General features: G+C 70.9%; 408 protein-coding genes, 3 tRNA genes and 3 pseudogenes (1 of these 414 only partly in view). 262 read left to right on the plus strand and 152 right to left on the minus strand.

Annotated features, from left to right (window positions below; all coding sequences use genetic code 11):
- Window positions 1-1838 carry the 3' portion of a peptidoglycan DD-metalloendopeptidase family protein gene (locus ACYVC6_RS13625; RefSeq protein WP_460714918.1) on the plus strand. 58 nt of this gene lie to the left of the window's left edge, so the window shows 1838 of its 1896 coding nt (coding positions 59-1896); its start codon lies off the left edge, out of view; the stop codon is at window positions 1836-1838.
- A 134-nt stretch (window positions 1839-1972) separates the two neighbouring features.
- Here ACYVC6_RS13625 and ACYVC6_RS13630 read toward each other — a convergent pair whose 3' ends face one another.
- Together ACYVC6_RS13630 and ACYVC6_RS13635 are read right to left on the minus strand one after the other, a co-directional pair.
- Window positions 1973-2344 (minus strand): DUF2304 domain-containing protein, encoded by a 372-nt coding sequence (locus tag ACYVC6_RS13630; protein ID WP_460714919.1) that lies wholly within the window; start codon window positions 2342-2344, stop codon window positions 1973-1975.
- On the minus strand, window positions 2341-3111 hold the full coding sequence (locus ACYVC6_RS13635; protein ID WP_460714920.1) for a glycosyltransferase family 2 protein: 771 nt from the start codon (window positions 3109-3111) through the stop codon (window positions 2341-2343). The genes ACYVC6_RS13630 and ACYVC6_RS13635 overlap by 4 nt, the downstream gene beginning before the upstream one ends.
- 144 nt (window positions 3112-3255) lie before the next feature.
- Here ACYVC6_RS13635 and ACYVC6_RS13640 point away from each other — a divergent pair, with 144 nt between their 5' ends.
- The 3 genes from ACYVC6_RS13640 to ACYVC6_RS13650 all read left to right on the plus strand — a co-directional run bounded on the left by ACYVC6_RS13640 (window position 3256) and on the right by ACYVC6_RS13650 (window position 8073).
- Window positions 3256-4449, plus strand: coding sequence for an acyl-CoA dehydrogenase family protein (locus ACYVC6_RS13640; RefSeq protein WP_460714921.1), 1194 nt, complete (start codon window positions 3256-3258; stop codon window positions 4447-4449).
- 124 nt (window positions 4450-4573) lie between these two features.
- Window positions 4574-5929, plus strand: a complete 1356-nt coding sequence (locus ACYVC6_RS13645) for a phospholipase D-like domain-containing protein (RefSeq protein WP_460714922.1) — start codon at window positions 4574-4576, stop codon at window positions 5927-5929.
- 89 nt (window positions 5930-6018) lie between these two features.
- Window positions 6019-8073, plus strand: coding sequence for an acyltransferase family protein (locus ACYVC6_RS13650; RefSeq protein ID WP_460715341.1), 2055 nt, complete (start codon window positions 6019-6021; stop codon window positions 8071-8073).
- 6 nt (window positions 8074-8079) lie between these two features.
- On the opposite strand, the gene ACYVC6_RS13655 is transcribed toward ACYVC6_RS13650, so the two are convergent.
- The gene (locus ACYVC6_RS13655) at window positions 8080-8571 is read right to left on the minus strand and encodes a DUF6174 domain-containing protein (RefSeq protein WP_460714923.1); all 492 of its coding nucleotides are present in this window, start codon (window positions 8569-8571) and stop codon (window positions 8080-8082) included.
- 80 nt (window positions 8572-8651) lie between these two features.
- Here ACYVC6_RS13655 and ACYVC6_RS13660 point away from each other — a divergent pair, with 80 nt between their 5' ends.
- The 6 genes and pseudogenes from ACYVC6_RS13660 to ACYVC6_RS13685 all read left to right on the plus strand — a co-directional run bounded on the left by ACYVC6_RS13660 (window position 8652) and on the right by ACYVC6_RS13685 (window position 14512).
- Window positions 8652-8825, plus strand: coding sequence for a DUF5302 domain-containing protein (locus ACYVC6_RS13660; RefSeq protein ID WP_460714924.1), 174 nt, complete (start codon window positions 8652-8654; stop codon window positions 8823-8825).
- A gap of 169 nt (window positions 8826-8994) precedes the next feature.
- Window positions 8995-9528 (plus strand): annotated as a pseudogene (locus tag ACYVC6_RS13665) (MaoC family dehydratase); the annotation flags it as partial.
- 32 nt (window positions 9529-9560) lie between these two features.
- Complete coding sequence (locus ACYVC6_RS13670) at window positions 9561-10256, plus strand: Crp/Fnr family transcriptional regulator (protein ID WP_460714925.1); 696 nt, start codon at window positions 9561-9563, stop codon at window positions 10254-10256.
- 44 nt (window positions 10257-10300) lie between these two features.
- Window positions 10301-11725, plus strand: a complete 1425-nt coding sequence (locus ACYVC6_RS13675) for an FAD-binding oxidoreductase (protein WP_460714926.1) — start codon at window positions 10301-10303, stop codon at window positions 11723-11725.
- 139 nt (window positions 11726-11864) lie between these two features.
- A complete protein-coding gene (locus ACYVC6_RS13680; RefSeq protein WP_460714927.1) occupies window positions 11865-13826 on the plus strand; it encodes a CASTOR/POLLUX-related putative ion channel in 1962 nt (653 codons plus the stop codon).
- Window positions 13827-13870: 44 nt separating this feature from the next.
- Window positions 13871-14512 carry a DUF6758 family protein gene (locus ACYVC6_RS13685; RefSeq protein ID WP_460714928.1) on the plus strand — a complete coding sequence of 214 codons (642 nt, stop codon included), beginning with the start codon at window positions 13871-13873 and terminating at the stop codon, window positions 14510-14512.
- Window positions 14513-14525: 13 nt separating this feature from the next.
- On the opposite strand, the gene ACYVC6_RS13690 is transcribed toward ACYVC6_RS13685, so the two are convergent.
- The gene (locus ACYVC6_RS13690) at window positions 14526-15284 is read right to left on the minus strand and encodes an SDR family NAD(P)-dependent oxidoreductase (RefSeq protein ID WP_460714929.1); all 759 of its coding nucleotides are present in this window, start codon (window positions 15282-15284) and stop codon (window positions 14526-14528) included.
- A gap of 43 nt (window positions 15285-15327) precedes the next feature.
- Here ACYVC6_RS13690 and ACYVC6_RS13695 point away from each other — a divergent pair, with 43 nt between their 5' ends.
- Both ACYVC6_RS13695 and ACYVC6_RS13700 read left to right on the plus strand, forming a co-directional pair.
- Window positions 15328-16116 (plus strand): ParA family protein, encoded by a 789-nt coding sequence (locus ACYVC6_RS13695; RefSeq protein ID WP_460714930.1) that lies wholly within the window; start codon window positions 15328-15330, stop codon window positions 16114-16116.
- Complete coding sequence (locus ACYVC6_RS13700; protein WP_460714931.1) at window positions 16113-16952, plus strand: L,D-transpeptidase; 840 nt, start codon at window positions 16113-16115, stop codon at window positions 16950-16952. Before ACYVC6_RS13695 ends, ACYVC6_RS13700 begins: the two co-directional genes overlap by 4 nt.
- 44 nt (window positions 16953-16996) lie before the next feature.
- On the opposite strand, the gene ACYVC6_RS13705 is transcribed toward ACYVC6_RS13700, so the two are convergent.
- Window positions 16997-18406, minus strand: coding sequence for a DEAD/DEAH box helicase (locus ACYVC6_RS13705; protein ID WP_460714932.1), 1410 nt, complete (start codon window positions 18404-18406; stop codon window positions 16997-16999).
- Window positions 18407-18645: 239 nt separating this feature from the next.
- Here ACYVC6_RS13705 and ACYVC6_RS13710 point away from each other — a divergent pair, with 239 nt between their 5' ends.
- Window positions 18646-19359, plus strand: a complete 714-nt coding sequence (locus ACYVC6_RS13710; protein ID WP_460714933.1) for a ferritin-like fold-containing protein — start codon at window positions 18646-18648, stop codon at window positions 19357-19359.
- Window positions 19360-19373: 14 nt separating this feature from the next.
- On the opposite strand, the gene ACYVC6_RS13715 is transcribed toward ACYVC6_RS13710, so the two are convergent.
- Window positions 19374-19991, minus strand: a complete 618-nt coding sequence (locus ACYVC6_RS13715; protein WP_460714934.1) for a winged helix-turn-helix transcriptional regulator — start codon at window positions 19989-19991, stop codon at window positions 19374-19376.
- 133 nt (window positions 19992-20124) lie between these two features.
- Between ACYVC6_RS13715 and ACYVC6_RS13720 the strand changes: the two genes are divergently transcribed.
- Window positions 20125-20928 carry a class I SAM-dependent methyltransferase gene (locus tag ACYVC6_RS13720; RefSeq protein WP_460714935.1) on the plus strand — a complete coding sequence of 268 codons (804 nt, stop codon included), beginning with the start codon at window positions 20125-20127 and terminating at the stop codon, window positions 20926-20928.
- 5 nt (window positions 20929-20933) lie between these two features.
- Here the strand turns inward: ACYVC6_RS13720 and ACYVC6_RS13725 are convergent, their stop codons facing one another.
- From ACYVC6_RS13725 to ACYVC6_RS13735, 3 genes are read right to left on the minus strand one after another with little or no spacing between them, the layout of a single operon-like run.
- Complete coding sequence (locus ACYVC6_RS13725; protein WP_460714936.1) at window positions 20934-21212, minus strand: GlsB/YeaQ/YmgE family stress response membrane protein; 279 nt, start codon at window positions 21210-21212, stop codon at window positions 20934-20936.
- Between the two features lie 11 nt (window positions 21213-21223).
- A complete protein-coding gene (locus ACYVC6_RS13730; protein WP_460714937.1) occupies window positions 21224-21445 on the minus strand; it encodes a DUF3107 domain-containing protein in 222 nt (73 codons plus the stop codon).
- Window positions 21446-21473: 28 nt separating this feature from the next.
- On the minus strand, window positions 21474-22136 hold the full coding sequence (locus ACYVC6_RS13735; RefSeq protein ID WP_460714938.1) for a TetR/AcrR family transcriptional regulator: 663 nt from the start codon (window positions 22134-22136) through the stop codon (window positions 21474-21476).
- Window positions 22137-22238: 102 nt separating this feature from the next.
- Between ACYVC6_RS13735 and moeZ the strand changes: the two genes are divergently transcribed.
- Window positions 22239-23465: an adenylyltransferase/sulfurtransferase MoeZ gene (gene moeZ / locus ACYVC6_RS13740; RefSeq protein WP_460714939.1), complete on the plus strand. Its 1227-nt coding sequence runs from the start codon at window positions 22239-22241 to the stop codon at window positions 23463-23465.
- Window positions 23466-23632: 167 nt separating this feature from the next.
- On the opposite strand, the gene ACYVC6_RS13745 is transcribed toward moeZ, so the two are convergent.
- The 3 genes from ACYVC6_RS13745 to ACYVC6_RS13755 are packed head-to-tail and all read right to left on the minus strand — an operon-like array spanning window position 23633 to window position 27101.
- A complete protein-coding gene (locus ACYVC6_RS13745) occupies window positions 23633-25030 on the minus strand; it encodes a YlbE family protein (protein ID WP_460714940.1) in 1398 nt (465 codons plus the stop codon).
- On the minus strand, window positions 25027-26430 hold the full coding sequence (locus ACYVC6_RS13750; RefSeq protein ID WP_460714941.1) for an FdrA family protein: 1404 nt from the start codon (window positions 26428-26430) through the stop codon (window positions 25027-25029). Before ACYVC6_RS13750 ends, ACYVC6_RS13745 begins: the two co-directional genes overlap by 4 nt.
- Window positions 26427-27101: an oxamate carbamoyltransferase subunit AllH family protein gene (locus ACYVC6_RS13755; protein ID WP_460714942.1), complete on the minus strand. Its 675-nt coding sequence runs from the start codon at window positions 27099-27101 to the stop codon at window positions 26427-26429. Before ACYVC6_RS13755 ends, ACYVC6_RS13750 begins: the two co-directional genes overlap by 4 nt.
- 152 nt (window positions 27102-27253) lie before the next feature.
- Here ACYVC6_RS13755 and ACYVC6_RS13760 point away from each other — a divergent pair, with 152 nt between their 5' ends.
- The 12 genes from ACYVC6_RS13760 to ACYVC6_RS13815 all read left to right on the plus strand — a co-directional run bounded on the left by ACYVC6_RS13760 (window position 27254) and on the right by ACYVC6_RS13815 (window position 41733).
- Window positions 27254-28687: a uracil-xanthine permease family protein gene (locus ACYVC6_RS13760; RefSeq protein WP_460714943.1), complete on the plus strand. Its 1434-nt coding sequence runs from the start codon at window positions 27254-27256 to the stop codon at window positions 28685-28687.
- A 35-nt stretch (window positions 28688-28722) separates the two neighbouring features.
- Window positions 28723-29541, plus strand: a complete 819-nt coding sequence (locus tag ACYVC6_RS13765) for an FAD binding domain-containing protein (RefSeq protein WP_460714944.1) — start codon at window positions 28723-28725, stop codon at window positions 29539-29541.
- On the plus strand, window positions 29534-30025 hold the full coding sequence (locus ACYVC6_RS13770) for a (2Fe-2S)-binding protein (RefSeq protein ID WP_460714945.1): 492 nt from the start codon (window positions 29534-29536) through the stop codon (window positions 30023-30025). Before ACYVC6_RS13765 ends, ACYVC6_RS13770 begins: the two co-directional genes overlap by 8 nt.
- Window positions 30022-32415, plus strand: coding sequence for an aerobic carbon-monoxide dehydrogenase large subunit (gene cutA / locus ACYVC6_RS13775; RefSeq protein ID WP_460714946.1), 2394 nt, complete (start codon window positions 30022-30024; stop codon window positions 32413-32415). Before ACYVC6_RS13770 ends, cutA begins: the two co-directional genes overlap by 4 nt.
- Before the next feature lie 51 nt (window positions 32416-32466).
- Complete coding sequence (locus ACYVC6_RS13780; RefSeq protein WP_460714947.1) at window positions 32467-33081, plus strand: SRPBCC family protein; 615 nt, start codon at window positions 32467-32469, stop codon at window positions 33079-33081.
- Window positions 33078-34463, plus strand: a complete 1386-nt coding sequence (locus tag ACYVC6_RS13785) for an amidase (protein WP_460714948.1) — start codon at window positions 33078-33080, stop codon at window positions 34461-34463. The genes ACYVC6_RS13780 and ACYVC6_RS13785 overlap by 4 nt, the downstream gene beginning before the upstream one ends.
- Before the next feature lie 30 nt (window positions 34464-34493).
- A complete protein-coding gene (locus ACYVC6_RS13790) occupies window positions 34494-35258 on the plus strand; it encodes a hypothetical protein (RefSeq protein ID WP_460714949.1) in 765 nt (254 codons plus the stop codon).
- Between the two features lie 32 nt (window positions 35259-35290).
- On the plus strand, window positions 35291-36184 hold the full coding sequence (locus ACYVC6_RS13795; protein ID WP_460714950.1) for a carbon-nitrogen hydrolase family protein: 894 nt from the start codon (window positions 35291-35293) through the stop codon (window positions 36182-36184).
- Between the two features lie 84 nt (window positions 36185-36268).
- The gene (locus tag ACYVC6_RS13800) at window positions 36269-36889 is read left to right on the plus strand and encodes a hypothetical protein (RefSeq protein ID WP_460714951.1); all 621 of its coding nucleotides are present in this window, start codon (window positions 36269-36271) and stop codon (window positions 36887-36889) included.
- 43 nt (window positions 36890-36932) lie between these two features.
- Window positions 36933-39044 carry a hydantoinase/oxoprolinase family protein gene (locus tag ACYVC6_RS13805; RefSeq protein ID WP_460714952.1) on the plus strand — a complete coding sequence of 704 codons (2112 nt, stop codon included), beginning with the start codon at window positions 36933-36935 and terminating at the stop codon, window positions 39042-39044.
- Window positions 39041-40957 (plus strand): hydantoinase B/oxoprolinase family protein, encoded by a 1917-nt coding sequence (locus tag ACYVC6_RS13810; protein WP_460714953.1) that lies wholly within the window; start codon window positions 39041-39043, stop codon window positions 40955-40957. Before ACYVC6_RS13805 ends, ACYVC6_RS13810 begins: the two co-directional genes overlap by 4 nt.
- Complete coding sequence (locus tag ACYVC6_RS13815) at window positions 40954-41733, plus strand: isocitrate lyase/PEP mutase family protein (protein ID WP_460714954.1); 780 nt, start codon at window positions 40954-40956, stop codon at window positions 41731-41733. Before ACYVC6_RS13810 ends, ACYVC6_RS13815 begins: the two co-directional genes overlap by 4 nt.
- A 4-nt stretch (window positions 41734-41737) precedes the next feature.
- Here the strand turns inward: ACYVC6_RS13815 and ACYVC6_RS13820 are convergent, their stop codons facing one another.
- The gene (locus tag ACYVC6_RS13820; protein ID WP_460714955.1) at window positions 41738-42274 is read right to left on the minus strand and encodes a hypothetical protein; all 537 of its coding nucleotides are present in this window, start codon (window positions 42272-42274) and stop codon (window positions 41738-41740) included.
- 47 nt (window positions 42275-42321) lie between these two features.
- Between ACYVC6_RS13820 and ACYVC6_RS13825 the strand changes: the two genes are divergently transcribed.
- The 6 genes from ACYVC6_RS13825 to ACYVC6_RS13850 all read left to right on the plus strand — a co-directional run bounded on the left by ACYVC6_RS13825 (window position 42322) and on the right by ACYVC6_RS13850 (window position 47267).
- Complete coding sequence (locus tag ACYVC6_RS13825) at window positions 42322-42813, plus strand: nucleoside deaminase (RefSeq protein ID WP_460714956.1); 492 nt, start codon at window positions 42322-42324, stop codon at window positions 42811-42813.
- A 10-nt stretch (window positions 42814-42823) separates the two neighbouring features.
- A complete protein-coding gene (locus tag ACYVC6_RS13830) occupies window positions 42824-43768 on the plus strand; it encodes a carbamate kinase (RefSeq protein ID WP_460714957.1) in 945 nt (314 codons plus the stop codon).
- Between the two features lie 14 nt (window positions 43769-43782).
- On the plus strand, window positions 43783-44898 hold the full coding sequence (gene bar, locus ACYVC6_RS13835) for a barbiturase (protein ID WP_460714958.1): 1116 nt from the start codon (window positions 43783-43785) through the stop codon (window positions 44896-44898).
- Between the two features lie 138 nt (window positions 44899-45036).
- Window positions 45037-45921 (plus strand): hypothetical protein, encoded by an 885-nt coding sequence (locus ACYVC6_RS13840; RefSeq protein WP_460714959.1) that lies wholly within the window; start codon window positions 45037-45039, stop codon window positions 45919-45921.
- A gap of 97 nt (window positions 45922-46018) precedes the next feature.
- The gene (locus ACYVC6_RS13845) at window positions 46019-46342 is read left to right on the plus strand and encodes an MGMT family protein (RefSeq protein WP_460714960.1); all 324 of its coding nucleotides are present in this window, start codon (window positions 46019-46021) and stop codon (window positions 46340-46342) included.
- Window positions 46343-46598: 256 nt separating this feature from the next.
- Window positions 46599-47267, plus strand: a complete 669-nt coding sequence (locus ACYVC6_RS13850; RefSeq protein WP_460714961.1) for a lysophospholipid acyltransferase family protein — start codon at window positions 46599-46601, stop codon at window positions 47265-47267.
- Window positions 47268-47288: 21 nt separating this feature from the next.
- Here ACYVC6_RS13850 and ACYVC6_RS13855 read toward each other — a convergent pair whose 3' ends face one another.
- Entirely contained in the window at window positions 47289-47828 is a 540-nt protein-coding gene (locus ACYVC6_RS13855) for a hypothetical protein (protein WP_460714962.1), read from the minus strand.
- Between the two features lie 72 nt (window positions 47829-47900).
- On the opposite strand from ACYVC6_RS13855, the gene ACYVC6_RS13860 reads away from it, so the two are divergent.
- From ACYVC6_RS13860 to ACYVC6_RS13875, 4 genes are read left to right on the plus strand one after another with little or no spacing between them, the layout of a single operon-like run.
- Window positions 47901-48431, plus strand: a complete 531-nt coding sequence (locus tag ACYVC6_RS13860; RefSeq protein ID WP_460714963.1) for a DUF3558 family protein — start codon at window positions 47901-47903, stop codon at window positions 48429-48431.
- A gap of 50 nt (window positions 48432-48481) precedes the next feature.
- Complete coding sequence (locus ACYVC6_RS13865) at window positions 48482-51709, plus strand: ATP-dependent helicase (RefSeq protein ID WP_460714964.1); 3228 nt, start codon at window positions 48482-48484, stop codon at window positions 51707-51709.
- A complete protein-coding gene (locus ACYVC6_RS13870) occupies window positions 51706-54915 on the plus strand; it encodes an ATP-dependent helicase (RefSeq protein WP_460714965.1) in 3210 nt (1069 codons plus the stop codon). The genes ACYVC6_RS13865 and ACYVC6_RS13870 overlap by 4 nt, the downstream gene beginning before the upstream one ends.
- The gene (locus tag ACYVC6_RS13875; RefSeq protein ID WP_460714966.1) at window positions 54912-55427 is read left to right on the plus strand and encodes a hypothetical protein; all 516 of its coding nucleotides are present in this window, start codon (window positions 54912-54914) and stop codon (window positions 55425-55427) included. The genes ACYVC6_RS13870 and ACYVC6_RS13875 overlap by 4 nt, the downstream gene beginning before the upstream one ends.
- On the opposite strand, the gene deoD is transcribed toward ACYVC6_RS13875, so the two are convergent.
- A complete protein-coding gene (deoD, locus tag ACYVC6_RS13880) occupies window positions 55420-56136 on the minus strand; it encodes a purine-nucleoside phosphorylase (RefSeq protein WP_460714967.1) in 717 nt (238 codons plus the stop codon). The two genes, ACYVC6_RS13875 and deoD, sit on opposite strands and share 8 nt — an antisense overlap.
- A gap of 24 nt (window positions 56137-56160) precedes the next feature.
- Between deoD and nudC the strand changes: the two genes are divergently transcribed.
- Window positions 56161-57081: an NAD(+) diphosphatase gene (gene nudC / locus ACYVC6_RS13885; RefSeq protein WP_460714968.1), complete on the plus strand. Its 921-nt coding sequence runs from the start codon at window positions 56161-56163 to the stop codon at window positions 57079-57081.
- 103 nt (window positions 57082-57184) lie between these two features.
- Here the strand turns inward: nudC and ACYVC6_RS13890 are convergent, their stop codons facing one another.
- Window positions 57185-57451 carry a mycoredoxin gene (locus ACYVC6_RS13890; RefSeq protein WP_460714969.1) on the minus strand — a complete coding sequence of 89 codons (267 nt, stop codon included), beginning with the start codon at window positions 57449-57451 and terminating at the stop codon, window positions 57185-57187.
- Between the two features lie 100 nt (window positions 57452-57551).
- Here ACYVC6_RS13890 and ACYVC6_RS13895 point away from each other — a divergent pair, with 100 nt between their 5' ends.
- The 5 genes from ACYVC6_RS13895 to ACYVC6_RS13915 all read left to right on the plus strand — a co-directional run bounded on the left by ACYVC6_RS13895 (window position 57552) and on the right by ACYVC6_RS13915 (window position 61008).
- Window positions 57552-59600 carry an ATP-dependent helicase gene (locus ACYVC6_RS13895; RefSeq protein ID WP_460714970.1) on the plus strand — a complete coding sequence of 683 codons (2049 nt, stop codon included), beginning with the start codon at window positions 57552-57554 and terminating at the stop codon, window positions 59598-59600.
- A gap of 156 nt (window positions 59601-59756) precedes the next feature.
- On the plus strand, window positions 59757-59978 hold the full coding sequence (locus ACYVC6_RS13900) for a hypothetical protein (RefSeq protein ID WP_460714971.1): 222 nt from the start codon (window positions 59757-59759) through the stop codon (window positions 59976-59978).
- A 146-nt stretch (window positions 59979-60124) separates the two neighbouring features.
- The gene (locus ACYVC6_RS13905; protein WP_460714972.1) at window positions 60125-60457 is read left to right on the plus strand and encodes a WhiB family transcriptional regulator; all 333 of its coding nucleotides are present in this window, start codon (window positions 60125-60127) and stop codon (window positions 60455-60457) included.
- A 52-nt stretch (window positions 60458-60509) separates the two neighbouring features.
- Entirely contained in the window at window positions 60510-60704 is a 195-nt protein-coding gene (locus tag ACYVC6_RS13910) for a hypothetical protein (RefSeq protein WP_460714973.1), read from the plus strand.
- A 142-nt stretch (window positions 60705-60846) separates the two neighbouring features.
- The gene (locus ACYVC6_RS13915; protein ID WP_460714974.1) at window positions 60847-61008 is read left to right on the plus strand and encodes a hypothetical protein; all 162 of its coding nucleotides are present in this window, start codon (window positions 60847-60849) and stop codon (window positions 61006-61008) included.
- Window positions 61009-61017: 9 nt separating this feature from the next.
- On the opposite strand, the gene ACYVC6_RS13920 is transcribed toward ACYVC6_RS13915, so the two are convergent.
- Window positions 61018-61809, minus strand: a complete 792-nt coding sequence (locus tag ACYVC6_RS13920; RefSeq protein WP_460714975.1) for a TOMM precursor leader peptide-binding protein — start codon at window positions 61807-61809, stop codon at window positions 61018-61020.
- Between the two features lie 132 nt (window positions 61810-61941).
- On the minus strand, window positions 61942-62100 hold the full coding sequence (locus ACYVC6_RS13925) for a DUF5679 domain-containing protein (protein WP_292678241.1): 159 nt from the start codon (window positions 62098-62100) through the stop codon (window positions 61942-61944).
- 181 nt (window positions 62101-62281) lie between these two features.
- On the opposite strand from ACYVC6_RS13925, the gene ACYVC6_RS13930 reads away from it, so the two are divergent.
- The 4 genes from ACYVC6_RS13930 to ACYVC6_RS13945 all read left to right on the plus strand — a co-directional run bounded on the left by ACYVC6_RS13930 (window position 62282) and on the right by ACYVC6_RS13945 (window position 67013).
- On the plus strand, window positions 62282-63076 hold the full coding sequence (locus tag ACYVC6_RS13930) for an enoyl-CoA hydratase/isomerase family protein (RefSeq protein ID WP_460714976.1): 795 nt from the start codon (window positions 62282-62284) through the stop codon (window positions 63074-63076).
- Between the two features lie 349 nt (window positions 63077-63425).
- Complete coding sequence (locus ACYVC6_RS13935) at window positions 63426-64472, plus strand: PHP domain-containing protein (protein WP_460714977.1); 1047 nt, start codon at window positions 63426-63428, stop codon at window positions 64470-64472.
- 20 nt (window positions 64473-64492) lie between these two features.
- Window positions 64493-65032, plus strand: coding sequence for a M48 metallopeptidase family protein (locus ACYVC6_RS13940; RefSeq protein WP_460714978.1), 540 nt, complete (start codon window positions 64493-64495; stop codon window positions 65030-65032).
- Window positions 65033-65165: 133 nt separating this feature from the next.
- On the plus strand, window positions 65166-67013 hold the full coding sequence (locus ACYVC6_RS13945; RefSeq protein WP_460714979.1) for an AMP-dependent synthetase/ligase: 1848 nt from the start codon (window positions 65166-65168) through the stop codon (window positions 67011-67013).
- Here ACYVC6_RS13945 and ACYVC6_RS13950 read toward each other — a convergent pair.
- Window positions 67010-68338, minus strand: coding sequence for a zinc-dependent metalloprotease (locus ACYVC6_RS13950; RefSeq protein WP_460714980.1), 1329 nt, complete (start codon window positions 68336-68338; stop codon window positions 67010-67012). The two genes, ACYVC6_RS13945 and ACYVC6_RS13950, sit on opposite strands and share 4 nt — an antisense overlap.
- Before the next feature lie 123 nt (window positions 68339-68461).
- A complete protein-coding gene (locus tag ACYVC6_RS13955; protein WP_460714981.1) occupies window positions 68462-68917 on the minus strand; it encodes a molybdenum cofactor biosynthesis protein MoaE in 456 nt (151 codons plus the stop codon).
- Between the two features lie 31 nt (window positions 68918-68948).
- On the opposite strand from ACYVC6_RS13955, the gene ACYVC6_RS13960 reads away from it, so the two are divergent.
- The 10 genes from ACYVC6_RS13960 (at window position 68949) to ACYVC6_RS14005 (ending at window position 84791) form a co-directional block, all read left to right on the plus strand.
- Window positions 68949-69185 (plus strand): hypothetical protein, encoded by a 237-nt coding sequence (locus ACYVC6_RS13960; protein WP_460714982.1) that lies wholly within the window; start codon window positions 68949-68951, stop codon window positions 69183-69185.
- Between the two features lie 13 nt (window positions 69186-69198).
- Complete coding sequence (locus ACYVC6_RS13965; protein ID WP_460714983.1) at window positions 69199-70275, plus strand: YlbL family protein; 1077 nt, start codon at window positions 69199-69201, stop codon at window positions 70273-70275.
- The gene (locus tag ACYVC6_RS13970; RefSeq protein ID WP_460714984.1) at window positions 70272-70907 is read left to right on the plus strand and encodes a PPA1309 family protein; all 636 of its coding nucleotides are present in this window, start codon (window positions 70272-70274) and stop codon (window positions 70905-70907) included. Before ACYVC6_RS13965 ends, ACYVC6_RS13970 begins: the two co-directional genes overlap by 4 nt.
- Window positions 70904-73957, plus strand: coding sequence for a UPF0182 family membrane protein (locus tag ACYVC6_RS13975; RefSeq protein WP_460714985.1), 3054 nt, complete (start codon window positions 70904-70906; stop codon window positions 73955-73957). The genes ACYVC6_RS13970 and ACYVC6_RS13975 overlap by 4 nt, the downstream gene beginning before the upstream one ends.
- Window positions 73958-74016: 59 nt before the next feature.
- A tRNA-Met gene (locus ACYVC6_RS13980) sits at window positions 74017-74090 on the plus strand.
- A gap of 450 nt (window positions 74091-74540) precedes the next feature.
- Window positions 74541-78431 (plus strand): DNRLRE domain-containing protein, encoded by a 3891-nt coding sequence (locus ACYVC6_RS13985; RefSeq protein WP_460714986.1) that lies wholly within the window; start codon window positions 74541-74543, stop codon window positions 78429-78431.
- Window positions 78346-82995, plus strand: coding sequence for a hypothetical protein (locus ACYVC6_RS13990; RefSeq protein WP_460714987.1), 4650 nt, complete (start codon window positions 78346-78348; stop codon window positions 82993-82995). The genes ACYVC6_RS13985 and ACYVC6_RS13990 overlap by 86 nt, the downstream gene beginning before the upstream one ends.
- Before the next feature lie 595 nt (window positions 82996-83590).
- On the plus strand, window positions 83591-83872 hold the full coding sequence (locus tag ACYVC6_RS13995; protein ID WP_460714988.1) for a transposase: 282 nt from the start codon (window positions 83591-83593) through the stop codon (window positions 83870-83872).
- 20 nt (window positions 83873-83892) lie between these two features.
- A complete protein-coding gene (locus tag ACYVC6_RS14000) occupies window positions 83893-84066 on the plus strand; it encodes a hypothetical protein (protein WP_460714989.1) in 174 nt (57 codons plus the stop codon).
- A complete protein-coding gene (locus ACYVC6_RS14005) occupies window positions 84051-84791 on the plus strand; it encodes an integrase core domain-containing protein (RefSeq protein ID WP_460714990.1) in 741 nt (246 codons plus the stop codon). Before ACYVC6_RS14000 ends, ACYVC6_RS14005 begins: the two co-directional genes overlap by 16 nt.
- A gap of 82 nt (window positions 84792-84873) precedes the next feature.
- On the opposite strand, the gene ACYVC6_RS14010 is transcribed toward ACYVC6_RS14005, so the two are convergent.
- Complete coding sequence (locus tag ACYVC6_RS14010; protein ID WP_460714991.1) at window positions 84874-86049, minus strand: tyrosine-type recombinase/integrase; 1176 nt, start codon at window positions 86047-86049, stop codon at window positions 84874-84876.
- A gap of 404 nt (window positions 86050-86453) precedes the next feature.
- On the opposite strand from ACYVC6_RS14010, the gene ACYVC6_RS14015 reads away from it, so the two are divergent.
- Complete coding sequence (locus ACYVC6_RS14015) at window positions 86454-87380, plus strand: tyrosine-type recombinase/integrase (RefSeq protein WP_460714992.1); 927 nt, start codon at window positions 86454-86456, stop codon at window positions 87378-87380.
- Between the two features lie 100 nt (window positions 87381-87480).
- On the opposite strand, the gene ACYVC6_RS14020 is transcribed toward ACYVC6_RS14015, so the two are convergent.
- The 6 genes from ACYVC6_RS14020 to ACYVC6_RS14045 all read right to left on the minus strand — a co-directional run bounded on the left by ACYVC6_RS14020 (window position 87481) and on the right by ACYVC6_RS14045 (window position 92826).
- A complete protein-coding gene (locus tag ACYVC6_RS14020) occupies window positions 87481-88140 on the minus strand; it encodes a Crp/Fnr family transcriptional regulator (RefSeq protein ID WP_460714993.1) in 660 nt (219 codons plus the stop codon).
- 237 nt (window positions 88141-88377) lie between these two features.
- Window positions 88378-88974: a hypothetical protein gene (locus ACYVC6_RS14025; RefSeq protein WP_460714994.1), complete on the minus strand. Its 597-nt coding sequence runs from the start codon at window positions 88972-88974 to the stop codon at window positions 88378-88380.
- A gap of 205 nt (window positions 88975-89179) precedes the next feature.
- Window positions 89180-89869 (minus strand): CDP-alcohol phosphatidyltransferase family protein, encoded by a 690-nt coding sequence (locus tag ACYVC6_RS14030; RefSeq protein ID WP_460714995.1) that lies wholly within the window; start codon window positions 89867-89869, stop codon window positions 89180-89182.
- Between the two features lie 10 nt (window positions 89870-89879).
- Entirely contained in the window at window positions 89880-90455 is a 576-nt protein-coding gene (locus ACYVC6_RS14035; RefSeq protein WP_460714996.1) for an SRPBCC family protein, read from the minus strand.
- Window positions 90452-91255 (minus strand): methyltransferase domain-containing protein, encoded by an 804-nt coding sequence (locus ACYVC6_RS14040; protein WP_460714997.1) that lies wholly within the window; start codon window positions 91253-91255, stop codon window positions 90452-90454. The genes ACYVC6_RS14035 and ACYVC6_RS14040 overlap by 4 nt, the downstream gene beginning before the upstream one ends.
- On the minus strand, window positions 91252-92826 hold the full coding sequence (locus tag ACYVC6_RS14045; protein ID WP_460714998.1) for a radical SAM protein: 1575 nt from the start codon (window positions 92824-92826) through the stop codon (window positions 91252-91254). The genes ACYVC6_RS14040 and ACYVC6_RS14045 overlap by 4 nt, the downstream gene beginning before the upstream one ends.
- 84 nt (window positions 92827-92910) lie before the next feature.
- Here ACYVC6_RS14045 and ACYVC6_RS14050 point away from each other — a divergent pair, with 84 nt between their 5' ends.
- The 6 genes from ACYVC6_RS14050 to ACYVC6_RS14075 all read left to right on the plus strand — a co-directional run bounded on the left by ACYVC6_RS14050 (window position 92911) and on the right by ACYVC6_RS14075 (window position 96931).
- On the plus strand, window positions 92911-93990 hold the full coding sequence (locus tag ACYVC6_RS14050; protein WP_460714999.1) for an NAD(P)H-hydrate epimerase: 1080 nt from the start codon (window positions 92911-92913) through the stop codon (window positions 93988-93990).
- Window positions 93987-94340, plus strand: coding sequence for a DUF427 domain-containing protein (locus ACYVC6_RS14055; RefSeq protein ID WP_460715000.1), 354 nt, complete (start codon window positions 93987-93989; stop codon window positions 94338-94340). Before ACYVC6_RS14050 ends, ACYVC6_RS14055 begins: the two co-directional genes overlap by 4 nt.
- A 4-nt stretch (window positions 94341-94344) precedes the next feature.
- Window positions 94345-94659 (plus strand): hypothetical protein, encoded by a 315-nt coding sequence (locus ACYVC6_RS14060; RefSeq protein ID WP_460715001.1) that lies wholly within the window; start codon window positions 94345-94347, stop codon window positions 94657-94659.
- Window positions 94656-95888: a bifunctional alpha/beta hydrolase/OsmC family protein gene (locus tag ACYVC6_RS14065; protein ID WP_460715002.1), complete on the plus strand. Its 1233-nt coding sequence runs from the start codon at window positions 94656-94658 to the stop codon at window positions 95886-95888. The genes ACYVC6_RS14060 and ACYVC6_RS14065 overlap by 4 nt, the downstream gene beginning before the upstream one ends.
- A gap of 77 nt (window positions 95889-95965) precedes the next feature.
- The gene (locus tag ACYVC6_RS14070) at window positions 95966-96370 is read left to right on the plus strand and encodes a hypothetical protein (protein WP_460715003.1); all 405 of its coding nucleotides are present in this window, start codon (window positions 95966-95968) and stop codon (window positions 96368-96370) included.
- Window positions 96371-96388: 18 nt separating this feature from the next.
- A complete protein-coding gene (locus tag ACYVC6_RS14075; RefSeq protein WP_460715004.1) occupies window positions 96389-96931 on the plus strand; it encodes a redoxin domain-containing protein in 543 nt (180 codons plus the stop codon).
- Between the two features lie 6 nt (window positions 96932-96937).
- Here the strand turns inward: ACYVC6_RS14075 and ACYVC6_RS14080 are convergent, their stop codons facing one another.
- The 4 genes from ACYVC6_RS14080 to ACYVC6_RS14095 all read right to left on the minus strand — a co-directional run bounded on the left by ACYVC6_RS14080 (window position 96938) and on the right by ACYVC6_RS14095 (window position 99442).
- Window positions 96938-97267 carry a DUF427 domain-containing protein gene (locus ACYVC6_RS14080; RefSeq protein WP_460715005.1) on the minus strand — a complete coding sequence of 110 codons (330 nt, stop codon included), beginning with the start codon at window positions 97265-97267 and terminating at the stop codon, window positions 96938-96940.
- The gene (locus ACYVC6_RS14085) at window positions 97264-98169 is read right to left on the minus strand and encodes a cytochrome c biogenesis CcdA family protein (protein ID WP_460715006.1); all 906 of its coding nucleotides are present in this window, start codon (window positions 98167-98169) and stop codon (window positions 97264-97266) included. Before ACYVC6_RS14085 ends, ACYVC6_RS14080 begins: the two co-directional genes overlap by 4 nt.
- A 5-nt stretch (window positions 98170-98174) precedes the next feature.
- Window positions 98175-98681, minus strand: a complete 507-nt coding sequence (locus ACYVC6_RS14090; protein ID WP_460715007.1) for a redoxin family protein — start codon at window positions 98679-98681, stop codon at window positions 98175-98177.
- Between the two features lie 68 nt (window positions 98682-98749).
- Entirely contained in the window at window positions 98750-99442 is a 693-nt protein-coding gene (locus ACYVC6_RS14095; RefSeq protein WP_460715008.1) for a DUF2461 family protein, read from the minus strand.
- Between the two features lie 109 nt (window positions 99443-99551).
- Here ACYVC6_RS14095 and ACYVC6_RS14100 point away from each other — a divergent pair, with 109 nt between their 5' ends.
- Window positions 99552-100283 (plus strand): haloacid dehalogenase type II, encoded by a 732-nt coding sequence (locus ACYVC6_RS14100; RefSeq protein ID WP_460715009.1) that lies wholly within the window; start codon window positions 99552-99554, stop codon window positions 100281-100283.
- Here the strand turns inward: ACYVC6_RS14100 and ACYVC6_RS14105 are convergent.
- Window positions 100225-101235, minus strand: coding sequence for an SRPBCC family protein (locus tag ACYVC6_RS14105; RefSeq protein ID WP_460715342.1), 1011 nt, complete (start codon window positions 101233-101235; stop codon window positions 100225-100227). The genes ACYVC6_RS14100 and ACYVC6_RS14105 overlap by 59 nt on opposite strands.
- A gap of 30 nt (window positions 101236-101265) precedes the next feature.
- Between ACYVC6_RS14105 and ACYVC6_RS14110 the strand changes: the two genes are divergently transcribed.
- Window positions 101266-102036, plus strand: a complete 771-nt coding sequence (locus ACYVC6_RS14110) for a helix-turn-helix domain-containing protein (RefSeq protein WP_460715010.1) — start codon at window positions 101266-101268, stop codon at window positions 102034-102036.
- Here ACYVC6_RS14110 and ACYVC6_RS14115 read toward each other — a convergent pair.
- Entirely contained in the window at window positions 101988-103259 is a 1272-nt protein-coding gene (locus tag ACYVC6_RS14115; protein WP_460715011.1) for an RNA polymerase sigma factor, read from the minus strand. The two genes, ACYVC6_RS14110 and ACYVC6_RS14115, sit on opposite strands and share 49 nt — an antisense overlap.
- A gap of 15 nt (window positions 103260-103274) precedes the next feature.
- Window positions 103275-103661, minus strand: coding sequence for a YciI family protein (locus tag ACYVC6_RS14120; RefSeq protein ID WP_460715012.1), 387 nt, complete (start codon window positions 103659-103661; stop codon window positions 103275-103277).
- 125 nt (window positions 103662-103786) lie between these two features.
- Between ACYVC6_RS14120 and ACYVC6_RS14125 the strand changes: the two genes are divergently transcribed.
- From ACYVC6_RS14125 to ACYVC6_RS14135, 3 genes are read left to right on the plus strand one after another with little or no spacing between them, the layout of a single operon-like run.
- A complete protein-coding gene (locus ACYVC6_RS14125; RefSeq protein WP_460715013.1) occupies window positions 103787-104575 on the plus strand; it encodes a helix-turn-helix transcriptional regulator in 789 nt (262 codons plus the stop codon).
- Between the two features lie 22 nt (window positions 104576-104597).
- Window positions 104598-104987: a VOC family protein gene (locus ACYVC6_RS14130; RefSeq protein WP_460715014.1), complete on the plus strand. Its 390-nt coding sequence runs from the start codon at window positions 104598-104600 to the stop codon at window positions 104985-104987.
- 11 nt (window positions 104988-104998) lie between these two features.
- Window positions 104999-105358: a hypothetical protein gene (locus tag ACYVC6_RS14135; protein ID WP_460715015.1), complete on the plus strand. Its 360-nt coding sequence runs from the start codon at window positions 104999-105001 to the stop codon at window positions 105356-105358.
- On the opposite strand, the gene ACYVC6_RS14140 is transcribed toward ACYVC6_RS14135, so the two are convergent.
- Window positions 105355-105798, minus strand: coding sequence for a MerR family transcriptional regulator (locus ACYVC6_RS14140; protein ID WP_460715016.1), 444 nt, complete (start codon window positions 105796-105798; stop codon window positions 105355-105357). The two genes, ACYVC6_RS14135 and ACYVC6_RS14140, sit on opposite strands and share 4 nt — an antisense overlap.
- A 194-nt stretch (window positions 105799-105992) precedes the next feature.
- Here ACYVC6_RS14140 and ACYVC6_RS14145 point away from each other — a divergent pair, with 194 nt between their 5' ends.
- The gene (locus tag ACYVC6_RS14145; RefSeq protein ID WP_460715017.1) at window positions 105993-107495 is read left to right on the plus strand and encodes a SulP family inorganic anion transporter; all 1503 of its coding nucleotides are present in this window, start codon (window positions 105993-105995) and stop codon (window positions 107493-107495) included.
- 53 nt (window positions 107496-107548) lie between these two features.
- Here the strand turns inward: ACYVC6_RS14145 and ACYVC6_RS14150 are convergent, their stop codons facing one another.
- Together ACYVC6_RS14150 and ACYVC6_RS14155 are read right to left on the minus strand one after the other, a co-directional pair.
- The gene (locus ACYVC6_RS14150; RefSeq protein ID WP_460715018.1) at window positions 107549-107995 is read right to left on the minus strand and encodes an SRPBCC family protein; all 447 of its coding nucleotides are present in this window, start codon (window positions 107993-107995) and stop codon (window positions 107549-107551) included.
- On the minus strand, window positions 107992-108303 hold the full coding sequence (locus tag ACYVC6_RS14155; RefSeq protein ID WP_460715019.1) for an ArsR/SmtB family transcription factor: 312 nt from the start codon (window positions 108301-108303) through the stop codon (window positions 107992-107994). The genes ACYVC6_RS14150 and ACYVC6_RS14155 overlap by 4 nt, the downstream gene beginning before the upstream one ends.
- A 108-nt stretch (window positions 108304-108411) precedes the next feature.
- On the opposite strand from ACYVC6_RS14155, the gene ACYVC6_RS14160 reads away from it, so the two are divergent.
- Entirely contained in the window at window positions 108412-108837 is a 426-nt protein-coding gene (locus ACYVC6_RS14160) for a hypothetical protein (RefSeq protein ID WP_460715020.1), read from the plus strand.
- Window positions 108838-108863: 26 nt separating this feature from the next.
- Window positions 108864-109304 carry an SRPBCC family protein gene (locus tag ACYVC6_RS14165; protein ID WP_460715021.1) on the plus strand — a complete coding sequence of 147 codons (441 nt, stop codon included), beginning with the start codon at window positions 108864-108866 and terminating at the stop codon, window positions 109302-109304.
- 36 nt (window positions 109305-109340) lie between these two features.
- Here ACYVC6_RS14165 and ACYVC6_RS14170 read toward each other — a convergent pair whose 3' ends face one another.
- Together ACYVC6_RS14170 and ACYVC6_RS14175 are read right to left on the minus strand one after the other, a co-directional pair.
- Complete coding sequence (locus tag ACYVC6_RS14170) at window positions 109341-110873, minus strand: HD domain-containing phosphohydrolase (protein ID WP_460715022.1); 1533 nt, start codon at window positions 110871-110873, stop codon at window positions 109341-109343.
- A gap of 91 nt (window positions 110874-110964) precedes the next feature.
- Window positions 110965-111381: an ester cyclase gene (locus ACYVC6_RS14175; protein WP_460715023.1), complete on the minus strand. Its 417-nt coding sequence runs from the start codon at window positions 111379-111381 to the stop codon at window positions 110965-110967.
- 568 nt (window positions 111382-111949) lie between these two features.
- Here ACYVC6_RS14175 and ACYVC6_RS14180 point away from each other — a divergent pair.
- Together ACYVC6_RS14180 and ACYVC6_RS14185 are read left to right on the plus strand one after the other, a co-directional pair.
- Window positions 111950-112807, plus strand: coding sequence for an alpha/beta fold hydrolase (locus ACYVC6_RS14180; protein ID WP_460715024.1), 858 nt, complete (start codon window positions 111950-111952; stop codon window positions 112805-112807).
- A 233-nt stretch (window positions 112808-113040) separates the two neighbouring features.
- Window positions 113041-113904, plus strand: coding sequence for a VOC family protein (locus tag ACYVC6_RS14185; protein WP_460715025.1), 864 nt, complete (start codon window positions 113041-113043; stop codon window positions 113902-113904).
- A gap of 108 nt (window positions 113905-114012) precedes the next feature.
- Here ACYVC6_RS14185 and ACYVC6_RS14190 read toward each other — a convergent pair whose 3' ends face one another.
- From ACYVC6_RS14190 to ACYVC6_RS14205, 4 genes are all read right to left on the minus strand, one after another.
- Window positions 114013-114873: an alpha/beta fold hydrolase gene (locus ACYVC6_RS14190; protein ID WP_460715026.1), complete on the minus strand. Its 861-nt coding sequence runs from the start codon at window positions 114871-114873 to the stop codon at window positions 114013-114015.
- 118 nt (window positions 114874-114991) lie between these two features.
- The gene (locus tag ACYVC6_RS14195; protein ID WP_460715027.1) at window positions 114992-115984 is read right to left on the minus strand and encodes an NADP-dependent oxidoreductase; all 993 of its coding nucleotides are present in this window, start codon (window positions 115982-115984) and stop codon (window positions 114992-114994) included.
- Window positions 115981-116631, minus strand: a complete 651-nt coding sequence (locus tag ACYVC6_RS14200) for a TetR/AcrR family transcriptional regulator (RefSeq protein ID WP_460715028.1) — start codon at window positions 116629-116631, stop codon at window positions 115981-115983. The genes ACYVC6_RS14195 and ACYVC6_RS14200 overlap by 4 nt, the downstream gene beginning before the upstream one ends.
- Before the next feature lie 74 nt (window positions 116632-116705).
- Complete coding sequence (locus ACYVC6_RS14205; protein ID WP_460715029.1) at window positions 116706-117332, minus strand: class I SAM-dependent methyltransferase; 627 nt, start codon at window positions 117330-117332, stop codon at window positions 116706-116708.
- A 307-nt stretch (window positions 117333-117639) separates the two neighbouring features.
- Here ACYVC6_RS14205 and ACYVC6_RS14210 point away from each other — a divergent pair, with 307 nt between their 5' ends.
- Window positions 117640-118140, plus strand: a complete 501-nt coding sequence (locus ACYVC6_RS14210) for a DUF305 domain-containing protein (protein WP_460715030.1) — start codon at window positions 117640-117642, stop codon at window positions 118138-118140.
- A gap of 40 nt (window positions 118141-118180) precedes the next feature.
- Here ACYVC6_RS14210 and ACYVC6_RS14215 read toward each other — a convergent pair whose 3' ends face one another.
- The gene (locus ACYVC6_RS14215; RefSeq protein WP_460715031.1) at window positions 118181-119683 is read right to left on the minus strand and encodes a hypothetical protein; all 1503 of its coding nucleotides are present in this window, start codon (window positions 119681-119683) and stop codon (window positions 118181-118183) included.
- Window positions 119684-119824: 141 nt separating this feature from the next.
- Between ACYVC6_RS14215 and ACYVC6_RS14220 the strand changes: the two genes are divergently transcribed.
- From ACYVC6_RS14220 to ACYVC6_RS14260, 9 genes are all read left to right on the plus strand, one after another.
- Window positions 119825-119998 (plus strand): hypothetical protein, encoded by a 174-nt coding sequence (locus ACYVC6_RS14220; RefSeq protein ID WP_460715032.1) that lies wholly within the window; start codon window positions 119825-119827, stop codon window positions 119996-119998.
- Window positions 119999-120003: 5 nt separating this feature from the next.
- Window positions 120004-120534 carry a hypothetical protein gene (locus tag ACYVC6_RS14225; protein ID WP_460715033.1) on the plus strand — a complete coding sequence of 177 codons (531 nt, stop codon included), beginning with the start codon at window positions 120004-120006 and terminating at the stop codon, window positions 120532-120534.
- A complete protein-coding gene (locus tag ACYVC6_RS14230; protein ID WP_460715034.1) occupies window positions 120525-120893 on the plus strand; it encodes a hypothetical protein in 369 nt (122 codons plus the stop codon). The genes ACYVC6_RS14225 and ACYVC6_RS14230 overlap by 10 nt, the downstream gene beginning before the upstream one ends.
- Before the next feature lie 17 nt (window positions 120894-120910).
- Window positions 120911-122002 carry a hypothetical protein gene (locus tag ACYVC6_RS14235; protein ID WP_460715035.1) on the plus strand — a complete coding sequence of 364 codons (1092 nt, stop codon included), beginning with the start codon at window positions 120911-120913 and terminating at the stop codon, window positions 122000-122002.
- Between the two features lie 143 nt (window positions 122003-122145).
- Window positions 122146-131892 (plus strand): RHS repeat-associated core domain-containing protein, encoded by a 9747-nt coding sequence (locus ACYVC6_RS14240; RefSeq protein ID WP_460715036.1) that lies wholly within the window; start codon window positions 122146-122148, stop codon window positions 131890-131892.
- A gap of 16 nt (window positions 131893-131908) precedes the next feature.
- A complete protein-coding gene (locus tag ACYVC6_RS14245) occupies window positions 131909-132511 on the plus strand; it encodes a hypothetical protein (protein ID WP_460715037.1) in 603 nt (200 codons plus the stop codon).
- On the plus strand, window positions 132508-133176 hold the full coding sequence (locus ACYVC6_RS14250) for a hypothetical protein (RefSeq protein WP_460715038.1): 669 nt from the start codon (window positions 132508-132510) through the stop codon (window positions 133174-133176). Before ACYVC6_RS14245 ends, ACYVC6_RS14250 begins: the two co-directional genes overlap by 4 nt.
- Window positions 133176-133904: an SMI1/KNR4 family protein gene (locus tag ACYVC6_RS14255; protein ID WP_460715039.1), complete on the plus strand. Its 729-nt coding sequence runs from the start codon at window positions 133176-133178 to the stop codon at window positions 133902-133904. Before ACYVC6_RS14250 ends, ACYVC6_RS14255 begins: the two co-directional genes overlap by 1 nt.
- Before the next feature lie 3 nt (window positions 133905-133907).
- On the plus strand, window positions 133908-134471 hold the full coding sequence (locus ACYVC6_RS14260) for a hypothetical protein (RefSeq protein ID WP_460715040.1): 564 nt from the start codon (window positions 133908-133910) through the stop codon (window positions 134469-134471).
- A gap of 372 nt (window positions 134472-134843) precedes the next feature.
- On the opposite strand, the gene ACYVC6_RS14265 is transcribed toward ACYVC6_RS14260, so the two are convergent.
- Window positions 134844-135470, minus strand: a complete 627-nt coding sequence (locus ACYVC6_RS14265) for a TetR/AcrR family transcriptional regulator (protein WP_460715041.1) — start codon at window positions 135468-135470, stop codon at window positions 134844-134846.
- Window positions 135471-135541: 71 nt separating this feature from the next.
- On the opposite strand from ACYVC6_RS14265, the gene ACYVC6_RS14270 reads away from it, so the two are divergent.
- Window positions 135542-136909 (plus strand): FAD-dependent oxidoreductase, encoded by a 1368-nt coding sequence (locus ACYVC6_RS14270; RefSeq protein WP_460715042.1) that lies wholly within the window; start codon window positions 135542-135544, stop codon window positions 136907-136909.
- On the opposite strand, the gene ACYVC6_RS14275 is transcribed toward ACYVC6_RS14270, so the two are convergent.
- Entirely contained in the window at window positions 136865-137533 is a 669-nt protein-coding gene (locus ACYVC6_RS14275) for a DUF6629 family protein (RefSeq protein WP_460715043.1), read from the minus strand. The genes ACYVC6_RS14270 and ACYVC6_RS14275 overlap by 45 nt on opposite strands.
- Before the next feature lie 416 nt (window positions 137534-137949).
- Between ACYVC6_RS14275 and ACYVC6_RS14280 the strand changes: the two genes are divergently transcribed.
- Window positions 137950-140268 carry a heavy metal translocating P-type ATPase gene (locus tag ACYVC6_RS14280; protein ID WP_460715044.1) on the plus strand — a complete coding sequence of 773 codons (2319 nt, stop codon included), beginning with the start codon at window positions 137950-137952 and terminating at the stop codon, window positions 140266-140268.
- A gap of 19 nt (window positions 140269-140287) precedes the next feature.
- Here the strand turns inward: ACYVC6_RS14280 and ACYVC6_RS14285 are convergent, their stop codons facing one another.
- Both ACYVC6_RS14285 and ACYVC6_RS14290 read right to left on the minus strand, forming a co-directional pair.
- Complete coding sequence (locus ACYVC6_RS14285; protein ID WP_460715045.1) at window positions 140288-142006, minus strand: phytoene desaturase family protein; 1719 nt, start codon at window positions 142004-142006, stop codon at window positions 140288-140290.
- Between the two features lie 84 nt (window positions 142007-142090).
- A complete protein-coding gene (locus tag ACYVC6_RS14290) occupies window positions 142091-144229 on the minus strand; it encodes an MMPL family transporter (RefSeq protein WP_460715046.1) in 2139 nt (712 codons plus the stop codon).
- Between the two features lie 184 nt (window positions 144230-144413).
- Between ACYVC6_RS14290 and ACYVC6_RS14295 the strand changes: the two genes are divergently transcribed.
- Window positions 144414-145172, plus strand: a complete 759-nt coding sequence (locus ACYVC6_RS14295; protein WP_460715047.1) for a hemerythrin domain-containing protein — start codon at window positions 144414-144416, stop codon at window positions 145170-145172.
- A 128-nt stretch (window positions 145173-145300) separates the two neighbouring features.
- Here the strand turns inward: ACYVC6_RS14295 and ACYVC6_RS14300 are convergent, their stop codons facing one another.
- On the minus strand, window positions 145301-148555 hold the full coding sequence (locus ACYVC6_RS14300; RefSeq protein ID WP_460715048.1) for a BTAD domain-containing putative transcriptional regulator: 3255 nt from the start codon (window positions 148553-148555) through the stop codon (window positions 145301-145303).
- Between the two features lie 99 nt (window positions 148556-148654).
- Between ACYVC6_RS14300 and ACYVC6_RS14305 the strand changes: the two genes are divergently transcribed.
- Complete coding sequence (locus ACYVC6_RS14305; RefSeq protein ID WP_460715049.1) at window positions 148655-149116, plus strand: DUF4395 domain-containing protein; 462 nt, start codon at window positions 148655-148657, stop codon at window positions 149114-149116.
- A 26-nt stretch (window positions 149117-149142) separates the two neighbouring features.
- Here the strand turns inward: ACYVC6_RS14305 and ACYVC6_RS14310 are convergent, their stop codons facing one another.
- A complete protein-coding gene (locus ACYVC6_RS14310) occupies window positions 149143-149625 on the minus strand; it encodes a hypothetical protein (RefSeq protein ID WP_460715050.1) in 483 nt (160 codons plus the stop codon).
- A 139-nt stretch (window positions 149626-149764) separates the two neighbouring features.
- Here ACYVC6_RS14310 and ACYVC6_RS14315 point away from each other — a divergent pair, with 139 nt between their 5' ends.
- The 3 genes from ACYVC6_RS14315 (at window position 149765) to ACYVC6_RS14325 (ending at window position 156086) form a co-directional block, all read left to right on the plus strand.
- Window positions 149765-153211: a BTAD domain-containing putative transcriptional regulator gene (locus ACYVC6_RS14315; protein ID WP_460715051.1), complete on the plus strand. Its 3447-nt coding sequence runs from the start codon at window positions 149765-149767 to the stop codon at window positions 153209-153211.
- A complete protein-coding gene (locus tag ACYVC6_RS14320) occupies window positions 153208-154602 on the plus strand; it encodes an FAD-binding oxidoreductase (protein WP_460715052.1) in 1395 nt (464 codons plus the stop codon). Before ACYVC6_RS14315 ends, ACYVC6_RS14320 begins: the two co-directional genes overlap by 4 nt.
- Window positions 154603-154703: 101 nt before the next feature.
- Window positions 154704-156086: an FAD-binding oxidoreductase gene (locus tag ACYVC6_RS14325; RefSeq protein ID WP_460715053.1), complete on the plus strand. Its 1383-nt coding sequence runs from the start codon at window positions 154704-154706 to the stop codon at window positions 156084-156086.
- 242 nt (window positions 156087-156328) lie between these two features.
- Here ACYVC6_RS14325 and ACYVC6_RS14330 read toward each other — a convergent pair whose 3' ends face one another.
- Complete coding sequence (locus tag ACYVC6_RS14330) at window positions 156329-156475, minus strand: hypothetical protein (RefSeq protein ID WP_460715054.1); 147 nt, start codon at window positions 156473-156475, stop codon at window positions 156329-156331.
- Window positions 156476-156513: 38 nt separating this feature from the next.
- A complete protein-coding gene (locus ACYVC6_RS14335; protein WP_460715055.1) occupies window positions 156514-157551 on the minus strand; it encodes a DUF6081 family protein in 1038 nt (345 codons plus the stop codon).
- Between the two features lie 506 nt (window positions 157552-158057).
- Between ACYVC6_RS14335 and ACYVC6_RS14340 the strand changes: the two genes are divergently transcribed.
- Window positions 158058-158957 (plus strand): expansin EXLX1 family cellulose-binding protein, encoded by a 900-nt coding sequence (locus ACYVC6_RS14340; protein ID WP_460715056.1) that lies wholly within the window; start codon window positions 158058-158060, stop codon window positions 158955-158957.
- Window positions 158958-159023: 66 nt separating this feature from the next.
- Window positions 159024-160775: a peptidoglycan recognition protein family protein gene (locus tag ACYVC6_RS14345; protein WP_460715057.1), complete on the plus strand. Its 1752-nt coding sequence runs from the start codon at window positions 159024-159026 to the stop codon at window positions 160773-160775.
- A gap of 35 nt (window positions 160776-160810) precedes the next feature.
- Here ACYVC6_RS14345 and ACYVC6_RS14350 read toward each other — a convergent pair whose 3' ends face one another.
- On the minus strand, window positions 160811-161596 hold the full coding sequence (locus ACYVC6_RS14350) for a PASTA domain-containing protein (RefSeq protein ID WP_460715058.1): 786 nt from the start codon (window positions 161594-161596) through the stop codon (window positions 160811-160813).
- A 151-nt stretch (window positions 161597-161747) separates the two neighbouring features.
- Between ACYVC6_RS14350 and ACYVC6_RS14355 the strand changes: the two genes are divergently transcribed.
- Window positions 161748-163124 carry a 13E12 repeat family protein gene (locus ACYVC6_RS14355; RefSeq protein ID WP_460715059.1) on the plus strand — a complete coding sequence of 459 codons (1377 nt, stop codon included), beginning with the start codon at window positions 161748-161750 and terminating at the stop codon, window positions 163122-163124.
- A 9-nt stretch (window positions 163125-163133) separates the two neighbouring features.
- Here the strand turns inward: ACYVC6_RS14355 and ACYVC6_RS14360 are convergent, their stop codons facing one another.
- From ACYVC6_RS14360 to ACYVC6_RS14370, 3 genes are all read right to left on the minus strand, one after another.
- Window positions 163134-163283: a hypothetical protein gene (locus ACYVC6_RS14360; RefSeq protein ID WP_460715060.1), complete on the minus strand. Its 150-nt coding sequence runs from the start codon at window positions 163281-163283 to the stop codon at window positions 163134-163136.
- Window positions 163223-163576 carry a ferritin-like domain-containing protein gene (locus tag ACYVC6_RS14365; protein ID WP_460715061.1) on the minus strand — a complete coding sequence of 118 codons (354 nt, stop codon included), beginning with the start codon at window positions 163574-163576 and terminating at the stop codon, window positions 163223-163225. Before ACYVC6_RS14365 ends, ACYVC6_RS14360 begins: the two co-directional genes overlap by 61 nt.
- 68 nt (window positions 163577-163644) lie before the next feature.
- Complete coding sequence (locus ACYVC6_RS14370; RefSeq protein WP_460715062.1) at window positions 163645-164535, minus strand: MerR family transcriptional regulator; 891 nt, start codon at window positions 164533-164535, stop codon at window positions 163645-163647.
- Window positions 164536-164636: 101 nt separating this feature from the next.
- Between ACYVC6_RS14370 and ACYVC6_RS14375 the strand changes: the two genes are divergently transcribed.
- From ACYVC6_RS14375 to ACYVC6_RS14385, 3 genes and pseudogenes are all read left to right on the plus strand, one after another.
- Window positions 164637-165083 (plus strand): RNA polymerase sigma factor, encoded by a 447-nt coding sequence (locus tag ACYVC6_RS14375; RefSeq protein WP_460715063.1) that lies wholly within the window; start codon window positions 164637-164639, stop codon window positions 165081-165083.
- Window positions 165084-165090: 7 nt separating this feature from the next.
- Window positions 165091-165855, plus strand: a complete 765-nt coding sequence (heR, locus tag ACYVC6_RS14380) for a heliorhodopsin HeR (RefSeq protein WP_460715064.1) — start codon at window positions 165091-165093, stop codon at window positions 165853-165855.
- Window positions 165856-165919: 64 nt separating this feature from the next.
- Window positions 165920-167113: pseudogene (locus tag ACYVC6_RS14385) on the plus strand (MFS transporter); the annotation flags it as partial.
- A gap of 33 nt (window positions 167114-167146) precedes the next feature.
- Here the strand turns inward: ACYVC6_RS14385 and ACYVC6_RS14390 are convergent.
- The 4 genes from ACYVC6_RS14390 to ACYVC6_RS14405 form a co-directional block, all read right to left on the minus strand.
- Complete coding sequence (locus ACYVC6_RS14390; RefSeq protein WP_460715065.1) at window positions 167147-167848, minus strand: 3'-5' exonuclease; 702 nt, start codon at window positions 167846-167848, stop codon at window positions 167147-167149.
- Window positions 167845-169698, minus strand: coding sequence for a DUF294 nucleotidyltransferase-like domain-containing protein (locus ACYVC6_RS14395; protein WP_460715066.1), 1854 nt, complete (start codon window positions 169696-169698; stop codon window positions 167845-167847). The genes ACYVC6_RS14390 and ACYVC6_RS14395 overlap by 4 nt, the downstream gene beginning before the upstream one ends.
- A 39-nt stretch (window positions 169699-169737) precedes the next feature.
- Entirely contained in the window at window positions 169738-172083 is a 2346-nt protein-coding gene (locus tag ACYVC6_RS14400) for a LuxR C-terminal-related transcriptional regulator (RefSeq protein ID WP_460715067.1), read from the minus strand.
- 84 nt (window positions 172084-172167) lie between these two features.
- Window positions 172168-173286: an endonuclease/exonuclease/phosphatase family protein gene (locus ACYVC6_RS14405; protein ID WP_460715068.1), complete on the minus strand. Its 1119-nt coding sequence runs from the start codon at window positions 173284-173286 to the stop codon at window positions 172168-172170.
- Window positions 173287-173836: 550 nt separating this feature from the next.
- On the opposite strand from ACYVC6_RS14405, the gene ACYVC6_RS14410 reads away from it, so the two are divergent.
- Both ACYVC6_RS14410 and ACYVC6_RS14415 read left to right on the plus strand, forming a co-directional pair.
- Window positions 173837-174517, plus strand: coding sequence for a LuxR C-terminal-related transcriptional regulator (locus ACYVC6_RS14410; RefSeq protein WP_460715069.1), 681 nt, complete (start codon window positions 173837-173839; stop codon window positions 174515-174517).
- 99 nt (window positions 174518-174616) lie between these two features.
- Window positions 174617-175000 carry a response regulator gene (locus tag ACYVC6_RS14415; RefSeq protein WP_460715070.1) on the plus strand — a complete coding sequence of 128 codons (384 nt, stop codon included), beginning with the start codon at window positions 174617-174619 and terminating at the stop codon, window positions 174998-175000.
- Here the strand turns inward: ACYVC6_RS14415 and ACYVC6_RS14420 are convergent.
- The gene (locus ACYVC6_RS14420) at window positions 174916-177054 is read right to left on the minus strand and encodes a sensor histidine kinase (RefSeq protein WP_460715071.1); all 2139 of its coding nucleotides are present in this window, start codon (window positions 177052-177054) and stop codon (window positions 174916-174918) included. The genes ACYVC6_RS14415 and ACYVC6_RS14420 overlap by 85 nt on opposite strands.
- Before the next feature lies 1 nt (window position 177055).
- Window positions 177056-178372: a sensor histidine kinase gene (locus ACYVC6_RS14425; protein WP_460715072.1), complete on the minus strand. Its 1317-nt coding sequence runs from the start codon at window positions 178370-178372 to the stop codon at window positions 177056-177058.
- Window positions 178373-178577: 205 nt separating this feature from the next.
- Between ACYVC6_RS14425 and ACYVC6_RS14430 the strand changes: the two genes are divergently transcribed.
- The 5 genes from ACYVC6_RS14430 to ACYVC6_RS14450 all read left to right on the plus strand — a co-directional run bounded on the left by ACYVC6_RS14430 (window position 178578) and on the right by ACYVC6_RS14450 (window position 186797).
- Window positions 178578-179378, plus strand: coding sequence for an ABC transporter ATP-binding protein (locus tag ACYVC6_RS14430; RefSeq protein ID WP_460715073.1), 801 nt, complete (start codon window positions 178578-178580; stop codon window positions 179376-179378).
- Window positions 179379-179403: 25 nt separating this feature from the next.
- Window positions 179404-181926, plus strand: coding sequence for an ABC transporter permease (locus ACYVC6_RS14435; protein WP_460715074.1), 2523 nt, complete (start codon window positions 179404-179406; stop codon window positions 181924-181926).
- Between the two features lie 158 nt (window positions 181927-182084).
- Entirely contained in the window at window positions 182085-183884 is a 1800-nt protein-coding gene (locus ACYVC6_RS14440; protein WP_460715075.1) for an ATP-binding protein, read from the plus strand.
- A gap of 256 nt (window positions 183885-184140) precedes the next feature.
- Window positions 184141-185478: a phosphoribosyltransferase family protein gene (locus tag ACYVC6_RS14445; RefSeq protein ID WP_460715343.1), complete on the plus strand. Its 1338-nt coding sequence runs from the start codon at window positions 184141-184143 to the stop codon at window positions 185476-185478.
- Entirely contained in the window at window positions 185475-186797 is a 1323-nt protein-coding gene (locus ACYVC6_RS14450; RefSeq protein WP_460715076.1) for an erythromycin esterase family protein, read from the plus strand. The genes ACYVC6_RS14445 and ACYVC6_RS14450 overlap by 4 nt, the downstream gene beginning before the upstream one ends.
- Before the next feature lie 11 nt (window positions 186798-186808).
- Here the strand turns inward: ACYVC6_RS14450 and ACYVC6_RS14455 are convergent, their stop codons facing one another.
- Both ACYVC6_RS14455 and ACYVC6_RS14460 read right to left on the minus strand, forming a co-directional pair.
- Window positions 186809-188941 (minus strand): EAL domain-containing protein, encoded by a 2133-nt coding sequence (locus ACYVC6_RS14455; protein ID WP_460715077.1) that lies wholly within the window; start codon window positions 188939-188941, stop codon window positions 186809-186811.
- Between the two features lie 52 nt (window positions 188942-188993).
- Window positions 188994-189563 carry a COG4315 family predicted lipoprotein gene (locus ACYVC6_RS14460; protein ID WP_460715078.1) on the minus strand — a complete coding sequence of 190 codons (570 nt, stop codon included), beginning with the start codon at window positions 189561-189563 and terminating at the stop codon, window positions 188994-188996.
- Between the two features lie 37 nt (window positions 189564-189600).
- On the opposite strand from ACYVC6_RS14460, the gene ACYVC6_RS14465 reads away from it, so the two are divergent.
- From ACYVC6_RS14465 to ACYVC6_RS14580, 24 genes are all read left to right on the plus strand, one after another.
- The gene (locus ACYVC6_RS14465; RefSeq protein ID WP_460715079.1) at window positions 189601-189960 is read left to right on the plus strand and encodes a DUF1801 domain-containing protein; all 360 of its coding nucleotides are present in this window, start codon (window positions 189601-189603) and stop codon (window positions 189958-189960) included.
- 64 nt (window positions 189961-190024) lie between these two features.
- A complete protein-coding gene (locus ACYVC6_RS14470) occupies window positions 190025-190837 on the plus strand; it encodes a helix-turn-helix transcriptional regulator (protein WP_460715080.1) in 813 nt (270 codons plus the stop codon).
- 23 nt (window positions 190838-190860) lie between these two features.
- Window positions 190861-191250 (plus strand): VOC family protein, encoded by a 390-nt coding sequence (locus ACYVC6_RS14475; protein ID WP_460715081.1) that lies wholly within the window; start codon window positions 190861-190863, stop codon window positions 191248-191250.
- Window positions 191250-191633, plus strand: a complete 384-nt coding sequence (locus tag ACYVC6_RS14480) for a hypothetical protein (RefSeq protein ID WP_460715082.1) — start codon at window positions 191250-191252, stop codon at window positions 191631-191633. Before ACYVC6_RS14475 ends, ACYVC6_RS14480 begins: the two co-directional genes overlap by 1 nt.
- Before the next feature lie 110 nt (window positions 191634-191743).
- The gene (gene acsA, locus ACYVC6_RS14485; RefSeq protein WP_460715083.1) at window positions 191744-193504 is read left to right on the plus strand and encodes an acetate--CoA ligase; all 1761 of its coding nucleotides are present in this window, start codon (window positions 191744-191746) and stop codon (window positions 193502-193504) included.
- Complete coding sequence (gene pdhA, locus ACYVC6_RS14490; RefSeq protein WP_460715084.1) at window positions 193501-194514, plus strand: pyruvate dehydrogenase (acetyl-transferring) E1 component subunit alpha; 1014 nt, start codon at window positions 193501-193503, stop codon at window positions 194512-194514. The genes acsA and pdhA overlap by 4 nt, the downstream gene beginning before the upstream one ends.
- Window positions 194511-195515 carry an alpha-ketoacid dehydrogenase subunit beta gene (locus ACYVC6_RS14495; RefSeq protein WP_460715085.1) on the plus strand — a complete coding sequence of 335 codons (1005 nt, stop codon included), beginning with the start codon at window positions 194511-194513 and terminating at the stop codon, window positions 195513-195515. The genes pdhA and ACYVC6_RS14495 overlap by 4 nt, the downstream gene beginning before the upstream one ends.
- Before the next feature lie 3 nt (window positions 195516-195518).
- The gene (locus tag ACYVC6_RS14500) at window positions 195519-196859 is read left to right on the plus strand and encodes a dihydrolipoamide acetyltransferase family protein (protein ID WP_460715086.1); all 1341 of its coding nucleotides are present in this window, start codon (window positions 195519-195521) and stop codon (window positions 196857-196859) included.
- Between the two features lie 5 nt (window positions 196860-196864).
- A complete protein-coding gene (locus tag ACYVC6_RS14505; RefSeq protein ID WP_460715087.1) occupies window positions 196865-197122 on the plus strand; it encodes a phosphopantetheine-binding protein in 258 nt (85 codons plus the stop codon).
- A gap of 24 nt (window positions 197123-197146) precedes the next feature.
- Window positions 197147-197599: a hypothetical protein gene (locus tag ACYVC6_RS14510; protein WP_460715088.1), complete on the plus strand. Its 453-nt coding sequence runs from the start codon at window positions 197147-197149 to the stop codon at window positions 197597-197599.
- Window positions 197596-198525 (plus strand): hypothetical protein, encoded by a 930-nt coding sequence (locus tag ACYVC6_RS14515; protein ID WP_460715089.1) that lies wholly within the window; start codon window positions 197596-197598, stop codon window positions 198523-198525. The genes ACYVC6_RS14510 and ACYVC6_RS14515 overlap by 4 nt, the downstream gene beginning before the upstream one ends.
- Complete coding sequence (locus ACYVC6_RS14520; RefSeq protein WP_460715090.1) at window positions 198512-199945, plus strand: V-type ATPase 116kDa subunit family protein; 1434 nt, start codon at window positions 198512-198514, stop codon at window positions 199943-199945. Before ACYVC6_RS14515 ends, ACYVC6_RS14520 begins: the two co-directional genes overlap by 14 nt.
- Window positions 199942-200391: an ATP synthase subunit C gene (locus ACYVC6_RS14525; RefSeq protein ID WP_460715091.1), complete on the plus strand. Its 450-nt coding sequence runs from the start codon at window positions 199942-199944 to the stop codon at window positions 200389-200391. The genes ACYVC6_RS14520 and ACYVC6_RS14525 overlap by 4 nt, the downstream gene beginning before the upstream one ends.
- A 5-nt stretch (window positions 200392-200396) precedes the next feature.
- Window positions 200397-200612, plus strand: a complete 216-nt coding sequence (locus ACYVC6_RS14530) for a V-type ATP synthase subunit F (RefSeq protein ID WP_460715092.1) — start codon at window positions 200397-200399, stop codon at window positions 200610-200612.
- Window positions 200609-201145: a V-type ATP synthase subunit E family protein gene (locus tag ACYVC6_RS14535; protein WP_460715093.1), complete on the plus strand. Its 537-nt coding sequence runs from the start codon at window positions 200609-200611 to the stop codon at window positions 201143-201145. The genes ACYVC6_RS14530 and ACYVC6_RS14535 overlap by 4 nt, the downstream gene beginning before the upstream one ends.
- Window positions 201142-202857: a V-type ATP synthase subunit A gene (locus ACYVC6_RS14540; RefSeq protein ID WP_460715094.1), complete on the plus strand. Its 1716-nt coding sequence runs from the start codon at window positions 201142-201144 to the stop codon at window positions 202855-202857. Before ACYVC6_RS14535 ends, ACYVC6_RS14540 begins: the two co-directional genes overlap by 4 nt.
- Window positions 202854-204275 carry a V-type ATP synthase subunit B gene (locus ACYVC6_RS14545; RefSeq protein WP_460715095.1) on the plus strand — a complete coding sequence of 474 codons (1422 nt, stop codon included), beginning with the start codon at window positions 202854-202856 and terminating at the stop codon, window positions 204273-204275. Before ACYVC6_RS14540 ends, ACYVC6_RS14545 begins: the two co-directional genes overlap by 4 nt.
- Window positions 204272-204895 carry a V-type ATP synthase subunit D gene (locus tag ACYVC6_RS14550; protein WP_460715096.1) on the plus strand — a complete coding sequence of 208 codons (624 nt, stop codon included), beginning with the start codon at window positions 204272-204274 and terminating at the stop codon, window positions 204893-204895. Before ACYVC6_RS14545 ends, ACYVC6_RS14550 begins: the two co-directional genes overlap by 4 nt.
- Window positions 204892-205335 (plus strand): universal stress protein, encoded by a 444-nt coding sequence (locus tag ACYVC6_RS14555; protein ID WP_460715097.1) that lies wholly within the window; start codon window positions 204892-204894, stop codon window positions 205333-205335. Before ACYVC6_RS14550 ends, ACYVC6_RS14555 begins: the two co-directional genes overlap by 4 nt.
- Window positions 205336-205581: 246 nt before the next feature.
- Complete coding sequence (locus ACYVC6_RS14560) at window positions 205582-206358, plus strand: AMIN-like domain-containing (lipo)protein (protein ID WP_460715098.1); 777 nt, start codon at window positions 205582-205584, stop codon at window positions 206356-206358.
- Between the two features lie 22 nt (window positions 206359-206380).
- Window positions 206381-207280 carry a universal stress protein gene (locus tag ACYVC6_RS14565; RefSeq protein ID WP_460715099.1) on the plus strand — a complete coding sequence of 300 codons (900 nt, stop codon included), beginning with the start codon at window positions 206381-206383 and terminating at the stop codon, window positions 207278-207280.
- Window positions 207281-207309: 29 nt separating this feature from the next.
- On the plus strand, window positions 207310-207528 hold the full coding sequence (locus ACYVC6_RS14570; protein ID WP_460715100.1) for a DUF1918 domain-containing protein: 219 nt from the start codon (window positions 207310-207312) through the stop codon (window positions 207526-207528).
- 139 nt (window positions 207529-207667) lie between these two features.
- The gene (locus ACYVC6_RS14575) at window positions 207668-208087 is read left to right on the plus strand and encodes an Hsp20/alpha crystallin family protein (RefSeq protein WP_460715101.1); all 420 of its coding nucleotides are present in this window, start codon (window positions 207668-207670) and stop codon (window positions 208085-208087) included.
- On the plus strand, window positions 208084-208578 hold the full coding sequence (locus ACYVC6_RS14580; protein ID WP_460715102.1) for a universal stress protein: 495 nt from the start codon (window positions 208084-208086) through the stop codon (window positions 208576-208578). Before ACYVC6_RS14575 ends, ACYVC6_RS14580 begins: the two co-directional genes overlap by 4 nt.
- An 8-nt stretch (window positions 208579-208586) precedes the next feature.
- On the opposite strand, the gene ACYVC6_RS14585 is transcribed toward ACYVC6_RS14580, so the two are convergent.
- Together ACYVC6_RS14585 and ACYVC6_RS14590 are read right to left on the minus strand one after the other, a co-directional pair.
- Window positions 208587-209726 carry an RNA polymerase sigma factor gene (locus ACYVC6_RS14585; RefSeq protein WP_460715103.1) on the minus strand — a complete coding sequence of 380 codons (1140 nt, stop codon included), beginning with the start codon at window positions 209724-209726 and terminating at the stop codon, window positions 208587-208589.
- Entirely contained in the window at window positions 209719-210129 is a 411-nt protein-coding gene (locus ACYVC6_RS14590) for a YciI family protein (RefSeq protein WP_460715104.1), read from the minus strand. Before ACYVC6_RS14590 ends, ACYVC6_RS14585 begins: the two co-directional genes overlap by 8 nt.
- A 117-nt stretch (window positions 210130-210246) precedes the next feature.
- Here ACYVC6_RS14590 and ACYVC6_RS14595 point away from each other — a divergent pair, with 117 nt between their 5' ends.
- Window positions 210247-210603, plus strand: a complete 357-nt coding sequence (locus ACYVC6_RS14595) for a DUF5655 domain-containing protein (RefSeq protein ID WP_460715105.1) — start codon at window positions 210247-210249, stop codon at window positions 210601-210603.
- Between the two features lie 15 nt (window positions 210604-210618).
- A complete protein-coding gene (locus ACYVC6_RS14600; protein ID WP_460715106.1) occupies window positions 210619-211401 on the plus strand; it encodes an SDR family oxidoreductase in 783 nt (260 codons plus the stop codon).
- On the opposite strand, the gene ACYVC6_RS14605 is transcribed toward ACYVC6_RS14600, so the two are convergent.
- Entirely contained in the window at window positions 211398-211790 is a 393-nt protein-coding gene (locus tag ACYVC6_RS14605) for a DUF2237 family protein (protein ID WP_460715107.1), read from the minus strand. The genes ACYVC6_RS14600 and ACYVC6_RS14605 overlap by 4 nt on opposite strands.
- A 66-nt stretch (window positions 211791-211856) precedes the next feature.
- Here ACYVC6_RS14605 and ACYVC6_RS14610 point away from each other — a divergent pair, with 66 nt between their 5' ends.
- Window positions 211857-212447 (plus strand): carboxymuconolactone decarboxylase family protein, encoded by a 591-nt coding sequence (locus tag ACYVC6_RS14610; RefSeq protein WP_460715108.1) that lies wholly within the window; start codon window positions 211857-211859, stop codon window positions 212445-212447.
- On the plus strand, window positions 212444-213358 hold the full coding sequence (locus ACYVC6_RS14615) for an RNA polymerase sigma-70 factor (protein ID WP_460715109.1): 915 nt from the start codon (window positions 212444-212446) through the stop codon (window positions 213356-213358). The genes ACYVC6_RS14610 and ACYVC6_RS14615 overlap by 4 nt, the downstream gene beginning before the upstream one ends.
- 11 nt (window positions 213359-213369) lie before the next feature.
- Here ACYVC6_RS14615 and ACYVC6_RS14620 read toward each other — a convergent pair whose 3' ends face one another.
- Window positions 213370-214344 carry an ArsR/SmtB family transcription factor gene (locus ACYVC6_RS14620; RefSeq protein WP_460715110.1) on the minus strand — a complete coding sequence of 325 codons (975 nt, stop codon included), beginning with the start codon at window positions 214342-214344 and terminating at the stop codon, window positions 213370-213372.
- A gap of 162 nt (window positions 214345-214506) precedes the next feature.
- Window positions 214507-216303, minus strand: a complete 1797-nt coding sequence (locus ACYVC6_RS14625) for an ABC transporter substrate-binding protein (RefSeq protein ID WP_460715111.1) — start codon at window positions 216301-216303, stop codon at window positions 214507-214509.
- Between the two features lie 168 nt (window positions 216304-216471).
- Between ACYVC6_RS14625 and ACYVC6_RS14630 the strand changes: the two genes are divergently transcribed.
- Window positions 216472-216906, plus strand: a complete 435-nt coding sequence (locus tag ACYVC6_RS14630; protein WP_460715112.1) for a hypothetical protein — start codon at window positions 216472-216474, stop codon at window positions 216904-216906.
- A gap of 72 nt (window positions 216907-216978) precedes the next feature.
- Window positions 216979-217998 carry an LLM class flavin-dependent oxidoreductase gene (locus tag ACYVC6_RS14635; protein WP_460715113.1) on the plus strand — a complete coding sequence of 340 codons (1020 nt, stop codon included), beginning with the start codon at window positions 216979-216981 and terminating at the stop codon, window positions 217996-217998.
- 14 nt (window positions 217999-218012) lie between these two features.
- Here ACYVC6_RS14635 and ACYVC6_RS14640 read toward each other — a convergent pair whose 3' ends face one another.
- Genes ACYVC6_RS14640 through ACYVC6_RS14650 form a run of 3 tightly spaced genes read right to left on the minus strand, consistent with a single transcriptional unit; the run spans window position 218013 to window position 221381 of the window.
- Window positions 218013-218465, minus strand: coding sequence for a hypothetical protein (locus ACYVC6_RS14640; RefSeq protein ID WP_460715114.1), 453 nt, complete (start codon window positions 218463-218465; stop codon window positions 218013-218015).
- Window positions 218466-218523: 58 nt separating this feature from the next.
- A complete protein-coding gene (locus ACYVC6_RS14645) occupies window positions 218524-219648 on the minus strand; it encodes a PPK2 family polyphosphate kinase (protein ID WP_460715115.1) in 1125 nt (374 codons plus the stop codon).
- 2 nt (window positions 219649-219650) lie between these two features.
- Complete coding sequence (locus ACYVC6_RS14650) at window positions 219651-221381, minus strand: phospholipase D family protein (protein WP_460715116.1); 1731 nt, start codon at window positions 221379-221381, stop codon at window positions 219651-219653.
- Window positions 221382-221458: 77 nt separating this feature from the next.
- Between ACYVC6_RS14650 and ACYVC6_RS14655 the strand changes: the two genes are divergently transcribed.
- Together ACYVC6_RS14655 and ACYVC6_RS14660 are read left to right on the plus strand one after the other, a co-directional pair.
- Entirely contained in the window at window positions 221459-222151 is a 693-nt protein-coding gene (locus ACYVC6_RS14655; protein WP_460715117.1) for a phosphatase PAP2 family protein, read from the plus strand.
- On the plus strand, window positions 222148-222867 hold the full coding sequence (locus tag ACYVC6_RS14660; protein WP_460715118.1) for a phosphatase PAP2 family protein: 720 nt from the start codon (window positions 222148-222150) through the stop codon (window positions 222865-222867). The genes ACYVC6_RS14655 and ACYVC6_RS14660 overlap by 4 nt, the downstream gene beginning before the upstream one ends.
- Here ACYVC6_RS14660 and ACYVC6_RS14665 read toward each other — a convergent pair.
- The gene (locus ACYVC6_RS14665; protein WP_460715119.1) at window positions 222852-223661 is read right to left on the minus strand and encodes a DUF1206 domain-containing protein; all 810 of its coding nucleotides are present in this window, start codon (window positions 223659-223661) and stop codon (window positions 222852-222854) included. The two genes, ACYVC6_RS14660 and ACYVC6_RS14665, sit on opposite strands and share 16 nt — an antisense overlap.
- A gap of 80 nt (window positions 223662-223741) precedes the next feature.
- On the opposite strand from ACYVC6_RS14665, the gene ACYVC6_RS14670 reads away from it, so the two are divergent.
- Window positions 223742-224680: a diacylglycerol/lipid kinase family protein gene (locus ACYVC6_RS14670; protein WP_460715120.1), complete on the plus strand. Its 939-nt coding sequence runs from the start codon at window positions 223742-223744 to the stop codon at window positions 224678-224680.
- On the opposite strand, the gene ACYVC6_RS14675 is transcribed toward ACYVC6_RS14670, so the two are convergent.
- The 6 genes from ACYVC6_RS14675 to ACYVC6_RS14700 all read right to left on the minus strand — a co-directional run bounded on the left by ACYVC6_RS14675 (window position 224670) and on the right by ACYVC6_RS14700 (window position 231639).
- Window positions 224670-225113: a Fur family transcriptional regulator gene (locus tag ACYVC6_RS14675; protein ID WP_460715121.1), complete on the minus strand. Its 444-nt coding sequence runs from the start codon at window positions 225111-225113 to the stop codon at window positions 224670-224672. The two genes, ACYVC6_RS14670 and ACYVC6_RS14675, sit on opposite strands and share 11 nt — an antisense overlap.
- A gap of 10 nt (window positions 225114-225123) precedes the next feature.
- On the minus strand, window positions 225124-226611 hold the full coding sequence (locus ACYVC6_RS14680; protein WP_460715122.1) for an ABC transporter ATP-binding protein: 1488 nt from the start codon (window positions 226609-226611) through the stop codon (window positions 225124-225126).
- On the minus strand, window positions 226608-227459 hold the full coding sequence (locus ACYVC6_RS14685) for an ABC transporter permease (protein WP_460715123.1): 852 nt from the start codon (window positions 227457-227459) through the stop codon (window positions 226608-226610). The genes ACYVC6_RS14680 and ACYVC6_RS14685 overlap by 4 nt, the downstream gene beginning before the upstream one ends.
- Window positions 227456-228424: an ABC transporter permease gene (locus ACYVC6_RS14690; protein ID WP_460715124.1), complete on the minus strand. Its 969-nt coding sequence runs from the start codon at window positions 228422-228424 to the stop codon at window positions 227456-227458. Before ACYVC6_RS14690 ends, ACYVC6_RS14685 begins: the two co-directional genes overlap by 4 nt.
- Window positions 228421-229968, minus strand: coding sequence for an ABC transporter substrate-binding protein (locus ACYVC6_RS14695; RefSeq protein WP_460715125.1), 1548 nt, complete (start codon window positions 229966-229968; stop codon window positions 228421-228423). The genes ACYVC6_RS14690 and ACYVC6_RS14695 overlap by 4 nt, the downstream gene beginning before the upstream one ends.
- A 102-nt stretch (window positions 229969-230070) precedes the next feature.
- The gene (locus ACYVC6_RS14700; RefSeq protein ID WP_460715127.1) at window positions 230071-231639 is read right to left on the minus strand and encodes an AMP-binding protein; all 1569 of its coding nucleotides are present in this window, start codon (window positions 231637-231639) and stop codon (window positions 230071-230073) included.
- A 144-nt stretch (window positions 231640-231783) separates the two neighbouring features.
- On the opposite strand from ACYVC6_RS14700, the gene ACYVC6_RS14705 reads away from it, so the two are divergent.
- Window positions 231784-232803, plus strand: coding sequence for an iron-siderophore ABC transporter substrate-binding protein (locus tag ACYVC6_RS14705; protein WP_460715128.1), 1020 nt, complete (start codon window positions 231784-231786; stop codon window positions 232801-232803).
- A 16-nt stretch (window positions 232804-232819) separates the two neighbouring features.
- On the opposite strand, the gene ACYVC6_RS14710 is transcribed toward ACYVC6_RS14705, so the two are convergent.
- Window positions 232820-234139: a serine/threonine-protein kinase gene (locus ACYVC6_RS14710; protein WP_460715129.1), complete on the minus strand. Its 1320-nt coding sequence runs from the start codon at window positions 234137-234139 to the stop codon at window positions 232820-232822.
- Between the two features lie 161 nt (window positions 234140-234300).
- On the opposite strand from ACYVC6_RS14710, the gene ACYVC6_RS14715 reads away from it, so the two are divergent.
- On the plus strand, window positions 234301-234906 hold the full coding sequence (locus ACYVC6_RS14715; protein ID WP_460715131.1) for a hypothetical protein: 606 nt from the start codon (window positions 234301-234303) through the stop codon (window positions 234904-234906).
- Entirely contained in the window at window positions 234906-235406 is a 501-nt protein-coding gene (locus ACYVC6_RS14720; RefSeq protein WP_460715132.1) for a VOC family protein, read from the plus strand. Before ACYVC6_RS14715 ends, ACYVC6_RS14720 begins: the two co-directional genes overlap by 1 nt.
- A 10-nt stretch (window positions 235407-235416) precedes the next feature.
- On the opposite strand, the gene ACYVC6_RS14725 is transcribed toward ACYVC6_RS14720, so the two are convergent.
- Together ACYVC6_RS14725 and ACYVC6_RS14730 are read right to left on the minus strand one after the other, a co-directional pair.
- Window positions 235417-236547, minus strand: a complete 1131-nt coding sequence (locus ACYVC6_RS14725; RefSeq protein ID WP_460715133.1) for a zinc-binding dehydrogenase — start codon at window positions 236545-236547, stop codon at window positions 235417-235419.
- Window positions 236544-238229: an aminotransferase class V-fold PLP-dependent enzyme gene (locus tag ACYVC6_RS14730; protein WP_460715134.1), complete on the minus strand. Its 1686-nt coding sequence runs from the start codon at window positions 238227-238229 to the stop codon at window positions 236544-236546. Before ACYVC6_RS14730 ends, ACYVC6_RS14725 begins: the two co-directional genes overlap by 4 nt.
- A 244-nt stretch (window positions 238230-238473) precedes the next feature.
- Between ACYVC6_RS14730 and ACYVC6_RS14735 the strand changes: the two genes are divergently transcribed.
- Genes ACYVC6_RS14735 through ACYVC6_RS14750 form a run of 4 tightly spaced genes read left to right on the plus strand, consistent with a single transcriptional unit; the run spans window position 238474 to window position 242891 of the window.
- The gene (locus ACYVC6_RS14735; protein ID WP_460715135.1) at window positions 238474-241503 is read left to right on the plus strand and encodes a sensor histidine kinase; all 3030 of its coding nucleotides are present in this window, start codon (window positions 238474-238476) and stop codon (window positions 241501-241503) included.
- Complete coding sequence (locus tag ACYVC6_RS14740) at window positions 241500-241931, plus strand: roadblock/LC7 domain-containing protein (RefSeq protein WP_460715136.1); 432 nt, start codon at window positions 241500-241502, stop codon at window positions 241929-241931. Before ACYVC6_RS14735 ends, ACYVC6_RS14740 begins: the two co-directional genes overlap by 4 nt.
- Window positions 241932-241933: 2 nt before the next feature.
- Window positions 241934-242320, plus strand: coding sequence for a DUF742 domain-containing protein (locus ACYVC6_RS14745; RefSeq protein ID WP_460715137.1), 387 nt, complete (start codon window positions 241934-241936; stop codon window positions 242318-242320).
- Window positions 242301-242891, plus strand: a complete 591-nt coding sequence (locus ACYVC6_RS14750; RefSeq protein WP_460715138.1) for a GTP-binding protein — start codon at window positions 242301-242303, stop codon at window positions 242889-242891. Before ACYVC6_RS14745 ends, ACYVC6_RS14750 begins: the two co-directional genes overlap by 20 nt.
- Before the next feature lie 18 nt (window positions 242892-242909).
- Here ACYVC6_RS14750 and ACYVC6_RS14755 read toward each other — a convergent pair whose 3' ends face one another.
- The 3 genes from ACYVC6_RS14755 to ACYVC6_RS14765 all read right to left on the minus strand — a co-directional run bounded on the left by ACYVC6_RS14755 (window position 242910) and on the right by ACYVC6_RS14765 (window position 244538).
- A complete protein-coding gene (locus ACYVC6_RS14755) occupies window positions 242910-243410 on the minus strand; it encodes a hemerythrin domain-containing protein (RefSeq protein ID WP_460715139.1) in 501 nt (166 codons plus the stop codon).
- 86 nt (window positions 243411-243496) lie between these two features.
- Window positions 243497-244132, minus strand: a complete 636-nt coding sequence (locus ACYVC6_RS14760) for a sulfotransferase family 2 domain-containing protein (RefSeq protein WP_460715140.1) — start codon at window positions 244130-244132, stop codon at window positions 243497-243499.
- A gap of 4 nt (window positions 244133-244136) precedes the next feature.
- Complete coding sequence (locus ACYVC6_RS14765; RefSeq protein WP_460715141.1) at window positions 244137-244538, minus strand: adenylyltransferase/cytidyltransferase family protein; 402 nt, start codon at window positions 244536-244538, stop codon at window positions 244137-244139.
- 59 nt (window positions 244539-244597) lie between these two features.
- Between ACYVC6_RS14765 and ACYVC6_RS14770 the strand changes: the two genes are divergently transcribed.
- Both ACYVC6_RS14770 and ACYVC6_RS14775 read left to right on the plus strand, forming a co-directional pair.
- Window positions 244598-245905, plus strand: coding sequence for a DUF445 domain-containing protein (locus tag ACYVC6_RS14770; RefSeq protein WP_460715142.1), 1308 nt, complete (start codon window positions 244598-244600; stop codon window positions 245903-245905).
- Window positions 245906-245970: 65 nt separating this feature from the next.
- Window positions 245971-246201, plus strand: a complete 231-nt coding sequence (locus tag ACYVC6_RS14775; RefSeq protein WP_460715143.1) for an RNA-binding S4 domain-containing protein — start codon at window positions 245971-245973, stop codon at window positions 246199-246201.
- A 120-nt stretch (window positions 246202-246321) separates the two neighbouring features.
- Here the strand turns inward: ACYVC6_RS14775 and ACYVC6_RS14780 are convergent, their stop codons facing one another.
- From ACYVC6_RS14780 to ACYVC6_RS14800, 5 genes are all read right to left on the minus strand, one after another.
- Entirely contained in the window at window positions 246322-246690 is a 369-nt protein-coding gene (locus ACYVC6_RS14780; RefSeq protein ID WP_460715144.1) for an FKBP-type peptidyl-prolyl cis-trans isomerase, read from the minus strand.
- Window positions 246691-246713: 23 nt separating this feature from the next.
- Window positions 246714-247451, minus strand: coding sequence for an SDR family oxidoreductase (locus tag ACYVC6_RS14785; RefSeq protein ID WP_460715145.1), 738 nt, complete (start codon window positions 247449-247451; stop codon window positions 246714-246716).
- Window positions 247448-248428 carry a threonine ammonia-lyase gene (locus ACYVC6_RS14790; protein WP_460715146.1) on the minus strand — a complete coding sequence of 327 codons (981 nt, stop codon included), beginning with the start codon at window positions 248426-248428 and terminating at the stop codon, window positions 247448-247450. Before ACYVC6_RS14790 ends, ACYVC6_RS14785 begins: the two co-directional genes overlap by 4 nt.
- A gap of 34 nt (window positions 248429-248462) precedes the next feature.
- Complete coding sequence (locus tag ACYVC6_RS14795) at window positions 248463-248894, minus strand: CBS domain-containing protein (RefSeq protein ID WP_460715147.1); 432 nt, start codon at window positions 248892-248894, stop codon at window positions 248463-248465.
- Window positions 248895-248984: 90 nt separating this feature from the next.
- Window positions 248985-249866, minus strand: a complete 882-nt coding sequence (locus ACYVC6_RS14800) for an inositol monophosphatase family protein (protein WP_460715148.1) — start codon at window positions 249864-249866, stop codon at window positions 248985-248987.
- A gap of 56 nt (window positions 249867-249922) precedes the next feature.
- Here ACYVC6_RS14800 and ACYVC6_RS14805 point away from each other — a divergent pair, with 56 nt between their 5' ends.
- Entirely contained in the window at window positions 249923-250372 is a 450-nt protein-coding gene (locus tag ACYVC6_RS14805; protein WP_460715149.1) for a DUF2231 domain-containing protein, read from the plus strand.
- 4 nt (window positions 250373-250376) lie between these two features.
- Here ACYVC6_RS14805 and rsgA read toward each other — a convergent pair whose 3' ends face one another.
- The 4 genes from rsgA to ACYVC6_RS14825 form a co-directional block, all read right to left on the minus strand.
- Complete coding sequence (gene rsgA / locus ACYVC6_RS14810; RefSeq protein WP_460715150.1) at window positions 250377-251387, minus strand: ribosome small subunit-dependent GTPase A; 1011 nt, start codon at window positions 251385-251387, stop codon at window positions 250377-250379.
- Window positions 251388-251400: 13 nt separating this feature from the next.
- Window positions 251401-252687, minus strand: a complete 1287-nt coding sequence (gene aroA / locus ACYVC6_RS14815; protein WP_460715344.1) for a 3-phosphoshikimate 1-carboxyvinyltransferase — start codon at window positions 252685-252687, stop codon at window positions 251401-251403.
- A gap of 14 nt (window positions 252688-252701) precedes the next feature.
- Window positions 252702-253232 (minus strand): DoxX family protein, encoded by a 531-nt coding sequence (locus tag ACYVC6_RS14820; RefSeq protein WP_460715151.1) that lies wholly within the window; start codon window positions 253230-253232, stop codon window positions 252702-252704.
- 87 nt (window positions 253233-253319) lie between these two features.
- On the minus strand, window positions 253320-254891 hold the full coding sequence (locus tag ACYVC6_RS14825) for a sigma-70 family RNA polymerase sigma factor (protein WP_460715152.1): 1572 nt from the start codon (window positions 254889-254891) through the stop codon (window positions 253320-253322).
- Between the two features lie 198 nt (window positions 254892-255089).
- On the opposite strand from ACYVC6_RS14825, the gene ACYVC6_RS14830 reads away from it, so the two are divergent.
- From ACYVC6_RS14830 to ACYVC6_RS14855, 6 genes are read left to right on the plus strand one after another with little or no spacing between them, the layout of a single operon-like run.
- Complete coding sequence (locus tag ACYVC6_RS14830; protein WP_460715153.1) at window positions 255090-255743, plus strand: hypothetical protein; 654 nt, start codon at window positions 255090-255092, stop codon at window positions 255741-255743.
- A 31-nt stretch (window positions 255744-255774) separates the two neighbouring features.
- Window positions 255775-256524, plus strand: coding sequence for an SOS response-associated peptidase (locus ACYVC6_RS14835; protein WP_460715154.1), 750 nt, complete (start codon window positions 255775-255777; stop codon window positions 256522-256524).
- Complete coding sequence (locus tag ACYVC6_RS14840; protein WP_460715155.1) at window positions 256521-257162, plus strand: alpha/beta hydrolase family protein; 642 nt, start codon at window positions 256521-256523, stop codon at window positions 257160-257162. The genes ACYVC6_RS14835 and ACYVC6_RS14840 overlap by 4 nt, the downstream gene beginning before the upstream one ends.
- A gap of 48 nt (window positions 257163-257210) precedes the next feature.
- Window positions 257211-257987, plus strand: a complete 777-nt coding sequence (locus tag ACYVC6_RS14845) for a sigma-70 family RNA polymerase sigma factor (protein WP_460715156.1) — start codon at window positions 257211-257213, stop codon at window positions 257985-257987.
- Entirely contained in the window at window positions 257984-258274 is a 291-nt protein-coding gene (gene rsrA / locus ACYVC6_RS14850) for a mycothiol system anti-sigma-R factor (protein ID WP_460715157.1), read from the plus strand. Before ACYVC6_RS14845 ends, rsrA begins: the two co-directional genes overlap by 4 nt.
- A gap of 28 nt (window positions 258275-258302) precedes the next feature.
- Window positions 258303-259802, plus strand: a complete 1500-nt coding sequence (locus ACYVC6_RS14855) for a YncE family protein (RefSeq protein WP_460715158.1) — start codon at window positions 258303-258305, stop codon at window positions 259800-259802.
- 128 nt (window positions 259803-259930) lie between these two features.
- On the opposite strand, the gene ACYVC6_RS14860 is transcribed toward ACYVC6_RS14855, so the two are convergent.
- The 5 genes from ACYVC6_RS14860 to ACYVC6_RS14880 form a co-directional block, all read right to left on the minus strand.
- Window positions 259931-260005, minus strand: a complete 75-nt coding sequence (locus ACYVC6_RS14860) for a 50S ribosomal protein bL37 (RefSeq protein ID WP_414690017.1) — start codon at window positions 260003-260005, stop codon at window positions 259931-259933.
- A 73-nt stretch (window positions 260006-260078) separates the two neighbouring features.
- The gene (locus ACYVC6_RS14865) at window positions 260079-260468 is read right to left on the minus strand and encodes a thioesterase family protein (RefSeq protein WP_460715159.1); all 390 of its coding nucleotides are present in this window, start codon (window positions 260466-260468) and stop codon (window positions 260079-260081) included.
- Window positions 260465-260959, minus strand: coding sequence for a GNAT family N-acetyltransferase (locus ACYVC6_RS14870; protein ID WP_460715160.1), 495 nt, complete (start codon window positions 260957-260959; stop codon window positions 260465-260467). Before ACYVC6_RS14870 ends, ACYVC6_RS14865 begins: the two co-directional genes overlap by 4 nt.
- A gap of 11 nt (window positions 260960-260970) precedes the next feature.
- On the minus strand, window positions 260971-262635 hold the full coding sequence (locus tag ACYVC6_RS14875) for an acetolactate synthase (protein ID WP_460715161.1): 1665 nt from the start codon (window positions 262633-262635) through the stop codon (window positions 260971-260973).
- A 4-nt stretch (window positions 262636-262639) separates the two neighbouring features.
- On the minus strand, window positions 262640-263491 hold the full coding sequence (locus tag ACYVC6_RS14880; RefSeq protein WP_460715163.1) for a DUF2785 domain-containing protein: 852 nt from the start codon (window positions 263489-263491) through the stop codon (window positions 262640-262642).
- A 79-nt stretch (window positions 263492-263570) separates the two neighbouring features.
- Here ACYVC6_RS14880 and ACYVC6_RS14885 point away from each other — a divergent pair, with 79 nt between their 5' ends.
- Window positions 263571-265037 (plus strand): sensor histidine kinase, encoded by a 1467-nt coding sequence (locus ACYVC6_RS14885; protein WP_460715165.1) that lies wholly within the window; start codon window positions 263571-263573, stop codon window positions 265035-265037.
- A gap of 112 nt (window positions 265038-265149) precedes the next feature.
- On the opposite strand, the gene ACYVC6_RS14890 is transcribed toward ACYVC6_RS14885, so the two are convergent.
- A complete protein-coding gene (locus ACYVC6_RS14890) occupies window positions 265150-265401 on the minus strand; it encodes a WhiB family transcriptional regulator (RefSeq protein WP_027863177.1) in 252 nt (83 codons plus the stop codon).
- 209 nt (window positions 265402-265610) lie between these two features.
- On the opposite strand from ACYVC6_RS14890, the gene ACYVC6_RS14895 reads away from it, so the two are divergent.
- Complete coding sequence (locus ACYVC6_RS14895) at window positions 265611-266006, plus strand: hypothetical protein (RefSeq protein WP_460715166.1); 396 nt, start codon at window positions 265611-265613, stop codon at window positions 266004-266006.
- Window positions 266007-266008: 2 nt separating this feature from the next.
- On the opposite strand, the gene ACYVC6_RS14900 is transcribed toward ACYVC6_RS14895, so the two are convergent.
- The 5 genes from ACYVC6_RS14900 to sodN all read right to left on the minus strand — a co-directional run bounded on the left by ACYVC6_RS14900 (window position 266009) and on the right by sodN (window position 268956).
- Complete coding sequence (locus ACYVC6_RS14900; protein ID WP_460715167.1) at window positions 266009-266827, minus strand: RNA polymerase sigma factor SigF; 819 nt, start codon at window positions 266825-266827, stop codon at window positions 266009-266011.
- Between the two features lies 1 nt (window position 266828).
- Window positions 266829-267239: an ATP-binding protein gene (locus tag ACYVC6_RS14905; protein ID WP_460715168.1), complete on the minus strand. Its 411-nt coding sequence runs from the start codon at window positions 267237-267239 to the stop codon at window positions 266829-266831.
- 45 nt (window positions 267240-267284) lie between these two features.
- A complete protein-coding gene (locus ACYVC6_RS14910; RefSeq protein WP_460715169.1) occupies window positions 267285-267521 on the minus strand; it encodes a hypothetical protein in 237 nt (78 codons plus the stop codon).
- 112 nt (window positions 267522-267633) lie between these two features.
- The gene (locus tag ACYVC6_RS14915) at window positions 267634-268422 is read right to left on the minus strand and encodes a sigma-70 family RNA polymerase sigma factor (protein WP_460715170.1); all 789 of its coding nucleotides are present in this window, start codon (window positions 268420-268422) and stop codon (window positions 267634-267636) included.
- Window positions 268423-268554: 132 nt separating this feature from the next.
- A complete protein-coding gene (gene sodN, locus ACYVC6_RS14920) occupies window positions 268555-268956 on the minus strand; it encodes a superoxide dismutase, Ni (RefSeq protein WP_460715171.1) in 402 nt (133 codons plus the stop codon).
- Window positions 268957-269095: 139 nt separating this feature from the next.
- Between sodN and ACYVC6_RS14925 the strand changes: the two genes are divergently transcribed.
- The 4 genes from ACYVC6_RS14925 to ACYVC6_RS14940 are packed head-to-tail and all read left to right on the plus strand — an operon-like array spanning window position 269096 to window position 272304.
- Window positions 269096-269413 carry a S24/S26 family peptidase gene (locus ACYVC6_RS14925; protein WP_460715172.1) on the plus strand — a complete coding sequence of 106 codons (318 nt, stop codon included), beginning with the start codon at window positions 269096-269098 and terminating at the stop codon, window positions 269411-269413.
- Between the two features lie 55 nt (window positions 269414-269468).
- A complete protein-coding gene (locus ACYVC6_RS14930; RefSeq protein ID WP_460715345.1) occupies window positions 269469-270584 on the plus strand; it encodes an NAD(P)-dependent malic enzyme in 1116 nt (371 codons plus the stop codon).
- A gap of 32 nt (window positions 270585-270616) precedes the next feature.
- Window positions 270617-271585 carry a zinc-binding dehydrogenase gene (locus ACYVC6_RS14935; protein ID WP_460715173.1) on the plus strand — a complete coding sequence of 323 codons (969 nt, stop codon included), beginning with the start codon at window positions 270617-270619 and terminating at the stop codon, window positions 271583-271585.
- The gene (locus ACYVC6_RS14940) at window positions 271585-272304 is read left to right on the plus strand and encodes an SDR family oxidoreductase (RefSeq protein ID WP_460715174.1); all 720 of its coding nucleotides are present in this window, start codon (window positions 271585-271587) and stop codon (window positions 272302-272304) included. The genes ACYVC6_RS14935 and ACYVC6_RS14940 overlap by 1 nt, the downstream gene beginning before the upstream one ends.
- Here ACYVC6_RS14940 and ACYVC6_RS14945 read toward each other — a convergent pair.
- On the minus strand, window positions 272261-272818 hold the full coding sequence (locus tag ACYVC6_RS14945; protein ID WP_460715175.1) for a nitroreductase family deazaflavin-dependent oxidoreductase: 558 nt from the start codon (window positions 272816-272818) through the stop codon (window positions 272261-272263). The genes ACYVC6_RS14940 and ACYVC6_RS14945 overlap by 44 nt on opposite strands.
- Window positions 272815-273465: a TetR family transcriptional regulator gene (locus ACYVC6_RS14950; RefSeq protein WP_460715177.1), complete on the minus strand. Its 651-nt coding sequence runs from the start codon at window positions 273463-273465 to the stop codon at window positions 272815-272817. The genes ACYVC6_RS14945 and ACYVC6_RS14950 overlap by 4 nt, the downstream gene beginning before the upstream one ends.
- A gap of 127 nt (window positions 273466-273592) precedes the next feature.
- Here ACYVC6_RS14950 and ACYVC6_RS14955 point away from each other — a divergent pair, with 127 nt between their 5' ends.
- From ACYVC6_RS14955 to ACYVC6_RS14965, 3 genes are read left to right on the plus strand one after another with little or no spacing between them, the layout of a single operon-like run.
- Entirely contained in the window at window positions 273593-274669 is a 1077-nt protein-coding gene (locus ACYVC6_RS14955) for a ferredoxin reductase (protein WP_460715178.1), read from the plus strand.
- 17 nt (window positions 274670-274686) lie between these two features.
- On the plus strand, window positions 274687-275808 hold the full coding sequence (locus tag ACYVC6_RS14960) for a fatty acid desaturase family protein (RefSeq protein WP_460715179.1): 1122 nt from the start codon (window positions 274687-274689) through the stop codon (window positions 275806-275808).
- 24 nt (window positions 275809-275832) lie between these two features.
- On the plus strand, window positions 275833-276075 hold the full coding sequence (locus tag ACYVC6_RS14965) for a hypothetical protein (protein WP_460715180.1): 243 nt from the start codon (window positions 275833-275835) through the stop codon (window positions 276073-276075).
- Here the strand turns inward: ACYVC6_RS14965 and ACYVC6_RS14970 are convergent.
- Complete coding sequence (locus ACYVC6_RS14970; protein WP_460715182.1) at window positions 276072-276500, minus strand: MmcQ/YjbR family DNA-binding protein; 429 nt, start codon at window positions 276498-276500, stop codon at window positions 276072-276074. The two genes, ACYVC6_RS14965 and ACYVC6_RS14970, sit on opposite strands and share 4 nt — an antisense overlap.
- 221 nt (window positions 276501-276721) lie before the next feature.
- On the opposite strand from ACYVC6_RS14970, the gene ACYVC6_RS14975 reads away from it, so the two are divergent.
- A complete protein-coding gene (locus ACYVC6_RS14975; RefSeq protein WP_460715184.1) occupies window positions 276722-277315 on the plus strand; it encodes a PQQ-binding-like beta-propeller repeat protein in 594 nt (197 codons plus the stop codon).
- A gap of 13 nt (window positions 277316-277328) precedes the next feature.
- On the opposite strand, the gene ACYVC6_RS14980 is transcribed toward ACYVC6_RS14975, so the two are convergent.
- Entirely contained in the window at window positions 277329-277970 is a 642-nt protein-coding gene (locus ACYVC6_RS14980; RefSeq protein WP_460715346.1) for an acetoacetate decarboxylase family protein, read from the minus strand.
- 46 nt (window positions 277971-278016) lie between these two features.
- Here ACYVC6_RS14980 and ACYVC6_RS14985 point away from each other — a divergent pair, with 46 nt between their 5' ends.
- Both ACYVC6_RS14985 and ACYVC6_RS14990 read left to right on the plus strand, forming a co-directional pair.
- Window positions 278017-278262 carry an AbrB/MazE/SpoVT family DNA-binding domain-containing protein gene (locus ACYVC6_RS14985; protein ID WP_460715185.1) on the plus strand — a complete coding sequence of 82 codons (246 nt, stop codon included), beginning with the start codon at window positions 278017-278019 and terminating at the stop codon, window positions 278260-278262.
- On the plus strand, window positions 278259-278675 hold the full coding sequence (locus ACYVC6_RS14990) for a PIN domain-containing protein (protein ID WP_460715187.1): 417 nt from the start codon (window positions 278259-278261) through the stop codon (window positions 278673-278675). The genes ACYVC6_RS14985 and ACYVC6_RS14990 overlap by 4 nt, the downstream gene beginning before the upstream one ends.
- A gap of 8 nt (window positions 278676-278683) precedes the next feature.
- Here the strand turns inward: ACYVC6_RS14990 and ACYVC6_RS14995 are convergent, their stop codons facing one another.
- On the minus strand, window positions 278684-278860 hold the full coding sequence (locus ACYVC6_RS14995) for a DUF6104 family protein (RefSeq protein ID WP_460715188.1): 177 nt from the start codon (window positions 278858-278860) through the stop codon (window positions 278684-278686).
- Between the two features lie 7 nt (window positions 278861-278867).
- Window positions 278868-282560, minus strand: coding sequence for a multifunctional oxoglutarate decarboxylase/oxoglutarate dehydrogenase thiamine pyrophosphate-binding subunit/dihydrolipoyllysine-residue succinyltransferase subunit (locus tag ACYVC6_RS15000; protein ID WP_460715347.1), 3693 nt, complete (start codon window positions 282558-282560; stop codon window positions 278868-278870).
- 282 nt (window positions 282561-282842) lie between these two features.
- Here ACYVC6_RS15000 and ACYVC6_RS15005 point away from each other — a divergent pair, with 282 nt between their 5' ends.
- From ACYVC6_RS15005 to ACYVC6_RS15015, 3 genes are read left to right on the plus strand one after another with little or no spacing between them, the layout of a single operon-like run.
- Complete coding sequence (locus tag ACYVC6_RS15005) at window positions 282843-283487, plus strand: hypothetical protein (protein WP_460715189.1); 645 nt, start codon at window positions 282843-282845, stop codon at window positions 283485-283487.
- Window positions 283484-284428 (plus strand): LCP family protein, encoded by a 945-nt coding sequence (locus tag ACYVC6_RS15010; RefSeq protein ID WP_460715190.1) that lies wholly within the window; start codon window positions 283484-283486, stop codon window positions 284426-284428. Before ACYVC6_RS15005 ends, ACYVC6_RS15010 begins: the two co-directional genes overlap by 4 nt.
- A gap of 7 nt (window positions 284429-284435) precedes the next feature.
- Complete coding sequence (locus ACYVC6_RS15015) at window positions 284436-285038, plus strand: sulfotransferase family 2 domain-containing protein (protein WP_460715191.1); 603 nt, start codon at window positions 284436-284438, stop codon at window positions 285036-285038.
- A gap of 120 nt (window positions 285039-285158) precedes the next feature.
- Here the strand turns inward: ACYVC6_RS15015 and ACYVC6_RS15020 are convergent, their stop codons facing one another.
- Window positions 285159-286568 carry a choice-of-anchor P family protein gene (locus ACYVC6_RS15020; RefSeq protein WP_460715193.1) on the minus strand — a complete coding sequence of 470 codons (1410 nt, stop codon included), beginning with the start codon at window positions 286566-286568 and terminating at the stop codon, window positions 285159-285161.
- 191 nt (window positions 286569-286759) lie between these two features.
- On the opposite strand from ACYVC6_RS15020, the gene ACYVC6_RS15025 reads away from it, so the two are divergent.
- Complete coding sequence (locus ACYVC6_RS15025) at window positions 286760-288880, plus strand: acyltransferase family protein (protein WP_460715194.1); 2121 nt, start codon at window positions 286760-286762, stop codon at window positions 288878-288880.
- Window positions 288881-288920: 40 nt separating this feature from the next.
- On the opposite strand, the gene ACYVC6_RS15030 is transcribed toward ACYVC6_RS15025, so the two are convergent.
- Window positions 288921-288992, minus strand: a tRNA-Arg gene (locus tag ACYVC6_RS15030).
- An 85-nt stretch (window positions 288993-289077) separates the two neighbouring features.
- Here ACYVC6_RS15030 and argS point away from each other — a divergent pair.
- From argS to ACYVC6_RS15160, 26 genes are all read left to right on the plus strand, one after another.
- Window positions 289078-290739, plus strand: coding sequence for an arginine--tRNA ligase (argS, locus tag ACYVC6_RS15035; RefSeq protein ID WP_460715195.1), 1662 nt, complete (start codon window positions 289078-289080; stop codon window positions 290737-290739).
- 2 nt (window positions 290740-290741) lie between these two features.
- Entirely contained in the window at window positions 290742-292151 is a 1410-nt protein-coding gene (gene lysA / locus ACYVC6_RS15040; RefSeq protein ID WP_460715196.1) for a diaminopimelate decarboxylase, read from the plus strand.
- Window positions 292148-293455, plus strand: coding sequence for a homoserine dehydrogenase (locus ACYVC6_RS15045; RefSeq protein ID WP_460715197.1), 1308 nt, complete (start codon window positions 292148-292150; stop codon window positions 293453-293455). Before lysA ends, ACYVC6_RS15045 begins: the two co-directional genes overlap by 4 nt.
- Complete coding sequence (thrC, locus tag ACYVC6_RS15050; RefSeq protein ID WP_460715198.1) at window positions 293452-294537, plus strand: threonine synthase; 1086 nt, start codon at window positions 293452-293454, stop codon at window positions 294535-294537. The genes ACYVC6_RS15045 and thrC overlap by 4 nt, the downstream gene beginning before the upstream one ends.
- Window positions 294538-294549: 12 nt before the next feature.
- The gene (thrB, locus tag ACYVC6_RS15055; protein WP_460715199.1) at window positions 294550-295461 is read left to right on the plus strand and encodes a homoserine kinase; all 912 of its coding nucleotides are present in this window, start codon (window positions 294550-294552) and stop codon (window positions 295459-295461) included.
- 162 nt (window positions 295462-295623) lie between these two features.
- Window positions 295624-297411, plus strand: coding sequence for a transcription termination factor Rho (gene rho / locus ACYVC6_RS15060; RefSeq protein WP_460715200.1), 1788 nt, complete (start codon window positions 295624-295626; stop codon window positions 297409-297411).
- Window positions 297412-297516: 105 nt separating this feature from the next.
- Window positions 297517-297888, plus strand: a complete 372-nt coding sequence (locus ACYVC6_RS15065) for a response regulator transcription factor (protein WP_292676491.1) — start codon at window positions 297517-297519, stop codon at window positions 297886-297888.
- 182 nt (window positions 297889-298070) lie between these two features.
- A complete protein-coding gene (gene rpmE, locus ACYVC6_RS15070) occupies window positions 298071-298310 on the plus strand; it encodes a 50S ribosomal protein L31 (protein ID WP_460715201.1) in 240 nt (79 codons plus the stop codon).
- Window positions 298311-298373: 63 nt separating this feature from the next.
- Window positions 298374-299447 carry a peptide chain release factor 1 gene (gene prfA, locus ACYVC6_RS15075; RefSeq protein ID WP_460715202.1) on the plus strand — a complete coding sequence of 358 codons (1074 nt, stop codon included), beginning with the start codon at window positions 298374-298376 and terminating at the stop codon, window positions 299445-299447.
- Window positions 299444-300280, plus strand: a complete 837-nt coding sequence (gene prmC / locus ACYVC6_RS15080; protein ID WP_460715203.1) for a peptide chain release factor N(5)-glutamine methyltransferase — start codon at window positions 299444-299446, stop codon at window positions 300278-300280. Before prfA ends, prmC begins: the two co-directional genes overlap by 4 nt.
- Before the next feature lie 28 nt (window positions 300281-300308).
- Window positions 300309-300968 (plus strand): L-threonylcarbamoyladenylate synthase, encoded by a 660-nt coding sequence (locus ACYVC6_RS15085; protein ID WP_460715204.1) that lies wholly within the window; start codon window positions 300309-300311, stop codon window positions 300966-300968.
- A 2-nt stretch (window positions 300969-300970) separates the two neighbouring features.
- A complete protein-coding gene (locus tag ACYVC6_RS15090; protein WP_460715205.1) occupies window positions 300971-302107 on the plus strand; it encodes a glycosyltransferase family 4 protein in 1137 nt (378 codons plus the stop codon).
- Between the two features lie 251 nt (window positions 302108-302358).
- Window positions 302359-302601, plus strand: coding sequence for an AtpZ/AtpI family protein (locus ACYVC6_RS15095; protein ID WP_460715206.1), 243 nt, complete (start codon window positions 302359-302361; stop codon window positions 302599-302601).
- 9 nt (window positions 302602-302610) lie between these two features.
- Window positions 302611-303057 carry a hypothetical protein gene (locus ACYVC6_RS15100; protein WP_460715208.1) on the plus strand — a complete coding sequence of 149 codons (447 nt, stop codon included), beginning with the start codon at window positions 302611-302613 and terminating at the stop codon, window positions 303055-303057.
- On the plus strand, window positions 303054-303941 hold the full coding sequence (atpB, locus tag ACYVC6_RS15105) for a F0F1 ATP synthase subunit A (RefSeq protein ID WP_460715209.1): 888 nt from the start codon (window positions 303054-303056) through the stop codon (window positions 303939-303941). The genes ACYVC6_RS15100 and atpB overlap by 4 nt, the downstream gene beginning before the upstream one ends.
- A 92-nt stretch (window positions 303942-304033) precedes the next feature.
- Window positions 304034-304285, plus strand: a complete 252-nt coding sequence (locus ACYVC6_RS15110; protein ID WP_292676474.1) for a F0F1 ATP synthase subunit C — start codon at window positions 304034-304036, stop codon at window positions 304283-304285.
- A gap of 2 nt (window positions 304286-304287) precedes the next feature.
- Complete coding sequence (locus ACYVC6_RS15115; RefSeq protein ID WP_460715210.1) at window positions 304288-304878, plus strand: F0F1 ATP synthase subunit B; 591 nt, start codon at window positions 304288-304290, stop codon at window positions 304876-304878.
- Window positions 304878-305681 carry a F0F1 ATP synthase subunit delta gene (locus tag ACYVC6_RS15120; RefSeq protein WP_460715211.1) on the plus strand — a complete coding sequence of 268 codons (804 nt, stop codon included), beginning with the start codon at window positions 304878-304880 and terminating at the stop codon, window positions 305679-305681. Before ACYVC6_RS15115 ends, ACYVC6_RS15120 begins: the two co-directional genes overlap by 1 nt.
- An 86-nt stretch (window positions 305682-305767) precedes the next feature.
- A complete protein-coding gene (gene atpA / locus ACYVC6_RS15125) occupies window positions 305768-307402 on the plus strand; it encodes a F0F1 ATP synthase subunit alpha (RefSeq protein ID WP_460715212.1) in 1635 nt (544 codons plus the stop codon).
- A gap of 8 nt (window positions 307403-307410) precedes the next feature.
- Window positions 307411-308325, plus strand: a complete 915-nt coding sequence (locus tag ACYVC6_RS15130; protein WP_460715213.1) for a F0F1 ATP synthase subunit gamma — start codon at window positions 307411-307413, stop codon at window positions 308323-308325.
- 9 nt (window positions 308326-308334) lie between these two features.
- Window positions 308335-309777 (plus strand): F0F1 ATP synthase subunit beta, encoded by a 1443-nt coding sequence (gene atpD / locus ACYVC6_RS15135; protein WP_460715214.1) that lies wholly within the window; start codon window positions 308335-308337, stop codon window positions 309775-309777.
- A 26-nt stretch (window positions 309778-309803) separates the two neighbouring features.
- On the plus strand, window positions 309804-310187 hold the full coding sequence (locus tag ACYVC6_RS15140; protein WP_460715215.1) for a F0F1 ATP synthase subunit epsilon: 384 nt from the start codon (window positions 309804-309806) through the stop codon (window positions 310185-310187).
- 27 nt (window positions 310188-310214) lie between these two features.
- Window positions 310215-310655 (plus strand): DUF2550 domain-containing protein, encoded by a 441-nt coding sequence (locus tag ACYVC6_RS15145; protein WP_460715216.1) that lies wholly within the window; start codon window positions 310215-310217, stop codon window positions 310653-310655.
- A gap of 26 nt (window positions 310656-310681) precedes the next feature.
- Complete coding sequence (locus ACYVC6_RS15150; RefSeq protein WP_460715217.1) at window positions 310682-311830, plus strand: MFS transporter; 1149 nt, start codon at window positions 310682-310684, stop codon at window positions 311828-311830.
- 59 nt (window positions 311831-311889) lie between these two features.
- Complete coding sequence (locus ACYVC6_RS15155; RefSeq protein WP_460715218.1) at window positions 311890-312198, plus strand: hypothetical protein; 309 nt, start codon at window positions 311890-311892, stop codon at window positions 312196-312198.
- Window positions 312199-312239: 41 nt separating this feature from the next.
- Window positions 312240-312758, plus strand: a complete 519-nt coding sequence (locus ACYVC6_RS15160; protein WP_460715219.1) for a hypothetical protein — start codon at window positions 312240-312242, stop codon at window positions 312756-312758.
- A gap of 12 nt (window positions 312759-312770) precedes the next feature.
- On the opposite strand, the gene ACYVC6_RS15165 is transcribed toward ACYVC6_RS15160, so the two are convergent.
- Window positions 312771-313343: a cob(I)yrinic acid a,c-diamide adenosyltransferase gene (locus ACYVC6_RS15165; protein WP_460715220.1), complete on the minus strand. Its 573-nt coding sequence runs from the start codon at window positions 313341-313343 to the stop codon at window positions 312771-312773.
- A gap of 123 nt (window positions 313344-313466) precedes the next feature.
- Between ACYVC6_RS15165 and ACYVC6_RS15170 the strand changes: the two genes are divergently transcribed.
- Window positions 313467-313769: an STAS domain-containing protein gene (locus ACYVC6_RS15170; RefSeq protein ID WP_460715221.1), complete on the plus strand. Its 303-nt coding sequence runs from the start codon at window positions 313467-313469 to the stop codon at window positions 313767-313769.
- A gap of 160 nt (window positions 313770-313929) precedes the next feature.
- Complete coding sequence (locus tag ACYVC6_RS15175) at window positions 313930-315981, plus strand: protein meaA (RefSeq protein ID WP_460715222.1); 2052 nt, start codon at window positions 313930-313932, stop codon at window positions 315979-315981.
- A gap of 44 nt (window positions 315982-316025) precedes the next feature.
- Here ACYVC6_RS15175 and ACYVC6_RS15180 read toward each other — a convergent pair whose 3' ends face one another.
- The gene (locus ACYVC6_RS15180) at window positions 316026-316811 is read right to left on the minus strand and encodes a hypothetical protein (protein ID WP_460715223.1); all 786 of its coding nucleotides are present in this window, start codon (window positions 316809-316811) and stop codon (window positions 316026-316028) included.
- A gap of 109 nt (window positions 316812-316920) precedes the next feature.
- Here ACYVC6_RS15180 and ACYVC6_RS15185 point away from each other — a divergent pair, with 109 nt between their 5' ends.
- Genes ACYVC6_RS15185 through ACYVC6_RS15195 form a run of 3 tightly spaced genes read left to right on the plus strand, consistent with a single transcriptional unit; the run spans window position 316921 to window position 318579 of the window.
- Entirely contained in the window at window positions 316921-317109 is a 189-nt protein-coding gene (locus ACYVC6_RS15185) for a hypothetical protein (protein ID WP_460715348.1), read from the plus strand.
- 21 nt (window positions 317110-317130) lie between these two features.
- Entirely contained in the window at window positions 317131-317655 is a 525-nt protein-coding gene (locus ACYVC6_RS15190) for a ferritin (RefSeq protein WP_460715224.1), read from the plus strand.
- Between the two features lie 18 nt (window positions 317656-317673).
- Window positions 317674-318579 (plus strand): NAD(P)/FAD-dependent oxidoreductase, encoded by a 906-nt coding sequence (locus tag ACYVC6_RS15195; RefSeq protein WP_460715225.1) that lies wholly within the window; start codon window positions 317674-317676, stop codon window positions 318577-318579.
- A gap of 44 nt (window positions 318580-318623) precedes the next feature.
- Here ACYVC6_RS15195 and ACYVC6_RS15200 read toward each other — a convergent pair whose 3' ends face one another.
- The 4 genes from ACYVC6_RS15200 to nucS all read right to left on the minus strand — a co-directional run bounded on the left by ACYVC6_RS15200 (window position 318624) and on the right by nucS (window position 322226).
- Window positions 318624-319178 carry a hypothetical protein gene (locus tag ACYVC6_RS15200; RefSeq protein WP_460715226.1) on the minus strand — a complete coding sequence of 185 codons (555 nt, stop codon included), beginning with the start codon at window positions 319176-319178 and terminating at the stop codon, window positions 318624-318626.
- Window positions 319168-321036, minus strand: coding sequence for a right-handed parallel beta-helix repeat-containing protein (locus tag ACYVC6_RS15205; protein ID WP_460715227.1), 1869 nt, complete (start codon window positions 321034-321036; stop codon window positions 319168-319170). Before ACYVC6_RS15205 ends, ACYVC6_RS15200 begins: the two co-directional genes overlap by 11 nt.
- A gap of 45 nt (window positions 321037-321081) precedes the next feature.
- Window positions 321082-321405: a DUF952 domain-containing protein gene (locus ACYVC6_RS15210; protein WP_460715228.1), complete on the minus strand. Its 324-nt coding sequence runs from the start codon at window positions 321403-321405 to the stop codon at window positions 321082-321084.
- Window positions 321406-321542: 137 nt separating this feature from the next.
- Window positions 321543-322226, minus strand: a complete 684-nt coding sequence (gene nucS / locus ACYVC6_RS15215; protein ID WP_460715229.1) for an endonuclease NucS — start codon at window positions 322224-322226, stop codon at window positions 321543-321545.
- Between the two features lie 25 nt (window positions 322227-322251).
- On the opposite strand from nucS, the gene ACYVC6_RS15220 reads away from it, so the two are divergent.
- Window positions 322252-322776: a GNAT family N-acetyltransferase gene (locus ACYVC6_RS15220; protein ID WP_460715230.1), complete on the plus strand. Its 525-nt coding sequence runs from the start codon at window positions 322252-322254 to the stop codon at window positions 322774-322776.
- A gap of 29 nt (window positions 322777-322805) precedes the next feature.
- Window positions 322806-324614, plus strand: a complete 1809-nt coding sequence (locus ACYVC6_RS15225; RefSeq protein ID WP_460715231.1) for a 3-hydroxyacyl-CoA dehydrogenase family protein — start codon at window positions 322806-322808, stop codon at window positions 324612-324614.
- A 4-nt stretch (window positions 324615-324618) separates the two neighbouring features.
- Here ACYVC6_RS15225 and ACYVC6_RS15230 read toward each other — a convergent pair whose 3' ends face one another.
- On the minus strand, window positions 324619-325515 hold the full coding sequence (locus ACYVC6_RS15230) for a DUF6910 family protein (protein ID WP_460715232.1): 897 nt from the start codon (window positions 325513-325515) through the stop codon (window positions 324619-324621).
- A gap of 63 nt (window positions 325516-325578) precedes the next feature.
- Here ACYVC6_RS15230 and ACYVC6_RS15235 point away from each other — a divergent pair, with 63 nt between their 5' ends.
- The gene (locus tag ACYVC6_RS15235) at window positions 325579-326412 is read left to right on the plus strand and encodes a hypothetical protein (RefSeq protein WP_460715233.1); all 834 of its coding nucleotides are present in this window, start codon (window positions 325579-325581) and stop codon (window positions 326410-326412) included.
- 36 nt (window positions 326413-326448) lie between these two features.
- Here ACYVC6_RS15235 and ACYVC6_RS15240 read toward each other — a convergent pair whose 3' ends face one another.
- Window positions 326449-328338, minus strand: coding sequence for a S8 family serine peptidase (locus tag ACYVC6_RS15240; protein WP_460715234.1), 1890 nt, complete (start codon window positions 328336-328338; stop codon window positions 326449-326451).
- Between the two features lie 43 nt (window positions 328339-328381).
- Here ACYVC6_RS15240 and ACYVC6_RS15245 point away from each other — a divergent pair, with 43 nt between their 5' ends.
- Both ACYVC6_RS15245 and ACYVC6_RS15250 read left to right on the plus strand, forming a co-directional pair.
- A complete protein-coding gene (locus tag ACYVC6_RS15245; protein WP_460715235.1) occupies window positions 328382-329128 on the plus strand; it encodes an endo alpha-1,4 polygalactosaminidase in 747 nt (248 codons plus the stop codon).
- On the plus strand, window positions 329119-329913 hold the full coding sequence (locus ACYVC6_RS15250; RefSeq protein ID WP_460715236.1) for an alpha/beta fold hydrolase: 795 nt from the start codon (window positions 329119-329121) through the stop codon (window positions 329911-329913). The genes ACYVC6_RS15245 and ACYVC6_RS15250 overlap by 10 nt, the downstream gene beginning before the upstream one ends.
- Here the strand turns inward: ACYVC6_RS15250 and ACYVC6_RS15255 are convergent.
- Entirely contained in the window at window positions 329910-330443 is a 534-nt protein-coding gene (locus tag ACYVC6_RS15255; protein ID WP_460715238.1) for a CGNR zinc finger domain-containing protein, read from the minus strand. The two genes, ACYVC6_RS15250 and ACYVC6_RS15255, sit on opposite strands and share 4 nt — an antisense overlap.
- Before the next feature lie 38 nt (window positions 330444-330481).
- Between ACYVC6_RS15255 and ACYVC6_RS15260 the strand changes: the two genes are divergently transcribed.
- The 3 genes from ACYVC6_RS15260 to ACYVC6_RS15270 are packed head-to-tail and all read left to right on the plus strand — an operon-like array spanning window position 330482 to window position 333104.
- Window positions 330482-331453, plus strand: coding sequence for an EamA family transporter (locus ACYVC6_RS15260; protein WP_460715239.1), 972 nt, complete (start codon window positions 330482-330484; stop codon window positions 331451-331453).
- A gap of 59 nt (window positions 331454-331512) precedes the next feature.
- Entirely contained in the window at window positions 331513-332013 is a 501-nt protein-coding gene (locus ACYVC6_RS15265; RefSeq protein ID WP_460715240.1) for a SigE family RNA polymerase sigma factor, read from the plus strand.
- The gene (locus ACYVC6_RS15270) at window positions 332010-333104 is read left to right on the plus strand and encodes a hypothetical protein (RefSeq protein WP_460715241.1); all 1095 of its coding nucleotides are present in this window, start codon (window positions 332010-332012) and stop codon (window positions 333102-333104) included. Before ACYVC6_RS15265 ends, ACYVC6_RS15270 begins: the two co-directional genes overlap by 4 nt.
- A 1-nt stretch (window position 333105) precedes the next feature.
- Here the strand turns inward: ACYVC6_RS15270 and ACYVC6_RS15275 are convergent, their stop codons facing one another.
- From ACYVC6_RS15275 to mce, 4 genes are all read right to left on the minus strand, one after another.
- Complete coding sequence (locus ACYVC6_RS15275) at window positions 333106-334251, minus strand: AI-2E family transporter (RefSeq protein ID WP_460715242.1); 1146 nt, start codon at window positions 334249-334251, stop codon at window positions 333106-333108.
- The gene (locus ACYVC6_RS15280) at window positions 334248-335546 is read right to left on the minus strand and encodes a hypothetical protein (RefSeq protein WP_460715243.1); all 1299 of its coding nucleotides are present in this window, start codon (window positions 335544-335546) and stop codon (window positions 334248-334250) included. The genes ACYVC6_RS15275 and ACYVC6_RS15280 overlap by 4 nt, the downstream gene beginning before the upstream one ends.
- 102 nt (window positions 335547-335648) lie before the next feature.
- The gene (ccrA, locus tag ACYVC6_RS15285) at window positions 335649-336986 is read right to left on the minus strand and encodes a crotonyl-CoA carboxylase/reductase (RefSeq protein WP_460715349.1); all 1338 of its coding nucleotides are present in this window, start codon (window positions 336984-336986) and stop codon (window positions 335649-335651) included.
- Window positions 336987-337167: 181 nt separating this feature from the next.
- The gene (gene mce / locus ACYVC6_RS15290) at window positions 337168-337620 is read right to left on the minus strand and encodes a methylmalonyl-CoA epimerase (RefSeq protein WP_460715244.1); all 453 of its coding nucleotides are present in this window, start codon (window positions 337618-337620) and stop codon (window positions 337168-337170) included.
- Window positions 337621-337726: 106 nt separating this feature from the next.
- Between mce and ACYVC6_RS15295 the strand changes: the two genes are divergently transcribed.
- Window positions 337727-338935: an acetyl-CoA C-acetyltransferase gene (locus ACYVC6_RS15295; RefSeq protein WP_460715245.1), complete on the plus strand. Its 1209-nt coding sequence runs from the start codon at window positions 337727-337729 to the stop codon at window positions 338933-338935.
- Window positions 338928-339920 carry a methylmalonyl Co-A mutase-associated GTPase MeaB gene (meaB, locus tag ACYVC6_RS15300; protein WP_460715350.1) on the plus strand — a complete coding sequence of 331 codons (993 nt, stop codon included), beginning with the start codon at window positions 338928-338930 and terminating at the stop codon, window positions 339918-339920. The genes ACYVC6_RS15295 and meaB overlap by 8 nt, the downstream gene beginning before the upstream one ends.
- Here the strand turns inward: meaB and ACYVC6_RS15305 are convergent.
- On the minus strand, window positions 339917-340444 hold the full coding sequence (locus ACYVC6_RS15305) for a mycothiol transferase (RefSeq protein WP_460715246.1): 528 nt from the start codon (window positions 340442-340444) through the stop codon (window positions 339917-339919). The genes meaB and ACYVC6_RS15305 overlap by 4 nt on opposite strands.
- Before the next feature lie 56 nt (window positions 340445-340500).
- On the opposite strand from ACYVC6_RS15305, the gene ACYVC6_RS15310 reads away from it, so the two are divergent.
- From ACYVC6_RS15310 to ACYVC6_RS15335, 6 genes are read left to right on the plus strand one after another with little or no spacing between them, the layout of a single operon-like run.
- Complete coding sequence (locus tag ACYVC6_RS15310; protein WP_460715247.1) at window positions 340501-341010, plus strand: VOC family protein; 510 nt, start codon at window positions 340501-340503, stop codon at window positions 341008-341010.
- Complete coding sequence (locus tag ACYVC6_RS15315) at window positions 341007-341846, plus strand: SDR family NAD(P)-dependent oxidoreductase (RefSeq protein WP_460715248.1); 840 nt, start codon at window positions 341007-341009, stop codon at window positions 341844-341846. The genes ACYVC6_RS15310 and ACYVC6_RS15315 overlap by 4 nt, the downstream gene beginning before the upstream one ends.
- Window positions 341847-341889: 43 nt before the next feature.
- Entirely contained in the window at window positions 341890-342099 is a 210-nt protein-coding gene (locus tag ACYVC6_RS15320) for a hypothetical protein (protein ID WP_460715249.1), read from the plus strand.
- A 22-nt stretch (window positions 342100-342121) separates the two neighbouring features.
- Entirely contained in the window at window positions 342122-342652 is a 531-nt protein-coding gene (locus ACYVC6_RS15325) for a PH domain-containing protein (RefSeq protein WP_460715250.1), read from the plus strand.
- A gap of 26 nt (window positions 342653-342678) precedes the next feature.
- The gene (locus ACYVC6_RS15330) at window positions 342679-343227 is read left to right on the plus strand and encodes an MmcQ/YjbR family DNA-binding protein (RefSeq protein ID WP_460715251.1); all 549 of its coding nucleotides are present in this window, start codon (window positions 342679-342681) and stop codon (window positions 343225-343227) included.
- A 36-nt stretch (window positions 343228-343263) separates the two neighbouring features.
- Entirely contained in the window at window positions 343264-344193 is a 930-nt protein-coding gene (locus tag ACYVC6_RS15335) for a co-chaperone YbbN (RefSeq protein ID WP_460715252.1), read from the plus strand.
- Here ACYVC6_RS15335 and ACYVC6_RS15340 read toward each other — a convergent pair.
- From ACYVC6_RS15340 to ACYVC6_RS15365, 6 genes are all read right to left on the minus strand, one after another.
- On the minus strand, window positions 344190-344969 hold the full coding sequence (locus ACYVC6_RS15340) for an NUDIX domain-containing protein (RefSeq protein ID WP_460715253.1): 780 nt from the start codon (window positions 344967-344969) through the stop codon (window positions 344190-344192). The genes ACYVC6_RS15335 and ACYVC6_RS15340 overlap by 4 nt on opposite strands.
- A 53-nt stretch (window positions 344970-345022) precedes the next feature.
- Window positions 345023-347248, minus strand: coding sequence for a 1,4-alpha-glucan branching protein GlgB (glgB, locus tag ACYVC6_RS15345; protein ID WP_460715254.1), 2226 nt, complete (start codon window positions 347246-347248; stop codon window positions 345023-345025).
- Window positions 347245-348699 carry a maltokinase N-terminal cap-like domain-containing protein gene (locus tag ACYVC6_RS15350; protein ID WP_460715255.1) on the minus strand — a complete coding sequence of 485 codons (1455 nt, stop codon included), beginning with the start codon at window positions 348697-348699 and terminating at the stop codon, window positions 347245-347247. Before ACYVC6_RS15350 ends, glgB begins: the two co-directional genes overlap by 4 nt.
- Complete coding sequence (treS, locus tag ACYVC6_RS15355) at window positions 348696-350429, minus strand: maltose alpha-D-glucosyltransferase (RefSeq protein WP_460715256.1); 1734 nt, start codon at window positions 350427-350429, stop codon at window positions 348696-348698. The genes ACYVC6_RS15350 and treS overlap by 4 nt, the downstream gene beginning before the upstream one ends.
- Window positions 350430-350434: 5 nt before the next feature.
- Window positions 350435-352399 (minus strand): alpha-1,4-glucan--maltose-1-phosphate maltosyltransferase, encoded by a 1965-nt coding sequence (locus tag ACYVC6_RS15360; protein ID WP_460715257.1) that lies wholly within the window; start codon window positions 352397-352399, stop codon window positions 350435-350437.
- A 243-nt stretch (window positions 352400-352642) separates the two neighbouring features.
- A complete protein-coding gene (locus ACYVC6_RS15365; RefSeq protein ID WP_460715258.1) occupies window positions 352643-356134 on the minus strand; it encodes a M36 family metallopeptidase in 3492 nt (1163 codons plus the stop codon).
- Window positions 356135-356249: 115 nt separating this feature from the next.
- Between ACYVC6_RS15365 and glgP the strand changes: the two genes are divergently transcribed.
- Complete coding sequence (gene glgP, locus ACYVC6_RS15370) at window positions 356250-358826, plus strand: alpha-glucan family phosphorylase (RefSeq protein ID WP_460715259.1); 2577 nt, start codon at window positions 356250-356252, stop codon at window positions 358824-358826.
- 7 nt (window positions 358827-358833) lie between these two features.
- Here glgP and glgX read toward each other — a convergent pair whose 3' ends face one another.
- Window positions 358834-360984: a glycogen debranching protein GlgX gene (gene glgX / locus ACYVC6_RS15375; protein ID WP_460715260.1), complete on the minus strand. Its 2151-nt coding sequence runs from the start codon at window positions 360982-360984 to the stop codon at window positions 358834-358836.
- Between the two features lie 39 nt (window positions 360985-361023).
- On the opposite strand from glgX, the gene ACYVC6_RS15380 reads away from it, so the two are divergent.
- The 4 genes from ACYVC6_RS15380 (at window position 361024) to ACYVC6_RS15395 (ending at window position 364136) form a co-directional block, all read left to right on the plus strand.
- On the plus strand, window positions 361024-361848 hold the full coding sequence (locus ACYVC6_RS15380) for an enoyl-CoA hydratase/isomerase family protein (protein WP_460715261.1): 825 nt from the start codon (window positions 361024-361026) through the stop codon (window positions 361846-361848).
- Window positions 361849-361857: 9 nt separating this feature from the next.
- Window positions 361858-362253 carry a hypothetical protein gene (locus ACYVC6_RS15385; protein ID WP_460715262.1) on the plus strand — a complete coding sequence of 132 codons (396 nt, stop codon included), beginning with the start codon at window positions 361858-361860 and terminating at the stop codon, window positions 362251-362253.
- 99 nt (window positions 362254-362352) lie between these two features.
- Complete coding sequence (locus tag ACYVC6_RS15390) at window positions 362353-363153, plus strand: electron transfer flavoprotein subunit beta/FixA family protein (RefSeq protein ID WP_460715263.1); 801 nt, start codon at window positions 362353-362355, stop codon at window positions 363151-363153.
- A 29-nt stretch (window positions 363154-363182) separates the two neighbouring features.
- Window positions 363183-364136 (plus strand): electron transfer flavoprotein subunit alpha/FixB family protein, encoded by a 954-nt coding sequence (locus tag ACYVC6_RS15395; RefSeq protein WP_460715264.1) that lies wholly within the window; start codon window positions 363183-363185, stop codon window positions 364134-364136.
- Window positions 364137-364227: 91 nt separating this feature from the next.
- Here the strand turns inward: ACYVC6_RS15395 and ACYVC6_RS15400 are convergent, their stop codons facing one another.
- A complete protein-coding gene (locus ACYVC6_RS15400; RefSeq protein ID WP_460715265.1) occupies window positions 364228-364785 on the minus strand; it encodes a DNA polymerase ligase N-terminal domain-containing protein in 558 nt (185 codons plus the stop codon).
- Between the two features lie 17 nt (window positions 364786-364802).
- On the opposite strand from ACYVC6_RS15400, the gene ACYVC6_RS15405 reads away from it, so the two are divergent.
- From ACYVC6_RS15405 to ACYVC6_RS15430, 6 genes are all read left to right on the plus strand, one after another.
- Entirely contained in the window at window positions 364803-366053 is a 1251-nt protein-coding gene (locus tag ACYVC6_RS15405) for a glutamate-5-semialdehyde dehydrogenase (protein ID WP_460715266.1), read from the plus strand.
- A gap of 30 nt (window positions 366054-366083) precedes the next feature.
- Window positions 366084-366251 carry a hypothetical protein gene (locus ACYVC6_RS15410; protein ID WP_460715267.1) on the plus strand — a complete coding sequence of 56 codons (168 nt, stop codon included), beginning with the start codon at window positions 366084-366086 and terminating at the stop codon, window positions 366249-366251.
- A 4-nt stretch (window positions 366252-366255) separates the two neighbouring features.
- Window positions 366256-366870: a nicotinate-nucleotide adenylyltransferase gene (gene nadD / locus ACYVC6_RS15415; protein ID WP_460715268.1), complete on the plus strand. Its 615-nt coding sequence runs from the start codon at window positions 366256-366258 to the stop codon at window positions 366868-366870.
- On the plus strand, window positions 366867-367244 hold the full coding sequence (gene rsfS, locus ACYVC6_RS15420; RefSeq protein ID WP_460715269.1) for a ribosome silencing factor: 378 nt from the start codon (window positions 366867-366869) through the stop codon (window positions 367242-367244). Before nadD ends, rsfS begins: the two co-directional genes overlap by 4 nt.
- On the plus strand, window positions 367237-367896 hold the full coding sequence (locus tag ACYVC6_RS15425; RefSeq protein ID WP_460715270.1) for a histidine phosphatase family protein: 660 nt from the start codon (window positions 367237-367239) through the stop codon (window positions 367894-367896). The genes rsfS and ACYVC6_RS15425 overlap by 8 nt, the downstream gene beginning before the upstream one ends.
- Before the next feature lie 45 nt (window positions 367897-367941).
- Window positions 367942-368014, plus strand: a tRNA-Ala gene (locus ACYVC6_RS15430).
- Window positions 368015-368062: 48 nt separating this feature from the next.
- Here the strand turns inward: ACYVC6_RS15430 and ACYVC6_RS15435 are convergent.
- Window positions 368063-368293 carry a hypothetical protein gene (locus ACYVC6_RS15435; RefSeq protein WP_460715271.1) on the minus strand — a complete coding sequence of 77 codons (231 nt, stop codon included), beginning with the start codon at window positions 368291-368293 and terminating at the stop codon, window positions 368063-368065.
- 166 nt (window positions 368294-368459) lie between these two features.
- Between ACYVC6_RS15435 and ACYVC6_RS15440 the strand changes: the two genes are divergently transcribed.
- Together ACYVC6_RS15440 and ACYVC6_RS15445 are read left to right on the plus strand one after the other, a co-directional pair.
- Window positions 368460-369176 (plus strand): nucleotidyltransferase domain-containing protein, encoded by a 717-nt coding sequence (locus tag ACYVC6_RS15440; protein ID WP_460715272.1) that lies wholly within the window; start codon window positions 368460-368462, stop codon window positions 369174-369176.
- Complete coding sequence (locus ACYVC6_RS15445) at window positions 369169-369435, plus strand: hypothetical protein (RefSeq protein WP_460715273.1); 267 nt, start codon at window positions 369169-369171, stop codon at window positions 369433-369435. The genes ACYVC6_RS15440 and ACYVC6_RS15445 overlap by 8 nt, the downstream gene beginning before the upstream one ends.
- A gap of 27 nt (window positions 369436-369462) precedes the next feature.
- Here ACYVC6_RS15445 and ACYVC6_RS15450 read toward each other — a convergent pair whose 3' ends face one another.
- Window positions 369463-370866: an MFS transporter gene (locus ACYVC6_RS15450; protein ID WP_460715274.1), complete on the minus strand. Its 1404-nt coding sequence runs from the start codon at window positions 370864-370866 to the stop codon at window positions 369463-369465.
- A 155-nt stretch (window positions 370867-371021) separates the two neighbouring features.
- On the opposite strand from ACYVC6_RS15450, the gene ACYVC6_RS15455 reads away from it, so the two are divergent.
- The 3 genes from ACYVC6_RS15455 (at window position 371022) to ACYVC6_RS15465 (ending at window position 376975) form a co-directional block, all read left to right on the plus strand.
- The gene (locus tag ACYVC6_RS15455) at window positions 371022-371402 is read left to right on the plus strand and encodes a MarR family winged helix-turn-helix transcriptional regulator (RefSeq protein ID WP_460715275.1); all 381 of its coding nucleotides are present in this window, start codon (window positions 371022-371024) and stop codon (window positions 371400-371402) included.
- Window positions 371403-371527: 125 nt separating this feature from the next.
- Window positions 371528-376195: a family 43 glycosylhydrolase gene (locus tag ACYVC6_RS15460; protein ID WP_460715277.1), complete on the plus strand. Its 4668-nt coding sequence runs from the start codon at window positions 371528-371530 to the stop codon at window positions 376193-376195.
- A 105-nt stretch (window positions 376196-376300) separates the two neighbouring features.
- Complete coding sequence (locus ACYVC6_RS15465; protein WP_460715278.1) at window positions 376301-376975, plus strand: response regulator transcription factor; 675 nt, start codon at window positions 376301-376303, stop codon at window positions 376973-376975.
- On the opposite strand, the gene ACYVC6_RS15470 is transcribed toward ACYVC6_RS15465, so the two are convergent.
- From ACYVC6_RS15470 to ACYVC6_RS15480, 3 genes are read right to left on the minus strand one after another with little or no spacing between them, the layout of a single operon-like run.
- Window positions 376964-377548, minus strand: a complete 585-nt coding sequence (locus ACYVC6_RS15470; protein WP_460715279.1) for a dienelactone hydrolase family protein — start codon at window positions 377546-377548, stop codon at window positions 376964-376966. The two genes, ACYVC6_RS15465 and ACYVC6_RS15470, sit on opposite strands and share 12 nt — an antisense overlap.
- Before the next feature lie 42 nt (window positions 377549-377590).
- Window positions 377591-379051: a flavin-containing monooxygenase gene (locus ACYVC6_RS15475; RefSeq protein ID WP_460715280.1), complete on the minus strand. Its 1461-nt coding sequence runs from the start codon at window positions 379049-379051 to the stop codon at window positions 377591-377593.
- A complete protein-coding gene (locus ACYVC6_RS15480; RefSeq protein WP_460715281.1) occupies window positions 379048-379818 on the minus strand; it encodes an SDR family NAD(P)-dependent oxidoreductase in 771 nt (256 codons plus the stop codon). Before ACYVC6_RS15480 ends, ACYVC6_RS15475 begins: the two co-directional genes overlap by 4 nt.
- 24 nt (window positions 379819-379842) lie before the next feature.
- Between ACYVC6_RS15480 and ACYVC6_RS15485 the strand changes: the two genes are divergently transcribed.
- From ACYVC6_RS15485 to holA, 7 genes are all read left to right on the plus strand, one after another.
- Entirely contained in the window at window positions 379843-380169 is a 327-nt protein-coding gene (locus ACYVC6_RS15485; protein ID WP_460715282.1) for an antibiotic biosynthesis monooxygenase family protein, read from the plus strand.
- Between the two features lie 157 nt (window positions 380170-380326).
- The gene (gene leuS, locus ACYVC6_RS15490) at window positions 380327-382810 is read left to right on the plus strand and encodes a leucine--tRNA ligase (protein ID WP_460715283.1); all 2484 of its coding nucleotides are present in this window, start codon (window positions 380327-380329) and stop codon (window positions 382808-382810) included.
- A 37-nt stretch (window positions 382811-382847) separates the two neighbouring features.
- A complete protein-coding gene (locus ACYVC6_RS15495) occupies window positions 382848-383705 on the plus strand; it encodes an alpha/beta hydrolase (RefSeq protein ID WP_460715284.1) in 858 nt (285 codons plus the stop codon).
- A 10-nt stretch (window positions 383706-383715) separates the two neighbouring features.
- Window positions 383716-384570, plus strand: coding sequence for a DegV family protein (locus ACYVC6_RS15500; RefSeq protein WP_460715285.1), 855 nt, complete (start codon window positions 383716-383718; stop codon window positions 384568-384570).
- 98 nt (window positions 384571-384668) lie between these two features.
- Entirely contained in the window at window positions 384669-385568 is a 900-nt protein-coding gene (locus ACYVC6_RS15505) for a helix-hairpin-helix domain-containing protein (RefSeq protein WP_460715286.1), read from the plus strand.
- Window positions 385569-385603: 35 nt separating this feature from the next.
- The gene (locus ACYVC6_RS15510; protein WP_460715287.1) at window positions 385604-387880 is read left to right on the plus strand and encodes a DNA internalization-related competence protein ComEC/Rec2; all 2277 of its coding nucleotides are present in this window, start codon (window positions 385604-385606) and stop codon (window positions 387878-387880) included.
- A gap of 42 nt (window positions 387881-387922) precedes the next feature.
- Window positions 387923-388885, plus strand: coding sequence for a DNA polymerase III subunit delta (gene holA / locus ACYVC6_RS15515; RefSeq protein WP_460715288.1), 963 nt, complete (start codon window positions 387923-387925; stop codon window positions 388883-388885).
- A 70-nt stretch (window positions 388886-388955) separates the two neighbouring features.
- On the opposite strand, the gene rpsT is transcribed toward holA, so the two are convergent.
- From rpsT to ACYVC6_RS15530, 3 genes are all read right to left on the minus strand, one after another.
- Complete coding sequence (gene rpsT / locus ACYVC6_RS15520; RefSeq protein ID WP_292676754.1) at window positions 388956-389216, minus strand: 30S ribosomal protein S20; 261 nt, start codon at window positions 389214-389216, stop codon at window positions 388956-388958.
- A 131-nt stretch (window positions 389217-389347) separates the two neighbouring features.
- Entirely contained in the window at window positions 389348-390265 is a 918-nt protein-coding gene (locus tag ACYVC6_RS15525; RefSeq protein ID WP_460715289.1) for a phosphotransferase family protein, read from the minus strand.
- A gap of 106 nt (window positions 390266-390371) precedes the next feature.
- Window positions 390372-390884 carry a hypothetical protein gene (locus tag ACYVC6_RS15530; RefSeq protein WP_460715290.1) on the minus strand — a complete coding sequence of 171 codons (513 nt, stop codon included), beginning with the start codon at window positions 390882-390884 and terminating at the stop codon, window positions 390372-390374.
- A gap of 142 nt (window positions 390885-391026) precedes the next feature.
- On the opposite strand from ACYVC6_RS15530, the gene ACYVC6_RS15535 reads away from it, so the two are divergent.
- The 11 genes from ACYVC6_RS15535 to ACYVC6_RS15585 all read left to right on the plus strand — a co-directional run bounded on the left by ACYVC6_RS15535 (window position 391027) and on the right by ACYVC6_RS15585 (window position 404226).
- Window positions 391027-392271, plus strand: coding sequence for a sensor histidine kinase (locus ACYVC6_RS15535; RefSeq protein WP_460715291.1), 1245 nt, complete (start codon window positions 391027-391029; stop codon window positions 392269-392271).
- Window positions 392268-392942 carry a response regulator gene (locus ACYVC6_RS15540; RefSeq protein ID WP_460715292.1) on the plus strand — a complete coding sequence of 225 codons (675 nt, stop codon included), beginning with the start codon at window positions 392268-392270 and terminating at the stop codon, window positions 392940-392942. Before ACYVC6_RS15535 ends, ACYVC6_RS15540 begins: the two co-directional genes overlap by 4 nt.
- A 75-nt stretch (window positions 392943-393017) precedes the next feature.
- Window positions 393018-394895: a translation elongation factor 4 gene (gene lepA / locus ACYVC6_RS15545; RefSeq protein ID WP_460715293.1), complete on the plus strand. Its 1878-nt coding sequence runs from the start codon at window positions 393018-393020 to the stop codon at window positions 394893-394895.
- Window positions 394892-395758: an aminoglycoside phosphotransferase family protein gene (locus tag ACYVC6_RS15550; RefSeq protein WP_460715294.1), complete on the plus strand. Its 867-nt coding sequence runs from the start codon at window positions 394892-394894 to the stop codon at window positions 395756-395758. The genes lepA and ACYVC6_RS15550 overlap by 4 nt, the downstream gene beginning before the upstream one ends.
- A 101-nt stretch (window positions 395759-395859) precedes the next feature.
- On the plus strand, window positions 395860-396975 hold the full coding sequence (locus ACYVC6_RS15555; RefSeq protein WP_460715295.1) for a hypothetical protein: 1116 nt from the start codon (window positions 395860-395862) through the stop codon (window positions 396973-396975).
- A gap of 211 nt (window positions 396976-397186) precedes the next feature.
- On the plus strand, window positions 397187-398455 hold the full coding sequence (locus ACYVC6_RS15560) for a hypothetical protein (protein ID WP_460715296.1): 1269 nt from the start codon (window positions 397187-397189) through the stop codon (window positions 398453-398455).
- On the plus strand, window positions 398456-399610 hold the full coding sequence (locus ACYVC6_RS15565) for a glycosyltransferase family 4 protein (protein WP_460715297.1): 1155 nt from the start codon (window positions 398456-398458) through the stop codon (window positions 399608-399610).
- A 144-nt stretch (window positions 399611-399754) separates the two neighbouring features.
- On the plus strand, window positions 399755-401575 hold the full coding sequence (locus ACYVC6_RS15570) for an AMP-dependent synthetase/ligase (protein ID WP_460715298.1): 1821 nt from the start codon (window positions 399755-399757) through the stop codon (window positions 401573-401575).
- A gap of 82 nt (window positions 401576-401657) precedes the next feature.
- Complete coding sequence (locus ACYVC6_RS15575; RefSeq protein WP_460715299.1) at window positions 401658-402584, plus strand: dioxygenase family protein; 927 nt, start codon at window positions 401658-401660, stop codon at window positions 402582-402584.
- A gap of 11 nt (window positions 402585-402595) precedes the next feature.
- Window positions 402596-403816, plus strand: coding sequence for a radical SAM family heme chaperone HemW (hemW, locus tag ACYVC6_RS15580; RefSeq protein ID WP_460715351.1), 1221 nt, complete (start codon window positions 402596-402598; stop codon window positions 403814-403816).
- A gap of 32 nt (window positions 403817-403848) precedes the next feature.
- Window positions 403849-404226, plus strand: coding sequence for a TM2 domain-containing protein (locus tag ACYVC6_RS15585; RefSeq protein ID WP_460715300.1), 378 nt, complete (start codon window positions 403849-403851; stop codon window positions 404224-404226).
- Here the strand turns inward: ACYVC6_RS15585 and ACYVC6_RS15590 are convergent.
- The 3 genes from ACYVC6_RS15590 to ACYVC6_RS15600 are packed head-to-tail and all read right to left on the minus strand — an operon-like array spanning window position 404216 to window position 406236.
- The gene (locus tag ACYVC6_RS15590; RefSeq protein ID WP_460715301.1) at window positions 404216-405091 is read right to left on the minus strand and encodes a DUF3097 domain-containing protein; all 876 of its coding nucleotides are present in this window, start codon (window positions 405089-405091) and stop codon (window positions 404216-404218) included. The two genes, ACYVC6_RS15585 and ACYVC6_RS15590, sit on opposite strands and share 11 nt — an antisense overlap.
- Window positions 405092-405151: 60 nt before the next feature.
- A complete protein-coding gene (locus tag ACYVC6_RS15595; RefSeq protein ID WP_460715302.1) occupies window positions 405152-405340 on the minus strand; it encodes a hypothetical protein in 189 nt (62 codons plus the stop codon).
- A gap of 29 nt (window positions 405341-405369) precedes the next feature.
- Entirely contained in the window at window positions 405370-406236 is an 867-nt protein-coding gene (locus tag ACYVC6_RS15600; protein ID WP_460715303.1) for an MBL fold metallo-hydrolase, read from the minus strand.
- Between the two features lie 59 nt (window positions 406237-406295).
- Between ACYVC6_RS15600 and hrcA the strand changes: the two genes are divergently transcribed.
- The 3 genes from hrcA to ACYVC6_RS15615 all read left to right on the plus strand — a co-directional run bounded on the left by hrcA (window position 406296) and on the right by ACYVC6_RS15615 (window position 409314).
- Window positions 406296-407303 carry a heat-inducible transcriptional repressor HrcA gene (gene hrcA, locus ACYVC6_RS15605; RefSeq protein ID WP_460715304.1) on the plus strand — a complete coding sequence of 336 codons (1008 nt, stop codon included), beginning with the start codon at window positions 406296-406298 and terminating at the stop codon, window positions 407301-407303.
- Between the two features lie 89 nt (window positions 407304-407392).
- A complete protein-coding gene (gene dnaJ / locus ACYVC6_RS15610; RefSeq protein ID WP_460715305.1) occupies window positions 407393-408562 on the plus strand; it encodes a molecular chaperone DnaJ in 1170 nt (389 codons plus the stop codon).
- An 11-nt stretch (window positions 408563-408573) separates the two neighbouring features.
- Window positions 408574-409314: a 16S rRNA (uracil(1498)-N(3))-methyltransferase gene (locus ACYVC6_RS15615; protein WP_460715307.1), complete on the plus strand. Its 741-nt coding sequence runs from the start codon at window positions 408574-408576 to the stop codon at window positions 409312-409314.
- 64 nt (window positions 409315-409378) lie between these two features.
- On the opposite strand, the gene ACYVC6_RS15620 is transcribed toward ACYVC6_RS15615, so the two are convergent.
- From ACYVC6_RS15620 to ACYVC6_RS15635, 4 genes are read right to left on the minus strand one after another with little or no spacing between them, the layout of a single operon-like run.
- On the minus strand, window positions 409379-410425 hold the full coding sequence (locus ACYVC6_RS15620; RefSeq protein WP_460715308.1) for a winged helix DNA-binding domain-containing protein: 1047 nt from the start codon (window positions 410423-410425) through the stop codon (window positions 409379-409381).
- 9 nt (window positions 410426-410434) lie between these two features.
- Window positions 410435-411373, minus strand: a complete 939-nt coding sequence (locus ACYVC6_RS15625) for a Gmad2 immunoglobulin-like domain-containing protein (RefSeq protein WP_460715309.1) — start codon at window positions 411371-411373, stop codon at window positions 410435-410437.
- A 40-nt stretch (window positions 411374-411413) separates the two neighbouring features.
- Window positions 411414-412361 (minus strand): Gmad2 immunoglobulin-like domain-containing protein, encoded by a 948-nt coding sequence (locus tag ACYVC6_RS15630; protein WP_460715310.1) that lies wholly within the window; start codon window positions 412359-412361, stop codon window positions 411414-411416.
- Window positions 412361-412918 carry a SigE family RNA polymerase sigma factor gene (locus tag ACYVC6_RS15635; RefSeq protein WP_460715311.1) on the minus strand — a complete coding sequence of 186 codons (558 nt, stop codon included), beginning with the start codon at window positions 412916-412918 and terminating at the stop codon, window positions 412361-412363. The genes ACYVC6_RS15630 and ACYVC6_RS15635 overlap by 1 nt, the downstream gene beginning before the upstream one ends.
- Window positions 412919-413006: 88 nt before the next feature.
- Here ACYVC6_RS15635 and ACYVC6_RS15640 point away from each other — a divergent pair, with 88 nt between their 5' ends.
- Genes ACYVC6_RS15640 through ACYVC6_RS15650 form a run of 3 tightly spaced genes read left to right on the plus strand, consistent with a single transcriptional unit; the run spans window position 413007 to window position 415106 of the window.
- Window positions 413007-413342: an HIT domain-containing protein gene (locus ACYVC6_RS15640; protein WP_460715312.1), complete on the plus strand. Its 336-nt coding sequence runs from the start codon at window positions 413007-413009 to the stop codon at window positions 413340-413342.
- Window positions 413339-414568, plus strand: coding sequence for a hypothetical protein (locus ACYVC6_RS15645; protein WP_460715313.1), 1230 nt, complete (start codon window positions 413339-413341; stop codon window positions 414566-414568). Before ACYVC6_RS15640 ends, ACYVC6_RS15645 begins: the two co-directional genes overlap by 4 nt.
- Window positions 414569-414623: 55 nt before the next feature.
- Window positions 414624-415106 carry a nuclear transport factor 2 family protein gene (locus tag ACYVC6_RS15650; RefSeq protein WP_460715314.1) on the plus strand — a complete coding sequence of 161 codons (483 nt, stop codon included), beginning with the start codon at window positions 414624-414626 and terminating at the stop codon, window positions 415104-415106.
- Between the two features lie 7 nt (window positions 415107-415113).
- Here ACYVC6_RS15650 and ACYVC6_RS15655 read toward each other — a convergent pair whose 3' ends face one another.
- The gene (locus ACYVC6_RS15655; protein WP_460715315.1) at window positions 415114-415383 is read right to left on the minus strand and encodes a hypothetical protein; all 270 of its coding nucleotides are present in this window, start codon (window positions 415381-415383) and stop codon (window positions 415114-415116) included.
- A gap of 123 nt (window positions 415384-415506) precedes the next feature.
- Here ACYVC6_RS15655 and ACYVC6_RS15660 point away from each other — a divergent pair, with 123 nt between their 5' ends.
- The 6 genes from ACYVC6_RS15660 (at window position 415507) to ACYVC6_RS15685 (ending at window position 421438) form a co-directional block, all read left to right on the plus strand.
- Window positions 415507-416547 carry a PhoH family protein gene (locus ACYVC6_RS15660; RefSeq protein ID WP_460715316.1) on the plus strand — a complete coding sequence of 347 codons (1041 nt, stop codon included), beginning with the start codon at window positions 415507-415509 and terminating at the stop codon, window positions 416545-416547.
- 73 nt (window positions 416548-416620) lie between these two features.
- The gene (gene ybeY, locus ACYVC6_RS15665) at window positions 416621-417085 is read left to right on the plus strand and encodes an rRNA maturation RNase YbeY (RefSeq protein ID WP_460715317.1); all 465 of its coding nucleotides are present in this window, start codon (window positions 416621-416623) and stop codon (window positions 417083-417085) included.
- The gene (locus tag ACYVC6_RS15670) at window positions 417082-418401 is read left to right on the plus strand and encodes a hemolysin family protein (RefSeq protein ID WP_460715318.1); all 1320 of its coding nucleotides are present in this window, start codon (window positions 417082-417084) and stop codon (window positions 418399-418401) included. Before ybeY ends, ACYVC6_RS15670 begins: the two co-directional genes overlap by 4 nt.
- A complete protein-coding gene (locus ACYVC6_RS15675) occupies window positions 418394-418747 on the plus strand; it encodes a cytidine deaminase (RefSeq protein ID WP_460715319.1) in 354 nt (117 codons plus the stop codon). Before ACYVC6_RS15670 ends, ACYVC6_RS15675 begins: the two co-directional genes overlap by 8 nt.
- Window positions 418748-418775: 28 nt before the next feature.
- Window positions 418776-420152: an FAD-binding oxidoreductase gene (locus tag ACYVC6_RS15680; RefSeq protein WP_460715320.1), complete on the plus strand. Its 1377-nt coding sequence runs from the start codon at window positions 418776-418778 to the stop codon at window positions 420150-420152.
- On the plus strand, window positions 420149-421438 hold the full coding sequence (locus ACYVC6_RS15685) for a class I SAM-dependent methyltransferase (RefSeq protein ID WP_460715321.1): 1290 nt from the start codon (window positions 420149-420151) through the stop codon (window positions 421436-421438). Before ACYVC6_RS15680 ends, ACYVC6_RS15685 begins: the two co-directional genes overlap by 4 nt.
- A gap of 111 nt (window positions 421439-421549) precedes the next feature.
- Here ACYVC6_RS15685 and ACYVC6_RS15690 read toward each other — a convergent pair.
- Window positions 421550-421681 (minus strand): annotated as a pseudogene (locus ACYVC6_RS15690) (IS30 family transposase); the annotation flags it as partial.

Below are 421681 nucleotides of genomic sequence, written 5' to 3' on the forward strand. Positions count from 1 at the left end.
CCGCGGCACTGGTCTCCTCTGCGCTGGCCATGGCCCCGTTCGCCTCCGCCGAGCCGGTCCAGGGTCAGACGGCTACCCAGGGTCAGTCCGCCAAGGAGAAGCGTCAGGACGAGAGACGGAGCAAGCAGATCCGCTCCTGCGCCAGGCCCGCGCTGTCCCCCAGCGTGCGGCTGGTCCCGGAGGCGAAGGGCGAGAAGCTGCCGAAGCAGCAGCGGGTCGCCCGCGACGTCGCCGGTGCCGGCCGGGTGCTGCGGGCACCGGCCCGCGCGCAGGCCCTGGCGGTCGCGGCGGTCCTCGCCGGCGACCTCGACCGCGGCAAGCCCACCAAGCGGTTCTACCAGCGCCTGAACAAGGTCAAGGGCTGGGAGACGCTGCCGCCGAGCATCGCGGTGCATCGTGTCCTCGGCACCGCAGACCCGTTCCGCTACGAGGCCTACTGGACCGATGCCGTCCGTTTGCTGGCCTCGTTCTCACCGACGGAGACCAAGGCGGTGGAGAGCCTCGTCTCGGCAGGGGGACGCGCGCCCTCCCGCTGCTACGCCGCGGCCTCCGACGTCAGCGCGCTGCCGTTGCCGCCCGGAACGTCGTTCGAGGTGAAGACGCCCCGGACGACGCCGGCGACGCAGACGGCCGATGCGGCCGAGGCCGCCCCGCCACTGGAGCACGAGACACTTTTCAAGGCGGCCTGCGGGACTCCCGTGGTCGCCGCCACGGCGGGCAAGGTCACCGTCACGCAGGACAACGCGACCGCGGGTCCCTGGCTGGTCAGCGTGCGCAGCGCCGAGGACGTCATCACCTGGTACTCCCACGTCCAGAACCCGCGGGTCGGCGACGGTGACACGGTCCTGGTCGGCCAGCCGCTCGCCGAGGTCGGCGACCTGGGGCAGGTCGAGACCTGCGCCCTCGGGATCTCCATCCAGTCGGTCACCGCCAAGGGCAAGACCACCGCGCTCGACCCGGTCGAATATCTCACCGACCTCGGCGCCGCGGTCCCGGACGGGCCGACCGTGATCCCCGAGACCAGCTTCCGGATCGCGACCTACAACGTCCTCGGCTACCACCTGACCGCCCCCGGCGGCGGTCGACCGGGCTGGGGCAACGGCGCCAGCCGGGTCGCGGCCGGCAAGGCCAAGCTCGAGGCCTCCGGGGTCGACATCGTGGTGCTCAACGAGTTCGAGTCACCCCAGGCGGCGGTCTTCGAGGGCGACCCGGAGTGGACGCTCTATCGGGCGACCGCCAACAACACGTTCCGCAACGGCAACTACAACGGCAACGCGATCGCCTGGAAGACCGAGGACTGGAAGCTCGTCGAGGAGCACGAGTTCCTGGTGCCCTACAAGACGACACTGCACATGCCGGTGCTCACCTTGGAGAACCTCGACACCGGGGCGGTCATCCGGGTGATCGGAGTCCACAACCCGGCGTCCACGGCCAAGGCCGGCAACCAGCAGGGAGCCCGCAACAACGCCAGGGCCATCGAGATCGCGGGCATGGAGGAGCTCCGGTCCGAGGATCCCGACATCCCGGTCATCATCGCCGGCGACATGAACGAGCGGGAGACCGTGTTCTGCTCCTTCACCGGCACCGGGTTCCTGCAGTCCTCGGCCGGGGGCTCCGTGGGTGCGCCCTGCCGGTTCCCCAGGCACGGGCCGGTCGACTGGATCTTCGCCACGCTCGACGTTGACTTCCTGGGCCAGCACATCGACCAGTCGTTCCTCGGCCGGATCAGCGACCACCCGCTGGTGCTGGCCGACGTGGTCTACCCGCAGCACCAGGCCCCCGTGACCGGCGAGGAGCTTGGCGACCCGAACCTGAAGGTGGCGGCCAAGTCGGGCTGAATACCCCCGCGAGCTTCGACCCCGGGTCCACGACGACGCTCGCTTCGCTCGCGAGCTTCGCCGTCGTCGTGGCCGCCGGGGGCCGATCGCGGGGCGCGCTCGCTCCGCTCGCAACGCTCGCTTCGCTCGCCGCGTCAGTCCGTCGACTCGTCCTCGGCTCGCTCGCGTCGCACCAGGTCGAGCTCGAGCCGCAGGAGACCGACCTCCTCGGCCAGCACCCGGGTCTTCTCCTCCAGCCGGCCCAGCTCATAGCTGTGCTGCAGCGTGAGCACGAGCAGGAACAGGCTGGCCAGGAAGAACAGCAGGTTGACCGGCAGCTCGACGCCGACGAGGTCGGCCATCCCGGTCAGGAGACCCGGGAAGACCGCGATCGCCAGCACGCCGAGGGCGACGAAGAACCACAGGACGGCGTACTTCTCGCGGAGACGCTGCCGGCGCAGCAGCTCGAAGAGGGCGACGAGCACCACGACGGAGCCGATGATGCCCAGGGTGACGGTGGAGCTCATGGCCGCTCCTCGGGTGCGGAGGGTACGTCGGGCCAGCGACGCACGAGGGCGAGGGCCAGGGCCACGACGGCCCGGGACAGGTAGAGGGCGGCGCGGAAGGGCGTCTGGCTGGCCTGGCCGCCCTGCCGCACCCGCATCTGAACGGGCACTTGGGTGACGGTGCAACCCGCCCGGATCGCGATGACCATGGACTCGACGGTGTCGCCGAGGTATTCCGCCGGGTAGTGCGTCGCGAACACCCCGATCGCCCGGCGGTTGGCGACCCGGAAGCCGCTCGTCACGTCGGTCAGGCGCGTCTTGGCCATCCGGCTGAGCGTGCCGGCGAGCAGCCTCATGGCCAGGCGCCGCAGGAACGACACCCGGTAGGGGTCGCCCTCGCCCGCGAACCGGGCACCGATGACCAGGTCGGCGGTGCCGCCGCCATCGACCCGGAGCTGCTCCAGCAGGGTGGGCAGGTAGGCCGGGTCGTGCTGGCCGTCGGCGTCGATCTGGACGGCCACGTCGTAGCCGCCCCTGATGGCGTAGCGGTAGCCCGCCCGCATGGCGCCGCCGACCCCCAGGTTGTAGGGGAGCCGGCAGACCAGGGCCCCGGCCTCGGACGCGGCCGCAGCCGTCCGGTCCGTCGAGCCGTCGTCGACCACCAGCAGGTCGACTCCGGGGTTGGTGCGACGGACCTCGGCGATGGTCGCGGCCACGGAGTCCTGCTCGTCCCAGGCCGGGATGATGACGAGCACCCTGTGTTGCGGAGTGGGGGGCCCGGGCGACATTCGCGCAGCATAACGACGCCCGTAGGCTCACCGACGGGCCGAGGACGACGTGTCCTGGGTCATGGTGACGTGTGCTGACTCGTCGGTAACCTCGCCGGGTCCACCGCACGTCCTCCGACCACACACGACTGGAGCAACAACAGCATGGGTCGCCTCTGCGAGACCGACGGGCTCACCGAAGACCAGACCGAGATCCTCAAGGCGGTCCGGACCTTCGTCAACGACAAGATCATCCCGGTCGCCACCGAGCTCGAGCACGCTGACGAATACCCGACCGAGATCGTCGAGGGCCTCAAGGAGCTCGGCCTGTTCGGGCTGATGATCCCCGAGGAGTACGGCGGGCTGGGGGAGTCGTTGCTGACCTACGCGCTCGCGGTCGAGGAGATCGCCCGCGGTTGGATGAGCGTCTCCGGGATCATCAACACCCACTTCATCGTGGCGTGGATGCTGCTGCAGCACGGCACCGAGGAGCAGAAGCAGCACTACCTGCCCAAGATGGCCGAGGGCGAGATCCGCGGGGCGTTCTCGATGTCGGAGCCTGGCTGCGGGTCCGACGTCGCCGCCATCAAGACCAAGGCCGTGCGCGACGGGGATGAGTACGTCATCGACGGCCAGAAGATGTGGCTGACCAACGGCGGCTCGGCCAACCTGGTCGCGGTGCTGGTCAAGACCGACGAGGGCTCCGACTCGGTCTACAAGAACATGACGACGTTCCTGGTGGACAAGGAGGCCGGGTTCGGCGAGACCGCCCAGGGGATCACCATCCCCGGCAAGATCGACAAGATGGGCTACAAGGGCGTCGACACCACCGAGATGGTCTTCGAGGGCCACCGGATCGCCGCCTCCCAGATCCTTGGCGGCGAGCCCGGCAAGGGCTTCTACCAGATGATGGACGGCGTCGAGGTCGGCCGGGTCAACGTCGCGGCCCGTGGCTGCGGGGTCGCCAACCGGGCCTTCGAGCTCGGCGTGGCCTACGCCCAGCAGCGGGAGACCTTCGGCAAGAAGATCGCCGAGCACCAGGCAGTGCTGTTCCGACTGGCGGAGATGGCCACCAAGATCGAGGCGGCCCACCAGATGATGGTCAAGGCCGCGCGCACCAAGGACAAGGGCGAACGCAACGACCTCGAGGCCGGCATGGCCAAGTACCTCGCCTCGGAATACTGCTCCCAGGTGGTCGAGGACTCCTTCCGCATCCACGGCGGCTACGGCTTCTCCAAGGAGTACGAGATCGAGCGGCTCTACCGCGAGGCGCCGATGCTGCTCATCGGCGAGGGCACCGCAGACATCCAGCGGATGATCATCGGGCGCCGAATCCTCGAGGACTACAAGCTCAAGTAACGCGAACGCTCTCGGGAACGCTGTACAAAACGTTGCCCTCGGGGGTCGCGTCGATTTCATGGACGCGGGATCCCGTGTCGTACATTTGCCGACGGTCTTCCCTCACTTCCTGGAGTGTCACTAGATGCGTGCTGTTCGCGTGGTCCCGGCCACGATCGCGCTGACCCTGCTCGCCCCGCTGCTCGCGGTGGCCTACGGGGGTCCGGCACTGTCCGCTTCCGCCGCGGGCTCGACGATCGCCACGTCGGTGGCCGCGGCATCTGCCGCTCCCAGTGCGCCGCAGGCCAAGAAGAAGCCGAAGTACAAGCCTCCGGTCGGAGCGGTCTTCAACGACCCGCTGATCCCCGGTGCCCGCGGCAACGTCCTCGACCAGGTCGTGCTCGCGGTCCGCAACACCCCCAAGAACGAATACATCCGGCTCGTGGTGTGGAACTACGACGCCCCCTGGCTCACCAAGGACCTGATCGCCGCCAAGAAGCGGGGAGCCGTCGTCCAGGTGGTGACCGCGGGCAGTGTCGACAGCCGCAGCTTCAAGACGCTGGCCAAGTTCCTGCTCCAGAACCCCAAGGACAAGAGCTTCGCCAAGAAGTGCAAGGGCGCGTGCCGGAGCAACTCGAAGATCATGCACGCGAAGATCTTCATGTTCAGCAAGGTCGGCAGGACCAAGAACGTCTCGATGTTCGGGTCCACCAACCTCACGACCGCCGCCCGCAACCGGCAGTGGAACGACCAGATCACCAGCACCAACAAGGGCCTCTACGACTTCTTCGTCGCGACCTTCGACCAGTACCGCCAGGACCGGCCGCAGGTGAAGCCGGGCGACGGCTACAAGTCGAAGCGCTACGAGGTGGTGCTCTTCCCGAAGTTCGACGAGAACCCGGTCGCCGACGCGTTCAAGAAGGTGCGCTGCCACGGCGCGGCCAACGGTCGTCGCACCAAGATCCGGATCGCGGTCGCCGGCTGGTTCAACGGCTACGGCGAGGAGATCGCGCGCCGGGTCCGCAGCCTGTGGGACCGCGGGTGCGACATCCGCATCGTCACCACGTTGCTGGGCCGGGGCGTCAACCGCACCCTGCGCAACCCCGCGGGCCGGGGCCCGATCCCGATCCACGGCCTCTACCAGGACCGTGACGGCGACAAGGTCCCGGAGCGCTACCTGCACATGAAGTCGGTCTCGATCCAGGGCGTTTACGGCGGCAACACGTCGGCCAACCTGGTGTGGACGGGCTCGCCCAACTGGAGCGCCCGCGCGGCGCGCTCTGACGAGGTGTGGGTCAAGGTGTTCGATGCGCCGTCGCTCGCGCGTCGCTACGCCGCCCACATCGACCGGCTCCGCACCATCGTGCTGGACCAGGGCGAGGACGCGGACGCGGTCGCGCTCCGCGCCGGCCTGCTCGAATACCAGCAGGCACGCAAGCTCCTCGCGAGGGCCGGCCTGCTGGACGGCCCGGTCCTTCCCGACTGGCTGGAGCTGGACTGAGCTCGACCCCCGTCGCAGACGGAGCAGCCCTCCCGGTCCCCGGGTCCCACGAGGAGCGGGCGAGCGGCTTCAGGCCTGACATCCAGGGCCTGCGGGCCGTGGCGGTGCTCCTGGTGGTGCTGGACCACGCCCGGATCGGCCCGTTCCACGGTGGCTTCGTCGGGGTCGACGTCTTCTTCGTCATCTCCGGGTTCCTGATCACCGGGCTGCTCATCGGCGAGGCCCAGCGCACCCACCGGATCTCCCTGCTCGGCTTCTACGCCCGGCGGGCCAAGCGGATCATCCCCGCGGCCACCCTCGTGCTCGCCGTCACGGCCGTGGCGTCCTACTTCCTGCTCAACGGCATCGCTGCGGTACGGCTGCTCAAGGACTCGGTCTGGGCGACGTTCTTCGCCGCCAACATCAAGTTCGCCCAGGACGAGACCGACTACTGGGCGCAGGATGCGGCGACCTCGCCGATCCAGCACTACTGGTCGTTGGCGGTGGAGGAGCAGTTCTACGTCGTCTGGCCGGTGGTAGTCCTGCTGTTGGTCCGGCTGTTCCGGCGCCACGGTCGTGACCGCCGGGCGATCGTGGTCACGATCGCAGCGATCAGCCTCATCTCGTTCGGCTACGGCGTGTGGCTGACCGGCGTGGAGCCGCTGGGCGCCTACTTCTCCACTCCGGCGCGGGCCTGGGAGCTCGGCCTGGGGGCCGGCGTCGCCGCGGCTCTGCTGCGGATCGGCCGGCTGCCCGGCGTGCTGCTGGCCGGAGCATCCTGGCTCGGACTGGCCATGGTGGCGGCGTCCGCCCTGCTCTTCACCGACGGCACCCGGGTGCCGGGGGTCGCCGCGCTGCTGCCTGTGGTGGGCACGGCCCTGCTCCTGGGGGGTGGGGTGGCGGCCGCGTCCTGGGGTCCGCAGCGGCTGCTCGGCGTCGCCCCGATGAGGTGGGTGGGTGACCGTTCCTACTCCTACTATCTGTGGCACTGGCCGGCACTGATCCTGGTGGCAGCCGTCTGGCGCACCCTGTCCGGCTGGTCGGGCCTGCTGGTCGCGGGCGGTGCACTGGCGCTGGCGGACCTGTCCTACCGGTTCGTCGAGAACCCGTTCCGCTCGGCGACGTTCTTCAAGCCACAGCTGCGCGGGATCGCGCTCTACCCGGCGTCCGTGGCGCTGCTCGGCGTGGTCCTGTGGTCGGCGCACCACCAGATCGTCAGCGAGCAGAACGACCCGAACCCGGCGATCACCACGTCCAACTTCGGCCAGGAGGGCGGCGCGGAGGTGGACTTCTCCGACGACCCGGCGGTCGCGATCGTGGAGGCCTCGGTGCTGGCGGCGCAGAACGGCCAGCCGATCCCTTATCCCCTCAAGCCGGACGCATTGAGCCTCGTGGAGACCGACGACCCGGTCGCCGCGGACCTCGGCGGGTGCGAGTACTTCGGGATCCCCGACCCGATGCCGCTGTGTCCGCTGGGCGACCCCGACGGCGACAAGACGATGGTGCTGGTCGGCGACTCGCACATGCGCCACTGGATCCCGGCGCTCGGCAAGATCGCCCAGCAGCAGGGCTACCGCGCCTACTACTTCGTCCTGCAGGGCTGCACGCCCGCCCTGGTCCAGCCGGTGACCCCGCGCAAGGACGCGCCCGACGAGGACTGCGTCTTCTTCCACGAGTGGACCCACGACCAGATCCAGGAGCTGCGCCCGGACCTGGTCGTGATGTCGACCGACACGCAGTTCGAGTACGTCGACGACGACGGGCGGCGCACCAAGGACAACAAGGAGATCGCCGGCCTCATCGAGCGCGGCATGGTCGAGCGGATCGAGGCGACCCGGCCGTTCGCCGGGCGGATCGTGGTGATCGGCGACGTACCGCGGCTCAAGTTCGACCCCGAGGTCATCACCGAGCGCGGCGCCACCCTCGCCGACGGGCTGTCGGACCCGCAGGCGCGCTCGATGCAGATGCGCCGGGCGGTGAAGGCGGCCGTCGACGCGACCGGGGTGGACTACGTCGACCCGAAGCGGTGGTTCTGCGCCTACGACAAGTGCCCCGTGGTGGTCGGCGACTACATCACCCACCGCGACCGCGGACACATGACCCTGGAGTACGGCAGGTCGCTGGCCGGCCCGCTGGCCCGGGCGATGGGTCTGACCTCGCCCTAGCAGCTCCTAGCCCACCACGACGTCGCTGACCTGGTAGCCGCGCTCCTCGTCGACGGTGTCGCGGTCCTCGTCGACGTAGACGCTGGTCGGGTAGTCCTGGCCGGCCGGCCACTCGACCCGGACCGAGTCGGCCTCGGTGTTGTTGGCCTCGTCGATGACGTCGTTGATCGTGAGCCACAGGAACTCGTCGGCCGGCGTCCCGGCGTCCGCGCCCCGGCCGTCGCCGTCGTAGACGGCGTCGACGACCTCGCCGTCGCGGACGGTGACGTCGACGGGTGTGCCCCCGCCGACGCAGAAGCACGCGAGGACCAGCGTGTAGGTGTAGTCCTCGGGCTCGAAGGGCGGATAGGTGCCTACCGTGGGGGCCGCGGTCGGATCGCCGGTCGCCGGGCCGGAGCCTGGGTCGGAGGCGACGTCGTTGCCGTCACCACCGCACGCGGCCAGGGCGAGGGAGAGGGAGAGGGCGGCGGCCGTGGCGGCCAGGGTGAGACGGCTCATGTCGCTCTGACGCTACGCGGACGACGCCGGCTCCGCGTTTTCCGGTCGACTGGCGGTGCCTCGGGTGCGATGGTGGGGTGGTGAGCGACAACGAGGACCTCAAGGCCAAGATGCGCGAGGCGCTGGACCGCAAGGACACCAAGGAGAAGGGCGTCCACCAGGACGGGCCCACCCCCGAGAAGGCCCACGGCTCCGAGGTGATCGGCGGGGCGCCGAAGATGCACCGCCGCAAGGCCGGGGGAGGCGGCAGCTGACCGAGGAACGAGGTCAGCTCCGACTCACCGGCCTTGATGGTGGTCGAGCAAGCCGCGCGACCGAGCTCGCGAGGTCGCGACCGGCGTGTCGAGACACGGCCGGTGGCGGAGGCTCGTGAGATAGCCCACGCGACCGCCGGCTGACCCGGGCCTCCCGGACAGGGAGGATGGGCGCATGCAGTTCGGACGCAGCTATGAGGAGTTCGAGGTCGGCGCGACCTACAAGCACTGGCCCGGCAAGACGGTGACGGAGTACGACGACCACCTGTTCTGCCTGCTCACCATGAACCACCATCCGCTCCACCTCGACGCCAACTACGCCGAGGAGACGACCCAGTTCGGCCAGAACGTCGTGGTCGGCAACTACGTCTACTCGATCCTGCTCGGCATGTCGGTGCCCGACATCTCCGGCAAGGCGATCGCCAACCTGGAGATCGAGTCGCTGCGGCACGTGGCGCCGACCTTCCACGGCGACACGCTCTACGGCGAGACGACCGTCCTCGACAAGTGGGAGTCGACGTCCAAGGACGACCGCGGCGTCGTCCACGTCGAGACGATCGGCTACAACCAGGACGGCAAGGTCGTCTGCATCTTCCGCCGCAAGGTGATGGTGCCCAAGAACAGCTATCTCGAGGAGCGTGGCGGCGAGCAGCCCGGCCGCCCGGTGCCCCAGCCCGACAAGAACTGGCCCGCGCAGCCGTAGGACCCTCAGTCCCGCGCTTCTATCCTCACTTCGTGGACCACGTCGGTGTCCTGCACCAAACGCCGATCTTCCGCGACCTGGCGGTGGCCGACCTCGAGGAGCTGGCGCCGGTCGTCCTCGAACGCCACTACGCGCGCGGTGCGGCGGTCTGGCTCGAAGGAGACCGAGCCGACGTGCTGTGCGTGGTCGCCGCGGGGCAGCTCAAGGCTCACCGTGTCAGCCCGGACGGACGAGAGGTGATCCTCGCCGTCTACGGCGTGGGTGCGGTGACCGGTGAGGTCGGCCTGTTCCACCCCGCCGGACTGCGCTGGCTGGCTTTGAGCGCGATGACGCCGTCGCGCTGCTTGATGATCCGGCGGGCGCCGCTCCTGGCCTTCCTGTCGCGCCACCCAGCCGCGATGCAGCGGATGCTCGAGAGCCTGAGCATCGCGGCTGTGCGGGCGGCCTATTCCTACAGCGGCATGGCCTTCGAGGACATCGGCCGGAGAGTGGCGAGCCTGCTGCTCTTCCTCGCTCAGGAGTACGGCGACCCGGATGGCGCTGGTGCGCGGATTCGGCTGCGGCTGTCACAGGGGGACCTGGCAGCCCACGTGGGGGCGTCGCGCGAGAACGTCAACCGAGCTTTGGCGAGACTGACCGCCGCCCGGGTGGTCAGCCAGCACGACGGGCACCTCCACGTGCTGGATCTCGCCGCACTGGAGGCCGTGGCGACCGGCGCCGATGTGTGACGCACGGCACTGCCGTCGCGCTGCGAGCGGCGCAATCTCCTGCCATGACCGATACCACCATCTCCCGGAGCGCCGCCCTCGACCTGAGCGCTCTCCGCGCCGGCTTCGCCGGCGAGATCCTGACTCGCGACGACGGTGCGCGCTATGACGAGGCACGCGCGGTCTTCAACGGTGCGTTCGACCGACGTCCGGCGGTCATCGCCCGGGCCACCTGCGACGGCGACGTCGTGGCAGCCGTGCTGTTCGCAGTCTCCGTCGGGCTGCCGATGGCCGTTCGCGGCGGCGGCCACTCGGTCGCCGGCTACTCCGCGATCGACGACGGGCTGCTACTCGACCTCGGCCCGATGAAGCAGATCGAGGTTGACCCGGACGCGCGACTCGTCCGGGTCGGTCCAGGCGTCGTCTGGGGTGAGCTCGACGCCGCCACGCAGCAGCACGGACTCGCCACCACCGGCGGCCGGATGACCACCACGGGCGTGGCCGGCTTCGTGCTGGGCAGCGGCAGCGGCTGGCTCGAGCGCGCACACGGGCTCGCCTGCGACAACCTCGTGTCGGCACGGGTCGTCACTGCGGACGGCCGGATCCTCACTGCCAGCGAGACCGAGCAGCCGGAGCTGTTCTGGGGACTGCGCGGCGCCGGCGGCAACTTCGGCATCGTCACCGAGTTCGAGCTGCGGCTGCACCCGGTCGGCCCGACCATCTACGGAGGCATGCTCATCCACCCGCGCGAGCGGGCGGGGGAGGTCCTGCGGCTCTTCCGTGACTTCATGCACGACGCACCGCGAGAGCTCGGCGGCGGGGCGCTCCTCATGACTGCGCCACCGGCGCCGTTCGTGCCGCCAGAGCTGCAGGAACGCCCGGCCGTGGGCCTGGCGCTCGCCTACTTCGGGTCGCCGGGGGAGGGAGAACGGTTGCTTGCGCCGCTGCGTGAGTCCCCCGACCCGGTCGTCGACCTCCTCGGCCCCATGCCCTACTCAGGACTCCAGGCGATGACCGATGCGGCCAATCCGCCGGGCCGCCGCAACTACTGGCACTCCGAGCTCTTCGGTGAGGTCCCTGACGAGGTGATCTACACGATGGTCGCGCGTGCCGCCGTCGCGACCTCCCCGGCGAGTGTGATGATCATGGGCGCGTGGGGCGGTGCGGTCGCCGAGGTGCCGGAGGACGCCACGCCGATCCAAGGACGCTCGGCGCCGTGGTTCTACCACTGCTACGGGGTCTGGACCGAGCCCCTCGACGACGACGTGCACATCGCCTGGGTCCGCGACACAGCTCACGCTCTGCGTCCTTGGACCGTTGCCGGGATCGGGCTGAACTTCGTCAGCGATGTCGACGACGACCGGGTCCGCGAGACGTTCGGGGCGGAGAAGCATCGCCGGCTGGTCGCGCTCAAGGACGAGTTCGACCCCGACAACGTGTTCTGCAGGAATCAGAACGTCCCGCCCTCGAGGTCCGGGGCCTCCGGCTGACGGCTCACGGTCGCCGATGTGTCTGGGCCTGGGGGCATGGCCCGAACGTGCCAGTGACGACCACGGCCTCGCCGGGAGATCATTCACCGGGCCCTGTCCTGCGACAGGTCGGGCGAGGCGAGCGAGGGAGCAGTCGGGCATGGCACGCACGGGACAGCAGCTGAGGGTCCGGACGGCGAAGGCGATGGCGCAGAGCAGCCGACCCTCCCTCAAGACGGCGACCGAGAAGAAGTCGGGCCTCGGTGACCGGCTGCGCTACATGTTCGACAACTCGATGTCCGCAGGAACACCGGCGCTGGTGGCGTGGCTGACCGCGTCGACGCTGCTCCTCATCATCTTGTTCGCCTTCATCCTCACGGTGACCGGGATGGGCAACGACGGCACGGAACGCAACTTCTTCGAGGAGCTGTTCTACAACCTGCTGCACGCGCTCGACCCCGGCACCATCGGCGGTGACGCCGGCAGCTGGCCGTTCCTGCTGACGATGCTGGGACTGACGCTGGGCGGGCTCTTCATCGTCAGCGCGCTGATCGGTGTGCTGGCCAACGGCATCGACTCCAAGCTCGCCGACCTCCGCCGCGGTCGCTCGATCGTCCTGGAGAAGGACCACACGGTGATCCTGGGCTGGTCGGAGTCGATCTTCACGATCATCTCCGAGCTCACCCAGGCCAACGAGAGCCGCAAGGACCCGGTCATCGTGATCCTCGCCGACCGGGACAAGGTCGACATGGAGGAGGAGCTCAAGGTCAAGGTGCCCGACCTGCGGGGGACCCGGGTGGTCTGCCGCTCGGGCTCACCCATGGACCTCGACGACCTGCGGCTCAGCAGCCACGACACCGCCCGCTCGGTGATCCTCCTCGCACCGGACTCCGACGACCCCGACGCAGAGGTCATCAAGACGCTCCTGGCGCTCAACCACCAGGGGAGCGACCGCGGGGACGACTCGGTGCGGATCGTGGCCGAGATCCAGGACCCGTCCAACCTCGAGGCCGCCCGCCTCGTCGGCGCGGACCGGACCACCCTGCTGGACATCCGCGAGACGGTCGCCAAGCTCGTCGTCCAGACGTCGCGGCAGTCCGGCGCCGCGGCCGTCTACACCGAGCTGTTCGACTACGAGGGCGACGAGTTCTACTTCTTCGAGGACCACGGGTTGGACGGCTCGACGTACGCCGAGGCGCTGCTCGCCTTCGAGTCGGCCTCCGTCGTCGGCGTGATCGACAACGGGGTCTCCAAGCTCAACGTCCCCTCGGACACGGTCCTGACGTCCGAGCAGACGCTCATCGTCGTGGTCGAGGACGACTCGGTGCTCGGCGAGCAGTCGCGGTCGCTGACCGAGCCCGCGCTGAACCGGCTCGGTGAGCAGCTCGGCAACGACGAGCACCCCACCCAGGCGCTGCTGATCGGCTGGAACCAGCGCGCCCCGATCGTGCTCCGTGAGCTGGACCGCTACGCGCCCCCCGGCTCGACCCTGACCGTCCTGACGGCCTTCGGCGACCCGGAGGTGCCGGCCATGGCCAACCTCGCGGTCACGGTGGTCAAGGGCTCCACGACCAACCGGGCCGTCCTGGACCAGCACGTGTCCGCGACCCTCGACCAGATCATCGTGCTCTGCTACGACGACTACCTCGAGACGCAGGCCGCCGACTCCCGCACCCTGGTGACGCTCCTGCACGTGCGCGACGCGCTGCGCAAGTCCGGTTCCGAGACCCCGGTGGTCAGCGAGATGCTCGACGACCGCAACCGGGTGCTGGCCTCGGTCGCCGATGTCGACGACGTGGTGGTCAGCGGCGAGATCGTCAGCCTGTTGGTCACCCAGCTCTCCGAGGACGGCCGGCTCGAGGCGGTCTTCAAGGAGCTGCTCGGATCAGAGGGCAGTGAGATCTACCTGCGGCCCGCCGAGTGGTACGTCCAGCCGGGCGAGGAAGTCAGCTGGGCGACCGTGGTGGCGGGAGCGGCGCGTCGCAACGAGACGGCCATCGGCCTCAAGTCGGCCCTGCTCGCCGAGCCGGGCATGAAGTTCGGAGTCGTGGTCAACCCGCCGAAGTCCGAGACCTACACGATCTCGGCCGGGGACGCGGTCGTGGTGCTCGCTGAGAACTGACCCCTCGGTGGTCCGCGGCCGGATCTACTGAGACTCTTGGCCCCATGCCGCTGAATCCCGGGTGCCCGCGCTGCCCGACCCCGGTCGCGCGGGCGGGCGTCGACGGACGCTGGTCCTGCCCCGAGCACGGCGAGATCCAGCCTCTGTGGCGGCCGGACGAGGCGTCCTACGACGACTTCGTGGAGCACCTCGGCGCCACCGCCACCTTCCCGACCTACCTGCCGTGGCCGTTGAGCCCCGGGTGGCGGGTCACCGACTTCGCGTCCGTGGGCGACCACGGCGACGGCGGCCGGGCGGTCATGACCTGCGTGTCGGGCACCAGCGAGCTCGACGGTCCGGTCGACGTACTGGTCGTCAGCGAGGAGGCCGGGACCGGCCTCGGCGCCAGGATCGCCGGCACCCTGCACGACGACCCGGGGCACGAGATCGGCAAGGGGCCGCCTACCGTCCGGGTGCGCGTCGACGGCCAGTCCGTTCCTCTGTGGCCCGTCTCCACCAGCGAGTCGCGGGGCGAGTGGGACCGCTCCGTGCTCGCCGGCGAGGCCGCTGGGCGCTGGCTCTGGATGGTCCTGCGCCCGGCCTCGGCGGTTCTCCTGCTCCGTGACGACTGGCTGCTGCGCGACGTCTCCGGCCTCGGCCCGCCGCTGGTCGAGCTGCCGTTCGGGGGCCCGGCGCCGAGCTGGTGAGCGCGGGCTCGGGCTACTTCCTTCCGAGACCCTGGAACCGCTGCAGCAGACCGCTCGGGACCACTCGGGCCACCGTCGTGATCGCTTTGTACTGCGCCGACGGGATCGAGAACGTCTTGCCCTTCTCGAAGTCCCTGAGCGCGGTGGCGACCAGCTCGTCGGCGTCCAGCCACATGAAGTCAGGGGCAGAGCCGCGGCTCACGCCCATCCGCTCGTGGAACTCGGTCTTGGTGAAGCCCGGGCAGAGAGCGGTGACGGTGACCCCGCGGTCGCGGTACTCGTTGGCCGCCCACTCGCTGAAGCTGTTGGCCCAGGCCTTTGCGGCGCTGTAGGTGCCGCGCGGCAGGAACGCGGCCACGCTCGAGACGTTGATGACGCCCCCACTGCCGCGCTCGGCCATCGCGCCCAGCGCGGCGTGGCTCAGGCGCAGCACGGCGGTGACCAGAACGTCGAGCATCGCTTGCTCGACCTCGATGTCGTTGTCGAGGAAGCGGCCCTTGAGCCCGAACCCGGCGTTGTTGACCAGCAGGTCGACGGGCCGGTCGCGATCGGCGAGGCGCTGCTCGACCCGAGCCAGGGAGGCCCGTTCGCTGAGGTCGGCCGGCAGCACCTCGACCTCGACCCCGTGGGCGGAGCGGAGCTCGTCGGCGAGCTCGGCGAGCCGCGCCTCGTTGCGAGCCACGAGCACCAGGGCGTGACCGCCCTCGGCGAGCTGGCGGGCGAAGCTGCGGCCGATCCCCGCGGTCGGGCCTGTGACGAGAGCGGTGGGCATGGCGGTCAGTCAACCACTCGCGGGTCCGGCACAATGGGGCCCGATGAGCACACAACCCACGGTCCTCGCGGTCGCCAACCAGAAGGGTGGCGTCGCCAAGACGACCACGGTGGCCTCGATCGGCGCGGCGCTGGCCGAGCTCGGCCACAAGGTGCTGCTCGTCGACCTGGACCCGCAGGCGTGCCTGACGTTCTCCTTGGGCGTCGATCCGGAGGACCTCGAGCTGTCGGTCCACCACGTCCTGACCAAGGGCCTCGCACCGGGCGAGGCGATCCTGGCGACCGAGGACGGCGTCGACCTGCTGCCGGCGACCATCGAGCTGGCCCGGGCCGAGGCGGACCTCCTCACCCGCACCGGCCGGGAGCACGTCCTAGCCGGTGTGGTCTCCGACCTGACCGATGCCGGTGCGGCGTACGACTGGATCCTGCTCGACTGCCCGCCGTCGCTGGGGGTGCTCACCGTCGCGGCACTGACCGCGGCCGAGGGCGTCCTGATCCCGCTCCAGTGCGAGACGTTGTCCCACCGTGGTGTCGGGCAGCTCCTCGACACCGTGCACGACGTACGCCGCTTCACCAACCGTGGCCTCGAGGTCTGGGGGGTCCTCCCGACGCTCTACGACGGCCGCACCAACCACTCGCGGACGGTCCTGGAGACCATCTCGGACACCTATGACCTCGAGGTCATCGAGCCGCCGATCCCTAAGACCATCAAGTTCGCCGAGGCGCCGGCGCGGGGCCGGTCGATCCTGGCCACCAGCCGCAGCAGCAAGGGCGCCCGGGCCTACCGTGAGGTAGCCGACAACCTGGTCGAGCGAGCGCGCGCGCGAGGATGAGCCGCCACCGGGCCGAGCCCGCACGACGCCGTACGCCGGCGTCGCCGCACCGGCACGTCGCGAGCCAGCCGCGCTACGGCCGGATCGGCGTGGTCGCGGTGTCCGCTGCCGTCTGCCTGGTCGCGATGCTGGGCGGGATCGGGGTGCTGCCGTCGGTGGCCGGCTCCGCCCGCGACCAGGCCCGGGACAGCACGGTCGCCCGCGACCTGACCGGACGCTCGGCGCTCGCGTCCATCGGTGAGAGTGCCGTGCTGGTCCTCGACTCCGCCCAGAACGAGGGCGACGGCAGCCAAGGTCAGGCCGGGGCGCAGACGCCGGACGAGCCGGCCCGGCCCGACGGGACACAGCAGCCCGACGCCGACGGCGGGCCGACCGGGGCCGATCCCGCCGACCGGGCCGACGCGGCCGAGGTGGATGCCGTGGTCGACGAGACGCTGCCCGCCGACTCGGGCGAGGGCTACCGGGTCGTCTTCAGCGAGAGTCGGCAGCGGGTCTGGTTGGTCGACGCCGAGGACCGTGTCCAGCGGACCTACCCGGTGTCGGGCAGCGTCTACGACAACCTCGAGCCGGGCACCTACGAGGTCTACTCACGCTCCGAGCAGGCCTACGCCTTCGACGGTTCCGGGAGCATGAAGTACTTCGTGCGCTTCGCCGAGGGCGACACCGGTGCGGCCATCGGCTTCCACGACATCCCCGTGGGCAACGACGGTGAGCTCGTGCAGACCGTCGACCAGCTCGGCACGCCGCTCTCGCACGGCTGCATCCGTCAGGAGCGCGACGACGCGATCGCCCTGTGGGAGTTCACCGAGATCGGCACCGAGGTCGTCGTCGTCTAGCCGCTGACCGGGTCAGCGGTGAGTGGGGACGTCTCTTCGCTGCCCTACGCGGTCGCGGTGGCCTGGTCGCCCTGGCCGCCACCTGAGCTCCGGCGGCGACGACGGCTGCGGCTCCGGTTGCCCGACGAGGTGCCGCCTTCGGCGCTCACCTCGGCCTTGGGCTGCTCGGCCCCGGCCTTGACCTGCTCGCCGCTGCGGGTGCGGGTCCGGCTGCGGTTGCGGTTGCGCTGGCCACCATCGCGCCCGCCGTCGCGCCCACCGTCGCGGGAGCCACCGTCGCGGGAGCCACTGCGCGGGCCACGGTCCTCGCGCGGCTTGCGCTCCACGGGCGGTGCGTCGACCAGGCGGCCCTTGGTGCCCGGCGCGATGCCCTGGTCGTGGAAGAGGTGCTCGGAGGTCGAGTAGGTCTCCTGCGGGTCCTCGAACGGCAGGTCCAGCGCCTTGTTGATCATCTTCCACCGGTGCAGGTCCGCCCAGTCGACGAAGGTGATCGCGATGCCCGACGCGCCGGCCCGGCCGGTGCGGCCGATCCGGTGGACGTAGGCCTTGTCGTCCTCGGGGCAGGAGTAGTTGATGACGTGGGAGACGCCCTGGACGTCGATGCCTCGGGCCGCGACGTCGGTCGCGACCAGCACCCGGAGCTTGCCGTCGCGGAACTTGGTCAGCGCCTTCTCGCGCGCGACCTGCGCCATGTCACCGTGCAGCGCACTGGCCGCGAACCCGCGCTCGGCCAGGTCGTCGGCCACCCGCTGGGCCTGACGCTTGGTGCGGGTGAAGACGATGATCTTGTCGGCGTCCTCGGCCTGCAGGACCAGGCCGATGATCTCGGGCTTGTCGAGGTCGTGCGCCTGGTAGATGAACTGGGCCGTCGCGGGCACCATCGTGGTGTCGTAGGACGACTCCGCACGGATGTTCATCGGGTGGCGCATGTGGTGGCGGGCCAGTCCGACGATCGCCGCCGGCATGGTCGCCGAGAACAGCATGGTCTGGCGGGTCTCCGGGGTCATCGAGATGAGCTTCTCGACGTCGGGGAGGAAGCCCAGGTCGAGCATCTCGTCGGCCTCGTCCAGCACCAGCGCGTGCACGTGCGAGAGGTCGAGGGCGCGGCGGTTGGCCAGGTCGATGAGCCGGCCGGGGGTGCCGACGACGATGTCGACGCCCTCCTCCAGCGCGTCGAGCTGCCCGTCGTAGCCCACGCCGCCGTAGACGGTGAGGACGCGCAGCCCGAGGTCCTTGCTGGCCAGCGCCAGGTCGCCGGAGACTTGGAGGGCCAGCTCGCGGGTCGGGGCGACGATGAGCGCCTGCGGCTTGCCCTGCGGCATGTCGGCGTACGCCGGGTCCTTGGGCGTGACGCTGCGCTGGAGGACGGGGATGCCGAAGGCCAGGGTCTTGCCGGTGCCCGTGCGGGCCTGGCCGATCAGGTCGGTGCCCATCAGGGCGACCGAGAGGGTCATCTCCTGGATGGCGAATGGGGTGACGATACCGGCGCGCTCGAGCGCGTCGCAGATGTCGGGGAGTACCCCGAGCTCACGGAAGGTGGTCAGGATCTTGTTCCTTTTCGTATGTCACCGGCCGAGTGGTCGACCGGTGTGGGAGACGGAGTTCGCAAGCGGCGGACTCGACGTCTGCCGCGCACATACTGGGTCGTGCGACCGCGCGACCTCGCCGATCAGTCTATCGGTAGGGTCGCCGCGTGACCGCATCTGACGCTCAGGACGACGTCGAGGGCCTGCCGGTCGTGTTCGAGGACGCGCTCTATCGGGACGCGGTCGTGGACCTCCTCGGCGCCATCGCCTACGGCGAGATCTCGGCGTTCGAGCGGCTCGCCGAGGACGGCAAGCTCGCGCCGACCCTGGAGGACAAGGTCGAGATCGCCGGGATGGCCAGCCTGCAGTTCAGCCGCGTCGGCCCGCTGCACGACCGGATCCGGGCGTTGGGCGCGGACCCCTTCGCGGCGATGGCGCCGTTCCGGCAGGCGCTGGACCTGTTCCACGAGCACACCGCGCCGTCGGACTGGTACGAGAGCCTCATCAAGGCCTTCGTCGGTGACGGTCTGGCCGACGACTTCTACCGCGAGATCGCGGCCTACCTCGACCCGGACACCCGGGACCTGATCATCGCCTCCGTCGACGACTCCGCGTCCTCGGCCTTCGTCGTGGAGCGGGTGCGGGCCGCGATTGCCGCGGACGCCCGGCTTGGTGGCCGGCTGGCCCTGTGGGGACGGCGGCTGATGGGAGAGGCGCTCACCCAGGCTCAGCGGGTGGCGGCCGAGCGGGACGCACTGACGGCCCTGCTCGCCGGCGGGGTCGACCGGCCCGGTCTCGACCTGGCCGCCGTCGGCCGGATGTTCTCCCGCCTCACCGAACGGCACGCCGCGCGGATGACGGAGCTCGGGCTCAGCGCCTGAGCCTGGATCCAGGCTCAAGAGCTCGGCGTGGCCGGGAGGCGGTTCCAGAAGGGCAGCGTTCGGACCACGTCCGGCCGGCCCGACACGCTGATCCGGCCGCTGCGCAGCGCCGAGGACCACGACAGAGCACCGCGGTACCAGTCGACGAAGGCACCCGACTCGGCAACTACCAGGGCGGCAGTCTCACCACCGGGGTCGGAGTAGCACAGCGCAGCGCGACCGGCCTCGGCGAGGAGCCAGAAGTACCGGTTGCCGGCCGGCTGGTCCGGGAACCTGAACGCGACGACCGTGCGTTCCTCGGGAAGGCTGCCGGGGTCGACCTGCACCAACGACCACGCCCACAGGGCGAACCCGGGGTCGGTCATCTCGGGACCCACCTCGACCCACCGTTCGCCCCAGCGTGACAGGGCGTCGATCGCGTCGTTCAGGTCGCGGCCTGCCTCGGTCAGGTGGTACGTCGAGCCGCCACCGCGCTTGGGCTTCCGCTCGACCAGACCGGCGTGCTCCAGCTCCTGTAGCCGGCGGACCAGCATCGACCGGGACATGTGTGGGACGCCGCGCGAGATGGCGGTGAACGTCTCGGCCCCCAGCATCAGGTTGCGCACCACGAGCAACGTCCAGCGCTCCGTCACCAGCTCGCAGGCTCTGGCGAGCGGACAGTACTGGCCATAGCTGCGCACGCGTCCAGCGTCGGCCCGCGGCGCGGCATTGTCGAGTGCGAAAACAGGACTGGTGAGGACCCGACGCCGGATCCAGCCTGGCCTCATGCACGAGGCAAGGACGGGACAGGTCACCGACGCGGCCGCCGAGGTCTACGAGGAGTTCTTCGTGCCGGCGTTGTTCGCCCAGTGGACCGGGGAGGTGCTCGACCGTTCGCAGACTCGGCTCGGACATCGGGTCCTCGACGTCGGCTGCGGGACCGGAGTCCTGACCAGGGCGGTGGCCGCGCGGGTGGGCGAGTCGGGCCAGGCCTGGGGAATCGACCCCAACCCGGGGATGCTGGCGGTCGCCACGAACGTCGGGGGCGGGGTGAGAGTCCGGGCGGGCCGAGCCGAGGCGCTGCCCTTCCCGGACGCGTCCTTCGACCGAGTCGTCTCGCAGTTCGCTCTGATGTTCTTCGAGGACGCCGGGGCCGCGGCCCGGGAGATGGCCCGGGTGCTGCGGCCTGACGGGGTGCTCGCGGTCGCGACCTGGGCGGCCATCGACGAGAGCCCCGGATACGCGCGGATGGCGGGTCTGCTCGAGGAGGTCGTCGGCTCGGAGGCCGCCGACGCCCTGAAGGCACCGTTCTCGCTCGGGACCGAGGGTCAGCTCCGCTCAGCGCTGGGGAGCGGCTTCCCGGAGCTGAGCATCCGCAGGCTGCCCGGGACCGCCTCGTTCCCCTCTGTCGAGGCGTGGGTGCGCACCGACATCCTGGGCTGGACGCTGCGCGAGCTGGTGGACGCGGATGCCTACGACCGGCTGCAGCGCGCGGCGGCGTCCGCCCTGGAGCCGTTCACGCGCGATGACGGCACCGTGTCGTTCGCGGCGCCTGCCCTGCTGGCCGTGGCCGGCGCCGAGGCGTCATAGCCGGTTCAGGCCTTCTTGCCGCGCCGGGCTGCGCCCGAGGTCACCACGACCACCAGCACCGCGGCGACCGCCACCTGCCAGATGTGGCGCCACCAGTCGAGCCGGGCGGTGTTCTCCTGGAAGTCGAACACGTCGACGTAGAGCCAGTTGCCGAGGAAGACGCCACCGATCCCGCACAGGATCGTCAGCCACAGCGCGACGTCGCGCTTGCCGGGAGCGAAGGCCTTGCCGAGCAGGCCGATGATCGTGCCGCCGATCAGCGCCCACAGGATCGTGCCGACCATGGCAGGAGGCCTTAGCTCCGGAAGCCGACCTGGCCGGCGAGGGCGCCGCCGATCTCGACGTAGGCGATGCGAGAGGCAGGCACGATGACCTTGCGGCCCTTGTTGTCGGTGAGCGCCAGCACGCCTTCGGAGCCGACCGCGTCGGCCACCATCTTCTCGACGGCCTCGGCCGTCTCGCCGGTGTCCACCACCAGCTCGCGCGGGGCGTGCTGGATGCCGATCTTGACCTCCACGGAGGTGCTCCTTCTGTGTTGTTGAACGTCAGGGCTGCTGGACGGGCTCGTCGGACAGCGGGTAGCCGGCGATGCCTCGCCACGCCAAGCCTGCCACCAGGGCGGCTGCGTCACCTCGGCTGATGCCGCCGGCCTCGGTGAGCCAGAACCGCGCGCTGACCTGGGCCATTCCCACGAGTGAGACCGCCAGCAGCCTGGCGGCCTCGTCGGGGAGGCCCGTGTCCTCGTGGATGACCCCCGCGACCAGCGCGGCCGTCTCGGACGTGACCCGCTCGACGTGCTCGCGGACCGCGGGCTCGTTGGTCAGGTCGGACTCGAAGACGAGCTTGAAGGCGCCGGTGTCGCTGGCGACGTAGTCGTAGAACACCGCGATGGTGGCCTCGACCCGCAGCTTGTTGTCCTGGGTGGCCTCGAGGGCGGCCCGGGTGTTGGCGATGATGGTGTCGCACGAGGCGTCGAGCAGCGCGAGGTAGAGGTCGAGCTTGCCGGGGAAGTGCTGGTAGAGCACCGGCTTGGAGACCCCGGCGCGGTCGGCGATGTCGTCCATCGCGGCGGCGTGGTAGCCCTGCGCGACGAAGACCTCGAGGGCCGAGTCGAGCAACTGGGCACGCCGTTCGCGCCGCGGCAGGCGGCCGCCACGAGGCCGCGCCTCGTCCACCTGTGAGTCGATGTCGTACTGCCCTGCGGTCACGTGCCGAACCCTACCCATAGGTAGTGGGAACATCGTGGGCACGAGGGGCGTTGCCCCGAAGTCGAGCAGCATGCACGCCGAGACCAGGAGTTGACCGACCAGATGTCCTTCGCCCCGCTCGTGGAGCCCGCCGAGGCGCTCACCATCGACGAGGTACGGCGCTACAGCCGGCACCTGATCATCCCCGACGTCGGCATGTCCGGTCAGAAGCGGCTCAAGAACGCCAAGGTGCTCGTGATCGGTGCGGGCGGCCTCGGCAGCCCGGCGCTGTTCTACCTCGCCGCCGCGGGCGTGGGCACGATCGGCATCGCGGAGTTCGACGAGGTCGACGAGTCCAACCTGCAGCGCCAGATCATCCACGGCCAGTCCGACATCGGCCGGCCCAAGGCGGAGTCGGCGCGCGACGCCGTCCTGGAGGCCAACCCCTACGTCAATGTCGTCGTGCACGCCGAGCGCCTGGACAACGACAACGTGCTCCAGGTCTTCGAGGGTTACGACCTGATCGTCGACGGCACCGACAACTTCGCGACCCGCTACATGGTCAACGACGCCGCCTACTTCCTGAAGATCCCCTACGTCTGGGGCTCGATCTACCGCTTCGACGGCCAGGCCTCGGTGTTCTGGCCGCACGCGGTCGACGAGAACGGCGAGAGCCTCGGCGCGCCCTGCTACCGCTGCCTCTACCCCGAGCCCCCGCCGCCGGGGATGGTCCCGAGCTGCGCCGAGGGCGGCGTGCTCGGCGTGCTGTGCGCGAGCATCGGCTCGATCCAGGTCAACGAGGCGATCAAGGTGCTCACCGGCATCGGCGACCCCGCGGTCGGCAAGCTGGTCATCTACGACGCCCTCGAGCTGGAGTGGCGCAAGCTCAAGGTCCGCAAGGACCCCAACTGCGCGCTGTGCGGCGACAACCCCACGGTCACCGGTCTGATCGACTACGAGACCTTCTGCGGCGCGATCTCCGACGAGGCGGCCGACGCGGCCGCCGGTGCGACCATCTCGGTGACCCAGGTCGAGCACCTGCTCAAGGAGCGCGAGGAGGGCGCCCGCGACTTCGTCCTGGTGGACGTGCGCGAGCCCAACGAGTACGAGATCAACCGGATCCCGGGCTCGGTGCTGATCCCCAAGGGCGACTTCCTCAACGGCAGTGCCTTGGAGAAGCTCCCGGGCGTCGACTCCGGCAAGCAGGTGGTCATGTACTGCAAGACCGGGGTGCGCTCGGCCGAGACCCTCGCCATCGTCAAGGGCGCCGGCTACTCCGACGCCGTGCACGTCGGCGGCGGCGTCTCCGCCTGGGTCAACCAGGTCGACCCGAGCCAACCTTCCTACTGAATACCCCCGCGAGCTTCGGCCTCGACCCACGACGGACGCGTCGCTCCGCTCCGCGGAGCTCCGCCGTCCATCGTGGGCACGAGGCCGATCGCGGGGCGCCTCGCTTCGCTCGATGCAAGCGTCGGTGACTGGTGGCTGGCCTGCTGAGTGAGGCTGGCCGGGTGGGGTTACGTGGTGTTGCTGGGCGTGCGCTGGGCCAGGCGCGCCAGCGCCTTGGGGAAGATCTCGGCGGGCGGGGTGACCAGGCCGGCGCCGACCTGACCGACGCCGGCGACCTTGCCGGCCATGCCGGTGTTGATCTGGGGCAGGATCCCGGTCCGGCCGACGAGGCTGACATCGATCCCGGTCGGCGTGCCCTGGAACTCCAGGACCGGTACGGACCAGCGGGGGTTCTCGCCGAGGGTGATCTCGTGCATCCGGCGGGTTGTCGCCAGGGCGTCGGGGACCGAGCCGCCGACGAACCGGACGATCGCCGGGGCGGTCGCCATCGCGAAGCCACCGATGCCGGCGGTCTCGGTGATCGCGGAGTCGCCGATGTCGGGGTTGGCGTCGTCCGGGCCGTAGTCGCCGAGGAAGAGCCCGTCGGCGAGCTGGGCCGGGCCGGTGAACCACTCGTCGCCGGTGCCGGCGACCTGGATGCCGAAGTCGGTCCCGTTGCGGGCCATCGCCACGACCATCGTCGACCCGGCGATGCCGCGCGCCGCGTCGAGGGCGAGCTTGCAGGCGGGCATGGCGAGGTTGAGGAAGAAGTGGTCGTTGCCACCGACGAACCGCAGCGCCTCGGCGACGTCCGCGGCGTCGTACCCACTGGTGACCAGGGCGGGGGAGAGGTCGCGCAGCAGCATCAGCGTGCCGGCCCGGTTGCGGTTGTGGGCCTCGTCGCCCATCTGGAGCATCTGGGTGAGGATGCCGGTGATGTCGACCGGACCCTGCTGGTCGCGGGTCGCCCGCACCGCTGCCTGCAGCAGCGGGCCGAGCACGTCGCCCATCCACCGCAGCCGGGTGAGGACCTCGGGTGAGTAGGCGCCGTAGCGGAGGACCTTGCCGAGTCCCTCGTTGAGCGAGCAGTAGGTACGCCGACCGCTGGCGGCGTCCTCGAGCACCCACAGCCACATGCTGGGGGTGACCACCCCGGCCATCGGACCGACCGCGGACCGGTGGTGGCAGGGCTCGAGCGAGACCGAGGTGCCCGACTCGAAGAGCGCGACGGCGTCCTCGGGGTCCTCGACCAGGCCCTCGAGGGCGGCGCCGCCCATCAGGGCGCCGCGCAGTGGTCCGGGCGCCCGCCCCCACTCGATAGGCGGGCCGGCGTGCAGGAACTCGCCGGGCTGCAGGCCGAGGGCCTCGGAGGCCGGCACGACGTCGACCAGGGTGGCCGTGACCCCGAGCACGGCGGCCAGGGCCCGGGCGTTGGCCGCGGGACGGCGCGGGTCGGCGGCCACGGTGGCCAGGTCGCTCTCGGTGCCCGCCATCGGCGGGCGCCAGTCGACCCGGGTGACCGGGACGGCCTGGGCGTCGACGGCGTCGGCGAGCAGATCGGCTCCCACGTTGACCACAGAGTTCATGGCAGCAGCTCCACAGCTCGGCGGGTGGCGTGGGCGTTGGACAGGTGCACCTCGGCGCCCGCGTCGGCGAGCGCCCTGACCTGGCGCTCCAGCCCCTGAGGGTCGGCCGCCGTGCCGACCACGGCGACCACGACCGGCTTGTCGATGGCGGCCACTGCCGGGGCCAGCAGCGCGGCCGGGTCGGGCTCGGCGCCGTGACCGAGGACGACGTCGAGCAGCACCACCGCGGTCTCGGGGTCGGCCCCCGCCCGGGCCAGGTGCTCCAGGCGCAGGGTCGGGTCGATCATCGGGTGGGCCCGGCCGGCGGTGTAGGCGTCGTCGCCGAAGTCGACGAACGTGTGGCCGCGGTCGGCACCCAGGAGCGTCTGCGCCACGATCCGGGCCTCACCGGCCAGCGTGCCACCCACGAACAGGCCGCGCAGATATCGGCCTCCTGACGGTGTGGCCGCCCGCCCGGACACCGGCCAGTCGGGCACCGGGACGCCGCGCGCCAGCAGCAGCGCCTCGGTGGCCTCGGTGAGGTCGGGGTGTCCGGCACCCAGGAGTGCCATCTCGACGGGGGTCGACAACCCGGCGGCGTAGGCGCGGATCTCGTCGGCGACGTCGTCGGCCGGCGGCTTGGACACCAGCAGCATCAGCTCGACCCGCGGGTCCGCGTCCAGCCGCCGCATCGCCTCGCGGGTCGCGAGTCCGCGGACCTCGGCGCTCAGGTCGCGTCCGCCCACGCCCAGCGCGGACGCCACCCCCACACCGGCGTGGTCGAGCAGGGCGAGCACCTGCTGGCAGCCAGTGCCGGAGGCGGCGACGATGCCGACCGGCCCGGGGGAGACCACGTTGGCGAAGCCGAGCCCCAGCCCACCCACGACGGCGGTGCCGCAGTCGGGACCCATCACGAGCAGCGACCGCTCGGCGGCGTACCGCTTGAGCGCGAGCTCCTGCTTCACCGGCACGTGGTCGCTGAACACCATGACGTCGCTGCCGGCCTCCAGCGCATCCATCGCCTCGACGAACGCCGACGGGCCGGGCACCGACACGAGGGCGATCGCGCCGGGGGTGCGGCGCAGAGCGCTGCCCGTCGTACGTGGTGGCGCCTCCTGGGTGGGTCCGTCGTCGCGGCGCCCGGTCTCGCGCAGAGCGGCGTCGACGCCGGCCAGGGCGGCGTCGAGGTCGCCGCCGTCGGCGAGGCGGATCGCGACCACCATGTCGTTGGGGCCGGCCTCCTCGGGGACGGCGAACCCCATCTCCGTGAGCACCTCGACGTTGAGGGGCGTGGCCATCGCCACCTGTGCGGTCGCGACACCCGGGACGCCCTGCACGGTGCGGCTGACCTGCAGCAGGGTCACCGAGTCGGCGTAGGCGCCACGCCGGAGCTCGACGTGAGTGGCACCCGTGTCGCTCACGCAGCTGCCCCGTAGAGCGAGTCGAGGGCAGAGCGGGCACCCTCGAGCAGGCCGCGACCGGAGGTGTGGCCCACCGCGGCCAGCTGGTCGGCCAGGTAGGCCTCGTCGGCGGTGCCGAGGGCGGAGAGGTAGGCCGCGAACTCGGGGATGACCTCACCGTGCATCGCGCAGTCGAGCAGCGTGGCGGAGAGCAGCGTGGTGCGGGGGAGGATTGCTCGGACCGTCTCGTCGACGGCAGGCGTCTCGATGCCGGCCGCGCGGTGCACGGCCAGCCAGCCGCAGAGCACGTCGTCGCCGTAGGGCGTGAGCCCGTCACCCCTGCCGACCAGCGCCTCCACGGTGGCGGGCGCCAGCTCCGCACCGAGGGTGCGCTGCGGCAGTCTCGGCACGGAGACGTCCGCGAGCCGGCCGATGGTGAGCGGTGCCTGGTCGAGGTGGAGGACGCCGCCGCGCATCCTGGCGCCCGACACCTCCGGGAGCGTGGCGAGCGAGGTGCGCAGCGCACAGGGCACGGCGGTGGCCCGGAAGCCGAGCACGCCCACGCACCACCCGCCGACGTCGAGGTAGACCGCGTCGGGCCCGCGGTGCAGCACCGGGACGGGGCCGTCCGGGGCGTTCCGCAGCCGCGTCCGGACACGTGGGGGAGCGCTGACCGGGATCACTGCGGTCACGTTAGTACGCCGCGCGACACCGCTCCCGGGACCCCGCGACACTTACCTGCCGGTAACCGTCAGGTGCTGCGATCGGGCCTCACCAGGGTGTCTCATGACAGGCATCGGTTCGCGCCGCGACTCGTCGCGGCGCGGGGACAAGGAGGTACGTCATGTCGATGTTCAAGTGGGACGTGGTCGATCCCGCGCCCGGCCAGCCGGTCGCCCCCGACCAGCGGCTCGCGTGGGGCAAGACGGTCGGCATCGGGGCACAGCACGTCGTGGCCATGTTCGGCGCCACGTTCGTGTTCCCGATCATCATGGGTCTGGACCCGAACCTCGCGATCCTGATGAGCGGCATCGCGACGATCTGCTTCCTGCTGATCGTCAAGGGCGCGGTGCCCAGCTATCTGGGCACCTCCGCGTCCTTCGTCGGTGGTGCCGCGGCGATCTACGCCCAGCAGGGTGGCCCCGAGGACGTCACCGGCGCCATCCTGGTGTCCGGCGTGGTGCTCGCCCTATGCGGTGTGGTCATCCACTTCCTCGGCGCCGACATCGTCAACAAGGCACTTCCTCCGGTCGTGACCGGCGCCGTGGTCATGGTGATCGGCTTCAACCTGGCCGGCGTCGCGACCAACATCTACATGCCGGCCGACCGCTGGATGGCGATCATCACGATGACGGCCGTGATCCTGATGACGGTCGGCCTGCGCGGCTTCCTCGGCCGGATCGCGATCTTCCTCGGCCTGATCTTCGGATACCTGCTCTCCTGGGTGTTCGACGCCATCGGTGTCGGCGGCGTCGAGGGTGACCGGGTCAACTGGGACAACGTCAAGAGCGCCGACTGGATCGGCTTCCCGCGGCACACGGTCGAGGGGCTGGTCGGCAACCAGAACGAGGCGGGCAACCTCGCCGCGGTGGGCTGGCACCTGCCCGACTTCTCGATCACGTTCGCGCTGCTGGCGATGCCTGCGGTGATCGCGCTGATCGCGGAGAACATGGGGCACGTCAAGGCGGTGGCCGGGATGACCGGGCGTGATCTCGACCCGGTGATGGGCAGGGCGATCGCCGCCGACGGTGTCGGCACGGTGCTCACCTCCGCGGTGGGCGGGTCGCCGACGACGACGTACGCCGAGAACATCGGCGTCATGGCCGCTACCCGGGTGTACTCGACGGCGGCCTACTTCGTGGCGGCCGCGGTTGCGATCCTGCTCGGCTTCATCCCGAAGTTCGGGGCGATCGTGGCGGCCACTCCGGGCGGCGTCCTGGCCGGCATCACACTCGTGCTCTACGGCATGATCGGTCTGCTCGGTGCCAAGATCTGGGTCGAGAACCGCGTCAACTTCGCCGACCCGGTCAACCTCGTGCCGGTCGCGGCCGGGCTGATCCTGGCCATCGGCTACGGCACCTCGGGGTTCTTCGAGATCACCGAGGACTTCTCCCTCGGCGGCATCGCCCTGGGCACCATCGTGATCATCGCCGGCTACCACATCGCGCGGGCCATCGAGCCCCAGGAGCTCGCCGAGGCGCGGATGGAGGTCGACCACAGCGCCCCCGAGGTGGGCGGGCGTCCCGACGGTGAAGGACCGCAGGCGCCCCGTGCCTGACCCGAGTCCGTGGGCGGTCGCGTGACAATGGGCCCGTGAAGCCCGCGCCGTTCGCCTATCACCGGCCGGGGACCGTCGCCGAAGCGGTGGCGGCCCTGGCCGGTGACACGGGGGCCAAGGTGCTCGCCGGCGGTCAGAGCCTGGTCCCGCTGCTGTCCATGAGGCTCGCGGCGCCGTCCGCGCTCGTGGACATCAACGGCATCGCCGACCTCGCCACGATCCACGTCGACGACCAGGGTGTGCGGATCGGCGCCCTGGCCCGGCACGCCGACGTGCTCGCCAACCCCGCCGTACGCCGCTCCCAGCCGCTCGTGCCCATGGCCCTGGCCCACGTCGCGCACCCGACGATCCGCAACCGCGGCACCACCGTCGGCTCGCTGGTGCACGCGGACGCGGCCGCCGAGATGCCGGTGGTGCTCTCCCTGCTCGGCGGCTCTGTGACCGTCGAGGGGCCGAGCGGGCGTCGCACCATCCCCGCCGACGAGCTCTACGTCGGGCCGCTCGAGTCGAGCCTGGCGCACGACGAGCTCGCGGTGCACGCCGACTTCCCGGCCCTCGCGCCGGGCGCCGGCGTCGCCTTCGAGGAGGTCGCCAGGCGGCACGGCGACTACGCGCTGGTCGGCGTCGCCGCGCTCGTCGACGGCGACTCGGTCAAGGCCGGCTACCTCTCCGTGTCCGACGTGCCGACCGTCGTCGACCTGTCCGGCGTGGCCGACGACGACCTCGGCGAGGCCGCGCTCGCGCAGCTCGAGCCCGGGGACGACATCCACGCCACGGCGGCGTACCGTGCCCAACTCGTCCGCGTGCTGACCAAGCGCGTGGTGCGAGCCGCGAGGGAGGGCACGCGTGGCTGAGGAGCAGCACGAGATCCGGCTGACCGTCAACGGCACGCCGCGGCCCGTGCGCGTGCCGGCCCGCCGGCTGCTCTCCGACGCGCTCCGCCACGACCTCGGGCTGACCGGCACCCACGTCGGGTGCGAGCACGGCGTGTGCGGCGCCTGCACCGTGCTGCTCGACGGGCGCCCGGTGCGCTCCTGCCTGGTGTTCGCGGTGTCGGTCGACGGCCAGGAGGTCACCACCGTCGAGGGCCTCACCAACGAGGACGGTTCCCTCGGACCGGTCCAGCAGGCCTTCCTCGAGTGCCACGGGCTGCAGTGCGGCTTCTGCACGCCCGGGTTCCTCACCACGATCACCGCCGGGCTGCGCGACAACCCGGCGCCGACCCACGACGAGGCCCGCGACATGGTCGCCGGCAACCTCTGCCGGTGCACCGGCTACCAGAACATCGTCAAAGCTGTCGAGCGAGCGGCTGAGATCGCCGCCCGGGACCCGGCATGACCACCAAGCTGATGGGCCAGCCGGTCCAGCGGGTCGAGGACCAGCGGTTCCTGCGCGGGCAGGGCCGCTACGTCGACGACGTCGCGGTCGGCCCCGACACGCTGCACGCCGCCGTGCTCCGCAGCCCGCACGCGCACGCCCGGATCGTCGACATCGACGTCTCCGAGGTCCTCGACGTCGAGGGCGTGCACGCGGTGTGGACCTACGACGACCTCGCCGGGCTGTCGGCACCGATGGCCGAGCCGCTCCCGCTGCTGATCCCGCACCCGACCCTCACGCACGGCCGCACGCAGTATGCGCTGGCCAAGGACGAGGTCAACTACATGGGCGAGGCGATCGCCTTCGTCGTCGCCGACGACCGCTACGTCGCCGAGGACGCGCTGTCGCGGATCCGGGTCGACTACGAGTTCCTGCCGCCGGTCGTGGGCCTCCCGGCGGCGCGGGCCGCCGACCACCTCGTGCACGACGACGTGCCGGGCAACGTCGGCGCGCGGATGGAGCAGCAGGTCGGTGACGCCCGCGCCGCCATCGCCGCCGCACCCCACCGGCTGGCCCTCGACCTCACCGTCGAGCGGAGCTCATGCCAGCCGATGGAGGGCCGCGGGGTAGTGGCCCGCTGGGACCCCGACGTCAACCGGCTCACGGCGTGGAGCTCGACCCAGACCTCGACGGGCGTCCGGGCCGCGGTCGCGGTCAAACTCGGCCTCGACCTGGGCCAGGTCGACGTGATCACGCCCGACGTCGGCGGCGGGTTCGGCGTCAAGATCAACCACCCGTGGCCGGAGGAGCTCCTCGTCCCGCTGGCGGCCCGCGCGCTCGGGCGCCCGGTGAAGTACACCGAGGACCGCCGCGAGCACTTCATCTCCACCGCCCACGAGCGCGCCCAGGAGCACCACATCGAGGTCGGGTTCGACGACGACGGGCGGCTGCTCGGGCTCGACGTCGAGTTCTGGCACGACCACGGCGCCTACACGCCCTACGGCCTGATCGTCCCGATCATCACCTCGACCCAGCTGCTCGGTCCCTACAAGCCGCAGAACTACCGGGTCGTCTTCGAGTCGATCTACACCAACACGGTGATGGTCACGCCCTACCGCGGCGCCGGCCGGCCGCAGGGCTGCTTCGTGATGGAGCGGACCATGGACGCCATCGCGCAGTATCTCGGCAAGGACCGGGCCGAGGTCCGGGCCGTCAACTTCATCCAGCCCGACGAGTTCCCCTATGACCACGGGCTGGTCTTCCAGGACGGCCGCGAGCTGGAGTACGACTCCGGCGACTACCCGGCCTCGCTCGTGAAGATCAAGGACCTGATCGGCTGGGACGAGTTCCCGGTGTTCAAGGCAGAGATGGCCGCCCAGGGGCGGCAGGTCGGCATCGGCCTCGCCTGCTACGTCGAGGGCACCGGCGTCGGGCCCTACGAGGGCGCCCACGTGCACATCGAGACCTCCGGCAAGGTCAAGGTCGCCACCGGCCTCACCACCCAGGGGCAAGGGCACGCGACCGTCTTCGCCCAGCTGGTCGCCGACGAGCTCGGGGTGCGGTTCGAGGACGTCGAGGTCGTCACCGGCGACACCCGGCGGATGCCCTACGCCGTGGGCACGTTCGCCTCGCGGGCCGCGGTGATGAGCGGCTCGGCGGTCCACCTCGCCGCCAGGCGCGCCAAGGAGAAGGTGCTGCGGATCGCGGCCGAGGCGCTCGAGGTCGACGAGAAGGACCTCCAGATCGTCGACGGGGTCGTGTCCGTCAAGGGGATGCCCGAGGCGGCGATCGACCTCGGCACCGTCTCGGTGCTGTCCAACCCGCTGCGCTACGCGTTCGACGAGGCATCCAAGGCGGCGACCCAGTTCTCGGTCGGCGACCCCGGGAAGCCCCCCGTGGCCGAGGACGACGAGCCCGGCCTGGAGGGCAAGGACTTCTACTCGCCCGAGCGGGCGACGTTCGCCTCCGGCATGCACGCCGTGATCGTCGAGACCGACCCGGAGACCGCGGAGATCAAGATCCTCAAGTACGCCGTGGTCCACGACTGCGGCCACCTGATCAACCCGATGATCGTCGAGGGCCAGATCCACGGCGGTGTCGCCCAGGGGATCGGCGGCGCGCTCTACGAGCGGATGGCCTACGACGAGTCGGGGCAGCTGCTCAACGCGTCGTTCATGGACTTCCTGATCCCCTACGTCACCGAGATCCCCGACACGATCGACATCGACCACCTCGAGACCCCCTCGCCGCTCAACCCGCTCGGCATCAAGGGCGCGGGCGAGGCCGGCGTCATCCCGTCGGCGGCGGTCTTCGCCGCAGCCATCGAGGACGCCGAGGGCTTTCCCATCACGGCGATGCCGATCTCGCCGTCGGAGCTGTTCCATCTGCGACAGGGCCGGAACGGTGGTTGAGGTGCGAGCGCAGCGAGCCTCGAAACCACCCTCAGCGAAAGGGGTACCCCGATGAAGATCTCCGGGTTCGACGTCATCGACCAGCCCGTCGACAAGGTCTGGGAGGCGCTGCTCGACCCGCGCGTCCTGGTCGCCACCATCCCCGGCTGCGAGCGGCTCGAGAGCACGGGTGAGCACGAGTACGCGATGACGGTCACCGCCGGGGTCGCCGCCATCAGGGGCACCTACAACGGGTCCTGCATGCTTTCGGACCTCCAGCAGCACGAGTCGCTGGTCATGCGGCTCTCCGGGGCGGGCGCGCCGGGGACCGTCGACGCCACGGTCAATGTCGCGTTCTCGGAGCCCGCGCCGGGCCAGACCCGGATCGCCTACGACGCCGACGCGGTGGTCGGCGGCATGGTCGGTGGTGTCGGCCAGCGGATGCTGAGCTCGGTGTCCAAGCGGATGGCGGGGGAGTTCTTCGGCAACGTCGGGGAGGCGATCGCGCAACCACCGTCGGTCGAGCGGGTCGAGACCACCGCAGCCGGGGCACCCGCCTTCACCGCTCCGCCGAAGCAGCGCGGTCTCGCCTCCCAGGACGACTTCCTCAAGGGCGTCGCCCTCGGCGCCGGGCTCGTGGTGCTGGGCGTCGTCGTCGGCGGCCTGTTCGGCCGCCGTCGCCGATGACCATCACGGTCGACTCGACCGCACGCGACCAGGCGGCCGCCGTACGCCGCAAGGACGTCTCCGCCCGCGAGCTGCTCGACCTGCACCTGGCCCGGATCGCGGCGCGCAACCCCGAGCTCAACGCGATCGTCTCGCTGGACGAGGAGCGGGCCCGGGAGGGTGCGGCCGCTGCCGACCAGGCGCTCGCGTCGGGTCAGGAGATCGGGCCGCTGCACGGGCTGCCGTTCGCGTTCAAGGACACCCACGCGGTCGCCGGCTGGCGCACGACCTTCGGCTCGCCCCTCTTCGCGGACCACGTGCCCGACCAGGACGAGCTGATCGTCGAGCGGGTCCGGGGCGCCGGGGTCACGGTGATCGGCCGGACCAACGTGCCGGAGTTCGCGGCCGGCTCCCACACCTTCAACACGATCTTCGGCACCACCCTCAACCCGGTCGACCCGACCCGGTCGGCCGGCGGCTCGTCGGGCGGCGCGGCGTGTGCGCTGGCGTCGGGCATGGTGCCACTCGCGGACGGCTCGGACATGGGGGGCTCGCTGCGCAACCCCGCGTCGTTCTGCGGCGTGGTCGGCCTCCGCCCGAGCCTGGGCCGGGTGCCGCAGTGGCCGCTCTACAACCAGTGGGAGACCACGTCGGTCGGCGGCCCGCTGGCCCGCAATGTCCGCGACCTCGCCCTGCTGCTCTCGGTCATGGCCGGCCCGGACCCGCGGGCGCCGATGGCGCTCGGCGACCCGGGCAGCACGTTCGCGCCGCCCCTCGAGGGTTCGCTGCGCGGCCTGCGGGTCGCGCTCTCGGTCGACCTCGGGGGTGCCTTCGAGGTCGACCACCACGTGGCCGCGGTGGTCGAGTCGGCGGGGCCGCTCCTGGCCCGCGCGGGGGCGACCGTCACCGATGCCCACCCGGTGCTGCCCGAGGCAGAGGACACCTTCCGCACCCTGCGCGCCTGGCACTTCCAGGCGATGCTCGGCGACCTCCTCGCCGCCCACCCGGACGCCTTCAAGGCCTCGTTGGCCGACAACATCCGCGCTGGGGAGCACCTCACCGGCGCCGACGTCGCCCGCGCCTACGCCGGCCGCACTGCACTGTCTGAGCGGATGCGCGACTTCTTCGGGTCCTACGACGTGCTCGTGCTGCCCGCCGCGCAGGTGCCGCCGTTCCCGGCGGACCAGGAGTTCCCCACCACGATCAACGGAAAAGCCATGGGCACGTATCTCGACTGGATGCGCGCGTGCTACTACATAACAGTGACCGGTTGTCCGGCGATCTCCGTGCCGTTGGGCAGCACGCCGGACGGCCTGCCGGTCGGCGTCCAGATCGTGGCGGCTCACGGTGCCGACCGTTTCCTGCTCGAGGTGGCAGCCGAGGTGGAATCGACGACAACCTGACACTGAGCGTTGCCTGAGCGGGGGGACCGCATGACCGAGTGGCGAGATCCGGAAAGACATGTCCGGACGGGGGTGCCGCCGTTCGTCGACGCCTACAACCGGGTGCTCGAGCTCATCGAGCGCGACGGGCTGGCACCAGGTGAGCAGCTGCGCAACGAGGTGGTGATCGGTGGCGAGCTGAAGATCTCGCGTGAGCTCGCCCACGAGGCGCTGCTGCTCCTCGAGGAGGACGGCCACCTGGTGCGCGACAAGGACCGTCGCTGGCGCGTGGCGGCCCAGCCCTCGGGGCCGGTCGGCTTCGCTGAGGGCTTCCACCGGCAGCTCCGCCACGGTGCCGAGCCGGTCCGGCGGCTGCACGCCGCCGTCGAGACCGGTGGCACCTGGTCGCAGGGGATGCTGCGGACCGACGAGCCCAAGCTGGTCTGGGAGACCGTCTTCGCGCGGGACGGCGTACTGCTCGCCTCCACGCTCGAGGTCATGCGGCTCTCGTCCGTGCCCGCCGAGGTCGCGGACGCCGACGACGACGCCCAGCGCGACGTCGGCAGATGGCCGACCCTCCTCGACGCGCTGGAGCCGGCGCGCCGGGCCGCGATGGCGCCGATGGTGTGGCGCCTCGCGCCGGTCTCGCGCGACACCGAGCGACTGTCGTGGATGGACCTGCCGCTCTACGGCATGCCGGCCGTAGTCACCACGGTGCTGGCCGAGGACGGCGAGCCGACCTACCTGGCCAAGAACATCTTCGACCTCACCTCGTTCCAGGTGAGCGTGGACCTGCTCGGCGGCGGCTCGGCGTAGCCAGGTCGCGCCGGCCGTCCTACGCTCCGGCGATGGAGTCACTTCCCGTGGTCCGAGTCGCAGCGGTCCAGGCGATGCCGGTGGTGCTCGACCTCGAGGCGAGCCTGGACAAGGCGGTCGTGCTGCTCGCCGACGCCGCCGCGCAGGGTGCCGAGCTCGTGGTGTTCCCTGAGACGTTCCTGTCGCTGTACCCGTCGTACGCCTGGGCGCACCTGCCCGGCGGTGACGGTGACGCCTTCTGGGAGCGGTTCTGGGGGAGCTCCGTCGAGGTGCCCGGGCCGGCCGTCGACCGTCTGGTGGCGGCCTGCCGCGAGCACGACGTGCTGTGCGCGATCGGCGTCAACGAGCGCGAGCTGGACCGACCGGGGACGCTCTACAACACCCTGCTGCTTGTGGGACCCGACGGGCTGCTGAGCCGTCACCGCAAGCTGATGCCGACCTTCCACGAGCGGCTGTTCCACGGCTTCGGCGCCGGCGACGACCTGGAGGTCACCGACACGCGGGTGGGCCGGATCGGTGGGCTGATCTGCTGGGAGAACCGGATGCCGCTGGCCCGGTGGGCGGTCTACCAGGGCGGACCCCAGATCTGGGTCGCCCCGACCGCCGACGACTCCGAGGGCTGGCAGGCGACGATCCGGCACATCGCTATCGAGGCTGGCGCGTTCGTCGTGTCGGTCCCGCAGTTCATCCAGCGCTCGGCCTTCCCCGACGACTTCCCGTGGCCGCTGCCTGACCGCGACGTGTTCGGGCGAGGCGGGGCGGCCGTGGTGGCACCGGGATCGGGCGACGTGATCGCTGGTCCGCTGTACGACGAGGAGGGCATCGTCGTCGCGGACTGCGACCTGCGCGCGACGCTCCACGCGAAGCGGTGGTTCGACGCCGCCGGGCACTACAGCCGCGCGGACGTCCTCTGGCCCGGCGGCTGATCGAGGCCCTTCTCCTCTACCCGCCGAGCGCCCAGGCGACGACCTTGGTTCTGACACCACCTCCAGCCGGCTCGAGGAGGGGCCATGGCGACGACTACATACCCGACCACGACGACGACCCCCGACGCGACCCCACGCCGGACCCCCCGGCTGTTCCACCCCTCGGTGGCCTACCCACTCCTGGCCCTGGCCGCCGTCGGCTACTCGGTCGTGGCGCTGCTGCTGGCGTTGGCCGACGCGCGCGCCATGCCCGAGCCGTTCCTGCGGATCGACGCGGACAGCTACTTCTGGTGGGGCACTCTCTTCTACGCGCCGACGATCGTCGTCGCCTGGCTGCTCGCCAGCAACGTCGTGTTCGCGCTGACCTACTGGGCGGGTGCGCGGCCGTCGTTCGAGCGGGTGCTGACGTGCATGGCGGGCGCGGTGGGGCTCGGCACCCTCGGCACGCTGGTGCCGGACCTGGTGACCTCGCCCCTGCGCGCCGTCGGCGTCATCGACGAGCAGGCCTGGGAGGCCTCGATCTCCGGGCACACCGGATGGTTCGTCTTCATCTGGTGCACCCTCGTCGTCTACCTCGTGCTGTTCCTGGTGGCGTTCCCGCGGGCCGTGCGCGCGGCCACCGGAGTCGGCGGCTGGCGGGCCGGGGCCATCGGCGTCACGGCGTTCGTGGTGTTCCAGGGCTTCGAGTACGTCTTCATCCGCTGACCGGCCTTCTCCTACGTCGGGGCGGCCGGGTTGACTGGGCGCCATGACGCCACTCAGCGCCGGGCCCGCCCGCCGGATCCGGGTCGGCATCGACACCGGCGGCACGTTCACCGACGTGGTGGCCTTCGACGAGGACACCGGCGAGCTGGTCACGACCAAGACGCCGTCCACGCCGAGCAACCCCGCCGACGGGTTCCTCGCCGGGATCGACAAGGTGCTCGGGCTGCTGGGCGCGAGCGGCGCCGACATCGGCGCGGTCAGCCACGGCACCACGGTCGCGACCAACCAGCTGCTCGAGGGCAAGGTCGACCGGCTCGGCTTCATCACCAACACCGGCTACGAGGCGATGCTCGAGATCGCCCGGCAGTCCGTGCCCGACGGCTACGGCAACTCCTATTTCTGGGTCAAGCCAGCCCGGATCGTCCCGCGCGACCTGGTCAAGGGCGTCGAGGGGCGGCTGGACGTCGACGGCGAGGAGGTCCGGCCGTTCGACGAGGACGGAGCCCGGGCGGTCGCCCGCTGGTTCCGGGACCGCGGCGTGGGCACCCTCGGCGTCTGCTTCCTGCACGCCTACGCCAACCCTGCGCACGAGGAGCGGATGCGCGCCGTCCTCCTCGAGGAGCACCCGGATGCGGTCGTCTCGCTGTCGAGCGAGGTGCTGCGCGAGTACCGCGAGTACGAGCGGGCGATGACCACGCTGGTCGACGCGGCCGTGAAGCCGCGGCTCTCGGCGTACGTCACCAACATCAAGGGCAGGTTGTCGGCGTATGACGACCGGGCCATTCCCTTCTACGTGATGAAGTCCAACGGCGGCGTGCTCTCGGCCGACGAGGTCGTGCACCAGCCGATCACCACCGTGCTGTCCGGGCCGGCGGCCGGCGCGCTGGGCGCGGCGCTGATCGCGAAGGTCGCCGGGTTCGACCGGGTGCTGACCAGCGACGGGGGCGGCACCTCGACCGACGTGTCCGTCGTCATCGACGGCGAGCCGACGCTGACCACTGAGGGGTCGGTCGGTGCCTTCCCGTCCAAGATCCCGATGATCGACGTGGTCACGGTCGGCGCCGGCGGTGGCTCGATCGCGTGGCTCTCCCCGGAGGGGACGCTCAAGGTCGGCCCGCAGTCGGCGGGCGCCGACCCGGGCCCGCTCTGCTACGGCAAGGGGGGCACCGAGGTCACGATCACCGACGCCCACGTGGTGCTCGGCCGGATCCCGCCGCACCTGCTGGGCGGCGAGATCCCGCTCGACGTCGACGCCGCCCGGGCCGGCGTCGAGGCACTCGCCTCCAAGCTCGGCCTCTCGCCCGAGGCGTGCGCGACCGGCGTCCTGGAGATCTCCGCGTGGAACCAGGCCAACGCGCTGCGCCAGGTCACCGTCAAGCGAGGCCTGGACGTCCGCGACTTCACGCTCACGACGTTCGGCGGCTCGGGCTCGCTGCTGCTCTGCCGGCTCATGGACGTGCTCGGCATCCCGACCGTCCTGGTCCCGCCCAACCCGGGCAACGTCTCGGCGTTCGGCCTGCTCACCGTCGACGTCAAGAACGACTACGTGCAGACCCACGTCGCCCTGGCCGACGCCCTGGAGCCGGCCACGGTCGCGGCGGCGTACGACGAGCTCACCGAGCGCGCCGCAGCGGCGCTGTCGAAGGAGGGGTTCGCGCCCGGGCAGCACCAGTTCGTCCGGACCGCCGACCTGCGCTACTTCGGGCAGGCCTTCGAGGTGCGGGTCCCGGTGCCGGACGGGGCCGTCGACGCGTCGGTGCTCGACGAGGTCGCGAACCGGTTCCATGCCGAGCACAAGGCGCTCTACGGCTACGACTTCTCCGGCGACGACTCCCAGCAGGTCGAGTGGGTCAACCTGCGGGTCTCGGGCATCGGGCCGATCCAGCGTCCCGAGATCCGGCGCCACCCGGTGGTTGAGGTGCGAGGAACGAGCCTCGAAACCACCGTGAGGCCGGTGTGCTTCGACGCAACCAACGGCTACGTGGACACTCCGCTGTACGACAGGACCGACATGCTGCCGGGCACTCTGGTCGCCGGCCCGGCGATCATCGAGGAGTTCGGCTCGACGGTCCCGGTGCACCCGGGCTTCCAGGTGCGGGTGGACGAGTTCCTCAACCTCATCGTGACCCGTGTTGATGAAGGGGCAGAGTCATGAGCGACAGCAGGAGGGCGCCCACCCAGTTCCCCTACGGCCACCTCACCGAAGACGCCGGGGCCAGCGCCGACCCCGTTCTGGTCGAGATCGTGCAGGGGTCCCTGGCCAGCGTCGAGATGGAGGTCGAGACCGCCATCGGCCGGACCAGCCGGAGCCCGATGATCCGCGACGCCCACGACTTCCGGGCCGGCATCCACGACCGGCTGCTGCGCAAGCTCACCGGCCGCTCCTACAGCGCTCTGGTGCACCCCGTCGCCCGGGACTTCCCGCTGGACGACATGCGCGAGGGTGACGTCTTCTTCCACAACGACGTCTACCGGTCCGAGGGTGGCATCGGGCACCTCCCGGACCTCTGCGTGACGGTCCCGGTCTTCTCCGGGGGCAGGGTCGTCGCGTTCGTCCAGGCCTTCGGCCACCACGACGACATCGGCGGCGCCGTCCCCGGCTCGATGCCCAGCCACGCGACCAGCGTCTTCGAGGAGGGCCTGATGGTCCCGCCGATCCGGCTCTGGGACGCGGGCGTGCCCAACCGGGCAGCGCTGACGATCATGACCCGCAACTCCCGGATGCCCGAGTCGCTCGCCGCCGACCTCGACGCGGAGTGCTCGGCCTGTCTGATGGGCGCCCGGCGGCTGGGTGAGCTGTTCGACAGGTACGGCGTCGAGACCGTCGAGTCCTGCTTCGACGCGATCCTGGCAAGGACGACCGAGACCTACCGCCGCGAGATCCTCGGCAAGATCCCGGTCGGCTCCTGGGTCTGGGAGGACTACGCCGAGCACGACGGCGTCGACGAGCCGATGCTGCACACCCAGCGGATCACGCTGACCCGCACGGAGGCCGACGACCCGGACGGGGAGCGGATCGTCCTCGACTTCGCCGGCACCAGCCCTCAGGCCAAGGGCCCGATCAACCACGTCGGCGACGCCAGCGACGGGGTATTCCTCAAGAAGTGGCTCGCCCCGATCCTGCGCAACCTCGCCGACACCCCGGACCGGATGGCAGAGCTCGACGTCAACGAGGGCGTCGTACCGCTGATCGAGATGCGCTTCCCGCCGCCCGGCACCCTGCTGACGCCGGTCTTCCCGGCGCCGACCAACGCCCGGACCTTCGTCATCCTGCGGTTGCTCGGCGTGCTCGCCGGGGTCATCGCCAAGGCCGTCGACGGCCGGATGCCCGCCGACCAGGAGACGATCCGCTACACCGGCGTCTACGGCGACGACCTCGAGGGCCGGCCCTACCTCATGCGCGAGGTGCTCGGCGGCGGCTCCGGCGGGCGCTACTACGCCGACGGCGAGGACACCATCCACGTCGTCCCCGACTCCCGCAACCTGCCGACCGAGTTCACCGAGGCGCGCTTCCCGTTCCGCGTCGAGGCGCTGTCGCTGGCGATGGACAGCGGGGGAGCGGGCCAGTTCCGCGGCGGCCTCGGCTACGAGAAGCACATCCGGATGCTCAAGGACGGCCACTTCATGTCGATCGCCGACCGCTCGATCCTGGCCTGCTGGGGGGTGCGCGGCGGCAAGGCCGGCGCGCCGTTCCAGGTGGTCATCGACCCCGGCGGCCCCCACGAGCGCGAGGTCGACGCCCTCGCCGACGCCGAGCCCGTGGCCGCCGGGGAGGTCATCCGGATCCGGACCACCGGAGGGGGCGGCTGGGGCGACCCGCTCCACCGCGACCCGGCCCTGGTCGTCCGTGACGTGGTGTGGCGCAAGGTCTCGCCGGAGGCGGCGCTCGCGGCGTACGGCGTCGTGCTGACCGGCTCGCTGGAGGACGACTCGCTGGCCTACGACGAGGAAGCGACGGCGGCGGAACGCGCCGGCCGGCCGGCGCCGACCGAGGTGTTCTTCGACCGCGGCCCGGGCTACGCGCGGCTGTCCGGCGGCGCCGCGCACGCGGAGGTCGACGTCCTGTGACCGCCGCCGCCCTCCTCGCCCTCCACGGCCCCGGCTTCGTGCTGCCCAACGCCTGGGACGCCGGGTCCGCGCGCATCCTCGAGCAGGTGGGCTTCCCGGCCGTCGCCACGACCAGTGCCGGGATCGCCTGGTCCACCGGCGTCCCGGACGGCGGACACCTGGACCGCGACACGATGCTCACGCACGTCGCCGCGATCGTGGCCGCGGTGTCCGTGCCCGTCACCGCTGACCTGGAGTCCGGCTACGACGACGTGGGCGCGACCGTCCGGCTGGCCCTCGAGGCGGGCGCGGTGGGCGGCAACCTCGAGGACCAGGTCGGCGGCGTCCTCTTCGGCATCGACGAGGCGACCGACCGGGTGGCAGCGGCTCGCGCCGCGGCGCCGGCCGGTGCCTTCGTGCTCAACGCGCGGACCGACACCTGGCTCGGCGGCAGGACCGGTGACGTCTTCGAGGAGACGGTCGCGCGGGCGACCGCCTATGTCGCCGCCGGCGCCGACTGCGTCTTCGTGCCCGGCGTGGTCGAGGAGGACGACGTCCGCCGGCTCGCGGAGGCGATCCCGGCCCCGCTCAACATCGTGGCGGGCCTGGCGAGCCTCACCGATGCGCCCACGCTCTTCTCGCTCGGCGTGAAGCGGGTGAGCCTCGGCGGCAGCCTGACCCGCGCGGCCTACAGCTTCCTGGAGCGAGCGGGGCGCGAGCTGCTCGACGCAGGCACGCTCGGCTTCCTCGACGGCGCGGTGTCGTACGCCGAGCTGCAGCGCCGCTTCGGCGCCTGACGACCTAGAGCCAGGCCTCGGCCGTCCAGGCACCGACGAGCACCCCGGCGGGGGCCAGCGCCAGGTAGACGAGCCACCAGGCGCCGCGGCTGAGCGGCATGCCCTCGACCTCCCGGCGGCGGTAGAGCCTCTGCCACCGGCTCATCACGTAGAACCCCGGCAGGGCCATGACCAGGAACACCAGCCCGGTGAGCACGCCGTTCCACGACACCCCGTCGTCGACGCGGACGCCCCACACCACGAACAGCCCGCCCAGCCCGGCGAGCAGGATCGTCCAGTGCAGCACCACCAGGTTGGGCGCGGTCACGCTGATCGCCGCGATCGTCCCGCCCAGCGCGGTGACCACCGACAAGGACAGCCCGACCAGGATCAGCGAGGTCGAGTGCTCGGGACAGGGCGCAACGATCTCGTAGGGCCCGCCCGTCGCACAGCTCGGGCCGACCTCCAGCTGCGCCCGTGCGCCCGCCACCAGCCAGGTGACCGACACGTAGAGCACGAAGACGGAGACGACGACCAACAGCGAGCGGGTGCGCACCGACATGGCGGCACTTTGGCAGACGACGGGCGGAGTCGCGTTACGTTGCCCCGGTGAGCCTCGACGAGACCGACCTCCGACACCTGCGCCGCTGCGTGGAGCTCGCGCGCGAGGGCCTCGACGACGGCGACGAGCCGTTCGGCTCGCTGCTGGTCGATGCCGCCGGGGTGGTCCGCTTCGAGGACCGCAACCGCGTCAAGGACGGCGACGAGACGCGTCATCCCGAGTTCGAGATCGCCCGCTGGTCGGCCTCGCACCTGTCCGCCGAGGAGCGGGCTGCCGCCACCGTCTACACCTCCGGCGAGCACTGCCCGATGTGCTCCGCGGCCCACGGCTGGATGGGTCTCGGACGGGTGGTCTACGCCGTGTCGTCCGCGCAGCTGACCGCGTGGCGCACCGAGTGGGGCCTGCCCCCGGGACCGGTGCGGCCCTTGCCGATCCAGGAGGTCGCACCCGGCGTACCCGCCGACGGACCGGCGCCCGAGCTCGAGGACGAGATGCGCGAGCTGCACCGGCGGCTCGCCGAGAGCCGGAGGCTCACGTAGGTTCGACCCGGTGAGGGTGCTGCTGGCGCTGGGTGGCAACGCGATGACCAACGCCGACGGCCGCGCCCGGCCCGAGGACCAGATCGCCGCCGCCGACGTGGCGATGTCGGCGGTCGCCGGGCTCCTCGACACGCCCGACGACCCGGTGGACGTAGTGATCACCCACGGCAACGGGCCACAGGTCGGCAACCTGCTGGTCAAGAACGAGCTGGCGGCCGCGGTCGTGCCACCGGTGCCGCTGGACTGGTGCGGCGCCCAGACCCAGGCGACCCTCGGGTTCGTGCTGATGAACGCCCTGGAGTCGGCGCTGGCCGGGCGCGGGGTCTCACGTCGTACGGCGGCGGTGGTCACCCGCACCCTGGTCGACGCCGACGACCCGGGGTTCACGCGGCCCACCAAGCCGATCGGGCGTTTCCTCCCGGCCGACCAGGCGCACGTCCTCATGGAGCACGGCGAGACCTGGGAGGACCGCGGCGACAAGGGCTGGCGCCGCGTGGTCGCCTCGCCGGAGCCGGTGGAGATCATCGACGCCCCGGTCGTGCAGGCGCTGGTCGACGGCGGCTTCGTGGTGGTCGCGAACGGCGGTGGCGGCATCCCGGTCGTCCGCCACCCCGACGGCTCGCTGCACGGGGTCGAGGCGGTCATCGACAAGGACCTCGGCGCGGCACTGCTGGCCCGGACCGTGGACGCCGACGTGCTCGTCATCGCCACCGACGTCCCGCACGCGGTGCTCCACTACGGCACCCCCGACGCCACCGACGTCGGCACCGTGCCCGTCGCCACGATGCGGGAGTACGCCGCGGCGGGCCACTTCGCGTCGGGGTCGATGGGCCCCAAGGTCGACGCCGCCTGCCGGTTCGTCGAGCAAGGCGGCGCCCGCGCCGTGATCACCGACCTCGCCCACCTCGCCGACGCGGTCACTGGCGCCGTGGGAACCGTCGTCACCCAGGAATGAGAGAGGATGCTCGGATGCCCGACGCCATCGAAGTACGCAAGGTCCCGATCCACTCCGTCGCCGACGCCAGCGAGCTCGCCAAGCTCATCGACGACGGTGTCCTCCACGCCGACCGCGTCATCGCGATCATCGGCAAGACCGAGGGCAACGGTGGCGTCAACGACTACACCCGGATCATCGCCGACCGCGCGTTTCGCGAGGTGCTGGTCGAGAAGGGCGCTCCGGCCGACCAGGTCAAGCAGGTCCCGATCGTGTGGTCCGGCGGCACCGACGGCGTGATCAGCCCGCACGCGACGATCTTCGCGACCGTCCCGCCCGACGAGCTGGCCGAGGAGCATGGCCCGTCCGAGGAGCCCCGGCTGACCGTCGGGTTCGCGATGAGCGAGCAGCTGCTGCCCGAGGACATCGGCCGCACGCCGATGATCACCAAGGTCGCGGACGCGGTGAAGGTCGCGATGGAGCGGGCCGGCATCACCGACCCGGCGGACGTCCACTACGTGCAGACCAAGACCCCGCTGCTCACCATCCACACGATCCGCGACGCGAAGTCCCGCGGCAAGACCGTGTGGACCGAGGAGACGCACCAGTCGATGGACCTCTCCAACGGCTGCACCGCGCTCGGCATCGCGGTCGCCCTCGGCGAGATCGACATGCCGGCGGACGAGGACGTCATGCACAACCGCGAGCTCTACTCGGCGGTCGCGTCGTGCTCCTCCGGCGTCGAGCTCGACCAGGCCCAGGTGGTCGTCGTCGGCAACGCTCCCGGTGTCGGCGGCCGCTACCGGATCGGTCACTCGGTGATGACCGACGCGCTCGACCAGGACGGCATCTGGGACGCGATCCGCGACGCGGGCCTCGACCTGCCCGACCGCCCCCGCACCAGCGACCTCGACGGCCGGCTCGTCAACGTCTTCCTCAAGTGCGAGGCCTCCCAGGACGGTCAGGTCCGGGGGCGCCGCAACGCGATGCTCGACGACTCCGACGTGCACTGGCACCGCCAGATCAAGGCCTGCGTCGGCGGAGTGACAGCGGCCGTCACCGGCGACCCGGCGGTGTTCGTGTCGGTCTCGGCGGCCCACCAGGGCCCCGACGGCGGCGGGCCCGTCGCCGCGATCGTCGACCTTGGCTGACGCCCGGCCAGCGACCCCAGTCCTCTGACTAGACACCCCAGGTCCGACCTGACTACTCGCGCGTAACCCATCGGGGTATGAGTCGTTGGACGGCCGATCTGTCTGCGCTCGGAGCAGACAGCGACTGGGAGGAACCTGATGACGTTCGTTCGATCCACGACGGCACGGTTGGCAGGAGCACTGGCGCTCATCGCCTCGTCCGTCCTCGGTGCCGCGGTGGCCACCGCCCCCGCCGCCAACGCCGCCCCCACGTGGGCCCCCGCCGCCACCGCGGCGATCACCCCCGGCGTGCAGATGTACACCGACGGTGCCCAGTGCACCGGCAACTTCGTCTTCACCGACAGCGCGGACAACGTCTACGTCGGCTACGCCGCCCACTGCGCGGGCCTCGGCGCGGCCACCGACACCAACGGCTGCCTCAACGAGTCAGTCCCGCTCGGCACCACCGTGACCTTCAACGAGGGCGGCAGCCTCATCAGCAGCGGCACCCAGGTCGGCACCGGCACCCTGGCCTACTCGTCGTGGCGCACGATGCGCGCCCTCGGCACGCCGACCAGCTCGCCCACCTGCGCCTACAACGACTTCGCGCTCGTCAAGGTCTCCGACGCCGACAAGGGCAAGGTCAACCCGTCCATCCCGTTCTGGGGCGGCCCGACCGGCATCGACACGGACGGCACCGCCGCCGGCGACCGCGTCTACAGCTACGGCAACTCCAGCCTCCGGTTCGGACTCACCCAGCTGTCGCCCAAGACCGGGATCAGCCTCGGTGACGACGCTGCCGACGAGGGCTGGTCGCACCCGCTCTACACCGCGACCCCCGGCGTCCCGGGTGACTCGGGCTCCGCGTTCGTGAGCGGCGACGGCAAGGCCATCGGCACCCTGTCGACGCTCGGCCTGGCCCCGCTGCCGCTGTCCAACAACATCGGCGACCTCGCCAAGGAGCTGGCCTTCGCCCAGGCCCACTCCGGCATCCCTGGGCTCACGCTGGTCAACGGCACCGAGCCCTTCGACCCGGTCCTCTAGGACCCGGCCTCGGGCCTCGTACCCACGAGGGGCTGCCCGTCCCCGGCTAAGGCCGGGGGCGGGCAGCGCTACGTTCGGGCAGCGCTAAGTTCGGGGGGTGGACGGTGACCCCCACGAGGACTCCCAGGAGGACTGGGTGGAGTCGGTGCTGGCGATCGTCGAAGCCATCCCGCCGGGCCGGGTGACCACCTACGGCACCATCGCGCAGACCCTCGGTCGCTACGGCGCTCGCCGGGTCGGCAACGTGATGGCCACGCACGGAGGCGGGGTGCCGTGGTGGCGGGTCGTGCGCGCCGACGGGTCGCTGCCGCCCAGCCACGAGCGGGAGGCCGGGGAGCACTACCGGACCGAGGGCACCCCCCTCAAGAGGTCCGGCTCGATCGACATGCGGGCGGCGTTCTGGGAGCCCGGGGAGGCGTGAAAGCGGTGGGGCCTGTGGACAATTCTGTGTAACCAGAAGAATGTTCTCGAGACCCCTTGCGCACGGGTCCGGGGAGGCGTAGAACTTCCTTACCCAGTTCCTTCGGGAGCTGGATAGGAAGGCCTCCTGCAACTCATACTTGCGAGAGGCCTTCCGCCTTGTCCGGACCATTTCACCGGACTCCACCGGACCATCTCGTGGACACCTCGACCCGGGGGTTTCGCGCTACGCGTCGGTAGTCACCAGACTTGTCCGCATGCTCTACGAGGTGATGCACGGCGTCGTGCCGCCTTTGATGCGAGCGATCTGGCGGCCGAGGGTCATCGGCCTCGAGCACGTGCCGGACACGGGCGGGGTCATCCTGGCCAGCAACCACCTCAGCTTCGTGGACTCGATCGCGATCCCGTCGGTGGTCAAGCGCAAGGTCGTGTTCCTCACCAAGTCCGACTACTTCACCGGCAGCGGCCCCAAGGGGTTCGTCTCCCGGGCGTTCTTCGAGAGCCTCGGCATGCTCCCGGTCGACCGCGACGACAGCAAGGCGGCGATCGCCAGCCTGGCGACCGCGCTCGAGGTCCTCGGTCGCGGCGAGGCGTTCGGCATCTACCCCGAGGGCACCCGCTCGCGTGACGGCCGGCTCTACCGCGGCCGCACGGGCGTGGCCCATCTCGCGCTGACCGCCGGGGTGCCCGTCGTCCCCGTCGGGCTGACCGGCACCGAGCACGTGCTGGCCGTCGACTCCAACCGGATGCGGGTCGTGCCGGTGACCATCGAGTTCGGGAAGCCGATCGACTTCACCGGCAGGTTCGAGGGCGTCCCCCTCGGCCGGGCGCGACGTGAGGCGACCGACGAGATCATGAGCGCGATCCAGGCCATCACCGGCCAGGTGCCCGCGGGTGTCTACAACGAGCGGGTGGCCGCGGAGTAGCCCGCGTTCAGCTCAACCGGCTCAGTTGGCGATGGCGACGAAGCTCCACCAGCCCAGGAGCAGCCCGATCGCCCCCAGCACCCCGTAGGCCGGCAGCCACATCACCGCCGGGCCGCGTCGGGTGCTGCGCAGCTGGGACAGCATGAAGACGAACGCCGGCAGCGCCATCGCCCAGAACGTCACGCCACACACCAGCCAGCCCCAGACGATGTCCGGGCCCTTGAAGGAGTATTCGAGGAAGTTCCAGCCCAGCGAGCCGAACAGCCCGCCCCACATCGGGACCAGCAGGTTGGGGGCGCCGACGGTGCTCCCCGTGACCGTGCCGATCATCGAGAAGATGATCAGTGCCGGGACCGCCACGGCGATCAGGATCGAGCCGTCCGGGCAGGGCTGGGCGCTGACGTAGGGCCCGCCGTCGGCGCACGAGCCGCCCACGTTCATCACCGCGCGCATCGACAAGTAGGTCCAGGTGAGGCTCACGGCGACGATCAGGACGCAGGCCACCGTGATCACCGCCGATCCCGGCGTGACCCGGGCCGGCGCGGCGGTTTTGGTGCTCATGGCCCAACTCTGGCAGAACCTGACCCGCGGATGTCGTACGTCGGGGACGGGGACGCACCTACGATTCCGGACGTGACCCTGCGCCGCATCGCCGTCCTGCTGCTCGTCGTCCCCGTCTTCGCCGGCTGTGGCGGCGGTGACGACGGTGATGACGGCGGCGACGACAAGCCGGAGGCGAGCGACACCTCGACAAGCCCCTCGGCGGATGGCGGAGACGCTGCCGACGCGTGCTCGCTGGTCAGCCGCGACGACGTCGCCCAGGCCGTCGGCGCCGAGGTCGGGGAGGGCGTGTCGACCGGTGCGGACAACGTCATCACCGGGGGCTCGCAGTCGACCTGCACCTGGACCGGCACCAAGGACGCCACCGCCGTCGCCACCGTCACCGTCTACACCGAAGCGAGTGCCGCCGACTCGGTGCGCACCGACGACTCGGAGCCGCTCCCCGAGGTGGGGGACGACGCGTTCGTCGGCCCGTTCGCCAGCGTCTGGGCCTACGCCGGCGGGGGCTCGTTCATGGCGCAGTGGTATGCGCTCGGCGGCTCGGACGAGGACAACCTCCCCAAGAGCACCGCCCTGGCGCTGCTGGTGCGCGACGCGCTCTGAATCTCCAGGCTGAGACCGGTCCTGTCGGGGCCGGATGGTCGAATGGGGCAGTGACCTCCTCGCCCGCCTACCGCCTCGTGCGGCCGGCGACGACGTCGGTGGTTCCCGAGCTCGACGACGAGCAGCGACGCGTCGTCGAGCACGCCGGCGGGCCCCTGCTGGTGCTCGCCGGCCCCGGCACCGGCAAGACGACCACTCTGGTCGAGGCGATCGTGCGGCGGATCGAGGACGGCGCCCATCCCGACTCGGTGCTCGCGCTCACCTTCTCCCGCAAGGCGGCCGAGCAGCTGCGCGACCGGGTCGCCGCCCGGGTCGGCCGCACCATGTCGGCCTCGATCGGGTCGACGTTCCACTCCTTCGCCTACGGCCTGATCCGCCGCTACGCCCCCAGCGAGCTCTACCTCGGCCCCCTGCGGCTGCTGTCGGCCCCCGAGCAGGACGTCGTCCTGCGCGAGCTGCTCCAGGACCACCCGGAGTCGGTGCGCTGGCCCGACCGGCTCAAGGCCGCGCTCGGCACCCGTGGCTTCGCCCGCGAGGTCCACGCCGTCCTGTCCCGGGCCCGCGAGAAGGGGCTGGACGGCGACGAGCTGCGCCGGCTCGGCGAGGAGCACGACGTGCCCGAGTTCGTGGCCGCCGGGCTGTTCCTCGAGCAGTACCTCACCATCCTCGACGAGCGCGCCGCCGTCGACTACTCCGACCTGATCCGCCGCGCGACCATCGAGGCGACCGTGCACCGCGACGAGCTGCGCGCGCAGTTCACCCACGTCTTCGTCGACGAATACCAGGACACCGACTCCGGGCAGGTCGCACTGCTCCAGGCGCTGGCCGGCGGCGGGCGCGACCTCGTCGCGGTCGGCGACCCCCACCAGTCCATCTACGCGTTCCGGGGGGCCGTCGTGCGCGGCATCCTCGACTTCCCCACCGAGTTCCCGCGCGCGGACGGGGCGGCTGCCGATGTCGTCGCGCTCGGGACGACGCGGCGGTTCGGCCCGCGCATCCTCACCGCGGCCCAGCGGGTCGCCGGGCGGATCGGCCTGCCGGGCAGCATCCCCGAGGCGGCCCGCGCGGCCTTCCTCGCACCGAGGGCCGTCGAGGGCGAGCACGGCGAGGGCCGGGTCGTCGTGACGACGTTCGACACCGACCGCGGCGAGGCGGAGCACCTCGCCGACCTGCTGCGCCGCGCGCACCTCGAGGACGGCATCCCCTGGGACCAGATGGCGGTGCTGGTGCGCTCCGGGAGGCAGTCCATCCCGCCCCTGCGGCGCTCGCTCGGCGCGGCGGGGGTCCCCGTCGAGGTCGCCAGCGATGAGGTCCCGCTGGTGCGCGACCCCGCCGCACTGCCCCTCATCGACGGGCTCCGGGTGGTGCTCAACCTCGATAACGAGGACCCCGACCACGTCGACCACATCGATGCCGCCCGGGCGGAGTCACTGCTGACCGGGCCGCTCGGGGGGCTGGACGCGGGCGACGTACGCCGACTCGCGCGGCGGCTCAGGCAGCGCGAGAAGGAGGCCGCCCACGCCGAGGAGCGTCTCCCCACCCACTCCCGCGAACTGGTCCGGCGCGCCGTCCTCGACGTCTCCACGCTCGACGGCCTGGAGGGTCCCGAGGCGGACCGGGCCCGAGCCGTCGGGGCACTGGTCCGGTCGACCCGCGACCAGGTCGAGGCCGGCGCCACGGCCGAGGAGCTGCTCTGGTCGCTGTGGTCCGGCACCCCGTGGCCGCGCCGCCTGCGGGCGCAGGTCGAGAACGGCGGCGGCGGGGCCCGGCGCGCGCACCGCGACCTCGACTCGATCTGCGCACTGTTCGACGCGGCGGCGCGCGCCGAGGAGACCCGCGACCACGTGGGGGCCAAGGAGTTCCTGGCCACCCTGGTGGCCCAGCAGATCCCGGCCGACACGCTCGCCGAGCGCGGCGCCCGCGGCACCGCCGTACGCCTCCTCACCGCCCACCGCGCCAAGGGCCTCGAGTGGCGGCTCGTGGTCGTCGCGCACGTGCAGCAGGACGGCTGGCCCGACCTGCGCCGCCGGGCCAGCATCCTCGGCGCCGACCGGATCGGGGCGGCCGGCCTCGTCCCGCCGACCTCCGCCCGCGAGCTGCTGGTCGAGGAGCGGCGGCTCTTCTACGTCGCCTGCACGCGGGCCCGGGAGCGTCTCGTGGTGACGGCGGTCGCCTCGCGGGACGACGACGGCGAGCAGCCGTCGCGGTTCCTCGACGAGCTGGGCGTCACCGTCACCACGGTCGAGGGGAGACCACCCCGCACGCTGTCGCTGGCCGGCGTCGTCGCCGAGCTGCGGCGCACCGTCACCGACCCCGACACCGCTCCGGCGCTGCGCGACGCCGCGGCCCGGCGCCTGGCCCGGCTCGCGGGGGAGTCCGCCCACGGGCGCCCGCTCGTGCCGATGGCCGACCCGTCGACGTGGTGGGGCACCCGGGCCGCGACCCGATCCGTGCGGCCGGTGCGCGACCCGGAGCAGCCGGTGCCCGTCTCCTCGAGCGTCGTCGAGCACATCGAGGTGTGCCCCACGCAGTGGTTCCTGGCCCGGGAGGCAGGCGGAGTCGCCCGCCAGCACCAGTCGGCCAACCTCGGCGAGATGGTCCACGCCCTGGCCCAGCGGGTCGCCACCGGCGAGCTCGCTCCTGGGCCCGACGGGGTCGACGAGCTGATGGCCCACGTCGAGAAGGTCTGGGACCGGCTGGAGTTCCGCACACCCTGGGCCAAGGCCCGCGAGCTCGACCGCATCCGGGCGGCGCTGGGCCGGTTCCTGCGGTGGCACCACGACAACCCCCGCACGCTGCTCGGGATCGAGGCCGGCTTCCGCGCCGTCGTCGAGCTGCCGGACGGCGAGCGGGTCGCCCTCGGCGGCTACGCGGACCGGCTCGAGCTCGACGGCGACGGCCGGGTCGTGGTCGTCGACCTCAAGACCGCCCGCGCCAAGCCCTCGGACAAGTCCGTGCTGACCAACGTGCAGCTCGGCCTTTACCAGCTCGCCGTCGACCACGGCGGCGCCGACGAGGCGCTGGGCAGGGGGGTCGCCGCGGGCGGCGCCGAGCTACTGCACCTCGGGCTCACCGGCGACGACGCGGACGCCGCCGTGCAGCGCCAGCCCGCGCAGGACGACGACGGGCCCGAGCGGGGCGCGCTGCGCGAGCGGCTCGGCCGGGCGGCCGCACTGCTGAGGACCGAGAACTTCCCGGCCATGGCGGGCCAGCACTGCCGCGACTGCGACTTCGTCCCGATCTGCCCGATCAAGAGCCGCGGGCCGGTCGTGCAGTGAGCGGCGCGCCGGTCCGTCTGGACACCCCGGCCGACCTGGCCGCGGCCATGTGCGTGCCCTGGGAGGCCAGCGCGCAGCAGTGGGCCGCGATCACCGCGCCGTTGGCGCCCGCGGTCGTGATCGCCGGAGCGGGGTCGGGCAAGACCACCCTGATGGCCGCGCGGGTGGTCTACCTCGTCCTCACCGGCCAGGTGCGCCCCGACGAGGTCCTCGGCCTGACGTTCACCACCAAGGCGGCCACCGAGCTGCGGGCCCGCATCCGCACGGCGCTCACCGACGCCGGCGCGCTCGACGACTCCGACCTCGAGGCCAGCGACGTCCTCGAGCCGACGGTCTCGACCTACAACGCCTACGCCGCCGGCCTGCTCACCGACCACGGCCTGCTCATCGGGCACGAGCCGGACACCCGGGTCATCACCGACGCCGCCCGCTACCAGCTCGGCGCCCGCGTCGTCGACCGGCACACGGGCATCGTCGAGCTGCTCAGCGACCACCCCCGCACCGTCATCCAGAACCTCCTCGACCTCGACGGCCAGATGAGCGAGCACCTGGTGTCCGCCGAGGACGTCCGTCGCGTCGACGCGGAGGCGGTGGCGGCCTTCCGCGCGGCCGCGGAGGAGGAGCGGGCCGGCAAGAACCGGGTGACCTACGTCCGCGAGATCGACAAGGCGGCCAACGCGCTGGAGCGGCGCGGCGAGCTGCTCGACCTGGTGGCGGGCTACCGCCGGATGAAGGCCGACCTCGGCCTCATGGACTTCTCCGACCAGATCGAGCTCGGCGCCCGGCTCGCCGAGGAACGGCCCGAGGTCGGTGTGGCGGAGCGCGACAAGTTCCGGGTCGTGATGCTCGACGAATACCAGGACACCTCGGTCGCGCAGGCGACCATGCTGGCGCGGCTCTTCGGCGGGGGACACCCCGTCACCGCGGTCGGCGACCCCAACCAGGCGATCTACGGCTGGCGCGGTGCCTCGGTGTCCAACATCCTCGGGTTCGCCGAGACGTTCCCGGCCGCGTCCGGCCCCGGTGAGCAGAGCGTGCGGTCCTACCCGCTCACGGTCAACCGGCGGTCCGACCGGCGCATCCTCGACGTCGCCAACCGGCTCGCCGCGCCGCTCTACGCCGCCAGCGACGCCGTCCGTCCCCTCGAGGCCAAGCCGGAGGCCGACGAGGGGGAGGTGGCGGCCCGGGTCTTCGAGACCCAGCGTGAGGAGCTCGCGTGGCTGGTGGAGGCGGTCGGCGACGTCCACGGCACGCCGGGGGTGGAGCGGTGGTCCGACATCGGGGTCCTCACCCGCGACAACGCCCACGCTGCGGAGGTCTTCGACCACCTCAGCGACGCCGGCATCCCCGTCGAGATCGTCGGGCTCTCCGGCCTCTTGCGGCTGCCGGAGGTGGCCGAGGTCGTCGCCGTGCTCCACCTGCTCAAGGACGTCACCTCCAACGCCTCGCTGCTCACCCTCCTCACGGGGGCGCGCTGGGCGATCGGGCCGCGTGACCTCAAGCTGCTGGGCGACCGCGCCCGCGAGCTCGCCGGCGCCCGGGGACGCGGGCCGGTGCCGACGTCGGTCGACGACCACCTGGTGGCGATCGCCGACGGCATCGACCCGGCCGAGATCCCGTGCCTGGACGACGCGCTCAACGATCCCGGCGACGCCGACCGCTACCCCTACTCGACCGAGGCACGGGAGCGGTTCGGGCTGCTGGCGGCCGAGCTGCGTAGCCTGCGCGGCCACGTCGGCGAGCCGCTGCTCGACATCGTCCGGCGGATCATCGAGACGACGGGGGCCGACGTCGAGCTGGCCTCGACCGCAAGTCAGGCGGCGGCCGCCCGGCGCGACAACCTCGACCTGTTCGTCCGCGCCGTCGCCGACTTCCAGGCCGTCGACGGCGACGTCACCCTGACCGCGCTGCTCGCCTACCTGACCGCCGAGGACGAGGAGAGCAAGGGCCTCGAGGTCGTGGCGCCGTCGGCGGCCGACTCGGTCAAGCTGCTCACGGTCCACCGGGCCAAGGGCCTCGAGTGGGGCGCGGTCTTCCTGGTCGGCGTCTGCGTCGGCCGGTTCCCCAGCAGCCAGTCCCGCACCCTGTGGACGTCGTCGCCGGCCGTGCTGCCGGCTCCGCTGCGCGGCGACGCCGACGACCTCCCGCAGCTGCGCGGCTACGACAAGGCTGCGCTCGACGCCTATCGCGCCGACACCAAGGAGCACGAGCAACAGGAGGAGCTGCGGCTGGCCTACGTCGCGGTCACCCGGGCCGCCCACCGGCTCTGGGTCACGTCGTTCTGCTGGAGCCCGCGGCTGACGCCGTTCGGCCCCTCGGTCTACCAGGAGGTGGTCCGCGACCAGCTCGAGGAGTGGGGCGAGACCGTCGCGTGGCTGGATCCTCCGGCCAAGGGCGACCCCAACCCCTACGCCGTGGAGGACCCGTCCCGGCCGTGGCCGCCGACCGGGATCGGCGCGGAGGCCCGGCGACGCCTCGACGCGGCCGCGCTGGTGCGCTCGGTCGACCCGGCCGCCGACGACGAGGGACTCGACATGGTCGAGGCCGCCCGAGTGGCCGACTGGGACGCCGAGGTCGAGCGGCTGCTCGCCGAGGCCAGGAGCGAGCGCACGACCCGGATCGACGTCCCGCTGCCGGGCAGCCTGTCGGCGACAGCGCTCGTCCGGCTGCGCGAGGACGCCGACGCCTTCGCCCGCGAGCTGGCCCGGCCGATGCCGAGGCCACCGTCACGGGCCGCGCGCTTCGGCACCTTGTTCCACGCCTGGGTCGAGGGCAGGTTCGCCCAGCAGCCGCTCCTCGACCCCGACGATCTGCCGGGCCGTGGCGACCTCGACATCGCCGACGAGTCCGACCTCGACGAGGTGATCGCCGCGTTCGAGAAGGGCCCGTTCGCCGACCGGGTGCCGCACGCCGTCGAGGCGTCGTTCGCGCTGGTCCTCGGCGGCCAGGTGGTGCGTGGGCGGATAGACGCGGTCTACGAGGAGGACGACGGGTCGTTCCTTTTGGTGGACTGGAAGACCAACCGGGCCGCCGATGCCGATCCGGTGCAGCTGGCGATCTACCGAGTCGCGTGGGCCGAGCTGCGCGAGGTCCCGCTCGACCGGGTGCGGGCGGCGTTCCACTACGTGCGGACCGGGGAGACGGTCCACCCCGACGACCTGCCGGACCGGGCCGGCCTCGAGCGACTGCTCCGGGTCCCGACGTGAGCAAGGGGCTCTACGCCGAGTGGCGCGAGCTCGCCGATCGGGGTGAGCCGATCGAGATCGGGTTCTCGCGGACCCGCGGCCGGCTCGAGGTCGGCGCGGCCGCAGTGATCGTCTGCGTGTCGCTCTGGGCGGCCATCGTGCTCGCGCCCGGAGCGGGTCTGTTCGGTCTCGCAGCGGTGGTGCTGGGGGTGACCGGCTGGCGACGGCTGCACGCCACCGCGCCCGCAGTGGTCATCTCGACGGCCGGGGTCTGGACCTCGGCGCTGGAGGTGCTCGTGCCCTGGGAGGTCATCGGTGAGGCCCGCACCGCGGGCAACCCGTCGGTCGTGCTCATGGTCGACAAGGCGTGGACCAGGGCCAACCTCGGCCACCTCTCGGCCCTGCGCCGCTACGCGATCGAGACAGGCCGGCACGAGCTGGCCGCGCTGCCGCTGCCGCGCCACCTGGCCGTGCCGGACTTCGAGCTCGGCGTGTGGATCACGGCGCGAGCGCAGGAGGGCGGGCTCAGCTGAGGCCAGTGCCCGCGGCCAAGGCGATCTCGACCATGTCGCCGAACGTCTCCTGGCGCTGCTGCGCGGTCGTCTCCTCGCCGGTGAGGACGTGGTCGGAGACCGTGACGATGCACAGGGCCTTGCGGCCGAAGCCGGCCGCGATCGTGTAGAGCGCGCTGGCCTCCATCTCGATCACCAGGACGCCGTGCTCGACCATCCGCTTCAGCAGCTCTGGCCGGGCCGGGTAGAACGAGTCGCCGCTGAAGACCGGCCCGACGTGGACCTCGGCGTTGTGCTCGGCTGCGTCGGCGGCGTCCGCGGCGGCGCGGAGCAGGCCGAAGTCGGCGACCGGCGCGTAGTCGAGGCCCTCGAAGCGGAGGTGGTTCATCGAGGAGTCGGTCGACGCGCCGGAGGCGATGACGACGTCGCGGATGGCGACCTTCTCGGACAGGCCGCCGCACGAGCCGACCCGGATGATCGACTGCACGTCGTAGTCGCGGAACAGCTCGGTCGCGTAGATCGCTATGGACGGCTGCCCCATCCCGGAGCCCTGCACCGAGACGGGGTGGCCCTGCCAGGTCCCGGTGAAGCCGAGCATCCCGCGCACCTGATTGTAGCACTTGGCGTCGTCGAGAAACGTCTCGGCGATCCACTTCGCCCGCAGCGGGTCGCCGGGCATCAGGACGAGGGGGGCGATCTCGCCGGGCTGGGCTCCGATGTGGGTGCTCACCGGCAGGACCTTAGTCTCAGACTCGTGGACTACGCGCACCAGCGGATGGCAGCCGGTGCCCACGACCGGGCGGCCGTACGCCGCGCCGACGACGCCTGGCTGCAGGAGCGGTGGGCCGACCCGGAGACCCGGGTGCTCGTCGTCGCGGGGACCCGGGTTCGGCCGGTCGACGGAGCCATCGAGTGGGTCTCGCCGATGGACGCCCCCGAGGGTCTCCGGGTGCTGCTGGGTGAGCAGGACGGCCGGGCCTGGTTCGCGGTCGTTGCGTCGGCAGAGGGTGCGTCGGTCGACGCCGGCTGGTATCCCCTGCGAGGGCTGTTGCCGCAGCTCGCAGACTCGACCCTCGAAGGGGCGATGTCCGGGGCGCCGCTGGTCTTCCACGCGCTCGGCCTCGCCGAGTGGCTCTTCGTCACCCGCTTCTGCCCCCGCTGCGGCGGCCGGCTCGAGGTCCGCAAAGCCGGCCACGAGCTGGTCTGCAGCGAGTGCGGACGATCCCAGTTCCCGCGCACCGACCCGGCGGTGATCATGATCGTCGCCGCCGGCGAGCCCGGCTCGGCCGACGAGCGCTGCCTGCTCGGGCGTCAGGCGGTCTGGCCCGAGGGCCGCTACTCGACACTGGCCGGTTTCTGCGAGCCGGGGGAGACCCTCGAGGACGCCGTACGCCGTGAGGTGTTCGAGGAGACCGGCGTCGTCGTGGGCGAGGTGGAGTACTTCGGCAACCAGCCCTGGCCGCTCCCGGCCAGCCTGATGCTCGGCTTCGTGGGCCGGGCCGAGTCGCTCGACATCACCGTCGACGAGGACGAGATCGAGGACGCCCGCTGGTTCACCCGCGAGGAGATGAGGGCCGAGGCCGAGGCCGGCACGCTCGTGCTGCCCGGCGGGGTCTCGATCAGCCGGTCACTGGTCGAGCACTGGTACGGCGGCCCGCTGCCGGGCCAGTGGTGAGAGTTTCATCGGCCGGCCGACGAAACTCATGCCGGGACGACAAACCTTCATCGTCCGGGCGGGAGATTCATCGGTCGGCCGACGAATCTCCCCGCGGCCGACGTCAGCCCGCCAGCTTGTCCAGCTGCTCGAGCTTGTCCTTGATCTGCAGGAGCGACGGGTTGGTCTGGGCGGTGCCGTCGGCGTAGACGAGGGTCGGCACGGTGTGGTTGCCGTTGTTGGCGGACGCGACGATCTCGACCGCCTCGGGGTCCTGCTCGATGTCGACGATGTCGAAGGAGATGCCCTCCCGGTCGAGCTGGCTCTTGAGGCGGTGGCAGTAGCCGCACCAGGGCGTGGTGTACATCGTGAAGCTGCTCGAGCGGCTCATGGGGAGAGGGTGTCCGTCCTGCCATCTAGGGTTGGTCGACGGAGAGTGAACCACCCTCTCCGTTCGCTTGTTCCGCTCCCGGCACCCGGAAGACTGTGACGTGACCCATCTGCTCGACGCGCTCGACCCCGAGCAGCGGGAGGTCGCCGAGGCCCTGCGCGGGCCGGTGCGGGTCCTCGCCGGGGCGGGCACCGGCAAGACCCGGGCGATCACCCACCGGATCGCCCACGGCGTCGCCAGCAACGTCTACGCACCCCACGAGGTGCTCGCGGTGACCTTCACGACCCGGGCGGCCGGCGAGATGCGCGCCCGGCTCCGCGCGCTCGGCGCCGGTGGCGTCCAGGCCCGCACCTTCCACTCCGCCGCGCTGCGCCAGCTGCGCTACTTCTGGCCCCACGTGCACGGCACCGAGCTGCCGCAGATCATCGAGTCCAAGATCGGCCTGCTCGCGGCCGCGGCCCGCCAGCAGCGGCTCGGCGCCGACCAGGCGCTGCTGCGCGACCTCGCCTCCGAGATCGAGTGGGCCAAGGTCAGCAACGTCGGCCCGGCGCAGTACGCCGCCGCGGCGGCCGCCCGCAACCGCTCCGTGACCGGGCAGACCCCGGAGGCGGTGGCGCGGCTGTTCGACGCCTACGAGGAGGTCAAGCGCAGCCAGGGCCGGATGGACATGGAGGACGTCCTGCTGCTGACCGCCGGCCTCCTGGCCGAGGACGAGCGGGTCGCCGCGCAGGTCCGCCGGCAATACAAGTGGTTCGTCGTCGACGAGTTCCAGGACGTCTCGCCCCTGCAGTCCGCGCTGCTCGATCTCTGGCTCGGCGGCCGTGACGAGATCTGCGTGGTCGGTGACCCCGCGCAGACGATCTACTCCTTCGCCGGGGCCGACGCCGACTACCTGCGCGACTTCCCCGCCAAGCACCCCGGCACCACCTCGATCGAGCTCGTCCGCAACTACCGCTCCACTCCCCAGGTCGTCGACGCCGCCAACACGCTGCTCGCCGGCACCCCCAGCCAGGGCGTCGCGCTGCGCGCCCAGCAGCCCGCGGGTGCGGCCGTGGAGTTCCACGAGTGGTCCGACGAGGTGGCCGAGGCGAGTGCGGTGGCCGCCCGGATCGCGGCCCTGCGTCAGTCCGGCCGGGCGCTGTCGGAGATGGCGGTGCTGTTCCGGATCAACGCCCAGTCCGAGAGCTTCGAGGAGGCTCTCGCCGAGCGCGCCATCCCCTACGTCATCCGCGGCGGGGCCCGGTTCTTCGATCGGCCGGAGGTCCGCGAGGCGGTCACCCGGATCCGCGGCGCCGCCCGGTCCGGCGAGACCGGCGAGGGTGCGGGCGTCGTCGACACCGTGCGCGGCACCCTGGCCGGCATGGGCTGGACCGACGAACCGCCCAACGCGCGCGGCCAGACCCGCGACCGGTGGGAGTCCTGGCAGGCCCTGATGGACCAGGCGGCCGCCTTCGAGGAGGGCACGGCCGAGCGTGCGGGCGGTGACCTCGCGGCGTTCGTCGACGAGCTCGACCGGCGCGCCGCCGAGCAGCACGCGCCCGTCGCCGAGGGCGTCACCCTGGCGACGTTCCATGCCGCCAAGGGGCTGGAGTGGGACGCGGTCTTCCTGTGCGGGCTGCAGGACGGCACCCTGCCCATCACCTACGCCGAGACGCCGGCCGCGGTCGAGGAGGAGCGCCGGCTGCTCTACGTCGGCATGACCAGGGCCCGCCACGAGCTCTCGCTCTCGTGGTCGCTGGCCCGCCAGCCCGGCGGCCGGGGGTCGCGCAAGCCGTCCCGGTTCCTCGGCCCGCTGCTCCCCGAGACGCTGCTCGAGGCCGCCCAGCCGAGGTCGGCCCGCTCCAAGCGCGGCGCGCGCACCTGTCGCGAGTGCGGCAAGCCGCTCAGCACCGGCGCGGAGAAGCGCACCGGCCGCTGCGCCGACTGCCCGGCGTCCTACGACGAGGAGCTGTTCGAGCGCCTGCGCGAGTGGCGCAAGGGCCGCGCGGACGCCGAGGAGGTGCCGGCGTTCGTGGTGTTCAGCGACGCGACACTGCAGCTGATCGCCGAGCTCAAGCCCACCTCCACCAAGGCCCTGCTGAGCATCTCGGGCATCGGCCCGCAGAAGCTGGAGAAGTACGGCGACGACGTCCTCGCACTGGTCAGCTGACGGCGTCCAGTGGGCCTCTGGCAGAAAAACTTCGGAAATAGTCATTAAATCGTTTGCCCATGACATCGCCGACGCGTTAGCGTCCTCAGGACCTAAACCCGCGTCAACGGAACTGACAACTCCGGACGCCCGATCGCACCGAAGGAGGTGGACCGCATGAGCAGCATCCGCAACTCGTACCCGGCGATGCAGATTCCCGTCTTCTCTGCCCCGTCCACCTTTGGCATGCCCGCGTGCGGTCACGCCTTCGGCTCCGCCGATGTCACCACCGGTGTCATCGCCGTTCAGGCCGAGGTGCGCGTCAAGGGAGACATGGGTCTCAACGTCCGCACGTACGCCACCCCGGGGACCAGCGCCTGGAGTCCACCGCCGAGTTGAGCGATCAACGCATCGGCAGCCTCCAGGCCGCGGAACCCGACAAGGGATCCGCGGCCTTTCTGTTTCTCAGAAGCAGGACACCCGCGGATCCACCCGAAGACCAACGCAACACCCGCGATCAAGGTGAACAGAAGGAGGTGAAACACATGACCATCAGCGTCCTCGACGGCCGGAAGCTCCAGGACAACCCTCAGGAGCCTTCGCTCGGCACCCTGCACGACCAGGCAGGCGCGGTGGACGACGCGACGCTGCCGTGCCGGGTGAACAACCCGGAGCTGTGGTTCGCGGAGTCGCCCACTGACGTGGAGTACGCCAAGGCCCTGTGCTCGGACTGCCCGGTCCGCGCTCTCTGCCTCGACGGCGCTCTCGAGCGTCGTGAGCCGTGGGGTGTCTGGGGCGGTCAGCTCTTCCTCCAGGGAGTGGTGATCCCCCGCAAGCGCCCCCGTGGCCGTCCCCGCAAGAACGAGGTGGCTGCCTGACTCGAGTAGTCAGCGGCTGCACTCCCGTCCATCCAAGGAACCATCACCACCCATGAACGACCTCACACTCAGGAGCACCGAGATGAACCTCATGAACGAGAACTTGGCGCGCGCGCAGATGGCCGCGCGCCTGGGAGAGGCGCAACAGTTGCGGCAGGGCCAGCGGTTGGCCCGTGCCCGCCGGCTCAGCCGCAAGGCCGAGCAGGCAGCGCAGCAGGCGCGTCTCGCCCTCGCCCGCGCTCTGTAAGACCTCGATGGGAGCCTCGCGCGTCACGCGAGAACCTCAGCGGGACACCCTGATCGCGGGTGTGAAGCGAAGGACCGGATCCAGCCCTGGATCCGGTCCTTCGTCATTTCCGAGCCCGGTCCGCGGGGCTAGCCTCGGGTCCATGAGGACGTGCGACTTCTGCGGTCGGCAGGAGGAGGACGAGGCCAAGACCCTCACCTGGACCACCGCGGTCGAGAACGGCCGCCGCCGCACCTTCTGCGACACCTGCTCGCGTGACCACCTGCGTGCGATGGAGGGCAAGCTCGACTCCGAGTGGTGGTAGTCCCTCTGACTAACCGGCCGTCGCCAGCTCGCCCCAGGCGCAGCCGCACGCCGGGTGCCGGAGCCAGCGCGTGGGCGTGAGCTCCAGCGGCCGGCCGACGGTGAGGGTCGCCGACCAGGTGGCGGGCTGGTCGCCCTCGACGAAGGTCACCAGGTCGCGGACGGCGAGGGACAGCGCGAGCGCGCGCAGGGTGGCGTCGACCGGAGGCGCCACCAGTGGCGGCTGGGTGGCCGCCTGCTCGACCGCCAGGCCGCGCCGCGGGTCCAGCTCGCCGAGGTGGCAGTCCACGCAGCGCAGGCAGGCGGTCAGCCCAGCCGCGACGAACGGACCGACCACGACCTCGTGACCGTGGTCGCGGACCAGGAGGTGGGGCACCTCGTCGCGGACCAGCGGGTCGAGCCGGCCGCGCGGCACCTCGCCGTCGCGGACGAGGAGGACCGCGTCCGGCGTCCCCGACCGGGCGGGCCTGCGGACGCCGGCCGCCGCCAGCAGCGCGGTCAGGCCGGCCGCCACCTCCGGGGCAGCGTCTACGCGCAGCCGCGCCCGGGCCACCCGGTCGTACCGCTGGGCGGAGTCGTCGGGCACCAGCAGGCCCGCGTCGATGATGGCCGCGAGCGCGCGGCCGGTCTCCGGGTCCGGGCGGGCGGGCCGGTTGCCGACGGCGAGGTCGCTGACGAGGCGGCGTACCTCCGGGAGGTCGCGCAGCACCGCGCACCGGGGCGGGTCGACGCCGAGCTGGAGGTGATCGGCGTCGCGGCGGACCAGGCGGAGGCCGGGCAGGAGGCGGAGGGGCTCGGTCACCGCCCCACGGTCACACGAAGCGGCGCCCGGCTGCCGAGGCTCTCCACAGGGCACGAACGAGGAGACAAATGACGAACGGCGGCGCCCCCGAGGGGACGCCGCCGCCGTTTCAGCCTGGTGTTACAGCCTGGATCAGGCCTTGCCGAGGATCCGGTTGAGGTTGGTGCTGCACACAGGGCACACGGCCTTGGCCATGCGAGTGCCCTTGTCGTTGACGCGAACCTCACCCGAGGCCTCACGCTTGGCCTTGCACTTCACGCAGTAGAACTCGCCGCTCCAGGTCTCCGCCATGACGGCCTCCTTGCCTATGTGTTCTTCTCGGTCGTCGCGACGGGGATTGATGAGGAAGCCCGCCGGGGGACCCACGACACCGGTTGCTTGTCAGTGGGGCCGATTTCGACCCTACGTCACGCTCAGACTCAGGCGTAGGAGGCGCTCGGCGTGCCGCTCGGCGCGCTTAGTACCTTGCGGCATGGCCGATTTGACCCATCTGCGTCTCGAGCGCCCCTCCGCGGGCGTCGCCGTGCTCACCTTGGACAACCCCGACATGCGCAACGCGATGTCGGAGGAGATGACCGAATCGTGGGTCCGGGCGGTCGACGACCTGGCCGCCGACCGCTCGGTGCGGGTGGTCGTGGTGACCGGCGCGGGCTCGGCGTTCTGCTCCGGCGGCAACACCTCGTGGATCGCCAGCGAGCCGGATGCGACCGTCGACCACCTGCGCACCCGGATGATCGCGTTCTACCGCGCCTGGCTCTCGATCCGGCGCCTGGAGGTGCCGACGATCGCGGCGGTCAACGGCGCAGCCATCGGCGCGGGGCTGTGCCTGGCGCTGGCCTGCGACCTGCGCTACGCCGTGCGCGGGGCCAAGCTGGGCGTGCCGTTCGTCAAGCTCGGCATGCACGCCGGGATGGGCGGCACCCACCTGCTGCCCGAGGTGGTGGGCGAGGCGCACGCCAGGGACCTGCTGCTCACCGGCCGGGTCGTGGACGCCGACGAGGCGCTGCGGATCGGGCTGGTCTCGAGGGTGCTGGAGGCGGAGACCTTCCGCGAGGAGGTGCTGGAGATCGCGGCCGGCGTCGCGGCGAGCGCCCCGATCGCGACCCGGCTCACCACGCTGGCGCTGCGCGACGGCGGGCACACCGACCTGGAGACCGCGCTGCAGTGGGAGGCGCTGGCCCAGCCGGTCACCCTGGCCACCGCGGACCTGCAGGAGGGCATCGCGGCCAGCAAGGAGAAGCGTCCCCCGGTCTTCACCGGCGAGTAGCCGCCCACAGGACGCGCATAGACGAGGCCCCCGGAGCCGGCTCGAGAGACCCACCTTCCCCTTGCGGATCTCGCTCGCCGGGCCCGGGGGCCACGTCTCGGGCTGACGCTAGGGGCCGCCGGGGGCAGGGTCAACGCCACGACGCCCGCGGTTGTGGACAAGCCTGTGGACAACTGTGTGCACAAGTCGTCTGCCCCGTGGAAACAGGGGCGATCGGGGTGAACAACCCTGTGGATAACGTTGGGCGGCGTACCCCGAAAACCGTGCTGACCTGCACAAACGTGGTTCCACCTGCTGTGGAGGAAAAACAGTTCGGCCTGTGGCCTGGGCCACGACCTAGGGTGACGTCGTGTCGTACGACGGCGGCCCGGTCGCGGCCCTGCGCCGGATCGCGTTCCTGCTCGAGCGCGGGCGCGAGGAGACCTACAAGGTCAAGGCCTACCGCAACGCCGCCGCCGCGATCCTGCCGCTGGGCGACGACGCCGTCCGCGCCGCGGTCGAGGCCGGCACCCTCACCGACATCCCCGGTGTGGGGACGAGCACGGCCAGGGCGATCACCGCGGCGGTCCGCGGCGAGATGCCGGCCCGGCTCGCCGAGCTCGAGGCCGAGCACGGCGGGCCCCTGGTCAAGGACGGCCAGGAGCTGCACGCCCGGCTCCGCGGCGACCTCCACTCCCACTCCGACTGGTCCGACGGCGGCTCGCCGATCGAGGAGATGGCGTTCACCGCGATCGAGCTCGGCCACGAATACCAGGTGCTCACCGACCACTCGCCCCGGCTGCGGGTCGCCAACGGGCTGTCCGCCGAGCGGCTGCAGCGCCAGCTCGGGGTCGTCGACGCCGTCAACCAGCACCTCGACAACAGCGGGGCGGGCAGCGGGTTCACCCTCCTCAAGGGCATCGAGGTCGACATCCTCGACGACGGCAGCCTCGACCAGTCCGAGGAGATGCTGGCCCAGCTCGACGTCCGGGTCGCCAGCGTGCACAGCAAGCTGCGGATGGACTCCGGCCCGATGACGCACCGGATGGTCGAGGCGGTCAAGAACCCGTTCACCAACGTGCTCGGCCACTGCACCGGCCGGATGGTGATGGGCAACCGCGGGACCCGCCCACCGTCCACGTTCGACGCCAAAGCCGTCTTCGAGGCGTGCGTCGAGCACGACGTCGCCGTCGAGATCAACTCCCGGCCCGAGCGCCGCGACCCGCCGACCAAGCTGCTCGAGCTGGCCCGCGACCTCGGCTGCCTGTTCTCCATCGACTCCGACGCGCACGCCCCGGGGCAGCTCGACTTCCTCTGGTACGGCGCCGAGCGGGCGCAGGCCTCGGGCATCGACCCCGACCGGATCGTCACGACGTGGCCTCTGGAGCGGCTCCTGGAGTGGGCGAATCCCAGCTAGATTCCGGCTAGCCTCGGTGCATGGGTGGCGCGGCCGATCACAGGTCCGACGTCGAGGTGCGCCGCTCCAAGCGCCGCCGCCGCACGGTCTCGGCCTACCGCGACGGCGAGCGGATCGTCGTACTGATCCCGGCGTCCATGTCCCACACGGAGGAGGCCGAGTGGGTCGAGACGATGGTGGCCCGGGTCGAGAGGTCCGAGCGGCGCCAGATCCCGTCCGACGAGGACCTGTGGGAGCGGGCGCTCTGGCTCAACGACCGCTACCTCGGCGGGCTGGCGATGCCGGGCACCGTGCGCTGGGTCTCCAACCAGACGCAGCGGTGGGGCTCCTGCACCCCGGCCGACCGGACCATCCGGCTATCCGAGCGGCTGCAGGGCATGCCGCCCTGGGTGGTCGACTACGTGATCGTGCACGAGCTCGCGCACCTGCTCGAGCCCGGCCACGACAAGGCGTTCTGGGGGTGGGTCGACCGCTACCCGCACGCCGAGCGGGCCAAGGGCTTCCTGCTGGGCTGGTCGGCGGCGGTGCGGATGGAGCCACCGCCCAGCGACGAGGACTAAGTCAGGACGAAGTCCCCTAGGAGCCCGTTCGGCGGGGCGGGACCCTGGCCTCAACGGCGTAGCGGTTACGCCGGGTGGGAGCGCGCCGACGGGCGATGAGCTCGAGCCAGCGGCGCCAGGAATCGAGGTTGCCGTGACCAGGACCAGCGCAGGTTCGACGGAGACCAGCGGATACCCGACCCCGGCGGTGTCCGTGGCCCGTCTCTTCTACGACCGGGTGACCGCGACGCCGGACGCCGAGGCGTTCCGCTTCCCGACCGCCGCCGGCTGGGACTCCGTGACCTGGGCGCAGGTGGAGGACACGGTCAGGACCATCGCGGCGGGCCTCCTGGCGCTCGGCGTCCGGCCGGAGGAACGCGTGGCGATCGCGAGCAGCACGCGGATCGAGTGGGTCTATGCCGACCTGGGTGTCATGTGCGCGGGCGGCGCGACCACCACCGTGTATCCCACCACGCGGGCCGAGGGCGTCGCGTTCATCGTGTCCGACAGCGGCTCGCGCATCGTCTTCGCCGAGGACGATGCGCAGGTCGACAAGCTGAGGGAGCAGCGCGACCACCTCCCGGACGTGGTCCGGGTCGTGACCTTCGACGGCACGGCGGACGGCGAGTGGGTCCTCGACCTGGAGGAGCTGCAGGCCCTAGGTGCCAAGCACCTCGTGGAGCATCCGACGGCGGTGGACGAGGCGGTGGCCGCCGTACGCCCGGAGCACCTGGCCACGATCATCTACACCTCGGGGACCACGGGGCAGCCCAAGGGAGTCGAGCTGCTGCACCGGTGCTGGACCTACATCGGCGCCGGCGCGACGACGCTCGACCTCCTCGAGCCGAGCGACCTCCAGTACCTGTGGCTGCCGTTGGCACACGCCTTCGGCAAGATGCTCGCGACGGTGCAGCTGCAGGTCGGCTTCGCGACGGCCATCGACGGCCGCGTGGACAAGATCGTGGAGAACCTCGCCGTCGTCCAGCCGACGTTCATGGCCGGCCCGCCACGGATCTTCGAGAAGGTGCACTCGAAGGTCGTGCAGACGGTCGAGGAGGAGGGTGGCCTCCGGCACCAGCTGTTCAAGTGGGCCTTCTCGGTAGGTGACCAGGTGGGACAGGCCCGGCTCGAGCATCGCCGCCCGAACCCGTTCGTGCAGGCTCAGTTCCTGCTTGCCGACCGGCTGGTGCTCTCCCAGATCCGCGCCCGGCTGGGCGGCCGGATCCGCTTCCTCGTCTCGGGCAGCGCGGCGCTGTCGACCGACGTGGCGCGGTGGTTCCACGCCGCGGGGCTGCCGATCCTCGAGGGCTACGCGCTCACCGAGACCAGCTCCGGGGCGTGCATCACCCGCCTCGACGACCTGCAGTTCGGAGTCGTCGGACCGCCCCTTGCCGGCACCGAGATCAAGGTCGCCGGCGACGGGGAGATCTTCATCAAGGGTCCCGGTGTGATGCGTGGTTACCACAACCTCACCGAGGTGACGGCAGAGGTGCTGAGCGACGACGGGTGGTTCGCGACCGGTGACGTCGGCGAGATCGACGACCAGGGCCGCCTGCGCATCACCGACCGGAAGAAGGACCTCGCCAAGACCTCGGGTGGCAAGTACATCGCCCCCCAGGCCATCGAGGTGATGTTCAAGGCGATCTGCCCGCTGGCCAGCGAGATGCTCGTGCACGCCGACGGCCGCAACTACGCGACCGCACTGGTCGTGCTCGATCCAGAGGCACTCGCCCAGTGGGGACGGGCGCAGCGCCTTCCAGGCGGTGACTACGCCACGCTCGCGGCGGACCCCGCCGTTCGTGCCTACGTGGGCTCCTGCGTGGACGTGCTCAACGCTCGGCTGAACCGCTGGGAGACGATCAAGGACTTCCGGATCCTCGACCACGACCTGAGCATCGAGGACGGCGAGCTGACACCCAGCATGAAGGTCAGGCGCAAGGTCATCGAGGCGCGGTTCGGTCCGCTGCTCGACTCCATGTATGACGACCAGCCCCATGGCTAGTCGTCGGTGGGGGTCGGCTCCTCGCCGTCCAGCAGGGCCCGCAGGCCCTCGTCGAACTCCTCGTCGCTGAGCGTCTCGGGCGCAGTGGCGTCCTCGCGGAAGCCGAGCGGGTCGTCGAGGTCGGCGTCGGTCGGCAGCAGGTCGGGGTGCATCCACACGCCGTCGCGGGCCTCGACGCCCTGGCGGGTGCGCAGCGAGCCCCACAGCGTCGACGCGTCGCGGAGCCGGCGGGGCCGGAGCTCGAGGCCGACCAGGGTGGCGAAGGTCTGCTCGGCCGGTCCGCCCGCGGCCCGGCGGCGGCGGAAGGCTTCCTGGAGCTTGGCGGCGTTGGGCATCCGTTCGGCAGTGGCCTGGCCGACGACCTCGTCGACCCAGCCCTCGACGAGCGCGAGCACGACCTCGAGCCGCGCCAGCGCGGCTTTCTGGGCGGGGGACTCGGGGAGCTCGAACATGCCACTGTCGAGCAGCTGCTGCATGGACTCGGGGTTGGTCGGGTCGATGCCGCGCATCTGCTCCTCGACGCGCTGCTGGATGCCCTCGACGTTGACCTCGATGCCCTGGGCGTAGTCGGTCACCGCGCCGAGGACGTGGTCGCGCAGCCACGGCACGCCGGCGAACAGCCGCTGGTGGGCGGCCTCGCGCAGGGCGAGGTAGAGCAGGACGTCGTCCTCGCTCACGTCGAGGCCTTCGGCGAACGCCGCCACGTTGGCCGGGATGAGCGCCGCCCGGCCGGGGGTGGTGAGTGGGATGCCGATGTCGGACACGCTGAGCACCTCGCTGGCCAGGGTGCCGAGACCGGAGCCGACCTGGTTGGCCAGGAGCGCCCCGATGGCCTTGCCGAGGATGCCGAGGATCGGCGCGGCCTGGGCCTGGGCGGCCTCGGGCAGCGCCGAGCCCATCGCGCCGACGGACTGCTGGGCGACCGGCTCGACGAGCACCTTCCACACGTCGGCGGTGTTGACGACCCACTCGGCGCGGCTCCAGGCGGTCGCCGTGGTCACCCCGGAGGGGAAGTCGGTGGTGTCGTCGAGCCAGTGGTCGGCGAGCCGGACGGCGTCGGCGACCCGCGCCTGCTCCGCGGTGCTGGGCGTCGGGTCGGGCGTCTGAGCCACGGTCTTGCGGGCCAGGTCGAGGGCGACGTCCCAGTTGAGCGGGCCGTCGTAGGGCTGCAGGAGCGACTGCAGCTGGCCGAAGAGCTGGCCGATGTCGGGCAGCTGGCCACCCGCGCCCAGGGCGCCGCCCATCGCGCCGAAGAGCTGCTCGAAGGGCGTGCCGCGGAACGGGTTGCTGTCGTCCGGGCGGCCCTCGTCGGGGTCGTTAGCCATGCCTCAAAGGTACGGACCCCCGGCAACGGAGCCAATGGCCCGAGTGGCATCTCCGGGACGCCTCAGGGTGACCCCGATGGGCTGGCCCGTCCGTGCCCCAGGAAGGCGGGGCCCGCACAGGGGTCAGGGTGACCCGACCCACTCCTCGGTGCCGTCGGCGAACCGCTGGTGCTTCCAGATCGGCACCTCGTCCTTCAGGGTGTCGATCAGCGCCCGGGAGGCGTCGAACGAGGTGCCCCGGTGGGCGGATGCGGTGGCGACGACGACCGCGGCGTCGCCGATCTCGAGGGTGCCGGTGCGGTGCACCGCGGCGAGCGCGTGCACGTCGTACGCGGCGGCGACCCGCTCGCAGACCTCGCGCAGCTTGTCGAGGGCGGTCGGGTGGGCGGTGTAGTCGAGCCCGACGACCTCCTTGCTCCCCTCAGCTGTGCGGTCGTGGTCGCGCACCCGGCCCACGAACACGGTCAGGCCGCCCGAGGCGTCGTCGGCCAGCGCGGCGAGCACCTCGTCGACGCTGAGTGGTGTCTCGCGCAGGTCGCACAGACGTACGCGGTCACCGACCGGCGTGGGGTCCGTCATGCCGGCGACCCTAGTTCCTACCGTGGGGGACGTGGAGATCCTGCTCTGGCTGGTGCCCCCGGCCGTGGTGACCGTGCTGGCGATGGCCTGGGTCGCCTGGGCGGGCCGCGAGGGCCGCGGCGAGGTCGACCGCGACGAGGCCGTACGCCGCCTCGAGGTGGCGTTGGAGAAGGACCCGCCCGCCCTCCGGCGTACGCCGCAGGCGCCGCCGCGGCCGCCGCGCGAGCGGTCCACCGGCGTCGCCGTCAGGCGCGTTGGGGGCCAATGAGAGGCTTCACCGCATGACCCAGCGCATGATCGCGGCATGCGTCTCGGTCCCGCTGCTGCTCGCGCTGGTCGCGGTGGCGTTCTTCGTGCCGGTGCCGTTCGCGTCCTACCACCCGGGGCCCACCTTCGACGTGCTCGGTGAGACCGATGGCAAGGAGATCATCCAGGTCAGCGGGGCGAAGACCTACCGCGACGACGGCGAGCTGCGGATGACGACGGTCTCGGTCTCGCAGGAGGGCGTGGAGAAGAACCTCTTCGAGGTGATGACCGACTGGGTCGACCCGGACTCCGCGGTCTACCCCTACGACATCGTCCACCCGCCCGGCACGACCGCCGAGCAGGAGGAGGTCGAGGGGCAGGTGCAGATGGTGTCGTCGCAGGGCAACGCGATCGCCGCGGCGCTGCGCGAGCTCGACTTCGAGGTCACGCCCGCGCTGGAGGTCCTGTCCATTGCGCCCACGGCGCCGGCCGACGGGGCGCTGGCGGTGCGCGACAAGTTCGTCTCGGTCGACGGGGTGGCGGTGACCGCCGACGAGAAGGGCCAACAGGCGCTGCTCGACGCGATCCAGGGCGCCAAGGACGGCCAGAAGCTGAGCTTCGTGGTGCTGCGCGACGGCGAGGAGGTCACCGTGCCGGTCGGCACCGAGGTGGTCACCGACGACGACGGGACGAAGCGGCGCCAGATCGGCATCCAGCTCGGCCTGGGCTTCATCTTCCCTTTCACCGTGACGGTCAACATCGACGAGAACATCGGCGGGCCGAGCGCCGGGCTGATGTTCGCACTGGCGATCTACGACACCCTGACGCCCGGCTCGCTGACCGGCGGCCAGGACGTCGCGGGCACTGGGGAGCTCGACTCCCAGGGCGTGGTCGGCGCGATCGGCGGCATCCAGCAGAAGGTCGCCGGGGCCCGCGAGGCCGGCGCCGACCTGTTCCTGGTGCCCTCCGACAACTGCGCGGACGCGCTCGGCGCCGACCACGGCGACATGCGGCTGGTCCGGGCGACGACGTTCGTCGAGACCCTCGAGGCGGTCGAGACCTGGGTGGAGGACCCGGACGCCGAGCTCCCCAGCTGCGAGGACGCCGCATGAGCGACCGCGAGCCGGAGCTGGACCCGATGTCGGACCCCCTGACCGATCCACTGGTCGACCCACTGGGCTCCCTGGACGCCGACCCCGCGCTCGCCGCGGCGGTGCTGGAGATCGAGTCGCACATCGCCGAGGGCGGGTGGGACCAGCCGGCCCGCCTCTACGCGCTGGTGCCGACCGCCGACCTCGTGCGCCGCGAGCCCGACCTGGCCGCAGCGATGGGCCTGGACCAGGCGTCGGCAGAGGGGTCGCTGACACCGGTCGAGCAGGACCAGCTGCCCCAGGGCCGGCTGCTCGAGGACGCCTTGACCGCGATCACCTGGCCGCCGCAGGTCGCCGGCTGCGCCGCGGTCGTCGAGCGGCTGGTGCTGCCCCCGGACGTCGACGGCGATGTGCCCGACGACGTGGAGAGCGCGGCGCGGTTCGCCCGGGAGCACCCCGACCGGCAGGAGGTCCGGATCGTCGCGGGCGTGACCCGCGCCGGCTCGGCGTACGCCGCGCTGCGGCTGCGCGCCCACGACAACGCCTCCTCGGTGGTCGGCGGGACCGACCTGGTGCCGGGCCTGACGACACTGTTGGGGTCGACCCTGGACAATGACGACGTGCCCCACGACCCAGCTGAGGACGGCCAGTGAGCGAGCTCTTCGACGAGGACCCGCGCGACACGGCGCCGCCGCGACCCCCGGGCAGGTCCCGGGCGCTGGTGGTCACCGCGGTGGTGCTTGTCGTCGCGTTCTTCGGGCTGACGACGTTCTCGAGCTTCTACACCGAGCGCCTGTGGTTCCGCGACGTGGAGTACGGCTCGGTGTTCAGCACCCTGCTGTGGACCCGGGTCGGGCTGTTCCTGGTCTTCGGCGCGGTGATGGCCTCGGTGGTCGCGGCAAACATCGTGATCGCCTTCCGGCTGCGGCCGCTGTTCCACCCGCCCTCGCCTGAGCAGACGGGGCTCGACCGCTACCGCCAGGCGGTCACCCCGATCCGCACCTGGCTGGTGGTCGGCACCGCCGTGCTGCTCGGCATCTTCGCCGGCACCTCGGGCGCGGGGGAGTGGCGCGAGTACCTGTTGTGGCGCAACAGCGTGCCGTTCGGCCAGAAGGACGCCTACTTCGAGCGCGACATCAGCTTCTACGTCTTCGAGCTGCCGTGGATGCACTACCTCGTCGACGTGGTCATGGCGGTCGCGATCGTGTCGCTGCTGGCCGCGGCGGTCGTGCACTACCTCTACGGCGGCATCCGGCTGCAGACCCCCGGTGACCGGCTGACCGGTGCCGCGCAGGCGCAGCTCTCGGTGCTGCTCGGCGTCTTCGTGCTCGCCAAGGCCGCCGACTACTGGCTCGACCGTTACGACCTGGTGCACCAGAGCGGTTCGCTGCTCACCGGCCTCACCTACACCGACGACAAGGCGGTGCTGCCGGCCAAGGTGATCCTGATGGGCATCGCGGTCATCTGCGCCCTGCTGTTCTTCCTCAACGTGTGGCGCCGCACCTGGATGCTGCCCTCGCTCGGTCTCGCGCTGCTTGTGCTGTCGGCGATCCTGCTCGGCCTGATCTGGCCCGGCATCGTGCAGCAGTTCCAGGTCAAGCCGACCGAGGCGGACAAGGAACGCCCCTACATCGAGAAGAACATCGCGGCCACCCGGCAGGCCTACGACATCAACGACGTCCAGGAGCAGGACCTCTCGCCCGACGAGGAGGCCGCGACGCTGGCCAGCCTGGCCGGCCAGGTGAGCTCGATCCCGCTCGTCGACCCCCAGCTGGTCCGGGAGACCTTCGAGCAGAACCAGCAGGCCCGCGCCTACTACACGGTCGCCGACGTGCTCGACGTCGACCGCTACGAGATCGACGGCACCGACCGCGCGCTCGTCATCGGCGTCCGCGAGCTCGACCAGAACCGCATCAGCGAGGGCGACCAGAACTGGCTCAACCTGCACACCGTCTACACCCACGGCAACGGCATCATCGCGGCGTACGCCAACCAGCGCGACCGCGCGAACCGGACGCCCGACGAGGCCAACGCCGATGACGACCGCACCCAGTGGGCCGAGGGCAACGCGGCCAACCAGACCGACCTCGCCGACTCCGTCGGCGGGTTCGAGGACCGGGTCTACTTCGGCGAGCGCAGCCCGGCCTACTCGGTCGTGGGACGCGGCGAGGGGGAGACCGCGGTCGAGCTCGACCTGCAGCGCTCCACCACTGCCGCCGAGCCCGACGCGGACGAGGCCGACGGGGAGGCCGTCGAGGGCAACGAGGGCACCACGACGTACGACGGCGCCGGCGGCGTGCCGGTCGGATCGACGTTCCGCCAGCTGCTCTACGCGATCCGCTTCGGCTCGACCAACTTCCTGCTGTCGGGCCGGGTCAACGAGAACAGCGAGGTGCTCTACCACCGTGACCCCTCCGAGCGGGTCCAGAAGGTCGCGCCCTGGCTGACCATCGACGACGACGCCTACCCGGCGATCATCCCGGGCGAAGGCGAGGAGGACGGCCGGATCGTCTGGGTGGTCGACGGCTACACCGTCACCGACCGCTTCCCGGGCTCCGAGCGCGAGTCGTTCGACGAGATGACCGACGACGCGTTCCAGGAGGACACCGGCCTGCGGACCCTCCCGACCGACGAGATCAACTACGTCCGCAACGCGGTGAAGGCCACGGTCGACGCCTACGACGGCACCGTGACGCTCTACGAGTGGGACGAGTCCGACCCGATCCTCAAGGCCTGGCGGGGCGCGTTCCCCGGCACGGTCAAGGACCGTTCGGAGATCCCCGAGGGGCTGATGGAGCACCTGCGCTACCCCGAGGACCTGTTCAAGGTGCAGCGCTACCAGTACGCGCGCTACCACGTCACCGACCCGAGCCAGTGGTTCCAGGGCAACGACCGCTGGGAGGTGCCCGAGGACCCCAACAACTCCAACAACCTCCAGCCGCCCTACCGGATGTTCACCAACAAGCCGGTGCCCGAGGGCGAGGCGGCGCCGGCCACGCCCGAGCAGACCTGGTCGCTCACCTCCACCTTCGTGCCGTTCGACCGCAAGAACCTGGCCGCCTTCGCCTCCGTCGACTCCGACGCCACGTCGGACACCTACGGCCAGATGCGCGTGGTCAACGTGCTCGACGAGCAGACCCAAGGTCCGGGCCAGGTCGCCAACGCGATGCGCTCCGACGCCGACGCCGCCGCGGAGCTGGCGCCGTTCCGCCAGGCCGGCAACACGGTCAGGTACGGCAACGTGCTCACCATCCCGGTCGGTGAACGCCTGCTCAACGTCGAGCCGGTCTATGCCGAGCTCGGCGCCACCGGCTCCTACCCGATCCTGCGCTACGTGCTGGTCTCCTACAACGAGAACGTCGGTATCGGCGAGACCCTCATCGAGGCTCTCGGCGCCGCCCTCGGCGTCGACGCCACGGTCGACCCGACCGAGCCGCCGGACACCGGTGAGCCCGACCCCGGCGAGCCCGACCCCGGCACCGGCACGCCCGAGGAGCAGATCGCCCGGCTCCTCGCCCAAGCCCAGAAGGCCTTCGACGAAGCCGACGCGGCCTATGAGGATGGCGACCTCGGGGGCTACCAGGACAAGGTCAACGAGGCCCGCGACCTCATCAACCAGGCCCTCGAGATCGCCGACCAGAACGGCCTCACCCCCGCCACCGAGGAGACCCCCGCAGCCGAGGAGACGCCAGCCGCCGAGTAGGCCGACACCGGCCCGATTTGAACGCCTCACCCCTCGTCCCGTAACGTTGCATTCACCGACGCGGGGTGGAGCAGCTCGGTAGCTCGCTGGGCTCATAACCCAGAGGTCGCAGGTTCAAATCCTGCCCCCGCTACAAATCGAAACAGCAGGTCAGAGCCGGGTTCGTGGGGCACCACGAGCCCGGTTCCTGCGTTCGGTGTCAGCAGAATGTCTGCGGACATTGCCTTCGAGATCGGCACGGCAGCGGCCTGAGCGCGAACTATCGCGACGCCTGACGAAGGGTCTCGGGAGGGTCGAACGGGTCGACCTCTTGGCCGCTGACCCAGAGGTCATCGACCCAGGTGGCCGATGCCTCGTGGAGCTGGTGGGTGACTCGCTCGAGCCGGGTAGCAGGCAGGGCACTTGTCTGCTAGGCGGTGCACCGGGCGGGTGATACTCGGCGAGCGCACTTCGCCGCCAGACGAATTGGGACTAGGCCCGTGTAGTCCCTTCGGGGGATTTGCCGCGCATGATCTTCCGAGTGCCCAAGCCCTCTCATAGCGTGCGCGCCGGGTGGGGGCACTCGCACGTCAGGAAATCCTTCTTGTCCAACGGCAATCACAACAACAGACTCGCTTTGACCTCCGCGGCGGCTACCGCCTTGCTAGCGGGTCTGCTGGCGATTCCCGCGACGGCCTCGGCGGCGGCGGTACCCGTGGCAGTTCAGGACGCGTCCGCGCAGAGCAGAGGTCTGGCCGCGATGAGCGGGCTCGCGGATTCCTTGCCATTAACGCCGATGGCCCTCGCGGCGGCGCTCGATGAACCGGTGCCGGCCCCCGAGCTCAGCGATGCGCGGTCGACCTCGGTCGCCAACCCGGACGGGACGTACACGACCGAGGTCTCGCAGGTCCCGGTCAATTTTCAGAACAGCCAGGACGACTGGGTGCCGATCGATGCCGACCTCGCGCCAACTCTGCGTCCCGGGTACGTCGCCGAGAACGTCGCGAACGACTTCAACGTGCTGATCCCCCGCGACGTCGGGTCCTCACCGGTGCGGTTGGAGGACGAGGACGGCGCCTGGCTGTCCTTTCAGCTTCGGGGAGCCGACGGATCCCCAGTGATCACCGGCGACTCAGCCAAGGTCGCGGACGGCCCTGGCGCGACGAAAGTGCGCTTCGACTCCGAGACCTGGGGAGTCAAGGAGACGATCATCTTGTCGGCCCCGCCGGTGACGGCGCCCAGCTACGTTTCCGACCTCGTGCTGTCGGCCGGCCTGACACCCGAACTGACCGACACCAACGAGATCGTGGTCCGTGACGCGGACGGCGGCATCCGCTTCCGCGTCCGCGCTCCCTTCATGGAGGACTCGTCCGGAACGCCAGAGGGCTTCTCGACTGCAGTGAAATACACGCTGTCCGAGACGGGTTCGGGGTGGCGGCTGAGCATGAAACCGGACTACGAATGGCTCATTGACCCGGCACGGGTCTACCCGGTGCTGGTCGACCCGACCACGACGCTTGTGGGCCCGAACAAGGACACGACTCTCAATCAGGCGAGCCCCAACACCAGCTACCAGACGGGTCCCATCCTGAGTGTGGGTAGCAATGCAGCGGGCAAGCGCTTGCGCGCACTGCTCAAGTTCACCCTCCCCAACACGGTGCCGATCGGCCCTACGGTCAACGTCTCGAGCGCGAGTCTCAACGTCTTCATCAACAGTGTCCGCACCGGCACAGCCACCACCTATGCGATCCGACGCCTGACCTCCGACTGGGGATCGGGAGCCACCTGGAACAACAACAACGCGGGCAACACCTCGTGGAACGGAGCGGGCGGCTCGTATAACACCAGTCAGGGGCCGACCCCGACCCTGGGAAGCAACGCAGCCGGCGGCAAGTCGTTCACGGTCACCGACATCGTGAACTCGTGGGTGAGCGGCGCGTCCCCGAACTACGGGTTCATCATGAAGGCGCAGACCGAACCCGCGCCCAACGAGCTCGGCATCCGCTCGGCCGAGAACGTCACTGGTCTCCAGCCGATCCTGACCTTCACCTGGTCGTCGCAGGCTCCGTCGATCGTGGCGAACTCCCTCGCCATCCCCTCCTCTTACCTCGACGGAGGCGCCAGGTACACCGCATCTCTGACGCCTGAGATCACGGCCACGGCGAAAGACGCCGACAGCAGCTCCATCAACTCCAAGTTCGAGGTTGTCCGGCTCAGCGACAGCGCGGTCGTGGCCTCCACCGCGTCCGCGAAGACCAACCCGTCTCCGGGCAGCAATGTCGGGTTCAGCTACACGGTTCCGGCCGGCGTCATGAGCTACGGCGTCGGCTACAAGGCGCGCTTCTGGGTCGGTGATGAGACCACAACCGGTGTCCCTTGGGTCGAGCTGCCGTTCACCACTGTGGCTCCGGTGGATTACGAGCCGGCTGCCTTCGTGGACAACTTCCCGTCGACAAGCTCACAGCCTGTGGGCGGTCCGGATGGTGTTGACGACTCCGACCCGGCAAAGGGGGTCGCGGATCTGGGTCCGGGGCAGGATCTCCCGGTGGCTGGCACGACCGAGGTCGCAGTTGGCTCCTCGTGGCCACACACGGTCGATCCGACCGCGGACCTGCGCGGGGCGACGTACGTCAAGCCCGGATCGAACACGACTGCTGGCGCCAACTCCGTCGGCGACCTCATGTCGGTGACCATCGACCCGGTGGAGGCCGCTCCTGAGATCGAGGGCGTGGAGGACGAGTCGAGGTTCGGCACGCCGGGGGTTCTACTTGAGATCCGGACTGCGGCGGAGGCAGGGTCGGGCGGGACCGGTCCCAATGACGATGTCGACATCCGTGTTCCCTATGCCGACTACGCGCATGCCTACGGCGGCAGCTGGTCGGACCGCCTCGAGGTCATGGCCTACCCGGCCTGCTTTGCGACCACGCCCGAGGTGGTGGAGTGTGCCGAGGGCATGGTTGTCCCGTCTGTGAACGACCCCGAGTCGCAGACCATCGCGTTCACCGCGGCGCCGGCGCTCGGCGAACAGGACCCTGTCCCGGCCTCGCCCCCGTCCGGACTGGTGGCTGACTGCTTCCCGGCCGTGGCCGAGGACGACGAGGAATGGGACTCGGGTCTCGTGGACCCCACACTGACACCGGAACCCTCGGGGCCGACCAGCACCGATGGTGTGGACGACGGCGTGCCCGAGACCGCCGTCGACGAGACAGACGCCGCCAACACCGACGTCGATACCCAGGAGCCAGCCGAGGAGCAAGCCGAGAACCCCCCGGTGCCCGCACCGAGGGAGCTGGACACCGAGGTGTCGGATGATGCCGCATGCTCTGGCTTCGTCTACTCGATTCGAGCCTCCGCCGGTGGCTACAGCTCCGCAGCGGGCGAACCTGGTGGCGGAAGCCCAACCGCCACGGCGCTCAACCCCGCCTCGAGGTGGCAGGTCGGGGAAGGATCTGGGGACTTCTCGTGGTCCTACCCGTTCACCATGCCCGCAGGAATGGCCAGCGAGGCACCGAGCCTGTCGTTGAACTACTCGTCGGCGTCCGTCGACGGCATGACCAATCCCGAGTCCGGCCAGGTCTCGGCCGTGGGCATCGGATGGACCATGGAGCCCGGCCACATCAGCCGGACCTACGCCAGCTGTCACAAGGACGGTAAGCAGGGCAGCGGGGACCTGTGCTGGCGCACCGACAACAAGGGTCTCGTCAACGAACTGACGCTGGTGCTCAACGGCCGGTCCACCCGACTCATCCGCCACGGGGCAAACGGTGAGTGGAGACTGCAGGACGATCCGGGCTGGAAGGTTGAGGAGTTCAGCGGACCTACCTTCGTAGAAGACCCTGACCAGGCGCCGCCGGCTAACGCCGACAACGACAGCGAGTCGTTCAAGATCAGTGCGCCGGATGGCACGGTCTACGTGTTCGGCAGCACCGCTAGTGCGGAGTCGGTATGGACCGTCCCGGTCTACGGCAACGACTCCGGTGAGCCGTGTCACGACAACCCTGGTGGCTGGTGCCAGCAGGGCTGGCAGTGGAACCTGGACAAGGTCATCGACCCGAATGGCAACCGGGTCCGCTACACCTATGCGACCGAGACCAACTACTACAAGCGCGACGGACGGCACCTGACGCCCTACATCGCCGCCGGGCGGCTCACCGGCGTGTTCTACGGCTACTCGCGCTCCAACCTCGTGCGCGCCGGTGGCAGCCAGGTATGGCTGGACGTCGACTCAAAGCTCAGGTGCACCGCCAAGCTGACGAACGTCGACGATCCGTGCTCGAAGGTCAAGAAGGGCGCAGACAAGTGGCCCGACGTCCCGAATGACCTGATCTGCGGCGCCAACGCCACCACCTGCACCACCAGGTCACCGAGCTTCTTTTCGCGCTACCGCTATTACCAGATCAAGGCCATGCGTGACACCCCCGGTGAAAAGCGGCGTCCGGACCATCGACACCTACACCCTGACGCACACCATGCCCGACCCGGACGGGACCGGTAAGGACGAGCCGGATCTCTGGCTGGACTCGATCGATCACACAGGCACCGAAGGCGCTGAGTACGCGGGGACCGACCCGATGCCGTCAGTGAACTTCGGAGGAGTCGTCAAGCAGAATCGTGTCGACCCCGGAAGGGACGCGGCTCTCAACAAGTTCCGGCTCGACATGATTCGCAACGAGATGGGGGGCCGACTGAGAGTTGTCTACGGGCACGCTCCAGGCAGGGTGTGCCAGCCCAGCGAGGTCGCGGCATGGCAGCACTGGGAGTCGAACCAGGAGTGCTTCGCCAAGAAGTACGCCCCCTCAGACGGCGGAACTCCGGACTGGGAGTGGTTCCACAAGTACGTCGTGAAGTCGGTGACGCTCACCGACGACACCCTTGGCATCGGCGGTCAGTACGTGGCGGGAACACCGAGCCTAGGGTCGATCCGTGTCATCGAGTACCAGTACCAGGGTGCTCCAGCATGGCGATACGACAACGACTCCCTCAACAGCAAGTCCGGTGACCGAGGGTGGACCGACTGGCGGGGCTACGAGACGACGCTCGTACGGACCATGAGTGTCGACGAGAGCGTCAACCCCAACCACGCATCGGCGAACCAGGCCGTCAGTGCCCGGAAGGTCACGCGCTACCGCGGCATGCATCAGTCGCTCGCCAACCCCACGACGGGCACATATCACTCGGTCAACGTGGCCACCATCGAAGGTCCACAGGCTGACTTGAACCTGCTTCAGGGTCGGGTCGCCGAGGAGACGTTGCTGGGCCCAGACAGCGTCTGGATCGACCGCGTCTACCACGGCTACCAGTTCATCCGAACCGCCACGGACGTCCGCAACTTCGGCGCCCACTTCGTCGCAGAGAACCTGACCGCGACCCACACTCGGGTCAAGGACGGTCCCAACCGCGTCCATGACGTCGTCCGCTACTTCGACGGCGGCGGAGCCAATCCACGCAGCATCCGCCTCGGCGAGCTGAACAAGGTGCTAGACCGCGGCGCGACGAGCTCGGCGAGCAGTGACCCCAACGTCTGCACGACGACCACTTGGGACCGCAACCAGGACCGTTGGCTGCGGGTGCCGATCACGACGAAGGTCGAGGACCAGGGTTGCTCGCGCCTGGTCTCCTTCGACGAGAGCTTCTACGACGGCGACACCCCAGCGACCGGGCATCGGACTCCGACCAAGGGTCGGGAGACCGAGCGGCGCACGAGGGCGGACTCGTCCTACATGCCTAGTCAGGTGTGGATCACCACGAAGAGGGGCTACGACGTCTACGGTCGCGTGACCTCGGAGACCGACGGCAACGGCACCGTCACCACGACCAGCTACGGGCTGCCGCAAGACCCGCTCAGCGAGCACGCCTTGGCGACTTCGCTCACCACTGTCTTGGCGGCAGGAACGGATGTGCAGCGCACGTTCAGGACCGAGCTGGACCAGGCTCGAGGCCTTCCCCTCAGGGAGATCGACCTGGACAACAACACCACGACGTCCATGACCTACGACGGTTACGGGAGACTCCTGACGGTCCGGAACCCCGGACTGGGCGCGGGTGGACCCCCATCGGTGGAACACAGGTACGACACCAGCCCGGTGGATCCCTCCATCATCCGGACCTTCACCCGCCGAACCAGCAGCCAGGTTGACCAGAGTGTGGCCTACTTCGACGGTTGGGGCCGGCAGGTGCAAACGCAGGTGGCGCAGGTCGATGGCAGCGGTCGTGTCGTCTCAGCGACGGCGTACAACGACCTCGGACTGCCGTACCTGGAGATGCCACTGATCACCAACGACGGTTCTGTCGGCTCCGGGCTCCTCAATCCGCGGCCGACCGAGACCGCCCGTCGGATCGAGACGACGTACGACGCAGCCGGCCGGGCCGTCGATGTGGCACTGAAGAACGGGGCAGCGGTTCACAGCCACACCACCACCGAGTATCTGGGGGACCGTTCGATCACGAGCCCGCCCGTGGGCGGCCGCATCCGCAGCTGGATCGACGGCTGGGGGCAGGTCATCAAGACCGAGCAGTACGACCACCCCACGGCGGGGACTGTCGCTCGACAAGCCAGCTACGTCTTCGACGGCCTGGGGCGGATCAGGAGCGTCACGAGTCCCGTGGGCGGGCAAGACCGTACGTGGAGCTACGGGTTCGACCTGGCCGGTCGGCGCGACGTGGCTTCCGACCCGGATGCCGGCATCAGCACGGCGACATTCGACGCCAACGGCAATCAGCTGACCAGCGCCAACTCTGTCGACGGCAGCGTGGGTACCGTCTACGACAAGCTGAATCGGCCGACCCTTCGAGAGAGGGTCAGCAACGGCCAAGATCTCGTCAAGTGGGAGTACGCCGGAGAGGCTCCGGCGATCGGTCTGCTCAGCAAGACGACCTCGTACACAGACTTGGGCACCTTCACCACTGACTATGAGCAGTACGACGCCGACGGGAACGTCGAGGTCGCCTCCTACGGGTTCCCGACGCAATTCGCTGGTCCTGGAGTTCCCAGCGGCAACGGCACGTACACCGAGCGCATGGCCTACAACGACGCAGGCATGGTGACGTCTGCGACCTACGGCGCCGTCGGCAACCTCCCTGAGACGGTCGTGACCGCGTCGTATACGGCGACCAACGGGTACACGTCGTCGCTGGCGGCTTCGTGGAATGGTGGGTCCGCCAACCTGGGAACCATGTCCTACGACAGTGCTGGGCAGCCGCGGCGAATCCTGTCTACGCAACCAGGAGCGACACGCAAGCTCGACCGCGTCTACGACTGGGAGAAAGCCACCGGTCGGCTCGACGAACTGCGTGCCTCTGCTTTCGGTGAGCTCGACTACAGCTATGACGCCGGGGGCAATCCGACCCGAATCACCGCGCACATACCTGAGCTGCAGGGCCAGCCCGACCAGAGCGCCTCGTGGTGCTACACCTTCGACCCACTGGATCGCCTGAGCACGGCAAAGACCGTGTCGGGTGGCGCGTGCTCGCCGAGTACGCCGGCAGCCGCTACGGGTCTCCTCGGAGAGATGCAGGACGCCGCGTACACATACAGCTCGGATCGACTGTCGACCGCGGTGAACAACGGCAAGACGGCGAACTACACATACGCAAGCTCGACAGGTTCGCCGCATCAGGTCAGCGAAGTCAACCTCCCCAACGGGACAGACGCCGGGCTGCCCGGTGCTGGGGGTATGTCGTACGACTCGGCCGGTCGTATCACCTTGTCCGCTCCTGAAGCAGGTCCCGCCACAACCTACTCATACGACACGACAGGAAGCTTGTCTCGTACGCAGGAAGGGAGTGGCCGGGTCCTCGACTATGCCTACGACCTTACGGGCGCTCGGATCGCCAGGCGCGAAACTCTTGGTAGCGCTACGACGACGACGCTCTACGTCGGGGCGATCGAGGTGGTGTTCTCCCAAGAGGGAGCCAGCTCCACGACTGAGGCGCGTCATCACTTCTCCACTGCCGGGGGAACCCCGCTGGCGGTTCAGGAAGGTGCCGGAACCTTGAGTTCGCCCGCCGAGCCGGTGTGGACCTTCTTGCTGGCAGATGCCCAACAGTCCGTTCGGCTCACGCGCGATCTCTCTGGCGCGCAGCCGGACGTGCGCTCCAACTACCGACCGTTCGGGCAGCTCGTCACAGATGCCGGTATTGGACGTCCAACCGTCGGCGACCGGGCGTTCCTCAACAAGCCCATCGACCCCAACGGCGACGTCCGCCTCGATCACCGCAACTACACATCGCAGCTCAACGTACTGACGACGCCTGACCTGTTAGTCGATCCGAGCAACCCTCGATCCCTCAACCCGTACGCGTACGCGTGGAACAACCCCATCGCGTTCACCGACGGGTCTGGCCTGGAACCGATGACGGAGGATGGCCACTTCGACTGGCCCAGTCAGTACGACGACTCCCCGACCACGAACAGCGTGTACCCCACCGACGCCACAACCAGCTACGCGGATGAGAACCGCTCCGGCCTGGCAACGGCGGCCGGTCCATCAGGTGGCGACCCGGTAGCCCCGAGGCTCACACCGTGGGAGGCCCTGGCTTACAGTCCGGGCACGTATGTGGCAATCGGCGAGTCCACCTCCAAGGAACTCCTCAAGCAGTCAAGCGCCTACACCAATCAGTTGCGGGAAGATCTTAGGACCATCAAGTTGAGAAAGGATTCCTCCGCGGCCGCGAGGGCCCGATTGGCTGAGGCCCAGGCGCGCTTCAAGGCGGAAGGCTGGGTTGGTCAACCTAAGAACCAGCTGGCGAGGCAAGAACTTGCCCGGGCGAATAGCCTGGCGGGCTCGGTGCGATGGACTGGCCGCCTTCTGGGCGCCGCCGGTCTCGGCTTGACCGCATACAGCGAGTATGAAGAAACCGATGGTGACAAGTCTGATACCGCACGCAACACGGCCATAATTGGAACCGCCGGTTTTGGTGGGGCAGCAGTTGGTGGCTGGGCCGCCGGCGCAGCCGGGCTCTGCGCGACTGGGGTTGGCTGTGCCGTGGTCGGTGCTGCAACCGTGGGGATCGGCGCCAGCATTGCGGCGACCTGGGTCGTCCATAAGATATGGCCTTGAGGGACACGAGGTGATCAGGATGCCGCAGTCGTCAGCCCGTCGGGGTCCGGGAATCGCTCTGTCGATCGTGATCTCCATTGTGTGCGCTGGCCTCGCAGTCACAGTGATTCTGCTCTTCATGCACGACGAGAACGTCGATGCCCGGATCGGTTACGCCGTCGTGCTCGCAGGTGCCGCCGCGGGTGTGATGCTGGGGAGGTTGGGGCTGTATCGGCGGTCGAAACAGACAGTCTCAGCGGGGAGCGGCACTGCTGAACCCCCTAGTTCTACTCCGTACGTAGCCGTTGTGGGGTCCGTGTCATTGTTGGCTGCGCTTGTGCTTCCTGACGAAGCGATAGTCGTGTTCTGTGCTGCCGCCGAGGCGCTGTTCGTTGCCGTGATCGTCGTGAAGTTGGCTGAAGGCCTACGCCTTCGACGTGCTACATCGTCGGCCTAGGCGGATGCCAGGATCCTCGGTCAATCAGTAGTCGTCCCTTTCGCTGGCGAGCCAGTCGAACTCGCGCATGTGCATCGCGGGTGGTTCCGCGGCCCCCGATTTTCGGTCCAGATCTTGTGAGAATTCATCCACAAGTGAGAGGACCGGTTTGAGGATCTGATGGCTGCATCGAAGAGGTTGACGCCCGAGCAGATCGTGGCGAAGTTGCGGGACGCGGAGCGGCTCCAGGGCCAGGGTGCGACGGTCCCGCAGGTGTGCAAGAAGCTCGGTGTCTCCGAGCAGACGTTCTACCGCTGGCGGCAGAAGTACGGCGCGCTGAAGGAGGACGAGGCGATCCGGCTGAAGACGCTGGAGCAGGAGAACGCCCGGCTCAAACGGATCGTCGCCGAGCAGGCGCTGGACATCTCGATGCTGAAGGACCTGGCGAAGGGTAACTTCTGAGCCCGGCCCGGCGGCGGGACGTGGTCGCGTTCTTGATGCGCAAGCACCAGGTCAGCGAGCGACGGGCCTGCCGCCTGGTCGGGCAGCACAGGTCGAGCAACCGGTACAAGCCGGTGCCCAGTGACGTCGAGGAGGAGCTGGTCGGGCGGATGATCCAGCTGGCCGAGGAGAACCCGAAGTGGGCTACCGGATGATCCACGGGCTACTGGTGGCGGATGGCTGGCCGGTCAACAAGAAGCGGATCGAACGGTTGTGGCGCCGCGAGGGGTTGCAGCTGCCCCCCACCGAAGGCGAAGAACAGCGGCCACAAGCAGGCGGCGACGACTCCAACAGCAGCTGGCGGCTACCGCCGCGGTATCGCAACCACATCTGGACCTACGATTTCATCAAGCGCCGGACCAGTGACGGCCGTCCGTTCCGGGTGCTCAACGTGGTCGACGAATTCACCCGGATCGGCCTGGGCTCGCACGTCGCGCGCAGCATTGGCGCCAAGTCCGTGCAGGCGCTGGCGCAGTTGTTCGCCGTGCACGGCAAGCCGACCCTGATCCGGGCCGACAACGGCCGGGAGTTCATCGCCAAGGCCAGCCCCTGGCAGAACGGCTACGGCGAGCGGTTCAACGGCACCATGGAGCACGAGCTGTTCGGGCACGAGGTCTACCACTCGATCCTCGAGGTCCAGCACGTCGTCGACGAGTGGACCTGGAAGTACAACCACCGCCGGCCGCATCGAAGCCTGGGTGGCAAGACCCGGCCGCCTACACCAAGATGCTCCGCACGGACCAGATGCCCGACACGGATGGTGGTAGCGAATGAGAGGCACTACCACCACACGAAGTGGACCAGTCGCCGGTGGCCGTCGAAGCCGGTGCACACGGACGATCCAAACCCCGACTCTCACACTGGGTGGAACCAGACGTAGGGGGCTTCTCACAGGGGATTCTGATCGTCCCGCGACCGAGTGTGTCCGTTCGTCGCCCCCGGCGCGCTTGAAGAGGGTGAGGCTAACTGGTGGGCTCCTGGCCCGACCCTACGGCGGGCTCGCCGGCGTCGGGCTTCGTTTGGCTGTGTTGTTGTGGGTTGCGGATGCGGTTGAGGGCGGTGAGGTTCTTGGTGTCGGCGTCGGGCATGGGGTGCAGGTATTTCTGGGTGGTGGTGATCTGGGCGTGTCCCATGCGGTCCATGACCGAGGTGATGTCAGAGCCACCGGACAGGAGCCAGCTGGCGTGGGCGTGGCGCAGGTCGTGGACGCGGACGTCGAATTCGACCCCGGATGCTTTGACGGCGGGCAGCCAGACGCGGGTGCGGAAGGTGTTCCGCGAGATCGGGGTTCGGTCGCGGGTCGCGAACAACAGGTCGTCGGGCCCGAGCTGTCGCTGGTTGATCCAGTCGGTGAGTTGTTCGATGAGGTCGGGCGGGAGCCCGAGCGTGCGGGGTTCGTTGTCCTTGGGGTAGGGCTTGGTGAGCATCCGCGCTCCGGTGGGGGAGTTCTTCCGGGAGACCTCGACGATGGTCTCCTCCACCGTCAGGCGTCCGGTCTCGAGGTCGAGGTGGCGGGGTTTGAGGGCGATCAGCTCGCCCCAGCGCACGCCGGTGTTGACCGCGGTCTCGACCATCAACCGGTGCTGGGCGGGCAGCGCGGCGAGGATCGCGTCGTACTCGACCGGGGTCAGGGTGCGGGCCTTCCTCTTGACCCGCTTGGGGAGCTCGGTGTGCGCACAGGGGTTGAAGGTGATGACGCGGTCGGTCAGGGCCCGTTCGAAGACCGAGGCGAGCATGGTGTGGTACTTGCCGACCGATGCTGGGGACAGGCCGTTTGCGACCGCGGTGGTGACCCAGCGCTGGATCTCGGTGGGCAGGATCTTGCCCATCGGTCTCTTCCCGAACAGGGGGATGAAGTGCTTGTCGAGGTAGGACCGGTAGGCCGCGAGGGTGGAGGTCTCGACGTGCTTGGAGGGCAGCCACACGGTCTGGACGTAGTCGGCGAAGGTGATCTCTCCGCGGGAGTGGTCGTGCCAGGCGCCCTCCCTGACTTTGGCCTCCTCTCGGTTGGCGGCCCGCTCGGCGGCCCGACGGGAGGAGTAGGTGCCGGCGGAGCGTTGTCGGCCTTCGGGGTCGCGGTAGCAGGCCACGAACCTTTTGTCGCCGTCGTCGGTGACGCGGACCTTGACCCAGGCCATGGGTGCCTCCCGAGAGACTCGAAGCAGTCAAAATCGTCGATGTCCGCACAGTGTCCGCAAACGTTGCCCCGAACGTCAGCGAACGAATGCGAACGTCAACGGAAACTGAATGTGGGTCTGACCTGGGACTTTACCCTCACAGTGCGGCGGAGTCGAGGTGAGTGTGAGCCATTGTGTGAGGCTGTTACGGCACTCATAACCCAGAGGTCGCAGGTTCAAATCCTGCCCCCGCTACCAAATTCAGGCTCGGAATCTTCGGATTCCGAGCCTGAAAGCATTTAGAGATTTGATCCAGTGTCCACTTACGGCTGAGTTATCCGGACCAGGCTCGGAGCCGGGCGGGGCCGCAGCCGGTTCTCGCGGCTGAGCGCGTGCCGCTGGCCGCGCGCTGGTCGGTTGTCTCCATGACCAACCTCACCGCACCCGCCGCCCGCGCCCTGATCGGGGAGTGGCGCCTCGCCCTGACCTCCGAACGCAAGAGCCCAGCCACCGTCGCCCTCTACCTCGACGCCGTCGGCCGCTACCTGGCCTGGGCCGAGACCCGTGACCTGCCGCCGCTGCGGCGCACCAGCCTGCAGACCTGGATCACCGACATGCTCCACACTGGCCGGTCGCCCAGCACCGCGCGGATCCGGCAGCAAGCCGTCCGCCGCTACGCCGCCTGGCTCCTCACTGTCGGGCACCTTGACTCCGCGCCGTTCCGGGGCATGACATCGCCCAAACTGGACCAGCCCGTCGTCGACCCACTCACCGTCGCCGAGGTCCGCGCGCTGCTGCAGACCTGCCGACTGGATGTGGATGCCGACCACGGAGAACCGCTACCGCTGCGGCACGTCCGGGACGAGGCCATCATCCGGCTGATGGCCGAGACCGGGATCCGGCTCAGCGAAGTCATCGCGCTCAACGCCGGCGACCTCGACCTAGAGGCCGGGCTGGTCACCATCCGGCGCGGCAAGGGCGGACGCGGCCGCGTCATCCCCGTCGGCTCCGCCACCACCGTCGCGATCCGCACTTACCTTGCCGCCCGGCAGGAACAGCCCCATGCCGACCGGGAGGAGCTCTGGCTCGGCGAACGCCGCTGCGGCCTCGCCGCCGACGCCCTCTACCGCTCCCTGCGCCGACGCGCCGAACGCGCCGGAATCACCGGGTTCCGACCGCACCGGCTCCGGCACACCGCCGCCCACCGCTGGCTCGCCGCCGGCGGGTCCGAGTCCGGCCTGATGGCGATGGCCGGCTGGACCCGCACCGACATGCTCATCCGTTACACCCGCGCCGGGGCCTCCGCACGCGCCGCCGAAGAAGCCCGTCGGCTCAACCTGGGAGCCTTCTGACCCCGGGTCGTGACCTGCGGTCGTCGACAGATGGCACGCTCGCAATGAGCCACAGGGGTGGCGCCCGGAACCCCTCTCTGTACCTCACCAGTGCTCTGCTTCAGCCGGCGAGCTGCCGCAGGCGCTCCTGGTCGAGCACGGTGATCCGGCCGCGGCCCAGGGTGATGAGCCCTCGGTCGGCGAGCTCGCCGAGGATCTTGGTGGTGGTTTCGCGCGAGGTGGCGGCCAGGGCGGCGAGCTGTTCGTGGGTGAGCTTGACCTGGACACCGCGACCGATGGGCCTCCCGGACGACGCGGCTGCGAGGGTGACGAGGGCTCCCGCGATCCGCTCGGGTACGGACTTGAAGACGGCGTCGGAGAACTTCTGCTCGAGCTCGCCGATGCGCCGGCCCAGGGTCTCGGAGATCCTTGCCGAGATCCGCGGGTCCCCGAGGAGGAGCCGGCGTACGTCGCCCTTGGTCATCACGCATACGACGACGTCGTCGAGGGCCTCGGCGAAGCTGTCGTGCATCTGTTGGCCGAGGATGACCATCTCGCCGAAGATCGTGCCGGGCTCGATGATCGCGGTGGTCAGTGCGCGCCCGTCCGGGGAGACCCGGAAGATCCGGATCCGGCCCTTCTTGAGGATGAAGAGGGTCTCCAGCGGCTGGTGTGGCGTGTAGACGAGGTCCCCGGAGGCGTAGGCCTTCATCGGCGCTGCCTGCGCCATCGCGTCCATCTCGGCGTCGTCGAGGTCGCAGAAGATGTCGACCTCGGACATGCACCACAGCTTGTCCGGGGCAGATCGGGCGCGCTCGATATCCACGTCTTCCTCTCTGCGTCCCGGGGACCAGGGGCGGGCGCCTCCGGCGAGATCCTCGGGGTCGGTGATGGTCAGGCAGCTGTGTGGTTCGGTTCCCATCGTCTCAGCCTTCTCGATAGACGGGCTCATATCGGCGGGTCGGGTGGCTGGGGACTGGCCACCCGACCTCGCTCGGCGGTGGGCCCGGTAGTGGGCTCAGTGCTGAGCTGCGACCGCCCGAGCAGGCAGGCGGGCCGTGGACCGGGCGAGTCCGACGGCGGCGAGTGCGCCCAGGGCGACGCCGTACATCAGGTGTTCGATGATGAAGGTGCCCCAGCCGGCCATCTCGGCCATGTTCTTGATGGGGTCGCCGCTGTTGAAGATCGACGCTGCCAGCGGCAGCCCGATGTAGGCGCTCATCGCGAAGACGAGGAAGCCATAGACCATCCCGACGCCGGCGAGGGCGGCCAGCGCGAGGCGCAGCCGGGAGGCGATCACGCCGAACACGGCGCCGTACATCGCGCCGGTCATCATGTGGATCATCGCGCCGAGGATGGCGGGACCGAACAGGAAGGTGAAGGCATCGCCGTTCATCTGGTCGGCCTTCATCGACTTCATCATGTTCGAGTCGTTCGTGACCAGGGAGGCGATGTGATACAGCGGGGTGAAGAAGCCCGTGTCCTTGGTGTAGGCGGCGATCATCGCGTACATCGCCATCACCAGCGAGGCGATCACCCCAGCGACGGCTCCGATGAGGACAGCCCGACCAAGACTGCGGTGCCCGACACTGCTGGGCGTGGTCGTGCGGGTCATGAGGATCTCCTTGTTCGTACTGGACGAGGTCGGATCCGTTGATCGATCTCGTGGCTGACACGCTGATGCTTCCGTGATGCCGTGTCCCGGTCGGTGAGCGCGCTTACACAGCGAGGGGTATCTCCGACGACGCGTGAGCCGCGTTCGGTGGAAACGTGCTCAGCGCCGCCATGCGTGCCGACACGCGATGGTTGAGGCGGCGCCGTCAGGTGCGTCGACGCTGGGCTCGCCATAGCGCGCGGCCGGCGAGGAGCACCTGAAGGGTGGCAGCGGGTCGGACCCAGCGAGGACGAGGAGCGTCGACCATCCGGCCCCTCCCGACGCTGGGCGCTGTCACCGCGCCGACCGGCAGCAGCCAGGTCAGGACACCTGCGACCCTTATGCCGCGGTCGTCCGCACGGTCGGTGGTGAACCAGATCCAGAAGGACGCGTCGGCGAACGCGTCCGCGTAGGCGCCGAACGGCGTGATCGTGTCGGTGCTTCTGGCGAGCCTCCCGTCCACGAAGTCCGTGGCCATGGCGAGGCTTGCCAGCCACGGGTGCCGGGCACTGACGACGGCGGGGAGGTTGCCGCGGACCAGAGTCAGGAGGTCGGCGGGGCCGAGGTGGGAGCGAGCTTCGAGCAGGCCAAGGTGCGTGCTCGCCAGTAGCCAGCTGGTCGAGACCCAGCGCCGACCCGACGGCGGCGCCACCGCCAGGAGCAGGCCGTGTAGCGCGCTCACCTCGACCAAGGCGCGTGGATGCAGGCGGGCCTGCTCGACCGAGCGTCCAGCCGCCGCGACGAGGAACTGTGCCCACGCGGCGGGGCGCCAACGTCCGGCTGCGAGGTCGTGCAGCAGGTCGTTGGTGGCCGCGCGGCTTGAACCGGCACCGTCGCGGCGCCCGCGCCTCAGCACGAGGGGCAGCTCATCGGCGCGGCGACGGCTTGCCCGCGGATCGGCGTTCGCTCTCGGCACGGATGGTCTCCAGGGACTGGCGCACCGTGGCGACCCAGCTGCGTGCGACGACATCGCCCCAACGCTGGCCGAGCGCGCCGAGGTCGGTGCCGAGCTCACCGGTGTAGGTCAGCCGGGTCCCGCCCGGGGTCTCCTCGAGCTCGAAAGTCTCCGCGACGTACGGCACCGGGCCGCGCACCAGGCGGAAGCCGATGCGTTCGGGCGGGGTAAACATGACCGTCTCGACGGTCACCGCGACCAGCCCGCCGCCGACGGGGGTGCGGTGGGCTGCGAGCACCATCCCGTCGCCGCGCTCGAGGATCTGCACCTTCTCGGCCATGGCGCGTGGCCGTCGCTCGGCGTACGGCGCGGTGGCGGCGGCGTAGACGACCTCGCGGGGTGCGGCGATGTCGACCACCAGCGGGCCGAGGGGGCGGGTTCGGCGCCCCACCCCGAGGTCGAGGCTGAGGCGACCGGTCACCAGGCCGACGTAGCCGGCGGTGCCCGCCGCGACGAGGAGGCCTGTTCCGGGGAAGAGGCGGCTCACTCGCATGGCTTCTCCGCGACGAGCAGCACGTAGTCGAGCGCACCGTCGCGTACGGCGGCGCGAGCGGCACCGAGCACCGGGCCGGCCTTTGCGAAGTCCACGCCGAGCGCCTCCAGGCGTGGCTTGGCGGTCATCCGGAGCAGCTTGAGCCTGGCCTCGATCTGGTCGATCATCCGGCTCAGTGCGTCGGTGTGAGGTTCCGTCGTCAGCACCCGCAGGCCCGCGGCGGCGGCCAGGTCCGCGTACTCGGTCAACGGGCGGGCGTCGGCGACGCAGGCGATCCAGGCGGTGAGGCCGGTCAGCTCTACGGGTAGCCGCTCGCGGTCTGCAGCGACATCGGTGATGCCGATCCTGCCTCCGGGGATCAGGAGGCGGGCCATCTCCTCGATCGCGGTCGGCTTGTCCGGGAAGGTGCACAACGCGCACTCACAGAGCACCACGTCCGCGCACCCGTCGGTGAGCGGGACGTTCTCGGCGTCGCCGACGCGGAAGTCGGCACGGTCGGTGAGGCCGGCGGATGCCGCGGATCCGGTGGCGAGGGCGACGTTGGCCGCGGAGAGGTCGATGCCGTCGACCCGGGCGCCGTACTCACGGGCCGCGAGCAGCGCGCTGGTGCCTCTTCCCGAAGCCACGTCGACCAGGCGCTGCCCGGCGCTCAGCCCGACGTGGTCGAACAGCTGCCGGGTCAGGGTGAGGCCGCCCGGGTGGTAGCTGTCGCCGAGCAGCAGGGAGACCAGGTCGGAGGAGTAGCCGGCGGCGCAGCACGCCTTGAGAGTCTGGTCGTCCAGGCCGGCACTCATCGGGGAGCCTGCTTGCCGCCGTGGGGGGTCGTCGTCAGCTGGGGCTGGAGCGGGAGTGCGTTGGGCACCATGTCGGCGACCGGTACCCCTGACTGCTCGGCGCGGACCTGCTCGCGGTAGCCGACGGAGTTGTAGGCGCAGAACGGGATCAGCCGGCCGTCGGGGGTGATCTCCTCCACGCAGCACTTCATCAGCTGGCGCACGTTGAGGGTGTAGGGGTCGAGGAAGTCCTGGACCACGATCATGAACGCATTGTCGGTGATCCCGGCCAGCGCCTCAGGAAGGTTGACGCCACACGCGTCGGCGCAGTCGAGCGCCTCGGCGACCTGAGTCGAGAGCATGGTGAGACGACTGTCGTTGGTCTCGGTGCCGACGAACGCCGAGGCGCTCCACAGCTTCTCCAGCGCCTCGCGGATCTCGTAGTCGGGGATCACCCGGTTGCTGACGTAGTCGAGGTAGTCCTCGACCTGGAGCAATCGCGGGATCGGCACCAGCCCGAAGTCCGGGTCGTCGGGATGGCCCTGGGTCAGCAGGTAGCTGATGGACCGGCAGGTCGGGGCACAGCACGGCACTGGGAAGAAGTCCTTGGTCGTGAACCACTGGGGGAGCTGGTCGGCGATGGCGTGCAGCACGTCGGAGTTGGTCAACCGAGTCAGCGGGTCGAACGCGACGTGGCGTCCCGAGTGGGTGACCGGCTGGAACGCGATCGAGCGCACCGCGGGATGGGCCAAGCCGTATCGGACGATCGGGCCGATCTCGTGCTCGTTGAGATCCTTCTCGATAGCCGCCACCAGGGTGACCGTCAGGCCGGCCTCCGCACAGTTGTCCAGCGCCCTCTGCTTGGTCTCGCGCAGGTCGCGGCCGCGGACGGCCACATGCGTCTCGGCCTCCAGGCCGTCGAACTGCAGGTAGACGTTGACCCGCCGGCCAGGCCGGTTGCGGCGGCCCAGCTCGGCCACGAACCGCTTGTCGGAGGCCAGCCGGATGCCGTTGGTGTTCAGGTTGACGGCGTTGATCGGTCGCTGCTGGGCCAGGTCGATCATCGCCAGGATGTCGGGGTGGATGGTGGGCTCGCCACCCGAGAGCATCACGACCTCCGGCTCGCCCTCGGCCGCGACGAACACATCCAGCATGCTGGCGCACTGCTCGAGGGTGATCGAGTAGCCGTCGGGGCCGTTGGCGCGCGGGCTACCGGAGTCGGCGAAGCAGATCGGGCAGTCCAGGTTGCACCCGGTGTTGACCTCGATGATGCCTAGGCAGGCGTGCTGCTTGTGCTCGGGGCAGAGCCCGCAGTCCGAGGGGCAGCCGTCCTTGACCACGGTCTGGGTCTGCAGCGGTCGGGTACCGGGCTTGTTGAACCGTTGGATGTCGACGTACATCTCGGCGTCGCCGTAGACCCGAGCCTCGAACTCGCCATGCTCGGGGCACCGTTTGCGCAGGAACACCTGGTTCTCCCTGGCGTTGACCTCGGCGTCGGCGGTGCGTTTGCAGACCGGGCAGATGGACCTGGTGAGCTCGAGGAATACCTCGTCGCGTTCGCGTGGCTGCTGCCCGGTCTCGGAGATCGTCATGGCGCCCACGCTAGGTCGGCACCGGTCTGGCGTTCGGTGTGCGCGCTTACAGTTCGCCAGCCGACTCACCTGCAGTCTTCGACCATGACCACTGGGATCGGCGTGAGCGAGGCCTGCTCGTGGCTGCCGGCCGACAGGGTGCCCGCGATCGGTGTTGCGCAGATGCGCCGCGTCGATGAGCTGATGATCGGCCGGTTCGGTGTCGGCTTGGCGCAGATGATGGAGAACGCCGGCCGGAGTCTGGCCGAGCTCGCCCAGTCACGCTTCGCGCCCGGCTCGGTGACGGTCCTGGTCGGGGCCGGCAACAACGGCGGCGGGGGCCTTGTCGCGGCCCGCCATCTGGCCAACCACGGCCTGCGGGTCGAGGTCGTCGTGACAGGGACCGTCGCGCCGGGCTCGCTACTGGAGGCCCAGCTGCTCGCGGCACTGGCCTGCGGCGTCACCCGCACCGAGGACCCCGGACCCCGTGACCTGGTCGTCGACGCCCTGGTCGGCTACGGGCTCACCGGCCCGCTCCGGGGCCGGGTCGCGGAGCTGGCCGCCTGGGCGAACAGCCTCGCCGTACCCGTGCTGGCCCTCGACGGATCCTCGGGTCTCGACCTGGACACCGGCCTCGCCCACCCCGGTGCGGTTCACGCGACGGCGACCATGACGCTCGCGCTGCCCAAACACGGGCTCCTCACGGCACCCGAGACCGGCGAGCTCTACCTGGCTGACATCTCGGTTCCGAGTCGCCTGTACAGCGAGCTCGGCCTGGCGGTGCCCGTCCTGTTCACCCACGGGCCGGTGGTGAGGCTTCGGCGAGCCGATGAGCCGGCAGCCACCATAGCCCCAGAGGCGTCCGACCTCGCATGGCGCACCTGGTGGCAGGCAGGTCGACTGATCGCGACCGGCGCCACCTTCGCCACCGCCGCCCGGATCGCCCTGGTCGTGGGCACGTTGCTGACCGCGGTCAACCTCGGCGGGCGCATTCTCGGTGGCCAGCTCGACGCCACCACGGGGGCCCGGGTGGCCGCGAACTACCTGATCCCCTACGTCGTCTCCAGCCTCGGTCTGCTCGCGGGGACCCGCGTACGCCAGCGGTTCCGCGAAGGCCACCACGAGCAACCACACCGCGACCGCACCGACATGACCGCAACGACACTAAGGAGAACCCAACCATGACCTACGCCATCTGGAACGGCACGGTGATCGCCCAGAGCGACGACACCGTGGTCGTCGAGGGCAACCACTACTTCCCGCCCGATTCGATCGACTGGGACCTGCTGTCTCCCAACAGCCTGCAGACCATCTGCCCCTGGAAGGGCGTGGCCGGCTACTACGACATCACCGTCGACGGCAAGACCAACCACGCCGCGGCCTGGCACTACCAGAGTCCCAAGCCGGCCGCCCGAGACATCAAGGAACATCTCGCCTTCTGGGGCGGCGTCCGCGTCACCAACACCGACCCCGCCGCCACCGGCGAAGAGGTCTCCGGCGGCACCCTGCGCCGGCTGTTCTCCCGAGGACGGTGACGCGATGTCGATCAGCCGCGACATCACGATCATGGTGCTGGACGACTGTCCCCACCGTGACCTCGCCCTCGACCGGGTCACCCATGCAGCCCGGAACCTCGGCGCCAGCGTCGTGATCGAGGACCCCCAGGTCCGGGTCCTGTCCAGCAACGACGCCATGATCGAGGGCTTTCACGGGTCGCCGACGATCCTCGTCGACGGGACGGACCCGTTCCCCGTGGCTGACGGCACGACCGTGGCTTGTCGGCTCTACACCACGGAACGAGGCCTCGAGGGCGCTCCGTCGGTCCGCCAGCTCGAAAGGGTCCTGGGGCGGTGAGCAGGACCGAGCGGTTCACCTTCGCCGGTTCCTGCGGCGACCAGCTGGCCGGCCGACTGGACCTCCCCGAGGACCAGCCCCGTGCCTACGCGCTCTTCGCGCACTGCTTCACCTGCTCCAAAGATGTCGTGGCAGCCTCACGGATCAGCCGACGTCTCGTCGAAAAGGGCTTCGGGGTCCTCCGCTTCGACTTCACCGGCCTGGGCTCCAGCGACGGCGACTTCGCCAACACCAGCTTCACCTCGCACGTCGGGGACCTGGTCGCGGCCGCCGACGCGCTGGGCTCGACTCATGAACCTCCGCGGTTGCTGATCGGCCACAGCCTCGGTGGCGCGGCGGTGCTCGCAGCGGCCGCCCAGATACCGAGCGTGACCGCGGTCGCCACCATCGGCGCTCCCTTCGACCCCGGCCACATCCGGCACCTGTTCCCCGAGGAGGCACTGCGTCGTCTCCGCGAGAACGGCCGCACCGAGGTCGCTCTCGCCGGACGCACCTTCACCGTGGGGGCCCAGCTGCTCGAGGACGCCGACGCCCACCATCTGGACGTGATCCTGAAGAACCTGGACCGGGCGCTGCTGGTGCTGCACGCGCCCACCGATGAACAGGTCGGCATCGACAACGCCCGCCGCATCTTCGATGCCGCCCGCCACCCCAAGAGCTTCGTCACCCTCGATGGCGCGGACCACCTCCTGACCCGCCGCGCCGACGCCGAGTACGCCGCCGACGTACTCGCCGCCTGGTCAGCGCGTTACCTCCCCGACCTCCCGACGCCGACCGCTCCTCCGACGCCAGGCGGCACCGTCCTGGTCGAGGAGTCCGGCGGGGGCCGGCTCGCCCAGAGCATCCAGGCCGGCAGGCACGTCTGGGCCGCCGACGAACCCGTCGGAGTGGGTGACGACACCGGGCCGACCCCCTACGACCTGCTGCTCTCGGCGCTCGGAGCCTGCACCGCCATGACCATCCGGATGTACGCCGACCGCAAGGGATATCCGCTGGAACACGTATCCGTGCGGCTGAGCCACCGGCGCAGCCACTCGGAGGACTGCTCGGACCCGAACGGGCGCCCCTGCGCCATGGAGCACATCGACCGGGAGGTTCGGCTCGTCGGCACACTCGACGAGGAGCAGCGCGCCCGGTTGACCCAGATCGCCGACCGTTGCCCGGTGCACCGCACCCTGACCGGACAGCTCCGTGTCGCGACCACCGTGCTGGACGTGGACGTGGCATGAGACCAGCACCACGACCTCGTGCCTTCTCCGTGTCCGCGCTTACAGAACTGCGCCGCGATCCCGCAGAGACTGTCACCATGCGCACCTCCACCAGCTCCTCGCCGGCCGGCGAACGCGACGGCCTCGACCCCTCATCGGAGTCGGCGTCGCAGCTCCCGTCGGTGCGGATCGGCATGCTGGCCGGACTGACCGGCATCCTGTGCTGCGTCGGACCCACCGTGCTAGCCATGGTCGGTGTAGTCGGTGCCGGTACGGCGTACGCGTGGGCCAACACCCTCTACGACGGGTATGCCTGGCTCTTCCGGCTGGCCGGTCTGCTCGTCCTGGGCGGTCTGGTTGCCTTCTCGCTCAAGCGGCGCAACCAGTGCACCGTTGCTGGGGCACGCCGGGTGTGGCCGAAGCTGACGATGAGTCTCGGGGTCGCCGTCCTCACCTACGCCGCCCTCTATGCCCTGACCACCTGGCTCGGCACGTTCGCCTGAGCCGCCCCAAGGAAGCCGATGACCGCCACTTCACTCGTGCCCACCGACCTGACCCTGACTGATCCGGAGGGCCGGCCGGTGCGGCTCGCTGACCTGCTGTCCGGGAACCGCTTCACCGTGGTCCAGCTGGTGCGGTACTTCGGGTGCCTGCCCTGCCAGGAGTGGTGCGTCGAGCTCGACGTGCAGGCGGCACGCCTTGTCGGCTCCGGCGTCGGCGCCGCCGCGGTCGGTGGGTCAGCCGACTACCAGGCACAGTGGCTGCGGGACGAGAAGGGCGTCTCGATGCCGCTGCTTCTCGACCCCGAGCACCAGTTCCGCGAGGCCGTGGGTGCCGCCGCACCGCTCGGCGTGCGGATGCTCAACCCCCGTGGCGCCGCGTCGTACGTCGGCTCAGTGCGCCGCGGCTATCGTCCGCAGGCCATCACCCGCGACACCGTCCGCAGTCCGGGCGTCGTGATCCTCGACGAGACCGGATCGGTCCGCTGGCAGCACATCGGCAAGCGGATCGGCGACTACCCGCCGGTCGGGCAGGTGCTCGGCGCCGCAGCGTCGCTGCACTGAAACTCGCTACAGCCGCGGGTCAGGTGAAGGACGTGAAGGATCGTCCTGCACAGCGCGGACCTCGACACCGTTCCAGAAGGCGATGCGTCCCTTGATCCGGCGGGCCAGGAACGACGGACGGGGGTAGTACCAGGCTGCATTCCGGCTGGCCACGCCGTCGACCTCGACGTCGTAGTAGGAGGCCAGCCCCTTCCACGGGCAGAGTGTCCGGGTGCGGCTGGGCATCACGTTCTCCGGCCGCAGGCAATCGGGCGGGAAGTAGTGGTTCCCCTCGACGACCACGGTGTCGGCGCTGTCCGCGATGACGGTGTCGTTGAAGACGGCCTGCATTCTCATGACCTCTGCTCCAGTCGTTGGGGAGCTTGCGGTACGCGCTCGGCCTCCGGGGATGAGAACGCGCGACGGCGTGGACGCCGAAGGGCGATGAGCGCCAGCGCACCCAGGACGATGGCGAAGCCCACGGCTCCGATTGCTTGAACGCGGGCGGCAAGCCACCGCTGGAGTGATTCGGCGGCGATGACCAGTGGATCCGTGCCTACGCCCGCGTGCAGCACCCGGAGCTCCCAGACGCCGTACCAGGCGACATACGCACCGGCCAGCAACAGGACCAGGCCGCCGATCCGTGGCAGGGATCCTCCCAGGGAACGCATCCGGGTGATCAGCCCGCCGCGGGCCAGCGCGGTGGCGACGGCGGCGACCCCGACGACGAGGCCCATTCCGCCGGCGTAGACGAGGAACAGGACCAAGCCCTGTGCCGTCGAGCCAGACCTGAACGAGGTCACCACGACGGCGAGGAACGGGGCGATCGTGCATCCCAGGGATGCGATGGCGTAGCTGGCTCCGAAGCCGGTCATCGAGGCCCAGCTCGCGGTGGGCGGCCTCAACTGGGCGCTCCGGCGACGTCGGGCCGGGATCGTGGGCAGTCGACGACCCAGTGCCACCCAGAGCCCGGCCACGGCCAGCACGACCCCGAACATCACCGTGAACGCGGGCAGGTAGCCCTGCACCGACGCGGCGACCGGCGCCACCGCCAGACCGAAGGCCAAGAACACTGCCGCGAAACCGGTCGTCAGGGCGAGGGTGGCGCGGGCCGCTCGCGCCACGGCCACCGGGCGGGGAAGCTCCTGGTGGTCCAGCACGAACAGCGACAGGTACGCCGGGAGCAGGGCGAAGCCGCACGGGTTCACGGCCGCCAGCATGCCCGCGCCGAGAGCGAGCCCGATCGATCCGGCATCCATGGCGGTCAGCCGGCCAGCTGCTCGACCAGCGCGTTGAGCTGAGCGTCTTCCAGGTAGCCCTCGGAGATGATCTCGCCGTCGGCCGAGATCACCGTGAAGGTGCTCTGCGCAGTCACCCCGAAGTGCCGCCAGATCTCACCCTCCGGATCCACCAGGTGGGTGACGGAAGGGATCCTCCCCGCCAGGTCTTCGATCGCAGATCCCGAGTCCAGGCCACCCACGCCGACCACAGCCACCTTCCCCTGGTACTCCTGTGCGAGCGCGGACACGTTCACGCTCTGGGCTCGGCAGGTCGGGCACCAGGGAGCCCAGAACCACAGCACCGCCGGCTCGCCCTCGAGCGAGCTGCCCGTGAACGCCTTGCCCGACAGGGTCGTCCCGGAGAAGTCGTAGTCGGCGACCTTCCCGGTGCCGATGGGGTCACCGGCGGCCCCAGCGTCGCCGGCGGTCGTGGTGCCGCAGCCGGCCAGCGTGAGCAGTGCCACGACGAGGGCAGCGGTGATCCAGCGCATACCCCTGATCCTTCACCCGATCCGCCCGTTGAACTGTGAGCGCGCTTACGTACCGCGTTCAAGCCTCGCTAGGGAGCCACGATGGAGACAAGTTCAGCGTGGACGGGTGTGGCCTTGGAGAGCTCGCGCATCACCAGGTCGACAAGTGCGGCACTGTGGATCTCCGGGCCGAGCGGCGTTGTCCAGCGAAGTTGTAGGGCTCGAGAGTGACGGAGGAGCTCTCGCCCGGGGTGGTCGTCGGGGAACGGCCGGGGTATCCGCTTCAGTTCGCGGCCGGCCATCTCGACCGATGGCGCTCGTCGCTTCACTTCGTCGATCGCTGCCACCAGGCGTAGGGAGATTTCCGGTTGCCCCACCGCAGCTCTCCAATCTGCGGTTGACGCAAAGGTGACCCCGGTTGCGAAGCCAACCGATGTGGCGTCCAGTCGCACCATGAGAGTCGGCGCCACCTTCTTCGCAGCTCCCTCCCACCAGCGCAGGAGGAGATGGTCCTTGTAGCGCGGTCCGGTCTGGTCGAAGCGCATGTCCCGGTTGATGGGGGAGACGGCGGTATGGAGCTGCGACTGCGAGATGAAGCCGGCTGAGACCTCCTCAACGAGCCTGGCGCCCACGGCCTGGGCCAACTGGTGCGCAGGCAGGCGCAGCTCGTTCTCCCACGCGTCACGGTGTTGCTCGAACTCGGCCTTGTCGAACGTCGGCAGTCGTTCGAGAAGTGCCAGACCCGCCGAGGGAAAGCCGGTGAACATCAGGCCGTCGTTCATGTTCTCTCCTGCCACGGGGACTGTTGCTGACCAGGTGGGTGTGCGTCCAGTGTTGTCGACGTTCGCGACAGCCCTGTGTCGGAGTTTCCGTCGTGGCTACGGTGAAACGATGACTGCCCAGCCTGCCAATCAGTCGGTCTCGAGCACGGATCATCCGGTGAGTCCCGACGGTCCCCGCCGGCCGACTGTCTTGGTCTTCGACGTCAACGAGACGCTCTCCGACATGGCGCCCATTGGTCAGCGATTCGAGGACATCGGTGCCCCTGCGCACCTGGCCAAGACCTGGTTCGCGGGACTGCTCCGCGATGGCTTCGCCCTGACCGCCGTGAACGCCAGCGCGTCGTTCGAACGCCTCGCGGCCGAGGCTCTCCGGATCAACCTGCGCGGGCTCTCGCTGAATCGCGGCACTGAGGAGGCGGTGGAGCACATCATGGCCGGTTTCACCGGCCTCGGGGTGCATGCCGATGTCCCTGACGGGATCCGCGCCCTGAGCGCCTTGGGAATCCGGCTGGTCACGCTGAGCAACGGTGCTGCGTCGGTTGCCGAGGGGCTGTTCGACCGTGCCGGCATCCGAGACAACTTCGAGGCGCTCCTCTCGGTCGAGCAAGCCGGCACGTGGAAACCCGCCGCGGGCGCGTACGCCTACGCGCTCGAGCAGTGCGGAGTGGATCCCATGGATGCCATGCTGGTCGCCGTTCACCCCTGGGACATCGACGGCGCCGCACGCGCGGGCCTTGCGACGGCCTGGATCGACCGGGCCGGTGGTCCCTACCCGGGCTACTTCAAGCCCCCGGACCTCGCGCCACGGTCTCTGGTCGAGCTGGCTGACCAGCTGCGCTGAAGGCGTCGTGGCCATGGAAGTCACCGGCCTGACCGTGGCTTGACCGGCTGCTGGCCCGCCACTGCGACCAACCCAGCGTTGTGACGACGGCCGCGGTGCCGGCCACGGCGGTCAACCCGGCGCCGCTGAAGTCCTTGCCAACGACAGCAAGCACCGCGGCACTGCCGAGGACCCACGACGCATCGAGCAGCGCCAGGGTCTGTCCCGTCCGCCGGCCAGGCCCCCGCCCCGTGATCCACGCCAGGACGACGGCGTACGCCATGAGCGCGGTCCCGAGGCCGGCGACGATGGGTGCGTCTGCACCGCCGAACTGGTTGGCCCACCACCGGGATCCGACGACGAGCGCGGCCCCGGAGACCGTGGTGAAGACGGCATTGCCGGCGACCAGCACGGTGAGCCGATTCAGCCCCGTGTCTTGTCGCCGCTTCCGCTCGCTGGGCCGTCCGGTCTCGACGTAGGTCTTGAAGTCGTCAGCATTGCGTCGACCCAGCGCCGACAGGTAGGGCCGAAGCACGAACCCCAGGACGCGCCCGGCCGGTGCCAGGTCGACCTCCGCCTCGATCCGGAGCTGCGACCTTGACTCCCCAAGCGGGACAACGCTCCAGGTGTTGTGCGCCGAGACCGCGACCTGCTGCATTCCCTCCGCTAGCCGATACGTGAGGGTCATCGCCGTGTCGTCGTATGCCACCAGCTCTTCGACCAGCCGATCTGCGCCGGGTACGGAAACACGACACTCGCGCTCGTCGCATGGTGCGCCGGCGATGGTGGGTTCGCCGACCGCTCGGGAGGCTGAGATGCTGCTTGCCCAGGTTGAAGCCTCCCCGAATCGCCGGCCGAGAAGGTCCCAGACGTCGGCGGCTGGCCGCTCGATAGTGGTGCTGGTGCTGATCCGCATACCTGTCAGCGTCTGCCGTGCGGGGAGTCGAGTCGATTCCCCAACGGGGAATGGCATGACCTCACCAGGGCCGCGAGAATGGTGCACATGAGCTCGCCGGCTGTCGCGGTCACGCCATTCGGAGCGGCTCTGCGGCGCTGGCGTCTCGCGCGCGGAGCCACCCAGCTCGCACTCGCGAACCTCGCGGCCACGACCACCCGTCACGTTTCCTTCCTCGAGACCGGAAGGTCCCGACCGAGCGGCGAGATGGTGGCTCGGCTGGCAGAGGCGTTGGAGCTCCCGCTGAGAGAGGCCAACGAGCTCTTCCGCGCCGCAGGCCTGGCCGCCGTGTTTCCAGAGACGCCGCTCGCTGCCCACGACCTGGCGCCGTTCAACACGGTCGTCGAACAGATGCTGTCTCGGCACGACCCGTATCCGGCGTACGCCATCGACCGACATTGGAACATCGTCCGGACGAACCACGCTGCATCGATGTTCTTGCCCGACGACGCCGAGCGCAACGTGGTGCGGCTGACCTACGCCGGGCCGTGGCGAGCGCTGATCGCGAACTGGTCGGACATCGCGTGGGCAGGAGTGCGCCGACTGCAGTCGGACGCGGCGCGGCGGCCCGACGACGAGGAGCTGGCCGCGTTGGTGTCACTGGCCGCCGAAGCGTGCCGCAGTGTGCCGGAGCGGCCGACGATGGACGGCTCACGCGTACTCTGCCCGCACTTCCGCGTGGGCGAGCAGCTCGTCCGGACGATCACGGTGGTTGCCCAGTTCGGCGCGGCCCGTGATGTGACGTTGGACGAGCTGAGGATCGAGCTGGTCTACCCCGCCGACGACGATGCCGAGGCATTCTTCCGCTCGAATCTCTGATCGCCAGACGCCCCGCTGCCCTTCGAAACCACATGGTGCCGCTGGGTGAGGAACGAGTAGTCGGCTTCGGTGCGGGCCAGGGTCGCGGCGCGGCCGTAGGCGTCCGCGGCCTCGACGGGACGGCCGAGCCGCTCGAGCATGGCTGCGCGGGAGGCATGGAGCAGGTGGTAGTCGTCCAGGTCCTGTTGGAGTTGGTCGAGCAGCGCCAGACTCGCTTCTGGTCCGTCGGTCTCCGCGACCGCGATCGCGCGGTTCATCAGGACCACCGGGGTGGGCATCACTGCGATCAGGCGGTCGTAGAACCGGACGATGGCCTCCCAGTTCGTCTCCTCGTAGCGGGGGGCGGCGCAGTGCAGCGCTTGGATCGCGGCTTGAAGCTGGAACGGACCCAGACTGCGACGTCGCAGGCATGCCAGGACCAGCTCCTGGCCTTCGGCGATCATGGAGCTGTCCCACAGGGACCGGTCCTGGTCCTGCAACAGCACGACCTGGGCTGCGTCGCTGCGGGCTGGCATCCGGGAGTCGCTGAGCAGCATGAGGGCCAACAGGCCCGCGGCCTCCGGCTCGTCAGGCATCAGCGCCACGAGCACGCGGGCCAGCCAGATCGCCTCGGCTCGCAGATCCCGACGGCTCGTGTCGTCGGCGCCGGCGTTGTAGATCAGGTAGAGCACGGTGAGCACGGCACGCAGTCGGCGCGGGAGGTCGCTGGCGTCGGGCACCCGGTAGGCGATGTGTGCGGCCTTGATCTTGTACTTGGCCCGCACCAGCCGCTTGGCCATGGCTTCCGCACTGACCAGGAACGCCGAGGCCACCTCGGCGGGGGTGAGCCCCGCGACAAGCCGCAGAGTGAGCGCCACCTGATGTTCGATTCGAAGGGCGGGATGGCAGCAGGTGAAGATGAGTCGCAGCTGATCGTCGGGGAGCTGAATCGCCTCCTCATGAACAGCGCGGCCTCCGGCGCCGAACCGATCGGTCGCCACCTGTTCGGTGAGCTGGCGGCCGCGTCGGCCACGCCGGACGACGTCGAGAGCCCGGTTCCGCGCGGTCGTCACGATCCACCCAGCCGGGTTGTCCGGGACACCCTCGTCGGGCCACCTGGCCAGTGCGGTCACGAAGGCGTCCTGGACCGCGTCCTCGGCGAGTGTCAGGTCACCGAAGATCCGGGTCAGGGTCGCCACAGCCTGACCGTGCGCCTCCCGGAAGGTGCGCTCGACGTCGTCCATGCGACCGGGGCTCCCTCAGTGGCCGGGGGCAGCCTCGAGCCGCCCGGTCGCCCGGAACGGCCGGACCTCGATGTCGTGGTTGGTCGCCTCGACGACCTTGGCCGCCCACGTCAACGCCTCGTCGAGGTCCTCGGCGTTGATGATGTAGAACCCACCAATCTGCTCCTTGGCCTCGACAAAGGGCCCGTCGGTGGTCACCTTGTCCAGCCCGGTCCCACCGCGGATCACGGTGGCCGCGTCGGGACCGTGCAGCGCGCCGCCGAACGCGAACGCCCCGGCGCGGTCCATCTCCTCCTCCAACGCGATCACCCGACCCATGAAGGCGCGCATCTCCTCGGGCGTGGGAGGCGCGTCCCCACCCCGTCCTCCCGCGTCGTACATCGACAACAGGTACTGATTCATCCGTCGCTCCTTCGTTCCGCGGGCGATTCCCGCTCCGACCTACTGACGAACGGCACCGGCCCGATCAGGACACCCGTGGCGAGAAAGCTGCCGGGCCTGTCCCCACCTGGCTCTAGTCTCCGAGTATGAACCGGATCGACCGCCTGTACGCGCTGGTCGAGGAGCTGCGCGCGGCCGGCCCTCGGGGCCGCACGGCGCGCCGGCTGGCCGAACACTTCGAGGTGAGCGTCCGGACCATCGAGCGTGACCTGAGCGCGCTGGGGCAGGCCGGGGTGCCGTTGGCGACGAGGACCGGGCGCGCCGGCGGCTACACCCTCGACCGATCGATGAGCCTGCCGCCGCTCAACTTCACGCCACGCGAAGCGGCCGCAGTCGCTATCGCGCTGAGCCGCAGTGAGCACGTGCTGTTCGCCCGCGACTCACGCAGCGCGCTGCAGAAGATCGTGGCCGCCATGCCCGAGCGTGCCCTCGTGGAGGCCCGTGCGACCGCGGACAAGGTCAGGCTCCTCGTTCAACCGGCACCCGACCCGGACGTGGAGATCGCCGAGATCATCTGGCGCGCCGTCCGCGACAACCAGACCCTGCGCATCCTCTACACCGATGTCGGGGGGCTGGAGACCGAGCGCCAGATCGAACCGCAGTACGTCGTGGTCGGACCCAACGGCTCCTACCTGACGGCCTGGTGCCACCTGCGAGGAGACGACCGGGTCTTCCGCATGGACCGCATCACCCACGCCCAGGTGACGCCCGCGCCGCCACACCCCGAACGCGTCGTCCAGGAACCTGTCGTCGACGGCCACCAGACCAGACTTCCGGGCTCCGCGCTGCGCCCAGAAGATCCTGTCGCAAACACCGACACAGGGTTGTCGCGTCCCGCCGGGACAGTCGGAGCAGCCCGCCGTCCCGGCGGGTGACCCGACAGCAGAGGAGACCGACATGACCAACCCCGCTCCCGGCGCCCTGGCCTGGTTCGAGGTCGCCACCAGCGATCCCGACGCAGCCGAGAAGTTCTACGGCAGCCTGTTCGACTGGTCCTTCAACGCCGACGGCCCGGCCGCCTCCGGCGGCATGGACTACCGCAACATCACCGCGTCCGGTGCCGAGCAGCCGATGGGCGGCATCTTCGGGACCGGTGGCCAGGTGCCCAACCACGCTGTGTTCTACATCCTGGTCGCTGACGTCGAGGCCACCTGCGCCGACGCTGAGCAACTCGGCGGCACGGTGATGAGCAAGCACCTCGAGCCCGGCCCCGGTGCCCCGACGTTCGCCTACCTACGCGACCCGGCCGGCAACCAGTTCGGCGTCTTCACCCCACCGGCGGCCTGATGTCGCGAGATGTGTCGAGCCCGTCCTCGCCGGAGCCATCCGGCGGGGACGACGCTCGGGATCTCTACGACGAGCTCACCGACGACCTGCTCTACGACCCCGCCGTGGGCCGAGCGACGATGATGGGCTACCCCTGCGTACGACTGGCCGGGAAGTTCCTGGCCTCTTTCGACGACAAGTCCCGCCGCCTGGTCGTGAAGTTGCCGCGCGAGCGGGTCACCGAGCTCATCGACCACGGCCACGGTGTCCCGTTCGCCCCGGCAGGGAAGGTCTTCCGCGAGTGGGTCGCGATCCCGACCGTGGACCGCCACCTGTGGGCGACCCTGCTCGACGAGGCGACTGAATTCGCACGCCGGGGGCTGAAGACCTAGCGCCTCGCCCCAATCCTTCCAGCCAGTTCGCGCCCGAGCTCATTGATGAACTCATCGGCCATGGTGAGTTGGCGGTCGAGCTTGGCTCGGCGTTCGGCTGCATCTTCGAGAAGTCCTGCGAGGCGCTGACGTGCTTCGGTGGGACCCTCCGTCACCTCCTGGTCGCGTAGGGCCTCGATGTCACGCATGGCCGCACGCATCTGCTCGAGGGTGAACCCAAGGGGCTTCATCCGGCGGATCACCAGGATCTTCTCGACGTCCGCCGCGGTGTACAGCCTGAAGCCGCCTTCGGTGCGCCCCGAGGGCCTGAGGAGTCCCACCTCCTCCCAGTGCCGCAGGCTCCGGAGCGACAGCTCGGTACGGGCCGCGACCTCACCGATCTGCATGACCGCCGGTGCCGCCGCCTCAGGGACTGTGTCGGGACTGGACTTCCTGGTCACGGGTGGGCTCTCTCACGTCGCTCGGATTTCCACCCTCACGTTACGTGAGGTTAGGGTGATGCGCAGACTTCCGCTGGCGAGGACGCCGGCTCGCGCGCTCCATGGTGCGCACCCTCCCCACCCAATTCCAAGTCGTTCGGCCCTGGCCCGAGCCAGTCACGAACGTTGACGTGCTGCCACGAACGGAGCCCTTCTTGAGCACCGCACTGACCCACGCGCCCGAACCCACCGTGCGCGCCGCCCTGCGCTCGCCCAAGCTGCTCCGCACCGAGGTGCTGGCCGGTCTCGTGGTCGCGCTCGCCCTGATCCCCGAGGCCATCTCGTTCTCGATCATCGCCGGCGTCGACCCACGCGTCGGACTCTTCGCCTCATTCACGATGGCGGTCTCGATTGCTTTCCTCGGTGGTCGACCCGCAATGATCTCCGCTGCCACCGGGGCCATCGCACTGGTCATCGCGCCAGTCGCCCGCAACTACGGGATGGACTACTTCATCGCCACGGTGCTTCTCGCGGGTGTCTTCCAGATCGTGCTCGGCCTCGCCGGGGTCGCCCGCCTGATGCGGTTCATCCCACGCTCGGTGATGGTCGGCTTCGTCAACGCCCTTGCGATCTTGATCTTCCTCGCCCAGGTCCCGCACATGGTCGACGTGCCGTGGCTGGTCTACCCGATGATCGCCGTCGGCATCGCCGTCATGGTCGGGCTCCCGAAGGTCACCAAGGTCGTCCCGGCACCTCTGGTCGCCATCGTGGCCCTGACCGGCTTCACCCTCCTGGCTGCGCTCAACGTGCCCAACGTCGGCGACGAGGGTGAGCTCCCGGACAGCCTCCCGTCACTGTTCATCCCCGACGTTCCGCTGAACCTGCACACCCTGGAGGTCATCGCCCCTTACGCACTCGCGATGGCTCTCGTCGGGCTGCTGGAGTCGCTGCTGACCGCCAAGCTGGTCGACGACATCACCGACACCAACTCCGAGAAGACCCGCGAGGCGTGGGGCCAGGGCGCCTCCAACGTCATCACCGGCTTCTTCGGCGGCATGGGTGGCTGCGCGATGATCGGCCAGACCATGATCAACGTGAAGGCCTCCGGCGCCCGTACCCGGATCTCGACCTTCCTCGCCGGCGTTTTCCTGCTGATCCTGGTGGTCGGGTTCGGCGACGTGGTCGCCCTGATCCCGATGGCCGCCCTGGTCGCGGTGATGATCATGGTCAGCGTGGGCACGTTCGACTGGCACAGCGTCCAGCCCGCGACCCTGCGCAGGATGCCGAAGTCCGAGACCCTGGTGATGGTCTCCACCGTCGCCGTGAGCGTGGGCACTCACAACCTAGCCATCGGCGTCGTGGTCGGCGTCCTGGTCGCCATGACCCTGTTCGCCCGCCGGGTCGCCCACCTCACCGACACCCACCGCGAGCTCGTCGAGAGCGCCGACGGGACAGTGACAGCGGTCTACACCGTTACCGGCGAGCTCTTCTTCGCCTCCAGCAACGACCTGTACACCCAGTTCGAGTACGCCGATGACCCCGACCGCGTCGTCGTCGACCTGTCTCAGTCGCACATCTGGGACGCCTCGACCGTCGCCTCGCTGGACGCCATCACCACAAAGTACGAGCGCAAGGGCAAGACCGTTGCGATCGTCGGACTCAACGAGTCCAGCGCAGAGCGGCACGGCCGGCTCACCGGCGAGCTGCCTTCGCACTAGGTGGGTCCTCTGAGGGGACTCGGGTCCATTGCGGGGCGGACCGCTGACATCGACTAGAGCGTCATGTCCGCGTTCGGGTCAGGGCCGGGTGCACCTCCGGTCGCGGCGATCGCGAGCCTGGGGAGATAGTTCTCCCAGCCCTGGCGGTGGTGAGCCACGGACTCGGGGTCCGGGAGCCCGCGGTGGGTGAGGCGCACGAGGGTGCCCTCGTCGGTGGCCTCGAGGGTGACTTCGACAGTGGTCGAGCCGGGCGGGACGACGGGATGGTCCTGCCACCCCCAGGTGAAGACCAGGCGATGGGGCGGGTCGAGCTCGACGAACTCGCCCCGTGCCTCGATGCCCTCGCGCATGTGCACCTTGTAGAGGCCGCCCGGGGTGGGGGAGAGGGTGACTTCGGTGCCCATCCACACTGCGTAGCGGGCGGGGTCGGTGAGGTAGAGCCACACCACCTCCGGGGGCGCTGCGATGTGCGTGGTCACCTCGAGCGGGACTGTGTTCACTGGTCCTCCTGATTGCCCGGCTCTGCCTCGACCACGGCCTTCAGGTCATCGAGCCGGCTCTGCCACATGGATTCGATCACGGCACGCAGGTGACCCATCGCCTCCGGGTTCGCACGGTACAGACGCGATCGTCCCTCGCGCCGCTCGGTCACGAACCCCGCCGCCTTGAGTACCCCGAGGTGTTGAGAGATCGCCGGCCACGACACGTCGAAGCGGGCCGCGATCTCGCCCGCGGACAGCTCGTCGCGCCAGATCATCTCGAGGATTTGTCGGCGCCGTTCCACGGCGATGACCTTGAGCGGGTCCATTGCTGCCTTCGTCGATGGGTTGCGTCGTCGTCGGTCCTCAGTCTATATTTAAGTCTCTACTTAAACAATGATCCGCGGCGGCGGGTCGCACACGAAGAGGAGACACCCGTGGACACCACGATCCTGGCGTTGGACGTCGAGGCCGAGGCTGACAAGCTCGTCGAGATCCTGAGCACGACCGAGGGCATGCGCTCGGTCTGGACGTCGGACTGCGAGGTTGCCGATGGCCGGGCACGGTTCGGGTTCGCGATGGCCCCGGTTGACCTGGACTGCGCCGTGGAGGTTGTCGACGGCACGAGCATCCGCTACACCGTCGAGTCCGGCTTCCCGTTCTGGAACGGCTCGGTCTTCGAGTGGGAGCTCGGCCCGGCGCTCCGTGCCGAGAGCGGCACCAACCTGCTCTTCCGGCACCGTGGCTTCGAGGACGGCTACCCCGAGACCGACCTGGCCTTCACCAGCCAGACCTGGGCGCTGATCCAGCAGACAGTCAAGGCTCACGCAGAGGGCGGAACCCCGGGCCCGGCCCTCGGCTGACGGTCACCCGTCGAAGGAGCAGCATCGTGAAGGTCGACGTGACCACCGAGATTGTCATCGACCGGCCCGTCAGCGAGGTGTCGGCCTACGCTGCCGACCCCGATAACGCGCCCAGATGGTACGCCAACATCAGGTCTGTCGAGTGGAAGACCGCGCCGCCGCTCCAGCAGGGGAGCCTCGTGGCGTTTGTCGCCCAGTTCCTCGGAAGGCGGCTCGCCTACACCTACGAGATCGCCCTACACACGCCCGGCCAGCGGCTGGTGATGCGCACCCAGGAGGGCCCGTTTCCGATGGAGACGACGTATACCTGGGCCGAGGAGTCTCCGAACAGCACCCGGATGAAGCTGCGCAACGCCGGCGAACCTGCCGGGTTCTCCACCGTTGCCGCGCCCGTCATGTCGATGGCGATGCGGCGTGCGAACCGCAAGGACCTGGCCAATCTCAAGGCGATCCTCGAGGTGGAGTGACGTGCTTCGATGTCGGTCTCGCTCGATCGCCGCCATTCACATGAGTCCGTTCTCCAGCGCGTAGACGGCCGCGCCGGCCCGCGACGAGACACCGATCTTCTGGTAGATGTGCGTGACGTGCCGCTCGACGGTCTTGCTGGAAATCCCGAGCGCTCCGGCGATGGCGGGATTGGTCTGCTCCCGGGCCACCAGGCGCAAGACTTGGACCTCGCGCTCGGTCAACGCGATGCTCGAGGAGCGCCTGGTCCAGCGCCCGCGTTGCCCGACCGACGCGGTGACCGCCTCGACGGCGTTGAGGTCGAGCAGCCCCTCGTTCACCTGCGCACGCAGGGCGTCGCAGGCTTCTGGCTGGGTGAGCGCCTGGCGGTGGGGTCGGGTTTCGGTCAGCGAGCACCACGAGTTCGCGGCCGCGAGTAGCCGGGCGGGTGCTGCCAGCCCGGACGCCTGGAGCCCGCGGTGGTAGCCGGACCCGTCGAGGTGCTCGTGGTGTGCGGCGCCGAGCGCGCCGACAGGCGCCAGCACCGGGTTGCCCGCGAAGATCCGCTCGGTGAAGTAGCTGTGCAGCCTGATCCGCTCGTGTTCGGACCGGGACAGCGGGCCCGCTTTCGCCAGCAGGCTGGACTGGAGGCCGACCCGACCGACGTCGTGGACCAACGCGGCGCGGGTCACCAGGTCGACGTCGTCGGGTGACATGCTCGCGGCGCGGGCCGCCCGCTGCGCCACGTCGGCCACGCGTCGGGAGTGGCCGACCATGTGGGGGGACTTGAGGTCGCCGAAGTCAGCGATGCACGTCAACGCGTGGTCTACGTGTGCGCCGGACAGCAAGATCGGATGTCCGGGCTCGGCGTCCAGCAGCATCGGCCCGAGGTCACCCTGGTCGAGGTCCGAGAGCAGGTGACCGAGGTCGTCAGCGGCGAGGGCCGTCAGGGCGGGATCGAGGGACCGGCCCGCCCGCAGCCGAAGTCGCCGTGCGATCTCGCCCGCCTCCCGGGTGATGCTTTCCTGACCGATGACCCAGGCCACGTGCACCACCCGCATCGGCAGGCTGATGGCCTCGCCGGCGGCGAGCCGCTGAGTGCTCATGCCGTCCCAGCGCTCGTAGACGTGAGTCAGCCCGTCCACCACGCGAGGTCCGAGCTGAAGGCGCTTCGCCATCAGCTCAGCCGCCTCGCAGTGGTTCCGGTGGTGCGGTCCCATCGCGGGGCCCGCGAACCACTCCGCCATCGACCGTGCGGCGGCGCGTGCCTCGGGTGCAGGCAAGGTCGCAGCCAGGGCGCGCTCCAACTCGGGCAAGAACTCCTCGTCGGTGGTGACCAGAAGGGCCCCCAGCCCGAGCTCGTCCACGGCCTTGGAGGTCTCGTGCGAGGTCGTGGTGCAGCCGACGTAGCACAGGATCGCGAGGTAGTACGCCGCGACCACGTCCTGCTCGTCGAGACCCGCCCCGCGGCCAAGCCGCGCCGAGACAATCGCTGTCCGGTGGATCGTCTGAGCCGGCACTCCGAGACCCAGCTCGATTGCCAGTGCCAGCGAGTCCAACACGTGCGCCAAGCGCACCGGCGAAGCGTCCATCGGGAATCCGTTCAGCTCGGATCGCCAGTCCAACGAAGAACGCCGACCGCGTCAAGCATGGCTGCACCACCCGGCGTCGGACGGCAGATGGTCAGGCGGGGACCGGCACGGCGCCGATCTGCACCATCAGTCCCATCAGGTCGAACTGGGCGTGATGCTCGACGAGCCGGCCGTCCTCGATGCGGTCGAAGGCATCACCGCAGATTCGGACCGGCCGGTTGCTGGCCGCTACACCGTTGAAGTCGCCGGTGTGCAGCGCGGTCCAGGTGAGACGGGTGGCGACAGTGTCGCCCTCGGCCACTTGGGACTCGATGATGTGTCGGCCGTTGGAGAAGCCTCCGAGGATGCCGTGCACCATGCCCTCGAACTCGTCACGGTTCATGGGGTCGCCCCCGTTGGCGCTCGCGACAAGATCGGGAGATGCGATCGCGCGCCACGCCTCGAAATCGCCATCGTCGGCACTCTGCAGGAAGGAGCGGACAATCTGCTTGTTTGTCTCCGCGTTCATTGGGGTCTCCGTTCATGGGTGATCGGTGAGGACCTCCGCAGCATGTCGGCGTCCAGAGCGCACCACATCCGGCGAACCCCCCACGAAGCAGATCTGCTCGGGGCCGTCCGGCACGGGTCGTGCTTTGGTCTGTGATGATGATTGGCTCGCCGATGAGGTCCCTCGCGGCGGGTGTGGCAGGTCAAGGTCGCACGCCAGCCAGCCACCGATTCGACTTGGGTCCAAGCTGTGTCCTGGCGCCCCGATCGCCACTGAACGTACGAGCCGTGTGGCCAGTGCGCCTCCCGGACGGGATTTGAATAGGGTCCATCTACGGTCCAGATTTGGGTCCTCCCACTCGGTACGCGACGGGTATCCTGAGACTGGAAGCGAGGGCGAATCCCTCACCACACCGCGTGAATCGGTAGCTTCCGGCCCGACTCCGTAGTAGTTGCGATGTCCCCGATGGCGACCAGAGGTCGCAGGTTCAAATCCTGCCCCCGCTACAAATCGAAACAGCAGGTCAGAGCCGGGTTCGTGGGTCACCACAACCCGGCTCTTCTGTCTTGACAACACCATGAGGCGACATATGGCGCACGCGACACTCGAGCTCCTGCCCTGGCACGGTCGGCATCTCGCCGTACGACGCGCAGGCACCGGACCGTCGGTCGTCCTGATCCACGGCATGGCCGGCTCGCTCGAGACCTGGGATCCGGTGTTCGACGACCTGGCCGGGACCTGCGACGTCATCGCCGTGGACCTGCCCGGTCACGGGTCGTCATCTCGGATGCGCGGCGACTACTCGCTCGGATCGATGGCCTCGTCGGTCCGCGACATCCTCGGCGAACTCGGTGTCAAGACGGCCACCATCGTCGGGCACTCTCTCGGTGGCGGGATCGCCATGCAGTTCATGTACCAGTTCCCCGAACGCTGTGAGCGACTGGTCCTGGTGAGCAGCGGCGGGCTGGGGCGGGAGGTCACACCCATGCTGCGAGCGCTGTCGGTGCCCGGCGCCGGTCTGGCGCTCGCGGGTGCTGCCAAGCTCCAGCACCAGCGACACGTGGCCGCCGCCGGCAGGTTCGTCCGACCGCTGGCCGCTCTGGCCTGGAACGACCTGCCCTACATGGTCCGGCAGATGGCGACCCTCGACGACCCCGAGACCCGCCGGTCCTTCCTGGCCACCATCAACGCGGTCATCGAACCCGGTGGGCAGGGCATCAACGCCACCGAGCGGCTCCACCTCGCCGACGGCCTGCCCACGCTGATCGTGTGGGGCGAGAAGGACCGGATGATCCCGAGCAGCCACGGTCGCGCCGCTGCCGATCTCGTCCCCGGCTGCCGGTTCGAGCTCGTCTCCGGCGCCGGTCACTATCCCCACGAGGACAGCCCCGAGCTGTTCGCCAGTCTCGTCGCCGACTTCATCACCACGACGCAGCCGAGGACGTGACTGGGTCCTGATCTACTCCGGGTTCCGGCACGACCAGACCCTGGCAGGTCAGCATGCGGCTGATCGCGAAGATCTCCGAGCCTGAAACCATTTGAGGTCTGATCCGACAGCCGGACCGGCCCGAAGCCCTGTCGCGAGGCCCCTCCGAGCCGCATCGACGAGAGTTCGCATGGGACGTGAGGCAAGCAGGTCTTCCCACGTGGTGGGCGCCGGCTACGGGCAGGGTCCCGTGGATGCGCGCAGCACCAGCTCGGTGGGGAGCAGCACCCGGGGCTGGTCGTCGGGACGAGCAGCACGCACGGGACCGGTCTCCGACGCTGGCCGCCGTCGGGTTCGAGGTGGAGGACCCGGCCGACTCGGCGGCCCGGGCTCGCGCGCTCCAGGCGTCGGCGGTCTACCGCCGTACCCTCGCCCAGGAGCAGGAGCTGCCCGCCTTCCGCGCCCCGGACGGCACCGAGGTGTTCCTGGGGCCGGTGGCCGAGACCGGCGGCGACGCCACCTGGGTCCCCGAGTTCGAGGGCGGTCATGCGCCGGAGGAGGAGTCCCTGCTGACGGGGATCGACCACGTCAATCTGACCGAGCCCTGGCAGAGCTTCGACGAGGCCGTGCTGTTCTATAGCAGCGTCCTGGGCCTGACGCCCTCCGCCGGCCAGGAGGTGCCCTCGCTGCGCGGCCTGGTCCGCAGCCAGGTCGTCCGCTCCGCCTCGGGCGGCTGTCGGCTCGCGCTCAACGTTGCCCCACTGTCCTGGGACCGCACCTCGGGCTTCCCCCAGCACGTCGCCTTCGCCACCGAGGACGTCGTCACCGTCGCCCGCCGCGCCGTCGAACGAGGCTTGGTCCCGCTCGCCATCCCCGACAACTACTACGAGGACCTGGTCGCCCGCTTCGACCTCTCGTCAGCCGAGGTCGACGTGATGGCCGAGCTCGGCCTGCTCCACGACCGGGACGCCACCGGCGACTTCACCCACTTCTACACCGCCACCGTCGGCAACGTCTTCTTCGAGGTCGTGCAACGCCGAGGCGGCTACGACGGGTACGGCGCACCCAACGCCGGCGTACGCCTCGCAGCCCAGCACCGTCACGCCACAGAAGCCTGAGCGGCGCTCGCCTATGACGGCATGCGGGCGAGAGCCCCGCTGACACGTTTTGGCTTCGACTCGATGCACCGCGGCGTGCGGTGGGTCCGGGGTCGGTGAGTCCGGGCCTCAGCTGGCGAGGAACTCGGTGGCTACCGGAGCGAACTCCTCGTGGAACTGGAAGATGCCACCGTGCCCGGAGTTGGGGTAGATGATCAGCTGGCTGCCCTTGATGCGGCGGTGCAGGTCCTCGGACAGGACGGTGGGGACCATGCGGTCGTGGTCGCCGTTGGCGATCAGGGTGGGCTGGGTGAACGTCGAGAGGTCGGCGGGGGCGGATCGGCCGAACCCCTGGATCGCCTTCAGCTGGGTGCGGAGTGCCTTGAGGGTGATGTCCTTGTCGCGGTCGACGGTGCGCTCCTGGAGCCGGTTGACGAACGCCTTCCCGGCGGCCTTGCCCGTGGCGTCGCGGTTGAAGAAGAGGAACTCCTTGGGGTCCGATCGCGTCAGGGTCGCGCGGAGGATGTCCAAGTAGGTCACGCCGACGACCTTGTCCATGTCCTTGCCGCCACGTGGCCCGGTGCCGGTCAGGACGAGCCGGCGGACCAGGTCGGGATGCTTGACGATGAGGTCCTGGGCGATCATGCCGCCCATCGAGAACGAGAAGACGTCGATCTTGTCGAAGCCGAGTGCGGTGATGAACTCGTAGGCGTGGTCGGCGGCCTCCTCGAGCGTGGCGGGCACCTGGCCCGTCGAGGCGCCGACGCCGCGCTGGTCGAAGGTGATGACGTGTCGGTTCTGTGCGATGGGGTCGATGATGCGGGGGTCCCAGTTGTCGAGGGTTGCGGCGAGGTGCACGAAGAAGACGACCGGGATGCCGCCCTTCGGTCCCAGCTCCCGGTAGGCGTAGGTGACGCCTCCAGCGCTGACTGTGCGGGCCGGGGCCTGGGCGTACGACGTGACGACCGGCCCGTTGCTGGTGGTGCTCATGACAGTTCTCGTTTCGTTGGTGGATGAGGTCTTGCTGATGCGCTGCTGCCGGGGTGCCGTCGACTTCCAGAGACGCCCGGGCGTCGTGGCTAGTCCGCCGTGGACCGGATCGACGTCGTCATCGCGTCACCACGACCTTGCCGGCGGCCCTGCCCTGCTCGACGTAGGCCATGGCGTCGAGCGTCCGGTCGAAGGGGAAGGCTCGGTCGAGAACCGGCTGGAGCCTGCCGTCCTGGTAGAGCGCGGCGAGGGTCTTGAGCTGGGTGCCATTCGCTTCCATGAGGAGAAACGAGTAGCGCACGCCGAGCTTCTTGGCGCGGGATCGGATCCTGCGGCTCATCAGCGCCAGGACAGGCTTGAGGAGCGGTTGACCCAGTTGGGCCGCGAAGTCGGGGTCGGGCGGCCCGACCACGCTGATGGCCAGACCGCCCGGCTTCAGGACGGTCAATGACTTCTCGAGGCTGACGGGTCCGAGCGAGTCGAGCACGACGTCGTAGCCGGACAGGACGTCGGCGAAGTCGGTGCTGGTGTAGTCGACGACCTCGTCGGCACCGAGCGCGCGAACCTTCTCGATGTCCTTGGTGCCGGCGGTGGTGGCGACGTGAGCCCCGAGGTGCTTGGCGACCTGGATGGCGGTGGAGCCGAGGCCGCCTGCGCCGGCATGCACCAGGACCTTCTGGCCGGGCCTGACGTCGGCCCGGTCGACCATGGCCTGCCATGCGGTGAGCGCGACCAGGGGTACGGCGGCGGCTTCCTCGAACGACAACGACGTCGGCTTGAGGGCGATGTCGTCGGAGTCGATGGCGATCTGCTCGGCGAAGGTTCCGATGCGCAGGTCGCGCGGCCGGGCGTAGATCTCGTCGCCGACCTGGAAGTCACGGACCTCCGATCCGACCTGGGTGATCACGCCGGAGACGTCGTGGCCGAGGGTGAAGGGCGGCTTGTACTTCAGCAGCTGTTTGAACTCCCCGTCGCGGACCTTGTTGTCGAGCGGGTTGATGCTCGCGGCGCGGACGTCGACCAGGACGTCGCGCGGTCCGGCCGTCGGCGCCGGGACATCGGCTGCCTCGAGTCCGTCCGGATGGTAGTGGGCGACGACGAAGGCTTTCATGGTGACCCCTGGGTGGGTGTTGTCGCGGGACCCGGACGGGTTCCCGCGATGTTCATGGCTTGGGTGTAGGCGGCGGCGAGGATGCGGTCGGATAGGTCGGTGTCGATGACGGCGCGAGCCAGCTGCAGGGAGCCGACCAGGAGCGTGAAGATGCCGATCGCGCGCTCGTCGGTCTGCTGGGCGTCGCCGTCCTCAAGGCGGCGTGAGATCGCCTCGATCATCGAGCGGGCACCGTCGGTATAGGCGTGTCGAGTGTTTTCGCCGCAGCGGCCGATCTCGTCCAGAAGGGCGGCCGAGGGGCAGCCGGCGGCGGGATTGTCGCGGTGTGCGGCGGAGAGGTACTCGCGGAGGTAGGCCTCGAGCGACGCGGGGCCGGCAGGCAGGGAGTTGACGACGGCGACCTGCTCGGCCAGCTGCTGCGCCACCACTGTGGCGACCAGGTCGTCCTTCGATGCGAAGTGGCCGTAGAAGGCCCCGTTGGTCAGGCCGGCGTCCGCGACCAGCGTGGCGATGCCGGAGCCGTCGATGCCGTCGCTCTTGAACCGGCGCCCGGCGGTCTCAATCATCCGACGCCGGGTCGCTTCCTTGTGCTCCGGGCTGTATCGCGCCATCAGGGTCGTCTCCTTCCAGACGGCTTGCTGAGTCATAGCATTACGACCATACTATTATGAACGTACTGCAATGGCAAGTCGCAGCGAGCGACCCCGTGGGACGGACCCGACTAGGACGAGAGCCTCGTCGAGCCCTCTGCTCCGCGCGTCAGCTCGGCTCTCCACCAGGTCCCGTTCTCGATCCGTTCGAGCCGGTGCAGGACGAGGTCGCCGGTCGCAAACGCTTCGACCTCGGAACGGGTCAGTGGCCAGGGCGGTCCCGTCACCTCGGAGTCCTCCTCGCGGGTGGTGGCCAGTACCAGCAGCGTGCCTTGCGGAGCGACCAGCCCGGCAATGTTCCGGGCCGCGACGGTGTGCTGCTCGGGCGGCATCGATTGCACGGTGAGACTCTCGACGACCAGGTCGAACCGGCCCTGCCACTCACGAGGCAGGTCCAGGACGTCGGCAACGAGGTAGGTCACCTGGGTGGCTGGATGCTTCCGCCTCGCTGCGGCAACTGCAGTCGGCGCGAAGTCGAACCCGGTGGTGCGGAATCCCAGCGATACAAGGAACTCGGCGTCGGCTCCGTAGCCGCACCCGACCACCAGCGCGCCGCGTCCATCTCCCACAAGGTCCTGCGCCTCGGCCCACTCCACGAGCTGCGGCCGGGCAGCACCGTAGTCCCACGGCGGCCTCGCGGCACCGGCCTCGGCCCCGGAGTAGATCGCCTCGAACATGCCAAGTGACTCGCCCGTCACGACTCGAGACTACCGACGACAGATCGACACTACTCGGGGAATGAGCCCATATGACGTCGTCGTGAGTGACGGATCGATGGGAGGCGCTACGACCTTGGCTACACAATCTCCTCCGCGATCCCTCCGAGAGCTCGCTTGAGAGCTGCTAGCGGGTCACGTCGGCGAGACCCTTCGTCAAACCTTCATGCAACCCTCACGCCTGCCTCAGGACGGAACGAGCACTGTCGAGTCCGCCGCCGCAGTCCTCACCCTCTCCGCCTGTGGTGACGACGAGCCGACAGGTGACATCCCAGGAATGGGTCCGAACTTGTCCTCGTCGTCGGCGACGGACTCGAGCAGCGACGCATCGGAGTTCAACGACGCCGACGTGAGGTTCGCGACCGACATGATCACCCATCACCGTCAGGCCGTGGAGATGGCCGAGCTCGCTGAAGCACGCGCCGAGAGCGCGCAGGTCAAGGACCTGGGCGCGCAGATCAAGGACGCCCAGGACCCGGAGATCCAGCAGATGTCGGCCTGGCTCACGGCTTGGGGGGAGCCGATTCCGGGCGACCACGGCGGAATGGACATGTCCGGCTCGATGCCGGGGATGATGAGCACCCAGCAGATGGACGACCTCATGAACGCCTCCGGCGCCGAGTTCGACCAGATGTTCCTGACCATGATGATCGCCCACCACCAGGGCGCCATCGAGATGGCACAGACCGAGCAGGCGGACGGCCTGAACGCCGGTGCGATCGCCCTCGCCGTGCAGGTCGAACTGGCCCAGACCGAAGAGATCACGACCATGCAGGCTCTGCTCCCGTAGCAGCCCGTCAGGTGACCGGTCGCGCCGCACAGGGCTTGCCCTACCTTGCGACGCGGCCGCCTTGGCTGATCCACCAGCGGGCGCCTCCCCGGACCTCGGGGCCGAGCGAGCGACTGGCGGCGAGCGAGCGCAGACAGGAGTGCTCCGCCATTCCTGCGGCGTAGAGCGCGGGGCCGATGGAGCCGTTCGCGAGGGCGTAGCGGATCAGTGGTTCGGGGAGGTGGTCCCCGGCTGCTCCGGCGAGCACGAACCCACGGTCCCGCGCTTGTGGGGACCCCTCGGTGATCCAGCGCCGGGCGATCGCGGAGTGGTCCCCGTGGAGGGTGCCGGCCAGGCGTCTTGCTGCTCTCCCGCGGACCACAGGGTCGGGGTGGGTCTCGGCGATGTCGGCGACGTGCTCGCCGATGGGCTGGCGGAGATGTGGGAGGGCGCCGAGCAGCATGTAGGAGGTGACGGCCCGGCTCTCGTGAGGGCCGATCGCGATGTCGAAGAGGAGGCGAGCCAGGACCGGTTGGTCTGGGAGACCGAGGGCGTCGGTGACCGCATGAGCCCTGGCCTGGCAGTCCGACCAGTGCTTGTTGAGGCGGGTGCGAGACCAGTCGGGCATGTCCGCGGCGGGTGCGAGCGGCCGCCTTGGTCGTCGTCCGGATCGCTTCATGAGGTGACGTGGCACCAGCCGTAGCAGGTGGGAGAGCCAGTGGTGCTGGACCGAGCCCTCCCGATGCCGGTCCGCGGCGTCGACGAGCCTGTCGATCAGCTCGACCCAGAAGTCGGGCCGCCCTGAGACCTCGGCCATGTTCTCCAGCGCCAGCGCGCCGCCGACCACCAGGGGCTCGCGTTCCTGGTCGAGAAGCTGGAGGCACCAGCTGATCGCGTCGTCGGTGGGTGCCTCACCGACGGCGCTCATCAGGTCGTAGAGGACCTGCACGTGTGGGTCGCTCACGACTTCCTTGGCGACGTCCAGGACGAGGTCACCGTAGGCACTGCACCGCAACAGGGACAGGGCCTCGTAACGAGTGGGGTAGGCGTGCGCGACCGATCGCGCCAGCTCACTCGTCAACGACCGGATCAGCTCGCCGGCCAGTGAAACCGGCAGCCCGATGGCGCCCGGCTGGGCGAGGGCGCGAGCCCAGGCGAGCCACTGCCCGCCGGTCGCACCTGAGCGAGACACCAGGTCGGTCAGCCCCGACATCTCACGCACCGATGTGACCGACGGCCCCGGATCCCTCTCCGGGGGAGAGTAGGGGAAGCCGCGACAGGTCACGTCGATCGGTGCCCGCAGTGCACCGGCCGGCAGCTCGAGCGCACGCTCGTAGGCGTCGATGAGCCGACCCTCGCGGAGCCGGCCGGTCTCGAGGCGGTGCAGGCGGGTGGTGTTCGATCCCGTCCGCGACGCCATGTCATCCAGCTTCAGGGGACCGGCGTCCGAAGCCGCGAGCCGCGCCATCCGAAGCACCCAGCCCATCCGGACGGCGACGTCGACGCGCGGCCCGTTGAGCGGTGTCTCGTCATCGAGCGTCCCCTGCTTCGCTGCCGGAGCCATCGCCACCTTCCCCTCGGGTCCCCGAGCTTACGCACCCGTTTTCAGATCGGGACGAATCTGGAAACGGTAGGGATCGGCTCCCACCACTGTCGAATATTGGCCCACTTGTCGCGATGGGCGACCCAGACGGGGGATGAGGGTATGGAGCAGTATCAGATCGTCATGGCAGTCGGGGCCGCGGTTGCCGTCTTCGGAGGCATGCCGGCGCTGATCGGGACCACGAGCACCGGGCTGTTCTTGTTCTCGGGAGCCATGCTCATCGCCGGTGTCGCCATCCTCGGGTACGGCAAGAAGCTCCGGGACAGGCGGCAGTAGTAGTCATGGAAGCCGTGCTCGGCCTCCTGGTCTTCGCGGCCATCGTCGCCGTCGTGTACGCCGTGACGCAGCTGAAGGACAGGGTCGTCGGGTCCGCCGTGGGGGCGGTCAACCGGAAGGTCCACGCGGGCACCCACGCCGAGGGCGTCGCCTATGCCAACACCCAGTTCTTCTACGGCATCGACGCTCCGGACGCGCGCGTCATCGACGCGCTGGTCGCCGGGGTGAAGGCGGCCGACTCGCCGCGCCTGGTCGGTGTGGGCTCGACCTACCGCGAGCGCGTCACCTCGTCAGAGGTCGTGTGGGCACACGGGACGAAGGCCATGACGGCCTTCCGCGCCCACGCCGCCATCGTGACGACTCAGGACCCCAACGGGGAGGAGCAGCGAGGAGTGCTCCTGGGGTTCGCTGACGTGACCACCATTGACGGCGTCGTGGCTGAGGTGAGTGCCATGCGCGCCCTTAAGCACGACGTGCTCGCGGCCCTGAGCAGTCTGGACTCGTCGGTGGAGGAGACGGTGCTCGAATGGCAGTGAACCGCCCCGCCCACCGGACTGGGGGACTCCTCACGATCATCCTGCTGGCCGCGATCACCACTGCGGGCTGCAGCGACTCCGCGCCGGACATCGCAGGTGTCTGGGCGCCCGACGACGGCAGCGGACTCAAGACCATCGACGAGGACGGCACCTGCTCGGGCATGTACTACAACAACGGTGAACCGCTGGACATCGGCGGCGCCGCTTCCTGCACCCTCGGCGAAACCAGCACTGATGGCGCTTACACACTCGTGGTCCGGCAACCGCCCAACCAGGCCTCCTACACCGTCACCTTCGACGGCGACGACTCCATGCTGATGGACGTCGGGCCACAGACGATCCGGCTGGCGAGGCAGTAGGTGCGCAGGATCCGCGGGTGTCGCCGGCCATGACCCGTCGGCGTTCACTGCGCCTCGTCCTGGTAGCCACGGCGTTCGGCTGGATGGCTGCCTGCGGCTCACCCGATGCCGGCTCCAGCGACTCGGAGTCCGACGACACAGGGTCGGGCGAGACAGCCGAGTCTTCCTACGTGCCGCCTCAGCTCGCCTTCGCCGAGGCGACGTTCGCACAGGGGTTTGACGAGTGGTCCCTGCTCCAGGTCGACGAGGACCGGGATGCAGGCGTCGCCACGGGCGTCTACGAAGACCGGGGGGACGGGTCGCGCAGCATCTACGTGATCCTCAGCACCGACTTCACGTTGGAGACCATGGAGGACGACGCGCCTGGGCTCCTCCTGGACGGAGCTCACGACATCGACGGCTTCACCTGCGGGCAGAGCGGGTCCTACGGCTCGACGTGCTACGGACCGCTGGTCGACGGCTACGCCACCGTCGCCGGCTCCTACGAGTCGCAAGAGGCCGGCGTGACCTTCACCGAGGACGAGATCGCCGGAATCGCGCGCGGCGTCTACGCCATGTTCGCCGGCTCCGCGGCCCCAGCCGCAGCAGAGGAGCTCTGTGACCAGGTGCCCGTCGACGAGCTGAACGCCACCTTCGCCAGCTTTCTCAACGGCGGCACCCTGACCATCGACGAGGAGTACAGCACCAACAACGAGCTCGACGGCAACCAATGCACCTTGCTGCTCCCCGACGGGGCGTTCGGCGCGGAAGCCGATGAGACCGGCTACGTCGGATCCCTCTACGTGGACACCTTCGCCTACGCCGATGACCGGTCGACAACGCGCGGTGTCTTCGACGAGGAGTGCACGGTCGGGGGATCGAGCGCTGACGAGGTGTTCGACTCGGCTGCGCACTGCACTGAGCTGATGAACGAGACGGGTGGCAGCAACACCGAGGCCACCGTGATACCCGACGGGGACGGGGGCGTGGTCACCGATGGGCAGACCGCGTTCGTGCTCGCCCCAGCTGGCGGCGACCTGTGGTTCTCCGGCGGGTTGGGCGGGGTCTGGGGCGACGCGTCGTTCGATGCCGCGCTGCTCGCGATCGCAGACAGCCTGACCACTGGGTGAAACCCTGGCTCGCGTGGCCGAGCGGACTAGGGGCCCTGGTCATTTCGGGTGATCTTCGCGGTCGGCCGTAGACCGTCCCCCGCTTCGAACCTAGGTTCGGGCATTCCATCCGGCTCACCTCGGGAGAAGCCATGCGGTCCCGCATGTGGCGCGTCGTCACGTCCGTCCTCATCGCAGCACTGGTCGCCACGTCGCTGCAAGCCAGCTGGCTGGCACCCGCCGGTGCCACCGAGCCGGTGGACCTGTCGATCCCCTATGGCTCGCCGGGCTGGAGCTACAAGGTGGTCGGCCACGGGGCCGAGCCGGGCTTCGAGCAGGCCGGCACCGATGACAGTGCTTGGTCGGTCGGCAGCACGCCGTTCGGCAACACGGGCTGCGCGGGCACGCCGGCGCCGAATACCCCGTGGCCGACGAACTCCGACCTGCTGGTGCGGCGGACCCTCGACCTCAACCCGGCGACGGTGACGGCCGACCTCGCGCTCAAGGTCGCGATCGACAACGACGTGGACGTGTTCTTCAACGGCGTCCTCATCGCGTCCAACGACTTCGAGGGCTGCGGGCAGGAGAAGGCGACCTTCACGATCCCGCGCTCGCTGGTGGTCGACGGCGACAACGTGCTGGCGGTCCGCGCCATCGACCGCGGCAGCCTCAACTACCTCGACCTCGACCTGCAGGTCCAGGGCGGCGCCGACCCGGAGGAGCCGCCGGTCACCGCCCACGACCCGGTCGCGGACGCCGGTCCGGACCAGGCCGTCGACGAGGGCTCGGTCGTCACGCTCGACGGCTCCGGTTCGCAGGCGAGCCTGAAGCCCGTCCTGTCGTCGTCGTCGAAGAACGGCTCGCTGCCCGGGGGCACCTCGATCGGCGTCGACGTCGCCGGTCTCGACCCCGAGGCGCCGGAGGGCCAGCTCCGCGTGACGGGCAGCGCCGACCTGGGCCAGGGTCCTGCGGTCACCAACACCAGCGTCGCCTACGTCGTCGACATCTCGGGCAGCACCAACGACATCGTCAACTGCGGCGGCAACATCAACGGCGACGGCCGGACCAACACGGTGCTGGATTGTGAGATCGCTGCGGTGCTCGCACTGCACGAGGACGTCGTCGCCTCGGGGACGGTCGAGAAGGTCGGGCTGATCGCGCTCAACTCGGGGGCGGCCGCCCGCGACCTCGACCCGACCAGTGGCGTGGCGACGCTCATCGCGCCGGACGCCGACAAGGACGGCAACGGGGTGCTCGACCTGGTCCAGGCCGCGAAGGCGCTAAGGGTGGGCGGCGGTACGGCGTTCGCCCCGGCCGTGCGCACCGCCTGCCAGCTGCTGGCCACCACCGGGTCGAGCAACCTGGTCTCGGCGTTCATGTCGGACGGCGAGGCCAACGACGTGCTCCCGCCGCTGCCGTGCAACCCGCCGGTGACGTTCCAGACCTTCGCCGTGGGCGCGGGCAGCAGCTGCACCTACGGGTCGGCGGGCCGCGGACTGGACGACATCGCCCTGAAGACGGGCGGCGTCTGCCTCAACGTGCCCAACGTGGAGAACCTGCCGGACATCCTCCCGCAGGTGATCGCCTCCCGGCTCACCACGGTGACCTACCAGCTCGACGACAACCCCGTGGTGGACATCTCCGCCGAGCTGGGGCTGCCGCAGCAGGGGCCGGTGGCCGTGCCCCTGGCCATCGACCTGCCCAGCAACCTGACCCCGGGAGCCCACCGCTTCTGCGTGACCGTGACCGGCACCGACTCGGGTGGCGAGTCGTCGGTCGAGACGTGCTCGGACCTGGTGATGACCACGGGCGAGCTGAGCTATCGGTGGCGGCAGGTCTCGGCCGACGGGCCTCCTGTGGTCCTGACCGCGCGCACCGGCAAGCGGCCGTCGTTCGTCGCCACCGACGACGGCACCTACGTCTTCGAGCTCGAGGTGACCGACGGACTGGGTGGCACCGCCACCGACGAGGTCACCGTGACGGTCGCCAACGTGGCCCCCGCGATGACGGCCGAGCCCGGCGACGCCTACGCCGGCGGGGTCACCCAGGTCACCGGGACCTTCACCGACCCCGGCTGGGTCGACACCCACAGCGTCACCCTCGACTGGGGTGACGGCACCACGCAGGAGGTGCCGGTGTCGGTGCAGGGCTCGGGCTGGGGCACCTGGTTCGGGTCGCACGTCTACGCCACGGCCGGCACCTACCACCTCACCGCCGTCCTGACCGACGACGACGGCGGCGAGGCGACCACCGAGGTCGGCCAGCTCCAGGTCGACGAGCCGGTCGCCGTCTGGGCCAACTCGGGCAGCCTGAGCAAGTCGCTCAACTGGGGCGGCTCCGAGGGCAACATCGACGGCCGGGTCCACACCAACGGCCTGCTGCGGTTCGTGGGCGCCCGCAAGACGGTGCGCGGCGGGACGACGTACGCCGGCGAGATCGCCGCGGACACCACCCGCAACAGCTTCCTGCCGGAGCCGGTGAGGACGGGCGTCCAGGACTACCCGATCACCTTCGAGGTCGCCGACTACCGGCCCGGTGGGCCGGTCGCCCAGGAGATCGGCGCGGCCTACCACGACATGACCGCGGCCTGTGGCTCCGGCACGTGGCACGAGGTGCAGACCGTGCTCGCCGACGGCGTCTACTACGCACCGTGCCCCATCCAGCTCAACGGGTCGGACATCGGTGGCCGCGTGACGCTGGTGTCGGAGGGGACGGTCAAGATCAGCGGGTCCCGGCCGCTCTTCGAGCCCTACTTCGACGGGCTGCTCCTGCTGGCCGGCTCCTCGGCGACGAAGGCGATCGACATCGCGGCCTCCTCCTCGAAGTTCGCCGGTGTGCTGTTCGCCGGCTCCGGGGAGATCAGCATCTCCGGCGCGAAGAACCGGTTCTTCTGCGGGATCCTCGCCGACCGCGTCGACATCACCGGTGGTGACACCGACATCCGCGGCGCGGCCTGCGGCCGGCCCGACGCGACCGTCTCCGGTCCGGTCCTGGTGCCCCAGCTGACCGCCGGCCTGGCGGTCGACAAGGAGGTCGTGCTCCCGTCGCAGACCCTCGGCTACGACCTGACGGTGACCAACCAAGGCGCCACCCTCGTGGCTCCTGCGCTCATCGGTCTGGAGAACGTCGACACGATCCAGGAGACCGTCACCGGCTACCGGTTCTCCCTCGAGCGGCTCGACGCCGCGACGGGCGCATGGACGGAGCTGGCCGGGCCGGGCGACGACGACTTCAGCGTCGACCTGCGTCCCAACGCCTACCCGGGCGTGACCTACGCCGGCTCCGGAGTGGCGGGCACGACGGTCGCGCCCGGTGCCTGGGCGACGTGGGGCCTGCAGAGCGTGCTCGACCTGTCACCGGGCGAGGTCGGCGACCTGCTCGACCCGGCCACCACCGCCGGCATCCGCACCCGGGTGGACTTCGACCTCAGCCCGACCGGCGCGCAGGCCCGTCGCCTCTTCACCTACGGCGACAACTTCATCGCCGCCGTGCGGGCGCTGTCGGCCGACGTCACCGACGCGGACGCGACGCTGCTGCTGCCTTCCGGTGACGCCGAGCGGATCGGGCCCGACGCCGAGGCCGGCCTCGGCGGCCTGGCTCCCGGTGAGTCGGTGACCGTGCACCGCACCTGGGACGTGCCCGTCCCGCTGCCGCGCGGCGCCGGCGAGACCGACGCCGGCTACCTGACGAGGCTCAAGCTCCTCGACGGGTCCGCGCTCACCGGCGGGTCGTTCGTGCTCGCCAACGGTGGCGTCGGCCAGCTGGTCGCCCCGCTCACCACCGTGACCTCACGTCGCACGCTGCCGGTCGTGGACCTCAAGGCCACCGGGCCGTCGGTGGTCACCGCCGGGACCTCCGCGGACTACGCCCTCGACCTGGCCAACGTCGGGTCCGCGGACGCCTCGGCTCTGGACGTCCAGGCCGCCGCGGCGAGCGCGCCGCTCCCGGTCACCGGTGCGCCCACCGACCTGAGCGCCGGCGAGCGCGCGACCGCGCACACGACCTACCAGGCCAACGCCGTCCCCGCGGACGGCACCGTGCCGCTGCGCGGGACCGCCACCTGGGCCGACGCCGCGGGCAACAGCTATGGCGCCACCGGCTCGACCGTCGACGTCACCGAGCAGGCCCCGGCCAAGCTGCAGGCGTCGCTGGCCGACATGCTCGTCAACGACGTCGGCCACGACGGCGCGACGTCGCCCGGTGACACCGTGCGCTACACCGCGATCGTCCGCAACACCGGCGACGCGACGATGAGCGGGGTCTCGGCCGACTTCCGGCTCGACGCCAACACCGCGTTCGTGGCGGGTTCGGGCGTGGTGCAGAACGGCACGGTCACGCACTCCGACGGCGTCGTGCAGGTGACGCTGCCCGACGTGCTCGGCAACACCGCACGCACGGTCACCTTCGACGTCGTGGTCGCGGACCCGTTCCCGGTCGGCGCGGTCGAGATCTCCGCGCAGGGCACCGTCAAGGCGACGGGACACGACGACGTGCTGACCGACGACCTGACCCTTCCCGGACCGGCCGACCCGACCAGCACGCCGGTGATCCGGTCGTTCGCGGCGCTGGCCGGCCTGCTGTCCGGCCGCCTCGTGGTCGACGCGGACGGCAACGGCTTCGTCTCGGCCGGCGACACCCTCGCCTACCAGCTCGAGGTCAACTCGGTCGGCACCCAGATCGTCACCGGCATCCGGGTGACCGCCCCGACCCCGGCCGGCACCACCCTGGTCGACGGCTCGGTCACCACCACCCAGGGCACCGTCACGCCCGGCCCGCACGCCGAGGTCGATCTCGGCACCATGGGTCCGCTCTCGCAGAGCGTGGTCGAGTTCCGGCTCAAGGTCGACCAGCCGCTGGCCGCCGGCATCAGCGCGGTCAGCGTCCAGGCCGAGATCCGCGGTGACCAGATCTCGCCGCAGCTGAGCGACGACCCGGCGACCGCCGAGCTCGAGGACCCGACCGTCCTCCCCGTCGGTACGACGGGTGGCGGCGGCACGTATGGCGGACAGGACGGCACCGGCCCGGCCATCGGCAGCTTCGCCCCGGCCGAGGGCACGATCGTCACCGAGCCGGTGCACATCACCGCCACCCTGACCCCGCCCGACGGCCAGGCCCTCGACGCCTGGGTCGTGGACTACCGGCGCGCCGACACCGCCGACGTACGGGTCCTCGAGACCGGCACCGGAGGCTCCGTCGACGCGGTCCTCGACCCCACGATCCTGCCCAACGGCACCTACGTGGTGACGGTGCGCGGCACGCTCACCAACGGCGGGCTGACCACGCGCGAGATCACGGTCGTGGTCGACGGCCAGATGAAGCTCGGCCGCTACACGACGACCCTCACCGACATGACGGTCGGCGTGGCCGGCCTGCCCATCAGCGTGCAGCGGACCTACGACAGCCTCGACAAGACCACGGGCGACTTCGGGGTCGGCTGGAACCTCGGCCTGGCCGACTTCCGGGTCTCGTCCAACGGCCCGCTCGGCGAGGGCGGCTGGACGATGGAGGGCTGCGGCGGTGGCCTGATCTTCGCGACGCTGTGCTTCACCGCCGACCGGCCGCACTTCGTGACCGTCACCTGGCCCGACGGCAAGAACGAGTACTTCGACCTCACCCCGGCCAAGGGCTCGACGTTCTTCACGGGCCTCACCTCGGCGGAGTTCACCGCCCGGTCGGGCAGCACGTCCAAGCTCGCCGCGCCCGACAACAGCCTGTTCTGGGTGAACGGCAACCTCAACGGCGGTGCCTTCGGCTCCGACGGCCCCTACGACCCCACCCGCTTCGTGCTCACCGACAAGTACGGCACGAAGTACACCCTCGAGGTGGGTGAGGGCCTGAAGAAGATCGAGGACCGGACCGGCAACGTCACGACGTTCAGCCGCACCGGGATCACCTCGAGCAACGGCCCGTCGGTGACCTTCACACGCAACGCCGACGACGTGATCACCAAGATCACCGGCCCCGACGGCAAGACCGTGGACTACGGCTACGACGGCAACGGCGACCTGGTGTCCGTCACCAACCAGCTGGGGGCGACGACGGAGTACGGCTACCTGGCGGACCACTACCTCGACACGGTGACCGGTCCGGACGCGGCCGTGATGGCGCGGTTCGAGTATCAGGACGGCCGGATCGTCGCGGTGATCGACGGGGAGGGCAACCGCACCGAGGTGTCGACGGACGTCGGCGCCCGCCAGGAGACGGTGACCGACCCGGGTGGCAAGCGGACGACGATCACGACGTACGACGCCGAAGGGCTGGTGATCCGACGCAACGAGATCTACGGGGGCAGCGACCACGTCACCGAGCTCGCCTACGACGACCAACGCAACCTCGTCTACCGCAAGGACCCCAACGGTCACGAGTGGCGATCCACCTGGCAGAACGGTGACCTCACCAGCATCACCGTGCCGACCGGTGCCACTGCGCGGGCGACCTACAACGCCTCGGGGCAGCCTCTGACGTGGACCGATCCCGCGGGCGAGGTCACTACATGGGCCTACAACGCCAACGGCACCCTGAGGTCGGAGACCGACGCCGAGGGCCACACCGAGTCCTACACCTACGACGCGAAGGGCAACCGCACCTCCCGCACCGACGCCAACGGTGACCGCTGGGCGTGGACGTTCAACAGCGCCGGGCGGCTCGCGACCGAGACCGACCCCGAGGGCGACGTCATCCGCTTCGAGTACGACGCGATGGGCAACCTCACCGCGGAGGTCGACCCCCTGGGGCACCGCATCGAGAGCACCTACGACGCCGCCGGGCGACGCCTGACGAGTACCGATCAGGACGGGCGGACCACCCGCTGGGTCTACGACGAGCGCGGGCTGCTCGAGCGCCTCGTGCGAGCCGACGGTGTCGTCGAGGACTACACCTACGACGGGGCAGACCGTCGAACGAGCGTGGACAACGGCGTCGATGCACCCACGGTGTTCGCGCACGACGCGATGGGACGCGTCGTCTCGGAGCGGGTGGGCGCCTCGCCTGCCAGCACGTTCGGCTATGACGGAGCGGGCAACCTCGCGAGCGCCACCGACGAGCTGGGTCGGACCACGACGTACGTTCACTCCGGCATCGGTCAGCTGCTCAGCGAGACCAATGCCGCCGGGGGCACGACCAGCTACGAGTACACGCCGGACGGCGACCTCGCGACGGTCGAGGACGCCGAGGGCGGCATCACCCGCTTCACCTACAACCCGACGGGTCAGATCGCGACGATGACCAACCCGTCGGGCCTGGTCGAGCAGCTGACCTACGACGGCGTGGGCAACCGGCTGACGACGACCTACGCGGACGGGACGTCCACGCGCAACGTCTACGACGCGGCGGGCCAGCTCGTCGAGATGGTCGACCAGCGCGGCGGCAGCACGCGGTTCGAGTACGACGGCGCCGGCCGTCAGACGGCCATCGTCGACGCCGAGGGCCGTCGCACAGTGACCGACTACGACGAGGCAGGGCGCGCAGTCACCGTGACCGAGCCCGGCGGAGGCGTCAGCACGACGACCTACTCCCCGGGCGGCCAGGTGCTGACCACCACCAGCCCGGAGGGCGTCACCTCGACGTTCGAGTACAACGACCGAGGGCTCCGCACGGCCATCGTCGACGAGCTGGGCCACCGTTGGACCACGACGTACGACGGGTCTGGTCGGGTCCTCACCGAACGCGACCCGCGCCAGCAGGGCGCCGGCGCCGCGACGAAGACCAACGCCTACGACGCCTACGGCCGCCTGGCCTCCACGACCGACGCCCTGGGCGCGACCGTGCAGTTCGGATATGACGACAGCGGCCAGCTGACCCGGGTCACGGATCCGCGCGGCAAGGTGTGGCGGATGGCCTACGGACCGCTCGGCGGTGTCGTCGAGCGGCAGGATCCGCTCGGTCGCAGCACCAGCGCGACCTTCGACGAGCAGGGCCGCCAGATCAGCACGACCGACGCCCGTGGGGTCAGCGTCGACTACGACTACCGCCCCGACGGCCAGCTCACCTCGATGGTGGAGCGCGGTGGCGACGAGTCCGTGACGTTCACGTACGACTCCCTGGGGCGCCGGTCGACGATGACCGACGCGTCCGGAGTCACGGCCTGGACCTACACCCCGGACCACCACGTCGCCTCCGTTACCTCGCCGTCGGGTGCGGTCTCCTACGGCTACGACCGTTCGGGTCTGCGCACCTCGATGACCCAGCCGACGGGCACCGTGTCCTACACCCACGACGCGAGCGGTCACCTCGACCGGGTCACGGACTGGCAGGGCCGGGTGACCGACGCGGACGTCGACCGGGACGGCCGGCTCCGCAGCCTCACCCGGGCCAACGGTGTCGCCACTACCTGGACCTACGACGCGGCGAGCCGAATGACAGGGCTGGAGAGCGTCCGCGGCGGCGCGGTCGTGCAACGCACGGCGTACGACCTGGACGCGGACGGCAACCGCACCGCGCTACGCACGCAGGCTGGCGTGGAGTCCTACCTGCTCGACGCCGCCGACCAGCTCACGTCAGTCACCTACCCGGGCGGTGAGACCACCACGTTCAGCTACGACGCGGCCGGCAACCGGTTGTCGAGCAAGGTCGGTTCCGCGTCGCCGGTGGGCTACGTCTACGACGACGCCTCCCAGCTCGTCTCGGTCGGTGGCCAGGCGGTCAGCCATGACGCCAACGGCAACGTCGTCGACGACGGCTCGGTCCGCTACGACTGGGACTGGCTCAACCGGATGACCGAGGTCCAGTCGTCGTCGGGCACCGTGGGCTACACCTACGACGGGGCCGGCAACCGGGTCGCCACCACCACCGGTGGAGCCACGTCCAGCCAGCTCTACGACCTGGCGACCGACGACGGGAGCCCCGAGCTCCTGGCTGACGGGGACACCTCGTTCGTGCAGGGCCCCGCGGGCGTGGTGTCGGAGGACACCGCGACCGGCACTCGGTACCCCCTGGTGGATGCCGTGGGATCGGTCCGGTCGGTGACCGACGCGAGTGGGGCGGTCACCGGGACCACCACCTACGACCCGTTCGGGTTCCTGCGGTCGCAGTCTGGCGTCACCAGCAGGTTCGGGTTCGGCGGCGGCCTGGCCGACGGTGGACTCGTCCACCTGGGCGCGCGCGATCTGGACACCCGGTCCGGGCGGTTCCTGTCTGTCGATCCGGTCCGTCCCGGCGGTCCTGGGGTGGTGGGGTGGAACCCGTACGCCTACGCGGTGAACAACCCGGTGACGCACACCGACCCGACCGGCCGCTCGGTCGCGATCGAGAGCGGCAACTTGTACAAGATCGCGGTGGCAACTGCCCTGGCGATCGCGATCCTCGGTTTCCAGACCGCCCAGCAGTTCACCGACGTCAACGTGCGCATCCCGACCACGGTGCCGGACTTCGACTGGCGACCGGACCGCCGCACCGACGAGGACCGGGATCCGCGACCGCTGCCCGTCCCGTGGCCCTACACCGGCGACGACGACGAGCCCGACGAGCGTTGCCTGCCAAGGGGCCTCGGCTCGTCGTGGTACTTCTACGCGGTGCCGCAGCCGGTGTGGACCGGGTCGGAGTGGAAGCAGCGGGCCTGGAGTGCCACCGCGTGCATCCGCGAGCCGATCACCAAGGACGGCTCCCGCCGGCACACGCCTGACGGACTGATCGATGGCGTGCACGACCGCGGACACCTGATCGCCGCCTCCCTCGGCGGCAGCAACTCCGACCCGGGCAACATCGTGCCGCTGTTCCACCGGGCGAACTACCCGACGATGTACTGGGGGTTCGAGGCCGGGGCGCTGGCCGCGGTACGACGAGGTGAGACGCTGTTCTACCGGGCCGCGGCCCACTACTCCTCGTCCTCGGCCCTCGTGCCTTACGAGGTCCGCCTCGCGTACAACGGTGACAAGGGAGCGGGCGACTCTGCGACCATCCCCAACGTCCCCTGACTGGAGGTGAGGTGACATGACCACCCCACCCGAGACGCTGCTCGCGTTCGATCGCGCGGCGACCTGGCCAGAGAGCCGCGGCGTCCTCCGACGGGTGGCCGGGCCGGCCTTCACGGTTCCCGAGGGAGAGACGCTGTCGTGGTTCGACCCGATCGACGGTCGTCCAGACGCCAGCTCCGAGATCGCCGCGGGACCGGTGACCACCTTCGCCACAGCGGTCGAGTGGCCCGAGGGCTATCCGGCCGGCATGTCCGGCGCAGCCGTGGGCGTGGGCGACCCCGCGATGGTGGTGGCGTGGGCGTCGATGGCCGGTGACGACGGCGAGCCAGCGTGGTTCTCGACCGACCGAGGGGTGGGCTGCGTCGTGATCTCGCGACACCTGGACGAGGTCGTCCAGCGCTTGGAGGACTTCTCCTTCGTGCGCACGCTGGTGGCGTCGGTCTATGCCTCAGTGATCCACCCGCTCGAAGTCGAGGGCGAGGTGGTGGGAGTCGCATTCAACTGCGGCATGGGCGCGAGCACCAACTGGCTCCACGTCGGTCGTGACGCCGAAGGCCGGGTCGTGGCGGTGCTCGCCGACCTCGATGTCCTCACCCGGGCCACCTTGGCGCCCGCATGACGGGAGAAACCACGGGCGTCGCGCCGCATGGTCTCCTGGGCTTCGGCGACCAGTACACGTTCCCGGCGGGTCCGGACTATGTCGAGGATGTCTGCGCCCTGAGCTCGATCCGCGGTCCCGCGCTCGAGATGCGATTCGGGTTGGTCGCGATGGCGGACCCACTGGTCCCTTCGGCGGCGCCCGAGTATGGCGACACCAGCCTTGGCGGGGGAGGGACGAAGACGACAACACTCACGGCCATTTCTCGGACTCGGGTGGACGGTTCCGGCGTGGATCCCCAGTGCGTGGCCGCGGCGATCGGTGATGTCGATCGGGTCGCCTCCTGGCAGCCGCTCCTCTCCCACAACGACTCCAGGTCCCATCTCGAGGTTGCCTCGGGGCTGGGCGCCTTCTACGAGATCACCGACGCCTCGCTCGTCTGGCCGCTCTTCGAGGACGACCGCCACATGCAGGGCATCCACGAGCGCGCTCTGTCCGAGCTGGTCGTTCCGATCGAGGCGAGCGGCCGCGTCGTCGCCACGGTCTTCCTCGTCTCCGGCGGGGCGGGCGTCCACCAGGTATGGGAGGGGTTCGACCGGGACATGTCGGCCGTTGCGATGCTGGTCGACACCGGCATCCTGAGTGGGGGAGAACGCATACAACCGGGTGGGGAGGCGGTGGGGTAGTGGTCGCGTCGAGCTTCGAGGACGTCCTCGTGGTCAACCCTTCCCGGGTGCACCCGGCGGATAGGGACGACGTTGCCGCCGCTGAGGATGAGCTCGGTGTGTCGCTGCCGTCGGGCTACGCGGCGTACGTCCAACAGCTGGGTGAGGGTGCGTTGGGACACCTCATCCGGGTGTATCCACCGCAGCAGGTGCCCGGCAAGACGCTGGAATGGCGGGAACGCGTCCAGCAGTTCTGGTTCTGGGACACGACCGATGCCGGCGTTGCCCGAGAGGCCCTTCAGCAGCGCGGTGTCTTGCTGGCGGACACGTTCGACGGCGACGAGCTGTGCTTCGATCCGGCCGATCCCGAGACGGTCTACGTGTTGCCTCGCGACGAGGAGATCGTGCACCGCATGGAGTCGGGGTTCCTGGCCGCGCTGGAGTGGATGCTCTCCGGTGTGCTGAACCCGTGGGTGGAGGGATGGACCTTCGAGGCCTGGGCCAACCGGGTTGAGGTGGGCAGGACGGTTCCTGGCCAGCTGGCTGAGGCCGCTAGCTCGGTGGAAGCTCTTGGCGAGCACTCTCACGCGGTCGACCTGGGGGATCGTCGGACGTTCTTCCTCCCGTCGATCCAGGGTCGCCTCTCGCTCTACCAGTTCCCCGACGGAACCCTCTCGATCGACCTCAGCTGCGATGAGACCGTCCCGGCGGAGGAGATCGACCGTCTTCTCAGGGTTGTCGCGGCCTGACGCATGGGCACCGCACCGGCGCGCTTGGCGGAGTTCGGCACCGCCGCCCCCGGGCCGTCACTGCCCCTGTCGTGGGGAACGCTGACCATCGCGGACCCGTGGTGGCCGGAGTTTCCCGACGGGCCGATCGAGCTGCTCGGGAGGGGGGAGCACCCCACGGTCTTCCCCACCATCGTCGTGGATGTCGAGGGCAGGCCGGAGCCGGTCGAGATGAGCTGTGCGGCGGCAGTCGGGCCGCTTGACGCCGTGGCGTCGTGGCAGCCGGTCCTGCACCGCGAGGCGCACTTCCACCTCGACAGCGACTCGGCCCTAGGGGCGTTCTTAGACATCAACGACGAGGAGGTCCTCCGGCCGCTGTTCACCGACGACGAGCACATGCAGGGGGTATACAACCGGGCCCTGGAGGAACGGGTCGTGACGATGGAGGCGGACGGGCGCGTCGTCGCGGTGGTGTTCCTGTGCCCCGACGGGTCGGGGCTCTACCCAGCCTGGACGGGGTACGACAAGGATGGACAGGCGGTCGCGGTGCTCGTCGACCTCAAGCTGCTGGACGATGCGGTGACATGACCGCAGGGCCTCAAATGCTGCTCGAGTTCGATCGCGCGGCGACCTGGCCAGGGAGCCGCGGCGTCCTCCGACGGGTGGCCGGGCCGGCCTTCACGGTTCCCGAGGGAGAGACGCTGTCGTGGTTCGACCCGATCGACGGTCGCCCAGACGCCAGCTCCGAGATCGTCGCGGGACCGGTGACCACCTTTGCCACAGCGGTCGAGTGGCCCGAGGGCTATCCGGCCGGCATTGCGGGATGGGCGCCAGCACCAACCGGCTCCACGTCGGGCGGGACGCGGAAGGCCGGGTCGTGGCGGTGCTCGCCGACCTGGACCTTCTCACCCGGGCCGACCTGGCGCCCGCGTAACGTGTGCCGCTGGCCTTCGCGGTCGGTCAAGCGGGCGCCATCCCGCGCACCAGGGCGGTGAGGGCGGCACGCCACAGGTCCTCGTCGGACCAGTCGGCGAGCGTGCGCCAGAAGCCCGGACCCTCGGGTGGGGGGCGCCGCGATCGCCCGGTGGTGGCCAGACCCACGCACAGGGAGTGGAACTCGTAGGCCACCGCCGCCTCCGGCCGGTCGTCGACCGCGCCGGCCTGCTGTGCCCGCGCGACCCACCGGGTCAGCGCGGTATAGCTGGCCCGCGCCCGGCGGCGGACGTCCTCGTCACCGACGGTCTCGGCCGTGACGCGCTCGAACGTCAGCCGGAACAGGTGTGGCCGCTCGATGGCGAACACCCGGAAGCCGTCGACTCCGGCGGCGACCAGGTCGGCGGCCGGGTCGTCCGTCTCGGGAAGCGACGACACCAGGTCGGTGAGCACGTCGTAGCCGCGCCCGGCCAGCTGCTCGACCAGGCCGGCCTTGCCGCCGAAGAGGCTGTAGACGGCGCGGGTCGTGGTGTCCTGCGCCTCGGCGACCGCCCGGACGGTCACCGCCGAGAGGCCACCCGCCGCGAGCAGCTCCTCCCCGGCGTCGAGGAGTCCCGCGGCGGTCCCGGCGTCGTGCTCTCGTGGCCGTCCCATGCTTGACACCTTACCGTGACATCGTTACGTTACGGCGTTACGTATTGCGTGTCACGATAGGAGGGGTCGCGATGACAACACGGCGCTACCACCAGGTGGTCGTGGCCGGCGGGAGCGTCGCCGGGCTGGCGGCGGCCGCCGCGGCCGCGCCGTACGCCGACGAGGTGTGCGTCGTGGAACGGCACGCCGAGCCCGGGGCGGAGTCGGCCAGCATCGAGCCGGCCAGCATCGTGCCGCAGGGTGGGCTGCCCCACGTGCTGCTGGCCGGAGGCGCGGCCGCCCTCGAAGGGCTCGTGCCCGGCATCCTCGGGGAGCTGTTCGAGGGGGGAGCGGTGGGGGACCTGACCGGTCCCCGACCCTGTCACTGGTGGGCGTTCGGCGCGGTCCGCGACCACCTCCCCGACCTGGGCGCCGAGGTGCCGATGGCCAGCCGGGCCCTGGTCGAGACGACACTGCGTCGCCGGGTCGCGGCGCTGCCCAACGTGACCCTCCGAAACGCCACGGCGACGGGTCTGACCCTGGCCGACGGCGGGGTCCTCGGTCTCGAGACGGCCGGCGGGATGCTGCCTGCGGACCTCGTCGTGGATGCGACCGGTCGCGCCGCGCGTGGTGCGGAGTGGCTGGCCCGTTGCGGGGTCCGGGTCCCGACGCGGGAGCGGGTGTCGGTCGACGTGTCCTACACGGCGGTCGACGTCGAGCGCGATCCGGACGACCTCGGCGGCGGGCTGTTCGCCGTGGTCCAGAACGACGCCGCCTGCTCCCGCATCGGGGTCGCCCTGCCGGCGGAGGGCGACCGGTGGCAGATCGTCCTCGGCGGCTACTTCGGGGCGGTCGCCGAGCCGTCGTACGACGGGATGGTGGCCTTCGCCGAGAGCCTGCCCGACCCGGCGATCGCCACCCTGGTGCGCAAGCGCTGGGTGAGCGAGGTGCGGCGCCACCGCTTCCCGGCCAGCGAGCGCACCCGGTGGGACCGGGCGCCCCTGCCCGCGGGGCACCTGGTCGTCGGTGACGCGGTCGCCAGCTTCAACCCGATCTACGGGCAGGGGATGTCCTCGGCGATCCAGCAGGCGGAGGCGCTGGCCACGCTGCTTCAGCAGGGGCGTGACCGGCGCGAGCTGACGCGTCGCCACGCCCGGGCGGCCCGGGCCGTGGCCGACGTGCCCTGGCGCATCGCGACCGGCGCCGACTTCCTGTACGCCGAGACCCAGGGCAGCCGCCCGCCGGGCACCGACCGCGTCAACCGCTATCTGGCCCGGGTCATCAACCGCTCTGCCGACGACGAGGTGGTCAACGTCGCGCTGTCCCGCGTGCAGAACCTGATGGCCCGGCCCGAATCGCTGATGCACCCGCGGATCGCCGCCCGCGTCCTGGGTCGCCGCGCACCGGAGCGAGCGTCAGCCAGGTCGGGCGGAGACGACCGCGTCGGTCTCGGGCTCTGATGACCTGTGCCGGAGGTGGACGGCGATCGCGATGCTCGTGATCGCCGCCCAGACGCACCACAGGGAGATGAACCCGGCGGTGTTCATCCAGGCGAGAACGAGCACGGCCGGGAGGTTGATCGCCCCCCAGGCCCGGACGTGGCGGTGGCTGGACACCAGCAGCGACCCGCACGTGGCGAGCACGTAGAGCACCACCAGGGTGTCGCCGTGCCAGAGGTCGACGCGGTAGGCGAGGTAGCGACCTTCGATCGTGACGTCGACCGGCCCGCGTACGAGGGCGTACATGAGTGCGACGGCGACCGCGAGACCTACGGCGACGAACACCCCGGACCGACGTCGCCGCGCGACCGGTTCGAGCGCGGCCACGGCCACCGGCACCAGGATCGGCAGGATGCCGAACGCGACCGCGAGGTAGAGCCATTCCGCCGCGTGCCCGAGCGCTGAGGGGACCTTGCCCTGCAAGCCCCACCACGCGACCGCCTCGATCAGCTGGTGGCCGGCGAAGAGAAGGGGGAGAGCCGCCAGGAGTCGCTGCGCCGGGGATCGGACGTGCCGGAGCGCGTCGAGCCCGACCGCTCCGATCACCAACCCTGCGGCGAGGTCGACCTCTGGCGAGAAGCACACGAGCGTCGTCCGTCCATGGACGAAGGGCCCCTGCGAGTATGAGTCGCAAGAGCCCTTCGGTGATCGGTACCGGTGACGCTCCCGATCGGCGACTCTTCTTCTCCGGTCCCGGTGGCCTCGTCACCCTGCCGCCGCGAAGGGTTGCCCCTCCGTGTGGACCTTCTCCTCCGAATCGTCCCGTCCCCCTTGCGGGAGATCGTGAGGTCAGTTCTACGCCGGGTCCAGGGCCCTCACAAGGGACTTAGGTCCCCTCACGGTGGCGCTCCCCCGACGACCTGGGCGAGGAACAGCTCGGCCGCGGCGAGCCTCGCGGCGCGTGGGCCACCGCGGCATCGACGCCTGCCAGGGACGATCGCCCTGTGCTGCCGTGGACGATGGCCCTAGCCGAGTCCTGACTCCTGCGGTCGGCTGAAGGGGTGAACGTCGCTCAGGGACGGGTCGTGCTGCTGCTGTTCGCGGGCTCGACCGCGCTGCTCGCCGTCGGCGGCGCCTTGTGGCTGCTGGCGAGACATGACGCCGCCGAGGCCCTGTGGCTCGCAGGTACGACGGCCGGGCTGGCCGTTTCGCTCGTCGCAACCGGCCGCGCCGTGTGGCGGCACCGGGCGACGGTCGACGTGATCGCCCTGCTCGCCCTGGCGGGCGCGCTTGCTGTCGGTGAGTTCTTCGCCGGCGCGGTGATCACGGTCATGCTCTCGACCGGGCAGCTGCTCGAGGCCCGCGCCGAGGCACGTGCGCGTCGCGAGCTCCGCCTGCTCCTGGAACGTTCGCCGCGCACCGCCCACCGGCGGGACGGCAGTGGGCTGGCCGAGATCCCCGTCGACCAGATCGCGCCCGGGGACACCCTCGTGGTGCGCACCGGCGAGGTCGTCCCGGTGGACGGCCGGCTGCTCACCGCGGCGACGGTCGATGAGTCGGCGCTGACCGGTGAACCGCTCCCGATGGAGCAGCTGGCCGGCGGTCTCCTGCGAAGTGGGGCGGTCAACGCCGGTGCGCCCTTCGACCTGCTGGCCACAGCGACCGCCGGGGACTCCACCTACGCCGGCCTCGTCCGGCTCGTCGAGCAGGCCCAGGCCGACTCCGCGCCGTTCGTCCGCCTGGCCGACCGGCTCGCGGTGGTCTTCGTCCCGGTGACGCTGCTCCTCGCCGGCGGCGCCTGGGCGCTGGCCGGCGACCCGGTCCGCGCCGTGGCCGTGCTGGTGGTGGCTACCCCGTGCCCGCTCCTGCTCGCGGCCCCCATCGCCTACATCTCCGGCCTCGCCCGGGCCACCCGTGTCGGGGTGGTCATCAAGGGCGGCGGAACCCTGGAGCGCCTCGCCGCCGCCCGGGTCATCATGTTCGACAAGACCGGCACGCTGACCCGCGGCCGACCCCAGGTCGCCGGCATCATCACGGCGAGCGACGACGTCCCCGCGGACGAGCTGCTGCGTCTCGCCGCCTCGCTGGACCAGATGTCGCCGCACGTGCTCGCCACCGCGATCGTCTCGGCCGCTGCCGCGCGCGGACTCGCGCTGGAGATGCCCGCGGACGTCTCCGAGGAGCACGGCTACGGGCTCAGCGGTGTCGTCGGCTCACGTCGCGTCGCTCTGGGCAAGCGCTCCTGGATCCTCGCCGAACCGGCGCCGGACTGGGCGCAGCGGGTACGCCGCCGCGCCAGCCTGGACGGCTCCATGACCGTGTACGCGTCCGTCGACGGGGTTCCGGCAGGGGCCTTCCTCCTCGAGGACGTCATCCGCCCCGACGCGCCCCGGATGATCCACGGCCTGCGCGCGGCCGGGATCCGGCGCGTCGTGCTGGTCACCGGCGACCGCGCGGACACCGCCGAGACCGTGGGAAGGATCGTCGGGACCGACGCCGTCCGTGCTGACTGCGACCCCGGCGAGAAGCTCGCCGTGATCGGGGCGGAGCGTCAGACCGAAGTCGTGATGATGGTCGGCGACGGGGTCAACGACGCCCCGGCCCTCGCCGCCGCCGACGTCGGTGTCGCCCTCGCCGCCCGCGGAGCCACCGCCTCCTCCGAGGCGGCCGACGTGGTGCTCACCGTGGACCGGGTCGACGCCCTCGCCGACGCCATCCTCATCGCCCAGCGGTCCCGGCGCATCGCCCGACAGGCGGTCGGCATCGGGATGGGCCTGTCCCTGATCGCGATGGCGGCCGCGGCGGCAGGCTTCCTGCCGCCGGCCGCCGGCGCCGTGCTCCAGGAGGGCATCGACGTCCTGGCGATCGGCCTGGCTCTGCGGGCGGTCCTGCCGGGCCGGACCCACACGGTGACGCTCCCGCCGGCGGACGTGACCACGGGCCACGAGCTCCAGGCCCAGCACGACGCCTCCCTCCCGGTCGTGGAGGAGATCCGGGCGGTCGCGGACCGGATCAGCGGCCAGGCGCCTGACCTCGCACCGGTACGCCGGCTCCTCGTGCGGCTCCGCACCGACCTGCTCGCCCATGAGCGCGCCGACCAGGCCCAGTTGGTGCCGCTCGTCGCCCGCGCCCTCGGCGAGCCCGCGACGTACGCGCTGACCCGGACCCACGCCGAGATCGAACACCAGGTCGCCCGGCTCGGACGCCTGCTCGACGACATCCCCGACGACAGCGGCCAGCCCGAGGACCTGGTCGAGGTCCGCCGACTGCTCTACGGCCTCTACGGCGTGCTGCGTCTCCATAACGCGCAGGAGGACGAGACCGCCCACAGCCTGCTGCCCCCGCTGCCCACGGCCCCCCGTGCCGGACGTCGGTCGTGACCATCCCTGACGGGGGGCCTCACCCCACCGCCGCTCCCGCCCGGGGGCGTCGGCGCACCGATCGGCGGATGGCGGAGCCGGGCTTCGACGCGAGGAGCGGGTCGAAGTCGTCGGTGATCTCGGTGAGACGCGCCTCGTCCACGAACACGGCACCCTCGCGCACCTCGCGGTAGAGATCGCGGCCGAGCACGGCTCCGGCCGTGCCCATGCCGCCGTGGATCGTGGCGTTGATGCCGAACATGTGTTCCGTGCTGCCCCCGGCCAGGAACAGTCCCGGGATGTGCGTGGTCACCCGCGGCCGGAACGGGCCGAGGTTCTTCAGCAGCGGGGCGATGCCGTAGCAGGACCCGTCGGTGCTGAGCGTGAAGCGCTCCTGGGTGACCGGGGTGGACGCCTCGCAGAAGACCATCCGCTCCCGGAGGTCGGGGATCAACAGCTCGGCGGTGTCCAGCACCCGTTGGGTGAGCTCCTCCTTGCGCCGGCGGTAGCGCTCGTCACGGCCGTAGCCGGCGCCATCGGCGGGGTCGGTCTCGACGTTCCAGAACGCATGCTCCTTGGGCGCCCAGCTCACGAGCTCCAGCGTCGAGTAGCCCGGGGGCGCAGAGTGGGTCCCCTGGGGGTCCTTGGCCGTCGGGCAGCTGATCCCCACCGGCATGCGCTCGGGGCAGCGGCCGGCAGCGACCTCGCGGTAGTAGCCGTCGATGTCGTTGGTCGGCCAGACCCAGGCGAGCGGTGGCGTGTCCCGCTCGCGCAGGTCGACGTCGAGGGCGACGTAGACGGCGAACATCGGCAGCGTCATCTCCAGGCTCTGCAGCCGCCGCCGCAGCCGCCGGGTCAGGTGCTCGTCGCCGACCAGCTCGGTCCAGGTCTTGTGGAAGTCGGCCGCGGAGACGACGACCTCCGCCCCGATCTCCTCGCCGCCACGGAGTCGTACGCCGACGGCGCGCCCGTCCTCGACCAGGATCTGCTCGACCCGGGCCTTCGTGCGGACCCGGCCGCCGTGTGTCTGGATGACGTCGGTCAGATGAGCACCGATGACCTGGCCGCCGCCCCGCGGGTAGTAGGCACCGGCCTGGAGGTAGTGGTGGAGGAACCCCGCGTGCATGGCAGTGGGCGTCCGGTGCGGGGGCCACGTGTAGTCGCCGTTCTCCGCGAGGATCACCGCCTGGGCGTCGGCGCTGAGGCCGCACGCGGCCATCAGCGTCGTGATGGGCCGCACTCCCCAGCGCAGCAGCGCCCACGGGCGGAGCAGAGGTCGTTCGCCGGCGGCGATGGTGCGCATGACCCGGACGCAACGACGCAGTCCGGCCTCCTCCTGGGGGAAGGCCGCCACCAGGCGGTCGAGGTAGGTGTCCCAGCCGGTCGGTGTCTGGAACGTCGTCCCCGGGATCATGATCTGGCAGTGGCCCTCGGGGCGCTGCCGCAGCCAGTTGATGCGCTCGGTCAGGGCCAGCCCCGCGAGCGCGGTCTGCATCCGCCCACCCGGGCCGCACTCCCCGACGTAGTGGGTGCCGACGTCGAACTCGAACTTGTTGCCGGCGCGGCGGAAGACCTGGGTGCTGCCGCCGACCACCTGGTTGGCCTCGAGCACCAGCACCTTCTTGCCGTTGGCCGCCAGGTACGCCGCGCAGGTGAGGCCGCCCGGGCCGGCCCCCACCACCACGGCGTCCCAGCTCTGGGGGCCGATCTGGGGGCCGGCGTCGGGGCCGGCGGGCGCGGGGGTGGTGGTCGGAGTCATGAGGCCGCCTTCAGGGAGGTTTCGCGACAGAGTCCTGTCAGGCCCCAGTCAACCCGGTCCAGCCCGCGCCCGCCTCGAGTGCGGTCAGCCGACGGGTTCCAGCTCGGCTTCTCGGCTCGGCGGGAGTGCACCCGGCGCCGCGTGCCCGTGGCCCTCGGGGTCGAGCCGTGGGAGGACCCGGTCGAGCCAGGCCGGCAGCCACCAGTTGCGGTGGCCGAGCAGGCTCATCGTGGCCGGCACCAGGACCATCCGGACGATCGTGGCGTCCAGCAGGATCGCCACGCCCATGCCGAAGCCGAGCATCCGGATCAGCGCGTCCATCTCGGTGACGAACCCGAAGAACACCATCACCATGATCGCGGCGGCCGCCGTGATCACCCGGCTGGTCGAGGCCAGGCCGCGGGCGACGCTGCCGTGCGGGTCACCGGTGAGGTCGTAGTCCTCCTTGACCCGCGAGAGCAGGAACACCTCGTAGTCCATGGACAGCCCGAACAGGACGGTGAACATCAGGATCGGGAGCCACGAGGAGACCGGCCGGGCGTGGTCGAGCCCGAGCAGCTCCAGGCCCCAGCCCCACTGGAACACCGCGGTCAGGACGCCGTACGCCGCGCCGACGCTGAGCAGGTTCATCACCGCGGCCTTCAGCGGCACCGCGACCGAGCGGAACATCATGGTCAGCAGCACCACCGAGATCAGCACCACGAACCCGATCACCAGCCAGAGCCGGACGGCCAGCAGGTCGGCGATGTCGGCGAACAGAGCCAGGTTGCCGGTCACCTCGACGCCGTCGGGAAGGTCGGCCCGCAGGTCGCCGACGAGGTCCGCGCTGCGGGGGTCGTTGTCGGCGTACGCCGACTCCGCACTGACCACGGCGATCTCACCGTCGGGCGAGAACACCGGCGGGGCCACGGTCGCGACGTCCTCACGGCCCTCGAGCGTGCGGGTCACCTCTGCGACGCCCTGCTGGCCGGCCCGGCCGAGGTCGACGACGACCTGCAGCGGGGCGTTGGCGCCGGCGCCGATCTCGGAGGAGACCAGGTCGAAGGCGCGGCGGGTGGTGGTGTCCCCGACCCCGTCGCCGCCGGACTGCGGCCAGGTGCGCATGTCGAGCACCGGCGCCGCGAGGACCAGCATCAAGGTCGCGGCGGCGAGCAGCCACGGGACGGGACGGCCGGCGATCCGGCGGGCCCAGCGCTCGGCTCGCATACCCGCCGGGCGTGAAGTGCGGCCGCGGCGGACGGCGCGCGGGGTGAGCCGGTTGCGGAGCAGGGAGCCGAGGGCCGGCACCAGCACCAGCGCGGTGAACATCACCGCCACCACGGCGATGGCGGTGGTGAAGCCGAAGGCCTCCAGGGTCGGGACGCCGGAGAGCTTCAGGCCCAGCAGCGACACCAGCACGGTCGTGCCGGCCAGGACGACCGAGCGGCCCGCGGTGGTCGAGGCGTGCGCGGCCGCGTCGACGAACCCCTCGCCGGCCCGCACGTGCTCGAGGATCCGGGTCAGCATCAGCAAGGCGTAGTCGATGCCCACGCCGAGGCCGACCATCGCGGCGACGGTGGGGGCGGTGGGGCTGACGTCCATCACGCCGCTGAGCACGGTGACCCCGGTCAGGCCCAGGCCGAGGCCCAGCACGGCGACCACCACCGGAAGTCCGGCGGCGACGACCGACCGGAACATCAGCAGCAGGATCAGCAGCGCCGCGACGATGCCGATCATCTCGCCGCGGCCCTCCATCGGGGCGGCGGCGGTGCCGGGCAGCTCGCCGCCGAGCTCGACCTGGAGGCCGGCATCGCGGTACGGCGCCACGGCCTCCTCGAGCGGCTCGAGCTTGCCCATCAGGTCGCGGTGGGTGACGGGCACGTCGTAGGCGACGGAGATCAGGGCCGTGTCGCTGTCCGCGGACAGCCGGGGCGGGTCGACGCTCAGGACGTGGTCGAGCCCGGCGAGGTCGTCGCTCAGCTCGGTCAGGGTTCCCTGGTCGAGCGCGGTGTCGTCTTGGACGACGACCTGGGCGCTGGCGTTGCCGGCGGCCGGCAGGTGCTCGCGCAGCTGCTCGATGCCCCGCTGGGCGCGGGCGTTGTCGACGTTCCAGTTCTCCTGGGTGGGACCGCCGAGGGTGGCGGCCAGCCCGATCACCGCGGTCAGCACGACCGCCCACAGGGCGAGTGCGCGCCACGGGTGGCCGGCGGAGAACCGGCCGAGGCGGTCGAGGATGCGGTTCATGTGCTGCTCCTTGGTGCGGATTGATGTGGTGCGAGGACCGTCTCCCGCCCCGCTTGAGGAGCACTTGGACCCGACTTGACGCCTGAGCAGCCTGAGACCGCCGGCCGACTCAAGTCAGGTCCAACCGCGGGTCAAGCGGCTCCGCGCAGCCTGGCTCCACCGACACCCGAGAGGACCGATTGCGATGACCATGACGCAGAACCCCACCGACCCGACGGCCCCGGCCTGGCCCACCCAGATCCGGCTGCCCGGGCAGACCGCCGCCCAACCGGGCCCGGTCGACATGACGATGATGTACGTGATGCACCACGCCTTCCGGCGCGACCTGGCCACGCTCGCGGCGGCCGCAGCGGTGACGCCGGCGACCGACCGGAGTGCCTGGGTCGCTCTGGCCGACCGGTGGACGCTGTTCTCCGAGGCGCTGCACCACCACCACAGCGGGGAGGACCGCGGCCTGTGGCCGCGCCTGCTCGAGGTCGCCACGCCCGAGGAGGTCGAGGTGCTGCAGGCGATGGAGGCCGAGCACGAGGGCATCGACCCGATGCTGGCCGCCTGCACCGCTGGTTTCACCCGGCTTCGCGAGCACGCCGACGAGGACGCCCGCGCCACCCTCGCCGTACGGCTCGCCACGGCCCGCGCCCAGCTGGCCGACCACCTGCGTCACGAGGAGACCGAGGCGATCGCGATCATCCAGCGCCGCCTGACCGCTGCCGAGTGGCAGGCGATCGACGAGGAGCACTTCCGGGCGGACCTGCCGCTGCGCACCCTGCTGGCGCTGGTGCCGTGGGCGGTGGAGGGGGTGCCGCCGGAGATCCGTGACGGGATCTTCGCCGAACCGGGTGGCCGGGCGCACCGGCTCATGTGGCTGCTCACCCGTGGGCGCTTCCGGCGCCAGCAGCGCCGGGCGCTCGCCCACCTGTCCGGGCCGGTGGAGGTCCGCTGACTCGGCGCCGAGCAGGTCAGAACCCGTAGCGCTCCCGCTGCTCCTGCAGCCAGTGCGCCGCCAGGGGGATGCCCCACTCCGCGCACTGCTCCTCGGCCCGGTCGGCGTGCCGGGTGGCGAGGTCGGTGTCACCGACCGTCCACGCGGCCAGGGCCAGGAAGGCCGTGACCGGGCCGATGCACAGCCCGGAGCCGGCGACGCAGGTGTGGTGCTCGAAGGGCGCGAGCTTCTCGTAGGCACGGGCCGCCAGGTCGCGGTCGCCCATCCCGGCGGCCGCCTCGGCGGCGGAGCCCCAGTTGAGCATCGAGAACCAGTTGTCGGCCGACAGGTCGATCGGGCCCTGCGCCGCCACGACGGCGCGGGCCTGGTCGAGCTGGCCGAGGCGGCAGTACATGGCCGCGTGAAGCGCCGTCGTGGGCAGCGGACCCTCGGCGGTGGCCTTGAGCAGCTCGGCGAGCTCGTCGACGCGGTCCTCCCACAGCAGCAGCGAGCCGATCGCGCCCGTCACGCCGTCCTCGGCCTGCGGCAGGCGCATTAGTGGCCGTGATCTCGATGACCCGCTCGAGCGCGTCCTTCAGCTCCTCGATCCGGCCCGCCATGCCGAGCCACGGGATCTCCATCGTCTCCAGCACGAGCAGGGCGTAGGGCAGGTGCAGCCGCCGGGCCTCGGGGAAGGCGAGGGCCAGCACCTCGCGCTGCCGAGCCCGCTCCCCGAGCTCGCCGAGGGCGACTGCGAGCAAGGTGAGGCAGCTGACGTAGGACCGCTCGTGGCCGAGCTCACGGGCCAGCCGCACCCCCTCCTCCGCCACCTCGACCCGCCGCCGTGCGGTGGCTGCCCGCCAGGCGCCGACCGCCCACACCTCGCAGGCGTGCACCAGCAGCTCGGCGTCACCGAGCCGGCGGGCCATCTCCAGCCCGGCGTCGGCCAGGCCCTCGCGCTCCTCGGGCGTGACGACGTAGTAGAGCTCGGTGGACATCGCGAGCAGCACCCGGGCGCGCAGCTCGGAGTCCTCGTCGGGCAGCCTGGCCAGCGCCCGGCGCAGGGCGTCGACGACCACGACGTGCTGGTCACCGTGGCGGGGCGACTGCCACAGGGCGCCACGGGTGAGGCCGGTGCCGGCGCGCGCCAGCAGCTCGACGTCACCGACCTCGTCGGCCACGCCGATCGCGGCCTCGACCGCCTCGACCAGGCTCAGCCAGTTGCCGGTCCAGCGGTGCACCTCGGCGAGCTCCATCAGCAGCTCGTAGCGGTCCTCGGCGGTGGCGTCGGCGTCCAGCACGACCGCGTCCAGCGCGGCGGTGAGGAGCTCGACCGCTGCGTCCGAGGCGTGCCGGCGACGGGCTACGGCGCCGGCGGCCGCGGCGGCCCGCCACGCGCGGGCGACGTACGCCGGGCCGGCGGCCCGCCAGTGCTGCGCCACCTCGCTCTCGCGGCCGGGCCGCGACTCGAGCACCTCGGCCGCCCGGGCGTGCGCCCGCGCCAGGCGGGCCGGGCTCGTCGCCGTGCTCACGGTGTCACGCACCAGCGCGTGGGCGAAGGTGAACCCGTCGGCCCCGAGCTCGCGCACCAGGCCGGCGTCGACGGCCGGGTCGAGCCGGTCGAGCACGTCGTCCTCGCCGAGGTCGGCGATGGTGGCGAGGTCGGCGAGGGAGAACCGCCGCCCGAGCACCGCCGCCCAGCGCAGCAGGGCCCGGGTGTCGTCGGGCAGCCTCGCCAACCGCCGGGAGAGCACGTCGGTGACCGCGGTCGGGGGGTCGGCGCCCTCGAGCAGGGCGGTGAGGTCGCCGCCGTCGCGGGCGAGGCGGGCGTACTCGACGAGGAAGAAGGGGTTGCCGTCGGTGCGGTCGGCCAGCCGCCGCGACTGGTCGTCGTCCGGGACCACGCTGGCCACCGCGCCCACCACCGTGGCCACGTCGCCGGCGTCGAGGCCGGTCAGCTCCAACCGGTCCACGTGCCGGCGCGCCAGGGACTCGGCGACGTCGGCGAGCGCGCCGGTCGGCTCGGGGTGGGCTCGCCAGGTCGAGACGACCAGCAGCCGGCCGGTGGTGACGGTGTCGACGAGCATCCGCAGCACCCGGAGGCTGGCGACGTCGGCCCAGTGCAGGTCCTCGAGCACGAGCAGGACCGGCTCGGCCGCGGCAGCGTCGGCGACCCGGCGCGCCAGACCCTCGCGGACGCGGAACTCTGCGCCCTCGTCCTCCTCGCCGCCCTCCTCGAGCTCGTCGCCGAGCTGCTCGAGCACCTGCTGCCACGGCCAGAGCGCGGGCGCGCCGTCGTCCTGGGAGCAGCGACCGACCAGCACCCGGCCGCCGCGCGCCACGACGTGGCCGGCGAGCTCCGCCGCGAGCCGCGACTTGCCGATGCCCGGCTCACCGGTGAGTGCGGCGAACGCCGGGACGCCGGACTCCGCCCGCGCCCACGCCTCGATGAGGATCGTCAGCTGGCGGTCCCGGCCGACCAGCGGCCAGGGCGGCAGGGTCACGGCCGCGACGGCCGCGACGGCCGCGACGGACGCGGAGGGCGCGGACGGGGGCTCGACCGTGACCACGTCACCGCCGGGCGGCGGCGACCACGCCAGCGCCGGGTCCTGGCGCAGCACCGCGGTCTGGAGCGAGCGCAGCTCGGAGCCGGGCTCGAGGCCGAGCTCCTCGCCGAGCACGGTGCGCACGGTCGTGAGCGCCTCGAGCGCGTCCGCCTGGCGACCCGCCCGGGCCAGCGCCAGTGCCCGCAGCACCCAGAGCCTCTCGCGCAGCGGGTAGCGCGCGGTCAGCGCCTCGAGCTCGCCGGAGACCGTGGCGTGGTCCCCCAGGGCGAGCGCGGCCACGGCCCGGTCCTCCAGCGCCACCGCGCGGAGCTCCTCCAGACGGGCCCGCTCGGCGACCGCGGCGGGGGCGTCCTCGAGCTCGACGTACGGCGTGCCGTGCCACAGGTCGAGCGCCTCGCCCAGGCCGGCGTGCGCCGCACGCAGGTCGGACACGGGGACCGGGGCCGGGGCCCAGGCCGGTGCCGCCTGCCCGCCGGCCGCTGCCAGCAGCCGGTGCGCGTCGCTCACCGCCCGGTCGAAGCGATCCGCGTCGAGCCCGCCGTCGGGCAGCACCAGCGCGTAGCCGGGCTCGACGGTGACCAGGACCGAGGCCGGCGCCCGCGGCGCCCGGTCGGGCTCGAGCACCCGGCGCAGCCCGGAGATGTACACCTGCAGAGTCCCGGTGACGCCGTCCGGCGGTGAGTCACCCCAGAGCAGGTCGACGAGGGCATCGACCGACACGGGGCGGCCACCCGACAGTGCCAGGGCGGCGACCAGCGCCCGTCGCTTGCGGCTCCCGAGAAGCAACCGCTCCTCACCGCGCCACGCCTCGGTGGCGCCCAGGACCCTCACCCGCACGCGCTGAGGATAGGTGACCCGAGCCCGCGCCCGCGGTCGACGAGCGCCGTGTGAAGCGCTGGGTATCGTGATCCGTCGACGCCAGTCCCTGGAGGCCGCATGCCCTACACCGGGTTCCGGGCGTGCCCGCTACGCGCCCATCTCGATCCGCGCCTTCCGCGGTTCAGCGCGGGCGCGACAGCCGGCGTCCTGGCGTTGAGCCTGCTCGTCCTCGACGTTGCCCGACCCTTGGCTCTCGGCCTGCTCGCCTCGCAGGTCGCGGTGTTCGCGTTCACCGCCTTCGTCAGCTTCCAGTGGTCGGTGTGGGCGCAGCTCTACGCGCGGGTGATCTGGCCGCGGGTCGAGGCACCGGCCGCGCTCGAGGACGCCCGGCCGCATCGGTTCGGGCAGCTCGTCGGCTTCCTGGTCACCGCTGCGGCGTTGGTCTGCTTCGTGGCGGGCATCGACCGGGCCGGCCTCGCTCTGACCGCTGTCGCGCTCGGATCGGCTGTGCTGAACGCTGCCACAGGCGTCTGCCTGGGCTGCCAGTTGTACCGGGTGGCCCGCCGGATGGGGGTCTAGCCAGCCGTCCGGCGAGCCGTCCCGGCTCAGGTGTCGATCGCCTCGACGTTGGCCCGCCCCTCGGTGGCGAGGATCACCGAGATCCAGCCGTCGGTGCCCCGCAGCCTCCGTGAGGACGCATCGGTCACGACGTACCGGCCCACGAACCTGTGGGTCACGACGTACGTCGCGTCGGCCCAGGTGCCGCACACCTCTCCGGTGGCGGCGAGGTGCAGGTAGCGGCTCCTGCTGCCGGTCACCTGCAGGGTGGCGGTGGCGGGTTCGCAGGTCCCAGGGGCCGGGAGGCTCCCGTCCGAGCTGGCGAGCGTCGCGGAGTACTCGCCGCCGAACGGCTTGCCCGAGACAGCACCGCTGAGCAGCGCGGTGCCGGCGGCATCGAGCGCGTACGAGCCGACGCTCGCGCCGCGCAGGTCGACGGCGGGTGGCCGAGCGGCGGTCGCCGGGGCGGCGCTGATCACTGCAGCGACGAGTGCGGCGATCAGGGCGGTGGTCTTCGACTTCAGGTTCATTCTCGTCCTCCTCGACAGGTGTGGCGGGGTTGCCGAGAGGACCGTGCCGCGGGACTCTTGAGCCGGTCTTGGGAGTGGCTTGAGGGGCGCGCTGCCTGACGCGCCTTCCGGGTGGATCGCCGCCTGTTCGAGGAAGCGAGTGGGGAGGGTGGTGGACGGCGGGACGGCGGTGCGGCTCCGGGTGCTCGGCGAGCTCGCCGCCACCCGTGACGGCGCCGGTGTGGACCTCGGCGGGCGACGCCAGCGCGCCGTGCTCGCGGCCCTGGTCATCCTGCGTGACCAGGTCGTCTCGCCCGAACGTCTCGCCGACTGTGTCTGGGGCGACCACCCACCCGCCAACCCGGCCGGCGCCGTCCAGGCCTACGTCAGCCACCTGCGGCGGCGTCTCCAACCTGAGGCCGGGGCCCGCAGGCGCGACGGTGTCATCGCCAGCGAGGCGGCCGGCTACGTCCTGCGGCTCCCGCCCGACTCCGTGGACGCGTGGTGCTTCGAACGCGCCGTCGACTCCGCGGCAGGCCTCGCGCCGGCGGACGCGGTGCACACGCTGGACGAGGCGCTGCGACTGTGGCGCGGTCCGGCGTACGCCGAGTATCTCGGCGAGCCGTGGGTCGAGGCCGAGGCCCTGCGGCTCAGCGAGCTGCGCGCCGTGGCGCGCGAGCGCCTGCTGGAGGCGCGGCTCCAGCAGGGGGACGCCGCGGTGGTCATCGGTGAGCTCGAGGCGCTGGTGGCCGAGGACCCGCTCCGGGAGGAGCGCTGGCGACTCCTGGCGCTGGCCCTCTACCGGGCCCAGCGGCAGGCGGGTGCGCTGGAGGCGCTGCGCCGGGCCCGCGAGACGCTGGCCGAGGAGCTGGGCGTCGATCCCGGCCCCGCGCTCCGGGCCCTCGAGGCCGAGATCCTCGCCCAGTCACCAAGCCTCGACGCTCCGGCCCCGCGGCTCCCGGTGGACCTGTCGGTGGGGGAGTCGACCCCCGCACCGGTCACGCCGACCGACCTCGTCGACCGGGAGCGGGAGCTCACGACGCTGCGGCGGATGGTGGACGAGCTGTCCCACGGGCGACCCGGCTCCCTGCTCATCGAGGGTCCGGCCGGCATCGGCAAGTCCCGGCTCCTCGAGGAGACCGTGCGCCTGGCGAGCGCCGCCGGGGCCCAGGTGTTCTCCGCGCGGGCCAGCCAGCTGGAGCAGTCCTACGGGTTCGGGGTGGTGCGCCAGCTCTTCGACCCGTGCCTCAGCGAGGCCGGCGCAGGAAGCACGCTGCTGGCCGGCGCCGCGGCTGCCGCCACGCCGGTGTTCGAGGACGGCGCGGGCGACGACCCGGTGCCCCAGGGCGGCTTCGCCGTGCTCCACGGCCTCTACTGGCTGACCGTGAAACTGGCCGAGGCGGGGCCGCTGGTCGTCTGCGTCGACGACATCCAGTGGTGCGACAGCGCGTCGCTGCGCTACCTGGCCTACCTCGTCAAACGGCTCGAGGGAGTCCCGGTCTTCTTGGCGCTGGCGATGCGAACGGGCGAGCAGCACCCCGACGAGGGACTCCTCGCCGAGCTCGCCCTCGACCCGTCGGTCACCGTGCTCCGCCCGGCCCCACTGAGCGCGGACGCGGCCGCGACCCTGGTCCACGAGCGGCTGGGCGAGGGGGCGGCCCCGTTCGTCGACGCGTGCCACCGGATGACCTCGGGCAACCCGCTGCTCCTGCGCCAGCTGCTGCGGGCCCTGGCCGACGAAGGGGTCCCGCCCGACGTCTCCCACGTCGACACCGTGCGGGCCGTCGGCTCCCGCGCCGTCTCGGCCCTGGTCACGTTGCGGCTCCGCCGGATGCCGCCCGCGGTCACCGCCGTGGCACGCGCCGTCGCCGTCCTCGGTGAGGACGCGGGTCTGCCGACCGTGGCGGCCCTGGCCCGGCAGCCCGAGGAGCAGGTGGCCGCCGCCCTGGACACCCTGAGCCGCAGCGAGATCCTGAAGGAGGAGCGGCACCTCACCTTCGTCCATCCCCTGGTGCGGGAGGCCATCTACGACGACCTCTCGGCCGGCGAGCGCGCGCTGCACCACGAGCGGGCGGCCGAGGTCCTGCTGCAGCACGGGGCGGCACCCGAGCAGGTCGCGGCGCACGTGCTGCGCGCACCACGCCGGGGGAGCGCGGCCACCGTGGAGATCCTGCGCGCCGCGGCCGGCACGGCGATCTCGCGAGGCGCTCCCGAAGCGGCCGTCGCGCTGCTGCGGCGGGCGCTGGAGGAGCCCGTCACCGGACCCGACCGCGTTCACGTGCTGGTCGAGCTCGGCCGCGTCGAGGTCAACGTCGACGGCCCGTCCGCGGTCGCCCACCTCACCGAGGCCTACGCCGCCCTGGACGACCCGCGCCAGCAGGCGCTGCTCGCGATGGGCATCGTCCGGACCCACCTCTTCGCCTCGCCTCCGGGGGTGGCGACCGCCTTCGCCCGCGAGGCGGCCTCGGCGCTCCCGGACGGTCTCGACGACGAGCGGCAGGGCCTCCTCGCCCTGCAGCGCATCACCGGCTACATGCACGGACTTCCCGCGGACGCCTACCGGGCCGGCCCGATGCCGGAGGTCTCCGGTGCGGGAGACGGGGCGCGGATGCTCGCCGCGACCTTGTCCTACGAGCTGCTGCGCGACGTCCAGGACCGGGCCGAGGCGATCCGGCTGGCGCGCTTCGCCCTGGAGGGGGACCGCCTCCTCGAGATCGACAACGGCCTGTTCTGGGTCTTCGCGGCGACCGTCCGCCTGCTGGCCGACGACGACGTGGGCAACTTCTGGGACCGGGCCCTGGCCCGGGCGCAGGCGACAGGTGACATCTTCGCCACCCTCTCGGCGACCCTCTGGGGAGGCTTTAGCCAGTGGCGGCACGGGCGGCTCGACGACGCGCTGCGGTCGATCGGCGACGCCGTGCAGCAGCAGGAGGAGTGGGGCGCGTCCGGCGCCACCTCGACCTACGCAGGGGCGTTCGCCATCGGCGTCCAGGTCGACCTCGGCGACCTGGAAGCGGCGGCCGAGACGCTCGACCAGGCTCGGGAGCTGCCCTGGGTCGGCGAGGGTGGACGGCTGCTGAGGGAGGCCGCAGCCCGGCTGCTCGTCGAGCTGGGGCGACCTGAGGAGGCGCTCGGCGAGCTCAGCGCGCACCGGGACTACCCCCAGGTCGCCAACCCGGTGTGGTCCTCCTGGCGGGCACCGATGGCCCGGGCGCTGGCGGCGCTCGGACGCGACGAGGAGGCCGTCGCCGTCGCCCAGGAGGAGGTCGCGCTCCTGCGGGAGTGGGGTGCGCCCACCGCGCTCGGGCCGTCGCTGCGCGTGCTGGGCGAGGTGCGGGGCGCCGACGGGACGCCGGACCTCCGCGAGGCCGTCGAGGTCCTGACCGGGACCTACGCCGTCCTGGAGGAGGCTCGCGCCCGGCTCGCCCTGGGGCGCTGCGCGGAGGTCCCCGCCGACGAGGCGGTGCCGTTGCTGCAGGCCGCGCTCTCCACAGCCCGCGCGTGCGGGGCCCGATCAGTCGCGCGCGACGCGGAGGCGGCGCTCGCTGCGGCCGGTCTCAAGTCAGCCTCAAGTCGGTCCGGTCATCCTGGAGCGCCCCGATCGTGAGGAACCCCATGATCCCCGAGCCCACCGCGCCCCGCGCCGAGGTACTGCGCGGGCTGTGCGGCGGCGCCGTCCACCTGCCCGGCGACGCGGCGTACGACGAGGCGCGGATGCCCTGGAACCTCCAGGCGGACTCGCGGCCCGCCGCGGTCGCCTATCCGGCCTTCCCCCACGAGGTCGCCACCGTGCTGCGCGCAGCAGCGTCGGCCGGCCTCCGGGTCGCACCCCAGGGCACCGGCCACGGCGCTCCGCCGCTGTCTGGCCACCTCGCTGACGCCGTGCTGCTGCGGACCTCGGCGATGACCGAGCTGCGCATCGACGCCGCGCGACGCACGGCACGGGTCGGCGCCGGAGTGCTGTGGGGCGACGTCGTGGAGCGTGCCGGCCGCGTGCACCTGGCCGCGCATCACACCTCCAGCCCCAGCGTGGGCGTCGTCGGGTCCTCGCTGGGCGGCGGCCTGAGCTGGTACGCGCGGCAGCACGGTCTCCAGTGCAGCGCGATCACGGCCGTCGAGCTGGTGCTGGCGGACGGCACGTCCGTGCGCGCGACCGACGACGCCGACAGCGACCTGCTGTGGGCGGCTCGCGGAGGCGGGGGCGGGTTCGGGGTGGTCACCGCGCTCGAGTTCGACCTGCTCCCGGTGAGCACGGTGTATGCCGGGATGATGGCGTGGGACTGGTCCCACGCCGCACGCGTGTTGACGACCTGGTCCGAGTGGTGCGCGACCGCGCCCGAGTCGGTCACCAGTGTCGCCCGGCTGTTCCAGGTGCCCGACGAGTCCTGGCTGCCGGCCGACATGAGGGGCCGCCGGCTCGTCGTCGTCGACGCCGCCGTGCTCGCGGGCAGCGACGCAGCCGCCTCCCTGCTCGCCCCGCTGCGGGCGCTCCGACCGGAGATCGACACGTTCGGCGAGTGCTCGGCCACGTCCCTCTCGCACCTGCAGCTCGATCCGCTCGCGCCGACAGCGGTCTACGCCAACAGCGTCCTGCTCGACGCGATGCCCGGGGACGCCGTTGAGGCGCTGGTCGAAGCCGCCGGGCCGGGATCGCAGTCGGACCTGCTGTTCCTCGAGCTGCGCCAGCTCGGGGGAGCACTGGCACGACGGGCCCCGCGGGGCGGAGCACTCGACCGCATGGACGGCTCCTTCCTCGCGCTCGGCGTGGGGATCGACCAGGGCGCCGGGTGGGCGGCGGTCCGCGCGAGCGCCAACCAGGTGATCGACGCGCTCCAGCCGTGGACCAACGACTCGGCGTACCTCCTGATGGTCGACGACGAGATCGACGAGCAGCGCGGCCTGCCGGCCAGCGCCTGGCAGCGCCTGGTCGACGTCCGGGCGGCGGCCGACCCCGAAGGGCTGTTCCTCGCCCCGCATCCCCCTGCGAAGCAGGACTGAGCGCGCCGTCTCAAGTTGCCGCTCAAGTCGTCGGCAAGTTCGTCTCAAGATTCCGGCTCCACGGTGGTGCTCCCACACCACCACTTGGACCCGGAGGAATCATGACCATCACCGAAGACCGCATCGCCCCCGAGCGTCTCGAGGCCCTCGACGGCCTCGCGGAGCTCGACGCCCGGACGACCGGCACCGTCGCCGTCCCCGGTGACGCGGCGTACGACGCGCTCGTCTCGCCGTGGAACCTCGCGATCCCGGTGCGGCCCGCCGTGGTCGTCGCCGCGGCCACCGCGGGGGACGTCGTGGAGGCGGTCCGCTACGGCGCCCGGCACGGGCTGCGGGTCACCCCGCAGGCCACCGGCCACGGCCCCATGGCCGAGCTGACGACCGAGCTGCTCGTCACCACTGCCGGCCTCGACGAGGTCGTCGTCCACCCGCAGGGCTGGGCCCGGGTCGGAGCCGGTGTGAAGTGGCTCAAGGTCGTCGAGGCGGCCGCGCCGTACGGTCTGGCACCCTTGTCCGGCTCGATCACCGACGTCGGCGTGGTCGGCTACACCACCGGCGGCGGCCTCGGCCCCATGGCCCGCACCTACGGGATGGCCATCGACAAGGTGCGCGCCATCGAGGTCGTCACCGGCGACGGCCAACTGCGCCGTACCACCCCCACCGACCACCCTGAGCTCTTCTTCGGCCTGCGCGGCGGGAAGGGGATGCTGGGGATCGTCACCGCGATCGAGTTCGACCTGGTCCACCAGCCCACGTTCTACGGCGGCTCGCTGTGGTTCGACGGGGACGACGCGGCGACCGTGATCGAGCGGTGGCTGCACTGGTCGGAGGACCTGCCCGAGCTGGCCACCACCTCCATCGCACTGTTCCAGCTGCCCGACATGCCCGGCGTGCCTCCGCAGCTCGCCGACCGGCTCACGCTGTCGGTGCGCTACGTGTGGACCGGCGACGCCGCGGAGGGTGAGCGGCGCTTCGCCGAGATCCGCGCCGCTGCTCCGGTCATCCTCGATGACGTCTCGGACAGGCCCTACACCGAGATCGACGCCGTGCACACCGACCCGCTCGACCCGACGCCGGCCTTCGAGGCGGGTGCGGTGCTCACGGACTTCGATGCAGCGGCCATGGACGCACTGCTCGCACTGACGGGGCCGGGGGCGGCGTCGCCGCAGATCCTGGTCGAGGTGCGCCAGATGGGCGGGGCGATCGCTCGCCCCGGCGAGCACCCCGCAGCCTTCGCCTCGCGCGACGCGGCCTACTCGCTGCTGGTGGTCGGCATCTCCGAGGTCCCAGGGGTCGAGGACCACGCGGCCGCAATCCTCGAGGCGATGCGCCCGTGGACCGGCGGTCGCCGGCTGCCGAACTTCACGTTCACCCCCGAGGAGTACGCCGACGCGTACGACGAGGCGACGCGCGCACGCCTGCGCCGGGCGATCCGGACCTACGACCCCCAGGGCGTCATGGCCATCGGTCGCGTGCTGGGGTGATCGGGGCTCTCGGGGCGTCGAGCTGGGTCCCCGCGATTCCCGAGCCTTGTCTGTGGAGCTCCCCAGGAGCGCCGCCCGTGAGGTTCGGGAGTCGCGGGCCACGGCGAGCGGTGAATCGCTTTCAAATCCGAGGGGCCTTGAGCTCGTCCGAGCCGGGTTCGTGCGCTGCACCCTACGACGAGAGCATTAGCGGCGGCGCTATGACGCGGGCTGCCCGTACTCACGCCCTGCAAAGGAATGCCCTAGTACAGGCCGAGCAGGCCCGGCCGGCCGCCGGACAGGACCACTGTGACCGCGACGTTGCTCAGGAGCTCGCCCAGATCCCCGGGTAGCCCGTCGAGCGCCTCTCGGACTATTTGCTCGAACCGCTCGGGCTCGACCTCGATCAACGGCCGGTTTCGGGTAGTCGGGGTGGCGATGCTTGGGTTCAACGCGTGACCGTCTTGACCTTGAACTCGTCGAAGGTTCCAGTGGCGCCTTGGCCGAAGAGTCGCTCGTTGAGAGGGATGCTGACCGAGAGCTCGGGCGCTTCGGGGTGCTGGAAGGGGAAAGCGTCGAGCAGACTGAATAGGCCGTGGCCGATCACCAGGCTGTTCACCTTGCCACTCAGGTCCTCGCCGGCTCCAAGCGAGGGGTAGATGCCGCTGTAGTCAACATCTTGAACATCCAGAGGGACACCGACGTTGTTGACGTGGGCGATCAGTCTGCCGTCGAAGAAGTAGTCCACCGAGCTCCCGTTGGCATCGCGGTTGAAGCGAATGCTGACGCTGTGTGTACCCCGGGAGGCGGGGATCTCCTTGATGATTTGGGTGTACATCTTCTCCCGCCCTACGTACTCCGGAGAGCCTTCGGGGGCGTTGCCAGTGACGTTGGACGGCAGGCGCTCGATGAGGGCGAAGGCCGTGCCGCCTGAGACGAACCAGTCGAAGAGTTGCCCGGTGCTGAAGTCCACGACGTTCATCACCACGCCCGCTTGCTGGCCCTCCAGGGTGGGTTCGGCGTAGGGAGCCCCGCTCTCGAGGTACGTGCCGTGGATGACCCGACCGGGTTCAGTGCCCGGCGTCGAAGCCTTGATCGTGGAGCTGATCTCGACCGAGCCCGTGACCGGTACAGGGAACGACTTGTTGCTGATCGCGATGTACTTCAGGTGATCGAAGACGCTGAAGTCTGCGCCGGTGCGGAACGGCACAGCGGAGACCGTGAACGCTCCGCGGGCGAAAGAACGGGTGTCGGTCAACGCCATCTCACCGAGACCGTAGGGGTTGGTCCACTTCTGTTGGTAGTCCGCCAACGAGTAGCCCGGCTTGCCGAAGTCGTCGTACAACTCGACGGTGGTCTTGGGTACCCCGGCGGGCCTGTCGGCATCTGCGCGCGGCGCCCAGAGGAACGCGCCGCTCAGGCTCACGAACGCTGCCACCAGTATGGCAATCCGGGTTGGCTGGATGATCATGCCGCGGTGGGTCATGGGGGTCTCCGTCCGGAATTCGGTGCATTCGACTCTTCTCCGTTTCGCACGCGAGCGGAATACCGAGAACTGGGGACCAAGTCGAGCCGGCGCCGGCGCTGGGCGTCGCTCGTCCAAAGCAACGCGATCCGGGCCTGCCGCCGCACGCTGTCGTGACCCACGGTGGGACGGCCGCGCCGTCTCATCTCGGGAGGACTGCCAACGGGTTGGCGCGGCATCCTGGGCGCAAGGACGCGGGTTCTCGGCCAGTCGCGTCGCACCGTTCCGCGAGCCGATCCCGCCTGGGCTGGCGGGCTTCGGCTGATTGGCTCACGTTCGTGGTGGATCCCAGGGACGCCCTCGAAGCACTCGCGGGCCCGGGGGCCCGAGCGCCGTGGTTCTGCCCGGCAGGGTGTTTCGAGTCTGAACCAACTCGCAGTGCACGAGCGAACAGCCGATGGCCCGGGGCGCAAAGGAACCGCGGCGGGTATCCGAGTGAGTGTCGCGGCGGGCCCCTTTCTGCCCGGGTGTGGATCCGTGAAGGCGGCGAAGTTCAGGGCGCCTTTGGTCATGGGGTCCAGGGGTCTGCCAGGGTGAGGCTGCTATCGAACATCGGAATGGAATCGGGGCTCTTCATGGTCGCGAACGTTCAATGGAGGATCGCAGCGGTCACCGCTGCGCTGCTCGCGGTCGGCGGCGGCGCGGTGGCGCTCGGGTCCGGCGCCTCGGAGGTCGCGGCCGCGAGCTCGGGCGCCCCAGCGGCAACCGTTGCGGTGCCGGCGATGAAGGCCGACGAGGCTCCCCTGGCGCGTAGGATCAAGCCGGGGAAGAAGTACACCGGTATGGCGACTTTCTATGACGCGAACGGTGCCGCGGGGGCTTGTTCGTACGATGCCGGTACCGAGGTCATGACCGCGGCCATGAACACCTACGACTACGACACGGCGAACGCTTGTGGCGACTATGTCAAGGTCACGGGGGTCAAGAACGGCAAGTCGATCATCGTCCGGATCACCAATCTGTGCCCGGGATCGTGCCGCTTGCACCAGCTCGACCTGAACCCCTTGGCCTTTGACAAGCTCGACGATCGTCAAGCGGGCGAGACTCCCATTACCTGGAAGCTCCTGAGCCCCAAGAAGGCCGCCGCCGGCATCTCTCTTCGGTACAAGGTCGGGTCGAGCCAATGGTGGTGCGGGATTCAGGTGATCGACCACCGGAATCCGGTCGCCCGGCTGTCGGTCAGGTACCAGGGCAAGTGGAAGCGCCTCAAGCGCACCGAGTACAACTACTTCCTCTCCCCCGAGGGCCATGGGTGCGGAAAGAAGATCAAGGTGACCGACATCTACGCTCAGACGCTCACGATTCGAGCCCTGAAGATCTTGCCTGATGTCACTCAGGCCACGAAGAAGCAGTTCAAGAGGCACTGACGTCAAGTCGTCGTACGCACCCTCAGCCTCCATCGCCGTGTTGCTGCAGTGTCTTATGGTGCTGGAGTGGAGCATGAGGCAACCCACCGTCGCCCCCTGCTCAAAGCGATGGTCGGCGGTGGCCTGGCATTGGGCGCCGTCGCGGGCGGCGCCCGAGTCTTCCTGTCCCCGGACGGGCTGGGGTCGAAGGGCGAGGGGCCGCCGGCGCTCCAGCTCTCCGCCGACGGCGGGTCCGACGTCCGCGCGCTCGAGGTCCGGCTGGGCGACGAGCTCCTCCCGCAGGTCGGCCAGCGGCGCTGGGGCTCGACGCAGCTGCGGACCTCGACCCACTCGATGGTCGGCTTCACCTGGGCGGCCGGCCGTTCCGCGCAGCCCAAGGTGCAGGTCAGGTCGCGGGTCCGGGGCGGCTGGACCGACTGGCGGTCGGTGCGCACTCTGCACGACCTGCCCGACCCCGGCTCCGGCGAGGGCAGAGGAGTGCTGGGCACGGAGCTGATGTGGATCGGTGACGCCGACGGCATCCAGGTCCGGGTCGGGGGAGCGCGGCCGTCCGACCTGACGATGGTGCTGCTGCACCCGGCCCGGCGGGCCGGCGACCGGGTCCGGTCCGAGTTCGCCCGCGACCCGGCGACGTACGGCCGGAGCAGCGAAGGTGCGCTGACCCCGACCACGCGCCCGACGATCTACTCCCGCAAGCAGTGGGGCGCCGACGAGAGCTGGCGCGACGGCAGTCCGCGCTTCTGCAGCACCATCCAGCAGGTGCACGTGCACCACACGGTCAACAGCAATGACTACGCCGAGGACGACGTCCCGGCGCTGCTGCGCGGTATCTACCGCTACCACGTCAAGAACCTGGGCTGGTCCGACATCGGCTACAACTTCCTGGTCGACCGGTTCGGCCGGATCTGGACGGGCCGCGCCGGCGGTGCGGCCAAGGCGGTGCGCGGCGCCCACACCCTCGGCTTCAACGCCACGTCGACCGGTGTCTCGGTGATCGGCAACCTCGACCAGGTCGCGCCGAGCTCCGCCGTGCTGGAAGCGATCGCGCAGGTCGCGGCGTGGAAGCTCTCGCGCTTCGGGCTCCGGGGGAGCGGGACGACGACGGTCGTCTCGGAGGGCAGCGACAAGTTCCGGCCGGGCAAGTCGGTCACGCTGCCGGTCATCGACGGGCACCGCGACACCAACGACACGGCCTGCCCGGGCAGCAAGCTGTACGCCGTGCTCGACCAGGTGCGCCAGCGCACCGACGCGATCATCGACGCCGCGCAGCAGCAGCCGATGTCGTTGACCCGGCCCGCGTCGGTCGTCGGAGCGCCGGTGGTGGGCGGTCGGCTCAAGGCGCGGCTGCCCAAGGGGCAGCCGGAGGGCACCACGGCCGGGTTCGCCTGGCTGCGGGACGGGGTGGCCATCGCGGGCGCGACCGGCAAGGTCTACCGACCCACGGCCGAGGACGCCGCAAGGCAGCTCGGCGTGCGGATCACCCTGGCCTGCCCCGGCTACGAGACGACCGAGGTGGCGGCCAGCGCGGCGGGCATCGTCAAGGTCGAGACGACGCTCGAGGTGCGCGAGTCAGGCCGAGGCGGCCGGGTGAAGGTGCGGACCCGGGTGGTGCCCGTCGGGATGGACGGCGTACCGACCGGGTCGCTGAAGATCAAGGTCAACCAGCGCAAGAAGCGGGTGGACCTGCGCAACGGTCGCCGCAACGCCACCTTCGTCGGCTTCGCCAAGGGCCGCTACCCGGTGGTGGTCCGCTACTTCGGTGACGGCGTGTTCCTGCCGGCCCGTGCGGTCTCGGAGGTGCGGGTCCGCCGCGGCTGACAGGTCCGTCGAGGGCCCGAGGCCTGAGCCACGTCTCACTCGCAGGCGATGCCATCGCCTTCGCTGTCGAGGTCGTACGGATCGGAGCCGGTCACGTAGATGGGTCCGACGGCGTACTCGGGTCCATTGCCCGAGCCTCCGGCGCAGTCGTAGTCCGACGCCGGTGTCAGGCAGGGCGAGTAGCCGGGCGTGCAGTTCTGAGACGCCGGCGGTGCAGCCCGTACGACGTTCGCCACCACGATCGTGACGGCCGCACCCGGCACGGCGAGCTCGCCTCGGCCGGGTGTCTGCGACAGCACCTCACCGTCGCGGCCGGAGGTCCGGGTCTGCTCCTCCACCACGACCTCGAACCCCGCCGCGCGCAGCATTTCGGCGGCGACGCGTTGGAGGCGACCGACCACCGAGGGGACTGCCGGGTAAGGGATGGCAAGAGCCAGAGCGACCGCAGATCCGGCCGCGAGCACCGTGCCGACCTTGACGCTCTGGCTGAGCACGGTGCCTGGAGGCTGCGCTGACGGAATCTCGGTCAGTCCCTCGACGACGAATCCCGCCTCTACGAGCGCCTGCTCGGCGTCCGACTGGCTCATGCCGACGACCTTGGGCACCGTTGGCGGCGGCTCAGGCGAGGGCGACGGCGTTTCGGACGGGGCGGAGGGCTCCGACGGCGAGGCCGAGCTCTCGGAGTCCGGCGCTGCGACGACAGGCTGCGGCTTCGCTGCCGACCCGCTGGCGGCTCCCTCTTCCGCCGCACAGCCAGCGCCCAGCAACACGACCGCGGCCGACAGGCCAGCCGCCAGCCTCGTACATGATCGAGATCTCATGGTCCTGGCCTTCCTACAGCGAGCGCACAGAGTGACAGTCCGGGAGCCGAGCGGTAGGCGGAATCCGTCCTGGCTGCGAGAAATGGCCCGCAATCTGACCCGATCGGGCTAGTTCGAGCCGGTGTCGGTGGCCTCCTCTAGCGTCGTGGGCATGAAGGATCTCGGGTACGAGGCAGGGTCGGGCAGCGGTGTCGCCGCGCCCCACCTGTCGCCGTCCCCGGACGAGGTCCGGGAGTTCGCCCGCCGGATGGCGAACGCCGACTGGGGCCACCTCGACGACCAGCAGCGCATCGACCTGATCGACGCGGGGGAGACGCTCAAGAACTGCACCAGTGGCGTGCAGCTGCGGGTCGGCCTGGACTTCGAGGCGTCCCAGCGCCGGGAGGCTGCCAAGAAGGGCGTGCGTGCCGGGAAGCAGGGGCTGGGCGTCGCCCACCAGCTGGCGCTTGCCCGCCGGGTGTCCCCGCATTGCGCGAAGCGGATCCAGCATCTCGGCCACCGGCTGGCCGGGATGCCGGAGACCTTCGCCGCGCTGACCCACGGACTCCTCAGCGAGGAGCGGGCGGCCATCATCGCGACGCACACCGAGTGCCTCTCGGCCAACCTGCGGGAACGCGTCGACCTCGCGATCGCCGGCGACCCGGAGTGGCTCGCGACCCTCGGCAACAAGCAGCTCGAGGCCGAGGTCGACAAGCTCGCCTACCGACTCGACCCCAAGTCGTTCGTCGAGCGCGCAGCCAAGGCGGTCGCGGATCGTCGGGTCACCAGTCGCCCGGCGCCGGACACGATGATGTTCCTCAACCTCCTGCTCCCGGTCGTCCAGGGAGTGGCGTCGTATGCCGCCCTGCAGAGGTATGCCACGGCAGCCCGGGCCGCGGGTGACCCGCGAAGCATGGGCCAGCTGATGGCTGACCGCGCGGTCGAGCTGCTCACCGGTCAGGCCACCGCGGACGCCGTGCCCGTGACCGTCGACGTGATGATCCCGGACACCTCGATGCTCGGCATCGACGACGACCCGGCGATCGTCCCGGGCTACAACCCGATCCCGGCGGCGATCGCCGTCGCCCTGCTCCTCACCGCGCAGGAACAGGGCCTCGCGACGCTGCGCCGTCTCTACACGCATCCCAAGCACGGCCGCCTGGTCGCGATGGAGTCGGTGGCACAGGAGTTCCCGGCGATGCTCGCGGCGCTGATCAGGAAGCGTGACCAGATCTGCCGCCAGCGTTGGTGCGATGCGCCGATCCGCAACTCCGACCACGCCCAGCGCAAGGCGGACGGTGGTCCCACCAGCTATCTCAACGGACAGGGCACCTGCGAGGCCTGCAACCAGGCCAAGGAAGCGATCGGGTGGCGGGTCAGAGCCCGGCCCGGACCAGCCGGGCTGCAGGACCCCCACGTCCCTCACACCATCGAGACGGTCACTCCCACCGGGCACGTCTACACCAGCGTCGCCCCCCAGGTCGGAGTGGTCAGGCGGGCGATGGCGATGGAGATCTACGTCGCCGAGGACTTCACCCTGGTCTCGTGACGACGCCCGTCAGCTGACGTTCTGCAGTGCCTTGACCTCGTCGCGAGCGGCGACGATCCCGGCGTGCTGCCGGGTCACCACCGCGCAGAAGCCCTCGCTCAGGTCCTGCTGGAGCGCCTTCTCGTACTCCGCACTGCGTGGTCCTCGCCGGTCACGCACGCGCCGAGGACGCTGCCGGGGTCGTCGCCGGTCAGGGCGTCCTTGAGGGCGATCCACCCACGGTGCAGAGCGGCGGTCATCGTGCCGCTCTCGTCGACGTCGTCGCCGTAGTCGTGCCCCATCTCGACGATCTCGCGCCGGAAGTCGGCCCGCTGCTCGGAGAACCGCTGCAGCGTCGCCGCCCACTCGGCGTGGTCGCCGTCCTTGACCTTGTCCGCGGCGCTGGCGTAGCCGCGCTCGCCGTCCCTGAGCGTCTCCACCAGCTCCTTGGCGGCGTCCTTGTCGTCGGTCACGGGGGTCCCTTCGTCGATGTGCGCTGAGCGGAGGCGGTACCCCCACGGGCCGCGGTGCAACCGCTCGGTCAGTGCACGACCCGGTCGAGCTCCTCCGCGGCATCGCCGATGCCGAAGGGCAGTGACCGCACGCCGGGTGCGAGGTCGGCTGCCGAGGATCCGCCGGCGCAGACGATCGGCGCCGGAGACCCCGCGAGCAGCCGCTCGGCGACCGCCACCGCGGCCGGACGGTCCTCCTGGGTGGGGACCGACAGCACCGCCGCCTGCGCGCGGCGGCTGCGGACGGCTGTCTCCCAGCTGTCGACCGGGACGTCGGCGCCGAGGTAGAGGACGTCGAGACCCCTCCTGCGGAGCGCGGTGGCGAACGCCAGGCACCCGAGGTCGTGCTGGGCGCCGGGGGGCAGGCCGACCACCACCGTCGGGCCCCTCGACCTGCTGCCGGCCGCGTCGAAGGCGGCGGAGAGCCGCCGGTGCACCGCGGCGCTGGCGGCGTGCTCGCCGGCGACGTCGATCTCGCCGCTCGCCCAGCCGTCGCCGAGCGCCTCGAGGGCGGGGAAGAGCCAGGAGTCGACGACGTGCTCGAAGGAGCCCAGCGCGAAGCCGGCGTCGAGGCTCTCCTCGATGCCGGCGGCGTCCAGCCGTGCCGCCGAGGACAGGAAGCGCTGGGTGGAGGCCTCCGCGCCCGACAGGTCGTCAGTGGCGGTGTCTCGTGCGACCGGATCGTCGAGCGGGGCGGCCGGGGCGGTGCCGTTGCGAACGGCGGCGGCGGCCTCCACGGGTGACCAGCCGTCGTCGACCAGCCGGCGCATGCTCGAGACGGCCGCCAGCGCCGCCTCGTCGTAGACCCGGTAGCCCGAGGCGTTGCGGTGAGGGACGACGACGCCGTAGCGGCGCTCCCAGGCCCGGAGCGAGGCCTCGGGGACGCCGGTCAGCCGGGCGGCCTGCTTGATCGTGTACATGGCGTGTACAGACTAGGGCTAAACAAACCTTGTGCAAACCTTTGACATGAGGCAGTCTGGTCGTGCGCCGGGCGGACGCCTCGGCGGAAGAGGGACAGACGATGCAACTGACAGCCACGCCCCGGGGCCTCCGGGACCAGTGGGACCGCCACGGGGGGTCGGCGTACGCCCTGGCGTGCGCGCTCCTCGGCAATGAGAAGGCCGCCGCCGAGTCGGTGCGGCTGGCGATGACCGACCTGGCCCGCTCGACCGACGTCCGCTCCGACGACGACGCCCGGCGGCTGCTGGCGCGCTCGGTCCTGCGCCACGCTCCGGAGCCACCCAGTGGGACGGCGGATGGCGAGAGGCTCCCGCGGCCGATGGTGTGGCTGAGCCGGCTCGCCCGGCTCCAGCGCGCGAGCCTCGCGCTGTGCGTCTACGGCGGGCTCACCCACCGCGAGGCCGCGGACCTGCTCGGCGTCTCGCCCGCGACGGTGGCCGACCTGTTGACCGCCGGCCTCAGGGAGCTGGGCCGACTGGCTGCCGCCGACACGGTGACCTGCGCGTGACGTCGCCGTGAACGCACCCGACGCCACCACGAGCACCCGTCTCCGCGGGGCCAACCTGGCCGCCGCCGCGATCCACGCGGTTCAGGCGGTCGCGGTGGTCGCCCTCGCCAGCGACTTCGCGCTGCCGGTGACCGCGAGCTATCTGACCGGTCCGCCGGGCACCACGCCCGAGGACCCGGTCGTCCTCTTCGACATCCCCACCGGGCTCGCGGTGGCGGCGTTCCTGGCTCTCTCTGCCGTCGCCCACGTCGTCGTCGCGACCGTGTGGTGGCGGCCGTACGCCGCCGACCTGGGCCGGCAGCGCAACCCGGCCCGCTGGGTGGAGTACTCGCTCTCGTCGTCGCTGATGATCGTGCTGATCGCCCAGCTCGTCGGCATCTCCGACGTGGCGGCGCTGGTGGCGCTCTTCGGGGTGAACGCCTCGATGATCCTGTTCGGCTGGCTGCAGGAGCACTACGAGCGACCGGGCGGCGGTGGGTGGCTGCCGTTCGTGTTCGGCTGCGTGGCCGGGGTGGTCCCGTGGGTGGCGATCACGATCTACCTGCTCTCGCCCGGCTCGACGTCCGACGCCTCGCCCCCGGGGTTCGTCTACGGGATCTTCGTGTCGCTGTTCGTCTTCTTCAACGTCTTCGCGCTCAACCAGTGGCTGCAGTATCGCGCCACGGGGCGGTGGCGGGACTACCTGTTCGGCGAGCGGGTCTACATCGTGCTGAGCCTCACCGCGAAGTCCGCCCTCGCCTGGCAGGTGTTCGGCGGCACGCTGGCGTCTTGACCTTCAGGTGACATCGGCGCCTCCCACTTGACTTCAAGCGCACTTGAACCGCTTTCCTCGCCCGATGCCCATTGCTCGTCCCGCACGTGTGCTGCCGCGCGGCTACAAGGAGGTGTTCGCACACCGGGAGTTCCGCCGCTTCGTCCCGGCCGTCGCAGCGTCCGACGTCGGCGACGGCATGAGCGTGGTCGCGGTTGCGTGGCTCGCGATCCAGGTGGCTCCGCAAGGCTCCGTGGGTCCGTACGTCGGCATCGCCGTGGCCGCCTACGTTCTCCCCGGAGCGGCGGGTGCGCTGGCGTTCACCCGTTGGCTGCAACGCCGGTCAGCGCGTCGGTTGTTGGGCGCTGACGCGGTCGTGCGGGCCGTGTTCCTGGGAGGGGTGCCGACCGCCTGGGTTCTCGGGGAGCTGTCTCCTGAGCTCTACGTGGCTCTGCTCGCCGGGTCCTCATTGCTTCACGCCTGGGGAAGAGGCGCCAAGTTCGCGCTGGTCGCCCAGCTGTTGCCCCACCATCAGCGGCTGGCAGGCAACGCACTGCTGAGCACATCAGTGTGGGCGTCCACTCTCGTCGGACCCACGCTGGCCGGCGTGCTCACGACCGTGATCGCTCCCGCCTGGATCATCGCTCTGGATGCCCTGTCCTACGCGCTTCTCGCGGTGCAGGTGGGCCGCATCCAGGTCCCCGAGGTCCCCACTCTGCCGACGGCTCACGCGCGACTTCGCGACGGTCTCCGCATCGTGTTGACCAGCCCTGAGCTGCTCGGTCTGCTGGCGGTTACCTGGCTGTTCGCCCTGTTCTGGGGGCCGGTCATGGTCGCCCTGCCGGTCTTCGTCGCCCAGGAGCTCCAAGGTGGGGCGAGCCTGCTTGGGCTCTACTGGTCCGTCTTCGGGCTGGGCGCGGTCGCCGGGGCCCTCGCGGCCGGGAGCCTCCGGCGGCTGCCGCTGTGGCCGGTGATGATCTTCATCATCGCCGGCCACGGACTGGCGATGCTCCCCTTCGCCCTTCCCGGCCCCGCCCTGGTCTCGATGGTCGGCTTCGGACTGGGCGGGCTGATCTACGGTCCCTACAACGCCCTGTCCTTCACGCGCTTCCAGGACCGGACACCCCCGGCCTGGCTCACGACCGTGCTGGCGTTCCGCGCCGCCGTTCTGCTGACGGCATCGCCGATCGGCGCCGGGCTGGCCGGGCCGCTCACGGCCGCAGCCGGCCCGCGCTGGGTCCTGGCGGGCACGGGTGCCGCCATGATCTTCCTCGCGTGCCTGGCAACCTGGCTGGCCCGACGCCCGCGGGCGCTAGCCCGACCGCTTGGGGGAGAGATCGCGCAGCAGGGCATCCCGGCCCAGTCGCCGCTCGAGCTCGGCGACCTGGGCGAGGAACAGCTCGGCGGCGGCGAGAGCGTCGGTGAGGGCGTGGTGGGCGGTGTAGCGCGGCAGTCCGTAGGCGCGCCTGACAGCGTCCAGGCGCAGCGAGCCGCCGGCCGCCCGGTGGTGGGCGGGCAGGAGCCGCTGCTGCAGGGCCAGCGTGTCCACCGCGGTGACGGGCGGGCGGGCGCCGTACGCAGCCAGGGTGGCCTCGGCGAGGAAGCCCAGCTCGAGCTGGGCATGGTGGGCGAGCAGGACCCGGCCGTGGAGGGCGTCCAGCAGGCGCGGGAGCACGTCGGGTAGGGGGGTGGCGTCGGCGAGCTGGTCGTCGGTGAGCCGGTGGAAGGTGGCGGAGGCGCCGACGTCCACCTCGCCGGGCGGGCGGACCGTGAGCTCCTGGGCCTCGGCCAGCACGATCTCCCGGCCGATCACCGGCACCCACCCGACCGAGAGGAGGTGGTCGATGCGCGGGTCGAGACCGGTCGTCTCGACGTCGAGGGCGAGGAACTCCACCCCGGCCACCGCGGTGGCGTCGCCTGAGGGTGCCGCGGCGGCCAGCTCCCGCAGCGGCCCGGCCGGGTAGTGCCCGGGGTCGCGTCGGCGGTGCCGGCGGAAGGGCAGCCACGCCCTCACTCGAACCCCGGGGGCAGGTTGCGGGACAGGTGTTGCTGGGCAGAGCGGACGATCTCGAAGGCGTCCTTGAGGTGGCGGCGCTGCCGCTCGGTGAGGTCGGCGGGCGCGAGGTGGTTGTCCGGCGGGTGGCCAAGTCGTGACTGGGCCGCCTGGTGGTGCAGGCGCAGGTAGGACATGAGCTCCAGGGCGTCGGTGAGCTCGGCGGCCATGCCGGCGTCGATGATCCGGGCGTCCGCGGCGACGCCGAGGCGGGCGCGCGTGGAGAGCACCGGTGAACCGGCCCGCAGGGCGTGGACCCGGGCCAGCTGGACGACCGCGGAGATCGGGCGCTTGATGTCGAGGGTGTCCCGGTGGTCACCGTGTCGCTCCAGCACCAGCCCCCGGAAGAACCCCAGTGGCGGTCGCATCGCGATCGCCTGTCGGGACAGGTGGCCCAGCAGCAGGAGGGAGGCGGTCGCGGACGAGTCCCGGTGCACCTGCTCGGCCAGTCGACGGTCGCCGGCCAGGTGGCGCATGTCGTGGAAGATCGCCGAGCGGAGCACCGCGTCGGGGTCCGGCTCGTGCGACCACCCGGCGAACTGCCGCCGCCACCCCTCGACCGTGAGCCGCCACTGGGGGTTGGTGGCCATCACCTCTCCAGGACACCGGGGCCAGCCGGAGTCCTCGAGCGCCGTGGTGACCCGCTCGGCCAGCTCGGCGAACCACTCCTCGCCGGCGCCGTCCAGGGCCGCACCCAGCACGATCGCGTGGTCCTGGTCGGCGGAGAGCCCCTCCTCCTCGCGGGCCGCCGAGCCGAGCACCACCCAGCTGTACGCCGTCGGTGGCGGGCCCAGCTCGGCCTCGACCAGCGTCACGACGCGGCGTCGTACGGCGTCGCCCAGCGCGGTGGCCACCCGCGAGACGTCCGCGGCCGTGACGTCGCGCTCGAGCAGCTGTCCGAGGGCCGCCGGGATGCTCCGCGCCTCTTCCACGACCCCCGCCAGCGTCGTCCGGCCTCCGATCTCGGCGGCGAGGTAGACGGGATTGGCGTTCTCGAGGCGGACCAGGTCGGTCGTGGTCACGAGACCCAGCGGGCGGCCGGCGTCGTCGACGACAGGGAGGTGGTGGATGTCCCGGCTGACCATCTCCAGGAGGGCCTCGAAGGCCAGGGCGTCGGCGGTCAGCGTGACCGGCTCCGGCGTCATCACCTCGTGCACCGGGCGGTCGGGGTCGAGGCCGACCGCGAGCACCCGGTTGCGCAGGTCACGATCGGTCACGATGCCGCGCAGGTCGCCGTCCTCGACCACGAGGATGCTGGAGACGCCGGCCTCGGACATGGCGGCCGCCGCGGCCTCGACCGTGGCGGTGAGAGCGGTGGTGACCGGCTCCCGGGTGATCAGCGCGCCCACCCGGGTGCTCAGCGCGGTGCTCCCGCTCGTCGCTCGCTGCAGGTTGCCGATCGCCCGGGCGAGCCGCGCGTGGTGCGTCGCGGCGTAGAACGTCGCGAAGTCATGGTGCGCCCGGGACAGCTCCTCGAACGCGCCGGGCTCGAGGACCAGGAGCAGCGTGTCCTCCACCGCTGTGCACCGGTAGCGGGTGGGCCTGTGCTCCAGCAGCGAGCTCATCCCGAATGCGCCTCCGGTGCCGACCCGGTCGACGAGGTCGCCGGTCTCGTCGCGCACCTCCACCGCGCCCGACCGGACGACGTAGAGGCCGTCGCCGCGTTCGCCGGCGTCGAGCACCACGGTGCCGCGGCGGGCGTAGCGCAGGGTGCACCGGCGCGGCAGCCGCTCCAGGGCCTCGCTGGGAAGGGCGTCGAACGGGGCGTGCCGGGCCAGGAAGTCCCGGACCTCGGCGAGCTCGACGTCCATGCCGATCATGGTGGCACCGATAGGTCGACCTTCGATCGCTCAAGGTTGATCCTGCTGCTCCGCGACCCAGCTGGCGACCTGGGACCGCGAGGTCATGCCGAGCTTGGTGAGGATGTGGTCGACGTGGGTCTCGACGGTGCGCGGAGAGATGACGAGCCGGGCCGCGATCTCCCTGTTGGTCAGCCCTTCGGCCAGCAGCCCGGAGATCTCCAGCTCGCGCCGGGTGAGCAGGCCGGACCAACCGGCCCTTTGCTGCCGGCTCGCGGCCGCGGTCGCGTCGCCCGGACCACCGTCTTCACCGAGGGCGAGCGCGACGGCCTGGTCCACCGTGCAGGACGCACCCTCCGCGAACGCCCGCTCGAAGGCGCCCGCGCCGATGGCATCGCGCACCCTGGCCGCCGACCGGCGTGCGTAGCCGGCGTACGGCGGGGGCTGGTCCGGGCGACCTTGGCCCTGGCTCGCGCGCCACACGGCCTGGGACGCTCCGAGGAGCCGCGCTGCCCTCGCGTCGGGTGACTGGGACGCGGCGCACCACGAGAGCGCCTGGACCCCGAAGCTGATGCCGACCAGGTCGCGGTGCGCCCGGAAGTACTGCATGCACTCGAGCAGGACCTCGACCGCTCCCTCGAAGTCGCCCGCGCGCCACCGCGCCATCCCCAACGAGCTCAGTGCGTAGGCCCGCGACATCATGGCCCCCTGCCGCTCCGCCAGCTCCAGCGCCTGGCGGCTGAAGTCCTGGTCGCGCGGGTCGTCGAGCAGGAAGGTGCCCAACGCGCGCAGCAGGAGCGTGTTGAACTCGCCGGCCGGCGTCCCGAGCGAGCGGAAGCGCGCGCCCGCGTCCTCCAGCAGTGCGATACCGGTGGGGAAGTCTCCGGCGTACAGCCGGGCGTGGCCACGGCACTCCAGGATCCGGGCCCGGAGCAGGTCGTGGTCGAAGCGCTCCGCGAGCTCGGCCGCCTCCGCCGCCATGGTCTCCATCCGGTCGGGTTCGCCGGTGACCATGGCCAGGTAGCCCGCCGCCCAGAGTGCCGCCGCGCGGCCGGGGGTCGGCTCCGTGGCGAGCTCGAGGGTGCTTTCCAGATGCTGAAGCCCCTCGCGCCGGGAGCCGGTGAACCAGAAGAACCAGAGCGGCGCGGCGATGTCGAGGCCGGCCTGTGCCTGGTCGCCGCTCTCCAGGCAGAACTCCAACGCCGCCCGGATGTTGCCGTGCTCGTGCCGGAGCCGGACCAACCAGGCCGTCTGGTCAGGACCGAAGCTCTCGGCCTCGAACCGCTGCGCCAGGGAGCGGTAGTGGTCGCGGTGCCGGGTGCGCAGGATGTGCAGCCGGTCGGCGTCGTCGACGCGGACGGCGCCGAACTGCCGCACGATCTCGAGCATCTCGTACCAGGCGCTCGTGTGATCGGTCGCCTGGCGGCGCACGATGATCGACTTGTTGACGAGCCCGGCAACCAGCTCGAGGACCTCGTCGCGATCGATCCCGTCGCCGCTGCAGACGTCCTCTGCCGCCTCGAGGTCGAAACCGCCGGCGAAGACCGACAGCCGCATCCACAGCGCCCGCTCCGCCGGTGAGCACAGGTCGAAGCTCCAACCGATCGTGGCCTCGAGCGTCTGCCGCCCGACCGGCGCGCCGGGCCGGGCGCCGGTCAGCAGCCGGAAGCGGTCCTCGAGCCGCTGGAGGATCTGTTCGGGGCTGAGGGCACGCAGCCACACGGCGGCCAGCTCGATGGCGAGAGGGATGCCCTCCAGCATCCGGCACAGCTCGAGAACAGTGGCCCGGTTGCTGTCGGCGATCTCGAAGTCCGGGGCCACCGCCAACGCACGGTCCAGGAACAGCCTCACCGATTCGCAGTGGGTGGCGTCGCCCGCCGGCGCCGCCGCGTCCGGCACCGAGAGCGCCGGCACCGCGACGATCTGCTCGCCTTCCACCCCGAGCACGTGCCGGCTGGCGGCCAGCACGCGCAGCCCCGGGGCCGCGGCCAGCAGCTTGCTCACCAGCACTGCACAGGCACCGGTGAGGTGCTCGCAGTTGTCGAGCACCACCAGCAGCTGCTGATCCTCCAGGTGCGCCGCGAGGTCGCCGGCCGGGTCGGCCGACACCTGGCGCAGCCCGAGCGCCTGGGCCACCGTGTGCGGGAGCAGCTGTGCGTCGTTGAGGGCAGCAAGCTCGACGAACCACACCCCGTCGGGGAAGCTGCGACGGACCTCGGCGGCCAGCCGCAGCGCGAGCCGGGTCTTGCCGACGCCACCCACTCCGGTCAGTGTCACCATCCGGTTGGTGCCGAGCAGCCGCCGGGTCTCGCTCAGCTCGCGTCGCCGCCCGACGAAGCTGGTCAGCTCAGCGGGCAGAGCGCCCCCGCCCGAAGCCGTCGCTCTCGTCGTCGCCATGCCGGACTCCCGCCGCCGTCGCCCGAGACAGCCACTGAGCCGATGCTATCCCCGGTGCGGGGCGACCCACCGTCGGCACATCGTTCAGCGGAGCCGCAGCGTCGCCACCACCCCGGCGTGGTCCGAGGGCCAGATCGGCCAGGACTGCGTCAGCGGCCGGAACGGCTCGTCGCCCACGACGTGCGCCTCGACCGTGCGGGCCTTGCCGTGGAGGAGGATGTAGTCGATCCGCTGGTGGAGCAGGGAGACCGGGTTGGTGAGTGTCTCGTTCTGCCCGGCGGTGTCGCCGGGGTCGCCGGGGTTCACCGCCCAGGCGTCGCGGAACCAGCCGGTGAGGAGGTCGTAGGAGTCGGTGGTGCTGCCGTCGGCGGCCGAGTTGAAGTCGCCGAGGGCGATGTCGACGCCGGGGCCCTTGGCAGGTCCGGCGAGGAACTCCCGCGCCTGCGCCTCCTGGATCGCGGCGAAGCCGGACACCTCGAGGTGGGTGTTGGCGACGTGGAACTGACGGCCACGGTACTTCGCGTCGATCGTCACCCAGCCGCGACCGAACGAGACCGGGGTGCCGCCGGGCAGCGGGAACGTCTGCTGGGCGGCGTACGTGCCGGAGCGGGCGTTGCGCCAGTGGAGCCCCGGGGTGTCGTCGTTGACAAGGATCACGTCCCGGTCCTGCAGCGTGACCACGCAGTCAGGGACCGGCACGACGGCCAGGCACCCGAAGCCCGGGGCGACGAGCGGCGCCGGGCCGATGTCGGCGTTGTCGGACACCCCCGCGACCTCGTAGTCCAGGCCTCGTGCCGCGAGGGCGGCCATCAGGATCTCCAGGAAGTCATAGCTGCGCGGGTGTGCGCTCGAGCCCGGGGTCGTCGCCTGGGCGATCCACTTCGTGACCTCCTGCAGGCCGATGACGTCGGGCTCGTCGGCCTCGATGAGGTCGGCGATCGCCTCGGCCCGGGTCGGGAAGTCGGTGAAGACGGCGGTGCCGTAGATCTGCGCGACCGCTGCGACGAACGCCGCCGGCTGCTGCTCCGGCGGCAGCTGGGCGACCCTCAGGGCCGGGTCGAGGCTCGACCCGAGGTAGAGGTTGTAGGACATGAAGGTCAGGTCGCGCGCCGGTCTGGGGTGCGCGCTGGCGGCCGTCGGCGCCAGCAGGGCGATCCCCAGCACCGCGAAGAGCAAGGCCCGGACAGTTGTGGTGGTGCGCATGGAGACCCTCCCAAGTCAGGCCCCGTGCTGTCTGTCACTGAAACACATCGCCGCCGGCCTTGCTAGGCCCACAAGCAGTGAAGAGGACCCGCGTGCGGTCAGCCGCACCCGCCTCGGGTGCTGACCCGCCCCCGGTAGAGAGGCGGTCCGCCCAGCGCGTGCGGCCGACCGAGCGGTGCGAGCGGTCAGCACGACCGACGTACGCAGGCCCCGAGAGCACGATCGGTTGCGTCGACACCACCGCCGACACGATCCGAGGAGAAGATCCCGATGTCCACCTTCACCGCTTCGCGACACGACACTCACAACCGACACAGCCACCGACAGGCACAGGGGTTCTGCACCGTGTGCGGCAGCACCTGGCCCTGCTGGGGTGCCCGGATCGACGACGCGAAGTCCGCGGTCATGCGGACCCACGTCTCGCTCGGGCTCCCGCGTTGCTGACCACCGAGCCGACCTGGCCCACCAGGCAGGGCCGGGCACCCCGCGACCATCGTCGTCGCGACGGCGCCCGGCCCTGTTGTGGTGTCGCGGCCCTAGAGTGACTCTCATGGCGGTGCGTGTCGTCTTCGCCGACGACAACTACCTGGTGCGGGAAGGGGTCAGCGCTCTCCTCGGCGAGGTCCCCGGGATCGACCTCGTCGAGACCGTGGCCGACCCGGAAGCCCTGCACCGGGCGGTGGTGCTCAACCGGCCGGACGCGGTGCTCACCGACATCCGGATGCCGCCCACCTTCACCACCGAGGGGATCGACGCGGCGAAGCGGATCCGCGCGGAGTTCCCGGCGACGGGCGTGGTCGTGCTCTCGCAGTATGTCGAGGAGGACTACGCGATGGCGCTGCTCTCCGACGGGGTCGCGGGGCTCGGCTACCTGCTGAAGGAGCGGGTGACCGAGGTCGACGAGCTGGTCAGGGCACTGGAGGAGGTCGCTCGCGGTGGGTCCGCACTGGACCCGAAGGTGGTGGAAGGGCTGCTCGCCAGGAAGGAGCAGCAGCCCGGTTCGGCACTCCACGGCCTCACCGAGCGGGAGCTCGAGGTGCTGCGGGAGCTGGCGACCGGGCGCAGCAACACCGCGACGGCAAAGGCCCTCTTCATGAGCGAGCGGGCCGTCGAGAAGCACGTGGGCTCGGTCTTCCAGAAGCTCGGCCTGGCCAACGAATCAGACGTCAACCGCCGGGTGATGGCAGTCCTCGCCTATCTCGAGGCGACCGGGGGCGTCCCGGGCCGTTGACTCGGGAGCGAGTCGGGACGGGTCGTCCCCGGCGAGTGTGCGGTCAACCCCACTGCCTTCCACGGCCCGCCGGTGGACGATGGGGACAGGAGGTGCGCCGTGCGCGAGGTACGAGTCCTGATCGTGGACGACCAGGAGCCCTACCGGCGCGCCATGGCGGCGGTCGTGGAGGCGACCGACGGCTTCGAGGTCGCCGGCTCGGCGACGACCGGGGAGGAGGCCCTGGTCGCGGCGGTAGAGGTGGCCCCGGACCTTGTGCTCATGGACGTCAACCTGCCCGGCATCGACGGCATCGAGGCGACTCGGCGCCTGCGTGCCGCGCCGGAGGCGCCGGTAGTCGTGCTGCTGTCCACCTACGAGGAGGACCAGGTCCACACCGACGGGTCTGGTGCCACTGCCTACATCCCGAAGGCGGCGTTCGGGCCGGACCGGCTCTCGGCCGTCTGGGCCGATGCCGACAAGACGTCCGGTCGCTCCGACTGACCGTCGTCCGGCGACCCTTCGGCATCGACGGCCAGGGAGGTGACGCCGGGCGTGGCCACGGGAATGGTCAGCACGAGCAGACCCTCGCGTGCCGCGAGGGCTCCACCCACCGCCTCGACGCGGTCCTCGATGCCCTGCAGGTCGATCCCGTCGTGGGTGCCGACGATCCGGAGGACCAGGTCGTCGCCGGCGGTCAGGAGGTCGACCGACGACGCCCCGGCATGGGTGCGCAACGCCTCCGTGCAGCAGAAGTACACCGCGGCCTCGACACGGGCGGAGTAGCGGCGGCGGGCGCTCTCGTCGATGGTGAGCACCGTGCTCGTGCCGGCCCGGGCGAGGAGCGAGCGCAGGGCTGGCTCCAGGCCGGACCTGGCGAGGTGGGAGGGGAACACCCCGCGGGTGAGGTCGCGCAGCGACTCCAGCGCACGGTTGGTCTGCTCGACCAGGTCGTCGAGGTGGGTGTCGCGCCCACGTGCCAGGTCGGCGCGCGCGCGACGGATCTCGGCCGGCAGCGCACGCAGCGAGGGGAGGACGTCGCGTGAGATCGCGGCCTCGAGCGCACGCCGGGCCGCGTCCTCGGCCGCGATGAGGCGCCGCCGCGACGCGGTCAGCTGGTCGGTGGTCCGAGCGAGGTCGGCGACCCGGTCGGCGACGGCGCCGGCCAGGGAGGTGTTGCCGAACGCGACCGCGGCCTGGTCGGCGAGCGCCTCGAGGAGGCGGTGATCGGACGGCCGGAGCGCGTGTCCGCGCGGCAGCACCACCGCGAGCCGCCCGAGCTCCCGTTCGGCGTTGACGACCGGCACCACCGCGACTCCCGCGGCCTCATCCGGTTCAACCGGCCACCATCCCCAGGTCGCGTGCACGGGCGCGCTGCCCGGCACGTCCAGGGACGCCCGCGCGCCCCGGGCGGAGACGGCACGCGCGGCTGCCTCGGCGACCGTCGAGAGCAGGTCGTCGGGGTCGGGCGCCTCCGCGAGCCGACGGCTGAAGTCGGCGAGGGCCTCGTAGGGCTGGGCGCGGGCGCCGTACGCCACCCGGTTGGCCAGCTTGACGACGTAGCGGCGCAGCGGCTGGAACGCCAAGGCGACCACCACCGTACCCAGCAGCGACAGCCAGAACCCCCCGGTCCGCCCCTCCACGAGCTGCCCGGCGGCCACCACGAGCGTCGTGTAGCCGACCGCGGCGAACGCGGCCCCGGAGACCACGACGACGGTCCGGTTGATGATCACGTCCAGCTCGTAGAGCCGGTAGCGGAGGGCGGCGAGGGCGAACAGGATGGGCATCAGGAAGAAGGACACGAACAGCGGCACGCCCGAGTACCAGGTCTGCTGTCCGCCGTTGACGGCCTGGACGACGGCGAGGTTCACCAGGCCGAGCGCAGCCAGCGCGGCCGAGAGCGCGACCAGACGAAGCTGTTGCCTCTCCTCGCCGCTGCTGGCGCGTAGTCGCTGGACCATGCACACCAGACCGAGGACCATCCCCAGGGTGATCAGCGTGAACCCGACGCTGAGCATCGTCACCCGCACCGCGCCGAGCCGCTCCTCGGCGTCCACCAGGTCGAAACCCGTGGGGTCGGCGGACACGATCGCCGCCAGGCACAACAGCGCGCCCACCCCCGGCACGACGGCGGTGCGCCGCCAGCGCCGCGAGAGGAAGTGACCGTTGGGCGCGAGCAGGAACATCAGCGCCAAGATGGCAACGACGATCTGTCCTCCGAACAGCTGCGCCACCCAGGCCGAGACGCTGCCGAGGGCGTCCGACCCGGGCCCGTCCGCCTCGAGCGTCCAGTAGGCGTAGGCCTCGGTGAGCAGTGACACCGATGTGAAGATGCCGACGCAGCTGAGCAGCCAGCCGATCGGGTGCCGCTCGTAGCGGGACACGATCAGCGCCCCCATCAGCGCGGAGCCGAGGCACGCTCCGTGGACCAACGGGAAGCCGTGGACGGCGATGGCCGTCTCGGATGTGAGCGACACCGCCTGCGCGGACACCACCACGTCCGCGGCCACCAGCAAGGCCGTTGCGACGGCGAGCGACCAGCCCAGGCGCGAGAGCACGTCAGCCTCCTGCCGCGGAGCCCGAACGCGCGGGTGCCGGGAGCACCACTCGCAGCCGGGTCCCGTGACCGGGTGAGGACGAGAGCTCCACGACGCCGCCGGCCGCGTCCACGCGGTCGCGGATGTTGGCCAGACCGGTGCCGACCTCGACCTGGGTGGGGTCGAACCCCGGTCCCTCGTCGGTGACCGTGATCCTCAGTGCCTCCGGCCCGGCGTCCACCTCGACGCGCGCGGCCGCGATGCCCGCGTGCTTGGCGGTGTTCTGGATGGCCTCGAGGGAGCAGAAGTACGCCGCCGCCTCGACGTCGATGGGATACCTCCGGTCGCCCCGCGACACGACCTCGACGGTTCCGTCGCCGACCACAGCGCGGAGCGCCGCCGCGACGCCTTCCGCCTCCAGCAGCGGTGGGTAGATGCCCTGGGAGAGCTGGACCAGCGTCGCCATCGCATCCGCTGCGGCGACCTCCTGCGCGGCCAGCAGCGCTTGGGCCCGGTCAGGCGCGGAGACCGCGAGGGTGGCGGCCAGCCGGAGGTTGACCGCCAGCGCGACCAGGTGTTGCTGGGCGCCGTCATGGATGTTGCGCTCGAGCCGGCGTCTCGCGTCGTCCTGCGCATCGACGAGCCGCTCACGTGACTCACGAAGCTCCGCCTCGCGGACGGACAGCTCGGCCAGCCGCTGCTCCAAGGCGGTGCGCAGCTGGACACCTCGGAGCACCAGACCGGCCTGGGCGGCCAGACCTGCGAACAGCCGCTCCTCCACCGGGGTCAGCGGCGCCCCGGGGCGTTCGCGCAGCAGGAGCAGCCCGAGCTCGTCGTCCCCGTGGCGGACCGGCAGCCGACGCGTGCCCGGGTCCCAGTCGGGCGAACGCATCAGCCGGGCCTCGGCCTCGGGCGGCCAGGTGGCCGCGGGCACGTGACGGCCCTCCATGGACACCCACACCTGGGCCCACGTGGCCCCGGTCCCCTCGGCCAGGACCCTCGCCATCCGCTGGGGGAGGTCGTCGGCCGGCTCGCTCGCGGCCACGGCGCCCGAGAACCGCCTGAGTGCGTCGTACGGCGACGTGCGGCCTCCCTGCGCCACGCGCGACGCCACCGTGTCCAGCCGGGTCAGGACCGGGTCGAACGCCAGGGCGACCACTGCGGTCGCCAGCACCGAGAGCCCCACGTGGGGACCGGACCCGCTCCCCATCAGCAGGCCGCCACCGACGACCACGACGACATAGGTCAGTAGCACGAAGGCGACCAGGCCGCCGGACACCAGGACCGCGGACCGCCAGCCGCGTCGTGGGCCGGGCCGCAGAGCCGCAGGCCACCTCATCCCTGCAGTGTGCTGAGTCCTGCCCCCGCCCGGTAGGGCGCTACCCACACCCGTGGAGGTGGGGTTGGCCGCACGGGCACCCCCCGGGGACCGGCGGCCAGCGCCGGAGGCCGTGCGCCCAGCCCGATCGCGTGCAGGTGCCGCGCTGCGGTCTTCTCGATGCAGACCGCTCGACCCCGGGCGGCACCGACAAGGAGATCCACACATGACTCTCACCACCACCCACAGGACGGGCGACACACCTGCCCACACTGCAGGCCGGACCGCTACCGCGGCGCCGACCGCACCGGCGGCCTCGGCGGTCGGCGTCACCAAGCTCTACGGCTCGGGTGACGCCACCGTCGCCGCCCTGGACGACGTGACCGTCGCCCTCGAGCGAGGCCGGTTCACGGCGATCATGGGGCCCTCGGGGTCGGGCAAGTCGACCTTGCTCCACATGCTCGCCGGTCTCGACCGCCCCACGTCGGGCGAGGTGTATCTCGGGAATACCGAGATCACCGGGCTGCGTGACAAGAAGCTGACCACCCTCCGGCGCGACCGGATCGGGTTCATCTTCCAGTCGTTCAACCTGCTGCCCACCATGACCGCGGCCGAGAACATCGTCCTGCCCATGCGGATCGCCGGCCGGCGGCCGGACGTGGCATGGGTCGCCTCGATCGTCGAGACGGTAGGCCTGGCCGGCCGGCTCGAGCACCGTCCGGCCCAGCTCTCCGGCGGGCAGCAGCAACGCGTCGCCGCGGCCCGGGCCCTGGCGTCCCGGCCGGAGATCGTGTTCGCCGACGAGCCCACCGGAGCGCTGGACTCGCGTGCGGGCGCCGAGCTGCTCGGCTTCCTCCGCACCGCGGTCAACGAGCTCGCCCAGACCGTCGTCATGGTCACCCACGACCCGACCGCCGCGGCGTACGCCGACCGGGTGCTGTTCCTCGCCGACGGCCGGATCGCCGACGAGATGCACGCCCCCACCGCCGACGCCGTCCTCGACTACATGAAGAACCTGGGAGCCTGACATGTTCACCGCAACTGTTCGAAGCATGGTGGCGCACAAGCTGCGCCTCCTTCTCACGACGGCGTCGATCGCGCTCGGCGTCGCCCTGCTCGCGGGCACCCTGATCCTGACCAACACGACAGCGACCGCGTTCGACATGCTGTTCGGCAAGATCGGCGCCGGCACGGACGCGGTGGTCCGCGCCGAGGCGCCGTACGCCCAGACCGAGGGCGTCGGCACCAACCGCGGGCCCGTCGCCGAGGATGTCCTCGCCGCGGTCCGTGGCGTCGACGGGGTCGCCGTGGCCGAGGGGTCGGTGCAGGGCTACGCCCTGATCACCGACACCGAGGGCCGCGCGGTCACCACCAACGGCGGCGCCCCGACCAACGGCTACAGCATGCCTGCCGACGAAGGCCTGCGCGGCGAGGTGGAGCTGCTCACCGGCCGCGCCCCGGCGAACGGGCACGAGGTCGCCATCGACGCCACGAGCGCCGAGGAACACGACATCCCGCTGGGCGCGACCATCAAGGTGCTGTTCCAGGGTCCGACCCAGGAGTTCACGGTCGTGGGCACGGTCGGCTACGGCGACGGGATCAAGGACCTCGGCGGCACCACGTCGGCGTACTTCGACACCGCCACGGCGCAGCAGGTCCTGGGCGCACCCGGCACGTTCGACCGGATCGACGTCAGGGCCGAACCGGGCGTGACCCAGGCCGAGCTGGCCGAGCGTCTCTCCCAGGTCGTCCCCGAGGGCGTCGAGGCGGTCACCGGCGCGGCGGTCTCGAAGGAGAACGCCGACGCGACGAAGGAGAACTTCGCGATCGTCGGCATCATCTTCGGCACCTTCGCCGGGATCGCGCTGTTCGTGGGGTCCTTCATCATCTGGAACACGTTCACGATGACGGTCTCCCAGCGCTCCCGCGAGATCGCCCTCCTGCGGGCGATCGGTGCGCGGAGGCGCCAGGTGCTGGGCAGCCTGCTGCTCGAGGCACTGGCCCTGGGCCTGCTGGCTTCGGCGGCGGGGGTCGGGCTCGGGATCGGTGTCGCCAAGGGCCTCAAGTGGTTCATGGACGTCATCGGGCTCGCCCTGCCGTTCACCTCGCTGCAGATCGGGATCGGCCAGGTGTGGCCACCACTGGCGGTGGGCACCGCCGTGACGGTGCTGGCGGCGATGGTGCCGGCCCGACGCGCCACCAAGGTGCTGCCGGTCGAGGCGCTGCGGGAGTCCACCCCGGGCGCGGAGAAGTCGTCGGCTCGTCGCGCCGTTGCCGGTCTCGTCGTGCTCTCCGGCGGCGTGGCGGCACTCCTGTGGTCGCTGTACGGCGACGGCGGCATGGCTCTGTTCGGGTTGGGCCTGGCCGGTGCCATGGTCGGGGTGATCGTGGCGCTCCCGGTCGCGGTGCGGCCACTGGCCGCGGCGATCGCCGCTCCGCTGCGGTTGCGCGGCCTGCCCGGCGAGCTGGCCAGGCAGAACGCGGTGCGCAACTCGCGGCGCACCTCCGCGACGGCGGCGGCCCTGATGATCGGCCTCACCCTGGTCGTGAGCATGGGCGTGTTCGCCTCGTCCTTGAAGGCGTCCTTCGGTGACGTGCTCTCCGACCAGGTCGACGCCGACCTCTACGTCGTCACCTCCAGCGCCCAGGCGCCCGGGTACAGCCCGTCGGTGCTCGCCGCGGTGGAGGGGGTCGACGGGGTCGACGAGGTCTCGGCGAACGGCTGGGGCCAGGCCCGCTTCGACGGGGCTGACTCCGGCTACTCCGCGATCGACCCGGCCACCGCGGCCGAGGTGCTGAACGTGGACGTGACCCGTGGCTCGCTCGCCGACCTCGGCGACGACGCGGTGATGGTGGCCGGGTCGGTGGCCGCCGAGCACGGCTGGAAGGTCGGCGACAGTGTGACCGCGGAGTTCGCGGAGACCGGGGAGCACACCCTCCGGATCGCGGCGATCTACTCGGGGAAGGGCTGGATCAGCGACGACTTCGTCGTCAGCCGGGCCGGCCAGGAGCTCCTGGCCGGACCCCAGCTGGTGACGGGTGCGTTCGTCACCGTCGCGGCCGGGGCGGACCGGGACGAGGTCCAGGACGCCATCGCGGCGGCCCTGGCCGACCACCCGGACGCCAAGGTGCTCGACCGAGCCGGGTTCGAGAAGGAGGCCGGCGGGTTCATCGACCAGCTGCTCACCTTCATGACGGTGATGCTGGCGCTGGCCGTGATGATCGCCCTCCTGGGGATCGTCAACACCCTGGCGCTGTCGGTGTTCGAGCGCACCCGCGAGCTGGGTCTGCTCCGCGCGGTCGGTATGACGCGCGGCCAGGTCCGGGCGATGGTCCGATGGGAGTCCGCCGTGATCTCGCTGATCGGTGCGGTGGCCGGTGCGGGGCTCGGGATCGGTATCGGGCTCGCGATGTCGCAGATCCTCAAGGACGAGGGCATCAAGTCGATCTCGGTCCCGGTGCTCCAGATCGCGATCTACGTCGCGGTCGCCGCAGTCGCCGGTGTGCTCGCCGCAGTCGGTCCGGCCAGGGTGGCCGCCAAGGTCGACGTCCTGCGAGCCGTCGTCACCGACTGACCCGTCAGGCAACGGCCCGGTGGTCCTCGGGGACCGCCGGGCCGCTGCCGGTCCGGACCGGACGGGCCACCGGGGTGCCATCACGCTTCCCGCGTTTCTGCCTCCGACCTCGCGCTCGTGCACGACAATTCTCGGGAGGGATCGAGGGAAGGGACGCGGTGTCGCACGGGCAGGTCAGCGAGCTGGAGACGCACGAGAAGACCTCCGCACGCGACGACGCCGGCTGGTCGGACTCTTCGGCGCGCGCGGTCCTGCAGCTGATGGTCGAGTCCGTCGCGGAGATGGTCGGCTTCGAGGTCGCGACGCTGTCGGTGGTGCTCGACGACCAGCTGGTCACCGTGGCCTACACCGGCCCGGAGGAGTTCCGCGAGTACCTCATGGAGCCCGACCCGGTCGATGTGCTCGACCCCGTGGTCGCGCAGGCGGAGGTGTGGGGCCGCTGGCGCTTCCTCGCCGCCGAGGACTGGGACGGGCCCGAGCCGGATGGGCACTGGGTCCACTTCGACGACGAGCGTCCCGACGAACCCGACGCCTGGCACTCGCACGACGCCTTGCTCGCGCTGCTCACCGACGACGAAGGCCGGCTGGTGGGGGCGATGTCCGTCGACCGTCCACTCACCCGGCGCCGGCCGGACGCCAGGCAGCGGAGCCTGCTGGAGCGGTACGCCGCGCAGGCTGAGCGCGCGGTGATCACCACCTTCGAGCGCGAGGAGCTGGTGGGCCAGGTGGCGCACGCGGAGGCCGCTCGACGGCTCATCCGCTCCACCGCCTCGTCCGCCCAGGCGTCCCTGGAGGCGGTGCTCCAGCAGGTGCACCGGCCCCTGGTCGACGGTTTCGGTGCCTGCGGTTCGTGGGTCCAGGTCATCGAAGATGACGGCCGCGGCCGTGGCTACATGCGCAACCACCGCGATGAGCCGGTACACCTGTCGGACGAGATGGTCTCCCTCGCGCACCGGCTCGCCCCGATGATGTGGGCGGACCAGGAGGTCGCCCTGGTCACCGATCGCGGCCGGAGCCAGGCGCCTGAGCACGTCGCCCATCTGCTGGACGAGGCACGTCGGCAGCTCGTCGGGCTTGGGCTGGGCTCGGCCCTCGGGATCCCCCTCGGTGTCGGCGCCGAGTGCCTCGGCTTCGTGGTGCTCGGCCGTCGTGCCCAGGACCCCGCCTGGACCGACGGCGAGCTCGACTCGGCGCTCCAGATCGGCCACGACCTGGGCGCGTCGCTGATGACCGCCCGGGCCCTGGAGCGCGAACGCAACCTGGTGCAGGAGCTCCAGCAGCTCGAGGACTACCGCAGCCAGCTGATCGCCACCCTCTCCCACGAGCTGCGTACGCCGCTGACGGTGATCTCGGGCAACCTGGAGATGCTCGGTGAGCTCGACCTCGGCGAGCCGGCCCCGCAGTATCGGGAGGCGATGGCGCGCGGCACCCGCCGGATGGCAGCGGTGGTGGACGACGTCCTGCTGCTGGCCCGGGTAAGCGACCCGCACCACCCGTTGGAGCCGACGCCCGTGGACCTGTGGAAGATGGTCCAGGATGTCGTGCACCTCGTCGAGTCCTCGGTCCGCTCGAAGTCCCTGACCCTGCGGCTGGCGCTGGGGGACGGTCAGCTGGTGGTGCCCGGCGACCCCACCGAGCTCGACCGGTTGCTCACCAACCTGGTCAGCAACGCAGTGAAGTACACCAGCGCAGGCGGCACCGTCCTGGTCTCGGCGCACCGACGCGGCTCCGAAGTCGTGCTGCAGGTCGCGGACAACGGCTTCGGCATCTCCGAACAGGACCAGATCGGCCTGTTCCGGCCCTTCTACCGCACCACCAACCCCGCCGCGCTCAACCAGCCGGGCACCGGTCTCGGCCTGTCCATCGTCGCCACCATCGTGGAGCGGCACCACGGCCGCGTAGAGGTCTGCTCGCGGCTGGGTGAGGGCACGACCTTCACCGTCACTCTGCCCACCTGAGCAGACCACGCGGTCACGTCCTGGCTGGCCCTGGAGACCAGGGACCATCTCCCTGCGCGCCAGGGCCGCAGGACCCTGCGCACCGGCGGCCGACAGGGGTTTGCTAGCAGGTGAGGAGACGAGGATCCGCCCGAGGAATGTTGGCAGCACGCGCTGGGGCCAGCCCCCCGGCACCGGCCACGACTCTCACGCCGTGTCAAACGGTCCGGGATCCTCGCCTCCTCCTTGGGGATCCGAGGAGGAGGAGGTGGCCTCGATGACGATGTTCTCCAACCGGAGCGACGCCGGACGCCAGCTCGTGGCCGGACTGACGCACCTGGCCGGCGAGCCTGTGGTGGTCCTCGGGCTACCCCGCGGCGGGGTGCCCGTCGCCTTCGAGATCGCCCGCGCGTTGAAGGCGCCGCTGGACGTGATCGTGGTGCGCAAGCTCGGCGTGCCGTGGCAACCCGAGCTGGCGATGGGCGCGATCGGCGAGGAGGGCGTTCGCGTCCTCGACCGCCGCGTGATCGCCGCCGCCGGCTTGTCCGAGGCCGCGCTGCGGACCGTCGAGCAGCGCGAGCGCGCCGAGCTCGAAGCTCGGGTCGAGCGCCTGCGTGGAGCACGCGCGAGGGTGCCGCTGACGGGCCGGGTCGCTGTGGTCGTCGACGACGGGATTGCCACCGGCTCGACTGCGCACGCGGCCTGCGAGGTCGCCCGGCGCCTGGGCGCGACCCGGGTCGTGCTCGCCAGCCCGGTCGCCCCGGCGGGCACCACGGCCGAGGAACTGGCCGCCGACGAGCTCGTCTGCTGCGCGATGCCGCTCGGCTTCCAGGCTGTCGGCAACTACTACCGTGACTTCTCGCCGACCACCGACCAGGAGGTCGTGGCGCTGCTGGGCGCCGCGCCCGTAGTCGCCCCGGAGGACCGGGCGCTCGACGAAGAGGTCGAGATCTCGCTCCGCGGCGGCGTCGTGCTGCGCGGACACCTCCACCTCCCCGCCCGCGCGCGCGGCGTCGTGGTCTTCGCCCACGGCAGCGGGAGCAGTCGGCTCAGCCCGAGGAACCGGGCCGTCGCCCACCGGCTGCAGGCGGCCGGGCTCGGCACCCTGCTGGTCGACCTGCTCACCCCGCACGAGGAAGCGGATCCGCACAACGTCTTCGACATCCCGCTGCTCGGATCCCGGTTGACCGAGGTCGGCCGATGGGTGCTGGCGCGGCCTGAGGCGGAGTCCTGTGCGCTGGGCTACTTCGGCGCGAGCACGGGTGCCGGAGCGGCACTCTGGGCCGCTGCGGAGCCGGACTCTCCGGCTGCGGCAGTCGTCTCCCGCGGCGGCCGTCCCGACCTGGCCGGAGACCGGCTGCCGTGGGTGACGGCGCCGACGTTGCTGATCGTCGGAGGCGCCGACCCGGTGGTGCTGGACCTGAACCGGCAGGCGCAGACCCGGATGCGGTGCCTGACCCGCCTGGTCGTCGTCCCTGGTGCGACGCACCTGTTCGAGGAGCCCGGGACGCTCGACGAGGTGGCCCGGCTCGCCGCGACGTGGTTCGGGGCGCATCTGCTCGACGGTGCCGACAGCGCGGAGAGGCACCCTGTTGAGAGGCACGGTGTGCCGTGACGATCCGGCGGATCGAGGGCCGGAGTGACGGCATGCTCGCCGAGATCCGGTCACTGGCGAGGCCCCTCGGCACACCCGCCGATCTCGACCCGCTGGTGACGCAGGTCGGCGACCGCCGCCTGGTGTGCATCGGGGAGGCCTCGCACGGCACGCACGAGTTCTACGCTTGGCGGGCCGCCCTGAGCCGCAGGCTGATCGAGGAGCGGGGATTCACCTGGATCGGCGTCGAGGGCGACTGGCCCGACTGCTGGCGCATCAATCGCTGGGTGCGTGGCATGGCCGACCAGGAGCTCGACGCGGCCGGCGAGCTGCGGACCTTCGAGCGCTGGCCGACCTGGATGTGGGCCAACCGCGACGTCGCGGACTTCCTCGACTGGCTGCGGCGCCACAACCTCGAGCGTCCAGCCCCCGAGAGGGTCGGGTTCTACGGACTCGACGTCTACTCGCTGTGGGACTCGCTGCGCGTGATCATGAGCTGGCTCACGGAGCAGGCCCCCGAGGCGCTGGAGGCGGCGACCCGGGCCTGGCAGTGCTTCCTGCCCTATGGCGAGGATCCGCAGCGGTACGCCTGGAGCACCCGCTTGGTGCCGGAGTCGTGCGAGTCGGAGGTCGTAGACCTGTTGGTCGAGGTCGTCCGCCGGACGTCGGACGTGGACCGGGACGGCGATGGCGCCTTCGACGCCGTCCAGAACGCCGCCATCGCCGTCGAGGCCGAGCGCTACTACCGGGTGATGGTCCGGGGCGACCGGGAGTCGTGGAACATCCGCGACCGGCACATGGTCGACACGATCGCCCGGCTCGACGCTCACCTCGGGCCCGATGCCAAGGGTCTGGTCTGGGAGCACAACACCCATGTCGGCGACGCCCGGGCCACCGACATGGCGCGGGCCGGCATGGTCAACGTCGGGCAGCTGGTGCGTGAGCGGTTCGGCGACCACGACGTCGCCCTGGTGGGCTTCGCCACCCACCGCGGCACCACCCTGGCGGCGACCGCGTGGGGTGAGCCCGAGCAGGTGCTGGCGGTGCCGCCGGCCCGGCCGGGTAGCCACGAGGACCTGCTGCACCTCGCGCTGGGAGCGTCGGCCCTCCTCGTCTTCGGCCAGGCGCGTCACGGTCCGTGGCTGTCGCACCGGGCGGGGCACCGCGCCATCGGCGTGGTCTACCAGCCGCGTCGGGAGGCCGGCAACTACGTGCCGACGGTGATGGGCCGCCGCTACGACGCGCTGCTGTGGCTCGAGCACACCCGGGCACTGCGGCCGTTGCGCCACGAGCCGGCGCCTCGGGGGCTGGAGCTGGAGACCGAGCCGACCGGCATGTGAGGTCCGTCGGACTACGGCTGGGCCGGCTGAGCCGTCTCGTCCAGCCGAGGGAGCGCAGGCGTGGCGTCGGTGGAGGGTGCCGGCCGACCGATGTAGTAGCCCTGCCCGTAGTGGACGCCGAGATCGCGGAGTGCGTCCAGCTGGGCCTCGGTCTCGATGCCCTCGGCGCACAGCTTGGCGCCCACCGAGTCCGCCCAGGCGACCGCGGCCCGGACCGCGCCGACGTGGTAGTCGGAGGCGATGCCGTGGACCAGTGACATGTCGAGCTTGACGATGTCGGGGCGCAGCACCATGAGACGGCTCATGTCCGAGTAGCCCTTGCCCCAGTCGTCGACGGCGATCACGGCGCCGCGCCTGCGGTAGTCCTGGATCGCCGCCACCACCTCGACGTCGTCGTCGATGTCGGCGTGCTCGGTGATCTCGAGGATGATCCCGGTCAGGTCACCGGCCAGGGCGTCTCGCACGAGTGGCGAGGCGAGGGTGTCGACGCCGACGTTGAGCGACATCGTCATCCCCGCGGGGCGGTCCGCCAGCGCGGCGGCGATGGCGGCTGCCTCGAGGGCGGGCCCGGACCCGTCCCGGCGCGCCTGGGCGAAGACCTCGTTGGGTGTCCCCTCGAGGAACCTGCTCAGGGCCTCGACGGCGACCCTCTCGTGGGTCGAGAGGTTGACGATCGGCTGGAGCACGATGCTCGGTGTGGGCAGGTCGACGCTCGAGCCCGGCTGCGCCGACCGGGCCTGGTTGCGGCCGCCGCGCTTGGCGGCGTAGAGCGCCTGGTCGGCGAGACCGACCACGGTGCTCGGCTCGGTGCCCGGATCCCACTGCGCCACCCCGGCCGAGGTGGTGACCCCGCGCGGGGTGTGAGCCAGCAGCTCGAGGACCCGGTCGTGCGCCGCGGCGAGGTGCAGGCCGCTGAAGAGCACGGCGAACTCCTCGCCCCCGTAGCGGGCGAGCATCGCGTCCTCGTCCAGCAGGTTGGACCACATCGCGGTCGCCTCCCGGAGGAGCAGGTCGCCGGCCTGGTGCCCGTGCGTGTCGTTGTAGTCCTTGAAGTGGTCGAGGTCGAGCAGGGCGACGGAGAGGGGCTCGCCGGTCGACCGGGCGAGCTGGCAGGCCCGGGAGAGCTCGTAGTCCCAGGTGCGGCGGTTGGGGACCCCGGTCAGCGCGTCGGACCTCGCCAGACCGGCGAGCTGGACTGCTTGGGCGCGCACCACGTTGAGCAGGCCCGCCATCCGCGCCAGGACCAGCATGGACATCAGCACCGAGCCGGACGCCACGATCTCCCAGCGCACGTCACCGTCCGGGATCCCGTCGATGATCGTGGTGACCGCGGGGAGGAGGAGGCCGCCGGTGAGCACGAGCATGCGTCGGGTCGGGTCGGCGAGGTCCTCGCGGCCCGGTGCTGGCTCGGTGAGCTCGTTGACCGACGGCGACCACACCGCCCCGACGACCAGCACATAGCTGCCCGCCCAGAGCATGTCGCTGACCAGCAGCGAGGCGAGGCTGCCGCTGGTGATCGTGGTGACGTTGTAGATCAGGTCGGCGAGGAGGGTCATCGACAGGGCGGCGGCCAGCAACCGGAAGGCCGTGGTCCGGGCTCCGGGGGAGGTCCACAGGCGCACCAGGATCCCGATCAGCAGGACATCACCGATCGGGTAGAGAGAGCTGGTCAGCTTGCCCATCACGTCGAGCGTCGAGTCGTGTGCGATCGGAGCGAGCAGGAAGACCCCCACGACCACCGCGACACCCGCAGCCAGGATCGCGCCGTCGAGGACGGCGGCCAGGTCGCTCCGCTCGCCCCGTCGACGCACCAGCACCAGCAGGCCGTAGGCCAGGACGCCGTACGACGCGATGTAGACCGCGTCGGACGGAGCGGGGTAGGCCTCGATCTCGAACACCCGCTGCTCGATGAGGAAGATGACGTCGCCGAGCACCCAGCCGAGGAACCCACCCAGGACGAGCTGCCATCCGGTGCGTCGGCCGGACAGGTGTCGGACCATCCCGAGGCCGCCGACGACGGCGCACACCACTCCGATGACCGGGTAGCCGACCTCCCTGGGCAGGCCGGCGGGCAGGAACGGGTAGACCACCAGCAGCACCGCGAGCGATGCCATGACGGCGAATGGCCGCCCCCTCTCGGTCATTCCGTCATGGTCGTCCAGATTTCCCGGCCGCGTGGCGCAATGCGGATATTGGTCATCCGGGCGGAGCCGGGTCGCCGTCGGGCTGGACGACGTACCAGTTGCCGCCGTTGAGGAAGATGTCGTGGCACTCGACCTCGCCCTTGCCCTCGTGGGCGTAGAAGTAGAGCGGGTGGTCGTTGTAGGTGACCTGGAGGGTGCCGTCGGCACGTTCGGTGGTCGCGAGCAGCGAGCTCTCGACGCCCTTCCCGGCGACGGGGACGCCGGTGGTGAGCACCGGAGGCCAGGCCTCGGCGCAGTCGTCGTAGCACTCCGGCTCCGCCGTCGACTCGATGTCGAAGAGGTAGATGGCCTGACCGGTCGAGTCGAAGAGCATCGGCCCGAACTCGCTGTCCTCGACGACGATCCGTGTGCCTGGTTCGGCGGGTTCGGGAGTGGGCGATGGGGTCGGCTCGTCGGTTGCCGAGGCGGTGGGCGAGCTGGCGGGGGAGCTGGCGGGGGACTCGGTGATCTCGACCGTCTGGCTGGGCGTAGGGACCGGCTCGCCCGCATCCTGGCCGGAGTCGTCGCCGCACGCAGTCACGAGCATGAGCAGCAGCACCGCCCCACCACATCGGTTCAGCATGCTTCGAGTCTGCTCCATGGGTCGACACACTGGGTGAATGGACAATCGCTCGCCTGACGTCGAGGCCTGGCTCGAGACCTATGACAACCCGCAGAAGGAGCTGGTCAAGGCCGTGCGCTCGGTCATTCTCGGTGTAGACAGCCGGATGTCCGAGGCGATCAAGTGGAAGGCGCCGACGTTCATGTTCCGGGGCAACCTCGCCTCCTTCTATCCACGGTCGGCCAAGCATGTCGCGCTGATGTTCCACACCGGAGCATCGCTGCCCGATCCCACCGGTCTGCTCGAAGGGGAGGGCGACACCTCCCGGGTCGCACGCTTCACCGATGCCGACGACCTCGCCGCCAAGGCCGACGCGTTGCGCGACCTGGTGCGGGCCTGGATCAGCAGCAAGGAGTAGCGCGAGCAGCCGAGGCCGAGGAGACGACCGGGCACTGTCCCAGGTCGGCCCTACGCTCCCGACCATGAACCGCATCGACCGCCTCTACGCCCTGGTGGAGGAGCTGCGAGCGGCCGGTCCGAGGGGCCGGACGGCGGCGCGGCTGGCCGCGCACTTCGAGGTCAGCGTGAGGACCATCGAGCGTGATCTCAGCGCCCTGGGGCAGGCCGGCGTCCCGCTCGCGACCAAGCAGGGCCGGGGTGGGGGCTACACGCTCGACCGCTCGATGAGCCTGCCGCCGCTCAACTTCACCCCGCGCGAGGCGGCCGCAGTCGCCGTGGCGCTGAGCCGCAGCGACCACGTGCTCTTCACGCGTGATGCGCGCACCGCCATGCAGAAGATCGTGTCGGCCATGCCGGAGCGGGCGTTGCAGGAGGCCCGCGCGACCGCCGAGCGGGTCAGGCTCCTGGTCCAGCCCTCGCCCGACCCCGACGCCGAGATCGCCGAGACCATCTGGCGGGCGCTGCGCGACAACCAGATGCTGGGCATCGGCTACATCGACGTCGGCGGCGTCGAGACCGAGCGCGAGATCGAGCCGCAGTATGTCGTGGTCGGACCCAATGGCTCATACCTCACTGCTTGGTGCCACCTGAGAGGAGACGAACGGGTCTTCCGCATGGATCGCGTCACCCGCGCCGAGCGGGTGCCGTCACCGCCGCGGCCGCGGCGCATCGTCTCCGAGCCTGCCGTGGACGGCCACGTGACCAAGCTGCCGGAGTCGGCGCTGCGTCCCGAAGATCTCCTGCCGAACTCCGCACCAAAATCCGGCCCAAACTCCGACATAGGGGTGTCGCGAGACGTCGAGATGGTGGGTGCAGCCCGCCGCCCCGGCGGGTGATCCGCAAGCAGGAGGAGAGACCCATGACCAACCCCGCTCCCGGCACCCTTGCCTGGTTCGAGGTCGCCACCGCCGATCCCGACGGCGCCGAGAAGTTCTACGGCAGCCTGTTCGACTGGTCCTTCGAGGCCGACGGGCCCGCCGCATCCGGCGGCATGGACTACCGCAACATCAAGGCGTCGGGCGCCGACATGCCGATGGGCGGCGTCTTCGGCACCGGTGGCCAGATGCCAGACCACGCCGTGTTCTACATCCTGGTCGCCGACGTCGAGGCCACCTGCGCAGATGCTGTGCAGCTCGGCGGCTCGGTGGTGAGCAAGCACCTCGACCCCGGCCCGGGCGCCCCGAAGTTCGCCTACCTGACCGACCCCGCGGGCAACCAGTTCGGCGTCTTCAGCCCACCGGCGGCCTGATGACGCGAGGCACGGAGGGCCCGTCCCCGTCGGAGCAGTCCGGCGGGGACGGTGCTGCCGAGTCAGCCGCCGACCTCTACGACGAGCTGACCGACGACCTGCTCTACGACCCGGCCGTCGGCCGGGCCACGATGATGGGCTACCCGTGCGTGCGGCTGGCCGGGCGTTTCCTCGCCTCCTACGACGACAGGGCCGGCTGCCTGGTCGTCAAGCTGCCGCGCGACCGGGTCACCGAGCTGGTCGAGATCGGCACCGGCGACCCGTTCGCCCCCGCCGGCAAGGTCTTCCGTGAGTGGGTCTCGATCAGCGTGGTCGACCGGGAGCTGTGGCGGAACCTGCTGTCCGAGGCGGTCGACTTCGCCCGGCAGGGACTGGCCTCCTAGCCGGGTCCCAGCGGGTCACCCAGCCGGTCTCCAAGCCCACTCAAGGGGGACCTTCAGCCCTACAGCGTCGTAGCGACTCTCCTGAGACTTGACGGGTAGGAGGATTCGCCATGACCCAGACCTGGAATCCCATCCGTCAGCACATCCCGGGCATCGCGACGTACGCCGAGGACCGGGCCAACTTCTCCTGGGACCGGGCCAGGGCGCAGCTCGCCGGGCTGCCCGGCGGCCGCGGTCTCAACATCGCCCACGAGGCGGTGGACCGGCACGTCGACGACGGGCACGGGGAGGTCACCGCGCTGCGCTGCATCGCCGTCGACGGCGCGGTCGAAGACATCAGCTATGCGCAGCTGCGCGACCGCACCAACCGGTTCGCCCAGGTGCTCACCGACCTCGGGGTCCAGCGAGGCGATCGGGTGGCGTCCCTGCTGGGTCGCCAGCCTGAGCAGTACGTCGCGGCGATCGGCACCTTCAAGCGGGGCGCGGTGTTCTGCCCGCTGTTCTCCTCCTTCGGTCCGGAGCCGGTCCGGGACCGGCTCCGGCTCGGCAGCGCCCGGGTGCTGGTCACCACGGCCAACCTCTACCGGCGGCGGCTGGCGCACCTGCGCGACGAGCTACCTGACCTCCAGCACGTGTTGGTGACCGGCGGCGTCGAGGACCCGGCGACCGAGGACCTCGACGCGCTGCTCGAGGCCGCGTCGCCCGCCTACACGATCCCCGACACCGACCCCGAGGACCCGGCGCTGCTGCACTTCACCAGCGGCACCACCGGCAAGCCGAAGGGCGCCGTGCACGTGCATCAGGCGGTGGTCGCCCACCACGCCACCTCGGCGTACGCCCTGGACCTGCACCGCGGCGACGTGTTCTGGTGCACCGCCGACCCCGGCTGGGTCACCGGCACGTCCTACGGCATCATCGCGCCACTCACCCACGGCGCCACCCTGCTCAGCTATGCCGGCGAGTTCGACGCCAAGGACTGGTACCGCACGCTCGCCGAGCAGCACGTCCAGGTCTGGTACACCGCCCCCACCGCACTGCGGATGCTGATGCGCTACGGCGAGGAGCTCGCGCAGGGCTACGACCTCTCCGCGCTGCGCCACGTGGCGAGCGTCGGCGAGGCGCTCAACCCCGAGGTGGTCATCTGGGGACAGAAGGCGCTGGGCCTGCCGGTGCACGACAACTGGTGGCAGACCGAGACCGGCGCCATCATGATCAGCAACCACCGCGGGATGGAGATCCGGCCCGGCTCGATGGGCCGTCCGGTCCCGGGCATCGATGCCGCGGTCCTGGTGCGCGGTGCCGACGGGCGCGCGGACGTCGCCGGCGGCTCGGCCCGCACCGCCGAGGTGGGCGAGACCGGCGAGCTGGCGCTCCGACCGGGCTGGCCCTCGATGTTCCGCGGCTACCTCGACGACCCCGAGCGCACCGCCAAGTGCTTCGGCGGCGGGTGGTATCTCAGCGGCGACCTGGCCACGGTGGACGAGGACGGGTACGTCTGGTTCGTCGGCCGCGCCGACGACGTCATCAAGTCCGCGGGCCACCTGATCGGGCCCTTCGAGGTCGAGACCGTGTTCATGGAGCACCCGGCGGTCGTCGAGGCCGGCGTGATCGGCAAGCCCGACCCGGTGGCCGGTGAGGTGGTCAAGGCGTTCGTCACGCTGCGGGCCGGCTACGAGCCCACCGAGGAGCTCCGGCAGGAGCTGGTGGCCTTCGGTCGCAAACGGCTCGGCGGGCTCGCCCCCAAGGAGATCGCCTTCGACCAGCACCTGCCGCACACCAGCAGCGGCAAGGTGATGCGCCGGCTGCTCAAGGCCCGCGAGCTCGGGCTCCCCGAGGGCGACGTCTCGACCCTGGAGGGGGCGGCGAAGTGAGCGACTCAGAGACCGTCCACCGGCTCGACCTGCTGCGCACCATGTTGCTGATCCGCCGGTTCGAGGAGACCTGCGCCGAGCTCTACAGCTCGGCGCGGATCCGCGGCTTCGTGCACCTCTACGTCGGCGAGGAGGCGGTGGCCGCCGGGGTGATGGCGGCCCTCGGCCCCGGCGACGCCGTGCTGTCGACCTACCGCGAGCACGGGCACGCGCTGGCCCATGGACTGCCGGTGGACGCGCTGATGGCCGAGATGTTCGGCAAGCAGACCGGCTGCAGCGGCGGCAGGGGCGGCTCGATGCACCTGTTCGACAAGTCGCGCCGCTTCGTCGGAGGCAACGCCGTCGTCGCGGCCGGGCTGCCGCTGGCGATCGGGATCGCCCTGGCCGACAAGCTGCAGGGGAGCGACCGGGTCACGGTGTGCTTCTTCGGGGAGGGCGCGGCCGCCGAGGGGGAGTTCCACGAGTCGCTCAACCTGGCGGCCCTGTGGCGGCTCCCGGTGCTCTTCTGCTGCGAGAACAACCTCTACGCGATGGGCACCGCCATCGCCAAGGAGCACGCCCAGCCGGAGATCGCGCTGCGGGCCGAGTCCTACGGGCTGGCGGCCTGGCCCGTCGACGGCATGGACGTGCTCGCTGTCGAGGCGGCTGCTCAGCGGGCCGTCGACGCCATCCGCGGCGGGGCCGGACCGCACCTGCTCGAGCTGCGGACCTTCCGGTTCCGGGCGCACTCGATGTATGACCCCGACCGCTACCGCGAGAAGGCCGAGATCGAACGCTGGAAGGAGCGCGACCCCATCGAGTCCCTGGTCGCGACCATGACCGCCGCGGGACAGCTCGACGACGCTGCCCTCCAGGCGCTCCGCGACGAGGTCTCCGACCTGGTCGCGGCCGCGGTGGACGCCGCCGACCGGGCGCCGTTCGAGCCGGTCGAGACCCTGACCCGCTTCGTCACCTCGGAGCCGATGGTGGAGCCGGTGCTGGAGCCCGTGCTGCAGGGAGCAGGACGATGACCGCCACCGCCACGATGGTCGAGACCACCTATCGCGAGGCGCTGCGCGCCGCGATCAGGGAGGCGCTGCTCGAGGACGACCGGGTCTTCCTGATGGGGGAGGACGTCGGCGACTACGGCGGCTGCTTCGGGGTCAGCCTGGGCCTGCTCGAGGAGTTCGGTCCGGAGCGGATCCGCGACACCCCGCTGTCGGAGTCGGCGTTCGTCGGCGCCGGCATCGGCGCCGCCATCGCCGGGATGCGGCCGATCGTCGAGATCATGACCGTCAACTTCAGCCTGCTCGCCCTCGACCAGATCATGAACAACGCGGCCTCGCTGCTGCACATGTCCGGCGGGCAGTTCAACGTGCCCGTGGTGATCCGGATGACGACCGGCGGCGGGCGCCAGCTGGCCGCCCAGCACTCCCACAGCCTCGAGGGCTGGTATGCCCACATCCCCGGGCTGCGGATCCTGGCCCCGGCCACCCTCGAGGACGCCCGCGGCATGCTGGCGACCGCGCTGCGCGACCCGGACCCGGTGCTGATCTTCGAGCACGGCTCGCTCTACAACATGAAGGGCTCGCTGCCCGACGACGCCGGCGCGGTCGACATCGACAAGGCCGTCGTCCGCCGGGCGGGCACGGACGTCACGCTGATCACCTACGGCGGCACCCTGGGCAAGACCCTGGAGGCGGCCGACCTGCTCGCCGCCGACGGCATCTCCGCCGAGGTCGTCGACCTGCGCACCCTGCGGCCGCTGGACGACGAGACCTACGTCGGCTCGGTACGCCGGACCCATCGCGCCGTGGTGGTCGACGAGGGCTGGCGCAGCGGCAGCCTCGCCGCCGAGATCAGCGCCCGGCTGATGGAGCAGGCCCTGTATGACCTGGATGCCCCGGTCGAGCGGGTCTGCAGCGCCGAGGTGCCGATGCCCTATCCGAAGCACCTGGAGGACGCGGCGCTGCCGCAGCCGGCCACCATCGCCGAGGCGGCCCGGCGTTCGGTGCGACAGGCGCAGGGCTGAGCGATGGCCGCGTTCACCATGCCCTCGCTGGGCGCCGACATGGAGGAAGGCACGCTGCTGGAGTGGCTGGTCCACCCCGGCGACACGGTGCACCGAGGTGACATCGTCGCGGTCGTCGACACCGCCAAGGCGGCCATCGAGGTGGAGACGTTCCTCGACGGCGTGGTGTCCGAGCTCCTGGTCGAGCCCGGGACGGTCGTGCCGGTCGGCGGCCCGCTGGCGACGATCGAGACCGACGGGGCAGGACCGCAGGAGCCGGCCCCGGTGCCGGCGCCGCCGCCGCTTGCGCCGCCGGAGGTCGCGCCCACCGCGGAGGTCCCGCCCGCTCCGCTGGTCCACTCGCCGCTCGTACGCCGCCTGGCCCACCAGCAGGGCGTCGACCTGGCGCAGGTGCAGGGCACCGGTCGCGACGGCGCCATCACCCGCGACGACGTCATGGCGGCCGTCCCGAGCGCGGCGCCCGCGGCACCACCCCAGACCGCAGTCCCGGCGGCCACCGTACGGGCCACGCCCTACGCACGCAGGCTGGCCGCCGAGCTCGGCGTCGACCTCGCCGGGCTCGGACATCCCGACGGCACGCCGGTGACCGCGGAGGACGTGCGCGCGGCGAGCGTCGGCCCGGAAGAGCCGACGGCACCTGCGGCGCCGGCGCCTGCGCCTGCGCCTCCAGCGGCGCACCCGCAGGACCGGATGCGGGCCGCGATCGCGGCGCTGATGGCCCGGTCGAATCGGGAGATCCCGCACTACTACCTGTCGACGACCGTCGACATGTCGCGGGCCGTCGGCTGGATGCGCGAGCGCAACCGCAGCCTCTCGATCAGCGAGCGCCTCGTCCCGGCGGCCCTGCTGCTCAAGGCGACCGCACTGGCCGCGACCGAGGTGCCCGAGCTCAACGGCTACTGGGTCGACGACGGGTTCCAGCCCGCTGCGGAGGTCAACCTGGGGATGGCGGTGTCGCTGCGCGGCGGCGGGCTCGTGACGCCCGCGCTGCTCGACGTCGGCTCGCTCGGGCTGGCCGAGGTGATGGAGCGGATGAAGGACCTGGTCACCCGCGCCCGCGGCGGCCGGCTGCGGGGCCGGGAGCTGACCGAGGGGACGCTCACCGTCACCAACCTCGGCGAGCAGGGCGTGGAGGCGGTCTACGGCGTGATCTACCCGCCGCAGGTCGCCCTCGTCGGCTTCGGGCGGATCGCCGACCGGCCGTGGGCGGTCGACGGGCTGCTCGGCGTACGCCCTCTCACGACCGTGACCCTGGCCGCAGACCACCGGGCCAGCGACGCCATGACCGGGGCCCGCTTCCTGGCCGCGATCGACCAACACCTGCAACACCCGAAGGAGCTGTGAGTGACATGACACCGGCCGACAAATTGGGCGACACAGAGGCACGCGACCTGGTGGCCGAGGCGATCCGCCGGATCGTCCCCGACGCCGACCTCGACTCCCTCGGGGACGACTTCCCGCTGCGCGCGGAGTTCGAGCTGGACTCCCTCGACTTCCTGTCGTTCGCGGAGACGCTCTCGAAGAGCAGCGGGGTCGAGATCACCGAGGACGACTATGACCGGCTAGTCACGATGCGGAGCTGCGTCGGGTTCCTCACGGGCGGCTGAGGCAGCCGGGGACCGGGGTGCCACATGCCGAGCACTCGTGACCTGCTCCAGCGCTTCCGGCCTGCTGCGACGCCGGGCGCGGCGACGGCCACCGGCGTGCCTGCCGACCGTCGCGAGGAGCGCGACGCCGAGCTGTCCGGGGTGTTCGCCGCGCTGGCGGCCACGGTCACGGAGGCGGCCGAGATCCGGCGGGCCGCGGTCGTCGAGGCCCAGCGGCGTCGCGACCGGGCCCGGCTGGAGGCCGCCGCCCGGCTGGCGCAGGCGCGCTTGGACTCCGAGTCGTTGCGGGCGCAGGCGGTGGCCGAGGCCCGGGACCGCATCGAGTCGTCGACCGCGCAGAGCCGGGATGCGGCCGAGCAGCGCGCCGGCGAGATCGAGGAGGCGGCCCAGCGCACCCGTGCCGACGACGTGGCCCGCGTCGTCGAGGCGGTGCGTGGCCTCGCGCTGCAGCCAGGTCGGGCGGGGGTGGCCGGGTGAAGGCCGGCTGGGCGGCCGGAGGCGTGCGGGCCAGGGCGATGGCCCGCCGGAGGTACGGCGCCGCCGCGGCAACCTCGCTCGCGTCGTGCGAGTCGCTGGACCAGGCGTTGGAGCGGCTGGCGACGACGCCCTACGGACACGGGATCCGGCCGGGCATGCCTCTGGTCGAGGCCCAGCACGCCGTGGTGGCGACCACGTTGTGGCACTGCCGGGTGCTGGGTGGCTGGGTGCCGACCGAAGGGGTCCAGCTGCTCCGCGTGGTGGCCGCCGGCCTCGAGATCGCCAACGTCGACCGGCTGCTGCGCTCGTTCAGCGACGACACGGCCGCCGAGGTGACCCTGCCGGCCTACCAGCTCGGCACGCTCGGCACCGCTTGGCCGCGGCTCGAGCACGCCGGCTCTGCGTCGGCGCTGCGCGCCCTGCTGGCCGAGTCGCCCTGGGGCGATCCGGGGCACGACTCCCCCTGGGCGATCCGGCTCTGGATGAGGCTGTCCTGGGCACACCGGGCCGTCGCTTCGATGCCGACCCAGTGGGTGCTCGGCGCCACCGCCCTGCTCGTGGCGCGGGAGCGGTTCGCGGCCGGGCACGGGTTCGTGCCGGCCGCCCAGGACATCGCCGAGTCCCTGCTCGGAGACGCCGCCATGGCCGAGGGGAGCCTCCCCAGGTTCGTCGCCGCTCTGCCGCGGGACGCCGGCTGGGCACTCGAGGGAGTGACCGGCACCGGCGGCCTGTGGCTGGCCGAGGCCGGGTGGTGGCGGCAGGTGGAACGCGACTCGTTCCGCGACCTGCACCGGGGTCTGCTCGAGCCGGCCACCCTGGTCGGTGCCGTCGGGGTGCTCGCCGTCGACGCCTGGCGGGTCCGCGCCGCCCTCGAGGTCGCCGCGCGTGGCGGCGCCGGCCGGGAGGTCTTCGATGTCGTGGCGTGAGGCCGTCGAGCCGGTGCGGATGGAGCGGGTCGCCGTGGTGGCGCCGCGCCCGTGCCTGCGCGACACACTGGTCCGGGTGGCCGCCTCGGGCCAGGTCGACCTGGACCCGCCGGTGGAGACCGAGCACGCCGGGCCCGCCGCCCGCCGGCTCGAGAGCCTGGTCGGCGACGAGCCCGTGCGGCCCGCCCTGGCCGAGCACGAGATCGACCTCGACCGGTTGGTCGAGCTCGGCCGGGCCGACCTGGTCGCCGGCGAGGCCGAGCTCCAGGCGCGGGCCGCCGACGCGATGGAGCGGGACGGGGTGGTGGCGCTCACCGGCTGGGCGGTCGCCGCGTCACTGCCGGACCTGCGCGCTGCGCTGGCCCCGGTGGGAGGCGCCGTGGCCCGACTCTCACCGCCTCCGGGCGTCGACCCGCCGACCCTGCTGCCCGGCGGGAGCGAGCTCCACGAGGAGCTCTCACCGCTCGTCCAGACCTACGGCACCGTGCCCTACGCCGACGTGGACCCCACCGTGGTCGCCGGGGTCGCCTACGTCGCCATGTTCGGGATGATGTTCGGTGACCTCGGGCACGGGCTGCTCCTCGTGCTGGTCGGCCTGCTGTTGCGCTCGGGCCGCATCCGGCGGCTGGCCAAGGTCGCGAAGGTCTGGCCGTTCGTGTTGGGGGCCGGCGTGGCCGCGTCCCTGGTCGGTGTCCTCTACGGCGAGTTCTTCGGTCCCACCGGGATCCTCACCCCCCTGTGGCTGTCACCGACCGAGGAGCCGGTGACGCTCCTGGTCGCCGGCATCGGCGTCGGGGCGGTGCTGCTGGCGGGCGCCTACGCGCTCGGCACGGTCAACCGCTGGCGCGAGGGCGGCTGGCCGCTCGCGCTCTACGCGCCCTCGGGTGGCGCCGGCATCGCGCTGTTCCTCGGACTGGGCGCGGTGGCGCTCGGCTGGTACTTCAACGGGACCTGGGGACCCTTGCTGGTGACCGCCGGCGCCGTGGTGTGGGGCACCGGGCTGGTCCTGGTCTTCGTCGGGCTGCTCTACGGAGCGGGGCTCAACGCCACGGGCGTGCTCCAGGCGGTCGTGGAGCTGTTCGACACGGTGATCCAGGTAGGCGCCAACCTGGTCTCCTTCGCCCGGCTGGCCGCGTTCGGGCTGGCGCACGCCGCGCTCGCCGGGCTGGTCTGGGAGGCCACCGCGCACTTCACCCGCGGCGGCCCTGTCGACTGGCTGTGGGCCGTGCTGATCTTCGCGCTCGGCAACGCCCTCGCGTTCACCCTCGAGGCGCTGGTGGCCGCCGTACAGGCACTGCGCCTGGAGTACTACGAGCTGTTCTCCCGCGTCTTCCAGTCCGAGGGCCGGCCGTTCCGGCCCTGGCACATCCCCACGGTGACCGCCGAGCCGGCACCCGAACGATCGGAGTCCCTGCCATGAGCACCTGGCTGATCACCCTGCCGCTCGCCGCACTCGTCGGGGTGGGCGCCGCGCTGCTCTACCGGCGCCTCGCCCGGCGCGAAGGCCGCCGGGCCCTCGACCTGTTCCTCGTGGTGAACGTCCTGCTCGGGCTGGCTGCGCTCGGGCTGCTGGTCGTCGCGCTCACCGGCGGCCCGGCGCTCGCCGACCCGCAGCAGGCCGGGGTGGCCGCGGAGTCGGCCGCGGGCGCGGAGGGCAACTGGGCAGCGCTGCTCGGTGCCGCGATCGCGGTGGCCGGCTCGTCGATCGGCGCCGGTGTCGCCGTTGCCTACACCGGAGCGGCCGCGCTGGCGGCGATCAGCGAGCGGCCCGAGATCTTCGGCCGGGCGATGGTCATCGTCGGGCTCGCCGAGGGGATCGCGATCTACGGCCTGATCGTCTCGATCATCCTGGTCGGAAGGGCCTGAGACCGATGCCTCGCGTCGCCGTGATCGGAGAGCAGCCCCGGGTCCAGGGCTTCGCCCTGGCCGGAGCCGAGGTCCGTCCGTCGACCGATCCCGACGAGGTCCGCGCCGCCTGGGCCGGGCTGGCCGACGACGTCGCGGTGGTCGTGCTCACTCCGGCAGCGGCCGCCGCGCTCGCGATGACCGCGCCCGGCCACCGCCTCACCGTGGTGATGCCGCCATGACCGCCCCGCACGCCGTCATCGACCCGACCGAGCTGGCCCCGGTCCGCGAGGCCCTGCTCCGGATGGCGCGCGCCGAGGCCGACACGGTGCTCGCGGCCGCGGACCACGACGTCGAGGGGGTGCTCGCCGCCGCGGACACCGAGGCGGCCGAGCTGCGGGACCGGGCCCGCGCCCAGGCGGAGGAGGACACGGCCGTCCTCGAGGCGACCGAGCACTCCCGGGTCCTGCGGGAGGCCCGCTCGATCGAGCTGGGCGCCGAGCTGGCGGCGTACGAGGCGCTGCTGTCCGCGGCCGCGACGACCGCCCGCGCCCGGCTGGCGGACGACCCGGACGTGGTCGCGGCGATGACCGAACGGGTCCGACGGGAACTGGGGCCGGGGGCCACCCTCAGCCGTACGCCCGACGGAGGCCTGGTCGGAGAGGCCGACGGGCGGCGACTGGGGCTGTCCCTCGCGACGCTGGTGGAGCGGGCCGTGGCCGACCTGCTCGCCTCCCGGGGAACGTCGCCCCAGACACCGGGGGAGACACCGTGAGCGGCGCCATCGCCCGGGTGAGCGGTCCGCTGGTCGAGGTCGAGGGACTGGAGGGAGTGGCGATGTACGAGCTGCTCGACCTCGGACCGCAGCGGCTGCCGGGCGAGGTGGTCGGCATCCGCGGCGACGTGCTCTCCGTCCAGGCCTATGAATACACAGGCGGCCTGCGGCCCGGTGACCCGGCGCAGGCGCGGGGGGAGCCGCTGTCCGTGCCGCTGGGGCCGGGACTGCTGGGCGGGGTGTTCGACGGCCTCCTCCGACCGCTGTCCGGGGGAGCCACCTTCCTCGAGCCGAGACCGGTCGGCGGGCTGCCAGCGGACGGCGAGTGGCGCTTCGATCCCTCGGCCACCGCGGGTGTCCCCGTGGCATCTGGCGACCGGCTCGGCACCGTGGACCCGGAGGGCACTGTGCCGCTCCCGGTGCTGGTGCCTCCTGGCGTGTCCGGCGTCCTGACCTGGCTCGCGGCACTCGGGGCCTACGCCGGCGACGCGGTGATCGCCCGGGTCGGCGACACCGACATCCCGGTGACCGCGCGCTGGCCGGTGCGCCGGCCTCGGCCCTATCGGACCCGGCTCTATGCGCCGCAGCCGCTGCGCACCGGCCAGCGGGTGGTCGACCTGCTCTTCCCGGTCGCCCGCGGGAGCGCGGTCGGGGTCCCGGGCGGCTTCGGCACCGGCAAGACCGTGCTGCTCCAGCAGATCGCGAAGTGGTGTGCCGCCGACGTCATCGTCTACGTCGGCTGCGGCGAGCGGGGCAACGAGATGGCCGACGTGGTCAGCGAGCTCGCCGAGCTGCGGGACCCCCGCACCGGCGGCCCGCTGGCCGAGCGCACCGTGGTGGTCGCCAACACCTCCAACATGCCGATGATGGCCCGGGAGTCCAGCGTCTACACGGGCATGACGGTGGCGGAGTACTTCCGCGACCTGGGCATGCACGTGGTCGTGATCGCCGACTCCACCTCGCGGTGGGCCGAGGCGCTGCGCGAGCTGGCCTCGCGCACCGGAACCCTGCCCGCGGAGGAGGGCTACCCGGCCGACCTGGCCTCCTCGCTCGCGGCGTTCTACGAGCGGGCCGGCCAGGTGACGACCCTGGGCGGCGCCGAGGGCTCGGTCACCGTGATCGGCGCGGTCTCACCGCCCGGCGGCGACCTGACCGAGCCGGTCACCTCGCAGACCGAGCGGTTCGTGCGTTGCCTGTGGTCGCTGGACCACGACCTGGCCTACTCGCGGCACTACCCGGCAGTCTCCTGGTCCGGGTCCTTCTCCCGGGACGCCGACGGGCTGGCCGGGTGGTACGTCGGCAACGGCGACCCGGGGTGGGCCCGGCGGCGCGCCCGGATGGCCGGCCTGCTCGCCGAGGCAGACCGGCTGGCCTCGCTGGCCGAGCTGGTCGGGGCCGGCGCCCTGCCCGGGCACGAGCGGGTCGTGATGCTCGCTGGCCGGTTGCTGCGGCTCGCCGTACTGCAGCAGAGCGCGCTCAGCCCCAACGACGCGACCTGCGGCCCCGCCAAGGGCGCCGCGCTGGGCGACGCCGTGCTGGCGGTGGTCGACAAGTGCCAGCAGCTCGTCGAGTCCGGGGTGCAGGCGACCACGCTGGAGGAGGTCGACTTCGGTCCGCTGGTGAGAGCGCGCAACGACACCGGGCCCGACGACGTCGACGGGGTGGCCAAGCTGCGCGACGACGTGCTGCTCGCCCTGGAGGAGCTGACATGAGCACCGGCTGGGGCGAGGTGGAATACACCGGGCTGCACGAGATCCGCGGCCCGCTGGTGATGGTGCGCGGTGTGCGGGGAGCCGGCTGGGACGAGTCGGTGCGGGTGCGGCTGCCCTCCGGCGAGACCCGGGCCGGGACCGTGCTCGAGGTCGACCGCGGCCTGGCCGTGGTGCAGGTGATGGAGGGCACGGATGGACTGGACCTCGAGCACACCCGGGTCGGGTTCACCGGTGACGTGCTGCGCATCCCGGTGGGCGACGGATGGCTCGGGAGAGTCTGGAACGGCCGCGGGGAACCGCTCGACGGCGGACCGCCCGTGCTGGGCCGCGCCCGGGCGGCGGTCAGTGGCCGGCCGATCAACCCCACCCTGCGCGAGCCGCCGCGGGACCCGGTGGTCACCGGGGTCTCGGCCGTCGACGCCCTGACCACCCTGGTCCGCGGCCAGAAGCTGCCGGTCTTCTCGGTCGCCGGGCTGCCGCACCTGGAGCTCGCCAGCCAGATCGCGGCACAGGCCTCGGTGGGTGATGAACCCTTCGCGGTGGTCTTCGCCGGCATGGGGCTGACGCACGCCGACGCGGCCGCGGTGCGCGAGGCGCTGGAGGAGCGCTCCACGCAGGGGGAGCTCGTGCTGCTGCTCAACACCGCCGACGACCCGGTCACCGAGCGGCTGCTCACGCCGCGGATCGCGCTGACGGTGGCCGAGCACCTCGCCTACTCCGGCGGCCGGCATGTGCTGGTGGTGATGGCAGACATGACCAGCTATGCGGAGGCCCTGCGCGAGGTGTCCGCCGTACGCCGGGAGATCCCCGCCCGGCGGGCCTACCCCGGCTACCTCTACAGCGACCTGGCCTCGCTCTACGAACGCTGCGGGCGGATCCGAGGGTTGCCCGGCTCGGTGACCGTGCTGCCGGTGCTCAGCATGCCGGCGGGCGACATCACCCATCCGGTGCCGGACCTGACCGGCTACATCACCGAGGGGCAGATCGTGCTGTCACCGGAGGTGCACGCGCGCGGCATCTATCCGCCCGTGGACCCGCTCAGCTCCCTGTCGCGCCTGATGCGGCACGGGGCCGGACCCGGCCGCACCCGCGAGGACCATGTCGACCTGGCCGCCCAGGTGGTGGCGGCTCTGGCCCGGGCGCGGCAGGTCCGCGAGCTGGCCGAGCTACTGGGTGCGGCGGCCCTCAGCGAGACCGACCAGAAGTACCTCGCCTTCGAGAGCACGGTCGAGGCACGCCTGCTCGACCAGGGCGCCACCGAATCCCGCACCATGGACGACACCTTGGACCGGGGGTGGGAGGCCCTCAGCGAGCTGCCCCGCCGGGAGCTCGCGGCCATGGACCCGCAGATGGTCACCATGCACCTCGACAGCCCCCGCGGCGGCGTCGCTGGGGTCGATCCTGGGGGACAGCCATGAGCCGGCTGCGCGGACAGCCCCCCGGCCGGGCCGGACTGATGTGGCTCCAGCGCCGGCTCGGCCTGGCGCACCGGGCGGCCTCGCGGCTCGACCAGAAGCTGCGCGTCCTGCGCACGGAGCAGGCCGCGTTCGCGCTGCTCCTCCAGCGCACCGGACCCGCCTGGGAGCACGCCTGCGGCGAAGCCGAGACCTGGCTGCTGAGGGCTGCCCTGCTCGGTGGCCAGGAGGGCGTTCGCCCACCGGCCGGTCTGCCGGCCGCCGAGGTCCGCATCGCCTGGACCACCGCGCTGGGCACGACCTACCCGGCCCACGGGACCTGCCTGGTGCCCGACCCGGACCCGCACCTGGCCTCGGTGTCGTCAGCGGCGCTGGTCGAGGCCGCCGCCGCGCACCGCCGCGCGCTGGAGGCGGCGGTGCAGCACGCCGTGGCGTCCACGGCCGCGCGGGCCATCGACGCCGAGGTCCTCGCGACCCGGCAACGGCTGCGCGGCGTGCAGGACCGCTGGGTCCCCCGCCTGGAGACCGCGCTCGCCGAGCTCCGGCTCGCCCTCGACGAGGCCGAGCACGCCGAGGGCATCCGGCTGCGCTGGGCCGTCGACCGGGAGGGAGTGCCGCGATGATCGAGCGGATCCTGGTGGCCACCGACGACTCGCCCGCGGGGCTGGAGGCGGTCCGGCGGGCGGCCGACCTGGCGCAGCGCTACTCCGCCGCGCTCCGGGTGGTGCACGTGCTCGCCGACTCGGACGTGGCCGCGGCCCTGGCCGCCACGGGGGCGCCGCGGATGAACGAGCGGCGGGTCGAGGCCGTGGAGTCACTGTTCCGCTACGTGCGGGCGCTGGCCGCCAGGGCAGGGGTGGACGTCGAGACCCTCGAGCTGTCCGGGGAGCCGGCCTCGCGCATCCTCGAGGAGGCTCGCTCCTGGCCGGCCGACCTCGTCGTGATCGGGCGGGGCGAGCAACGCGGGGCGGGCGGGCCCTGGGTCGGCAAGGAGACCCGGATGGTGCTGGAGTTCGCCGAGCAGCCCGTCCTCGTCGTGCCCCGCAGACGCGCCGAGAGCTGACGCCACCCCGGGACTTTCGGCACTAACGGGGGTGGCCTGCGGGTACCAGCATGGAGAAGGTCAACCGGCTCTGACCGCACTCTCGAGGTGACCCCCATGAAGCGTCTCCGTCTCGCGTCGGTGTTCTTCCTGACCTCCATAGTCGCTGCCGGGCTCGCGCCCGCCAGCACCTCCGCCAGCACCTCCGCTAGCACTCCCGCGAGCACTCCCGCGAGCACAAGGGCGGCTCCTGACACACCGACTCTCGTGGCCATCCGGGCCTCCCACCAGGCGGAGGTCGACAGGATCGTCTTCGAGTTCGAGGGAGGCTTGCCCACGCGCACCCGGGTGCGCTACGTCGACGAGCTGATCGCGGACGGCTCGGGGCTGCCGGTCCGGATCGCCGGACGAGCGATCCTGAGGGTGCGTTTCGCCGGCGCGCAGGCCCATGACGACCAGGGACAGACGGTCCTCAAGCGCAAGTCGTTCGTGCTGCCCAACATCATGACGACCGTGCGGGCCGGCGACTTCGAGGGCGTGACGACCTACGGCATCGGCCTGGCCAAGAGGACCGCCTTCCAGGTGTTCACGCTGCAGCACCCGGCTCGGGTCGTCATCCAGAGCCGGGCGGCCTTCCGCACGGTGGACCGCAAGGTGTTCCTCTTCAACGTCGACAACTTCGTAGACAACGTCGAGCCCTTCTTCATCCCGGTGATGCGTCCGGTGCCGGCGTTCTCACCGGCGACCGGGGTGATGGACCGGCTCTTCGCAGGACCGGTGCGCAGCGAGAAGGCGGACGGTCTGCGGCTGCTGAGGTCGCGTGCGACCGGCTTCGCCGACCTGGTGATCGAGGACGGAGTGGCCGAGGTCCGGCTCACCGGCGGTTGCAACAGCAACGGGTCCACGGTGTCGATCGCCGGCGAGATCATGCCGACGCTGCGGCAGTTCGCGACCGTCGACTGGGTCAAGATCCTCGATCCGTCCGGAGACACAGCCAGCCCAACCGGGGACACGGACTCGATCCCCGCCTGTCTCGAGCCCTGACATCGAGGATCGGAGGTGCGCCATGTGGGACACGCCGTCGAAGCAGATCGTGGTGGCCGTCGAAGACCTGGGCTGTGACGCCGCGCTGCGAGTCGCGGCCGCCGAGGGTCGCCGTCGCCGCTGCGGGATCCACCTCGTGCACGTCGCCCCGGTTCACCTGATCCCGCTGGAGCTCCAGGAGCTGGCCTTCACCACCCTCGGGCTCGAGCAGCGGGGCGAGAGCGTGCTGGCCCAGGCGCGTGATCGTCTCGTGCGGTTGCTGGGTGAGGACGCCGAGGCGATCCCGGTGACCACCGAGCTGAGTCACAGCGCGGTGATCCAGGCACTGGTCGCGGCCGGCGCCCATGCGCACGTGCTGGTGCTGCAGCACCGTGGCATGGGCCCGGACGGCGGTGTGCGGATGCTGTCGGTCACCCTCGGAGTGGCGGCGCGGACCCGGGCGCCGGTGCTTGCCGTCCCCGACAACTGGCACCCGGAGCCGTCCAGCGGGACACGTGTCGTGACCGTGGGCGTCATCGACCCCACGGTGTCCACGGGCGTGGTGCGCGCCGCCGTGCGCGAGGCGGCCGCGATCGGTGCTCGCCTTCGCCTGGTGCACGCCACGGGTCGCGAGGAGTCGGACGCGAATGGACTTGCCCGTGGGCTCAAGGCCGGCTTCCTCCAGACGTGCCGCGAGCGTCCACACGTCCCGGTGGAGGTCGTGGTCGCGTCCGAGCGTCCGGAGGTGGCGTTGGTCGAGCAGTCTCGGGACTCGAGCCTGCTAGTGGTCGGTCGTCGCCATGCCCGGATGCCGATGACCCCCCGGCTGGGCCACGTGGTCCGCGCGGTCCTGCGCCGGTCGACCTGCCCGGTCCTGGTGCTCAACCCCGGGCCTCTGGTCGTCTCGGAGTTTCGCGACCTGGCCACCCTGGCCATCCCCTGAGCGGGACCTGGAGAGAGAAGGAGACCAGCATGATTGCGCAGAAGGGCGACCGGATCGTGATCCGGGGCCAGCACGTCGGCACCCCCGTCCGCGACGCCGAGGTGCTCGAGGTCAGGCACGCCGACGGCTCACCGCCGTACGTCGTGCGCTGGTCCGACACCGGGCAGGAGGGGTTGTTCTTCCCCGGTCCCGACGCCTACGTGGACCACGTGGCGTCGGACCGCCCGGAGGGCGAAGGAGGCTCCTGACACTGCACCCAGCACACGTGCACTCGGGCTCGGGGACTCGGGACCTATGCATGACGACCGGTGACCTCGTCCTCTGCCGCGCATCCGCCGACCGCGGTGTGCTGGGGGTGGACAACCACCCAAGCCGAAGGAGGCAGATGTGAGCACCACCACGCCCGCCGTCCGTCGCGACGGCGCCTCGCTCATGGGCGAGCTGATGAGCTGGTTCGGCAACATGCCGACGCAGCCGGAGATCCGGGTCGAGGAGTACGAGGAAGGCGACCGCCGGTTCATCCGCGCGGACCTGCCCGGGGTCGACCCCGAGAAGGACGTCTCCGTGACCGTCGAGGACGGCCGCCTGCGGCTGCACGGCCAGCGACGGGCCGAGGAGCACGACCGCTACCGCACCGAGATCCGCTATGGCAGCTTCGAGCGCCTGCTGACGCTGCCCGCGGGCACCAAGCCGGAGGACATCACTGCTGAGTACGCCGACGGCGTCCTCACGGTGTCCATGCCGGCCGCCACCCAGACGGCACCACGACAGATCCCCGTCACGCACCGGGACGTGCCGGTCGAATGACCTCGACCATCGTGGCGTCGACAAGCCCGTCTCGTGACTCCGGCGGAGCCACGAGGCGGGTCGTGGTGGGCGTGCACGGCTCGAAGTCGAGCCTGCACGCCCTGCGGCACGCCGTGGAGATGTCGCTGGACCGGGCCTGGGACCTGGTGCTCGTCACGGCCTGGCCGGATGCGGACGACGCGCTGATCCACGACGTACCGGGTCGCTACATCGCCGCGCGTGGGCGCGCGATGGAGGCCCAGCGTGAGGCCCTTGCGCTGCTCGGTCCCGTGGTTGGTCCCCGTGTCGAGACGTTCCTGGTCAACGCGCGACCCGCACCGGCGCTGGTCGCGCGCTGCACCCCCGCGGACGTCCTCGTCGTCGGTGAGGGGCGACGGGACGACGAGCTCGACCGCCTCAGCGTGGGAGCCGAGTGTGTCGAGTCGGCCCCGTGTCCGGTCGTGGTGGTCGACCCGACGGGTCGCCACCTGGAGTATCACCGCGCCCACTGACCCTCTGGTCAGCGCTTCTGGTTCAGCCTCGCCACCTGACGGATCAGGTGGTCGCGCTCGGCGGAGCTCGTCGCGGAGGCCGCTGCCTCGGCGTACAGCCGCGCGGCTTCCTCCAGGTCGCCTGCCCTCTCGTGCAGGTGGGCCGCCACCGCCGTGTAGCGGGGGAGGGCGGCGTCGAGCTCGGCCAGCACTGCCAGCCCGGCCCGGGGCCCGTCCGCCTCCCCGATCGCCACGGCCCGGTTGAGGCGGACGACCGCGCTGTCGGTGAGGCGGAGCAGCTCGTCGTACCAGCCGACGATCTGGACCCAGTCGGTCTCGTCGTAGGACCGGGCATCGGCGTGCAGCGCGGCGATCGCTGCCTGGGCCTGGTAGTCCCCGAGGCGGTCGCGGGCCAGGGCGGCCTGGAGGATCTCGACCGCCTCCGCGATGACCGTCGTGTCCCAGAGCGATCGGTCCTGGTCGGCGAGCGTCACCAGCGAGCCGTCCGCGGCGGTGCGAGCGGGCCGGCGGGCCTGGTGGAGCAGCATCAGTGCGAGCAGGCCGTGGACCTCGGGGTGGTCGGTGAGGTCGGCGACCTGGCGCGTGAGCCGGATGGCTTCGGCGGCGAGGTCGACATCGCCGGTGTAGCCCTCGTTGAACACGAGGTAGAGGGTGCGGAGCACAGTGGCGAGATCGCCGGGCGAGTCCAGCCGGACCTCGGAGACTGTGCGCTTCGCCCGCGAGATGCGCTGGGCCATGGTGGCCTCGGGGACGAGGTAGGCCGCCGCGATCTGCTTGGTGGTGAGGCCACCGACGGCGCGCAGCGTCAGCGCGACCGCCGACGACGGGCTGAGCGACGGGTGCGCGCAGAGGAAGTAGAGGTGGAGGGTGTCGTCGGTCGTCTCGGCCGGGCCCGGCGGCGGCTCGAGGCGAGCACGCTCCTCGCGGGCGAGCCGAGACGACTCGGAGCGCGTCGCGTCGAGGAACCTGCGCCAGGCTGCGGTGACCAGCCAGGCCTTCGGGTCCCGCGGTGGGTCGGACGGCCAGGTCGACCAGGCCGAGACGAGCGCCTCCTGGACGGCGTCCTCGGCCGACGCGAAGTCCGCTCCGCGCCGGAAGAGGACGCCGGTCACCTCAGGGGTGAGGCGTCGGAGAAGCTGCTCATCCACCGTGGAAGTCGATGTCCGGGACGTCGGACATGAAGGGCCGCACCTCGAGCCACTCGTGGATCGGCTCGCCGTTCGGGCCGGGAGCGGCGGACAGCTCGCCCGCCAGCTCGTATGCCCGCTCCTGGGTGTCGACGTCGATGATCATCCAGCCGGCGATCAGCTCCTTGGTCTCCGCGAACGGGCCGTCGACGACGGGCGGCTTGCCCTCACCGGCGTAGCGCACCCAGGCACCGCCCGGAGCCAGCGCGTCGGCGCTGACGAACTCGCCGGTCGCCTCGAGCTTGGCGGCGAAGTCCCGCATGAACTGGATGTGGTCGGTGACCTCGTCCGGGGTCCACTGGTCCATCGGCGGGCAGTCGAGCGGCTTCGCGCTGTTGTAGTGCTTCAGCAGCAGGTACTTCACGATTGGTCTCCTCGGTGCGGTGCGGCCCATTCTGGCCGCGCTCACCCCGGGGACGGAGCCGTCACCGGGTTCTCGACATCTGCGCCGTAGAGGTTGCCTGGCTCCTACGGTGGGACGGTGCCGACCGCGGACGAGCTCTTCGAGGGGTTCCCGGAGACCCTCGCCATCTATCGCGTGGTCGCGGACGCCGTCGCCGGCATCGGCGAGGCGACGGTCGCGGTGTCCAAGAGCCAGGTCGCGTTCAAGCGGCGGCGCGGGTTCGCCTACCTCTGGCGCCCCGGGCAGTACGTCCGGAGCGACGTGCCGGCGGCGCTGTCCATCGCCCTGTCGCACGAGGCCGGCTCCGAGCGCTGGAAGCAGGTCGTCCACCCGTCGCCGCGGGCCTGGATGCACCACCTCGAGCTGCGCACGACCGACGAGGTCGACGACCAGGTCAGGGCCTGGCTGCGCGAGGCGTACGCCGAGGCGGGCTGACCCTAGGGTGCAGCCATGGGTGCCTCGTGGACGCGCGCGTTCGTGGTCGGCGGTTCGGAGGGGATCGGGCTGGCCGTCGCGCAGCAGCTGGCCCGGCAGCGCGTCACGGTCGCGATCTTCGGCCGCTCCGACGAGAAGCTGCGGGCCGCCAACGAGTCGATCGGCGGGACGGCGTACGTCGCCCGGCTCGACGTGACCGACGCCTCGGCCACCACGACGGCGCTCGACCGGGCCATCGAGGACCTGGGCACTCCGGACCTGGTTGTGTCGACCGCTGGGTTCGCGCGCGCCGAGTGGTTCCACGAGGCTCCGATCGACAACGTGCGGGCGATGATGGAGACCAACTACCTCGGCACCGTTCATGTCTGCCACGCGCTCGTGCCGCACCTTGTCGAAGCCGGCCGGGGGACCATCGTGACCACCTCGTCGATGGCGGGGCTGACCGGCGTGTTCGGGTATGCCGGCTACTCGGCCTCCAAGTTCGCGGTGGTCGGGTTCAGCGAGGCGCTGCGCCGCGAGCTGCGCCCGCACGGCGTGCACGTGGCAACCCTGTGCCCGCCGAACACCCGCACGCCCGGGTTCGACGAGGAGAACAAGACCAAGCCGGCCGAGGTGCTGGCGGCCGAGGAGAAGGTGAAGACCCTCGAGCCGGAGGAGGTGGCGTCCTACCTGCTCAAGGTGCTCCCCAAGCGACCCAACCTGGTGATCCCGGCGCTCGACGGCCGCCTCGGTCACTCGGTGATCCGCCACCTGCCACGAGTCGCGGACCGGATGCTCCGGCGCCAGGCGACGTCCTAGAGATCGAGCGCCCCGGGGTCCGAGGGCACGTCGACGGCGTACTGCTGGAGCACCTCGAGCGGGATGAGCCGGAGCACCGCCTGGTTGGTCGAGGCGAGGACGACCGGCGCGGCCGCGCCGTCGGCGTGGGCACGGGCCCAGTTGTGCGCGGTCACGCACCAGCTGTCGCCGGGGACGAGCCCGGGGAAGCGGAACTCGGGCCTCGGGGTGGTGAGGTCGTTGCCGATGCGCTCCTGGTGGGCGAGGAACTCGGCACTGACCACGGCGCAGATCGTGTGCATGACCCGCTCGTCGCCGCCGGTGTGGCAGCAGCCGTCGCGGAGGAACCCTGTCATCGGCTCGGTGCTGCAGGGCTGGAGCTCCTGGCCGAGGACATTGAGTTCGGTCACCTCGCCAGTGTCACAGACAGGGCAGCGCCGTCGTCTTCATGTGGACCACCGACGAAGGAGACCCACATGACCGACAACCCGCGTGTTCCCAAGACCGAACTGAGCGGCTTCCAGGGCAGCCTGCTCAAGCTGGCGGTCCGGAAGAAGCTCGGTCGCGTCCCCGAGAATGTCGAGGTGATGTGGAACCACCCCGCCGTCTTCAAGGACATGATGCGGATCGGCGTCAGGACCGAGAGGTGGGACCGCCTCGACCACGGCCTCGCGACGTTCGCGGTCATGGCCGCCGCGGCCGAGATCGGCTGCGGCGCCTGCCTGGACCTCAACTACTTCATGGCCCACAACAAGGGACTGTCCGTGGAGAAGGCGCGCGAGGTGCCGCGGTGGCGGGAGTCCCAGGCGTTCTCCGCGCTCGAACGTCGGGTGATCGAGTACGCCGTCGCGATGTGCCAGACGCCGCCGGAGGTGACCGACGCGATGTCAGCGGCGCTGCTCGACGAGCTCGGCGCCGACGGGCTGATCGAGCTCACCGCCAAGGTCGGCTTCATGAACCTCGCGGCCCGGTCCAACGTCGCGCTGGGGATCCCCTCGGAGCACTTCGCAGACGCGTGCGGGCTGGAGCCGCTCGCGGTCCGGCCCGCCCGTAGCTCGATGCCGTGACCGACCCCGTGACCGACCCCGTGATCGACCCCGCAGCCGGCGACGCGTTCCTCACCCACCGACGGCTCCTGTTCACCGTCGCCTACGAGATGCTCGGCTCGGCAGCCGACGCCGAGGACGTCGTGCAGGAGTCGTGGCTGAAGTGGTCGCGAGTCGACCAGGCCGAGGTCCGCGACCACCGGGCCTTCCTGGTGCGCATCGTGACCCGCACGGCCCTCGACCGGATGCGCATGCTGGCGCGGCGGCGGGAGGACTACGTCGGTCCCTGGCTGCCCGAGCCCCTGCTGACCACCCGCGACGTGGCCGAGGACGTCGAGCTGGCGGACAGCCTGTCGACGGCGATGCTGCTGGTGCTGGAGACCCTGACCCCGACCGAGCGGGCGGTGTTCCTGCTTCGTGACGTGTTCGACCTCGGCTACGGCGAGCTGGCCGAGGCGGTCGGCAAGAGCGAGGGGGCGGTGCGGCAGATCGCCCACCGCGCCCGGGCACACGTGGCGGACCGCAGGCCTCGGGGTGCTCCCTCCCAAACGCAGGCCAGGTCTGCACTGGAGGCGTTCATGCGGGCGCTCGACACCGGCGATCTCCAGGCGCTGGTCGACGTGCTCGCGCCCGACGTCGTGGCGCTCGGCGACGGAGGCGGTCTCAAGCAGGCGTTGCCGCGGCCGGTCATGGGCGCCGACAAGGTGGGCAAGCTCATGGCGCTCGGGATCACCACGGCCCGGGACCTGGGCATGTCGATGGAGCTCGTGAACGTCAACGGTTGGCCGGCGCTGCTCATCCGGCTCGACGGCGACACGGACTCCGTGCTCTCGGTGCGGGTCGACGACGGGCTCGTCTCGGCGATCTACACCGTGCGCAACCCGGAGAAGCTGTCACGGATGGTGCAGGAGGCTGAGCTCACCCGCTCCTGAACTGTCGCGGGTCACACCGGGCGCTTCAGCGGGAACTCGCCGTTGAGCAGGACGTCCGCGACCTGGGTGCGGGCGTAGAGCACCTGGCGGCCGGACTTGCGGGACTGCAGCAGGCCGGATGCGGACATCACGGCCAGATGGGCGCTGACCGTCGCCGGTGCCAGGTCGAGCGTGTCGGCCAGCCAGGTCGTCGTCCGGGGCACCACCAGGTGCTCGAGGATGGCGGCCCGCGAGCGCCCGATGAGACTCGACAGCGACAGCCCGTTGTCCCGTGGTCGCTCCCAGACCAGACCGGCGCCGCGGGCGGCGTAGGACACCACCGGCTGCGCCGTCTCGAACTCGACCGAGACCCACGGCCAGATGAACACCGACGGGACGAACCACACCCCGGACCCGGTCGCCTCCACGTCGATCTGGTGCTCGGCCATGTCGACCCGGATCTCGGCGTTGGCGTAGGAGAGCTTCTCGTGCAGGTCGCCGATGGCCACCCCGAGGCCGTGCTCCAGCATGGACGCGCGACGGTGGGCGATGTCCGCCTCGGTGATGGCGATGACCCGGTCCCACAGCGGCGCCAGGACCGCGCGGTGGTAGCCGATGAGCGCGGCGGTGAGCCGCTCGAGGAACTCCTCGGGCCGCATGTCCGGCCGGACACTCTTGGGCGCCAGCTCACCCAGCCAGCACAGGTCGCCGGCCACCAGGTCGAGGTCGGTCTCGCGCAGCGCCTCGTACTGCTCGATCGGCCGGTGGATGCTCCCGGTCGGCACCGGCCCGAGCGTGTCCGGCACCCACTTCGGGGGCCCGGCCAGGTCGAGCAGGAACCCGAGGTCGAAGTTGGGCCGTCCCGGCAGCAGCTTGTCCAGGCGCGAGTGCAGCAGGTGGGAGCGCGGGTGGACGATCGCCCGGATGCTCGAGAAGGCCTCCCACACGGCGTTCGGTGCGAACCGCACCGCCGCGACGTCGTCGGTGCTGACCGCGATGCTGAGCAACCGCCTGACCCCCTCTGGTTGCTCGTGACGCTAACCAGAGGGGGTCAGATCGGACTATCGATCCCATAACGCCCAGGTCTCGGTCGGGCGGATCTGGTCACGGGTTGGTATCGGTCGGGACCCCGAGGGAAAGGCCCGGGGTCCCGACCCGACCTCGCTGGGTCAGCCCTGGGTGAGCCAGATGCTCTTGAAGGTCGGCATCCCCAGGACGAGGTCGTCGTAGTGGCCGTTGACGTTGGAGCCATGGACCTGGATGACGCCGTCGTAGGTGAGCGGGATCAGCGGGAGGTAGGTCTCGCTGATGTACTTGTCCAGCTCGCCCCAGGCGTCCGCCTGGTCGTCGATCGGCAGGGCCAGGATGTCGTCGATCCGCTGGTCGACGTCCGGCTCGGAGAACAGGGCGTAGTTGTTGCTGATCTGGCCCAGCGTCTCGATGTCCTCGGTCTTGTGGAGCACCGGGAACCACGATCCACCCGACGGCCAGTCGGCGCACCAGCCGGCGCTACGGATGTTGAGGTCGTTGTTCGGGTTCTCCCTGTCGGTGGTGAGGTTCTCGGTGGTCGTGGGGACGGGAGTCGCCTTGAAGCCGGCCTCCTCCAGACCCTTGGCGATCGCGTCCTTCGCGTTCACCGCGTCCGGGTCGTCGGTCGGGAACAGGAACTTCAGCTCGAAACCGACCGCGTTCGCCTGCTCGAGCAGCGCCCGGGCCGCCGCCGGGTCGGGGGTGCCGGGTTCGAGGCCCTCGACCGCGGTGTACTCGACCCGTCCGGGAGTGCCCGGGGGGAGGAGGGTGCTGGCCGGGTAGCGGTTGATGCCCTCGATGAGTCCCTGCGCCTTGATGGCGGACCGGGTCGGGTAGGCCAGGGCGATGGCCCGGCGGACGTTGATGTCGGTGACCTTGCGGTAGTCAGGTGCCCAGTAGCGGGTGCACGGGGTGGGGCCCGGGACGAGCCGGTCCGCGGCCTGCTCCTGGAACTTGCGGTAGTCGGTGCCGAGGACGTCGTCGAAGGTCAGCGTGTCCTTGGCGTCTCCCTGGTCGTTGAGCAGCAGCGTGTCGATCTTCTCGCTCGGCACAGTGAAGTCGAACTCGTAGCCGTCCGGGTACTGCGTGCGGCCCGGGTCGGTCGCCGGGTCCCACTGGTCGTTGCGGACCAGGACCAGCGTCTCCTTGGGCGTGTAGTCCGCGATCTTGTAGGGGCCCGTCGAGAGCGGGCGGTTGGCGTACGCCGCCGGGTTGGCGGCCTGGTCCGCGGGGATCGGGCCGTTGGCCGGGAAGGCGCCCCAGTAGGGCATGTCCGGGAACGGCTTGGACATCGTGATGGTCAGGGTGTTGCCGTCCACGGCGATCGAGTCGAGCGTGGCGCCCTTGCCGGTGTAGGGACCCTCGTAGTCGGCGCCGCCGGCGAAGTACTCCTTGGAGTAGCCGCCGGGGGACTCGGGGAACGTCTCGAGGTCCATGGTCCGCTCCATGCCGAACTTCACGTCGGCGGCGGTGACCGGGGTGCCGTCCTCGTACCTCACCCCGTCGCGGATGGTGAAGGTCCACTCGGTGAAGTCCTCGTTTGGCGTGCCGAGGTCCGTGGCCAGGTCGGGCACCAGCACCGCCTGGTTGTTCTCCTCGTCGTAGACGAACTGCGTCAGCGAGCGGTTGAGGAGCGCGGTCGAGATCGCGTTGGTGTGTACGTAGTAGATCTCGCTGGGGTCCATCGTCTCCAGGGGCGTGAAGGAGATGACCTTCACCGTGCCGCCCTCCTGCGCGCCCTCGATCTCGACCGGCCCTTGGCGGTCCGGGTCGGCGAAGTTGCCGGTGTCGGCCAGGTCGGTCGGTGCCGCGGACGGCGCCCCCTCGCCCCCGCCGCCGCCCCCGTCGTCGTCGCTGCCGCAGGCGCTCAGTGCGAGCGCTCCGGCGGCGGACAGGGCCACCAGCGCTCGTGTCGTCCTTGCCGTCGTCCGTGCCATCGTCGGCCACCTCTCTCAACGCTTGGGGTCGCGAGTATCCGAAGAACTGGCGGGCCGGCTCGACCATTCGGTCGTGACCGAATCCGCGGAGGTATCAGCAGCGGCCCAGCCGCCTCCTCCAGGTGAGCGCCCGGGCATCGGGTCCGGCGCCCGACCTCAGGAGGACCCATGTGGGACCCAGACAACTTCCCCGGCGCTGACAACGTGCCGTGGCAGCTCCTCATCCGTGCCCGCTTCGTGCACGAGATCGACGCCGTGCTGGCCTCGGTCGTCGTCTCCCGGATCGGCGCCGTGGCGTCGTACGACATCACCCGCCAGGTGGCGGAGGTGGCCGGCAAGGCCGTGACCGCCGAGCAGGTCAAGGTCACCGCGAACGGCAAGCTGCGGGCGATCACCGCGGCGTGGGAGTTCGACGACTGGTGCGGCACCGGCTGGCCGCGCCCGTGGCCGCCGAAGAAGCACGGGTCGTTCGACGACCTGAGCGACCCCATCACCACCCTGCTGGTCGAGCAGGCGCTCGAGCTGGTTCGGGCCGGCGGCAGCGAGCAGCTGCAGAAGTCCCTCGGCGACGTGCTCGTCGAGGTGGGCGGCCTCCGCGGCTGACCTGTTCAGCCGCCGGCGCCGGGGCGTCCCGGAGGGCAGGAACACCCAGGCCCGACGATATGTTGTTGAATCATGAAGAAGATCGGGTTCCTGTCCTTCGGGCACTGGACGCCGTCGCCGCACTCGCAGGCGCGCTCGGCCTCCGACGTCCTGCTCCAGTCGATCGACCTGGCGGTCGCCGCCGAAGAGGTGGGTGCGGATGGCGCGTACTTCCGTGTCCACCACTTCGCGCGACAGCTCGCCTCGCCGTTCCCGCTGCTGGCCGCGGCGGGTGCCCGGACGAGCCGGATCGAGCTCGGCACGGGTGTGATCGACATGCGTTACGAGAACCCCCTCTACATGGCCGAGGACGCCGGCGCCGCGGACCTGATCGCGGGTGGCCGGCTGCAGCTCGGCATCAGCCGGGGCTCACCGGAGCAGGTCGTCGAGGGCTACAAGTACTTCGGCTACGACCCCGGCGAGGGCAGCGACCACGCCGAGATGGCCCGGGAGCACGCCCGGGTGTTCCTCGAGGTGATCGACGGCAAGCGCTTCGCCGAGCCCAACCCCCGGCCGATGTTCCCCAACCCGCCGGGCCTGCTCGGCATCGAGCCGCAGTCGCCGGGCCTGCGCGACCGCATCTGGTGGGGAGCCGGCACCCGCAAGACCGCGGTGTGGACGGCCGAGCGGGGGCTCAACCTGATGAGCTCGACCCTGCTCACCGAGGACACGGGCGTGCCGTTCCACCAGCTCCAGGCCGAGCAGATCCAGATGTTCCACGACGCGTGGCGGGCCGCCGGCCACGAGCGGGAGCCCCGGGTGAGCGTCAGCCGCAGCATCTTCCCGATCGTCAACGCCACCGACCGCGCCTACTTCGGTGCGGAGTCGCGCAGCGAGGACCAGGTGGGGTTCATCGACGGTGGCACCGCCCGGTTCGGCAAGACCTACGCCGGCGAGCCTGATCAGCTCGTCAAGGACCTCGCCGAGGACGAGGCGGTCGCGGCTGCGGACACGCTGCTGCTGACGATCCCCAACCAGCTCGGTGTCGACTACAACGCACACCTGCTGGACAGCATCGTCCGCTACGTCGCTCCGGAGCTCGGCTGGCGCTGAGCCACCGCACGCGCCTAGGACATTCCCTGATCCGCCGCGACGTCGGCGGGCGTCATCTCGTGCCCTCTGTTGCCGGGGGTGCGCCGCAGCTCCTTCATCTCGGCCTCGAAGATGTGCCGCCTGCCCTCGAGCTGCTCGTCGAGCATCCGCTGGAGCAGCCCCTTGACGGCGGCGTAGAACTCGTCGTCGTAGGCCTCGACCATCTGGAAGGACCACATCCCTGGAAGCGGGTTGCGCCCCAGCACGTCGCGGTCCATCGCCTCGGCGTACTCCTCGAGTCCCGGGACGTTCCGGATCAGCTCGTAGGCCTCCTCCAGCGTGCTCTCCCCGCTGCCCATGAGCCGGTGGAAGGCGTAGAGGTGTCCTCGCGCCTCCTCGACGTGGTCGAGGGCGGCGGAGAACTTGCCGATCGCCTCGACCGTCTCGTCGGAGACGCCGTCGGGCCGGTGGTGCGCGTCATCGATCATGGCGGGCCGGTACCCGCCTCGGTCGGCGGGGATCTGACCCCACAGGGTGCGGGTCCGGTCAGCCGTCCTCGCGCCCGGCGAGCAGGTCGGCCTTCTGCTGGCGGGTGCGCTCCAGGGCAGCCATCGCCTCGGCCGCCTTCGCGGCGGCGTCGGCGGCCCGTGCCCTGGCCTCGGCCTCGGCCACCGGGTCGGAGTCGTCGGAGCCGTCGCCCACCCGGCGAGCGCGGGCGGCCTGCTTGCTGACTTTGCGGTCCTCCTTGACGGCCTTTCCCACCTGCTCCTCGGTCTCCGCGAGCGAGGCTGCCAGGGCGCTGGTGCTCATCGTGCGGGCGAGCTCGCGGCGTTGGACCTGCGGGTCCCAGCGGACCGCGGGCCACTGCGGGTCCAGGTCGACCAGGGTCTGGGTGAGGATCTCGGTGATGGCCAGCCGGGCGTACCACTTGTGGTCGGCCGGGACGACGTACCAGGGCGCCGCGTCGGTGGACGTACGACGGAAGACGTCGGCGTACGCCTCCTGGTAGTCGCCCCACTGGCGCCGGGCCGGCAGGTCGCTGGAGCTGTACTTCCAGTGCTTGTCGGGGCGGTCGAGCCGCTTCATCAGGCGCACGCCCTGCTCGTCGTGGCTCACCATCATCCCGAACTTCAGGATCGTCGTGCCCGCCGCGGCGAGGTCGCTCTCGAACGTGTTGATCTCGTCGTAGCGGCGCTCCCAGATGTGGCGGGACACCAGCCCGTCGACACGCGCGACCAGCACGTCCTCGTAGTGCGACCGGTCGAAGACCCCGATGAGTCCGGGGCGGGGGAGCTCCTTGCGGATCCGCCACAGGAAGTGGTGCTTCTGCTCGGCCTCGCTGGGAGGCCCGAACGACCGGAGGGCCACGCCCTGGGGGTCGACCATGCTCATGACGTGCCGGGCGACGCCGCCCTTGCCGGCCGTGTCGAGCCCCTGGACGATCACCAGGAGAGCGCGGGTCCCTCCAGCGCTCCCTTCGGCGAAGAGACGCTCCTGCAGCTCGCTGAGCAGGTCGCCGCGCTTCGCCCCGAACTTCTTCGCGGCGCCCTTGTCGGCATCCCAGCCCGGGGTGGCGCCACGGTCCATCCGGTCGAGGTCGAAGTCCTGGTCGGCCACCAGCGCCTCGCGCGGGTCCGCGCTCCACGCACCAGTGCCGCGCTTCCTGCCCACGGTCAGTTGCCCACTCCCGGGTCGGGTCGACCATCAGGGTCGAAGAGCAGGTCGTAGAGGCGAGGTGCCCACTTCAGCTGGGCCGCAGTCAGCTCGGGTGCCGCCAGTCGGCGTAGCCGTCCGGGGGGACGCCCGCCCCTCGCGGACAGGCGCTCGGCGCGGAGGCGGACCCGCTCCCGCCGCCTGCGGTGGCCGGGGACATGGGCGACCACCGATCGTGGGATCGGCGCGAGCCGTTGCGGCAGCCGGCCGGAGAGCCGGCCGCGGATGCCGCTCTGCCTGTCCGGACGACCACCCTCGTAGAACTCGTCGAGGGCATCGGCGCAGGCCACCATCGCGTCGAACAGGTCGTGCGGGTCCTCCGGGACCTGGTCGGGGTCGCAGCCGAGGTGCTCGGCGACCAGTGTCCGCAGCAGCACCCGGGGGAACGCGTCCTCGGGGGCCGCCTCGTCGACGTCGCCACGTGTGTCCACGACCGTGCAGGCGATCTCGCTGTCGCCCGTCCACGAGCGACGGTTGAGGTTGTCGGACCCGACGCTGGCCCAGCGGTGGTCGATGACGCAGGTCTTGGAGTGCACGTAGACGGGCAGACCTTCGTCGTTGCAGAGACCGAACACCGCGACCCGGTCGCCGCCCGCCTCGATGATCCTGCGCATGGCCAGGCTCCGGCCATAGAGCTGCGGCACCTCCGCGAGCACGCCCTCGAGGTCGGGCACCATCGGCAGCACGACGACCAGCCGGAGCTCGGGCTTGTCGCGCAGCGCCGCGGCGAAGTGCTCGCCCACCTCCTCCGACCAGAGGTACTGGTCTTCGACGTAGACCAGCCGGTCGGCCTGGGCGATCGCCTTGAGGTTGCCCAGCATCACGGAGCGCTCACCCTCCGGAGCGAAGTCGAAGCCCTTGGGGGCGATCACCGGGTAGGTGCGGATGATCTGCACGATCTCGTTCCCGTCCGGTCGCTCTTCCGGGGGCGGCGCCTGGTCGCCGAGTGGCTCGGGGGAGAGGTCCTCGCGGTGGAACAGGCTCGACAGCAGACGCCCCGGGTTCACCGTCAGCGGGGTGGAGTCCTCCCACCGCTCGCGGAACGTGGTCTCGACGTCGTGGACCGCTGGTCCCTGGATGGCCACCTGGACGTCGTGCCACGCGGGGGTCGGGCCGTAGGCCTTCGCGAGCACCACCGACTGCCGGTCACCGCGATGGTCGTGGTCGTCGCGACGCCCGTGGCAGAGGTCGATCCCTCCGACGTACGCCACGTCGCGGCTGGGGTCGTCCCGATGTCGGATCACCACGAACTTCTGGTGGTGCGCGCCGCGGCTGCGCACCCGCATGTCCCGCAGGCACTGCCCACCGGCCTCGCTGATCTCCTCGCCCAGATGGCGGTGCCGGTGGGCGCTGAAGCCCAGCCGGTGCCAGTGGGAACGCCAGAGCAGCCCGCGGACGTCGACGCCACGCTCGACGGCGGCGACGAGCGTGGTGCTGAGCGCCGAGCCAGGGTCGTCGGTCAGCAGCTGGTCGGGGTCGCCCTGCCAGTCGGCGAAGTAGAAGCGGTCGCCCGGGCCCAGCTCACTGATGCGCTCGTGGAGCTCGGCGAAGTAGGGGCGCCCGTGCACGATCGCCCGCACGGTGTTGCCGCCGCTCCAGGCGGTGCCGTCGCCGCGGACCTCGTCGATCCGGGTGTGCGGGTTCTCCCTCTCCTCGCTGGTCAGAAACCACTCGCGGACGTCGACGCTCATCCTGGGTACCTCCTCAGGACGCGTGAGCTCTGGACTGATCTGCGGCTCCGCGGCACCGACGGTGAGGGGAGGCAGCGATGACCGGTGACCCTGGATCCCGGGTACGCCGGCTGACGAGGGCGGTCGTCTACGCGGTCCTGGTCGCCGTGCCGCTCGGGCTGCTGGCGTTCCTCGTCCGCACCAAGTTCGACCCGCTGGTGCGTTTCGACCAGGACGTGATCCGGGCCGCGACCGACTACACGCGCGACCACCCGGACTTCAGCTCGTTCGTCGAAGCCTGGGAGCGCATCAGCCAGCCGTTCGTGATGTATCTGCTCCTGGGCGTGCCGGTGAGCCTCTACTGCTGGTTCGCCAAGGACTACCGCACCCGCGCGTGGTGGGCCATGGCGACGATGGCGGTGGGTTGGGGTCTCGCCACCGTCCTCAAGCTCGTCGTACGTCGCGCCCGCCCCGAGATCGACGACCCGATCGCTCAGCACTCCGGGTTCTCCTTCCCCTCGGGGCACGCCACCAACAACGCCATCGTGGTCACCGCGGTCCTCCTGTTGGTCTGGCCCCTCCTGGGTACTGGAGTGCGACGGCTGCTGGTCGGCCTCGGCACGGCCTGGGTGGTCGTGACATGCGCCGACAGGCTGTTCGCGGGCGCCCACTTCCTGTCCGACGTGACGGCCGGTGTGCTGCTCGGCTGCGGCCTGACGGCGGCGTCGTACGCGGGGTACGTGGGTTGGCATCCGCCGACCCCCACCACCAAGAAAGGCGCCGACCGATGACGCTCCTCACCCGCTGGCAGGACGACACCTCCCGACCCGCCCCGAGGGACGCGGGCCGTGACCTCGCGGTCCGCGCCGTCGCCCCGGTGGTGGCGTGGTGGCTGGCGGTGATCGGCACGGGTTGGCTGCTGACCGACGGCCCGCTGAAGGACCTGGGCATCTCCGAGGAGGGCGTCAACCGGGACCTCGAGTCGTCGCGGACGTCGTTGTGGGACGGGGTGACGCTCTTCTTCTCGTGGACGGGCGCGACGGTCAGCATCATCGGCGTGTGCCTGCTCGTGGTCGCGCTTGTGTGGTGGCGGACCAGGCAGTGGTGGTACGCCGTGGTGCCGCTGATCGCGATCAGCCTGCAGGCGGTGGTCTTCTTCTTCACCACGCTCCTGATCGACCGGGAGCGCCCGGACGTCGAGAAGCTCGACGACTCCCCGCCCACCTCGAGCTTTCCCAGCGGGCACACCGGTGCCGCCACGGGCCTCTACCTCACGCTGGCGCTGATGGCCTTCCGGATCCCGAACCCCATGCTGCGCAGCGTCGTGGTGGGCGTGTGCATCGCGGTGCCGCTCCTCGTCGCGACGGCTCGTCTCTACCGGGGCATGCACCACGTGAGCGACCTGCTCGTGGCCCTCCTCAACGGCACGGTCGCGGCCCTTGTCGCGTGGTTCTGGCTGAGGCGCGGCGACCGCGCGAGCGACGTGTCGGTTCACACGCGGGCGTAGCGGGCCCGGGCGAACGAGTAGACGCCGTAGGCCGCCAGGCCCAGCGCGATGCCCAGCAGGATGACTTGGCCGGCGGGCAGGTCCAGCAGCGAGCGGAGCGCACCGTCCAGGCCGTTCGCCTTGCCGGCGCGGTGCTGGATCGCGGCCGTGATGAACAGCACCCCGACGGCCACGAGTGCGATGCCCTTGGCGATGTAGCCGATCCGGCCGGCGACGACGGCCCAGTGGCCCGGGTGCTCCTGCAGGTCCTCGAGGAACTTCTTCTTCCAGCCCTTGTAGACGTGGTAGCCGGCGATCCCGAGGACGACGACCCCCACCAGCCCGACGAGCAGCTGGCCGGCCGGCGCGTCCATCAGGGTGGCCGTGAAGTCCTTGGTCTCCTTGTTGCTCGAGGTGCGGCCACCGGAGGCGAAGACGAACGACGTCCAGGCCAGTGCGGCGTAGAGGACGAGCTTGCCCCCGGCCTTCGCCTTCTCGAACGCCTCCTGCTGCGTGACGATCTCGGTCACCTGCCACACGGCGAGCAGGACGAAGCCCACGGCCAGCACCCACAGCAGTGCCTGGCCGACGGGCTCTTCGGCGAGGGTGCCCAACGCTCCCGACTGGCTCGCCTGCTTGCCGCCACCGCCGATTGCGACCTGAACTGCCAGCCAGGCGAGCAGCAGGTGCAGGACGCCGTTGGCGCCGTAGCCGAGCCGAGCTCCCCACTCGACCACGGGGTTGTTGCTGGCCTTGGCCGCTGCGGTCTTCGCTGAGCCGCTCATGTCGCCGGCCCGGTCATCGATGCTGTTCATGTGTGTCTCCCTCGGAAGCCTGGGTACCCAGGCGTCCGCGCCGACAATCCCGCCGGCCGGGGCCGTGCGACAGTACGCCGGTGAAGACCTCTGGGGTCGTGGTCGTGGTCAACCCGACGAAGGTCGACCTCGACGAGGCGCGCCCGGTGCTCGAGGACGCGGCCGCCTCGTCGGACGTCGGGACGCTGACCCTGGTCGAGACGACCGAGGACGACCCCGGCTTCGGGCAGACCCGCCAGGCAGTCAGGGACGGCGCCGAGCTGGTGTGCGCCCTCGGCGGCGACGGGACGGTCCGGGCGGTGGCCCAGGAGCTCGTCGGCACCGGGGTGCCGCTCGGCCTCCTGCCGGGCGGGACCGGCAACCTGCTGGCCCGCAACCTCGGCCTCCCGATCGACTCCCTGGCCGAGGCCGCCGAGGCGGCATTCTCGGGCCAGGACCGCACCATCGACGTCGGCTGGCTGGTCGTCGACCCGGACGACGACCAGCGGACCGGTGACCTGAGCACCGCCGCGGACAACGTGCACTGCTTCACCGTCATGGCCGGGGTCGGCTTCGACGCCCAGATCATGGATGACGCGCCGGAGGGCGTGAAGGACAAGGCCGGTTGGGCGGCGTACGTCGCCAGCGGCGGCAGGCACCTGACCGACGACCCCTTCAGCCTCGACCTCGAGGTCGACGGTCGCACCGCGGCCGCCGGTCAGGTCCGCACGGTCGTGGTCGGCAACTGCGGCGAGCTCACTGGCGGGATGGTGCTGCTGCCCGACGCCGAGGTCGACGACGGACTGCTCGACGTCGCGACGATCAGTCCGGAGAGCCTGCGCGAGTGGGTCGCGGTGGCGTCACGGGTCCTGGCCGAGCGCGGGGACGGGCCGTCGCTGCAGCGAGACCGAGGTCGTCACCTGACCCTGCGGGCCGACCCGGCTCAGCTGTGCGAGGTCGACGGTGACGTACTCACCGAGGCGGCCACGGTGCGCTTCGTGGTGCAGCCCGCGTGCCTCGTCGTCCGGGTCAGCCGCTGAGCGAGCGGCCTTGGCAGTCCGTGCAGGTCCCGAACAGCTCCACGGTGTGGCTCACGTCGGTGAACCCGTGCGTGTCGGCCATCTGGTCGGCCCAGCGCTCCACTGCGGGCCCCTGGATCTCGACGGCCTTGCTGCAGGAACGGCACACCAGGTGGTGGTGGTGGGTTCCACCGCACTCCCGATACACGGCTTCGCCCGTGTCGGTGCGCAGGACGTCGACCCTTCCGGAGTCGACGAGTGACTGCAGCGCACGGTAGACCGTCGCCAGCCCGACCGACGCGCCTCGCGCGCGCATGCCTGAATGGATGTCCTGGGCGCTGCGGAAGTCGTCGAACGTCTCGAGCTCGGCCAGCACCGCCTGGAACTGCCGTGTGGATCGCTCGCGCACGGCGCCGCCGGCCCTCGGGACGCCGGAGCCCGAACCTGCCGCCACTGGACCTCGCTCACCTGGGGGACAGCGCCAAGGTATCGCCATCGACGCGCCGTCCGTCGGCGCCGAGCACGATGCGGCGCTGAGTGACGGCAGCAGCGAGGTCCTCGTCGTGGGTGACCAGGAGGATCGCGCAGCCGGTCTCGGCGACCTCGCTCATCAGGAGGTCCATCGTGGTCTCCTGGGTGGCGAGGTCCAGCCGGGACGTCGCCTCGTCGGCGAGGACGAGCGTCGGTCGAGGGAGCATGGCGCGCACGATCGCGACGCGCTGCAGCTCGCCGCCCGAGACCTGCCCGGGACGACGGCCCAGGATCTCGGGCGGGAGGCCGACCTTGCCGAGAAGGGAGCGAACTCGGGTGAGGTCCACGTCATGGCGTCGCGCCACGTCACGTAACGAGACCTCCATGGGCACCCGCGTCGGGAAGGAGGAGGAGGGATCCTGGTAGAGCTTCTGCAGCTTGCCGCCGCGCGTCGTCTCACCGTGCTCGACCGTCCCACCGTCCACCGAGGTGAGGCGCAGCAGTGCCTCGCCCAGCGTGGTCTTGCCGGCGCCGCTCGGTCCGACCAGCGCCCAGCGTTCTCCTGCGCGAACCTCGAGGGACAAGCCTTCGAACAACGCCACGCCGCCGTAGGACTTGCTGATCCTCCGGGCGGTGACCAGCGGTTCGGTCGAGGGGTCAGGAGTCGCCGTGCCGTCTCGCATCCACGGGAACTGCCACCGCGACGGCTCGGCGGCCAGCAGTCTCCGGGTGTAGGGGTGGCCAGGGACCGAGAGGACGCGTTCGGCCGGTCCGGACTCGACGACGGCCGTCTCGCGCATCACCGCCACCTCGCCGCCCAGCCGGCGTGCGAGGTCCAGGTCGTGGGTGATCGTCAGCAGGACGCCGCCCTCGGCGACATGGGCGAGGAGCAGGTCAGCGAGCCGGTCGAGCGAGCGACGGTCGAGACCCTTGGAGGGCTCGTCGACGACCAGGACACTGGCGCCCCCGATGGTGGCGGCGGCGTAGGCGACCCGCTGGGCCATGCCGCCCGACAGCGTGTGTGGGTAGGCGCGGCCGGCGTGGCCCAGGCCGAGCCGGGAGAGATGCTCGTCGGCGAGCCGGAGAGCGGCAGTGTGGCGCGGCCGCCACCCCTGAGCGCCCTCGGCGACCTGGGCGCGCACCCTCATGGTGGGGTCGAGCGCCAGCGCCGGCTCCTGGGGCAGCAGCGCCAGCCGGCGGCCCCACAGGTGACGTCGACCGGTCCGGTCGGCGAGGTCGAACAAAGTGCGGCCGATGACCACTGAGCCCTGGGCCGACAGCTCGGCCGGCAGGGAGCCCATCAGCGCGTGCGCGAGCACGGACTTCCCCGAGCCGCTCTCGCCGACGATGGTCAGCGGTCGACCGGCCACGAGGTGGAGGCCACTGACCTCGGCCAGCACCGTGTCCCCGTGCCGGACGACCGCGTGGTGCACGACCAGGTCCCGGTCGGCAGGGATCTGGTCGGTGGTCCGGACTGTCATGTGGTGTCCTCCGGTCGGCGCAGGGCGAGGAAGCAGACGGTGAGCAGGAACAACACCGCGATCGGGGCGAGCGACATCCAGGGCGCGACGTCGTAGAAGGGGAAGGCCTCGGTGATCATCAGCCCGAGCTCGGCCCGGGGCGGCTGCAGTCCGACCTTGACGAAGCCGAGCGTCGACATCGCGAGGATCGAGGTGACCATGCCCAGCGAGGCCAGGGTGGTGAGCAGCGACCGCAGGTCGGGCCACAGGTGTCGGCGTACGACGTGCATCCAGCCGAGGTCGAGCAGGTGGGCGGCCTCGACCGCGGGCGAGCCGAGCACGAGTCCGCTGCGCGCGCGGACGACCCGGAAGTACTCCACCCACTGCGCGAGCGCGAGCCCGAGGTAGAGCGCCCACAGACTGCCGCCCGACGCCAGTGCGGAGACTAGGAGCACCACCAGCAGGGCGGGGATGGCGACGAACGCCTCCGAGACAGCTCGCAGGACGGCGTCCACCCAGCTGCCGAACCAGGCCGAGGTGATCCCGGCGACCGTGCCCAGCAGCAGGGCGGTGGCGACGCACAGCGCGGCCAGGAGCAAGGACAGCCGGGTGGCGTGGGCCACCCGCGACAGCACGCTGCGCCCGTAGTCGTCGCGCCCCAGCGGCTCGGCCAGGGTCGGCGCCTCGAGGTAGCGCCCCAGGTCCTGCGCGGCGGGATCCGGCAACAGCCAGGGGCCGACGAACGCGAACGCCGCCAGCGTGACGAGCCCGAGCAGCGCCACCGTGCGGGCGACCGGCCGGCGGCGGCGTTCGACCGAGCCCTGGGCCGAGACGGTGGCCGCGGCGGCGAGCAGCGGGGTGGCGGTCATGCGGGGGTGTCCAGGCGGCGCGGCCGAGGGTCGAGCCAGAGCCCGACCAGGTCGACCATGGTGTTGACCCCGACGATAAGCAGGGCCAGGACCAGCGCGGTCGCCTGCAGGACGGGGACGTCGCGCCAGAACACGGCGTGGACCAGGGCGTGGCCCAGCCCCTGCCAGGCGAACAGGCTCTCGACCACGACGACGCCCTCGATCAGGATGACCGTCTGCACGCCGAGATAGGGGACCAGGACGACCGCGGCGTTGCGGACGACGTGGCGCAGCAGGACCTGGCGCTCGGGCAGGCCCTTGGTGTGCGCGAACCGGACGTAGTCCGAGGCCCGGACCTCCACGACCGCATCTCTGGTCACTCTCGCGACCAGTCCGGAGAGGCCGATTCCCAGGGTCAGCGCTGGAAGGACGAGGCTGGTGGCGTCCCCGTGTCCGACCGCCGGCAGCAGGCCGAGCTGGGCAGACAACACCACCACGAGCAGCAGCCCGAGCAGGAACGGGGGCACCGCCCGCACCGAGGCCACCCAAGCCGTGGCCAGCCGGTCCAGCGGGCCTCCGGGCCGGCGGGCCGCCAGCGCACCGGCGGCCCCGCCGAGGACGATCGCGAACGCGAGCGCCGCGGCGGCGAGCTCTAGGGTGCCCATGAGGTAGTAGCCGACCTCCTCGGCCACGGGCCGCGAGGTCACCAGCGACCGACCGAGGTCGAGCTGGACCAGGTCGAGCAGCCACGTGCCGAGCTGCCGCCACGCGGGCCGGTCCAGCCCGAGCTCGGCACGCACCGAGGCGGCGGCCTCCTGGTCGACCAGGTCGTAGCCGTATCGGCCGGCAGCGATCCGGTAGGCGACGTCGCCGGGCAGACGGCGGACGACCAGGAAGCAGAGCACCGAGACGAGAACCGCCACCCCGGCTCCCTGTGCGCCGCGCCGGGCCAGGACGCCCAACACGGCGGGCCGGAGTGAGGTCACGAGGCCAGCTCCAGACCGGTGAGCCGCCACGTGGTCTCGAGCGGGTCCATCACGAAGCCCTCGACGCGCTCGCTCACCGCGGCGTTCATGCGGTACCACGCCACGGGGATGAGGGGCAGCTGCTCGTGGGCGGTGCGCACGATGGTCTCGCGGTGGCCGGAAGCGTCGGAATCGGAAGCCCCTGCCAGCAGGGCGTCGATGGCGATCTCGACCGCGGGGTCCTGCCAGTTCATCACCCCCCAGTCGTTGCCCTCCGGGGCGAACACCGCGGCGATGTCGACCAGTGGGTCGGAGACGAGCGCGAAGTGCTTGGCGATCAGGGCGAGCTCGAGGCTGCCGTCGGCCTGGCCGGCCGGGATCTCGCTGGAGTTGGTGACCTCCACGTCGATGCGCACGCCGATCTCGGCGAGAGCTGCCTGGATGGCGGTGGCCAGCGCCGGCAGCTCGGGCCGGTCCGGGTAGGTGATCAGCTCGAGCGCCAGCCGCTTCCCGTCGCGCTCGAGGATGCCGTCGGCGCCCGGTGCCCAGCCCGCATCGGTGAGCAGGTCCCGTGCCTCTCCCTGGTCCTGGACGTGCGGCTCGAGGTCGGGGTGCCAGGCCGTGAGCGAGGGCGGGAGCAGCTGGGTGGCCGCCAGCTCCTTCTCGCGCAGCACCGCCTCGGCCATCGACTCGCGGTCCAGGGCCAGGCTGAGGGCGCGGCGCACTCGCACGTCGCCGAGGACCGGGTGCCCGGCGTTCAGCTTCAGCAGGATCGTGCGCGGCTGGAGGCTCGACTCCATGCGTACGCCGTCGGCGCCCTCGACCCGCTCGCGGCCGGCCGGCTCGAGTCCGAACACCACGTCCGCCTGATCGCTGACCGCCATCAGCGCCCGCGACTCGGCCCGCCCGACGGCCTGGAAAGTCACGTGCTCGACGTCCGGGGTCTCACCCCGCCATTGCGGCGACGAGGTCGTGCTGATTGAGCCAGGCAGCTCGACGTCCTCGACCTCGTAGGGGCCGGTGCCGATCACCTCGGTGACCTGGTCGTCCTCGTCGTAGGAAGCCGGGGCGAGGATCGCGGTGCTGTAGTGCGTGAGAACGGCCGGCAGCGTCCGGTTCGGTTCGGTGAGGGTGAAGGTCACCGAAGCCTCGTCCGCGCGGAGCCCACCGACGGGGATCTCCGCCAGCGGGCTGGCCTCGTGCGCCGCCGCGCTCTCGAGGGCATGAACGACGGCCTCCGGGGTGACCGGGCTGCCGTCGTGGAACGTCGCGTCGCGGACCAGGTCGAACCGCCACTCCGTGGCGTCGGCCGACGACGTCCACGCGGTCGCCAGTCCAGGCACCAGCTCGTCCTGGAGGTCGCTGGTCACCAACGTCTCCGTGACCTGGAGACGCGTGAAGATCTCGCCGTCCGCGGTCGGGTCCAGGCTGTGGACCTCGAAGGGACCGGCGATCCTCAAGGTGCCGCCCGAGGGTTCGCTGCCGGCGCTCGTGCCGCAGGCGCAGAGAGAGACGAGGGCTGCGCCGAGAGTGACGAGACGAGCGGGCCGGGCGGGTGTTCGCATGTGTCGTGCCTTTCAGGGGAGCGTTGGTCGGCACGACCGTATTGATAACGATTCTCAATGTCAAAGCCAAGGACTGCGGCGGCGTCCTCGCGCCGTTGTCGGCTACCCCACCAGGGAAGCCGCCAGCTCCGCGCTCGCGCGGTAGTCGACCTTGCTGACCGCGGTCCGGGGGACCTTGGGCACGAAGAAGATCTCCTTGGGCACCTTGTAGTTGGCGATCAGTGTCCGCACGAAGTCGCGCAGGTCCTCCTCATCGACCTCGGCCCCTTCGCGTCGCTGGACCAGGGCGGTGACCTGGTGGCCCCAACGCTCGTGCGGCGTGCCGACGACGGCGACGTCGAACACGTCGTCGTGTCGAAGCAGGGCCGCCTCGACCTCCTCGGGGTGCACCTTCTCGCCGCCGGTGTTGATGCAGACCGAGCCCCGGCCGAGCACCGTCACCGACCCGTCCTCCTCGCGGCGCGCGAAGTCACCGGGGATCGACCAGCGCACGCCGTCGATCTCCCTGAACGTCGCGGCCGTCTTCGCCGGGTCCTTGTAGTAGCCCTGGGGCATCGGCCCGCGGCGGCCGAGCATGCCGTCGACGCCGGGCGGGCACGGCTTGAGGTCCGCGTCGAAGACCTCCACGTCGTCGCCGGCGGCGAACCTCGGCGCGCCGAGCCCGGCTTCGGTCCCGTCGTCGACCCGGGACGCCGTCGCACCGGACTCCGAGGCGCCGTAGGTATCGAGGATGAAGCGGCCCGGGAGTGCTCGCCGGATCTGCTCGCGCACGCCCTCCGACAGGGGAGCGGCGCCGTTGGACACCGCCGCGAGCGAGGAGAGGTCCCACCTGTCGGGCTCGGCGAGGATGGCGTCCGCCACGGGGCGACCCATCGCGTCACCGAGGAAGGTCAGCGAGCTGACTCCGGCCTTCTGGACCAGGTCGAGGACCGTCTCCGCGGAGAAGCTGGGCCGGGTGTAGAGCGCCACGGTCGCCCCGGAGACGTGTCCGTTGCCCAGGGTCCACTGGCTGCCGCCGTGCATCATCGGGCCGCAGGCGAGCATCACCATGGGGGTCTCGTTGGCGGCGGCCTCGGCGGCCAGCTGCTCGACCGACTCGATGGGTGCGCCGAACCGGCCCGCGTTGAGCGCGGCCAGGATCAGGTCCTCGTTGCGCCAGACGACGCCCTTGGGGCTGCCGGTCGTGCCGCCGGTGTAGAGGACGTAGGGGTCGTCGGGGCTGCGTCCGCCGAGCCGCTCGGTGGAGGCCGCGGCCAGCGACGCGTCGTAGTCCTCGCCCAGGACGACGAGGTGCCTCATGGTCGGCACGTGGAGCGCGGCCACGGCTTCGACGTGCTCGGGCGCCACGATCGCCGCCACGCAGTCGGCATTGTCGTAGAGGTAGGTCAGCTCGTCGTGGAGGTACTTGTAGTTGATGTTGATCGGCACGGCCCGTGCCTTGAGGCAGCCGTAGAACGCGTCGACCCACTCGATTCGGTTGGCCGAGTGCACCGCCACGTGATCGCCAGGGCCGATGCCGAGCGACACCAGGTGGTTGGCCAGTCGCGTCGACCGGTCGTCGATCTGTGCGTAGGTGTAGTCGCGGTCGATGGTCGCGATGGCGATGCGGTCGGGGACCACGTCCGCCACCGCTTCGAGGATGTCGGCGAGGTGGAGCGGGCGGCCTGTCACGCCTGGACCGTAGGGGAGGGCTGGACAGGTGTCCAGAAGGGGTCGTCGTCGGTCGGCTCGAGCCGTGGATTAGGTTAGCCTTACCTACTAACGACAGGAGCTCCTGTGATCCCTCTCCGACTTCTCACTGCGACGGCTGCCCTGGTGGCCCCCCTGACCTTTGCCGCCTGTGGCGACGACGCGGGCGCCGACGCGGGCGCCGACGCGGGCGCCGGCGACGTCAGTGGCTCGCCCGCAGCCGCCGCCGACGCCTTCCCGGTCACCATCGAGCACGCCTTCGGCGAGACGACCATCGCGTCCGAGCCCGAGCGGATCGCCACGGTGGCCTGGGCCAACCACGAGGTGCCGCTGGCCCTCGGCGTCGTGCCGGTCGGCATGAGCCGGGCTGCCTGGGGCGATGACGACGACGACGGCGTCCTGCCCTGGGTCGAGGACAGGCTCGCGGAGCTGGACGCCGAGACCCCGACCCTGTTCGACGAGACCGACGGCATCGCCTTCGAGGCGGTCGCGGCCACCCAGCCGGACCTCATCCTGGCGACGTACTCCGGTCTCACCGAGAGCGACTACGAGACGCTCAGCAAGATCGCCCCGGTCGTGGCCTACCCGGACATCGCCTGGGCCACGTCGGTCCAGGACATGATCACCATGAGCAGCACGGCCATGGGCCTGGCCGAGGAGGGCGAGCAGCTGGTCGCCGACCTCGACACGCAGGTGGCGTCCGCGTACGCCGAGCACCCCGAGCTCGACGGCAAGAGCATCCTGTTCAGCTACCTCGACCCGACCGACCTCAGCCAGGTCGGCTTCTACACCACCCACGACACGCGGCCGGGCTTCCTGGCCGACATCGGCATGACGATGCCGAAGGTCGTCGCCCAGGCGTCCGCCGAGACCGACGAGTTCTACGTGACTCGCAGCGCCGAGGACCTCGAGGTGTTCGACGACGTCGACATCTTCGTGACCTACGGCGACGCCGAGGGCGAGCTGCTCGAGCAGATCAGCTCCGATGCCGTGCTGTCCCAGATCCCGGCGATCGAGCGCGGGTCGGTGGCCGTCCTCGAGGACTCGACGCCGCTGGCCGCGTCGGCCAACCCCTCTCCGCTGTCCATCGGCTGGGGGATCGACGACTACCTCGACCTGCTAGCCGAGGCGGCAAGCGCGGCCTGAGCGACCGAGCTGGGACTCACCTGCCCTTGCCGGGCTTGCCCTTTCCCTTGCCCTTGCCCTTGGCCTTGCCCTTGCCGGGGTGCTTGCCCTCGTCCTTCTTCGCCTTGCCGCCTTTGGCCTTCGCCCGGTGGGTCGACTGGGCGGTCGGCTCGAGGTTCACGGCGGGAACGACGGCATCCGGCCCCGGGTCGACCGGGACGGTCTCCTGGGCCGCCACGACGTCGTCCTGCGCGGCCGGTCTGGCCTTCGCGACCGGCTGGGCCGCGGGCGGGTCGTCGGAGGCCGTGCCGTCGCCGGCGATGGCCGCGGTGACGAAGAGGGCCAGGGCGAGGATCGCGGCGGCCACGGCGACGGGGGACACCGAGACGCGCGTCCACGTGGCCGGCACGGCGCGCGCAGGCCGCTCGTCTGGCGCGGGCGTGGCAACGTGCGTGGTCGCGCGGGCCCCGCCGAGCCGCGCGAGCCGGGTCGCCACGTCAGCCGCGGACGGGCGTTCCTCGGCAACGCGCCTGGTCATCCCGGTGAGCAGGTCGCGCCACTCCGAGGGCAGGTCGGCAGGCACCTCGGGGTCGGCGGAGAGACGTGCCAACGCCGACTCGACCGTGGGGCCCTCGAAGGCATGGTGCCCGGTGAGGCAGCGCAGCATCAGCAGCCCGAGGGCATAGACGTCGACGGCGGGGGTGATCTCCTCGAACGCGACCTGCTCGGGAGCGAGATAGTGCACAGACCCGAGCACGGTCCCGGTCTTGGTGTGCAAAGACTGGTCGCCCACCAGCTTGGCGATACCGAAGTCGGCCAGCTTGACCCGGCCGTCGGAGCGCAGCAGCACGTTGCCGGGCTTCACGTCGCGGTGCACGACCCCCTGTGCGTGCGCGTAGGCGAGAGCCGCCGCCACCTGGGAGCCGATCTCGGCCACCCGGATCGGGTCCACGGGCGCGTCCAGTGACGCCGAGAGCGGCGGCCCGTCCACGATCTCCATGACCAGGTAGGGCCGGCCCGCGGATGCCGTCCCACCGTCGAGCAGCGTGACGAGGCACGGGTGGGAGAGGCGGGCGAGGGTGCGCGTCTCGGCGAGGAACCGGTCGAGGTCGGCGTCGGTCTCCGGTGTCTCCCGGAGGAGCTTGACCGCGACGTCGCGGTCGAGCAGCAGGTCCGTGGCGCGAAGGACGTGCGCCATGCCTCCGGTGCCGAGCAGGCTCTCGACTCGGTAGCGGTCGGCGACGACGACCACGGGGGGAACCTCGGGCTCCGGCGTGCGAGCCTCCCGGTCGAGGAGCGCAGCCATGTCGGTGGCCGCCGTGGGCTCGACCCCCACGGTCGACATCGGCTCACCCACGTCCCTCGACACTCCCTTCAAGTACCCCTGAGCCGTTGTTCCCTGCCCAAGGGGCCCCAACCCCACCCCAGGGGGTGAAACTCCACGGACGCCGGCTCTCGCGGTCCTGCCGGCGCAGGAGTAGCGTCCGAAGATCCGCACTTCACGTCGAGGGGGCAGCCATGTTCGTGCAGGTGATCCAGGGCGAGGTCGCAGACACGGAGAAGGCCCGGCAGCGGCTCGAGAGCTGGGTCTCGGAGCTCGGGCCGAGCGCCGGAGGTTGGCTCGGCTCGACCGGGGGTGTGACCGACGACGGCACCCTGGTCCTGCTGGCCCGGTTCGAGTCGGAGGACGCCGCTCGCGCCAACAGCGAGCGCCCCGAGCAGGGGGAGTGGTGGGCGGAGACCGAGAAGGTCTTCGAGGGTCAGCCGAGCTTCAAGGACAGCCTCACGGTGCTCTCGGACTGCCCCGGCGACCCGGACACCGCCGGGTTCGTCCAGGTCATGCAGGGCCAGATGAGCGACCCCGACCGAGCGGCACAGATGTTCGGCGAGGACCTGGACTTCTCCGACTACCGTCCGGACATCCTCGGGCGCCTGCTCGCCACCCATGAGGGCGGAGCGTGGACGATGGCCATCTACTTCACCTCCGAGGAGGACGCGCGGGCGGGCGAGCAGAAGGAGCCACCTCCCGAGATGGCGCAGCGGATGGCCGAGCTGCAGGAGCTGTCGGTCGGCCCGCCGACCTTCCACGACCTGCGTGACCCCTGGCTCCACTCGCCTGCCTGATGGGCGACGACAGCGAGCTCGCCGCCATCCACGCCGCACGGGCCCGCATCCGGGAGGCGCACCTGCGGCCGGCTGATCAGCGGCCCGCGTCCTCCGCCCGCGGCCTGCACCACACGGCGCTCATCAGCAGCGACGTCGAGCGGACCGTGCGCTTCTACCAGGATCTCCTCGAGTTCCCGCTCACCGAGCTGATCGAGAACCGCGACTACCCCGGGTCGTCGCACTTCTTCTTCGACATCGGCAACGGCAACCTGCTCGCGTTCTTCGACTTCCCCGGGCTGGAGGTCGGGCCGTACGCCGAGGTGCTGGGCGGGCTGCACCACTGCGCGATCTCGGTCGACCCGGTCCACTGGGACCGGCTGGTCGGCAAGCTCGAGGCGGCCGGCGTCGAGCACGTCGTGCACAGCGGGGTCTCGGTCTACTTCCGCGATCCGGACGGGGCGCGCATCGAGCTGATCGCCGACCCGCTGGGTGAGATGTACGGCGAGCAGGTGCTCTGACCCGGCTTGCCTAGAAGGGCCGGATGAGGTACTTCCGGCCGGTGCCGCGGCTGCCGAACCCGGCGATGACGTCGGGGTCGAGCACGTCGTCGAGGGTGATTTCGGCGCCGTAGGAGCTGGCGAACGTGGTGGTCAGCTCCGCGGCGACCCGGTCGCGGAGCCGGGTGAAGTCGCCGGGCGCGAGGTCGGCGAGGAAAGGGGTGAGCAACCATCCGCTGATGTCCCACGCGAACCCGATCCCCAGGTCGATCTCCAGGGGCGAGGGGTCGAGACGACCGTAGACATGTGCCTGCTTCCGGACCGGCGAACCGTAGGGGCTGTAGCGCTCCAGGTGTCGGCCGAGCACCCGCTCCATGGCCCTCAACACCTGGCCCACCAGCCGGCCGCCGCCGACCGCGTCGAACACGACCCGCGCCCCGGTGGCCGCGATCGCGGCGTCGAGCTGGTCCTTGAAGTCCGGGGCGGAGCTGACGCAGACGTGCTCGGCGCCGAGCCCGCGCAGGAGATCGGCCTGCTCGTCACGCCGGACGACGTTGACCAGGGCGAGCCCGTCGGCACGGCAGACCTCGATCAGCATCCGGCCGAGGTTGGAGGCCGCGGCCGTGTGCACGAGCGCGAGGTGACCGTCACGGACCGCGGTCTCGGCGATGCCCAGCGCAGTGAGCGGGTTGACGAACGACGAGGCCGCGTCGCGGGGATCGGTCCCGGGTTGGAGGACCATGAGCTGACCGCTGTGGATCAGCCGGTGCGTGGCCCACATCCCGCCGGCCACGGCGGAGACGACCCGGCCGACGAGGTCCTCGGCGCCGGGCCCGGCGGCCACGACCGTGCCCGCTCCCTCGTTGCCGACCGGAAGAGGGTCGTCGAGGCGGGCGTCCAGTGCTCCGTGCCGGTCGGGAGGAAGGTCGAGCAGCGTGCGGCTGCCCTCGTCGGCCTTCCTGGCGCCGGCCGGGTCGGCCCCGGCCAGCAGCAGCCCGATGTCCGAGGGGTTGACGGGCGTGGCCTCGACCCGGACCACCACCTCGCCGGGGCCCGGCGGACGCAGGTCGCTCTCGATGATGGCCAGTTCGACCACGCCGTCCGACCGGACCCGCGAGGTGAGGTGCCGCTCCGTGACGGTCGTGAACGTCGTGTCTGTCATGCGGTCCCCACGCAGCGACCCGGAAGGTCGAACCAGCGCAGGTGCTCGAACTCCGCCGAGACTCCGGTGGGGGGCTCGTCCGAGGCGGGCTCGGTGGCGAGCATGATCTCCTCCCCCTGCTTGAGGTAGTCCGACAGCGCGGACTCGGGTGCGGTGTCGGCGTGCTGCGGATAGACCATCTCGCCGGCGTCGTCGTAGAACACGTCGGACAGCCGCAGCGGCGGCTCGACCAGGCCGTCGCGGTGGTGCCAGAGCCCGGTCGCGACGTCGAAGCGGTAGTCACCGAGCATCCGCCAGCCGTGGCGAGCCACCAGCCGGACCGCGTCGACGATGTAGGAGCACGCCGCGTCGCTGACGAAGTAGTTGAAGTTGACCCGCACCCAGCCGGGCTTGATGCCCTCGCAGCCGCCGGTGATCTCGGCCTCGAACTCGTGCGAGCGGTCCAGGTCGATGCCGAGCAGGCGGTGTCCGTAGGGTCCGGCACACGAGCAGCCGCCGCGAGCCTGGATGCCGAACAGGTCGTTGAGCAGCGTGACCACGAAGTTGTGGTGGAGGTATCGGCCGGTCGGCGTGCGGACGACGAACGAGACGATCGAGAGGCGCTCGGCCTCGATGTTGCCCAGGATCTCGATGGCGGGCTCGGCCTGCCAGGCGGCGACCGCCCGGCGCAGGTGGTGCTCCTCGTGCTCGCGGATGACGTCGATGCCGACCGCGTCCTTGAGCTGGAAGACCAGCCCGGTGCGGATCGAGTCGACGATCGCGGGCGTGCCGCCCTCCTCCCGCTGGACCGGGTCGTCGAGATAGCGGTGCTCGACCGCGTTGACGTAGGCCACCGTGCCCCCGCCCGGCACGTCGGGCACCCGGTTGGTCAGGAGCTCACGGCGCACGACGAGGACGCCGACCGTCGAGGGGCCCCCGATCAGCTTGTGCGGGCTGAGGAACATCGCGTCGACGCCGTCCATCGACAGCTCGACGTACGGCGCTGCCGCGGCGAAGTCCCAGAACGCCAGCGCGCCGTGGTCGTGCAGCAGCCGCGACAGTCCGGGGACGTCGCTGAGGATCCCGGTGACGTTGGAAGCCGCCGAGAACGAGCCGATGAGCAGCGGCCGCTCGGCATACTCAGTCAGCTTCGCGGCGAGGAATCCCTGGTCGATGTGCCCGTCCGGATCCTCGGGGCAGACGACGACGTCGGCTATCGACTCGCGCCACGGCAACTCGTTGGAGTGGTGCTCGAACGGGCCGATGAAGACGACGGGACGCTGCTCGGCGGGGATGTGCGAGGAGAGCGCGTGCTTGTCCTCCAGCGCCGAGGGGATGCGCAGGCCGAGGATTCCGATCAGCTTCGCGATCGCACCGGTGCTCCCCGAGCCCGCGAAGATGACCGCGCAGTCGTCGTCCGCGCCGACCGCCTCGTGCACCAGCCGCCGCGCGTCCTCGCGCAGCCGGGTCGTCTGCAGCCCGGTGCCGCTCGACTCGGTGTGGGTGTTGGCATAGCTGGGCAGCACCTCGCGGCGGATGAAGTCCTCGATGAACCCGACCGCGCGACCGGACGCCGTGTAGTCCGCGTAGGTCACCCGGCGGGGCCCGAAGGGACCCGTCATCACGTGGTCGTCGCCGATCACCGACTCCCGGATCCGGCGCAGCAGTGGAGTCTCGACCGGGCCGTGCTCGCTCTCGGCCATAGAGCGAGAGTAGACCCGGACCTGAGACTGCGCCCTGTACTCGTGGGGCGGGTGGGACTAGCGTTGGCTGCGTCGCGACGGGGGGCCGGTCGGGTGGATTACGGCCAATAAGGCCACACGACATCCACAGAACCCTTACTTTTTGACGAGCACAGGTATACGCGCGTCACCAGCAAGGCAATAGACCAGACTCACTCGCCGCGCAGGCGGCGATGTCGCCGACCTCACTCAACTGGGTGGAACGATGTCAGACACGCTCGACACCGGCGGGCCGCGCCTTCTCTCTGGGCTGGCACCGAGTGAGTGGTCGCTGCGGCGCAAGGTCGCTCTGGCGGTGCTCATCCCCATCGCCCTGGCCGCCGTGTTCGGCGGGCTCCGCGTGCGCAACGACCTGGCCGAGGCCGACAGCTACTCCGCCTCCGCGGAGCAGGTCACCGTCCTCCGGCCGGCCGTCGAATACCTCGCGGCCGTCGAGACCGCCGTCGTCGTCGCTCGTGAGAAGACCGCGGTCGACGACCCCGCGCGGGACGCGGCCGTGGAGGTCGTGGTCACCAAGGGCGAGGCGTTCGCGGAGGCGGCGAAGACAGCCGGTCTCACCGGGGCCCAGCGCGAGCAGGCCGACTCGGTGTATGACCTGAGTGAGCAACTGCGCAGCAAGGACGGCTACGTCAGCGTCGGTGCCTCGGTCTCCCAGCTGCGCACCCTGCAGCGCGGGGTGAGCGCCCTGATCGCCACCATCGTCGAGGAGCAGATCGAGCCCGAGCCACGGCTCCAGCTGCTTGACAACGTGCTCAACGGCCGCATCTCCCTGGCTCTGCAGCAGTTCGCTGTCGCCTACAACGACGGCGCCGGCGTCAAGCCCGTCGAGCTCGCCGCGGAGGTGGGGGTCGAGGCCTCCGTGCTCGACCGCATCAGCGCGGTGCTCGGCACCACCGACCCCGACGTCGCCGAGCTGCGCGCCCAGAACGCCGCTCACTTCGGCACGGTCCGCGAGGGCGGCACCGACCTCGGTGACCAGACGGCGTACGCCGCCTACGACCGCCTCTCGACCGAGATCCTCGATGGGATCGACAAGAGCCTGGCCGACGCGGCCGACGATTCCCAGAGCGCCGCTCTGTTCAACGCGGTCATCACCCTCGCCGCCCTGCTGGCGGCGATCTTCCTGGCACTGCTGGTCTCGCGCCTGCTGCTCGACCCGATCCGCCGGGTGCGCGACGGGGCGCTGGAGGTGGCTCACGAGCGGCTGCCCGATGCCGTCCGGACCATCCGCGCGGGCGGTGACCCGGGCGACATCGTGCCCATCGACGTCACCACGCACGAGGAGATGGGCCAGCTGGCTCGCGCGGTCGACAGCCTGCACCAGGAAGCCGTCAACCTGGCCGCGGGTGAGGCCAAGCTGCGCCAGCAGGTCGGTGAGATGTTCGTGACCCTGTCGCGGCGCACCACCTCCCTGATCAACCAGCAGCTCGGCCTGATCGAGAAGCTGGAGAAGGACGAGGAGGACCCCAAGCGGCTCGAGAGCCTCTTCCGGCTCGACCACCTCGCCTCGCGGATGAGGCGAACGGCCGACTCCCTCAACGTCCTCGCGGACGCGCCCGCCGGGTCCAGCGACCCCCTCGGCCTCAGCCTCAGCGATGTCCTGCAGGCGGCGTTGGCCGGGGTCCAGGAATACCAGCGGGTGCAGATCGACGCCGACGCGACCGAGCGGGTCGCCGGTGTGGCCTCCTCCGACACCGTGCACCTCATCACCGAGCTCATCGACAACGCGCTGGCCTACTCACCGCCCAGCTCGAAGGTGATCGTCACGACCAAGCGCTCCCCCGAGGGCGTCGTCGTCAAGGTGAGCGATGCCGGTCTCGGCATGAAGGACGACGCGATGGCGGCGCTCAACGAGGACCTCCGATCGGGCGGCGAGGTCAACGCCGAGACCGCGCGTCGGATGGGCCTGCTCGTGGTGAGCCGGATCGCGAAGCGGCACGGGATCTTCGTCGAGCTCCAGCGCAACACCCGCGGCGGTGTCACCGCCTCGGTCGTGCTGCCCACCTCGATGCTGCGGCTGCCCTCCGAGCCTGCCGCGTCCGCCCCGTCCCCCCAGCCCCTGCAGACCGTGCCCGTCCCGGCACCAGAGCCGGCCGCGCCACTCGAACCGACCTCGGCGCTGGCGGCGTTCACCCGAGCACCGCAGGCCGACACCGAGGACGTCGACGAGGACATCGACGAGGACGTCGGCGAGGACGTCACGCCTGTCGAGCCCGCCGCCAAGCCGGCGGTGGCGCAGGCGACGCCGGCGCCGGCCAAGGTCACCCCCGTTCCGGCCTCTGCCCCCAGCCCCGCACCGGCGCTGCCGGTCCGCCAGCGGGCCGGTGAGCTGCCCACCCCGGCCGGCGGCCTGGCCGCGCGTCTGCAGAGCATGCGGGAGGCCCGCGAGGCCGCCAACCTGGGCACTGCCGGCACCCCGGCGCCGAGCGCCGCACCGGCGACCAGCGCGCCAGCTGCCCCGGCTGCCTCGGGCGTTCCGGCCGCCCCGACGGAGAAGGCCCCGGCACCGGGCAGCACCGAGTCCATCGAGGCCGCCATCAACGCGGTGATCCGGCTGCCGCAGCGCCGCCCAGGTGCGGCCGAGGTGCCCGGCACGATCACTCCGCTGAGTGCCGAGCCGGCGAAGCCTGTCGAAGCACTCGACGAGACGCCCCCAGAGACGCCCGCAGAGACGCCCGAGACGCCCGAGACGCCCGCAGAGTCGGTCGCGCCGGAGATCGCCGAGCCCGCCGCGGTCGAGCCCGAGATCGCTGAACCAGTGGCGGTCGAACCCGAGCCCGCGATCACGGCGCCCAGCCCCATCCCGGCCGCGACGACGTCGTTCAGCGTCCTGGATGCCGACAGTCCGATGCCCGAACTGCTGCCGGAGGAGGGCTCCATCTTCGCGTCGATGAAGTCGAACTGGTTCAACACCGAGGGAGCCGACCAGCCCTGGAGCGGCAACGAGGTGGACTCCGGCTGGGAGGCCGCCGACCGAGTCGCCGAGGCGACACCGCTCCAGGTCAACGAGGCGGGCCTGCCGGTCCGCCGCCCCGGTGCGCGGATCGTCCCCGGTGGTGTCTCGCCCGCCGCCGCGACGGTGGTCCGGGATCCCGAGGCGATCCGAGCTCGGCTGGCCGCGCACGCTGCGGGTGTCAACCGTGGGCGCCGGCTCGCCGGATCCTCCCAAGCTGTCGAAGCCCTGGCCGTCGACCAGGACCACTCAGATCACTCGCAGGAAGTAGACCCCTCATGACCGAATCCCTCTCCGAGTCGTCCGGCGACGAGCGCAACCTCGACTGGGTCGTCTCCAAGTTCGTCGATGAGGTGCCCTCCGCCGCCCACGCGATCCTGGTGTCGGCCGACGGCCTGCTGATGGCGGCGAGCCAGAGCATCCCCTACGAGCGCGCCGAACAGGTCGCTGCTGTGTCGTCGGGGCTCGCGTCGCTCGCCGTGGGCGCGGCCCGGCTGTTCGACGGTGGCGCCGTGCTGCAGACCGTGGTCGAGATGCAGCACGGCTACCTGCTCCTGATGAGCGTGGGCGACGGGTCCCACCTGGCGGTTCTCACCGAGGACTCCGCCGACATCGGTCAGGTGGGATACGAGATGGCGCTGCTGGTCGACCGGGTCGGCCGGATGATCCAGGCACAGGCTCGCGTTCCCGCGAACGGCGTGTCCGGCTGATCATGACCCCGCTGCCCGAGTCGTCCTGGCCCGAGCCCGGAGAGGATGCCCCCGCTCCGCGGGTGGTCCGCCACTTCACGCTCACCGCCGGACGCGCCCACACCGACGTCGAGATCCCGCTCGAGGCGACGATCCGGCGGCTGTCGCTGGTCGACGGCACACCTGCCCCGGTAGGGGTGCACGTCCGGATCCTCGAGGTGTGTGACACCAAGTCGTTGGCCGAGGTCTCGGCCAACCTCGCGATGCCGATCGGTGTCGTCCGGGTCCTGGTGGGGGACCTCGTCCAGCAGGGACATCTGCGCATCCAGGCGACCATCACCGACGACTCGTCGTTCGACGAGCGTCGCGACCTCATCGAAAGGACTCTTCGTGGACTCCGCTCGCTCTAGCGCCCAGCGGTCCGCGGCGTCGACCAAGATCGTCATCGCCGGCGGCTTCGGCGTCGGCAAGACGACCCTGGTCGGATCGGTCTCGGAGATCCAGCCACTGCGCACCGAGGCCCTCGTGACCAACGAGTCCGAGGGCGTGGACGACCTCGACGCCGTGCCCACCAAGGCGACCACCACGGTGGCGATGGACTTCGGCCGCATCACCCTGGCCGAGGACCTGGTCCTCTACCTCTTCGGTACGCCGGGGCAGCGCCGCTTCTGGTTCATGTGGGACGACCTGTGTCTCGGCGCCATCGGCGCGATCGTGCTGGTCGACACCGCCCGCCTCGACGAGGCCTTCTCGCCCCTGGACTACTTCGAGTCCAAGGGCCTGCCGTTCATCGTGGCGGTCAACCAGTTCGACAACGCTCAGCGCTACGAGCTGGAGGAGGTGCGGGCCGCGCTCGCCATCCCTGCCGACGTACCGATGATGAACATCGACGCGCGGGAGCGGGCCTCGTGCAAGGAGGCCCTGATCCGGGTCACCGAGTACTCCCTGATGCGGCTGACCGAGTCGGTCGCGGTCGGCTGACCCAGCTCAGGAGAGGCCTCAGGCGAGGACCGCGTCGACGGTCTTCTTGAGAGCGCTCGGCTGGGAGGGCTTCCTCGGTGCCTTCGGGCGCGCCTTCTCCATCTCGGCGCCGATCTCCTGGAGGGTCTTGCGGCCCAGGCCCTCGCGGACCTTCGGGAACCACTCCTCCTCTTCCTCCTCCATGTGGTGGCGCACGTTCTCGATGAGCACCGTGGTCTTGGCGTCGAAGCGCTCGGCGTCGGGCCTCATGCCGTAGAGCTCCATGACGAGCACATCGGCGACGTGGTGCTCCTCGTAGGACTCCAGCACGTCGTCCTCGAGGTCGGGGAGGAGCGCACGCACCCGGGGATACATGACCTCGTTCTCGATGTAGGTGTGCGCCGTCAGGAGCTCGATGATCCTGTCGACGAGTCGTCCCTTGGTCTTGGTGGCGTTGTCGCCGGCCTGCTCGAACTCGCGGAACAGGCGGCGGATCTCCTTGTGGTCGTTCTTGAGCAGGACGATGGCGTCAGTGGACATGCTGTTCTCCTCCGGGTCAGGTCGGTGGTACCCGGCCCTCCGGCGCGCCAGACCACCCGCAGGGGTGGCTCACCCCGTCACAGGTCCTAGAACTCGTAGCCGTACGCCGTGAGGTCGGCCGCGAACAGCTCGGCGATCCGGTCGCGGGTCGCCGGCGTGTAGACGTCGTGGTAGTCCGGTCGCCCCGGGTCGATGTTGACGCTCTCCAGCCCGACCCACTCCAGGCCCAGGTGGTCGTAGATGGTGTGCAGGTCGTCCTCGAGGGTCTCCTGCCGGCCGACGAAGTCGGCGCTGCGTCCCGTCCCGAAGCCCGGCGCGTTCATGAACTCGACCTGGGGCTTGCGCAGCCGGGGGTGCTCCTCGGTGGCGTGCAGCACGAACGACTCGAAGTCCGGGTGGTTCTCGATGATCCCGGCGACGAACTTGTTGCGCTGCAGGTGGTCGAGGTATCGCTCCACCCCGCGCTCTGCGCCGTCGCGGAACCGCTCGACCATCCGCCACCACGACAGCATCCGCGCCCACGGGTTGCGGACGAACCCGGCGGTCCAGTAGTCGGCCAGACCGGGCTCGAGCTGGAGCAGTCGCCCGAGTGGTGCGTGCCGGTGAGCCTCGCGGATCCGGCGTACGTCGCCGAGCGAGGCGCTCAGGTTGTTGTCGATCGTCGACCCACCGGTCTTCTGCACGTGTACGAAGAGGAAGCGGTGCGAGTCGGAGATGAGCATCAGGCTAGGACCCTAGATCCGAGATCTTCTCGATCAGCGCCGTGGTCGAGATCGCGGGGGTGCGGGGGAGGTAGATGACCTCGCAGATGTCCTCGAACTCGTCGAAGCGGCCGGCCCAGTCGTCGCCCATCACCAGGACGTCGGCGGCGTACTGCTCGATGTAGTGGCGCTTGAGCTCGAGGCTCTCCTCGAGGAACACCTCGTCGACCGGCTTGAGCGCGGCGATGATCGCCAGCCGCTCGCCCTGGCTGAAGACGGGCTCGCGGCCCTTCTTCGACAGGTTGAGGGCGTCGGAGGAGACACCGACCACGAGCCGGTCGCCGTGTGCTGCCGCCCGCTCGATGACGCGAAGGTGGCCGACGTGGAAGACGTCGAACGTGCCGAAGGTCAGGACGGTTCGCGGCATGCGCGCCATCCTTTCAGGTGGGCGCTCTCCGGGCTGCACCCGTCGGCGACAATCGCGACATGGCCACCGTCACCGCATCGCCTCCCAGCCCGCCCGGCCCCCCGGGCCCGTCGGGCCCGTCGATCGCCGGCGACCCGGAGGCCGACGCCCGGCGCGCGTCCGCGCTGCGCCGGATGCGGACCATCGCCGTCGGCCTGCTGGTCTTCGCCGCGGTCGTCTACGTCGCCACGATGGACCAGGCCGGGTTCCTCGGGTTCGTCAACGCCGGCGCCGAGGCGTCCATGGTCGGCGCGATCGCCGACTGGTTCGCGGTCACCGCGCTGTTCAAGCACCCCCTTGGCCTGCCGATCCCACACACGGCGCTCATCCCGAAGCGCAAGGACGACCTCGGCCGCGGGTTGGAGGAGTTCGTCGGTGAGAACTTCCTCCAGGAGGGCATCATCCGGGACCGGCTGACGATGGCCGCCCCGGCGCAGCGTCTGGGGGAGTGGCTCTCCGAGCCGCAGAACGCCCGGCGCGTGGTGGACGAGGTGGCCGACGTCGCGGCGATCGCGCTCAGCAAGGTGCGCGACGAGCACATCGAGAGCCTGGTGCGCGACGCGCTGACCCCGCGGTTCCGCGAGGAGCCGATCTCGCCGCTCCTCGGCGGGCTGCTGAGCGAAGCCCTGCGCGACAACATCCACCATGGGCTGGTCGACCTGGCGCTCGCCGAGCTGCACGGCTGGCTCGTCGAGAACCCGGACACCGTGGCCGAGGTCCTCGGCGAGCGGGCCCCGTGGTGGGCCCCGCCCCGGCTCAACGAGGCGGTGACCGGACGCATCCACCTCGAGCTGGTCCGCTGGGTCGACGACATCCGCGACGACCCGCGCCACCGCGCCCGCGTGGCACTCGACTCCGTGCTGACCCAGCTCGCCCAGGACCTGCTGCACGAGCCCGCCACCCAGGCGCGTGCGGAGGCGCTCAAGGAGCGGCTGCTCGACCACCCTGCGGTGGTCACGTCGTTCATCTCGCTGTGGGACGCGCTGCGCCGCGCCCTGACCTCGTCACTCAAGGACGGCGAAGGGGCGGTCCGGGAGCGGATGCTGACCGAGGTGTGCCGGTTCGCCGAACGGCTGGTCGCCGACCCCGCCCTGCGCACACGGCTCGACACGATGGCCGCCGACGCCGCCGTGTTCGTGGTCGATCGCTACGGCGCTGAGCTCACCGCGGTCATCACACATACGATCGAGCGCTGGGACGGCCGCGAGGCGGCCCGGCGGATCGAGCTGCACGTGGGCCGCGACCTGCAGTTCATCCGGATCAACGGCACCATCGTCGGCGGCCTTGTCGGGGTGGTCATCCACACGGTGAGCGTGCTGCTGCACTGAACGTGACCGGGCGACCGCGGGCGCTCGGTTTGCCCCAGACGCCCGCGACGCCCGAAAATGGCCGGGTGAGCGCCTACAACGACATCCCGGTCGAGGACGACGGCATCAAGCTGGGCCAGTTCCTCAAGCTGGCCGACCTCGTCGAGTCGGGGGCCCAGGCCAAGCAGGTGCTCGCCGGCGGCGTCGTTCGCGTCAACGGCGACGTCGAGACCCGCCGGGGCCGCCAGCTCGAGCGCGGCGACGTGGTGAGCCTCGGCGCCAACTCGGCCCGGGTGGGCGGCGAGAGGGAGTGGTGATCGCGCAGCCGCTCGCGAGGAACGAGCGAGCGGCGTGGGCGCGATCAGGTTGAGCAAGCGTCGCGGTTGAGGGACGAAGCTGCGACAGCGCGTCGAAACCACGTGAGCCGGTGCTGGGACCTAACCGACTTCCAGCAGGTCCACCACGAACACCAGCGTCTCGCCGGGCTTGATCACGCCGCCCGCGCCGCGGTCGCCGTAGCCCAGGTGCGGAGGGATGACGAGCTGGCGACGGCCGCCGACCTTCATGCCCTGGACGCCGGTGTCCCAGCCCTGGATGACCTGGCCGATGCCGAGCCGGAACTTCAGCGGCTCGCCGCGGTTGTAGGACGCGTCGAACTCCTCGCCCGTCGAGTGGGCGACGCCCACGTAGTGCACCGACACGGTGTTGCCGGACGCCGCCTCGGCGCCCTCGCCGACGGTGAGGTCGGTGATCACGAGGTCGGTGGGCGGCTCGGGGTCGACGAAGTCGATCTCTGGCTTCTCCATGTCTCGACCCTACGGGTGGATCCTCAGCGCCCGCCGGCCACCCGCAACGTCGTGCCGGTGACGTAGGACGCCGCATCGCTCATCAGCCAGGCGACGGCCTCGGCGACCTCTTCGGGCTCGCCGGCGCGCTGCATGGGGATCAGCGGCGCGACCCGTTCGAGCCGGCCCGGCTCCCCGGCGTCTACGTGGATGGTCGTACGGATCATCCCGGGGGCCACGCCGACGACCCGGACGCCTTGCTGGGCGACCTCCTCGGCCAGGCCGAGCGTCAGCGCGTCCACGCCCGCCTTGGCGGCGGCGTACTGCACATACTCGCCCGGCGCTCCCTTGGTCGCCGCCCCGGAGCTGATGTTGACCAGTACGCCACCGCTGCCGCCGTACGCCGTGCCCAGCGCCCGGACGGCGGCCCGCGCCACCAGGATCGCGGAGGTGAGGTTGAGGTCGATCGTGCGCCGGATGACGTCCACCGGCGTCTCGGCCAGCGGCCCGATGTGGAACGTCGCCCCGGCGTTGTTGACCACGCCGGTCAGCGGACCGGCCGCCGCGAACAGCGCGTCGACCCCGTCGGCGCTCAGCAGGTCACTGCGGACGAGGGTGCACCCGGCGCCGTGGGTCTCGACAGCCGCCTCGGCGAGCTCGGCGGCCGCGTCGTCGTGGACGTAGCCGAGCACCAGGTCGTGCCCCGCCTCGGCCAGCCGTTCGGCGATCGCCGCCCCGATCCCGCGGGTGCCGCCGGTCACGAGGGTGCGCGGGCGGCTCATGGTGCGGCCACCTCGCGCGGCTCGAGGCCCCAGCGCTGGAAGTCCGCGGTCCGGATGTTGCTGCCGCAGATGATCGTGGCCACGTTGCGGCCCGCGTAGCGCTCGCGCTGCTCCAGGATCGCTGCGACGCCGAGCGCCGCAGAGGGTTCGACCATCAGCCCGGTGAGGTCCGCCAGGTGCCGCATCCCCGCCTTGATGCTGCTCTCCTCGACGAGGGCGACGTCGTCGACGACCTCGAGGAGATCCTCGAGCACCTCGGGGATCGGGTGCCGCCCCGCGACGCCGTCGGCGATGGTGTCGATCGTGTCGGTGCTGACCACCGAGCCGGCCCTCCAGGACAGCGCCATGGCGGGCGCGCCGACCGGCTGGATCGCGACCACCTCGGTCCCGGGCGAGAGCTCGCGCATCACGTGGCCGACCCCGCTCGCGAGCGCACCCCCGCCCAGCGCGACGAGCACGACGTCGATCCTGGAGCCCGCACCGAGCAGCTCCAGCCCGATCGTGCCGGCGCCCTCACACGTGCCGAGGTCGAGGCTGTCCTCGACCAGATAGCTCCCCGTGGCTTCGGCATGGGCGCGGGCCAGCTCGCGCGGCCGCTCGATGTCGGGACCCTCGAGATGCACGTGGGCGCCGGCTGCCCGCATCCGGTCGACCTTGAGCGGGTTCGCGGTCTCGGCTGCGAAGACCGTGACCGGTAACCGCCGCCGCGCCCCGCTCCACGCGAGCGCGGTGCCCAGGTTGCCGGCGCTGGCGCAGACCACCGACGGGTGGGTCCGCTGATCGGCCAGGGTCGCCAGGACGGTCTCGGTGCCCCGGCCCTTGAAGCTCCGGACCGGGTTGACGGTCTCGACCTTCAGCAGCACCGAGCACCCCAACGCTTCGCTGAGAGGAGCGGAACGGAACTGCGGCGTGTCCAGGAACACCGCGTCGATCACCTGGGTCGCGTCACGGATGCGCCCCAGGTCGAGACGGGTCATCGCTCGAGCGCGCACACCCGAGCTGCCCGGCGCGTCACGTCTGGTGCACGTAGGAGTCGAGCTGGTCGCGCTCGAACTGCAGCTGGCTCATCTTGTGCTTGACCACGTCGCCGATCGAGATGATCCCCGCGAGCTTGCCGTCCTGGATGACCGGCACGTGGCGGATCCGGCGGTTGGTCATGATCTCCATGAGGTCGTCGAGCTGGTCCGACGGCGCGCAGGTCTCGACGAGGTCGGTCATGATCGCGCGGACGGTGTTGTTGACGACGGTGCCGTCGTGGTGGAGGTGGCGCACCACGTCACGCTCGCTGACGATGCCCTCGAGCGACTCGCCGTCGGAGCTGACGATCAGCGCGCCGACGTTGTGCTCGGCCAGGAGCGCGAGGAGCTCGCGTACGCCGGCGTCGGGACCGATCGTGATCACGGTCGCGTCGGGCTTGGCCTTGAGGATGTCGGCGATGCGCATGACTCCGACGTTAGCCCGCAGGCAGCGACGTGAACAGGACCGATCAACCCTCGGGCAGTCGCTGGGTCAGTCGCTGGGTCAGTCGTCGGGTCAGTCGTCGGGTCGACCCTCGGTGCGAACCCCGCGGGGCCGCAGCTCGGAGACCGACCCGGGACCCGTGGGCCGCCAGTCCGGGTCGTCGCCGTCGGCCATCGAGCCGAGGAACGACAGCGCAGCGTCGTGCAGGTGGCCGTTGGACGCCAGGGCGTTGCCGCCCCAGGGGCCGTCCGTGCCGTCGAGCGAGGTGAATGTCCCGCCCGCCTCGCGGACGATGACGTCGACGGCCGCCATGTCGTGCACGGCCAGCTCGGGCTCGGCGGCCAGGTCGACGGCCCCCTCGGCGACCAGCATGTAGGACCAGAAGTCGCCGTAGGCCCTGGTCCGCCAGACCCGGCGCATGAGGCCGACGAAGTCGTCGCCCTGGCCCCGCTCCTCCCAGCCGTGCAGTGACGAGTAGGACAGCGACGCGTCCTCGAGGCGGCGTACGTCGGAGACGTGACACTGGCTGGCCTTGAGCAGCGAGCGGCCGGTCCAGGCGCCGTTGCCGGCCGAGGCCCACCAGCGCCGTTGCAGCTGGGGGGCGGACACGACACCGAGCACGACCTCGTCGTCGACGGCCAGCGCGATGAGGGTCGCCCACACGGGCACACCCCGGACGAAGTTCTTGGTGCCGTCGATCGGGTCCACGATCCAGCGGCGCTGGCTGTTGCCGGTCGTGCCCTGCTCCTCGCCGGTGACCGCGTCGCGCGAGCGCACCCGTGACAGCGTGCGGCGGATGGCCTCCTCGACGGCCTGGTCCGCGTCGGTCACCGGCGTCAGGTCGGGCTTGCTCATGACGTGCAGGTCCAGAGCCTTGAATCGGTCGGTCGTGAGCGCGTCGGCGTCGTCGGCGAGGACGTGCGCGAGGCGGAGGTCGTCGGTGTAGTCCGCCACGAGACTCACCTTATGCTGCGTTGAACCGATCGCTGCGGAGGGACGTTCAGCAAGACATGGAGATCAACGGACTCCCGCTGCACGTGCTCGTCGTGCACGCGGCCGTCGTGTTCGGCCCGCTCGCCGCCCTCTGCGCGATCGCCTACGTCGCGCTCCCGTCCCAGCGAGACCGGCTGCGCTGGATGACCCTGCTGCTCGTCCTGGTCGCCACCGGTGCGATCTGGACGGCTTTTCTCAGCGGCGAGGACTTCTTCGAGTCGGATCGGTTCAGTGGCATCGCCGGGTCGGAGCTGGAGACCATGATCCTCGACCACCAGGAGCTGGCGGGGACCCTTCGGTGGGTCGCCTCGGGCTTCGCGGTGGTCACGGTCCTCGCCGTGTGGCAGCACCGAAGGGAGGGCGCGGCGCGCTATCTCCTCGGTGCGCTCGTCGTCGCGGGTGCCCTGGCCACCCTGGCCTACACCTTCCTCACCGGGGAGGCCGGCTCGAAGTCGGTGTGGAGCTAGGGGCCTAGTAGTCCGAGACACTCCGCGCGGCCAGCAGTCTCCGGAACGAGCTCACCCGGTCGGCGTCGGCCTCGCCGGCCTCGAGGGCGGCGTCGAGCCCGCACTCCGGCTCGTCGTCCCCGTGCGTGCACCCGCGCGGGCAGTCCTCGGTCATCTCGTCGAGGTCGGGGAACGCCTCGATCAGGTCCTCCGGCCGCACGTGCGCCAGGCCGAACGACCGGATGCCTGGCGTGTCGATGATCCAGCCGCTACTGGTCTCCTCCTCTTGGCGAGGCAGGGCGAGCATGTAGGCCGACGTGGAGGTGTGCCGGCCCCGGCCGGTGACGGCATTGACGATGCCGACCTCGCGCATCGCGTCGGGCACCAGCGCGTTGACGAGCGTCGACTTCCCGACGCCGCTCGACCCCAGCAGGACGCTCACCCGGCCGGTGAGCCGCTCGAGCAGCGCGGACAGGTCGCCGCCGCGGTGGGTGACCACCCACGGGACGCCCAGGGAGCGATAGGTCGCCAGCAGCTCGTCCGGTGAGGCCAGGTCGGACTTGGTGAGGCAGAGCAGCGGCGACAGTCCGGCGTCGTAGGCCGCCACCAGGGCGCGGTCGATCAGCCGGGGCTGCGGCTCTGGGTCGGCGAGCGAGGTGACCACGACGAGCTGGTCGGCGTTGGCCACGATCACCCGCTCGACGGGATCGTCGTCCTCCGCCGTACGCCGCAGCGTGGTCACCCGCTCGTTGACCTCGACGACGCGGGCCAGCGAGCCCTCGGCGCCGGAGACGTCGCCCTCCACGCGGACCCGGTCCCCGACGACCACGCCGCGGCGGCCCAGGGGCCGAGCCTTCATGGCCGTGACGACCCGGCCGTCGACGAGCAGCGTGTATCGGCCACGGTCCACGGTCACGACCACGCCGTCGGCGGCGTCGTCATAGGTCGGGCGCTCCTTGGTGCGCGGCCGGGTGCGGCGCCGGGGCCGGTCGTAGTGCTCGACGTCGTGGTCCGAGTACCGGCCGGCACCTGGCATCAGCCGCTGCCCATCAGAACAGCCCCGCCCAGAACGCCGGGAAGTCGGTGAACGTCTTGCTGGTGGTGGTGACGTTCTCCACCAGTACGCCGTCGACCGCCGCGCCGACGATCACGCCGGCGTGCGCCATCCGGTGGTCGGCGTAGGTGTGGAAGACGCCCCCGTGCAGCTGCGCCGGCCGCAGGCTGAGCCCGTCGGCGTGCTCGACCACGTCCGCACCCAGGCCTCCGAGCTCGGCGGCGAGGGCAGCGAGCCGGTCGGTCTCGTGACCGCGGATGTGGGCGATCCCGCGCAGCACGCTCGGCGTAAGGGCCAAGGTGCACAGCGCGGCGATCGCAGGCGCGAGCTCGCCGGCCTCGTGCAGGTCGACGTCCAGGCCCTGGAGCCCGTCGCTCGGGCCGGTCACGGTCAGCCCTTCGTGGGGCACCCACGCGACCGCGCAGCCCATCTGGCTCAGCAGGTCGCGAAGCAGGTCGCCGGGCTGTGTCGTGCTCTCGGGCCAGTCGCGGACCGTCACCGTCCCCCCGGTGACCGCGGCCAGCGCGAGGAACGGCGCCGCGTTGGACAGGTCGGGTTCGATGAGGTGGTCGACCGGCTTGATCGGGCCCGGCGCGACGGCCCAGCGGTTCGCGTCCGAGTCGTCCACCTCGACGGCGTGCTCGCGCAGCATCGCCACGGTCATGTCGATGTGCGGCTGCGACGGGACCGGCTTGCCGTCGTGGCGTACGTCGACCCCCGCGTCGTAGCGCGCGCCCGCGAGCAGCAGGGCGGAGACGAACTGGGAGGACGCCGAGGCGTCGATCACGACCGTCCCTCCGGGCACCGCGCCGGTGCCGCGGATGGTGAACGGGAGCGCGCCGCGGTCGCCGTCCTCGACGGTGACACCCAGGGCGCGCAGGGCCGCGATCACCTCGCCGACGGGCCGTGAGCGCATGTGCGGGTCGCCGTCGAAGGCGACGTCGCCGGTGGAGAGACCGGCGACCGGTGGCACGAACCGCATCACCGTGCCGGCGAGCCCGCAGTCCACCGCCGCGTCCCGGTCGAAGGGGCCAGGTGTGACTGACCAGTCGTCGCCGGAGGTGTCCACTGCGGCCCCCAACCCGGACAGCGCGGCAGCCATCAGCAGCGTGTCCCGCGAGCGGAGCGCCCGCCGCACCGTGCTCGGTCCGTCGGAGAGCGCCGCAAGGACCAGCGCGCGGTTGGTCAGGGACTTGCTGCCGGGAAGTGTGACGACAGCGTCGACCGGCCCGGCGGCGGTGGGCGCCGGCCAGGGATCCGGGATCGGGGGCGTCGTGGTCAGGTCGTCGTCCCCACTCAGGTCAGCTGGGCCTTCGCGAGCTTCGCCTCGCGGCGCGCGGTCGCGGCCAGGTGCTTGGCCTCGCGGCGCGCGTCCTTCGCCGCGCGGCGGGTGCGCCAGGCGACGCCCGGCTTTCCCTCGGTGTCGCCCGCGGCGATGATCAGCCCTCCGAGCATCGAGACGTTCTTGAAGAAGTGGATCCGCTGCTGCGCCTTCGCGGTCGGGTCCGGCTCCTCCCAGAAGCGGTGACCCGCGGCGGTGGTCGGCAGCAGGGTCGCGGCCAGCACGGCCGCCGAGAGCCTCGGCGCCCGGCCGGTGGCCAGGGTGAGCCCGGCGCCCACCTGCACCGCGCCGTTGAGCCGAACGAGCGTGACCGGGTCCTTCGGGATGGGCAGCTGCGGTGCCGCCTTGGTGATCATCGGGAGGAGCCGGTCGATGACCGGCTTGGCCCGCACCGCGAGCTGGTCGGCGTTGCGAAGGGCGTTGACGCCCCCGACCAGGAACATCGAGGCCAGCATGGGGCGGGCGACCAGTCTGCTGAGGCTCATGTGTCCATCTTGCACCGCTGGCAGCCGGTGAAACGACCGGGACCTGCGCTCTGGACCGAGGCTCAGCCTGGATCGGTGGATCCAGGCTCAGCCCAGCTGGACGCTGCTGCGGCGGTCGCCGGGCATGAGGACGGCCGTCAGGACGGTCGGAGCGCCGGGCACCGGTGTGACCAACAGCCGGATGGTGCCCGGCCCCTCGATGTGGCAGGTGAGGCTGCCTAGGTTGACCAGGTCGCACCGTGGGTCGAGATGCAGGGCGAGGGCGGGGCGATCCAGCGTGACGGTGACCGTGCCCTCCTCGGCCGCCCCCAGGCCGGTCACCCGGATCGCCACGTCCCACACCAGTCCACCCGCCATGGGCTGTGCCGAGGACTCGAGTCCGGCAGGGCCGGCGGAGCCTGGGTCCCCGCTGGGGTCCCCGCTGGGGTCGTCGTTCGGGTCGGGTGCGTCGGGCTCGTCGGGCTCGTCGGGCTCGTCGGTCTGGTTCGGCTGGTCCGGGTCCGGCTGGTCGTCGGGACGACCCGACGGGGCGCTCACCGGGTCGGGCCCGGGCTCAGGTCCCGGCTGGGGCTCGGTGTCGACGCCGGGCGTCGACGCGTCCGAGGATGGCGCCGGGGCCGCCGGCGCGGGCTTCTCCGGCTGGGTGCCCTCGGCCGGGGCAGGCCGGTCCGCCGGGTCGCTCGTGGTGCTCCGCTCCGCAGCGACGTCGCGGTCGTCGCTCCCGGCCTGCACGCCGACGACCACCCCGGCGACCACGACCCCCGCTGCGGTGGCTCCCACCAGCGCCTTGCCCCAGTGCTTGCCGAGGAAGCCGCCGACGCCCGCGAGCAGACCGACGCCGGAGCCGCCCGCGACACCGACACCGACGCTGCCGCCGAGGTAGGCCGCCGCGGCACCACCCAGGATGATCGGGGCGATCAGCGCGCGCAGGTCGGAGTTGACCTCGACGAGCTCCAGGTAGATGCCGGCGCACTCGCGGCAGTCCCGCAGATGCGCCTCGACCGCAGCGCTGTCGCGCTTGGAGATGTCGTTGCGGATGAACGCGCCGAGCTGCGCGCGGGTCCAGGCACAGCGCTCGTCGTCGGCGTCCTGGGCATGCATGGAGACGAACGCCTGACGTAGGCCCTCACGGGCCCGGTAGGCGAGCGCGGAGACCGAGTTGGGGCTCATCCCCAGCAGCGGGGCGACTTCCGCGGGCTTGTGGCCCTCGACCTCGATGTGCCAGAGGACGAGCTGCCAGCGCTCGGGCAGCGAGGCGAACGCCCGCGCGGCGGCTCCGCTCTCGAAGCCGGCGACCGCGGTGTCGTGGAACGCCTCGCCCGCGTCGTACGCCGCGATGTCGTCGGTGGGACGGGTGCGGGTGACCGCGCGGACCCGGTCGACGTGCAGCCTCCGCACCGCCGTGAGGAGGTAGGGACGCAACGCGGTGCTCGGGCCCTCGCCCCGCTGCAGGACCACCAGCACCTTGGCGAACGCCTCGGACACCAGGTCATCGGCCTCGCCGTCGCTGCTCAGCGACCTCGCGAGACGGCGGGCGGCGTCGACGTGCCGGGCGAACAGCTCGCCGTACGGATCGACGTCGCCTCCCCTCACCGCGGCGATCAGGTCGGCGTCCGAGGGCACGTCCGGGCGCGCGTCGGCAGGACGCGCGCCGGTCACACCCGTGTCGCTCACATGGGAACAACGGGCCAGCTCCGCGAAGATCACGCTCCGGTCTGGACCATTTCGCAGGATTCCGCGAGAAAGTTCCCGGAACCGCGTCATGACCTTCCGCCGAGGCCGTTCCCTCCCCGAAGGAGACGCAGCAACGGGAGCAGCACCACAGCGACGACGACGGCTCAGGAGCGGAGAAGACCCATGACCCCAGCAGGGACCTCTGCGGCCGGCCCGAGTGCAGAGCCGACGACCACCCACGGGGAGTGGTCGTCGGTAGGGGAGGCACTCGCGACCCGGTCCTGGGCCGTCGTCGAGCTCTGTCGGGACGTCGGCCGTGACCTGGCCGAACGGGGGATACCTGTCGGCGACGCGCTGCGCGAGCTGCGGTCGGCCACTCGGCGGTTCGCCCAGCGAGGACCGACGTTCGAGGAGTGCGAGGCACTTGTCGACGCCTGGGCGGACGCGACCCTCGGATACCTCAACCGGATCTCCTGCGCCGACCCGCTGACGGGGCTCGACTCGCAGGCGCATCTCCTCGCGATCCTCGGCGCGCCGACCGACACGGACCTCATCATGGTCGTGGTCGAGCTACCGGATCCCCTCGACTTCTTCGTGCATGCCCGGCACCTCTCGCTGCTCGGTGACCTGTGCCGCACGGTCTTCCCAGCGGCCCGGACCACCGCGCGCGTCGGCGTACGGCGCCTGGTGACGCTCATCCCGGCGGAGCCCGACCTCGGGCGGCGGGTGTCGCTTCTCGTCCGCGGTGCCGACGGGGCAGACCGCGTCTGGGTCGAGCCGATCCCGCCGCGCCCGCAGGCCCGCGAGCTGCTCATCGACCGGCTGGCGCGCACCTGACCCTGTCCGTGGCGCCTACTAGGGTGGCTCCATGTGCGGTCGCTACGCCTCGAGCCGGCGCCCGCAGGACCTCGTGGAGGAGTTCGAGGTCGTCGACGACCGGGTCAAGGAACCACTACCGCCCGACTACAACGTGGCGCCGACCAAACAGGTCTACGCCGTCGTCGAGCGGCCACCGTCCGATGACAAGCAGGCCGACCCGGAGCGGCAGCTGCGGGTGCTGCGCTGGGGGCTGATCCCGTCCTGGGCCAAGGACCCGGCGATCGGCAACCGGATGATCAACGCCCGGATGGAGACCGTGGCCGAGAAGCCGGCGTTCCGTCGGGCCTTCGCGTCGCGGCGCTGCCTGCTGCCGGCCGACGGCTACTTCGAGTGGTATCCCACCGAGGAGCTCGGCAAGAGCGGCAACCCGCTCAAGCAGCCGTTCTTCATCCGGCCCAAGGACGGCGGCGTACTCGCCATGGCCGGGCTCTACGAGATCTGGCGGGACCCGACCCGCGACGAGGACGACCCCGACGCCTTCCGCTGGACGTGCACGGTGATCACCACCGAGGCGGAGGACGCGGTGGGCATGATCCACGACCGGATGCCGCTGATGGTCGAGCCCGGTCGCTGGGACGCCTGGCTCGATCCGCGCCGGCCCAAGGAGACCCTGCTCGACCTGTTGACCCCCGCGGCCCCGGGCCTGCTCGAGGCCTACCCGGTCTCGAAGGCAGTCGGCAACGTTCGCAACAACGGCCCGGAGCTGGTCGAGCCCCTGCCGTTGGAGGACGACCAGTGAGCACCGAGCGGCGGATCGACACGGTGCACGGCCCGGCCCGGCTGGTGACCCACCGGGCCCGGAGACCGCGGGTGACCGTGCTGCTCAGCCACGGGGCCGGCAACGGGATCGACACCAGGGACCTGGAGGCGCTGGCCCACCACCTGCCCGGGCAGGGCGTCACGGTCGTCCTGTTCGAACAGCCCTGGAAGGTCGCCGGCCGCAAGGTCGCCACCCCTCCGCGCACCCTCGACGAGGGCCTGGTCGCGGCCGCCGACGCCCTCCGGGTGCGCACGCCCATGGTCGTGGGCGGGCGCTCGGCGGGTGCGCGGTCCGCAGCCCGGTGCGCGCGTCGCCTCGGGGCGGTGGGCTGCCTCGCTCTCGCCTTCCCGCTGCACCCTCCTGGTCACCCCGAGAAGACCCGCCTCGACGAGCTGCGCGGCGCGCAGGTGCCGACCCTGGTGATCCAGGGAGAGCGGGACCCGATGGGGCGGCCCGAGGAGTTCCCCGCCGATCTCGACCACCTCGACCTGACTGTCGTGCCCGGCGCGGACCACGGGCTCAAGGTCCCCAAGCGCGGCCCGGTCTCGCAGGAGGACGCGTTGGGGATCGTCGTCGAGTCGACGTTGGAGTGGCTGGTCCGCGAGGTCGTGGGCTGACCGACCCGGCTCGGGAATGACCGTCCGGCCGGCGGCGTTCTGCCACTTGTGATCGCCCTGCTGGAGCCGCCCGCCGCGGCGCCGTCCGCGCCCGGTCTGACGACCGGCGCCACGCTCGACGTCCGCGTAGGCTGGGCGGCGATGACCCAGAACCTCGATGACCTCAACGGGCTCGACGACCTCGACGGCCTCGGGGTCCCCGCCGACGAGATCGACGTCGCGACGGAGTCCCCTGAGGACCGCTCCGCGCGGTTCGAGCGGGATGCGCTGCCCTTCCTCGACCAGCTCTACGGTGCCGCCATGCGGATGACCCGCAACCCCGCAGACGCCGAGGACCTCGTGCAGGAGACCTTCGCCAAGGCCTACTCGTCCTTCCACCAGTTCCGGCCCGGCACCAACCTCAAGGCCTGGCTCTACCGGATCCTGACCAACACGTTCATCAACAACTACCGCAAGAAGCAGCGCCAGCCGCAGCAGTCGTTCACCGGGGACTCCGGAGACGTCGAGGACTGGCAGCTCGCGCGCGCGGAGTCGCACAGCTCGACCGGGCTCAAGTCGGCCGAGATGGAGGCGCTCGAGCACCTACCCGATTCGCAGGTCAAGACCGCCCTGCAGCGACTGCCCGAGGAGTTCCGGCTGGCGGTCTACCTCGCCGACGTCGAGGGCTTCGCCTACAAGGAGATCGCGGAGATCATGGAAACCCCGATCGGCACCGTGATGTCGCGTCTCCACCGTGGGCGGCGTCAGCTGCGTGACCTGCTCTCCGACTATGTGCGCACCAACGACCTGATGCGGGTCGGCATCACGGAAGGGGACGAGTCGTGACCGAGCACCGGGCCCATGACCAGGCCCACGACCAGGCCCACGACCAGGAGTGCGCCGACTTCCTCGACCGGATCGTCTACTTCATCGACAACGAGCTCGACGCGGCCGACTGCGCCGTGGTCCGGGCCCACCTCGACAGCTGCAACCCCTGCCTGGAGCGCTACGACCTCCAGCGCACCGTCAAGTCCATCGTGGCGCGCTCCTGCACGGAGGCTGCTCCCGACGAGCTCCGCCAGCGGGTCATGTTCCAGATCCGCGAGGTCCAGGTCCGCATCACCGAGGGCTGAGCCGGGCGCGCGGCGTACCATTCGCGCCATGCGTCGTACGGGGATCTTCGCGGCGGCTGCGGCCGCCACCGCATTGACCATGGCGGTCGGGACGGCCGCCGTGCTGCTGCCGAGCGCCGGCCAGGCGGCCGCGCCCGGCGTCAAGAAGCCGCCCCGTGAGGTCATGTTCGTCGGCAACAACTGGGACGGCACCGCGACCGTGATCGACGTGCGCACGCGCAGGGCGATCAAGCGCCTCAACATCATTCCGGACCGCCGCGAGGAGCTGCTCGAGATCTACGCCGCGCCGGACCGGCTCGCCTTCTACCTGGCGATCCAGCAGGTCGTCGGCGAGGGGCACGACCAGTACGTCGACGACATGTTCACCACCCGCGACGGCAACCTGGTCGCGGCCTCGAGGCCGAGCTTCTCCGACGTCGTGTGGATCGACCTGGCGACCGGCAAGGTGGTGGCCGAGCAGCAGATGAACGGCTACCGCACCGACCACATGAACGTCTCGCCCGACGGCAGCCGGCTGCTCGTCTCGGACTCCACCGACCGCACGGTGCACGAATACGCCATGGGCGGCCTGGGAGACCCGACCACCGGCCGGCTGCTGCGCACCTTCGAGTCCGGTGACACACCGCACGAGAGCAACTACAGCAAGAACGGCAAACGCATCTTCCACGCGAGCATCGGCCGGGTCTACACCCCGATCGACTACCCCGAGCTCGGCCCGGTGCCGGTCGGTGGCGTGCACGACGCGGTGAAGGCCGACCGGTGGCTGCAGATCGTCGACAACCAGACGTTCAAGGTGCTCCGCCGCTGGGACATGGGCAAGGAGCTGGCGGAGGCAGGCTTCCCCGGCATGAGCTCCGCGGTCCGGCCGATGGCGATCACGCCCGACGAGCGCACGGTCTATCTGCAGGTCTCGTTCTTCCACGGGATCGTGGAGTTCAAGCTGCGGAAGAAGGACCCCACAGGCGGCGGGGACTACACCATGGGCTCGCAGTCCGAACCGGCGACCGGCAAGGTGAAGCGCCTCATCCCGCTGCCGGTCAGCGACGAAGCCGCGGCGCTCACCCGCGAGGAATATGTCCTCGACTCGGCCCACCACGGCATCGCGATCAACGACGCGGGCACCCGGCTCTGCGTCGCCGGGACGATGTCGGACTATGCGGCCGTCGTGTCGCGCAAGACCGGTCGCTACAAGGTGTTCGACGGGGCGGCGAAGTTCCTCGAGAACCGCGAATACTCCAAGCCCTACTGGGCCACGACCAGCAAGGTCGACGGGCATTGCTGGGTCTCGATGGCCGGCAGCGACCTGGTGCTCGTCATCGACTACGGCAAGCGCAAGGTCATCGACGAGATCGCCGTCGGCCACCATCCGCAGCGGGTGCGCGACGGCCTGGTCAGCCGCCGGGTGCTGCGCGCATGGGCCGCGGGGGCCGCGTCCGGGGTCCCGGACCTGTCACCGGTGCCCATCACCGCGGCCCAGCGGGCCGCGGCGGAGGCGTGGATGGCCGCACAGATCGCGGCGATCAGTTGACGTGAGTCCCAGCCTCAGCTTGCGAGGTCTGGACACGGCCGGTTCCGACCTCGTTCCTCGGTCGGACGGCCTGCTCGACCACCATTAACGCTTGAGCTGAGCCGTCCTCGTTCCTCGGACGGGTCAGCTCAAGCGTTGGGGCGCTTGCCGTGGTTGGCGCTCTTCTTCTTGCGCGCGCGGCGCTTGCGACCGGTCTTGCTCATCTGATCCTCCGTGATTTCGGGAACGGTGCAGTCTCGCAGGCTGCGTGCTGAGCGAGAAATCCGGCAGCCCACATCAGCCCTGGAGCCGGCCGAGGAAACGCTCCGCGTCGACGACCACCCGAGTGACCTCGCCGGAGCCGACGACCTTGCCATCGCCGCCCGCGTGCCGGGCCGAGACCGTGAAGCGGTGCAGGCGCCCGTCGGCGTACGTCGTGGACGCGCTCACCTCGACCTGCTGGCCGACGGGGCTGGCGGCGAGGTGCTCGAGCGAGACCCGCGTGCCGACGCTCGTCGAGCCCTCGGGCAGGGCCGGCTCCAGGGCCGCGCAGGTGGCCGCCTCGCACCAGGCGAGCAGTCGCGGAGTGCCGAGCACCGGCAGGCTGCCGGACCCGACGGCGAGGGCCGTGTCGTCCTCGGTCACCGTGAACGTGAGGGTGGCCGAGTGCTGCGGCGAGCCGCTCACGGCGCGAGGTCCAGCAGGTAGGCGACCAGGTCGACGCCGGCGACCGGTGACCAGTCCCGGTCGGGCGCCCGGTTGAAGCCGTGCCGCTCGTAGAGCCGGTGCGCGGCGTGCATGGACGGCAGGGTGGACAGCACGACCCGGGGGGCGCCGACCTCGCGGAACCGGTTGATGCACAGCTCGACGAGCGCACTCCCGACTCCCTGACCCTGCGCCCACGGGGCCACCGCGAGCATCCGGAACTCGCCCTCCTCGCCGCGCCCGATCTCGCGCCACGGGGACCCGTCATGGCAGACGGTCACCGTGCCGAGGACGGTGTCGTCGGTGTCGCTCGTGGTCGCCACCCAGAGCTCGGCCTCGCGGTCGCGCGCCGCGGCGTCGCGGAGCTTCTCGATGTAGCCGGCCTCGGCGGCCTCGTCCAGATCGGCGTACGCCGCGACCGTCACTTCGCCGATGGCGGCGTGGTCACGGGGCTCGGCCCGCCTGATCCGCACGGCGGGCCGGCTCAGACGCCGAACGTCGCGCGCGGGTAGGCGGCGTTGACGTCGGTGATCACGTTGACGAGGTAGGGCACGCCGGCGGCGAAGGCGCGGTCCAGCGCGCTGCCGATCTGGCGCGGGTCGGTGACCGTCTCGCCGGCTCCGCCGAGCGCTTTGACGACCTCGTCGTATGCGGTGCGGGGCGCGAGGTCGGCGATCACGTCGTAGCCGTAGAGCATCCGCATCGGGCCCTTCTCGAGCGCCCACGCGGAGTTGTTGCCCATCACCATGACCACGGGCAGCCCGTGGCGCACCAGGGTGTCGACGTCCATGAGGGAGAAGCCCGCGGCGCCGTCGCCGAGGAGGAGCACCACCTGGGAGCTCGGCCGGGCGAGCCGGGCGGCGATCGCGGCGCCGAGCCCGGCGCCCAGGCAGCCGTAGGGCCCCGGGTCCAACCAGCAGCCGGGCTGCTGGGGCTCGACGTACTTGCCCGCGAAGCTCACGAAGTCGCCACCGTCACCGATCACGACCGCGTCTGGGGCCAGCCGCGGGACCAGCTCGCCGTAGATCCGGGCGGGGTGGACGGGGTCGGCCTCCGCGCCGAGCAGCTCGGCGTCCTTCTCGGCCGCGAGCTTGACGAGGTCGTGGAGCTCGGTGGCCCACGCCGACCAGTCGCGGCGCCGACCCCGCTCCACGGCCGCGAGCAGTCCGTCGAAGACCTTGGTGAGGTCGCCGGCCACGGACGCCGCCAGTGCGGCGTGGCCGGCCACCTGGGTCTCGGCGTCGGCGACGTGCACGACCTTGGCGGGCTGCGCGCCGTCCTTGCCGCCGAACACTCCGTAGCCGAGACGGAAGTCGAGAGGCGTCCCGACCACGATGACCAGGTCGGCCTTGTTGAGCGCGGCGCCGCGAGCCTTGGTGACGAGCAGCGGGTGGCCGCCGGGCACGATGCCGCGCCCCATCCCGTTGGTGAGCGTCGGGACGGCGAGGTCCTCGACGAGCCGCAGCGCGGCCACCTCGGCGCCGTCGGCCCAGACGTCCGTGCCGAGGATCAGCACCGGTCGCTCGGCGTCGGCGAGGAGGGCCGCGATCCGGTCGAGTGCGTCGGTGTCGGGGTCGGCCCCTGCGGAGCGGGTGCCGGTAGGCGCCGGGCCCGAGGAGGCGTTGAAGAACTCGTCCATCGGGATGTCGACGAAGACCGGTCCGCGGTGGGGCGATGCGGCGACGGTGAAGGCCTCGTCCATGCCGCCCAGGACGTCGCCCGCGGTCGGGAGCGTGACCGCCTGCTTGGTGATGCTGGCGAGGATCGGCGGGTGGTCGATCTCCTGGAGGCTGCCACTGCCCCAGCGGTTCTGGGGCGCCCGGCCGCCCACGACGACCATGGGGGAGCCGGCGAACTGGGCCTGGGCGATGGCGCTGACGCCGTTGGTCACGCCCGGACCGGCGGTCAGGACGGCCAGGCCGGGGACCCGGGTGAGCTTGCCCGTGGCCTCCGCGGCGAACGCCGCGGTCTGCTCGTGACGCACGTCGAGCAGCCGCATCGGCGGGTCCGCCTTGACGGCGCCGTCGTACATGGGGAACACATGAGCACCGGACAGCGTGAACATCGTCTCGACGCCGTGCGCGCGGGCCGCCGCGACGGCGAGCTCGCCGCTGTGGCCGCTGAGCTCGTGGGGGTTGTCGTCCGTCATGGGGTCAGCGGCTCCGTTGCTGCAGGTAGTCGGGGTTGGTGGTGCGCAGCGCGTCGACGATCACCAGCAGCAGGTCCGAGCGGACCTCCGGCGGGCGCGGGCCGAGCGCCAGCTGCAGGTAGAGGCCCCGCAGGTAGGCCTCGGCGTTGCCGCCGACGAGATGCGGGTCCCGGTCGTCGTAGGAGCCCCGGGTGGAGGCGCCGGCTACCAGCCGGGCGATCCACGGCTCGATGAGGCGCAGGGGCAGCAGGTTGCGGCGGAGCACTTCCATGGTCGCCGCCGCAAGGCGGTCCGGCTCTCCGTTGGTGAACAGCCGGTCGACGGGCAGCAGCAGCCGGTCGCCGATCACGTCGAGCACCACGGTGAGCTCGTTGGCGCCCACGTGAGGTGAGCGGGCGAGTGTGCCGAGCGCGTCAGCGCCGTGTGCCACCGCGTGCGCCCAGCCCTTGCCGGGCACGAAGCCCCGCAGGTCGCGCTCGCGCAGCAACCAGGTGGCGAGCCGGTCGCCCCACTCGAGGACCTTGCCGCCGGCTACCAGCGGGCGCTCGTTGTCCCGGCCGATGCACTCACCCAGGATCAGTGCGGAGAAGCTGCGCCGGAACACCGAGTCGGTGTCGCGCTCGCCGAGCCCGACACCCAGCCCGGCGGCCATGCCGTCGCCCAGCCCGGCCAGCAGGTCGTCGTAGACACCCCGGGCGACCCAGGTCGCCAGCGTCGGGTAGGCGGTGCCGTCTCGCGCCTCGGGATCGGTGTCTCCGAGCATGGTCGTCAGCTCGGCGGTGAGGTCGTCCAGCGGCCGGTCCGAGGGGACCGCCAGCCCGGAAGCATGGACCTGCTTCCAGTACTGACCCGACATGCGCTCCATCCTGCCAAAGACCGCACGCAGACGGGGCGGCGGGCGGTACCCCATCTCACCCACGAATACGCTGATCGACGTGTCGTCGCTCCAGGAGCTCGCCCAGGCTCACACGGACCTCGACGACGACGACGTCGCCTGGCTCCAGCTCCTGCAGGCCGACTGGCAGATCATCGCCGACCTGAGCTTCGCCGACCTGGTCCTCTGGCTCCCGGACCGCGCCGGCACGGGGTTCTGGGCCGGCGGCCAGATGCGGCCTACGACCGGCCCGACGGCCTACGTCGACGACATCCTGGGCAGCTTCGCGCCGACCGGCCGGCGACCGCTGGTGGACCGGGCCTACGCCGAGGGGCGGCTGGTGCGGGAGGGGGACCCGGAGTGGCGCGACGACGTGCCGGTGCGCAACGAGACCATCCCCGTGCGCCGGGCCGGCCGGGTGATCGCCGTGGTCGGCCGGCACACCAACCTGCTCGGCGTGCGCACTCCGAGTCGCCTGGAGCTGTCCTACCTCCAGACCGCGGCGGACCTGACCCAGATGATCGCCGCCGGATACTTCCCGGCGCCCGGACCACGCAGCGACCACGCCGACTCCCCGCGAGTGGGTGACGGGTTCCTGCGCGTGGACGAGCAGGGCAAGGTCGTCTACGCCAGCCCGAACGCCCTGTCGGCCTACCGCCGGCTGGGGCTGTCCGGTGACCTCACCGGACTGGTGCTCACCGATCTCACCCGTGAGCTCGTGCCGTCACGGCAGAGACCCGACGAGGAGACGCTCAGCGCGGTCCTCGGCGGTCGCGCCCACCGAGACACCGAGCTCGCCACCCCCTCGGTGGCGTTGATCGTGCGATCCATCCCTCTCCGACCGCAGGGTGAGCACATCGGCGCGCTGGTCCTGGTGCGCGACGTCACGGACCTGCGACGCCGCGACCGCGAGCTGGTCACCAAGGACGCGACGATCCGCGAGATCCACCACCGGGTGAAGAACAACCTGCAGACGGTGGCCGCACTGCTGCGGCTGCAGGCCCGCAGGATGGACTCATCGGATGCCAAGTCCGCGTTGGAGGAGGCGGTCCGCCGGGTCGGCTCCATCGCCCTGGTGCACGAGACGCTCAGCCAGACCGTCGAGGAGAACGTCGACTTCGACGAGGTCGCCGACCGGCTCGGTGCCATGGTCACCGACGTCGGCTCCAGCGAGGACGTCGTCGGAGCGCGGGTTCGCCGTGAGGGGTCGTTCGGGGTCATGAGCTCCGAGGCGGCCACCGCGCTGGCCATGGTGCTGACCGAGCTGGTCCAGAACGCCGTGGAGCACGGCCAGCCCGGCCTCACCGAGATCGTCGTCGGCGCTCAGCGGGACGCGCACGTCCTGCGGGTGCGCGTGGACGACGACGGCGCCGGGCTTCCCGCCGGCTTCGACCTGGACGCCTCGAGCAGCCTCGGGCTGACGATCGTGGGGACCCTGGTGGAGTCCGAGCTGGGCGGCCGACTGGTCATGGGGGCCGGTCCTGGTGGTCGCGGGACGCGCGCCGAGATCGACGTCAGGCTGAGCTGACGCCGTTGCTGTTGTTCAGTCCCAGCCTTCGCTGCGGAGTGTCTCGACACGCTCCACGGCCTCGTTCCTCGGCCGTTCCGCTGCTCGACCCCCTCGCTGCGGGTCAGAACCGCTACGCGGTCCTGACCCTTGCTCGGGCATTCCGGCGCTTCAGCGCGCGCCGCTCGTCCTCGCTCAGGCCTCCCCACACGCCGTGGTCCTGGCCGGCCTCGAGGGCCCACGCCAGACACTGCTCGCGCACGTCGCAGCGCCGGCACACCTGCTTGGCCTCCTCGATCTGGAGGATGGCCGGACCGGTGTTGCCGATCGGGAAGAACAGTTCCGGGTCTTCGTCGAGACACGCGGAACGGTGGCGCCAATCCATGGCGGAGAACCTTGCCTTTCGAGGCTTCGTGGGCACGAGTGAAGGCGCGGACAAGCGTTCGGCCCGCCGCGCTACGTCAAGGTTGCCGAGAATCCGGATCCGAAACAAGGGCTGGCGGCGGTTCCGTGCGTCACAGCCTCGATGTCTCCCCGATTCGCCGTCGCCGGTCCAGACCAGTGCTGGTGGTCCGCCATGACAGGCTTTACGCCGTGACGACGCCTGCCGACGACCCGGGCCACCGTCCGCTTCTCCTGAGGTTCGCGGCCGCGCTGACGGTGCTGGAGGGTCTCGTGCTCGTCGTCTACGCCGTGCTCGAGCTCGCCCACCTCGATGGCGACCGGGTGAGCGTGGCTGTCACGACTGCCAGCTTCTTCGGGCTGATGGGCGCCGGGCTCCTGCTCTGCGCCGCCGGACTGTGGCGGTGCCGGTCCTGGGCCCGCAGTCCGGTCGTGGTCGCCCAGCTGATCACTCTGCTCACGGCGTACAGCTTCGTCGGCGGAGAGACGACCTGGGTGGCGGTGGCGCTAGCCGCCGTCTCGGGCGCCGTGCTGGTCTGCGTCCTGCACCCGCAGAGCATCGCGGCGCTGGCCGCGGACGGGGCCTGAGCTCACTCCTCGAGCGAGGTGCGCAGGTGCTCGAGAGTGCGGCTGAGCAGTCGTGACACGTGCATCTGGGAGACACCGATCTCCTCAGCGATCTGCGACTGGGTCATGTTCTTGAAGAAGCGCAGCAACAGGATCTTCTTCTCACGGGGGTCCAGCCGGTCGAGCAGGGGCTTGAGGGACTCCCGGACCTCCACGTGCTCGAGGTTGACGTCGTCGACGCCGATCGAGTCCAGCATCGACCCGGGACCCTCGTCGCTGCCTTCCCCGGCGTCCAGGGAGAGGGTCGAGTAGGCATTGCTCGACTCCAGGCCCTCCAGGATCTCCTCGACCGAGCACCCGATCGCCTCGGCGAGCTCCCGCGGTGTGGGCGACCGGCCCAGTGACTGGGTGAGCTCGGCGCCGACACTGCCGATCTGCATCCGCAGCTCCTGCAGCCGCCGCGGCACGCGGATCGCCCACCCCTTGTCGCGGAAGTGGCGCTTGATCTCGCCGATGATCGTGGGGGTGGCGTAGGTCGAGAACTCCACTCCTCGGTCGGTGTCGAACCGGTCGACCGCCTTGAGCAGCCCGATCGTGCCCACCTGTACGAGGTCCTCCAACGGCTCGCCACGGTTGCGGAACCGGCGCGCGCAGTGCTCCACGAGCGGGAGGTGCAGGTGCACGAGGCCCGCTCGGGCAGCCTCACGCTCGGCCGGGTCGGCCGCGTCGTGGTGGAGTCGCCCGAACAGCGAGGCGCTCTCCTGACGGGTCTGTTCGAGGCGCGTGAGCGTGAGGTCGCCCGCGGCCCCGTCGTCGAGGCCCTCCCGAGGCTCGTCGGACATGTCAGTCCTGGACGTCCCGGGCCCCGGACTGCATGGTCAGCGTGATCTGGTAGCGGCCGTCCGCGACCGACGCTGTGGCGTCTCCCGCGAGGGTGGTGAGGACCTGCCAGGCGAAGCCTTCGGGATCGGGCAGGGTCGCCGTCGACGACTCCACGTCGACCGCGACGGTGAGGCGTCCCGGGTCCAGGTAGAAGCGGCAGGTCATGTCGGTCCCGGTCGCGGCCGGGCGAAGCACCAGCGCGCACGCCTCGCCCACCGCCATCCGCAGGTCCTCGATGTCGTCGAGGGTGAAGTCGAGCCGGGCGGCGAGGCCCGCGCTGGTGGTCCGCAGGACGGACACGTAGGCGCCGTCGGCGGGGAGTCTCAGCTCGACGTCCGCTCGTGCGTCGCCGACGGGACCGGTCGTCGTCATTGGTGGAGGCCCTTCGTGCTGGGGAGTCGCCACGAGGTTAGTGCGTCACACCCTCCACGTCTGGGCGCCGTCGTCAGGCAGCTCCGCCCGTTCGGCGGCGCGCAGCAGTCCCAGCCGCTCGACCCACGTCATCCCGTCCGACCAGGCGCAACGCAGGGACATGTGGCCGTCGGCCTCCTCCACGGTGAGCAGCACGACCGCGCCACAGACCTGTTCATCGGGTCGGACCTCGTGGGTGATGCCGAGTGAGTCAATCAGCTGGCCGAGCCCTTGCCTCTGCAACGCCCACCTCCCGAGTCCCCGCCCGAACGGACGGTCAGGAGGACGGTTCCCCATCGTCGACGGGTCATGCCTGGATGGGCATCAACCTTCGTCGTAGACCAGAACGACGCGATCAGGCCGTGAGCGCCTCGGTCCCGAGCTCATTGCGCAGTGTCTCGAGGATCCGCTTGAGCAGGCGCGAGGCCTGCATCTGGGTGACCCCGAGCGCGTTGCCGATCTCTTGCTGGGTCCGGTCCTCGACGAAGCGCATCCGCAGGATGGTGCGGTCGCGCGGGCTGAGCCGGCGCAGCGCGGGGCTCAGCATCAGCCTCGCCTCCATGGCGTTGCTGTCGGTCTCGTCGTCGGCGAGCCGGTCGATGGCGGCCCGGCCGTCCTCGGAGACCGGAACGTCGAGGGAGACCGGTGTGAAGCAGCCTTCCGCCTGCAGGGCCTCGGCGACGTCGGTCTCGGGCAGGTCGAGCTCCTGGGCGAGCCTGGCGGCCGAGGGTGGGGCTCCGCTCTCCTCGCCGTGCCGGTAGGCGTGGATGACCTTGGACTGGATCTCTTGGACCCGGCGGGGCGGGCGGATGGTCCAGCCATGGTCTCGGAAGTGACGCTTGATCTCCCCGGAGATCGTCGGGACCGCATAGGTCAGGAAGTCGCGCTCCTGGGAGACGTCGAACTTCTGGGCCGCGCGGGTAAGCGCCATGCAGGCGACCTGCTCGAGGTCCTCCACCGGGATGGAGCGGTTGCGGTAGCGATGGGCGATGGCGTGCGCAACGCCGATGTTGAGAACGATGACCTGTTCGAGCAGCTCATCGCGTTGCTTCCCCGTGGCCTGCGCGGCTTCCGTCAGTAGCCGAGCAGTCTCCTGACGCCGCACGATGCGCGACGCAGAGCGGTCCAGTACTGAGACGGTCATGCATAAGAACCTCCCCGGCAGTAAGGGGGTGAAACCGGCGCGGGGCCGATTCCACCCCTCCGGGTGAGATCACTTCGGTGAGGTTTAGCCGTGATCGGGCAGGGAAAGGCGCTCCGATTCACAGCCGGAGGATCACGCCTTCTTGGTCTCCCAGAAGATCTCCGCGATCTCGTCGATCTTGGCCAGCAGCTCGTCGGCCTTGCCGGCATCGAGCTCGCCCTTGGTGCCGGTGGCGCCGGCGAGCTTCGTGGCCTCGTTGAACAGAGTGTGGAGCTGCGGGTACTTCTCGAAGTGCGGAGGCTTGAAGTAGTCGGTCCACAGCACCCAGAGGTGGTGCTTGACCAGCTCGGAGCGCTGCTCCTTGATGAGGATCGCGCGGGTCCGGAAGTCCGGGTCGTCGTTGTCGGCGACCTTCGCGATGATCGCCTTGACCGACTCGGCCTCGATCCGGGCCTGCGCGGGGTCGTAGACGCCGCAGGGCAGGTCGCAGTGAGCCGAGACCTCGATCGTGGGGGCCAGCAGTCGCGCAAGCATGCGATCTCCTCAAGTCGTGGGTGCGTTCGGGGTGCACGGGAGGCGGAGCTCCCAGTGCGTTGGGAGACTACTCCGCGTGCGTGTCGCCGAGGGTCCGGTACCCCCTGCTGGAGCGGGCAGACGCCGGTGGGGTCTCGCCGTGGTGACGGGCGACTCGATGCGTCCCCGGTTGCGTCCCGGCGACCGGCTGCTCGTCGACTACCGCCGACCCCCGCGCGAGGGCGATGTCGTCGTGGCCCGGCTGGCGGACGGGACGGTGGCGGTCAAACGGGCCGTCGAGCGTCGTACGACGCGGGCCGGCGGACCCGGGTGGTGGCTCCTCAGCGACGCCCCCGAGGTCGGCGTCGACTCCCGTCACCGTGGCGTCGTGCCGGTCGAGGATGTCCTCGCCGTGGTCCGGGTCCGGCTCTGGAAGCCGCGCATGCCAGACTCTGCGCGTGCCAGAAGGAGCGTCTGAGGCGGCCCACCCCCTGGCCGGAGACCCGGTCTTCGACCTGCACGTCGGGGGCAAGATGGAGGTTCGCTCGACGGTCTCGCTGAGCGGCCGCGACGACCTGTCGATGGCCTACACCCCCGGCGTGGCCAGGGTCTGCGAGGCGATCGCCGCCGACCCGGCGATGACCCGGCACTACACCTGGGTGCCCAACACGGTGGCCGTGGTGACCGACGGGACCGCCGTCCTCGGGCTGGGCGACATCGGGCCCGCCGCCGCGATGCCGGTCATGGAGGGCAAGGCGGTCCTCTTCAAGCAGTTCGGCGGCGTCGACGGGGTGCCCATCTGCCTGGCGACGACCGATACGGAGGAGATCATCGAGACCGTCGCCCGGCTCGCCCCGAGCTTCGGCGGGATCAACCTCGAGGACATCTCGGCGCCACGCTGCTTCGAGATCGAGGACCGGCTCAAGGCGATGCTCGACATCCCCGTCTTCCACGACGACCAGCACGGCACCGCCGTGGTGGCCCTCGCCGCGCTCACCAATGCTCTGAAGCTGACCGGGCGCAGTCCGGAGACGACCCGGGTCGTGATCTCCGGGGCCGGGGCCGCGGGCGTCGCGGTGGCCAAGATCCTGCTCAACGCCGGCATCAACGACCTCGCGGTCACCGACCGCAAGGGCGTCCTGCACTCTGGCCGCAGCGACCTCACCCCGGTGAAGCGCGCGCTCGCGGAGGTCACCGCCGACAAGACCGGGCGCACCGGCTCGCTGGCCGACGTGCTGGAGGGGGCCGACGTCTACATCGGGCTCTCGGGCGGCACGGTGCCGGAGGAGGACGTCGCCCGGATGGCGCCGGAGGCGATCATCTTCGGCCTGGCCAACCCGATGCCCGAGGTCCACCCCGACGTCGCGCACAAGTACGCGCGGGTCGTCGCCACCGGCCGCTCGGACTTCCCCAACCAGATCAACAACGTCCTCGCATTCCCCGGCATCTTCCGCGGAGCCATCGACGTGCACTCCCGGGCGATCACCGAGGGCATGAAGCTCGCGGCCGCGCAGGCCCTCGCCGAGCTCGTGGGCGACGACCTGGCCGAGGACATGATCGTCCCCTCGCCGTTCGACCCCCGGGTCGGGCCGGCCGTCGCGGCGGCCGTGTCGGAGGCCGCCCGGCGCGAGGGCGTCGCCCGGCTCTAGCCGGTTGACCGACGCTCGATAACTTGGCGGGCATGTTCGCCGTCTACGCCGAGTCCTTCCATCCCGACGACCCGCTGGCCGGACTCGTGGTCGGCGAGCGGCCGGAACCGGAGGTGCCGGACGGCTGGACCGTTGTCACCGTCAAGGCCGCCTCGCTCAACCACCACGACCTGTTCTCGCTGCGCGGGGTCGGGCTCAAGCAGGAGCAGCTGCCGATGATCCTGGGCACCGACGCCGCCGGCCTCGACGAGGAGGGCAACGAGGTCGTCGTCCACGGCGTGATCTCCGACCCGTCGTGGACCGGTGACGAGACCTTCGACCCGAGGCGGTCGCTGCTCTCCGAGCGTCACCAGGGCGCGATGGCCGAGCGGGTGGCGGTCCCGCGTCGCAACCTGGTGCCCAAGCCATCCTCCTTGTCCTTCGCCGAGGCCGCCTGCCTGCCGACCGCATGGCTCACGGCCTACCGGATGCTGTTCTCTCGGGGCGGGCTCAGGCCGGGCGAGACCGTGCTGGTGCAGGGCGCCGGGGGAGGCGTGGCCACGGCCGCCATCGTGCTTGCCCGCGCGGCCGGGCTCCGCGTGCTGGTCACCAGCCGGGACGAGGGCAAGCGCGCGAAGGCACTCGAGATCGGTGCCCACGCGGCGTACGACAGCGGGGCTCGGCTCCCGGAGAAGGCCGATGCGGTGATCGAGACGGTCGGCCGGGCGACCTGGTCGCACTCGGTGCGCTCGCTGCGCCCGGGCGGGCGGATCATCACCTCCGGCACCACCTCGGGTCCGAACCTCGACGACGCCGAGTTGACCCGGATCTTCTTCCTGCAGCTGTCGGTGATCGGCTCGACCATGGGCACCCGCGACGAGCTGGCCGGCCTGGTGACGATGCTGGACTCGACCGGTGTCCGGCCTCTGATCGACCGCGAGCTGCCGATGGACCGGGCAGCGGAGGGCTTCGCCGTGATGGCCGAGGGTGACGTGTTCGGCAAGATCGTGTTCACCCGCTGATGACCGCACACCTCGCTCCCCACCCTGCTCCCCACCTGGTCACCGGCGCCGGCTCGGGGATCGGCCGGATCGTCGCCGAGCGCCTGCTGGAGCGCGGCGACGACGTGGTGCTGGTCGCCCGGTCGACGGACCGGGCGCACGACCTGCGCGCGGACTATCCGGGTGCGACGGTGCTGGTGGCCGACCTCGGCAGCGCCGAGGAGGTGGAGGCGCTGGCACGCTCGCTGCCCGCGTCACTGGCGTCCCTGGTCAACGCGGCCGGGGTCGTCGACCTCGGTCCGATCGCCGAGCTGAGCACCGCGGTCTGGCGCGAGCAGCTGGCGGTCAACCTGGTCGGGCCCGCGGTGCTGACCAGGATCGCCCTGCCGGCGCTGCGCGCCGCGCGCGGCACGGTCGTCATGGTCAACTCCGGTGCCGGTCTCCATGCCCACCCGCACTGGTCGGCATACGCCGCCTCCAAGCACGGGCTGCGTGCGCTGGCCGACTCGCTGCGGGCCGAGGAGCAGGAGCACGGCGTCCGGGTGACGTCGGTCTATCCCGGCCGGACGGCGACGCCGATGCAGGCTCAGGTGCACGCCCAGGAGGGCAAGGTCTACGACCCGGGAGCCTGGATCGACCCGGCCACCGTGGCCGACGCGATCGTCCGGGTGCTGGACCTGCCCGGTGACGCGACGCTCACGGACCTGACGCTGCGTCCGTCCGGGGCAGCGCCGCGCTGAGCACGAACACCCGCAGCCGCCGGCTGGTGCCGATGCGCCGGCGGTACTTCGCGTAGCCGACGTAGTAGCGCGCCGCCTCCTGCAGGACCTGCTCGAGCTCGGCGTCGGTCGCCGCGCGGGCGACGGCCTCGACGGAGCGTCCCCGGTAGGTCAGCGTGGCGCGTGGGTCGGCCTCCAGGTTGAGGACCCAGGCAGGTGTCGACTGCTGGCCGAAGTTGGTGCCGAGCAGGGCCAGCGAGTCGCCGAGGGGGACGCTGATGAGGTGCGACGTCCGCGGCTGTCCGGACTTGCGGCCCGTGGTGGTCACGTCGAGCACCGCGAGACCGGCGAGCAGCTCAGGCGCGCTCGTCCGCCCGCGGCTCAGCCGGCCCACCAGGTCGTCGAGGTGACGCAGGATCCGGGAGAAGACCCACGCGCCCAGCCTGGTCGCACCGAACGCCTTGAAGCCGCGCTGGAGCAGGTTGGCGGACGGATGCGCGTAGCCCAGCTGGGTGGCGAGGCCTGTGGAGCTCACGGGCGGGACTCCCAGTTGAGGGCCCCGATGAGCACCATCCGCAGCTGAGTCCTGGCCGTCTCGACGATCTCCTTCTCGGCACTCTGTTGTGCCTCGGGCCGGGCACCGGTCGAGAGCAGCTGCTCGGCGATCGAGACCATCGCGGTCACGATCAGGTTGGACAGGACCCGCAGGTCCTCGGCCGTCCACTGGTCAGGACCAGGGAGCCGGGCGAGGTCCGTGGCAAGCTCACGCTCGCACAGCTCGATCTCGTGGCGGATCGCCTCCCGCACGGACAGGGGGCCGGCCGCCCGTTCCCGGGCGATGAAGAGGAAGTGCGAGCGCTGCTGGCGCACGTGCCTGAGCAGCGTTTCGACGGAGCCGTCGACGATCTCGCTGAAGCTCGCGGGGGTCCCGGGTCGGCGTACGTCGCGGAGCATCGCGCGCAGCGAGACGAACGACTCGTCGACCAGGGCGAGGCCGAGGGACTCGACCGAGTCGAAGTGCCGGTAGAACGCGGTCGGCACGATGCCGACCTCCTTGGCGACCTGACGCAGCGACACCGCGGCCAGGCTGCTGTTCTCGCAGAGGACGAGCGCCGCGTCGAGGATCGCCCGGCGGGTGCGCTCCTTGCGCTCAACCCGGGTCACCGGGCCGTTGGTGGTCACCAGCACATCCTACTTGGTGAACATGTGTCCACCCTCACGCACGGACGGCTTGACCGTGACCCGGTGTCTTCGACATCGTTTGAGTGCACGAACGTACACTGAAATCTTCCCGGAAGGAGGCACCCGCATGGGTCTCACCACCTCGATCCTCCGCTCGAAGGCGGTCGCCGCGCTCGCGTTCCCGCAGGGCGTCGACCGCTACTTGGAGCAGATCAACCCGATGTGGGCCGCCCACGAGGTCCGGGCCCGCATCGTCGACATCCACCGCGAGGTCGACGTGCCCGGCCACCCGCCGGTCGCCACGATCACGCTCCAGCCGACCTCGACCTGGCAGGGGCACCGGGCCGGCCAGCACGTGCAGCTCGGGGTCGAGGTCGACGGCGCCCGCCGGACGACGCGGGTCTTCACGATCTCCAGTCCCGACAGCCGCCAGGGCGACCGGTTCACGGTCACGATCCGCGCCAACCCGGCCGGCACCGTCTCGCAGTACCTCGTCGAGCGGGCGACGCCCGGCACGATGGTCCATCTCAGCCAGGCGCAGGGCGAGTTCGTCCTGCCCGACCAGGTGCCCGAGCACGTGCTGTTCATCTCCGGCGGCTCCGGCATCACGCCAGTCATGTCGATGCTGCGCTCGCTCCAGCGCCGCACGCACCGCGGGCAGGTCACGTTCCTGCACTGCGCCCAGAGCCCCGAGCACCAGATCTTCGCGGCGGAGCTCGACGAGATCAGGCGCTCCGGCCACGGCATCGACGTGCACCTGCTGCACCCCGAGCTGGGCGACCCGAACCTGTCGCCGGCCTACCTCGAGCGCCTGGTGCCCGGCTACCGGGACGTGCCCACGTGGGCGTGTGGCCCGGCTCCGCTCATCTCGGCGGTCCAGGCGGCGTACGACGGCTCTGAGGCACTGCGGGTGGAGTACTTCCAGCCGCCGCGCACCTCCGGCACCTCCGCGGAGGGCGACGTCGCCTTCACCAGGGCCGGCCAGGAGGCGCCCAACTCCGGCGCGACCCTGCTGGAGCAGGCCGAGGCACTCGGGCTGAAGCCCGAGTTCGGCTGCCGGATGGGCATCTGCTTCTCGTGCACGACCGTCAAGCGTGACGGCACGGTGCGCAACGTCCTGACCGGCGAGGAGTCCTCCGCGCCGGACGAAGAGATCCGTGTCTGCGTCAGTGCGCCTGTCGGCGACTGCGTCGTGGACCTCTGATCCACCAAGGAGCCCCCATGAGCACCAAGACCAAGACCATGAAGACCAACCGGACCACTCTGACCGACGAGCAGCTCGAGAGGTTCGGCGAGGAGCTCGACGCGATCCGTCAGCGCGTGCTCGCCGACCTGGGCGAGGAGGATGCGGCCTACATCCGCAACGTCGTGAAGCGCCGCCAGCAGTTCGAGGTCGCGGGTCGGGCGATGTTCTACCTGCCGCCGCTGTGGCCGCTCGCCGTCGCCTCGCTCTCCGTGTCGAAGATCCTCGACAACATGGAGATCGGCCACAACGTCATGCACGGGCAGTACGACTGGATGGGTGACCCGGGGCTGAACTCGCGGATGTACGACTGGGACACCATGTGCCCGGGCGAGCAGTGGAAGTACAGCCACAACTACATCCACCACACCTACACCAACATCCTCGGCAAGGACCGGGACATCGGCTACGGGATCCTCCGCATGGACGAGGACCAGAAGTGGCGGCCGCAGCACCTCCTCAACCCGGTCAACGCGGTGCTGTTGATGCTCCTCTTCGAGTGGGGCGTCGCCCTGCACGACCTCGAGGTCGAGAACCTCATCGCGGGCAAGCGGAAGATGTCGGACAACAAGCCGCTCTACCCTGGCCTGCTCCGCAAGATCCGCAACCAGACCATCAAGGACTACCTGCTGTTCCCGGCGCTGACCGGCCCGCTGTTCCCGCTGACCCTGGCGGGCAACGCGACGGCCAACCTGGTGCGCAACATCTGGGCGTTCAACATCATCTTCTGCGGCCACTTCCCGGCCGGCGTCGCGACGTTCTCCCAGGACGAGTGCGAGGACGAGACCCGCGGGCACTGGTACTACCGGCAGCTCCTGGGTTCGGCCAACATCACCGGCGGCAAACTGTTCCACCTCATGTCCGGCAACCTGTCGCACCAGATCGAGCATCACCTGTTCCCGGACCTGCCGGCCCGGCGCTATCCGGAGCTCTCGGTCGAGGTGCAGGAGATCTGCGAGCGCTATGGCCTGCCCTACAACACCGGCCGGCTCTCCAAGCAGCTGTTCAGCGTGGCCTCCAAGATCTGCCGGATGGCGCTGCCCGACCGCAGGACCAAGGGCGGCGAGTCGGCTGTGACGGAGGACGCGTTGGCGGCCTGACCTTCGCAGGTGAGACTGGGGCCCATGACCCAGCCTGCGAACGAGCCTTCCGCGAGCCAGCCCCCCTCGAACGAGCTGGAGCGACTGAGCGACGCCGAGATCGGCAAGGACAGCATCCAGGCCGCCGTCGAGGCGGCGGCCGGGACCGTCGGAGAGGTCGCCACGATCATCACTTCCGCGGTGCGTGACGTGGCCACCGCCCTCGGCGGCTTCGCGACCGAGGTGTTCGAGATCCGCGACGCCGCCAAGAAGGCTCAGCGCGACTAGTCAGCACGACGGCTGGGCGTGCGGTCGTCCAGCTGGCGGACCAGTTTCTGCGGTGCGCAGCACCGGTAGGACTCGGTGACGAGCTCGGCGACCTCGTCCCAGTCGGTGCCGTCGTCGAGGACCATCCCGATGATGGTGGGGGACCAGGGCGGCTTGTAGAACGGCAGGCCGGCGTTGCTCAGGGCCAGCAGCTCGTCCCCGGACGAGCGGAATGTCAGGACGGTCGTCGGCTCGGCGATGCCAGTGATGTCGCGTAGCGACGACTCATAGCCCGCCTGGGCGACCATCACGTGCGCGAACGTCTTCGACCGGATGCGCCAGCGGACCCCGGTCCAGGCGTCCTCCTCGTAGGTCTCGGGTAGCGCCAGGGCTATCTCGGCCAGGCGCCGCACGACGTCCGGGTCGGGTTCGATCCGCCGAGGCACGTCGAAGAGTCTGACAGTGAACGCCGACACGTTGATTCCGTGAACACCGCGCCTGGTCGTACGTATGGTCTCTGCTCGTGCGCCAACCTGCCTCGACCGCCATGAGGTGGCTGGTCGCGTTGCTCACCTGCGCCAGCCTCACAGCATGCTCGACCGATATCCCCGAGTCGCCTGGCGTCGGCACGGGTGACGGGACCCCAGGAAGCGTTCCCTCGCCACCCGTGCCGTCGCCGTCGCCCAGCGAGCCCTTCGTCATCGCCGGAGGAGTGACGCTCGAGCCGGGATCGGACGGCAACCTGCCGGTGTCAGTCCGCTGGCTCAGGTCGTTCTACGCTCTCGAGCACATCGCCACGGACGGAGCGGTCGTGTACGTGTCGGACGAAGTCGTCGCGGCACTCGACGCGTCGACCGGCAACTATCTGTGGGAGGCCTCCGACCCTCGAGGCGACTGTCTCTGCGCTGACGGAGGTGTCGTCATCGGCACCCAGGGGCCGGATCGACTCCGGGTGTGGGCGCCCTACAACTACGACCTCACTGTCGACCGAGGCACTGGTGAGATCGTCCGCCTCACCCATCGGGCCGGCGGTGACAAGCCAGCGGACCTCAAGCGGATGAAGGGCTCACGACCCGAGGAGTACGCGATAAACGTCAAAGGCAATGGGGTCGTCGCCCGCACGTCGGACGGACGCGTGGCCTGGCGGATCCTTGTCGATGAACCCTGGTTCCACCCGGGTCCGGCCCTGGCGTTGCCCGGTGGTCTCGTGGTGCAGCTCGCCAGCGGGCATGTCCTCGCCCTGGACTACACGACGAGCTGATCGTCGCCCGGCGTCAGCCGAAGGACATCCGGAACGACGCCTGGCGGAACGACGCGAGCTGCCGGGCGGGCACCAGCCAGCCGAGCGGGCCGTCGGGGTTGATGTCCCACCGCGCCCGGGCGGGCAGGGTCTTGGACGAGCCCTGGAGGTTCGCGGTGCGCTCCTCGCCGCCGGTGTCCTCGATCCCCGGCTGCCAGGTGCCGCCCTTGAACGGCAGCCGGAGGGCCGCGCGGGAGACGTCCTTGAAGCTCGCCGCCGCGATGGGGGTGCGCCCCTCGGTGACGCTCCAGTCCGTGCTCGTGAACGGCCCGCGGTGCTCGGACTCGAGAGTGAAGTCGGCCAGACCCTTCGGGATGGCCCACAGCTCACGCCCGCCGGCCACGGAGGCGGGGGAGTCCACCCAGATGTCTGTGATCGAGACCCGGCGACCGTCCTTGTCGGTGGCAACGGGCCGGGCGACGAGGAACTCGCTGTAGGTGAGCGGGCTGCCCTCCTCGTAGGAGACGAAGGCGGCGCCGTAGATCCCGGCCGGCCGGAGGTCGTCGACAGGTTGGGTCACCTTGAACAGCGTCAGCCACAGCGACCCCACCATGTGCCATGGCGCTGCGGGGTAGCTGACGCCGGCTTTCGAGGACTCGACCCACTTGGTCTGCATGGTCACAGCGAAAGCCTAGAACGCGTTCTGATGGTAGATTTCTACCATGCGAACCACCATCGACAAGGCGGGTCGGATCGTGGTGCCCAAGGCGCTGCGCGAAGCCATGGGGCTCACGGAGGGCCAAGAGGTGGAGATCGCGTACGTCGACGGTCGCATCGAGATCGACGTCCCTTCTCGTGACTTCGACATCGAGATGCGCGGACGTGTTCCAGTCGCGGTGTCCGACGAGCCCATGCCGACGTTGACCGCCGACACGGTCCGCGACGTGCTCGAGGAAGTCCGCCGGTGAGCGGGGCCGGCGCGACATGTGACACCAGTGTCCTCGTCCCGGCGTTGATGCCCTGGCACGAGCAGCACGACCTCGCTCGTCGAGCTGTCGACAGCCAGGTCACGTCACTCGTCGCGCACGTCCTGTCCGAGACGTTCAGCGTCGGCACCCGGTTACCCGAGCCCTATCGGACCTCATCCACCACGATGATCGGCCTGCTGGAGGCCCTACCCCACCCGGTCGTCGGCCTGTCCGCGGACCGGGTGAGGCCAGCGCTGCGGCGCATGTCCGGCTTCGGCGTGTTCGGAGGACGGACCTATGACGGGCTCATTCATGCGGCCGCCGTGGAGCACGGGCTGACTCTGCTGACCCTGGACAAGCGAGCCCGCAAGACATATGACGCGCTCGGGGAGAACGTTCGAATGCTCGGCTGACCGGGCGGTCAGTCCTCGGGGTCGTCCAGACGGGCCAGCCAGGTGGCCAGGCGCTCGATGGCCACCTCGAACTCGGGGTGGATGTCGGTGAACTCGCTGAGGCGGTCGGCCAGCCAGGCGAGGGAGACCTCCTCCTCGCCCCGGCGGGCCTGCAGCTCCTCGATGCCGCGGTCGGTGAAGTACAAAGCCGGCCTACCGAAAAGCTCTGTCGAGCAGGTCCTTCTGCTCCTCGAGGTGGCGTTTGACGGTGCCGACCGACGGCGAGGAGGAGGCCGGCCGGGTGACCGCCTCGACCGTGGCGTCGAGCTCCGGGGCCACGTTGAGCGCGTAGTGCGGCCACGGGCCCTGGTTGATCGGCTCGTCCTGGACCCAGCGCACGGTGCTGAGCCTCGGGTAGCGCGCGATCTCTGCCTTGATGTCGTCGAGCGGACGAGGGTAGAGCTGCTCGACCCGGCCGATCGCGAACCGACCCTTGTCTTCGCGCTTCTCGCGCTCGACCACCAGGTCCCAGGTGACGCGTCCCGAGCACAGCAGCAGCGTGTCGACGGTCTCCGGGTCGGCGCCGGCGTCGCCGATGAACGGCCGGAAGGACCCGGAGGTGAAGTCGGCCGGCTGCGAGGCGGCCTCCTTGCGCTTGAGCATCGACTTGGGCGTGAAGACGATCAGGGGCTGGTGCTCCTCGCCCAGTGAGTGGCGGCGCAGCAGGTGGAAGTAGGACGCCGGCGTGGACGGCTGGGCGACCACGAACGCGTCGTCGGCGCAGAGCGTCATGAACCGCTCGATCCGGGCCGAGGAGTGGTCGGGGCCCTGGCCCTCGTAGCCGTGTGGCAGCAGGAGCACGACGCCGGACTCCTGGCGCCACTTGGTCTTGCCGGAGGTGATGAATTCGTCGATCACCGTCTGGGCGCCATTGACGAAGTCGCCGAACTGGGCCTCCCAGAGGACCAGCGCGTCGGGACGCGCGACGGAGTAGCCGTATTCGAACCCGAGGGCGGCGTACTCGGATAGCAGCGAGTCGTAGACGTGGAAGCGGGCCTGGTCCTCGGTGAGGTTGGCCAGCGGCGTCCACTCGTCGGCGTTGACCCGGTCGATGATCGTCGCGAACCGGGAGGCGAACGTGCCGCGCCGCGAGTCCTGGCCGGCGAGCCGGACCGGACGACCGTCCATCAGCAGGGCCCCGAACGCCAAGATCTCTCCGGTGCCCCAGTCGATGGGCCCGTCGGCGATCGCCTGGGCGCGACGCTGCAGCTGAGGCATCACCTTCGGATGCACGGTGAAGCCCTCCGGCGGGGTGACGTAGGCGTCCGCGATCCGCTTCAGCACCTCCGGGACAACTGCGGTGGCGGTCTCGCCGGCGGGCTTGTCGGGGTAGTCGGGGACGGTCGTCCACTCCGAGGGGTGGCTCGTCGCCTCGCGAACCTCGGTGAACACCCGCTCGAGCTGCTGCTGGTAGTCGCGCAGGACCTGCTCTGCCTCCTCGAGCGTGATGTCCCCGCGCCCGATCAGCGACTCGGTGTAGAGCTTGCGGACCGAGCGCTTCTGCTCGATCAGGTCGTACATCAGCGGCTGGGTGTAGGACGGGTCGTCACCCTCGTTGTGACCGCGGCGGCGGTAGCAGACGAGGTCGATCACGACGTCCTTGTTGAAGGCCTGGCGGTATTCGAAGGCGAGCCGGGCCACGCGGATGCACGCCTCGGGGTCGTCGCCGTTGACGTGGAAGATCGGGGCCTGGACCATCCGGGCGACGTCGGTGCAGTAGAGCGAGGACCGCGACGAGCCGGGCGAGGTCGTGAACCCGACCTGGTTGTTGACGACCACGTGGATGGTGCCGCCGGTGCGGTAGCCGCGCAGCTGGGAGAGGTTGAGCGTCTCGGCCACGACCCCCTGGCCCGCGAACGCCGCGTCGCCGTGCACCAGCAACGGCAGGACCGGGTAGGCGCTGCCCCGGTCGAGCACGTCCTGCTTCGCGCGGGCGATGCCCTCGAGCACGGGGTCCACCGCCTCGAGGTGCGAGGGGTTCGCCGCCACCGACACCTTGATGGTGTCGCCCGAGCCGGCCACGAACTCGCCCTCGGCGCCGAGGTGGTACTTCACGTCACCGGACCCCTGGATCGTGCGCGGGTCGATGTTGCCCTCGAACTCCCGGAAGATCTGGGAGTACTTCTTGCCGACGATGTTGGCCAGCACGTTGAGCCGGCCCCGGTGGGCCATCCCGATGGCGACCTCGTCGAGCCCGGCCTCCGCGGCCGCCTCGCAGATCTCGTCGAGGACCGGGACCGTGGTCTCCCCGCCCTCGAGGCTGAACCGCTTCTGGCCGACGAACTTGGTCTGGAGGAAGGTCTCGAAGGCCTCGGCCTGGTTGAGCTTGAGCAGGATCCGCAGCTGCTCCTCGCGCGGAGGCTTGGAGTGCGGCTGCTCGACCCGCTCCTGGATCCACTGGCGCTGCTCGGGATCCATGATGTGCATGTATTCGATGCCGATCGTGCGGCAGTAGGAGTCCCGCAGGATGCCGAGGATGTGGCGCAGCTTGAGAAAACGGCGCCCCTCGCCGCCGAAGGAGCCGGTGGCGAACTCGCGGTCGAGGTCCCACAGGGTCAGCCCGTGGGACTCCACCTCGAGGTCCGGGTGGCTGCGCTGGCGGTATTCGAGCGGGTCGGTGTCGGCCATCATGTGACCCCGCACCCGGTAGGCGTGGATCAGCTCGAGGATCCGGGCCTGCTTGCTGATCTCGTCGTCATGGGAGGTCGCGATGTCGCTGGCCCACCGGATGGGCTCGTAGGGGATCCGCAGCGACCGGAAGATCTCGTCGTAGAAGCCCTCCTGACCGAGCAGGAGCTGGTGCATCCGCTTCAGGAACTCACCGGACTGCGCACCCTGGATGACCCGGTGGTCGTAGGTCGAGGTGAGAGTCATGACCTTGCTGATCGCGTTGCGGGCGATCGCGTCCTCCGAGGCGCCCTGCCACTCCGGTGGGTACTCCATCGCGCCGACGCCGATGATCGCGCCCTGCCCCTTCATCAGCCGCGGGACGGAGTGCTGGGTCCCGATGCCGCCGGGGTTGGTCAGGCTGATGGTCGTGCCCTGGAAGTCCGACACCTCCAGCTTGCCATCTCTGGCCTTCCGGACGATGTCCTCGTAGGCGGTCCAGAACGCCGCGAAGTCCATCGCCTCAGCGGCCTTGATCGAGGGCACCAGCAGCTGGCGGGTGCCGTCGGACTTCTGGACGTCGATCGCGAGGCCCAGGTTGATGTGGGCGGGGATGACCAGGTTGGGCTTGCCGTCGACGACGTCGAAGCCGACGTTCATCTCCGGCATCGAGCGCAGCGCGCGCACCAGGGCGAAGCCGATGAGGTGGGTGAAGGACACCTTGCCACCACGGGCGCGGGCGAGGTGGTTGTTGATGACGGTGCGGTTGTCCCACAGCAGCTTGACGGGGACCGAGCGCACCGACGTGGCCGTGGGAACCGTCAGCGACGCGTCCATGTTGGCGACCGTGCGCGCCGGCGCACCGCGCATCACGGTGAACTGCGGCTCGTCGCTCGCGGCCGGGCGCTCGGCGGGCGGCGCGTCCTTGGGAACCGGCTCGGTGGTGCCCTTGGCGGGCTCGGCGGCCTTCGCCTGGTGACGCGGCTTGGCAACCGGTGCGGGGGCGGGCGTGGGCGTCGGGTCCACGGTCTTCGCCGGGCTCCTGGCCTCGGTCTGGGCCTCGGTCTTGGCCTCGACCTTGGGCCCGCTCGGCGCCGGGCGGGGGGCCTCGGTGGGCTGGGGGGCCTGGGCGAGCGACCCGTTGGCCACGGGCGCGCTGCCAGTGGGGCCGTTGTCGGAGAAGTAGGCGGCCCACGTAGGGTCGACGGAGCCCGGATCCTGCTTGTAGCGGTCGTGCATCTCCTCCACCAGCCACTCGTTTGCGCCGAACTCCTCGGGGATCTCCGGGGACGTGCTGGTGGATGGGTTGCCCGACTGCGGCACGGCTGGTTTCGCCTCTTCCGTTGGAGGTGCTCGACTGGAGGTGCTGACTGTGGCGCGCAGGTCGCGTCACGAGGATCCAGGCTAGTCCTCCCGCACACACAATTGCAGCGGTGGGTTGTCCACGAAACGCCGTGGCGTCAGGCAGGCTTGTGCTGACGTCGTACGAGTGCCACAGAGGGATTGAAGACTTCGGCAGACATGGCTGATCACAAGATGCACCCCGACCTCGTTCGAAGCCGGCTCCTGCGGCCACTGGCCGTGCTGGTGGCCGTCCTGGTGACCTCTGTCGCGGTCATCGGTGGCTGCAGTGGCGACGAGCCCGAGAGCGACCCGCCGTCGGCCAGCGAGCCCGACGAGTCGACCGACTCGGGCAGCCCGACAGAGGCCGCGCGCCCCATCACCACCAAGACGACGGTCGGCAGGGTGATCGGCAAGCTGGGTGCGAAGCAGAAGGAGCGGCTGAAGTCGGACGTGTCCGCGCTGGTCGACGAGTTCTTCGACAACGCCTACCTGGGCGACTTCCCCCGCAGCTCGTTCGACAAGGCCTACGCCTCGTTCACCGAAGGTGCCCGCGCGGATGCCGAGCGCGACGCCGACCTCCTCAGCAACACCGACATCGCCGACCGGATCGACGCGGCCACCGGCACCAAGCGCCGGGTCGCGCTCGACGTGATGGCGGTCAAGGGCAAGCCGCAGGGCGTCACCGCCCGGTTCACGCTCGACTTCCGGACCGTGGGCGAGCTGGAGCGCACCGAGCGGGTCAAGGGCTACCTGCTGCTCGCTGACGAGGGCGGTGGCTGGCGAGTGTTCGGCTACGACGTCATCCGGAGCGTGGTCGCATGAACACCACCCGTCGCATGAACACCACCCTGGGCCGCAGTCGCCGACGTCCTCGCTGGCTCACCCCGCTCCTCCTGGGTCTGGTGCTTGCGGTCGCGACCGTGACCGTGCCCGATTCGACGGTGAAGCCACCCGAGATGGTGCTCGTCGAGCTCGAGCGCGCCAAGAGCGTCGACGTCAACCCCGACGTCCTGTGGATCCTCGCCGTCGGGTCCGACGCGCGACCGGGCGAGGAGATGACCCGCACCCGCGGGGACGCCCTGCAGCTCGTCGGCATCAACACCAGGACCGGTGCCGCCACCGCCATCGGCATCCCACGGGACAGCTACGTGCCCATTCCCGGCGTCGGCAGCAACCGGGTCAACGCCGCCCTCTACTACGGCGGCCCGCAGCTGCTCGGCGAGACCGTCGGCAACCTGGTCGGGATCCAGCCGGACTACGTGTTCGTCACGGGCTTCAAGACCTTCCAGAAGATGGTCACCACGATCGGCGGCTTCTACGTCCACAACCCGGTCGCGTTCAGCGATCCCTACCTGAAGGCGCAGGGGTTCAAGAAGGGGAAGATCCGTCTCGGCGGCTACACCGCCCTGGCCTATGCGCGGGTCCGCAAGGGTCTGATCGGCGGCGACTTCGACCGCTCGGCCAACCAGCAGCGGATCCTGCGCGGCATCCACCACAAGATCCGCGAGAAGGCCGGCACCCGTGGCTTCCTCGAGCGTGGGGTGCTCAGTGCGATGGCAAACATGGACACCAACGTGTCGCCGGCCGTGCTCTACCGGATCGCGCACGCGCTCACCACGCTGCGCGCACGGAAGTTCACCACCTGCGTGGTCCAGGGCTCCATCGGCAACGTGGGCGGGGCCAGTGTCGTCCTGCCCTACACCGACCAGGCTCGCCGCTACGGCGACCAAGCCCGCGACGACGCCACCCTCGAGAGGTGCTGACCGGGGTGTGCGGGGTGCGCCGATGATGGCGATGGCGCACGCCGGCTTCGTGTTCCTGTCGATGCCGAAGGCCGGCTCGACCGCGATCCAGAAGCACTTCAGCCGGCACGCCCAGATCCTCTTCCGGCAGCCGCCCGGCATGAAGCACATGTCCGCGGCGACGTTCGAGAACGTGATGGCGCCGTGGCTGGAGCGCTACGGCCATCCGCGCTCCAGCTACGAGACGGTGTGCCTCGCCAGGCACCCGGTGGACCGCGCGCTCTCGTGGTGGCGCTACCGCTCGCGGCCGGAGGCGGCGGCCGAGAAGTCGACCGGCGGCACGACGTTCGCCGAGTTCGCCGAGCAGCTCGTCTCGGGCGAGGTGCCGCTGGGCACCGCCTGGAACTTCGTCACCAACCTGGAGGGCCGGGTGCTGGTGGACCGCATCTACCGCTACGAGCACCTCGCCGACGCCGCGGCCTGGATGGCCGAGCGGCTCGAGATCCCACCGCCGGCGCTCGACCGCGCCAACGTCTCGCCGACCCGGGACAGCGACGTCGACACGGCGGTCCGAGCTCTGCTCGAGACCCACTACGCCGACGACGTACGCCTCTACGAGTCGGCCCTCTGACACCCCCGCGATCGCGGGGAGCGCTCGCTCCGCTCGCAAGGCTCGCTGCGCTCGCGGAGCGCACGCGGCACCGGGCGCCTCCCCGAGGGGAGACGCCCGGCGCCGGGATGCTGCTGTGGGTCACTTGAAGAAGATGCGACCCGCTGCCTGGCCCAGGGTGAGGACGACGTTCTGCTCGAACAACGTGATCTGCAGGGCGCGGACCTCGGTGCCGTAGAAGTCGTCGTTCTGGATGACCTGGTAGCGCAGGGTGCCGCCGTCGAAGGCGTAGGTCTGTCCCGGGGCGAGGCTGACCGGTGTGCCGGCGATGGTCACCGAGCCGAGTGACGTGGTCACCTTGCGCTTGACCTTCTTGTTGAGGCCCTTGCTCTTCAGGTTGACCCGGGAGAGGAGCCCGCCGATCTTGATGTCGGCGGCCGGGATCTCAACGGTGCCGATCTCGGTCTGGACAAAGCCCTTGGCCTTGCCCTTGGGCTGCTGCTTGCCCATCCAGCTGTACTTCACGTTGGACAGGTTGACGAGACCGAGCACCGATGCGGCGCCGACCTTCTGGGACTTGACATTGCCGTTGGTGCCGCTGCACGGGATGTTCTGCGGGCTCACACCGGCGAACTGCACGAGGTCGCCGATCTTGAGGTCCAGCGCGGACATGGTGGAGCGGAAGACGCCGGACTCGACGCCGTCTGTGATCTTGCTGGTCGCGCGGCCGAGCTGCAGCACGGTCTTGGAGCCGTCCTGCGGGTTGTCGACCTGGATCTTCAGGGCGTAGGCGTTGGCTTCGGCGTAGTGGTTGGTGGCCTTGCCGGTGGTGTGACCGAGCGCCAGCGTGCCGAGACCGGGGATCTCGATCGTGCCCACGGACTCCAGCAGGTCGATGATCTGGTTGACCGTCTGGGTGATCGGCAGGTTGTCCTGGATGATGTCCAGGAGGTCCTGGACCTCCGGCGGGATGGGCCCGCCCTCGGGGATCTCGAGCGAGATCCCGCCGAAGCCGAAGCTCTCGTCGTGGCCGAACTTGCCCTTGCCGCCGTTGGCCCCGGTGTCGTTCCACGAGTCGGCCACGGACGTCAAGCCCTCGATCTTGAGGACCGGCGTGGACACGGGCGTGCCCGCGACGTCGATGGTGCCGCCGACCTTGATGTCGGCGATCACGTTGGTGCCGCGGACGCCGTAGCGGTCGCCGGCGCGGTAGGTGAGCGTCTTGCTGGTGCTCGGCGAGATCCTGATCAGGTCATTCCCGATGGGGAGGGTGTCGGTGCCGAGCGCCGAGCCCTTGACCGTCTCGCCGCGCAGCTGACGAGTGCACTTCTGCACCGCCAGCGCGTCCTTGAGGTTCCGGAGCTCCACGCCGTTGACGACGACCTTGGTACCGAAGACGTTGGCCTTGTAGCCGAACTGCGTGATCGCGCCGCCCTTGGCCGCACTCTGGCTCGTCTTGGCGACCGCAGCGGCGTTCGAGCTCAACCCGCCCGCAAGCGCCGCGGCGAACACGGCCGAGACCGCGACCGCCTTCCTCAGATTCCTGTTCACGATGCCTGCCTTCTCCTCGTCACGGCGCAGCCTCCCCGGATGGGCGAGCCGTTGGAATTATCGGGGTGGGGGAGCCACTCGGGGACACATTCACGGTTTCCCAGGTGATCCTGACCTGACAACGGGCGAGGACCAGAAACGTTAGTAGTCCTTTTGGGCGGTTCGGCATAGCCCGTCCGTACCCTGTGCGGGTGCATCGCGGCTTCCGGCAGGACATCCAGGGACTCCGCGCCCTGGCCGTGCTGCTGGTGGCGCTCGACCACGCCCGGATCGGGCCCTTCACGGGCGGGTTCGTGGGGGTCGACGTCTTCTTCGTGATCTCGGGCTTCCTCATCACCTCGCTGCTGGTGCGCGAGGCCGAGCGCTCGGGGCGGGTGTCGCTGCTGGGCTTCTACGCCCGGAGGGCGCGCCGGATCCTGCCCGCGGCCACGCTGGTCCTGCTCGCGACCGTCGCCGGGTCGGTGCTCCTGCTCGGCGCGGTCGAGTCGAGCCGGGCGATCGAGGACGCGGTCTGGGCGACGTTCTTCGCCGCCAACATCAAGCTGACCATCGACGGCACCGACTACTTCCAGGCCGAGGCCGCGCCATCACCGCTGCAGCACTACTGGTCGCTTGCGGTCGAGGAGCAGTTCTACCTCGTCTGGCCGCTGCTGGTCCTGCTGCTGTGCCTGCTCGTCGCGAGGTCACGACGCGGGGCCCGCGCCCAGCCGCGGGCCGTGCACGACGTGGCGGTGCCGGTGCTCACCGCGATCGTCCTGGTCTCGTTCGCCTGGTCGGTGGTGCAGACCCAGACCGACACGGTCACGGCGTACTTCTCGCCGTTCACCCGGGCTTGGGAGCTGGCGCTCGGCGCGCTGGCCGCCTGCCTGGCGCCCCGGCTGGCGCGGCTGGCGCCCGGCCTGCTGGCCGGTCTCTCCTGGGCGGGGCTGGTCGCCGTGCTGGTCGCCGCCCTCGGCTTCGACGAGTCCACGCTGTTCCCGGGGTACGCCGCGGCGCTGCCGGTCGTCGGCTCGGCCCTGCTGCTGGTGGGCGGGCTGGGCGCGGCGTCCTGGGGACCCCAGGCCGGACTGTCGCTGGCGCCCGTCCGGACGATCGGGGACTGGTCCTACTCGCTCTACCTCTGGCACTGGCCGCTGCTGATCCTGGCCGGGGCCGTCTGGGGAACGCCGTCGGGCTGGTCCGGGCTTGCGGTGGTCGCGGTGGCCACGGCGCTGTCGGGTCTCACCTACCGGTTCGTCGAGGAGCCCTTCCGCCGCCCCCGGGCCGCTGGATCGAGGCTCAGCGTGCAGAACCTGCGGGGTGTCCTGCTCTACCCGGCAGTCGTGGTGCTGACGCTGCCCCTGCTGGCCGGCGCCGACCGGGCGGTTGAGCAACAGCTGACCGAGGGCGGGCCGGCGATCACGGTGGCCGACTTCGGTCAGGAGCCGGGCGACCCCGAGCCGCAGTTCAGCAAGGACCCGGTGGTCGCGCTTGTCGAGGCCTCCGTGCTCGCTGCCGAGAACGGCTTCGACATCCCCGCCGACCTGAAGCCCCCGGTCCTCGACGTCTACGACGACCGCCCGGACGTGGGGGAGTGCGAGTACTTCGAGATCAACCAAGACCGGCCGCTGTGCCCGCGTGGTGACCCGAACGGCGACAAGACGCTGGTGCTGATCGGCGACTCGCACGCACGCCAGTGGATCCCCGCCCTCGACGAGCTCGGCAGGCGGCACGGCTACACGGCCTACTTCCTGGTGCGCGAGGGCTGCCCCTCCTCCGACGTCACCCCCTGGCTCAACAACGACACCGGTCCGGCGGTGCTGTGCGAGGCGTTCCAGGACTGGGCGGTCGAGCAGGTCGAGGAGATGCAGCCCGAGGTCGTCGTCCTCGGCTCGCAGGCCAACCCCAACGGCTTCGAGGGCGCCGACGGCGAGCACGTCACCGACCTCGACACGCTCGTCGGGATGTACGGCGCCGGGATGACCAGCGAGGTCGAGCGCCTCGCGCCGCACGCGGGCCGGGTCATCCTCATCGGCGACCCCCCGGACCTGACGTTCCAGCCCGGCGACTGCCTCTCCGAGCGCGACGCCACCCTCCTCGGCTGTATGTCGGAGGGCAACGCGACCGGCATCCGCTTCGCTGATTCCCTGCGCGACGGCGCCCTCGCCGCCGGCGCCGAGTACGTGACGACGACCCAGTGGTTCTGCGCCTACGGGAAATGCCCCTCGGTCATCGGCGACTACATCGCCCGCCGTGACAGGGCACACGTCAGCGTCAGCTATGCGGAGTACCTGACCGAGGAGCTCGGAGAGCAGCTGAAGCTCGGTCCGTGACCTCGTCCAGCGGCGGTGCGAACCGCCCACTGGCGGGAAGCGCCCCCGGTAGGATTCGAACCTACGCTCCCGCCTCCGGAGGGCGGTGCTCTATCCCCTGAGCTACGGGGGCTCGGGACGTCGGAACCATACCTGTGCGGCGTCCGCGCCAGGAAACTGGTGCGAAGGGTGTGACGAGCCGCCGATACCCTTGGCCGGTGACTCCGGAAGAGCTGTCCACCGCGATCGTCGGCGTGCTGACGTCCCTGTCCGACGAGGGTGCGCTCACCCTGCCGGACGGCGTCCCGACCACGGTCACGGTCGAGCGGCCGCGGCAGAAGGAGCACGGGGACTACGCGACCAACGTCGCGCTGCAGCTGGCCAAGAAGGCGGGCATGAACCCGCGGGAGCTGGCGAGCGCGGTGCAGGAGCGGCTGAGCGCCGTCGAGGGAATCGCGAAGGTAGACATCGCGGGGCCGGGCTTCCTCAACATCACCGTCGAGGCGGGCGCTCAGGGACTGGTCGCGGCGCAGGTCGTGGCCGCGGGTGCGGCCTACGGCACCACCGAGACCCTGGCCGGCGAGCGCATCAACGTCGAGTTCATCTCGGCCAACCCGACCGGTCCGCTCCACCTGGGCCACACCCGCTGGGCCGTGGTCGGTGACGCCATCGCCCGGGTGCTGCAGGCGGCGGGGGCGTCGGTCGCCCGGGAGTTCTACATCAATGACCGCGGCAACCAGATGAACCTCTTCGGCGCCTCGATCGAGGCCGCCGCGCTCGGGCAGCCGGTGCCGGCGGACGGCTACCACGGCGCCTACATCGCCGACCTGGCCAAGCATGTCGTCGCCGCCGACCCGGCGATCCTCGAGCTCGAGGGCGAGGCGCGGACCGAGGCGTTCCGGGAGGCGGGCTACACCGCCCAGCTGGCCGAGCAGAAGGCCGAGCTCGCCCGGTTCCACACGGAGTTCGACGTCTGGTTCTCCGAGCGTGAGCTCCACAAGGGCGACGTGGCCGCCCAGCTGGAGAAGCTGCGGGACCAGGGGCACCTGTACGACGCCGACGGCGCGCTGTGGATGCGGACCACCGACTTCGGCGACGACAAGGACCGGGTGCTCATCAGGACCAACGGTGAGCTGACCTACTTCGCCAGCGACACCGCCTACTACGTCGACAAGCGCAACCGGGGCTTCGACCGCTGCATCTACCTCCTCGGCGCCGACCACCACGGCTACGTCAACCGGCTCCGGGCGATGGCCGCCTGTGCCGGGGACGACCCCGACAACAACATCGAGGTCCTGATCGGCCAGATGGTCAAGATCATGAAGGGCGGTGAGGAGGTCAGGCTGTCCAAGCGGGCGGGCGACCTGGTCACCCTGCTCGAGCTGATGGACGAGATCGGCGTCGACGCGCTGCGCTACTCCCTGGCGCGCTATCCATCGGACTCCCCGCTGACCCTCGACATCGAGCAGATCACCAAGGCGTCCAGCGACAACCCCGTCTACTACGTCCAGTACGCCCACGCCCGGGTCGCGTCGCTGCTCCGCAACGGCGCCGACCTCGGGCTCGACCCCGAGAAGGGCGAGGTTGATCCCGCGCTGCTGACCCACGAGAAGGAGGGCGAGCTGCTGCGGGCGCTGGCCGACTACCCGCGGGTCGTCGCGGCGGCCGCCCAGCTGCGGGAACCGCACCGGGTCGCGCGCTACCTCGAGGACACCGCCGCGTCCTACCACCGCTTCTACGACACCTGCCGGGTGCTGCCCATGGGTGACGAGGAGCCGAACGACCTGCACCGGGCCCGGCTGCTGCTCGTCGCCGCCACACGGACCGTCCTCGCCAACGGCCTGGCCCTCCTCGGCGTCAGCGCCCCGGATCGGATGTAGGGGTGAGCACCACCCATGAGGCGGGCTGGGCCCACGCACCCGGCGCGCTGCGCGGTCCGGCGTGGTTGCAGCCACCCGCCGACCCCAACGCGCTCGTCCCGCACCTCTGGTCGCTGACCGCTCACAAGAACGCCGACGGGGAGCTGACCGTCGGCGGACTGTCGATCCCCGAGCTGGTCGCCGACGTCAACACCCCGGCGTACGTCCTCGACGAGGCGGACTTCCGGGCTCGGGCGCGGGCGTTCCGCGAGGCGTTCGTGGACTACGACGTCTTCTACGCCGGCAAGGCGTTCCTCTGCACCACGGTCGCCCAGTGGATCGCCGAGGAGGGGCTCAACCTCGACGTCTGCTCGGCCGGGGAGCTGACGGTGGCGCTCAAGGCCGGGTTCGACCCGGCGCGGATCGGCTACCACGGCAACAACAAGACCTACGCCGAGCTGCGCCGCGCGGTCGCCGAGGGTGTCGGCCGGATCGTGCTCGACTCGTTCGTCGAGATCGAGCGGCTCGCGCAGATCACCGACGACCTCGGCCGGACCCAGCCGGTGATGGTGCGCGTGACCGCGGGTGTCGAGGCGCACACCCACGAATACATCGCCACCGCCCACGAGGACCAGAAGTTCGGGTTCTCGATCACCTCGGGCGACGCCTGGGAGGCCGTCCGCCGCGTGCAGGACGCCCCCGGACTGGACCTGCTCGGCCTGCACAGCCACATCGGCAGCCAGATCTTCGACTCCTCCGGCTTCGAGGTCGCCGCCCGCCGGGTGCTGGCCCTGCACGCCCGGATCTCCGCGGAGCTCGGGGTCGACATGCCGGAGCTCGACCTCGGCGGCGGCTTCGGCATCGCCTACACGACCCAGGACGACCCGAGCGACCCCGCCCAGCTCGCCACCGAGATCACCAAGATCGTCGAGCACGAGTGCAAGGCCCTCGAGATCGACCAGCCGAGGCTGTCGATCGAGCCGGGCCGGGCGATCGTGGGCCCGTCGACCTGCACCGTCTACACCGTCGGCACGGTCAAGCCGGTCGAGCTCGACGGGGGCGCGGTCCGCTCCTACGTGTCGGTCGACGGCGGGATGAGTGACAACGTCCGCACGGCGCTCTACGACGCCGACTACTCCTGCACGATCGCCAACCGGGCCTCGTCCGCGACCCCGGTGCTCTCGCGGGTGGTGGGCAAGCACTGCGAGGCGGGTGACATCGTGGTGCGCGACGAGTTCCTGCCGGGCGACCTCGCGCCCGGCGACCTGGTCGCGGTGCCCGGCACCGGTGCCTACTGCCGGTCGATGGCCTCCAACTACAACCACGCACTGCGTCCGCCGGTGGTGGCCGTGCGGGACGGGGTCGCGCGGGTGCTGCTGCGGCGCGAGACTGAGGACGACCTGTTGGCGACGGATATGGGTGTGGAGCTGTGAGCATCAAGGTGGCCGTGCTCGGCTGCGGCTCGGTGGGCTCGCAGGTGGTGCGACTCCTGCGGGAGCAGGCCGGTGACCTCGAGGCGCGGATCGGCACGCCCGTCGAGCTGGTCGGTGTCGCCGTACGCCGTCTCGACGCGCCCCGCGAGGTCGACGTGCCCGAGGGGCTGCTCACCACCGACGCCGCCGGCCTGGTCGCCCGCGAGGACGTCGACGTCGTCGTCGAGGTGATCGGCGGCATCGAGCCGGCCCGGTCGCTCATCCTCGCCGCGCTCGAGAACGGCGCCAGCGTGGTCACCGCCAACAAGGCGCTGCTCGCCGAGGACGGTCCCACGATCTACGAGGCCGCCGAGAAGGCGGGGCGCGACCTCTACTACGAGGCCGCCGTCGCGGGCGCCATCCCGATCCTCCGTCCACTGCGCGAGTCGCTGGCCGGGGACCGGGTCACCCGGGTCCTGGGCATCGTCAACGGCACCACCAACTTCATCCTCGACAAGATGGAGACCACGGGAGCGGGGTTCTCCGAGGCTCTGGAGGAGGCCCAGGAGCTCGGCTACGCCGAGGCCGACCCCACCGCGGACGTCGAGGGCTTCGACGCTGCCGCCAAGGCGGCGATCCTGGCCTCGCTCGCCTTCCACTCCCGGGTGACCGCCGCTGACGTGCACCGCGAGGGCATCGCCGAGGTCACCGCCGCCGACGTCCAGTCGGCTCGGGACATGGGCAGCGTGGTCAAGCTGCTCGCCATCTGCGAGCTCCGGCCGCTGACCGAAGAGCCGGGTGGGGAAGAGGCGGTGGCCGTCCGCGTCCACCCTGCGATGATCCCCGACAGCCACCCGCTCGCCTCGGTGCGCGGCGCTTTCAACGCGGTGTTCGTCGAGTCCGAAGCCGCCGGGCAGCTCATGTTCTACGGCCCGGGCGCGGGCGGCGCACCCACCGCGTCAGCGGTGATGGGCGACCTGGTGACCGTCGCCCGCAACAGAGTGGCGGGCACCCGTGGCGCCGGCGAGTCGGCCTACGCCGACCGGGCGGTGCTCCCGATGGGGGAGACCGTCACCCGCTACCACGTCGCCATCGACGTCGACGACCGGGCCGGCGTCCTGGCCCAGGTCGCCACGGCGTTCGCCGAGCACGGCGTCTCGATCCAGACGGTCCGCCAGGAGGGCCGTGGCGCCGACGCCCAGCTCGTCGTCGTCTCGCACACCGCGACCGACGCGCAGCTCGCCGCGACCGTCGAGCACCTGCGCGGCATGGACATCGTCCGCGAGGTCACCTCGGTGATGCGGGTCGAGGGGGGAGACGAGTGAGCACCTCGCTTCCCGTCAGGACCCACCAGTGGCGCGGCGTGATCGAGGAGTACCGCGAGCTCCTCGACATCCCGGCCGGAGTCGAGGCCGTGACCCTGCGCGAGGGAGGCACGCCGCTGGTGCACTCCGAGTGGCTCTCGGGCCTCGCCCGCGCCGAGGTCTGGCTCAAGGTCGAGGGCAGCAACCCCACGGGGTCCTTCAAGGACCGCGGCATGACGGCCGCCATCTCGGTGGCCAGGGCCGACGGCGCCCAGGCGGTCGTGTGCGCGAGCACCGGCAACACCTCGGCCTCGATGGCGGCGTACGCCGCGAAGGCCGGCCTCACGCCGTTGGTGCTGGTGCCCGAGGGCAAGATCGCCGCCGGCAAGATGGCGCAGGCGATCCTGCACGGCGCCCGCGTGATCATGGTCCGCGGCAACTTCGACGACTGCCTCGGTCTCGCCAAGCAGCTGGCCTGGGACTTCCCGGTCGCGCTGGTCAACTCGGTCAACCCGGTCCGGCTCGAGGGCCAGAAGACCGCGGCGTTCGAGATCGTTGACTTCCTCGGTGACGCCCCCGACTACCACCTGCTGCCGGTGGGCAACGCCGGCAACATCTCGGCCTACTGGCTCGGCTACACGCAGTACGCCGACCTGGGCCTCGCGACCAGGCTCCCGAGGATCCACGGGTTCCAGGCCGAGGGGGCGGCGCCACTCGTGACCGGCGAGCCCTTCCCTGACCCCGACACCAAGGCCACCGCGATCCGGATCGGCAACCCGGCCTCCTGGAAGCTCGCCGAGGCGGCACGCGACGAGTCCGGTGGGCTGTTCGAGGCGGTCTCCGACGACCAGATCCTCGCGGCGCAGCGCGACCTCGCCTCCCGCGACGGCGTGTTCGTCGAACCCGCGTCGGCGGCCGGGATCGCCGGGCTGCTGCAGCGGCTCGCGGCCGGCGCGTCCTATGCCGGCTCGACGGTGGTCGTCACCGTGACCGGCCACGGGCTCAAGGACATCGCGACCGCGCTCGAGGGTGTCGGGCCGCTGGTCGACCACGTCGTCGATAACGACGTGACCGCCGCGGCCGAGGCCGCCGGGCTGGTCTGAGGCGCTGTCTTGGTGACCCTGGTCGAGGGACCGGTGCGGGTCGAGGTGCCTGCGACCTCGGCGAACCTCGGCCCCGGCTTCGACTCGCTGGGGCTCGCCCTGGAGCTGCGTGACCGGCTCGAGGCGGAGGTGCGGCCCGAGGGTCTGGTGGTCGAGGTGACCGGTCACGGCGCCGACTCGGTTCCGAGGGACGCCTCCCATCTGGTCGTCCGCTCGATGACCGCGGCGTTCGAGGCTCTCGGAGTGACCCCGGCCGGGCTACGGCTCGCGTGCGACAACGCCATCCCGCACGCCCGCGGCCTCGGCTCCTCGTCGGCAGCCATCGTCGGCGGGCTGGTGCTGGCCCGGGCCCTCGTCCGCGACGGGCCCGAGCGTCTCGACGACCACGCCCTGTTCCGCCTGGCGGCGGAGATCGAGGGACATCCGGACAACGTGGCTCCGGCGGCCTACGGCGGCTTCGTGATCTCGGGCCGCGAGGCGGGCGAGTGGTACGCCGTACGGGCGCCGGTCGACGGCCGGGTCGTGGCAGCGGCCTTCGTCCCTGCGGACCCGCTGTCGACCGAGGTGGCCCGCGGACTGCTCCCGGAGACGGTCCCCCACGCGGACGCGGCCGCGGACGCCGGGCGCAGCGCGTTGCTCGTCGCCGCACTGGGCGGGGCGACCGAGCACCTGCTGACCGCCACCCGTGACTACCTCCACCAGGAGCAGCGTCGCCCCGCGATGCCCGACTCCCTGGCCCTGGTCGACCGGCTGCGGTCCGAGGGACACGCCGCCGTCGTCTCTGGGGCAGGTCCGACCGTGCTGGTCCTGGCCGACTCCACGCTGGTCTCCGCCGGCGACCTCGCGGCCGCGTGTCCCGTCGGCTGGGAGCACCACGTCCTGCTCGTCGCGGACGAGGGAGCACGAGTCGTGTCACCTCGGTGATACATTGAGTCCACGCCGTTCTAATGCGGCATCCGGCACGGTCACCTGGCGCGGCCACAGACTCCGCCACTTGGCTGGGGCCGGAGCACTCTCCTCACTCGCATGAGCAGTCTTGCTCGTGCCTCCACCCGCACCCACGGGGTGCGTTGAGAAGGAACTCACGTGACGGAAACGATCGACACCGCCGCTGCGGCCCCACAGGCGGGCGCGAAGAAGAAGAGCGGCGGACTCAACTCGATGCTCCTCGCCGACCTGAAGTCGATGGCCGGTGGCCTCGGCATCTCCGGAGCCGGCTCGATGAAGAAGGCCCAGCTGGTCGAGGCCATCAAGGCGGCCCAGTCCGGAGGCCACGCCCGTGGCCGGTCGCAGGAGCGCGACGTACGAGCCGAGCCGAGCCCGGACCAGAACCGCCAGGGCCGGCAGCACGACGACCAGCACCAGGGTCAGCAGAAGGATCAGCACAAGGACCAGGACAAGCAGCAGGACAGGCAGCAGGACAGGCAGCGCGACAAGCAGCAGGACAAGCAGCAGGACAAGCAGCAGGACAAGCAGCAGGACAGGCAGCGCGACAAGCAGCAGGACAAGCAGCAGGACAAGCAGCAGGACAAGCAGAACCGCCAGGAGCAGCAGCCACCGGGTGGCGATCAGCGCGGCGACCAGCGGGGCGACCAGGGTGACCAGGGCGACCAGGGCCAGGAGGGCGAGGGCGGCCGTCGCAACCGCCGTCGCCGGGGCCGGGACCGCGCGGCCCGTCCGGGGGCACCCGGTGGCCAGCGCAACGAGCCGGACACCACGATCCTCGAGGACGACGTCCTGGTCCCGGCCGCCGGCATCCTCGACGTCCTGGACAACTACGCGTTCGTCCGGACCAGTGGCTACCTCCCGGGCGTCGACGACGTCTACCTGTCGCTGTCGATGGTGCGCAAGTACGGCCTGCGCCGCGGCGACGCGGTGGTCGGGCAGGTGCGCCAGCCCCGAGAGGGCGAGCGCAAGGAGAAGTTCAACCCGATGGTGCGCATCGACAGCGTCAACGGGATGGACCCCGAGTCCGGCCGCAACCGCGTCGACTTCACCAAGATGACCCCGCTCTATCCCACCGAGCGGCTCCGTCTCGAGACCGACCCCGGCAACCTGATCGGCAGGGTCATCGACCTGGCCGCGCCGATCGGCAAGGGCCAGCGTGGCTTGATCGTGTCGCCGGCCAAGGCCGGCAAGACCACGATCCTGCAGTCGATCGCGGCCTCGATCACGACCAACAACCCGGAATGCCACCTGATGGTGGTCCTCATCGACGAACGGCCCGAGGAGGTCACCGACTTCGAGCGGACCGTCAAGGGTGAGGTCATCGCCTCGACGTTCGACCGGCCGCCGGCCGATCACACGATCGTCGCGGAGCTCGCGATCGAGCGCGCCAAGCGCCTGGTCGAGCTCGGCCACGACGTCGTCGTGCTGCTCGACGGGCTCACCCGCCTCGGTCGCGCCTACAACCTCGCGGCGCTGTCCAGCGGGCGCCAGCTCGCCGGCAGCGTCGACGCGGCCGCTCTTCACCCGCCGAAGCGGTTCTTCGGGGCTGCCCGCAACCTCGAGAGCGGCGGATCACTGACCATCATCGCGACCGCGCTCGTGGAGACCGGCTCGGCGACCGACGAGGTCATCTTCGAGGAGTTCGCGAGCGCCGCCAACATGGAGCTGCGGCTGCGCACCGACCTCGCGGACGAGCGCCTCCACCCGGCCGTCGACCCGACCGCCTCGGGCACCCGCCGTGAGGAGCTGCTCATGGGTGAGGAGGAGCTCCAGATCCTCTGGAAGCTCCGTCGCTCGCTCTCGGGTCTGGAGCCGAAGCAGGCGTTGGGGCTGGTGCTGCAGCGGCTCAAACGGTCCTCGACCAACATCGAGTTCCTCCGCCAGGTCCAGCAGGAGGCACCCGCCCCGGGCGAGTTCAACGGCTGAACGGCCGGACCCCAGGTCGGCCCGCGGTTTACACCGTTTCTCCACGGAACGGCCACAGATCCTGCTGTACTGACCTTCACTGCACGACCTGGAGGGGGTTTGCCAGTGGCGAGGATCGTGGTTGCCGACGACGATGCGGACATCCGTGAGCTGGTCGAGTTCAAGCTCGCGACCCTCGGGCACGACATCGTCACAGTGGGCGACGGCAGCGCCGCCGTGGACGCCTGCCTCACCCAGCACCCCGATCTGGCCGTCCTCGACATCATGATGCCTGGGCTCACCGGCCTCGAGGCGGTCAAGGAGATGCGCGCCCACCCGGAGATGGCCGGCATCCCGGTCATCCTGCTCACCGCGCGCGCCCAGCAGTCCGACGTGCAGATCGGCTACGACTCCGGAGCCGACGACTACATCACCAAGCCGTTCAGCCCCAAGGACCTGGCTTCCCGCGTAGAAGCACTGCTCGCCCGAGGAGCTTGAAACGCCGAGTTGTCGCTGCGAGCGAATCGAAGCGTTGCGAGCGGAGCGAGCGCGCCTCGCGAAGTTCGCGGGGGTAGACAACCGGGAATTCGCCCGACCTCCGACGGGTTGACTATCCTGACCCGTCGGCTCCGGTTCACGGTCCCCATCGGGGGAGCGACCCGGCGCCATGAGAGGACACCATGAAGCGCGACATCCACCCTGAGTACGTCGACACCCAGGTCACCTGCACCTGCGGCAACACGTTCATCACCCGCAGCACCGCAACGTCCGGCACGATCCGGGCCGACGTGTGCTCCAACTGCCACCCCTTCTACACCGGCAAGCAGAAGATCCTCGACACCGGCGGCCGCGTGGCCCGGTTCGAGGCCCGCTACGCCAAGAAGGCCGCTGACAAGAAGGACGCTCCGGCCGAGAGCTAGCTTCTTCCGAGCGCCGACCCCCGCCGTCGCGGAGGTCGGCGTTCGCTATTTGTAGGAGTCCAGATGTTCGACGCGGTGGACGGCCTGGAGGCCGAGCACGCCGAGCTCGAGGCGCGCCTGGGCGACCCCGAGGTGCATGCGGACGCCCGCCTGGCCAAGCAGCTCAACCAGCGCTACGCCGAGCTCAGCCGGATCATCGCCGCCAAGCGTGAGCTCGACGCCCTCGTCGACGATCTCGAGGCGGCCCGCGAGCTCGTGGCCGAGGATCCGTCCTTCGCCGGCGAGGTGGACAAGCTGGCGGAGCGGCGCCAGGTCAGCGAGGAGCAGCTACGGCGACTCCTGGTCCCGCGGGACCCGACCGACGACAAGGACGCCATCCTCGAGGTGAAGTCGGGGGAGGGCGGCGAGGAGTCCGCCCTGTTCGCCGGCGACCTGCTCCGGATGTACACCCGCTACGCCGAGACCCAGGGGTGGCAGGTGGAGATCCTCGACGCCACCGAGTCCGACCTGGGGGGCTACAAGTCGGTCACACTCGCGGTGAAGGCCAAGGGCGTGACCGAACCCGGCCGGGCGCCCTACGGCCTGCTCAAGTTCGAGGGCGGCGTGCACCGGGTCCAGCGGGTGCCGGTGACGGAGTCGCAGGGGCGGATCCACACGAGCGCCGCCGGCGTCCTGGTGCTGCCCGAGGCCGAGCAGGTCGATGTCACCATCGACGACAACGACCTGCGCATCGACGTCTTCCGCAGCAGCGGCCCTGGCGGCCAGAGCGTCAACACCACGGACTCCGCGGTCCGGATCACCCACGTGCCGACCGGCATCGTGGTGAGCTGCCAGAACGAGAAGAGCCAGCTGCAGAACCGCGAGCAGGCGATGCGCATCCTGCGGGCCCGGTTGCTGGCCGCCGCCCAGGAGGAGGCCGCGGCCGCAGCCAGCGACGCCCGGCGCAGCCAGGTCCGCACCGTCGACCGCTCCGAGCGGATCCGCACCTACAACTACGCCGAGAACCGAATCTCCGACCACCGCACCGGCTACAAGTCCTACAACCTCGACCAGGTCCTCGACGGTGCGCTCGAGCCGGTCATCGAGTCCTCGGTCGAGGCGGAGCTCGCGGCCCGGCTGGAGAGCCTGGACGCGTGAGCCGGCAGGTGCTCGCCGACGCGGCGCGGCGGCTGCGCGAGGCGGGGGTCGCCAGCCCGGAGCACGACGCCGCGGAGCTGCTGGCGCACGTGCTCGGGACCGAGCGTTCGCGCCTGGCTCTCGTCGACGACGTGGGAGCCGCCGACCTGGCGGCGTACGACGCCCTGGTGGCCCGCCGCGCGGCCCGCGAGCCGCTCCAGCACCTGACCGGCGTCGCCTGGTTCCGACACGTCTCGGTGGAGGTCGGCCCGGGGGTGTTCACGCCGCGCCCTGAGACCGAGCTCCTGGCCGGCTGGGCCATCGAGGCCGCGACGCGCCTCGACGCCCCGGTCGTCGTCGACCTCTGCACCGGCTCGGGGGCGATCGCCAAGTCGCTCGCCGACGAGCTGCCCGCGGCCACGATCCACGCGGTGGAGGCCGACCCGCCGGCGTACGCCTGGGCGCTGCGCAACCTGGCCGGGACGGGAGTCGACCTGCGGCAGGGCGACTTCGCCACCGCTTTCGACGACCTGCTCGGCCAGGTGGACGTCGTGGTGTGCAACCCGCCCTACGTGCCGCTCGAGGCGTGGGAGTCGGTGGCGCCCGAGGCGCGTGACCACGACCCGCACCTCGCGCTCTTCTCCGGTGCCGACGGACTGGACGCGATCCGGGTGCTGGGGGTCCGAGCCGCTGAGCTGCTCCGGGCCGGGGGAGTGGTGGGGGTCGAGCACGCGGATGTCCAGGGGGAGTCCGTGCCTGGCATCTTCTCCGCGACCGGCCGCTGGGCCGAGGTCCGCGACCACGAAGACCTGACGGGGCGGGCGCGATACACGACGGCGCGGCTGGCACGATGACTGGCACGATGACCGGCGTGAGGGAGCAGTGAGCCAGCGGTATCCGACGGGGACGGAGGACGAGCGCGAGGCAGCCGTGGCGGCCGCCAGCCTCGCGATCCAGCGAGGCACCCTGGTCCTGATGCCGACGGACACGGTCTACGGCATCGCCGCCGACGCATTCGACCACGAGGCGGTGGCCGACCTGCTCGAGGCCAAGGGCCGGGGCCGCGAGATGCCACCGCCGGTCCTGGTGTCGGCGGCGACCACGCTCGATGCCCTCGCGGTGCGGGTGCCCGGCTATGCCCGCGCCCTGGTCGAGGAGTTCTGGCCCGGCCCGCTCACTCTGGTCTGTCACGCGCAGGCCTCGCTGCAGTGGGACCTCGGCGACACCCGGGGCACCGTCGCGGTGCGGATGCCCGACCACCCGGTCGCCCTGGAGATCCTCGAGCGCACCGGGCCGCTCGCGGTCAGCTCGGCCAACACCACCGGCTCCCCGGCCGCGACCGACGCCGACCAGGCCGAGGAGATGCTCGGCGAGGACTGCGCGGTCCTGGTCGACGCGGGGCCCTCGCCGACCGGTGAGGCCTCCACGATCGTGGACGTGACCGGCCCCCAGGGCCGGGTCCTGCGGGCCGGCGCCCTCGGCCTCGACCAGCTCAACGCGGTGCTCGAGCCGCTCGGTGCCACCCTGGTCGACGAGGGGTAGGGGTGCGCGAATACCTCCTCGTCTTCCTGGTCGCCGCGGCGGTCACCTACCTGCTGACCGTCATCGCTCGGGAGATCGCGATCCGGACCGGGGCGGTCGCCCGGGTGCGGGACCGGGACGTGCATGCGGAGCCGGTGCCCTACCTCGGCGGGCTGGCGATGCTGGGCGGGCTGATCGCGGCGTACGTCGTGGCACGGCAGCTCCCGTTCCTCTCCGACAGCGGACCGTTCGTCTTCCGAGACGCACGCATCGTGCTCATCGCCGGCGCGCTGCTGTGCGCGGTGGGGGTGCTGGACGACCTCTTCGAGCTGGATGCGCTCACCAAGCTCGGCGGCCAGGTGCTGGCGGCGGCGCTGCTCATCGCCTCGGGGATCCAGTTCGTCTTCTTCACGTGGACGGACGGCGCCGTGTTCTCGCTCGACCCACGACAGAGCGCAATCCTCACCGGCCTGCTGATCGTGGCCACGGTCAATGCGGTGAACTTCGTCGATGGCCTCGACGGACTTGCGGGAGGGGTGGTCGCGATCGGGGCTCTGTCGTTCTTCCTGTTCTGCTACCAGATCACCCGCCTCAACGACCTGCCCAGGGCCACGACGGCTGCGCTGCTCAGCGCGGCGCTTGCCGGAGCGTGCATCGGGTTCCTGGTCCACAACTTCCACCCCGCCCGGGTATTCATGGGCGACAGCGGCTCGATGCTGATCGGGCTGGTGTTCTCGGCGAGCGTGGTGACCCTTTCCGGGCAGTTCACCCCCACCTCCTTCGAGTCGACGTCCGGGTCCAGCCTGCTGACCACGCTGCTACCGATTCTGCTGCCGGTCTTCATCCTCGTCGTGCCACTGATGGACCTGTTCCTGGCAGTCGTCCGACGCGGCTGGTTCGAGCTGCGATCGCCGTTCAGCCCCGACAAGCTGCACCTGCACCACCGGCTGCTCGAGATCGGCCACAGCCACCGGCGTGCGGTGCTGATCATGTGGCTGTGGGCGGGCCTGGCGTCGCTGGGCACGGTGCTGGTCAGCCTCTACCCCGGCCGCACCATCGTGTGGGTGTCCCTCGGTGTGATGGCGGTCGTGACTGTGGTCCTGACCTTCCTTATCCCGATCGTCCACAAGCCCCGGATCGGCGCCCTCCACGAGTCGTGATCAGGGACCTGCCCAAGTCGTGACCAGGGTCCTCCGGCCCTGATTTTTCTGCCGTCCGGACCTTGTGCTAGTTTTCACAAGCACCGGCAAGGACGCTGAGCAGAGGGGGTCGAGACCATGACTGACCCCCACTTCGTAGGTCTGAGCCGCTGTGATAATTTCCCAAGGTCGCCGCGCCTCCTCCCTCCGGTCGTAGGTCCCGGCGACGTTCTGTACGCCGTCAATGCCAGCGACGAAAGCGACCCGGGTGAATGGCTGATGAGCCGACCGAGCCGACTCAGCCGACTGGACCGTCCGAGCAAGGGCTGCGTGGTCGCGACCTCATCGGGCTGGGCGGGTTCCTCGCCGCGGCGATCGTCTTCTGCACCGGCCTCGGCATCGTGCTCGACCGCGTCGCGGACACGACTCCGGTCCTCACGATGGTCGGCGTCGGGCTCGGCATGGTCGCCGGTGCTGTCGGCTTCTGGGTCCGCGTCCGCGCGGCGCTCCGCTAGGACGCCGCGATGACCGACCCCCTCATCAGCCCCGCACTCGAGACCTCTGTGGCCGCGCAGCCGGGCAAGGCCTCGGTGCTGACCGTGCTCCGCGACCAGCGCAAGACGGTCGGGGTCGCGCTGGTCCTGGCCGTGGCGGCCTACTGGATCGCCGGCCAGCTCGGCGAGTGGCGGCTCGCCACCGCCATCGCGGTGGGCGTGGGCCTCGGCCTGCTCAACCACCTGGCCACCGAATTCTGGCTGCTCCGGATCATCGCCGACGGGCGTCAGCCCACCCGCGCCACCATGGTGCGCTCCACGCTGGTCCGCCTGTTGGTCCTCACCGTCGTCGCCGTGGGTCTCGCCGTGGTGTGGTGGCCCGATGGGATCGGGCTGCTGCTGGGCCTGGCCATCTTCCGGCTCATCGCCTTGGTGATGACCACCGTCCCCCTGCTGAAGGAGCTCAAGAGCCAATGACGCTGAAGAAGGTCAGCAACGGCGCGCTGGTCCTCGCCATCGTGTCCTTCGTCGTGGGGGTCGTGTGGCACACGACGGGCGAGAAGGGCGAGAAGGCCGAGATCCACATCGGTGAGCACAGGACCGCGGACTGGCCGCTGGTCGGGACCGTGCACGTCGACACCATCATCTCGACGTTCGTGGCCGGTGCGGTCGTGCTGCTCCTGGGCTTCCTGGCCCGCCGGGCGCTCACGCGAGACCCCGAGGACCACGTGCCGACCAAGCTCCAGCTCATCTGGGAGGCGATCGTCGGGCAGGTCAACAGCCAGGTCGAGGACAACCTCGGCAAGGTGCACCCCTACGCCGCCCCGCTGGCGATCTCGCTGTTCTTCTTCATCCTGATCGCCAACTGGATCGAGCTGCTCCCGCTCAAGATCAACGAGTCCGACCACCTGCTGTCCGTCCCGACCGCCGACACCAACCTGACCTACGCCCTGGCCGGGGTGACGATCATCAGTGTCTGGGCCTACGGGATCCGGCAGAAGGGCCTGAAGGGCTACCTCAAGCACTTCTTCGAGCCGTTCCCGGTGATGTTCCCGCTCAACCTGCTCGAGGAGCTGATCAAGCCGATCACGCTGGCGCTGCGACTCTTCGGCAACATCTTCGCCGGCGGCATCATGCTCGGGCTGATCGGTCTGATGCCGTTCTTCATCGGGTGGGCGCCCACCATGCTCTGGAAGGCGTTCGCCGGAGCCATCGCGGTCATCCAGGCCTTCATCTTCGCCCTGTTGACGGTGCTCTACTTCGCGATGGCCGGCGCCGGGCACGGCGACGATCACGACGAGCACGCGGACGAGCACGACGAGGCCGACTCGCACGAGGAGAAGGTCCCGCAACCCGCATAACCAGAGCCAGCGGGCTGATCGACCGGTCGGCACCGCACCAGAGGTAAAACCGAGGCGCTGAGGTCAGCGCCGCAAACAAGGAGAGAAACTCAATGGCTGCAGAAGGATCTGTCGAGCTGGCCGGTGCCTTCATCGGTGGCGGCATCGCCCTCGCGGGTGGCGCGATCGGTGCTGGTGTGGGTGACGGCCTGGCCGGTGCGTCCTACATCGAGGGCGTGGCGCGTCAGCCTGAGGCGCAGGGCCGCCTCCAGACCATCTTCTTCCTGACGGTGGGTCTGGTCGAGGCGATGTTCTTCATCAACCTCGCGTTCATGGCCCTGTTCGTCTTCGTCCTCGGCGCCTGATCATGGCGTTCACGGCACAGCTGGCACCCCTGGTGCTGGCGGCCGCGGAGGAGGGCGAGGAGACCAGCAACTTCCTGGTCCCCAATGGCACGTTCTTCATCGAGCTGGCCGCGTTCCTGCTGCTGTTCTTCCTGCTGACGCGATACATCATCCCCTTCATCAACGGGGCGATGGAGCGACGCCAAGAGGCGATCCGCAAGGAGTTCGCGGAGCTCGACGAGGCCAAGGCCGAGGCCAAGGGCGCCGAGGAGGAATACAAGGCGCAGTTGGCCGACGCTCGTCGGGAGGCCGCCCGCATCCGCGAGGAGGCCCGCGAGCAGGGCAGCGCGATCGTCGCCGAGGCACGGGAGCAGGCGACGGTGGAGCAGGCGCGGGTCATTGAGCACGCACAGGCCCAGATCGCCGCCGAGCGTCAGCAGGCGCTGACCTCGCTCCGCGCCGAGGTGGGCACGCTGGCCACCTCCCTCGCCGAGCGCATCGTGGGCGAGGCCCTGGAGGACGACGAGCGCAGCAACCGCGTCGTCGACCGCTTCCTGGCCGACCTCGAGACGCTGGAGGCCTCCAAGGCGGGCGCGAACGGGGCGACGTCTTGATGCTCAGAGGTGCCTCCGCCGAGGCCCTGGCCGAGCTGACCAAGCAGGCCGGGACCAGCGGCACGCTCGCTGACCAGGCCACGCTGGGTCAGCAGCTCTTCGGGGTGGTCGAGGTCCTGCGCGGCGACGCCGCGCTGCGGCGCGCGCTCACCGACAACTCCGTCGAGGGCGACAGCAAGGCCGGCCTGGCCAAGGCCGTCTTCGGCAGCGCCGTCAGCGACGCGACGGCCACACTGGTCGCGGACGCGGCGTCCCGACGGTGGACGGGCGGGCGTGACCTCGCAGACGTGCTCGAGCGACTCGCGGTCATCGTGACCGTGCGGTCGGCTGGGGCGAAGGGCCAGCAGGTGGGCGACGAGCTGTTCGCCGTACGCCAGATGCTCGACGCCAACCCGGAGCTGCGAGGCACGCTGTCGGACCTTGGCCGGTCCGCGAAGGACCGCAGCGCGCTGGTGACTGGCCTGGTGTCGGGAGAGCTGGAGCCCGCGACGGAGACGCTGGTCGTCCAGGCGATCAGCCGCGGTCAGGGCAGTGTCGACAAGGCGCTCGAGGAGTTCCTCGACGTCGCCGCCGAGGCGCTCGGCGAGACAGTGGCCACCGTGCACACCGCCCGCGAGCTGAGCGACGCGGACCAGCAGCGGCTGGCCGGCGCGCTGAGCAAGCAGTACTCCACCACCGTGCAGCTGCACGTGGTGCTCGACCCGACCCTCCTCGGGGGCCTTCGGGTCGCGATCGGCGACGACGTCATCGACGGCAGCGTCTCCAACCGCCTCGACGACGCCCGGCGTCGCATCGCGGGCTGACCGACCACACAGACCACAACGACTTCACGCAACACGTCCTCAGGCAACACCAGTTCAGGGAACATCCCAGGGAAGAGGCAGAACACATGACGGAGCTCTCGATTCGCCCGGAGGAGATCCGCGCCGCGCTGCAGAAGTACGTCGACGACTACAAGCCGTCGGCGGCCAGCAAGGAGGAGGTCGGCACCGTCGCCCAGTGTGCCGACGGCATCGCCCGTGTGTCCGGCCTGCCCTCGGCGATGGCCAACGAGCTGCTGGAGTTCGAGGACGGCACTCTCGGCATCGCCCTCAACCTCGACACCCGTGAGATCGGTGTCGTCGTGCTCGGTGACTTCGACAAGCTCGAGGAGGGCCAGGCCGTGCGCCGCACCGGCGAGATCCTCTCGGTGCCGGTCGGTGACGGGTTCATGGGCCGGGTCATCGATCCGCTCGGCCAGCCCATCGACGGCCTCGGTGACATCGAGTCGACCGAGCGCCGCGCGCTGGAGCTCCAGGCGCCGGGCGTGATGATGCGCAAGTCGGTGCACGAGCCGCTCGCCACGGGCATCAAGGCGATCGACTCGATGACCCCGATCGGCCGCGGTCAGCGCCAGCTCATCATCGGTGACCGGTCGACCGGCAAGACCACGATCGCGATCGACACGATCATCAACCAGAAGCAGAACTGGGAGTCGGGCGACCCGACCAAGCAGGTGCGCTGCATCTACGTCGCCATCGGGCAGAAGGGCTCGACCATCGCCGCCGTGCGTGGTGCCCTCGAGGAGGCCGGCGCGCTGGAATACACGACCATCGTCGCCTCACCGGCGTCCGACGCGGCGGGCTTCAAGTACCTCGCGCCCTACACCGGCTCGGCCATCGGCCAGCACTGGATGTACGACGGCAAGCACGTCCTCATCATCTTCGACGACCTCACCAAGCAGGCCGAGGCCTACCGCGCCGTGTCGCTGCTCCTGCGCCGCCCGCCGGGTCGTGAGGCCTACCCCGGTGACGTGTTCTACCTGCACAGCCGGCTGCTCGAGCGCTGCGCCAAGCTCTCCGACGACATGGGCGCGGGCTCGATGACCGGTCTGCCGATCATCGAGACCAAGGCCAACGACGTGTCGGCCTACATCCCGACCAACGTCATCTCGATCACCGACGGCCAGATCTTCCTGCAGTCGGACCTCTTCGCGTCCAACCAGCGCCCGGCCATCGACGTCGGTGTGTCGGTGTCCCGCGTGGGTGGTGCGGCGATGACCAAGGCCATGAAGAACGTGACCGGCTCGCTCAAGGTCGACCTGGCGCAGTTCCGCGCCATGGAGGCCTTCGCGATGTTCGCCTCCGACCTCGACGCGGCCTCGCGCCAGCAGCTCGACCGCGGCCAGCGGCTGATGGCCCTCCTCAAGCAGCCGGCCTACTCGCCCTACCCGCTGGAGGAGATGACCGTCGCCCTGTGGCTCGGCACGACCGGCCGCCTCGACCCGATCGCCACCGACGACGTGCTGCGTTTCGAGCACGAGTTCCTCGACCACCTGCGTCGCAACCACGAGGGCATCCTGGCGGGGATCCGTGAATCGCTGAACTTCGACGACGACACGGCCAGCGCCGTGACCGAGGCCTACGACGCGTTCCTGGAGCAGTTCGAGGGCGTCGAGGGTGGCGTCCGGCCGGGCACTGACCCGCAGGAGGCTGCCCTCGAGGACGAGGACCAGGAGCGCATCGTCAAGCAGAAGCGGGGCTGAGGTAGCTCATGGCTGTATCGCTGCGCGAGTACCGCGCGCGGATCAAGTCGACGGAGTCGATGAAGAAGATCACGCGCGCCATGGAGCTCATCGCTGCGTCGCGGATCATCAAGGCCCAGCAGCGCGCCCAGGCGGCCGCGCCGTACGCGCGTGAGCTGACCCGGGCGGTTTCCGCGGTCGCGACCTTCAGCAACGTCGACCACCCCCTGACCAAGGAGGAGGACGACCCCAAGCGGGCGGCGGTGCTCATCGTCACCAGCGACCGGGGTCTCGCCGGCGCCTACTCCTCGAGCGTGCTCAAGGAGGCGGAGCGGCTCAACGAGAAGCTCCGCGAGCAGGGCATGGAGATCGACACCTACATCGCCGGGCGCAAGGGCGAGGCCTACTACAAGTTCCGCCAGCGCCCCGTGGTGCAGACGTGGACGGGGTTCTCCGACCAGCCCCACTACGACGTGGCGGCCGAGATCGGGCAGACGCTCATCGACTCCTTCGTCAAGCAGCAGGGGGAGGAGGGCGACGTCGACGAGGTGCACGTGGTCTACACGCGCTTCCGCTCGATGCTCGTCCAGGAGCCCACCGCGGTGCGGCTCCTGCCCCTGGAGGTGGTGGAGGGCGAGGAGAAGCCCGACGCCAACGAGCTGCTTCCGCTCTACGAGTTCGAGCCCTCACCGGAGGCGGTCCTCGACGGGCTGCTCCCGCAGTACGTCCAGAGCCGGATCTTCTTCGCCCTGCTCCAGGCCGCGGCCTCCGAGCTGGCGGCCCGGCAGAAGGCCATGAAGTCGGCGACGGACAACGCCGAGGAGCTCATCAAGAAGTACACCCGGGTGGCCAACCAGGCTCGACAGGCCGGCATCACCCAGGAGATCAGCGAGATCGTCGGTGGCGTCAACGCGCTGGCCGATGCCCAGGCAGCAGGAGAGTAGGAGCCACACATGACCGCAACCGCTGAGGAAAAGAAGACCGGCGTCGGGCGCATCGCCCGGGTGATCGGTCCGGTCGTCGACATCGAGTTCCCCTCTGACTCGATGCCGGAGATGTACAACAAGCTGGAGACCGAGCTCGAGCTGCTGGGCGAGAAGCAGATCCTCTCCCTGGAAGTCGCCCAGCACATCGGCGACGGCATGGTCCGCGCCATCTCGCTGAAGCCGACCGACGGCCTGGTCCGCGGCGCCCACGTGACCGACACGGGCGGCCCGATCTCGGTGCCGGTCGGTGACGTGACCAAGGGTCGCGTGTTCAACATGCTCGGCGAGGCGCTCAACCTCAAGGAGGGCGAGGAGCTCGACGTCAAGGAGCGGTGGGGCATCCACCGCAAGGCTCCGGCCTTCGACCAGCTGGAGTCGAAGACGCAGATGTTCGAGACCGGCATCAAGGTCATCGACCTGCTCACCCCCTACGTCCAAGGCGGCAAGATCGGCCTGTTCGGCGGTGCCGGGGTCGGCAAGACCGTGCTGATCCAGGAGATGATCGCCCGCGTCGCCAAGGACCACGGTGGCGTCTCGGTGTTTGCCGGTGTCGGCGAGCGCACCCGTGAGGGCAACGACCTCATCACGGAGATGGAGGAGGCCGGCGTCATCGGCCAGACCGCCCTGGTCTTCGGTCAGATGGACGAGCCGCCCGGCACCCGGCTGCGGGTCGCGCTCTCTGCGCTGACGATGGCGGAGTACTTCCGTGACGTCCAGAAGCAGGACGTGCTGCTGTTCATCGACAACATCTTCCGGTTCACCCAGGCCGGTTCCGAGGTCTCGACCCTGCTGGGCCGGATGCCGTCCGCGGTGGGCTACCAGCCCAACCTGGCCGACGAGATGGGCACGCTGCAGGAGCGGATCACCTCCACGCGTGGTCACTCGATCACCTCGATGCAGGCGATCTACGTCCCCGCGGACGACTACACCGACCCCGCGCCGGCCACGACGTTCGCCCACCTGGACGCCACCACCGAGCTGTCGCGTGAGATCGCGTCGCTGGGCATCTACCCGGCTGTGGACCCGTTGACGTCGACCTCGCGGATCCTGGACGCCCAGTACATCGGGCAGGCCCACTACGACTGCGCGATCCGGATCAAGCAGATCCTCCAGCGCAACAAGGAGCTCCAGGACATCATCGCGATCCTCGGTGTCGACGAGCTGTCCGAGGAGGACAAGATCATCGTCTCCCGGGCCCGCCGCATCCAGCGGTTCCTGTCCCAGAACACCTATGTCGCCAAGCAGTTCACCGGCATCGAGGGCTCCACGGTCCCGGTCTCGGAGACCATCGAGGCGTTCAACAAGATCGCCGACGGCGACTACGACCACGTCGCCGAGCAGGCGTTCTTCATGTGCGGCGGACTCGACGACGTCGAGCGCAAGTGGGCCGACATCCAGAAGAACCTCTGAGGCGTGGCCGGAAAAGGGACTGACTGATGGCAGACGCACTGCAGGTGGAGCTCGTCGCGGCCGACCGCACGGTCTGGTCGGGCGAGGCCACCATGGTGATCGCGAGGACCGTGGAGGGTGACATCGGCGTCCTCCGCGGCCACGCGCCGGTGCTCTCCCTGCTGACTGACGCGGTGGTCGAGATCGACGCCGGTGACGGCGAGGTCGTGATGGCCGCGGTCGACGGCGGGTTCATCTCGGTGGCCAACGACCGGGTGTCGATCCTGTCCGAGCACGCCGTGCTCGCCGCCGACATCGACGTCAGCGCCGAGCGGGCGGAGCTCGAGGACGCACAGGGCGAAGAGGGCCCGGACGCCGAGGCCCGGATCCGCCGGGCCGAGGCGCGGATCCGCGCGGCCGAGCGGGCCTAGGACACCGGAGCACGACAAGGGGGACGGATGCCGCTGTGGCAGTGGCTGCTCGACGCAGCCGGACTGCTGCTCGTGCTCGTCCTGCTCTACGGCGGTCTGCTGGTGCTGAGGCGCCGGGTCCTCTCCCGGCACGGCGGCACCTTCGAGCTCAGTCACCGCACGGCCGCGGCCGCGCCCGGCAAGGGCTGGGTGCTGGGACTGGGGCGCTACTCGGGGGACAACCTCGAGTGGTTCCGGATCTTCTCCCTGTCGCCGTGGCCCAAGCACGTCTGGGGCCGGTCCCGGATGTCCTACGACGGCCGTCGCGCCGCCGACGAGCGTGAGCGTCACGTGCTCTACCCCGGTCACGTCGTGGTCGCCTGCACCACGCCCGACGGCAAGGTCGAGCTCGCGCTGAGCGCCGAGTCGCTCACCGGGTTCCAGGCCTGGCTCGAGTCGCACACCCCCGGGACGGACTGGTCGCGCTGAACGCACAGACGGTCGCGACATCGGTGATGTCCGCCCGCAACGCGGTGGCGGCCGCTTTCATCGTCAACGGGCTGCTGTTCGCCAGCCTGGTCTCGCGCGTTCCTGACCTGCGCCGCGAGCTGAGCCTCAGCAACGGAGGCCTCGGTCTGCTCCTGCTCGCCATCGCGGCGGGGTCGATGCTGGCGCTGCCGTCCACCGGATGGCTCATCTCTCGCACCAGCGCGGGTGCCGTCGTGCGTCTCGGTGTCGTGCTCTCGGGTGTCGGTCTCAGCGTGGGTGCGCTCGGCGCCGCCGTGGTGTCGACGGTGCCGGTCGCGGCCGTCGGCCTGTTCACCTACGGCATCGGCACCGGGGTGTGGGACGTCGCGATGAACGTCGAAGGGGCGGAGGTCGAGCGCGGGCTCGGCCGCTCGGTCATGCCCCGGTTCCACGCCGGGTTCAGCCTCGGCACGATCCTCGGTGCGGGCGTCGGGGTGCTGGTCACGGCCCTCGACGTCCCGATGCTCCTCCACCTCGGCGTTCTCGGGCTGGCGGCGATGCTGGTGGTGCTCCGCTGGACCCGGGTGTTCCTCCCCGCCGTGGAGCACCCCGAGGCCGACATGTCCCGGGGCACGGCCTGGCTGGAGCCGCGCACGCTGGCCGTGGGGCTGATGATCCTCTGCTTCGCGGTGGCCGAGGGATCGGCCAACGACTGGCTCTCGCTGGCGCTGATCGACGGCTACGACGTCGAGCAGTGGGTCGGGGTGGCGGGCTACGCGGTGTTCGTGATCGCGATGACGGCCGGCCGCGTGGCCGGGACCTCGCTGCTCGACCGGTTCGGCCGCGCGCCAGTCCTCTGGGCGACGGCAGCGACCGCGGCCCTGGGCATCGTGCTGGTCGTGGTCGGCGACCACGTGCTGCTGGTCGGCCTGGGGATCCTGGCCTGGGGCCTCGGTGCCTCCCTCGGCTTCCCGGTCGGGATGAGCGCCGCCGCCGACGAGTCCGCCCGCGCCGCGGCCCGGGTCAGCGTGGTCTCGACGATCGGCTACGGCGCCTTCCTGGCCGGACCGCCGCTCCTCGGCTGGCTCGGAGACGAGGTCGGGACGCTCGACTCCCTGCTGGCCGTGGCGGCGCTCATGGGGCCGGCGCTGCTGGCGGTGTTCGCCACTCGCAGGCCCCGACCGGCGGCGGTGTAGCAAGGATCACCCGGACCCCGATGGTGTAGTCGTGGGACTGGTGGTGCAACGTGGGGGACATGTTGATCTTCGGCATGATCGTCCTGGCCCTCGTCGCCACCGCCGGCCTGACCCTGCTCAAGGCCAGCCGCGAGCTCGAGACCGCTGACGACAGCGACCTCGGGTCGGTGGCCGGGTTCGTCGACGAGAGCCTGCTCCGCACCCGCGCCGCGGTCGACACCCTGATCCAGCCGGACGTGAGCGTGGCCGAGGTGCGACCCAGCCGCCACGCCCTGCGCGAGCGGGCGACGACCTACGGCGTCTTCGGCCTCGGGCTGATCGGGATCGCGGCGTTCGTCGTGGTCGGCACATTCCTGCTCAGGTCCTAGCGCTCGTTGACGACCGACGGGGGGCTCCGTACCTTCCCGTCATGAAGCTCATCTCGCAAACCGCCACCCACCCGGCGACGTGGATAGCGGCTGTCGCGCTCGTCGCCTCCGCCGGGGGCGCCGGTTACGCCGCCGGCATGTTGACCGGAGACGACATCAAGGACGGCTCGCTGACCGGCAAGGACGTCAAGAACGGCTCCCTGACGGGCAAGGACGCAAAGGACGGCTCCCTGACCGGCAAGGACGTCAAGGACGGTTCGCTGAGCGGCGCGGAGGTCGAGGACGGCTCCTTGTCGATCACCGACGCGGACGACTCCTTGCGGACGACCTTCACCACGGTCACCTTCGCCGGACAGCCCACGGCCGGCACCCACGAGGAGACCGCTGACTGCCCTGCCGGGTCGACCGTGGTGTCGGGCGGGTTCGTGGTCAGCCCGAACGTCACCGGGGTGAGCGTGGCCAGGAGCTACGCGGTGGACCAGGACACCTGGCTCGTCCGCGTCGTGGCGGATGGGCTCCAGGAGACGCAGGTCACCATCGTGGCCCACTGCGTGTCCTGAGCGCGGGGGACCTCACCGCTCGCCACCTGGCACCCACAGCACGTCGCCCCGCTCCCGGTTGGCATACCTCGCCAGGATGAAGAGCAGGTCCGAGAGCCGGTTGAGGTAGGTCAGCGCCAGCGGGTTCATGGTGTCGGCGTGCTCGGCGTGGGCCGCCCAGGCCGAGCGCTCGGCCCGGCGCACCACCGTGCGCGCCACATGCAGGTGAGCGGCCGCCGGCGTACCGCCGCTGAGGATGAACGAGCGGAGTGTCTCCAGCGGCTCGTTGTAGTGGTCGCACCAGCCCTCGAGCCGGTCGACGTAGTCCTGCTCGACCCGCAGCGGCGGGTAGTCGGGTTCGGTGACGACCGGTGTGGAGAGGTCGGCGCCGACGTCGAAGAGGTCGTTCTGCACCCGGACCAGCACGGCGGCCACGTCGTCGTCGAGGTCTCCGACCGCGAGGGCCACGCCGATGTGGGCGTTGGCCTCGTCGACGTCCGCGTAGGCGCGCAGGCGGGTGTCGAGCTTGGTCGTGACGCTGTTGTCGCCGAGCCGGGTCTCGCCCCCATCGCCGGTGCGTGTGTAGATGCGCGTCAGGTTGACCATGTGGGGAGAGTAGTGCGGCGGCCCGTGGTCACCCCAACAGGTGAATGTCGGCGTGCCAGGCAACCCATTGGGTGTGATCAGCGTCATAGTGGTCAACGAGTCCACACTGACGCGGGAGCAGCATTGGACATCATCCGAGACGGACCCACCCTGGTGCTCAGCGGCGACTTCGACGTCCGCAGCACCTGGGAGGTGCGCACCGCGATCTACGAGCTGCTCGGTTCCTACGACAGCGATGTGGTCGTCGACCTGTCGGAGGTGGGTGGCGTGGACCTGACCGCGCTCAAGCTCCTGGCGGTCGCCACGCGTGAGGCATCCCGCGGTGGTCAGCACCTCCGGCTACGAGGGTGCTCGCTGCCCGTACGCCGGATGCTCCACCTGACGCACCTGCGACGGATGGTCGAGGTCGAGCGCGAGGTTTCGTGACGCGCCACTCGGCCCTCCCAGGCTCGGGCCGAGTCGATGCTCCTCGACCTCCTCGCTGATCGCCGACCTCGCGAGCTCGGTCCGCGCGCTCGGACGGCAGTGACATAACCCTCACGGTTGACCGGTGACCGGCCGGTAACCTCCGGCCTACCCTCGTGGGATGAGCGAGAAGGACAGCCTCGGGCCGACCCGCCCCGAGAAGGACCGCCCTTGGGTGATGCGCACCTACGCCGGGCACTCCACTGCCGCGGCGTCCAATGCGCTCTACCGCTCCAACCTGGCCAAGGGCCAGACCGGACTCTCGGTCGCCTTCGACCTGCCCACGCAGACCGGCTACGACCCGGACTCGCCGCTGGCCCGCGGTGAGGTCGGCAAGGTCGGCGTACCCGTCCCGCACCTGGGCGAGATGCGCAAGCTCTTCGAGGACATCCCGCTGACCGGGATGAACACCTCGATGACCATCAACGCCACCGCCATGTGGCTGCTCGCGCTCTACCAGGTCGTCGCCGAGGAGCAGGCGGGCGTGCCCGAGGGCAAGGCCACCGCCGAGGAGGTCGCGGCGCAGCTGGCCGGCACGACCCAGAACGACATCATCAAGGAGTACCTCTCCCGCGGGACCTACGTCTTCCCACCGGAGCACTCGCTGCGGCTGATCGCGGACATGATCGCCTACACCGTCCACCAGGTGCCCAAGTGGAACCCGATCAACGTCTGCAGCTACCACCTCCAGGAGGCCGGCGCGACGCCGACCCAGGAGGTCGCCTACGCGATGTGCACCGCGATCGCCGTCCTCGACCAGGTCAAGAGCTCCGGCCAGGTCTCCGAGGAGGACTTCGAGAAGGTCGTCGGCCGGGTCTCGTTCTTCGTCAACGCGGGGGTCCGGTTCATCGAGGAGATGTGCAAGATGCGCGCCTTCGTCGAGCTCTGGGACGAGATCACCCGGGACCGCTACCGCGTCCAGGACGAGAAGATGCGCCGGTTCCGCTACGGCGTCCAGGTCAACTCGCTGGGCCTGACCGAGGCGCAGCCCGAGAACAACGTGCAGCGGATCGTGCTGGAGATGCTGGGCGTGACCCTGTCCAAGAAGGCCCGCGCGCGCGCCGTCCAGCTGCCGGCCTGGAACGAGGCGCTCGGTCTGCCCCGGCCGTGGGACCAGCAGTGGTCACTGCGCCTCCAGCAGGTGCTGGCCTACGAGTCCGACCTGCTCGAGTACGACGACATCTTCGACGGCTCGCCGGTGATCGAGGCCAAGGTCGCCGAGCTCGTCGCCGGCGCCAAGGCCGAGATCGACCGGGTGCAGGCGATGGGTGGGGCGATCGCCGCCGTCGAGAGCGGATACATGAAGCAGGCCCTGGTGAGCGCCCACGCCGCCCGCCGGGCCGCCATCGAGGCCGGCGAGGAGAAGATCGTCGGCGTCAACATCTACGAGACGACCGAGCCCTCGCCGCTCACCGCGGACCTCGACGCGGCGATCATGGTTGCCGACCCCGAGGCGGAGAAGACGGCGCTGGCGAGCGTCGAGGCGTGGAAGGCCCAGCGTGACGAGGCCGAGGTCGCCGAGGCCCTGGCCCAGCTCGCGGCCGATGCCAAGACCGACACCAACCTCATGGAGGCCACCCTCAGGGCGGCCCGCGCCGGGGCAACCACGGGGGAGTGGGCCGGGACGCTGCGCGAGGTCTTCGGCGAGTTCCGGGCGCCCACCGGGGTGAGCGGCGCGGTCGGCATCCTCTCGGACGCCGGTTCGGCAGGCGCCGCGCTCGGCGTCGTCCGCGACCGGGTGCAGCAGACCGGCGAGGAGCTGGGAGGCCGCCTGCGGCTGCTGGTCGGCAAGCCTGGGCTCGACGGCCACTCCAACGGCGCCGAACAGGTCGCCGTGCGGGCCCGCGACGCGGGCTTCGAGGTGATCTACCAGGGCATCCGGCTGACCCCGGAGCAGATCGTGTCGGCCGCCGTTGCCGAGGACGTCCACTGTGTCGGCCTGTCGATCCTGTCCGGCTCGCACATGGAGCTCGTCCCGGCGGTGCTGGACGGCCTTCGGGAGGCCGGACTCGACGACGTGCCCGTCATCGTCGGCGGGATCATCCCGGACTCCGACGCCCGACGGCTCATCGAGCTCGGGGTCGCCGCGGTCTACACCCCCAAGGACTTCGGGCTGACCGCGATCATGGGCGGGATCGTGGACGTGATCCGGGCCGCGCGCGGGTTGGCCTGATCAGGCGCGGGCCGCACTGACCTGATGGCTGGCTCCCCGGCGGCTCAGAAGATGAGCACCCGGACCGACTGGTTCACCGCTGTGTCCTCATGGTCCACGACCCGCACCCGGTAGGTGATGATCGAGGTGTACGTCGGTGGCGGGTCCCCGGGGTTGCCACTGGAGATGTTGGCCATGTAGCCGGCGCCGGTGGCGTTGGGCACCACCATGGGGTAGGCGCCGAGAAGCCCGCCGAACAAGCCGGTCTGTCCGTCGGGGTGGAAGGCGATGTCGACGGTCCCCGTTGACGGGCGCTTGGCGTAGATGGTGCCCGGGATGCACATGTAGGCGTTGCCGACTCCCTGGATGCTGTAGCTCGTGGGGGAGACGTTGGCCAGGGTCAGGGTCGCCGAAGCCTTCAGAACCCCGGTCTGGCACTTCTGCTGGTACGCCGAGGCTGCGGTGCCTCCCAGGCTCGCGGCGTCCGGGACCGTCGCCAGGGTGCCCTCCGCGACGTCCGCGCCGGTCAGCGTGTCCGGAGCGACGTGGGCTCCCGTGAGGGTGTCAGCAGCGACGTCCGCTCCCGTCACGGCGCCGTCGGCCAGGCCGGGCTGCGGGTAGGTGCCGTCGAGCACCCCGCCGGCGGCCGCGCCGGCCAGGGTCTGGTCCGGTGCGTTGAGCTTGGCCCGCACCGACGCCTGGAGCTTCTTCTCGGCGACCGAGCCGTTCTTGAGCTTCTTGCCGCTGATCTTCGCGACCGCTGACTGGGCTGTGGCCGTGACGGAGGGGTTGGCCAGAAGGCTGACCAGCAAGGCGGCCAGGGCGATCCCAAGGGGGAGGTGACGCTTCATGCCGTGCAGCATCACCGACCAACCTTCACGAACGGTTAAGGCGTGGGCCGTGAGTCACACTTTGGTGAGGCAACCCTAAGTCCCTGCTACCATCTCGCCCGTGGCGAAGATGGGCAAGCTCCCCAAACGGGAGTGCTGTGCGTCCAAGTCCGCGTGCGGCCGCTGTCCGCTGCGGATGCTCAAGGAAGGCACCCTGCCACCGGGGTATACGGTCAAGAAGCGCAAGCTCGTCCGCGTGGACGGCAAGAAGGTGCCAAAGAAGATCAAGCCCGTGAAGCGGCGCAAGAAGGCCGCCTGACCCCGTCCAGGAGGCCCTTGAATGGCTGCCGAACGCTTCGTCGAGGCGCTCAACGCACAGATCGGCAACGAGCTGGCCGCGCACAACCAGTACCTCGCCTGCGCGGTGCACTACGACGCCGAGACGATGCCTCAGATGGCGGCGTTCTTCTACGCCCAGGCGCTCGAGGAGCGCGAGCACGCGCTGATGATGGTTCAGTACCTCCTCGACACCGACGCCGAGGTGACCATCCCCGGCGTCGACGCCCCGACGGCGGCCTTCGCCGACGTCGTGGCCCCGGTCGCCTTGGCCCTCGAGCAGGAGAAGCGGGTCACCGAGCAGATCAACGGGCTGCTGCGGATCGCCCGCGAGGAGAACGACTTCGCCTCCGAGCAGTTCATGCAGTGGTTCATCAAGGAGCAGGTCGAGGAGGTCGCGACCATGACCGACCTGCTCGCGATCGTGACCCGCAACCGCGACGACCTCGAGGACATCGAGGAGTACGTCGCCCGCGAGTCCGGCAGCGACCAGGCCGATCCGACCGCCCCACGGGTGGCTGGCGCCTAGAACTGTCACGATGATCCCGTGAGCCGGGTCATCGTGGTCGGCGCGGGGGTCGTCGGGCTCTCGTGCGCCGCTCGGCTGCTCGCCGACGGTCACCGCGTCGACGTCCTGGCCCGCGACCTGCCCCGAGAGACGACCTCGGGCGTGGCCGCCGCGCTCTGGTATCCCTACCGCGCGCTGCCCTTCGACCGGGTCCTGGACTGGTCACGCACGTCCTACGAGGCGTTCGACCGGCTCGCGGCCGACGCACCGGAGTCCGGGGTGAGCATGCGCACGGGCGTCGAGGTGCTGTCCGGACCACACGAGCGGCCCTGGTGGGCCGAGGCCGTGCCCGACCTCATCGAGACCCATGCCGTGCCCGACGGCTACGAGCTGGGCTGGTCGTTCACGGCCCCGGTGGTCGAGATGCCTGTCTATCTCGACTGGCTCGCCGGGGTGGTCCTCGACCGCGGGGGCACGATCACCAGGATCAACCTCACCGGACTCTCGTCCGGAGCCGACGTGGTGGTCAACTGCACGGGCATCGGGTCGCGGTTCCTCGCCCGTGACCTGAGCGTGCAGCCGGTCCAGGGGCAGGTGGTCCTGGTCGAGCAGGTGGGGCTCCGGCGCTGGTGGCTCGACAGCGCCGGGCCGACGTACGTCATCCCCCGCGCGCACGACATCGTGCTCGGCGGCAGCGACGTCGAGGGGGAGTGGAGCCGAACCCCCTCGCCCGAGGTGGCCTCCACCATCCTGCGCCGGGCCCTCCGGCTGGTGCCGGAGCTCGCCGGAGCCGAGGTCCTCGGCCACCGGGTGGGGCTGCGACCGGCGCGTCCCGAGGTGCGCCTGGAACGCGTGGACGACATCGTCCACTGCTACGGGCACGGCGGATCCGGGGTCACCGTGTCCTGGGGCTGCGCCGAGGAGGTCGCCGGGCTCGTGGGCTGAGGCGCGCCCAGGAGTCCTAGCCCAGGAGTCCTAGCCCAGGACTCCTAGCCCTGCGGCCGTGAGGTGGCCGTCGAGTTGGGGCAGAAGGCCTCCCGCGGCGATCCGGTGTGCAGCTCCTCGGGGAGAGCGAGCGTCACGTCGTCCTCGAACAACCCCGCCTGGCTGGTCCGCAGCCGGACCTCGGTGACGAACGAGCCGGAGCGCGACGAGAGCGTCTCGCACCCACCCATCGCCATGGCGAGGGTGACCTCCGTCGAGTCGCCGCCGCCGACCTCGAAGGTGTCCTGCCCTGCCGGCCCGGTCACCTCGACCAGGTGGAACAGCCGAGGGTCGGCCTGGTCCGGGGCGAGGCCGAGCACGGTGACCGGCAGCCACCCCTGGTTGGTGAGGCGGAACGTGTAGCGCAGCGTCCCGGCGTCGGCGTAGCGCACCTGCCGGACCGTCCGGTCCGCGACCTGGAACACGGCGGTGGCCTCGGTGCCGGTGACCGACGTGGGCCCGGCTGCGTCGAGGTCCGGAGTGCTCCGGGCACCGGCCACCCCACCGGCGAGCACGAGGCCCGCCAGCGCTGCGAGGGCTACGAGTGTCTTACGCAGCACGCCTTCTCCGGACCAGGCCCAGGGCGCCGAGCGCGCCGAGCACGGTCAGCACCGGGAGACCCACCAGCACGCCCTGCTCCTGGGGACTGGTGTCGAACCTGCTCGTCGGTGCTCCCGCGCGCGCGTTCGGCCGCACCGGGTCCTCGAACCACTCGCAGCCGGGCGGGTGGCGCAGGTCGGGGTCGCTGCGGTCGTACTGGCTGCAGGACAGGAAGCCGGCGTCCTTGACCGGTGCGCCCGGGGTGTTGACCGACCCACCGGCCGCGCACGACGGTGGCGGGACGGTGAAGTTGGAGGTCTGGACGCCGCGGGAGTAGGTGTTGCCCTGCCAGCAGTTGCCGCCGCCCTCGTCGTCCCACCAGTGGTCGACCCCGTTGTGGTGGATCGCGCCGTCGGGAGCGATCCCCATCTGGTTGTCGGTGGTCTGGTTGTTGTGGGACGTGTCGTAGAGCTTGGCGGGGTCGAACTCGTCGCGCAGCGGAGCGGGCACCCAGAACTGCATGGTCCCGTAGCGCCAGTTGTCGTAGATCCAGTTGTGGTCGGTCGAGTTGAAGTTGCCGCCGGCGATGAGCACGCCGGTGCCCACCGGCGTCGGGACCACGGGGCAGACCGTCCCGTCGATGTAGCCGCGTTCCTCCATCGGCTTCGCGCACACGCCCGTGTCGATGTACTTGGCGTAGTAGTTGCTGTTGTTGGAGTAGATCTGGTTGTGGCTCCACCGGGCGTGGTCCTGCGGCAGCCCCGGGTGACCGGGGAACAGCGAGTCGGTCGCGATGCCCGTGGCGTTGTCGTAGAACCGGTTGTGGTGCGCCCAGATCGAGTTGCCGGCGGTGCCGGAGTAGCCGAGCGTGTTGTCGTGGCTGCGGTTGCGCCGGATCTCGATGGCGTAGCGGGTGGGCACGATCGAGGTGTTGTCGGCATTGAGGTCCGCCCCGGAGCCCGGGTAGATCCCCGAGTCGCCGTTGTAGTACGTGTCGGACCGCTGGATGAGGCCGTGGTCGCTGGCGAAGGCGAGGATGCCGTACTCGTCGTTGCCACGCGCGGTGATCTTGTCGACGAAGAAGCCGTCGGTCTCCAGGACGTAGATCGCGTTGAACTCCGACTGCTGGACGGTCAGGTTGCGCACGACGGCGCCCCCGGCGCGGTCCAGCCGGATCGCGTTGAGCTTGTTGAAGTCGTTGTCGATCACGACATCGGTCATCCGGCGGCCGGTCCCGACGATCTGGATGCCGCAGAACTTGCTGTCGCAGCGGATCGAGCTGTTGTTGGGGGTCTTGTCGCCGAAGACGGCGATCAGGTTGAGGTTGTGCGGGCACGCCCGCTGGTCGGCGTAGGACAGTGCGATCGGGTCGGTGGTGCCGGACTCCTCGGCGGCCCGTTGGTCCTCGTCGGGCCCTCCGGTGTCGGGAGAGGAGATGCTGCCGATGTATTCCGATGCCTCCAGCGGCGCCTTGGACGCGGTGCCGAGATGCGAACAGTAGTTGCTCCGCTGGTTGCCGGCGGTCGGCCGCTCCCTGTAGGTGCCGGGCAGGACGTAGATCGAGGTGTTGCGCTTGCGCACCGTGTCGATGGCGGCCTGGATGTTGCGGAACTCGCACTTCTTCAGCAGCCGCTCGTTGCGCTGCTTGACCTTGCCGTCCGGGAGCTTGGCGATGAGGCCCTTGCTGCCCGGCCGGCACACCACCCTTGCGCGAGGGTTCTTGTAGCCGCGGAACTTCGGCACCTTGCCCGTGCCGTCGGGGAACGTCGCCGGACGCTCCTCGTGGGCTGTCGACGGGGTGGCGCCGAGAGCGACGAGGCCGACGGCGAGCGGTGCAGAGAGCAGCAGAGCGAGCAGGACGCGCGCAGCACGAGACATCCGAGATCCTTCCGTCTCGGCTCCAACGAAGGGTGGTGAACGGAGTTACGTCGTGCGGATCGGCGTGACCGTGACCACGGCGTCCGGTGACAGCGGTCCGTAGATGTGGGGGAACGTCTCCGCGGCGTCTGGCGCCGCCAGCTCCTCGACCCAGGGAACGTCGAGCAGGTCGGTGTCGATCTCCAGCAGCACCAGCGGCTCATCGACCCCGCCGTAGTAGCGCTCCCGCACCGCCTCCCACTGGTCGGCGCGACTGGCGTGGAGGAAGCCCTCCTCTTCGAGGGTCACGCCGATGGTCGAGGTCGTGTAAGCCCCGGACTCCTGCGCTGCCGCCCAGTCGGTCGCCGTGGCGATGTGGAAGATCCGCACGCGCACACGCTCTCAGAATCGCGCCGAGTCGTCGTTACTGATGGGCAGTAGCGCCGACTCGGGGTGGGGGGTGGGCTGGTGGCGCGCCGAGTCGTCGTTACTGATGGGCAGTAGCGCCGACTCGGCGTCGAGCGGAGTCAGAAGAGCCGGTGGCTGGGATCGTCGAGGCCACGCAGGGCGTCGTAGTCGACGGTGGCGCAGGTGATGCCACGGTCCTCCGCCAGGACTCGGGCCTGGGGCTTGATGACCTGGGCAGCGAAGATCCCGCGGACCGGGCCCTTCGTGGTGAGCAGAGGCTCGCGGTTGAGCAGGTCGAGATAGCGGGTGAGCTGCTCGACGCCGTCGATCTCGCCGCGGCGCTTGATCTCCACGGCCACGCTGGCGCCGGCGGCGTCGCGGCACATGAGGTCGACCGGACCGATCGCGGTGGGGTATTCGCGGCGGACGAGGGTGAGGCCCTCGGCGAGGGTGGCCGGGTGCTCGGCGAGCAGCTCCTGGAGGTGCTTCTCGACGCCGTCCTTCTGCAGACCCGGGTCGATGCCGAGCTCGTGGGAGGAGTCGTGGTGGATCTTCTCGATCAGGATCCGCAGGGTGTCGTCGTCCTTGCCGGTGACGGTCCACTCGACGTGGCCCTCGTCGGTGGTGCCTTCCCGGACCTTGCAGGGCGGTGACATCCAGTTGAGCGGCTTGTAGGAGCCGCCGTCGGAGTGGACCAGGACCGAACCGTCGGCCTTGACCATCAGCACCCGCGTCGCCATCGGCAGGTGGGCCGTGAGCCGTCCGGCGTAGTCGACCTGGCACCGAGCGACGACGAGCCTCACGGGCGGTGAATCTACAGTGGCGGTCGTGCCCCCGTCGTACGCCGTCCGCCCGCTGCGCGCGGCCGACCTCAAGCACATCGCCGCGATCGAGGACTCGGGTGCACCGCAGTTCCGCGCCGCCTTCGGTCCTGACATGCACCCGGTGCTGACCCAGCCTGCCGACTCTGGGTGGGAACGAGACGCCAAGCCGGGGTTCATCCTCGTGGCGGCGGACGGGGGCGAGCCCCCCGTGGGTTTCGTCCACGTGCTGGAGCTCGACGGCCACGCCCACCTGGAGCAGCTGTCGGTGCGCCCGGAGGCGCAGCGTCAGGGCGTCGGCGCCGCCCTGGTGAGGGCGGCGATGCGCGAGGCGCGCCGCGACGGGCACCGGCAGCTGTCCCTGTGCACCTACCGGGACCTGCCGTTCAACGGGCCGTTCTACGCGACGCTCGGCTTCGAGGAGGTCGCGGACCTGCTTCCCTTCCAGCAGGAGCTGCGCGAGCACGAGAGCCAGATCGGGCTCGACGCCGACGGGGTCCGAATCGTGATGTCCGTCGCCCTCCGCCCATAGTTACCCGTGGGTCAACTAGCATCCGGCGCATGACCGACGTCACCACTGAAGAGCCCACCGGACGAACCTTCGAGACCATCGGAATCGTCGGTCTCGGCACCATGGGAGCCGGCATCGCTGAGGTGTTCGCGCGCGAGGGCTTCAAGGTCATCGGCGTGGACCAGAACGACGAGGGGCTGGACCGTGGTCGTCAGCACCTCGAGCACTCGACCGGCCGGGCCGTGGCCCGCCAGAAGATGACCGAGGAGGAGCAGGCCGAACTGCTCGGCCGCATCTCTTTCAGCACCGAGCTCAAGGACCTCACCGACGCCGACTTCGTCGTCGAGGCCGTCGTGGAGTCCATCGACGTCAAGAAGCAGATCTTCCGCGAGCTCGACTCGATCGTGGCGCCCGAGGCGATCCTGGCCACCAACACCTCGTCGCTGTCGGTCACCGACATCTCCACGGCGAACTCCCAGCCGGGCCGGGTCATCGGGGTGCACTTCTTCAACCCGGCGCCGGTGCAGGGGCTGGTCGAGATCGTCCGCACCGTGGTCACCGAGGAGCAGGTCCTCGCCGACGTCTCCGCCCTGGTGCGACAGGTGGGCAAGAACCCGGTCGTCTGCGGCGACAAGGCGGGCTTCATCGCCAACACGCTGCTGTTCGGCTACCTCAACCACGCCGTGGCGATGTACGAGGGCAAGTATGCGTCCCGCGAGGACATCGACGCCGCGATGCGGTTCGGCTGCGGCTACCCGATGGGTCCGCTGCAGCTGCTCGACCTGATCGGCCTCGACACGGCCTACGAGATCCTCGAGACGATGTATCGCCAGGGCCGCGACCGCCTGCACGCGCCTTCGCCCATCCTCAAGCAGATGGTCACCGCCGGCATGCTCGGCCGGAAGACCGGCCGGGGCTTCTACACCTACGACGCCCCGGACAGTCCCAGGACCGTCGCCGACGACCAGACCCCCTCCGAGGCCGACAAGCCGAAGCTGCACCACGACATCAAGCAGGTGGGCGTGGTCGGCACCGGGACGATGGCCAGCGGGATCGTCGAGGTGTTCGCGAAGGCGGGCTACCAGGTGCTCTTCGTCGGCCGCTCCCAGGACAAGGTCGACGGCGTGGTCACCGCGATCACCAAGAACTTCGACCGCCAGATCCAGCGCGGGCGGGCCACCGAGGAGGACAAGGCCGCCGTCCTCACCAGGGTCAGCGGCACCACCTCGCTCGACGACCTCAAGGACGTCGACCTCGTGGTCGAGGCGATCGCCGAGGACCTCGCGGTCAAGACCACGCTGTTCGAGAACCTCGACGACATCTGCAAGCCGGGCGCGATCCTGGCCACCACGACCTCGTCGCTGCCGATCATCTCGCTGGCCAAGGTCACCACGCGGCCGCAGGACGTCGTCGGCATGCACTTCTTCAACCCGGCACCGGTCATGAAGCTGGTGGAGGTCGTCTCGACCGTCTCGACGGCGGAGGACGTCACCGAGACGACCCGGGCGCTCTGCGACAAGATCGGCAAGGTCGCCGTGTCGTGCGCCGACCGCGCCGGGTTCATCGTCAACGCGCTGCTGTTCCCCTACCTCAACGACGCGGTGAAGATGCTCGAGGCGCACTACGCGACCGCGGACGACATCGACACCGCGATGAAGCAGGGCTGTGCGCTGCCGATGGGGCCCTTCGAGCTGCTCGACGTGGTCGGCAACGACGTCTCGCTGGCGATCCAGCGCGAGCTCTATCTCGAGTTCCGCGAGCCAGGCTTCGCGCCGGCGCCGCTGCTCGAGCACCTGGTCACCGCGGGCTACCTCGGTCGCAAGACCAAGCGCGGCTTCCGGGACTACTCGACGCGCTGAGGACCTAGAGCCGAACGTCGAGGGTCAGCACGGAGGACGGGACCTCGGGGTCGTCGGCGTCGACCGTGGCGAGCAGCCGCCCGCCCCTTTCGTCCCACTCCAGCACGGCCAGCCCCTCGACCTTGGCGATTCGGCCGTCCGGCTCGGGGAGGCTGACCGTGGTGACGGTGACGTCGCCGTCGAGCAGCGCCAGCGCGGAGCCGAGCACCGGCCCGTCGTCGTATGTGTTGGGGCTGTCCTCCGCGGCGGCGCTCACCAGGATCCGCCCGTCCGGGAGCGTGACTGCGTCGGTGGTGGCCAGCGCCAGTCCGTCCGGGCTCTCGAGGACGTAGTGCCGCACGTCCTGCACAGCGATGAGTGAGTCCTGACCGAGCCCGCGCACCGCATCGAGGAGTGCTCGAAGATCGACGTCGACACTGGCGGTCGGCACCCCCGCAGCAGGCAGCCCGCGCTGGAACCAGCGCAGCCGGTCACCGACGACGCAGGCGCCCTCGAGGTTGAGCCTGTCCGGTGACACCGCGAGCAGCTCGGCGGCGCGGGCGTAGACCGCGCTCAGGTCGCCGACGCTCGGGCCACCGCCCGGCGCCAGCCAAGCTCCGCGCATCCGGGCCGGCGTGGACCCGGAGCCCAGCATCAGCACCCCGCCGTCGATGTCGACCGCGGCCTCCAGGTCCGGCTTGAGGTCCTTGGTCCCCGTCGCCTCGGAGAACACCTCGTGGCCCTCCACGGCCGGGAAGACCCGGACCGGCGTGCCCACGCCGCGTCGCCACCAGCAGGCGTGGGTCGCGTCGTCCTGTCCCACCAGCCAGCCGTCGGCGTAGGGGGCGATCGCCGACGCGGCCCGGACTGGCGTGCCGTCGGCGAACCGGAGCAGCCCGGTCTCGACGAGGTCCACCTGCATCCGACGATCCTCCCAGGGTGACGATCCGGCGGTCACCCACCACCTGATCCGTAGGCTCACAGCATGGAGCTGCTCGTGATCCTGGCGGTGCTGGCCGCCGTGGTCGTCGTCGTGGGAGTGGCCAACAGGCGCACCCAGGCCAGGGAGCTCGAGCGCCGCGCCGCGGAGCTCGAACCGGTCAAGAAGCTGGCCTACGAGGACATCACCGCACTGGGGACCGAGCTCCAGGCGCTCGACGCCGAGGTCGCTGGTGTCACTCTCGACGATGGTGCCCGGGCGGACTACCAGCGAGCGCTCGACGCCTACGAGGACGCGAAGGCCTCAGGCGACGCCATGACCGCGCCGGACGACATCCGGCACGTCACGGAGATCCTGGACGACGGCCGTTATGCCATCGCCTGCGTGCGCGCCCGGGTCGCCGGCGAGCCGCTGCCGACTCGGAGACCGCCGTGCTTCTTCGACCCGCGGCACGGGCCGTCGGTGACCGACGTCGACTACGTCCCGGCCGGGGGAGCCAGCCGGCCGGTCCCGGCCTGCGCGCTGGACGCCGAGCGGGTTCGGGCGGGTGCGGACCCCGACGTCCGCACCGTGATGACCGGTTCGCGCCGGGTGCCCTACTGGCAGGGTGGTCCGGCGTACGCGCCGTACGCCGCGGGCTACTTCGCCGCCGGCGCCGGGATGAGCCTGCTGTTCGGAGGCCTGCTCGTCGGCTCCATGGGTGGCTGGGGGTTCGGCGAGGGCTGGGCCGACCACGGTGACGGTGGCGGCGACGCGGGCGAGACCGGCGGCTCGGGCGGAGACTACGGCGATGCCGGCGGTGACGCGGGCGGCGGCGACTTCGGGGGCGGCGGCGACATGGGTGGCTTCGGGGACCTCGGCGGCGGCGTCGACTTCTGAGCCGCCGCCGAAGTCAGGACCTCAGCGCTTGGCCCCCTATCGCTTTGCCAGCTGGGCGGCCTGCACGAACACCACACGACCGTTGACCGAGTCGCTGTCGATGGTGTCGGGGTCGGAGACGGCGTAGTCGCCGGTGACCTCGATCGTGTAGGCGCCGGGGGCCAGGCCCTTCACCAGGACGTGGGCGATGCCGGTCGAGTAGAGCATGTCGGTCGTGGTGGTGCCGACCGTCTTGCCCGAGGAGTCCTTGACTACCGCGGTGAAGCTGAAGAGGTTGGCGCCGGCCTGACCGGTGGTCGGGTGCACCACGACGACCTTGAGGGCGTCGGCCCCCGAGCCGACCGTGAGCTCGCGGGTCGCCGAGTAGGACCCCATCGCCGTGACCGGAGGCGCTGCCTCCTCCCAGAGGTCCGAGCGGACCACCCGGTAGCCGTCCTGGCGGGCCAGCCGCCGATCGGCCTTCTTCTGGGCCTTCGCGAGCTTCTTCTTCCACTTCTTCTTGGCGGTGACGAGCTTGACCGCCTTGTCGAGGTTGACGTGGCCGTAGCCGACCTGCCAGGAGCCGAGCCTCTTGCCCTCGGCGAGCACCGGGGTGGCGGTCGCGGTGAGCGCCTGCTGGACCTGCAGCGGGGTGAGCCTCGGCTTGGCCTGCTCCAGCACCGCTGCCGCGCCGGCGACGTGCGGCGACGCCATCGAGGTGCCGGACGCCTCCGCCTGGCCGTGTTCGGGGCAGGGGCCGATGACGCTGCCGGTGCTGTCGCAGGACGAGGAGATGTCCACGCCGGGCGCCATCACGTCGGGCTGGGTGTTGCCGACCCGGTCGCCGGTGAAGACGGTGTGTCCTCCGGGGCCGATCGGGGCGGCCGCACCGTTGTCGAACTCGAGGCCGTTGGAGGAGAAGTCACCCCGCTCGCGCTCGACGCTGCCGGCGGCGACCGAGATGACCCACGGGGCCTGGTTGAAGGGGCTGACGCTGGCCTCGCCGTTCTCGCTGCCGGAGTTGCCGGCGGCGAAGACCACGGTCGCGCCGCGGTCGGTGACCGCCTTGGTGGCGACGTTGACGGGATCGGCGGGGTCGAACTGGCGGAAGCTGTTGCCCCAGGAGTTGTTGAAGACGTCGATGCCGAGCATCCCGGGCTGAGCCAGCGCATAGTCGTAGGCCGTGACCACGGCCGTGGTCGTGATGACCGCGCCGATCGCGAAGCAGGCGAGCGTGGCGTCGGGCGCGACGCCGAGGTTGGCCGGGCCGGAGGTGCCGTCGGCGGCGACGATGCCGGCGACGTGGGTGCCGTGGCCGCTGCCGAGGTCGGTGTTGCTGTAAGGCCCTTGGTCGGCCGGGATGACGAGCTGGGGGGTGGTGCCGGAGTTGACGTACTCCGGGCTGACCAGCGTCACGTTGTGGGTGATGTGGTCGGCGAGGTCGGGATGGGTGCCGTCACAGCCCGAGTCGACGATGCCGACGGTCACGCCCTTGCCGGTGAGACCCCTGGCGCGCAGCCGCTGCGCCGCCGCCGGTGAGGTCGACATCGCGTCTGCGGAGGTCGTGTCGTAGTAGCGCAGCGTCTCGTCGGGATAGACGTCGTTGCCGATCTTGGCGGCCTTGACCAGCTTGGCGGCCGGGCCGGCCACCAGCGCGAGCGGCAGCTTCCGCATCGGCTGGACGGTGAGACCCAGGCCCCGCAGCGCCGAGACCTGGGAGGCGGTGGGCACCTTGTCGAAGGTGACGATCGCCCGGCGGACCAGCGGGCCGGCGGTGACCAGCCGGCTGAGTCCCGGCAGGGAGGAGGTGGCCGCGGGCGCGGCGACGGACGTGGACGGCTGGGACGCGGCCGCGGCGGGGATGCCCGCAGCAGAGGCGCCGGCGGCGGCGACCGACACGGCGCAGGTGAGCGCGAGCAGTCGGGACCGGGTGCGGATCGAAGGCATGGTCCTATCAACGCCCGCTGCGCCCGGAGGCTACGTTCTCCGGGTGAGGACCGCACTCGCCGTCCAGGTGCTGACCGCGTTGGTCGCCCCGGCGCTGACGCTGCTGCCGACCGGCACCGACGTGGACTACCAGCTCGGTGGCGCGTCGCCGGCCCCCGACCACGTCGGCATCGTGGTGCGCGACCGTGCGGAGGAGCCTCAGAGCGGCCGCTACAACGTCTGCTACGTCAACGGGTTCCAGACCCAGCCGCACGAGAAGGCCTTCTGGCGCAAGCGCCCGGCGCTGCTCCTCCGCGACCGCGACGGTGACCCGGTGGTGGACGAGGCGTGGGGGGAGTGGCTGCTCGACCTGCGGACCGCCGACAAGCGGAAGCGGATCGCGAGGATCGTCACCCGGTGGACCGCCGGCTGCGCGGACGACGGCTTCGACGCCGTCGAGTTCGACAACCTCGACTCCTTCACGCGCAGCCACGGCCTGCTCAAGCGCCGGCACGCGCTGAAGCTTGCGCGGCTGTTGACCAAGGGAGCCCACCGGCACGGCCTCGCCGCGGGGCAGAAGAACCTCGCGGGCTTCGACGGCCACCGGGTCGGCTACGACTTCGCGGTCGCCGAGGAGTGCGGGCGCTACGACGAGTGCGGCGCCTACGTCGACGACTTCGGCGACCAGGTGCTGATGGTGGAGTACCGGGCTGCGGACTTCGAGGCCACCTGTGCGGCGTACGCCGAGACGCACGCGGTCGTGCTGCGCGACCGCGAGCTGTCTCCCGAGGGTGTGCACGAGTGGTGCTGAACACGTCGCACCTGGGGGAGTCCGGGAGCCCCGTCGCCTTCTGTCACGGCCTCTTCGGCCAGGGCAAGAACTGGACGGCGATCGGGAAGGCACTGGCCGACGACCACCGAGTCCTGCTCGTCGACCTGCCCGACCACGGCCGGTCGCCGCGCAGCGACCGGTTCGACTACGTCGACTACGCCGACCAGGTGGCCGAGGTGGTCGCCGCGGACTTCGGCGCCGACGACCCGGTCGCGCTGGTCGGGCACTCGATGGGCGGCAAGGTGGCGATGCTCCTCGCCCTGCGCCGGCCCGAGCTGGTCGAGCGGCTGGCCGTCGTGGACGTTGCTCCGGTGCCCTACGACCACGCCGTCGAGTTCGACGGCTACATCGCGGCGATGAAGGCCATCGACCTCGACGCGCTGGAGCGCCGCACCGACGCCGACGAGGCGCTGCGCGACGCGGTGCCCGACCCGATGGTCCGGGGCTTCCTGCTCCAGAGCCTGCGGCGCGAGCACGACGGCTGGCACTGGCTGCTCAACCTCGACCTGCTCGGCCGCGACCTCGACCTGATCACGGACTGGCCGGAGGACCGGGTGGCGGGCGCAGCGGCGTACCCGCGACCGGTGTTGTGGGTCGGCGGCCAGGCCTCGCGCTACGTGCGGCCCGAGTATGCCGAGGCGATGGACCGCTGGTTCCCCCTCAACCGCCGGGTCACGGTGAAGGACGCGGGCCACTGGGTCCACGCCGAGCAGCCCGAGGTGTTCCTCGAGGTGCTGCGCCGGTTCCTGCGCCAGGGCTCCTAGGCCTGCTGGCGGGCCCGGTAGGCGGCGACCGCGTTGCGGTTGCCGCAGGTGGTCGAACAGAACCGGCGGGACCGGTTGCGGGACAGGTCGAGGACGATGCCCTCGCAGGTGTCGTCGGCACAGATGCTGAGTCGCGACATCTCGTCGGCGCGGATGACGTCGACCATCGCCATCGCCGTCTCGACGATGATCCGGTCGGCCAGCGGAGCGTCGAGGTCGATGGCGTGGATGTGCCAGTCGAGTGCGTCGTGCCGCACGAGCTGGGGGACCGCTCCCGCGTCCGCCAGCCACTGGTTGACCAGCTCGACCGCCGTGTCCCGGTCTGCGGTGAGCAGGTCCCTCAGCCGGCCCCGGATCGCCCGCACGGCGTCCAGCTCGGCTGGGGTGCGATCGTGGCGCCCGGAGTAGGAGTAGTCGTCCCAGATCACGTCGAGGTCGGCGACGGTGGTGAGGGTGTCTGGTTCGAGCGCGCTGTTGGCCATGAGCACCGCCGACTGCAGCGCCATCTCGGTGTCATGGGTGAAAACCACGTTGACATGTTACATCGTCAGGCGTAGTGTCATGTGCCATGAGCACGATGACCAATGACACGGTCACGACCGCACCCCCCGGGGCGCGACTCGGCACCGGTCTCGTGCTCGCCCTCGTCTCCGCCGGCTCGTTCGGCATGTCCGGCGCCCTGGCCCGCGGCCTGCTCGACACCGGGTGGAGCGTGGGCGCGATCGTGCTCGTGCGCATCGGCATCGCGGCGCTCGTGGTCCTACCGTTCGCCCTCGTGTCCCTGCGGGGTCGCTGGGGCCTGCTGCGGCGCAACGCCGGGCTCATCGTCTTCTACGGCCTGCTCGCGGTGGCGGGCGCGCAGTTCTGCTACTTCTCGGCGGTCCAGTACATGCAGGTCGGCCCCGCTCTCCTCATCGAGTACACCGCGCCCGCCGCGGTGGTCGTGTGGATGTGGCTGCGGCACGGCCAGCGACCCGGCCTCATGACCCTCGCGGGCGCGGGACTGGCGGCGCTGGGCCTGGTGCTGGTCCTCGATCTGGTCTCCGGCGCCGACCTGAGCCTGCCCGGCGTGCTGTGGGCCCTGGGGGCGATGGTCGGCTGCGCCGCCTACTACATCATCAACGGCGACGACACGACCGGCCTGCCGCCGATCGTGCTCGCCGCGGGCGGTCTGGTCGTGGGCGCGCTGGCCGTGGCGCTGCTGGGCGTCGCGGGGCTGCTTCCGATGGGCACCTCGACGAGTGACGTGGCCTACGCCGGCTCCTCGTTCGCCTGGTGGCAGCCGCTCCTCGTCCTGGCGGTCTTCACCGCCGCGCTCTCCTATGTCACCGGCGTCGCGGCCGGCCGGCTGCTGGGGTCCCGGCTGGCGTCCTTCGTAGCGCTGACCGAGGTCGTGGCGGGGGTCCTGTGGGCCTGGCTGCTCCTCGACGAGCTGCCGCGCTCGGTGCAGCTCGTCGGCGGCCTGCTGATCCTGGCCGGGGTGGTCGGCGTCAAGCTCGGGGAGCGCACGGTCGTGATCGAGGAACACGTCGGGGCCTAGTTCGAGGCTTGCTGCAACATCTGCGCCCTCCCGGACGTGTGTTGTGCGTGGATGTGGTCGTGACGGACAGACCATCGGGCACCTCGACCTTCGAGGACTGGGCTACCGCCCGGGTGCCCGCGCTGCTGCGCTTCGCCTACCTGGTCGTCGGGTCCCAGCACGCCGCGGAGGACGCGGTCCAGGAGGCCCTGACCTCGGCCTGCGCCAAGTGGGCGCGGGTCTCGCGCACCAGGGACCCCGAGGCGTACGTGCGGCGGATGATCGTCAACGCGCACGTGTCGGGCTGGCGGCGGACCAGGCGGGAGTCGCCGGTCGAGGTCGTCCGCGAGACGACGTACGCCGACCCCGAGGCCGCCGTCGACACCGGCGACGCCGTGTGGGGGGTGTGCCAGCGCCTGCCCCGCCAGCAGCGCGCCGCGGTCGTGCTCCGGTTCTACGAGGACCTCGACTATCCGGAGATCGCCGAGATCCTCGGGGTGGCCGAGCCCACCGTGCGCTCGCACGTCCACCGGGCCCTCGCCGCGCTGAGGGTGGAGCTTTCCCAGGAGGACGAGCGATGACCGACGACACCAGGCTCGAGGACGCGTTCCGCGTCGGGCTGCAGCGCCACGCCGACGGCGTGGACACGAACGTCGACCTGCTGGGCCCGGCCCGGTCGGCCGCGCGCGGTCGCCGCCGCCGGACCTGGGTGGCCGGCTCGGTCGGCCTGGCTGCTGCGGCGCTGGTCACTGCCGTCGTCGTCCAGGATGCCGGAGGACCCGATGGCCGCGACGACAGCCAGGTCGTCGACCGGGAGCCCAGCGATCCGCTGCCAACCGAGTGGCGCAGTGAGGTGTGGCACGGCGTCCAGGTCGAGGTGCCGGCCAACTGGGGTTGGGGCACCGCACCGATCAGTATGTCGTTCGATCCCCGGTCGCGGCTGTTGTGCGGTGGACCCGGAGGCATGGTGCGCGCTGATGGGAAGCGACTGGTCAACCCCGAGGAAGGGACGCCGTGGGTCGGCCGACCAGTCATGCTCTCGGACCTGTGCCTCGGCGAGCCGTACCCGGAGCCGAAGGCGCCGTACGTGTGGCTGGGCGCGACCCTGCCCGCGGGCACCGCCGACGTCGGCAACGGATTTACCCAGGAGACCGTCGAGGTCAACGGCACGACCCTGACAGTGGCCACCGACGACCCTGCCCTGCGCCGGCTGATCCTCGACTCCGCAGGGTCTCCCGACGGTTGCGAGGCGAGCCTGGGTGCGGCACCTGTCGTCGACTCGATGCTGATGGAAGGCCTGCGAAACCCCAGCTCGGCGCAGGTGTGCGCCTACCGCCGGGAGGAGGGCGCCTCGACGTTCGATCTCGTCTATGCCACGACGCTCGACGACGAGGCGGCGGCCGACTACCACGCGCAGGTCTACGACGGCGGGTTCGAGAGCTCGCCAGAGTTCTGCGGGAGGGGCGGCGACGAGCGGGTGCTGATCACGATCACGGGGGAGGACCCTTACGGGGCCGACGAGGTCACCCAGGCGACTGTCGTCGACCCGGAGTGCCGCGAGGTGCAGGGCTCTCCCGGAATGGTGTCCCCACTCAGTGACGCAGGGATGGCCGCCTGGTCGAGGAACGGCGTGCAGGCCGTCCTGCGCGCGTTCATCGGCGTCCTCGGCTGAGCTACCTGGCGTCCTGCCTCCGGACGAACACCTCGCGGGTCAGCATCAGGAGCGCCGCGGCTGTCGGGATGGCCAGCAGGGCGCCCACCACACCGAGCAGCGCCGCCCCGATCAGCGCGGCGATGACCGTCACGGCGCCCGGCACGTCGACGGACTTCGAAATCACCCGCGGGTAGATCAGGTAGTTCTCGACCTGCTGGTAGACCAGGTAGAAGACGGCGCAGGCGATCCCGATCTTGGGGTCCTCGGCGAAGCCGATGGCCGTGACGATGACCGCGCCGATGGTCGCACCGATCATCGGGATGACGTCGAGCAGGGCGACCACGAACGCCAGCGCGACGGCGTACTCGCCGAGGCCGACGATGAACAGGAACACCAGCGACGAGATGCCCGCGCACATCGAGACGACGAAGGCACCGCTGACGTAGCCGCCCACGCCCCGGATGATGTGGTCGCCGAGCCTGGAGACCCGGTCACGGCGCGAGGCCGGCGCCAGGCGGTAGAACGCGGCCTTGATGGTGGCGAACGAGGAGAGGAAGTAGAGCGTCAGCACCAGCACGATGAAGGCGTTGAACAGCACGCCCAGCACCGCGAGGCCGAAGCCGAGCGCGCCCCCGAAGAGGGTGCTCACGAAGGCCCCGTCGGTCACGTAGTCCCGGATCTTCTCGATGATGTGGTATTCCTCGTCGAGGTCCTGGACGGTCTGGTTGTTCTGCAGCCGGTCGAGCCAGCCGGGAGCGTTGTCGGTGATGGAGGCGACCTGATCGGTGATCACCGGCACGATCGCCACGAAGAACAGCACGACCGCGATGAGCACGGCCAGGATGACGTAGGAGACGGCATAGCGACGGCGCACGCCGCGGCGCTCGATCCACTCCACGGACGGGTTGAGCCCGGCAGCGATGAAGAACGCCACGATGATCAGGACGAGCGTCGGCCCGATCGTGGCGATGTTGGTCGCGAGCCAGTAGGCGAGAAGCGCCCCGGAGGCGCCGACGAAACCCATGTAGAACGGCGCCCGGTGGTCGAGCGGCGCACCGGGGTCGCCGAGGCCGTCCGGCCCGTCGACCGCCGCCTCGTCGTCGGCCTTGCCCTCGGACTCCTCGGGCGGGTCAGCGACCGGGGTGGGCTCCGCGTTGGCGGTCATGAAGCGTCGTCATCACCGAACCCGGCCACGACGTCGCGCAGCGACGCGAGCTGTGCGGTGATCGCGTCCCGGCGCTTGCTGAGCCGGTCGACCTCGGCGCGCAGCAGTGCCACCTCGCGCTGCCGCTCGGCGTCACCGCTTGAGCGCACCGCCTCCGCCTGGGTGTTGGCGGCGGCGATGATCTGCTCGGCCTCGCGCCGGGCCCGGGACAAGATGGCCTCGGACTCCTTGGCCGCCACGTCGCGGGCCTCCTTGGCCTGGGCGAGCGCGTCCCGGGCCCGCTGCTCGGCCGCGCTGGCCCGCGCCTCGGCGTCGTCGACCAGCTTCTTGGTCTCGGCGATGGCGCTGCTGTGGTGCTCGGTCGCCTCGCGGGCCAGGCGCTCACGCTCCACGGCGAGCAGCCGCTTGGCCTCCTGCACCTCGCGGTCGACGGCCGCCCGCTGCTGCTCGGCCTCGCGCTGGGCGCCGGTGCGCAGCTCGGTCGCCTCCTGCTGGGTGGCGAGCCGCAGCTGGTCGGCCTCCCGGGTGGCGCTGGCCACCAGGTCCTGAGCCTCGCTCTGGGCCAGGGAGCGTGCCTGCTCCGCGTCGGTGAGCATCCGGGTGCGCTGCTCGTCGAGCTCCTTGAGCTGCACGATCCGCATGTCCTCGGCCTCCCGCGAGGCCTCGGCCTTGATCGCCTGGGCGTCGCGTGCGGCCTGGGAGCGGATCTCCTCGGCGTCGCTCTGCGCCACCGCCCGCATCTCGGAGGCCTCCTCCTCGGCGAGCCGGAGCATCGCCGAGGCGCGGCCGCCCAGCCCGGCGTAGGACGGGTTCTTGACCTCGTCGAGCTGGCTGAGCAGGTTGTCGAGCGAGGCCTCGAGCTCGGCGCTCCGCTTCTCGTGCTGGGCGATCGCGGCGGTCAGCGCCGCGCGGTCCGCCGCGAGCTGCTGCAGCCGCTGGTCGACCGCGGCGGCGTCGTAGCCGTTCTTGCGGACCACCGGGAGGGGGCCGGCCGGCGGCGGCGGGACCGGGCCGGGGGCGGGGGGGATGGTCGGCACCGCCCGGGTCTGGGTGACCGGGTCTTCCTGCTGCTTGGCGGGCGCCGGTGGCCGGGTCGGCTTCGGCTGAGCCGCCTCCTCCTTGGCCACGTCCTTGGGCAGCGCCGGGATCACGACGGTCGCCTCGGCGTCGGGGTCCGGCTTGTCCTCCGGCTTCTCGTCCGGCTGGTCCTGAACCGTGGCGGACTGCTCCTGCACCTCACCGGTGTTGGCGCTGTCCTCGGGCTCGTCTTCGAAGATGGACAGACCCTGGTTCATGGAGCGGGCTCTCTTCCGAGTGGGGGCACGGGCGGGTCACCCATGCTGCCCGATCCGGAGGCGATCCGCACACCCGGGTCCCGCCCGCGGACAGGTGCGCGCTCAGACGTCGCGGAAGCGGTTGATCTCGGTCTCGTGCTTGGCCCGGAGCTCGGGGTCGCGCACGCCCAGTCCCTCCTCGGGGGCCAGGCAGAGGACCCCGACCTTGCCCTGGTGGAGGTTGTGGTGGACGTCGAGCGCGGCCTGTCCGACCTCGTCGAGGGTGTAGGTCTTGGACAGGGTGGGGTGGATCCTGCCCTTGGCGATGAGGCGGTTGGCCTCCCATGACTCGCGGTAGTTGGCGAAGTGGGAGGAGATGATCCGCTTGAGGTTCATCCACAGGTAGCGGTTGTCGTACTCGTGCATGTAGCCGCTGGTCGAGGCGCAGGTGGTGATGGTGCCGCCCTTGCGGGTGACGTAGACGCTGGCGCCGAAGGTCTCCCGACCCGGGTGCTCGAAGACGATGTCGATGTCCTCACCGCCGGTGAGCTCACGGATCTTGGCGCCGAAGCGCTTCCACTCCTTCGGGTCCTGGGTGTGCTCGTCCTTCCAGAACCGATAGCCCTCCTCGGCGCGGTTGATGACCAGCTCCGCGCCCATCGAGCGCGCGATCTCGGCCTTGTCGTCGCTGGAGACCACGCAGACCGGGGTGGCGCCGCCGTTGAGGGCGTACTGGGTCGCGAAACCGCCCAGGCCGCCCGACGCGCCCCAGATCAGGACGTTGTCGCCCTGCTTCATGTCGCCGCCGTTCTTGGAGACCAGCTGGCGGTAGGCCGTGCAGTTGACCAGCCCGGGGGAGGCGGCCTCCTCCCAGGTCAGGTGCTTCGGCTTGGGCATCAGCTGGTTGGCCTTGACCAGCGCGATCTGCGCGAGGCCGCCGAAGTTGGTCTCGAAGCCCCAGATCCGCTGCTGCGGGTCGAGCATCGTGTCGTTGTGGCCGTCGGGGTCCTCCAGCTCCACCGACAAGCAGTGCGCGACCACCTCGGTGCCGGGCTTCCACTTGGTCACCCCGGGACCGGTCTGCAGCACCACGCCGGCCAGGTCGGAACCGACCACGTGGTAGGGGAGGTCGTGCCGCTTGGTCAGCTCCGACAGCCGGCCGTAGCGCTCCAGGAACCCGAAGGTCGAGACCGGCTCGAAGATCGAGGTCCACACGGTGTTGTAGTTGATCGCGCTCGCCATGACCGCGACCAGTGCCTCGCCCGGGCCGAGCTCGGGGAGCGCGACGTCCTCGACGTGCAGCGACTTGCGTGGGTCCTTCTCCTTGGAGGGGATGCCCTCGAACATGTCCACCTCGTCCTTGCGGACCAGGGCGGCGCGGTAGGACTCGGGGATCTGGAGGTTCGCGAACTCCTCGGCAGGGGTGTCACCGGCGAGGATGGCGTCGAGGATCTGCTGCATGCTCATGAAGGTTACCTATCAGTAATGTCGGGGATCGACTGGTTGTGACCTGGACGACGCGATCGGGGCGGGTTCCAGCCTGGGCTGCGGTGGTCTCGACTCGCCCGTCGCGGCTTCGTCCCTCAGCCGCGGGGCTTGCTCGACCTTCGCTCGCCCACGTAGGCCGCTCGTCCCTCGCGGCCTACTGCTCGCTCGGCTCCACCAGCTCGACGAGCACGCCGCCCGCGTCCTTGGGGTGGATGAAGTTGATCCGTGAGTCCGAGGTACCCCGTCGCGGGGCGTCGTAGAGCAGGCGTACGCCGCGCTCGCGCAGGATCGCGCTGACCGCCTCGACGTCGGTGACCCGGTAGGCCATCTGCTGGACGCCGGGACCCGAGCGCTCGAGGAACTTGGCGATCGTCGACCCCTCATTCAGCGGCGCCAGCAGCTGGATGTGGGAACCCGAGTCCCCGACGGCCATCATCGCCTCGCGGACGCCCTGCTCCTCGTTGACCTCCTCGTGAGCCAGGCGCATCCCGAAGGTCTTCTCGTAGAAGCTGACCGCCTCGTCGAGGTCGGCGACGGCGATCCCGACATGGTCGATGGCGGTGAACAGGTGGCCCGGGATCCCGAGGTCGGGAGTGTCGGAGGTCATGCCGGGCATGGTTACAGAGCGCTAACCGGAGAAGTAAGGTCGAGAGCAGCATCCGTGGCGAGGTCTTCGTCACGTCGAGGGTCTGAACCACTCCTGGAGGTACGCCGTGTCTGACGCTCAGCCGTCATCTGGATCCGTCATCGTCGCCGGGGCCCGCACCCCCATCGGGCGCCTCCTGGGCGGCCTGAAAGACCTTTCCGCCGCCGACCTCGGTGGCATCGCGATCAAGGGCGCCCTGGACAAGTCGGGCGTGTCGCCCGACCAGGTCGACTACGTGATCATGGGCCACGTCATCCAGGCCGGCGCCGGCCAGATCACCGCCCGCCAGGCGTCGGTCAAGGCCGGCATCCCGATGGCCGTGCCCTCGATCACGATCAACAAGGTGTGCCTGTCCGGGATCAACGCGATCGCGCTCGCCGACCAGCTGATCCGCGCCGGTGAGCACGAGATCGTGGTCGCCGGCGGAATGGAGTCGATGACCAACGCCCCGCACGTCCTGCCGAAGTCCCGCGAGGGCTTCAAGTACGGCGACGTGGCGCTCGTGGACTCGATGGCCTACGACGCGCTCTACGACCAGTTCACCGACCAGCCGATGGGCAACCTCACCGAGGGCTGCAACTCCGGCGCCCGCGAGCTCACCCGTGAGGAGCAGGACGCCTTCTCCGCACGCTCCCACCAGCTCGCCGCCGAGGCCTGGAAGAACGGCGTCTTCGACGACGAGGTGGTCCCGGTCCCGGTGCCGCAGCGCCGCGGCGACCCGGTCATGGTGACCACCGACGAAGGCGTCCGCGGCGACACCACCGCCGAGTCGCTGTCCAAGCTGCGCCCGGCCTTCAGCAAGGACGGCACCATCACCGCGGGCTCGTCCTCGCAGATCTCCGACGGTGCCTGCGCCGTGGTCGTGATGAGCAAGGCCAAGGCCGAGGAGCTGGGCCTGCCGTGGCTGGCCGAGATCGGCGCCTCCGGCCAGGTCGCCGGCCCGGACTCCAGCCTGCAGAGCCAGCCGGCCAACGCGATCAAGAAGGCCGTGGACAAGGAGGGCATCTCGACCGCCGACCTCGACCTGGTCGAGCTCAACGAGGCCTTCGCCGCCGTGGGCATCGTGTCGGCCCGCGAGCTGGGCATCGCCGAGGACAAGGTCAACGTCAACGGCGGGGCGATCGCGCTGGGCCACCCGGTCGGCATGTCCGGGGCTCGGATCGTGCTGCACCTCGCGCTCGAGCTCAAGCGCCGCGGCGGCGGCACCGGTGCCGCCGCGCTGTGCGGTGGCGGCGGCCAGGGCGACGCGCTGATCGTCAAGGTTCCCTCTGCCTGAGCACAGGTCGCCTGGGACGCCCGCGACCCCCGGGTCGCCTGACGTCGCCGACCTCGTCTCCCGGGCCCGCGACGGCGAGGCCCGGGCCGTGGCCCGCCTGGTCTCGCTGGTGGAGGGCGGTTCGCCCCAGCTCCGCGAGGTCATGGCGGCGCTGGCGCCGTACGCCGGGCAGGCGCACGTCGTAGGTCTCACGGGGTCCCCGGGGGTCGGCAAGTCCACGTTGACCAGCGCGCTGGTCAAGGTGCTGCGCGCCGAGGGCAAGCGGGTGGGCGTCCTGGCCGTGGACCCGTCCTCGCCGTTCTCTGGCGGTGCGCTGCTGGGCGACCGGGTGCGGATGGGTGACCACGCCCTCGACGAGGGCGTCTACATCCGCTCGATGGCCTCGCGCGGCCACCTCGGCGGCCTCGCCTGGACGACGCCGCAGGCGCTGCGGGTGCTGGACGCTGCGGGCTTCGACGTGGTCCTGGTCGAGACGGTCGGCGTCGGTCAGAGCGAGATCGAGGTGGCCGGGCTCGCGGACACCACCGTGGTGCTGCTCGCGCCCGGGATGGGCGACGGCATCCAGGCGGCCAAGGCGGGCATCCTGGAGATCGGCGACGTCTTCGTCGTCAACAAGGCCGACCACGAGGGAGCCGCGCAGACGCGGCGGGAGCTCCGGTCGATGATGAACCTGTCGGATCGCGGCGCTCACGGCTGGAAGCCGCCGATCGTCAGCACGGTCGCGCGGGCCGGGACGGGTCTCGACGAGCTGGCCGCCGCGCTCGCCGAGCACCGGGCCTGGCTGGAGGAGACGGGACAGCTGACCGTGCGGCGCACCAAGCGGGCCCGTGACGAGATCGAGGCGATCGCGCTCGCCGCGCTGCGGCAGCGCTGGGCCGACGTCAACGGCAGCGCCGACCTCGACGACCTCGCCGCGTCGGTCGCGACGGGGGAGTCCGACCCGTACGCCGCCGCCGACCGGCTGCTCGAGGGACTCGAGGCCTAGCCCATCGACTTCTGGCCGTCGAGCGACTCGCGGATGATGTCGGCGTGGCCGGCGTGCTGTGAGGTCTCGGCCAGGATGTGCAGGAACACCCGGCGGGCCGACCACCGCGCGCCGGGCGGGAACCACGGGGCCGAGGGCAGCTCGTGGCTGTCGTCGAGGCTGTCGACCGACTCGACGAGCGCGTCGGTCGCCGCCGCCACGGCGGCGTAGGCGTCGAGCAGACCGGCCAGGGTCTCGCCCTGGAGCATCCGGAACCCGTTGGCGTGCTCGAGCACCTCGGCGGGCGGGTTGGACCAGTCGATGTTCGCCCAGTCGACGGTGTGCTCCCTGGGCCCCTCCACCACGAACCGGGCCCACTCCTTCTCGGTGGCGGTCACGTGCTTGACGAGCCCGCCGAGGGTCAGCTCGCTCGCCGTGGTCCGCATGGACGCCTGCTCGTCCGTCAGGCCCTGGACTGTGAACCGGAAGAGCTCGCGGTGCTTGGTCAGGGCTTCGAGGATGTCGGTGCGCTCGGTGGAGGTCATGGGACAACGGTAGGACCGCATCAGGTCAGATCCTGACCGCAACTACATTGCTGCCCGTGACGATCGCGAGCGGCCCGATCACCCAGATCTGCTGGGTCACCGACGACGTCGGCGCCACCGAGCGGCTGCTCTCCGAGCAGTTCGGCGTCGGGGCGTGGACCCGCATCCCCGACGTCGAGTTCGGCGCGGACACGACAACGCTCCGGGGGAAGCCGGTGCGGTTCGTCGCCCACATCTCGCTGGGCTACGCCGGCGACCTCCAGCTCGAGCTGATCCAGCCGGTCGAGGGACCGACGATCCACGCCGAGTTCCTCGCGGAGCACGGGCCGGGCCTGCACCACGTGTGCATCGAGGTCGACGACGTCGGGGCGGCCTGCGACGCCGCCGAGGCGGCCGGCGTCCCGGTGCTGATGCGGGGGTCGATGATGGGCGACGAGATCGAGTTCGCCTACGTCGACGGGTCGGCCGGCGGAGCGCCGTACGTCGAACTCGCCCGCATCGGCCCGCAGATGCAGGCGTTCTACGCTGCGGTCAAGCAGGCGAGCCGGGAGCGGGAGTCAGGATGAGCAAGGTCGCTCTGGTCACCGGCGTCGCGCCCGGCTCGCTCGGCGAGGCGACCGCGGAGGCGCTCCGCGAGCGCGGCTTCCGGGTCCTGACTACGACGAGGAGCTGCCCGGTCAGCGCGGATACGCACCCGCTCGAGCTGACATCGCGGGCCTCGGTGGCCGCGCTCGCGGCCTGGCTCACCGAGTCCACCCGGCGCCTCGACGTGCTGGTCAACAACGCCGGGATCCACCTCGACCTGCGCTCGACCTGGCGAGAGCCCCAGCTCGTGGACGGGAAGGAGGTGCACTGGCGCACCAACTACCTCGGCACCGCCCAGCTCACCCGGCTGCTCCTGCCCGTGCTGCTCGACACCGCGAGCTCGGCCGGCGAGGCCCGCGTCGTCAACGTCGTGTCCAAGCTGCACGAACGCGGCCGCAACGAGGGTCTCGACGGGCACCTGGTGCCCTACGACTCGTGGGCGGCGTACGGCACCTCGAAGCTGGCGCTGATCCACGAGGCGGCCGAGATCGAGCGCCGCTACGGCGCCCAGGGTCTGCACGGCTACTCGTTGCACCCCGGAGCGCTCAGCACCAACATCGCCGACCGCGGGCTGGAGTCGGCGCCGGTCCTCCAGCGGATTCGCCGGCTGCTCCTGCCGTTCGAGCGCCGGGCCCTCACGTCACCGAGGGTGGGCGCCCGCACTGTCATCCACTGCGCGACCTCGCCGGAGGCTGTCCCCGGCGGCTACCACCGGTCCCGTGCGGTCGCCGAGCCGTCTGCGGACGCGCTGGACGCCGAAGCCGCCCGGCTGCTGTGGGAGTCGACGGATCGCTGGGTCCGCGAGTCCCGCCGGTAGGCGCGCCTCCCACGGAACCGCTGGGACTGTTGGTACGAATGGGATGTACCTGTGTGTCCACCGGGACGTCCACGAGAGGAAGCGCGTCGCGATGAAGAAGGCCGTGCCGTTCCTGATCGTGCTCTTCGTCGGCTACTACGTGCTCCAGGATCCCGCGGGTGCCGCCGGTCAGGCGGGCGACGCCGTCGGCGGCCTGTGGGGGCTGACCACCCAGCTCTTCGACGCGCTGATCGACTTCTTCGACGCGCTCTGAGCCGGCTGGGTGAGCGCCTGACATGAGCAGCGGTCTGCTGGCCTCGATCACCGAGCCGAACATCGGGCGCCACCTCCTGCGCGAGGAGGGCGAGGTCGTCGTCGACGAGGTGCGCCGCCACTGGATCGCCTACGTCCGCCCGGCCGCGGAGGCGTGGCTCGCCCTGGTGCTGCTCATCGTGGGGGCCTTCGGTGTCGACATGGACGCCGGCTGGGTCTTCATCGTGCCGGCGCTCGCCCTGATGGCCCACGCCGCGTGGGTCTTCGTCCGCGAGCGCCGCGAGTGCTTCGTGATCACCAACATGCGGGTGTTCCGGCTGCACGGGGTGCTCGTCTACCACCTGGCGACGATGCCGCTGAGCCGCATCCTCGACATCAGCGTCACCAAGCCGCTGCACGGCCGGATCCTCGGTTTCGGTCACTTCGTCTTCGAGTCCGCCGCCCAGGAGCAGGGCCTGAAGGAGATCAGGTACGTCGCCCGCGTCGACGAGCGCGACCTGACCATCCAGCGGGTCGTCCAGCGCTCGGGCCTGCGCGGTCCCCGGCTGGGCTGAGGGCGGGCCCCACTACCGTCCGGTGGGTGACCACCGCGGACGACGTACGTCGCGTCGGGCTGGCACTGCCGCGCGCCTACGAGCGGTTGATCGGTGGCCGCTGGAAGCTCAAGGTCCGGCAGATCGTGTTCTGCGCGTTCTCCAAGGACGAGCTGTCGATGGGCTTCGGGTTCCCGAAGGCCGAGCGCGACGGGCTCGTCGAGTCCGACCCCGAGACGTTCTTCCTCCCCCCGGCGCGCGACCTGCGCTACCAGTGGGTGTGCGCCCGGCTCGACCGGCTCGACGACGACGAGATGCGCGAGCTGGTCACCGACGCGTGGCGGATGTGCACGCCGGCGATGCTGCACGACCTGCCCGAGATGCCGGAGCCCACGGCCGCGGCCTGGGCAGCCATCGACGCGGGGGAGTGGGGCGAGCTGCGCCCGCTCCTGCACCCACGCCTCGACTTCAGCGACGGCCGCACCACGCTGCGCGGACGGTCCGAGGTGCTGCGCCACCTGCAGGACTCGCCGACGCCCAAGCCGCCGACCAGCGTCGAGATCCGTGACGGCCAGGTCTACCGGTGGGTCCGCTGACCTTGCCGCTGGCGACGCCTCCATAGGATTGCGGTCATGACCCAGCAGCCGTTCTCCCGCCCGGGGGCCATCGACCTCTCGGCGTTGAAGCGTCCCGCCGCCCAGCCGCCGAGCGGTGGCGCCGGAGCAGCGACGGCCGGCGCGTCGTACTGGCTGGAGGTCGACGAGCAGAGCTTCCAGGCGACGCTCGAGGCGTCGATGACGGCGCCGGTGCTGCTGGTGTTCTACTCGCCCAGCCGGCTCCCTGAGAGCGAGCAGATGGCCCGTGACCTGGCCACGGTCGCCGAGGAGTACGAGGGCCGCTTCCTCGCCGGGCTCGTCAACATCGACGTCTCGCCGGCGATCGCCCAGGCCGTGCAGCTGCCGTCGGTGCCCTACGTGTTCGCGGTCCTCGACGGTCGCCCGGCGCCGCTGATCCAGGACGTCATGAAGCTCGACGACCTGCGGGGCGCCATCAACCAGATCATGCAGCAGCTGACCGCGCAGGGCATGACCGCCCGGCACCAACCGCGTGCGGGAAGCGCCCCTGAGGAGGGCACGGACGAGCCGGTGTCCGACCCGCGCTACGCCGCCGCCGAGGACGCGCTGGCCGCCAACGACTTCGCCGGTGCGGTCGCCGAATACGAGAAGCTGCTGTCCGCCAACCCCGCGGACGCGGAAGCGGCCGCGGGCCTGGCGATGGCCCGAGTGCTGCAACGCACCGACGGGATCGACGACACCACCGCCCGTGCGGCCGCCGACGCCGCGCCCGACGACGTCAGCGCGCAGACCCTGGTCGCCGATCTCGACCTGCTCTCGGGCCAGGTCGACGACGCGTTCACCCGGCTGATCGAGCTGGTCCGGCGTACGGCGGGCGATGACCGCAACGCCGCCCGCGAGCACCTGGTCGGGCTGTTCGCGGCGGTCGGCAACGAGGACCCGAGGGTGCTCAAGGGCCGTCAGGCGCTGGCGTCGGCGCTGTTCTAGGGACCGGTCGAGCCCGGCTCGAGGCCGCCCTCGGTGTAGGCCGGCGCCTGGCCCTTCAAGTTGGCGATCGCGGCCGTGATCCTGCGGGCGGTGTAGTCCGCGCACCGCTCGGCGGCCTCGTCGACGGTGCAGAACGCGGCGTCCTTGATCTCGCGGTCCTGCCGGACGATGGTGTCGGCGAGGGCGACGTCGTGCGCGCCGCCGTCGAACACCAGGCACAGTGCGTCGTCCCAACCGCTCCACGGCGGCAGCCAGTCGGTGAGCAGCAGCGGGCCTGCTTCCAGGGAGAGGCCCAGCTCCTCCTCGACCTCGCGCGCCACCGCCAGCTGGGGCGACTCGCCCACCTCGACGACTCCGCCGGGAAGGTCCCAGTCCTTCTTGTAGGTCAGCTGGCACAGCAGCACCCGGTCGTCGCGGTCCCGGACGAGCATCTGGCTGATCGCCCGCTTGCGCGGCAGGAACGAGTTGAGCAGGGCCCGGAACCCCTCGGGCTCGTGGACGGGGGCGTCGGTGGCGAGTCGGGCGAAGACGATGCGGTCGACGGTCTCGCCGTCGACGGTGACCCCGCGCATCACGCCCTCGCGCCGCATGCCGGACCACGTGGCGTGCCGCTGGCTGTCGGTGTCCTCCGGGTCGATCCACGCCTCCACCCGCGCGTGGCCCTCCAGCGCCGCCTGCACCTCGCGGTGGACGTCGTCGATCGACTGCTCGGCCGACCACGAGATCCGGGCGACCCCGTCGGCCACCGTCAGCCGGACGACTGGTGGCTCGCTCACGCGGTCAGGCTAGTAGCCGCGGCCCGGCCCGGGCGGGCCTGGGCCGCAGGATCTCACCCGCGCCGGCGGAACCACACCGTCGCCAGAGGGGGCACCACGATGTCGGCGTACGCCGGCTGACCGACGTGGTCGCCCTCGACGGCGTGGATCGACCCGAGGTTGCCGACGCCGGAGCCGGTGTAGACCTCGGCGTCGGTGTTGACCACCTCGTCCCACTCACCTGCGGTGGGCAAGCCGAGCCGGTAGCCCTCGTGGGGGACTGCGGCGAAGTTGGCGACCACCACCATCTCCGGCGTGTCGGGGGCGCCGCGGCGGATGAAGGAGAAAACGTTGCGCCCGGCGTCGTTGGCGTCGACCCACTGGAACCCGTCCGGCTCCGCGTCGCGCTGCCACAGGGCGGGGGACTCCCGGTAGACCCGGTTGAGGTCGCGGACCACGGAGTGCACGCCCTGGTGCTCGGGGTGGTCGAGCAGCCACCAGTCCAGCTCGCGGGACTCGGCCCACTCCGACTCCTGGCCGATCTCGCAGCCCATGAAGAGCAGCTGCTTGCCGGGGTGCGCCCACATGTAGGCGAGGTAGGCGCGCAGGTTGGCCAGCTGGCGCCACCGGTCGCCCGGCATCTTGCGCAGCAGCGAGCCCTTGCCGTGCACGACCTCGTCGTGACTGATCGGGAGCACATAGTTCTCCGACCAGGCGTAGACCAGCGGGAACGTCAGCTCGTGGTGGTGGTAGGCGCGGTGCACCGGGTCGTGCTGCACGTAGGCGAGAGAGTCGTGCATCCAACCCATGTTCCACTTGAAGCCGAAGCCCAGGCCGCCCGAGGACGTCGGACCGGTCACCTGCGGCCACGACGTCGACTCCTCGGCGATCGTGGTGACGCCAGGCGTCCGCTTGTAGACGGTGGCGTTCATCTCCTGGAGGAACTGGACCGCCTCGAGGTTCTCGCGACCGCCGTACTTGTTCGGCGTCCACTCGCCCTCCTCGCGGGAGTAGTCGAGGTAGAGCATCGAGGCGACGCCGTCGACGCGCAGGCCGTCGGCGTGGAACTCCTCGAGCCAGTAGAGCGCATTGGCGTAGAGGAAGTTGCGCACCTCGTGGCGGCCGAAGTTGAAGATGTGGGAGCCCCACTCCTTGTGCCACCCGCGTTGGGGGTTGGGGTCCTCGTAGAGGGGGGTGCCGTCGAACATCGGCAGCGCCCACTCGTCGGTGGCGAAGTGGCCGGGCACCCAGTCGAGGATCACGCCGATGCCGGCCTGGTGCAGCTTGTCGACGAGCAGCCGGAAGCCGTCGGGGTCGCCGAAACGCGAGTCCGGGGCGAAGTAGGACGTGACGTGATAGCCCCACGAGCCGCCGAACGGGTGCTGCATCACCGGCATCAGCTCGACGTGGGTGAAGCCCAGGTCGGACAGGTACGCCGGCAGCTCCTCGGCGAGGTCCTGCCAGCTCTTGCCGCGCCTCCAGGAGGCGAGGTGCATCTCGTAGACCGACATCGGCTCCGAGACGTGCTGCTTGCCGGGCCGGGAGGTCATCCACTCCTCGTCGTGCCACTCGTAGGTCGACTCGAACACCTTGGAGGCCGTGTCGGCGGGTTGCTCGGCCCACGACGCCATCGGGTCGGCCTTCTCGCGCCACTGCCCGTCGGCGCCGAGGACGACGTACTTGTATCCGGCGCCGCTGCCGACGCCGGGGACGAAGAGCTCCCAGATGCCGGACTGGCCGAGCTGTCGCATCGGGTGCTCGCGACCGTCCCAGCTGTTGAAGTCGCTCTTGAGCCGGACGCCGCGGGCCGACGGGGCCCAGACCGCGAACGCTGTGCCGCTGATGGTCTCGCCGAGCGGCGTCTCGTAGTGGTGGACGCGGGCGCCGAGGACCTCCCACAGCTGCTCGTGGCGGCCCTCGTTGATGAGGTGCAGGTCCATCTCGCCGAGAGTGGGCAGGAACCGGTAGGGATCGTCGACGGTGAGCGTCGGCCCGGCGTCGTAGGTCACCTCGAGCCGGTAGTCGGGGACGGTGCTGTCGTCTGGGGCGCCCGGCAGGACACCGACCCAGATGCCCTCGTGCTCGTGCTCCAGGGGGTGGCGGGTGCCGTCGCCGTGCCGGACCACCACGGTCCGCGCGAGCGGCTTGAAAGTGCGGATGGTGACTGCGCCGTCGTAAGGGTGTGGTCCCAGGACCGAGTGGGGGCTGCCGTGCTCACCGTTGACGAGCAGCGTCAGCTCGTCCCGGGGGACCGGTTGTATCGAGGAGGCTGGTGACTGCGGGGTGGTGGGGGTGTTCATGCGGCTCCGATCTTCGCCACGGCCTGGAGCGGGACCTCGAGCCAGGCCGGGCGGTTGCGGGTCTCGTAGACGGTCTCGTAGACGGCTTTGTCCGCGACGTACGCGTCCAGCAAGATCTGTTGCTGCGAGGTGAGAGGCCCACCGGCGTAGGCGGCGAGGAAGTGGGACTTGTTGCGCTCGGCCCATAGCTCGGCCTCCTTCGAGAAGTGGTCGGCCTCGGCGCCGGCGCGCTCGCCCTCGGCCATGGCGCGTTCGACGACGCGCGGTGCGTAGTCGAAGCTGCGCAGCATGCCGGCGACGTCGCGCCAGGGGGAGTCGGGGCGCTGGCGCTCGGCCAACGGCTTGGCCGGCTCGCCCTCGAAGTCAACGATCTTCCAGCCGGTCGCGGTCCGCAGGGTCTGGCCCAGGTGGAGGTCGCCGTGGATCTGCTGGACGTCAAGGCCGTCGACGCTCGCGACCCGGGCGAACACCGAGCGCAGCACGCCGGCGTACGGCTGCAGGCCCGGGACGACGGTGGTGGCCGCGGCGAGCCGTTCGGTCATCTGTGCGGCCAGCTCCGCGGCCGCCGACGCCGGTCGTGTCTCGGCGGGGAAGTGCGAGCGCAGGACGTCGTGGACCTCGCGCAGCGCCTCACCGAGGCGGGTCGCCTCGGGAGCGAAGTCGCCCCCGGAGTCGGCCGCCTGCACGTCAGCCTCACCGGAGTCCTCGATGTCGGCGAACAGGGACCGGACGCTGGCGAGCGCGAGCTCGAACCCGTCGGTGGCCGTGCGGAGGAACTCCTGGAGCATCGCGAGCTGCAGGACCCCGCCCTCCGGGGTCGCCGGGTCGGTCGCCTCGAGCCATCCGTAGAGCGCCGCGATGTGCTCGGACTCGGCTCTGGTGAGCTCGGTGTGCACGGTGATGTCGGGGTTGGTGCCCGGCGTCACCTTGCGGAAGACCTTCATCAGCGCGTCCTCGCCGAAGGCCACCGAGGAGTTGGACTGCTCGCCCGAGAACAGGGTCGAGTGGGCCTCGAGATCGAGGTCGTGACCGGGCAGCCGGTGGAAGACCAGTCCGCCGCCTGTCCCGGGCCGCGGCGGTGAGTCGAAGGCTCGCTGCCACAGCGCCATCGCCTCCCGGTCGTGCAGCGCGTCGTAGGCGTGCACCCAGCCGTGCTCCGGGTCCTCCCACCAGCCGACGAACGCGTGGTCGAGGCGCGGCTCGGGGTGCTCGTAGAGCGCGAGCGGGACCTGGTAGAGCTCGGTGTCGCCCTCTCCGGAGTCGGGTCCGGAGTCGGCGTAGGTCACCTCCACCAGGTGGATGACGACCAGCGGTGGCCCGCCGGGGACCATGCCCACGGTGCGTACGTCGCTCACCGCGAACTCTCGGCCTTTGCCGCCGAACCAGCGGGTCCGCGCCAGGTAGGCCTCGAAGACGGTCGGGTCGAGGGTCAGTGCGGGAGATCTGCTCACAGGAGCTGCCCTTCCGGTCGCTCGTCCGACGGGGTCAGCCGGAACCAGTAGAAGCCGTAACCCGACAGCGTGAGCAGGTAGGGCAGCTCCCCGATCGCCGGGAAGGGCACGCCGCCGAGCAGCTCGGTCGGCACCATGCCCTCGAACCGGCGCAGGTCGAGCTCCACCGGCTGGGGGAACCTGGACAGGTTGTTGACGCAGAGGATCACGTCAGAGGTGCCGTCCTCGAGCTGGTGCTCGCGCGCGTACGACAGCACCGTCGGGTTCGAGCCGCCGAGGTCGGCGAACGACCCGAGGCCGAACGCGTCGTGCCGTCGCCGGGCCCAGATCATCCGGCGGGTCCAGTGAAGCAGCGAGGAGGGGTTCTCCAGCTGCGACTCGACGTTGACGCTCTGGTAGCCGTAGACCGGGTCCTGGATCGTGGGCAGGTGCAGCTTGCCGGGCGTGGCGGAGGAGAACCCGGCGTTGCGGTCCGGGGTCCACTGCATCGGCGTGCGCACGCCGTCGCGGTCACCGAGCCAGATGTTGTCGCCCATCCCGATCTCGTCGCCGTAGTAGAGGACGGGGGAGCCGGGCAGGGAGAGCAGGAGCGCGGTGAACAGCTCCATCCGGTTGGTGTCGTTGTCGAGGAGGGGGGCCAGCCGGCGGCGGATGCCGATGTTGGCCTTCATCCGCGGGTCCTTGGCGTACTCCTCCCACATGTAGTCGCGGTCCTCGTCGGTGACCATCTCGAGGGTCAGCTCGTCGTGGTTGCGCAGGAAGATGCCCCACTGACAGCCCGACGGGATGGGCGGCGTCTGTTCGAGGATCTCCGAGATCGGGTAGCGGGACTCGCGGCGGACCGCCATGAAGATGCGCGGCATGACCGGGAAGTGGAAGCACATGTGGCACTCGTCGCCGCCGACCTCGAAGTCACCGAAGTAGTCGACGACGTCGGCCGGCCACTGGTTGGCCTCGGCGAGGAGGACCTTGCCGGGGTACTTGTCGTCGACGAACCGCCGCACCTTCTTGAGGAACTCGTGGGTCTCCTTGAGGTTCTCGCCGTTGGTGCCCTCCCGCTCGTAGAGGTAGGGGACCGCGTCGAGCCGGAAGCCGTCGAGGCCCATGTCGAACCAGAACGAGACTGCGTCGAGGATCGCGTCGTGCACGGCCGGATTGTCGAAGTTGAGGTCCGGCTGGTGGCTGAAGAACCGGTGCCAGAAGTACTGCTGGCGGACCGGGTCCCAGGTCCAGTTGGACGGCTCGGTGTCGACGAAGATGATGCGGGCGTCCTGGTACTTCTCGTCGGTGTCGGACCACACGTAGAAGTCGCCGTAGGGACCGTCGGGGTCCTCACGGCTGGCCTGGAACCACGGGTGCTGGTCACTCGTGTGGTTCATGACGAAGTCGATGATCACGCGGATGCCCCGCTTGTGGGCCTCGTCGAGGAGCTCGTGGAAGTCCTCGACGGTGCCGATCTCGGGGAGGATGTCGGTGTAGTCGGCCACGTCATAGCCGCCGTCGCGCAGCGGTGAGGTGAAGAACGGCGGGATCCACAGGCAGTCGACCCCGAGCCACGCCAGGTAGTCGAGCTTCTCGATCAGTCCCTTGAAGTCGCCGGTGCCGTCGCCGTTGGAGTCGCGGAACGAGCGGACCATGACCTCGTAGAAGACGGCGGTCTTGAACCAGTCGGGGGTGGTGCCGGCCACCTCGGGGGTGTCGGGGAACGCTTCCGAGATCTCAGCGTTCATGTCGCTCAACGCTCCCGCACTGAGAGCACGTGCGCCGGTTCGCCGCCGGGATCGAGGCGCACGTAGTTGTGCTGGCTCCAACCCCAGTCGGCGCCGGTGATCTCGTCGTGGACCGTGAAGGAGTCACCCCAGTCGAACCCGAGGGCGGGCAGGTCGAGGTGAACGGTCGTCTCCCGGGCGGCGTGCGGGTCGAGGTTGACCACCACGATGACGACGTCGCTGTCGTGCTTCTTCGAGAAGACCAGCACGTTCTCGTCGTCGCTTGAGTGGATCGCCACGTTGCGGAGCAGCTGCAGGGCGGGGTGCGCACGCCGGATCTCGTTGAGCCGGGTGAGGTAGGGCGCGAGGGTCCGGCCCTCGGTGGCCGCGGCGTCCCAGTCGCGGATCCGGATCTGGTACTTCTCGGAGTCGAGGTACTCCTCGCTGCCCGGCTTGACGGCCACGTGCTCGAAGAGCTCGTAGCCGGCGTAGACGCCCCACGACGGCGAGCCGGTCGCGGCGATCACAGCGCGGACCTTGAACGCCGCCGGGCCGCCGTACTGCAGGTAGGCGTGCAGGATGTCCGGGGTGTTGACGAAGAAGTTGGGCCGCATCGTGTGGTCGGACTCGTGGGAGACCTCCATGAGGTATTCCTCGAGCTCCCACTTCGCCGTCCGCCAGGTGAAGTAGGTGTAGGACTGGTGGAAGCCGACGGCGCCCAGGCCGTGCATCATCGCCGGGCGGGTGAAGGCCTCGGACAGGAAGATCACGTCGGGGTCGGTGCGCCGGATCTCCTTGAGCAGCCACTCCCAGAACGCCACCGGCTTGGTGTGCGGGTTGTCGACCCGGAACACCCGCACGCCGTGGGCCATCCAGTGCTTGACGACCCGAAGGACCTCCCGACAGATCCCGACCGGGTCGTTGTCGAAGTTCATCGGGTAGATGTCCTGGTACTTCTTCGGCGGGTTCTCGGCATAGGCGATGGACCCGTCGGCCCGGGTTGTGAAGAACTGCGGGTGGCTCGTGACCCAGGGATGGTCGGGCGCCGCCTGGAGTGCGAGGTCGAGGGCGACCTCGAGCCCTAGTCCGTTGGCGTGCGCCACGAAGGCGTCGAAGTCCTCGAGGGTGCCGAGGTCGGGGTGGATCGCGTCGTGGCCGCCGTCCTTGGAGCCGATCGCCCACGGCGACCCGGTGTCGTCGGGCCCGGGGTCGAGGGTGTTGTTGCGGCCCTTGCGGTTGACCTCCCCGATCGGGTGGATCGGCGGCAGGTAGATGATGTCGAAGCCCATCTCCGCCACCGCGTCGAGGCGTTTGGCTGCGGTGCGGAAGGTGCCGCTGGTGATCGTGCCGTCCTTGGTCTGGGTCGCGCCCTCGGAGCGGGGGAAGAACTCGTACCAGCTGCCGAACAGCGCCAGCCGGCGGTCGGCGTAGGCGGGGTAGGGACCCTCGACGGTGGTCAGCTCGCGCAGCGGGTACCGGAGCAGGACCTCGGTCAGGGCCGGGTCCTCGAGGACCGCGAGCCGCGCCTCTGGTGGCCGGCCGACGTCCCGGGCCGCCCCGATCGCGCCTTGGACCACGCGCGCGTCGGCGGACGTGGCGTCCACGGTCGAGAGCACCCGCTCGAGGAGGAGCCGGCCCTCGGTGAACATCAGGTCGACGTCGACGCCGGCGGGGATCTTGAGACCGGCCGCGTGCTGCCAGGTGGCCACCGGGTCCGACCAGGCCTGGATCTCGAACGACCACGCACCCGGAGCGTCCGGCGTCACCCAGGCCTCGTAGCGGTCGGGGACGTCTCGGTGCTTGGTCATCCGGACCGGTTCACGGCGGACGCCGTCCGGGCCGGTGAGGACCACCTCGGCGCCGAGCTTGTCGTGTCCCTCGCGGAACACCGAGGCGCTCACCGGCATCGGCTCTCCGACCGTGGCCTTGGCGGGCTGTCGACCGAGGTCAACGACTGGCATGACGTCCATGACTGGGATGCGTCCGACCATCTCTCCAACCTAGTTGTTTACCCCCGCGAACTTCGACCGGCACCCGCGACGGACCGCTCGCTTCGCTGCGCGAAGCTCCGCCGTCCATCGCGGGCGACGGTCGATCGCGGGGCGCGCACGCTCCGCGTGCAACGCGAGCTTCGCTCGCCTGGACGACCGTGCGTCCACCTGGTACCCCACTCGCACAATGCCGAACGCCCCGGTCACCGCGAGGTGACCGGGGCGTTCCGAGGCAGCCTCGGCTCAGCGCTTCTTCTTGACCACCTTGCCGAACACCTGCAGCTCGGCAGCGTGCACGATCGTGCCGCGGTCGGAGCCGGCCTTGCAGTCGGTGGCCGCCGTCGGGTCCTCGTCCTGCTCGCCGGCGTACGCCGGGCCGCCGGTGCACTGGTTCTCCAGCGTCACCAGTCGGACGGCGACGGCCTTGGCCGCCTTCTTGAGCTTGAAGGTGCGCAAGGTCAGGTTGGGCGCGACCGGACGCGGGGCGATGGCCGGGAAAGCGTCGGCCCTGGACACGTAGACCCGCCGCCACTTCGCCGAGGCCGTGGTGCAGGCCTTGACGCACACCTCGAGGGCGAACTGCCGCAGGGCGGTGAAGCGCGACCCGGAGTCGGGGTCGGCGGCGAGCGGGATCTCCTCCGGGTTGGCCGGCGCCGGGTTGAGCATGGCGCTGACCTGGATGCGGTTGATCTTCACCTTGCGCTTGCCGGCCAGGTCGACGGTCACCGACGGGTGCGTCGTGTCGACGTCGCCCTCGGTGACACCACCCCAGTTGGTGGCCTCGGTGCCGTCGATGAGGTTGTCGGGGTTGCGCGAGCCCGCCGTCGAGTCGAGGACCTTGGCACCACTGGCGGCCGCGGCGAAGTTCTTCTTCGTCTTGATCTTCTTCACGATCCGGAACTTGCCCTTGGTCCCCTTCTTGCCGGTCACCTTGAGGGTGAACCGCTTGAAGCCGGTCTTCGGCGAGACGTAGGTCATCCGGTACTTACCCGGCGTGAACTGCGTCTTGTTCTTGAGGGCTGTCTTCTTGTCCAGGTCGGCGACCGGGGTGGCCCGGGCCTCATAGGGACCCACGTAGACCTTGCCCTTGCCCTTGCCGACGAACTTGACCCGGACGTTCCTGCCGCGGGCGCTGGCGAAGCTCGGCACGGTGTCACCGGAGTCGGCCGACGGGACGCTCGCCCTCTTGCCCATGCCGCGACGGGCGAAGGCCTGGTAGAGGACATTGGCGTTGGCGCCGTTGAAGCGCATCTGGTCCGCGGCGATCATCGCGTCGCGGGCGTCCAGCATCGACGTCGCACCCTGCTGGAGCAGGAACGCGTCGAACACCAGCTGGACCCAGCGCCGGTTGCCGGGGCAGGCCTGGGCCGGGAACGGCGAGGACGTGCCGTCGGTGGATGCCTGGGCGCACTTGAGCTGGAGCGCTGCGTCCGAGTAGGGGAACGCCTTGTTGTACTTCTCGACCAGCGCCTGCCGGACCTCCCACATGGCGGCGTTCCAGATCTCCCCGTCGGCGTGGACCTCGTCGCCGGTCGAGTCGAACCCGTAGTCACTGAAGTTCAGCGGGTTCTTGTCAATGGGGTAGTCGCGGATGCCGGCCTTGGTGTTGCCGGTGGCGTAGGGGCCTACCACCCAGGGGCTGGCTCCGGTCGAGTACCCGTGGCTGAACATGTACTCGGCAGCCACGAGGTCACTCCACGACTCACCCATGGCGCCGCCGTGCTCGGAGGTGAGCCCCTCGTCGGGACCGCCGACCATCCGGTTGCTGATGGCGTGGGTGTATTCGTGGCCGACGATGCTCATGTCGAGCCCACCGTCCGCGCAGGGGCTGTAGAACGCACCCGCGATCGGCTGGAAGAGGTACTGGTTGGTGATGCCCGGCGTGCCGTCCTGGAGGGTGATCTGGTTGGCGTTGTCACGACCGAGGTAGGACGGGTTGCCGCCCGTGAGGGCACCCGCCTGGGCGTTGCCGACCTCGGGGTCTCCCCCGACCCCGCCGCGGCCCAGGTTGTCGACCTGCATGTTGTAGTTCGACTCGGTGAAGCCCAGGTAGTAGGAGTAGTCGTGCATCCGGTTGTGGCTGGCGAACAGGTTGGTCACCGACGCGACGATGTCGTTGCCGCCGGGGACCAGCGCACTGGGGGAGCACTTGGCGTTGTCCCAGGCGTCGGTGAACGCCTGGGTGTACTCCCGGAGCGCCGAGACCGGGGCCTGGAACAGGCCGCCCGGGGTCAGCGGGCTGGCCCAGGCCTCCTTGGTGTTGGCGTTGTTGCCGGAGGTCGTCTGGGTCGAGGTCCCGCCGGCGCTGATGGTGTCCCACGGACCGGGAGCCGACACGTTGCGCAGCGCACCGGTAGGCACGTCACAGCCCGCGGCGGGGAGCCAGCAGCCGACGTTGCTGTTGCCCGGGACCGCCGCGCTGCCCAGCGAGCCGAGACTCGGGTTGGCGGTGAAGTAGCGCCACTTGGGGTTCAGCATCACGTTGCTGGGCGAGGGGCCCGCAGTGCTGCTCCAGCCCACCGTGATCTCGTAGGGACCGACGTTCGCCGGCACCGTCGGGTCGTCGAAGGGGCAGACCTGGGCGTTGTAGGTGCCGGCGGGGATGTTGGTCGACTGGTAGGTCGCCGCCTCCGGGTTGGTGCCGAGGTCGCCGGCGACGAGCAGGTTGCCGTTCGGGTCGAACAACTTCACCACGTGGTCGTCGACCGGCGCGCCGACGCTCACCGCGACGATCTCCTTGGTCGCGTCGTCGGTCAGCGTGAACGGGTGCAGCGGGCCACAGCCCTGGGCGGACGTGCTGCCGGTGAAGGGCGCGATCCCGTCGGCGTTGTCGACCTGGTTGTGCCGGTGCAGGACGGCGCCGCTGACGGCGTCGACCATCAGCGTGTAGGCCAGCGTCGAGCCGCCGCTGACGTCGACCACGTTGGCCTCGATGACCGGGCGAACCGAACCGTCGGCGAAGGCGAGGGCGCGGAGCCGGGCCTGCTGCTCCTGGGCGAACCCGGGCACGGTGAGCTGGGTGAACCCGTTGGCCACTCTGGTCTCGATGTCGCCCACCTGACCGGCGGGCACCGGGCGGCCGACGTTGTCGGCGGCCTTGAGCCAGCCCTGGAGCGGGCTGAGCGCCGCCTCGGCGGGTGAGCCCGTGGTCTTGGTGAGGGAGGACGAGACGTAGGCGATGTGGCCGCCCGCGACCCCGACGGTCACCATGCTGCCGATCGAGGCCACCAGCGACCCGAAGCGCTGGCGGAACAGCACCGCCCGCGCGCTGCTCTGGGCGAACTGCTGCACGTTGACCAGCTCGAGCGAGTCGATCTGGGCGGTGGAGAGGCCGAACACCGCCGCGTGGCTGCGCAGCCAGGCGCGAGCAGCGACCGCGGGGTCGCTCGAGGTGGCCCTGCCGAGGCTGCCGCGCTTGGGCAGCAGCGAGGCGGGCGTGCCGAAGTCGTTCCAGCGGACGTCGTTGACGCCCAGCTTGGACACAGCGCGGATCTGGGCCGCGCTCGGCTTGGTCACCCCCCGCACGTCGAGGTCGGCCAGGCCCGCGGCCGGGTCACCAGGGGTGATCACCAGGTCGTCGGCCGGGGCTGCGGAGGCGATGGCGGCGGCCGGGGTGGGGCCGTTCGCGAACGCCGGGAGCTGGACGAGGCCGGGGACCAGGGTGGCGGTCAGCAGGCCGAGTGCAGCAGCGGTGACGCGGGCGCGCGGACGCACCCGAGAGGAGGAGAGGGTCATGACTGCCTCAACGGGGCGGAGGCTCGGGCGTTATGCACGACGGTGAAACGGCGGGTCCGGGAGGGACACGCCGTCCGGCCTTGGATCGTTCAAAGAATCGCGCTAGCGTGCGCCGGTGCGCGCTATCGGCCGATTCACCGTTCGTCCTGTCCTGCCAGACGCGCTCGCCGCCCTCGGCGAGCTGGCCCAGAACCTGCGCTGGTCCTGGCACCCTCAGTCGCAGGCCGTCTTCCGCGAGGTCGACGCCGAGCTGTGGGAGTCCACCGGACGTGATCCGGTGACGCTGCTCGGTGCCGTGAGCCGGACCCGGTTCGACGAGCTGGCCGCCGACGACGGCTTCCTGGACCGGCTCCGCGCGGTGCGCGCCGACCTGTCGGCCTATCTCTCCGGTGACCGCTGGTACCAGCGCCGGGTCAGCGAAGGACCGGCGTCGATCGCCTACTTCTCCCCGGAGTTCGGCATCACTGCGGTGCTGCCGCAGTACTCGGGCGGCCTGGGCATCCTGGCCGGCGACCACCTCAAGGCCGCCAGCGATCTGGGCGTGCCGATCGTCGGCGTCGGTCTGCTCTACCGGCACGGCTACTTCAAGCAGTCACTGTCGCGCGAGGGCTGGCAGCAGGAGACCTACCCGGTCCTCGACCCCGACGGGCTGCCGATCTCCCTGCTGCGCGAGCCGGACGGCTCACGCGCGACGATCTCGATCGACCTGCCGGGCGGGCCGCCGCTGGTCGCGCGCATCTGGGTGGCGAGCGTGGGTCGGGTGCCGTTGCTCATGCTGGACACCGATGTCGAGGGCAACCCCGACCACTACGTCGACGTCACCGACCGGCTCTACGGCGGCAACAGCGAGCACCGGCTCCGCCAGGAGCTGCTGCTCGGCGTGGGCGGCGTGCGGGCGCTCCGGGCCTACAGCCGGATCACCGGCGCACCGGCGCCGGAGGTGTTCCACACCAACGAGGGCCACGCCGGCTTCCTCGGGATCGAGCGCATCCGCGAGCTCACCGTCGCCGCCGGGAAGGCCAAGGTCGACTTCGACACCGCGCTCGAGATGGGACGGGCGTCCACGGTCTTCACGACGCACACGCCGGTGCCGGCGGGCATCGACCGCTTCCCGCGCTCGCTGGTGGAGCAGTACTTCGGCGAGAGCGGTGCCACGCCGGGGGTCCCGATCGACCGGATCCTGGCGCTCGGCACCGAGGACTACCCCGGGGGAGACCCCTCGGTCTTCAACATGGCGGTGATGGGCTTCCGGCTGGCGCAGCGGGCCAACGGCGTGTCGGTGCTGCACGGCGAGGTCAGCCGCGGCATGTTCAACGGGCTCTGGCCCGCCTTCGACGAGGCCGAGGTCCCGATCGGGTCGATCACCAACGGTGTGCATGCGCCGACCTGGGTGGCCCCCGAGGTCATCAACCTGGCTGTCGAGCAGGGTGCGGACGCCGACGGCGACGACGCCGAGGCGTTCTGGGCGGCGGCCGACAAGGTGCCCAGCCACGAGATCTGGGCGGTCAAGCGCCTGCTCCGCGAGCGGCTGGTCGTCGATGCCAGGAGCCGCCTGCGTGCCTCGTGGGGAGAGCGGGGGGCGGTCAACGCCGAGCTCGGCTGGATCGACACGGCGCTCGACCCCGACGTGCTGACCATCGGGTTCGCCCGCCGGGTGCCGTCGTACAAGCGACTGACCCTCATGCTGCGCGACCCCGAGCGGCTCAAGAGCCTGCTGCTGCACCCCGAGCGCCCGGTGCAGCTGGTCATCGCCGGCAAGGCCCACCCAGCCGACGACGGCGGCAAGAAGCTGATCCAGGAGCTCGTCCGGTTCGCCGACGACGCCGAGGTCAGGCACCGCATCGTGTTCCTGCCCAACTACGACATCGCGATGGCCCAGCCCCTCTACCCCGGCTGCGACGTGTGGCTCAACAACCCGCTGCGCCCTTACGAGGCGTGCGGCACCTCGGGCATGAAGGCGGCGCTCAACGGCGGCCTCAACCTGTCGATCCTCGACGGCTGGTGGGACGAGTGGTTCGACGGCGACAACGGGTGGGCGATCCCCTCCGCCGACGGGATCGACGACCACGACAAGCGTGACGACCTCGAGGCCGAGTCCCTCTACGACCTCATCGAGAACGAGGTGGCGCCGCGCTTCTACGACGTCGACCACGACGGTGTCCCGACCCGCTGGATCGAGATGGTCAGGCACACCCTGAAGTCCCTCGGCCCGAAGGTCCTCGCCACCCGGATGGTCCGTGACTACGTCCGGGGGCTCTACGCCCCGGCGGCGGTCAACGCCCGGGCGCTCAACTCCGACTTCCACGGCGCCGCCGAGCTCGCCGCCTGGAAGAAGAAGGTCCGCACCTCCTGGCCGGCCGTCCGCGTCGAGCACGTCGAGAGCAGCGGCGTCGGCGACGCACCCGAGGTCGGCGCGACGCTGTCGGTCCGCTCGTTCGTCTCGCTCGGCGACCTGGCTCCGGACGACGTCCACGTCCAGGTCGTGCACGGCAAGATCGACAGCTCGGACCGGCTCGTCGACACCACCGTCGAGGACCTGGCGCTGGCCGAGTCCTACGAGGGTGGCCGGCACCGCTTCGACGGCGACGTCGTCCTGGACCGCTCGGGGGCCTTCGGCTACACCGTCCGGGTCACCCCGCGCAACGACCTGCTGACGAGCGTGGCCGAGCTGGGGGTCGTGGCCTTCGCGTGAGCGCGGGCTAGGTCTCCCGGAGGACGACCACCGACTGCCGCCGGAGCGTCAGCCGGTCGCCGGCCTTGACCGGAGTTCCGATCGAGAGCTTGGGGTCGGTGGAGAGCACGATCTCACCGGTCTCGACCCACTCGTTGTCCGCCAGCGTGATCGAGACGTTGGAGCGGCCGGCGTTGAACCACATGACGAACGACGTGTCGAACTGCTGCTCGCCGCGCGGCCCGGGGGAGCGCAGCGGGTTGCCCGAGACGAACATGCCGAACGCTGTCAGCGACGGGTCGTGCCAGTCGTCGCCGGTCATCTCCCGCCCCTCCGGGTGCAGCCAGGCCAGGTCCTTCGGGCCGCCGCGGATGGTGGGGCGGCCCTCGAACCAGTGCCGCTGGCGCAGCGCCGGGTGGTCGCGGCGCAGCCGGAGCGCCGCCTTGGTGATCTCGTAGACGTCGAGCCACGCGTCGTCGGGCCGCCAGTCGACCCACGAGGTCTCGTCGTCGAGGCAGTAGGGGTTGTTGTTGCCGCGCTGGGTGCGACCGCGCTCGTCGCCGGCGGTGATCATCGGGACGCCGTTGGACAGGCAGAGCGTCGCCATCAGGTTGGCCGCGCTGCGACGCCGGAGGCGGACGATCTCCTCGTCGTCGGTCTCGCCCTCGACGCCGTGGTTCCAGGAGCGGTTGTTGTCGGTGCCGTCCCGGTTGTGCTCGCCGTTGGCCTCGTTGTGCTTCCGGTCGTAGCTCACCAGGTCGCGCACGGTGAAGCCGTCGTGGGCGGTGACGAAGTTGACCGAGGCGTACGGCGAGCGGCCGTCGTCCGCGTAGAGGTCGGAGGAGCCGGCCAGCCGGGTCGCCACGTTGCGGATCGCCGGCGAGCCGTGCAGCCAGAAGTCCCGGATCTCGTCGCGGAACTGGTCGTTCCACTCGATCCAGGGCGGCGGGAACTCACCGACCCGGTAGCCGTCGCCGGACGCGTCCCACGGCTCCGCGACGAGCTTCACGTGCCGCAGCACGGGGTCCTGGCCGATCGCGACCAGCAGGTGCGAGGACATGTCGACCTGCTTGCCCGTGCGGGTCAGCGCCGAGAGCAGGTCGAACCGGAATCCGTCGACGCGCATCTCGGTGACCCAGTAGCGCAACGAGTCCAGGATCATCCGGAGTGCGAACGGGTGTGCTGCGTCCAGCGTGTTGCCGCAGCCGGTCACGTCCCAATAGGTGTCGGGGAACGGCTCGCCAGCCCGGACCGGGTCCACGCGGTGGTAGACCTTGTCGTCGAGCCCGCGGAAGGACAGCGTCGGCCCTTCGACCCCGCCTTCGGCGGTGTGGTTGTAGACGACGTCGAGGATGACCTCGAGGCCGGCCTCGTGGAACGCCTTGACCATCTGCTTGAACTCGGTGACCTGCTGGCCCCGGTCGCCTGAGGCCGAGTAGGCGGCGTGCGGGGCGAAGAACCCGATGGAGTTGTAGCCCCAGTAGTTCACGAGCCCCCGCTTGGCGACGGCCGGCTCGGTGCAGAACTGGTGGACAGGGAGCAGCTCGACCGCCGTGACGCCGAGGTCGCGGAGGTAGTCGATGACGGCCGGGGTCGCCAGGCCGGCGTAGGTGCCGCGCAAGTGCTCGGGCACCCGGTCGTGCAGCCGGGTCATCCCCTTGACGTGCAGCTCGTAGACCACCGAGTCGCGCCACCGGCGCTGGATCCGGGTGTCGTCGCCCCAGTCGAACCGGTCGTCGACGACCACGCTCTTGGGGACGAAGGGTGCCGAGTCGGCGTCGTCTCGCTCGCTCGGGGCGACGGCGTCGTAGCCGAACACCGCGGGCACCGGGTCGAGCTCGCCGCTGATGGCGCGGGCGTAGGGGTCGAGCAGGAGCTTGGCGGCGTTGAACCGTAGACCCTGCTCGGGGGCCCAGGGTCCCGCGACCCGGTAGCCGTAGCGGGTGCCCACCGCTACGTCGGGCACCGCGCCGTGCCAGACACCCAGGGACCGCTCGGTCAGCCGGTGCCGGGTCTCGTTGTCGTCCTCGTCGAACAGGCAGACCCAGGCGGCCGTCCCCTCGGGAGCCCAGACGGCGAAGTTGGTGGCTTCGGCCGACCACGTCGAGCCGAGGGGGAAGTAGCGTCCGGGCCAGATCGGCGCGGTCTCGCCTCGGGTGCGCCAGAGTCCGGGGGCCACCGCGCGAGTCTAGGAGGCCCCGGCGTGCAGAATGCGCGCATGACCGAGTCGCAGAACGGGTCCCAGAGCAGTTCCCACCACGAGTTCGTCCGCCTCGAGGTCGCCGACGGGATCGGCACCCTGCGGCTCGACCGGCCGAAGATGAACGCGATCAGCCTGCAGGTGCAGGACGAGCTGCGTGCCGCGGCAGCCGAGGCGACCGAGCGCGACGACGTCAAGGCGGTCGTCGTCTACGGCGGCGAGCGGGTCTTCGCGGCCGGCAACGACGTCAAGGAGATGGCCGACCTCGACTACGCCGACATGGTCAGGCTCGGCGGCTCGGTGCAGTCCGCCGTGACGGCGGTGGCCCGGATCCCCAAGCCGGTCGTCGCCGCGATCACCGGCTACGCGCTCGGCGGTGGGTGCGAGCTGGCGCTGGCCGCCGACGTCCGGTTCGCCCACGAGAAGGCGGTCCTCGGCCAGCCGGAGATCCTGCTCGGCATCATCCCCGGCGCCGGCGGCACCCAGCGGCTGAGCCGCCTGGTCGGCGCGAGCAAGGCCAAGGACCTCATCTTCACCGGCCGCTTCGTGCCGGCCGACGAGGCCTTGGCGATGGGGCTGGTCGACCGCGTGGTCGCCGGTGAGTCGCCGGCCGCGGTCTACGACGAGGCGCTCGCCTGGGCCAAGCAGTTCGTCGGCGGTGCGACGTACGCCCTGCGGGCCGCCAAGGAGAGCATCGACCGCGGGCTGGAGGTCGACCTCGAGTCCGGGCTCGAGATGGAACGCGCCCAGTTCGCCGCGCTTTTCGCAACCGCCGACCGTGCCACGGGTATGCAATCCTTCATCGAGGACGGACCCGGCAAGGCGCGGTTCGAGGGCAGGTGAGGCGGGGAGATGGCGTCTGAGGAGTCCGCCAAGGACGCGGGATCCGACAAGGGGTCCGCGGCGGCCACGGGCACGTCGGGGACGCCGGGCCGCGGCAGCGCGAGCATCGCGAGGACCCGGGCCGTGCTGGCCCAGGTGATCTGGCTGCTGTTCGTGGTCGCGGCGCTGTTCCTCGCGGTCGGCGCCCTCCTGGTCGCGCTGGACGCCAACGTCGACAACAACCTGGTCCAGTTCGTGCTCGACGGTGCCGATGCCGTGGACCTCGGCGTCTTCTCCGTGGACAACGGGATCATGAAGTTCACCGGCGAGAACGCCGACACCAAGAACGCCCTGTTCAACTGGGGTCTCGGCGCGGTCGTGTGGTTGGCCGTGGGCCGGATCCTGGATCGGGTCGTGCGGCCGTGACATCCGTCTCGGCTGCGACCGTGACAGTGATTGTGTGAGGAAGGCGACCCTTCCACCGGTTCTGTCTGATCGCGACCCGACGGTAGCCTCCGGAACACCATGAACATCATCGTCTGTGTGAAGCACGTTCCCGACGCGACCGCCGACCGTCACTTCGAGTCCGACAAGACCGTGGACCGGGTCGGTGTGGACGGTCTCCTCTCCGAGCTCGACGAGTACGCCGTCGAGCAGGCCCTCCAGCTGAAGGAGAAGGCCGGCGACGGTGAGGTCACCGTCACGGCCCTGAGCGTGGGTCCGGAGAAGGCCGTCGACGCAGTGCGCAAGGCGCTGCAGATGGGCGCCGACCAGGGCATCCACGTCGTCGACGACGCGATCGCCGGTTCCGACTACGCCGCCACCTCGCTGGTGCTGGCCAAGGCCATCGAGAAGGCCGGCGCGGAGAGCAAGGTCGACCTCGTCCTGTGCGGGATGGCGAGCACCGACGGCGCCGGCATGGTCGTCCCGGCCATGCTCGCCGAGCGCCTCGACCTGCCGCAGGTCACGATGGCCTCCGTCGTCGAGAGCCAGGGCGACCAGGTCCGGGTCAAGCGTGACGGCGACACCGCGACCGAGGTCATCGGGGCGACGATGCCGCTGGTGCTCTCGGTGACCGACCAGTCGGGTGAGGCCCGCTACCCCTCGTTCAAGGGGATCATGGCGGCCAAGAAGAAGCCGCTCGAGACCTGGTCGCTGAGCGACATCGGGGTCGACGCCGGTGACGTGGGCCTCGACTCGGCGTGGACCGCCGTCGAGGACACCGCCGCGCGCCCGCCGCGCACCGCCGGCGAGATCGTCAAGGACGAGGACGGGTCGGGCGCCACTGCGCTGACCGAGTTCCTCGCCTCCAAGAAGTTCATCTGAGCCTGCCTCGAGATTGAGAGCGATAAGCCATGTCTGAAGTCCTCGTCCTGATCGACCACGTCGACGGCGCCGTCCGCAAGCCGACCTACGAGCTGCTGACCATCGCCAAGCGCCTCGGCGAGCCCTCCGCGGTCTTCATCGGCGGCAGCGACAAGGCCGCCGAGGTGGCCGACAAGGTCAAGAAGTACGGCGCCGAGAAGGTCTACGTCGTCGACGATGCCGAGATCAAGGGCTACCTCGTCGCCCCCAAGGCCGAGGCGCTGCAGCAGCTCGCCGAGAAGACTTCGGCGGCCGCGATCCTCATCCCGTCCACGGTCGAGGGCAAGGAGATCGGTGGCCGCCTGTCCATCAAGCTCGGGTCCGGCCTGATCACCGACGCCGTCGACGTGCAGGAAGGCCCGGTCACCACCCAGAGCGTGTTCGCCGGCAACTACACGGTCACCGCCAAGGTCACCCAGGGCACCCCGATCATCACGGTGAAGCCCAACTCGGCGGCCCCGGAGGAGTCCGAGGGTGCCGGCACCGTTGAGGAGTTCTCGGCGACCATCTCCGACTCGGCCAAGAAGGCCCAGATCGTGGCCTCCCAGCCGCGTCAGGCCTCCGGCCGCCCCGAGCTCACCGAGGCCGCGATCGTGGTGTCCGGCGGACGTGGCACCGGCGGTGACTTCACCCCGGTCGAGCAGCTCGCCGACTCCCTCGGCGCGGCAGTCGGGGCCTCGCGCGCCGCGGTCGACTCCGGCTGGATCGGCCACGCCTTCCAGATCGGCCAGACCGGCAAGACCGTCTCGCCGCAGCTCTACATCGCCTCCGGCATCTCCGGCGCCATCCAGCACCGCGCCGGCATGCAGACCTCCAAGACCATCGTCGCGGTCAACAAGGACGAGGAGGCGCCGATCTTCGAGCTCGTCGACTTCGGCGTCGTGGGTGACCTGACAAAGGTCCTGCCGGCCGCGGCCGAGGAGATCACCAAGCGCAAGGGCTGAGTTCTCGGGGCCCTCTGGAGGGGGGCGTCGAGATGCACGGAATGGCTGCTCCAGGGTGCTGGGGGCAGCCATTTTGTGAGTCTCGACGACGCTAGCCGCCTGCCAGGTCGTCCAGCGTCAGGCCGCTGATCACCGAGCGGTGGTCGTCGAGCGGGTCGTCCGAGTCGGCGTACTCGTCGTCGATCTTGACCAGGATCCAGTTGCGGTCGTCGCCGCCCATCCGGGTCCGCGTGAGCGCGAAGGCGCCGCGGATCTTCTCCCCGAGCACCACGAAGCGCAGGTGACCGCGCTCCAGCGCCGTGAGCGGGTCCTTGGCCGGTTGGTAGAGCCCGGTGTCCCACACGACCTTGTGCTCGTCCTCGTAGTCCAGGTGCTCCATGCCGTGGTCCTCGACCTGCACCGCCAGCCGGCGCTGACCCGGGTCCAGTGACGGGCCCTTGGGGACCGCCCACGACACGAGCGTGCTCGGTTTCGAGACGTCGGACGCAGCCCTTCGCGAGCTCAGGTCTGCGTCCGCCTCCTCAACCTCCTCGCCTGTCGGAGTCCGCTCGCAAGCTCGCGGACTCGCGGCTCGGACCTCGAGGCGAAAGTCGAAGTGCAGCGTGGTCGCCCGATGGTGGTTGACCACGAACCGGAGGGGGTCGGGCACGGACCTATCCTCTCCCTGTGACCACCGAGCTGGATGTCAACGACGCGGCGCGGCGGGCCCGGGCGGCCTCGCACGGGCTCGCGCTCGCCACCCGCGCGGACAAGGACCGGGCCCTGCTCGCGATGGCCGACGCGCTGCTGGCCCGCGAGGCCGAGGTGCTTGCGGCCAACGCCGAGGACGTGTCGCGTGCCGAGGCGGCCGGTACGCCGGCCAACGTCATCGACCGGCTCCGGCTCACCCCCGAGCGGCTCGCCGCGATGGCCCAGGGACTGCGCGACGTCGCGGCCCTCCCGGACCCGGTCGGCGAGGTCGTGCGGGGCAGCACGCTCGCCAACGGGCTGGAGCTCCGCCAGGTGCGCGTGCCGTTCGGGGTCGTGGGCATGATCTACGAGGCCAGGCCCAACGTCACCGCGGACGCCGCCGGCATCTGCCTCAAGGCCGGCAACGCCGTCCTGCTCCGCGGCAGCTCCAGCGCCTCGGCCAGCAACCGCGCGATCGTCGCGGTCCTCCGCGACGGCGCCGCCCAGGCGGGGCTCGAGCCCGACGTCGTCCAGCTCGTGCCGGGGGAGTCGCACGACTCCGTCAAGGCGCTGATGCGGGCCAGGGGGCTCGTCGACGTGCTGATCCCGCGCGGCGGTGCCGGGTTGATCCGCAGCGTCGTGGAGGAGTCCACGGTGCCGGTGATCGAGACCGGTGTCGGCAACTGCCACGTCTACGTCGACCGGACGGCGGACCTCGACAAGGCCCTGGCCATCGTGCTCAACGCCAAGACCCAGCGCACCAGCGTCTGCAACGCCGCCGAGTCCCTCCTGGTCCACGCCGAGGTCGCCGAGGACTTCCTGCCCCGGGTCGTGGCCGCACTGCAGGACGCCGGTGTCACGATCCACGGGGACGACGCGTTCGCGGCCTACGACGACGTCGTGGAGGCCACCGACGAGGACTTCGGGACCGAATACCTCTCCCTCGACATCTCCGCGGCCGTCGTCCCCGACCTGGAGGCCGCGATCTCGCACATCCGGCGGTTCTCCAGCGGTCACAGCGACGCGATCGTCACCGAGGACCAGTCGGCCGCCCGGCACTTCGCGGCGGCCGTGGACTCGGCCGCGGTGCTGGTCAACGCCTCGACCCGGTTCACCGACGGAGGGGAGTTCGGGTTCGGCGCGGAGATCGGCATCAGCACCCAGAAGCTGCATGCCCGGGGCCCGATGGGACTGCCCGAGATGACGTCGACCAAGTACGTCGTGGTGGGCGACGGGCACGTGCGCTGAGCGCGCGGACCGGCCGGTAAGGTGAGCGGCATGTCGCTCGCTGCTGTCGCCCTGGCTGCCGTCAACATTGCTGCCGAAGAAGGCGAGCACGAGGTCAACCAGGCCATCAGCTGGGGGATCGGCGGTCTCGCGCTGGCCATCCTGTTCGGGCTGATGTTCGCCCTCATCGCCTTCGGTGGCGGTCGCGAGCACTCCTAAGCCCGTGCCGGCCCGCGAGCGTCGCAGGGTCGGCGTCATGGGCGGCACCTTCGACCCGATCCACCACGGCCACCTGGTCGCGGCGTCCGAGGTCCAGGCGTGGTTCGACCTCGACGAGGTCGTGTTCGTGCCGACCGGTGACCCGTGGCAGAAGTCCGACCGGGTCGTGTCTCCGGCCGAGCACCGCTACCTGATGACCGTCATCGCGACGGCGTCCAACCCGAGGTTCACGGTCTCCCGCGTCGACATCGACCGGGACGGACCGACCTACACGATCGACACGCTCCGCGACCTGCACGCCGAGCGCCCGGAGGTCGACCTCTACTTCATCACCGGTGCCGACGCCCTCGCGGAGATCTTCACCTGGCGGGCGACAGACGACCTGTTCGCGCTGGCCCGGTTCGTGGGGGTGACCCGGCCCGGCCACGAGATGGACTCCGAGACCCTGGCCGCGATCCCGGCGGACCGGGTGACGATGGTCGAGATCCCTGCCCTGGCCATCTCCTCCACCGACTGCCGCGAGCGCACCCGGCGGGGTGAGCCCGTCTGGTATCTCGTCCCCGACGGCGTGGTGCAGTACATCGTGAAGCACCATCTCTACGTGAAGGACATCTCTTGACCGCCACCGACCACGCCGTCGAGCTCGTGACCGCTGCCGCACGCGCGGCGGCGGACAAGCTGGCCACGGAGATCATCGCCTTCGACGTCAGCGAGCAGCTCGCGATCACCGACGCGTTCGTCATCGCCTCGGGCAGCAACGACCGCCAGGTCAAGGCGATCGTCGACGAGGTCGAGGACAAGCTGCGCGAGATCGGGGCCAAGCCCATCCGGCGCGAGGGCGAGCGCGACGGCCGCTGGGTGCTCATCGACTACGGCGAGATCGTGGTGCACATCCAGCACGAGGAGGAGCGACAGTTCTACGCGCTCGAGCGGCTGTGGCGTGACTGCCCGACGATCCCGCTGCCGGCCGACGTCACCTCCGGGCGTGGCTGAGCTCGTCCTGCTCCGGCACGGCCGGACCGCGTGGAACCACGAGAAGCGGGTGCAGGGGCAGCTCGACGCGCAGCTGGACGACACCGGGCGCGAGCAGGCCGGCCGGGTTGCCGACGTGCTCAAGCTGCTGCAGCCGACCCTCCTCTGGAGCTCCGACCTCGTCCGCGCCCGGGACACCGCGGCGTACGTCGCCGGCGCGACCGGCCTCGAACCGGTCCTCGACGCTCGGCTGCGCGAGTTCGACCTCGGGGAGCGGCAGGGGCTCACCCACGACGAGTACGCCGCGATCGCGCCGGAGGAGTTCGAGCTGTTCCGCCAGGGCTACTACGACGACGCGCCCGGCGCCGAGACCGTGGCTGAGGTCCGGGCCCGCATGGTCGCGGCCCTCGGGGAGATGCTCGCCGCGCTCGGTCCGGACGACACCGGGATCGCGGTCACGCACGGTGCGGCGGCCCGGGTCGCCATCGCCGCCATGCTCGGCTGGCCCGACGACGCGTTCCACAGCCTGCGGGCGCTCGCCAACTGCGGGTGGGCCGTGCTCGGCCACCACCCGGAGACCGGAGACCTTCGGCTCGCGGCCTACAACCGGGTCGCCGAATCCTGGACTCCGCCACCTGAGTCCCGATTAGTTCCGCGGGACGCGGTTGGCTAAGATTCCGCGAGTTGTCCGAGGGGCTTCCACCCGAGGGCAACACCTGGGGCTGTGGCGCAGCTGGTAGCGCATCTGCATGGCATGCAGAGGGTCAGGGGTTCGAGTCCCCTCAGCTCCACTCGTGTGATGAGTCGCGACATGTGTCTCACATGAGTCGCGACATAGGTCACTGTTGAAGGGCTCCCGGCCAGCGGCCGGGGGCTCTTTGTGTGTTGCGCCAGTAGTGCTTGTCGGGGTCGATGTGGTGGGTCGAGAGGATCTCGCCGGTCGCGAGCTCGATTGCGGTGACGGTGGTGTCGTCGGCGATCGCCAGGACGCGTTTGCCGCGGTGGGCGTAGCCGATGCCGAGGTGGTGCATCTTGGCGGCGCGGCGGATGGAGATCCCTGGGACTGTCACCTATGTCGCGACTCATGTGTCGCGTGTCAGTTGTCGCCTATGTCGTGAACCCAGGCACCCACAGTCCCTGGCGGGGTCGATGTCGTGGGCCCGAACGCATTGCCTGGACTATCCAGTAGCGGGCAGTTCGCCCTATCTGATACGAAGCGCACGTATACTATTAGATATGGACCTTTCGGATCCGACACGGGCTATCACGCCAACCCTGGACGGTGCAGTGCTCGCCGTGCTGGCCGTCGCAGGGAAGCCGATGACGGTGGGTCAGGTCGCCGAGAAAGCTGCCCGGGGGTCCGAGATAGGGATTCGCAGGAGCCTCGCACGGCTGGTGGAGCAGGGCACCGTCAGGGCAACGCTCATGGGTCGCAACCGGGTGCACGAGCTGAACCGTGAGCATGTGGCGGCGGAAGCAGCGATGATTCTGGCCGGCCTGCGAACCGAGCTTTGGCGCCGCTTCCGCGAGGAACTCAGATCGTGGCGTGTTCGCCCGATCTACGCGTGTGTGTTCGGCTCCGCGGCGCGCGGCGATGGTGGGGCCTCGAGCGACATCGACCTCATGGTGGTCCATCCACCTTTCCCGGGGGAGAAACACCCCACCCGACGGAGCCTCGGATCCCAGGTCTCAGATGCATTGGGAACGGCGCTGTTAGCGAGCGCGGAGCACGACGCCCCGGAGCGTTGGGAACGAGATCTGGATCGTCTCCGCGAGCGCGTCGAACTCTGGACCGGCAACCCGCTCCAGATTGTCGACCTGTCCTTTCACGAGTGGCGTCGCCCTCCAGACTCGCATCGAGCCCTACTGCGTGAGGTACAGCGCGACGGGATCGAACTGGTCAGGGCACGAGGAGTGACCATCTGGCCGACCTCGGAGTCGTCGGATGGCTAACTCCAACCGGACTAGGACCGCTACCAAGGCGGATGCCCGCACGCGTCTCCGTGCAGCCCGTGCGTACCTCGACGTCGGCGAGCTCGTCCTGGAAGAGACGGCCGACGGCGCCAAGCTCAAGACGACATTCCTCAAGCTGATCGACATCAAGGACGAGGCTCACTACGGCCTGTCATTTGTGTCGCAAAGGAAGGCCAGAGACGCAGTGCGCTGGGCGCAACTCCTCGTCGATCGGGCACTTGAGGAGCTCGAGCGCTGAACGCCTCGGGGCCACCCCGGCCTTAGCTCAGGCGGCCGGTGCGACGTACTCCGGCTCCGGTTCGAGGCCGGCCGCCGCGTCGGCGGTGGGTCCGCGCTGGAACAGGGCGAGCGCGGCGACCAGGGCGCCTGTTATCGACACGATGGCCGCGAAGACCAGCCCTGGCCGGAAGTTGTCCAGCACTGCCTCCTGCGTGGTAGCCCCGTCGGCCCCGGACGCGATCACGGCGGTGGTGACGGCGAGGACCACGGCGGCACCGACTTGCATCGAGGTCTGCAGCACGCCGGCCGCGAGGCCCTGCTCCTCGTCGTCGACCCCGGCGGTCGCCTGGATGTTGATCGCGGGGAAGCCGATCCAGCCGACCCCGATCAGCAGCAGCGCGGGCAGCAGCATGGTCGGGTACGACGGCGAGGTGTCCACCCGGAGGAAGAGCAGATAGCCCACCGCCATCACCGCCATCGTGACCGCGATGATCCGGGTGGTGCCGAAGCGGTTGACCAGCCGGCCGGAGAACACCGCGGACGCGGCCACCATCAGTCCGATCGGGAGCAGGGCCAGCGCGAGCTCCAACGGCGACCAGCCCAGGGTGTCCTGCAGATAGAGGGTCACGATGAACTGCCAGCTGAAGTAGGAGCCGGCCACCGCGACGATGGCCAGGCTGGCGCGGACCAGCGACGCCTTGCGAAGGATGCCGAGCCGGATCAACGGGTGCTCGACGCGGCTTTCTGCCATGACGAACCCCGCGACGAGGGCCGCCACCAGGACGAAGGAGGCGACGGTCCGGACCGAGGCCCAGCCGACCTCGGGGGCAGAGACGACGGTGTAGACGAGCAGCAGCATCGCGCTCGTGGAGAGCGCGGCGCCGAGTACGTCGTGGCCACCCTCCTCGGCCGGCTTGTCCTTCGGCAAGAGCACGAACGCAGCCGCCAGCGCGGCCAGCGCGATCGGCACCGGCAGCAGGAAGGTCCAGCGCCAGCCGACCCCGGTCATCAGACCGCCGAAGAGCAGACCGGAGGAGTAGCCCCCCGCGCCGAAGACCGTGTAGATCGACAGCGCCTTGTTGCGGGCCGGCCCCTCGGCGAAGTTGGTGGTGATGATCGAGAGCCCGGTGGGCGCGGTGAACGCCGCGGCCAGGCCCTTGACGAAGCGGGTGAGGATCAGCAGTGGGCCGCTGCTGACCAGGCCGCCGGCCAGTGACGCCATCGCGAACACGGCGAGTGCGATGAGGAAGACCTTGCGTCGTCCGAACAGGTCTGCCGTGCGGCCGCCGAGGAGGAGCAGGCCGCCGTAGCCGAGGACGTAGCCGCTGACGAGCCACTGCAGGGACGATGTGGACAGGTCGAGCTCGGCGCCGATCGACGGCAGGGCCACGCCGATCATCGAGACGTCGAGTCCGTCGAGGAAGAGCACGATGCAGAGGGTGATCAGCATCGCCCAGATGCGGGGGCTCCAGTTCGTGGCGCTGGTGGTGGTCGCTGGGTGAGTGGTTGGTGAGGTCACTCACCGCACAATTCCATGCGTGTGCATTGTATGCAAGCGCAATTAATGTGTTTGCATTCATGTCGCGCCGGCGTTACCCTGCGGCCATGGGTCGAGCGGAACTGGTGGGCGAGTGGCGCGAGCTGCTCGAGCGACATGCCGCCGTCAGCACCGCTCTCGAGAAGGCGTTGCAGGACCAGCACCAGATCGGGCTGAGCGAGTTCGAGACCCTCGACCGGCTGGTGGACGCCAACTGCGGCAACTACCGGATGAACGACCTGTCGGGTGACATCCACCTGAGCCAGAGCGCGCTGTCCCGTGCGGTGGCCCGGCTGGAGCGCGAGGGACTGGTCAAGCGGAGCATGTGCGCCGACGACCGCCGTGGCGTCTTCGTCTGCCTGACCGACAAGGGACAGCAGGTGTACGACCAGGCGCTGCCGACGCACCGCGCGGTGCTGCAGGAGACCTGGGGCTCGCGAAAGCCCTAGCCGTCCCGTTTCGGACCCGGGTTGGTTGTTAGCGCTCACATTCTGGACGTCCGAGGTTGACTGCTCGGTGTGGTCGTGATCACACTCGCCAGTGTTAGCGCTCACAATTGCAGAGGAACCCCCCCATGCCTCGAGTCTCCCCCCGGACCCGCAACCACCCGCGGCCGACACTGGCCGGCACCGTCCTCCTCGCCCTGCTCGCTCTCCTCGGCGGGCTCCTGCTGGCGCCGCCCGCGGCGTCCCTCCCGGCGCCGGTCGCCGCGGTGGACGTCACTGACGGGCTGCTGCTGCGCTACGACCTGACCCAGGCCTCCGGGACGACCGTCACCGACTCCTCGGGCAACGGTCGCGACGGCACCCTCACCGGGGGCGGCACGTGGACGGGTGACCACCTGGTGCTCGACGGCGTCGACGACCACGTCAAGCTGCCCAACAACATCCTGGCCGGGCTGTCGTCGGTCACCGTGTCGGTCGACGTCTTCGTCGAGGCGTCCCAGGCCACGCCGTTCTTCATCTGGGGCCTCGGCAACCCCGCGACCAGCGCGTCGGGCACCGGCTACCTCTTCACCAGCGGCAACGGGTTCCGCGCCGGCATCACTACCGGCAACTGGTCGGGCGAGCAGGTCACCGCGCGGACCTCGGGCGGTGCCCTGGCCCGCGGGGTCTGGAAGAGCGTCACCTACACCCAGACCGGCACGACGGGGACGCTCTACGAGGACGGCGTCCAGGTCGGCCAGAACACCGCGGTCACTGTGCTGCCGGGCCAAGTCGGCAACGGCACCACCACCAACAACGTGCTGGGGGAGTCCAACTACGCCTCCGACAACACCCTCAAGGGCAAGCTCAGGAACTTCCGCATCTACGACCGCGCCCTCAGCCCGGCCGAGGTCGCCGACATCTCGCTCACCGACGCCAACCGCCTCGCCTCCGACGTCGCGCACCTCGACCTGGGTGACCTCTCCGCAGTCACCGGCGACCTCGCGCTGCCCACGACCGGCGAGTACGGCTCCACCATCTCCTGGGCCTCCAGCGATCCCGCGGTCATCAGCGACACCGGCGCCGTCACCCGGCCGGCCGCCCTGGCCGGCCCCGTCGACGTCGAGCTGACCGCCACTCTCACCCGGGGTTCCGGGGCCGAGGCCAAGACGTTCCAGGCCACGGTGCTGCCCGAGGAGGGCGACCAAGAAAGGGCGGACGCCGCGGCCGCGGCGCTCGAGCTCGTGAACGCCGACGACGTGCGCGGTCACCTGACGATGCCCACCACGGGGCTGCACGGCGCCGCGGTCAGCTGGGCCTCGTCCGCCCCCGACGTGGTGACGCCCGAGGGGCTCGTCACCCGCCCGGCGCCCGGAGCCGGCGACACCACCGTCACCATGACGGCCACGGTCACCGTCGGGGCGGCCGCGGCCACCCGCGAGATCGTGCTGACCGTCCGCGAGGCGCCCGCCCCGGCGGCGTACGAGGGCTATGCGTTCAGCTACTTCACCGGCAACTCGATCGCCGGCGAGAAGATCTACTTCGCCGCCAGTCGCGGCAACGACGCGCTGACCTGGGACGAGCTGAACAACGGCCAGCCCGTCCTCGAGTCGACGATGGGGGAGATGGGCCTGCGCGACCCGTTCCTCATCCGGTCCCCCGAGGGCGACCGGTTCTTCCTGATCGCGACCGACCTCTCGATCGGCCGCAACGGCAACTGGGACCGTGCCCAGCGCACCGGCAGCCGCTACCTGGAGGTATGGGAGTCGACCGACCTGATCACCTGGTCCGAGCAGCGGCACGTGCTGGTCTCGCCCCCGACCGCCGGCAACACCTGGGCGCCGGAGGCCTACTGGGACGACACCCTGCAGCAGTACGTCGTGTTCTGGGCCTCCAAGCTCTACGCCGAGGACGACCCCGATCACACGGGCAGCACCTACAACCGGATGCTCTACGCGACGACCCGCGACTTCGTGACGTTCAGCGAGCCGCAGATCTGGCAGGACCGCGGCGAGTCGCGCATCGACTCCACCGTGATCAAGGAGGACGGCGTCTACTACCGGTTCACCAAGGACGAGGGCGGCGGTGGCACCGGCTGCTCCGACATCATCCAGGAGAAGTCCGCGTCGCTGACCGCGGTCGACCTGCCCGGCAACCCCTCCTGGTCGTTCATCGACGCCTGCATCGGGCGCGACGCCGGGACCTCGGCGGTCGAGGGCCCGACGGTCTTCAAAGCCAACCCGGGTGACACCTCGGGCTCGCCCTACTACCTGTTCGTCGACGAGTACGGCGGCCGCGGCTACATCCCGCTCGGCGCCGCCGACCTCGAGGCGCCCAACTGGCAGGTGGCGCCGGCGTACGACCTACCGGCGAGCCCTCGCCACGGCACTGTCATCCCGGTCACCGGCGCCGAGCTAGCCGCGCTCCGGGAGGGAATCGTCGTCCCGGAGCCGCCGACGCCGGTCGTGGGCGACGAGAACGGCCTGGTCGCGCACTACCCGCTCGACGAGACGAGCGGCTCGGTCGCCGCCGACGCGACCGGGCACGGGTACGACGGCACGGTCAACGGCGACGCGACCTGGGCCGACGGCGGGCTCACCCTCGGCGGCACCAACGGCCACGTGAAGCTGCCGGACGACATGATGGCCGGCCTCGAGGCGATCACCGTGTCCAGCACGGTCTGGGTCGACCCGACCCAGGCGACGCCGTACTTCATCTGGGGCCTGGGCAACACCGACGGCGGCGGGACCGGCAACGGCTACCTGTTCACCACGGGCAACGCCTACCGCGCCTCGATCGCCACGGGCAACTGGACCACGGAACAGACCGTCACGTCCGGCGCCAACCTGGCGCGCGGCGCCTGGAAGACGCTGACCTACACCCTCACACCCGGCGGCACCGCCACGCTCTACCTCGACGGCGTCAAGGTCGGCGAGAAGACCGGCGTGACGATCGACCCGGGCGACATCGGTGACGGCTGGACCACCGCCAACTACATCGGTCGCTCGGTCTACAGCGCCGACAGGTACCTCAAGGGCAAGGTGGGCGACTTCCGGTTCTACAACCGGGCGCTCTCGGCCACCGAGGTCATCGACCTGGCTGCCGACCCGACGGCGATCATCTCGGCGCAGCTCGACAGCCTCAAGGTGCCTGCCGTCATCGACTCCGCGACCTCGACGGTCACCCTGCCGGTCGACCCGGGCACCGACCTGACGACCCTGGAGCCCACCTACGTCGTGAAGTCCGGCTCCAGCGTCGATGTCGCGGGGCCGGCCGACTACACGACGCCCCAGACCGTCACCGTCACCACGGCGGACGGCGTCACGCGGGCTTGGACGGTTCGCGCGGTCGAGATGAAGTCGCCGCTGCTGCCGGGGCTCTACGCCGACCCCAACATCGCGGAGTTCGACGGCACCTACTACATCTACGCGACCACGGACGGCGTCGCCGGATGGGGAGGCAAGGACTTCTACGTCTGGAAGTCGAGGAACCTGGTGGACTGGGAACGCTCCGAGCAGCCGTTCCTGACGCTCGACGGGGCCAACGGCGACGTCCCGTGGGCGTCCGGGAACGCTTGGGCGCCGACGATCATCGAGCGGGCCGGGAAGTACTACTTCTACTTCTCCGGCCACAACCCGAGCGTCAACCGCAAGACGATCGGGGTCGCGGTGGCCGACAGCCCCGAGGGCCCGTTCACCGCGCAGCCGACCGCGATGATCCTCAACAACGAGGCGGTCACGTCCGGCCAAGCGATCGACCCCGCGGCGTTCGAGGACCCCGCGACGGGCAGGTTCTACCTGTTCTGGGGCAACGGGTCACCGCTGTACGCCGAGCTGAGCGACGACATGCTGTCGATCAAGCAGGAGACGATCGCGCGGATCGGCGGCCTCACCGGCTTCCGGGAGGGCACGTTCGTCAACTTCCGCGACGGCACCTACCACCTGACGTACTCGATCGACGACACCGGTTCGCCCAACTACCGGGTGGGCTACGCGACCGCGACCAGCGTCGACGGCCCGTGGACCTACCGGGGCGTGGTGCTCGAGAAGGACGCCTCGCAGGGCATCCTCGGCACGGGCCACAGCTCGATCCTGCAGGTGCCGGGCTCCGACGAGTGGTACATCGCCTACCACCGGTTCGCGATCCCCGGTGGCGACGGGACCCACCGGGAGACGACGATCGACCGGTTGGAGTTCGGTGCGGACGGCCTGATCCAGAAGGTCGTGCCGACGCTGGAGAGCATCGACCCGCTGGTCCTGGAGCCGCCGGTCCCCACGGCCGCACCTGTGGTCAGCGGCCAAGCGGTCGTCGGGGCGTCGCTGACGGCCAGCACCGGCACCTGGGACGCGGATGACCTCACCTACGCCTACCAGTGGCTGCGCGACGACGCGCCGATCGCCGGTGCCGACGGCAACGTCTACGTGCCCGGCGAGCCGGACGTCGGGCACCGGCTGTCGGTGCAGGTCACCGCTAGCCGTGTCGGCGGGGCTTCCGGGGATGCCCGGTCCGCGGCCACGCAACCGGTGGCGAAGGCGACGGGGGTGTTGCAGGCCGACCTGAGCGACCCGACACCGGCGGCAGAGCGGCTGATACTGCTGAGCATCACGCTTTCGGCGCTGCCCGCGACCGTGCCGGCCCAGGGCACCGTGGTTGTGGAGCTGGATGGCCGGGTGGAGCGGGAGCTCGTGGTCACCGACGGCTCCGCCGTCGTCGAGCTGAGGTTCCGGCCCGGTCGCCACATCCTCACGGTCCGCTATCTCGGGTCTCCGACCGTCACCGGAGCCACTGTGACCCAGGTGGTCCGGGTGCGCCCCTAGGGACCCGACCCGCCCGGTGCCCCAAGCGCACGGCCCCGGGCTGGTCGGCTTCCAGCGCCGGTCGCGCTGCGGCCCCGCGTCCTAGACTGTGGTCATGGACCAGTCGTGAACCGCCCATTGCGGCTCGCCATCGTCGATGACTACGCGGTGGTCGTTGCCGGAGTCGCCTCGTTCCTGGCCGATGAGCACATAGACGTGGTCGAGACCGGGGCGTCGCGGCCCGTCATCAGCGACGTCGACATCGTCCTCTACGACACCTTCGGCCAGATCTCGGGCAAGGGCATCGACCTCAGGGACTTCGTCCGCGACAGCGGCGCAAGGGTCGTGATCTACAGCTGGAACCTCCGGCCGCAGCTGATCCATGAGGCTCTCGCCGAGGGTGCCCGCGGCTACCTGTCGAAGGTGCTCACCGGACCACAGGTCGTTCGCGCTCTCGAGCGGGTCATGAGGGGAGAGATCGTGGTGCTCTCCGGCGACCAGGAGACCAGCGTCGACGGGGAGGGCGACTGGCCGGGGCGAGCGGCCGGCCTCTCGTCCCGCGAGGCCGAGATCGTCGCGCTCATCACCCAGGGGCTGAGCAACAAGGCCATCGCCGAGCGTGCCTATCTCAGCATCAACTCGGTGAAGACCTACATCCGTTCGGCCTACCGCAAGATGCAGGTCACGTCGCGCTCGCAGGCGGTGCTCTGGGGGGTGGAGAACGGCTTTAAGCCCGACACCCTGCGCACCGTCGACCGCGCACTGCTGGTGCGTCCCCGGCTCACGGGCTCAGATCCGTGACAGGAACGCCAGCACTCGGTCGATGAGCAGGGTGGTCGCCGCCTCGTCGTAGGACGGCAGCGACGAGTCCGCGAACAGGTGCCTGTCGCCCGGGTAGACAAAGAGCTCGGCGTCCTCGACGGTCGCCACCAGCTCGCGCGCGGCGTCGAGGTCGCCGCCCGCCTCGGCGAAGAAGGGGTCCTGGTCCATCCCATGGATCTGGACGGGGACACCGGGCGGCCATGGGCCGAAGGCCCACTCGCCGGTGATCGGGTAGCACGTCTCGAAGAGCAGCGCGCCCCGGGCGCCCGGGCGGAGCTGGGCCAGACGCTGGGCCTGCCCGCCGCCGAAGGAGAAGCCGGCGTGGACGAGGTCGTCCGGCAGCTCGGCCGCTGCCTGGTCGGCGAGCGCGTCGTAGTCGGGCGCGCCCTCGCGGCGCACGTGGGCCATCCCCTTGTCGATGGTGGCGAAGGTGTGCCCGTCGAACAGGTCGGGCGTGTGCACGGTGTGGCCGGCCGCGCGCAGCCGGTCGGCGAACGCCGCGAGCCCGGGGGTCAGACCTTGGACGTGGTGGAACAGCAGGATCTCGGCCATGGCCGACACGTTAGGGACGGCCGCCGACAGCCAGCGGTGGGGTCACGCCGGCTGGAGCTCCCCGAAGTCCACCGTGCGCAGCCGGGACTGGTACTCCGCGACCTTGCCGGGCCAGTTGGTCGTGATCCGGCTGCCGTCGGTGTACCAGTTGTCGCACTGGACCCAGACGCTGTCGGAGAGCCGCGCCTGCATCTCCTGGTCCCAGGCCTCGGCGACCTCGGGGCGGACCTCCAGTGCCGGGAACGGCCCGTCGGCGAGGCGGCGGACGACCTGGGCGATCCAGCCGGACTGCGCCTCGAGCATCCCGATGATCGAGCTGCCGCCGAGGTTGCTGTTGGGGCCGTAGACGACGAAGAAGTTGGGGAAGCCCGGTACGGCGATGCCGAGGTGGGCGTGGGCGCCGTCGGACCAGACCTCGCCGAGGTCGGCGCCACCCTTGCCGGTCACCTCGATACCGCCGAGGAAGTCGGTCGCGGAGAAGCCCGTGCCCCAGATCAGCACGTCGCCCTCGTGCAGCGTGCCGTCGGAGGTCCGGACGCCGCCCGCCTCGACGGCGGTGACGCCGTGGGTGACGACCTCGACGTGGTCCTGGTCGAGGGCGGGATACCAGTCGTTGGAGAACAGGATCCGCTTGCAGCCGATCGGGTAGTCGGGCTTCAGCTTCTCCCGGAGCCTCGGGTCCCGGATCTGCCGGCGCAGCTGGAGCCGCCAGCCCATCTCGAGGAACGTCAGGACGGGCTTGCGGGTGGCCCACGACTCGCCCTCGAGGGCGCTGTTGAGCAGCTCGGTGAGCCGGAAGACCGACCGGCGCTCGGTGCCGAGCAGCCGCGGGAAGCGGGCCATCAGCCGTTGGTGGCGGGCGGGGTAGTCGACGTCCGGCTTCGACACGACGTAGGGCGCGTGCCGCTGGAACACGGTCATCGCGCCGACCCGGTCGACGATCCCCGGCACGAACTGGATCGCGCTGGCGCCGGTCCCGACCACGAGGACCTTCTTGCCGTCGAGGTCGACGTCGTGCCGCCACCGCGCCGAGTGGAACGCCGGGCCGGCGAACGAGCCGACGCCGGGCAGCTCCGGGATCACCGGGTTGGACAGCTGGCCGAGCGCGTTGACCACGACATCGGCCTCGTAGGTGGCACCGGCGGTCGTGGTCACCGTCCAGGTCCGCCCGTCGTCGTCGTACCGCATCGCCGTGACCTCCTGACCGGTGTGCACCAGGTCGAGGAGGCCCTGGTCGGCCGCGGTCTTCTGGATGTAGTCGAGGATGTCGGCCTGTCCGGAGTAGGTGCGCGGCCAGCGCGCGTTCAGCGCCCAGGACCACGAGTACAGCGCCGACGGGACGTCGCAGGCGGCGCTCGGGTAGGTGTTGTCGCGCCACACACCGCCGACCTGGTCGGCGCGCTCGAGGATCGTGATGTCCTCGATGCCCTGCTGCCGCAGCTCGCGGGCCATGCCGAGCCCGCCGAAGCCGGCCCCGACGATCAGGACACGTGGTGAGGTCATGTGATCGTCATCCCGCCGTCGACCGGCAGCGTCTGGCCCGTGATGTATCCGGCCGCGTCCGAGGCGAGGAACACGACCGTGGCCGCGAGCTCCTGAGGGTCGCCCTTGCGGCCGCTGGGGATCCGGGCCTGCTGCGACTCGAGGTAGCCGGGCGGGTACTGCTCGGTCATCTCAGAAGCGAAGAAGCCGGGCGCGATGGCGTTGACCCGGATGCCCTTGCGGCCGGTCCACTGCTGGGCCAGGTCGCGGGTCAGGCCGATCAGGCCGGCCTTCGACGCGGCGTACGCCGCCTGGGGAAGGCCGGCAGTGGTGATGCCCAGCACCGAAGAGATGTTGATGATGCTGGACCCGGGCTGCATCACCCGGCCGCAGGCCTGGGCCATCCAGTAGCAGCCGTTGAGGTTGACGTCGATCACGGCGCGGAACTGCTCCGGCGTCTCCCGGGTGGCCGGCATCGCCGTGCCGACACCCGCGTTGTTGACGAGGATGTCGACCCGGCCGAACTCCTCCATGGCCAGCGCCACCAGGTCGGTGCACGACTGCGGGTCGCTGACGTCGGTGGCGGCGGTCAGCGCGCGCCGGCCCGCCGCCTCGACGAGCGCGGCGGTGTCCGCGAGCCGGTCGACCCGACGCGCCCCGAGCGCGACATCGGCGCCGGCCTCTGCCAGCCCCTGGGCGAAGGCCACCCCCAGCCCGCTCGAGGCCCCGGTGACCACCGCGACCTTCCCGTCGAGGCGGAAGAGGTCCAGCAGCGCGCGGTCGGTCATGCCACGGGACCCTACTGTTCTCCCATGTCGTCTCCGAGGACTCCCGAGGTCGGCCAGGTCGTCACCGTGTTCCGCTCCCGGCTGCGACCCGACGCGGACGCCTACCCGGAGCACGCTGCCCGGATGAGCGAGCTCGCCGCCACGATGCCCGGCTACGTGGAGCACAAGGTGTTCACGGCCGCCGACGGTGAACGGGTGACGCTGGTGACCTTCGCGGACCGCGCGTCGCACGACGCCTGGGGCCGCCACCCGGAGCACCGCGAGGCCCAGCGGGCCGGGCTCAGCGACTACTACGAGGAGTACTCGATCTCCGTCGGAACGGTCGACCGCGCCAGCGCCTGGGCGCGGTGAGGACCACCGCCGCCGACAGGCGCTAGCATGGGGACATGAGCATCCGGTCCGAGCTTCTTGGACTGCCGCGCTGACACGGCTGACCGTCGGCGCGGCAACCCCTCCTGCGTGAGGGGTTTTTTCATGCCAGGACCCGGACCAACGACGAGGACTTGAGATGGACGACAGAGACGAGCCGGCGGCGTACGACGCGCACGCTGTCGAGGAGAAGTGGCAGCGGGTGTGGGCGGACCTGGACCCGTTCCGGGCCCACGACGACTCGCCGCGCGAGAAGCGCTACGCGCTGACGATGTTCCCCTACCCCAGCGGCGACCTGCATATGGGCCACGCCGAGGTCTTCGCCCTGCACGACGTGATGGCGCGCTACTGGTGGCTGCGCGGCTATGAGGTGCTCAACCCGATGGGCTTCGACTCCTTCGGGCTGAACGCCGAGAACGCGGCGATCCGCGACAACGAGCACCCGGCGACCTTCACCTACGACAACATCGCGATCTCGACGGAGTCGTGCAAGAAGTTCGGCACCAGCTTCGACTGGAGCCGGACCCTGAACACCTCCGACCCGGAGTACTACCGCTGGACCCAGTGGCTGTTCCTGAAGTTCCGCGAGCGCGGTCTGGCCTACCGCAAGGAGAGCCCGGTCAACTGGTGCCCGGTCGACCTGACCGTGCTGGCCAACGAGCAGGTCATCGACGGTCGGTGCGAGCGCTGCGGCGCCGAGGTCACCAAGCGCGAGCTGACCCAGTGGTACTTCAAGATCACCGACTACGCCCAGGAGCTGCTGGACAACCTGGACGTCCTGGAGCCCACCTGGCCCGACCGGGTCATCAACGCCCAGCGCAACTGGATCGGCCGCTCCGAGGGCGCCCACGTGACGTTCGACATCGTCGACGGCGACACTCCCACGCAGTTGACCGTCTACACCACCCGGCCGGACACCCTGTTCGGCGCGACCTTCATGGTGGTCGCCGCCGACGCCCACCTGGCGGCCCAGCTGGTCACCGACGAGCACCGGCCGGCCTACGAGGCCTACCTGGAGGAGGTCCGCAAGGCCTCCGACATCGAGCGCCTGTCGACCGAACGTGACAAGACCGGCGTCTTCCTGGGGCGCTACGCCGTCAACCCGGTCAACGGCCAGCAGATCCCCATCTGGGCGGCCGACTACGTGCTGGCCGACTACGGCACCGGCGCGATCATGGCGGTGCCCGGGCAGGACCAGCGCGACTGGGAGTTCGCGGAGAGGTTCGACCTGCCGATCATCCGGACCGTCCAGCCCCCCGAGGGGTTCGAGGAGGACGGCGGCCAGGCCTTCACGGGGCAGGGGCCGGCGATCAACTCCGCCAACGACGACATCTCCCTGGACGGCATGGGCATCGCGGAGGCGAAGACCGCGATCATCGCCTGGCTGGAGGAGAAGGGCAGCGGCAAGGGCGCCGTGAACTTCCGGCTGCGCGACTGGCTGCTGTCGCGCCAGCGCTACTGGGGTGCACCCATCCCGATCGTCCACTGCCCGTCGTGCGGCGAGGTGCCGGTGCCGGAGGACCAGCTGCCGGTGGTCCTGCCCGAGCTGCGCGGAGCCGACCTGACGCCCAAGGGCGTCTCACCGCTGGCCGCGGCCGAGGACTGGGTCAACGTCGAGTGCCCGTCCTGTGGCGGACCCGCCAAGCGCGACAGCGACACCATGGACACCTTCGTCGACTCGTCGTGGTACTTCCTGCGCTACTGCTCCCCGCAGGACCACACCCAGGCGTTCGACACCGACCTGGCCAACGAGTGGGGGCCGTGCGACGTCTACATCGGCGGGGTCGAGCACGCCGTGCTGCACCTGCTGTACGCCCGGTTCTTCACCATGGTGCTCAACGACATGGGCCTGGTGGGCTTCCGCGAGCCGTTCTCCGCGCAGCTCAACCAGGGCACCGTGATCAACCAGGGCGCCAAGATGTCGAAGTCCAAGGGCAACGGCGTGCGATTGGGGGAGCAACTATCGGCCTTCGGTGTGGACGCGGTCCGTCTGACGCTGGTGTTCGCCGGCCCGCCCGAGGACGACATCGACTGGGCGGACATGTCACCGGCCGGGTCGGTGCGGTTCCTGCAGCGGGCCTGGCGGCTGAGCGGCGACGTGACGTCGGCGCCCGGGACGCCCGTCGAGGGTGGCGACGTCGCGCTGCGGCGTACGACGGCGCACACCGTGCACGACGCGGCCGAGCTGGTCGAGGGGTTCCGGTTCAACGTGCTGGTGGCGCGGGTCATGGAGCTGGTCAACGCGACCCGCAAGGCCATCGACTCCGGTTGCGGCCCGGCCGACCCGGCGGTGCGTGAGGCCACCGAGGCCGTCGCGATCCTGCTGTCGCTGGTGGCGCCGTACACAGCTGAGGAGATGTGGGAGCGGCTGGGCCACCAGCCCACCGTGGCCCGCACCTCGTGGCCGGCCGTCGACCCGGCGCTGCTGGTGGTCGACGCGGTCACCGCGGTCGTCCAGGTGCAGGGCAAGGTCAAGGCCCGCCTGGAGGTGAGCCCGGACATCTCCGCGGCGGACCTGGAGGCGCTGGCGCTGTCCGACGACGCCGTCGCGCGAGCGGTCGACGGCCGCGAGGTCCGGCGGGTCATCGTGCGCGAGCCGACCCTGGTCAACATCGTCGTGTGAGGCGATGAGTCCAGGCCGGCTTGCCAGTCTGACCGGCATGACCACCACTCTGCAGACCTTCACCGTGGGTGAGGGCGACGACCTGATCACCTACGACGTGCGCGGCGACCTGTCCGCAGGCACCCCCCTGTTCATGTTCGCCTCGCCGATGGACGCCTCGGGGTTCGGGAGCCTGGCCGGCCACTTCGCGGACCGCCCGGTCGTGACCTACGACCCGAGGGGGACCGGCCGGAACCCGACGGGCACGACCGACGTGAGCCCCGAGCAGCACGCGGACGACCTGCACCGGGTCATCCAGGCCCTCGGCGCCGGGCCGGTCGACGCGTTCGGCAGCAGCGGGGGAGCGGTCAACCTGCTGGCTCTCTGCGCGGCGCACCCCGAGGACGTCCGCCGGGCGGTGGCGCACGAGCCGCCCGTGCTCGTCGGGCTGCCGGACGAGGCGACGCTGGTCGCGGCGATCCACGACATGAAGGCGACGTACGCGGCGTCGGGCAACGGGCCGGCGATGGCGAAGTTCATCCAGCTGGTGATGGCGCAGAGCGTGCTCCCCGGCGACTACCTCGACCAGCCGGACCCTGACCCGGCCATGTTCGGACAGTCCGTCGAGGACGACGGCAGCCGCGACAACCCGCTGATGCGCAACATGCCCGCCTGCAACGTCTACGAGGTCGAGGTGGAGGCGTTGCGCGGGCTCGGTGGCCGGGTCGTCGTCGCGGTGGGCACCGAGTCCGGGGACGGTCCGGCCGCCCGGGGTGGCCGGGCGGTGGCGGCGCGGCTGGGTCGACCGGTGGCGGACTTCCCCGGCGACCACGGCAACTTCTTCGACAGCTCCTACGGCGAAGCCACCGGTGTGGCCGAGGCGGCCGACCGTCTCCGGGAGCTGCTCATGCCCTAGCCTCGCCTGCATGCCGGTCGTGGTGGTCACCGACTCGACGGCCAGCCTCCCCCCGGAGGTCGCGGAGGAGCACGGCATCGTAGTGGTGCCGCTCCAGGTGGTGATCGGTGCCGAGGTCTACGACGAGGGCTCCGAGGGTGCCACGCCGGAGCTGGTCGCGGCCGCCCTCAAGGAGTTCCTCCCGGTGAGTACGTCCCGGCCCACGCCGGCGGCTCTGCTCGCGGTCTACGAGGACCAGGCCGCCCACGGGGCCACCGAGATCGTCTCCGTGCACCTGTCGTCGGAGATGAGCGGCACGTTCGAGTCCGCCCAGCTCGCCGCCCGCGACGCCCCGATACCGGTCCTCCCGGTCGACAGCCGCCAGGTGGGCGTCGCCACCGGGTACGCCGCGCTGGCGGCGGCCGCGGTCGCTGCCGCAGGGGGCTCGGCCGAGGAGGCCGCGGCCGCGTCGCGGGCCCGGGCCGCGGCGTCGGCGTCGCTGTTCTACGTCGACACGCTCGAATACCTTCGGCGTGGTGGCCGGATCGGCGCGGCCGCCGCGCTGTTCGGCGGCGCGCTCGCAGTGAAGCCACTGCTGCAGATCTCCGACGGCAAGGTGGCCAGCCTGGAGCGGGTGCGCACCTCGAGCCGGGCGCTGGCTCGGCTCGAGGAGCTGGCCGTGCTGGCCGCAGGGGAGGCGTCGGTCGACGTGTGCGTGGCGCACCTGGCGTCCCAGGACCGGGCGGCCCAGCTCGCCGAGCACCTGACCGAGCGGCTCGCCGCCAACCTGGAGGGGCGCGAGGTCTGGTGCGGCGAGCTCGGTGCGGTGCTGGGCGCCCACGTCGGTCCTGGCATGCTTGCCGTCTGCGTCGCCCCACGGCTCTGACTCCAGCTTTCGTCCACATCCAAGGGATCCGCGCGGCCCTCCACAGCGCAGAGCACGAGGGCGCCTCGACGGAGGTCACCCGTCCCTAGCGTCGCGGCATGCGATCCCGACGACCCACCCCCGAGCACCAGGACGCCGTCTCCAGACGCCTCGCGCTGCTGAGCGCCGAGCTGGCCGCGGTGGAGCCGCCCGCTTCCGCGTTCGAGCCGCATCCGGAGGGAGAGTGGTGGGACGAGCACACCCGGCTTGCGGCGCCACGGCGTCCACCGCCGCCCCCGGTCGACCTCGCTCCAGTGGTGCCGGTGCCCGGCAGGCATGCAGCCCGTCGAGGGCGGCCCGCCAGCGGGATCCTTCCGGCCACCCTGCGGGGCCGGGTCATCCTCGGCCCGGCCCAGCTCGCGGTCGTGGCGGTCCTGGTCTCGCTCGGGCTGGCGGTGACCGCCTGGTGGGTGGTGCGGTCCGACGCTGAGCCCGCCGATCGGGCCACGGTCGCGGCGCCCGCCGGCGCCCTGGTGTCGGTGGAGCCGGTGGCGGCCGCGGCCGGCGAAGGCGAGGCCGCTTCGGCACCGGCAACGGTGACCGTCGATGTCGCAGGCAAGGTCCGCCGGCCCGGGATCGCGGTCCTGGACGCGGGCGCCCGGGTGGTCGACGCCCTGGAGGCTGCCGGCGGTGTGCGCGCGGGCGTCGACGTCGCCGGGCTCAACCTGGCGCGGGTGCTCGTCGACGGCGAGCAGATCCTCGTGGGCGTCCGGGCGCCGCCGGGGGTCGCGGCCTCGACGGTCCCGGCCACCGGTGCGCCGCCGGCCGTGCTGGTCAACCTCAACACCGCCGACGGTGTCCAGCTCGAGACGCTGCCCGAGGTGGGGCCGGTCACCGCGGCCTCGATCCTGGCCTGGCGAGACACCCACGGAGGCTTCACCAGCGTCGACGAGCTGCTCGAGGTCGACGGCATCGGCGAGGCCACGCTCGCCAAGATCGCGCCGCACGTGACCGTGTGACCACTAGTGATCGCGACGAGCGCCCCGATCTGCGGATGCCATTCCTCGGGGCGGCAGCCTGGGCCGGGGCGCTCCTCGGCTCGGCCCGCGGTGTCCCGATCCAAGCGATGGCCGTCGGCCTCGCCGGGGGATCGGTGGTGCTGCTGCTCGTGGCTCGGGGGAGTCCGGCACGCCGGCCGCTCGCCGCGGGGGCGGGGCTGGTGCTCATTGCCGCCGTGGTGGTCGCCGGTCTCCGCACCCACCAGGTGGCGCACAACCCCGTCGCCGAGCTAGGCCGCGAGCGGGCCGTCGTCTCCGTGGACGGCACGGTCACCTCCGACGCCGTGCTGCTGACCTCCGGACGCACCGACCAGCTGATGTGGAGGCTGCGGGTGACCGAGGTCCGCGGCCGTGGCACCACGACGTCGCTGGCCACGCCGGTGCTCGTCCTCATGGAGGCCGACTCGTCACCTCCGCCCCTGGGCGCCACCATCCGGCTGCGGGGCCGGCTCGCCCCGACCGATGACGAGCACCTGGCGGCCCTCCTCCTCGCGAGCGGTGAGCCGCAGGTCCTTCGCGCGCCGGATCTGTGGTGGCGCGGTGCCGCCGGGGTGCGCCGCGCCCTGCGCGAGTCGGTGTCACACATGCCACTGGCGCAGCGGGCACTCGTCCCCGCACTGGTGGTGGGCGACGACGCTGCGCTCCCGGCGGACGTCGAGGCGGACTTCCGCACCACCGGGCTGACGCACCTGCTGGCGGTGTCGGGCACCAACCTCACGCTGGTGGTCGGGTTCCTGCTCACCCTGGCCAGGTGGTGCCGGGTTCGCGGCCGCTGGTTGGGGCTGGTGGGGGCCGCCGGCGTGGCGGGGTTCGTGCTCCTGGCGCGCACCGAGCCCAGCGTCCTGCGGGCCGCCGTGATGGGCACCGTCGCGCTGGTGGGCCTCGGCCACGACGGACGCCAGCGCGGGATGCGGGCGCTCGGGGTGGCGGTCCTGGTGCTGGTGCTGGTCGACCCCGCCCTCGCGGTCTCGGCCGGGTTCGTCCTGTCCGTCCTGGCCACCGCCGGGATCCTGGTGCTCGCGCCGGGAATGCGAGACGCCCTCGCCCGCTGGCTGCCCCGGTGGGTGGCCGAGGCGGTCGCGGTGCCGCTGGCCGCGCAGCTGGCATGCACGCCGGTGGTCGCCGCGATCTCCGGTCAGGTGAGCCTCGTCGCGGTCGTCTCCAACGTGCTGGTGGCGCCCGCCGTCGGCCCCGCCACGGTGCTCGGTCTCGCCGGTGGTCTGCTCGGGCTGCTGTCGGGGCTCGTGGGACGCGGTCCGGGCACGCTCGCGGCCCTGTGCGTGGCCTGGATCATCGAGGTGGCCGAGCAGGGCGCCGACCTGCCCGCTGCCGCCATCGGGTGGGGGACCGGTGCCGTGGCGCTGGTCGTGCTCACCGTGGTGGTTGTCTGCCTGGCACTGGCGGCGCCTCGGCTGCTCGCGCGCCCGGTCACGGGCGTGGCCTGCTGCATGGTCATGGTGGTCGCCGTCGTCGTGCGGCCGCCGGATCTCGGCTGGCCCCCTGACGGGTGGGTGCTGGTGGCGTGCGACGTGGGCCAGGGTGACGCGTTGGTCCTGCGGGCCGGGGAGCGTGCGGCGGTGGTGGTCGACGTCGGACCCGAGCCCAGCGGGGTGGACGCGTGCCTGGAACGGCTCGACGTGGAGTGGGTCCCGCTCCTGGTGCTCACTCACTTCCACGCCGACCACGTCGACGGGCTGGCCGGGGTGCTGGAGGGGCGGGCGGTGGACGACGTCGTGGTCACCCGGCGCCTGGACCCGCCGCGGGGTGTCAATGACGTCATCGACACCTTGCACGGTGCTGGGGTCGTCCCGCGCTATGCGGGCTACGGGGCGACGGCGTCCTACGGCCCGCTCACCCTCCAGACGCTCTGGCCGCTGCCGGGTCCGGCCACCGGCGGTCCGGGTGACGGCTCGAGCGCCAACGACGCCAGCGTGGTGATGCTCGCCGAGACAGCGGGGGTGCGGATCCTGCTGACCGGCGACGTCGAGCCACCCGCACAAGCGGTCCTGGCCCGGATGCTCCCCGGCCTCGAGGTCGATGTTCTGAAGATGCCGCACCACGGGAGCGCACACCAGGACGACGACTGGCTGGCGTCGCTGGACCCGGCGCTCGTCCTGGTGAGCGCGGGTGCGGACAACGACTACGGTCACCCGGCGGTGTCGGCACTGGACCCCCTGTCGGCCGGTGGAGCCGAGGTGGGCCGCACCGACCTCGACGGTGACCTCGCGGTGGTCGTGCGGGACGGCGTCGCGCACCTCGCGACGCGGGGATAGCACGCGGAGGCGCTGTCCGTGCCGTGTGACAGGGTTGGTCGCGTGGAGGCACTCGGTCGCGTCACCTTGGTCACCGGCAAGGAAGAGCTCCTCAACGAGCGGGTGGTCCGAGATGCGCGCACCGCGGTCCGCGCCTTCGACCCGGAGGCCGAGCTGTCGGAGACCGCCGCCTCCGACCTGACCCCGGCGACGCTGGGGGAGCTCGCGGCTCCCTCGCTGTTCTCCACGATCAGGTGCGTCGTCCTGCGTGGCCTCGAGGACCTGCCCGAGGGATCGGTCGACGGGCTCCTGGACTACTGCGGCAACCCCGCGGAGGACGTCGCGCTGGTGCTCGTCCACGGCGGCGGGATGCGCGGGGTCGGGCTGCTCAACAAGCTGCGCAAGCTCGACACGGTGATCGAACACAAGTCCGCGGAGCTCAAGGGGTGGGAGGTCGCGGGGTTCGTGACCGCCGAGGTCCGGTCCCACGGTGCCCGGATCGACAAGGAAGCGGCGCAGGCGCTGGTGAGCGCCGTCGGCCAGGACCTGCGGAGTCTCGCGGGGGCGGCCCACCAGCTCAGCCATGACGCCAACGGCGCGCCGATCACCGAGGCCCTGGTGCGGCAATACTTCGGCGGCAAGGCCGAGGGCAAGTCCTTCGTGATCGCCGACGCCGCCTTCCTCGGGCGCAGCCAGGCCGCCCTCGAGGAGCTTCGCTGGGCGATGGCGACCGGTGTGCCCTCGACCTTCGTCACCTCGGCGTTCGCGGGCTCGGCCCGGGGGCTGGCGCGCTATCGCTCGGCCGCCAAGAACGTCCGTGAGATCGACCTGGCCCGCGAGGTGGGGGTGCCCCCGTGGAAGCTCAAGGACATCAAGGCCCAGTCGCAGGGCTGGACCGACCACGGGCTGGCCCGGGCGATCCGCGCGGTCGCCCAGGCCGACGCCGACATCAAGGGCGCGGCGAGCGACGCGTCCTACACGCTCGAGCGGCTGGTCCTGACGATCGCGGGGCTCCGCGCGAAGTAGGCCGCACCAGCGGCGCAAATCAGATCGACCCGCCCATCGAGACGGGCGGGTCGATGTGTGCGGACGCGGCTCAGAGAGAGGCGGCCTTCTTGGCGATCGCCGACTTGCGGTTGGCGGCCTGGTTCTTGTGGATGACGCCCTTGGAAGCGGCCTTGTCCAGCTTCTTGGCGGCGTCGCGGCCGAGCTCGACGGCCTGGTCCTTGTCGCCTGCCTCGGCGGCCTCGCGGAACTTGCGCACGGCGGTCTTGAGGCCGGTCTTGACGGCCTTGTTGCGCTCGTGACGCTTCTCGTTCTGCTTGTTCCGCTTGATCTGGGACTTGATGTTGGCCACAGGTGAACTCTCGTGAGATCGGATGCTGGTGTGCTGGTCTGGGAGCGCTCGGAACGACGCCGAGCGCGACGGGCAAGGCTAACAGCGCGGCTGCGGCCCACCCAAATCACCAGCCCTGGCTCTCCAGGCGCTCACCAGCCCCGTCGTTCGGCCAGCCAGTCCCAGCACACCTCGCCCTGCCACCGCTGGTGGTCGCGGAGGTGGGGCGACGTCGGCGGGACCGGTTCGGCGGCCTGCCGCAGGAAGTAGCCGGTGACCAGGGCGAGCAGGATGTCGATGCTCTCCGCCGGTACGTCGCGGGTGAGCCGGCGCGCCGCGAGCGAGCCCTCCACGTCCAGGCCGTCGCCGCGCGGCCCGACGAGCAGCAGCAGGGTGTCGATCCAGGCCGCGCCGACGCACGGGAAGTTCCAGTCGCACAGCAGGGCGCTGCCGTCGGGGCGGATCAGGATGTTGTCGTCCCGCACGTCGGTGTGGACCAGTGTCTCGCCCTGGACCACCTCGCGGTAGCGGCCGGCCAGCCAGGCCGCCTCCTCGAGACGCACCAGCTCGGGCCTGCTGGCGCGTAAGTCGTCCCAGTAGCCCGGGAACGCCGCGAAGTCGGTCTCGATCGGGTCCAGGCCCAGCTCGGGGGGCACGGGGGTGAGCAGGTCGGCGACGAGCTCGAGCGCGTCGAGCGAGGCCTCGAGGTCGGTGGGGCTCCAGGGCCGGCGAGGCTGACGCGACTCGACGTGCTCGAGCCCGAGGACGAACCAGTCCTCGACGTCCAGCGTCCAGAGCAGCCGGGCGGCGGGCGCCTGCGCGGGGAGGGCCTGGAGCTTGCGCGACTCCTCGCGGTAGGCCTCGGCGAACACCCGTTGCGCCTTGGTCGAGGCGGCCTTCACGAAGGCTCGGCCGCCGTCCTCGGTCGTCACGACCGACGCGAAGCCGGGGGTGAAGCCAGACCTGCGCGAGTCGGCGGCGGTGACCGCGGAGCCGAGCCGCTCCTCGACCGCGCCCCGGACCCGCGGGGGCAGGTGACCCCACTCCACCCGGCGGGCCGTGCGACCCACCGGAACGAGTGTCGGGTACGGCGTCAGGGGCGTCACGGGCGTCGGCACCGGGACAGTCTGCGGCACCCGACCCCGGAACTCAGCCAGACTCAGCGTGGACTCAGGCTCAGCCGAGGAGCGCCCTTCGCAGCCGTGTCCACCTCGAGGCCCGATCCACCGGCGGCAGGCTGCTGTCGCGCAGCGAGCCGACCAGGACGGCGCCGGTCCGGGCGCTGGAGGCGACCGGGTCATCGAACGTCGCAAGGCCGGCCGCGACCGCCACCGTGCGCAGCTCGATGCGCCGCGCGTGCCGCACGGCCGGGTGGTCGGCGTGCTCGTCGAGGATGCGACGGATGCCCGGGAGGTCCTCGGCGGTGCCCAGCCAGGCCCGGGCGACGCTCTCGGACAGGTCGTGGTCGTCGGTCTCGAGGGCCAGGTCGAGCCGGCCGCTCAGCCGCCGCGACCAGGTGCCGTGGAGCTCCCGGAGCAGCTCGCCGCGATCCGCGAACCCGTCGACTCCCTCGGGGAGAGGCCGTCCGGCGTCGAGGTCGGCCACGACCTCTCGCAAGGATGCTGTCCGGGCGTGTATCCGGTCCCAGGAGGATCGGGTGCTCGGTTCGACGGCGCTGTCAGTGGTCATGCCTCGACGTTATGGAGCCGGAACCGCCGGGACAGCCACCGACGGGCGGGTCTTCGGGACCAGCCCAGGGGAGGACCTGTGGGGCTCGCTCTCCGACCCTGGTCGGATGCCGGCGGGCGCGCCCGGCCCCTACTCTCGAGGGGTGTATGTGCCGGCCTTCGTCGTGCGGCTCGAGCGCCGCTGGGTCGCCAACGGCCTGCCGGACTACCCCCTTTGGATCGCCGCCCTCATCGACTCGGCTGCCTTGGCCACGGGCGTGGTCGCGGTCTCCCAGCGTGCCGCCCACGGTGACAACGTCTGGCTGGCGATCGCGCTCGTGGCGGTGGCCCTGCTCCCTTGGCCGGTGGAGCTGTTCGTCCAGGGCCGCTCGTGGCCGTTGTTCGCCACCCTGACGACATCTGCCACCGCGGCCCTGATGCTGTGGCAGCCCCTGGACTACGACTTCGCGCCGCTCTTCCTGGTGCTCATGGTCGGCCACGTCACCGCCTGCGTCGGCGCCGCCCGCGGACTGGCGGTGCTCGCGGCCGGCGAGACCGTCGTGGTGGCGGCGTACGCCACCGGGGCGCTGCCGGGCGCCGCGCTCGGCATCTGGGCGACGGCGATCGTCCTGGCCCTCGACATCGGGTTCGTCATGAGGTCGCAGCAGCTGCGCATCCAGGCCCAGGCCGAGGAGCACGCGGTGCGGGAGCGCCAGGCCGTGCTCGAGGAGCGGCAGCGCATCGCTCGCGAGGTGCACGATCTGGTCGCACACTCGCTGAGCGTCACGATGCTGCACCTCACGGCCGCCCGCCGCGACCTGGAGGACGGCGGTGACGTCGCCGAGACCGTCGACGCCCTGCGCGAGGCAGAGCGGGTCGGCCGCCAGGCGGTCTCCGACGTACGCCGCACGGTGGGTCTGCTCGGCTCGGATGCCGGGGGAGCGACCGCGCCCGCGCCGACGGTGGCCGACGTCGAAGCACTCGTCGCCGACTTCCGGGCCGCCGGCCTGGACGTCGCCCTGACCATCACCGGTGACCTCGACCAGGTGCCGCCGGCCACGGGGCTCGGGCTCTACCGGATCGTCCAGGAGTCATTGACCAACGTGGCCCGGCACAGCCCCGGCGCCACCGCGACCGTTGTGCTCGACCTCGCCTCGGACCCGGGCCGGCTCGTCGTGCGCAACCCGGTCCCGGCCGGCCTCCGCCCCGGCGCTGGCGGCTCGGGCGTGACCGGCATGACCCAGCGGGCCGAGCTGCTCGGAGCCTCGCTCACCGCCGGTCCCGGCGGTGGCGAGTGGGTCGTCGTGGTCGACCTCCCGCGGGGCGACACCCGTGACGCAGCCGGTCATGTCTGCCCACTGCCCCGGCTGGTCCGCGGTCTGCACCGTCCCTCCTTGGGGACGACGTGAGCGACGACGACGACGCTCTGGTCCGGGTCCTTCTCGTCGACGACCAGGAGCTGGTGCGCTCGGGGCTTCGCCGGATCCTGCGCCGTCGCGACGGGGTGCTGGTCGTGGGGGAGTGCGAGGACGGCGACCAGGTCCCGGTCGCGGTGCCCCAGCTCCGGCCGGACGTCGTGGTGATGGACCTGCGCATGCGCAGGGTCAACGGCATCGACGCGATCCGGCGTCTACGGCGGCAGCCGGACGCTCCGCCGGTCCTGGTGCTCACGACGTTCGACGACGACGAGCTGCTGGCCGGCGCGCTGCGCGCCGGGGCCGCGGGGTTCCTCCTCAAGGACACCCCGGCCGAGGACGTGGTCCGCGGGGTCCTGGCCGTGGCCGCGGGGCAGGCCGTGCTCGACCCGGCCGTCACGTCCCGGGTGCTCGACACCTTCCGGAGCGCGCCCGAGGCGGCTCCGGCCACGGACACGCCTCTCACCGACCGAGAGCTCGAGGTGCTCCAGCTGATGGGCCGGGGACTCAGCAACGGCGAGATCGCGAGCACGCTGGTGATCTCCGAGGTGACCGTCAAGAGCCACATCGGCCGGATCTTCACCAAGCTCGACCTGCGCGACCGGGCCGCCGCGATCGTCTACGCCTTCGACCGCGGACTGGTGGCGCCCGGGCGGCCCCGCTAGCGGGGCTCGGTTTCGTGGCCGTGACCTCCCGCATGGGAGGATGGCGGCTCCGTTTCGACGTTCCGAGAGAGCTCTGTGCCGCCGTCTGTCCCGACCGCTCCGAAGCCCGGTCACACCCCCGCCGCGGTGCTGCGCAACTTCTGCATCATCGCCCACATCGACCACGGCAAGTCGACGCTCGCCGACCGGATGCTGCAGCTGACCGGGGTGGTCGACGAGCGGGCCGCTCGAGCGCAGTACCTCGACCGGATGGACATCGAGCGCGAGCGCGGCATCACCATCAAGAGCCAGGCCGTCCGGATGCCGTGGACGGTGCCAGAGGGCAACGCCGAAGGTGCCGAGCCGGGCACCTACATCCTCAACATGATCGACACCCCTGGTCACGTCGACTTCACCTATGAGGTGTCCCGGTCGCTCGAGGCGTGCGAGGCCGCGGTCCTGCTGGTCGACGCCGCCCAGGGCATCGAGGCCCAGACGCTGGCCAACCTCTACCTCGCGATGGGTGCAGACCTCCACATCATCCCGGTGCTCAACAAGATCGACCTGCCGAGCGCCAACGTGGAGAAGTACGCCGCCGAGCTGGCCCGGCTGGTCGGCTGCGAGGTCTCCGACGTGCTGCTCACCAGCGCCAAGACCGGCCTCGGCGTCGAAGCCCTGCTCAACGAGATCGTGAAGCAGACGCCCCCACCCGTGGGCGACCCGGACGCCCCGCCACGGGCCCTGATCTTCGACTCCGTCTACGACACCTACCGCGGCGTGGTCACCTACGTCCGGGTCATCGACGGCAAGCTCAGCCATCGCGACCGGATCAAGATGATGTCCAACGGCGTCGTGCACGAGATGCTCGAGGTGGGCGTCATCAGCCCCGAGCCGGTCAAGGCCGGCGAGATCGGGGTGGGCGAGGTCGGCTACCTGATCACGGGGGTCAAGGACGTCCGCCAGTCCCGGGTCGGTGACACGGTCACCAGCCAGCACCACGGCGCCACGGAGCCGCTGGGCGGCTACAAGCACCCCAACCCGATGGTCTACTCCGGCCTCTACCCGATCGACGGGGACGACTACCCGACCCTGCGGGACGCGCTCGAACGGCTGCAGCTCAACGACGCCGCCCTGGCCTACGAGCCGGAGACGTCGGGTGCCCTCGGGTTCGGTTTCCGGTGCGGCTTCCTCGGTCTGCTGCACATGGAGATCGTCCGCGAGCGCCTCGAGCGCGAGTTCAACCTCGACCTGATCTCGACCGCGCCCAACGTGGTCTACGAGGTGGTCATGGAGGACGGCAAGGTCATCGAGGTCACCAACCCCAGCGAATACCCCGACGGCAAGATCGCCGAGGTGCGTGAACCGGTGGTCCGGGCCACGATTCTGAGCCCCTCGGACTACATCGGCACGATCATGGAGCTCTGCCAGTCCAAGCGCGGCAGCCTCCAGGGCATGGACTACCTGTCCGAGGACCGCGTCGAGATGCGCTACGTCCTCCCGATGGGCGAGATCGTCTTCGACTTCTTCGACCAGCTCAAGTCGCGCACCAAGGGCTACGCCTCACTCGACTACGAGCGGTCCGGCGACCAGGCGGCCGACCTGGTGAAGGTCGACATCCTGCTGCAGGGGGAGCCGGTCGACGCCTTCTCCGCGATCGTCCATCGCGACGCGGCCTACTCCTACGGCGTGATGCTGGCCGGCAAGCTCAAGGAGCTCATCCCCCGTCAGCAGTTCGAGGTGCCGATCCAGGCCGCGATCGGGGCCCGGGTCATCGCCCGCGAGAACATCCGGGCGATCCGCAAGGACGTGCTCGCCAAGTGCTACGGCGGCGACATCACCCGCAAGCGCAAGCTCCTCGAGAAGCAGAAGGAGGGCAAGAAGCGGATGAAGATGGTCGGCCGGGTCGAGGTCCCGCAGGAGGCGTTCATCGCCGCGCTGTCCACCTCTGGCCCCGGGGAGAAGCCCTCGAAGTGAGCCCGCACCTCGAACCGGCGCAGATCGCGTTCGGGCTGCTCGAGGCGTGGGATCTGACACCGGACGGCCCGCCGGTCACGCACGAGGTCTCGTTCGTGCAGCCCGTGGTGGCGGACGGGGACCCGGCCTTCCTCAAGGTGACCGAGGTTCACCCGGAGACCGAGCACGAGGCGCTGGCGCTCCAGACCTGGGGAGGCCGCGGCGCCGTACGCCTGCTGCGCGCCGACCCGCGGCGTCGGGCCCTCCTGCTGGAAAGGCTCGAGTCGCGAGACCTGCTCGGTGTCCCGGTGCTCGAGGCGTGCGAGATCGTCGCCGGCCTCTACGCAAAGCTGCACGTCGCCGCGCCGCCGCAGCTCATCACGCTGCCGGCGTACGTCGCCCAGTGGCTTCCCGGCCTGGCGGCCCTGCCCAGGGACGCGCCGATCCCGCATCGGCTGGTCGACCAGGCGTTGGGCCTGGCCCGCGAGCTGGACGAGGAAGCCTCGACCGGGCGTCTGCTCCACGGGGACCTGCACTACGAGAACGTGTTGGGCGGCGGTGAGCGAGCAGAGTGGCTGGTGATCGACCCGCAGCCGATGTCCGGCGACCCGCACTACGAGCCCGCCCCCCTGCTCTGGAACCGGTGGGACGAGCTGACCAGCGAGGCGCCGACGGTGCGGGACGCGATCCGACAGCGGCTCCACGCCGTGGTCGACGGCGCCGAGCTCGACGAGCAGCGCGCGGTGGCCTGGACGGTCGTCCGGATGGTGGTGGACGCCTTCTGGTCGATCGAGGACGCGGCTCGCGAGGTGAGACCCCTGGGGCCAGAGGAGCTGGAGAGGATCACGAGGTGCGTGGTGATCGCGAAAGCCGTTCAGGACTAAGACACCAGGGTTTCATGGTTCAACTACCTGCCCTCGAGGTGGTTGACTAGGGCCTGGATGGATGCTCCGTATCCGTCCACGGTTCCAGGGGGGAATCAAGGATGGAAGCGACAGACGCTTCCCTCGGCTCGGGGGATGCAACGGCTCGCGCACAAGAACTGCGCGCCAGTCTCGGGGCGCGCCAGGAGGCCGAGGGCCTGCTGGCCGAGGCCGGCCGGATCCGGCAGGACGCCGCCTCAGCCGCGGACGCCATGGTCGCGGAGGCCCAGCAGCTCTCGGAGCAGCTCGTGGCCGAGAGCCGGCAGATGGCCGAGCACATCACGGGCGATGCCCGAGAGCGTGCCGACGACGTCCTGGCCCGGGCGAGGACCGAGGCCGAGGCGATCACCGAGCGCGCCCGGGCGACAGCTGACGCGATCCGGTCCGCGGCCGAGACCGAGATCGAGGAGCACCGGCGCAGGGTGCGGGCGGAGGTCACCGAACAGGTGACCCGCGACCTCACCGAGCAGCACCGCCTCGCCGAGGAGCGCGCCCAAGAGCGTTCCGAGGCGCTGATCAGCGACCTCGAGGCCTCGGTCCGCATCCTCGGCGTTTCGCTCGAGTCAGCACTCGCCAACGTGAGCACCCTTCAGGGTTCGCTGGAGGTGCTCCGCTCCGCTGCGGACCCCCAGGCCGACGATCTGATCGCCGAGAACGTGCCGCGACACCTCGAGCAGGCGGCGTCGTCGATCGCCGACCAGGCCCCCGGTGCGACGCCCTACGGCCTGGAGCACGGCCCGGCGACCGGGGTCCCGAGCGCCACCTCGCCGTTCGGCACCGAGGTCGAGGCGGCCGACGCGGCGGCGTACGACGTGGACTCCAACGACGCGACGGCCCGGGACGCGGAGGCCCAGGACGCGGAGGCCCAGGACGCGGAGGCCCAGGACGCGGAAGCCCAGGACGCGGAAGCCCAGGACGCGGACGGATCCGGGCTCGATCCCGACCGGCCGCGCTCGGCCACCGAGGCGTTCCTGACCTCCAGCAGCCTGGAGATCGAGCAGTCCAGTCGTGAGCTTCGCGACCTCCAGCATCCGGAGGATGCTCGACGCCGGCGAGGTGACGAGAGCCGCAGGGCGGCACAGCTACGCGAGCTCGAGGCCGCAGCCTCCGAGGACGAGCCCGAGCCCGACCCCAGTGCCTCCCGACCCCTCGGCTGGTTGTTCCGCACCGCACAGTGACGCGCCCGCGCCGGCCGAAAACCTGTCGGTGAGATGGCCCCGCTGCGCTAGACCTGCCGTCCGACAAGGGGGACGGGGGCACAAAATACGGGTACATGTATCTCCGGACGTGCCTCAGTACTTCCTTTCGCGGATACTGGTGGCCTCGGTGCCGTGGACGACCTGGGGGGAACTAGGTCCACCACGGTGGAACTTGATGTGGGGATGACGTATGGACGTGCGCGATTTCGGCGCGGCCCTGTGGCGGCAGAGGCTGCTCGTCCTGGTCTTCCTGCTCGTGGGTGGGGCTGTAGTGGCTGGCGGGCTCTGGCTGACCCCTAAGACCTACGAGACAACGGCCCAGGTCGAGGCCACGAAGGACCCTGCGTCCACAGCGGATGCCGACACGGTCGACGCGGCCCGACGCGACCTCGCTGAGGCCGCCGACTCCCCGGCGGTTCTCGTCGCCGTGCGCCAGCGTCTCGGCGCGGACCGCTCCGTGACCGAGCTGGTGGATGCGGTGGAGAGCACCTGGGCGCCCGGTCGGGCGGTCATCGAGATCACGGTGCGGGACCGGGACCGCGTCCTGGCCGCCAGGGTCGCCAACTCCATCGCGGTCCGGATCGCGGGCCTGGCCGCGGAGGGCGACGTCGTGACGGTGACGGTGACCGAGCGCGCGATGACGCCCCGGATGTTCGTCGAGCCGTCGCTGACCCGGGCGCTGGGCGCAGGGCTCGGTGCCGCGCTCCTGCTGGGGCTGGTCGTGGCGCTGCTGCGCGACCGACGGACGGAGACGGTCGACGACGCCAACGACGTCGAGAACGCCGCGGTGGCGCCGCTGCTCGCGCACCTGACGGCTCCGGCCGACCTGACCACGATGCCCGCTTTGCGTCCCGGGTCGGCCGAGGCCGACAAGTTCCGCCACCTGAGGCTCGCGCTCGAGGCCGAGACGAGCAGCGGACCGTCGAAGAAGGTGGTCGTCACCGGGGTGAGCACCGGGGAGGTCGACGTCTGGCTGGGCGCCAATGCGGCGATCTCCTTGGCCCATGTCGGGCGCCGGGTGCTCCTCGTGGACGGCCGGATGGGGGACCGCTTCGGCCGGCCCGCACAACCCGCGCCCGACACCCTCGGTCTCTACGACGTGCTGTTGGGCGCAGACCTGGACCGTGCGGTGAGCCCCGGCCCGGTGGAGATGCTGAGCGTGCTGCCTGCCGGGACGTGGGGGGAGGGCGACCCCGACCACTTGCTCGAGCACGCCTTCGACGGGGTGATGGCGGAGGCGGCCGCAAGGTTCGACGTCGTGGTCGTGCTCGCCCCGCCGCTCGATGTGGCCGACGACGCGCGGCAGATGGCGGTGTCCGGATCCTTGGTGCTGGCTGTCCCCGAGGGTGGTGTGTCGACCTCGGCGCTGCGTGCGCACGCGACCCGGGTGCGCGCTGCGGGTGGCAGGATCCTCGGCGTTGTGCTCGTCGGTCGCCGGACCGAGTCGAAGGCGGCCTGAGTGACCGGCCTCCGCCCGGCGGACGAGGGCGTATCCCGTCGGCTCCACGTCCTACACGTATCGGCCTCCGGGGCGGGTGGGGTCGGTGGGGTCGCACTCGGCTACGTGTGCGACCAGGTGGGGCGCGGCTGGAACGTCTCGGTGGCATGCTCCTCGCTCGGGTTCCTGGGCTACGACGCGCGCGAGGCCGGCGCCCGGACCTACTGGTGGCAGGCGGAGCGCGAGCTCAACCGACGGATCGTCGACGAGTGCCTGAAGCTCCAGCGCATCATCGAGGATGCCGACCCGGACGTGGTCCACCTGCACGGCTCGAAGGCCGGACTGGCCGGCCGGCTGGTGCTGCGCAACCGCATCCCCACGGTGTTCCAGCCGCACGCCTGGTCCTATCTCGCTGCCCGCGGCGGGGTGCGCGCTGCCTCGCTGCGCTGGGAACGCTTCGCCACCAGGTGGACAGCGGTGACCGTCTGTGTGAGCGAGGAAGAACGGACTGCCGGCGGGGGTCTGGGCATCGAGGGCCGCGACGTCGTCATCCGCAACGGCCTCGAGCTGGCGACGTTCCGACCCCAGGGCACTCGGGACCGGGCGACCGCACGCAAGCTGCTCGGGCTGGCCGACGTCCCGACGGCTGTGTGCATCGGTGAGCTCGCCGAGCAGAAGGGCCAGGCCGACCTCCTCGACGCCTGGCCGCACGTGGTCGCCGAGGTGCCGGATGCCCGGCTGGTCATCGTGGGGGACGGCCCGGACCGGGCCCGCCTGGCCCGGCAGGCCGAGGAGCTGCCTGGGGTCAGCCTGGTGGGTGCCCGCAGCGACGTCCGAACCTGGCTGGCGGCCGCCGACGTCGTGGTGGTGCCCTCCAGGTGGGACGAGATGTCGCTGGTCACGCTCGAGGCGATGGCCAGCGCTCGCAGCGTGGTGGTGACATCGGTGTCGGGGGTCGCCGAGAGCGTGCCCGACGACGCCGGGGCGATCGTCGCCCCGGGCGACGGGGTCGCCATGGCGGCCGCAGTGAGGCAGCGCCTCCTCGACCCGGCCCGGGCTGACGACGAGGGATGGGCAGGTCGGGCACACGTCGAGGCAAGCCACGACGCGACCGCATCAGCCCACGAGCTGGCTCGCGTCTACCTGCGGCTTGTGGGCGAGCACCGGAGCCGCTGACCCGCGAACCTGGGCAGACTTCTGGGGGCTGCTACCGGTGAGTACCTTCAGTGATCTAGGTTACGTCCCAACGTCCCAACGTCTCCGCGACCTCGCGAAGATGCAAGACCCCGTTACCCGAGACACGGTTCCCCAGGAGTGGTCATGCCCATCGTTCACGACACCAGCTTCGTCGACAACCTGAAGCCGAGCATGGCCGTCATGTTCTCCGACCGTGTCGCGAAGAGCCCCGGCCACGAGGCGTTCCGCTACCCGGTCGGTGACTCGTGGACGTCGGTCACCTGGAAGGAGGCCGGCGACCGCGTCACCAACCTCGCCGCCGGTCTGCTCTCGCTCGGCCTCCAGCCCGAGCAGCGTGTCGGCATCGCCGCCGGCACGCGCTACGAGTGGATCCTTGCCGACCTTGCGATCATGTGCGCGGGCGGCGCCACAACCACCGTCTACCCGACGACGAACGCCGAGGACACGGCCTACATCCTCAGCGACTCCGAGTGCCAGCTCGTCTTCCTCGAGGACGACACGCAGTTGGCCAAGGTCAACGAGCGCAAGAGCGAGATCCCGACCGTCCGCAAGGTCATCACGTTCGACGGTGAGGGCGACGGTGACTGGGTCATCACCCTGGACCAGCTCGCCGACCTCGGTGAGAAGTACCTCGTCGAGCACCCCGGTGCGGTCGAGGCGGCCATCGCGGCCATCAAGCCTGACCAGCTCGCCACCCTGATCTACACCTCGGGCACCACGGGCCGACCCAAGGGGGTCCGGCTTCGCCACAAGTCCTGGGTCTACGAGGGCGAGGCCATCGCGATCCAGGACATCCTGCACGAGGACGACCTGCAGTTCCTCTGGCTGCCGATGGCCCACTCCTTCGGCAAGGTGCTGCTCTCTGCGCAGCTGGCCTGCGGCTTCGCCACCGCCATCGACGGTCGGGTCGAGAAGATCGTCGACAACCTGGGTGTGGTCAAGCCGACGTTCATGGGCGCCGCGCCGCGGATCTTCGAGAAGGCACACGGCCGGATCGTCACCATGCAGGCCGCCGAGGGCGGGTTGAAGGAGAAGCTGTTCAACCAGGCCTTCAAGGTCGGCCTCGAGGTCGACAGGCTGGTCCGCGAGGGCAAGAGCGTGCCGCTCGGACTCAAGCTCCAGCACGGGCTGTTCGACAAGCTCGTCTTCAGCAAGGTCCGCGACCGCTTCGGTGGCCGGGTCCGCTTCTTCATCTCCGGCGCCGCGGCGCTCAACAAGGACATCGCCGAGTGGTTCCATGCCGCAGGCATCGTCATCCTCGAGGGCTACGGACTGACCGAGTGCTCCGCCGGCGGCTTCGTCAACCACCCGGACGAATACAAGTTCGGCAGTGTCGGCCCGGCTCTCCCCGGCAGCGAGGTCAAGCTCGGCGAGGGCGACGAGGTGCTGATCCGTGGCCCGCACGTCATGGACGGCTACCACAACCTGCCCGAGGAGACAGCCAAGAGTCTGGACGCCGAGGGCTGGCTGCACACCGGCGACAAGGGGAGCATCGACGCCGACGGCCACCTCAAGATCACCGGTCGCATCAAGGAGCTCTTCAAGACCTCCGGCGGCAAGTACATCGCGCCCCCGGCGATCGAGTCGAAGTTCAAGGCCATCTGCCCCTACGCCAGCCAGTTCATGGTCTTCGGCGAGGACCGCAACTACTGCGTCGCGCTGATCACCCTCGACCCCGACGCCATGGCGGGCTGGGCCGAGGAGAACGGCATGTCCGGCAAGTCCTACGCCGAGATCGTCGGCTCCGACGCGGTCAAGGCGATGGTCGCCGGCTACGTGGACGAGCTCAACTCCGGCCTCAACCGCTGGGAGACCATCAAGAAGTGGGAGCTGCTCGACCACGACCTCACCGTCGAGTCCGGCGAGCTCACCCCGTCGATGAAGGTCAAGCGCAGCGTCGTCCAGGGCAACAACAAGGACAAGATCGACGCGTTGTACGCCTGAACGGAAGCGAGCGCGACACTCCGCAGCCTGCGCTGGGACTCAACACAGGGAACACACAGCACCGGTGTGTTCCCTGTGCTGCATGACGCACACTGACGACCACGACCTCGAGGACCACGACCTGGGCCTCGCCCACGACCTGCCGATCATCGTCGAGCAGGACTGGCGGCTGAGGGAGGGCCGATCCCTGGGACGGCGCGGCCTGCTCGGGATCTTGGGAGGCGTCGGCGCCGTCGCGTTGGTGGGCTGTGCGGACGACTCCTCGTCCGGCTCGGGCACGAGCAGCACGGGATCGACGTCCTCGACGACCCAGGGCGGCACGCCACCTGCGGGCGGGCCGGGCGGTGGCATGGGCGGCGACTCGTCGGTCGAGGTCGCGGAGGGTGAGATCCCCGAGGAGACCGCCGGCCCCTATCCGGGCGACGGGTCCAACGGCGCCAACGTGCTCAGCGAGAGCGGGGTGGTCCGCAGCGACATCACCGCGTCGTTCGGTTCCGCCTCCGGCGTCGCCGAGGGAGTGCCGGTCACGGTCAAGCTCAAGGTCTACGACCTCAACGGTGAGGCCGTGACGGCGCTGCCTGGCGCCGCGATCTACCTGTGGCACTGCGACCGCGAGGGCCGCTACTCGCTCTACTCCGAAGGTGTCACCGAGGAGAACTACCTGCGCGGCGTCCAGGAGGCTGACGCGGAGGGCGACATCACCTTCACCAGCATCTTCCCGGCCTGTTATGCGGGCCGGTGGCCGCACATGCACTTCGAGGTCTACGAGTCCCTCGACTCCGCGACCAGCTATGCCAACAAGCTGCGAACCTCCCAGCTCGCGCTCCCGCAGGACGTCTGTGACGAGGTCTACGGCACCGTCGAGGGCTACGAGCAGAGCGTCGCCAACCTCGCCCAGCTCTCGCTCGACACCGACGGCATCTTCAGCGACGGCTACTCGCTGCAGATGGCGAGCGTTACCGGGTCGGTCGACCAGGGCTACACGATCTCCCTCAACGTGCCCGTCTGACGTCGGACAGACTGGCTCCTGTGGAGGAGCTGCCCGAGGATGCCCTGGCCCGCGCCGGTGAGCGCGGCTTCGGGTTCTACGTCCACGTCCCCTTCTGTACGGTCCGCTGCGGCTACTGCGACTTCAACACCTACACCGCCGAGGAGCTCGGCGCGGGCCTGGTCGCCGGGGCCTCACGCTCGACGTACGCCGAGGCAGCGGTGGCCGAGGTCAGGCGGGCCCGCGCGGTCCTGGGCGACCGTGACCTGCCCGTCTCGACGGTCTTCTTCGGGGGCGGCACCCCGACCCTGCTCGACCCGGCTGACCTGACGTCGGTGGTCTCGGCGATCGAGGCGGAGTTCGGCCTGGTCGCGGGGGCGGAGGTGACCACGGAGGCCAACCCGGACAGCGTCACCCCCGAGAGCCTCGACCGGCTGCGGGAGGGAGGCGTCAACCGGGTCTCGTTCGGGATGCAGTCGGCCGTCGACCACGTCCTCCGCGTGCTGGACCGCACACATGACCCGCTCCGGCTGCCGGAGGTCGTGGCGTGGGCCCGGGCCGCCGGGTTCGAGCCGGCCGGGGGCGGGAGCATCAGCCTGGACCTGATCTACGGGACGCCTGGAGAGTCGGTCGACGACTGGGAGCGGTCGCTGGACGCGGCGCTGGCCTGCGGGCCGGACCACGTGTCGGCGTACGCGCTCATCGTCGAGGAGGGCACGGCGCTGGCGCGCCGGGTGCGCCGTGGTGAGGTGCCGAGGCCGGACGAGGACGACCTGGCTGACAAGTACCTGCTCGCCGACTCGCGGCTCGGGGCGGCCGGGTACGGCTGGTACGAGCTGTCCAACTGGGCCCGCGACTTCCCGGATGACACGAGGGCCCGCTGCCGGCACAACCTCCTCTACTGGACGGGCGGTGACTGGTGGGGCGTCGGTCCGGGCGCCCACTCCCACGTGGCGGGAGTTCGCTGGTGGAACGTCAAGCACCCGGTGGCCTACGCCGAGCGGCTGGCCGCGGGCCGGAGTCCTGCTCAGGACCACGAGGTGCTCGACGCCGAGACCCGGCGGGTCGAGCGGGTGCTGCTTGAGGTGCGGTTGCGAGAAGGGCTGCCGCTCGAGGTGCTGGACGACGCGGGCCGAGCCCGGGTCGCGGCGACGGTGGGCCGAGGGCTGGGCGAGGTCGCCGAGGACCGGTTCGTGCTGACTGCGCAGGGACGGCTGCTCGCCGACGCGGTCGTCCGGGACCTCCTGCCCTGACGGTGGCCGACCCTCCGGCCTACGGTGGTGGCATGACGCAAGATCCCGAGAACCCGCCGCCCCCGCCGTACGGCCAACCCACCCCGCCGGCCTACGGACAGCCCGGACAGCCCGGTTATCCGGTACCGCCGCCCGGCGCCTACGGCGTGAGCTCGACGACGCCCTACGGCATCCACCCGGTCACCGGCATCCCCTACTCCGACAAGTCCAAGCTGGTCGCCGGTCTGCTGCAGATCCTGATCCCGATCGGTATCGGCCGGTTCTACATCGGCGACAACAAGACCGGCATCATCCAGCTGGTCGTCACGCTGGTCACCTGCGGCATCGGCGCCCTCTGGCCGTTCATCGACGGGATCATCATCCTGGCGACCGACAGCAAGGACGCCAACGGCTACATGCTCAGGAGCTAGGGCTGGTCACGAAGTCGATCAGCTCCTCGACCCGGCCCAGCAGGGCCGGGTCGAGGTCGTCGTAGGAGCCGACGCGCGACAGCAGGTGCTGCCAGGCCCGGGCGATGTCGGCCTGGGTGGCGTGGGGCCAGCCCAGGTGTCGGCAGATGCCGACCTTCCACTCCACGCTGCGGGGCACCTCCGGCCACGCGGGCAGGCCGATCCGGTCGGGCTTGATCGCCTGCCAGACGTCCACGAACGGGTGGCCGACCACCAGCACGTGGCGGCCCATGGGGGAGCGGGCGACCTCATCGGCGATCCGGCTCTCCTTCGAGCCGGCGACGAGATGGTCGACCAGGACGCCGACCCGGCGCCGGGGACCGGGGGCGAAGCCGCGCAGGTGGCCGACGAGGTCGTCGATGCCGCCGAGGTGTTCGACGACCACGCCCTCCAGCCGCAGGTCGTCGCCCCAGACCTTCTCGACGAGCTCGGCGTCGTGGCGCCCCTCGACGAAGATCCGGCTGGCCCGGGCGACCCGGGCCCGAGCGCCGTGGACCGCCACCGAGCCCGACGCGGTGCGGGTCGGCCGCGCGGGCGCGGCCTGACGGACCGGCGCGCTCAGGATCACCGGACGGCCCTCGAGCAGGAAGCCGGGGCCGAGGGGGAACGTACGCCGCCGGCCGCGGCGGTCCTCGAGGGTCAGCGTGTGCAGATCGCGGTCGACCGCCACGATCTCACCGCACCAGTCAGTGGTCACCTCCTCGACGACCACGCCCAGGTCGGCCACCGCGTCAACGGCGCGGCCGCGCTTGGGGGCGCGCCAGTCGCCGGCGAGCACGTCGGTGCCATAGCGGTCGGCCTGGCCCGGAGTCGAAGCGCGAGTCACAGCAGCGACGCTAGGGGTGGCCACCCCCAGCGAGGGGCCTGCCACGCCGTCGGCCCGGGATCAGCCCGCTGTGTCGTCGGTCGCGTCGTCGCCGGCGGACTCCTCCGCGTGCTTGCCCTCGCCGAGGAGGTCCGCGTCGTCGGGGGTCTCCTCCGGGTCCAGGCCTTCGGCGAGCGGGTTGTCCTCGCTGGGCACCAGGTCCTCGGGAAGCTGGTCGTCGGTGATGCCTTCTTCGGGTGAGCTGCTCATGGGACGCGGGTACCCGCCGGCACCCGCGCTCAGACCAGCGGCAGCCGCTTCTGGGCGCGCGGCAGGTGCTCGTAGCCACGGCGGACGGCGGCCGCCAGCTCCTCGCGCGGGTAGGGCCACTCGGCGGCGTCCAGCGCCTCGGCGACGGGGATGCCGCGGGTGGCCAGGTCCCGGATCGTCTCGGCGACCACGCCGATGGCATTGCGCTGCTCCTCGACGAAGTCCCGGCCCACGGGAGCGCCGTGCCCCGGCACGACGACGCTCGCGGCGGTGGTCAGCCCCAGCACGATGTCGAGGCTGAGCGGCCACTCCATCGGGTAGCAGTCATCACCGAAGCCGGGAACGCCCTGGCGCGCCATGGACTCCTCGACGAGGTCGCCGGCGAGGAGGACATCCGCGTCCGGGACCCGCACGACCAGGTCGCCGGCGGTGTGACCGCGGCCGGGATGGACGAGCTCGACCAGCCGGTCGCCCAGGTCGAGTGCGACGGCCGAGGAGAAGGTGGTCTCGGCGGGCACGATCTCGGTCGTCTGCACCTCGTCGCGGTGCGGGTCGCCGCGATTGTCGTCCTCGTCGTAGAGCGTCTTGACCCGCTCGCCGGCGGCCAGCGTCCGCGCGGCCGCGACCTCGTGGGCGTGGATCGGGACCGGTCCGTAGGCTGCCCGGAACGCGCCGTTGCCGAAGGTGTGGTCGAAGTGCTCGTGGGTGTTGACCACGGCCCGGACCTCGCCGGCGCCGAGGCGGCGTACGTCGTCGACGACCGCCCGCGCCGCGAGGTCGGACGCATGGGTGTCGACGACCAGCAGCCCGTCGGCGCCGCCGACCAGCGTGACGTTGACGTCGAACCAGTCGTATCTCGCGACCCAGACCCGGTCCGCGACCTCGGTGAACGTCACCCGGTGGAGCGTACGTCGTAGGATTGGCACTCCGTAGATCCGAGTGCCAGGAGGTGGCCGTGCAGGAGGACCGCAAGCTCGCCGTCCTGCGCGCGATCGTGGAGGACTACGTCGCCACCGAGGAGCCCGTGGGCTCCAAGGCGCTCGTCGAGCGGCACCGGCTGGGCGTCAGCCCGGCAACCGTCCGCAACGACATGGCGACCCTCGAGGACGAGGGCTACATCACCCAGCCGCACACCAGCGCCGGTCGCGTGCCCACCGACAAGGGCTACCGGCTGTTCGTCGACCGGCTGACCACGGTCAAGCCGATGAGCCCTGCCGAGAAGCGGGCCATCTCCACCTTCCTCGACGGCGCGGTCGACCTCGACGACGTCGTGACGCGGTCGGTGCGGCTGCTGTCCCAGCTGACCCGCCAGGTCGCGGTGGTCCAGTACCCGACGCTCTCCAGGTCCACCGTGCGTCACGTCGAGCTGGTGGCCCTGGCCCCGACCCGGCTCCTCGTCGTGCTGATCCTGAGCTCGGGACGGGTCGAGCAGCGCGTGGTCGAGGTCGCCGGGCCGCTGACCGACGAGGTCCTCGCCGACCTGCGCACCGTGATCGGCCGCGCGGCCACCGGCGAGGTCATCGCCGACGCGGTGAGCGCGCTCCGCGGCCTCCAGTCCGCAGACCCGACCACCGCCGTCGTGGTCGACGTGCTGGTCGACGCCATGGTCGACCACCGCTCCGACGAGCGGATCGCCGTGGGTGGCACCGCCAACCTGGCGCGCTACGGCGACCACTTCGACTCCGCCGTACGCCCGCTGCTCGAGGCGCTCGAGGAGCACGTCGTGCTGCTCAAGCTGCTCGGTGAGGCGACCGAGGGCGGCACCGTCACCGTCCGGATCGGGCACGAGGGCCCCTACGAGGAGCTGTCGTCCACCTCGGTGGTGGCCACCGGCTACGGCCCGCACGACGAGGCCGTCGCCACGCTGGGCATCGTCGGACCGACCCGCATGGACTACCCCGGCACGATGGCGGCGGTGCGTGCTGTGGCCCGTTATGTCTCCCGCCTCCTCGACGAGGCCTGACCCACCAGCCCGAACCCCAGCCCGAACCCCAGCCCGAACCCCAGCCCCAACCCGAGCCCGAACCCCAGCCTGAAACCGGAAGGACACGAGTGAGCCAGGACCTGTACGACCTCCTGGGTGTCGCCCGCGACGCGGACCCCGACACCATCAAGAAGGCCTACAGACGACTCGCGCGCCAGCTGCACCCCGACGTCAACCCCGACCCGGAGACGCAGGAGCGCTTCAAGGAGGTCTCGCGCGCCTACGAGGTGCTGTCCGACCCCCAGAAGCGTGCTGCCTACGACCGAGGTGGAGATCCGTTCGGCGGCGCCGGCTTCGGCGGCCAGGGCGCCGGCTTCTCGTTCACCGACATCATGGACGCCTTCTTCGGCGGCCAGCCCGGCGCGCAGTCGCGCGGGCCGCGGCCACGCGTACGACGCGGGCAGGACGCGCTCATCCGGCTCGACATCGAGCTGGCCGAGGCGGCGTTCGGCGTCAGCCGCGAACTGAAGGTCGACACCGCCGTCGTGTGCACGACCTGCGGTGGCGAGGGTGCCGCTCCCGGCACCCACCCGATCCCGTGCGAGACCTGCCGCGGCGCCGGTGAGGTCGCCCATGTCCAACGCTCGTTCCTCGGCGAGATCCGCACCCTGCGACCCTGCGCGGCATGCCGGGGCTTCGGTTCGATCATCCCCGACCCGTGCCGCGAGTGCTCGGGCGACGGCCGGGTCCGGTCCCGGCGCACGCTGACGGTGAAGATCCCGGCCGGAGTCGACACCGGCACCCGCGTCCAGCTCGCCGAGCAGGGCGAGGTCGGCCCCGGAGGCGGCCCGCCCGGCGACCTCTACGTCGAGATCTCCGTGGCCCGCCACCCCACCTTCACCCGCCACGGCAACGACCTGCACTGCACGGTGACAGTGCCGATGACCGCGGCCGCCCTCGGCACGACGTTGCAGCTGCCGACTCTGGAGGCCGACATCGTGCCGCCCGAGGGCGCCACCACGGACCTCGAGACCGCCTTCGACCTGGACATCAAGCCCGGCACCCAGTCCGGCACCGAGGCGGTCCTCCGCGGCCGCGGCGTACCCGGGCTGCGTGGCGGTCGCGGCGACCTGGTCGTGACCATCGCGGTCGAGACGCCGACGCGGCTCGACCCGCGCCAGGAGGAGCTGCTCGCCGAGCTCGCCGCCATCCGCGGCGAGGAGAAGCCGGCCGGCCAGCTCAAGCCGGGCAGCAAGTCGGTGTTCGGCCGGCTGCGCGACGCGTTCAACCCCCACTAGGCCGCGCCCCGATGTCCCTCCCGGTCCACCTGGTGCCGTCACTGGCCGGTGTGGGTGTCGGCACCGAGGTCACGGTCGACGGGAACGAGGCGCACCACGCGGTGGCCGTCCGGCGGCTCCGGGTCGGCGAGTCCGTGGTCCTGACCGACGGGGCGGGTGTGGCGGTGGTCGGTGTCGTGTCGTCCACCGGCAAGCGGGTGTTCGCGGTGGCGGTGTCGTCGGTCGAGCACATACCCGAGCCGGCCCCCGCGATCGTCGTGGTCCAGGCACTGCCGAAGGGCGACCGCGGCGAGCTCGCGGTCGAGGTGCTCACCGAGGTCGGCGTGGCCCAGGTCGTGCCGTGGGCCGCGTCCCGGTCTGTCGCCGTCTGGAAGGGCGAGCGCGGCGACAAGGCATTGGCCCGCTGGCGGTCCACCTCCCGCGAGGCGGCCAAGCAGTCGCGTCGGTCCTGGCTCCCCGAGGTCACCCCGCTCGCCTCGACCGACGACGTGGTCACGCTGGTAGAGGACGCCGACCTGGCTGTCGTCCTGCACGAGGAGGCAGCCGGCACGCTCGCCGACGTGGACGTGCCCGCGGCCGGCCGGGTCGTCGTGGTGGTCGGCCCCGAGGGCGGGCTGACCGACGACGAGGTCACCGCGTTGACAGACGCCGGTGCCGTCGCCGTACGCCTGGGCGCCGAGGTCCTGCGCACCTCCACCGCGGGCCTCGCCGCGGTCGCCGCCCTGCTCTCCCGCACCCCGCGCTGGCGTTGAGTCGGGACTTCCTGTCCGTTGACACGGGACTTTCCCCCGGACTCAAGGGACACGAACTCCCGATTCAACGGGCCAGCAGGGCCTCCACGCGGGCGATCTCCTCGTCGAGCTCCGACTGCTCGGCCGCGGTCAGTGGCCGGAGGGTCTGCAGGATCCGGACCCGGCCGTCCTCGGCGCGCCACAGCCCGGTCAGCCAGCCGTCGGCGAAGAGCGCGTGGGCGCTGGCCCCGTTCTGGGCCATCCAGGCGTTGCGCGACTCGGGGTCGGTGACCCGGTCCCGTGCGGCGTGCGACAGCCAGACGTTGTCGTAGGCGCCGAGCAGCCGCACGGGCGCGTGCGCGTCCTCGTCGGCGAGCTCGCCCTCGGGGACGTCGTACAGCACCTTGCCGGTCTCGTCCTCGTAGGTGACCAGGTCGGTCATGCCCTTGACCACGGGTCCGAGCCGGGTGACCGCGGACCAGGCCGTGACGTCGGCGGCGGCGGCGGGGCCGAACGCGCGCAGGTAGCGTCGGACGATGTCCTCGACGTCCGGCCCGACGGTCGGACGCCCCACCCAGCGGTCGACGTACTGGTAGACCACCGAGCCGCTGCCCTTCCACGTCCCGCGCGGCGGGACCTGGACCAGGGGAGCGACCGACCGGGCCAGCTGGCCGAGCTGGGTGGGGGCGTAGGCCGGGAACCGCTCGGCCAACGCCAGACCGATGGCCTTCTGCGGCAGCGGCTCGTCGGCCAGGAGCTCGTCCAGTGCCGACAGGAAGGCATCACGGTCGACGTCGCGGGCCGGACCGACGCTCTGGCTGATCTTGATCTCGCGCTCGTGAACCGGAGCGGTCCACGAGCGCAGCATCAGCGCGTCGTCCGCGGTCAGCAGGTGGACCGTGCCACGCATCACCAGGAACCTGACCAGCGAGCGGTCCTCCAGTCCGGCCGTGACGGCGTGTGGGTCGAAGTCCTCGAGCCGGGCGGCGAGGGAGAGGTACGGCGGCAGGTTCTCCTGGGCCTGGAGCCCGACGAGGTGACGGGTCATCTCGTGCGGGGTGGCGGAGGTGCGCTCCAGCAGGTGCTGGCGGTGCAGGAGCGTGCGGTTCAGGCGCCGGCGGCTGAGCTTCACCCGACGAGGCTAGGAGACGACGATCGTCTTGGTGTCCTCCGTGGGACCGAAGCCCTCGCCGCCAGACGGGTCGTCGGTGAGCGCGACGAAGGTGTAGGTGCCTGGCGCGAGGCCGGAGACGTCGACGTCAGCGGTCCAGGGATAGAGCTTGTCGATCCAGCCCTCGGCGGTCGTGAACCCCTCGAGCACGGCGGTGCCGGCGGCGTCCCGGACCTCCCAGATGACCGTCGCCTCGAACGAGCTGCCGACGCCCTCGGCGGTGAAGCTGCCGCTGACCGTCGCGCCCTCCTCGGGTGTGGTGACGTTCATGAAGGCCAGGACGTCGAGCTGCTTGGCCGCCTTGAGCCCGCCCTCGGTGTCGATGCCGAACAGCGGCACCGGGTCCGCGCCGTGCTGCACCAGGACCGGCAGGCGCTCCTGCTGGATGCCCTGGACGGTGTAGACGAGCTGCTGGACGGCGAGCTTCGCGTCCTGCTTGGACATGCCGTCCCCCGGGGCGCTCCAGGCGTCGTCTGAGACCTGCGCGACGATCGCTCCGGCGCCCTCGCTGAAGGTGACGCTCTCGAACCCACCTGACGTCGGCCACAGCGAGCCGTAGTCGGGGTCCAGCGCGTCACCGGCGATCATGACCGCCACTGCTTCCTCCAGCGGGTTGTCCGCCTCGACCTTGCGGAACTCCCGGAACAGCCGGGTGCCCTGCGGGGTCTCACCGGTGAAGTAGACCGGCACCGTGAGCATCTCTGGGGCGCCGGTCTCCGAGGCGGTGGCCGTCGGCTCCTCGGTCGGCTCCTCGGTTGGTTCGCTCGCGGCCGTCGTGGTCTCGTCGCCGCCCGGGTCCTCGGCGGTCGGCTCGTCGTCGCCGCAGGCTGCCAGTCCGACGGACAGGACCAGCGCAGCGACGACGAGCAGCGAGCGGTTCTTGAAGACGGGCCGGGGAAGTCGGGTCATGGTGTCCATCCTCAGGTGGGATCGGTGCGGGGTTGCGGACCTACAGGACGACGACGGTCCGCGTGTCGGTGAACTTCGCGTCGTCAGTGGTGGCCACGAACGTGTAGCGGCCGGGCTCGAGGCCGGACACGTCGATGGGCTCCGTCTCCCACTCGACCAGGTGCGTCTCCATGGCGGCCGTGGCGGCTCCGCTCTCCACCACGGTCCCGTCGGCGTCGAGCAGCTCCCACGGGACGTTGCCCTCGAAGGAGCTGGCGGCCCCGCGCGCGATGAAGCTGTCCTTCACCTGGAGCTTCTCGACCGGGTCGCTGATGCTCACGAGCGCCAGGACGTCCAGCTGGGGCTGGTTCGTGATCGGCTCCGCCGTCGGGACGCCGAACACGGTGTCGGTGGGGTTCCGGCCGATACGGAACTGGACCGGCAGGGGCTCGCCCGCACCGGCCTGGACGGAGTAGACGACCTGCTGCAGTGCGAGCTCGGCCTGCAGCGCCGTCATGTTCGCCGGTCGGTCGTGCACCCAGGACTCGACCCTCACGTTGATGACCCCGTCGCGGACGTCGACACCAGTGATCGCTTCCGCCGGGAAGTAGCTGCTGTAGTCCGGGTCCCACGGTCCCCGGCGCAGGGCCTCGACGGCAGCCTCGGGTGAGGGTCCGCCCTCGGCCGGGCGGAACTCGCGGAACAGCCGTGGACCTGCCGAGGTGTCCCCCACGAAGTAGACCGCCTGGGGACTGAGGGCCGGTGTCTCGCTCATGCCGACGGTCGGCGCCGGGCTGGCCGGGCCCACGTCGTCGGCCTTCTCGTGGTCGGGAGAGCTGACGATCGCGATCGCCGTGACCGCCGCGGCAACCGCCAGACCGGCCGCCCCCCCGGCGTACCAGCGCCCGCGGCCGGTCCGCGAGGTGGTGCGGTCACGGATCTCGGCCAGACGGTCCGTGGGCTCGACGTCGGAGACGGCGTCATGCAGCAGGGTCGACAGGTCGTCCATCACAGGTCACCTTCGAAGTGCGAGTCGGCGAGCAGGGAGCGCAGCGTCGCGGCGCCCCTGGAGGCGTGGGCCTTGACCGAGCCGCGGGCGATGCCCAGGGTGTCGGCGATCTCGGCCTCGGACAGGTCCAGGTAGTAGCGCAGCGCCAGCACCTCGCGCTGCCGGTCGGGGAGCGCGCGCATCGCCTCGAGGACGGCGGTACGCCGCCCGGCGCCGTCGACCCCGTCGTCGGCCGGTGCCTGGTCGGCCGGGGGTGCCTGGCGGGCGGCGTGTCGCTCGACCACACCGCGGTGCCGCAGCGCGGAGCGGGAGCGGTTGACCACGGCCTGGCGGAGGTAGGCGAGCGCCTTGTCCGGGTCGCGCAACCGCGACCAGCGGCCGTGCATCGCCACGAACGCGTCCTGCACGACCTCCTCGGCGGCACCTTGGTCGCGCAGCAAGAGGACCGACAGTCGGACCAGGCTGCGCCAGTGAGCGGCGTAGAGCTGCTCGATCGCCGCGTCGGCGTCCCAGGTCTCACCTGGCCTCACCAACGGGACCTCCGCATGCACCGTCACGCTAGTAGGACGCCCGGACCTGGCAACCGGTTGACAGGGCCGCCCATGGCTGTATGTGCCACCATTGCCAGTCGGGAGGAGGGCCCTGATGGACTGCTTGTTCTGCGGGATCGTCGCCGGTGACGTGCCGAGCGAGATCGTGCACACGACCGAGCGCACTGTGGCGTTCCGCGACGTCAACGCCCAGGCGCCGACGCATGTGCTCGTCGTCCCCAAGGACCATCACGCCAACGCCGCCGAGGTCGCCGCCGCCGACCCGGCCACGATGGCCGAGCTGGTGACGACGGCGCATGCCGTGGCCACCGCGGCGGGCTTCGACACCTATCGGCTCGTGCTCAACACCGGCGCCGACGCCGGACAGACCGTCTTCCACACCCACCTGCACGTGCTCGCGGGACGCTCGATGAGCTGGCCGCCCGGATGAGACGCCTGCGTGAGTCCGGCCGCCTGCGGTTGTCGTTGGCGGCGCTGGTCGGCATCGCCGTCGTCGTGGGCGGGGTGGTGGCGTTGGGTGACCGGGACCCGGCCCGCGAGCGGACCGTCACGCCCGTCGACAGCGAGCCCGTCGTGGTCTCCCACGACGACACGGCCCCGGTGGCCACCGCGCCGGTCAAGGCGGGCAAGCTCCGCCCCGGCGAGCGGCGTACGACGTTGAAGATCCCGACCGCCTACACGCCCTCGCCGCCCACTGGCACCGGCACCGACGACTACCGCTGCTTCCTGCTCGACCCGGAGCTTCCCGAGGACGCATGGCTGACCGGGACCCAGATCAAGCCCGGCGACCCCGAGATCGTGCACCACGTGATCCTGTTCAGGGTCAGGGAGGACCAGGTCGCGGCCGCCGAGGCCGAGGACGACGCGTCGCCCGAGCCCGGCTGGACCTGCTTCGGCGGGATGGGGCTCGAGGGCGAGTTCAACAACGTCGACGACGCCGCCTGGCTCGGGGCGTGGGCCCCGGGTGGCCGGGAGACGGTGGCCCGCGACGGCTACGGCACCTCCCTCGACAAGGGCACGCGCATCGTCATGCAGGTGCACTACAACCTGCTGCTCGGTGACGGTCCGGACCGGTCCGCGACGCAGATCCGATGGACGCCCAAGGCGGGATCGGACATCAAGGGCGTCCACACCACGCTGCTGCCGGCACCGGTGGAGCTGCCGTGCCGCTCCGAGCACGCCCTCGGTCCGCTCTGCGACCGCGAGGCCTCGGTGGAGGACACCAAGGAGCGCTTCGGTGAGGGACCAGGTCAGCTCGCCAACCTCCTCCACCTGCTGTGCGGGACCAACGTCTACCCGACCGAGACGACTTCCTGCACGCGCACGGCCCCACGGTCGATGACGATCCTCGGGGCGGCCGGCCACATGCACCTGCTCGGTCAGTGGCTCAAGATCGAGGCCAACCCCGGGACGCCGGACAGCACCGAGGTGCTCGACATCCCGCTGTGGAACTTCGACGACCAGGGCGCCCAGCGGGTCGAGCCGCTGCACGTCGACGCCGGCGACACCCTGCGGGTCACCTGCCACCACAGCCAGGAGCTGCGCGACCTGCTGCCGGCGTTCGAGGGCACCCAGGAGAAGTACGTCGTCTGGGGCGAGGGCACCACCGACGAGATGTGCCTGGGCATCCTGCAGGTCGTCTTCGACGACGAGTAGACGTCCGTCGGCTGAGCGGCGGGACAAAAACTAGAACAGGTTCTAGGGTGCTCGCATGGACCTTGCCGCGATCGAGGAGATCAAGCGCCTCAAGTACCGCTACTTCCGCACGCTCGACCTGAAGCTGTGGGACGAGTTCGGCGACTGCCTCGCCGAGGACGTCACCGCCCGCTACGGCACGCAGGCGATGGACAAGCCGCTGCACTACGACAACCGGGCCGACGTCGTGGCGTTCATGTCGGAGAACCTCGGCACCGGGATCATCACGATCCACGTCGCCAACCACCCCGAGATCGACGTGGACGGTGACACCGCTTCGGCATCCTGGGTGTTCGAGGACACCGTGATCGTGCCCGACTTCCAGATGCAGATCCGCGGCGGCGGCTACTACGCCGATACCTACCGCAAGGACCCGGACGGGGCCTGGCGGATCGCGTCGACCCAGTACGAGCGGATCTACGAGGCCACGACCTCCCTGGAGGACACCCCGAGCTTCAAGCTGATCGCCAACCGCTGGGATCCGTCGCTCCAGCACTGAGTGGCGATCAACCCCCCGCCATCGCGTCGAAGAGCCGCATCATCGCGAACACGACCGGCAGCCCGAAGACCACCAGGAGCACCCAGGCGGTGACTCGGTGCAGCGGCTTGGCGCCGTCCAGCTTGCCCGCGAAGTCGAGCAGCGCACCCTCCCCGACGTGGTGGGTGAGACCCATCCGGCGGGCGTCCTCGGGCAGGTGGCCGCCGGGGAACCAGGCGGGCGGGGCGTGGTCGTCGTCGACCGGGTCCCGCTCGTCGTCGTAGGCGTCGCCGCGCATACGGCCACGGTACGGGGCCGAGCCACTACCCAGCGACAACTCGGTGGGACGGCGCACCCTGCTCCCGTAGCATGGACTGGCCCAATCACCTCACCGGAAGGCTCGGCCCCTCAGGGGCACCCCATGACTGATCAACCCCAGGACGTCCCGGCCGTGGACCCAGTCACCAAGCACGTCACCAAGCACACGGTCACCGTCCCCAACAGCATCAACATGGTCAGCCTGCTGGGCCCCGGTGACGAGCACCTCGGCCTCATCGAGGCGGTCTTCGACGCCGACGTTCACGTGCGCGGCAACCGGGTCACGCTCCAGGGTCCGCCCGCCGAGCTGGCCCTGATCGAGCGCTTGATCGACGAGCTGGTGACGATCATCCGCACCGGCCAGGGCGTGACCGGTGAGACCGTCGAGCGGGTGCTGGCGATGCTGCGCGCCGAGACGACCGAGCGTCCCGCCGACGTGCTGAGCCTCAACATCCTCAGCAACCGCGGCCGCTCCATCCGCCCCAAGACGCTCAACCAGAAGCGCTACGTCGACTCGATCGACAAGCACACGATCACCTTCGGCATCGGGCCGGCCGGCACCGGCAAGACCTATCTGGCGATGGCCAAGGCCGTGCAGGCGCTGCAGTCCAAGCAGATCAACCGGATCATCCTGAGCCGTCCGGCCGTGGAGGCGGGGGAGCGGCTCGGCTATCTCCCCGGGACGCTCAGCGAGAAGATCGACCCCTACCTGCGCCCGCTCTACGACGCGCTGCACGACATGATCGACCCGGAGTCGATCCCCAAGCTCCTCGCGGCCGGGACCATCGAGGTCGCACCCCTGGCGTTCCTGCGCGGCCGCTCGCTCAACGACTCCTTCATCGTGCTCGACGAGGCGCAGAACACCACCCCGGAGCAGATGAAGATGTTCCTGACCCGCCTGGGCTTCGGCTCCAAGATCGTGGTCACCGGCGACGTCACCCAGGTCGACCTGCCGTCCGGCACCCGGTCCGGTCTCCGCGTCGTCCAGGAGATCCTCGACGACATCGACGATGTCACCTTCGTCCGGCTCACCAGTCACGACGTGGTCCGGCACCGGCTGGTGGGGCAGATCGTGGCGGCCTACGACGAGCACGACGCCCGGGCCCAGCGCAAGGAGAAGAGGCAGGCGGAGCGCAGACAGTGAATACCCCACGAAACCGCTCGGCGATGGCGCTCCGCGCGGAAGGCCTCACGCTTCCGCGGGGGCCCCGAAAAGCATGAGCATCGAGGTCCTCGACGAGTCGGGGCAGTCCGTCGATGTGAAGCACCTCGGCTCTCTGAGCCGGTTCGTGCTCGACCGGATGCGGGTGCACCCGCTCGCTGAGCTCTGCGTGAAGCTGGTCGACGTCGACACCATGACCGAGCTCAACGCGAAGTGGATGGAGGGCGACGGTCCGACCGACGTGCTCGCGTTCCCCATGGACGAGCTGCGGCCGGGGCTGGTCAACGAGGAGCCGGAGGAGGGCATCCTCGGCGACATCATGGTGTGTCCCGACGTCGCCGCCCGGCAGGCCACCGAGGCCGGGCATCCCGTGGAGGCGGAGCTGGAGCTGCTCACCGTCCATGGGATCCTGCACCTGCTGGGCTACGACCACGCCGAGCCGGAGGACCACAAGGAGATGTTCGGGCTTCAGGACAAGCTCCTCGCCGACTGGCGGGCTGGAGCCACGGCCGCCCCATGAGCAGTGGTGATGCCTGGCTGCTGGTGACCGCCGCAGGGCTGGTCCTGGCGGCCGGCCTGTTCTCCGCGGCCGACGCCGCCCTCACCTCGTTCTCGCGCGCCCGCGCCGTCGAGCTCGCCGACGACAACCGCCCCGGCTCGCGCCGGCTGCTGCGCCTGCTCGAGGACCCCGCGCCCTACCTCAACACCGCGCTGCTGCTGCGGCTTCTCTGCGAGATCTCCGCGATCGTCCTGGTGACGCGCGAGGTCAACGACGCCTTCGGCGGCGACTGGTTCCCCAGCACGATCGTGACCATCGCGGTGATGCTGGTCGTCTCGTTCGTCGTCATCGGCGTCGCTCCGCGCACGCTCGGCCGCCAGCACAACGAGGCCGTGGCCCTGTGGTCGGCCGCCCCGTTGTCGTTCGTGACCACGGTGCTCGGGCCGCTCCCGCGGCTGCTGATCCTGGTCGGCAACGCGCTCACCCCCGGCAAGGGCTTCCGCGAGGGCCCGTTCAACACCGAGACCGAGCTGCGCGAGCTCGTCGACATGGCCGAGGCATCCGCGCTCATCGAGTCCGACGAGCGCCGGATGATCCATTCGGTCTTCGAGCTCGGCGACACCACCGTCCGCGAGGTGATGGTGCCGCGCAACGACGTGGTGTTCGTCGAGCGCCACAAGAACCTCCGCCAGACGATGTCGCTGTTCCTGCGCAGCGGGTTCTCCAGGGTGCCGGTGATCGAGGACAACCTCGACCACATCGTCGGTGTCGTCTACCTCAAGGACCTGGTCAGGCGCGACTTCGAGGCGCCTGACGTCGAGCTCACCCAGCGCGTCGAGGAGGTCATGCGCGAGGTCTACTGGGTGCCCGAGTCCAAGCCGGTGGACGACCTCCTCCGGGAGATGCAGGCCCGTCGTCAGCATCTCGCGATCGTCGTCGACGAGTACGGCGGCACCGCGGGCCTGATCACCATCGAGGACCTGCTCGAGGAGATCGTCGGAGAGATCACCGACGAGTACGACGCCGACGAGATCGAGACCGAGAGGCTCGAGGACGGCTCGGTGCGGGTGTCCTCGCGCTACCCGATCGACGACCTCGACGAGCTGTTCGGCTTCGATGTCGACGAGGACGACGTGGACTCGGTCGGTGGTCTGATGGCCAAGCACCTGGGGCTGGTGCCCATTCCGGGCTCCCAGGTGGTCGCCCACGGACTGCGGTTCACCGCCGAGGACACCGCCGGCCGGCGCAACAAGATCGGCACCGTCCGGATCAGCCGGGTCGAGCGGGACGCCGTCCCCGAACCCGAGCCCGCGATCGAGGAGGTCGTCGGTGAGTGACGCGCCGCCGGAGCTGGACGCGGAGGACCAGAAGCTGGTGACCCTCGCCAAGGCGACCAGGGCGCGGACCGGTGCCGCCGAGGGCGCGGCGGTCCGCGACCTCGATGGACGCACCTACGCCGCGGCCACGGTCGCCCTGCCGTCGCTGGCCGTCTCCGCGCTGGGCGTCTGCGTCGCGATGGCGGTCGCGTCCGGTGCACGTGGCCTGGAGGCGGCGGTGCTGCTTACCGAGGCCGACGCCGTCGGCGAGCAGGACCTCGCGGCGCTTCGCGACTTCGCCGGTGCCGGAGTGCCCGTCCACGTCGGCAGCCCGCGCGGAACCGTCGAGGTCTCGGCCTCGACCTGAGCAGCGCTGCCTGGGTAGCGTTGACCGGGTGACCCGAGAACGAGGGTGGGCACAGCACGAGCAGGCGGTCGACAGGCTGCGGGCGTCCTACGCCGCCGTCCCCGCTGGTCAGCGTGTGCGGCTTGCCAAGCGGACCTCCAACCTGTTCCGCTCCCGCGAGGCGAGCCGGGCACCCGGGCTCGACGTGTCCGGACTGGACGGCGTCATCTCGATCGACGCCGAGCAGCGGACCGCCGACGTCCAGGGCATGTGCACCTACGAGCACCTGGTCGAGGCGACGCTGCCCCACGGGCTCATCCCGCTGGTCGTGCCTCAGCTGCGCACCATCACCCTCGGCGGGGCGGTGACCGGGCTCGGGATCGAGTCGACCAGCTTCCGCAACGGGCTGCCGCACGAGTCGGTGACCGAGATGGATGTCTTCACCGGCGCCGGCGAGGTGGTGACGGTCCGCCCGGGCGATGGCCTGTTCGACGCGTTCGTCAACTCCTACGGCTCCCTCGGCTACGCGACCCGGCTGCGGATCAGCCTCGAACGCGTGCCCGGCTTCGTGGCCCTGCGGCACGTCCGTTTCGACGATGCCGGGCTGCTCGCCAAGACGACCGCCGAGATCTGCGAGACCCGGGAGTACGACGGGCAGCGTGTCGACGGCCTGGACGGCGTGGCCTTCGAGCCCGGGGAGTACTACCTGACACTCGCGCGGTGGACCGACGATGGGGCGGCAAGGACGTCCGACTACGCCGGCCAGCAGATCTACTACCGCTCGATCCGGGAGCGGGAGACCGATCTCCTGACCATGAACGACTACCTGTGGCGCTGGGACACCGACTGGTTCTGGTGCTCGCGGGCGATGGGCGCCCAGCATCCCGTCGTACGCCGGCTCTGGCCGCGGCGCTATCGCCGGTCCGACGTGTTCCACAAGCTGATCGCCCTCAACGACCGCACCGGCTTCATCGATCGGGTCGACAGGCTCAAGGGGCGCCCCCAGCGGGAGCGGGTGGTGCAGGACGTCGAGGTCCCGGTGGAGCGCCTCGAGGAGTTCCTCGACTGGTTCGACCGCGAGGTCGGGATGAGACCGGTGTGGCTGTGCCCCCTGGTCTCTCCGGGGACCGTCACGGGCGCGGCCTGGCCGAGTTATCCGCTCAAGCCACGCACGACCTACGTCAACATCGGCTTCTGGGGCACCGTCCACGTCGGCCCGGACGCCGCCGACGCCCCCCTCAACCGGGCGATCGAGGCCAAGGTCCACGAGCTCGACGGCCACAAGTCGCTCTACTCCGAGGCGTTCTACGACCGCGAGACCTTCGACCGGCTCTACGGCGGCGCCAACCTCGCCAGGCTCAAGGCGGTCTACGACCCCGACGACAGGTTCCTCACCCTCTACGACAAGGCGGTGCGCAAGCGATGACCCAGACCCAGTCCTCGTCCCGGACTCTCACGATCGCGGGCGCGCTCGATGCGCTGCTCAAGGAACCCCTCGCCGTGCGCTTCACGGCCTACGACGGCAGCGCGACCGGACCGGAGGACTCGCCGTTCCGTCTCCACCTGGCCACCGAGCGCGGGCTCAACTACCTGCTCACAGCACCCGGCGACCTCGGTTTCAGCCGGGCCTACGTCGCCGGCGACCTGGAGGTGCACGGCGTCCACCCCGGGGACCCCTACGAGCTGCTCAAGCTCGTGCAGAGCAACCTGTCCTTCCGCCGCCCGTCGCCGGCCGAGGCGGTCACCGTGCTCCGCTCGCTCGGCCTCAGCCACCTCAAGCCGGTCGCGCCACCGCCGCAGGAGGCACCCTCCCGGCTGCGCCGGACGCTGGAAGGCGTCCGGCACTCGCTGGGACGCGACGCCGAGGCGATCCACCACCACTACGACGTGTCCAACACGTTCTACGAGCACGTGCTCGGCCCGTCGATGACCTACACCTGCGCGGTCTACCCGAGCGAGACGGCCACGCTGGAGGAGGCACAGCACGCGAAGTACGACCTGGTCGCCCGCAAGCTCGACCTCCAGCCGGGTCAGCGGCTGCTCGACCTCGGCTGCGGCTGGGGCGGGATGGTCCGGCACGCGGCGCGCGAGCACGGCGTCCACGCGCTCGGCGTCACCCTGTCCCGCGAGCAGGCGTCCTGGGCGCAGCGGCGGATCAAGGAGGAGGGGCTCGACCACCTCGCCGAAGTTCGCTTCATGGACTACCGGCACGTGGAGGAGACCGGCTTCGACGCGATCTCGTCGATCGGCCTCACCGAGCACATCGGGGTCAAGAACTACCCGTCGTACTTCGGGTTCATCCGCGACCACCTCCGCCCCCAGGGCCGGCTGCTCAACCACTGCATCACCCGGCACGACAACCGGTTCTACGAGACCGGTGCGTTCCTCGACCGCTACGTGTTCCCTGACGCCGAGCTGATCGGCTCGGGCCGGATCATCACCGAGGTGCAGAACGCCGGCCTGGAGGTGCAGCACGAGGAGAACATCCGGGTCCACTACGCGAAGACCCTGGCTGCGTGGTGCCGCAACCTGGAGGACAACTGGGACGCCTGCGTCGCCGAGGTCGGGGAGCCCACCGCTCGGGTGTGGGGCCTCTACATGGCCGGCTCGCGGCTGGCCTTCGAGCGCAACGAGATCCAGCTCCACCACGTCCTGGCCACCAAGACCGACGACAACGGGGTGAGCGGCTACCCGCTGCGGCACACGTTCTGAGAAGCGCGCGGCTCGACCGGGAGGACTCCTGCCTTACCGGCTTGGTGGGGAGGTCCGCGCATATCGTCCACCGCGCTTGAAACATCCGCTCATGCCTGCGGGCTCAGGCGGTCAAGGCAACACCTCGGCTAGTGCTTGTGATGGTGTCTTGAAACCGAGGGTCTGTCGAGGACGGTCGTTGAGCTCGAGTGCGATGGCATCGAGGTCGTCTTGGGTCAGCGTCCGGAAGTCGAGCCGTCGTGG

It is taken from the genome of Nocardioides dilutus (genome assembly GCF_054779555.1).

Excerpts from the sequence above, each read along its gene's own strand:
- ACYVC6_RS13720 (WP_460714935.1), top strand. The coding sequence starts at position 20,125 with ATGCACGAGGCAAGGACGGGACAGGTCACCGACGCGGCCGCCGAGGTC.
- ACYVC6_RS14270 (WP_460715042.1), top strand. The coding sequence starts at position 135,542 with ATGACAACACGGCGCTACCACCAGGTGGTCGTGGCCGGCGGGAGCGTC.
- ACYVC6_RS14665 (WP_460715119.1), bottom strand. The coding sequence starts at position 223,661 with ATGAACAGCATCGATGACCGGGCCGGCGACATGAGCGGCTCAGCGAAG.
- ACYVC6_RS15670 (WP_460715318.1), top strand. The coding sequence starts at position 417,082 with ATGAGCAGTGGTGATGCCTGGCTGCTGGTGACCGCCGCAGGGCTGGTC.
- ACYVC6_RS15095 (WP_460715206.1), top strand. The coding sequence starts at position 302,359 with ATGGCTGATGAGCCGACCGAGCCGACTCAGCCGACTGGACCGTCCGAG.
- ACYVC6_RS15280 (WP_460715243.1), bottom strand. The coding sequence starts at position 335,546 with ATGAACCAGGGTCTGTCCATCTTCGAAGACGAGCCCGAGGACAGCGCC.
- ACYVC6_RS14090 (WP_460715007.1), bottom strand. The coding sequence starts at position 98,681 with ATGCGCTGGATCACCGCTGCCCTCGTCGTGGCACTGCTCACGCTGGCC.
- ACYVC6_RS14370 (WP_460715062.1), bottom strand. The coding sequence starts at position 164,535 with ATGTACACGATCAAGCAGGCCGCCCGGCTGACCGGCGTCCCCGAGGCC.
- ACYVC6_RS14195 (WP_460715027.1), bottom strand. The coding sequence starts at position 115,984 with ATGAAAGCCTTCGTCGTCGCCCACTACCATCCGGACGGACTCGAGGCA.
- ACYVC6_RS14310 (WP_460715050.1), bottom strand. The coding sequence starts at position 149,625 with ATGAACCTGAAGTCGAAGACCACCGCCCTGATCGCCGCACTCGTCGCT.
- ACYVC6_RS13955 (WP_460714981.1), bottom strand. The coding sequence starts at position 68,917 with ATGACGGACCCCACGCCGGTCGGTGACCGCGTACGTCTGTGCGACCTG.
- ACYVC6_RS13695 (WP_460714930.1), top strand. The coding sequence starts at position 15,328 with ATGAGCACACAACCCACGGTCCTCGCGGTCGCCAACCAGAAGGGTGGC.
- ACYVC6_RS14045 (WP_460714998.1), bottom strand. The coding sequence starts at position 92,826 with ATGACGATCTCCGAGACCGGGCAGCAGCCACGCGAACGCGACGAGGTA.
- ACYVC6_RS14545 (WP_460715095.1), top strand. The coding sequence starts at position 202,854 with ATGAGCACCGGCTGGGGCGAGGTGGAATACACCGGGCTGCACGAGATC.
- rsgA (WP_460715150.1), bottom strand. The coding sequence starts at position 251,387 with ATGCCAGGTGCCGGCCGGTACTCGGACCACGACGTCGAGCACTACGAC.
- ACYVC6_RS15185 (WP_460715348.1), top strand. The coding sequence starts at position 316,921 with ATGGGCAAGCTCCCCAAACGGGAGTGCTGTGCGTCCAAGTCCGCGTGC.
- ACYVC6_RS14105 (WP_460715342.1), bottom strand. The coding sequence starts at position 101,235 with ATGCCATTCCCCGTTGGGGAATCGACTCGACTCCCCGCACGGCAGACG.
- ACYVC6_RS15235 (WP_460715233.1), top strand. The coding sequence starts at position 325,579 with ATGGAGCTGCTCGTGATCCTGGCGGTGCTGGCCGCCGTGGTCGTCGTC.
- ACYVC6_RS14780 (WP_460715144.1), bottom strand. The coding sequence starts at position 246,690 with ATGGAGAAGCCAGAGATCGACTTCGTCGACCCCGAGCCGCCCACCGAC.
- ACYVC6_RS14965 (WP_460715180.1), top strand. The coding sequence starts at position 275,833 with ATGACCCAGCCTGCGAACGAGCCTTCCGCGAGCCAGCCCCCCTCGAAC.
- ACYVC6_RS14435 (WP_460715074.1), top strand. The coding sequence starts at position 179,404 with ATGGTGGCGCACAAGCTGCGCCTCCTTCTCACGACGGCGTCGATCGCG.
- ACYVC6_RS14220 (WP_460715032.1), top strand. The coding sequence starts at position 119,825 with ATGGAGCAGTATCAGATCGTCATGGCAGTCGGGGCCGCGGTTGCCGTC.
- ACYVC6_RS15555 (WP_460715295.1), top strand. The coding sequence starts at position 395,860 with ATGGAAGCGACAGACGCTTCCCTCGGCTCGGGGGATGCAACGGCTCGC.
- prfA (WP_460715202.1), top strand. The coding sequence starts at position 298,374 with ATGTTCGACGCGGTGGACGGCCTGGAGGCCGAGCACGCCGAGCTCGAG.
- ACYVC6_RS14940 (WP_460715174.1), top strand. The coding sequence starts at position 271,585 with ATGACCGCACACCTCGCTCCCCACCCTGCTCCCCACCTGGTCACCGGC.
- ACYVC6_RS14640 (WP_460715114.1), bottom strand. The coding sequence starts at position 218,465 with ATGATCGATGACGCGCACCACCGGCCCGACGGCGTCTCCGACGAGACG.
- ACYVC6_RS14630 (WP_460715112.1), top strand. The coding sequence starts at position 216,472 with ATGTGGGACCCAGACAACTTCCCCGGCGCTGACAACGTGCCGTGGCAG.
- ACYVC6_RS14930 (WP_460715345.1), top strand. The coding sequence starts at position 269,469 with ATGGAGGTTCGCTCGACGGTCTCGCTGAGCGGCCGCGACGACCTGTCG.
- ACYVC6_RS13705 (WP_460714932.1), bottom strand. The coding sequence starts at position 18,406 with ATGACCCTCTCGGTCGCCCTGATGGGCACCGACCTGATCGGCCAGGCC.
- ACYVC6_RS15115 (WP_460715210.1), top strand. The coding sequence starts at position 304,288 with ATGGCGTTCACGGCACAGCTGGCACCCCTGGTGCTGGCGGCCGCGGAG.
- ACYVC6_RS14455 (WP_460715077.1), bottom strand. The coding sequence starts at position 188,941 with ATGACCGAGAGGGGGCGGCCATTCGCCGTCATGGCATCGCTCGCGGTG.
- ACYVC6_RS14730 (WP_460715134.1), bottom strand. The coding sequence starts at position 238,229 with ATGGCCGAGAGCGAGCACGGCCCGGTCGAGACTCCACTGCTGCGCCGG.
- ACYVC6_RS14070 (WP_460715003.1), top strand. The coding sequence starts at position 95,966 with ATGCGCACCTCCACCAGCTCCTCGCCGGCCGGCGAACGCGACGGCCTC.
- ACYVC6_RS14355 (WP_460715059.1), top strand. The coding sequence starts at position 161,748 with ATGAAGGATCTCGGGTACGAGGCAGGGTCGGGCAGCGGTGTCGCCGCG.
- ACYVC6_RS13905 (WP_460714972.1), top strand. The coding sequence starts at position 60,125 with ATGACCATCAGCGTCCTCGACGGCCGGAAGCTCCAGGACAACCCTCAG.
- ACYVC6_RS14600 (WP_460715106.1), top strand. The coding sequence starts at position 210,619 with ATGGGTGCCTCGTGGACGCGCGCGTTCGTGGTCGGCGGTTCGGAGGGG.
- ACYVC6_RS13900 (WP_460714971.1), top strand. The coding sequence starts at position 59,757 with ATGAGCAGCATCCGCAACTCGTACCCGGCGATGCAGATTCCCGTCTTC.
- ACYVC6_RS13930 (WP_460714976.1), top strand. The coding sequence starts at position 62,282 with ATGGCCGATTTGACCCATCTGCGTCTCGAGCGCCCCTCCGCGGGCGTC.
- ACYVC6_RS14530 (WP_460715092.1), top strand. The coding sequence starts at position 200,397 with ATGCCTCGCGTCGCCGTGATCGGAGAGCAGCCCCGGGTCCAGGGCTTC.
- glgB (WP_460715254.1), bottom strand. The coding sequence starts at position 347,248 with ATGAACACCCCCACCACCCCGCAGTCACCAGCCTCCTCGATACAACCG.
- ACYVC6_RS14470 (WP_460715080.1), top strand. The coding sequence starts at position 190,025 with ATGAACCGCATCGACCGCCTCTACGCCCTGGTGGAGGAGCTGCGAGCG.
- ACYVC6_RS14660 (WP_460715118.1), top strand. The coding sequence starts at position 222,148 with ATGACGCTCCTCACCCGCTGGCAGGACGACACCTCCCGACCCGCCCCG.
- ACYVC6_RS14755 (WP_460715139.1), bottom strand. The coding sequence starts at position 243,410 with ATGTCCACTGACGCCATCGTCCTGCTCAAGAACGACCACAAGGAGATC.
- ACYVC6_RS15410 (WP_460715267.1), top strand. The coding sequence starts at position 366,084 with ATGTCGCTCGCTGCTGTCGCCCTGGCTGCCGTCAACATTGCTGCCGAA.
- sodN (WP_460715171.1), bottom strand. The coding sequence starts at position 268,956 with ATGCTTGCGCGACTGCTGGCCCCCACGATCGAGGTCTCGGCTCACTGC.
- bar (WP_460714958.1), top strand. The coding sequence starts at position 43,783 with ATGCCCGACGCCATCGAAGTACGCAAGGTCCCGATCCACTCCGTCGCC.
- ACYVC6_RS15205 (WP_460715227.1), bottom strand. The coding sequence starts at position 321,036 with ATGTCTCGTGCTGCGCGCGTCCTGCTCGCTCTGCTGCTCTCTGCACCG.
- ACYVC6_RS15475 (WP_460715280.1), bottom strand. The coding sequence starts at position 379,051 with ATGACCTCACCACGTGTCCTGATCGTCGGGGCCGGCTTCGGCGGGCTC.
- ACYVC6_RS13780 (WP_460714947.1), top strand. The coding sequence starts at position 32,467 with ATGAAGATCTCCGGGTTCGACGTCATCGACCAGCCCGTCGACAAGGTC.
- ACYVC6_RS13680 (WP_460714927.1), top strand. The coding sequence starts at position 11,865 with ATGGCACGCACGGGACAGCAGCTGAGGGTCCGGACGGCGAAGGCGATG.
- ACYVC6_RS13785 (WP_460714948.1), top strand. The coding sequence starts at position 33,078 with ATGACCATCACGGTCGACTCGACCGCACGCGACCAGGCGGCCGCCGTA.
- ACYVC6_RS14635 (WP_460715113.1), top strand. The coding sequence starts at position 216,979 with ATGAAGAAGATCGGGTTCCTGTCCTTCGGGCACTGGACGCCGTCGCCG.
- ACYVC6_RS15485 (WP_460715282.1), top strand. The coding sequence starts at position 379,843 with ATGTCGTCTCCGAGGACTCCCGAGGTCGGCCAGGTCGTCACCGTGTTC.
- ACYVC6_RS14405 (WP_460715068.1), bottom strand. The coding sequence starts at position 173,286 with ATGCGCACCACCACAACTGTCCGGGCCTTGCTCTTCGCGGTGCTGGGG.
- ACYVC6_RS14655 (WP_460715117.1), top strand. The coding sequence starts at position 221,459 with ATGACCGGTGACCCTGGATCCCGGGTACGCCGGCTGACGAGGGCGGTC.
- ACYVC6_RS14855 (WP_460715158.1), top strand. The coding sequence starts at position 258,303 with ATGCGTCGTACGGGGATCTTCGCGGCGGCTGCGGCCGCCACCGCATTG.
- ACYVC6_RS14580 (WP_460715102.1), top strand. The coding sequence starts at position 208,084 with ATGACCTCGACCATCGTGGCGTCGACAAGCCCGTCTCGTGACTCCGGC.
- ACYVC6_RS14230 (WP_460715034.1), top strand. The coding sequence starts at position 120,525 with ATGGCAGTGAACCGCCCCGCCCACCGGACTGGGGGACTCCTCACGATC.
- ACYVC6_RS14465 (WP_460715079.1), top strand. The coding sequence starts at position 189,601 with ATGGACAATCGCTCGCCTGACGTCGAGGCCTGGCTCGAGACCTATGAC.
- ACYVC6_RS14335 (WP_460715055.1), bottom strand. The coding sequence starts at position 157,551 with ATGACCCACCGCGGCATGATCATCCAGCCAACCCGGATTGCCATACTG.
- ACYVC6_RS14505 (WP_460715087.1), top strand. The coding sequence starts at position 196,865 with ATGACACCGGCCGACAAATTGGGCGACACAGAGGCACGCGACCTGGTG.
- ACYVC6_RS14785 (WP_460715145.1), bottom strand. The coding sequence starts at position 247,451 with ATGAGCCGCCCGCGCACCCTCGTGACCGGCGGCACCCGCGGGATCGGG.
- ACYVC6_RS14550 (WP_460715096.1), top strand. The coding sequence starts at position 204,272 with ATGAGCCGGCTGCGCGGACAGCCCCCCGGCCGGGCCGGACTGATGTGG.
- ACYVC6_RS15560 (WP_460715296.1), top strand. The coding sequence starts at position 397,187 with ATGGACGTGCGCGATTTCGGCGCGGCCCTGTGGCGGCAGAGGCTGCTC.
- ACYVC6_RS15530 (WP_460715290.1), bottom strand. The coding sequence starts at position 390,884 with ATGACCACTGACAGCGCCGTCGAACCGAGCACCCGATCCTCCTGGGAC.
- ACYVC6_RS15110 (WP_292676474.1), top strand. The coding sequence starts at position 304,034 with ATGGCTGCAGAAGGATCTGTCGAGCTGGCCGGTGCCTTCATCGGTGGC.
- ACYVC6_RS15165 (WP_460715220.1), bottom strand. The coding sequence starts at position 313,343 with ATGGTCAACCTGACGCGCATCTACACACGCACCGGCGATGGGGGCGAG.
- ACYVC6_RS13635 (WP_460714920.1), bottom strand. The coding sequence starts at position 3,111 with ATGTCGCCCGGGCCCCCCACTCCGCAACACAGGGTGCTCGTCATCATC.
- ACYVC6_RS14830 (WP_460715153.1), top strand. The coding sequence starts at position 255,090 with ATGACCCCAGCAGGGACCTCTGCGGCCGGCCCGAGTGCAGAGCCGACG.
- ACYVC6_RS14765 (WP_460715141.1), bottom strand. The coding sequence starts at position 244,538 with ATGCCGCGAACCGTCCTGACCTTCGGCACGTTCGACGTCTTCCACGTC.
- ACYVC6_RS15315 (WP_460715248.1), top strand. The coding sequence starts at position 341,007 with ATGAGCAAGGTCGCTCTGGTCACCGGCGTCGCGCCCGGCTCGCTCGGC.
- ACYVC6_RS13820 (WP_460714955.1), bottom strand. The coding sequence starts at position 42,274 with ATGTCGGTGCGCACCCGCTCGCTGTTGGTCGTCGTCTCCGTCTTCGTG.
- ACYVC6_RS14240 (WP_460715036.1), top strand. The coding sequence starts at position 122,146 with ATGTGGCGCGTCGTCACGTCCGTCCTCATCGCAGCACTGGTCGCCACG.
- ACYVC6_RS14740 (WP_460715136.1), top strand. The coding sequence starts at position 241,500 with ATGACCGAATCCCTCTCCGAGTCGTCCGGCGACGAGCGCAACCTCGAC.
- ACYVC6_RS15145 (WP_460715216.1), top strand. The coding sequence starts at position 310,215 with ATGCCGCTGTGGCAGTGGCTGCTCGACGCAGCCGGACTGCTGCTCGTG.
- ACYVC6_RS14410 (WP_460715069.1), top strand. The coding sequence starts at position 173,837 with ATGGCGGTGCGTGTCGTCTTCGCCGACGACAACTACCTGGTGCGGGAA.
- ACYVC6_RS15100 (WP_460715208.1), top strand. The coding sequence starts at position 302,611 with ATGACCGACCCCCTCATCAGCCCCGCACTCGAGACCTCTGTGGCCGCG.
- ACYVC6_RS14905 (WP_460715168.1), bottom strand. The coding sequence starts at position 267,239 with ATGACGACGACCGGTCCCGTCGGCGACGCACGAGCGGACGTCGAGCTG.
- ACYVC6_RS15160 (WP_460715219.1), top strand. The coding sequence starts at position 312,240 with ATGAAGCTCATCTCGCAAACCGCCACCCACCCGGCGACGTGGATAGCG.
- ACYVC6_RS14395 (WP_460715066.1), bottom strand. The coding sequence starts at position 169,698 with ATGGACGTCGAGCTCGCCGAGGTCCGGGACTTCCTGGCCCGGCACGCC.
- ACYVC6_RS15365 (WP_460715258.1), bottom strand. The coding sequence starts at position 356,134 with ATGACCCTCTCCTCCTCTCGGGTGCGTCCGCGCGCCCGCGTCACCGCT.
- atpB (WP_460715209.1), top strand. The coding sequence starts at position 303,054 with ATGACGCTGAAGAAGGTCAGCAACGGCGCGCTGGTCCTCGCCATCGTG.
- ACYVC6_RS13925 (WP_292678241.1), bottom strand. The coding sequence starts at position 62,100 with ATGGCGGAGACCTGGAGCGGCGAGTTCTACTGCGTGAAGTGCAAGGCC.
- ACYVC6_RS14510 (WP_460715088.1), top strand. The coding sequence starts at position 197,147 with ATGCCGAGCACTCGTGACCTGCTCCAGCGCTTCCGGCCTGCTGCGACG.
- ACYVC6_RS14350 (WP_460715058.1), bottom strand. The coding sequence starts at position 161,596 with ATGAGATCTCGATCATGTACGAGGCTGGCGGCTGGCCTGTCGGCCGCG.
- ACYVC6_RS14185 (WP_460715025.1), top strand. The coding sequence starts at position 113,041 with ATGCGCGCAGCACCAGCTCGGTGGGGAGCAGCACCCGGGGCTGGTCGT.
- ACYVC6_RS14835 (WP_460715154.1), top strand. The coding sequence starts at position 255,775 with ATGTGCGGTCGCTACGCCTCGAGCCGGCGCCCGCAGGACCTCGTGGAG.
- ACYVC6_RS14055 (WP_460715000.1), top strand. The coding sequence starts at position 93,987 with ATGACCTACGCCATCTGGAACGGCACGGTGATCGCCCAGAGCGACGAC.
- ACYVC6_RS15570 (WP_460715298.1), top strand. The coding sequence starts at position 399,755 with ATGCCCATCGTTCACGACACCAGCTTCGTCGACAACCTGAAGCCGAGC.
- ACYVC6_RS15480 (WP_460715281.1), bottom strand. The coding sequence starts at position 379,818 with ATGACCGACCGCGCGCTGCTGGACCTCTTCCGCCTCGACGGGAAGGTC.
- ACYVC6_RS15335 (WP_460715252.1), top strand. The coding sequence starts at position 343,264 with ATGACCCAGCAGCCGTTCTCCCGCCCGGGGGCCATCGACCTCTCGGCG.
- ACYVC6_RS14610 (WP_460715108.1), top strand. The coding sequence starts at position 211,857 with ATGACCGACAACCCGCGTGTTCCCAAGACCGAACTGAGCGGCTTCCAG.
- ACYVC6_RS14200 (WP_460715028.1), bottom strand. The coding sequence starts at position 116,631 with ATGACTCAGCAAGCCGTCTGGAAGGAGACGACCCTGATGGCGCGATAC.
- ACYVC6_RS15230 (WP_460715232.1), bottom strand. The coding sequence starts at position 325,515 with ATGCAGGTGGACCTCGTCGAGACCGGGCTGCTCCGGTTCGCCGACGGC.
- ACYVC6_RS14430 (WP_460715073.1), top strand. The coding sequence starts at position 178,578 with ATGACTCTCACCACCACCCACAGGACGGGCGACACACCTGCCCACACT.
- ACYVC6_RS15150 (WP_460715217.1), top strand. The coding sequence starts at position 310,682 with ATGTCCGCCCGCAACGCGGTGGCGGCCGCTTTCATCGTCAACGGGCTG.
- ACYVC6_RS13790 (WP_460714949.1), top strand. The coding sequence starts at position 34,494 with ATGACCGAGTGGCGAGATCCGGAAAGACATGTCCGGACGGGGGTGCCG.
- ACYVC6_RS14015 (WP_460714992.1), top strand. The coding sequence starts at position 86,454 with ATGACCAACCTCACCGCACCCGCCGCCCGCGCCCTGATCGGGGAGTGG.
- ACYVC6_RS14735 (WP_460715135.1), top strand. The coding sequence starts at position 238,474 with ATGTCAGACACGCTCGACACCGGCGGGCCGCGCCTTCTCTCTGGGCTG.
- ACYVC6_RS15180 (WP_460715223.1), bottom strand. The coding sequence starts at position 316,811 with ATGAAGCGTCACCTCCCCCTTGGGATCGCCCTGGCCGCCTTGCTGGTC.
- ACYVC6_RS15140 (WP_460715215.1), top strand. The coding sequence starts at position 309,804 with ATGGCAGACGCACTGCAGGTGGAGCTCGTCGCGGCCGACCGCACGGTC.
- ACYVC6_RS14100 (WP_460715009.1), top strand. The coding sequence starts at position 99,552 with ATGACTGCCCAGCCTGCCAATCAGTCGGTCTCGAGCACGGATCATCCG.
- ACYVC6_RS14935 (WP_460715173.1), top strand. The coding sequence starts at position 270,617 with ATGTTCGCCGTCTACGCCGAGTCCTTCCATCCCGACGACCCGCTGGCC.
- ACYVC6_RS15275 (WP_460715242.1), bottom strand. The coding sequence starts at position 334,251 with ATGACCGCCAACGCGGAGCCCACCCCGGTCGCTGACCCGCCCGAGGAG.
- ACYVC6_RS15625 (WP_460715309.1), bottom strand. The coding sequence starts at position 411,373 with ATGACCCGACTTCCCCGGCCCGTCTTCAAGAACCGCTCGCTGCTCGTC.
- ACYVC6_RS13745 (WP_460714940.1), bottom strand. The coding sequence starts at position 25,030 with ATGAACTCTGTGGTCAACGTGGGAGCCGATCTGCTCGCCGACGCCGTC.
- ACYVC6_RS13645 (WP_460714922.1), top strand. The coding sequence starts at position 4,574 with ATGCGTGCTGTTCGCGTGGTCCCGGCCACGATCGCGCTGACCCTGCTC.
- ACYVC6_RS14175 (WP_460715023.1), bottom strand. The coding sequence starts at position 111,381 with ATGAACGCGGAGACAAACAAGCAGATTGTCCGCTCCTTCCTGCAGAGT.
- ACYVC6_RS14295 (WP_460715047.1), top strand. The coding sequence starts at position 144,414 with ATGACCATGACGCAGAACCCCACCGACCCGACGGCCCCGGCCTGGCCC.
- ACYVC6_RS14760 (WP_460715140.1), bottom strand. The coding sequence starts at position 244,132 with ATGCTCATCTCCGACTCGCACCGCTTCCTCTTCGTACACGTGCAGAAG.
- atpA (WP_460715212.1), top strand. The coding sequence starts at position 305,768 with ATGACGGAGCTCTCGATTCGCCCGGAGGAGATCCGCGCCGCGCTGCAG.
- ACYVC6_RS14375 (WP_460715063.1), top strand. The coding sequence starts at position 164,637 with ATGCAACTGACAGCCACGCCCCGGGGCCTCCGGGACCAGTGGGACCGC.
- ACYVC6_RS14115 (WP_460715011.1), bottom strand. The coding sequence starts at position 103,259 with ATGGACGACGTCGAGCGCACCTTCCGGGAGGCGCACGGTCAGGCTGTG.
- ACYVC6_RS14445 (WP_460715343.1), top strand. The coding sequence starts at position 184,141 with ATGACGATGTTCTCCAACCGGAGCGACGCCGGACGCCAGCTCGTGGCC.
- ACYVC6_RS13950 (WP_460714980.1), bottom strand. The coding sequence starts at position 68,338 with ATGGCTAACGACCCCGACGAGGGCCGCCCGGACGACAGCAACCCGTTC.
- cutA (WP_460714946.1), top strand. The coding sequence starts at position 30,022 with ATGACCACCAAGCTGATGGGCCAGCCGGTCCAGCGGGTCGAGGACCAG.
- ACYVC6_RS15460 (WP_460715277.1), top strand. The coding sequence starts at position 371,528 with ATGCCTCGAGTCTCCCCCCGGACCCGCAACCACCCGCGGCCGACACTG.
- ACYVC6_RS15575 (WP_460715299.1), top strand. The coding sequence starts at position 401,658 with ATGACGCACACTGACGACCACGACCTCGAGGACCACGACCTGGGCCTC.
- ACYVC6_RS14460 (WP_460715078.1), bottom strand. The coding sequence starts at position 189,563 with ATGCTGAACCGATGTGGTGGGGCGGTGCTGCTGCTCATGCTCGTGACT.
- ACYVC6_RS15685 (WP_460715321.1), top strand. The coding sequence starts at position 420,149 with ATGACCCAGACCCAGTCCTCGTCCCGGACTCTCACGATCGCGGGCGCG.
- ACYVC6_RS15130 (WP_460715213.1), top strand. The coding sequence starts at position 307,411 with ATGGCTGTATCGCTGCGCGAGTACCGCGCGCGGATCAAGTCGACGGAG.
- ACYVC6_RS13675 (WP_460714926.1), top strand. The coding sequence starts at position 10,301 with ATGACCGATACCACCATCTCCCGGAGCGCCGCCCTCGACCTGAGCGCT.
- ACYVC6_RS15305 (WP_460715246.1), bottom strand. The coding sequence starts at position 340,444 with ATGACCTCCACCGAGCGCACCGACATCCTCGAAGCCCTGACCAAGCAC.
- ACYVC6_RS14650 (WP_460715116.1), bottom strand. The coding sequence starts at position 221,381 with ATGAGCGTCGACGTCCGCGAGTGGTTTCTGACCAGCGAGGAGAGGGAG.
- ACYVC6_RS15120 (WP_460715211.1), top strand. The coding sequence starts at position 304,878 with ATGCTCAGAGGTGCCTCCGCCGAGGCCCTGGCCGAGCTGACCAAGCAG.
- ACYVC6_RS15450 (WP_460715274.1), bottom strand. The coding sequence starts at position 370,866 with ATGCTGATCACCCTCTGCATCGTGCTCTTCCTCGACGGACTCGACGTC.
- ACYVC6_RS14325 (WP_460715053.1), top strand. The coding sequence starts at position 154,704 with ATGACCATCACCGAAGACCGCATCGCCCCCGAGCGTCTCGAGGCCCTC.
- ACYVC6_RS14095 (WP_460715008.1), bottom strand. The coding sequence starts at position 99,442 with ATGAACGACGGCCTGATGTTCACCGGCTTTCCCTCGGCGGGTCTGGCA.
- ACYVC6_RS14190 (WP_460715026.1), bottom strand. The coding sequence starts at position 114,873 with ATGAGCACCACCAGCAACGGGCCGGTCGTCACGTCGTACGCCCAGGCC.
- ACYVC6_RS14305 (WP_460715049.1), top strand. The coding sequence starts at position 148,655 with ATGCCCTACACCGGGTTCCGGGCGTGCCCGCTACGCGCCCATCTCGAT.
- ACYVC6_RS15260 (WP_460715239.1), top strand. The coding sequence starts at position 330,482 with ATGAGCACGATGACCAATGACACGGTCACGACCGCACCCCCCGGGGCG.
- ACYVC6_RS15175 (WP_460715222.1), top strand. The coding sequence starts at position 313,930 with ATGAGCGAGAAGGACAGCCTCGGGCCGACCCGCCCCGAGAAGGACCGC.
- ACYVC6_RS15495 (WP_460715284.1), top strand. The coding sequence starts at position 382,848 with ATGACCACCACTCTGCAGACCTTCACCGTGGGTGAGGGCGACGACCTG.
- ACYVC6_RS14720 (WP_460715132.1), top strand. The coding sequence starts at position 234,906 with ATGGGCGACGACAGCGAGCTCGCCGCCATCCACGCCGCACGGGCCCGC.
- ACYVC6_RS15455 (WP_460715275.1), top strand. The coding sequence starts at position 371,022 with ATGGGTCGAGCGGAACTGGTGGGCGAGTGGCGCGAGCTGCTCGAGCGA.
- ACYVC6_RS14475 (WP_460715081.1), top strand. The coding sequence starts at position 190,861 with ATGACCAACCCCGCTCCCGGCACCCTTGCCTGGTTCGAGGTCGCCACC.
- ACYVC6_RS14285 (WP_460715045.1), bottom strand. The coding sequence starts at position 142,006 with ATGACTCCGACCACCACCCCCGCGCCCGCCGGCCCCGACGCCGGCCCC.
- ACYVC6_RS14180 (WP_460715024.1), top strand. The coding sequence starts at position 111,950 with ATGGCGCACGCGACACTCGAGCTCCTGCCCTGGCACGGTCGGCATCTC.
- ACYVC6_RS13725 (WP_460714936.1), bottom strand. The coding sequence starts at position 21,212 with ATGGTCGGCACGATCCTGTGGGCGCTGATCGGCGGCACGATCATCGGC.
- ACYVC6_RS13910 (WP_460714973.1), top strand. The coding sequence starts at position 60,510 with ATGAACGACCTCACACTCAGGAGCACCGAGATGAACCTCATGAACGAG.
- ACYVC6_RS13795 (WP_460714950.1), top strand. The coding sequence starts at position 35,291 with ATGGAGTCACTTCCCGTGGTCCGAGTCGCAGCGGTCCAGGCGATGCCG.
- ACYVC6_RS14110 (WP_460715010.1), top strand. The coding sequence starts at position 101,266 with ATGAGCTCGCCGGCTGTCGCGGTCACGCCATTCGGAGCGGCTCTGCGG.
- ACYVC6_RS13810 (WP_460714953.1), top strand. The coding sequence starts at position 39,041 with ATGAGCGACAGCAGGAGGGCGCCCACCCAGTTCCCCTACGGCCACCTC.
- ybeY (WP_460715317.1), top strand. The coding sequence starts at position 416,621 with ATGAGCATCGAGGTCCTCGACGAGTCGGGGCAGTCCGTCGATGTGAAG.
- ACYVC6_RS14025 (WP_460714994.1), bottom strand. The coding sequence starts at position 88,974 with ATGACCCGCACGACCACGCCCAGCAGTGTCGGGCACCGCAGTCTTGGT.
- ACYVC6_RS15505 (WP_460715286.1), top strand. The coding sequence starts at position 384,669 with ATGCGATCCCGACGACCCACCCCCGAGCACCAGGACGCCGTCTCCAGA.
- ACYVC6_RS15320 (WP_460715249.1), top strand. The coding sequence starts at position 341,890 with ATGTACCTGTGTGTCCACCGGGACGTCCACGAGAGGAAGCGCGTCGCG.
- ACYVC6_RS14980 (WP_460715346.1), bottom strand. The coding sequence starts at position 277,970 with ATGCAGACCAAGTGGGTCGAGTCCTCGAAAGCCGGCGTCAGCTACCCC.
- ACYVC6_RS14985 (WP_460715185.1), top strand. The coding sequence starts at position 278,017 with ATGCGAACCACCATCGACAAGGCGGGTCGGATCGTGGTGCCCAAGGCG.
- ACYVC6_RS13640 (WP_460714921.1), top strand. The coding sequence starts at position 3,256 with ATGGGTCGCCTCTGCGAGACCGACGGGCTCACCGAAGACCAGACCGAG.
- ACYVC6_RS14290 (WP_460715046.1), bottom strand. The coding sequence starts at position 144,229 with ATGAACCGCATCCTCGACCGCCTCGGCCGGTTCTCCGCCGGCCACCCG.
- ACYVC6_RS13995 (WP_460714988.1), top strand. The coding sequence starts at position 83,591 with ATGGCTGCATCGAAGAGGTTGACGCCCGAGCAGATCGTGGCGAAGTTG.
- ACYVC6_RS14725 (WP_460715133.1), bottom strand. The coding sequence starts at position 236,547 with ATGACAGACACGACGTTCACGACCGTCACGGAGCGGCACCTCACCTCG.
- ACYVC6_RS15655 (WP_460715315.1), bottom strand. The coding sequence starts at position 415,383 with ATGCGCGGCGACGCCTACGACGACGAGCGGGACCCGGTCGACGACGAC.
- ACYVC6_RS14010 (WP_460714991.1), bottom strand. The coding sequence starts at position 86,049 with ATGGCCTGGGTCAAGGTCCGCGTCACCGACGACGGCGACAAAAGGTTC.
- ACYVC6_RS15225 (WP_460715231.1), top strand. The coding sequence starts at position 322,806 with ATGACCGACGTCACCACTGAAGAGCCCACCGGACGAACCTTCGAGACC.
- ACYVC6_RS14570 (WP_460715100.1), top strand. The coding sequence starts at position 207,310 with ATGATTGCGCAGAAGGGCGACCGGATCGTGATCCGGGGCCAGCACGTC.
- ACYVC6_RS15270 (WP_460715241.1), top strand. The coding sequence starts at position 332,010 with ATGACCGACGACACCAGGCTCGAGGACGCGTTCCGCGTCGGGCTGCAG.
- ACYVC6_RS14695 (WP_460715125.1), bottom strand. The coding sequence starts at position 229,968 with ATGCGAACACCCGCCCGGCCCGCTCGTCTCGTCACTCTCGGCGCAGCC.
- ACYVC6_RS14400 (WP_460715067.1), bottom strand. The coding sequence starts at position 172,083 with ATGGCGACGACGAGAGCGACGGCTTCGGGCGGGGGCGCTCTGCCCGCT.
- ACYVC6_RS13970 (WP_460714984.1), top strand. The coding sequence starts at position 70,272 with ATGAGCGACCGCGAGCCGGAGCTGGACCCGATGTCGGACCCCCTGACC.
- ACYVC6_RS14745 (WP_460715137.1), top strand. The coding sequence starts at position 241,934 with ATGACCCCGCTGCCCGAGTCGTCCTGGCCCGAGCCCGGAGAGGATGCC.
- ACYVC6_RS14120 (WP_460715012.1), bottom strand. The coding sequence starts at position 103,661 with ATGAATCAGTACCTGTTGTCGATGTACGACGCGGGAGGACGGGGTGGG.
- ACYVC6_RS14875 (WP_460715161.1), bottom strand. The coding sequence starts at position 262,635 with ATGACGGACGACAACCCCCACGAGCTCAGCGGCCACAGCGGCGAGCTC.
- ACYVC6_RS13800 (WP_460714951.1), top strand. The coding sequence starts at position 36,269 with ATGGCGACGACTACATACCCGACCACGACGACGACCCCCGACGCGACC.
- ACYVC6_RS15000 (WP_460715347.1), bottom strand. The coding sequence starts at position 282,560 with ATGCACGACCGCTACAAGCAGGATCCGGGCTCCGTCGACCCTACGTGG.
- ACYVC6_RS14790 (WP_460715146.1), bottom strand. The coding sequence starts at position 248,428 with ATGACCCGTCTCGACCTGGGGCGCATCCGTGACGCGACCCAGGTGATC.
- ACYVC6_RS15660 (WP_460715316.1), top strand. The coding sequence starts at position 415,507 with ATGACTGATCAACCCCAGGACGTCCCGGCCGTGGACCCAGTCACCAAG.
- ACYVC6_RS14155 (WP_460715019.1), bottom strand. The coding sequence starts at position 108,303 with ATGGACCCGCTCAAGGTCATCGCCGTGGAACGGCGCCGACAAATCCTC.
- ACYVC6_RS15440 (WP_460715272.1), top strand. The coding sequence starts at position 368,460 with ATGGACCTTTCGGATCCGACACGGGCTATCACGCCAACCCTGGACGGT.
- ACYVC6_RS13685 (WP_460714928.1), top strand. The coding sequence starts at position 13,871 with ATGCCGCTGAATCCCGGGTGCCCGCGCTGCCCGACCCCGGTCGCGCGG.
- rpmE (WP_460715201.1), top strand. The coding sequence starts at position 298,071 with ATGAAGCGCGACATCCACCCTGAGTACGTCGACACCCAGGTCACCTGC.
- atpD (WP_460715214.1), top strand. The coding sequence starts at position 308,335 with ATGACCGCAACCGCTGAGGAAAAGAAGACCGGCGTCGGGCGCATCGCC.
- ACYVC6_RS14770 (WP_460715142.1), top strand. The coding sequence starts at position 244,598 with ATGGCCACCGTCACCGCATCGCCTCCCAGCCCGCCCGGCCCCCCGGGC.
- ACYVC6_RS14685 (WP_460715123.1), bottom strand. The coding sequence starts at position 227,459 with ATGACCGCCACCCCGCTGCTCGCCGCCGCGGCCACCGTCTCGGCCCAG.
- ACYVC6_RS14020 (WP_460714993.1), bottom strand. The coding sequence starts at position 88,140 with ATGTCCGAGGTCGACATCTTCTGCGACCTCGACGACGCCGAGATGGAC.
- ACYVC6_RS15470 (WP_460715279.1), bottom strand. The coding sequence starts at position 377,548 with ATGGCCGAGATCCTGCTGTTCCACCACGTCCAAGGTCTGACCCCCGGG.
- ACYVC6_RS14565 (WP_460715099.1), top strand. The coding sequence starts at position 206,381 with ATGTGGGACACGCCGTCGAAGCAGATCGTGGTGGCCGTCGAAGACCTG.
- ACYVC6_RS15615 (WP_460715307.1), top strand. The coding sequence starts at position 408,574 with ATGTCCCTCCCGGTCCACCTGGTGCCGTCACTGGCCGGTGTGGGTGTC.
- ACYVC6_RS14215 (WP_460715031.1), bottom strand. The coding sequence starts at position 119,683 with ATGGCTCCGGCAGCGAAGCAGGGGACGCTCGATGACGAGACACCGCTC.
- ACYVC6_RS15005 (WP_460715189.1), top strand. The coding sequence starts at position 282,843 with ATGGCTGATCACAAGATGCACCCCGACCTCGTTCGAAGCCGGCTCCTG.
- ACYVC6_RS14715 (WP_460715131.1), top strand. The coding sequence starts at position 234,301 with ATGTTCGTGCAGGTGATCCAGGGCGAGGTCGCAGACACGGAGAAGGCC.
- ACYVC6_RS14915 (WP_460715170.1), bottom strand. The coding sequence starts at position 268,422 with ATGACCGTCTCAGTACTGGACCGCTCTGCGTCGCGCATCGTGCGGCGT.
- ACYVC6_RS13760 (WP_460714943.1), top strand. The coding sequence starts at position 27,254 with ATGTCGATGTTCAAGTGGGACGTGGTCGATCCCGCGCCCGGCCAGCCG.
- ACYVC6_RS15445 (WP_460715273.1), top strand. The coding sequence starts at position 369,169 with ATGGCTAACTCCAACCGGACTAGGACCGCTACCAAGGCGGATGCCCGC.
- ACYVC6_RS15650 (WP_460715314.1), top strand. The coding sequence starts at position 414,624 with ATGGACCTTGCCGCGATCGAGGAGATCAAGCGCCTCAAGTACCGCTAC.
- ACYVC6_RS13805 (WP_460714952.1), top strand. The coding sequence starts at position 36,933 with ATGACGCCACTCAGCGCCGGGCCCGCCCGCCGGATCCGGGTCGGCATC.
- leuS (WP_460715283.1), top strand. The coding sequence starts at position 380,327 with ATGGACGACAGAGACGAGCCGGCGGCGTACGACGCGCACGCTGTCGAG.
- mce (WP_460715244.1), bottom strand. The coding sequence starts at position 337,620 with ATGACCTCCGACACTCCCGACCTCGGGATCCCGGGCCACCTGTTCACC.
- ACYVC6_RS15510 (WP_460715287.1), top strand. The coding sequence starts at position 385,604 with ATGCCATTCCTCGGGGCGGCAGCCTGGGCCGGGGCGCTCCTCGGCTCG.
- ACYVC6_RS14040 (WP_460714997.1), bottom strand. The coding sequence starts at position 91,255 with ATGAGTGCCGGCCTGGACGACCAGACTCTCAAGGCGTGCTGCGCCGCC.
- ACYVC6_RS14890 (WP_027863177.1), bottom strand. The coding sequence starts at position 265,401 with ATGGATTGGCGCCACCGTTCCGCGTGTCTCGACGAAGACCCGGAACTG.
- ccrA (WP_460715349.1), bottom strand. The coding sequence starts at position 336,986 with ATGCAGCAGATCCTCGACGCCATCCTCGCCGGTGACACCCCTGCCGAG.
- ACYVC6_RS14955 (WP_460715178.1), top strand. The coding sequence starts at position 273,593 with ATGGGTCTCACCACCTCGATCCTCCGCTCGAAGGCGGTCGCCGCGCTC.
- ACYVC6_RS13630 (WP_460714919.1), bottom strand. The coding sequence starts at position 2,344 with ATGAGCTCCACCGTCACCCTGGGCATCATCGGCTCCGTCGTGGTGCTC.
- ACYVC6_RS14250 (WP_460715038.1), top strand. The coding sequence starts at position 132,508 with ATGACGGGAGAAACCACGGGCGTCGCGCCGCATGGTCTCCTGGGCTTC.
- ACYVC6_RS14225 (WP_460715033.1), top strand. The coding sequence starts at position 120,004 with ATGGAAGCCGTGCTCGGCCTCCTGGTCTTCGCGGCCATCGTCGCCGTC.
- ACYVC6_RS15385 (WP_460715262.1), top strand. The coding sequence starts at position 361,858 with ATGGCGTCTGAGGAGTCCGCCAAGGACGCGGGATCCGACAAGGGGTCC.
- treS (WP_460715256.1), bottom strand. The coding sequence starts at position 350,429 with ATGAACGCTGAGATCTCGGAAGCGTTCCCCGACACCCCCGAGGTGGCC.
- ACYVC6_RS14130 (WP_460715014.1), top strand. The coding sequence starts at position 104,598 with ATGACCAACCCCGCTCCCGGCGCCCTGGCCTGGTTCGAGGTCGCCACC.
- ACYVC6_RS13840 (WP_460714959.1), top strand. The coding sequence starts at position 45,037 with ATGACGTTCGTTCGATCCACGACGGCACGGTTGGCAGGAGCACTGGCG.
- ACYVC6_RS14495 (WP_460715085.1), top strand. The coding sequence starts at position 194,511 with ATGACCGCCACCGCCACGATGGTCGAGACCACCTATCGCGAGGCGCTG.
- moeZ (WP_460714939.1), top strand. The coding sequence starts at position 22,239 with ATGTCCTTCGCCCCGCTCGTGGAGCCCGCCGAGGCGCTCACCATCGAC.
- ACYVC6_RS14500 (WP_460715086.1), top strand. The coding sequence starts at position 195,519 with ATGGCCGCGTTCACCATGCCCTCGCTGGGCGCCGACATGGAGGAAGGC.
- ACYVC6_RS14520 (WP_460715090.1), top strand. The coding sequence starts at position 198,512 with ATGTCGTGGCGTGAGGCCGTCGAGCCGGTGCGGATGGAGCGGGTCGCC.
- ACYVC6_RS14265 (WP_460715041.1), bottom strand. The coding sequence starts at position 135,470 with ATGGGACGGCCACGAGAGCACGACGCCGGGACCGCCGCGGGACTCCTC.
- acsA (WP_460715083.1), top strand. The coding sequence starts at position 191,744 with ATGACCCAGACCTGGAATCCCATCCGTCAGCACATCCCGGGCATCGCG.
- ACYVC6_RS14880 (WP_460715163.1), bottom strand. The coding sequence starts at position 263,491 with ATGTCGGGTCAGTACTGGAAGCAGGTCCATGCTTCCGGGCTGGCGGTC.
- ACYVC6_RS13700 (WP_460714931.1), top strand. The coding sequence starts at position 16,113 with ATGAGCCGCCACCGGGCCGAGCCCGCACGACGCCGTACGCCGGCGTCG.
- ACYVC6_RS14425 (WP_460715072.1), bottom strand. The coding sequence starts at position 178,372 with ATGAGGTGGCCTGCGGCTCTGCGGCCCGGCCCACGACGCGGCTGGCGG.
- ACYVC6_RS15595 (WP_460715302.1), bottom strand. The coding sequence starts at position 405,340 with ATGAGCAGCTCACCCGAAGAAGGCATCACCGACGACCAGCTTCCCGAG.
- ACYVC6_RS14525 (WP_460715091.1), top strand. The coding sequence starts at position 199,942 with ATGAGCACCTGGCTGATCACCCTGCCGCTCGCCGCACTCGTCGGGGTG.
- ACYVC6_RS15500 (WP_460715285.1), top strand. The coding sequence starts at position 383,716 with ATGCCGGTCGTGGTGGTCACCGACTCGACGGCCAGCCTCCCCCCGGAG.
- ACYVC6_RS14680 (WP_460715122.1), bottom strand. The coding sequence starts at position 226,611 with ATGACAGTCCGGACCACCGACCAGATCCCTGCCGACCGGGACCTGGTC.
- ACYVC6_RS13940 (WP_460714978.1), top strand. The coding sequence starts at position 64,493 with ATGGGTGGCGCGGCCGATCACAGGTCCGACGTCGAGGTGCGCCGCTCC.
- ACYVC6_RS15640 (WP_460715312.1), top strand. The coding sequence starts at position 413,007 with ATGGACTGCTTGTTCTGCGGGATCGTCGCCGGTGACGTGCCGAGCGAG.
- ACYVC6_RS15645 (WP_460715313.1), top strand. The coding sequence starts at position 413,339 with ATGAGACGCCTGCGTGAGTCCGGCCGCCTGCGGTTGTCGTTGGCGGCG.
- ACYVC6_RS13850 (WP_460714961.1), top strand. The coding sequence starts at position 46,599 with ATGCTCTACGAGGTGATGCACGGCGTCGTGCCGCCTTTGATGCGAGCG.
- ACYVC6_RS14535 (WP_460715093.1), top strand. The coding sequence starts at position 200,609 with ATGACCGCCCCGCACGCCGTCATCGACCCGACCGAGCTGGCCCCGGTC.
- ACYVC6_RS15390 (WP_460715263.1), top strand. The coding sequence starts at position 362,353 with ATGAACATCATCGTCTGTGTGAAGCACGTTCCCGACGCGACCGCCGAC.
- ACYVC6_RS13965 (WP_460714983.1), top strand. The coding sequence starts at position 69,199 with ATGACCCAGCGCATGATCGCGGCATGCGTCTCGGTCCCGCTGCTGCTC.
- ACYVC6_RS14125 (WP_460715013.1), top strand. The coding sequence starts at position 103,787 with ATGAACCGGATCGACCGCCTGTACGCGCTGGTCGAGGAGCTGCGCGCG.
- ACYVC6_RS14085 (WP_460715006.1), bottom strand. The coding sequence starts at position 98,169 with ATGGATGCCGGATCGATCGGGCTCGCTCTCGGCGCGGGCATGCTGGCG.
- ACYVC6_RS14900 (WP_460715167.1), bottom strand. The coding sequence starts at position 266,827 with ATGTCCGACGAGCCTCGGGAGGGCCTCGACGACGGGGCCGCGGGCGAC.
- ACYVC6_RS14170 (WP_460715022.1), bottom strand. The coding sequence starts at position 110,873 with ATGGACGCTTCGCCGGTGCGCTTGGCGCACGTGTTGGACTCGCTGGCA.
- ACYVC6_RS14960 (WP_460715179.1), top strand. The coding sequence starts at position 274,687 with ATGAGCACCAAGACCAAGACCATGAAGACCAACCGGACCACTCTGACC.
- ACYVC6_RS14245 (WP_460715037.1), top strand. The coding sequence starts at position 131,909 with ATGACCACCCCACCCGAGACGCTGCTCGCGTTCGATCGCGCGGCGACC.
- ACYVC6_RS13655 (WP_460714923.1), bottom strand. The coding sequence starts at position 8,571 with ATGAGCCGTCTCACCCTGGCCGCCACGGCCGCCGCCCTCTCCCTCTCC.
- ACYVC6_RS14480 (WP_460715082.1), top strand. The coding sequence starts at position 191,250 with ATGACGCGAGGCACGGAGGGCCCGTCCCCGTCGGAGCAGTCCGGCGGG.
- ACYVC6_RS13690 (WP_460714929.1), bottom strand. The coding sequence starts at position 15,284 with ATGCCCACCGCTCTCGTCACAGGCCCGACCGCGGGGATCGGCCGCAGC.
- ACYVC6_RS14075 (WP_460715004.1), top strand. The coding sequence starts at position 96,389 with ATGACCGCCACTTCACTCGTGCCCACCGACCTGACCCTGACTGATCCG.
- ACYVC6_RS15240 (WP_460715234.1), bottom strand. The coding sequence starts at position 328,338 with ATGCCTTCGATCCGCACCCGGTCCCGACTGCTCGCGCTCACCTGCGCC.
- ACYVC6_RS15010 (WP_460715190.1), top strand. The coding sequence starts at position 283,484 with ATGAACACCACCCGTCGCATGAACACCACCCTGGGCCGCAGTCGCCGA.
- ACYVC6_RS14060 (WP_460715001.1), top strand. The coding sequence starts at position 94,345 with ATGTCGATCAGCCGCGACATCACGATCATGGTGCTGGACGACTGTCCC.
- ACYVC6_RS14260 (WP_460715040.1), top strand. The coding sequence starts at position 133,908 with ATGGGCACCGCACCGGCGCGCTTGGCGGAGTTCGGCACCGCCGCCCCC.
- ACYVC6_RS15360 (WP_460715257.1), bottom strand. The coding sequence starts at position 352,399 with ATGGTCGGACGCATCCCAGTCATGGACGTCATGCCAGTCGTTGACCTC.
- ACYVC6_RS13890 (WP_460714969.1), bottom strand. The coding sequence starts at position 57,451 with ATGAGCCGCTCGAGCAGCTTCACGATGTACACCACGCCCTGGTGCGGC.
- ACYVC6_RS15380 (WP_460715261.1), top strand. The coding sequence starts at position 361,024 with ATGACCGAGTCGCAGAACGGGTCCCAGAGCAGTTCCCACCACGAGTTC.
- ACYVC6_RS14555 (WP_460715097.1), top strand. The coding sequence starts at position 204,892 with ATGATCGAGCGGATCCTGGTGGCCACCGACGACTCGCCCGCGGGGCTG.
- ACYVC6_RS15155 (WP_460715218.1), top strand. The coding sequence starts at position 311,890 with ATGTTGATCTTCGGCATGATCGTCCTGGCCCTCGTCGCCACCGCCGGC.
- ACYVC6_RS15395 (WP_460715264.1), top strand. The coding sequence starts at position 363,183 with ATGTCTGAAGTCCTCGTCCTGATCGACCACGTCGACGGCGCCGTCCGC.
- ACYVC6_RS15325 (WP_460715250.1), top strand. The coding sequence starts at position 342,122 with ATGAGCAGCGGTCTGCTGGCCTCGATCACCGAGCCGAACATCGGGCGC.
- ACYVC6_RS13915 (WP_460714974.1), top strand. The coding sequence starts at position 60,847 with ATGAGGACGTGCGACTTCTGCGGTCGGCAGGAGGAGGACGAGGCCAAG.
- ACYVC6_RS14805 (WP_460715149.1), top strand. The coding sequence starts at position 249,923 with ATGGAGATCAACGGACTCCCGCTGCACGTGCTCGTCGTGCACGCGGCC.
- ACYVC6_RS14080 (WP_460715005.1), bottom strand. The coding sequence starts at position 97,267 with ATGAGAATGCAGGCCGTCTTCAACGACACCGTCATCGCGGACAGCGCC.
- ACYVC6_RS13855 (WP_460714962.1), bottom strand. The coding sequence starts at position 47,828 with ATGAGCACCAAAACCGCCGCGCCGGCCCGGGTCACGCCGGGATCGGCG.
- ACYVC6_RS15630 (WP_460715310.1), bottom strand. The coding sequence starts at position 412,361 with ATGGACGACCTGTCGACCCTGCTGCATGACGCCGTCTCCGACGTCGAG.
- ACYVC6_RS15190 (WP_460715224.1), top strand. The coding sequence starts at position 317,131 with ATGGCTGCCGAACGCTTCGTCGAGGCGCTCAACGCACAGATCGGCAAC.
- ACYVC6_RS15585 (WP_460715300.1), top strand. The coding sequence starts at position 403,849 with ATGACGCAAGATCCCGAGAACCCGCCGCCCCCGCCGTACGGCCAACCC.
- ACYVC6_RS14795 (WP_460715147.1), bottom strand. The coding sequence starts at position 248,894 with ATGCGCATCGCCGACATCCTCAAGGCCAAGCCCGACGCGACCGTGATC.
- ACYVC6_RS14625 (WP_460715111.1), bottom strand. The coding sequence starts at position 216,303 with ATGGCACGGACGACGGCAAGGACGACACGAGCGCTGGTGGCCCTGTCC.
- ACYVC6_RS14050 (WP_460714999.1), top strand. The coding sequence starts at position 92,911 with ATGACCACTGGGATCGGCGTGAGCGAGGCCTGCTCGTGGCTGCCGGCC.
- ACYVC6_RS14820 (WP_460715151.1), bottom strand. The coding sequence starts at position 253,232 with ATGAGCCTCAGCAGACTGGTCGCCCGCCCCATGCTGGCCTCGATGTTC.